Origin of the sequence: Maritalea mediterranea (assembly GCF_021568695.1) — a bacterium.
Taxonomy (GTDB): domain Bacteria; phylum Pseudomonadota; class Alphaproteobacteria; order Rhizobiales; family Devosiaceae; genus Maritalea; species Maritalea mediterranea.
This window is the reverse complement of the sequence record NZ_JAKGTI010000002.1, coordinates 281,472-737,804: the sequence shown is the minus strand read 5'-3', so window position 1 is coordinate 737,804 and position 456,333 is coordinate 281,472. Positions and strand designations below refer to the sequence as shown.

General features: G+C 53.9%; 447 protein-coding genes, 1 tRNA gene, 2 other RNA genes and 3 riboswitches (2 of these 453 running past the window's edge). Of the genes, 249 read left to right on the top strand and 201 right to left on the bottom strand.

The window, feature by feature from the left end:
* Nucleotides 1-1,020, top strand: partial view of an ABC transporter ATP-binding protein gene (locus tag L1I42_RS12620; RefSeq protein ID WP_236114972.1) — the 3' portion only. The gene continues 753 nt to the left of window position 1, outside the view; the window shows 1,020 of its 1,773 coding nt (coding positions 754-1,773); the start codon falls outside the window, past its left edge; its stop codon occupies nt 1,018-1,020.
* Between the two features lie 134 nt (nt 1,021-1,154).
* Here L1I42_RS12620 and L1I42_RS12615 read toward each other — a convergent pair whose 3' ends face one another.
* From L1I42_RS12615 to L1I42_RS12600, 4 genes are all read right to left on the bottom strand, one after another.
* A complete protein-coding gene (locus L1I42_RS12615) occupies nt 1,155-1,829 on the bottom strand; it encodes a GntR family transcriptional regulator (protein ID WP_236114971.1) in 675 nt (224 codons plus the stop codon).
* A 118-nt stretch (nt 1,830-1,947) separates the two neighbouring features.
* On the bottom strand, nt 1,948-2,829 hold the full coding sequence (locus tag L1I42_RS12610) for a dihydrodipicolinate synthase family protein (protein WP_236114969.1): 882 nt from the start codon (nt 2,827-2,829) through the stop codon (nt 1,948-1,950).
* 45 nt (nt 2,830-2,874) lie between these two features.
* Nucleotides 2,875-4,479 carry a fucose isomerase gene (locus L1I42_RS12605; RefSeq protein WP_236114968.1) on the bottom strand — a complete coding sequence of 535 codons (1,605 nt, stop codon included), beginning with the start codon at nt 4,477-4,479 and terminating at the stop codon, nt 2,875-2,877.
* A 4-nt stretch (nt 4,480-4,483) separates the two neighbouring features.
* Nucleotides 4,484-6,133: an FGGY-family carbohydrate kinase gene (locus L1I42_RS12600; RefSeq protein WP_236114966.1), complete on the bottom strand. Its 1,650-nt coding sequence runs from the start codon at nt 6,131-6,133 to the stop codon at nt 4,484-4,486.
* 317 nt (nt 6,134-6,450) lie between these two features.
* Here L1I42_RS12600 and dctP (L1I42_RS12595) point away from each other — a divergent pair, with 317 nt between their 5' ends.
* From dctP (L1I42_RS12595) to L1I42_RS12545, 11 genes are all read left to right on the top strand, one after another.
* Complete coding sequence (gene dctP / locus L1I42_RS12595) at nt 6,451-7,443, top strand: TRAP transporter substrate-binding protein DctP (RefSeq protein WP_236114965.1); 993 nt, start codon at nt 6,451-6,453, stop codon at nt 7,441-7,443.
* A gap of 106 nt (nt 7,444-7,549) precedes the next feature.
* Complete coding sequence (locus L1I42_RS12590) at nt 7,550-8,113, top strand: TRAP transporter small permease (RefSeq protein WP_236114963.1); 564 nt, start codon at nt 7,550-7,552, stop codon at nt 8,111-8,113.
* Nucleotides 8,110-9,405: a TRAP transporter large permease gene (locus L1I42_RS12585; protein WP_236114962.1), complete on the top strand. Its 1,296-nt coding sequence runs from the start codon at nt 8,110-8,112 to the stop codon at nt 9,403-9,405. The genes L1I42_RS12590 and L1I42_RS12585 overlap by 4 nt, the downstream gene beginning before the upstream one ends.
* A 53-nt stretch (nt 9,406-9,458) precedes the next feature.
* Nucleotides 9,459-10,112, top strand: a complete 654-nt coding sequence (gene fsa / locus L1I42_RS12580; RefSeq protein ID WP_236114960.1) for a fructose-6-phosphate aldolase — start codon at nt 9,459-9,461, stop codon at nt 10,110-10,112.
* A gap of 360 nt (nt 10,113-10,472) precedes the next feature.
* Nucleotides 10,473-11,483: a TRAP transporter substrate-binding protein DctP gene (dctP, locus tag L1I42_RS12575; protein ID WP_236114958.1), complete on the top strand. Its 1,011-nt coding sequence runs from the start codon at nt 10,473-10,475 to the stop codon at nt 11,481-11,483.
* Nucleotides 11,484-11,492: 9 nt separating this feature from the next.
* Nucleotides 11,493-12,035, top strand: coding sequence for a TRAP transporter small permease (locus tag L1I42_RS12570; RefSeq protein WP_236114956.1), 543 nt, complete (start codon nt 11,493-11,495; stop codon nt 12,033-12,035).
* Nucleotides 12,035-13,327, top strand: a complete 1,293-nt coding sequence (locus L1I42_RS12565; protein WP_236114954.1) for a TRAP transporter large permease — start codon at nt 12,035-12,037, stop codon at nt 13,325-13,327. Before L1I42_RS12570 ends, L1I42_RS12565 begins: the two co-directional genes overlap by 1 nt.
* 17 nt (nt 13,328-13,344) lie before the next feature.
* Nucleotides 13,345-13,737: an OsmC family protein gene (locus L1I42_RS12560; RefSeq protein WP_236114952.1), complete on the top strand. Its 393-nt coding sequence runs from the start codon at nt 13,345-13,347 to the stop codon at nt 13,735-13,737.
* Between the two features lie 44 nt (nt 13,738-13,781).
* Nucleotides 13,782-14,963: a cytochrome P450 gene (locus tag L1I42_RS12555; RefSeq protein WP_236114950.1), complete on the top strand. Its 1,182-nt coding sequence runs from the start codon at nt 13,782-13,784 to the stop codon at nt 14,961-14,963.
* A 132-nt stretch (nt 14,964-15,095) separates the two neighbouring features.
* Nucleotides 15,096-15,776 carry a haloacid dehalogenase type II gene (locus L1I42_RS12550; protein ID WP_236114949.1) on the top strand — a complete coding sequence of 227 codons (681 nt, stop codon included), beginning with the start codon at nt 15,096-15,098 and terminating at the stop codon, nt 15,774-15,776.
* A gap of 194 nt (nt 15,777-15,970) precedes the next feature.
* Nucleotides 15,971-16,930, top strand: coding sequence for a DMT family transporter (locus tag L1I42_RS12545; protein WP_236114948.1), 960 nt, complete (start codon nt 15,971-15,973; stop codon nt 16,928-16,930).
* An 81-nt stretch (nt 16,931-17,011) separates the two neighbouring features.
* Here the strand turns inward: L1I42_RS12545 and L1I42_RS12540 are convergent, their stop codons facing one another.
* From L1I42_RS12540 to L1I42_RS12520, 5 genes are all read right to left on the bottom strand, one after another.
* Nucleotides 17,012-17,938, bottom strand: coding sequence for an ABC transporter permease (locus L1I42_RS12540; protein ID WP_236115068.1), 927 nt, complete (start codon nt 17,936-17,938; stop codon nt 17,012-17,014).
* A gap of 298 nt (nt 17,939-18,236) precedes the next feature.
* Nucleotides 18,237-19,901, bottom strand: a complete 1,665-nt coding sequence (locus L1I42_RS12535; protein ID WP_236114946.1) for an ABC transporter permease — start codon at nt 19,899-19,901, stop codon at nt 18,237-18,239.
* A gap of 94 nt (nt 19,902-19,995) precedes the next feature.
* Nucleotides 19,996-21,123: an extracellular solute-binding protein gene (locus L1I42_RS12530; RefSeq protein ID WP_236114944.1), complete on the bottom strand. Its 1,128-nt coding sequence runs from the start codon at nt 21,121-21,123 to the stop codon at nt 19,996-19,998.
* Nucleotides 21,124-21,208: 85 nt separating this feature from the next.
* Complete coding sequence (locus tag L1I42_RS12525; protein ID WP_236114942.1) at nt 21,209-22,309, bottom strand: ABC transporter ATP-binding protein; 1,101 nt, start codon at nt 22,307-22,309, stop codon at nt 21,209-21,211.
* A gap of 221 nt (nt 22,310-22,530) precedes the next feature.
* Nucleotides 22,531-22,863 carry a hypothetical protein gene (locus L1I42_RS12520; RefSeq protein ID WP_236114940.1) on the bottom strand — a complete coding sequence of 111 codons (333 nt, stop codon included), beginning with the start codon at nt 22,861-22,863 and terminating at the stop codon, nt 22,531-22,533.
* 352 nt (nt 22,864-23,215) lie between these two features.
* Between L1I42_RS12520 and L1I42_RS16395 the strand changes: the two genes are divergently transcribed.
* The 4 genes from L1I42_RS16395 to L1I42_RS12500 all read left to right on the top strand — a co-directional run bounded on the left by L1I42_RS16395 (nt 23,216) and on the right by L1I42_RS12500 (nt 25,874).
* Nucleotides 23,216-23,521 (top strand): hexameric tyrosine-coordinated heme protein, encoded by a 306-nt coding sequence (locus L1I42_RS16395; protein WP_236114938.1) that lies wholly within the window; start codon nt 23,216-23,218, stop codon nt 23,519-23,521.
* Between the two features lie 79 nt (nt 23,522-23,600).
* The gene (locus tag L1I42_RS12510) at nt 23,601-24,056 is read left to right on the top strand and encodes a hypothetical protein (RefSeq protein ID WP_236114936.1); all 456 of its coding nucleotides are present in this window, start codon (nt 23,601-23,603) and stop codon (nt 24,054-24,056) included.
* Nucleotides 24,057-24,273: 217 nt separating this feature from the next.
* The gene (locus tag L1I42_RS12505) at nt 24,274-25,407 is read left to right on the top strand and encodes an XRE family transcriptional regulator (RefSeq protein ID WP_236114935.1); all 1,134 of its coding nucleotides are present in this window, start codon (nt 24,274-24,276) and stop codon (nt 25,405-25,407) included.
* A complete protein-coding gene (locus tag L1I42_RS12500) occupies nt 25,404-25,874 on the top strand; it encodes a PIN domain-containing protein (RefSeq protein ID WP_236114933.1) in 471 nt (156 codons plus the stop codon). Before L1I42_RS12505 ends, L1I42_RS12500 begins: the two co-directional genes overlap by 4 nt.
* A 112-nt stretch (nt 25,875-25,986) precedes the next feature.
* On the opposite strand, the gene L1I42_RS12495 is transcribed toward L1I42_RS12500, so the two are convergent.
* A complete protein-coding gene (locus tag L1I42_RS12495) occupies nt 25,987-27,345 on the bottom strand; it encodes an aminotransferase class III-fold pyridoxal phosphate-dependent enzyme (RefSeq protein WP_236114932.1) in 1,359 nt (452 codons plus the stop codon).
* An 88-nt stretch (nt 27,346-27,433) separates the two neighbouring features.
* Nucleotides 27,434-28,207 carry an IclR family transcriptional regulator gene (locus L1I42_RS12490; RefSeq protein ID WP_236114930.1) on the bottom strand — a complete coding sequence of 258 codons (774 nt, stop codon included), beginning with the start codon at nt 28,205-28,207 and terminating at the stop codon, nt 27,434-27,436.
* 134 nt (nt 28,208-28,341) lie between these two features.
* Between L1I42_RS12490 and L1I42_RS12485 the strand changes: the two genes are divergently transcribed.
* The 5 genes from L1I42_RS12485 (at nt 28,342) to L1I42_RS12465 (ending at nt 34,178) form a co-directional block, all read left to right on the top strand.
* A complete protein-coding gene (locus L1I42_RS12485; protein WP_236114929.1) occupies nt 28,342-29,292 on the top strand; it encodes a tripartite tricarboxylate transporter substrate-binding protein in 951 nt (316 codons plus the stop codon).
* A 63-nt stretch (nt 29,293-29,355) separates the two neighbouring features.
* Nucleotides 29,356-29,934: a tripartite tricarboxylate transporter TctB family protein gene (locus L1I42_RS12480; RefSeq protein WP_236114928.1), complete on the top strand. Its 579-nt coding sequence runs from the start codon at nt 29,356-29,358 to the stop codon at nt 29,932-29,934.
* A 22-nt stretch (nt 29,935-29,956) separates the two neighbouring features.
* Nucleotides 29,957-31,456: a tripartite tricarboxylate transporter permease gene (locus L1I42_RS12475; RefSeq protein WP_236114926.1), complete on the top strand. Its 1,500-nt coding sequence runs from the start codon at nt 29,957-29,959 to the stop codon at nt 31,454-31,456.
* Nucleotides 31,440-32,924 (top strand): aldehyde dehydrogenase, encoded by a 1,485-nt coding sequence (locus L1I42_RS12470; protein WP_236114924.1) that lies wholly within the window; start codon nt 31,440-31,442, stop codon nt 32,922-32,924. Before L1I42_RS12475 ends, L1I42_RS12470 begins: the two co-directional genes overlap by 17 nt.
* A gap of 9 nt (nt 32,925-32,933) precedes the next feature.
* The gene (locus tag L1I42_RS12465) at nt 32,934-34,178 is read left to right on the top strand and encodes a Tm-1-like ATP-binding domain-containing protein (protein ID WP_236114923.1); all 1,245 of its coding nucleotides are present in this window, start codon (nt 32,934-32,936) and stop codon (nt 34,176-34,178) included.
* Between the two features lie 27 nt (nt 34,179-34,205).
* Here L1I42_RS12465 and L1I42_RS12460 read toward each other — a convergent pair whose 3' ends face one another.
* The 6 genes from L1I42_RS12460 to ugpB form a co-directional block, all read right to left on the bottom strand.
* Entirely contained in the window at nt 34,206-35,864 is a 1,659-nt protein-coding gene (locus L1I42_RS12460; protein WP_236114921.1) for a Na/Pi cotransporter family protein, read from the bottom strand.
* A gap of 12 nt (nt 35,865-35,876) precedes the next feature.
* Nucleotides 35,877-36,848, bottom strand: coding sequence for a glycerophosphodiester phosphodiesterase family protein (locus tag L1I42_RS12455; protein ID WP_236114919.1), 972 nt, complete (start codon nt 36,846-36,848; stop codon nt 35,877-35,879).
* Nucleotides 36,848-37,903, bottom strand: a complete 1,056-nt coding sequence (locus tag L1I42_RS12450) for a sn-glycerol-3-phosphate import ATP-binding protein UgpC (protein ID WP_236114918.1) — start codon at nt 37,901-37,903, stop codon at nt 36,848-36,850. Before L1I42_RS12450 ends, L1I42_RS12455 begins: the two co-directional genes overlap by 1 nt.
* Nucleotides 37,904-37,913: 10 nt before the next feature.
* Complete coding sequence (ugpE, locus tag L1I42_RS12445; protein WP_236114917.1) at nt 37,914-38,765, bottom strand: sn-glycerol-3-phosphate ABC transporter permease UgpE; 852 nt, start codon at nt 38,763-38,765, stop codon at nt 37,914-37,916.
* On the bottom strand, nt 38,765-39,646 hold the full coding sequence (gene ugpA / locus L1I42_RS12440; protein ID WP_236114915.1) for a sn-glycerol-3-phosphate ABC transporter permease UgpA: 882 nt from the start codon (nt 39,644-39,646) through the stop codon (nt 38,765-38,767). Before ugpA ends, ugpE begins: the two co-directional genes overlap by 1 nt.
* Before the next feature lie 69 nt (nt 39,647-39,715).
* Nucleotides 39,716-41,017 carry a sn-glycerol-3-phosphate ABC transporter substrate-binding protein UgpB gene (gene ugpB / locus L1I42_RS12435; protein ID WP_236114913.1) on the bottom strand — a complete coding sequence of 434 codons (1,302 nt, stop codon included), beginning with the start codon at nt 41,015-41,017 and terminating at the stop codon, nt 39,716-39,718.
* 137 nt (nt 41,018-41,154) lie between these two features.
* Between ugpB and L1I42_RS12430 the strand changes: the two genes are divergently transcribed.
* The 6 genes from L1I42_RS12430 to L1I42_RS12405 all read left to right on the top strand — a co-directional run bounded on the left by L1I42_RS12430 (nt 41,155) and on the right by L1I42_RS12405 (nt 47,720).
* On the top strand, nt 41,155-42,069 hold the full coding sequence (locus tag L1I42_RS12430) for a LysR substrate-binding domain-containing protein (protein WP_236114911.1): 915 nt from the start codon (nt 41,155-41,157) through the stop codon (nt 42,067-42,069).
* A gap of 54 nt (nt 42,070-42,123) precedes the next feature.
* On the top strand, nt 42,124-43,527 hold the full coding sequence (locus L1I42_RS12425) for a sigma-54 interaction domain-containing protein (protein ID WP_236114909.1): 1,404 nt from the start codon (nt 42,124-42,126) through the stop codon (nt 43,525-43,527).
* A 255-nt stretch (nt 43,528-43,782) separates the two neighbouring features.
* The gene (locus tag L1I42_RS12420; RefSeq protein WP_236114908.1) at nt 43,783-44,859 is read left to right on the top strand and encodes a TRAP transporter substrate-binding protein; all 1,077 of its coding nucleotides are present in this window, start codon (nt 43,783-43,785) and stop codon (nt 44,857-44,859) included.
* Between the two features lie 66 nt (nt 44,860-44,925).
* Nucleotides 44,926-45,546 (top strand): TRAP transporter small permease subunit, encoded by a 621-nt coding sequence (locus L1I42_RS12415; protein ID WP_236114906.1) that lies wholly within the window; start codon nt 44,926-44,928, stop codon nt 45,544-45,546.
* Nucleotides 45,536-46,903, top strand: a complete 1,368-nt coding sequence (locus L1I42_RS12410) for a TRAP transporter large permease (protein WP_236114905.1) — start codon at nt 45,536-45,538, stop codon at nt 46,901-46,903. The genes L1I42_RS12415 and L1I42_RS12410 overlap by 11 nt, the downstream gene beginning before the upstream one ends.
* Nucleotides 46,904-46,913: 10 nt before the next feature.
* A complete protein-coding gene (locus tag L1I42_RS12405; protein ID WP_236114904.1) occupies nt 46,914-47,720 on the top strand; it encodes a 3-hydroxybutyrate dehydrogenase in 807 nt (268 codons plus the stop codon).
* A gap of 18 nt (nt 47,721-47,738) precedes the next feature.
* Here the strand turns inward: L1I42_RS12405 and L1I42_RS12400 are convergent, their stop codons facing one another.
* Nucleotides 47,739-51,086: a hybrid sensor histidine kinase/response regulator gene (locus L1I42_RS12400; protein ID WP_236115067.1), complete on the bottom strand. Its 3,348-nt coding sequence runs from the start codon at nt 51,084-51,086 to the stop codon at nt 47,739-47,741.
* A 284-nt stretch (nt 51,087-51,370) separates the two neighbouring features.
* On the opposite strand from L1I42_RS12400, the gene L1I42_RS12395 reads away from it, so the two are divergent.
* The 6 genes from L1I42_RS12395 (at nt 51,371) to L1I42_RS12370 (ending at nt 57,387) form a co-directional block, all read left to right on the top strand.
* Nucleotides 51,371-53,026 (top strand): ABC transporter substrate-binding protein, encoded by a 1,656-nt coding sequence (locus tag L1I42_RS12395; RefSeq protein WP_236114902.1) that lies wholly within the window; start codon nt 51,371-51,373, stop codon nt 53,024-53,026.
* A gap of 76 nt (nt 53,027-53,102) precedes the next feature.
* Nucleotides 53,103-54,080: an ABC transporter permease gene (locus tag L1I42_RS12390; protein ID WP_236114900.1), complete on the top strand. Its 978-nt coding sequence runs from the start codon at nt 53,103-53,105 to the stop codon at nt 54,078-54,080.
* A gap of 3 nt (nt 54,081-54,083) precedes the next feature.
* Nucleotides 54,084-54,998: an ABC transporter permease gene (locus L1I42_RS12385; protein WP_236114898.1), complete on the top strand. Its 915-nt coding sequence runs from the start codon at nt 54,084-54,086 to the stop codon at nt 54,996-54,998.
* On the top strand, nt 54,995-55,804 hold the full coding sequence (locus tag L1I42_RS12380; RefSeq protein ID WP_236114896.1) for an ABC transporter ATP-binding protein: 810 nt from the start codon (nt 54,995-54,997) through the stop codon (nt 55,802-55,804). Before L1I42_RS12385 ends, L1I42_RS12380 begins: the two co-directional genes overlap by 4 nt.
* On the top strand, nt 55,805-56,731 hold the full coding sequence (locus tag L1I42_RS12375) for an ABC transporter ATP-binding protein (RefSeq protein ID WP_236114895.1): 927 nt from the start codon (nt 55,805-55,807) through the stop codon (nt 56,729-56,731).
* A 50-nt stretch (nt 56,732-56,781) separates the two neighbouring features.
* On the top strand, nt 56,782-57,387 hold the full coding sequence (locus L1I42_RS12370) for a GNAT family N-acetyltransferase (RefSeq protein ID WP_236114893.1): 606 nt from the start codon (nt 56,782-56,784) through the stop codon (nt 57,385-57,387).
* A 255-nt stretch (nt 57,388-57,642) separates the two neighbouring features.
* On the opposite strand, the gene L1I42_RS12365 is transcribed toward L1I42_RS12370, so the two are convergent.
* Together L1I42_RS12365 and L1I42_RS12360 are read right to left on the bottom strand one after the other, a co-directional pair.
* A complete protein-coding gene (locus L1I42_RS12365; protein WP_236114891.1) occupies nt 57,643-58,161 on the bottom strand; it encodes a DUF4199 domain-containing protein in 519 nt (172 codons plus the stop codon).
* 32 nt (nt 58,162-58,193) lie between these two features.
* Entirely contained in the window at nt 58,194-58,697 is a 504-nt protein-coding gene (locus tag L1I42_RS12360; RefSeq protein WP_236114889.1) for a ClbS/DfsB family four-helix bundle protein, read from the bottom strand.
* A gap of 295 nt (nt 58,698-58,992) precedes the next feature.
* On the opposite strand from L1I42_RS12360, the gene L1I42_RS12355 reads away from it, so the two are divergent.
* The 18 genes from L1I42_RS12355 (at nt 58,993) to L1I42_RS12270 (ending at nt 75,080) form a co-directional block, all read left to right on the top strand.
* A complete protein-coding gene (locus L1I42_RS12355) occupies nt 58,993-59,493 on the top strand; it encodes a MarR family winged helix-turn-helix transcriptional regulator (protein WP_236114887.1) in 501 nt (166 codons plus the stop codon).
* Between the two features lie 63 nt (nt 59,494-59,556).
* Nucleotides 59,557-60,492: a tripartite tricarboxylate transporter substrate binding protein gene (locus L1I42_RS12350; RefSeq protein WP_236114886.1), complete on the top strand. Its 936-nt coding sequence runs from the start codon at nt 59,557-59,559 to the stop codon at nt 60,490-60,492.
* Between the two features lie 55 nt (nt 60,493-60,547).
* Nucleotides 60,548-60,964: a tripartite tricarboxylate transporter TctB family protein gene (locus L1I42_RS12345; RefSeq protein ID WP_236114885.1), complete on the top strand. Its 417-nt coding sequence runs from the start codon at nt 60,548-60,550 to the stop codon at nt 60,962-60,964.
* A gap of 11 nt (nt 60,965-60,975) precedes the next feature.
* Entirely contained in the window at nt 60,976-62,475 is a 1,500-nt protein-coding gene (locus tag L1I42_RS12340) for a tripartite tricarboxylate transporter permease (RefSeq protein WP_236114883.1), read from the top strand.
* 8 nt (nt 62,476-62,483) lie between these two features.
* Nucleotides 62,484-64,142: an alkaline phosphatase family protein gene (locus tag L1I42_RS12335; RefSeq protein ID WP_236114881.1), complete on the top strand. Its 1,659-nt coding sequence runs from the start codon at nt 62,484-62,486 to the stop codon at nt 64,140-64,142.
* 111 nt (nt 64,143-64,253) lie between these two features.
* Complete coding sequence (gene phnF, locus L1I42_RS12330; protein ID WP_236114879.1) at nt 64,254-65,009, top strand: phosphonate metabolism transcriptional regulator PhnF; 756 nt, start codon at nt 64,254-64,256, stop codon at nt 65,007-65,009.
* On the top strand, nt 65,002-65,430 hold the full coding sequence (locus tag L1I42_RS12325) for a phosphonate C-P lyase system protein PhnG (protein ID WP_236114878.1): 429 nt from the start codon (nt 65,002-65,004) through the stop codon (nt 65,428-65,430). The genes phnF and L1I42_RS12325 overlap by 8 nt, the downstream gene beginning before the upstream one ends.
* Nucleotides 65,430-65,966, top strand: coding sequence for a phosphonate C-P lyase system protein PhnH (gene phnH / locus L1I42_RS12320; RefSeq protein ID WP_236114876.1), 537 nt, complete (start codon nt 65,430-65,432; stop codon nt 65,964-65,966). The genes L1I42_RS12325 and phnH overlap by 1 nt, the downstream gene beginning before the upstream one ends.
* Nucleotides 65,967-67,028 carry a carbon-phosphorus lyase complex subunit PhnI gene (locus tag L1I42_RS12315; protein WP_236114875.1) on the top strand — a complete coding sequence of 354 codons (1,062 nt, stop codon included), beginning with the start codon at nt 65,967-65,969 and terminating at the stop codon, nt 67,026-67,028. It abuts the gene before it with no gap.
* Nucleotides 67,025-67,939 carry an alpha-D-ribose 1-methylphosphonate 5-phosphate C-P-lyase PhnJ gene (locus L1I42_RS12310; RefSeq protein WP_236114874.1) on the top strand — a complete coding sequence of 305 codons (915 nt, stop codon included), beginning with the start codon at nt 67,025-67,027 and terminating at the stop codon, nt 67,937-67,939. Before L1I42_RS12315 ends, L1I42_RS12310 begins: the two co-directional genes overlap by 4 nt.
* Before the next feature lie 8 nt (nt 67,940-67,947).
* Nucleotides 67,948-68,745: an ATP-binding cassette domain-containing protein gene (locus tag L1I42_RS12305; protein ID WP_236114872.1), complete on the top strand. Its 798-nt coding sequence runs from the start codon at nt 67,948-67,950 to the stop codon at nt 68,743-68,745.
* An 8-nt stretch (nt 68,746-68,753) separates the two neighbouring features.
* Nucleotides 68,754-69,473, top strand: a complete 720-nt coding sequence (locus L1I42_RS12300) for a phosphonate C-P lyase system protein PhnL (protein ID WP_236114871.1) — start codon at nt 68,754-68,756, stop codon at nt 69,471-69,473.
* Nucleotides 69,460-70,626 carry an alpha-D-ribose 1-methylphosphonate 5-triphosphate diphosphatase gene (locus L1I42_RS12295; RefSeq protein WP_236114869.1) on the top strand — a complete coding sequence of 389 codons (1,167 nt, stop codon included), beginning with the start codon at nt 69,460-69,462 and terminating at the stop codon, nt 70,624-70,626. The genes L1I42_RS12300 and L1I42_RS12295 overlap by 14 nt, the downstream gene beginning before the upstream one ends.
* Nucleotides 70,627-70,768: 142 nt before the next feature.
* Nucleotides 70,769-71,575, top strand: coding sequence for a phosphonate ABC transporter ATP-binding protein (phnC, locus tag L1I42_RS12290; RefSeq protein WP_236114867.1), 807 nt, complete (start codon nt 70,769-70,771; stop codon nt 71,573-71,575).
* A 44-nt stretch (nt 71,576-71,619) separates the two neighbouring features.
* Nucleotides 71,620-72,537, top strand: a complete 918-nt coding sequence (phnD, locus tag L1I42_RS12285; protein ID WP_236114865.1) for a phosphonate ABC transporter substrate-binding protein — start codon at nt 71,620-71,622, stop codon at nt 72,535-72,537.
* Between the two features lie 64 nt (nt 72,538-72,601).
* The gene (gene phnE / locus L1I42_RS12280; RefSeq protein ID WP_236114864.1) at nt 72,602-73,543 is read left to right on the top strand and encodes a phosphonate ABC transporter, permease protein PhnE; all 942 of its coding nucleotides are present in this window, start codon (nt 72,602-72,604) and stop codon (nt 73,541-73,543) included.
* Nucleotides 73,540-74,397: a phosphonate ABC transporter, permease protein PhnE gene (gene phnE / locus L1I42_RS12275; protein ID WP_236114863.1), complete on the top strand. Its 858-nt coding sequence runs from the start codon at nt 73,540-73,542 to the stop codon at nt 74,395-74,397. Before phnE (L1I42_RS12280) ends, phnE (L1I42_RS12275) begins: the two co-directional genes overlap by 4 nt.
* A 74-nt stretch (nt 74,398-74,471) precedes the next feature.
* Nucleotides 74,472-75,080, top strand: coding sequence for a DapH/DapD/GlmU-related protein (locus L1I42_RS12270; RefSeq protein ID WP_236114861.1), 609 nt, complete (start codon nt 74,472-74,474; stop codon nt 75,078-75,080).
* Here the strand turns inward: L1I42_RS12270 and L1I42_RS12265 are convergent.
* Nucleotides 75,077-76,009 carry a sugar phosphate isomerase/epimerase family protein gene (locus L1I42_RS12265; protein ID WP_236114858.1) on the bottom strand — a complete coding sequence of 311 codons (933 nt, stop codon included), beginning with the start codon at nt 76,007-76,009 and terminating at the stop codon, nt 75,077-75,079. The genes L1I42_RS12270 and L1I42_RS12265 overlap by 4 nt on opposite strands.
* A 239-nt stretch (nt 76,010-76,248) precedes the next feature.
* On the opposite strand from L1I42_RS12265, the gene L1I42_RS12260 reads away from it, so the two are divergent.
* Genes L1I42_RS12260 through L1I42_RS12250 form a run of 3 tightly spaced genes read left to right on the top strand, consistent with a single transcriptional unit; the run spans nt 76,249 to nt 82,728 of the window.
* Nucleotides 76,249-78,105, top strand: a complete 1,857-nt coding sequence (locus tag L1I42_RS12260) for an autotransporter assembly complex protein TamA (protein WP_236114856.1) — start codon at nt 76,249-76,251, stop codon at nt 78,103-78,105.
* A gap of 45 nt (nt 78,106-78,150) precedes the next feature.
* Nucleotides 78,151-82,335: a translocation/assembly module TamB domain-containing protein gene (locus tag L1I42_RS12255; protein WP_236114854.1), complete on the top strand. Its 4,185-nt coding sequence runs from the start codon at nt 78,151-78,153 to the stop codon at nt 82,333-82,335.
* Between the two features lie 45 nt (nt 82,336-82,380).
* Entirely contained in the window at nt 82,381-82,728 is a 348-nt protein-coding gene (locus tag L1I42_RS12250) for a YigZ family protein (RefSeq protein WP_236114852.1), read from the top strand.
* Between the two features lie 24 nt (nt 82,729-82,752).
* Here the strand turns inward: L1I42_RS12250 and L1I42_RS12245 are convergent, their stop codons facing one another.
* A complete protein-coding gene (locus tag L1I42_RS12245; protein ID WP_236114850.1) occupies nt 82,753-83,625 on the bottom strand; it encodes a MurR/RpiR family transcriptional regulator in 873 nt (290 codons plus the stop codon).
* A 140-nt stretch (nt 83,626-83,765) separates the two neighbouring features.
* On the opposite strand from L1I42_RS12245, the gene L1I42_RS12240 reads away from it, so the two are divergent.
* The 7 genes from L1I42_RS12240 to L1I42_RS12210 all read left to right on the top strand — a co-directional run bounded on the left by L1I42_RS12240 (nt 83,766) and on the right by L1I42_RS12210 (nt 91,463).
* Nucleotides 83,766-84,539: an N-formylglutamate amidohydrolase gene (locus L1I42_RS12240; RefSeq protein ID WP_236115066.1), complete on the top strand. Its 774-nt coding sequence runs from the start codon at nt 83,766-83,768 to the stop codon at nt 84,537-84,539.
* 2 nt (nt 84,540-84,541) lie between these two features.
* A complete protein-coding gene (locus L1I42_RS12235) occupies nt 84,542-85,045 on the top strand; it encodes a TRAP transporter small permease subunit (RefSeq protein WP_439651504.1) in 504 nt (167 codons plus the stop codon).
* The gene (locus tag L1I42_RS12230; protein WP_236114846.1) at nt 85,045-86,367 is read left to right on the top strand and encodes a TRAP transporter large permease; all 1,323 of its coding nucleotides are present in this window, start codon (nt 85,045-85,047) and stop codon (nt 86,365-86,367) included. The genes L1I42_RS12235 and L1I42_RS12230 overlap by 1 nt, the downstream gene beginning before the upstream one ends.
* A gap of 57 nt (nt 86,368-86,424) precedes the next feature.
* Nucleotides 86,425-87,459, top strand: a complete 1,035-nt coding sequence (locus L1I42_RS12225; RefSeq protein ID WP_236114844.1) for a TRAP transporter substrate-binding protein — start codon at nt 86,425-86,427, stop codon at nt 87,457-87,459.
* A 104-nt stretch (nt 87,460-87,563) separates the two neighbouring features.
* Nucleotides 87,564-88,928: a glutamine synthetase family protein gene (locus L1I42_RS12220; RefSeq protein ID WP_236114843.1), complete on the top strand. Its 1,365-nt coding sequence runs from the start codon at nt 87,564-87,566 to the stop codon at nt 88,926-88,928.
* 3 nt (nt 88,929-88,931) lie between these two features.
* Nucleotides 88,932-90,314, top strand: a complete 1,383-nt coding sequence (locus L1I42_RS12215; RefSeq protein ID WP_236114842.1) for an aldehyde dehydrogenase family protein — start codon at nt 88,932-88,934, stop codon at nt 90,312-90,314.
* A 3-nt stretch (nt 90,315-90,317) separates the two neighbouring features.
* Nucleotides 90,318-91,463, top strand: a complete 1,146-nt coding sequence (locus tag L1I42_RS12210) for an iron-containing alcohol dehydrogenase (protein WP_236114840.1) — start codon at nt 90,318-90,320, stop codon at nt 91,461-91,463.
* 76 nt (nt 91,464-91,539) lie between these two features.
* Here L1I42_RS12210 and L1I42_RS12205 read toward each other — a convergent pair whose 3' ends face one another.
* The 8 genes from L1I42_RS12205 to L1I42_RS12170 all read right to left on the bottom strand — a co-directional run bounded on the left by L1I42_RS12205 (nt 91,540) and on the right by L1I42_RS12170 (nt 100,422).
* On the bottom strand, nt 91,540-92,400 hold the full coding sequence (locus L1I42_RS12205; protein ID WP_236114838.1) for an ABC transporter permease: 861 nt from the start codon (nt 92,398-92,400) through the stop codon (nt 91,540-91,542).
* A gap of 1 nt (nt 92,401) precedes the next feature.
* Nucleotides 92,402-93,265 (bottom strand): ABC transporter permease, encoded by an 864-nt coding sequence (locus L1I42_RS12200; protein WP_236114836.1) that lies wholly within the window; start codon nt 93,263-93,265, stop codon nt 92,402-92,404.
* A gap of 1 nt (nt 93,266) precedes the next feature.
* A complete protein-coding gene (locus L1I42_RS12195) occupies nt 93,267-94,403 on the bottom strand; it encodes an ABC transporter ATP-binding protein (protein ID WP_236114835.1) in 1,137 nt (378 codons plus the stop codon).
* A gap of 68 nt (nt 94,404-94,471) precedes the next feature.
* Nucleotides 94,472-95,539 carry an extracellular solute-binding protein gene (locus L1I42_RS12190; protein WP_255769290.1) on the bottom strand — a complete coding sequence of 356 codons (1,068 nt, stop codon included), beginning with the start codon at nt 95,537-95,539 and terminating at the stop codon, nt 94,472-94,474.
* Between the two features lie 261 nt (nt 95,540-95,800).
* Nucleotides 95,801-97,750: a nitric oxide reductase activation protein NorD gene (locus L1I42_RS12185; protein ID WP_236114833.1), complete on the bottom strand. Its 1,950-nt coding sequence runs from the start codon at nt 97,748-97,750 to the stop codon at nt 95,801-95,803.
* A gap of 4 nt (nt 97,751-97,754) precedes the next feature.
* The gene (locus tag L1I42_RS12180; RefSeq protein WP_236114831.1) at nt 97,755-98,570 is read right to left on the bottom strand and encodes a CbbQ/NirQ/NorQ/GpvN family protein; all 816 of its coding nucleotides are present in this window, start codon (nt 98,568-98,570) and stop codon (nt 97,755-97,757) included.
* Between the two features lie 5 nt (nt 98,571-98,575).
* Nucleotides 98,576-99,955 carry a cbb3-type cytochrome c oxidase subunit I gene (locus L1I42_RS12175; RefSeq protein ID WP_236114829.1) on the bottom strand — a complete coding sequence of 460 codons (1,380 nt, stop codon included), beginning with the start codon at nt 99,953-99,955 and terminating at the stop codon, nt 98,576-98,578.
* Between the two features lie 14 nt (nt 99,956-99,969).
* Nucleotides 99,970-100,422, bottom strand: a complete 453-nt coding sequence (locus L1I42_RS12170) for a c-type cytochrome (protein ID WP_236114827.1) — start codon at nt 100,420-100,422, stop codon at nt 99,970-99,972.
* A gap of 122 nt (nt 100,423-100,544) precedes the next feature.
* On the opposite strand from L1I42_RS12170, the gene L1I42_RS12165 reads away from it, so the two are divergent.
* Both L1I42_RS12165 and L1I42_RS12160 read left to right on the top strand, forming a co-directional pair.
* A complete protein-coding gene (locus L1I42_RS12165; RefSeq protein WP_236114825.1) occupies nt 100,545-100,772 on the top strand; it encodes a hypothetical protein in 228 nt (75 codons plus the stop codon).
* A 212-nt stretch (nt 100,773-100,984) separates the two neighbouring features.
* Complete coding sequence (locus L1I42_RS12160) at nt 100,985-103,252, top strand: methyl-accepting chemotaxis protein (RefSeq protein ID WP_236114824.1); 2,268 nt, start codon at nt 100,985-100,987, stop codon at nt 103,250-103,252.
* 40 nt (nt 103,253-103,292) lie between these two features.
* Here the strand turns inward: L1I42_RS12160 and L1I42_RS12155 are convergent, their stop codons facing one another.
* On the bottom strand, nt 103,293-104,192 hold the full coding sequence (locus tag L1I42_RS12155) for a sigma-70 family RNA polymerase sigma factor (RefSeq protein WP_236114822.1): 900 nt from the start codon (nt 104,190-104,192) through the stop codon (nt 103,293-103,295).
* A gap of 110 nt (nt 104,193-104,302) precedes the next feature.
* On the opposite strand from L1I42_RS12155, the gene L1I42_RS12150 reads away from it, so the two are divergent.
* The 9 genes from L1I42_RS12150 to thiD all read left to right on the top strand — a co-directional run bounded on the left by L1I42_RS12150 (nt 104,303) and on the right by thiD (nt 111,427).
* On the top strand, nt 104,303-104,692 hold the full coding sequence (locus tag L1I42_RS12150) for a hypothetical protein (RefSeq protein ID WP_236114819.1): 390 nt from the start codon (nt 104,303-104,305) through the stop codon (nt 104,690-104,692).
* On the top strand, nt 104,685-105,221 hold the full coding sequence (locus L1I42_RS12145; protein ID WP_236114818.1) for a hypothetical protein: 537 nt from the start codon (nt 104,685-104,687) through the stop codon (nt 105,219-105,221). The genes L1I42_RS12150 and L1I42_RS12145 overlap by 8 nt, the downstream gene beginning before the upstream one ends.
* Nucleotides 105,222-105,247: 26 nt before the next feature.
* Nucleotides 105,248-105,370, top strand: a riboswitch (TPP riboswitch).
* Between the two features lie 102 nt (nt 105,371-105,472).
* Nucleotides 105,473-107,272 (top strand): phosphomethylpyrimidine synthase ThiC, encoded by a 1,800-nt coding sequence (gene thiC / locus L1I42_RS12140; protein WP_236114816.1) that lies wholly within the window; start codon nt 105,473-105,475, stop codon nt 107,270-107,272.
* Entirely contained in the window at nt 107,269-108,219 is a 951-nt protein-coding gene (locus L1I42_RS12135) for an FAD-dependent oxidoreductase (RefSeq protein ID WP_236114815.1), read from the top strand. The genes thiC and L1I42_RS12135 overlap by 4 nt, the downstream gene beginning before the upstream one ends.
* Complete coding sequence (gene thiS, locus L1I42_RS12130; RefSeq protein WP_236114814.1) at nt 108,207-108,404, top strand: sulfur carrier protein ThiS; 198 nt, start codon at nt 108,207-108,209, stop codon at nt 108,402-108,404. Before L1I42_RS12135 ends, thiS begins: the two co-directional genes overlap by 13 nt.
* A 2-nt stretch (nt 108,405-108,406) precedes the next feature.
* Nucleotides 108,407-109,174, top strand: coding sequence for a thiazole synthase (locus L1I42_RS12125; protein WP_236114813.1), 768 nt, complete (start codon nt 108,407-108,409; stop codon nt 109,172-109,174).
* On the top strand, nt 109,174-109,764 hold the full coding sequence (locus L1I42_RS12120) for a thiamine phosphate synthase (protein WP_236114811.1): 591 nt from the start codon (nt 109,174-109,176) through the stop codon (nt 109,762-109,764). The genes L1I42_RS12125 and L1I42_RS12120 overlap by 1 nt, the downstream gene beginning before the upstream one ends.
* Nucleotides 109,761-110,726, top strand: a complete 966-nt coding sequence (locus tag L1I42_RS12115) for a HesA/MoeB/ThiF family protein (RefSeq protein ID WP_236114809.1) — start codon at nt 109,761-109,763, stop codon at nt 110,724-110,726. The genes L1I42_RS12120 and L1I42_RS12115 overlap by 4 nt, the downstream gene beginning before the upstream one ends.
* Nucleotides 110,720-111,427: a bifunctional hydroxymethylpyrimidine kinase/phosphomethylpyrimidine kinase gene (gene thiD, locus L1I42_RS12110; RefSeq protein ID WP_236114807.1), complete on the top strand. Its 708-nt coding sequence runs from the start codon at nt 110,720-110,722 to the stop codon at nt 111,425-111,427. Before L1I42_RS12115 ends, thiD begins: the two co-directional genes overlap by 7 nt.
* Here the strand turns inward: thiD and L1I42_RS12105 are convergent.
* Nucleotides 111,402-112,172, bottom strand: a complete 771-nt coding sequence (locus tag L1I42_RS12105) for a beta-keto acid cleavage family enzyme (RefSeq protein WP_236114805.1) — start codon at nt 112,170-112,172, stop codon at nt 111,402-111,404. The genes thiD and L1I42_RS12105 overlap by 26 nt on opposite strands.
* Nucleotides 112,169-113,494, bottom strand: coding sequence for an aspartate aminotransferase family protein (locus L1I42_RS12100; protein WP_236114803.1), 1,326 nt, complete (start codon nt 113,492-113,494; stop codon nt 112,169-112,171). The genes L1I42_RS12105 and L1I42_RS12100 overlap by 4 nt, the downstream gene beginning before the upstream one ends.
* 136 nt (nt 113,495-113,630) lie before the next feature.
* On the opposite strand from L1I42_RS12100, the gene L1I42_RS12095 reads away from it, so the two are divergent.
* The 4 genes from L1I42_RS12095 to L1I42_RS12080 all read left to right on the top strand — a co-directional run bounded on the left by L1I42_RS12095 (nt 113,631) and on the right by L1I42_RS12080 (nt 118,677).
* Entirely contained in the window at nt 113,631-114,494 is an 864-nt protein-coding gene (locus L1I42_RS12095) for a MurR/RpiR family transcriptional regulator (RefSeq protein ID WP_236114801.1), read from the top strand.
* Between the two features lie 30 nt (nt 114,495-114,524).
* On the top strand, nt 114,525-115,493 hold the full coding sequence (locus L1I42_RS12090) for a TAXI family TRAP transporter solute-binding subunit (protein WP_255769282.1): 969 nt from the start codon (nt 114,525-114,527) through the stop codon (nt 115,491-115,493).
* A gap of 140 nt (nt 115,494-115,633) precedes the next feature.
* Complete coding sequence (locus L1I42_RS12085; RefSeq protein ID WP_236114799.1) at nt 115,634-118,246, top strand: TRAP transporter permease; 2,613 nt, start codon at nt 115,634-115,636, stop codon at nt 118,244-118,246.
* On the top strand, nt 118,246-118,677 hold the full coding sequence (locus L1I42_RS12080) for a universal stress protein (protein WP_236114797.1): 432 nt from the start codon (nt 118,246-118,248) through the stop codon (nt 118,675-118,677). The genes L1I42_RS12085 and L1I42_RS12080 overlap by 1 nt, the downstream gene beginning before the upstream one ends.
* Before the next feature lie 30 nt (nt 118,678-118,707).
* Here L1I42_RS12080 and L1I42_RS12075 read toward each other — a convergent pair whose 3' ends face one another.
* The 5 genes from L1I42_RS12075 to L1I42_RS12055 form a co-directional block, all read right to left on the bottom strand.
* The gene (locus L1I42_RS12075; RefSeq protein ID WP_236114795.1) at nt 118,708-119,481 is read right to left on the bottom strand and encodes an ABC transporter ATP-binding protein; all 774 of its coding nucleotides are present in this window, start codon (nt 119,479-119,481) and stop codon (nt 118,708-118,710) included.
* A complete protein-coding gene (locus L1I42_RS12070) occupies nt 119,471-120,481 on the bottom strand; it encodes a FecCD family ABC transporter permease (RefSeq protein WP_236114794.1) in 1,011 nt (336 codons plus the stop codon). Before L1I42_RS12070 ends, L1I42_RS12075 begins: the two co-directional genes overlap by 11 nt.
* Entirely contained in the window at nt 120,481-121,425 is a 945-nt protein-coding gene (locus L1I42_RS12065) for an ABC transporter substrate-binding protein (protein WP_236114792.1), read from the bottom strand. The genes L1I42_RS12070 and L1I42_RS12065 overlap by 1 nt, the downstream gene beginning before the upstream one ends.
* A gap of 123 nt (nt 121,426-121,548) precedes the next feature.
* Nucleotides 121,549-122,307: a (2Fe-2S) ferredoxin domain-containing protein gene (locus L1I42_RS12060; protein ID WP_236114790.1), complete on the bottom strand. Its 759-nt coding sequence runs from the start codon at nt 122,305-122,307 to the stop codon at nt 121,549-121,551.
* A 101-nt stretch (nt 122,308-122,408) separates the two neighbouring features.
* A riboswitch (cobalamin riboswitch) is annotated at nt 122,409-122,625 on the bottom strand.
* 63 nt (nt 122,626-122,688) lie between these two features.
* On the bottom strand, nt 122,689-123,645 hold the full coding sequence (locus tag L1I42_RS12055; protein WP_236114788.1) for a LysR family transcriptional regulator: 957 nt from the start codon (nt 123,643-123,645) through the stop codon (nt 122,689-122,691).
* 91 nt (nt 123,646-123,736) lie between these two features.
* Here L1I42_RS12055 and L1I42_RS12050 point away from each other — a divergent pair, with 91 nt between their 5' ends.
* From L1I42_RS12050 to L1I42_RS12020, 7 genes are all read left to right on the top strand, one after another.
* Nucleotides 123,737-124,609, top strand: a complete 873-nt coding sequence (locus L1I42_RS12050) for an ABC transporter permease (RefSeq protein ID WP_236114786.1) — start codon at nt 123,737-123,739, stop codon at nt 124,607-124,609.
* The gene (locus L1I42_RS12045; protein ID WP_236114784.1) at nt 124,609-125,397 is read left to right on the top strand and encodes an ABC transporter permease; all 789 of its coding nucleotides are present in this window, start codon (nt 124,609-124,611) and stop codon (nt 125,395-125,397) included. The genes L1I42_RS12050 and L1I42_RS12045 overlap by 1 nt, the downstream gene beginning before the upstream one ends.
* A gap of 42 nt (nt 125,398-125,439) precedes the next feature.
* On the top strand, nt 125,440-126,582 hold the full coding sequence (locus L1I42_RS12040; RefSeq protein ID WP_236114783.1) for an extracellular solute-binding protein: 1,143 nt from the start codon (nt 125,440-125,442) through the stop codon (nt 126,580-126,582).
* A gap of 61 nt (nt 126,583-126,643) precedes the next feature.
* A complete protein-coding gene (locus tag L1I42_RS12035) occupies nt 126,644-127,726 on the top strand; it encodes an ABC transporter ATP-binding protein (RefSeq protein ID WP_236114781.1) in 1,083 nt (360 codons plus the stop codon).
* 11 nt (nt 127,727-127,737) lie between these two features.
* The gene (locus L1I42_RS12030) at nt 127,738-129,072 is read left to right on the top strand and encodes an aminotransferase family protein (protein WP_236114779.1); all 1,335 of its coding nucleotides are present in this window, start codon (nt 127,738-127,740) and stop codon (nt 129,070-129,072) included.
* A gap of 2 nt (nt 129,073-129,074) precedes the next feature.
* Nucleotides 129,075-130,019: a 3,5-dioxohexanoate:acetyl-CoA acetone transferase gene (kce, locus tag L1I42_RS12025; protein ID WP_236114778.1), complete on the top strand. Its 945-nt coding sequence runs from the start codon at nt 129,075-129,077 to the stop codon at nt 130,017-130,019.
* Nucleotides 130,019-131,041, top strand: coding sequence for a histone deacetylase family protein (locus tag L1I42_RS12020; protein WP_236114777.1), 1,023 nt, complete (start codon nt 130,019-130,021; stop codon nt 131,039-131,041). Before kce ends, L1I42_RS12020 begins: the two co-directional genes overlap by 1 nt.
* Here L1I42_RS12020 and L1I42_RS12015 read toward each other — a convergent pair whose 3' ends face one another.
* Both L1I42_RS12015 and L1I42_RS12010 read right to left on the bottom strand, forming a co-directional pair.
* Nucleotides 131,042-132,268, bottom strand: a complete 1,227-nt coding sequence (locus L1I42_RS12015) for a M20 family metallo-hydrolase (RefSeq protein ID WP_236114775.1) — start codon at nt 132,266-132,268, stop codon at nt 131,042-131,044.
* Nucleotides 132,261-132,923, bottom strand: a complete 663-nt coding sequence (locus L1I42_RS12010; RefSeq protein ID WP_236114773.1) for a DUF1028 domain-containing protein — start codon at nt 132,921-132,923, stop codon at nt 132,261-132,263. Before L1I42_RS12010 ends, L1I42_RS12015 begins: the two co-directional genes overlap by 8 nt.
* Nucleotides 132,924-133,011: 88 nt before the next feature.
* Between L1I42_RS12010 and L1I42_RS12005 the strand changes: the two genes are divergently transcribed.
* From L1I42_RS12005 to L1I42_RS11985, 5 genes are read left to right on the top strand one after another with little or no spacing between them, the layout of a single operon-like run.
* A complete protein-coding gene (locus tag L1I42_RS12005) occupies nt 133,012-134,589 on the top strand; it encodes an ABC transporter substrate-binding protein (RefSeq protein ID WP_255769274.1) in 1,578 nt (525 codons plus the stop codon).
* Nucleotides 134,590-134,640: 51 nt separating this feature from the next.
* Nucleotides 134,641-135,588: an ABC transporter permease gene (locus L1I42_RS12000; RefSeq protein ID WP_236114771.1), complete on the top strand. Its 948-nt coding sequence runs from the start codon at nt 134,641-134,643 to the stop codon at nt 135,586-135,588.
* Complete coding sequence (locus L1I42_RS11995; protein WP_236114769.1) at nt 135,585-137,468, top strand: dipeptide/oligopeptide/nickel ABC transporter permease/ATP-binding protein; 1,884 nt, start codon at nt 135,585-135,587, stop codon at nt 137,466-137,468. Before L1I42_RS12000 ends, L1I42_RS11995 begins: the two co-directional genes overlap by 4 nt.
* A complete protein-coding gene (locus L1I42_RS11990; protein ID WP_236114768.1) occupies nt 137,465-138,418 on the top strand; it encodes an ABC transporter ATP-binding protein in 954 nt (317 codons plus the stop codon). Before L1I42_RS11995 ends, L1I42_RS11990 begins: the two co-directional genes overlap by 4 nt.
* Nucleotides 138,387-139,151 (top strand): FadR/GntR family transcriptional regulator, encoded by a 765-nt coding sequence (locus tag L1I42_RS11985; protein WP_236114766.1) that lies wholly within the window; start codon nt 138,387-138,389, stop codon nt 139,149-139,151. The genes L1I42_RS11990 and L1I42_RS11985 overlap by 32 nt, the downstream gene beginning before the upstream one ends.
* Here the strand turns inward: L1I42_RS11985 and L1I42_RS11980 are convergent.
* Nucleotides 139,138-140,349 carry a TIGR03862 family flavoprotein gene (locus tag L1I42_RS11980; RefSeq protein WP_236114764.1) on the bottom strand — a complete coding sequence of 404 codons (1,212 nt, stop codon included), beginning with the start codon at nt 140,347-140,349 and terminating at the stop codon, nt 139,138-139,140. The two genes, L1I42_RS11985 and L1I42_RS11980, sit on opposite strands and share 14 nt — an antisense overlap.
* Before the next feature lie 74 nt (nt 140,350-140,423).
* Between L1I42_RS11980 and L1I42_RS11975 the strand changes: the two genes are divergently transcribed.
* Complete coding sequence (locus tag L1I42_RS11975) at nt 140,424-141,113, top strand: gamma-glutamyl-gamma-aminobutyrate hydrolase family protein (protein ID WP_236114762.1); 690 nt, start codon at nt 140,424-140,426, stop codon at nt 141,111-141,113.
* Nucleotides 141,114-141,115: 2 nt separating this feature from the next.
* Here L1I42_RS11975 and L1I42_RS11970 read toward each other — a convergent pair whose 3' ends face one another.
* Nucleotides 141,116-143,554, bottom strand: coding sequence for a sensor histidine kinase (locus L1I42_RS11970; RefSeq protein ID WP_236114760.1), 2,439 nt, complete (start codon nt 143,552-143,554; stop codon nt 141,116-141,118).
* Nucleotides 143,544-144,215, bottom strand: a complete 672-nt coding sequence (locus L1I42_RS11965) for a response regulator transcription factor (protein ID WP_236114758.1) — start codon at nt 144,213-144,215, stop codon at nt 143,544-143,546. Before L1I42_RS11965 ends, L1I42_RS11970 begins: the two co-directional genes overlap by 11 nt.
* Nucleotides 144,216-144,382: 167 nt before the next feature.
* On the opposite strand from L1I42_RS11965, the gene L1I42_RS11960 reads away from it, so the two are divergent.
* Nucleotides 144,383-145,420 (top strand): AbrB family transcriptional regulator, encoded by a 1,038-nt coding sequence (locus L1I42_RS11960; protein WP_236114757.1) that lies wholly within the window; start codon nt 144,383-144,385, stop codon nt 145,418-145,420.
* Between the two features lie 34 nt (nt 145,421-145,454).
* Here L1I42_RS11960 and L1I42_RS11955 read toward each other — a convergent pair whose 3' ends face one another.
* The 4 genes from L1I42_RS11955 to L1I42_RS11940 are packed head-to-tail and all read right to left on the bottom strand — an operon-like array spanning nt 145,455 to nt 149,692.
* Complete coding sequence (locus tag L1I42_RS11955; protein ID WP_236114756.1) at nt 145,455-146,606, bottom strand: ABC transporter ATP-binding protein; 1,152 nt, start codon at nt 146,604-146,606, stop codon at nt 145,455-145,457.
* Between the two features lie 4 nt (nt 146,607-146,610).
* Nucleotides 146,611-147,492 carry a carbohydrate ABC transporter permease gene (locus tag L1I42_RS11950; protein ID WP_439651503.1) on the bottom strand — a complete coding sequence of 294 codons (882 nt, stop codon included), beginning with the start codon at nt 147,490-147,492 and terminating at the stop codon, nt 146,611-146,613.
* Between the two features lie 22 nt (nt 147,493-147,514).
* Nucleotides 147,515-148,387: a carbohydrate ABC transporter permease gene (locus L1I42_RS11945; protein ID WP_236114755.1), complete on the bottom strand. Its 873-nt coding sequence runs from the start codon at nt 148,385-148,387 to the stop codon at nt 147,515-147,517.
* Nucleotides 148,388-148,447: 60 nt separating this feature from the next.
* Nucleotides 148,448-149,692 carry an ABC transporter substrate-binding protein gene (locus L1I42_RS11940; RefSeq protein WP_236114754.1) on the bottom strand — a complete coding sequence of 415 codons (1,245 nt, stop codon included), beginning with the start codon at nt 149,690-149,692 and terminating at the stop codon, nt 148,448-148,450.
* 245 nt (nt 149,693-149,937) lie between these two features.
* On the opposite strand from L1I42_RS11940, the gene L1I42_RS11935 reads away from it, so the two are divergent.
* Nucleotides 149,938-150,675, top strand: coding sequence for a response regulator transcription factor (locus L1I42_RS11935; RefSeq protein WP_236114753.1), 738 nt, complete (start codon nt 149,938-149,940; stop codon nt 150,673-150,675).
* A gap of 31 nt (nt 150,676-150,706) precedes the next feature.
* Nucleotides 150,707-152,170 carry a sensor histidine kinase gene (locus L1I42_RS11930; RefSeq protein WP_236114752.1) on the top strand — a complete coding sequence of 488 codons (1,464 nt, stop codon included), beginning with the start codon at nt 150,707-150,709 and terminating at the stop codon, nt 152,168-152,170.
* Between the two features lie 47 nt (nt 152,171-152,217).
* Here the strand turns inward: L1I42_RS11930 and L1I42_RS11925 are convergent, their stop codons facing one another.
* The 3 genes from L1I42_RS11925 to L1I42_RS11915 all read right to left on the bottom strand — a co-directional run bounded on the left by L1I42_RS11925 (nt 152,218) and on the right by L1I42_RS11915 (nt 155,005).
* Nucleotides 152,218-152,397 carry a PLDc N-terminal domain-containing protein gene (locus tag L1I42_RS11925; RefSeq protein WP_236114751.1) on the bottom strand — a complete coding sequence of 60 codons (180 nt, stop codon included), beginning with the start codon at nt 152,395-152,397 and terminating at the stop codon, nt 152,218-152,220.
* 30 nt (nt 152,398-152,427) lie between these two features.
* Complete coding sequence (locus tag L1I42_RS11920; RefSeq protein WP_236114750.1) at nt 152,428-153,312, bottom strand: mechanosensitive ion channel family protein; 885 nt, start codon at nt 153,310-153,312, stop codon at nt 152,428-152,430.
* A gap of 97 nt (nt 153,313-153,409) precedes the next feature.
* Nucleotides 153,410-155,005 carry a CHASE domain-containing protein gene (locus L1I42_RS11915; protein WP_236114749.1) on the bottom strand — a complete coding sequence of 532 codons (1,596 nt, stop codon included), beginning with the start codon at nt 155,003-155,005 and terminating at the stop codon, nt 153,410-153,412.
* Between the two features lie 139 nt (nt 155,006-155,144).
* Between L1I42_RS11915 and L1I42_RS11910 the strand changes: the two genes are divergently transcribed.
* A complete protein-coding gene (locus tag L1I42_RS11910; RefSeq protein WP_236114748.1) occupies nt 155,145-155,378 on the top strand; it encodes a CsbD family protein in 234 nt (77 codons plus the stop codon).
* Nucleotides 155,379-155,421: 43 nt separating this feature from the next.
* Here the strand turns inward: L1I42_RS11910 and L1I42_RS11905 are convergent, their stop codons facing one another.
* From L1I42_RS11905 to L1I42_RS11895, 3 genes are read right to left on the bottom strand one after another with little or no spacing between them, the layout of a single operon-like run.
* Nucleotides 155,422-156,414, bottom strand: coding sequence for a sensor histidine kinase (locus L1I42_RS11905; RefSeq protein WP_236114747.1), 993 nt, complete (start codon nt 156,412-156,414; stop codon nt 155,422-155,424).
* 57 nt (nt 156,415-156,471) lie between these two features.
* Nucleotides 156,472-156,639: a DUF1328 domain-containing protein gene (locus tag L1I42_RS11900; RefSeq protein WP_133571739.1), complete on the bottom strand. Its 168-nt coding sequence runs from the start codon at nt 156,637-156,639 to the stop codon at nt 156,472-156,474.
* Nucleotides 156,640-156,675: 36 nt separating this feature from the next.
* On the bottom strand, nt 156,676-157,482 hold the full coding sequence (locus L1I42_RS11895; RefSeq protein WP_236114746.1) for a response regulator: 807 nt from the start codon (nt 157,480-157,482) through the stop codon (nt 156,676-156,678).
* A 139-nt stretch (nt 157,483-157,621) separates the two neighbouring features.
* On the opposite strand from L1I42_RS11895, the gene L1I42_RS16430 reads away from it, so the two are divergent.
* Nucleotides 157,622-157,846, top strand: coding sequence for a NepR family anti-sigma factor (locus L1I42_RS16430; RefSeq protein WP_439651496.1), 225 nt, complete (start codon nt 157,622-157,624; stop codon nt 157,844-157,846).
* A complete protein-coding gene (locus L1I42_RS11885; protein WP_236114745.1) occupies nt 157,843-158,403 on the top strand; it encodes an RNA polymerase sigma factor in 561 nt (186 codons plus the stop codon). The genes L1I42_RS16430 and L1I42_RS11885 overlap by 4 nt, the downstream gene beginning before the upstream one ends.
* A gap of 74 nt (nt 158,404-158,477) precedes the next feature.
* Here the strand turns inward: L1I42_RS11885 and L1I42_RS11880 are convergent, their stop codons facing one another.
* From L1I42_RS11880 to ectA, 13 genes are all read right to left on the bottom strand, one after another.
* The gene (locus tag L1I42_RS11880; RefSeq protein WP_236114744.1) at nt 158,478-158,990 is read right to left on the bottom strand and encodes a Dps family protein; all 513 of its coding nucleotides are present in this window, start codon (nt 158,988-158,990) and stop codon (nt 158,478-158,480) included.
* Between the two features lie 103 nt (nt 158,991-159,093).
* Nucleotides 159,094-160,194, bottom strand: coding sequence for an AI-2E family transporter (locus L1I42_RS11875; protein WP_236114743.1), 1,101 nt, complete (start codon nt 160,192-160,194; stop codon nt 159,094-159,096).
* Between the two features lie 65 nt (nt 160,195-160,259).
* Complete coding sequence (locus L1I42_RS11870) at nt 160,260-160,685, bottom strand: hypothetical protein (RefSeq protein ID WP_236114742.1); 426 nt, start codon at nt 160,683-160,685, stop codon at nt 160,260-160,262.
* A 4-nt stretch (nt 160,686-160,689) separates the two neighbouring features.
* A complete protein-coding gene (locus L1I42_RS11865) occupies nt 160,690-161,004 on the bottom strand; it encodes a hypothetical protein (RefSeq protein ID WP_236114741.1) in 315 nt (104 codons plus the stop codon).
* Between the two features lie 111 nt (nt 161,005-161,115).
* Complete coding sequence (locus tag L1I42_RS11860) at nt 161,116-162,258, bottom strand: PRC-barrel domain-containing protein (RefSeq protein WP_236114740.1); 1,143 nt, start codon at nt 162,256-162,258, stop codon at nt 161,116-161,118.
* Nucleotides 162,259-162,346: 88 nt separating this feature from the next.
* Nucleotides 162,347-162,976: a PRC-barrel domain-containing protein gene (locus L1I42_RS11855; protein WP_236114739.1), complete on the bottom strand. Its 630-nt coding sequence runs from the start codon at nt 162,974-162,976 to the stop codon at nt 162,347-162,349.
* Nucleotides 162,977-163,085: 109 nt separating this feature from the next.
* Nucleotides 163,086-163,244, bottom strand: a complete 159-nt coding sequence (locus L1I42_RS16390; protein ID WP_369413100.1) for a DUF3309 family protein — start codon at nt 163,242-163,244, stop codon at nt 163,086-163,088.
* 185 nt (nt 163,245-163,429) lie between these two features.
* Nucleotides 163,430-163,621: a hypothetical protein gene (locus tag L1I42_RS11850; RefSeq protein ID WP_236114738.1), complete on the bottom strand. Its 192-nt coding sequence runs from the start codon at nt 163,619-163,621 to the stop codon at nt 163,430-163,432.
* A 150-nt stretch (nt 163,622-163,771) separates the two neighbouring features.
* A complete protein-coding gene (locus L1I42_RS11845) occupies nt 163,772-165,208 on the bottom strand; it encodes an aspartate kinase (RefSeq protein WP_236114737.1) in 1,437 nt (478 codons plus the stop codon).
* Between the two features lie 60 nt (nt 165,209-165,268).
* Nucleotides 165,269-166,213, bottom strand: a complete 945-nt coding sequence (thpD, locus tag L1I42_RS11840; protein WP_236114736.1) for an ectoine hydroxylase — start codon at nt 166,211-166,213, stop codon at nt 165,269-165,271.
* A gap of 40 nt (nt 166,214-166,253) precedes the next feature.
* Nucleotides 166,254-166,652, bottom strand: coding sequence for an ectoine synthase (locus L1I42_RS11835; protein WP_236114735.1), 399 nt, complete (start codon nt 166,650-166,652; stop codon nt 166,254-166,256).
* 3 nt (nt 166,653-166,655) lie between these two features.
* Nucleotides 166,656-167,948, bottom strand: a complete 1,293-nt coding sequence (gene ectB, locus L1I42_RS11830) for a diaminobutyrate--2-oxoglutarate transaminase (protein ID WP_236114734.1) — start codon at nt 167,946-167,948, stop codon at nt 166,656-166,658.
* Between the two features lie 46 nt (nt 167,949-167,994).
* Nucleotides 167,995-168,528 carry a diaminobutyrate acetyltransferase gene (ectA, locus tag L1I42_RS11825; RefSeq protein ID WP_236114733.1) on the bottom strand — a complete coding sequence of 178 codons (534 nt, stop codon included), beginning with the start codon at nt 168,526-168,528 and terminating at the stop codon, nt 167,995-167,997.
* 283 nt (nt 168,529-168,811) lie between these two features.
* On the opposite strand from ectA, the gene L1I42_RS11820 reads away from it, so the two are divergent.
* Nucleotides 168,812-169,309 (top strand): MarR family winged helix-turn-helix transcriptional regulator, encoded by a 498-nt coding sequence (locus tag L1I42_RS11820; protein WP_236114732.1) that lies wholly within the window; start codon nt 168,812-168,814, stop codon nt 169,307-169,309.
* Between the two features lie 99 nt (nt 169,310-169,408).
* On the opposite strand, the gene L1I42_RS11815 is transcribed toward L1I42_RS11820, so the two are convergent.
* The 8 genes from L1I42_RS11815 to L1I42_RS11780 all read right to left on the bottom strand — a co-directional run bounded on the left by L1I42_RS11815 (nt 169,409) and on the right by L1I42_RS11780 (nt 178,983).
* The gene (locus L1I42_RS11815) at nt 169,409-170,932 is read right to left on the bottom strand and encodes an indolepyruvate oxidoreductase subunit beta family protein (protein ID WP_236114731.1); all 1,524 of its coding nucleotides are present in this window, start codon (nt 170,930-170,932) and stop codon (nt 169,409-169,411) included.
* Between the two features lie 3 nt (nt 170,933-170,935).
* Complete coding sequence (locus L1I42_RS11810) at nt 170,936-173,080, bottom strand: thiamine pyrophosphate-dependent enzyme (protein WP_236114730.1); 2,145 nt, start codon at nt 173,078-173,080, stop codon at nt 170,936-170,938.
* Entirely contained in the window at nt 173,073-174,026 is a 954-nt protein-coding gene (locus tag L1I42_RS11805; RefSeq protein WP_027834684.1) for a branched-chain amino acid ABC transporter permease, read from the bottom strand. Before L1I42_RS11805 ends, L1I42_RS11810 begins: the two co-directional genes overlap by 8 nt.
* Nucleotides 174,026-174,913 (bottom strand): branched-chain amino acid ABC transporter permease, encoded by an 888-nt coding sequence (locus L1I42_RS11800; RefSeq protein ID WP_236114729.1) that lies wholly within the window; start codon nt 174,911-174,913, stop codon nt 174,026-174,028. The genes L1I42_RS11805 and L1I42_RS11800 overlap by 1 nt, the downstream gene beginning before the upstream one ends.
* The gene (locus L1I42_RS11795; protein ID WP_236114728.1) at nt 174,910-175,635 is read right to left on the bottom strand and encodes an ABC transporter ATP-binding protein; all 726 of its coding nucleotides are present in this window, start codon (nt 175,633-175,635) and stop codon (nt 174,910-174,912) included. The genes L1I42_RS11800 and L1I42_RS11795 overlap by 4 nt, the downstream gene beginning before the upstream one ends.
* Entirely contained in the window at nt 175,632-176,405 is a 774-nt protein-coding gene (locus L1I42_RS11790; protein ID WP_236114727.1) for an ABC transporter ATP-binding protein, read from the bottom strand. The genes L1I42_RS11795 and L1I42_RS11790 overlap by 4 nt, the downstream gene beginning before the upstream one ends.
* A 61-nt stretch (nt 176,406-176,466) precedes the next feature.
* Nucleotides 176,467-177,675, bottom strand: a complete 1,209-nt coding sequence (locus tag L1I42_RS11785) for an ABC transporter substrate-binding protein (RefSeq protein ID WP_236114726.1) — start codon at nt 177,673-177,675, stop codon at nt 176,467-176,469.
* Nucleotides 177,676-177,744: 69 nt separating this feature from the next.
* The gene (locus L1I42_RS11780; RefSeq protein ID WP_236114725.1) at nt 177,745-178,983 is read right to left on the bottom strand and encodes an aminotransferase class V-fold PLP-dependent enzyme; all 1,239 of its coding nucleotides are present in this window, start codon (nt 178,981-178,983) and stop codon (nt 177,745-177,747) included.
* 282 nt (nt 178,984-179,265) lie between these two features.
* On the opposite strand from L1I42_RS11780, the gene L1I42_RS11775 reads away from it, so the two are divergent.
* Genes L1I42_RS11775 through L1I42_RS11755 form a run of 5 tightly spaced genes read left to right on the top strand, consistent with a single transcriptional unit; the run spans nt 179,266 to nt 185,141 of the window.
* A complete protein-coding gene (locus tag L1I42_RS11775) occupies nt 179,266-181,359 on the top strand; it encodes a hydantoinase/oxoprolinase family protein (RefSeq protein WP_236114724.1) in 2,094 nt (697 codons plus the stop codon).
* Nucleotides 181,359-182,966, top strand: a complete 1,608-nt coding sequence (locus tag L1I42_RS11770) for a hydantoinase B/oxoprolinase family protein (RefSeq protein ID WP_236114723.1) — start codon at nt 181,359-181,361, stop codon at nt 182,964-182,966. The genes L1I42_RS11775 and L1I42_RS11770 overlap by 1 nt, the downstream gene beginning before the upstream one ends.
* Nucleotides 182,956-183,579 carry a helix-turn-helix domain-containing protein gene (locus tag L1I42_RS11765; protein WP_236114722.1) on the top strand — a complete coding sequence of 208 codons (624 nt, stop codon included), beginning with the start codon at nt 182,956-182,958 and terminating at the stop codon, nt 183,577-183,579. The genes L1I42_RS11770 and L1I42_RS11765 overlap by 11 nt, the downstream gene beginning before the upstream one ends.
* Nucleotides 183,566-183,997 carry an SRPBCC family protein gene (locus L1I42_RS11760; RefSeq protein WP_236114721.1) on the top strand — a complete coding sequence of 144 codons (432 nt, stop codon included), beginning with the start codon at nt 183,566-183,568 and terminating at the stop codon, nt 183,995-183,997. The genes L1I42_RS11765 and L1I42_RS11760 overlap by 14 nt, the downstream gene beginning before the upstream one ends.
* A gap of 13 nt (nt 183,998-184,010) precedes the next feature.
* The gene (locus tag L1I42_RS11755; protein ID WP_236114720.1) at nt 184,011-185,141 is read left to right on the top strand and encodes a cupin domain-containing protein; all 1,131 of its coding nucleotides are present in this window, start codon (nt 184,011-184,013) and stop codon (nt 185,139-185,141) included.
* A 61-nt stretch (nt 185,142-185,202) separates the two neighbouring features.
* Here L1I42_RS11755 and L1I42_RS11750 read toward each other — a convergent pair whose 3' ends face one another.
* The 3 genes from L1I42_RS11750 to L1I42_RS11740 form a co-directional block, all read right to left on the bottom strand.
* Entirely contained in the window at nt 185,203-185,409 is a 207-nt protein-coding gene (locus L1I42_RS11750; protein WP_236114719.1) for a hypothetical protein, read from the bottom strand.
* A gap of 49 nt (nt 185,410-185,458) precedes the next feature.
* Nucleotides 185,459-186,373 (bottom strand): diacylglycerol/lipid kinase family protein, encoded by a 915-nt coding sequence (locus L1I42_RS11745; protein ID WP_236114718.1) that lies wholly within the window; start codon nt 186,371-186,373, stop codon nt 185,459-185,461.
* Nucleotides 186,374-186,453: 80 nt separating this feature from the next.
* Nucleotides 186,454-187,176, bottom strand: a complete 723-nt coding sequence (locus L1I42_RS11740; protein WP_369413099.1) for a helix-turn-helix transcriptional regulator — start codon at nt 187,174-187,176, stop codon at nt 186,454-186,456.
* A 573-nt stretch (nt 187,177-187,749) separates the two neighbouring features.
* On the opposite strand from L1I42_RS11740, the gene L1I42_RS11735 reads away from it, so the two are divergent.
* Nucleotides 187,750-190,047 carry a methyl-accepting chemotaxis protein gene (locus tag L1I42_RS11735; RefSeq protein ID WP_236114716.1) on the top strand — a complete coding sequence of 766 codons (2,298 nt, stop codon included), beginning with the start codon at nt 187,750-187,752 and terminating at the stop codon, nt 190,045-190,047.
* A gap of 58 nt (nt 190,048-190,105) precedes the next feature.
* On the opposite strand, the gene L1I42_RS11730 is transcribed toward L1I42_RS11735, so the two are convergent.
* Genes L1I42_RS11730 through L1I42_RS11715 form a run of 4 tightly spaced genes read right to left on the bottom strand, consistent with a single transcriptional unit; the run spans nt 190,106 to nt 193,612 of the window.
* A complete protein-coding gene (locus L1I42_RS11730) occupies nt 190,106-190,849 on the bottom strand; it encodes an ABC transporter ATP-binding protein (RefSeq protein ID WP_236114715.1) in 744 nt (247 codons plus the stop codon).
* Nucleotides 190,846-191,682, bottom strand: coding sequence for an ABC transporter ATP-binding protein (locus tag L1I42_RS11725; RefSeq protein WP_236114714.1), 837 nt, complete (start codon nt 191,680-191,682; stop codon nt 190,846-190,848). Before L1I42_RS11725 ends, L1I42_RS11730 begins: the two co-directional genes overlap by 4 nt.
* A complete protein-coding gene (locus L1I42_RS11720; RefSeq protein ID WP_236114713.1) occupies nt 191,679-192,584 on the bottom strand; it encodes an ABC transporter permease in 906 nt (301 codons plus the stop codon). The genes L1I42_RS11725 and L1I42_RS11720 overlap by 4 nt, the downstream gene beginning before the upstream one ends.
* Before the next feature lie 11 nt (nt 192,585-192,595).
* Nucleotides 192,596-193,612: an ABC transporter permease gene (locus tag L1I42_RS11715; RefSeq protein WP_236115057.1), complete on the bottom strand. Its 1,017-nt coding sequence runs from the start codon at nt 193,610-193,612 to the stop codon at nt 192,596-192,598.
* Between the two features lie 212 nt (nt 193,613-193,824).
* Here L1I42_RS11715 and L1I42_RS11710 point away from each other — a divergent pair, with 212 nt between their 5' ends.
* The 5 genes from L1I42_RS11710 to L1I42_RS11690 all read left to right on the top strand — a co-directional run bounded on the left by L1I42_RS11710 (nt 193,825) and on the right by L1I42_RS11690 (nt 198,148).
* On the top strand, nt 193,825-194,409 hold the full coding sequence (locus L1I42_RS11710) for a cupin domain-containing protein (protein WP_236114712.1): 585 nt from the start codon (nt 193,825-193,827) through the stop codon (nt 194,407-194,409).
* Between the two features lie 46 nt (nt 194,410-194,455).
* Entirely contained in the window at nt 194,456-196,042 is a 1,587-nt protein-coding gene (locus tag L1I42_RS11705; RefSeq protein ID WP_236114711.1) for an ABC transporter substrate-binding protein, read from the top strand.
* A 140-nt stretch (nt 196,043-196,182) separates the two neighbouring features.
* Nucleotides 196,183-197,100: a 2-dehydro-3-deoxygalactonokinase gene (locus L1I42_RS11700; RefSeq protein WP_236114710.1), complete on the top strand. Its 918-nt coding sequence runs from the start codon at nt 196,183-196,185 to the stop codon at nt 197,098-197,100.
* Nucleotides 197,097-197,711, top strand: coding sequence for a 2-dehydro-3-deoxy-6-phosphogalactonate aldolase (locus L1I42_RS11695; RefSeq protein WP_236114709.1), 615 nt, complete (start codon nt 197,097-197,099; stop codon nt 197,709-197,711). The genes L1I42_RS11700 and L1I42_RS11695 overlap by 4 nt, the downstream gene beginning before the upstream one ends.
* On the top strand, nt 197,708-198,148 hold the full coding sequence (locus tag L1I42_RS11690; protein ID WP_236114708.1) for a YaiI/YqxD family protein: 441 nt from the start codon (nt 197,708-197,710) through the stop codon (nt 198,146-198,148). The genes L1I42_RS11695 and L1I42_RS11690 overlap by 4 nt, the downstream gene beginning before the upstream one ends.
* 9 nt (nt 198,149-198,157) lie before the next feature.
* Here the strand turns inward: L1I42_RS11690 and L1I42_RS11685 are convergent, their stop codons facing one another.
* The gene (locus L1I42_RS11685) at nt 198,158-199,447 is read right to left on the bottom strand and encodes an NAD(P)/FAD-dependent oxidoreductase (RefSeq protein WP_236114707.1); all 1,290 of its coding nucleotides are present in this window, start codon (nt 199,445-199,447) and stop codon (nt 198,158-198,160) included.
* Between the two features lie 2 nt (nt 199,448-199,449).
* Entirely contained in the window at nt 199,450-200,502 is a 1,053-nt protein-coding gene (gene ltaE, locus L1I42_RS11680; protein WP_236114706.1) for a low-specificity L-threonine aldolase, read from the bottom strand.
* A gap of 100 nt (nt 200,503-200,602) precedes the next feature.
* On the opposite strand from ltaE, the gene L1I42_RS11675 reads away from it, so the two are divergent.
* The 5 genes from L1I42_RS11675 (at nt 200,603) to L1I42_RS11655 (ending at nt 204,077) form a co-directional block, all read left to right on the top strand.
* Nucleotides 200,603-201,631: a P1 family peptidase gene (locus tag L1I42_RS11675; RefSeq protein WP_236114705.1), complete on the top strand. Its 1,029-nt coding sequence runs from the start codon at nt 200,603-200,605 to the stop codon at nt 201,629-201,631.
* Nucleotides 201,628-201,960, top strand: a complete 333-nt coding sequence (locus tag L1I42_RS11670; RefSeq protein ID WP_236114704.1) for an arsenate reductase family protein — start codon at nt 201,628-201,630, stop codon at nt 201,958-201,960. Before L1I42_RS11675 ends, L1I42_RS11670 begins: the two co-directional genes overlap by 4 nt.
* Nucleotides 201,961-202,076: 116 nt before the next feature.
* A complete protein-coding gene (locus L1I42_RS11665; protein ID WP_236114703.1) occupies nt 202,077-202,658 on the top strand; it encodes a sigma-70 family RNA polymerase sigma factor in 582 nt (193 codons plus the stop codon).
* Nucleotides 202,655-203,317: a ChrR family anti-sigma-E factor gene (locus L1I42_RS11660; RefSeq protein WP_236114702.1), complete on the top strand. Its 663-nt coding sequence runs from the start codon at nt 202,655-202,657 to the stop codon at nt 203,315-203,317. Before L1I42_RS11665 ends, L1I42_RS11660 begins: the two co-directional genes overlap by 4 nt.
* A 7-nt stretch (nt 203,318-203,324) precedes the next feature.
* Nucleotides 203,325-204,077, top strand: a complete 753-nt coding sequence (locus L1I42_RS11655) for an SDR family NAD(P)-dependent oxidoreductase (protein WP_236114701.1) — start codon at nt 203,325-203,327, stop codon at nt 204,075-204,077.
* Between the two features lie 7 nt (nt 204,078-204,084).
* On the opposite strand, the gene L1I42_RS11650 is transcribed toward L1I42_RS11655, so the two are convergent.
* A complete protein-coding gene (locus tag L1I42_RS11650) occupies nt 204,085-204,864 on the bottom strand; it encodes a DUF1365 domain-containing protein (RefSeq protein WP_236114700.1) in 780 nt (259 codons plus the stop codon).
* Nucleotides 204,864-206,192, bottom strand: a complete 1,329-nt coding sequence (locus tag L1I42_RS11645) for an NAD(P)/FAD-dependent oxidoreductase (protein WP_236114699.1) — start codon at nt 206,190-206,192, stop codon at nt 204,864-204,866. The genes L1I42_RS11650 and L1I42_RS11645 overlap by 1 nt, the downstream gene beginning before the upstream one ends.
* A gap of 143 nt (nt 206,193-206,335) precedes the next feature.
* Between L1I42_RS11645 and L1I42_RS11640 the strand changes: the two genes are divergently transcribed.
* On the top strand, nt 206,336-206,737 hold the full coding sequence (locus L1I42_RS11640; protein ID WP_236114698.1) for a DUF2177 family protein: 402 nt from the start codon (nt 206,336-206,338) through the stop codon (nt 206,735-206,737).
* On the opposite strand, the gene solA is transcribed toward L1I42_RS11640, so the two are convergent.
* A complete protein-coding gene (solA, locus tag L1I42_RS11635) occupies nt 206,734-207,909 on the bottom strand; it encodes an N-methyl-L-tryptophan oxidase (protein ID WP_236114697.1) in 1,176 nt (391 codons plus the stop codon). The genes L1I42_RS11640 and solA overlap by 4 nt on opposite strands.
* 217 nt (nt 207,910-208,126) lie before the next feature.
* On the opposite strand from solA, the gene L1I42_RS11630 reads away from it, so the two are divergent.
* Complete coding sequence (locus L1I42_RS11630; protein WP_236114696.1) at nt 208,127-208,549, top strand: CHAP domain-containing protein; 423 nt, start codon at nt 208,127-208,129, stop codon at nt 208,547-208,549.
* A 61-nt stretch (nt 208,550-208,610) separates the two neighbouring features.
* Here the strand turns inward: L1I42_RS11630 and L1I42_RS11625 are convergent, their stop codons facing one another.
* The 4 genes from L1I42_RS11625 to sseA form a co-directional block, all read right to left on the bottom strand.
* Nucleotides 208,611-210,077 carry a glycosyltransferase family 39 protein gene (locus L1I42_RS11625; RefSeq protein WP_236114695.1) on the bottom strand — a complete coding sequence of 489 codons (1,467 nt, stop codon included), beginning with the start codon at nt 210,075-210,077 and terminating at the stop codon, nt 208,611-208,613.
* Between the two features lie 20 nt (nt 210,078-210,097).
* Nucleotides 210,098-211,006, bottom strand: a complete 909-nt coding sequence (locus L1I42_RS11620; RefSeq protein ID WP_236114694.1) for a pseudouridine-5'-phosphate glycosidase — start codon at nt 211,004-211,006, stop codon at nt 210,098-210,100.
* A gap of 11 nt (nt 211,007-211,017) precedes the next feature.
* Nucleotides 211,018-212,118 (bottom strand): carbohydrate kinase, encoded by a 1,101-nt coding sequence (locus L1I42_RS11615; protein ID WP_236114693.1) that lies wholly within the window; start codon nt 212,116-212,118, stop codon nt 211,018-211,020.
* A gap of 498 nt (nt 212,119-212,616) precedes the next feature.
* On the bottom strand, nt 212,617-213,474 hold the full coding sequence (gene sseA / locus L1I42_RS11610; protein WP_236114692.1) for a 3-mercaptopyruvate sulfurtransferase: 858 nt from the start codon (nt 213,472-213,474) through the stop codon (nt 212,617-212,619).
* Between the two features lie 72 nt (nt 213,475-213,546).
* Here sseA and L1I42_RS11605 point away from each other — a divergent pair, with 72 nt between their 5' ends.
* From L1I42_RS11605 to L1I42_RS11595, 3 genes are all read left to right on the top strand, one after another.
* A complete protein-coding gene (locus tag L1I42_RS11605; RefSeq protein ID WP_236114691.1) occupies nt 213,547-215,355 on the top strand; it encodes an ATP-binding cassette domain-containing protein in 1,809 nt (602 codons plus the stop codon).
* A gap of 351 nt (nt 215,356-215,706) precedes the next feature.
* Nucleotides 215,707-216,585 (top strand): DMT family transporter, encoded by an 879-nt coding sequence (locus L1I42_RS11600; RefSeq protein WP_236114690.1) that lies wholly within the window; start codon nt 215,707-215,709, stop codon nt 216,583-216,585.
* Complete coding sequence (locus tag L1I42_RS11595) at nt 216,582-217,469, top strand: DMT family transporter (RefSeq protein WP_236114689.1); 888 nt, start codon at nt 216,582-216,584, stop codon at nt 217,467-217,469. Before L1I42_RS11600 ends, L1I42_RS11595 begins: the two co-directional genes overlap by 4 nt.
* Here L1I42_RS11595 and L1I42_RS11590 read toward each other — a convergent pair.
* Nucleotides 217,466-217,855, bottom strand: a complete 390-nt coding sequence (locus L1I42_RS11590; RefSeq protein WP_236114688.1) for a DUF3224 domain-containing protein — start codon at nt 217,853-217,855, stop codon at nt 217,466-217,468. The two genes, L1I42_RS11595 and L1I42_RS11590, sit on opposite strands and share 4 nt — an antisense overlap.
* A gap of 76 nt (nt 217,856-217,931) precedes the next feature.
* Between L1I42_RS11590 and L1I42_RS11585 the strand changes: the two genes are divergently transcribed.
* Nucleotides 217,932-218,744 (top strand): helix-turn-helix domain-containing protein, encoded by an 813-nt coding sequence (locus L1I42_RS11585; protein ID WP_236114687.1) that lies wholly within the window; start codon nt 217,932-217,934, stop codon nt 218,742-218,744.
* On the opposite strand, the gene L1I42_RS11580 is transcribed toward L1I42_RS11585, so the two are convergent.
* Entirely contained in the window at nt 218,741-219,880 is a 1,140-nt protein-coding gene (locus L1I42_RS11580) for a trans-sulfuration enzyme family protein (protein ID WP_236114686.1), read from the bottom strand. The two genes, L1I42_RS11585 and L1I42_RS11580, sit on opposite strands and share 4 nt — an antisense overlap.
* A 300-nt stretch (nt 219,881-220,180) precedes the next feature.
* Here L1I42_RS11580 and L1I42_RS11575 point away from each other — a divergent pair, with 300 nt between their 5' ends.
* The 4 genes from L1I42_RS11575 (at nt 220,181) to L1I42_RS11560 (ending at nt 222,493) form a co-directional block, all read left to right on the top strand.
* Complete coding sequence (locus L1I42_RS11575; protein WP_236114685.1) at nt 220,181-220,348, top strand: hypothetical protein; 168 nt, start codon at nt 220,181-220,183, stop codon at nt 220,346-220,348.
* 70 nt (nt 220,349-220,418) lie between these two features.
* The gene (locus L1I42_RS11570) at nt 220,419-221,330 is read left to right on the top strand and encodes a polysaccharide deacetylase family protein (protein WP_236114684.1); all 912 of its coding nucleotides are present in this window, start codon (nt 220,419-220,421) and stop codon (nt 221,328-221,330) included.
* Between the two features lie 40 nt (nt 221,331-221,370).
* On the top strand, nt 221,371-221,874 hold the full coding sequence (locus L1I42_RS11565) for a P-loop NTPase family protein (protein WP_236114683.1): 504 nt from the start codon (nt 221,371-221,373) through the stop codon (nt 221,872-221,874).
* A gap of 76 nt (nt 221,875-221,950) precedes the next feature.
* Nucleotides 221,951-222,493, top strand: a complete 543-nt coding sequence (locus L1I42_RS11560; protein WP_236114682.1) for a P-loop NTPase family protein — start codon at nt 221,951-221,953, stop codon at nt 222,491-222,493.
* On the opposite strand, the gene L1I42_RS11555 is transcribed toward L1I42_RS11560, so the two are convergent.
* Nucleotides 222,465-223,121: a pseudouridine synthase gene (locus tag L1I42_RS11555; RefSeq protein WP_236114681.1), complete on the bottom strand. Its 657-nt coding sequence runs from the start codon at nt 223,119-223,121 to the stop codon at nt 222,465-222,467. The two genes, L1I42_RS11560 and L1I42_RS11555, sit on opposite strands and share 29 nt — an antisense overlap.
* Nucleotides 223,121-223,690, bottom strand: a complete 570-nt coding sequence (locus L1I42_RS11550; RefSeq protein ID WP_236114680.1) for a gamma-glutamylcyclotransferase family protein — start codon at nt 223,688-223,690, stop codon at nt 223,121-223,123. Before L1I42_RS11550 ends, L1I42_RS11555 begins: the two co-directional genes overlap by 1 nt.
* Before the next feature lie 107 nt (nt 223,691-223,797).
* Between L1I42_RS11550 and L1I42_RS11545 the strand changes: the two genes are divergently transcribed.
* The 8 genes from L1I42_RS11545 to L1I42_RS11510 all read left to right on the top strand — a co-directional run bounded on the left by L1I42_RS11545 (nt 223,798) and on the right by L1I42_RS11510 (nt 230,819).
* Entirely contained in the window at nt 223,798-224,649 is an 852-nt protein-coding gene (locus tag L1I42_RS11545) for an AraC family transcriptional regulator (RefSeq protein ID WP_236114679.1), read from the top strand.
* Between the two features lie 2 nt (nt 224,650-224,651).
* The gene (locus L1I42_RS11540; protein WP_236114678.1) at nt 224,652-225,290 is read left to right on the top strand and encodes a GyrI-like domain-containing protein; all 639 of its coding nucleotides are present in this window, start codon (nt 224,652-224,654) and stop codon (nt 225,288-225,290) included.
* 81 nt (nt 225,291-225,371) lie between these two features.
* A riboswitch (FMN riboswitch) is annotated at nt 225,372-225,523 on the top strand.
* 115 nt (nt 225,524-225,638) lie between these two features.
* Entirely contained in the window at nt 225,639-226,670 is a 1,032-nt protein-coding gene (gene ribD, locus L1I42_RS11535) for a bifunctional diaminohydroxyphosphoribosylaminopyrimidine deaminase/5-amino-6-(5-phosphoribosylamino)uracil reductase RibD (RefSeq protein ID WP_236114677.1), read from the top strand.
* Entirely contained in the window at nt 226,651-227,259 is a 609-nt protein-coding gene (locus L1I42_RS11530; protein ID WP_236114676.1) for a riboflavin synthase, read from the top strand. Before ribD ends, L1I42_RS11530 begins: the two co-directional genes overlap by 20 nt.
* Nucleotides 227,235-228,452 (top strand): 3,4-dihydroxy-2-butanone-4-phosphate synthase, encoded by a 1,218-nt coding sequence (ribB, locus tag L1I42_RS11525; protein ID WP_236114675.1) that lies wholly within the window; start codon nt 227,235-227,237, stop codon nt 228,450-228,452. Before L1I42_RS11530 ends, ribB begins: the two co-directional genes overlap by 25 nt.
* A gap of 1 nt (nt 228,453) precedes the next feature.
* Nucleotides 228,454-228,939: a 6,7-dimethyl-8-ribityllumazine synthase gene (gene ribH / locus L1I42_RS11520; protein ID WP_236114674.1), complete on the top strand. Its 486-nt coding sequence runs from the start codon at nt 228,454-228,456 to the stop codon at nt 228,937-228,939.
* 62 nt (nt 228,940-229,001) lie between these two features.
* Entirely contained in the window at nt 229,002-230,264 is a 1,263-nt protein-coding gene (locus L1I42_RS11515; RefSeq protein WP_236114673.1) for an MFS transporter, read from the top strand.
* A gap of 24 nt (nt 230,265-230,288) precedes the next feature.
* The gene (locus tag L1I42_RS11510) at nt 230,289-230,819 is read left to right on the top strand and encodes an RNA methyltransferase (RefSeq protein WP_236114672.1); all 531 of its coding nucleotides are present in this window, start codon (nt 230,289-230,291) and stop codon (nt 230,817-230,819) included.
* A 32-nt stretch (nt 230,820-230,851) separates the two neighbouring features.
* Here L1I42_RS11510 and L1I42_RS11505 read toward each other — a convergent pair whose 3' ends face one another.
* Complete coding sequence (locus L1I42_RS11505; RefSeq protein ID WP_236114671.1) at nt 230,852-231,877, bottom strand: dipeptidase; 1,026 nt, start codon at nt 231,875-231,877, stop codon at nt 230,852-230,854.
* A 137-nt stretch (nt 231,878-232,014) separates the two neighbouring features.
* On the opposite strand from L1I42_RS11505, the gene hemN reads away from it, so the two are divergent.
* The 3 genes from hemN to L1I42_RS11490 all read left to right on the top strand — a co-directional run bounded on the left by hemN (nt 232,015) and on the right by L1I42_RS11490 (nt 234,404).
* Nucleotides 232,015-233,364: an oxygen-independent coproporphyrinogen III oxidase gene (gene hemN, locus L1I42_RS11500; protein ID WP_236114670.1), complete on the top strand. Its 1,350-nt coding sequence runs from the start codon at nt 232,015-232,017 to the stop codon at nt 233,362-233,364.
* Nucleotides 233,365-233,466: 102 nt separating this feature from the next.
* Nucleotides 233,467-234,117: a CDGSH iron-sulfur domain-containing protein gene (locus L1I42_RS11495; protein ID WP_236114669.1), complete on the top strand. Its 651-nt coding sequence runs from the start codon at nt 233,467-233,469 to the stop codon at nt 234,115-234,117.
* A 5-nt stretch (nt 234,118-234,122) separates the two neighbouring features.
* On the top strand, nt 234,123-234,404 hold the full coding sequence (locus tag L1I42_RS11490) for a GNAT family N-acetyltransferase (RefSeq protein WP_439651502.1): 282 nt from the start codon (nt 234,123-234,125) through the stop codon (nt 234,402-234,404).
* A 66-nt stretch (nt 234,405-234,470) separates the two neighbouring features.
* Here L1I42_RS11490 and acs read toward each other — a convergent pair whose 3' ends face one another.
* The 6 genes from acs to L1I42_RS11460 all read right to left on the bottom strand — a co-directional run bounded on the left by acs (nt 234,471) and on the right by L1I42_RS11460 (nt 241,712).
* On the bottom strand, nt 234,471-236,411 hold the full coding sequence (gene acs / locus L1I42_RS11485) for an acetate--CoA ligase (protein ID WP_236114667.1): 1,941 nt from the start codon (nt 236,409-236,411) through the stop codon (nt 234,471-234,473).
* 120 nt (nt 236,412-236,531) lie between these two features.
* A complete protein-coding gene (locus L1I42_RS11480) occupies nt 236,532-237,299 on the bottom strand; it encodes an ABC transporter ATP-binding protein (RefSeq protein WP_439651495.1) in 768 nt (255 codons plus the stop codon).
* A complete protein-coding gene (locus tag L1I42_RS11475) occupies nt 237,299-238,069 on the bottom strand; it encodes an ABC transporter ATP-binding protein (protein WP_236114666.1) in 771 nt (256 codons plus the stop codon). Before L1I42_RS11475 ends, L1I42_RS11480 begins: the two co-directional genes overlap by 1 nt.
* Nucleotides 238,070-238,085: 16 nt before the next feature.
* On the bottom strand, nt 238,086-239,249 hold the full coding sequence (locus tag L1I42_RS11470) for a branched-chain amino acid ABC transporter permease (RefSeq protein WP_236114665.1): 1,164 nt from the start codon (nt 239,247-239,249) through the stop codon (nt 238,086-238,088).
* Nucleotides 239,250-239,261: 12 nt separating this feature from the next.
* Nucleotides 239,262-240,290 (bottom strand): branched-chain amino acid ABC transporter permease, encoded by a 1,029-nt coding sequence (locus L1I42_RS11465; RefSeq protein WP_236114664.1) that lies wholly within the window; start codon nt 240,288-240,290, stop codon nt 239,262-239,264.
* A 75-nt stretch (nt 240,291-240,365) separates the two neighbouring features.
* Nucleotides 240,366-241,712, bottom strand: a complete 1,347-nt coding sequence (locus L1I42_RS11460) for a substrate-binding protein (protein WP_236114663.1) — start codon at nt 241,710-241,712, stop codon at nt 240,366-240,368.
* Between the two features lie 195 nt (nt 241,713-241,907).
* Here L1I42_RS11460 and L1I42_RS11455 point away from each other — a divergent pair, with 195 nt between their 5' ends.
* From L1I42_RS11455 to L1I42_RS11440, 4 genes are all read left to right on the top strand, one after another.
* Nucleotides 241,908-243,533 (top strand): helix-turn-helix domain-containing protein, encoded by a 1,626-nt coding sequence (locus L1I42_RS11455; protein WP_236114662.1) that lies wholly within the window; start codon nt 241,908-241,910, stop codon nt 243,531-243,533.
* Between the two features lie 62 nt (nt 243,534-243,595).
* Nucleotides 243,596-243,979, top strand: a complete 384-nt coding sequence (locus L1I42_RS11450) for a response regulator transcription factor (RefSeq protein ID WP_236114661.1) — start codon at nt 243,596-243,598, stop codon at nt 243,977-243,979.
* Nucleotides 243,979-244,230 carry a hypothetical protein gene (locus L1I42_RS11445; RefSeq protein ID WP_236114660.1) on the top strand — a complete coding sequence of 84 codons (252 nt, stop codon included), beginning with the start codon at nt 243,979-243,981 and terminating at the stop codon, nt 244,228-244,230. The genes L1I42_RS11450 and L1I42_RS11445 overlap by 1 nt, the downstream gene beginning before the upstream one ends.
* Complete coding sequence (locus tag L1I42_RS11440; RefSeq protein ID WP_236114659.1) at nt 244,227-246,941, top strand: ATP-binding protein; 2,715 nt, start codon at nt 244,227-244,229, stop codon at nt 246,939-246,941. Before L1I42_RS11445 ends, L1I42_RS11440 begins: the two co-directional genes overlap by 4 nt.
* On the opposite strand, the gene L1I42_RS11435 is transcribed toward L1I42_RS11440, so the two are convergent.
* Nucleotides 246,938-247,591: a DUF6198 family protein gene (locus tag L1I42_RS11435; protein ID WP_236114658.1), complete on the bottom strand. Its 654-nt coding sequence runs from the start codon at nt 247,589-247,591 to the stop codon at nt 246,938-246,940. The two genes, L1I42_RS11440 and L1I42_RS11435, sit on opposite strands and share 4 nt — an antisense overlap.
* A gap of 92 nt (nt 247,592-247,683) precedes the next feature.
* Here L1I42_RS11435 and L1I42_RS11430 point away from each other — a divergent pair, with 92 nt between their 5' ends.
* The 3 genes from L1I42_RS11430 (at nt 247,684) to L1I42_RS11420 (ending at nt 248,911) form a co-directional block, all read left to right on the top strand.
* Nucleotides 247,684-247,836: a hypothetical protein gene (locus L1I42_RS11430; protein WP_236114657.1), complete on the top strand. Its 153-nt coding sequence runs from the start codon at nt 247,684-247,686 to the stop codon at nt 247,834-247,836.
* A 169-nt stretch (nt 247,837-248,005) separates the two neighbouring features.
* Nucleotides 248,006-248,206: a hypothetical protein gene (locus L1I42_RS11425; RefSeq protein ID WP_236114656.1), complete on the top strand. Its 201-nt coding sequence runs from the start codon at nt 248,006-248,008 to the stop codon at nt 248,204-248,206.
* Between the two features lie 519 nt (nt 248,207-248,725).
* Entirely contained in the window at nt 248,726-248,911 is a 186-nt protein-coding gene (locus L1I42_RS11420) for a hypothetical protein (protein ID WP_236114655.1), read from the top strand.
* A gap of 342 nt (nt 248,912-249,253) precedes the next feature.
* Here L1I42_RS11420 and L1I42_RS11415 read toward each other — a convergent pair whose 3' ends face one another.
* On the bottom strand, nt 249,254-250,669 hold the full coding sequence (locus tag L1I42_RS11415; protein WP_236114654.1) for a helix-turn-helix domain-containing protein: 1,416 nt from the start codon (nt 250,667-250,669) through the stop codon (nt 249,254-249,256).
* Between the two features lie 665 nt (nt 250,670-251,334).
* Between L1I42_RS11415 and L1I42_RS11410 the strand changes: the two genes are divergently transcribed.
* The 6 genes from L1I42_RS11410 (at nt 251,335) to mce (ending at nt 258,414) form a co-directional block, all read left to right on the top strand.
* On the top strand, nt 251,335-252,867 hold the full coding sequence (locus L1I42_RS11410) for an acyl-CoA carboxylase subunit beta (protein ID WP_236114653.1): 1,533 nt from the start codon (nt 251,335-251,337) through the stop codon (nt 252,865-252,867).
* 11 nt (nt 252,868-252,878) lie between these two features.
* Nucleotides 252,879-253,289: a hypothetical protein gene (locus L1I42_RS11405; RefSeq protein ID WP_236114652.1), complete on the top strand. Its 411-nt coding sequence runs from the start codon at nt 252,879-252,881 to the stop codon at nt 253,287-253,289.
* Nucleotides 253,290-253,319: 30 nt separating this feature from the next.
* Complete coding sequence (locus L1I42_RS11400; RefSeq protein WP_236114651.1) at nt 253,320-253,718, top strand: RidA family protein; 399 nt, start codon at nt 253,320-253,322, stop codon at nt 253,716-253,718.
* A gap of 144 nt (nt 253,719-253,862) precedes the next feature.
* Complete coding sequence (locus L1I42_RS11395; protein WP_236114650.1) at nt 253,863-255,866, top strand: acetyl-CoA carboxylase biotin carboxylase subunit; 2,004 nt, start codon at nt 253,863-253,865, stop codon at nt 255,864-255,866.
* Nucleotides 255,863-258,007, top strand: a complete 2,145-nt coding sequence (scpA, locus tag L1I42_RS11390; protein WP_236114649.1) for a methylmalonyl-CoA mutase — start codon at nt 255,863-255,865, stop codon at nt 258,005-258,007. The genes L1I42_RS11395 and scpA overlap by 4 nt, the downstream gene beginning before the upstream one ends.
* Nucleotides 258,004-258,414: a methylmalonyl-CoA epimerase gene (mce, locus tag L1I42_RS11385; RefSeq protein WP_236114648.1), complete on the top strand. Its 411-nt coding sequence runs from the start codon at nt 258,004-258,006 to the stop codon at nt 258,412-258,414. The genes scpA and mce overlap by 4 nt, the downstream gene beginning before the upstream one ends.
* Before the next feature lie 232 nt (nt 258,415-258,646).
* Here the strand turns inward: mce and L1I42_RS16285 are convergent, their stop codons facing one another.
* From L1I42_RS16285 to L1I42_RS11360, 6 genes are all read right to left on the bottom strand, one after another.
* Nucleotides 258,647-258,775, bottom strand: coding sequence for a hypothetical protein (locus L1I42_RS16285; protein WP_255769225.1), 129 nt, complete (start codon nt 258,773-258,775; stop codon nt 258,647-258,649).
* A gap of 320 nt (nt 258,776-259,095) precedes the next feature.
* Nucleotides 259,096-259,431: a DMT family transporter gene (locus L1I42_RS11380; protein ID WP_236114647.1), complete on the bottom strand. Its 336-nt coding sequence runs from the start codon at nt 259,429-259,431 to the stop codon at nt 259,096-259,098.
* A 10-nt stretch (nt 259,432-259,441) separates the two neighbouring features.
* Complete coding sequence (locus L1I42_RS11375) at nt 259,442-259,753, bottom strand: hypothetical protein (protein ID WP_236114646.1); 312 nt, start codon at nt 259,751-259,753, stop codon at nt 259,442-259,444.
* A complete protein-coding gene (gene murD / locus L1I42_RS11370; RefSeq protein WP_236114645.1) occupies nt 259,753-261,051 on the bottom strand; it encodes a UDP-N-acetylmuramoyl-L-alanine--D-glutamate ligase in 1,299 nt (432 codons plus the stop codon). Before murD ends, L1I42_RS11375 begins: the two co-directional genes overlap by 1 nt.
* A complete protein-coding gene (locus L1I42_RS11365) occupies nt 261,041-262,366 on the bottom strand; it encodes a MurL-like N-terminal domain-containing (RefSeq protein ID WP_236114644.1) in 1,326 nt (441 codons plus the stop codon). Before L1I42_RS11365 ends, murD begins: the two co-directional genes overlap by 11 nt.
* A gap of 45 nt (nt 262,367-262,411) precedes the next feature.
* Complete coding sequence (locus L1I42_RS11360; RefSeq protein ID WP_236114643.1) at nt 262,412-263,305, bottom strand: metallophosphoesterase family protein; 894 nt, start codon at nt 263,303-263,305, stop codon at nt 262,412-262,414.
* Between the two features lie 120 nt (nt 263,306-263,425).
* Here L1I42_RS11360 and L1I42_RS11355 point away from each other — a divergent pair, with 120 nt between their 5' ends.
* A complete protein-coding gene (locus tag L1I42_RS11355; protein ID WP_236114642.1) occupies nt 263,426-263,896 on the top strand; it encodes an NUDIX domain-containing protein in 471 nt (156 codons plus the stop codon).
* 1 nt (nt 263,897) lies between these two features.
* Here L1I42_RS11355 and L1I42_RS11350 read toward each other — a convergent pair whose 3' ends face one another.
* A complete protein-coding gene (locus tag L1I42_RS11350) occupies nt 263,898-264,839 on the bottom strand; it encodes a glutathione S-transferase family protein (RefSeq protein WP_236114641.1) in 942 nt (313 codons plus the stop codon).
* 214 nt (nt 264,840-265,053) lie between these two features.
* Between L1I42_RS11350 and L1I42_RS11345 the strand changes: the two genes are divergently transcribed.
* Genes L1I42_RS11345 through L1I42_RS11335 form a run of 3 tightly spaced genes read left to right on the top strand, consistent with a single transcriptional unit; the run spans nt 265,054 to nt 267,659 of the window.
* Nucleotides 265,054-265,725: a GNAT family N-acetyltransferase gene (locus L1I42_RS11345; protein WP_236114640.1), complete on the top strand. Its 672-nt coding sequence runs from the start codon at nt 265,054-265,056 to the stop codon at nt 265,723-265,725.
* A gap of 24 nt (nt 265,726-265,749) precedes the next feature.
* On the top strand, nt 265,750-266,379 hold the full coding sequence (locus tag L1I42_RS11340; RefSeq protein WP_236114639.1) for a CoA pyrophosphatase: 630 nt from the start codon (nt 265,750-265,752) through the stop codon (nt 266,377-266,379).
* Nucleotides 266,376-267,659 (top strand): CCA tRNA nucleotidyltransferase, encoded by a 1,284-nt coding sequence (locus L1I42_RS11335; RefSeq protein WP_236114638.1) that lies wholly within the window; start codon nt 266,376-266,378, stop codon nt 267,657-267,659. The genes L1I42_RS11340 and L1I42_RS11335 overlap by 4 nt, the downstream gene beginning before the upstream one ends.
* Here L1I42_RS11335 and L1I42_RS11330 read toward each other — a convergent pair.
* The 6 genes from L1I42_RS11330 to L1I42_RS11305 all read right to left on the bottom strand — a co-directional run bounded on the left by L1I42_RS11330 (nt 267,656) and on the right by L1I42_RS11305 (nt 271,234).
* Complete coding sequence (locus L1I42_RS11330) at nt 267,656-267,862, bottom strand: hypothetical protein (RefSeq protein ID WP_236114637.1); 207 nt, start codon at nt 267,860-267,862, stop codon at nt 267,656-267,658. The two genes, L1I42_RS11335 and L1I42_RS11330, sit on opposite strands and share 4 nt — an antisense overlap.
* A 62-nt stretch (nt 267,863-267,924) precedes the next feature.
* On the bottom strand, nt 267,925-268,131 hold the full coding sequence (locus tag L1I42_RS11325; protein ID WP_236114636.1) for a hypothetical protein: 207 nt from the start codon (nt 268,129-268,131) through the stop codon (nt 267,925-267,927).
* Nucleotides 268,132-268,181: 50 nt separating this feature from the next.
* Nucleotides 268,182-269,432: an RNA polymerase sigma factor gene (locus tag L1I42_RS11320; RefSeq protein ID WP_236114635.1), complete on the bottom strand. Its 1,251-nt coding sequence runs from the start codon at nt 269,430-269,432 to the stop codon at nt 268,182-268,184.
* The gene (locus L1I42_RS11315) at nt 269,429-269,770 is read right to left on the bottom strand and encodes a YciI family protein (protein WP_369413098.1); all 342 of its coding nucleotides are present in this window, start codon (nt 269,768-269,770) and stop codon (nt 269,429-269,431) included. The genes L1I42_RS11320 and L1I42_RS11315 overlap by 4 nt, the downstream gene beginning before the upstream one ends.
* Before the next feature lie 109 nt (nt 269,771-269,879).
* The gene (gene hemF / locus L1I42_RS11310) at nt 269,880-270,767 is read right to left on the bottom strand and encodes an oxygen-dependent coproporphyrinogen oxidase (RefSeq protein WP_236114633.1); all 888 of its coding nucleotides are present in this window, start codon (nt 270,765-270,767) and stop codon (nt 269,880-269,882) included.
* On the bottom strand, nt 270,764-271,234 hold the full coding sequence (locus L1I42_RS11305) for a tRNA (cytidine(34)-2'-O)-methyltransferase (protein ID WP_236114632.1): 471 nt from the start codon (nt 271,232-271,234) through the stop codon (nt 270,764-270,766). The genes hemF and L1I42_RS11305 overlap by 4 nt, the downstream gene beginning before the upstream one ends.
* Before the next feature lie 282 nt (nt 271,235-271,516).
* Here L1I42_RS11305 and petA point away from each other — a divergent pair, with 282 nt between their 5' ends.
* The 4 genes from petA to L1I42_RS11285 all read left to right on the top strand — a co-directional run bounded on the left by petA (nt 271,517) and on the right by L1I42_RS11285 (nt 274,863).
* The gene (petA, locus tag L1I42_RS11300) at nt 271,517-272,041 is read left to right on the top strand and encodes a ubiquinol-cytochrome c reductase iron-sulfur subunit (protein ID WP_236114631.1); all 525 of its coding nucleotides are present in this window, start codon (nt 271,517-271,519) and stop codon (nt 272,039-272,041) included.
* An 11-nt stretch (nt 272,042-272,052) separates the two neighbouring features.
* Nucleotides 272,053-273,315, top strand: a complete 1,263-nt coding sequence (locus tag L1I42_RS11295; RefSeq protein ID WP_236114630.1) for a cytochrome b — start codon at nt 272,053-272,055, stop codon at nt 273,313-273,315.
* A gap of 8 nt (nt 273,316-273,323) precedes the next feature.
* On the top strand, nt 273,324-274,172 hold the full coding sequence (locus L1I42_RS11290; RefSeq protein ID WP_236114629.1) for a cytochrome c1: 849 nt from the start codon (nt 273,324-273,326) through the stop codon (nt 274,170-274,172).
* A gap of 163 nt (nt 274,173-274,335) precedes the next feature.
* Nucleotides 274,336-274,863: an adenine phosphoribosyltransferase gene (locus tag L1I42_RS11285; protein ID WP_236114628.1), complete on the top strand. Its 528-nt coding sequence runs from the start codon at nt 274,336-274,338 to the stop codon at nt 274,861-274,863.
* A 615-nt stretch (nt 274,864-275,478) separates the two neighbouring features.
* Here L1I42_RS11285 and L1I42_RS11280 read toward each other — a convergent pair.
* The 9 genes from L1I42_RS11280 to lgt all read right to left on the bottom strand — a co-directional run bounded on the left by L1I42_RS11280 (nt 275,479) and on the right by lgt (nt 283,146).
* Nucleotides 275,479-276,033, bottom strand: a complete 555-nt coding sequence (locus L1I42_RS11280) for a MaoC/PaaZ C-terminal domain-containing protein (RefSeq protein ID WP_236114627.1) — start codon at nt 276,031-276,033, stop codon at nt 275,479-275,481.
* On the bottom strand, nt 276,030-276,512 hold the full coding sequence (locus L1I42_RS11275; protein ID WP_236114626.1) for a MaoC family dehydratase: 483 nt from the start codon (nt 276,510-276,512) through the stop codon (nt 276,030-276,032). Before L1I42_RS11275 ends, L1I42_RS11280 begins: the two co-directional genes overlap by 4 nt.
* A gap of 134 nt (nt 276,513-276,646) precedes the next feature.
* Nucleotides 276,647-277,744, bottom strand: a complete 1,098-nt coding sequence (ychF, locus tag L1I42_RS11270) for a redox-regulated ATPase YchF (RefSeq protein ID WP_236114625.1) — start codon at nt 277,742-277,744, stop codon at nt 276,647-276,649.
* 1 nt (nt 277,745) lies between these two features.
* Nucleotides 277,746-278,477 carry an aminoacyl-tRNA hydrolase gene (pth, locus tag L1I42_RS11265; protein ID WP_236114624.1) on the bottom strand — a complete coding sequence of 244 codons (732 nt, stop codon included), beginning with the start codon at nt 278,475-278,477 and terminating at the stop codon, nt 277,746-277,748.
* Between the two features lie 53 nt (nt 278,478-278,530).
* Nucleotides 278,531-279,184, bottom strand: coding sequence for a 50S ribosomal protein L25/general stress protein Ctc (locus tag L1I42_RS11260; RefSeq protein WP_236114623.1), 654 nt, complete (start codon nt 279,182-279,184; stop codon nt 278,531-278,533).
* Between the two features lie 214 nt (nt 279,185-279,398).
* Nucleotides 279,399-280,331 carry a ribose-phosphate pyrophosphokinase gene (locus tag L1I42_RS11255; RefSeq protein WP_236114622.1) on the bottom strand — a complete coding sequence of 311 codons (933 nt, stop codon included), beginning with the start codon at nt 280,329-280,331 and terminating at the stop codon, nt 279,399-279,401.
* Between the two features lie 129 nt (nt 280,332-280,460).
* Nucleotides 280,461-281,231, bottom strand: a complete 771-nt coding sequence (gene pgeF, locus L1I42_RS11250; protein WP_236114621.1) for a peptidoglycan editing factor PgeF — start codon at nt 281,229-281,231, stop codon at nt 280,461-280,463.
* Nucleotides 281,231-282,319, bottom strand: a complete 1,089-nt coding sequence (locus L1I42_RS11245) for a class I SAM-dependent methyltransferase (protein WP_236114620.1) — start codon at nt 282,317-282,319, stop codon at nt 281,231-281,233. The genes pgeF and L1I42_RS11245 overlap by 1 nt, the downstream gene beginning before the upstream one ends.
* Nucleotides 282,316-283,146, bottom strand: a complete 831-nt coding sequence (gene lgt / locus L1I42_RS11240) for a prolipoprotein diacylglyceryl transferase (protein WP_236114619.1) — start codon at nt 283,144-283,146, stop codon at nt 282,316-282,318. Before lgt ends, L1I42_RS11245 begins: the two co-directional genes overlap by 4 nt.
* A 177-nt stretch (nt 283,147-283,323) precedes the next feature.
* On the opposite strand from lgt, the gene L1I42_RS11235 reads away from it, so the two are divergent.
* From L1I42_RS11235 to L1I42_RS11215, 5 genes are all read left to right on the top strand, one after another.
* Nucleotides 283,324-283,563 carry an accessory factor UbiK family protein gene (locus L1I42_RS11235; protein WP_255769208.1) on the top strand — a complete coding sequence of 80 codons (240 nt, stop codon included), beginning with the start codon at nt 283,324-283,326 and terminating at the stop codon, nt 283,561-283,563.
* Between the two features lie 292 nt (nt 283,564-283,855).
* Complete coding sequence (locus L1I42_RS11230; protein ID WP_236114618.1) at nt 283,856-284,356, top strand: type III secretion system chaperone family protein; 501 nt, start codon at nt 283,856-283,858, stop codon at nt 284,354-284,356.
* Entirely contained in the window at nt 284,357-285,178 is an 822-nt protein-coding gene (proC, locus tag L1I42_RS11225; RefSeq protein WP_236114617.1) for a pyrroline-5-carboxylate reductase, read from the top strand.
* 1 nt (nt 285,179) lies between these two features.
* Entirely contained in the window at nt 285,180-285,521 is a 342-nt protein-coding gene (locus L1I42_RS11220; protein ID WP_236115052.1) for a tRNA-binding protein, read from the top strand.
* A 193-nt stretch (nt 285,522-285,714) separates the two neighbouring features.
* Nucleotides 285,715-287,511, top strand: coding sequence for a diguanylate cyclase domain-containing protein (locus tag L1I42_RS11215; protein WP_236114616.1), 1,797 nt, complete (start codon nt 285,715-285,717; stop codon nt 287,509-287,511).
* Nucleotides 287,512-287,535: 24 nt separating this feature from the next.
* Here the strand turns inward: L1I42_RS11215 and L1I42_RS11210 are convergent, their stop codons facing one another.
* Nucleotides 287,536-288,069, bottom strand: coding sequence for a MarR family winged helix-turn-helix transcriptional regulator (locus L1I42_RS11210; RefSeq protein ID WP_236114615.1), 534 nt, complete (start codon nt 288,067-288,069; stop codon nt 287,536-287,538).
* A 157-nt stretch (nt 288,070-288,226) separates the two neighbouring features.
* Here L1I42_RS11210 and L1I42_RS11205 point away from each other — a divergent pair, with 157 nt between their 5' ends.
* A complete protein-coding gene (locus L1I42_RS11205) occupies nt 288,227-289,117 on the top strand; it encodes a branched-chain amino acid aminotransferase (RefSeq protein WP_236114614.1) in 891 nt (296 codons plus the stop codon).
* Between the two features lie 50 nt (nt 289,118-289,167).
* On the opposite strand, the gene L1I42_RS11200 is transcribed toward L1I42_RS11205, so the two are convergent.
* Genes L1I42_RS11200 through L1I42_RS11175 form a run of 6 tightly spaced genes read right to left on the bottom strand, consistent with a single transcriptional unit; the run spans nt 289,168 to nt 294,100 of the window.
* Complete coding sequence (locus L1I42_RS11200) at nt 289,168-289,623, bottom strand: molybdenum cofactor biosynthesis protein MoaE (RefSeq protein ID WP_236114613.1); 456 nt, start codon at nt 289,621-289,623, stop codon at nt 289,168-289,170.
* On the bottom strand, nt 289,623-289,874 hold the full coding sequence (locus L1I42_RS11195; protein ID WP_236114612.1) for a MoaD/ThiS family protein: 252 nt from the start codon (nt 289,872-289,874) through the stop codon (nt 289,623-289,625). Before L1I42_RS11195 ends, L1I42_RS11200 begins: the two co-directional genes overlap by 1 nt.
* On the bottom strand, nt 289,871-290,425 hold the full coding sequence (pgsA, locus tag L1I42_RS11190; RefSeq protein ID WP_236114611.1) for a CDP-diacylglycerol--glycerol-3-phosphate 3-phosphatidyltransferase: 555 nt from the start codon (nt 290,423-290,425) through the stop codon (nt 289,871-289,873). The genes L1I42_RS11195 and pgsA overlap by 4 nt, the downstream gene beginning before the upstream one ends.
* A 34-nt stretch (nt 290,426-290,459) precedes the next feature.
* Nucleotides 290,460-292,346, bottom strand: coding sequence for an excinuclease ABC subunit UvrC (gene uvrC / locus L1I42_RS11185; RefSeq protein WP_236114610.1), 1,887 nt, complete (start codon nt 292,344-292,346; stop codon nt 290,460-290,462).
* A gap of 24 nt (nt 292,347-292,370) precedes the next feature.
* On the bottom strand, nt 292,371-293,120 hold the full coding sequence (locus tag L1I42_RS11180; RefSeq protein WP_236114609.1) for an SDR family oxidoreductase: 750 nt from the start codon (nt 293,118-293,120) through the stop codon (nt 292,371-292,373).
* The gene (locus tag L1I42_RS11175; protein WP_236114608.1) at nt 293,120-294,100 is read right to left on the bottom strand and encodes a calcium/sodium antiporter; all 981 of its coding nucleotides are present in this window, start codon (nt 294,098-294,100) and stop codon (nt 293,120-293,122) included. Before L1I42_RS11175 ends, L1I42_RS11180 begins: the two co-directional genes overlap by 1 nt.
* A 238-nt stretch (nt 294,101-294,338) precedes the next feature.
* Between L1I42_RS11175 and L1I42_RS11170 the strand changes: the two genes are divergently transcribed.
* Nucleotides 294,339-294,950: a hypothetical protein gene (locus tag L1I42_RS11170; RefSeq protein WP_236114607.1), complete on the top strand. Its 612-nt coding sequence runs from the start codon at nt 294,339-294,341 to the stop codon at nt 294,948-294,950.
* Here the strand turns inward: L1I42_RS11170 and L1I42_RS11165 are convergent.
* Genes L1I42_RS11165 through L1I42_RS11155 form a run of 3 tightly spaced genes read right to left on the bottom strand, consistent with a single transcriptional unit; the run spans nt 294,942 to nt 297,223 of the window.
* Nucleotides 294,942-295,805 carry a DMT family transporter gene (locus L1I42_RS11165; protein ID WP_236114606.1) on the bottom strand — a complete coding sequence of 288 codons (864 nt, stop codon included), beginning with the start codon at nt 295,803-295,805 and terminating at the stop codon, nt 294,942-294,944. The genes L1I42_RS11170 and L1I42_RS11165 overlap by 9 nt on opposite strands.
* Entirely contained in the window at nt 295,805-296,869 is a 1,065-nt protein-coding gene (locus L1I42_RS11160) for a DUF1176 domain-containing protein (protein WP_236114605.1), read from the bottom strand. Before L1I42_RS11160 ends, L1I42_RS11165 begins: the two co-directional genes overlap by 1 nt.
* 12 nt (nt 296,870-296,881) lie before the next feature.
* Entirely contained in the window at nt 296,882-297,223 is a 342-nt protein-coding gene (locus L1I42_RS11155) for a 5-carboxymethyl-2-hydroxymuconate Delta-isomerase (RefSeq protein WP_236114604.1), read from the bottom strand.
* Nucleotides 297,224-297,375: 152 nt separating this feature from the next.
* Between L1I42_RS11155 and L1I42_RS11150 the strand changes: the two genes are divergently transcribed.
* On the top strand, nt 297,376-298,293 hold the full coding sequence (locus L1I42_RS11150) for a DMT family transporter (RefSeq protein ID WP_236114603.1): 918 nt from the start codon (nt 297,376-297,378) through the stop codon (nt 298,291-298,293).
* A gap of 142 nt (nt 298,294-298,435) precedes the next feature.
* On the opposite strand, the gene L1I42_RS11145 is transcribed toward L1I42_RS11150, so the two are convergent.
* The 4 genes from L1I42_RS11145 to uvrB form a co-directional block, all read right to left on the bottom strand.
* On the bottom strand, nt 298,436-298,870 hold the full coding sequence (locus L1I42_RS11145) for a hypothetical protein (RefSeq protein WP_236114602.1): 435 nt from the start codon (nt 298,868-298,870) through the stop codon (nt 298,436-298,438).
* A 1,652-nt stretch (nt 298,871-300,522) separates the two neighbouring features.
* Nucleotides 300,523-302,337: a DNA helicase RecQ gene (gene recQ, locus L1I42_RS11140; protein WP_236114601.1), complete on the bottom strand. Its 1,815-nt coding sequence runs from the start codon at nt 302,335-302,337 to the stop codon at nt 300,523-300,525.
* Nucleotides 302,338-302,497: 160 nt separating this feature from the next.
* The gene (locus L1I42_RS11135) at nt 302,498-303,031 is read right to left on the bottom strand and encodes a hypothetical protein (RefSeq protein ID WP_236114600.1); all 534 of its coding nucleotides are present in this window, start codon (nt 303,029-303,031) and stop codon (nt 302,498-302,500) included.
* A gap of 239 nt (nt 303,032-303,270) precedes the next feature.
* Complete coding sequence (gene uvrB / locus L1I42_RS11130; protein ID WP_236114599.1) at nt 303,271-305,772, bottom strand: excinuclease ABC subunit UvrB; 2,502 nt, start codon at nt 305,770-305,772, stop codon at nt 303,271-303,273.
* Nucleotides 305,773-305,982: 210 nt separating this feature from the next.
* On the opposite strand from uvrB, the gene L1I42_RS11125 reads away from it, so the two are divergent.
* Entirely contained in the window at nt 305,983-307,461 is a 1,479-nt protein-coding gene (locus L1I42_RS11125; protein WP_236114598.1) for an MDR family MFS transporter, read from the top strand.
* Between the two features lie 28 nt (nt 307,462-307,489).
* Here L1I42_RS11125 and L1I42_RS11120 read toward each other — a convergent pair whose 3' ends face one another.
* The 5 genes from L1I42_RS11120 to L1I42_RS11100 form a co-directional block, all read right to left on the bottom strand.
* Nucleotides 307,490-308,215 (bottom strand): SIMPL domain-containing protein, encoded by a 726-nt coding sequence (locus tag L1I42_RS11120; protein WP_236114597.1) that lies wholly within the window; start codon nt 308,213-308,215, stop codon nt 307,490-307,492.
* Nucleotides 308,216-308,327: 112 nt separating this feature from the next.
* On the bottom strand, nt 308,328-309,197 hold the full coding sequence (locus L1I42_RS11115) for an SH3 domain-containing protein (protein ID WP_236114596.1): 870 nt from the start codon (nt 309,195-309,197) through the stop codon (nt 308,328-308,330).
* 363 nt (nt 309,198-309,560) lie between these two features.
* Complete coding sequence (locus L1I42_RS11110; RefSeq protein WP_236114595.1) at nt 309,561-310,430, bottom strand: SH3 domain-containing protein; 870 nt, start codon at nt 310,428-310,430, stop codon at nt 309,561-309,563.
* Between the two features lie 220 nt (nt 310,431-310,650).
* Nucleotides 310,651-311,034 (bottom strand): acyl-CoA thioesterase, encoded by a 384-nt coding sequence (locus tag L1I42_RS11105; RefSeq protein WP_236114594.1) that lies wholly within the window; start codon nt 311,032-311,034, stop codon nt 310,651-310,653.
* Nucleotides 311,035-311,043: 9 nt separating this feature from the next.
* Nucleotides 311,044-311,715: a thymidine kinase gene (locus L1I42_RS11100; protein WP_236114593.1), complete on the bottom strand. Its 672-nt coding sequence runs from the start codon at nt 311,713-311,715 to the stop codon at nt 311,044-311,046.
* Nucleotides 311,716-312,149: 434 nt separating this feature from the next.
* Between L1I42_RS11100 and L1I42_RS11095 the strand changes: the two genes are divergently transcribed.
* Nucleotides 312,150-312,551, top strand: a complete 402-nt coding sequence (locus L1I42_RS11095) for a DUF2147 domain-containing protein (protein WP_236114592.1) — start codon at nt 312,150-312,152, stop codon at nt 312,549-312,551.
* On the opposite strand, the gene L1I42_RS11090 is transcribed toward L1I42_RS11095, so the two are convergent.
* The 4 genes from L1I42_RS11090 to L1I42_RS11075 form a co-directional block, all read right to left on the bottom strand.
* Nucleotides 312,546-313,439: a DMT family transporter gene (locus tag L1I42_RS11090; protein WP_236114591.1), complete on the bottom strand. Its 894-nt coding sequence runs from the start codon at nt 313,437-313,439 to the stop codon at nt 312,546-312,548. The genes L1I42_RS11095 and L1I42_RS11090 overlap by 6 nt on opposite strands.
* Nucleotides 313,440-313,494: 55 nt before the next feature.
* Nucleotides 313,495-314,721 (bottom strand): aminotransferase class V-fold PLP-dependent enzyme, encoded by a 1,227-nt coding sequence (locus tag L1I42_RS11085; protein ID WP_236114590.1) that lies wholly within the window; start codon nt 314,719-314,721, stop codon nt 313,495-313,497.
* Nucleotides 314,722-314,943: 222 nt separating this feature from the next.
* Nucleotides 314,944-315,510 (bottom strand): Spy/CpxP family protein refolding chaperone, encoded by a 567-nt coding sequence (locus L1I42_RS11080; RefSeq protein ID WP_236114589.1) that lies wholly within the window; start codon nt 315,508-315,510, stop codon nt 314,944-314,946.
* A gap of 194 nt (nt 315,511-315,704) precedes the next feature.
* On the bottom strand, nt 315,705-315,956 hold the full coding sequence (locus tag L1I42_RS11075; RefSeq protein ID WP_236114588.1) for a hypothetical protein: 252 nt from the start codon (nt 315,954-315,956) through the stop codon (nt 315,705-315,707).
* 189 nt (nt 315,957-316,145) lie between these two features.
* Between L1I42_RS11075 and L1I42_RS11070 the strand changes: the two genes are divergently transcribed.
* Nucleotides 316,146-317,348 carry a pyridoxal phosphate-dependent aminotransferase gene (locus tag L1I42_RS11070; protein ID WP_236114587.1) on the top strand — a complete coding sequence of 401 codons (1,203 nt, stop codon included), beginning with the start codon at nt 316,146-316,148 and terminating at the stop codon, nt 317,346-317,348.
* A 561-nt stretch (nt 317,349-317,909) separates the two neighbouring features.
* Here the strand turns inward: L1I42_RS11070 and L1I42_RS11065 are convergent.
* Together L1I42_RS11065 and L1I42_RS11060 are read right to left on the bottom strand one after the other, a co-directional pair.
* Entirely contained in the window at nt 317,910-318,854 is a 945-nt protein-coding gene (locus L1I42_RS11065) for a nucleoside hydrolase (protein WP_236114586.1), read from the bottom strand.
* A complete protein-coding gene (locus tag L1I42_RS11060) occupies nt 318,851-319,726 on the bottom strand; it encodes a ribokinase (RefSeq protein WP_236114585.1) in 876 nt (291 codons plus the stop codon). The genes L1I42_RS11065 and L1I42_RS11060 overlap by 4 nt, the downstream gene beginning before the upstream one ends.
* Nucleotides 319,727-319,886: 160 nt before the next feature.
* On the opposite strand from L1I42_RS11060, the gene msrP reads away from it, so the two are divergent.
* The gene (gene msrP / locus L1I42_RS11055) at nt 319,887-320,855 is read left to right on the top strand and encodes a protein-methionine-sulfoxide reductase catalytic subunit MsrP (protein ID WP_236114584.1); all 969 of its coding nucleotides are present in this window, start codon (nt 319,887-319,889) and stop codon (nt 320,853-320,855) included.
* A 281-nt stretch (nt 320,856-321,136) separates the two neighbouring features.
* Here the strand turns inward: msrP and L1I42_RS11050 are convergent, their stop codons facing one another.
* From L1I42_RS11050 to L1I42_RS11025, 6 genes are all read right to left on the bottom strand, one after another.
* Nucleotides 321,137-321,775 (bottom strand): LysE family translocator, encoded by a 639-nt coding sequence (locus L1I42_RS11050; protein ID WP_236114583.1) that lies wholly within the window; start codon nt 321,773-321,775, stop codon nt 321,137-321,139.
* Between the two features lie 720 nt (nt 321,776-322,495).
* Complete coding sequence (locus L1I42_RS11045; protein ID WP_236114582.1) at nt 322,496-323,392, bottom strand: LysR family transcriptional regulator; 897 nt, start codon at nt 323,390-323,392, stop codon at nt 322,496-322,498.
* Complete coding sequence (trxB, locus tag L1I42_RS11040) at nt 323,392-324,345, bottom strand: thioredoxin-disulfide reductase (protein WP_236114581.1); 954 nt, start codon at nt 324,343-324,345, stop codon at nt 323,392-323,394. The genes L1I42_RS11045 and trxB overlap by 1 nt, the downstream gene beginning before the upstream one ends.
* Before the next feature lie 155 nt (nt 324,346-324,500).
* A complete protein-coding gene (gene greA, locus L1I42_RS11035; RefSeq protein WP_236114580.1) occupies nt 324,501-324,974 on the bottom strand; it encodes a transcription elongation factor GreA in 474 nt (157 codons plus the stop codon).
* Between the two features lie 235 nt (nt 324,975-325,209).
* Entirely contained in the window at nt 325,210-325,419 is a 210-nt protein-coding gene (locus tag L1I42_RS11030) for a cold-shock protein (RefSeq protein ID WP_236114579.1), read from the bottom strand.
* A gap of 197 nt (nt 325,420-325,616) precedes the next feature.
* Nucleotides 325,617-326,069, bottom strand: coding sequence for an RrF2 family transcriptional regulator (locus tag L1I42_RS11025; protein WP_236114578.1), 453 nt, complete (start codon nt 326,067-326,069; stop codon nt 325,617-325,619).
* Between the two features lie 100 nt (nt 326,070-326,169).
* On the opposite strand from L1I42_RS11025, the gene L1I42_RS11020 reads away from it, so the two are divergent.
* Both L1I42_RS11020 and L1I42_RS11015 read left to right on the top strand, forming a co-directional pair.
* Nucleotides 326,170-326,607 (top strand): group III truncated hemoglobin, encoded by a 438-nt coding sequence (locus tag L1I42_RS11020; protein ID WP_236114577.1) that lies wholly within the window; start codon nt 326,170-326,172, stop codon nt 326,605-326,607.
* Nucleotides 326,604-326,828 carry a hypothetical protein gene (locus L1I42_RS11015; protein ID WP_236114576.1) on the top strand — a complete coding sequence of 75 codons (225 nt, stop codon included), beginning with the start codon at nt 326,604-326,606 and terminating at the stop codon, nt 326,826-326,828. Before L1I42_RS11020 ends, L1I42_RS11015 begins: the two co-directional genes overlap by 4 nt.
* 201 nt (nt 326,829-327,029) lie before the next feature.
* Here L1I42_RS11015 and carB read toward each other — a convergent pair whose 3' ends face one another.
* The 4 genes from carB to L1I42_RS10995 form a co-directional block, all read right to left on the bottom strand.
* On the bottom strand, nt 327,030-330,341 hold the full coding sequence (gene carB / locus L1I42_RS11010; RefSeq protein WP_236114575.1) for a carbamoyl-phosphate synthase large subunit: 3,312 nt from the start codon (nt 330,339-330,341) through the stop codon (nt 327,030-327,032).
* A gap of 168 nt (nt 330,342-330,509) precedes the next feature.
* Nucleotides 330,510-331,421 carry an aromatic amino acid exporter YddG gene (gene yddG / locus L1I42_RS11005; protein WP_236114574.1) on the bottom strand — a complete coding sequence of 304 codons (912 nt, stop codon included), beginning with the start codon at nt 331,419-331,421 and terminating at the stop codon, nt 330,510-330,512.
* Nucleotides 331,421-332,017, bottom strand: coding sequence for a glutathione S-transferase N-terminal domain-containing protein (locus L1I42_RS11000; protein WP_236114573.1), 597 nt, complete (start codon nt 332,015-332,017; stop codon nt 331,421-331,423). The genes yddG and L1I42_RS11000 overlap by 1 nt, the downstream gene beginning before the upstream one ends.
* A gap of 28 nt (nt 332,018-332,045) precedes the next feature.
* Complete coding sequence (locus L1I42_RS10995; protein ID WP_236114572.1) at nt 332,046-332,510, bottom strand: GNAT family N-acetyltransferase; 465 nt, start codon at nt 332,508-332,510, stop codon at nt 332,046-332,048.
* A gap of 187 nt (nt 332,511-332,697) precedes the next feature.
* Here L1I42_RS10995 and L1I42_RS10990 point away from each other — a divergent pair, with 187 nt between their 5' ends.
* The gene (locus L1I42_RS10990) at nt 332,698-333,678 is read left to right on the top strand and encodes a zinc transporter ZntB (RefSeq protein ID WP_236114571.1); all 981 of its coding nucleotides are present in this window, start codon (nt 332,698-332,700) and stop codon (nt 333,676-333,678) included.
* 124 nt (nt 333,679-333,802) lie between these two features.
* Here the strand turns inward: L1I42_RS10990 and L1I42_RS10985 are convergent, their stop codons facing one another.
* A complete protein-coding gene (locus L1I42_RS10985) occupies nt 333,803-334,762 on the bottom strand; it encodes a GAF domain-containing protein (RefSeq protein WP_236114570.1) in 960 nt (319 codons plus the stop codon).
* Nucleotides 334,763-334,981: 219 nt separating this feature from the next.
* Between L1I42_RS10985 and adh the strand changes: the two genes are divergently transcribed.
* Both adh and L1I42_RS10975 read left to right on the top strand, forming a co-directional pair.
* Nucleotides 334,982-336,499 carry an aldehyde dehydrogenase gene (gene adh / locus L1I42_RS10980; RefSeq protein WP_027834527.1) on the top strand — a complete coding sequence of 506 codons (1,518 nt, stop codon included), beginning with the start codon at nt 334,982-334,984 and terminating at the stop codon, nt 336,497-336,499.
* Nucleotides 336,500-336,550: 51 nt separating this feature from the next.
* A complete protein-coding gene (locus tag L1I42_RS10975; RefSeq protein WP_236114569.1) occupies nt 336,551-336,904 on the top strand; it encodes a DUF779 domain-containing protein in 354 nt (117 codons plus the stop codon).
* 50 nt (nt 336,905-336,954) lie between these two features.
* Here the strand turns inward: L1I42_RS10975 and L1I42_RS10970 are convergent, their stop codons facing one another.
* The 4 genes from L1I42_RS10970 to carA form a co-directional block, all read right to left on the bottom strand.
* On the bottom strand, nt 336,955-337,347 hold the full coding sequence (locus L1I42_RS10970) for a GFA family protein (protein ID WP_236114568.1): 393 nt from the start codon (nt 337,345-337,347) through the stop codon (nt 336,955-336,957).
* A gap of 180 nt (nt 337,348-337,527) precedes the next feature.
* The gene (locus L1I42_RS10965; protein WP_236114567.1) at nt 337,528-338,298 is read right to left on the bottom strand and encodes an MBL fold metallo-hydrolase; all 771 of its coding nucleotides are present in this window, start codon (nt 338,296-338,298) and stop codon (nt 337,528-337,530) included.
* Between the two features lie 165 nt (nt 338,299-338,463).
* Nucleotides 338,464-340,443: a bifunctional 2',3'-cyclic-nucleotide 2'-phosphodiesterase/3'-nucleotidase gene (locus L1I42_RS10960; RefSeq protein ID WP_236114566.1), complete on the bottom strand. Its 1,980-nt coding sequence runs from the start codon at nt 340,441-340,443 to the stop codon at nt 338,464-338,466.
* A gap of 263 nt (nt 340,444-340,706) precedes the next feature.
* Complete coding sequence (carA, locus tag L1I42_RS10955) at nt 340,707-341,885, bottom strand: glutamine-hydrolyzing carbamoyl-phosphate synthase small subunit (protein ID WP_236114565.1); 1,179 nt, start codon at nt 341,883-341,885, stop codon at nt 340,707-340,709.
* Nucleotides 341,886-342,152: 267 nt separating this feature from the next.
* Here carA and L1I42_RS10950 point away from each other — a divergent pair, with 267 nt between their 5' ends.
* The 6 genes from L1I42_RS10950 (at nt 342,153) to L1I42_RS10925 (ending at nt 349,488) form a co-directional block, all read left to right on the top strand.
* Complete coding sequence (locus L1I42_RS10950) at nt 342,153-342,605, top strand: GatB/YqeY domain-containing protein (protein ID WP_236114564.1); 453 nt, start codon at nt 342,153-342,155, stop codon at nt 342,603-342,605.
* A 3-nt stretch (nt 342,606-342,608) separates the two neighbouring features.
* Complete coding sequence (locus tag L1I42_RS10945; protein WP_236114563.1) at nt 342,609-343,127, top strand: GNAT family N-acetyltransferase; 519 nt, start codon at nt 342,609-342,611, stop codon at nt 343,125-343,127.
* Between the two features lie 93 nt (nt 343,128-343,220).
* The gene (locus L1I42_RS10940) at nt 343,221-344,420 is read left to right on the top strand and encodes a hypothetical protein (protein WP_236114562.1); all 1,200 of its coding nucleotides are present in this window, start codon (nt 343,221-343,223) and stop codon (nt 344,418-344,420) included.
* Between the two features lie 9 nt (nt 344,421-344,429).
* Nucleotides 344,430-346,361, top strand: a complete 1,932-nt coding sequence (gene dnaG, locus L1I42_RS10935) for a DNA primase (RefSeq protein WP_236114561.1) — start codon at nt 344,430-344,432, stop codon at nt 346,359-346,361.
* 187 nt (nt 346,362-346,548) lie between these two features.
* Nucleotides 346,549-348,534, top strand: coding sequence for an RNA polymerase sigma factor RpoD (gene rpoD, locus L1I42_RS10930; protein WP_236114560.1), 1,986 nt, complete (start codon nt 346,549-346,551; stop codon nt 348,532-348,534).
* 111 nt (nt 348,535-348,645) lie between these two features.
* Nucleotides 348,646-349,488 (top strand): urea carboxylase-associated family protein, encoded by an 843-nt coding sequence (locus L1I42_RS10925; RefSeq protein ID WP_236114559.1) that lies wholly within the window; start codon nt 348,646-348,648, stop codon nt 349,486-349,488.
* 17 nt (nt 349,489-349,505) lie between these two features.
* Here L1I42_RS10925 and L1I42_RS10920 read toward each other — a convergent pair whose 3' ends face one another.
* The 7 genes from L1I42_RS10920 to L1I42_RS10890 all read right to left on the bottom strand — a co-directional run bounded on the left by L1I42_RS10920 (nt 349,506) and on the right by L1I42_RS10890 (nt 354,036).
* Nucleotides 349,506-349,922, bottom strand: coding sequence for a universal stress protein (locus L1I42_RS10920; RefSeq protein WP_236114558.1), 417 nt, complete (start codon nt 349,920-349,922; stop codon nt 349,506-349,508).
* Between the two features lie 151 nt (nt 349,923-350,073).
* A complete protein-coding gene (locus tag L1I42_RS10915) occupies nt 350,074-350,940 on the bottom strand; it encodes an aminoglycoside phosphotransferase family protein (RefSeq protein WP_236114557.1) in 867 nt (288 codons plus the stop codon).
* A complete protein-coding gene (locus tag L1I42_RS10910) occupies nt 350,930-351,118 on the bottom strand; it encodes a hypothetical protein (protein WP_236114556.1) in 189 nt (62 codons plus the stop codon). The genes L1I42_RS10915 and L1I42_RS10910 overlap by 11 nt, the downstream gene beginning before the upstream one ends.
* A gap of 10 nt (nt 351,119-351,128) precedes the next feature.
* A complete protein-coding gene (locus L1I42_RS10905) occupies nt 351,129-351,653 on the bottom strand; it encodes a GNAT family N-acetyltransferase (protein WP_236114555.1) in 525 nt (174 codons plus the stop codon).
* A gap of 172 nt (nt 351,654-351,825) precedes the next feature.
* Nucleotides 351,826-352,707 carry a sterol desaturase family protein gene (locus tag L1I42_RS10900; RefSeq protein WP_236114554.1) on the bottom strand — a complete coding sequence of 294 codons (882 nt, stop codon included), beginning with the start codon at nt 352,705-352,707 and terminating at the stop codon, nt 351,826-351,828.
* 87 nt (nt 352,708-352,794) lie between these two features.
* A complete protein-coding gene (locus tag L1I42_RS10895; RefSeq protein WP_236114553.1) occupies nt 352,795-353,295 on the bottom strand; it encodes a hypothetical protein in 501 nt (166 codons plus the stop codon).
* Between the two features lie 111 nt (nt 353,296-353,406).
* A complete protein-coding gene (locus L1I42_RS10890) occupies nt 353,407-354,036 on the bottom strand; it encodes an NAD(P)-dependent oxidoreductase (protein WP_236114552.1) in 630 nt (209 codons plus the stop codon).
* An 81-nt stretch (nt 354,037-354,117) separates the two neighbouring features.
* On the opposite strand from L1I42_RS10890, the gene L1I42_RS10885 reads away from it, so the two are divergent.
* Nucleotides 354,118-354,711 carry a TetR/AcrR family transcriptional regulator gene (locus L1I42_RS10885; RefSeq protein ID WP_236114551.1) on the top strand — a complete coding sequence of 198 codons (594 nt, stop codon included), beginning with the start codon at nt 354,118-354,120 and terminating at the stop codon, nt 354,709-354,711.
* On the opposite strand, the gene L1I42_RS10880 is transcribed toward L1I42_RS10885, so the two are convergent.
* The gene (locus tag L1I42_RS10880) at nt 354,708-355,064 is read right to left on the bottom strand and encodes a winged helix-turn-helix transcriptional regulator (protein WP_236114550.1); all 357 of its coding nucleotides are present in this window, start codon (nt 355,062-355,064) and stop codon (nt 354,708-354,710) included. The genes L1I42_RS10885 and L1I42_RS10880 overlap by 4 nt on opposite strands.
* A gap of 129 nt (nt 355,065-355,193) precedes the next feature.
* Between L1I42_RS10880 and L1I42_RS10875 the strand changes: the two genes are divergently transcribed.
* The 3 genes from L1I42_RS10875 to L1I42_RS10865 all read left to right on the top strand — a co-directional run bounded on the left by L1I42_RS10875 (nt 355,194) and on the right by L1I42_RS10865 (nt 356,917).
* Nucleotides 355,194-355,907, top strand: a complete 714-nt coding sequence (locus L1I42_RS10875; RefSeq protein ID WP_236114549.1) for an MBL fold metallo-hydrolase — start codon at nt 355,194-355,196, stop codon at nt 355,905-355,907.
* A 505-nt stretch (nt 355,908-356,412) separates the two neighbouring features.
* Entirely contained in the window at nt 356,413-356,715 is a 303-nt protein-coding gene (locus L1I42_RS10870; protein ID WP_236114548.1) for an HlyU family transcriptional regulator, read from the top strand.
* A complete protein-coding gene (locus L1I42_RS10865) occupies nt 356,708-356,917 on the top strand; it encodes a hypothetical protein (protein WP_236114547.1) in 210 nt (69 codons plus the stop codon). Before L1I42_RS10870 ends, L1I42_RS10865 begins: the two co-directional genes overlap by 8 nt.
* Here L1I42_RS10865 and L1I42_RS10860 read toward each other — a convergent pair.
* Both L1I42_RS10860 and L1I42_RS10855 read right to left on the bottom strand, forming a co-directional pair.
* Nucleotides 356,900-358,351, bottom strand: coding sequence for an MFS transporter (locus L1I42_RS10860; protein WP_236114546.1), 1,452 nt, complete (start codon nt 358,349-358,351; stop codon nt 356,900-356,902). The two genes, L1I42_RS10865 and L1I42_RS10860, sit on opposite strands and share 18 nt — an antisense overlap.
* Nucleotides 358,352-358,359: 8 nt before the next feature.
* Entirely contained in the window at nt 358,360-359,799 is a 1,440-nt protein-coding gene (locus L1I42_RS10855; protein WP_236114545.1) for an MFS transporter, read from the bottom strand.
* Between the two features lie 108 nt (nt 359,800-359,907).
* On the opposite strand from L1I42_RS10855, the gene L1I42_RS10850 reads away from it, so the two are divergent.
* The 4 genes from L1I42_RS10850 (at nt 359,908) to L1I42_RS10835 (ending at nt 363,350) form a co-directional block, all read left to right on the top strand.
* A complete protein-coding gene (locus L1I42_RS10850; protein WP_236114544.1) occupies nt 359,908-360,549 on the top strand; it encodes a helix-turn-helix transcriptional regulator in 642 nt (213 codons plus the stop codon).
* Nucleotides 360,550-360,614: 65 nt separating this feature from the next.
* On the top strand, nt 360,615-362,018 hold the full coding sequence (locus tag L1I42_RS10845; RefSeq protein ID WP_236114543.1) for a RimK family alpha-L-glutamate ligase: 1,404 nt from the start codon (nt 360,615-360,617) through the stop codon (nt 362,016-362,018).
* Nucleotides 362,019-362,022: 4 nt separating this feature from the next.
* The gene (locus L1I42_RS10840) at nt 362,023-362,496 is read left to right on the top strand and encodes an ankyrin repeat domain-containing protein (RefSeq protein WP_236114542.1); all 474 of its coding nucleotides are present in this window, start codon (nt 362,023-362,025) and stop codon (nt 362,494-362,496) included.
* Between the two features lie 29 nt (nt 362,497-362,525).
* Complete coding sequence (locus L1I42_RS10835) at nt 362,526-363,350, top strand: sulfite exporter TauE/SafE family protein (RefSeq protein ID WP_236114541.1); 825 nt, start codon at nt 362,526-362,528, stop codon at nt 363,348-363,350.
* Between the two features lie 42 nt (nt 363,351-363,392).
* Here the strand turns inward: L1I42_RS10835 and L1I42_RS10830 are convergent, their stop codons facing one another.
* From L1I42_RS10830 to L1I42_RS10820, 3 genes are all read right to left on the bottom strand, one after another.
* On the bottom strand, nt 363,393-364,145 hold the full coding sequence (locus tag L1I42_RS10830; RefSeq protein WP_236114540.1) for an SIMPL domain-containing protein: 753 nt from the start codon (nt 364,143-364,145) through the stop codon (nt 363,393-363,395).
* 71 nt (nt 364,146-364,216) lie between these two features.
* Nucleotides 364,217-364,636, bottom strand: coding sequence for a c-type cytochrome (locus L1I42_RS10825; RefSeq protein WP_236114539.1), 420 nt, complete (start codon nt 364,634-364,636; stop codon nt 364,217-364,219).
* Between the two features lie 89 nt (nt 364,637-364,725).
* A complete protein-coding gene (locus tag L1I42_RS10820; RefSeq protein WP_236114538.1) occupies nt 364,726-365,058 on the bottom strand; it encodes an ArsR/SmtB family transcription factor in 333 nt (110 codons plus the stop codon).
* A 274-nt stretch (nt 365,059-365,332) separates the two neighbouring features.
* On the opposite strand from L1I42_RS10820, the gene L1I42_RS10815 reads away from it, so the two are divergent.
* Nucleotides 365,333-365,409: transfer RNA gene (locus L1I42_RS10815), tRNA-Ile, on the top strand.
* Nucleotides 365,410-365,631: 222 nt separating this feature from the next.
* Nucleotides 365,632-366,255: a YdeI/OmpD-associated family protein gene (locus L1I42_RS10810; RefSeq protein ID WP_369413097.1), complete on the top strand. Its 624-nt coding sequence runs from the start codon at nt 365,632-365,634 to the stop codon at nt 366,253-366,255.
* Here the strand turns inward: L1I42_RS10810 and L1I42_RS10805 are convergent.
* The 5 genes from L1I42_RS10805 to L1I42_RS10785 form a co-directional block, all read right to left on the bottom strand.
* Nucleotides 366,252-367,082 carry a GNAT family N-acetyltransferase gene (locus L1I42_RS10805; RefSeq protein ID WP_236114537.1) on the bottom strand — a complete coding sequence of 277 codons (831 nt, stop codon included), beginning with the start codon at nt 367,080-367,082 and terminating at the stop codon, nt 366,252-366,254. The genes L1I42_RS10810 and L1I42_RS10805 overlap by 4 nt on opposite strands.
* On the bottom strand, nt 367,082-368,314 hold the full coding sequence (locus tag L1I42_RS10800; RefSeq protein WP_236114536.1) for an MFS transporter: 1,233 nt from the start codon (nt 368,312-368,314) through the stop codon (nt 367,082-367,084). The genes L1I42_RS10805 and L1I42_RS10800 overlap by 1 nt, the downstream gene beginning before the upstream one ends.
* Nucleotides 368,315-368,334: 20 nt before the next feature.
* Nucleotides 368,335-369,291, bottom strand: a complete 957-nt coding sequence (locus tag L1I42_RS10795) for an NAD(P)-dependent alcohol dehydrogenase (protein WP_236114535.1) — start codon at nt 369,289-369,291, stop codon at nt 368,335-368,337.
* A gap of 100 nt (nt 369,292-369,391) precedes the next feature.
* On the bottom strand, nt 369,392-370,009 hold the full coding sequence (locus tag L1I42_RS10790) for a TetR/AcrR family transcriptional regulator (protein WP_236114534.1): 618 nt from the start codon (nt 370,007-370,009) through the stop codon (nt 369,392-369,394).
* Between the two features lie 118 nt (nt 370,010-370,127).
* A complete protein-coding gene (locus L1I42_RS10785; protein ID WP_236114533.1) occupies nt 370,128-370,328 on the bottom strand; it encodes a heavy-metal-associated domain-containing protein in 201 nt (66 codons plus the stop codon).
* A 146-nt stretch (nt 370,329-370,474) separates the two neighbouring features.
* On the opposite strand from L1I42_RS10785, the gene L1I42_RS10780 reads away from it, so the two are divergent.
* Nucleotides 370,475-370,819, top strand: a complete 345-nt coding sequence (locus L1I42_RS10780; protein ID WP_236114532.1) for a hypothetical protein — start codon at nt 370,475-370,477, stop codon at nt 370,817-370,819.
* A 13-nt stretch (nt 370,820-370,832) separates the two neighbouring features.
* Here the strand turns inward: L1I42_RS10780 and L1I42_RS10775 are convergent, their stop codons facing one another.
* Nucleotides 370,833-371,480: an Lrp/AsnC family transcriptional regulator gene (locus L1I42_RS10775; RefSeq protein WP_369413096.1), complete on the bottom strand. Its 648-nt coding sequence runs from the start codon at nt 371,478-371,480 to the stop codon at nt 370,833-370,835.
* Here L1I42_RS10775 and L1I42_RS10770 point away from each other — a divergent pair.
* From L1I42_RS10770 to L1I42_RS10760, 3 genes are all read left to right on the top strand, one after another.
* The gene (locus L1I42_RS10770) at nt 371,430-372,638 is read left to right on the top strand and encodes a methionine gamma-lyase (protein WP_236114531.1); all 1,209 of its coding nucleotides are present in this window, start codon (nt 371,430-371,432) and stop codon (nt 372,636-372,638) included. The genes L1I42_RS10775 and L1I42_RS10770 overlap by 51 nt on opposite strands.
* Nucleotides 372,639-372,661: 23 nt before the next feature.
* Nucleotides 372,662-375,049 carry a thiamine pyrophosphate-binding protein gene (locus tag L1I42_RS10765; protein WP_236114530.1) on the top strand — a complete coding sequence of 796 codons (2,388 nt, stop codon included), beginning with the start codon at nt 372,662-372,664 and terminating at the stop codon, nt 375,047-375,049.
* 83 nt (nt 375,050-375,132) lie between these two features.
* Nucleotides 375,133-375,819, top strand: coding sequence for a D-lyxose/D-mannose family sugar isomerase (locus tag L1I42_RS10760; protein WP_236114529.1), 687 nt, complete (start codon nt 375,133-375,135; stop codon nt 375,817-375,819).
* A gap of 559 nt (nt 375,820-376,378) precedes the next feature.
* Here the strand turns inward: L1I42_RS10760 and L1I42_RS10755 are convergent.
* Entirely contained in the window at nt 376,379-377,089 is a 711-nt protein-coding gene (locus L1I42_RS10755; protein ID WP_236114528.1) for a FadR/GntR family transcriptional regulator, read from the bottom strand.
* A gap of 217 nt (nt 377,090-377,306) precedes the next feature.
* On the opposite strand from L1I42_RS10755, the gene L1I42_RS10750 reads away from it, so the two are divergent.
* The 9 genes from L1I42_RS10750 (at nt 377,307) to fdhD (ending at nt 390,163) form a co-directional block, all read left to right on the top strand.
* Entirely contained in the window at nt 377,307-379,112 is a 1,806-nt protein-coding gene (locus tag L1I42_RS10750) for a gamma-glutamyltransferase family protein (protein WP_236114527.1), read from the top strand.
* Between the two features lie 104 nt (nt 379,113-379,216).
* Entirely contained in the window at nt 379,217-380,332 is a 1,116-nt protein-coding gene (locus L1I42_RS10745; RefSeq protein WP_236114526.1) for an NAD(P)/FAD-dependent oxidoreductase, read from the top strand.
* Between the two features lie 12 nt (nt 380,333-380,344).
* Nucleotides 380,345-380,692: a RidA family protein gene (locus tag L1I42_RS10740; RefSeq protein WP_236114525.1), complete on the top strand. Its 348-nt coding sequence runs from the start codon at nt 380,345-380,347 to the stop codon at nt 380,690-380,692.
* A 148-nt stretch (nt 380,693-380,840) separates the two neighbouring features.
* Nucleotides 380,841-382,493 (top strand): electron transfer flavoprotein-ubiquinone oxidoreductase, encoded by a 1,653-nt coding sequence (locus L1I42_RS10735; RefSeq protein ID WP_236114524.1) that lies wholly within the window; start codon nt 380,841-380,843, stop codon nt 382,491-382,493.
* A gap of 455 nt (nt 382,494-382,948) precedes the next feature.
* Nucleotides 382,949-384,337: an MATE family efflux transporter gene (locus tag L1I42_RS10730; RefSeq protein ID WP_236114523.1), complete on the top strand. Its 1,389-nt coding sequence runs from the start codon at nt 382,949-382,951 to the stop codon at nt 384,335-384,337.
* 186 nt (nt 384,338-384,523) lie between these two features.
* Nucleotides 384,524-384,967 carry an NADH-quinone oxidoreductase subunit NuoE family protein gene (locus L1I42_RS10725; protein WP_236114522.1) on the top strand — a complete coding sequence of 148 codons (444 nt, stop codon included), beginning with the start codon at nt 384,524-384,526 and terminating at the stop codon, nt 384,965-384,967.
* A gap of 1 nt (nt 384,968) precedes the next feature.
* Complete coding sequence (locus tag L1I42_RS10720) at nt 384,969-386,522, top strand: formate dehydrogenase beta subunit (RefSeq protein ID WP_236114521.1); 1,554 nt, start codon at nt 384,969-384,971, stop codon at nt 386,520-386,522.
* A 9-nt stretch (nt 386,523-386,531) separates the two neighbouring features.
* On the top strand, nt 386,532-389,381 hold the full coding sequence (fdhF, locus tag L1I42_RS10715) for a formate dehydrogenase subunit alpha (RefSeq protein ID WP_236114520.1): 2,850 nt from the start codon (nt 386,532-386,534) through the stop codon (nt 389,379-389,381).
* Nucleotides 389,381-390,163: a formate dehydrogenase accessory sulfurtransferase FdhD gene (gene fdhD / locus L1I42_RS10710; RefSeq protein ID WP_236114519.1), complete on the top strand. Its 783-nt coding sequence runs from the start codon at nt 389,381-389,383 to the stop codon at nt 390,161-390,163. Before fdhF ends, fdhD begins: the two co-directional genes overlap by 1 nt.
* Nucleotides 390,164-390,377: 214 nt before the next feature.
* On the opposite strand, the gene L1I42_RS10705 is transcribed toward fdhD, so the two are convergent.
* The gene (locus L1I42_RS10705) at nt 390,378-390,620 is read right to left on the bottom strand and encodes a carboxymuconolactone decarboxylase family protein (protein WP_236114518.1); all 243 of its coding nucleotides are present in this window, start codon (nt 390,618-390,620) and stop codon (nt 390,378-390,380) included.
* A gap of 39 nt (nt 390,621-390,659) precedes the next feature.
* The gene (locus L1I42_RS10700; protein ID WP_236114517.1) at nt 390,660-390,986 is read right to left on the bottom strand and encodes a carboxymuconolactone decarboxylase family protein; all 327 of its coding nucleotides are present in this window, start codon (nt 390,984-390,986) and stop codon (nt 390,660-390,662) included.
* Nucleotides 390,987-391,192: 206 nt separating this feature from the next.
* Here L1I42_RS10700 and L1I42_RS10695 point away from each other — a divergent pair, with 206 nt between their 5' ends.
* Nucleotides 391,193-391,858, top strand: a complete 666-nt coding sequence (locus L1I42_RS10695; protein ID WP_236114516.1) for a GntR family transcriptional regulator — start codon at nt 391,193-391,195, stop codon at nt 391,856-391,858.
* Between the two features lie 112 nt (nt 391,859-391,970).
* A complete protein-coding gene (locus L1I42_RS10690) occupies nt 391,971-392,666 on the top strand; it encodes a nitroreductase family protein (RefSeq protein WP_236114515.1) in 696 nt (231 codons plus the stop codon).
* A gap of 78 nt (nt 392,667-392,744) precedes the next feature.
* Here the strand turns inward: L1I42_RS10690 and L1I42_RS10685 are convergent, their stop codons facing one another.
* On the bottom strand, nt 392,745-393,620 hold the full coding sequence (locus L1I42_RS10685; RefSeq protein ID WP_236114514.1) for a LysR family transcriptional regulator: 876 nt from the start codon (nt 393,618-393,620) through the stop codon (nt 392,745-392,747).
* Between the two features lie 242 nt (nt 393,621-393,862).
* Nucleotides 393,863-394,978, bottom strand: coding sequence for an alanine dehydrogenase (gene ald / locus L1I42_RS10680; protein ID WP_236114513.1), 1,116 nt, complete (start codon nt 394,976-394,978; stop codon nt 393,863-393,865).
* 88 nt (nt 394,979-395,066) lie between these two features.
* Between ald and L1I42_RS10675 the strand changes: the two genes are divergently transcribed.
* Both L1I42_RS10675 and ettA read left to right on the top strand, forming a co-directional pair.
* Nucleotides 395,067-395,567: an Lrp/AsnC family transcriptional regulator gene (locus tag L1I42_RS10675; protein ID WP_255769357.1), complete on the top strand. Its 501-nt coding sequence runs from the start codon at nt 395,067-395,069 to the stop codon at nt 395,565-395,567.
* Nucleotides 395,568-395,672: 105 nt separating this feature from the next.
* The gene (gene ettA / locus L1I42_RS10670; protein WP_236114511.1) at nt 395,673-397,328 is read left to right on the top strand and encodes an energy-dependent translational throttle protein EttA; all 1,656 of its coding nucleotides are present in this window, start codon (nt 395,673-395,675) and stop codon (nt 397,326-397,328) included.
* A gap of 65 nt (nt 397,329-397,393) precedes the next feature.
* On the opposite strand, the gene L1I42_RS10665 is transcribed toward ettA, so the two are convergent.
* Nucleotides 397,394-397,843 carry a host attachment protein gene (locus L1I42_RS10665; RefSeq protein ID WP_236114510.1) on the bottom strand — a complete coding sequence of 150 codons (450 nt, stop codon included), beginning with the start codon at nt 397,841-397,843 and terminating at the stop codon, nt 397,394-397,396.
* 105 nt (nt 397,844-397,948) lie between these two features.
* On the opposite strand from L1I42_RS10665, the gene L1I42_RS10660 reads away from it, so the two are divergent.
* The 3 genes from L1I42_RS10660 to L1I42_RS10650 all read left to right on the top strand — a co-directional run bounded on the left by L1I42_RS10660 (nt 397,949) and on the right by L1I42_RS10650 (nt 400,371).
* Complete coding sequence (locus tag L1I42_RS10660; protein WP_236114509.1) at nt 397,949-398,752, top strand: alpha/beta hydrolase; 804 nt, start codon at nt 397,949-397,951, stop codon at nt 398,750-398,752.
* A 111-nt stretch (nt 398,753-398,863) separates the two neighbouring features.
* Nucleotides 398,864-399,790, top strand: coding sequence for an EamA family transporter RarD (gene rarD / locus L1I42_RS10655; RefSeq protein WP_236114508.1), 927 nt, complete (start codon nt 398,864-398,866; stop codon nt 399,788-399,790).
* On the top strand, nt 399,787-400,371 hold the full coding sequence (locus tag L1I42_RS10650; protein WP_236114507.1) for an MOSC domain-containing protein: 585 nt from the start codon (nt 399,787-399,789) through the stop codon (nt 400,369-400,371). Before rarD ends, L1I42_RS10650 begins: the two co-directional genes overlap by 4 nt.
* Here the strand turns inward: L1I42_RS10650 and L1I42_RS10645 are convergent.
* A complete protein-coding gene (locus tag L1I42_RS10645) occupies nt 400,325-401,272 on the bottom strand; it encodes a hydrogen peroxide-inducible genes activator (RefSeq protein ID WP_236114506.1) in 948 nt (315 codons plus the stop codon). The genes L1I42_RS10650 and L1I42_RS10645 overlap by 47 nt on opposite strands.
* Before the next feature lie 100 nt (nt 401,273-401,372).
* On the opposite strand from L1I42_RS10645, the gene L1I42_RS10640 reads away from it, so the two are divergent.
* Entirely contained in the window at nt 401,373-402,812 is a 1,440-nt protein-coding gene (locus tag L1I42_RS10640) for a catalase (RefSeq protein WP_236114505.1), read from the top strand.
* 183 nt (nt 402,813-402,995) lie between these two features.
* Nucleotides 402,996-404,114, top strand: coding sequence for a DUF2336 domain-containing protein (locus L1I42_RS10635; protein ID WP_236114504.1), 1,119 nt, complete (start codon nt 402,996-402,998; stop codon nt 404,112-404,114).
* Nucleotides 404,115-404,184: 70 nt separating this feature from the next.
* Here L1I42_RS10635 and L1I42_RS10630 read toward each other — a convergent pair whose 3' ends face one another.
* Complete coding sequence (locus L1I42_RS10630) at nt 404,185-404,442, bottom strand: ArsR/SmtB family transcription factor (protein WP_236114503.1); 258 nt, start codon at nt 404,440-404,442, stop codon at nt 404,185-404,187.
* Nucleotides 404,443-404,643: 201 nt separating this feature from the next.
* Here L1I42_RS10630 and L1I42_RS10625 point away from each other — a divergent pair, with 201 nt between their 5' ends.
* The 25 genes from L1I42_RS10625 (at nt 404,644) to L1I42_RS10505 (ending at nt 432,581) form a co-directional block, all read left to right on the top strand.
* Entirely contained in the window at nt 404,644-405,600 is a 957-nt protein-coding gene (locus tag L1I42_RS10625; RefSeq protein ID WP_236114502.1) for an ArsR/SmtB family transcription factor, read from the top strand.
* Between the two features lie 7 nt (nt 405,601-405,607).
* Nucleotides 405,608-406,531 carry a methylenetetrahydrofolate reductase [NAD(P)H] gene (metF, locus tag L1I42_RS10620; RefSeq protein ID WP_236114501.1) on the top strand — a complete coding sequence of 308 codons (924 nt, stop codon included), beginning with the start codon at nt 405,608-405,610 and terminating at the stop codon, nt 406,529-406,531.
* Nucleotides 406,532-406,603: 72 nt separating this feature from the next.
* On the top strand, nt 406,604-407,320 hold the full coding sequence (locus L1I42_RS10615; protein WP_236114500.1) for a J domain-containing protein: 717 nt from the start codon (nt 406,604-406,606) through the stop codon (nt 407,318-407,320).
* Nucleotides 407,321-407,359: 39 nt separating this feature from the next.
* Nucleotides 407,360-407,737: RNase P RNA component class A (rnpB, locus tag L1I42_RS10610), an RNA gene on the top strand.
* Nucleotides 407,738-407,873: 136 nt separating this feature from the next.
* The gene (gene rsmH, locus L1I42_RS10605; RefSeq protein WP_236114499.1) at nt 407,874-408,890 is read left to right on the top strand and encodes a 16S rRNA (cytosine(1402)-N(4))-methyltransferase RsmH; all 1,017 of its coding nucleotides are present in this window, start codon (nt 407,874-407,876) and stop codon (nt 408,888-408,890) included.
* Complete coding sequence (gene ftsL / locus L1I42_RS10600; protein WP_236114498.1) at nt 408,890-409,288, top strand: cell division protein FtsL; 399 nt, start codon at nt 408,890-408,892, stop codon at nt 409,286-409,288. The genes rsmH and ftsL overlap by 1 nt, the downstream gene beginning before the upstream one ends.
* Entirely contained in the window at nt 409,285-411,003 is a 1,719-nt protein-coding gene (locus L1I42_RS10595; protein WP_236114497.1) for a peptidoglycan D,D-transpeptidase FtsI family protein, read from the top strand. Before ftsL ends, L1I42_RS10595 begins: the two co-directional genes overlap by 4 nt.
* The gene (locus L1I42_RS10590) at nt 411,000-412,445 is read left to right on the top strand and encodes a UDP-N-acetylmuramoyl-L-alanyl-D-glutamate--2,6-diaminopimelate ligase (protein ID WP_236114496.1); all 1,446 of its coding nucleotides are present in this window, start codon (nt 411,000-411,002) and stop codon (nt 412,443-412,445) included. The genes L1I42_RS10595 and L1I42_RS10590 overlap by 4 nt, the downstream gene beginning before the upstream one ends.
* The gene (locus L1I42_RS10585) at nt 412,442-413,854 is read left to right on the top strand and encodes a UDP-N-acetylmuramoyl-tripeptide--D-alanyl-D-alanine ligase (RefSeq protein WP_236114495.1); all 1,413 of its coding nucleotides are present in this window, start codon (nt 412,442-412,444) and stop codon (nt 413,852-413,854) included. Before L1I42_RS10590 ends, L1I42_RS10585 begins: the two co-directional genes overlap by 4 nt.
* Before the next feature lie 26 nt (nt 413,855-413,880).
* A complete protein-coding gene (gene mraY / locus L1I42_RS10580) occupies nt 413,881-414,966 on the top strand; it encodes a phospho-N-acetylmuramoyl-pentapeptide-transferase (protein ID WP_236114494.1) in 1,086 nt (361 codons plus the stop codon).
* 113 nt (nt 414,967-415,079) lie between these two features.
* Complete coding sequence (locus L1I42_RS10575) at nt 415,080-416,252, top strand: FtsW/RodA/SpoVE family cell cycle protein (RefSeq protein WP_236115046.1); 1,173 nt, start codon at nt 415,080-415,082, stop codon at nt 416,250-416,252.
* Nucleotides 416,249-417,340, top strand: coding sequence for an undecaprenyldiphospho-muramoylpentapeptide beta-N-acetylglucosaminyltransferase (gene murG / locus L1I42_RS10570; protein ID WP_236114493.1), 1,092 nt, complete (start codon nt 416,249-416,251; stop codon nt 417,338-417,340). The genes L1I42_RS10575 and murG overlap by 4 nt, the downstream gene beginning before the upstream one ends.
* Before the next feature lie 12 nt (nt 417,341-417,352).
* Nucleotides 417,353-418,768: a UDP-N-acetylmuramate--L-alanine ligase gene (gene murC, locus L1I42_RS10565; RefSeq protein ID WP_236114492.1), complete on the top strand. Its 1,416-nt coding sequence runs from the start codon at nt 417,353-417,355 to the stop codon at nt 418,766-418,768.
* Nucleotides 418,768-419,745, top strand: a complete 978-nt coding sequence (murB, locus tag L1I42_RS10560) for a UDP-N-acetylmuramate dehydrogenase (protein WP_236114491.1) — start codon at nt 418,768-418,770, stop codon at nt 419,743-419,745. The genes murC and murB overlap by 1 nt, the downstream gene beginning before the upstream one ends.
* A gap of 2 nt (nt 419,746-419,747) precedes the next feature.
* Nucleotides 419,748-420,668, top strand: a complete 921-nt coding sequence (locus L1I42_RS10555; RefSeq protein ID WP_236114490.1) for a D-alanine--D-alanine ligase — start codon at nt 419,748-419,750, stop codon at nt 420,666-420,668.
* A complete protein-coding gene (locus L1I42_RS10550) occupies nt 420,656-421,546 on the top strand; it encodes a cell division protein FtsQ/DivIB (RefSeq protein WP_236114489.1) in 891 nt (296 codons plus the stop codon). Before L1I42_RS10555 ends, L1I42_RS10550 begins: the two co-directional genes overlap by 13 nt.
* Complete coding sequence (gene ftsA / locus L1I42_RS10545; protein WP_236114488.1) at nt 421,543-422,856, top strand: cell division protein FtsA; 1,314 nt, start codon at nt 421,543-421,545, stop codon at nt 422,854-422,856. The genes L1I42_RS10550 and ftsA overlap by 4 nt, the downstream gene beginning before the upstream one ends.
* A gap of 208 nt (nt 422,857-423,064) precedes the next feature.
* A complete protein-coding gene (gene ftsZ / locus L1I42_RS10540; protein ID WP_236114487.1) occupies nt 423,065-424,711 on the top strand; it encodes a cell division protein FtsZ in 1,647 nt (548 codons plus the stop codon).
* Nucleotides 424,712-424,824: 113 nt separating this feature from the next.
* A complete protein-coding gene (gene lpxC / locus L1I42_RS10535) occupies nt 424,825-425,781 on the top strand; it encodes a UDP-3-O-acyl-N-acetylglucosamine deacetylase (RefSeq protein WP_236114486.1) in 957 nt (318 codons plus the stop codon).
* A 98-nt stretch (nt 425,782-425,879) separates the two neighbouring features.
* Entirely contained in the window at nt 425,880-426,731 is an 852-nt protein-coding gene (locus L1I42_RS10530; protein ID WP_236114485.1) for an outer membrane protein assembly factor BamD, read from the top strand.
* 41 nt (nt 426,732-426,772) lie between these two features.
* Nucleotides 426,773-428,446 (top strand): DNA repair protein RecN, encoded by a 1,674-nt coding sequence (gene recN / locus L1I42_RS10525; RefSeq protein ID WP_236114484.1) that lies wholly within the window; start codon nt 426,773-426,775, stop codon nt 428,444-428,446.
* Nucleotides 428,447-428,487: 41 nt separating this feature from the next.
* The gene (ligA, locus tag L1I42_RS10520; RefSeq protein WP_236115044.1) at nt 428,488-430,554 is read left to right on the top strand and encodes an NAD-dependent DNA ligase LigA; all 2,067 of its coding nucleotides are present in this window, start codon (nt 428,488-428,490) and stop codon (nt 430,552-430,554) included.
* 102 nt (nt 430,555-430,656) lie between these two features.
* Nucleotides 430,657-431,517, top strand: coding sequence for an AraC family transcriptional regulator (locus L1I42_RS10515; protein ID WP_236114483.1), 861 nt, complete (start codon nt 430,657-430,659; stop codon nt 431,515-431,517).
* Nucleotides 431,518-431,530: 13 nt separating this feature from the next.
* Entirely contained in the window at nt 431,531-432,268 is a 738-nt protein-coding gene (locus L1I42_RS10510) for an AzlC family ABC transporter permease (RefSeq protein WP_236114482.1), read from the top strand.
* 19 nt (nt 432,269-432,287) lie between these two features.
* Nucleotides 432,288-432,581, top strand: a complete 294-nt coding sequence (locus L1I42_RS10505; RefSeq protein ID WP_236115042.1) for an AzlD family protein — start codon at nt 432,288-432,290, stop codon at nt 432,579-432,581.
* Here L1I42_RS10505 and chrA read toward each other — a convergent pair.
* Together chrA and L1I42_RS10495 are read right to left on the bottom strand one after the other, a co-directional pair.
* Complete coding sequence (gene chrA / locus L1I42_RS10500) at nt 432,578-433,759, bottom strand: chromate efflux transporter (protein ID WP_236114481.1); 1,182 nt, start codon at nt 433,757-433,759, stop codon at nt 432,578-432,580. The two genes, L1I42_RS10505 and chrA, sit on opposite strands and share 4 nt — an antisense overlap.
* A gap of 43 nt (nt 433,760-433,802) precedes the next feature.
* On the bottom strand, nt 433,803-435,620 hold the full coding sequence (locus L1I42_RS10495; RefSeq protein ID WP_236114480.1) for an aminopeptidase P family protein: 1,818 nt from the start codon (nt 435,618-435,620) through the stop codon (nt 433,803-433,805).
* A gap of 341 nt (nt 435,621-435,961) precedes the next feature.
* On the opposite strand from L1I42_RS10495, the gene L1I42_RS10490 reads away from it, so the two are divergent.
* Nucleotides 435,962-436,111 carry a hypothetical protein gene (locus L1I42_RS10490; protein WP_236114479.1) on the top strand — a complete coding sequence of 50 codons (150 nt, stop codon included), beginning with the start codon at nt 435,962-435,964 and terminating at the stop codon, nt 436,109-436,111.
* An 18-nt stretch (nt 436,112-436,129) separates the two neighbouring features.
* Here the strand turns inward: L1I42_RS10490 and L1I42_RS10485 are convergent, their stop codons facing one another.
* Nucleotides 436,130-436,993, bottom strand: a complete 864-nt coding sequence (locus L1I42_RS10485) for a 50S ribosomal protein L11 methyltransferase (protein WP_236114478.1) — start codon at nt 436,991-436,993, stop codon at nt 436,130-436,132.
* Between the two features lie 11 nt (nt 436,994-437,004).
* Nucleotides 437,005-439,350, bottom strand: a complete 2,346-nt coding sequence (locus tag L1I42_RS10480; protein WP_236114477.1) for an ATP-dependent helicase — start codon at nt 439,348-439,350, stop codon at nt 437,005-437,007.
* Between the two features lie 186 nt (nt 439,351-439,536).
* Here L1I42_RS10480 and L1I42_RS10475 point away from each other — a divergent pair, with 186 nt between their 5' ends.
* From L1I42_RS10475 to L1I42_RS10465, 3 genes are all read left to right on the top strand, one after another.
* Nucleotides 439,537-441,711, top strand: a complete 2,175-nt coding sequence (locus L1I42_RS10475) for an esterase-like activity of phytase family protein (protein ID WP_236114476.1) — start codon at nt 439,537-439,539, stop codon at nt 441,709-441,711.
* Nucleotides 441,712-441,793: 82 nt separating this feature from the next.
* Nucleotides 441,794-442,321, top strand: coding sequence for a hypothetical protein (locus L1I42_RS10470; RefSeq protein ID WP_236114475.1), 528 nt, complete (start codon nt 441,794-441,796; stop codon nt 442,319-442,321).
* Nucleotides 442,322-442,386: 65 nt separating this feature from the next.
* Nucleotides 442,387-443,364: an NAD(P)-dependent alcohol dehydrogenase gene (locus L1I42_RS10465; protein WP_236114474.1), complete on the top strand. Its 978-nt coding sequence runs from the start codon at nt 442,387-442,389 to the stop codon at nt 443,362-443,364.
* Here L1I42_RS10465 and L1I42_RS10460 read toward each other — a convergent pair.
* The gene (locus tag L1I42_RS10460) at nt 443,361-443,963 is read right to left on the bottom strand and encodes a TetR/AcrR family transcriptional regulator (protein WP_236114473.1); all 603 of its coding nucleotides are present in this window, start codon (nt 443,961-443,963) and stop codon (nt 443,361-443,363) included. The genes L1I42_RS10465 and L1I42_RS10460 overlap by 4 nt on opposite strands.
* A gap of 69 nt (nt 443,964-444,032) precedes the next feature.
* Here L1I42_RS10460 and L1I42_RS10455 point away from each other — a divergent pair, with 69 nt between their 5' ends.
* Nucleotides 444,033-444,464, top strand: a complete 432-nt coding sequence (locus L1I42_RS10455; protein WP_236114472.1) for a VOC family protein — start codon at nt 444,033-444,035, stop codon at nt 444,462-444,464.
* A gap of 7 nt (nt 444,465-444,471) precedes the next feature.
* Here the strand turns inward: L1I42_RS10455 and L1I42_RS10450 are convergent, their stop codons facing one another.
* Entirely contained in the window at nt 444,472-446,109 is a 1,638-nt protein-coding gene (locus tag L1I42_RS10450) for a chloride channel protein (protein WP_236114471.1), read from the bottom strand.
* A 201-nt stretch (nt 446,110-446,310) separates the two neighbouring features.
* Here L1I42_RS10450 and L1I42_RS10445 point away from each other — a divergent pair, with 201 nt between their 5' ends.
* Nucleotides 446,311-449,970 carry an AsmA family protein gene (locus tag L1I42_RS10445; protein ID WP_236114470.1) on the top strand — a complete coding sequence of 1,220 codons (3,660 nt, stop codon included), beginning with the start codon at nt 446,311-446,313 and terminating at the stop codon, nt 449,968-449,970.
* Nucleotides 449,971-449,980: 10 nt separating this feature from the next.
* Here L1I42_RS10445 and L1I42_RS10440 read toward each other — a convergent pair whose 3' ends face one another.
* The 3 genes from L1I42_RS10440 to ssrA all read right to left on the bottom strand — a co-directional run bounded on the left by L1I42_RS10440 (nt 449,981) and on the right by ssrA (nt 451,221).
* A complete protein-coding gene (locus tag L1I42_RS10440) occupies nt 449,981-450,199 on the bottom strand; it encodes a ribbon-helix-helix domain-containing protein (protein WP_236114469.1) in 219 nt (72 codons plus the stop codon).
* Nucleotides 450,200-450,212: 13 nt separating this feature from the next.
* Nucleotides 450,213-450,743: an SspB family protein gene (locus L1I42_RS10435; RefSeq protein WP_236114468.1), complete on the bottom strand. Its 531-nt coding sequence runs from the start codon at nt 450,741-450,743 to the stop codon at nt 450,213-450,215.
* A 109-nt stretch (nt 450,744-450,852) separates the two neighbouring features.
* Nucleotides 450,853-451,221: a transfer-messenger RNA gene (gene ssrA / locus L1I42_RS10430) on the bottom strand.
* 119 nt (nt 451,222-451,340) lie between these two features.
* Between ssrA and L1I42_RS10425 the strand changes: the two genes are divergently transcribed.
* From L1I42_RS10425 to L1I42_RS10385, 9 genes are all read left to right on the top strand, one after another.
* Nucleotides 451,341-451,658 (top strand): DUF2853 family protein, encoded by a 318-nt coding sequence (locus L1I42_RS10425; RefSeq protein WP_236114467.1) that lies wholly within the window; start codon nt 451,341-451,343, stop codon nt 451,656-451,658.
* A gap of 135 nt (nt 451,659-451,793) precedes the next feature.
* On the top strand, nt 451,794-452,249 hold the full coding sequence (locus L1I42_RS10420) for a YHS domain-containing (seleno)protein (protein WP_236114466.1): 456 nt from the start codon (nt 451,794-451,796) through the stop codon (nt 452,247-452,249).
* A gap of 64 nt (nt 452,250-452,313) precedes the next feature.
* A complete protein-coding gene (locus tag L1I42_RS10415; RefSeq protein ID WP_236114465.1) occupies nt 452,314-453,108 on the top strand; it encodes a thymidylate synthase in 795 nt (264 codons plus the stop codon).
* A complete protein-coding gene (locus tag L1I42_RS10410) occupies nt 453,105-453,434 on the top strand; it encodes a MazG nucleotide pyrophosphohydrolase domain-containing protein (protein ID WP_236114464.1) in 330 nt (109 codons plus the stop codon). Before L1I42_RS10415 ends, L1I42_RS10410 begins: the two co-directional genes overlap by 4 nt.
* Nucleotides 453,434-453,955, top strand: coding sequence for a dihydrofolate reductase (locus L1I42_RS10405; protein WP_236114463.1), 522 nt, complete (start codon nt 453,434-453,436; stop codon nt 453,953-453,955). Before L1I42_RS10410 ends, L1I42_RS10405 begins: the two co-directional genes overlap by 1 nt.
* A 77-nt stretch (nt 453,956-454,032) precedes the next feature.
* Nucleotides 454,033-455,115: an FtsH protease activity modulator HflK gene (gene hflK / locus L1I42_RS10400; protein ID WP_236114462.1), complete on the top strand. Its 1,083-nt coding sequence runs from the start codon at nt 454,033-454,035 to the stop codon at nt 455,113-455,115.
* Nucleotides 455,116-455,117: 2 nt separating this feature from the next.
* Entirely contained in the window at nt 455,118-456,083 is a 966-nt protein-coding gene (hflC, locus tag L1I42_RS10395; RefSeq protein WP_236114461.1) for a protease modulator HflC, read from the top strand.
* Complete coding sequence (locus tag L1I42_RS10390) at nt 456,083-456,271, top strand: DUF2065 domain-containing protein (protein ID WP_236114460.1); 189 nt, start codon at nt 456,083-456,085, stop codon at nt 456,269-456,271. Before hflC ends, L1I42_RS10390 begins: the two co-directional genes overlap by 1 nt.
* 41 nt (nt 456,272-456,312) lie before the next feature.
* Nucleotides 456,313-456,333, top strand: partial view of a Do family serine endopeptidase gene (locus tag L1I42_RS10385; protein WP_236114459.1) — the 5' end (the start) only. Its footprint extends 1,434 nt past the window's final position; the window shows 21 of its 1,455 coding nt (coding positions 1-21); it begins with the start codon at nt 456,313-456,315; the stop codon falls past the right edge of the window.

Below are 456,333 nucleotides of genomic sequence, written 5' to 3'. Positions count from 1 at the left end.
AAACAGCCCTATACCCAAGACTTGCTGGCAGATTTACCGAAATTGGGGTCCATGCAGGGCACTGTAAAAGAACTGGCTGTGCCCGAAGCTGATCGCCAATTGGCGAAAGAGCGCCCCTTGCTGAAGGTCAAGGATTTGACCGTGCGGTTTGACATTATTGGCGGCGTGTTGCGGCGACCGGTTAAACGCGTGCACGCTGTTGAGAAGGTGTCGTTCGATTTGCGGGCAGGGGAAACTTTGTCGCTGGTGGGCGAAAGCGGCTGCGGCAAATCCACAACGGGACGCGCCTTGCTCAATCTGGTCGATTGGAAGGGGGAGATTGAGTTGGAGGGGGAAAGCACCCGCAAATTGTTCAAGCAAGACCCGATGGCCGCGCGGCGGCAAATTCAAATGATTTTCCAGGACCCTTATGCGTCCCTTAACCCACGCATGAGCGTCGGCGATTTGGTGGGTGAACCCCTCGTCATCCACCAAATCGGCACATCGGCTGAGCGCAAAGAGCGTGTGGCCGATTTGTTTAAGCGCGTGGGGTTGTCGCCAGATCAGATGGATCGCTACCCACATGAATTTTCAGGTGGTCAGCGGCAACGCATTTGCATTGCGCGAGCACTGGCGTTGAATCCAAAAATCATCGTTGCGGATGAAAGCGTTTCTGCATTGGACGTGACGGTACAGGCGCAGGTTTTAGATCTGCTGCAGGAGCTTCAGGAAGAAATGGGCCTTTCCTATATCTTTATTTCGCATGATATGGCAGTGGTGGAGCAGGTCTGCCATCGGGTCGCTGTGATGTATATGGGGCAGATTGTCGAAATCGGATCACGCGAAGCCGTGTTTGAAAATCCCGCTCATGATTATACCCGGGCCCTCTTGGAAGCTGTGCCCATCCCGGATCCGACGATTAAGCGGGAGAGGATTTTGATGAGCGGTGGTGAAATTCCAAGCCCAGTTCACAGATTAGATTATCAGCCAATATATGCTGATCTGAAAGAGGTCAGCGCCGGTCACCTTGTTGCGGTTTGAGGGGTAATATTGTTCGAAATTTTGCGCTCAGAAGCTGCTTCAGGACGTCGTGCTGCTCCATCAATCAATTTGGGTTAAAGCTTGCGGCACCACTCTCATGCTGCGGTAAGTGCGGCGACCGCTGAATTATCGCCTCAACGTTGTTCGATGGCGCGGTGAAGCGCGCCGGTAATGTGTTGGCGCATGGCGGCGTCGGCGGCGGCAGGGTCGCGTGATTTTATCGCGTCGATGATGTCCAGATGTTCCTTCATCGTGGGAATAATCACGGCATTGTTCAACTGGGTTTGTTCTTGTTTGATCAGCCTGATTTTGATCATGTTGACCCGATAGGCGTCACCGATGATCCGGTTGCCCAAGGCATCAACAATGGCGTGGTGAAACCCCCAGTCGATCGCTTGAGCCCTGGCCACCAGTTCGGGCTGAATGCCCTCATGAGCCGCTGCATTCTCACATTCGGCGATGATGGCGCGGTGTTCCTGATCATGCCGCTCAATGTCAGCATCGCTTGCTCTTTGGGTGAACAAAGCGGTGGCTTCTGTTTCAATAAATATCCTGAACTCAAATGCATCTCGAATAAGATTGAGATCAACATGGGCAATCTGCATGCCGCGCTTGGGCACGGTCTTTATCAAGCCTTCGGCTTCCAGACGGGGGATCAATTCTCGAATGGCGCCCAGCCCCAGTCCGGTCAGCTCCACCAATTCCCGTTGTGAAACGAACTGTCCGGGGCGAAGGGACCGCGCGAGCAAATGTTCCGTGAAGCTTCCATAGGCCTGTTCGCGTAGATTGCCTGGTGCTTTATTGTTCACTTTGAAGCCTTCATCTGGTTAAACATTTATATCGTGTACCAAGAGCCTGATCTTTGACAACAAATCCGTTTTTGGCAACGGACACACGGATTTGCCGATAGTATTTGCGGTGTCCTCATCAATCAATGGTGAGGGCGTCAAATTCACGGATCAACTGTTCGCCGACGTTGGTGGGCAATTCAACCAGCGGTGCTCTTAGGCGCTTAAACGCAGCATCATTTCTGACATGGGCTGTGAGAAGCTTTACGGCGGGGTTGACCGGGTTGGCAACCACAAGATCAACGACCTTGCAGACAATTTCGCCCTGGTCACCGTTATGAATGATCTGGCGCAATCGCGCGGGCATAAAATTGGCTGTGCCGCAGATTGATCCTTGGGCGCCATGGGCCATGGCCTTGGGCAAAAGACGTTCGTCCCCCACAAGAACGGCTAGATCACCGTGGTTTGCCAGATAATCCTGCGTTGCTTCCCAGTTCCCCGAACTGTCCTTTATGCCCACAATGGTGTCAGGAAAGGCTGTCCGAAGTCTTGCAATCAAATCTGACGACAGCGGCACACCTGTTTGGCTGGGAATATGGTACATGATGATGTTTTTGCATTGCGCGCCAATGCGCTGAAACACATCACTAAACCAGTTGAACAATCCATCATCAGTCACCCCTTTCATGAAAAAGGGCGGCGCCATTAAGAGGTGCGTTGCGCCATCACGATAGGCCGATAGCGCTTGATCCGCAGCGCCTGCGGCATCGCTGGACAAAATCCCCACGCAGATCGACGTATCAGGCTCTAGCGCTTCGCGCACTGCTTGCTGAACTTCATGGCGTTCAGACGCACTGATGCCATAGCCTTCGCCCGTTGTGCCAAAAAGCGTTAAGCCATCGCATCCTTCATCAATGAGCGCTTTTGCGTGCTGTGCCGCCCGATCAATGTCGGGCGTGCCGGAAGCCTGAAATGGGGTGATCATGGCCGCATATAGGCCAAAGATATCTCGTTTTGTCATTGTATTCTTTCGTTATTCTTTTGCGCCTTTGTGGCGTGGGTGTCGCTATTGTTGGGTGCCGCACCAATTCACGGTTATGCCCAGTTTTGTGGCCAAACATGCTTTGGCGGTTGCGGCCTCAATGGCGTCGGATTTGGAGTTGGCGTAGGCCACCTGAATGTGGTTCGCTTTGTGGCTTGCCATGAGTTGATCGCGGCCGACACCGTCGAGGACGGCATGCATGATTGGCCATTCAGGGGTGGTTGCCTCACTGCGGCGCTTGGTTTCAGCCGCTGGTAGCGACACCACGCTGCCCACGCCGATGTCCATATGCAGGTCTTCGCCCACAACATAGATGCGGGACCAGATGATTTCTCCGGGCTTTGCAACCCCCTTCATAGTGCCGCCGCCAAGGCGGAAATACATGGGGGGCTGGCGGTAGCTTTCAGTGCCTTGCCAGCCATCAATATGATGCGCTGGCGGCGTGGCGCCGGAAATCTCAAAGACCCAAATAAAGTCATCATGGGTGTTGCTGTGGTCGCGGTCGCCCCATCGGATATCGTGCAGCGTTGTTTCAACGGGCTGCCCCAGCGTGCGGTGTACTAAATTCGTCAAAATGCCATCGACGCCAGCGCACTCGTCCACCTCGTTGAAATGAACGATCGCTTTGCCGGGCCGAATTGGTGTGCCATTCCGGTCGGGCGCATCAGGCCGGTCGTCATTGTTGAGCATGCCTTCCACCAGATCAGAGGCGGGCAGTAGATCTTTCAAGCCTTGTTGATATTGGATGCCGATCGCATCGCAACCAAAGTCGTCTGCAAGGCGACAGGCCGCGATGTACATGCGGCATTGCTCGAGCACTTGCGTCTCGGTCAAATCCGTTTCAGGGGGCGAGCCAAAATGAAATTTCATGCCTTTCTCCTTTAGCCAGGAGAAAACAGACGCGGCTTCTGCCTCTTCGACGCATTGGGTTTCATAATAAAGCGTTGATTGGGAAAGGCGTTCCTTAAACATGCCCATCTTGGCAAGCGGGGCGTCCGGGATAATGGCGTTATACATGCCCATGCATCCCTCATCGAAGACGCCCAAAATGATCTTGTCCTGCAGTATTTTTTTGCTCAACTCATCGGCAATCTGTTGGGATTGTGAGGAGGCATTTTGCGGTTGGAAAGGCTTCACATGGGACAGATCGTGTGAAATCTGCCCGGTTTTTAGCCAGTCCGAGAGCTTGTTTTTGAAGAAATCGTCCTCAAAATTTTCACTCCACAAGGTTGAGTAGGGCACTTCAGCCTTGGTCAAAGAGCCGTTGAGATTGAGCATCCCCACAAGGCCCGGCCATGTGCCTGACCAATTGGCCACGGTCAGGATGGGCCCCTCATGATGCATTAATCCGGGCAAAACGTGGTGGGAATATTGCCACACAGCTTCCGCCACAATGATCGGCGCATTCGGATCAATGTCTTTAAAGGCGTCCATGCCTTCGCGTTGGGATGCAAGAAAACCATGACCCTTGTCCGCTTTAAAAGGGTGCGCGCGCTTCACAGCATATCCGTTTTCTTCCAGCACTTTGGTCAGCGCGGTTTCCATTTCAGCTTGAGCTGCCCAGCAGGTCTGGTTGGCACTCTCGCGCAAATCGCCGCTGGCGAATAAAAGAATTTCGGGTGTGCTCATGGCTTTACTCCTCGGACTCCATCAATGCCTGGTAAGCGGCGTAATCGGATTGCATTTTCAAAAACACTTGATATTTCGCGTCATGGTAGCGGCGTACCGCTGTGCCGCGCGGTGATATTTGGGCGGCGCCGCCGCTCATCATTTTCATGGCTTGCTCTAATGAGTTGAACTGTCCGCCTGCCATTGCGCCCAACATGGCACTCCCCAGCAAAACAGGTTCTTTGGTGTCGGGGACCAAAATCGTACATCCCGTCGCGTCGGCATGTTCGCGCAAATACAGTTTGTTTTGTGCCAGCCCGCCGCTCACCACGATGGTATCGATCCCCACACCCTTATCGTTGAGCTGCTCAATGATCTGGCGGGTGCCATAGGCGAGGGATTGCAGCGTTGCGAGATATTGCCGGGCAAGGCTGGCGAGATCAGTTTGTGGTGTGAGACCAACAATCGCCCCTTTGCGCGTTGGATCGGCCAAAGGGGATCGATTGCCCAAAAAGTCCGGCTGCACATGTAAATCTGACGTCAATAGATGGGTCTGGGCGTCCTCACCGGACAGCGCCTCCAGTTCGGCCTGTAAGATTGTGTAGATATCGGTGCCGTTGGCCGCAGCCTTCTCACGCAACTCAGGTGCCGCCGCATGGCCCGCTATAATGCGGTCAATCAGGGCACCGGCAAAAGACTGGCCGGCCTCATTGACCCAACGTTCTGGTGTCAGGCTGGAAAAATATGGTCCCCACACCCCGGGCACAAATACCGGGTCTGGTGTGGTGACGATATGGCAGGCAGAGGTGCCGGAAATCAGCGCAAGTTTTTCGCCATGACCGGCATCAGTGCCAGTGGTTTCGGTGCCCAGCGTGCCAAGAGCGCCCGCATAAGCATCAATCAAACTTGTGCCGACCGGCGTGCCCGGCTGTAGGCCAAGTTCGGCTGCAGCTTGTTCACTCAGTCCTTCGCCTACGCTTGTGCCTGGCTGAGTAAAGTGCTGTCCAATTCTGCGGGCATTGTCTTCGAGAACCTCATCCAAATCGAGTGCGGCGAAAAAGGATTTGCTCCAGCCTTCTCCCTCGGTACCCTTTGGCGATTCATAGGTCCATTTGCAGGTGGTGCTGCATAGTGACCGCACGAATGTGCCGGTTGCGCGATGCACCAGCCAGTCGGGGAGATCGAAAAAGTGCGCGATGCGGCCAAAGCTTTCCGGCATGTTTTCTTTCAGCCACAAAAGTTTAGGCACTTCCATTTCAGGCGAAATTTTGCCGCCGGTATATTGCAGGATCGGATCGTTTAGCGCCTCAATGCGCTTGGCTTGGGCGGTCGCGCGATGATCCATCCAAACAATGATGTTGCGATCATCCTCCCCGGTCGGGCTGATGGTCACAGGTGCATTGTTTTCATCGACCGCCACCAAAGAACACGTCGCATCGAAACCGATGCCGCAAACTTGCGCCGCGGATATGCCGCCTTCTTCGAGGGCGGCATGCATGGCGTGGCAGATTGCAGCCCAAATGTTGGTTGAGGACTGTTCTGCATAGTCGGGCTGCGGGTGCCACATGGTGATGTTTTTTGACGCTGTGCTTTGCATCTCGCCTGATTCAGAAAAAAGGCCAACGCGTGCACTGCCCGTGCCAACATCGATGCCGGCAAAAAAGCGATTGGTCATGTTTGGTTACCCGTAACTTCAGCTAAATAATCAATCAATTTTGTAAGATTGATGTAACATGTTACCTTGACATCACGCAACTTAATTGTAACAACTTGGGCGAAATCGCGTGGGACATTGCCTTTGCCGCTTTAGAAATTGCGCACCCCGCAAGCTAAGGCGGATCGGCGAAAAGAGCGTGATTGCGATGTCTCAGTCCGGTTTGAAATCGGCTGGGGATATCTCAGTTAACCGAACTCGATCAATGCGATCAGAAGGGTTCAAGGACTTGCCGCGATGAGAAATCGCGGTGAAAATTGTTTGGAGGAGACCTATCAATGATGAAATTTACTCGCCGTGTGGCGTTGGCGTTAACAGCTGCAGCTTTGGTCAGCCCGGCGCTGGCCGCGGATAAAATTACGCTGCGGATGTCCACACCAGCGTCTGACACCGATCAGCGTTCTGTGGCCCTGGAAGAGATTTTTGCGCCCGCAGTTGCAGACTTCGCGACATATGAACCGCACTATAATGGTTCTTTGATCAAGCAGGGCGCGGAGCTCGAATCGATTGCCTCAGGTGACTTGGAAATGTCGATTGCCTCAGCGCAGGAACTCGCGCAGTTCTTCCCTGAGTTTTCTATTTTTGCAACCGGCTATGTGCATCAGGATGCCGAGCATCAGGTGCGTGTGTTCAACGATCCTTTGATGGATCCGTTTAAGGAAAAAGCAGAGGCAGAGCTTGGCGTTAAGCTGCTGACTGTGATGTATCTGGGTCGTCGTCATGTCAATTTGCGTCAGACCAAGGAAGAGCTGACCGTGAATACGCCTGACGATCTTGCTGGCATTAATCTGCGTATGCCGGGCACCGATGCATGGCAGTTCCTGGGCAAGGCATTGGGGGCAAACCCAACACCAATGGCTTTCACCGAAGTATACACAGCTTTGCAGACCGGCTCCGTTGACGGCCAGGACAATCCTTTGCCGACTGTGGTTGATGCCAAGTTCTATGAAGTGACCAATCAAATCGCGTTGACATCGCATCTGGTCGATTTGAACTATGTGGCGCTGTCAAAAGCGGCTTGGGATTCCCTGACACCTGAACAACAGGCGACAATGCAAGAAGCCGCTGATGCAGCAGCGTCAAGTGCACGTGAAAAGCAGTTGCAAAAAGAAGCGGATCTTGTGGCGTTTTTGGAATCTGAAGGTTTGGAAATCTATGAGCCAAATCTAGAAGCGTTCCGGGAGCACGTTCAAGCCCAGTATGTGGGTTCAGAATTTGCCAATTCTTGGCCTGAAGGCGTTCTGGCCGAAATCAACGCGCTTGGAAACTAATCCACTTTCAAAGTGTGGAGAGAGGCGTTTAATGCGCCTCTCTCGATAGTGTCTAATTACAATGCTTATCCACCTGCGTGGATGCATCTGTCCAAGGTAGAGTTTGATGAGGCAAATTTACGCCGCATTTGTGAAGTTCGCCGAAACCGTTGCTGCCCTCATGATGGCTGCGATGTTTTTGACCTTCATACTGCAAATTTTTGTCCGGTATTCGGCCCGTTTGGACTGGCTGGCTGAACTCTTCCCCTTTCTCACCCCATCCAATTTTGGGTGGACGTTGGAATTTTGCCTCTTTCTCTGGGTTTGGTTGGTGTTCTGGGGAAATGCCTTTGTGGTGCGCCAACACGATCATGTCAGGTTTGACATTCTTTTTAACATGGTCAGCCCTGCAATCCGGCGCTGGATCGTCATCCTGTCAAGCACAGTAATTTGCTTGGTCTTGCTGTTTTCGATTGAACCCACCTGGTCCAAATTTGCGATTTTGAGGCTTAAAAAGACGGCAAGCCTGGGCGCTGTTTTCGGCGATTGGGTGCGCATGCGAGACATCTATTCCATTTACATTTTGTTCCTTGCCGTTGTTGCGCTCCGCTATGGTTGGGCAGCGTACAAAGCCATCCGGTTTGGCGCCGAGGATCATGTCGTGTCAGTTCAGGATAGAGCCGAAAAATGACCCTTGAATTCATCCTGTGTATTTCGACGCTTGTTTTGTTTGCGGGCATCGGAACGCCGATTGGTCTGTCTATTCTAATCGCCGTTAGCGTTTATTTGCTGGTGAGCGGCGCCGGTATGGGCGTGGCAGGCAAAGTGTTGATGGACGGCCTTTACCAAGGTTTTGTCCTACTGGCGGTGCCTTTGTTTATTGTCGCCGCCAACATCATGAACGCCGGCTCGATCAGCGACAGGCTTCTGGCCTTTTGCGTGGCGCTTGTCGGTCGCTTCCGCGGCGGCATGGGACATGTGAATATCGTCGCATCGCTCATTTTTTCAGGCATGTCAGGTTCTGCCGTGGCCGATGCGGCGGGTATTGGCAAGATCATCATTCAAATGATGACAAAGAGTGGTCATTACACGCGCGGATATGCGGCGGCGATCACGGCGGCCTCGGCTACCATCGGGCCCATTATTCCGCCTTCCATTCCAATGGTGCTCTATGCCTTGGTGTCCAATACATCCATTGGCTATTTGTTTTTGGGCGGTATTGTGCCTGGCCTCATTATGGGCGGTGTGTTGATGCTGATGAACTGGTATCTGTCTAAAAGGCGCGGATTTGCTTTTGAAGAGCCGACGCCCCTGCGGGAGTTGCCAGCCAAAACCTTTAATGCCTTCCCGGCGTTGCTGATGCCCGCGATCCTGCTCTATGGTATTTATGGCGGCGTGACGACACCCACCGAGGCGGCGGCAGTCGCGGCATTGTACGCTTTGGTGTTGGCCGGGCTCTTCTATCGAACCCTAACATTCAAATCTTTGCTGAATATTCTGGTAGACAGTGCGCGTTCGTCAGCGGCGGTTGGTCTGGTCATCGGTGGCGCCCTCATTTTGAATTATGTCGTCGCCTCCGAGAATATACCGACGCTTTTGGCGCAGCATCTGGTGGGTCTGGATATCGATCCATTGCTGTTTTTGCTGAGCGTCAACCTGCTATTGCTGTTGCTGGGATGTGTGCTCGACGCGACCACGATTATTCTGGTGATCATTCCTTTGTTTATCCCGGCCTGTCGGGAGTTGGGCATCGATCTGGTGCATTTCGGGGTCGTGGCGGTTGTGAACTCGATGATCGGGTTGATCACGCCACCTTATGGGGTGTTGCTGTTCGTCATATCAGCGGTTTCTCGTATCCCGCTGTCCGAGATCATCGCCGAGGTTTGGCCGTTCTTATGTGCGCTGCTCTTCGCGCTGTTGTGCATGGTGCTTTGGCCAGAGCTTGTCTTAACCCTGCCACGTTTGCTCGGCTATGCCGGATAGGCGCTGAAAGGGCGTGTTTTTAATGTATCATTTCGAAATGTAATGGAGCGGATATGAAATTTTTTGTCGACACAGCAGAAGTCGCCGAAATCAAAGAACTCAACGAATCTGGCCTTTTGGATGGTGTCACCACCAACCCAAGCCTGATCGCCAAATCCGGCCGCGATTTTATTGAAGTGGTCAAGGAAATCTGTGACCTGATTGAAGGTCCAGTTTCCGCCGAAGTGGCCGCCACAGACTATGATGGCATGGTGAAAGAGGGCGATTACCTCGCCTCACTGGCCGACAATGTGGTGATCAAACTGCCTTTGACCATGGATGGTTTGAAAGCCTGTCGCTATTTCACCGACAAGGGTGTGAAAACCAATGTGACCCTGTGTTTCTCTGTGAACCAGGCCCTGTTGGCCGCCAAAGCTGGCGCAACCTATGTGTCGCCCTTTATCGGCCGGTTGGACGATATCAATCTCGACGGCATGCAGCTGATCGAAGATATCCGTACAGTCTATGATAATTACGGCTTTGAAACCCAAATTCTGGCGGCATCCATCCGTTCGGCCAACCATGTGAGCGATAGTGCGCTTGCGGGAGCCGACGTGGCGACCATTCCACCTGCAGTAATCCGCAAATTGGCTGAACATCCATTGACCGCAAAAGGCCTTGAAGCCTTCGTCAATGACTGGAAATCGACTGGTCAGTCCATTTTGTAGCTGGTAGCCGCGAGCAAACCGGACCGTGGCTCAACCCAGAACAGTGCGGGTTCGGATCGAAGAGGGATGGTTTTGATCAGGTTGTCCAAACGGAATGCGCTATTCTCTTTTTGGTAGCTGTCGATAAATTATTCGTGAGGGAACCAAGAATCGATAAATGCACTAAGAAAGAGAGGCGTGTATATGGTATATCAGGGGCCGAGGATGAATAAATCTGCCCACGATCGTTCGATTTTGTGATCAGATTTCGACCATTTGTTGAGAAAAGAGATCAAATTCCTAAAAATGAATAGCATGCTTGATATTTTTTGGGAAAAAGTTTGTCCTCACGCAATATACGATTCTTCAAGGAGGACAATCATGAAGAAACTTACGCAAACTGTTTCCGCAAGCCTGATCGGCTTGGCGGCGTCGCTGCAGGGTGGCGTTGCTGAAGAATGGCGGTTTAACAATTTTCTGCCTGAAACGCGGCCTGAAACGGCAGAGCTGGAAAAATTTGTTGCTGATGCCAACGCAGCGATTGAAGGCGATATCGAAATCAAAATGTATAGCGGTGGCTCTTTGGGGTTGCCAAATACTGATGCCTTGCGCTTTTTGCCGCGCGGCGCGGTCGAGATGAGCTTGCTTTGGGCTAACTATCTGGGGCGAGATGCGCCTGCGTTGAGCTCTGTGGTGGTGCAGGGCACGATTGGCTCGATCGAGGAATTTGAAAAAGCAATTCCTGTGGTGCGCGAAATTTATGAAGAAGAGTTTGCTGATTGGGGCGTGACCTCTGTTGGCTATGCCGCCATCCCTATGCTGTCGGTGTCAGTGTTCTGCCGCGACGAGCCGGTGCGGACGCTTGAAGACTTGAAGTCCAAAAAGCTGCGTGTTTGGGCGCGGGATCAGGTTGAAACCTTCACCCGTTTGGGTGTCGCAGCTCAAATCATTCCGCAAGAAGAAATGTATGTGGCGATGAAAACCGGCGTTGTGGATTGTGCGCTTTACCCAGCGCTTTATGCCCACACCGTTTCACTGCAGGAAGTGGCGAACCATGCGTCGTACCTTTATCCCATGGCGTCCGGTCCTTATGTGATTGGTGTGGCTACTGACAAGTGGGAAGCAACCGACGCGCAAACCAAATCTGCCATCACCAGCGCGGCAGAAGATCTTTGGAATCGCACCAACCAGTATGAAGATGATTTTGAGCGTGAGCTTGAAGCCCGCGAAAAATTAGCGGCTGATGGTGTGAACTGGGTCGATGATTTCTCTGACGAAGACCGCGCACTGTTTGTTGCGTCTGTAACAGAAACCTGGGAAATGCTGGCCGAAGAAGCCGGTGGCAAAGCGCCAGCTTATCGCGAACGGGTGTTGGACGCCCTGGGCCGCTAAGTCAGGTTTATGTCAAAATCTGGCAAATCATATATCGCACAAGGGCTGGAAAAACTGGCCCTTGTGTGCTCTTGGGCGGCGGCGCTCAATATGGTGGCGATTGTGGGCATTATCGTAACCAGCGTACTCATGCGCAAACTCCTCAATGCACCCTTGCACATTACTGAGGAAGTTGTCGGGCTGATGCTCACCGTGTCCCTGTTTTTGGGTGTGCCTGCCGTCACACTCAATGCCAAGCATGTCAAAGTTTCGCTCATTGTCGACCAACTGAAGGGCCGCACGCGAGCAATCATTCTGAAAACGGCCATCCTCATCGGAATTATCTTTTTTGCCTGGTTGATTTGGGAAGCCGTGCCGTGGCTCGAATTTGCGTTTAAACGCAATTTGAAGACTGAAACCAGCCGCATTCTGCTCTATCCCTGGATGTCCGTGATGTTCTTTTCACTGGTGTTGACCCTGCTGGTTTATATCGCGCGTTTGTTTGGCCAGTTGGATCCTGACCCTGATGGGCATACAGCCCTTGCTGACCCGGATAAGGACGAGGTGTCTTAATGCTGTTTTGGGCGACATTGATTGGTGGATTGATGACCACCGCCGGCACCAGCGTGGCTTTGGGAGCGGCTCTTGGTCTCACCGGGTTGGTGATCCTACATTTCTTTTCCAATGGTGCAACATCGCTGGCGGTGGATGCCATATGGAATGTCTTCAATTCTTTTACGCTTAGCGCGGTGCCCATGTTTATTCTGTTGGGCGAAATTTTATTGCGCAGCGGCATCAGCCAAAAGGCATATTCAGCTTTTTCACCCGTTTTTCGAAAAGTCCCGGGCGGGCTGTTGCACACCAATATTGCCGTTTGCACTTTGTTTGGCGCGGTCAGTGGCTCCAGCCTCTCCACCGCGGCTGCCATTGGCTCAGTCGCTTATCCTGAGATGACCCGCCGCGGTTATGACAAAGACACGATTGTCGGCAGCTTGGCTGGCGGCGGCACATTGGGCCTGTTGATCCCACCAAGCCTGTCTTTCCTGATTTTTGGCGCGCTCACTGAAACCTCCATCGGGCGGCTTTTTGCGGCGGGCATTGTTCCTGGCTTGCTGGTTGGACTGATGTTCATGGCCTATTTGTTTTTTAGGTGCGTGCGCAATCCATCTCTTGCCCCAACGGACACGGAAAAAACGCCCTTCTTAGAAATACTTGCCGGCTTTAAACATATATGGCCATTGCTTGCGCTGATCATTGCTGTGATCGGAAGCATTGTGGGGGGATGGGCCACTCCAACCGAAGCTGCCGGGGTAGGGGTGGTTCTGGCGGCGATCATTTCTGCGATCTGGGGCGATCTTACATTTGCCAAATTGCTGGAGGCGATCAAACAATCCGTGTTGTTGTTTTCCGCCATCGGCTTTCTGGTCTTGGGCGCGACCATTTTGGCGCAGTCGGTAAGCATTCTGGGGATTCCTCAACAAATTCTGATCACCGTCGCTGATAGTGGCTTGGGCACTTACAATGTGCTCTTGATCGTGGTGTTGATCTATTTGATTTTAGGCTGCTTTTTTGATGGCCTGTCGCTGATGATCATGACTTTGCCAGTGGTGTTCCCTTTGCTTACTGGGCTAGGGTTTGACCCCATCTGGGTGGGGGTGATCATTACCATTGTGATTGAAATCGGACAGGTAACACCACCGGTTGGGTTGAACCTGTCGGTCCTGACGGCGCTTACAAATAATCAAGTGAGTTTGGGGCGCGTGGCGATCGCTACTGTCCCCTATTGGCTGATCCATTTGTTCGCGATCTTTATGCTCACTCTGTTCCCCGCATTGGCGCTCTTTTTGCCGAATTTGCTGTTTTAACCAAGAGATCAATAGCTATGAAGCTCAAACTCAAAACTTTTGGCCCGGTTTACGTGTTTCATGACGGAACCGAGAAGATGACATTTGCCTTTGCCGACCCGGCGCAAAAAACTGAATATCCGCCATTCAACACCCCGGTCGATACAATGATCGCATCCCTTGGGTCTTGTATAGTGAAATCAATGGCATGGAGCGCGGCGCAGCACAAAGCAGAGCTGCATGATTTCCATGTTGTCGTAACCGCTGTCAAAGCGGCGGATTTACCTTCTCGCGTTGGAAAAATCTCGCTCGAAATTGTCGGCAAATTTGTTGATGATGAGGCGCTGGCGCCAGAGATCATCAAACAAGCAAAGTCAGTTTGTACCGTCAGCAACAGTCTGAATTGCGAAGTCGAGATTACAACCTCATAAACGCAGCTTCGCCTTTACCTAGTGATCATTTGAGGTAGAACACCATGTCTGCGATTGACGTGCCAATTGATGAGACGATCAGTTTTGAGATGTTGGATCGCGATCCAGCATCTGTATATCAACGCTTGCGGCGCGAATGCCCGGTTGTGCACGTCAAGGCAATTAACCGGATTTTGCTGACCAAAGCAGACCATGTTTATCAGGCCAAAACCGATATGGTGCATTTTGGCTCGGAAGACGATCAAACCCCGATGCAACGGGCATTTGGTGGGCATACGCTGATGCGCAAAGATGGTGCGGCACACCTGACGGAGCGCAGTGCCATGGTTGAGACGTTTAAAGTCAATCATTGGGTGTGCGATTGGAAGGCCCGCTTTGAACAGTTTACAGACGAAGCGCTGGGCAAATTGCCAGCTTCGGGTGATGTTGAATTGCGCGATCAGTTCGCGGCGCCATTGGTGGCCCGAATACTGAATGATCTTTTGGGCATCGCGCCAGAGAGTGACGCCCAGCTATTTGACTGGGCAAAATCACTGATCACCGGCGCGATGAATGCCAGTTTTGACGAGAAAGTTTTTGCCACTAGCGATAAGGCGAACGCTGAGATGGATGCCTGTTTTGATGGGATGATCGAGCGCCACCGCGCCCAACCTAATCCGTCTGTCCTCAGCGTTATGGCCAACGCTGCTGATCCGCTGCCTCTTAGCCAGATCAGAACCAATATGAAAATATGCATTGGTGGTGCTGCGATTGAAATGCGCGATGCGCTGCTCACCGTTTTGCATGGGCTTTTGCAACATCCGGATCAATTGGCTGCGTGCCAGCATGGGGGCCGTTGGGACCTGGCCTGCGAGGAAGGATTGCGATGGGTGGCTCCCATCCAGGCCAGCCCACGTATTGTGAAAAAAGAGATTGTGCTGGATGGCGTTCGTCTGCCCGCTGGGGAAACCATTATGGCCGTTCAGGCCTCGGCCAATTATGACGAGGATTATTGGCAAAGGCCTGAACAGTTCAATATTCATCGGCCCTTTGCGGCGCATCAGAGCTTTGGCGCGGGGCCACATCGCTGCATGGGTGAAAACATTTATCGTCGCATCATGGCGGGAATTGTCTTGCCGAAATTTTTTGCGCGTTTTCCGCATGCTAAATCTGCTTCGGACATCAATGTAGAATTTCGCGGGTTTGCCTTTAGGGGACCAACAAGTTTACCGGTTTCGCTTAGCTGAGCGCGCTTACCTCAGTCGGTATTGATCAATTTGTGTTTTTGCGTTCGTCTGTAATGCTGTTTTGGTGTGCGGGCGTTTGATCACATCATTGAATAATGCCAGTATGAATGTTCATTGCAGGGGAGGATCCACATGACCATCAGAGCCATCGCTTTTGATGCCTACGGAACGCTGTTCGATGTTTATTCTGTTGGTGCCTTGGCAGAAGAATTATTTCCAGGCAAAGGGGCGCAATTGGCGACGATCTGGCGTGACAAACAAATCGAATATACCCGGTTACGCACGCTGTGTGACAAATATCAAGATTTTTGGCAGGTCACCGAAGATGCGTTGGATTTTGCCTGTGCGGCGCTAAAGGAAGAGTTGAATGCCGAGGCGCGCGATCGTTTGATGGGGCAATATGCGGAGCTTTCTGCGTTTCCGGAGAATGCTGTTCAATTGCAACGCTTGAAAGAAGCGGGTCTAACGTTAGCAATTCTGTCCAATGGCACACCTTGGATGCTCGAACAAGCTGTGAAAGCCTCTGGGCTTACCGGCTTTTTTGATCATGTCCTCAGCGTGGATCAGGTGCGACGGTTCAAGACCGCGCCTGAAGCATATCAATTGGGCCCAGACACATTTCAATGTGAGGCCAAGGACATTTTATTCGTGTCTTCAAACTGTTGGGACATTTGTGGTGCCACCTGGTTTGGGTTTCGCACCATATGGCTTAACCGATATAGTTTGCCGATGGACCGCCTCGGGGTTGAACCGCATCGTATCGGGTCTTCGTTGGAAGATGTCGCTGATTATGCGCTGGAGTTGAGCGCCTAACGGTTGATTGTTCCACTGGGGATGCAACAAATGTGGGCGACCACCCAATTGGTTGACCCAATCTTCATTGTGCTTTTATAGTGGCGCCGATTGTTGGCTTGATGGCGTCATGCTGACACTATGTTTCATTCCGTCCTGGACGCCCGGACATGTGCCCCGTGCCTTGCGCATAGGGAACCATAGAGGGTGATATTATGACCAATTCAAATTCAGCAACCCAAACTCACGCCGCTGGCGATATCAACATCGGCATGGCGTTTATGATTGTGGCAATGCTTTTGCTGCCCGTAGGCGATACGTTGGCGAAAATCCTGACCGGCGTTATGCATCCGGTGGAGGTGGCCATGTGGCGCTTTGTGTCGCAGACAGTGTGGTTTGTGCCGGTGGCCTTTTTCATGCGGCGCTATCTGCGTGGTCCATTGTTTTCGCCGGTCGTGGCGCTCTCCGGTGCGCTGATGGTGATGTGCGTGATTTCGTTGATCACGGCCTTTAAGGTGATGCCAATTGCAACGGCGATTGCGATCTTTTTCGTGGAGCCATTGGTGCTGACGCTTTTGGCCGGGCTGATCTTGCGGGAAAAAATCGGGCCTCGCCGCTACATCGCCATTGCTGTGGGACTGGTTGGCGCGATGCTGGTGATCCGCCCTAGCTTTGCCCAGTTTGGCTGGCCAGCTCTATTGCCGTTGATCGCCGCGGTGACTTATGCGTTGAACATGATTGTGTTGCGGCATGCGAGCAAGCAAAGGTCTGCCCTGACCGTGCAGTTTGGCGCCACCATTTATGCCGCGATCGGTTTAACCGTGCTGGCTGTCGGTTTAAGTTTTGCTGGCGGGATCAGTTTGGCCGGGCCAATGGCCGGGGGTTGGGCCTGGCAGGTGATTGTGGCGGGTGGTGCGCTTTCTGCAGTGACCTTTGTGTTGATTGCAGAAGCCTTTCGCCGGGCGGAAGCGGGCGTGTTGGCGCCATTCCAATATTTGGAGATTTTGGGCGCAACGGCTGCTGGCTATCTGGTGTTTGGCGATTTTCCGGATTGGCTTACCTGGGTCGGGATTGCGATCATCCTCGCATCTGGGATCTATGTGTTCCACCGTGAGCGGCAAGTGGGGCGTTATCGGCCGGACGAGCCTGAGATTGAAAGTGAGAGTGCGCGCTAAAGCGGCGCTTTTCATTGCCTGTAACAACAAAAAGGGCGACCCGTCGGGTCGCCCTTTTTAAATTCAATGTTCATGTTCGGCTTAGCCTGGGCTCATGCCCCGTAGCCGCTCGGACCGACGACGCAGCAGCTCAACGGTGGTGAGCAACAGGATCGAGATGGTCACCAGAATAGTGGCCGCGGCCAGAATGGTTGGTGAGATTTGCTCGCGCAGGCCGGTGAACATTTGCCACGGTAGCGTTTGCTGACGGGCAGAGCCAACAAACAGCACCACCACCACTTCGTCGAATGAGGTGATGAAGGCGAACAGGCCGCCAGAAATCACGCCGGGCAAAATCAATGGCATTTGAATGCGGAAGAAGGTGGTGACCGGATCAGCCCCCATATTGGCGGCAGCGCGGGTCAGTGACCGGTCAAAGCCGACCAAGGTTGCGGTGACCGTGATGATCACAAACGGAATGCCCAGCACGGCGTGTGCGAGGATCACCTTCACATAGCCAACAAAGGCCTGATTGAGGCCGAGATTGGCCTGCAGCCAGTTGCCCAGAGGAGCATAGAAGAAGAACATGCCTGTGGCTGAGATGATCAGCGGCACAATCATAGGTGAGATCAAAATCGCCATAATCGCCTGACGCCCCGGCACGTGAGATTGGCTAAGGCCAATGGCGGCCAATGTGCCCAAGCTCACCGAAATAATGGTGGCGATGGGGGCGATGATCAGTGAGTTCTTCAACGGCACCATCCACTCGTCAGAGCCGAGGAAGTCCGCATAGTGCTTGAGGCTATAGCCTTCGGCTTTAAAGGCGAGCATTTCAGGGGTGAAGGTGAAGAAGTCTTCCGCATTAAAGCTGAGCCAGGCCACTGGAAACAGTGGCGCGATCAGGAAAAAGAAGACAAAGGCACAGATAAACAGGAATGTGTTGTGCCATAGCACCTGGCCTGCTGTGTAGTAGCTGGGCACACTGGCGCGATATTTTCCGGAGCTGATCCAGGTTGTGAACCAGCCCATGGATACACCGACGACTGTGCCGCCAACCAGGCCACCAACACCACCCGCGATTAGGCCAGCTATGGCGAACACGGCAGCGGTGCCCCAAATTTTCTTCCAACGGTCCATGCCGGTAATTCGGTCCAGACCCGCGGCCAAGGCGGCGCCAATGATGGCGCCGAGGACGAGGCCGATGGCTGGGGAGCCAAAGATATTGCCGGTAATGAAGCCGAAGATGGCCCCCAACACTGCGACCACCGGCATGGTGAATCTGTACAGATCGGGTTTTGGAACGCTTGGGTTTAATACGCTCATTTGATTAGCCTCCCAACTTCACATTATCGATGCCCACGATCTTATCGTAAGCCCAGTACAAGACCAGCACGACCACCAGAAGGATCGAGCCAAGAGCCGCCGCAAGACCCCAGTTCAATGAGCTGGAGATATGGTAGGCAATCCGGTTGGAAATAAAGATACCGTCGGTACCCCCCACAATTTCAGGGGTGATGTAGTAACCGATGGCCAAGATGAACACCAGGATAGACCCGGCACCAATGCCCGGCACAGATTGGGGGAAGTAAACGCGCCAGAACGCGGTCCAGTTGGTGGCCCCGAGTGATTTAGCCGCGCGCAAATAGCTTGGCGGGATGGTTTTCATCACCGAATAGAGCGGCAATATCATAAAGGGCAAAAGAATGTGGGTCATGGCAATGATGGTGCCAGTGGCGTTGTTCATCAGGATCAACCTGTTGGCGTCATCCACAAAGCCGAGCCAGACCAATATGTCATTGATCACCCCCTGTTGTTGCAACAGCACTTTCCAGGCCGATGTGCGCACCAGCAAGGAGGTCCAGAACGGCAAGAGCACCAGAATCATCAAGGTGTTGGCCGTACGCATGGGCAGGTTGGCCAGCAGCCAGGCCACCGGGTAGCCAAGCACGATACAGCTGCCGGTAATCACCAGCGCCATCCACAAGGTGCGCATGAACAATTGCATATAGATTTGCTGGTTCTCAGGCTTGGCCTGCACGCCTTCCGGGGTTAATTCCAAATCCACAGCGTTCAGGAAGTAACCTGGGGTGTAGTCAGCTGAGAAAACTTGCACCGTGGCCCAAAGGTCAGTTGTGACCCAATCTTCCTTGGCTTCAGCAAAGGCAGCCTTGAAATCGACTTTTGGCAGTTTATCAAAGTTGGCAACCGCGTCCTTCAGCGCCTCAGCGCCTGGTCCGCCATAGCTTGCGATGTTCGCGCGCGTTTCTTCGCTTTGCAGGTCATATGCGAGGCCGGCATAAACGGCTTCCCACGGATCTTCTTCGGCTACCACATCCTCTTCTTCAACCACTGTCCAAATGGCGAAATCGGTATAAGCCCGGGTGGTCCATGGCAGCATGTCGGCCATTTGTGATGAAGGCACAAAACCGATATCCCCGGCCATGCTGTCACCGGTTAGGCGCGCCCATAGGGTGCGACGGCTTTCCAGCAGCTCTTCGCCGCCTTCGCCAGACAGCATTTCATACCAGAAGGCACCGTTTTTGAAATTCTCATTAATGTCTTCAAGCGGGTCTTGGAAGACTTCGCCCATATCGTCGAGGCGACGGCCAGTTGTGCGGAACACAGATGAGAGGCCGGTTTTTTCATAGTTCAGCCGAGTGCCGAGCCTTGAATGCTCTTTGGCCTCTGCGGCTTTAAAAAGGTCAAAATAGAGGTGCCGGAAGACTTCTTCGTCAGGCAACTCTGATTGTGCGCTATCCCATTCCTGCAGCGCCACTACAGTGTGCGGCAGGGTGTTGGAAACGATCTGGTTTTCCACCGACCGAAACAGCATGGACAAAATCGGGATGATAAAGGTGACCATCACGAACAGCAGCAATGGTGCGATCAGCGCCAAGGCTCTTAGTTTTTGACGCCGCAATGCCCGCGCCAAACTCTGCTTTAGCGGTCGGCCGTCCGCCGCTATCATTGGTTCTTGTGTTGTATCACTCATTACGCCCCCCGGTTTTTACGCCCCATTTATCGGTCTATTGTTTGGATATTATCCGGTGAAAAAGGGGGACGATTGTCCCCCTTCTCCAAAGAGATTATTGAGCCAACCAAGCTTGGAATTTGGCGTCAATATCGTCGCGGTAGTCAGCCCAGAACTCATAGTTGTACAAGAATGTGTTCTTGGCATTGTTTGGATCGGTAGGCATATGTGGTGCCATGTCGATGCCCAACTCAGCGTGCTTACCAACAAGCGGTGCTGAAGATTCACGTGCAGGACCATATGAAATGTATTTCGCTTGGTCTGCCAGACGCTGGGTGTCTGTTGCGAACTTCACGAAGTCTTTCACACGTGCCAAACGCTCTTCAGGCAGATCCGCTGGGATAATCCAACCATCAAGGTCAAATACCTGCGCGTCCCACAACATGCCGATTGGCTGGTCTTGCTCAACGATTGCTGAGAACAAACGGCCGTTATATGTTGAGCCCATGAACACTTCGCCATCGGCCAAAAGCTGAGGCGTATCAGCGCCAGCTGACCACCAGATCACTTCGTCACGGATGGTGTCGAGTTTCGCCAATGCGCGCTCTTGACCTTCTTCAGTGGCCAAAACGTCATAAACGTCTTCTTTGGCTACGCCGTCACACAGCAACGCCCATTCCATGGTGTTGATTGGGCGCTTCTCGAGAGAGCGCTTACCAGGATATGTTTCCAGATCGAACAGGGCACAAATGTCGCTTGGTGCAGCTGTACCTTCAGGCACCAAGTCTGTGCGGTAGCCTACTGTTGTTGAGTAAACGATTTGCGGAATGAAGCAATCGCTCACAATCAGATCGCCAAAGTCGTCGCTGGCTGGTGTGCCATCAGGTGCTGCAGCGAGCAACTCATCATGGTCCACTTCCATGGCCAAGCCTTCGTCACACAAGCGCAACGCATCAGCGGCCACAACGTCCACAAGGTCCCATGTGATGTTGCCAGCTTCGTTCATGGCACGTAGTTTGGCCACAGCTTCAGCTGAACTTTCATCCCATGTGACAGAAACCCCTGGATTCATTTCCATATATGGTTCGGCATAAGCTTTGATTTGGCTATCTTGATATGCGCCACCCCAGCTTACGATAGTCATGTTCGAAGCCATATGGTCATCCGCCAATGCTGCACCGCTCAACGACGCAATCGCCGTTGCCGCAGCAATGGGTTTCATGAGTTTCGAAATGAGTTTCATTGAAATCTCCCTTTTATGTACCCGGTCCTTTAAGAGCGAGCTGACATCCGGGCTTTGCCAGCTCTATTTGTGCCTGACCTTGGCCTTATGCGTCTAAGGCGCGGCAGTCTTCTGCCATCCAGCCGATCTTGATCTTCTGGCCGGGCTTCAGACGAACCTGGTCGGGCGCGTTCCGTGTTTTGATGACGAAGTCCTCATTGCCCGCCACGCGCAAACGTGTGCGGAAAATGTCGCCCATATAGATGAACTCCAGCACTTCCGCGCTGAGGGTGTGGGCATCTGGGTCCAGACGGTCGGTATTATATTCAACCCGTTCTGGCCGGATGGACACGCGGGTGCGTTCCCCCACCTTGCTCACATTCACTGGGACAGCGTCGAGCACTTCACCATCATCAAGTTTGACAACGCATTTGTTGCCCTTGATCTGTTCCACCACACCTTCCAAGGTGTTGTTCTCGCCAATAAATTGGGCCACAAAGCTGTTTTCCGGCGATTCATAGAGCTGGTCCGGAGAGGCCAGTTGCTGAATGCGGCCATCATCAAACACCGCCACCCGGTCAGACATGGTCAAGGCCTCTGTTTGGTCGTGGGTCACGTAAACGGTGGTGATGCCCAAGCGGTGGGCGAGGTGGGTAATCTCAAATTGCATTTTTTCGCGCAGCTGCTTGTCGAGCGCGCCGAGCGGCTCGTCCATCAGCACCAGTTCTGGTTCAAACACCAGTGCCCGCGCCAAGGCGATCCGCTGTTGCTGCCCGCCGGAAAGCTGGGCTGGCCGACGGCCGCCAAAATCGCCCATTTCCACCATGTCGAGGGCGCGTTTCACTTTTTCTTCGCGCTCGGCCTTGCTCATCTTGCGCACTTCCAGCGGGAAGGCGAGGTTTTCGGCAATGGTCATGTGCGGGAACAGGGCATAGTTTTGAAACACCATGCCGATGCCGCGTTTGTGCGGGGGAATGCCATTAATGGATTTGCCGCCCAGGCGAATATCACCATGGGTGGCGGTCTCAAAACCGGCCAGCATCATCAGGCATGTGGTTTTGCCTGAGCCTGATGGCCCCAACATGGTCAGAAATTCGCCTTTCGGCATGGTGAGGTTCAGGTCTTTTACAACCAGTGTTTCCCCGTCATAACTTTTTTGTACACGTTCGAACTCAACGAACGCGTCGTTGGATGAATCAGCTGCCAATTTGTTTCCCCCTCATATGTCCAAGCGATTTTGATGTTGTTGTTTTGCCAAATTCTTCGCGGGTTGGTTTTGGCCCGGTGCGCCATGCGCCTCAGCAAACAATTTGTTTGCGGCCCCAGCCACACCTTTGTGGCTTGCGCCAGCTGCGCCCGAGTGCGACAGAGCGTTTTGGAGAGTCAGCCCGACCATCTTTGCAGCGATTTTATCAGGCTGTGCTGCCATTATGCGGCCTCTTTTGGTTTCAGCGACCAAAATGCAAAGGCCGTGCGCTTGGTGGCCGGCAAAGCGCGACCAATTTGCACATTCATCTGCATTGCATGGCGGTAAAAGCCCAAATCCGGCACGTGCTTGAGCGCTTTTGTCCGCTCGGCACAAAAATCTGCCAGCATGCCCCACACCGGCCGATGGGCGGCCAATGGCATTTGGGCAGTGGTTAAGGCTTGTTTGTTTAAGATTGTGACCGGTTTGTTGACCGAGTCCGCCGCCTGCCGGTACACGCTGGTGTACCAATTCGCGCGGATATTTCGAAACTGTTTTGCGAACGTTTGTTTCATAATCAATGGTTTAATGAAATATACTGAAACAGTGTCATATGCAAGTGCCGCCGCCCTAACACTGTGTTTCAACACCGGTTTTTCGGCTGTTTTAAATCAATCGGTCAAAATAATTTCGCAAACGTTTTGGAAAATGCTCAAGCAAAACAAACGCTTATGCGAAATGTGCAAAAATACTACCTAGAATTGGGTATAAGCGAAATTTATCAAGCACATATATATGGGCATTTGAATTTTTCAAAACGGCGCGGGGACCGAATGTGCTGATTAAATCCGGCGTTCAAATTATTTTTCGCGGTTTGATCAACTTGAGGCGTTATGGTCGACGCATGGCGACATTGGCCGCCAGAGCGTGCGCCTAAAGAAAAAAGGCAGGGAGCTATTTGAGCAGATCACCACCACCGCCGAGGGCACGCGCAGCAAAAGCGAAGTGCTTGGGCTGGGGGATCATGAATTTGTGCCCTGGCAGGTGGGCGCGGTGATGTGCGGGGGGATTAAACTCTCGCGGATGGCGGTGAAGAAAACCCAGCCAGACGACGCCACCCGCACCAAACTGCGCGACGATTATGCCAACAGCGCTGACAGTTTGACCTTGGCGTCACAGGTAGTGGCGACGAACTTTCAGACTGTCGCGGCGGCTAATGATTATTGGCGGTGAGGGACGGAGCGCTCCTAACAAATAGGGCTTTATTGTACGCGATTAACGAGATAGCCTCTATTGATACTTGGAGGATGATATGCTTCGTTTTTTTGCTGCAGTTGCTGCAATAATCGCATTGCAAGGGCTAATGGTTTCATGTTCGCATCTGGGCACAACGCGGATTGGCTTTGTTACATCGCCCCTTTTGAAGTCGTTTCAAGAGGCAGAATATCTAAGACATGCCAAACAGTTTTCGACTGATTTTTATATTGAGGAGCATTTTCCAGTTGGTAGCGGCTTTCAAAACCTTGAAGCTGCGTTGTTGGAGAATGGATTTGATGGCGGACTCTATTTAAAAGAATTCAATTATCGCCAGTTATTTGGAAAGCATATTGAGGCAAAACAAGGGGAAGAGCTTTTCAGATTTTACCGCAATGCGCCTTGGTTTGATGGTTTCCTCTGGAATGATAGTTTGCATATTTATGTCGCGGTGTTAAACGGCAAGATTACGTTCTCTCGTACATTTATAAAGCGTCATTCCTATATTCCTTAGGCTGGCGGGTCACGCATGGCGGTTCCTTTCAGAGCGCTGGTGGCAAATTTGGGGGCTTTTGTGGTAGGCAATAGTCATTGGAGAAAAGGGGAGTCCGCTGCCTACATACGTGTTAAACTGAGCAGTGGCATACTCAAACATCAATACTGTTGCGGCTTGTCCCGGCTTACTTTAACCTCCTCCTTAGAAAGCAATCGTGTTGAGGATAAATGCAAAAATGACTGAGGCAATGCCTATCACGCCGGAGATTGTGACATGGGCGCGGGAGCGGGCAGGCTACTCAATTGAGTCATTGACTAGTGATTTTCGCCGAATTGCTGCTTGGGAAGCTGGCGATGCGCTTCCCAGTTATCCTCAACTAGAAAAAATGGCCGAGAAGTTTAAAGTGCCAGTCGCGGTCTTTTTTTTTCCTGAACCGCCAGATGTTCCTCGCATAGAGGAAACATTTAGGACTCTTGGTCCTCATCAAATAGCTGAGATACCGCCTCGAATCCGGTTGTTGCTCCGTAAAGCCAAGTCGTTTCAAATGAGTTTGGAAGAGCTGCATAGTGGAAGAAATCCTGCTGAGCGCTTGATTACTCGTGACCTTGCGTTTCGACCAACGCAGCCGATTGAAAACATTGCGGTTGCAGTGCGCGAGTACTTAGGTGTCACTATCGAGCAGCAGTTTGAATGGCGAAATGTTGAAACAGCGCTAGATAACTGGCGTAAGGCACTTCTTGAGGTTGGTATCAATGTGTTCAAGGATCAATTTCGTGCGGCTGATTTTTCCGGTTTTTGCCTCTATGATGAAGAGTTCCCGATAATCTACGTCAACAATACTACGGCGAAGTCACGCCAGATTTTTACTCTCTTTCACGAGCTTGCACATCTACTATTCCACACAAGTGGTATTGATTCTAGAGACGATGGTTTTATTGAACAACTGAGAGGCGACAATCAGCGAATTGAAGTTATCTGCAACAATTTTGCAGCTTACTTTTTAGTGCCAGAAGAGAACTTTGATGCAGCTCTTACTGGTCTGCCCCCCACTGAGGCGACAGCATCTGAATTGGCTCAACTATTTAGCGTCAGTCGGGAGTGCATTTTCAGAAAGCTTTTAGATAAAGGCTTAGTCACACGAGTTGAATATGAGACTGCTGCTGATAGATGGGCGAAACAGGGTCATCGCGGCTCTGGCGGCGACTATTACCGCACTAAAATTTCCTACTTAGGGCCAGAATATATAAATTTTGCTTTCGGCAAATATTATCAAAATCACATAAACTATGATGAGCTTGCCGATATCCTGGATACTAAACCAAAAAATTTAGACCGTTTAGAAGAATATTTATCAAGGAGAGCTCCTTGAGCTATGTTTTCGATACAAATGCATTTGGCCACCTCTTTGGCAGCTATTATCGTAACCGCTTCCCAACTTTGTGGGAGCAGTTTGATGTTTTGGTAGAGAGCGGTGATATTACATCGACCCGTGAAGTAGCTCGCGAAATAGATGCAAGCCCTGTCGAAAGCTTAAGATATTGGGCGGTTGAGCAAAACGATATATTTCCCACTCCCGATGCAGCGGAAGCACAATTTGTCGGGGAAATTTTTAGAAATCCGCATTTCTTGCAAATAATCGAACGGAAAAAATTGCAAAAAGGTGGGCTGAACGCGGATCCTTTTATTATTGCACGTGCCTATGTTGTCGGCTCTCCGGTTGTAACTCTGGAGAGGGAGCCTCCAAATGGGGCAAAAATTCCAAATATTTGTCGTCACTTTGGAATTCCATTTATGTCTTTGGAAGGGTTCATGGAAGAAGAAGGCTGGGTGTTTTGAGAAAATAGCTACAGATTTTGCGTCTCTCGCTCACCAACATACTTTTGTTGGCCATCAGTTGACTCCACCCCATTTCAGGGGCGGTGTCATGAATTTAAGTATTGTGTTTTCACTAAACCCCAGCCGCAGCACTCAACCCCTTATCCAACGCCCCAATCATCAGTTTCACATCTTCCGGGCCGATCACCAGTGGGGGTGACAAGATAATATTGTTGCCGGAGACGCGGATGGTTACGCCTGCCTCATAGGCCGCGTCGAAGGCGGCGGCGACGGCTGGTTTTGAGGCGGGGGTTTTGGTGGGGCGGTCGTTCACCAGTTCGATGGCGGCCATCAGGCCGATGCCGCGTGTGTCGCCGACAATTTGGTGTTTTTCTTTCAATTGCGCGAGGCCGTTTTGCAGCTCTATGCCGCGGGCTTTTGCGTTTTCCCACACTTTGGCTTTTTTGATTTCGGCTAAGGTGGCGAGGGCGGCGGCGCAGCCGACCGGGTGGGCCGAATAGGTGTAGCCATGGCCGATATTGCCCACCGCGTCTTTATTGCTCTCGAAGGCTTCGACCACTTTTTCGCCCATCATGGCCGCGCCGAAGGGGAAGTATGAATTGGTGATGGCTTTGGCGGTGCACATCATATCTGGTGCCACGCCCCAGAGGCGCGAGCCGTGCACATCGCCTGTGCGGCCAAAGGCGGTGATCACTTCATCGGCGATCAGCAAAATGCCGTGCTTGTCGCACACCTCGCGCACCATGGGCATAAAGTTTTTGTGCGGCACGATCACCCCGCCAGCGCCCAGCACTGGCTCCATAATCATGGCGGCGATGGTATCTGCGCCTTGGAAGGCGATTTCATCTTCCAGCATAGCGATACAGCGATTGGCGATTTCTTCTGCATTGTCGGTGCCGAAGGGATTTCTGTAGGTCCAGGGGGCGGCAATTTGGAAGCAGCCGGCCAGCATCGGCTCATAATTGCGACGGAAATTGGCGTTGCCATTGACGGACGCGCCGCCAAAATGGGTGCCGTGATAGCCCTTTTTGAGGCTGATGAATTTGGTGCGTTCGCCTTCGCCGCGCACCTTATGATATTGCCGCGCCAGGCGCAGGCAGGTTTCAACGGAATCGGAGCCGCCGGAGGTGAAAAAAGCGCGGGTCATGCCTTCTGGCTTGAACCAGTCGTTCAGCTCAAAGGAGAGCTCCACCGCTTTATCATTGGTGGTGCCGCGGAAGGCGGAATAATAGGGCAGCTCGTTCATCTGTTCGGTGATGGCCTGTTTGATGCTGTCCACCGAATAGCCCAGATTGGCGTTCCACAGGCCGCCCACCGCGTCGAGCGTGGTGTGGCCATCAATGTCGGTGATTTCCACGCCCTTGGCAGCGCGGATCATTTTGGGCGGATTGTTTCGCATATCGGCCGGGTGGGCCATGGGGTGCCACATATGTTTGGCGTTGTTTTCTTTCAAAAAGTTGGAGTCGAGCATCTAGGCCTCCTGGTCGAAGATAAGGGTGTGAGCGCGGGCAATTTGACTTTCGCGCGGCATAGGGTGGCGTTTCATGATGGCTTGCCCCTCAACGCATTAATTGTTGAACATTGGGGTGCAGCACACCGCCGATCGCGGTGGTGATGCGGGCGGAGGCGGCGGCCACATTGCGCTTTATTTTGGTCACCAGCTCTTCAGATTTGCGGGTGATCGGCATGGCCACGGCAATGGCGCCCGCGGCGCTGCCATCGGCATTGAAATAGGGCATGGCCAGCCCGGCCACATCCGATTCAAAGCCATGTTCATTGAGGAAAAAACCGTCTGCCTTCGCCTTGGCCACACGCTGGCGGATGGCGTCCGGATTGGTCTCGGTAAACTCTGTATATTTGCCCAATTGCTGGCGCAGGGCCGCATTCATCACTTCGGGATCGTTAAAGGCGAGATAGGCAATGCCCGAGGCGGTGGCGTGAAAGGGCAATGGCTCTGTGGGGTCGATCATCACCACGGTGCCGCGATGGGGCTCCTTATGGGCGATGGTGATCAGCGCGCTGGGCCCGGCCACGCTGGCATGGGCGGTTTCGTTGGTGACTTCGCTCAGCCAGTCCACCGTCTGGTTGGCGATGGCGGTGATCGGCGTTGTGGCCTCGCGCACCCGTGCCAAATGCAAAAAGCCGCTGCCCAGCCGATAGGCCTTGGTGATCTGGTTCTGTTCGATAAAGTGATGCTTGGACAGGGACACCAGAATGCGCCGGGTTGTCGCTTTGTCCAAATCCGCAAGGCGCGCCAATTCCGACAAGCCGATCTCGGGCTGTGTGGGCGTGAAATGGCGCAAAAGGCCCATGGCTTTATCGACGGTTTTCATAGGGCGAAAAATCAATTCTTTTACATGTTTATAAAAATCTTGACTCAGATTGGTTGATAATGCAACCATTAAATGTGCCGATGGTGACAATATTGAACCGTTGGTCAAATTTCGAACGCGGTAGGGAGGAAATCATGCGTGCGATCCGTTCATTAGCCTCGGCAGCCCTGTTGGGTCTGGCGACGACATTGGCTGCCCTTGCGCCAGCCATGGCTGAATATCCAGAAAAACCAGTCTCGTTTGTGGTGCCGTTTCCCCCAGGGGATCTGGAAGATGTGTTGACCCGCATGATCGCGGAAGAGTTTCAAGACATGTATGGCGTTCCCGCTGCAGTGGTGAACAAGCCCGGCGGCGGTGGCGGCCCATTCCCCGGCGCGGCTGAAGTGGCGCAAGCCCCGGCCGACGGCTATACGATCGGCTCCTTCGTGGTGGATATTCCGCTGGTGGGGCCACTTGTGGGTATTCCTGCGCTGAACCCGGATCCATTTGAGCCGGTGGGGATTTTCTTGACTTATCCATTTGTGATCGCGGCCTCCAAGGCGGCGCCCTATGAAAATATGGATGAGCTGGCTGCATTTTCAAAAGACAATAATCTGCTGCTTGGGCATTTCGGCTCGTTCTTGATCCCGACGCAAGTGACCATGGCTTTGGGGGAAGAGCGCGGGGTGGATTTCTACTCAAATGCCGCCTTTGATGCGCTGGATTGTAACACGCTGGCTTCCGGCGATGCGGATGTGATCAACACCACGCTGCAACTGATCCTGCCGTGCCTGGATAAGGTGAATGTTTTGGCGACGGTCACCAATGACCGTATCCCCTTGGTGCCGGATAGCCCGACGGTTGGTGAGCTGGAGCCAAGCCTGAATATTGCGCTTTGGAATGGCCTGTTTGTGCATAAAGATACGCCGCAGGATGTACGCGACAAGATTGCAGCTGCGGCGCAAAAAGCACTGGCCAGTGACGCCGCTCAAAAGCTGGCTGAAGAAACCGGTGCTGGTGTTTATTGGCAGAATGCGGACGAAGCGGCTGCCCGGATCGAGGCGGACCGCGCCGTGGCGGAAGCGATTTCCAGATTTGCCGAATAAGCGCACAAACTGGCCGGGGCTTTTGCTCCGGCCATTTTTTACAATAATGAGTTTGATCTATCCATGATCCAAGAAAATGAGATTGGCGGCAAATCCAACCGGGCGGAAAAGGTCGATGACTATTTTGTCTCGCCCTATAGTTCTGCCTTGGTTTGGTTTGGTGTTTGCACCTTTTTGGTGGCGATTTTTTTGGCCAGCCAATTGGGCACGCAAGCGAAGTTCTTCGACAATATGAGGCTGGAGAGACAACCCGGCCTGTGGTCGGCCATCGGCATTGTGGGGATGCTGTTTTTTGGTTTCTTCCAAATGCTGCAATTCTGGTTTCACCGCAACGGGCTGCAAGCGCCCGGCTTTGTTTCTGAGGCGATGATCTGGCTGAAGGCTGGCGAATATGTTCTTTGGTTTATGGTCTATGTGAGCCTAGTGCCGCTGGTAGGCTATCTGCCGACAACCGTCGGCTTTTTGCTGCTGATGACATGGCGGTTGGGCTATCGGCAGCGGCGGTTTTACGGGCTGGCCGTGCTGGCGGGTGTGTTGATCGTGGTGGTGTTTAAAAGCTTCCTGCAGGTCAAAATCCCTGGCGCAGCGCTATACGAATATCTGCCATCTGCGGTGCGTAGCTTTGCCATTTTATATCTTTGAGTTCGGAAATTAGGGGCACTTTGTGGAACTCTTTTTGACAAGTTTGGGTGCGCTGGCGCGCATTGATGTGGCGATTGCGCTGTTGATCGGGTCGGTCGGCGGCGTGATTATCGGGGCGATCCCGGGTGTGGGGCCGGCTATTGCCATTGCAATTTTGCTGCCGGCCACTTTTGCGCTGGAACCGATTGTTGGGTTGACGCTTTTGTTGGGCATTTATGGCTCGTCCATGTATGGCGGGGCGATCCCAGCCATTCTGGTCAACGCACCCGGCACAGCGGTGAACGCGCTCACTACCTATGATGGCTACCCCATGACCCAGCGGGGGGAGGCCGCGCGTGCCTTGTCGTTGGCGTTTGGGGCCAGCTTTTGTGGAGGGATCATTTCCATCATCGCCCTGATGTCGCTGTCGCCCGTATTAGCAGCGGTGGCGCCCATGTTTGGCTCGCGGGAAATTTTTCTGGCGGCCTTGTTGGGTATGGTGCTGGTGGTGGTGACCCATCGCGGGCAGGCGTTGGCGGCGGGGGCACTGCTCTGTCTGGGCATCTTTATCAATACGATCGGGTTGGAATCGACCCGTTACACCCAGCGTTATACCTTCGATCAGGCGTGGCTGGCGTCCGGCATTGATCTGATTGTGGTGGTGCTGGGCCTGTTCGCGCTGTCGCAAGCCTTTTTGCTGCTGGTGGGCGAGGATGAGCATAATGAACCGCCGGCGCTGGTGGGGCGAATTTTTGACGGGCTGCGCGAAGTGTTGCGGCTGCCAAAGATCTTTGTGCCTTCTGCCGGGTTCGGCGTTATCATGGGAATGATCCCCGGTGTGGGGGAATTTCTGGCGCAGTTCTTTTCCTATTCGCTGGCCCGCAAAACCTCTGGCAATGGTGAGAATTTCGGCAAGGGCGCGCCCGAAGGGCTGGTCGCCTCGGAGGCCGCGAATAATGCCGTGCCCGCGGCGGCGATGATCCCGCTGTTGGCGCTGGGCATCCCCGGCGAGGCGCTGACGGCGATGATGCTCGCTGTGTTTTATGTGCACAATGTGATCCCCGGGCCGCAGCTATTTGCCAATGATTTTGATTTTATTCTCAGCCTCTATCTGGCGCTGATCATTTTGAATATTCTCGCGTTTGGTTTTCTGCTGGGCACCACCAAATGGCTCACCCAAGTGGTGCGTATTCCTAATCGGTTTTTGGGTATGGTGATCTTGGTGCTCAGCTTTGTCGGTGTCTTTTCCCTGCGCAATTCCATCATCGACTGTGCCATTGCGGCGGCCTTTGGCATGTTCGGCCTGATGCTGAAGCGGTTGAACCTGCCGATTGTGCCGATCATTCTGGGCATGGTGCTGGGTGGCATTATGGAAGTGAAGTTCCGCACCAGCATGGCGCGGGTGGAAACCCCGCTGGACTTTATTGAACGGCCGGTGGCGCAAGTGCTGTTTGCGATCATCGTGTTTGTTCTGATTGCACATTTCTATGCGCTGTTTCGCGCGAAAAAATCCAAGGACTTAAGCAATGATCAGGCAAGCTGAAATTGATGCGCTGCGCCAGCAGGCGATTGCACCGCAAAAAATGCTGATAGACGGGAAATGGGTTGAGGCCAGCGATGGCGGCACCGTGGAGGTGGTGAGCCCGATCGACGGCAGCAGGCTCACAACATTGGCTGCGGCAACGGCCAAGGATGTGGACGGCGCCGTCGCTGCAGCCCGTGCCGTTTTTGAGCGGGGGGACTGGTCGCGCATGGCACCGCAGGGGCGGATGAAGGTGATGCATAAAATTGCGGACCTGATCGCGGCCAACGCCAAAGAGCTGGCGGTGTTGGGTGTACGTGACAATGGCACTGAAATTGGCATGGCGATCAAGGCCGAGCCGGGATCTGCGGCGGGCACATTCCGCTTTTATGCTGAAGCCATCGACAAGATCTATGGTGAGATTGCCCCAACGGCAGACAATCAGTTGGCACTGATCCATCGTGAGCCGGTGGGCGTTGTCGGCGCCATTGTGCCATGGAACTTTCCAATGATGATCGGGGCCTGGAAAATAGCCCCAGCCTTGGCCGCAGGTAACAGCGTGGTGCTAAAACCTTCTGAGGCTGCGTCTCTGAGCTTGTTGCGATTGGCCGAGCTCTGCCAGGAGGCGGGGTTGCCCGATGGCGTGCTGAATGTGATCACCGGCAGCGGATCTGTGGCGGGTGAAGCCATGGGCTTGCACCATGATATTGATATTATCGGCTTTACCGGGTCTGGTGGTGTGGGCCGACGGCTGATGGATTATGCTGCGCGGTCCAATATGAAGCGACTATATCTCGAATTGGGGGGGAAATCGCCCAACATTATTTTTGCCGATGCGACGGATTTGGATCAGGCGGCAAAAGTGTCGGCGGCGGGCATTTTCCGCAATTCAGGCGAAGTGTGCGTGGCGGGCTCGCGCATATTGGTGGAGCGCACCATCCATGATGCCTTTGTGGAAAAATTGCGGGCAGAAGCGGCAAAGCTGAAGGTGGGTGATCCGCTGGATATGAACAACAATATCGGCGCGATCACCACGGCGCAACAGCTTGAGGGCGATCTGGCCTTTGTGGAGCGGGCGCAAAAAGAAGGCGGCACTTTGGTGACTGGCGGCCAACAGCTTAAGGCCGGGCAGGGCTATTATATGGAGCCGACCATTTTCACCGACATCAAGCCGGATATGGATCTGTTCCAGAATGAAGTGTTTGGGCCGGTGGTGTCGATCACGTCGTTTGACACAGAAGAGGAGGCCGTAGCGCTGGCCAATGGCACCGCATTTGGCCTGGCGGCGGGTGTGTGGACCTCGAACTTGTCTCGGGCACACCGGATGGTCCGCAACATCAAGTCCGGCGTGGTGCATGTGAACACTTATGGTGGTGCGGGCAATAATGTGCCGCTGGCGGGCATGAAGCAGTCTGGCAATGGCGCGGATAAGTCGCTGCACGCCATTGAGAAATATGAAAATCTGAAAACGGCTTGGATCCAGCTTTAGGGAGGCATTATGGGACAGAAAAAAACCATTCTGGTGATCGGCACTTACGACACCAAATCAGATGAGCTGGATTATTTGACCAACGTCATCAAAGGGCAGGGCGGCAATGTGCGCACCATGGATGTGAGTGTTTTGGGCGACCCGCCAACGCCGACGGACATCTCCAAACATCAGGTCGCCGAAGCGGCCGATGCCACCATCCAAGAGGCGATTGGGTCTGGTGATGAAAATGTGGCGATGCAGATTATGGCGCGCGGCGCCGCAGCGCTGTGCCGGACTTTGCAAGCAGCGGGGCGCATTGACGGGATGATCGCTATGGGCGGCTCTATGGGCACCGATCTGGCGCTGGATTGCGCCCGTGCCCTGCCGCTTGGTGTGCCAAAATATATCATTTCTACGATCGCCTTCTCGCCGCTTATTCCGGCAGACCGGTTGGCGACAGATATTCAGATGATCCTTTGGGCAGGCGGTCTTTATGGCTTGAACGCCGTGTGTAGGGCTTCTCTCAGTCAAGCAGCCGGTGCGGTGCTTGGTGCAGCACAGGCGGTGCAATTGTCTGCTGAAGAGCGCCCGATGATTGGCATGACCAGTTTGGGCTCGAGCTGCTTGCGCTATATGAAAATTTTGAAACCGGCGCTGGAAGAACGTGGGTTTGAAGTGGCGATTTTCCACGCGACCGGCATGGGCGGTATGGCGTTTGAAAATCTGGCACGCGCCGGTAAATTTGCCTGCGTAATGGATTTTGCGCCGCAGGAAATGGGCAATGAACTGATGGGGTCGGTGGTGAATTCCGGCCCGGATCGGCTGCGCGCCGCCGCTGTTTCCGGCACGCCAGCGATGATTGCGCCGGGCTGTGTTGATCTGGTGGATTTTCCGGGATGGCAGCCCTTTCCCGAGCAGTTTAATGACCGCTCCTTCCACGCCCATAACCGGCTCTTGTCCTCGGCCACTTTGAACGCTGATGAACGACGGCAAGTGGCGCGGGAACTGGCCAACCGCGCGGCGGAGAACAAAGCGCCGACCCATATTATTTCGCCCATTCAGGGCATTGAGGAGTGGGATAAGCCGGGTGAGCCCGCGCATGAGCCAGACAATCACGCGGCCTTTGTTGCGGAGCTGGCCCAGTCAGTAAAGGCGCCGGTGGGGTTTACCGAATTGGATTGCCATATAAATGATCAGGCTTTTAACGACTTCGTGCTGGAGCTGTTTGATCAATGGCTGGCTGATGGCATTGTGAAAAACCCGAAAGGTTAGCTTCTAAGCCCAAGGGCTTGTGGCGGGTTAAAGCTCTTGCCCCTTGCCGTCCAGGATCAGACGGGTTTGCAGCAATTGACCCTCCCTTTTCAGGATCGGGTAGGCAATGGAGACAATCTGGGCGTTAAGCTCTTTGAGTGCCGCTAGGCTCTCCAGATGCTGCTCGCTGGTGGCGATGCTTTTTTCAAGGCCTTCGCGCAGGCGCAGCAAGTGTTTTTTGCGGCTTTTGGCCACCAGCATGCCCAACTCGTCCTTATCGCGGAAAATCTCCCGCGCGATCTCAATATCTTCAGAAACCAGCAGCTCATAGGCATTCGCCATATTGTGCAGAACTTGTTCCGCAATGGTTCGGAGTTCTGCGGCACCGCTTTCGGAAAAATAGAGATTGCGGGCTTGTTGAGCTTTGATCACGGTTTCCAAGCGCTGGCTGAGAATGGCGGTGCTGGCATCGATGGAAAGGGCATAATCTGCAAGATCGCGCAGCCGCCGAAATTGCGCCTTGGTCATATCTTTGGAGGGCATGCGGGTCACATAATGGCGCACGGCTTGACCCGCATCGTGCAATACTTGTGTTTCGCGGTCGAGCTGGTCAAAATTAGGCAGCTTGTGGTGCAGGTACCAGCCCAGAACTTCGCGGATCATTTGCTCGGAAATATTGGTCATGCGCACCACTTCCCTCCGCAGGGATGAGAGGGAGAGTGGCACTGAATCAAGAGCACTTTCATCGAGTAAGGAGCGCTCGGCCATGGGGGTGACTTTATCGCCATTGCCATTGACCATGGCGCGCTTGACCAGCCGACCGATCCAAGGGGTGAAGGGTAGATACAGCAGCAACACAAGGTTAAAGGCAAAGTGCACCAGGACGAGATTAGGCAGCATGTGCACCCAATCATCGATCAGTTGACCAGCATAAAGGGCGGCGACGATGGCGGCAGTAATGCCGCGCAGGGCCACATTTGCGACCACAGGGCGGCGCGCTTCAATGGACATGTTGCGGGTGATCCAGACGGGTACCAAAGCGCCACCCAGATTGGCCCCCAAAATGAGCAATATACCAACAGGCACCGAGATTGCCTCTGCTCCAGCGACCACAGCAATCATCAAAACGGCGGCGACGCTGGAATGCATAACAAAGGCCAGAACCACGCCGACCATGAAAGCGAGCACCGGATCAGCAGCCAAGAAGGCCTCGAACATGGGTAGAAAATCGCTTTCCTTGATTGGGGCGACGGCGTCGCGCAAAAAGCCCAGCGCTACAATAATAAGTGAAATACCCAGCATGATGCGGCCGGTTTGGCGCACATTGCGGCTATTGAATTTGAGATAAAGCCATGCGCCAATGCCCATCAGGACGGGCGCCAGCCAGCTTAGGTCCAGCGAGAGAACCTGCACTACAATGGCTGAGCCGACATCAGCACCGAGAATAATGGCAAGGCCCGTGGCGATGGCCAACATGCCGCCGGTAGAGAAACCGGCGGTGAGGATGGCGACCGCAGCCGAGCTTTGCAGCAAAATGGCCATGGCGGCCCCGGCCATGGCGGCGCGATAAGGGTTTTTGGCATTGGTGAGAATGCGCTTAAATTCGGGCCCCTTCATCCGCTCGATGCCGTTTTGCACCATGCGCACAGCAAAGAGGAGCAACATGGTTGCGCCAAATATCGCGATAAGGAATTGCAATAATGCCATGGTTTGCCCCAACTATGCCGAGGTCAGAGTAGCGTTTGAAATATCGTCCTGCCGTTGCCAGCGCAGCTCATTTTTGATCAATTCACGCTGTAGGCGTGCAGGATAGTCTGTCACAATCGCATCAACGCCCAATTGGATCATTTGTCCCATGTCTTTGGGGTCATTCACCGTCCATGGGGCGACCAGGAGGCCAAGGTTCCGGGCTTCTTGGACGTCGGCCAGCGTGACATCTTTAAAATGAGGCGCCCAAATATAGCCTCCAGCCTCGGCGATCGCCTTTGGGATGCTGGGCAATTGTTTGAGGTTCTGGCTAAACACCAGCGATGAATCCTCACCTTTATCATCATCATGGGCCGGCAATTGCGATAGAAACGAGGTCGGCATTTCCGGTGCGGCTTGCTGGCACAGATGCAAAAGTTCCCAGTCAAAACTATGCAAAATGGTGCGTGATGTCATGGCAGCCTGCCGCACAACATCGGCCACGGCGGCTACTGTTTCTTCCCGATGCATTTGAAAATTGTCAACCTTCGGGTCTGACTTGATTTCCAGCATCAGCCCCACATGAGCAAAGTCAGGCTGCATGGCTAAAGCCAACAAATCGGCTAATTTTGGCACCTGCTGCCGGTGCATGAATATCTGCTCGGGAAAGCGTTGGCCATATTCTGTAAAAACATTCAGACCGCCTACATCATATTGGGCCAACTCATCATAAGTCAGCTCAGAAATGCGGGGTTCGGGCGTGTTCAGCCATTGGCCTTCGGCCGTGCGCGTGATGGCACCATTCAAATGGTGATTGTGCACGATCACCGGCACATGGTCCTTGGTGATCATCACATCAAATTCGAGGGCGCTGACCCCCATTTTCATGGTCCATTCGAAGCCAAGTAGCGTGTTTTCAGGCATAATGCCGCGCGCGCCGCGGTGGCCGACCACGCGGATGCAGCTCTGATCTCCTTTGAAGCTGGCCAATTGCTGGGTGAACATCAGCTTTCCAGGCGCTTTTCGGTTTTGCTGTCAAACAAATGATGGTTTTCTGGCGTCACGTTGAACCGCAAAATACTGCCCGGCTCATAGTCCCAATGGCCTTGAATACTGGCAACGACACTTGTTTCGCATTTGTTAAGACGGCCATGGACCAAAGTGTTGGCGCCAAGCTGTTCGCACAGTTCGGTCTTGACCTCGATAGGGCCATTGTCATCCACCACCATATGTTCCGGACGCACGCCAAAAATGGCATCCCCTTGCTGGGCCGAGCTTGTGGGGATCTTATGGCCATTTTCCAGCTCAATATGGCTATTGGTCAATTTCGCTGGCAAGAAGTTCATGGATGGGCTGCCAATAAACCCTGCAACGAAGACTGAGGCGGGTTTTTCATAGAGGTCAATGGGGGTGCCGAACTGTTCGACATAGCCAGCATTGAGGACCATCAGCCGATCGCCCAATGTCATGGCTTCCACTTGATCGTGGGTCACATAAATGGAAGTCACGCCGAGTTTGCGCTGTAATTTTTTGATCTCGAGACGCATTTGTACCCGCAATTTGGCGTCCAGATTGCTGAGTGGCTCGTCGAACAGAAATACCTGCGGGTCGCGCACAATTGCACGTCCCATGGCCACGCGTTGGCGCTGACCACCGGAAAGCTGCCGCGGCTTGCGGTCGAGATAATCCTGAATTTCCAAGATCGTTGCGGCCTCATTTACCCGGCGTTCAATATCGTCTTTGCTAAATTTGCGCAGCTTGAGACCATAGGCCATGTTTTCGCGCACGCTCATGTGCGGGTAAAGCGCGTAGTTCTGGAACACCATTGCGATGTCGCGGTCTGCCGGTTCCAGCTGATTGACCATTTTGTCGCCAATATAGATTTCACCACTGGTGACAGTTTCCAAACCTGCGACCATACGCAAAAGGGTGGATTTGCCGCAGCCAGAGGGCCCGACAATGACGATAAATTCGCCATCTTGAAACTCACCTTCCACGTGGTGGAGAACTTCCACCTTGCCGTAATTTTTGACCAAATCTTTAAGCGAGATCGTTGCCATTTTATTTTTCCTATTTGTCGGTCTCGGTGAGGCCTTTGACGAACATTTTCTGCATGCCGATCACCACAAATACGGGTGGGATCATGGCCAGCAGGGCCGTCATCATAATGATATTCCACTGGGGTGATTGTTCTGCCGCTTCCAGCATTTGCTTGATGCTCATCACAATGGTGGTCATGTCTGTTTCTGTGGTGATCAAAAGTGGCCACAAATACTGGTTCCAACCATAAATGAACAGAATGACAAACAGTGCAGCGATATTTGTGCGGCTCAAGGGCAGCAAAATATCAAAGAAAAAGCGCATGGGCTTGGCCCCGTCAATGCGCGCACTTTCCAGCATTTCGTCCGGAATGGTCAAAAAGACCTGCCTGAACATGAAGGTGGCCGTGGCCGATGCGATAAGGGGAATAGACAGGCCCCAATAAGAGTTGAGCATGCCCAGATCGGCGACCACTTCATAAGTGGGCAGAATGCGCACTTCAACCGGCAACATCAATGTGATGAAGATCAGCCAGAAAAAGCCCATGCGAAACGGAAACTTGAAATAGACAATGGCAAAGGCGCTCAACAAAGAAATAGCGATTTTGCCGACAGCAATCATGATCGCCATGAACAAGGAGTTCATCAGCATGCGCCAGACCGGCGCGGTTTCTGTGCCCGACAGGCCCGAGCCAAACAGAGTCTTTTTAAAGTTCTCGATGAAGTAGGGACCCGGCAGCAAAGGCAGCGGCGCTTGCAACATGCGGGCTTCATCATGCGTGGCGGCCACAAATGTGATCCAGATTGGAAGTGCCACGATCAAGATCCCCAGGATCAAGACAAGGTGCGTGACGATGTTCAGAATGGGGCGATGTTCGACCATTAGTACTGCACCTTTCTTTCCAGAAAACGGAACTGAATAATCGTCATAAAGATGACCATAATCATGAGAATGACGGACTGGGCAGCAGAACCGCCAAGATCAAGCCCCACAAAGCCATCATTATAAACTTTGTAAACCAGAATGGTGGTGGCGTTGGCCGGCCCGCCCTGCGTGACGGCATGGACAATGCCGAAGGTTTCAAAGAAGGCGTAAACCGCATTAATCACCAGCAAGAAGAATGTAGTGGGTGAAATGAGCGGGAACACCAGAGTCCAAAACCGCCGAATCGGGCGCGCGCCATCAATGGCCCCAGCTTCAATGATGGAGCGGGGGATGGATTGCATGGCCGCAAGATAGAACAGAAAGTTATAGGCAATTTGTTTCCAGGCTGCGGCCAAAATGACCAGCAGCATGGCCTGGCCCCCATTGAGATAATGGTTCCAGTCATAGCCAAAGAAATCGAGAAAATAGGGCAAAATGCCGAGGGTCGGGTTGAACATAAAGACCCACAGGGCGCCAGCGAGCACGGGTGCAATCGCATAGGGCCAAATCAGCAGGGTGCGATAGGTGGTTGCGCCGCGAATAACGCGATCTGCAAAACCGGCGAGCACCAGCGCACTGGACATGGAAATGAAGGCAACGGCAGCGGAAAAGAATATGGTGCGCCCAAAACTGTTCAGATAGATTTCGTCAGTGAACAGATATTGGAAGTTCTCAAACCAGACGAACTCTGTAGATAGGCCAAACGCATCTTCAATCAAAAAAGACTGATAAACGGCCTGGGTTGCGGGCCAGATAAAAAAGATCAGCGTGATGGCAATTTGCGGGGCCACCAGCATAAAGGGCAGCCAGGTTTTATTAAAATGAACCCGTTTGAGCATGGCAATTTCTTTCTCAGCAACGCCAAACCCGGCGCAACCCATGGTCGCGCCGGATAAGTTGTAAAAACTTTATTTTACAGAACGTTCAAAGCGACGCAGCAATTCGTTACCGCGTTTGACCGCTGTGTCCATGGCTTCCTGAGCGGTTTTGTCACCAGCCCACAGAGCTTCCAGTTCTTCATTGATCACATCGCGCACTTGCACGAAGTTACCAAAGCGGATGCCGCGTGAGTTTGGTGTCGGCTCATTCAGGCTCAATTGCTTGATCGCAATATCTGTGCCTGGGTTCTCTTCATAAAAACCTTGGCTTTCGCTGAGCTCTGCTGCGGCATTGGTGATCGGCACATAGCCGGTCTCCTGGTGCCACCAAGCCTGTACGTCTGCTGAAGACAGGTAAGTCAGGAACTGTGCCAGACCTTTATATTCTTCGTCTTCATGGCCAGCCAATGCCCAAAGGGTAGCGCCGCCGATGATGGAGTTTTGCGGGGCGTCCGCAACCTCGGTATCAAGCGGCAACATGGTTTGGCCGAAATTGAATTTGGCCTGTTCCTTGATGGACCCGTAATAAGCAGATGAGTTCATCCACATGCCACATTCACCATTAGTGAACAGGGGCAAGCTGTCGCCGCGGCGACCGCCATATACAAAGGCTTTGCTTTCGCCCATTTCGGCAATTTTTGCCAGGCGGGATACAACATGCTCATTGTTAAAGGTGAACTCTGTGTCGAAACCGGCAAAACCGTTTTCCTTGGTACCGACGGGCAGATTGTGCCAAGCGGAGAAGTTCTCGATCATGACCCAAGACTGCCAGCCGAAAGACAAGCCACAAGACATACCATTGTCAACAAGCGCTTTTGCAGCGGCTTCAACGTCGGCCCATGTTTCAGGCGGTTCAACACCGGCGGCTTCCAAAGCATCCGCATTGTACCACATCACAGGTGTGGAGCTGTTGAACGGCATAGAGAGCAGTTCGCCCTCTGGTGTCTGATAATAAGAAATCACCGCAGGCAGATAATCTGACTTGTCGAACGATTCGCCTGCATCGTTCATAAGTTGTTCAACCGGATAGATAGCGCCTTTGGCAGCCATCATGGTAGCGGTGCCCACTTCAAACACCTGCACAAGGTGAGGGTGCTCCTTCGCACGGAATGCAGCAATCGCGGCGGTCATGGTTTCGGTATAGTTGCCTTTGTAGACCGGCACGACCTTATAGTCGTCTTGAGTGGCGTTAAAGTCGGCCGCGATTTTGTCTACGCGTTCACCGTTGGTGCCGCCCATTGCGTGCCACCACTGAATTTCAGTTTGTGCGTAAGCAGTGCTCATGCCGAGCGCTAGCGCTGTTGACGCCAAGAAAAGTTTTTTTAATGCCATTTCAATCCTCCCGAATAGCAATTTAGGGGCTCAGCATTGTCCAGTTGGTAAAATAATGCAAGCATAAATTTTTTGCACTTTATATAACAAAATGTTATATATCAGCCCCCATATCGCGTCAGGTTGGAGTTAAGATTTTGAAATTTAGCCTTAGACAGCTTGAAGCCTTTCAAGCCACGGCCAATTCCGGTTCGGTTACACAAGCCGCAAAACGTTTGGGCGTTTCACAGCCAGCCGTCAGCCGACTGTTGGCAGATTTTGCCAATACCGTCGGCTTTGAGCTGTTTGAGAGAGAAAGTGGCACCCTGACCCCCACAAGCGAAGCGCGCTATATGCTGACCGAGGTCTCTCGGGTGTTTGAAAGCCTCAACCACCTCGAAGATTTGCGACGCGATCTGAAAGAGCGCACCGCTGGTCATTTGCGTATTGCGTGCCTGCCGGGATTTGCCACCAGCCACCTTCCCAAGGTCCTCACCGAGTTTTTGGATCAACGGCCCGGCGTGACCGTGACCCTTGAACCAGACCGCCCGGAGCGAATCCTTGAGTGGATCATCGGGCAACAATATGACTGTGGTATTACAGACGGATTTTCTGGCCATCCCGCTACAGAGACCATTGATATTCCTATCAAAACTGCGTGTATTCTACCCGAGGATCATCCATTGGCCGCAAAGGATGTGATCGCAGTACAGGATTTGCGGGATGAGAAAATTATCCATTCGCGACGCGATAGTCCTTTTCATGCGGCCCTCATGCATTGTTTTGACCAAAAGGGCGTGCCGCTCAACTCCTGGATTGAGGTGCGTCAGTTTACAGCGGCCTGCACGCTGGTGAGCCAAGGTTATGGCGCGTCGATTGTCAGCGCGCTGGATGCCGCACAGTTTGAGGGGCGCGGATTGGTTTCACGGCCGTTTGAACCTGACCTCAGCCATGAATTGTCCATATTGCGGCCCATTACCGGTGCGCAGCCCTTGCTGGTGCTGGACTTTATTGAGACCTTTGTGGAAAGCCTGCAGCCCTTTGTGCATGAAAGTCAAAAGGCAATTGCTTGATTGGTGGAAAAGCTGATGTATGCTGACGCCAGTTTGAATGGTGGTGAGTAGATCATGGCAGATGTGGGGGCGGGCAAGCCATTTGATACAGCAATGCTGGAAAGCTTGTTGGAGGAAATGGGCGATGGTGCAATTGCCATTGATGCCGATGGCGTGATCATCTGGATCAACAAAAACTACCATAAATTGCTGGGGATCTCACCGGACGTGGACCCGCGGGGTTGGGATATCGAACGGCTGATCCCCGAAAGCCGCATGAAAGAAGTGGTGCGCACCGGTCGGTCTATTTTGATCGATATTATGAATTTCGACGATCAGCAATTTGTCGTAAGTCGATTTCCGCTGAAAAATGCGGCAGGTGAGATTGCCGGTGCGATTGGCTTTGTGTTGTTTGACAAAGTTGAGCCCCTCGCGCCTTTGATGGAAAAATTTAAGGTGCTGGGCAAGCGGTTGTCGCTCGCTGAGCAAAAGCTGGCAGAGGCGCGCAAGGCCAAATATAGTTTGGCCAATATTGTCAATCGTTCACCTAAAGTGGACAAGGTCAAAGAGCAAATCCGTGCCGTCGCGCAACACGACAGCCCTGTGCTATTGCGCGGGGAAACGGGCACCGGCAAAGAGCTGTTTGCCCATGCGATTCACAGTGTGTCTGCGCGGCGCAATGGGCCGTTTGTGGCGGTCAATGTGGCGGCGATCCCTGAGGCTTTGTTGGAGGCGGAGTTTTTTGGCGTGGCGCCTGGTGCCTATACTGGCGCCAGTGATCGGCAGCCGGAGGGCAAGTTGGCCTTAGCCCGTGGAGGGACCCTGTTTCTCGATGAGGTGGGCGATATGCCGCTCTCCTTACAGGCCAAGTTGCTGCGCGTGTTGGAGGAAAAGGAGTTTGAGCCAGTGGGCTCTAACACCATTCAGCCGGCCGATGTGCGGATTGTGGCGGCCACCTCGCTTGATCTTGAACAGATGGTGGCCAAAGGCACTTTTCGCCGGGACTTTTATTACCGATTGAATGTGTTGAAGATCGAAATTCCACCCTTGCGCGATCGGCTGGAAGATGTGCCGGTATTGGCAGATTTCTTTTTGGAAGAATTTGCCCATCGCACCGGGGAGCCGGTTCGCCTGATGGGTGATGAAGCTGTGCAGCGGCTGATGCGGCACAGCTGGCCTGGCAATGTTCGCGAGTTGCGCAATGTAATCGAGCGGGCCTGTATACTCTCCAAAACTCCGGTTTTAGCAGCAGAAACGCTTGGGGAATTGGTGCCTGATACGGCAGTCGGACCAGACCAGCCGATCCATCTGCCGTCGCGAAAGGGCGGTGATCTGCCTGCTCAGATTGCGGCGCTGGAACGGCAAGCCATTATAGAGGCGTTGCAGCTTTGCGGTGGTCACAAAGCGAATGTCGCAAAACATTTGGGCATTTCCCGCTCGCAACTTTATGACAAGCTGAAGCGCTATCATTTGTCCTGAATTCAGACAAATCTGTTTGATTTTCATACATCTTAAAGTTTGTATTGATTTCAGTGGGTTAGTCAGAATCCGTGCTATTTTGTGTGAAAATCACACAAAAAGGACAGAGTGTGATTATTTAAGCTATTAGTTTATTGCATTGATATAGAGATATAAAAGCCTCTTTTTCAAGATTGGCACGCCGATTGCAACGCAGACGGCTAGCCTGCGCCCATGGAGGATGGTGTGCAGGGCTATCCATATTGGGAGGAATTTATGGAACATATTGGATTGAAATCATTAAGCCGCAAACTTGTGGCGCCGGCCCTTGCGGCGATGACGATGGCTGCGGTACTTGTGCCTGCGCAAGCGGGCGAGCCTGTGCGGTGGCGGGTGCCCGTGGCCTTTGGCACACATTTGCCAGCGCTGGGTGATAACATCAATTATGTGGCGGAAACGCTGGATGCGTCCACAGCCGGTGAAGTCCAGTTCAAAGTGTTTGAGCCAGGTAAGCTGGTGGCGCCCTTGTCAATTACCGAAGCGGTAAAAGACGGCAAAATGCAGGCCGGTTATACCTGGTTGGGCTATGACCAGGGGCGTATTCCATCCGCACCATTGCTTGCCGCGCGGCCCTTTGGCATGGAACCTTGGGAATATACCGCCTGGTGGTATGAAGGCGGAGGTATGGCATTAGGTGAAGCGGTTTATGCTGAGCATGGCGTGCACCCGATCCTTTGCGGCATTATCGGGCCAGAGACTGCTGGTTGGTTCCGCAATAAAATCACGTCGCTTGACGATATTGACGGGCTGAAAATCCGGTTTGCGGGCCTGGGGGGCAAAGTGCTGCAAAAACTCGGCGCCTCTGTGACTGTGTTGCCAGGCGGCGAGATTTTCCCTGCGCTGGAGAAAGGGGCCATCGACGCCACCGAGTTCTCCATGCCCGCCATCGACCAGTTGTTGGGTTTTGATAAAATCATCAAAAACAACTACTTCCCCGGTTGGCACCAGACCTATACCGCGTTCCATCTTGTGGTGAACAGCGACACATGGGCCGGTCTGCCGGATGATCGTAAAGCCTTGTTGAACATGGCTTGTGCCGCCGGCGTGACCCGAAACCTAGCTAAAGGCGAAGCCATTCAGGGGGCCGTTATTGCCGGGTTTGAGGAAAAGGGCGTGACCGCAAATACATTGCCAGAAGCGCTGCTGCGTGAACTGCAAGCCATCACGGCGGAAGTGATGGAAGAGGAAGCGGCCAATGATGCGCACTTCAAGGCGATCTACGAGTCTCAAGAAGCCTTCTCTGCAGATTATAAGAATTGGAAGAGCTTGGCCTATCTCCCTCGCGATTTTTAAACGCTAACGAGTTGATAGTTCGATGAAGGAAACGGGGGAGGTCTGTCCCATTGGGGCAGGGGGATAATGACAACAAAAATTGACATAGAGCATCCTGAAAAAGTGGCCGAAGCGCCGCGGTTGGCCTATATCGATGATCTGCCCACCACTGCATTTTCCAGACCGGTTGATCGCGCCCTGCGTGCGATTGGCCGCAGCGTGAGCTGGGTGTGGCTTTTACTGCTCGCCGTCATCGTGATCAATGTGGTGGCGCGCTATGTGTTTGGCAAAGGCCGGATCGAGTTTGAAGAAATCCAATGGCACTTTTATGCCATCGGCTTCATGATCGGCCTGTCTTATTGCTTGACCAGCGACGACCATATCCGTGTGGATGTGGTGGCAGAGTTGTTGTCCAATAAAACCAAGGCATGGGTGGAAACATTGGGTCTTGTTTTTTTGCTGATCCCATTTCTGGTGTTTGTGCTGATCTACGCCGTGCCTTTTTTCACCTATTCCTTCTCCATCAATGAAACATCAGGATCACCGGGCGGGCTGCCTGCCCGGTGGGCCATTAAATCGGTATTGATCATCGGCTTTGCCCTGTTGCTGTTGGCTGCGGTCTCGCGGTTGACACGCACCATCGCATTTTTGCGCGGCAAAAGTGATGCGGATCAAGCAAATGCGGGAGGCACCGACAATGGCCATTAATGAGATTTTTTGTATTGCCATGTTCGCCAGCTTTATCCTGCTGCTGTTCACCGGCTTTCCGGTGGCTTGGATATTGGGCGGCTTGGCGGTTGTGTTCACCGCGCTGGGCTGGGTGCTGACCAATTATACCGATGTGTTTGCCAACAGCTTTTATTATGTGGATTGGAGCTATAGCTCGGCCACCGTCGATCGCATTTGGGATGTGATGCACAATTGGGTGCTGGTGGCCCTGCCCATGTTTGTGTTTATGGGATTGATGTTGGATCGGTCCGGCTTGGCGGAAAAGCTGCTTACTGATTTCGCCAAACTGTTTGGTCGCGTGAAGGGCGGGCTGGCCGTCACCGTAGCGTTGATCGGCATTTTGCTTGCGGCCTCCACGGGCATTATTGGCGCTTCCGTTGTGCTGCTGTCAGTCTTGGGTCTGCCGGTGATGATGCGCGCCAATTACTCTAAGAGTTTCGCTTCTGGCGTGGTCTGTTCTGTGGGTACATTGGGCATCTTAATCCCTCCCTCCATCATGCTCGTGTTGATGGCGGATCGATTGGCGATTTCCGTCGGTGATTTGTTCTTGGGGGCGCTGATCCCCGGCGTAATCCTCGGTGCGATCTATATTCTCTATATTCTGATTGTGGCGAATTTCTCGGCAAGCGCTGCGCCGTGGCCAAAAGATATCGAGCCGATTAACCCGAAATTGATCTTAAATGTTGTGCTGGCGGTACTGCCGCCTGCGGGATTGATCATTGCGGTGCTCGGCTCGATCTTTATGGGCGTTGCCACCCCCACTGAGGCTTCTGGCGTCGGCGCATTTGGCGCGCTGTTGCTGGCGCTGTTTTCCGGCAAGCTCAATTTTAAAGTACTCAGGGAAGTGTGTCACGAAACCACCAAAACCACCGCCTTTATTTTTGCTATTTTCTTGGGGGCAACGGCGTTCTCTTTGGTGTTCCGCGGATTTGGCGGCGACGAACTGATCGAAAGTGCGTTGCTGGGATTGCCGTTCGGGCCGACCGGCATCGTGATCACGATTCTCGCCTTTACCTTCCTTTTGGGTTTCTTTCTCGATTGGATTGAAATCACGCTGATCATTTTGCCGCTTGTGGGGCCGGTGGTGGCCGGGTTGGGTTTTGATCTTGTGTGGTTCACCGTCCTCTTCGCTGTGTGTCTGCAAACATCATTTCTGACGCCACCAGTCGGCTTCGCCCTATTCTATTTAAAAGGGACAGCGCCGGAAGGTGTGACCGTGCGGCATATCTATCAAGGTGTTTTGCCGTTTATCTGCTTGCAAATTTTAGGCTTGGTGTTGGTTTTTATCTTCAAAGATCTGGTGACCTGGTTGCCCAGCATTGCCTATGCCAATTAGGGAGGACACGATGAGTTCAATGATCAACAGTAACTCCTTTTTACGCGGCAAGCGGGCATTGGTCACGGGAGGCACCAGCGGCATCGGATTGGCCATTTGCCAACGGTTGCAAGCGCTGGGGGCACATGTGGTGGCCAACAGTTTTGAAGATGCGGAAGAAGCTTCGCCTCGATTGGCAACCACAAATGATAAAGGTCTGCCGATCGCGTTTGCGCAGGCGGATATGGCGGATCATGCGGCCATTTCAGCCATGGTAGATCAAGTGGAGGCGCAGCATGGGGCGATTGACATATTGGTCAATAATGTGGGGGTGCAGCATGTGGCGCCGATCACAGATTTTCCCGATCAGGTTTGGCAACGCATATTGGACATAAATCTTTCTGCTGCGTTTTTTTTGAGCAAGAGGCTGTTGCCTGGCATGGCGGATAATAAATGGGGGCGGATCATCAATATTGCATCGGCACATGGGCTGGTGGCTTCGCCCTATAAATCTGCCTATGTGGTGGCCAAGCACGGCTTGTTGGGCTTTACCAAAGTGACGGCGCTGGAACATGCTCAAGCGGGCATTACCTGCAATGCGATCTGCCCGGGCTATGTGTGGACGCCGTTGGTGGAAGCGCAGCTGGAGGATCAATGCAAGGTGCATGGGCTGGAACGGCAGGAAGTGATTGAAAATATCATGTTGCAGCCGCAGCCCACCAAGCGATTTGTGGAAGTCGAAGAAGTGGCGGAGATGGCGGCATATCTTTGTGGCGATCTGGCCCGGTCGATCACGGGCACGGCCTTGTCGATTGATGGTGGCTGGACGGCGAAATAGGGGCGAACAGGCAACCCATCATCCCATTTTTGCGGCGCCGTCCATAACCATTTTCTTGACCTGATCGCGCAGAGACTTGAGCTGTTCCAGCTCAGCAGTCAATTCGGCGCTATTGCAATGTTTGAGCACAAAATCGGCGGTCGCTAACACGTCGCGCCAGCGGGGATTTTGCGGCAACGTGTCGGTGGAGAAATATTTGTCCAATGTGCGGGTTTGCAATGAAGATCGATCCAGATGTACCCGCCAAATGCCGCTTCGTTCGGCCAAATCAAATTTGGATTGCTTTGTGTCTTTCTGCCAGATGTCCAATGCCTGGGTCATCAGTTTCACTGTGGCGTCGCGATAGGCTCGGCGTTGTTCATCTGCCTCTTGCGCCGGGGCAGGAGGAGAGGCAGGTTGGCGAGAGCTTGTATTAGGGACTTCGATCGTATCGAGGGCCCGACGCAAAATCGTAGGGTCCTGAGCGTGGGGCCAATTGGCGCTGTTGGGCGGCAACAGGATAATGTTCAGCCCCTCTCCCATATCCTGATCCATTTCAAAGGCATGAATATGAACCGGGGCGCTTTGGCCGCTCAATTGCACTTTATCAAGAAGGGCCTCGCCATCGACCCGGCAGGTTTCCAGTAGCAAATCAAAGGTGGTTTCGGGCAATATTGTTTTGACATTGATGCGGCTGCCCGCTTGAATTCCCAGCCATTCCTCAGTAAATCGATTGGCGTAAATCAGCCTTCCTGTGGGCTCCACGCACCAAAGACCAACTTGCAAGCTGTCGAGCAAGCCAGCCATGCGGTTTTGCGACAAGCGCAGCGCGTCCTCCACTTGAATGCGGCGGTTCATTTCGGCGTGCAGTTGCGCATTTTCTTCGCTGGCGATCCGGGAGCGCTGGGCTTCAAGCAGCGTATCGACGCGCGCCAACAACTCGTCTTTGACAAAGGGTTTGACCACATAATCATTGGCCCCGGCTTCCAGCCCGGCAATGATGTCCCGGGTACGGGAGCGGGCAGTGACCATGATGATAGGGAGCTCCAACCGGTCAAACCGTTCACGCAGGCGACGGCCCACCTCCAATCCGCTTAAATCGGGCATCATCACATCCAGAATAACCAGGTTGGGGCGGTGCTTATCGATCATTTCTAGGGCTGTGGCGCCATTATCGGCTGTGCGCACGCCGAAGCCTTGCGGGAGCAACACGTTGCGCAAAACCTGCAAATTGATCGGCTCATCATCAACCACCAGAATTTCCGGCACACCTTCTTTGATCGGTTGATCATCTTCGGCCCAGCTCTCGTCAGAGCTGTTGAGCGTCTCCTGATAACCCTCTGACTGGCGGGCGATGGCGGGGGCGCCTTCTAACTCGAAATCCTTTGCCGTGGCGGATTTCAGCGTGAGGGTGAAAACGGATCCTTCGCCCAGCGTACTGTCGGCTGACAACTCACCGCCAAGGATAGTAGCGAGGTGACGGGCGATGGTGAGACCGAGGCCTGTACCACCGGTTTTGCGGGCAGTGTCGACGCCATCCGCCTGAACAAGCGGTTTGAACATGCGGCCCAAATCTTCTTGCGAGATGCCCATGCCGGTGTCGGCAATGGAGATATCGACATGATCTTGTTCCGCCTTGGCGGTGATGCGGATGGTGCCAGCTTCTGTATATTTGATGGCATTGCCCACCAAATTGTGCAGAATTTGCTCCAGCCGCACTGGGTCGGCCATCGCCAGCGGCGTATCTTTGGCGATATCCACCTCAAGGGTAACCGGTTCCCCCCGCAACAATGGTTCGGACAAGAGCAGCACATTGCGGACACTGGTGGCCACGTCCACCGGGTGCATATCCAGGCGCATCTGGCCCTGGCGAATCCGATAAAGGTCCAATAAATCATCCACCAACCGCGATAGTTTGCGGGCACTGAAGGTGATCAATTGCAATTGGCTGCGTTGACGTTCGGATAGGTCGCCTGCCGCGCCCGCTGTCAGTGTTTCTGAAATCCCGACAATGCCATTGAGGGGCGTGCGCAGTTCGTGAGACGTGTTGGCCAGAAATGTATCCTTCATCCGGTCCGCTTCTTCCAGCTGGGCGTTCTTTTCTTCAATGGCGGCGACATTGGCGTTGATTTGCGAAAGCTGGTCTCGCACTGCATCCCGCATACGGCCGAAACTGTCAGCCAAACGTTTGAGCTCAATCGGTTTTTCAATATGTGGCATGGTCCGGTTCAAATCACCTGCTGCGATCGCCTCAGCCGTATCAGTGATCCGCATAATGGGGCGGGTTGCGCTTCGGGCCAGGCGTGTGGCGATAAAGAACAGCACTGGGATGGCGAGTAACGCCAAGCCGCTCACGATGGCAATTAATGTGTTAACGCTCGCATAGGCCACAGAAGTGGGTACTTCACTGACAAGAAGCCAGTCGCGGCCAAAAACGCGCACCGCGCCAAAGGCGGCGAGGGCGGGTCTGTTGGTCAAGCCCTGCGGCACTTTGGCGGTGGCCTTGTCTGTCGTCAGGGACTGGTGGGCCAGATTTGGTTTTTCGCCAATATTGTAGCGACTGTCCGTTGGGCGGCTCAGCACTTGCCCTTTAGACGACAGCAGAAAAACCTGACCGGCATTGCGCGTTTCTGATTGTACCAGCCGTTCAACCCCCTTGGTGGGCAGGCGGAAAACCACCACACCGCTGGGTCTCGAATAAAATGTCACCTTTACAGCGAGATAGGCAGCGAACTGATTTGTGATCGGATCGTGGTCGAAATCGTGAAACACGATGCCCATTTCATCGTCAGTCGAGAGGAGCTGTTGGGCCAGTTGGGCGACGGGCGTGTTGGACAGTGGTCCATGGATTGATGTTGCGAGATAATTGTCTTTTTCGACTGAATAGACGATCCGTCCCTGATTGTTGACCAGATAGAGATTGTCATATTCCGACGATTGTAAAAAGGCTTCATATTCGCCGTGAAACTGGGCGTGCATGTTGTCATAAATCAGGGCGGTGCTGATCAGCTTGTCGCGATCGGCGCGGGTGGCGGCGCCGCCAACACCGAACGCCGCACGCAAAATTCGCGCCGCTTCTTCCGGTTCGGGGGAGATTTCGCGGAAACCGTAGCTGAAGCCGTAGAACTCACCAATTGAATACCTGACAATGTTGGTCTGGCTCAAGGAATCGGCCTGCCGAGAGGCAAATTGCAGATATTGCCGGATTTCCGCCTGTTTCGCCTCGTTGACGAATTCCAGTTTGGCAAAGTTTTCGCCTTCCAGATTGGCGATCAGCACATAAAAGAACGTGGCACTGACAATCAGCAATGGAATCAATGAAATGCTGGTAAAAGCCAGCAAAAGTCGGGCGTGCAGCCCTTTCGGTGCCATTTTCTCAGGCCGCATATAGTCCAATTTGTGCCTCCCCCGGTCACGATCAGGACGTTTGTCCACAAGTCAGCATTACGCCAATTCGGACTAAGTTGTTGACTTTATTGGCCTCAAAATCGAATTTTACGATTTTTCAGCAGATTTTTCAGAACACGCCACGTGACTTTTGGTATTCAATTGGTTTGGTATAAGCTCACCTGCAACGTGGTTTTTGTCAAGAGGCTACCGGGCGGGACTGAGGGACTTGCGGCACACTTAAAAGATCGCAAGTAGAGGAACATTTTTGAGGAGGAATTCCCATGCGTCGAAGCATGATTTTATCGGCGTTGACCGCTGCGCTATTGGCTGGCACGACCAGCGCGCAAGCAGAAGACGTTATTCTGACAGCTGTACCCCACCAGACAACAGCATTTGCTGAAGTTTACAATCCATTCAACCAGACATCTGATGTGCGCTCTGTGCGTGACTTTATGTTTGAGCAGCTTGTGGTGTTTAACCGCATGCAGGGTGGTAAGCCAGAATATCGGTTGGCGGAAAGCTTTGATTATTCTGAAGACCTGACTTCTGTCACCTTTAAAATTCGTGACGGTGTTAAATGGTCAGATGGCGAAACTCTGGACGCCAATGATGTTTATTTCACATTCAACCTGATCAAAGAGCATCCAGCACTCGATACCCGTGCGATTTGGGACAAGCTGGACAGCGTTGAATTGATTGATGATCACCATGTAAAAGTGAACTACAAAGAGGCCAGCACCGGCCTGATCTTTGATGTGGCGCGCCTGAACACAGTGCCTGAGCATATTTGGGCGGATGTTGAAGATCCTGTCAGCTTCACCAACCCCAATCCGGTTGGCTCTGGCCCGCTTACTGAAATTCGCCGGTTCACACCGCAGGAATATGTGCAATGTCGTAACCCGCACTATTTCCAAGCCGATGATTTGGACATTGATTGCATGCGCTTCCCGCAAATTGCAACCAACGACCAGACTTTGACAGCGGCGGCAAAAGGTGAGTTGGACTGGTTCGGCTCCTTCCTGCCTGACATTGAAAAAACTTATGTGGCGAAAGACCCGGAAAACCACAAATATTGGTTCCCCGGTGGTTCCTTGGTTATTTTCAACCTGAACCTGAATGCATCTGAAGAAGGCAACAAAGAAGCCTTTAATGATGTCAATTTCCGTCGCGCCTTCTCCATGTCTATGGATCGCCAGGCAATGGTTGATATTGCCGGTTATGGCTATCCCACCATCAACAAATATCCTTCTGGTCTGGGCCGTGGATATCATGCGTGGAACAATCCGGAAGCTGATGCGCAATATGGTCAGTACACCGAGTATAACGTAGAAGCCGCTGCGGCGCTGCTTGATGGCGCTGGTTATAAGGACGTTGACGGTGATGGCTTCTTGGATACACCTTCTGGTAAGCCAATTCAGTTTGACCTGATCGTACCGAATGGCTGGACTGACTGGGTGAACACGGTGCAGTTGGCTGTTGAAGGATTGAACGAAGCTGGCATCAATGCAAGTGTTTCAACACCTGAGGCTGCGAACTGGACCCAGCAATTGCTTGATGGGTCTTACCAAGCTGCGATTAACGCACTGGTTGTGGGCGTAACGCCACACATGGCGTTTGACACGTTCCATTCGTCTAAAGCCATGACCAGCCGTTTCTCTGTAACCGGTTACACCAATGAGCGTTTGGACGAGTTGTTGGACGGTTTCTTCAAGACCGCCGATGCGGATGAGCAGCGCGAGATCATGGATGAGATCCAAATGATCCTGTCGAAAGACATGCCGCACATCCCTGTGTTCAACAACCCTTATTGGTACCAGTACAACACAGCACGCTTTGAAGGCTTCTTCTCTGCCGAAAACGATTATGCGGTGCCAACCGTACATGACGGCAACCCAGAACGTATCCTTCACTTGCTTTCAATTAAGCCTAAGAGCTAGTCCCTCCCTTTTGAAAGCTTGAGATGGTGGGCGGTGCTTAGGCACCGCCCTCTTTGTAAAAGATCGGAAGACCAAAATGTCATTCATCATCAGACGAATTATGTTTTATCTCGTCGCATTTTTGGTGGCGGCCACCATCAACTTTTTGCTGCCGCGCCTGATGCCGGGTAATCCAATTGATATTATGTTCGCCAGCGCCGGCAACACGATGCCACCGGAAGCCAAAAAGGCTTTGGCAGAGACGTTCGGATTTGTTGAACGCCCACTGATTGAAGAATATTTCATCTATCTGAAATCCGTATTTACCTGGGATTTTGGTGTTTCGATAAAAAAATATCCCTTGAGCGTGATGGACGTGCTGATGCAAGCGCTGCCTTGGACGTTGTTTTTGGCCGGCACCTCGGTGATCCTCGCCTTTTGCATTGGCTCGTTGCTGGGCATTTATGCCGCCTGGAAACGGGGTAGCGGCTTTGACAGTGTGATTTCGCCCTCTGCTTTGGCCGTGCAATCTGTGCCGCCACTGGTGATCGGGATCATCACACTTTATGTGTTCGGTCTGGTGCTAAAATTATTGCCCACCAGCTATGCCTACGACCCCTCCATCGACCCTGGGTTTACGTGGGAATATCTCAGCTCTGTGGGCTATCATGCTCTGATGCCGATTGGCACTTTGGCCTTTGTGTCGATCGGTGGCTATTTGATCACCATGCGCAACAATATGATTGGTCAGTTGGGGGAAGAGCATGTGGTGATGGGCCATGCGAAGGGTCTGACCGACAAGCGGGTGCGCTACAATTATGCGGCGCGGAACGCGCTACTGCCATCGATGACGGCCTTTGCCCTGAGCCTTGGTTCAGTGCTGGGCGGGTCACTGATCATTGAAATTGTGTTCAATTATCCGGGGCTGGGCAACATTCTTTTCCAAGGCATTATTGCCCGCGACTATCCGCTGATCCAGGGTCAATTGATCATCATGACTTTGGCCATGCTTACAGCGAACCTATTGGTCGACTTCATCTATATTTTCCTCGATCCACGGCTGCGGAAGGCGTAAATCATGATTAAATTCTTCTCGATTGTTATGCGCAATAAAAAAGCCACCGCTGGCATGTTGATTGTGTTGGCTTATATCGCCCTTGCGCTGGCGGCTCCCTTGATCACCAGCCATGATCCGGCCAAGCGTGTGGCCCGGCCACACCAGGCCCCCAGCGTGGAGCATGTGATGGGGTCAACCCGCATGGGACGCGATGTGTATACCCAATTTGTTTGGGGTACACGCACCTCCTTGATGGTGGGCTTTTCCGCCGGTCTGATCGTGACAGTGATTGGCACCTTGATCGGGGTGACCGCGGGCTATTTTGGCGGGGTGATTGATGAGACCTTGAACTTCATCACCAACATAGCATTGGTCATACCCCAATTGCCCTTATTGTTGGTGCTCGCGGCCTTTATTGGCAAGTCAGACCCTTTTATGATTGCGGTGATTATCGGCTTAACCTCCTGGGCCTGGGGCGCGCGGGTCACGCGCTCCCAGACCTTGACCTTGCGACGAAGAGAGTTCGTTGAAGCCTCAGAGCAAATTGGCGAGCCGAGCCGGCGGATCATTTGCATTGAGTTGATCCCAAACCTCTTGTCGATCATCGGGTTCAACTTTATCGGATCCGTGGTTTACACCATCATCACCCAAGCCACCCTTGAATTTTTGGGCCTTGGCGATCCGCTGGCAGTGTCTTGGGGCAATATGCTTTACAACGCCCAAACCTCGTCAGCGATCACGGTTGGTGCGTGGTGGGAGATGTTTGCGCCCTGTTTCGCCATTGTGACCATCGGCATCGGTTTGAGCCTATTGAACTTTGGCGTTGATGAGATTTCCAATCCCCGATTGCGGACATTGGGTGCAATTAACAAAGCTGTGAAAGCCCAAAAGAAGTTCGACCAGACCTATAAATCTGCGAAGGGAGCTGCATCATGACACAATCTGAACGGTTCCTCGATGTGAAAGACCTCAAGGTCGATTATATGACGTTGGATGGTCCGTTTCGCGCTGTAAAAGGTGTGGATCTGCACATTAATCGCGGCGAAGTGCTTGGCCTCGCGGGCGAAAGCGGGTGCGGCAAGTCAACGATTGCCTATGCATTGATGCGCTTGCATCGGCCGCCGGCCTTTATCGCCGGTGGTGACATCACTGTGGATGGCGAAGATGTGCTGGCGTTTGATGAGGAAACATTGGCGCAATGGCGCTGGAGCAAGGTGTCATTGGTGTTTCAAAGCGCCATGAATGCGCTCAATCCGGTACTGACCATTTTCGAGCAATTTCGCGACGTTTATCATCGCCACACAGGCAAAAGCACGGCAGAGGCCCGAGCGCGTGCGGTTGAGCTGATGGAGCTGGTGGGTATCGACCCGGTGCGGCTGGATGATTATCCGCACCAATTGTCTGGCGGCATGCGGCAGCGGGTGGTGTTGGCCAATGCGCTTATTCTTGAACCGCAGATGATCATTATGGATGAACCGACTACGGCACTGGATGTTGTGGTGCAACGGGAAATTTTGCAAGAAATTGCTGGCCTGCAGAAGAAATTCGGCTTTTCCATTTTGTTCATTACCCATGACTTGGCCTTGATGTCGCAATTTGCCGACCGGATTGCCATCATGCTGCAGGGTGAAATTGTGGAAGTGAATAGTGCACACGAAATTCTGCACAATCCGCAACATGATTATACCAAGAAATTGTGGGATGCGATGCCCAGCTTTGAAGATGCTGAGGGAGTGGCGTAAATGACTGACCAACCCTATTTGGAAGTGAAGGGCGTTTCGAAAACCTATACGCTCAAAACCATCTTTAGTGGTTCAAAACAGGTCAAAGCACTGCAGGATATTTCCTTTAAACTTGGCCGGGGCGAGGCCTTGGCTTTGGTAGGGGAAAGTGGCTCGGGTAAATCCACTTGTGGCCGTGCGATTGCAGGCATGTTTGATATTGATGCAGGCGATATTTTGGTGAATGGCAAAAGCATCACCAGCGCCCGCAACTCAAAAGAAAAGCGTGAAAATGCACGCAAGGTGCAAATGGTGTTTCAAGACCCGTTTGCTTCGCTTAACCCTACGCACACGGTGCGTCACCATTTGGCGCGGCCCTTGCTTTTGCATAAAAGAGTGCCGGACGGCAAAAGTCTTGAGCAGGAAGTGATCCGCACTCTTGAAGATGTGGAACTGGACCCATCGGTCATGCTGGATAAATATCCGCACGAGCTTTCCGGTGGTCAGCGTCAGCGGATCAACTTGGCCCGTGCTCTGGCGGTGGGCGCGGAACTGATCATCGCGGACGAACCCACGTCAATGCTGGACGTATCGATCCGCCGGTCGATTTTGAATCTGATGAACCGGCTGAAAAAGGATCGCGGCATCACATTTTTGTACATCACCCATGATCTGGCTACGGCACATTATCTCACGGAGAACACGGCGGTGATGTTTGGTGGTCGTATTGTTGAATATGGCCCGTCCGATGCGATTGTGCGTGATCCGCAACATCCCTATTCGCAACTGCTCTTGTCGTCCGTGCCGAATGCGCATACGCGTATTAATGCTGACTTTGAACACGCACGGGACTTCTCTAAATTCGCGGACAAGGTGCGCAAGGAAACTGCGGAAAGCACAGCCGGGTTGAAAGAGATTGCCGCCGGACGCTATGTGCGGGCAGCGTAAAGGCTTTATAGTTTTGCCACATTAGAAAGAGTGTAGCTGGAGTTGAGTTGATGGCTGATCGAGCAGTGCCCCGGGTACGGACAGCAACACTTGAGGATGAAGCGGCCATCAGCCATATCTGCGTTTGCACGGCAGACAGCGGCGGTGACGCACGCGCGCTTTATTCCCGCCATGATTTGCCCGGTTTGATCTGGGCGGTCCCATATCTCCATTATAACCCATCGCATTGCTTCGTGGTGGATGATGGTTCGGCTGTACTTGGCTATATCGTCACGGTGGCCAATACGCGGGCTTATGAGGCCTGGCAACACGATCATTGGTGGCCGGCGGTCGAAGAGAAGTTGCGCACATTCACACCGCAAAGTGAGGCCGACAGCAATTTCTTGAAGGCGCTGGCGCACAACCAAAAACCTGCTCCAGCATTTGCTGATGACTATCCCGCACATTTACACATCAATCTTTTGCCTCAAGCGCAGGGCGGCGGGTTTGGTGGCAAGTTGATGCACGCCGCTCTCGATCGATTGCGGGCAGACGGCGTTTCCGGTATCCATCTTGGCGTCAACCGGGAAAACCATCGCGCGATCGGCTTTTATAAAGCCATGGGATTTGAGCAGGTGGCCGACGAGAGTGCGCCGATCTTCGCGCGCGCCTTATAAGCAGCGACAAGGCTACTTTATATCTTCGGCTTTCGGTTTTTTAGATAGATGACGTCCAGTAAAAAATGCAGGGACCAGTAGATGATATAGCCAGCTATCGGGTCAATAATAACCGGGCGAATAGTCAATCTCGAGGCTACAGGGTATCCTGGTCACAGCTGATTCAAACTGCGCAATCTGACTTTCGGGGTGAAGGTGGTCCTTAAATGAGTGACGAAGGCGCGTCCATATTTGCGCGCGCCTTCACTTTGTTGGTTATTTCTTGTGTATCCGACGATGCACGAAAGGCAGGACCAAGGCAAACACAAGCCCCAAAGCCCAAGCGGCACTCGCCATGGCAAAAAAACCATTGAGGGGCTGCTTGAGGAAATCGCGGGTGGCGTTGAGTTGCTCGGCTTTTTCCTCATATTCAGGGCCTTCGCTCAGGCCGGCATGTGCCAATTCCTGCGCGTAATAGTTCTCCAAAAAGTCTGGCGCAAAAACTTGTGAATAGAAGACGTTGAACAGGCCGAAGATGACACCGGCGACCAAGGCAACGCCCACCCCGATGCCAATGGCAGGTAGAAGCTGCAACGTATCCGGCAGCCGGTTTTTTGCATCGCTGAGGGCTGGCCAGATCATGGCCAGGCCCAAAAACATGCCCAGATAGCCGGTATAGGCGGCGAGCTGGAAGGTTGTGGGATTGTCCAGCGGGAAAGCCCAATAGCCAAACGTGGCCAAAACACTCATGATCAGGCCGCCAATGGCACCCCATTTTAATATGCTTACCGTCATTTCTCTCTCCCCAGATAGTGTTACCTAAATTGTCATTTTTGTTTTTGCGCACGCTGGCGGGCGCGCAAATCTTTTGCGGCAGAGCGATAATGGCTAGGCCCTGCGGCTTCGGCCCAGCGCCCCGGTGTCCAATCATTTTTGGCGCCTTTCATGGGGCCGCCATAGAGCTCTTTGTCGCTGTGGTCCGCCATAAATTGGCGGATTTTCTTGTGATTGCTTTTCAACAGTTTGACCGCCTGATCCCAAGACATGTCGGCTTGTTGTTCACGCAAATTGGCGTTGTAAGGTTTCAACTCGCTCCACTTATAGCCTTTGGCCGGGAAGTGAACTTCCTTGCCCGCCATCCCATCATGGTACCAGCCCAAAAACAAATCGATCCAGTGGGCGCGGTGGCCGATTACATCTTTGATGGACGTGTCGTCCTCGTCCTTTTGCAGGGCAAAACCCTCATCAATCGCGTCAATTAGCTTTTCCAGCTTGGCGAATTCTTTGTCAGTTGCAGCAATAAGCTCATCTTTTGAAGTTGCGGCGGGCAATTGTTTTCTCCTTTCTTCAGTATTTTGAACCCGCTACCTCTAATTGCCTTGATGTAAGTCAAGTATTTTCAACTTTGTCTGACGATATTTATTTTGAATGCCGCGTACAACTTTCCAAAACACACTCACTTTTTCAAATAAATACAGTTGGGCCACTATGAATCGGCCAGATGATCGGTTTGTCGCGTCTACCTTCGGCTTCAGCTCGAACGCTGTGAGTACCGCAAAACAATATGACTTGTCATTTAATGATATGCCATCTAAATTGATGGAGGGGATGCGTGAAGAGAATGAGATGACAAAGAGATCAGAAGCTTCCATTTTGCGGCTGGATCATATTCCAGACACAGCCAGTGAATTGTCCGTGGCAACACAGCGTTTGGCGCGGCTGTTGCGCGGGCAAATCTCCATGCTGCTTGCGGCACATGGGGAGTTAGGGCTGGTGGAATGGCGGATCTGCCTTTGTATTTCTCAAAGTGAAAACCCATCGCAAAAAGCGCTGGTGGACTTTGCCGGCATTGAGCAGGCTCAAGTCAGCCGGGCTCTGATGAAGCTGGAACAAAAAGGCCTCATTCAATCCAGACAATCTGATGAGGATCGTCGGGTGCGGATATTCGGTCTCAGCGACATGGGTCAAGCCTATTTTGACCGGGTGCAGCCTGTGATTGCGGCCTATCACCAGCAGATGGATGCGGTTTTAAGCGAACAAGAAAAAGCACAATTCCTCGACATGGTTGAGCGCGTGGCGAAAGCGGCGCAATTGGCCAGCAATGATGAGGCGCAGCAAGCGGGCTGAGGGCCCCTTGACGCCTTAGAGCAATGTTGAAATGCGCCACCTGCGGCGCAAAGGGAGGAACTGATGAAAAGATTTATTGCAGTGGCATGTGCAACGCTTCTGTCTATGGCCGCACCGGCCATGGCAGATGAATGGGCCCCGGATGGCCCGATTGAATTGCAAATTGGCTTTGGTGCCGGTGGGGAAACCGACACGCTGGGCCGGGTGATTGCGTCAACAATCGAAGAGCAGACCGGGTGGAGCGTGGTGCCGCAGAACAAGCCGGGCGGTGGTGGCATCGCCATGTTTACCGGCTTGATGAATCAGGACGCCGATGGCTCTGTGATCGGGATGGGCGTGTCCATGCCGGTCTTGATCAATCTCACCTTGCGCGGCGACCAATTGCCGTTTGATCTGGATAGCTTTGACTATCTGGGCACAGTGACCCGGGCGCAATTGGCGATTATCGCCCAAGCAGATGCACCGTTTGATGATATTGCGAGCCTGGTTGAGTATTCAAAAGAGCAGGGCGGTGTACCCGTGGCCTTTGATGCCAAGCCGCAGGAATTGATGCTGATGGCGCTGAACGAGCAAACCGGTGCAGGCTTTAAGCTGGTGTCGACCAAAAGCTCGGCTGAAATGGTGCAGTTCGTGTTGGGCGGGCAGGTGGACGCCGCGTTCAATGCGGGCACCCATATCCAGTATTTGCAAAAGGGCGATGTGAAGATGTTGGCCAGCGCCAATGCGGACCGGCATTCCTATGCGCCGGATGTGCCCACTTTGCAGGAGCAGGGCTATGATCTTTACACAGACCCTTACTTCTATTTCGCTGCGCCGCAAGGTTTGGATGATCATGCGAAGGCCGGTCTGGCCAAAGCGCTTGATGATGCGATCAAGTCGGACAATGTGCAGAATGTGGTTAGAAATGCCATGCAGAACAGCACCAACAATCTGGGGCCGGACGGCACCAAAAAGATGATGGAAGATGGCTTGAAAAGCGTTGGCGATCTGTTCAATTAGAACCAGTCGGGTTGCCCCGCATTGGGGCAACCTCATTCTCTGACAGGACCTTTCCATGATTGATCGATTGACCGGTGTGACCGTTATTTTGTTCGGGGCGGCGCTCTTGTTCCTGATCACGCCCTATGCCACGGAAACCGTTGGCTATGGCTGGCTGCGGCCCAATACGGTGCCGAATGTGATGGCGGTGATCATGATGCTCGCGGGCACCACGCTGGCGCTGGCGACTCCGCAGGACCAATATGTGGATTTTGCCAAAATGGCGCGGGCCGCTGGCTTCTTGCTGGTGATCGCTCTGGGGTTATGGGCCATGGTGCATTGGCATTATCGTTTTGTTGCGCCCGGTTTGGCGCTGGTGCTGATGTTGCTGGTGGGGGAACGGCGCTGGCCCTGGCTGCTGGTGGGTGCTGTGGTCTTGCCGTTTGCCATTTCCTTTCTGATCGAAAATGTGCTGGGACGTCCCTTGCTGTAACTGGATGATGTATGCTCGATTTTTCCGTAATTCTGGCCGGGTTTGCTGACGCTTTTACGCCGCTCAATCTGATGTTTGTGGTGTTTGGCGTGATGTTGGGGCAATTTGTGGGGGCCATGCCAGGTATTGGACCGGTGATGGCGATGGCCATCGCCATTCCTTTTACCTTTGTGATTGACCCGCTGCCTGCGATCGCCTTTTTGGTCGGCATCAATAAGGGCGGTTTGGTGGGCGGTGCGGTGCCTGCGATTTTGATCAATACGCCCGGCACGCCAGATGCCGCCGCAACGGCGATGGATGGGCATCCCTTGGCGCAGCAGGGCAAGCCGGAAAAGGCGACCAAGATGGCGCTTTATTCCTCCGTCACGGGCGATACCTTTTCTGACATTGTTTTGGTGACCATTTCTGCGCCGCTGGCGCTGGTGGCGTTGAAAATGGGGCCGGTGGAAATTCTCGCGCTGATGGTTTTTGCCTTTTCTGTGATTGCTGGACTGGTGGGCAAGAGCATTTCCAAAGGCATCATCGCGGCAGCGCTGGGCATGTTGGCGGCGACAGTGGGGTTGGACCCGGAACATGCGACGCCGCGCTATTATTTCGGCTATTTTGAGCTATTTGACGGATTGTCCCTGGCGGCCGTAGCGATTGGCATGTTGGCGGTGGCAGAAATTTTGCGACGATTTGCCAGCAGCAAAAAAGGCTCTGCCGCGGCAATTCCGCCGCAAAAGGATATGGCGGCTGCGGACCGGCGGGTGAGCTTTGCTGAATATTGGGCGTGCCGTTTTACCATGCTGCGGGGCGCGGCCATTGGCACCATCTTGGGGGCTTTGCCCGGGGTAGGTTCAACGGCGGCGGCCTTTATGTCTTATGCTGCGACCAAGAAATCATCAAAGGACCCCGAGAGCTTTGGCAAAGGCAATTTGCAGGGCATTGCCGCGGCGGAAAGCGCCAACTCGGCGGTGATGGGCGCGAATTTGATTCCGCTTTTGACGCTCGGCATTCCCGGCAGTGTCGGCGCGGCGCTGATCATTTCGGCCTTTGTGATCCATGGTATTCAGCCGGGGCCGTTGCTGTTTGAAGAGCAGGGACGGCTGGTCTATGGCCTGTTTGGGGCGATGATCATGGCGAATATTGCCAATCTGTTTGTGGGGCAGTTGGGGCTACGCTTGTGGTCCTTTGTGATCCGCGCGCCGGAATCCGTTATTTTCTCCACCGCCATTTTGCTGTGTATCGCCGGCGTCTATCTGGCCACAGGTGGCTTGTTCGGCGTGATCATCATGCTGATGGCAGCAGCGCTTGGCTATGTGATGACCAGCTTTGGTTTTTCGCCGGTGATTTTCATCATCGCCTTCTTCCTCGGCGGACGGTTTGAAATTGCCCTGTCGCAGAGCCTTGTGTTGCTGGATGGCAATGTGCTGGCTTTGATTAATTACCCGATTGCTTTGGCTTTATTCGCGATTGCCCTGATCACCATGGTGTGGATGATCTGGACGGATCGCCGGAAAGACGCATAGAGATATTTATGACCCAGAAGAAAAATGTTCTTTTCATCATGTTTGATCAGCTCCGGTTTGATTATCTGAGCTGTCAGGGCCACCCGCATTTGCATACCCCGCATATGGATCGTCTGGCGGAAAAGGGCGTGCGCTTTACCCGCGCTTATGTGCAGTCACCCATTTGTGGCTCATCGCGCATGAGCTTTTATACGGGGCGGTATGTGCATAGCCACGGCGCGCAGCGGAACAATTTTCCGCTAAAGGTGGGTGAGTTTACCCTTGGGGATCATCTGCGCAATGGTGACATTGATTGCTATTTGATTGGCAAAACCCACATGCAGGCTGATGAGGCCGGGTTGAAGCGATTGGGCATTATGCCCGATAGCGTGATTGGCGCACGGCAATCGGAATGCGGGTTCGATGCCTATATCCGTGACGATGGATTGTGGGCCGAAGGGATTGGCGGGCTCTATGACAGCAAGCGCTCGCCCTATAATGAATATCTCAAGGATAAGGGCTATGAGGCGCATAATCCGTGGCACGAAAATGCCAACTCGGCACTGAATGAAGAGGGCGATATTGCCTCCGGTTGGTTGATGCAAAATGCGGATCAGCCTGCCAATATCAAGGAAGAGGATTCCGAAACCCCTTGGCTGACCAGCCGGGCGATCCAGTTTATGGAAGAGCGGCGTGAGGCGGATAAATCGTGGTTGTGCCACCTCTCTTACATCAAGCCGCATTGGCCTTACATTGTGCCTGCGCCCTATCATGACATGTATGGTCCAGAACATATTTTGCCGGTGCAGCGCAGTGACCAAGAGAAAGCGCATCCGCACCCGGTTTATGGCGCGTATATGGAAAATCTGGTGGCGCAGAGCTTTTCCAAGGATGAAGTGCGGGAGAAGGTAATCCCGGCCTATATGGGCCTGATCAAGCAATGTGATGATCAAATGGGGCGGCTGTTTGCCTATCTCGAAGAAACCGGACAAATGGACAATACCATGATCGTGATCACGTCCGATCATGGGGATTATTTGGGCGATCATTGGTTGGGGGAGAAAGACCTTTTCCACGAATGTTCGGTCAAGGTGCCGTTGATCATTTATGATCCGAGCGCTGACGCTGATGCCACACGTGGGACGGTGTGTGATGAGCTGATTGAAGCTATCGATTTGGTCCCGACCTTTTTGGAATGGTTCGGGCAAGAAGTCCCAAACCATATTGTTGAGGGACGGTCGCTGATGCCGTTTTTACGCGGCGAACAGGTGGAAGATTGGCGTGACTTTGTGATCTCCGAATATGATTATTCCACCACACAAGCTGCAGAAAAATTAGGGTTGGAACCCGCGGATTGTCGTCTGTTTATGGTGGCAAATAAGGACTGGAAACTTGTGCATGCCGAGGGCGGTATGCTCCCGATGTTGTTTAATCTGAACGATGATCCGGAGGAGTATTACGATCTTGGGGATAGCGCGGCGCATTATCCTGTTCGTGAGCAAATGTATCGGCATTTGGGCGCGTGGGCGCGACGCATGTCGCAGCGCACGGCCATTTCTGATGACCGCATAAAAATGATGCGGGGGAAAGCGCTGGATAAGGGCATTTTTTTGGGGCTCTACGATGGGTCCGAAGTGCCGGCAGAGAAGGTGGCGCCCCTAAAAGGCAAGGGCAAAAAAGCCACTTGAGGCGCCCATTTTAAATTCATCTGCCATTGTCATTTAGACGTCGAATAAGCGTCACAAGACTGTAGTGCGGCCGCCCTAGATTTCGATTCATTCGAACGAATTGGGTGAGCTATGGCCGATTCAAAATGGATTTTGGTGCGCAATGCCATTGATGCCGAGATCAAGTCCGGGCAGTTAAAACCGGGGGCGCGTTTGCCCACGGAGCCGGATCTGTGTGCCAAGTTTGACGCGGGGCGCCATTCCGTGCGGCGCGCCATTGCGGCTTTGTCGATTGAAGGCAAGGTGCGCACCCAACAAGGCAGTGGCACCTATGTGGAAACGCCCGAGCTGATCAAATATGTGATTGGTCGGCGCACGCGTTTCCGGCAGAATCTGCGCGAACAGGGCCTGGCCCCCGGCAGCAAAATGCTGGGCCATAGTGTGGGCAAAGCCAATGAGAAGGTGGCGCGGGCGCTGGGCATTAAGCCGGGTGATCAGGTGCTCCGCATTGAGCGGCTGACCACGGCGGACAATGTGCCCATCGCTTATGGCACGGCCTACAAGCCCTATGATCGTTTCCCCGATTACATTCATCGCCGGGCGCAGCATAAGTCTGTGACCGATACCTATAAAAGCTATGGCATTGAAGACTATGTGCGGGCCGACACCACTGTCTACACCCGCCAGCCCCGCACGGCCGAAGCCCATGCTTTGGCGCAACATCCGCAAATGCCGGTGATGGTGGTGAGCGCCATCGATGCGCTGCTGGATGGCACGCCCATCAGTTATTCGCGGGTGGCCTGGGCCGGGGCGCGCGTGCGCTTTTCGCTTGAAGCTGAACCAGAAGATTTTCCACGCCCGATAGAAATGGAGCGCCAAAATGGCTGACCAACAAAGCCGCCATGCCTTTGTGCTTGCAACATTGGCCCGCGGCGATGATGCCGACATCAAACAATTTGCCGAGCAATTGCTGGAAAGCATGGGCGAGGTTGAAGTGATCAATAACCGCACCGGGCTGGTGATGCTGCCCATGCGCGACACGGTGGAAGGCACGGCTTTTCATCTGGGCGAAGTGCTCGTTGCCGAAGCCCATATCAAAGCGCTGGGGCAAGATGGCTATGGCATGAAAACCGGTCGCGATCTGGAAGTGGCGATGGCTATCGCGGTGATCGATGCGGCCTGGCAGGCGGGGCATGAGATATCCACGATCGATGAGTTTGTGAACACGCAAGCCGAAATGATTGCGGCCAATGACAATGAACGCATGCGCGCGGTGGAAGCGACACGCGTCAATATGGAGACTTTTTAATGATGGCGGCGCCCCAACGTAACCCTGAAGAAGCCTTTGCCAATGAAGCGTTTGACGCGATGCTGAGCGCAACCGCACGGCCGGGCCAAATTGAAACGCTGCCAGCGGGGGAGTTTGGCCCTGTTATTGCGGCGTTGATTGATCGTGAATGTACCTTTTTCGCCAGTGATGAGGTGCTTATTCAACAACTTGGCGAAACGGGCGCACGCTTCACCCCGGTGGGCGAGGCCGACTTTGTGTTTTGCGATGTGGATGAAGTGCCCGCGATTTTGCCCAAAGTGAAAATCGGCTCGGATCTTTATCCCGATGATGGTGCGACCTTGATTGTGGCGGCGGGCGTGGCCCAGGGCGACAAGCTGCGGCTGAGCGGTCCCGGTATTAAGGGCCATGACGATGTGATGGTGGCCGGTTTTGATCGCGCGGTGTGGGACCACCGGGCGCGGCAAATTCGATATCCGACAGGTTTTGACATGTTGATTGTGGACGGCGCGCAGCTGATGGCGTTGCCGCGGTCGACCACGGTGGAGGTTTTGTAAATGGCCTATGTGGCAACACGCGGTGGTGAACGGGCCATCGAGCAATCTGAGCGCTTGTTCAAGCAAGAGTTGGGCACGATTACGCCGGCAAAAGTGAAGCAGGTGCGCGAAACCATGCCTTATCTGGTGGACCGGGTGATGGGCGAAGCCTCACTGTATGATCGCGATGTGGCGGCGCTCGCGCTGGCGCAGACGGGTGGTGAGTTGAGCGAGGCGGTGCTGTTGCTGCGCGCTTGGCGCACCACGCAGCCGCGCATCAGCGTGGCGAAGCCATTGGAGCAGGACGAGCTGCATGTGTTTCGACGCATTTCGGCGGCGTTTAAGGATATTCCGGGTGGCCAGCTATTGGGGCCATCATTGGATTATGCCCACCGTTTGCTGGCAACTGAAGTGTTGTCTGGCGAAGATTATACGCCCGAACCTGTGGACGCCGCTGAGAAAGCTGCACCATCGCATCAGCCTAGTGTGAGTGCGTGGTTGTCGAGCCAGGGTTTGGTGGACGATGCGGATCATGATGACACGGCGCCAGACGATATTCCGGATTTGACCCGCGAGCCTTTGCTGTTTCCGGCGAAGCGGGCACATCGGCTGCAAAGCTTGGCACGGGCGGATTCAGGCGGGGTGTTGGCACTGGGCTATTCAGCCATGCGCGGCTATGGCCAAGCGCACCCGACCGTTAGCGAATTGCGGCTGACCGAAGCCGAGATTGAAGTGCGGCACCCGTGCGGCACCAGCTTCAGCGCGGGTCGCGTGAAGGTGAGCCAAGCCGAAGTTGTGTCGAAAGCCAAGGGCGAGCGGCTTGAACGCGGCTTTGCCGCCACCTTTGGGTGGAACGAAGTGAAGTGTATTTCAGCTGCTACCTTGGATTTGAATGCAGATGGGGCCGAGAAAAACTCTGCCGTTGAAGAAGAGTTCTTCCTTTACCACACGGAAGGTGTGGAAAGCTCCGGTTTCTGCATCCACTTCAAGCTGCCGCACTATGTGACCTTCCAATCCAGCCTAGATGCCATGCGCGATGCGAAGGCGAAAAAGCAAACCCCGCAAATGGAGGCGGCAGAATGAGTTTAAAATCGCTGAGCAAAGAGTGGGAAGCGGTGAGCTACGGCTTTTTGGATGCTTCCGCCAAACGCGAATTGCGCCGCAAAATGCTGAAAGCTGTGGCCGTGCCGGGCTGTCAAATGCCTTACGCCAGCCGCGAAGTGCCGATGGCGCGGGGCTGGGGCACGGGCGGGTTGCAAGTGTCGCTGACCTTGATGAACCCAAAAACGGTCGTGAAAGTGATCGACCAGGGGGCAGACGACAGCGTGAACGCTGCATCAATCCGCAAGTTTTTGACGCGGGTAACCGGGGCGGAAGCCACATGGGACACGCTGGAGGCAACGCTGATCCAGTCGCGCCACCGGGTGCCTGAGGAAAAGCTGACGAAGGATCAGATTTTGGTGCTGCAGGTGCCCAACCCGGAGCCTTTGCGGACGGTGGAGCCGAATATGTCGATCGCGCGGCAAATGCATGCGGATGCAGATTATAGCCGCATGTGGCTGCAGCTTTATGAACAGATTGTGCGCTCTGGCCGGGTGATGCAGGGCGCGTCTTACCCCTCCATGGTGAATGGTCGTCACGTGATGACGCCATCGCCGATCCCGCGTTGGGACGTGCCGAAACTGCATATGGCAGAGCATTTGACCATTCTTTCCGCCGGGCGGGAGAAACGCATTTTTGCCGTGCCGCCGCATACGCGGGTGGAGCCATTGGTGTTCTCTGATGTGCCCTACAAGGTGGAAGAGCATGGCGACATCACCTGCGCCCGTTCGGCGCTCAAGGGCTTCTTTATGAATGAAATTCCGAATGATGATGGCACTTCAAGCTATGAAGTGTCGGACAGCAATTTGGGCATTAAGGCGCTGAATGCGCCAGAGGATGCGTCGCAAAAAATTGGCGAGACGTGGTATCAAGACGGGGAGTGGGCGCAATGAGTGTCGACATGAAATTAGAGCGCAGCGCGCCGCAATTTATCACCCATGAACCCCTGCTGCACATGACCAACATCTCCAAACGCTATGGCGATGTGGTGGCACTGGATCAGGTGGGCGCCAAAGTCTATCCCGGCGAAGTTTTAGGCATTGTAGGTGAAAGTGGCTCCGGCAAGTCCACCTTGCTGCGGATGATGAATGTGCAGGAACTGCCTGATAAAGGCACTTACCATCTCGATATTGAAACCGAAAAGCCGAACCTTTTCGATGTGGATCGCTATGCACGTTTGCAATTGCAGTCGCGGCACATTGGCATTGTATATCAAAACCCACACCAAGGGCTTTTGATGAAGCACACAAGTTCGGGCAATGTGGCCGAACGCTTGCTGATCGCTGGGGAACGCAGCTTTGCGAATTTGCGGGCAAAGGCCAGCGATGCGCTGGATGCCAGTGAGTTTCCGCTGGAGCGGATGGACGCACCGCCGATTGAACTTTCCGGTGGGATGCAACAGCGCGTGCAATTGGCCAAGGCGATTGCGCTTGAGCCAGCCTTGTTGCTGCTGGATGAACCCACCACAGGTTTGGATGTGTCAGTGCAGGCGCTGGTGCTCGATACGCTCAAGCGTTTGCAGCAGGATCGCAAGATCACCATGGTGATTGTGAGCCATGATTTGGGTGTCATACGCACGATGGCAGATCGGGTTATGGTGATGCGGCGCGGGCAGGTGGTTGAGCAGGGCCTGGTGGACCAAGTGTTCCAAGACCCGCAACACGCCTATACCCAACAACTTGTCCATGCGAAATTGTGAGGCACAAAATGACTGAAGCTGTTTTAAATGTAAGCGGGCTCACTAAAAGCTTCCAAATGCATCATTTGGACAACACGCTGCACGCATTTCGCGATGTGAATTTCAGTCTGAAGCAGGGTGAATTTGTGCTGCTTAAAGGGCCAAACGGGGTGGGCAAATCCACCTTGTTGCGCACCATTTATCGCACCTATTTGCCTGTCGACGGCAAAGTGATGTTCCATTCTGCCCGTGGCGATATCGATCTGGCGAATGCGGCAGATATTGATGTGGCCTTGTTGCGGGCAGAAGAGATTGGGTTTGTGACCCAGTTTTTGGTGGCGCGGCCACGGGTTGCGGCAGAAGATATTGTGGCGGAACCGCTGCGGTTGGCCGGAGTGGCGCCTGAAGATGCGCTGGATCAAGCGCGCCATTGGCTCAATGTGTTTGGGGTGAAGGAGAAGCTTTGGAAAGCCTATCCCACCACCTTTTCTGGCGGTGAGCAGCAAAAAGTGAACTTGGCCCGCGCCTTAATTTTGCCGCGGCGATTGCTTCTGCTGGACGAACCTACAGCCTCGCTTGATGCGGGGGCCCGCGCGGCACTGACCAAGCGCTTGGATGAATTGAAAAAAGAAGGTGTGGCCATGATTGGCGTGTTCCACCATCCCGGCGATGTGGCCGAACTGGTAGATCGCACCATTGAATTGACTATGGTAAGCGAAGAACGGAGACCGGCTGATGTGGCTGTCTGATCTGAGAATTGTGCAACATGACCGCGTGATTGAGCGCGGTGCGGTGCGGATTGATAATGGCATGATTGCCGAAATCCGCGAAGAACCTGTAGCCGGCGGTATTGTTGGCGATGGCCTGGCGCTTATGCCGGGCTTTATTGATATGCATGGGGACATGATTGAGCGCGAGCTGGAGCCGCGCCCACGAGTCAATATGCCAGCGGAAATCGCATTCCGCGAGTTGGATCGTCGCTTGGCGGGTGCTGGCGTTGTCACTGCCTATGCCGCCGTTTCCTTCACCACAGGTGCTGCCGCTGGTGAAATGCGCTCATTTGAACATACGGGCCAGGTGATCCGTGACTTATGTGCCGTGCGCGACAAGTTGAATGTGGACCACCGTATTCATGCACGTTTTGACATCACGCTGGAAAATGCGTTGAGCGTTATTCGCGGTTTGATTGAAGATGACACGTTGGATTTGGTGTCGCTGATGGATCATACGCCGGGCCAAGGCCAATATCGCGATATTGAGCGGCATATTGAACATGTGGCACATATGCGCGGCATTTCCCGCACCGAAGCGCAAGCGCTGGTGGAGCGTAAAATCGCAGATCGCACGCGCCCGGAAGATGTGTTGACGGCGACATTGCGCGAAATTTCAGATTTGTGCAAAGCGCACAAAGTGATCATGGCCAGTCATGATGACGACACGGTTGAAAAAGTCGCCTTGATGAACGCGTTCGGTGTGGCGATTTCCGAATTTCCAGTAGACATGATCGCGGCGAAAGAAGCCCATGCCTGTGGCTTGGCCAATGCGATGGGCGCGCCGAATGCGTTGCGTGGCCAGTCTTATTCCGGCAATTTGTCGGCCCGTCAGGCCCATGAAGCTGGCGTGTTGGACGTTTTGGCATCTGACTATCACCCAAGTTCAATCTTGCCTGCGATTTTGATTTTGGCGCAAACCGATCCGCATGGATTGCCCGGTGCGGTGCGCTTGGCGACAGCCAACCCGGCCAAGGCGTTGGGGCTGACTGATCGGGGTCGAATTGAAGTGGGTCAAAAAGCTGATCTGGTGATCGCGGAGACGGATGGCATGGGGCACATTGTGACCAGCATGCGCAATGGCCGTGTGATCTATTCTGACGGGGTTGTTGGCCTCAACAAAGCAGCCTGAAAGGCTGAATAAATACCGGATGAATTGGGTTTCAACCAATTCATCCGGACTTGTGACACAAGTTTTACATTTCTGCACATAGAGCGTCATTTAGGCGCGGTATCACTTCCCTAAATCATCCGAATGAAAAGGGGAGGGTGACATGGCCGCTCTTAATATTTCTGGACTTTCCAAGCATTTTGGCACCACCAAAGCGGTGGATAGCGCCACGCTCGAAATCGAAGCGGGGCAGTTTGTGGGCGTGATTGGCCGCTCTGGTGCGGGCAAATCTACTTTGCTGCGGTTGATTAACCGTTTGATTGACCCGACAGAAGGTTCGGTTTCTTTTGATGGCGTCGACATCACCAAGCTCAAGGGCAAGGCCCTGCGCCAGTGGCGGCGCGATTGCGCGATGATCTTTCAACAATTCAACCTGGTTGACCGGTTGGATGTGATCACCAATGTGTTGATCGGCCGGGTGGCCGAGCATAGCATCTTGTCGTCAACCGCCATGCGATTTTCCGATGCAGAGCGGGCCATGGCCGCCAAGGCGCTTGATCGGCTGGATATGGTGCCGTTTGCGCTGCAGCGGGCAGGCACGCTTTCCGGCGGTCAACAGCAACGCGTCGCCATTGCCCGCGCGCTGGTGCAAAATCCGCGCATCATGCTCGCGGATGAGCCGATTGCCTCGCTCGACCCGGGCAATGCAACCCGCGTGATGGAAGCGCTGCGCACCATCAATGAAGAAGATAAACTCACCGTTCTGGTCAATCTGCACACGCTGGATACAGCGCGCGAATATTGCGGGCGGATCATCGCCATGCGCCAGGGCCAGGTGATGTTTGACGGCCCAGCCCACGAGCTGACCGACGCTGTTGTGCGCGACATTTATGGCGCAGACGGCCTTGAAGATTTCAACGAAGCAGTAACCTCGACATCTGTCAAAGGCCAAGAGCCTGTTGCCGCCTAGTTTCCCAATCCAACCCTAACCAGCACATCTATCAGGAGATTCCCATGAAGTTGCTGACCACCACTGCGCTATTGGCGCTGATGATTACACCTGCCATGGCAGACGGATGGAAAGAAGATTATCAAGTTATCAAATTTGGTATTCTCTCCGGTGAAAACGAACAGGACCGTTTGGAGCGCAATGAGCCTTTGCGCGATTATCTGGAAGAAAAACTCGGCGTAAAGGTCGAGATCTTTACTGCTGGCAATTATGATGGCGTGATCCAAGCCATGGCTGCCGACCAGATTGAGATTGCTCGCTTTGGCTCTTCTTCATATGCAGCAGCTTACACGGCCACAAATGGCGGTGTGGTGCCAACCTTGACCACCAAAAAGCAAGACGGCAACACAGGCTATAAATCGATCGTTGTGACCCGCTGTGACAGCGGCATCGAGAGCCTGGAAGATGCCAAAGGCAAAGTACATGCTTTTGCTGATCCAGACTCCACGTCCGGTTATGCGGTGCCTTATTTCAATATGGTCAATAAGGAAGGCTTCAAGCCTGAGGATCATTTCGGCACAGTAACATTCTCAGGCTCCCACGAAGCTGGCGTGCAGGGCGTGGTGAACGGCACGTTCGATACGGCCTCCACCTGGTGGAACAATGAAGCCGATGGCGTTTATCAGCGCATGGAAGAGAAGGGCATGATCGAAGGCGGTGTCGTGTGCAAGATCTGGGAAAGCCCAGAGATCACATCTGGCCCGTGGACCTTCCGCGCCAATCTGCCCGAGCAGATGATCGAAGAAGTTACAGCCGCGATCACCTCTTTCCCGATGGACGATGAAGAAGGCTATAAGCTTTATTCAGGCTGGACCGAAGACAATGCCAACCCGGCCGCCGGTTTCCATCCGGTTGACCATGAGCGCTATCAGTGGATCGTTGACATGCGTCAATGGATCAAAGAACAGCGTCGCGGCGGTTAAGTGTGAAATCAAAAGGCGGGCGCCCCTTATGCGGGTGTCCGCTTTTTTGTGAAGAGGTGTCAAAATGAGTGTTCAGGCCACCAGCCTTAGTGATTTGCCCCCCAGTGTGGCGCCAATCGATCAGTTTGAAAGTGATTTTCTGGCGCACCGCAAATCCATGCGTCTGAACTGGGCCATTGGCAGCCTTGTCTTTTTTGTTCTGTTTATGCTCACCGCCTGGATCGGCGACTTTTTTAAAGTGACGCAGGTCACCACAATTGACGGCGCGCGGGAATGGCGCTGGATCATTTCCGCCGGCCTGCCTCGTCTTGGCGAATTTGTCGTGCAGACCGTTCCCACATTGACCTGGGAAAATCTCGGGGCTGATCTGGCCAACTGGTTCTGGCGCTGGCCGATCTGGATGCAATTGCTGCTGGAAACCATTTTGATTGCCTTTATGGCCACGGTGTTGGGGGTGATTGGCGGTTTTGTTTTGTCTTTTCCCGCCGCGCGTAACCTGACGCCGAACAAATATGTATTGTGGGTGTGTCGCCGCTATCTGGAAATTGCGCGGACCGTGCCGGAATTGGTGTGGGCGCTGATCTTTGTGTTTTGCTTTTCTGTCGGGCCGATGGCCGGGGTGTTGGCGATTGCGCTGCATGCGACGGGCGCCCTGGGCAAGCTTTATTCTGAAGTGAATGAGAATATTGACATGCGCCCACTTGAGGGCGTTAAAGCCGCGGGCGGCAGCTGGTTTGATCAGATCCGCTATGGCGCGGTGCCGCAAGTGATGCCCAATATCATCAGCTACACCTTGCTCCGTTTTGAAATTAATGTGCGCGCCTCTTCCATCATTGGTTATGTGGGCGCGGGCGGCTTGGGCCAGGAATTTCGCACGGCCATGAGTTTTCAGGAATATACCGATTTGTCGGCCCTGTTCGTCATCATCTTTTTCACGGTCGTGATCATCGATTATCTGTCCGAAAAACTGCGTCACCGCATTATCGGTATGGGAGAACGCACATGAGCATTCAGCATTATGAAGTGGCCCGTTATAAGGCGCGGCACCCGCATTTGTTCACCGAACCTTTGGAGGTGCGCGTGCGCCGCTATGCGGTGTGGGGTGGTTTTATTGCCCTGTTTATCTATTGTCTTGTGGCGTTCGATTTCTCGCCGACACGGATTTTCATCGGCGTGCAGCGGCTGGGGCAGGTGCTCAGCTTTATGTTCCCGCCTTATATCTGGACCAGTTGGGGCGAGTTTGCCCCGATTGTTGAGGGCTTGTTGGAAACCTTGGCCATCGCCTTTTTGGGGACCGTGTTGGGCGCGGTGATTGCCTTTCCCTTGTCCTTTTTGGGCGCGAAAAACATCAATCGGATCCCCTTCATTCGCCACAGCACACGGCGGGGATATGATATTATCCGTGCCTTCGAGACCTTAATTTTGGCGCTCATCTTTATCCGGGCCTTCGGCCTGGGGCCGTTGCCGGGGATTTTAGCCATGGCCGTTTCTGAAATCGGCACCTTTGCCAAACTGTTTTCTGAGGCGATTGAAAATACGTCGGAAAAACCGGTGGACGGGGTGAAAGCCTCCGGCGGGTCGCGGTTTCAAACCATCAGGTTCGGGGTGATGCCGCAAGTCAGCCCGGTGATCATCTCGATTCTTCTGTACAATTTTGAATCCAATGTGCGGTCCGGCACCATTCTGGGTATTGTTGGCGCGGGGGGCATTGGCTTTCTGCTCTCGGACCGGATTGCCGCTTATAAATGGGATGAAGCCTGGTCGATCATCTTTTTGATCATCATCATGGTCTACATCATTGACTGGCTGAGCGCGAAAATCCGCAAGCAGATCATTGGTGAATTTGGTGGCACAAAATAATCAATATTGGCGATGACAGTCACATCAATTGGGGCGCTTTTTGAGCGTCCCACTTTTCAATTAGGGGAAGACATATGAAACAACTGAGTGAGGCACCGACCATCCATCCGAAAGCGGATGTGAAAGATTGCACGTTGGGCGCTTGGACCGATGTGGGAAAAGGCACCATGCTGCGCGAAAGTGAGATGGGCGACTATTCTTACATCACGCAGGATGGACATGTGGTGTGGACCACAATTGGCAAGTTTTGCTCTATCGCCAATTCGGTGCGGATCAACCCGGGCAACCACCCGACCTGGCGGGCTTTGCAACACCATTCGGTCTATCGGGCCGAGCAATATGATCTGGGCGATGATGATCATGAATTTTTTGACTGGCGCAAAAACCATTGGGTCACGATCGGCCATGATGTGTGGATCGGGCACGGGGTGACTATCACTGCCGGGGTCACGGTGGGCAATGGCGCGGTGATCGGCGCGGGTGCCGTGGTGACCAAAGATGTCGACTCTTATAGTGTGGTGGGCGGCGTGCCGGCCAAATTTATCAAGCGGCGGTTCACCGAAGCGCAGGCCGAGGCGCTGGAACAGATCGCCGTGTGGGATTGGCCCCGTGAGAAATATAAGGCCGCGATTCCGGATATTAGAGCATTAGACATTGACGCATTTATTGAAAAATACCGCTAAGCAATCGCGGCATTTTGCTTAATTATGTTGGCGGCGAATGTCTTGGCTGCTGCCAGGGTTTGGCGGCCGGAATGGGCATAGTGATTGCCCTTGAGTTCGATGATGATGCCCACGGACCTTTCAAGTTTAAAGGTGTCGGCGATGGCGTCAAAATCAATGGTCCCGAAACCGGGGGCCGCATGCATGTCGCCGATGCTGAAGAACAGGCGTTCGCCGTCATTGTTCCACTTAATGGTGGCAGGAACGCCCGTGGAATCTGAAAAATGGATATGGCCAATATGTGGGGTCAATATCGGCAATTTCTCGAGCACATAATATCCCTGCAATGTTGCCCCTTGCTGCGCATGGCTCACATCAAAACACGCGACCAGATGCGGGTGGCCGATCCGTTCTAGCTGCGCGGCTAGAGCTTGCAGGTCGAGCGCATAGGAGGTTTCCGTGCCCGCCATGTTGTGACGATTGGGATTGAGGTTTTCATAAGCGATGGTGACACCGAGATTTTGGGCGCGATCGGCCAAAATGTACAGATCTTCCGCTTCTAGGGCCAAGAATTGTCTGGCATTATCAGCCCAATGGTCGGGTTGAACGCGACCGGGGTGCATGACCATGATCTCTGCCTCGCATTCGGCGGCCAACTCCAGGCTAGCCATGGCCGCGCGCAAATGATGGTCAATATGGCGACGATCCATCAGATTGATCGCAATTGGCGCGTGCAGCGCATATGCAATTTTGAGGCGTGTTAAGATGGTCTTTAGTTTGGTGAGACGTGAGGGCATCAATCGGCAGGCCGCGACAACATCCAGACTGGAGGCGTCTAATTCACAAAAGTTTGCGCCCAGATCCACCTGTTCGGCGATGCGTTTGCCCAATGCATCTAAATCGCCCTGTTGTCCAAAATTACCGACGCTGAATCCCACAAGGTGTGCCACTTGCGGCCTCCCACTGCTCATAAAGTTGTGGGCGTTTTAGGCAATTCCAATGTCACTTCAGTGACAGTTGAGAGGGAGATTGAACAAAGCAGTGTCTTGTGCGTTACCGGTTGAATGGTTTTGTCAGCGGCTTAGCACTGTGGTAGGGTTTTTCGATTAGGATAAAAGACAAGTTAAGTAGTTGGAGTAGCAGCAAATTGCTGAATTTGGTGCATAGGGCATTGGCGGGTATATCGGTTGTGGCACTTTTGAGCATTGCGGCGACCCCTGCAGTTGCGTTCAATCTGTCTCAGTTGTGGCCATTTGGCGGAGGCGATGCGCGCGTTACCAGCGCCGCGAATTTAGAGCCTGCGGCGGGCGAAGTACGCTATGCGACGCAAATCCAGGTGGACAAAGCTGAGCTTGAGCAAGTGATTGCGGATGCCTCACTTTTGGTGAGCAATCAGGCGGACGCCCCTGAAGATAGTGTGAGCCTTTTGACCCGTGCTCGGGTCGACCAAAAACGTATTGTGGCCGCCATGTATGGTGAAGCCTATTACGGCGCAGTATTGAAAATTCTGATCAATGGTACGCCTTTGGACCAAGTGCCGCTGGACGTCAGCCTCGAGGGCAAAGCGACGCAAGTGACCATTCAAGTCGAGGCTGGGGCGCAATTTGTGTTTGCCACGCCCGATGTGCGCACCAACGGGCAACCCGTTGCCGTTGCGGATTTTGGATTACGGGCAGGCGAGGTGGCCAAATCAGATGTGATTTTGGAGGCGCAAAATGCGATCCTGACCGACTGGCGCGAAAAAGGTTATGCCTTTGCCGAAGTGGTTGACCGCACAATAGAGGCGGACCATCGCACTAACCGGCTTGAGGTGACCATCCGTATTGAAACTGGCCAATTGGCGCATATCGGTGATGTGCGTGTTTCCGGCGCGAAGGACGTGCGCGAACAGACAATTATTGAAATTGCGGATTTGCCGCGAGGCGAGATTTATCGGCCAGCCATCACGAAACGTGCAACGCGCAATTTGCAGAAATTGGGCGTGTTCAATAGCGTGGTGATCAAGCGCGAACGGCGTGCCGATCGGCCAGATATTGTTGATCTCAATATCGAAGTGAGCGAACGCAAACCGAGGACCATCGGGGTTGGTGCCACAATTGGCAACACTGACGGCTTGGGCGTTGAGGGCTTCTGGGTGCACCGGAACCTATTTGGTGGCGCAGAAAAAGTGCGGGTGGAAGGCTCGGTCAACCGGATTGGCCAGGGCGGTTTGGATAAACTCGATTTTCACACGGCGCTGGTTTATTTCAAGCCCAATGCCTTTGGGCCTAAAACAAGCTTTGAGGGCAAAATCTCGTTCGATATCGAAAATCCGCAGGCCTTCACCAAGCGTGGCGGCAAGATTGAAGCCAATCTGACCCATGAAATTACGGATGAGATCAGCGTAAGTGGCGGCCTGACTGGCGAATATGCGGTGCTCACTGTTGATGGGGTGACCACCAACCAATCGATTATTTCGGCGCCATTTGAGCTCAGTTATGACACGCGCGATGATGCGTTGAACCCGACCGAAGGCATTTTTGCGGTCGCTTTCGCGGAGCCAACTTATGCTTTCGATAGTGGCGCCCAATTTGTTAAAAGCTCGGTTCGGGCCAGCACCTATTATGCGGTGGATGAGGCGGCAAGGTTGGTGCTTGCCGGGCGTGTGGCTGCCGGGTCGATCATCGGCGCGGATTTGGCCGATGTGCCGGTGGACCGCCGGTTCTTTGCGGGCGGCGCGGGTTCCATTCGCGGTTATGCCTTTCAGGCGGCCGGCCCTCGCACTGGTGCCGGTGTGCCCACCGGAGGCTTGTCCTTCCTCGAAACATCTTTAGAAGCCCGCTTCAAGGCAACCGAGCAAATCGGCGTTGTTGGCTTTGTCGATGTGGGCGGGGCCTTTACTTCGACTATTCCGGGGCAGGGGGGTGATTTTTACACCGGTGTTGGTGTTGGGTTGCGTTATTTGACGCCTCTGGGGCCCATTCGCGCCGATGTTGCGATCCCGCTTAATAATATTCCTGGTGAACCAAATTATGGCCTATATCTTGGTATAGGACAGGCTTTTTAGCGTTAAGCCCCTTTGACCGCAGGATATAGCCGAAGGCCGTCCCTTATGAATGCAATAAAGAAATGGACATGGCGGATCACACTGTCCCTTGCTGTGGCAGTTGTGCTGGTGTTGGGCGCCGTTTCGTTTTTATTGCTGACCTCGACGGGGCGCGACATAACCGGCAACTTTATCGCCAACAGTGCAAGTACTGATGCGCAACAGGTGGAGATCACCGGTGTGCAGCAAGTGCTGGGTGATAAGCTACGTATTGATAAAGTTCAGCTAAGCGATGCAGAGGGGGTTTGGGCCGAAATCGAAGGGGTGCATGTAGATTATCAATTGCGCCAACTCATTTCGCGACACGTGGTGCTGGACCGGCTCGCCGTTGCCAAAGTGCACATCTATCGATTGCCCATACCAGATGAAACCCAAGACGCAGCGCCGACAACCTTTGACTTGCCGGAACAGTTTTTGCCAGACCCGTTGCGAGCCGCTGTCATTGACGACATCTCAATTGACGAAATTGTGTTGGACGAGCCGGTGCTGGGCACGACGCGGCGTTTGGCGTTAAGCGGCAATTTGGCTGCGCAAAATGTGCCGTTGAATACGCGTGGCGAGTTGCAACTGATTTCGTTGGACCGTGATGCGCCAATTTTGATGGCGGATTGGCGGATTGAACCGGCTGAGAACGGATTTGGGTTGAATTTGGCCATTGATGAGCCGGGTGAGGGGTTGTTCGCCGACCTTATTGATATACCGGGTCGGCCCGCTTTTGCGGCGCGTATTGCCACCAACGGCCCCCTATCTAACCTAAATGCAGATTTGAGCGCGTCCTTGGATGGGCGAGAGGCCGTGAAGGGGGCGCTTGTCGTGTCCCTTGCGGACGACCAGCAAGGGGTGCAGGCTGAGCTGGTGGGTAAATTAGCGCCCTTTATGCCAGATATGCTGGTGCCTTTTGTGGCCGGTCAATCACAACTCAACGTGGATGCGGTGCGAAAAGGCAATAATACGTTTGGTATTAAGAGCGCTCGCTTTCGATCTACACTGACGCGAATTGACGCGCAGGGCACATACGCCGCTGACACAGTTGATTTGTCGCTAAATGGTCAATTTGGTGACGCGGAAACAGAGGTTGCCTTTTCACCCGACGGTGAAACCGAAGTGCGCCTAGGGGCTGTTAACTTGCAAGGCCAGTTGAAAGGTGCGCTAAAGGCGGCCAGTTTGAAAATAGGCGGCCGCGTGGCCCAATTGAATAGTGCCGATATCTCGGTTGACGCGGCAGAATTTTCTGCAAATGCAGACAATTTTGATTTGGCTGCCATGCAAGGCAAGGTCGCAATCAATGCAAAAGCCGCCGCGGTGCAGGTGCAAAATCCACAAATAGATCCGCTATTGGCTGGGCCTGTCGAGCTTTCGACAGATTTAGCTTTCTCGACCAATCAGGTGCGATTTGACAATTTGACGATTGAGAGTGCGGCCTTGGCGGCACAGGGACAGGGTATCTTCCAGCCAGATACCCAGAATATTGCCGCTGAATTGACAGCCAAGATTGCCGGTCAGGATGATGGACTTTACGGCCAGCTGTTCGCCAATGGCCCTGCTGACATCGAAGTGCGCCTGGTGCGGGACGGGCAAAGGCTTGCCGCGGAACGTCTTGTTGTGGGCAGCGGTAATTTGAATGCAGATTTGGCGGCGGCGTTGACCGTCGAAGGTATTGCGGCCAATGGCAGTGTGGGCTTTACCAAATTGGCGGCCTTTGATCCGCGGCTTGAGGGGCAGGTGAAGCTGGGGGTGGAAGCAAGCGGCGCGCTGAACAACCCGCAAGTCAAATTGCAATTGGCCAGCCAGGGCGTGCAACTGGAAGGGGAACCACTGGACGATCTGACTGGTACCATTGAAGGTGCGCTAAATGGCGGGATAACGCTGGCACTCAACGCCACTTATCGACAGTCTCCGGTTGAGGTGCAGGCGGAATATATCCAGCAAAGTGACGGCCGCCAATTGCTGCGGAATGTGACGGCCAATGTGCCCGGGGGACGGGCCGAAGGGGCCATCACCATAGCGGATGACGGGTTGCTGGATGGCAGTTTTACGCTTGATATCGCTGATCTGAAAGAGCTTGCACCATTGTTGTTACAAGACGGGTTGGCCGGTGACCTGACGGGCAAGCTGGTGTTGGAAGCTGTCGACGGGCAGCAGAACCTGCAGTTTGAGGCCGCGTCAGATGAATTGTCTTTGGCCACGGCAAAAGCGCAGAATGTGCAATTGAGTGCCCAAGCAAGTGATCTGTTTGATGTGCCATTTATCAATGCGAGCGCGCGGGTCGAAAATGTGCTGGCTGCAAATGAACGTGTTTCAGATGTGCAATTTGATGTGCGCAGCGAGGGGCAGACCTATCCCTTTGTGCTACAGGCGGTCTATGAGGGTGATCAAATGCGCGCCACTGGCAATGGGGCATTGAATGCGGATGGGTTCACGCTCAATTTAGAGGCGTTTTCCGGGCGCTACCAAAATGTGCCCCTCGAGTTGGTCGCTGCGGCGACTTTGACACCAGCCGATGGTGGGTTTCGCTTGGCGCTGCCGGGTCTGCGCGTTGGCGCTGGGCGGGTCTCGGCAAATGGTCAAGTCGGGGAGCAGCTCGACGTCGACGCGCAATTGACTGACTTTCCACTCAATTTGATTGAGAATTTTGTCAGCACGGGCCAAGCCATTGAAGGCAATCTCTCAGCCAGCGCAAGCATCACCGGCAGCGCGTCATCACCACGGGTTGAATATCGCTATCAGGCAAACGGATTTTCCGTCGCGTTGAGCCGCAGCAATCAGCTTTCAGCGCTTAATCTATCGGGCACGGGCACTTTGATCGATAATCGATTATCGATGGAAAATGATATTCAGGGGGGTGGGGCATCGGCACGAGCCAATGGCGCGATTAATCTGGCCACCAATGGCTTGAACATCGATGTGGCAGGGCAGTTGCCATTTGAATATTTGGCGCAGCCTTTGTCGCGGGCTGGTATCCGCCTCACCGGCGCTGCCTCTATCAATGCGCAGCTTGGTGGGAGCACGGCGGTGCCGCGCTATCAAGGGCAGATTACCACAAGTGGAGCGCGGCTGACGGATGTGGCTTCCAACATAACGGTTTCCAATATTTCCGGCAATATTGCATTGAACAATGACCGGGCGCAGGTGACGAGCCTGACGGGAACGATTGGCGGTGGTGGGCAACTGTCGATCAGCGGCCAAACCTCCCTGCGTCCGTCAGAGGATTTGCAAAGCGACTATGATATTCGCGTGCGCAACGGTTCTTATGAAGATGGAACAATTTCGACCCAATTCAGCGCGGACTTGCGGCTTGCAGGGCCGCTAGCCACGGGCGGGTCAATTGGCGGTGTCGCCAATATCGATCAAGCCAGCATCACCATTCCAGAGCAATTGGGGGGCGGCGTATCGCCAGTCGAAATTCAACACAGGGGGGCATCCGGCGCGGTTCAAAAACAGGCGGCAGATCTGGCCCCCAAGCCTAGCGCCAGTGGCGGCGCTGGGGGCGGGATGAATCTCGATATTCAGGTCAATGCGCCCCGCCGCATTTATGTGCGCGGCCGTGGCGTGGACGCTGAGCTGGGGGGACAGTTGCGGATTCTGGGCACAACCGGTAACCCATCGCCATCCGGTCAGATAAGCCTGTTGCGCGGTCGTGTGGATTTGCTGACCAAGCGTTTTGATTTTGACACTGGCCAGGTGACCTTCCGCGGGTCAATGGACCCGGCGTTGAACTTTAGCGCCAACACCCGCAGCGATGGATATATCTATTCGATTATCGTGCAGGGCTTTGCCTCGGCACCGGAGTTCTTCTTCCAATCTTCGCCCAGCCTGCCGCATGATGAAGTGGTGGCCAATCTGTTTTTTGGCAAAAGTTTGGGCGAACTGTCGCCATTGCAGATTGCGCAGTTGGCCAACGCGATAGCCACCCTCAATGGGTCGAATTCGGGGCCGGGTCTATTGGACCGTCTGCGCTCACTGGCCGGTGTTGATAATATTGATATCAAAAGCAATGAGCAGGGAGAAACCACCGTGGGCATTGGTGGCTATTTGAATGATCGCACCTATGTGAATGTGGAAAAAGGCACCAAGGCCGCGGATGATAAGGTCACAATCGATTTGGATATCACCGACAGTCTGAAAGCGCGTGGCGAGACCGCTGGCGATGGCAGGACTGAGGCAGGCATTTTCTATGAGCGCGATTATTAGGCTGTTGTACTTGATTAATCTCGTTTGTCTCAGTAGCACTAGGCCATGATTATTCTCGACAACATCATCTCTGACCGTGGCTCAAAATATGCAGTTTCAGGTGGCCCTTGTCATTCTGCGGATGATGCAAAAGTTTTTCTGAAGGAATTGAAACGCAAGAAGAAATTTGCCAAAGCCACCCACAACACATGGGCGGTGATCTGCGGTGATGAAGAGATCAAGAATGATGACGGCGAGAGCGGCGCGGGCATGATCATCTTGCAAATGCTGGCGCGGGAAGAGCTGCACAATCACATCATTGTGGTGACCCGCTGGTATGGCGGCAAGCATTTGGGCGGCGATCGGTTTCGCCATGTGAAAGATGCGGTGCGGCTCTATTTAGATGAGCTCTAAAATTTTAGAAAATTCCAAAAATCTCTATGTAAATTTGCGGAAGAATTTGGTGCGGTCGAACATGACTTCCAACTCTTCCATGCGCTGACGCGTTTCCGGCCAGGTGCGGGTCTGTACGTCGGCGATAATGGTCTCCACCAGCAACATCATGGTCACCGAGCTGTCCCATGCGGAGGGCACGACGATCTTCAGGCTGAAGGTGTGGTCGGCCAGTTTGGCGATGGGCGAATGCCATTGATCGGTGAACAGAATGATTTTGGCACCGGCTTCAGCGGCCATTTCGGCCAAGCGCAGGGTGCTGGTCTCATAGCGGCGCACGTCGAAGATGACGATCACATCGTTTTTTTTGATGTCCAGCAGATAGTGTGGCCAAGCGTTGGAGATGGCCTGGATGTGGGTCACATCCTTGCGCAAGACCTGCATGTGCAGGAAAAAATAGTCCGCCAGTGACCGCGTGATGCGCCCGCCCACCACAAAGACCGAGCGGGAGGTGTCCGCGAGCAGTTCGCAGGTTTTATCGAAGGTGGCAATGTCGAGTTGGCCAAGGGAATGGCGGATATTTTCGATCACCGCTTCGGTGAATTTATTGACGATATGTTCGTCCGGCGCTTGCCCGGCCCATGTGTCGTGCTTGGCAATCGGGTCGGAAATGGTGGCTTCCACCTCATTGCGCAAGGCCGCCTGAAATTCGGGAAAGCCGGAAAAGCCAATCTTTTTCACCAGCCGCGCCACGGTGGGGGTGGACACCCCGGCACTCTTGGCCACTGCGGTGATCGAACCGAGACCTGATACGGGATAATTCACCAGAATAGATTGTGAAAGCTGACGCTCGGCCCGAGTCAGATTATCGGCGTTGTTTTGCAAAAGCTCGGCAATGGTACTGGCATTCTCGGACACGGTGATCTCCCATTTATATTGGTTTATCAACAATCGAGATGAATATGAAGAAAAGATTTCAGAAAAGATATTGACAGGCCGGGGGCATGTGAAGAAATATGTACATAAGAGGGGTGGATGTGAATATTTCTTCAGACAATATGGACAAAATGGATACTGACTTTGAGGCGGTGCGGCTGGAAAATCCGGACGCCACTTCGCCTGTGCTTTTGATTTGTGAACATGCGTCAAACTATTTCCCACCTCAATTTGATGGGCTGGGCCTGAGCGAAGAGGTGCAGCAAAGCCACGTCGCCTGGGACCCGGGCGCCTATGAGGTGATGCGGCGGATGGGGAATATCCTTAACGCCAAGATGATTTCGGGCTGCGTGTCGCGCCTTGTATATGATTGCAACCGTCCGCCAGAAGCCAAGGATGCGGTGCCGGTGCGCAGTGAAATTTACGACGTGCCGGGCAATAAGGATTTGGATGTCGATCAATATATGGAACGGGTGTCGCTTTGCTATACCCCGTTTCACAAGCAAGTGTCGCAGGCGATCAATTGGGCAAAGCTGGAGCCGGTTCTGGTGACCATTCACAGCTTTACGCCGATCTATTTTGGCTCTGAACGTGAAACAGACATTGGTATTTTGCACGACGAAGATACGCGGCTGGCTGATGCGATGCTGGCGCATGGGGAACGGATTTCTGATCTCAAAATTGAGCGTAACGAACCTTATGGCCCCGAAGATGGGGTGACCTATACCTTGCAGCGCCACGGCATTGAGCGCGGTTTGTTGAATGTTATGATCGAGGTGCGCAACGATCTGATCCAGACCGCAACGCAGCAGGATGAGATGGCGGAACTGCTTTCTGACATGCTGCAGCGGGCGTTGAGCACGCTGGAAGAATTGAATGCGGGGGAGGCGAGCTGATGATGGCATTTATGGGCAAATATGTCCGCATTATCGACGCGATCAATTATCGCGTGGGCCGCATCATGATGTATTTCATCTTTGTGATGGTGGGCATTTTGTTGTGGTCTTCGATCTCAAAGACGTTCTTTTTGCCCTCGCTGTGGACTTTGGAGATGGCGCAATTTGCGATGGTGGCCTATTACATGCTGGGCGGGCCTTATGCGTTGCAAAAAGGGGCCAATGTGCGCATGGATTTGTTCTATGGCACCTGGTCGGACAAGCGGAAAGCGCAGGTGGACGCGGTGACCGTTTTGTTCCTGATCTTTTATCTCGGCGTGATGCTTTACGGTGCTTATGACAGCACCAGCTATTCCTTCCAATATGGGGAGCGCAGCCCGACAGCCTGGCGGCCCTATTTGTGGCCGATCAAGGTGATCATGTGCTTTGGCATCTTCATGATGCTGCTTCAGTCCATTTCTGAGCTCTTCAAAGATATTGCCACCCTTAAAGGAGTGAAGCTTTAATGTCCTATGAGTTGATTGCCATCTTTATGTTTGCCTCCATGATGCTGATGCTCATGACCGGGCAACGCGTTTTTGGGGCGATTGGCGCGGTGGCAGCGGTTGCAGCGCTTTTCCTTTGGGGGACCGGCGGGTCAGATATTCCCTTTTCCTCGGCCATGAAGCTGATGAAATGGTATCCGCTTTTGACCCTGCCCATGTTCATTTTTATGGGCTATGTGCTTTCAGAATCGAAAATTGCTGATGACCTTTACCGCATGTTCCATGTGTGGATGGGGCCGATCAATGGCGGGCTGGCGATCGGCACCATTGGCTTGATGGTGTTGGTGTCGGCCATGAACGGCCTTTCCGTGGCGGGTATGGCGATTGGTGCGACCATTGCGCTGCCCGAATTGCTGCGCCGGGGCTATGACAAGCGCATGGTCACGGGGGTGATCCAGGCCGGGTCCTCGCTGGGGATTCTGGTGCCGCCCTCCGTGGTGCTGGTGCTTTATGCGATGATTGCGCGGGCGCCTGTGGGCCAATTGTGGTTGGCCGGTGTGGTGCCGGGCTTGATTATGGCCGGTCTCTTTATCCTCTATATCTATGTTCGCTGTCGCATTCAGCCGGAGCTTGGCCCAGCGCTGAAGGAAGAAGATCGCGATGTGACCACGGCCGAGAAATATCGGTTGCTGGGCGCCGGGGTGTTGCCGATTGTGATCTTCGCGGCAATGATGGTGCCGTTTATCAATGGCTGGACCAGCCTGGTGGAAAGCTCTGCCATTGGCGCGATGACAGCCTTTTTGGCCGCCGTGGTGAAGCGGCGCATGACGCGGGAAGTGTTTGAAACTTCCGTGCGGCAGACCTTGCTGATTTCGTGCATGTTTATGTGGATCATTCTGGCGGCGCTTGGCTTTGGCGCGGTATTTGACGGGCTCGGGGCGGTGCGCGCCATTGAGAACCTGTTCACCGAGCAATTGGGCCTTAATCCGTGGGTGATCCTGATCATCATGCAGCTTTCGTTCTTGCTGATGGGCACCTTTTTGGACGACACGGCGATGCTGGTGATCGTGGCACCGCTATATGTGCCGCTGGTCGCAGCGCTCGGGTTTGATTTGGTCTGGTATGGCGTTTTGTACACCATCACCACGCAGATCGCCTATATGACGCCACCCTTCGGCTACAACCTATTTTTGATGCGGGCCATGGCGCCACCTGAGATCACCTTGAAAGACATTTACGGCTCGATCCTGCCGTTTGTGCTGGTGATGATATTGGCGCTTGGCTTGATCATGGCCTTTCCGCAACTGGCACTCTGGCTGCCGGAAACGGTGTACGGGAAATAACGATAAAAGACCCAGATAACTGGGCAAAAAACAAGAGCCTCAACCAAGGAGAAGGAAATGACCAATAGACGTAAGTTCCTCACCGGTGCCGCTTTGGCCCCGGCCGCAGCACTGGCCACACCAGCCATTGCGCAAAACAAGATCCGCTGGCGGATGCAGACATATGCTGGCCCGGCATTGGCCGAGCATGTGATCAAACCTGCCATCGACAGCTTTAACAAAATTGCTGGCGATGAGATGGAAATCGAATTGTTCTTCGCTGACCAGCTTGTGCCAACGGGCGAATTGTTCCGTGCCATGCAAAAGGGCACCATTGACGCTGTGCAGTCTGATGATGACTCCATGGCTTCACCAACCGAAGTGACCGTTTTCGGCGGCTACTTCCCGTTTGCCAGCCGCTATTCTTTGGACGTGCCGGTTCTGTTCAACCAATATGGTTTGAATGAAATCTGGGACGAGGAATATTCCAAAGTGGGCGTGAAGCACCTTTCTGCTGGTGCATGGGACCCTTGCCACTTTGCCACGAAAGACCCGATCCGCAGCTTGGAAGACCTTAAAGGCAAACGCGTCTTTACCTTCCCCACAGCGGGCCGTTTCCTGAGCCAGTTTGGCGTGGTGCCGGTAACCCTGCCTTGGGAAGATATTGAGGTTGCGGTGCAAACCGGTGAGCTTGACGGCGTGGCCTGGTCAGGCATCACAGAAGACTACACTGTGGGCTGGGCCGATGTGACCAACTACTTCCTCACCAACAATATTTCAGGTGCATGGGCGGGTTCATTCTTTGCCAATATGGACCGTTATCAAGAGTTGCCAGACCACCTGAAAGAGCTGTTGAAAATTACCATGGACAGCTCTCACTATTATCGCCAATGGTGGTATTGGGGCGGTGAAGCTTCACTTCGGGTACATGGTGAGAAGATGGAACTGACCACTATTCCGGATAAGGAATGGGATCAGGTTGAAAAGGCGGCTTTGGATTTCTGGGACGAGATCGCTGCAGAATCTGAAACCAAGGCGAAGGTTGTTGAAATCTTCAAACGGTACAATGCGGATATGCAAAAAGCAGGCCGTCCGTATCGCTACAACACCTAATACAACTGGTCCCGGGGTGTCGATTTTTGCTCCGGGACATTTTTGCCAATTCGGGTCTGAGCGCCATAGCGCGTTCAGACCCTTCAGACTGACGGACCAGAATTATGCCGGGTAATTTATCATTTGAGACACTGAAAGAACTGGTCAAAAGCGGTGAGGTGGACACCGTGATTGCGGCGCTGCCCGACATGCAGGGCCGGTTGATGGGCAAGCGGTTTCACGCGGTTCATTTTGTGGAAAGCGCATGGGAAGAAACCCATTGCTGCAATTATCTTTTGGCCACCGACTTAGAAATGTTCACAGTGGAAGGCTATAAAGCCACCAGCTGGCAATCTGGCTATGGCGATTATGTGATGCAGCCGGACCTGACCACTTTGCGCCTGGTGCCCTGGCTTGAAGGCACAGCGATGGTGTTGTGCGATGTGCTTGATCACCACACCCATGAACAAATTCCCCATTCGCCGCGCGCGGTGCTGAAAAAGCAGATCGCCCGGTTAAAAGAATTAGGCTTTGAAGCCATGACCGCGACCGAGCTGGAGTTCTTTATTTTTGAAAAGAGCTTTGACGAGGTGCGGAAGTCCGGTTTCCGCGATCTGGAGCCAATCAGCGGCTATAATGAAGATTATCATATCCTGCAAACCACCAAAGAGGAGTCGATTATGCGCCCGCTGCGCAATCACCTCTATGCGGCGGGCATTCCGATTGAAAACTCAAAGGGTGAAGCCGAGGCGGGGCAGGAAGAATTGAACATCCGCTATGGCGCTGCTTTGGATTGTGCGGACAATCACACCATCGCCAAGCACGCTGCCAAAGAAATTGCATGGCAGCAGGGGCGGGCGGTAAGCTTTTTGCCCAAATGGCATCATGACCGGGTGGGCAGCTCCTCGCACGTGCACCAATCGCTTTGGCAGGATGGCAGCAATGCCTTTTATGACCCGAATGGCGAGTTGGGCATGTCGGAGCTGATGCGCAATTATATGGCCGGGCTGATCAAATATGCGCCGGACTACACCTATTTTCTGGCGCCCTATATCAACAGCTATAAGCGGTTCCAGAAGGGCACTTTTGCCCCGACCAAAACCGTGTGGTCGGTCGATAACCGCACGGCAGGTTTCCGGCTTTGTGGCGATGGCACCAAGGCCATTCGGGTGGAATGCCGCATTGGCGGATCAGATTTGAACCCTTATCTGGCCGTGGCGGCCCAATTGGCGGCTGGCATTAAGGGCATTGAAGAGAAAATGGAGCTGGCGCCCGCCACATCTGGCGATGTTTATGAGGCGCAAAAGGCTGATGAAATTCCGCAGACCTTGCGGGCGGCAATGGTGACGTTGGACAAGTCTGACATGTTGCGCGCGGCGTTTGGTGATGCGGTGGTTGACCATTATGTGCGTGCCGCAGAATGGGAACAGGAAGAGTTTGATCGGGTGGTGACGGATTATGAAATCGCCCGTGGGTTTGAAAGAGCGTAATATATGACCAAAAATGTGACATGTATCTCTCCGATTGACGGATCGGTTTATGCCGAACGTCCGGTGCTGAGCGAAAGTGATGCGAAGGCGGCTGTGGCCAAGGCAGCAGCGGCGCAAAAGGCATGGGCCAAGCGCCCATTGGACGAGCGCATTGCACTGGTGCGCGCGGGCATTGCCAAAGTGGGCGAGATGAATGACCAGATTGTTGAAGAACTGGCGTGGCAAATGGGCCGCCCGGTGCGCTTTGGCGGCGAGTTTGGCGGCTTTGAAGAGCGTGGCCTGCATATGGCGAATATCGCCGAAAAAGCATTGGCCCCGATCGAGATTGAAGAGAGTGACCAGTTCTCGCGCTATATTGAGCGCATTCCGCACGGGGTGGTGCTCGTGGTGGCACCGTGGAATTATCCTTATATGACCGCGATCAACACCGTTGCACCTGCCTTGATTGCGGGCAACAGCGTGATGCTGAAACATGCCTCGCAAACCTTGCTTGTGGGCGAACGCATGGCAGAAGCGTTCCATGCGGCAGGTGTGCCGGAAGAGGTGTTCCAGAATGTCTTTTTGGATCATGACACCACCTCCGCTTTGATCGCAGCGGGGTCGTTCGGTTTTGTGAACTTCACCGGCTCAGTGGGCGGTGGCGTGGCCATGGAAAAAGCGGCGGCAGGCACGTTCACGGGCGTGGGCACCGAATTGGGCGGCAAAGACCCTGGCTATGTGATGGAAGATGCGGATGTGGATGCGGCCGTTGCGACATTGATCGATGGCGCCATGTTCAATTCTGGCCAGTGCTGTTGCGGCATTGAACGGATTTATGTGGCGGAGAGCCTGTTCGACGAATTTGTCGAAAAGTCTTTGAAGCTGGTGTCGAGCTATAAGCTGGGCAACCCGCTCGACAGCGAAACCACCATTGGCCCAATGGCACATAAGCGCTTTGCCGAAGAAGTGCGGGCGCAAACCAACGAAGCCATTGCGGCAGGGGCGAAGCCCTTGATTGATCCGGCGCTGTTCCCTGAAGATGATGGCGGTGCATATCTGATGCCGCAAATTCTGGTGAATGTGGATCATTCCATGCGGGTGATGCGCGACGAAAGCTTTGGGCCGGTTGTGGGCATCATGAAGGTCAAAGACGATGCGGAAGCCATCAAGCTGATGAATGACAGCGAGTTTGGCCTGACCGCAGCGCTTTGGACCAAAGATATTGAGCGGGCCAAACGCATTGGCGACCAGATTGAGACCGGCACCGTGTTTATGAACCGGGCCGACTATCTGGATCCGGCCCTGTGCTGGACCGGCTGCAAAAACACCGGACGCGGCGGTGGCCTTTCCGAGATTGGCTATCACAATCTGACCCGTCCGAAATCTTATCATTTGAAGAAAGCCTAAAGAATGAAACTAGTTGGCAATTGGAATTATCCAACACCGATCCGGTTCGGTGCTGGGCGTATTGTTGAAATCGCGGATGCATGCGCAGCGGCAGGCGTTAAGAAGCCTTTGCTGGTGAGCGATAAGGGCTTGGCCAATCTGGAGATCACCACCAAAACACTCGACTTGCTGGACAAGGCCGGGCTTGGCCGCGCCATGTTTTCCGAAGTTGATCCCAACCCAAATGAGAAGAATCTCGAGGCAGGCCTGACGCAATATCGTGAAGGCGGCCATGATGGGGTGATCGCCTTTGGCGGCGGCTCAGCACTGGATTTGGGTAAAGTGATTGCCTTTATGGCGGGGCAAACGCGCCCGATTTGGGACTTTGAAGATATTGGCGACTGGTGGACCCGCGCCGATGCGGATGCGATTGCGCCGATTGTGGCTGTGCCGACAACAGCGGGTACGGGCTCTGAAGTGGGCCGTGCCTCCGTGATCACCAATTCGGTGACCCACGAGAAGAAAATCATCTTCCACCCGAAAATCTTGCCTGCGGTGGTGATTTGTGACCCGGAACTGAGCATCGGCATGCCGCCCTTTATCACGGCTGGCACGGGCATGGATGCGTTCGCCCACTGTCTTGAAGCGTTCTGTTCGCCGCATTACCACCCGATGAGCCAGGGCATTGCGCTTGAGGGCCTGCGGCTGGTGAAAGAATATCTGCCGAAAGCCTTTAAGGACGGGTCTGACATCGAAGCGCGTGCGCATATGATGTCGGCCGCGGCGATGGGCTCAACGGCGTTCCAGAAGGGCCTTGGTGCTATACACGCCCTGTCGCACCCGATTGGTGCGGTGCACAACACCCACCATGGCACCACCAATGCTGTGGTGATGCAGCCTGTGCTGCAGTTTAACCGCCCGGCGGTGGAAGATCGCTTGGCCATGGCCGCGAACTATTTGGGCATTTCTGGCGGCTTTGACGGGTTTTATGCCTTTGTGGGCGAACTCAACGACAATTTGGGCATTCCGAAAAACCTGACCGAACTGGGTATTGAAAATCCGGATTTGGACAAGCTGACCAAATCAGCCTTGCAGGACCCCAGCACGGGCGGCAATCCGGTTGAGATGACTTATGACAATACGCTCGACTTGCTGAAATCTTGCTTCTGACCCTCAGTCGTTCCCTGTAGACGACGACCTAGGCCGGCCACTTTGTGGTCGGCCTTTTTTTGTTTGGATCGTAATCCTAGCTGGATTTGTCTCGCTTTTGGAACAGCAGGCTTACGAGGCCCAACAGTGCGGACACCACGATCAGGAGCAGGGACACGGCGTTCAGCACCGGGGTGGAGCCCAGCTTCAAGCGGTCAAACATATTGATGGTGAGCGGCGCATCGGAGCCGACCAGCATCAAAGTGGTGTTGAAGTTTTCAAAGCTCATCAAAATGGCCACAACGCCAGCGCCTGCAATGGCTGGAAACAGGAAGGGCAGGGTGATCTGCCGGATCGCGCCCAGCCGTGTCGCGCCCAGATTAAGCGCGGCCTCTTCCAGTGACCGGTCGAACTTCTCCAGCCGTGCCGAGATCACCAAGGTGGCGAAGGTGGCGATAAAACTGAATTGACCCAGGATCACCAGCGGCAGGCCGGGACGCAGACCGTCGAACCACATGCCGGTGGCGTTTTCCAGATTGTTGGCCACGGCGTTGGAGAACACCAGAATGGAAATGCCCAGAATAATGCCGGGAATGATCAGCGGCAGCAGCATCAAGATATAGAAGAATTCCTTGAACTTGAAATCGTGCCGGACAAACAAAAAGGCATTGGTGGTGCCCACTGCAATTGAGAGCAGGGAAACCCAGAAGGCCACAAACATGGAGGTGCCGATGGAGCGCAGAATGGAGCGGTCATTAAACACGCCGATAAACGGGTCTTCATCGCCAAAGAACCAGGCCCAGGTGAACCCTTCCCACGGCAGGGAGGGAAAGACGCTGTTGTTGAACGCCATGAGGCACACCACGGTGAGTGGCAGCGCCAGATAGACGAAGAACAGCGTCACATATGCGCGGTAGGTCCATTTGAAGGTGTTGGATTGGGGAAGTGTTCTGATCATCTTACCGCCCCACTGTGTTGGTGAGGGACTGGCCGGAAAGCTTAAGGCCTGCCCACACAATGGTGGAGGAGAGGAGCAGAAGCAGGAAGCCGAAGGCGGACCCCAACTCCCAGTTAAACCGGGTGATGAACTGATCATAGATCAGGCCGGTGAACCACAAACTGTCTTTGCCGCCCAAAAGGATCGGCGTGAGATAGTTGCCCAGCGACAGCATAAACACCACGATGCAGCCCGAAACGATGCCGGGCATAGCGTGGGGGATGATGATTTCGCGCAGGACCGTGATGCCGTTGCCCCCGAGATCATAGCCCGCTTCAATCAGGCTGTCGTCGAGGCTGTCCAGCGTTGTGACCAGTGGCACCACCATGAACAACATGGAGGTGTAGACAAGGCCAACCATAATGGCGGCATCATTGTACAGAAATTCGATCGGTTCTGAGGCGAGGCCAATATATTGCAGGAACGACGAAAAGATGCCGGTTTCGCGCAACAGGATCATCCAGCCAAAGGTGCGCACCAGTTCGCTGACCCAGAAGGGGATAAGGCACATCAAAAACAGGGTGGTTTTGGTGCGGCCGCGGGTGAGCTTGGCGATGTAATAGGCGACGGGAAAGCCGATCAACAGCGTTAGAAATGTGGCCGAGACCGACATAAAGGCCGTGCGGGCAAAAGTGTTCCAGTAAAGCGGCTCGGTGAAAAACACCATATAGTTGCCCAGGCCGGTCACATATTCGCGCACGCCGGTTTTGACGCTGATCGACACCAGAAACATAAAAATGTGCGGGATGATGATCAGCAGCGCCAGCCACAGTAGGAAGGGCGTGAACAGCAGATAGAGGCTGAGGCGAGAGTGAACGCTGTTCATTCTAACTCTCCTTATAGCAGCGGGTTTGCGCTGCTTCCCAGCCGATATAGACTTTGTCGCCTCTGGTGAGGTCGCGGAACTGCCCGGTTTGCGGGATCGCCACGTTCAGCTCGCCGCCAGACTTTTCTTCGCGCAGCAAGATGTGGCTGTTGGCGCCGTTAAACAGGATATTTTCGATGATGCCCTGATTGAGATTTTCAACATTGTCGAGCTGGTTGGCGCTGGTGGCCAGGCGGATCGATTCCGGTCGCACATACACTTTGGCCTTGTCGCCTTGTTGCAGATTGCCGGAGGCGTCGTGGCCCTTGATGTTTAACCCGTCATCACTGACCAGTGTGGCGGCATCGCCATTGATGCTGTCCACTTTTGCGGTGAAGCTGTTGGCTTCGCCCACAAAGCCCGCGACAAAAGCAGTTTTTGGTTCGTGATATAGCTCGCGGGCGGCGCCCACCTGTTCGAACTCACCATGGTTCATCACGGCAATCTGGTCGCTCATTACCAGCGCTTCAGATTGGTCATGGGTGATATAAACAAAGGTGGTGCCAAATTCTGATTGCAGCTTTTTCAGCTCAATTTTCATATGCTCGCGCAGCTTGAGATCAAGCGCGCCGAGGGGTTCGTCCAGCAGAAGGACATCGGGTTCTAGCACCATGCAGCGGGCAATGGCCACGCGCTGTTTCTGGCCGCCAGAAAGCTGGCTTATATGGCGGCTGCCGACACCGGGCAGGCCCACCCGTTCCAAAACGGTTTCTACCCGTTTGGCAATATCTTCGCGCGGCACGCCGCGCTGGCGCAGGCCAAAGCCCACATTGGCGGCAATGTCCATCATGGGGAACAGCGCCAGATGCTGGAATACCATGGAGACCGGGCGCTTGTTGGGTGGCACGCCAAGCATGGACTTGCCTTTGATCAACAAATCGCCGCTGGAGGGCGTTTGAAAGCCGGCCACCATGCGCAAAAGGGTGGTTTTGCCACAGCCTGAGGGCCCCAAAATCGAAAAGAAGGTGCCGGTGGGCACATTGAAACTGACATTATTGACCGCTTTGAAACCATCAAAATCTTTGTTGATGTTGCGGCATTCCAAATCAAATGCAGCGGCGGCATTGGTGTTTTGTGCAGAGGCAGGTTGCTGGCTCATTCAAGGCTCCGGCGATGCAAAAGAGGCGCGAAGTTCGCGCCTCTTTCTCAAGATTGATGTGCGTACGCTTAGTTTGCGGCTTTTACGCGATCAAGTACAGCGCCTTCGAGCGTTTCGAGGTTCGCTGGCACAGTTGGGTACCACTTGATGTTATCAACAGCTTCAGGTGGGAAGCTTTCCTGATAGCGTGCTTTCAGCGCATCTTCCACGCCTTCATCGCCACCTTGAGACGCGGTAAAGTTGCCTGCAGAATTGGTGATCATCGCGGCAATTTCAGGCTGCATCACAAAGTTGATCCAGGCATAGGCGGCTTCGTCAGCACGGCCACGCTTTGGCAGAACGAATGTGTCAATCCAGCCCAAAGCGCCGGATTCAGGCGCTACGAAAGTGATGTCGGGATTGTCTGCATTCAATGACCAGCCGCCTGTGTCCCAAGCCATGGCCGCAACCACTTCGCCAGAGCGCAACAGGTTTTTGATCTCGTCGCCGCCACCCCAATATGTTTTCACATTTGGCTTACATTCGATCAGTTTTTCTTCAACCTTGGCCAAGATGTCTTTGTAGGCTTCTTCGTCATTATAAGCGGCGAAGGGGTCGAGGCCCATTGAGAAGGCAAAGCCGATCAATGTTGGGCGCTTCAGGCGGTAAGACACTTTGCCCGCAACAGAGTCGTCGCAAAGATCAAGATAGTCGGTTACGCCGCTGGCTTCAGCTTTGTTGACGATCAGGCCGGAAGTGCCCCACACATGGGGTACACCATAGATTTCGCCATTGTAGGTCGTGTTGCCCTTGGTGGCTTCCAACATGGATGGGATGAACAAGCTCTCGTCGATTTTTGAAAGATCGATTGGCTTGTAAATATCAAATTCAGCCTGGGCACCGGCAATACGGTCTTGGCTGGGTTGGGCCAAATCGAAGCCACCGCCATTTGTGGCGCGCAGTTTGGCGACCATTTCTTCGTTGTTGGATTTGGTCACTTCCACAGTGTGGCCGGTTTCCGCTTCAAACAACTCAATTACATTTTCCGGTGCGTAGCCACCCCATGTCAACAAACGCAGCGTTTCAGCCTGCGCAGATGTTGCGCCCATAACGCCTGCTGCGAGCAGTGCGATGCCTGATGTTAGAATCTTTTTCATGATTTCTCTCCACTTGAATTAAGCCGCACGCGGACCGGTTCCTCCAATTGCGTGAGCCCTTATTATTATCGCGTTTTGATCGAGCGACGGTGTGACACCTATTGAACGACCATAGCACTTTTATGACAGTTTGAAGATATTCATTCAGTTTGATGTGTCCTGTCAAGAAATTATCAGTTTTGTCATATTTGACCGAGTGGAAAAAATTGATATCAGGGGACGCTTTGCACCTGCAGCGGCCCTTGAAACGCCTGCTTATCCTTAGCCAATCACCAATTGTCGATAGATTTGCGGTAGGGCCTGGGTGAGTTTTTCCGGTTGTGGAATAATGGAAAAACGGCCGGGGCCGAACATGCGGGCAAACCAGCTTTGGCCCTTGGCATCGATGGTGATGCCATAGACAGCGTGACCCAGACGTCGGGCCTCCTGAATGGCCATGAGGGTGTCTTCAATGCCGTGGCGACCCTCATAATGGTCCAGATCGTTGGGCTTGCCATCGGTAATCACCAGCAGCAAGCGTTTATTGCTGGCCTGTTTCGCCAGATCTTTTGAGGTGTGGCGGATGGCGGCGCCCAGTCGTGTGTAAAAGCCGGGGTTAAGTGCACCGATTTTTTGCTCCACCTGCTCGGACATATGTTCATTAAAATCCTTGCATTTGGTGAGATAGACACGGTCCCGCTTTAGAGATGAAAAGGCGTTGATGGCAAAATGGTCGCCGCAGGCATTTAGCCCCCAGGCGAGGGCGGCCAGCGCCTCGCGTTCCACTTCGATCACGGAGCGGTCCCCCACCGCGCCTTCGGTGGAGCGGGAGACGTCCAGCAAGATAGACACAGCGAGATCGCGCGCTTCCGGGCGGGGTTGGCGCCAGATATTGTCGTTGCTTTCGCCACAGGCGCGCAGATCGGCCTGCGCACGCACGGCCGCGTCCATATCCAGCTCTTCGCCGTCGCGCTGGGCTGGGATGATCACCCGGCCGGGGCGCAAGGCTTCAAACTGGCGTTTGACCGCATTGATGCGGCGGGCGGATTGGGCGTCGGCGCGGAAAGAGGGAACGTCCTCTTTGATTTCGCCCTTGCTCTCAAAAACCTGACAATGGTCGGGTAAATAGGCGTTGGTACGCGTGTCCCATTCCGGGTACAGCACTTTGCCAGCCAACCGCTCGCGGTCAACATCTTCTGGAGCTAGATCCAAATGCAGTTTTAGCCTAGTTGCGGGGGCTTTGGAGATTTGGCCCAGGCCGATTTCGTCCTGATCGTCGGCTGCCTTTTTCGCGTCATCATTGTCGTCATCATCAACGCGGCGATTGAGGTTCATAAATTCGGCCCAAGAGAGGATGGCCTCAAATTTGTGCAGGATCAGGCTATCTTTCCGTTCAGCCTGATCAGATTTATGCCGCCGGGCGCGAAAAAGGCCCTTCTTGTTTACTTCCTTGGCGCGTTCGGCATCCATTGTGGCGACTTCGGAAGGGGCGCTGAAAAGCAGATCGCGGTTTTCGCACCACATGGGCACCGGTGCGAAGGGGCAATAGTTTTTTGGGGCGACAAGCCCGTCAAACTCGCCCTTTTGCATATGGTCTTGCAGCAGCTGGGCTTGCACGCTCAAGGGCGCATCATGGCCCAGCGCATGCTGGATCAATTCTTCCACCGCAGCTTCAAAACGGGGCAGCTTGTGGTTGGGGCGGAGATAAAGGCTCATCGCCGCCAGCTCTGTTTGCAGCCCGGCAAGGCCGGGACATTGTTCGATGATTTGCGCGGTGATTTCACCGGCGCGTTTGATGGCCAGAAGGTCGGCCACCAGCGGATCTTCCTGCGGTTCAAAGGCTTCAGCAAAGGCCGCGCTGGCGGTGAGCCAGACATAGAGCGCCGCATTGGCGTTTTCATCAGGGAAAAAGGCCAGCTTTTCAGGCAGGCGCAGCACTTCCCCATCAAAGGAGGCGCGGGCGACGGCCAGTTGCTCATGCCCCAGTTTTTGCCGGAAGGACATGCGCTGGTGGCTGACTTCAGCCGCTACTGGACGGATGTCGACACTATGATGCCCGCCCAAACCCCGAAAGAACACAGCGAGTCGTTTGGACAATTCGCCCAACTCGACCGTTGCCTCTTCAAACTGAACAGGCGCGGTGGCGTGTGCGGCGAAATCATGCCAGATTTTGCCGATGGTTTCTTCTGGTTCCCAGGGTTCGATATGGCGGGGATCAAAGGTCTTGTTCATCATCTTATCCAATCACGGCGGTCACAAGGTCGTTGAGGCCGAGTTTGACATCCTCATCGTCGGTCAAAGGCTCAATCATGGCTGAATGCACGGCCCGTTCCACGGGCATGCCTTTTTCGATCATGGTGGCGGCATAAACGATCAGGCGGGTGGAAATACCTTCTTCCAGATCCTGACCTTTCAGGGCCCGCAATTTGCCCGCCAGGCGCACCAGCAGTTCGGCGCGTTGTTGGCCCAGACCGCTTTCGCGCATAACAATCTGCACTTCCTGATCAAATGCGGGGAAGCCGAATTCCATGGCCAGGAAACGCTGACGGGTGGAGGGTTTCAGGGTTTTCAGAATGTTCTGATAACCCGGATTGTAAGAGGCGACGAGCATAAAGCCGGGCGCCGCTTCCAATTCTTCGCCTGTGCGATCAATGGGCAGAATGCGCCGATCGTCGGTGAGCGGGTGCAGCACCACGGTCACGTCTCTACGGGCTTCCACCACTTCGTCGAGATAGCAGATGGCACCTTCCCGCACCGCGCGGGTGAGGGGGCCGTCCACCCAGACGGTCTCGCCGCCTTTGAGCAAATAGCGCCCGATCAAATCGGCGGCGGATAGATCATCATGGCAGGCCACTGTGTAGAGCTTTTTGCCAAGCTTGGCCGCCATATGGGCGACAAAGCGGGTTTTGCCACACCCTGTTGGTCCTTTGAGCAACAGGGGGAGATTGTTGTCGTAAGCTGCTTCAAACAGATCGCATTCGTCAGCTTGCGGCAGGTAGAACGGGGCCTGAGCCCCGTCCTTTAGGTTTGTTTTGTCAAAAGTCCCATGCATGATGATTACTCCGCAGGGTTGGTCGCTTCAGCGACTTGTTTGCCGGGTTTGATGATTTCCTTTTTCGGCACGAAGATCGCATAAAGGAACAGCAGGACCCCGAGCACCACGGCGACACCGGCACCAAACCGCATCCACATAAACAGCGGAAGTTCGGCTTGAACGCTCATATAGTCTTCACCGCGCACCCGTTGCAGGTGGGTTTGCACCGTACCGGCAAAGGTGAGCACGAAGGTCATGAACACCATGCCACCAGACATCAGCCAGAATGCCGCCATGTTCAGCACTTGATTGTACGGATCACGGTTTTTAAGGATCGGCATGGCGTAGGTCATGATGGCCAGGTTAAGCGCGACATAGGCGCCGAAGAAGGCGAGGTGACCATGGGCCGCGGTGATTTGGGTGCCGTGGGTATAGTAGTTGACCCCGTGCAGTGTGTGCAGGAAGCCCCAGACGCCGGCGCCGAAGAAGGCAAGGGTGGCGCAGCCCAAAGCCCAGAGCAATGCGGCCTTGTTGGGGTGGTCACGGCGACCTTTCCACACCATGACAAAGGCGAAAGCCATCATGGCGAAGAAGGGGATCACCTCAAGGGAGGAGAAGATAGACCCGATCCACTGCCAATAGCCGGGGGTGCCGATCCAGTAATAGTGGTGACCTGTGCCCAGAATGCCGGAGAACAGGGCGGTGGCAACGATGACGTAGAGCCATTTTTCCACGATCTCCCGGTCCACACCGGTCAGCTTCAGCATCAGATAGGCGAGGATTGAGGCCATGATCAGCTCCCAAACGCCTTCTACCCACAGGTGCACAACATACCACCAATATTGCTTATCCAACGCCAGGTTCTCTGGATTGACGAAAGCAAAGAGGAACAGCAAAGCCAAGCCCCACAGGCCAACGATCAGGATGTTGGAAATGGCGGTTTTGCGGCCTTTAAGCACGGTCATGGAGATGTTGTACAAAAAGATCAGCGCGGCAGCGACAATACCCAGTTTTACCCAGCCGGGTTGCTCCAGGAATTCGCGGCCATCTTTACCCAGCAGCCAGTTGCCTTCAAAAATGTTGAACACATAGGTGATGACGACGCCTATGGTGCCGACGACCAAAATGGCCAATTGAATATAGGCCAATAGCGGCGAATGGATTTCGCGTTCAGCCTCTTCTGGTACCAGAAAATAAGCAGCGCCGAAAAAGCCGGTGATCAGCCACACAATCAAGCTGTTGGTGTGCAGCATGCGGATAATGTTAAAGGGCAGAATGTCTGACAGGAAGTTGGGAATAACATAGACCAACCCGGCCAGCAGACCGCCCGTCACCTGCACGGCGAAAAGGATCAGTGCGAAGGTGAAATACGCAAAAGCGATTTTTTGAGTTTCAAATTTCATTGTTCAGCCCTTTCTTAACCGGCATCATTGGGCGGCCAGCCCTGGGTGTCGATTGTGCCTGTCCAGAGCAAGAAGTCTGTCAGGTGCTTTAATTCTTCATCGGTCAAATTGAATTGCGGCATTTGGCGACGGCCTTGGATGCCGGTGGGCTGAGCTTCCATCCAACCTTTGAATACTTCAAAGGCGACTTCTGGATCGTCCTGAACGCCCCAGCGATGCATCACATTGCCCAATTCCGGTGCGAAATAAGCGCCTTCGCCCAGAATAGAGTGGCAGTTGATGCAGGCTTTGACTTCCCAAAGGCGTTTGCCCTTGGCTACGCTTTCATTCAGCCCAGCGTGATCTGTGGAGACATTTTCAATGTACCAATGTGAGTGGGCAGAAAGACCCACAAATATCAGGATGAAGAACAGCGACCCGCCATAAAAAATATTGCGTGCTGCGTTCTTCGTGAGAACTTCCCGCATGCTTACCTCCTTTAAGAAACGTGCAGATGGAGGCAAATTAGCGAGTCATCGATATTCTTCTTTGCGCGGGCGCAAAGAACAGCATCATTGTCCGCATTATCCTGATGAAAAAGGAGCTTGAAATGCTTGACGGATTTCCTCAGTTTGATGGACTGGCACTAGTCCTTTATCCCTTTGTCTGGGGGGCGGTGGCCATCAATCTTTTTATGCTCAGCCTTGGATGGCAGGTCTTCGGCTTTGCCGTTCTTTCTCCCTATCAGGCCATGATTTTTGCTGTTCCATTTGCCGTGCCGGCCAACTGGCTCTGCACAAAATGGGTGCGTGGGCTGATCGCCGAAGCGGACAAATAGGCACGCGTTGCTTGATAATCACTGCTCAGTTGGAACACTGGTCCTAAGCGCTGAGATTTGCGTGAGTTATTGAAATATTTTCGGTTTTTCTACGCGATGCCCAAGTACTCAGTCTGGTCTTGTTGAATTACTTTCAAAAAGAAGAATGTTTTTAATCATCATTAACCGGTGCTGGGTTAGTTTGTTGAACAATTTTATTTGCTGGGGGTTCAATGATGATCGCAAAACTGGGAATTAGGGCCCGCATTATAGGGGGATTTGGCGCCATTGTGGCCTTCCTCGTGGTGGTGAGTGCCGTATCATTTTGGGGGCTGCAAACCTTATCGGGCGTGACTGATCGTTATCAGCAAACGATTTCACAGGCCGGTGAGGTGAGCGATTATGTGGCGGACTATCATCAGATGGTGTTGTCCCTACAAAAATATTCAGCGAACCCAACTGCAGAACTGGCACAGGAAGCGCGCGTCTGGATTGATGATGTGGCGACAAATGACCCGGAAGGGGTTGCTAAGTTTGCCGACATTCCAGAAGCCATGGCGCAAATTGATGCCATTGAGATTGCGGGTGCGAATTTGCGTGATACATTTGATACGATCATCGTGTTGGAAGAGCAACGCGCGGCGGCAAAAGCAAGCCTAGACGCCGCTTCGAGCGGTTTGTCTGAAGCAAACGAGGCTTTGACCTCAACAACCAATCTGGCCTTTATGCCAGCCCTTGCGGCAGCTGTAAGCGGGGCGGCAAGTCAATCCGCCAAACTGCAATTGCTGGGCGCGCAGTATCTGCAGACCGCAGATGAAGCGATTTATGCCGAATTTGAAACCAGCAGCAAGGCCACGTCTCAGGTATTTGACAAGCTGATCAAATCAGATGGTGACGGGCCAGTTGGTCCCAAACTTCAGGCAGTTGCCGCAAGTTTGACCGCCTATAGTGATGCCATGAGCCAGCACCGTGAACTCACCCAGAGTATCAATGCACTGCAGGCTCAGGAGATTCAGGCCTATGCCGATGAATTGGCTGCCAGCTATGGTGTGCTGACCAGCGTTTTACGTCAAAATCAAGATGCGCTTGGCCCGGTGGCCCAGGCCACAGCCCAAAACGCCATTATGATTGTGTTGGCCGTTGCCGGGTTTGCGATTTTGCTTGGCACAGTGCTGGCCTATATCACTGGCAATTGGTTGACCCGCACCATCTCCAACATGTCGATTAATATGGAGCGGTTGGCCAAAGGTGAGTTTGATGTGGATTTGAGTGATGCACCAAAGTCCAACGAACTTGGCCTGATGGCCCGGGCGCTTGAAACCTTCCGCTCTAACGGGTTGGAGATGCGCAAGCTGGATGAGGAAAAAGAGAAAAAGCGGGCGCACGAAATGAGTGAGCAGCAGGTGCGCAACGCCTTGCAGGATGAAGTGCGTCGGGTTGTTTCTGCTGCAGTGGCGGGCGACTTCTCGGAACGTATTGAAGGCCAGTATGAGCAAGAGGACTTGCGCCAGTTGGGCGATGCGGTCAACGCGCTGGTGGAAACGGTCGATCGCGGCTTAGATGAGTCCGGTCAGGTATTGGCAGCTTTGGCACAAACCGATTTGTCCAAGCGGGTGAACGGCCATTATGAAGGCGCATTCAAGAAGCTAAAAATGGACACCAATGCAGTGGCCGACAAGCTGAGTGAGATTGTTGAGCGGTTGCGCACCACCTCACGCGGGGTGAAACAAGCCACCGGTGAAATCTTGGCTGGTGCGAATGATCTGAGTGAACGTACCACCAAGCAGGCGGCAACCATTGAAGAAACGTCAGCGGCAGTTGAGCAACTGGCGAACACGGTGATGGAAAACTCACGCCGGGCCGAAGATGCATCTGTGAAATCACGGCATGTGCGGGAAGAAGCGCAGACTGGCGGCGAAGTTATGGATCAGGCTACGGATGCGATGGGCAAAATCAAAGCATCGTCCAGCAAGATCTCAAATATTATTGGCATGATTGACGATATTGCCTTCCAGACCAATCTGCTGGCCTTGAACGCGTCTGTTGAAGCGGCGCGCGCCGGTGAAGCTGGCCAGGGCTTTGCGGTTGTGGCTGTTGAGGTGCGTCGTCTGGCCCAATCGGCTGCCGAAGCCTCCAATGAGGTCAAGCAACTGATTGAGCAGAGTGCAAGCGAAGTTGAAAATGGCTCCACCCTTGTGGCTTCTGCCGCGGAGCGTTTGCAACATATGCTTGAGGCGGTGAAGGAAAATGACGTGCTGATTGACGGCATTGCCCGCGACAGCAAAGAGCAGGCGTCTGCCATCGAAGAAGTGAGCGTGGCCGTGCGGGATATGGACAATATGACCCAGCACAATGCTGCTTTGGTGGAAGAAACCAATGCCGCGATTGAGCAGACTGAAGCGCAGGCCAGCGAACTTGACCGTATTGTGGATGTGTTCAAAACGGGACGTTCCCGAAGCTTTACGGATGAGGAAGAGCTTGATGAGGGTTTTGCGGCCTAACGACCTGCCGCAATAGATCTAAAAAGCCGCGCTTTGGATTTCACAGCGCGGCTTTTGTTTGTTCAAATGTGATGTGTGCCAATTTCTCCGGATTGCGCAGAATATAGAATTCAGCAACTTTGTTGTCCGGTGTCCAGCTAAATGACCAGGCTTGCACATCGCCCTCTTCATCACGAATAATGAAGCCAGGGGCGCCGTTAATTGTGGTCAATTTAATGTCCTCCGCCCCCGGGCGCCCAAATTTTTTGGCTACCCCAACAAAGAAACGTGTGATTTTTTCACGGCCATAGATCGGCAGGAGCGTCGCGGACTTGATGCCGCCGCCATCGGTGACCAACACAGCATCTTCTGCGATAAAGCTGACGAAACTGTCCAAATCGCCGGTTTGCAGCGCGGTCATAAAAGAACTGATCAATGGGTCATCGGCTGGGCGAGGCAATGTTTCGTCGCCATCGCTGCGTACTTTTTGCCGCGCCCGCGAGGCCAGCTTGCGGCAGGACGCTTCTGATCGCTCTAACGTTTTGGCGATTTGATCAAACGGCAAATCAAAAACGTCATGCAGCAAAAAGGCAGCACGTTCGGGCGCGGTGAGTTTTTCCAAGGTGGCCATCAGCGCAAAGGAGATGTCATCGGCTTTTTGGGTAATGTTGTCTGGAGATTCTGCTGTTTCGGTCAATAAGGGCTCGGGCAACCACGAACCAACATAGCTGGTGCGCTTTGTTTTGGCGGAGCGCAGATGGTCTAGCGATAAGCGGGTGACAATTGTGGTGAGAAAGCCTTGCGGATTGTGGATTTCATCTAAACTGGATTGGCACCAGCGCACAAAGCTGTCCTGCACCATGTCTTCGGCATCCGCAACGGAACCGAGCATGCGATAGGCCAGACTGAACAGCCGATTGCGCTCAGCTTCAAATATCTCTGTTTTGTCCTGGTCCTGCATTCGACCCTCCATTTCTGCTGCTTAGACGGTTGGGCTTCAAAAAATGTGACCGATCTTGGTCACATTTCCAAGCGCTCATTCGTCTGACTTTCAAAATGAAGGAGAAAATGATGACCCGACTGGTTCAATGGGCACTTGCCGCCTGGTTTTTGGGCTTTGGATTTTGGATGTTTTTCACCCCCATGAGTTTTTATCAACTCACGCCGGACGTTGCGGATATGGGGCCATTTAATCGGCATTTTGTGATGGATATCGGGCTGGTGTTTTTCGCCAGTGGCGGGGCCATGGCTTATGGCATTTACCGCCAGGACAAGACCGCAATCGTTTGCGGTACCCTTTGGCCGATGTTCCACGCAATTTTTCATATTTTCATTTGGTTTCAGCGTGGTGTGCCATTCGATTTTGTGGCGTTCAGCAATCTGTTTAGCATTCAGCTGCCCGCGTGGGCGGCATTTGTCTTAGCGTTGAAATTCACACACCGGAGTAACCAATATGCTTAAATCTCTTTTGCACGGCAGCACCAAAAGTTTCGAAAAACAATATGGCTATGATGCTGGCTATATGCATCAAATCATTGATGTGTCGTCCACCGCGGGTTTAAGGCTTGGTCTTCTGCCGATGCTCAGCCAATATCGCGGGCCCAAGGCCGCCAAAGCGATTTGGGCGGGCGCGGCTTTGGCGTTCATGCTGGACGCTGATTGCGGATCATGTGCCCAATTGATTGTCGATCAGTCGATTGAATTGGGGGTTGATCCCAAACAGTTGGAGATTTGTGCCAAAGGTGAGGCTGACCCTTCACATGATTGCAGGTTGGGCTTTTTATTTGCACAGGCAGCCATATCCGGTGCCATGGATGTGGGCGAGCTGCGGGCTGAAATCGTACGTCGATATGGCGAAGAAGCTGCGGTGGCAGCGGGTTTTGCGGCGGCCTGCGGGCGGGTTTATCCTGTTCTTAAGCGCGCGATGGGCAATGTGGATGCGTGTGCCTTGTTGCGGTTTGAACCGGCAGTACAAAACGCGCCTGCTTGACAGAAACCAAGAACAGCGCTACCCCAAAAGAACTGCAGGGGGGTCCCGCCAAGGGGACTGAGAGGCTGACAGAATAGCAATATTCGGTGACGCGACCCTTTGAACCTGACCCAGTTGATACTGGCGTAGGAAGCGAAAATTTGCGGCACCGAACCGGGGTCGTGATATCTTTGTTGAGGGGATAAGTCCCTTCGTTTCCAGCCATAATTCTTCTGGTGTCTTTTTGAGTTTAGAACTTAAGGAGCGCCAAAATGGATTTGCCTAATCCCAAAATTACCGAAGACCAATTGCCCGCATCTCGCAAAATTTATGTTGAGAGCGAACGCTTTGATGATGTGCGTGTGCCCATGCGCGAAATCTCTGTGCACCCGACGGCTGGCGAACCGCCCTTGCCCGTTTATGACAGTTCCGGGCCGTACACCGATCCGAATTTCACAGCAGACATTCAAGCAGGTCTGCCGCAATTGCGGCGCAAATGGATTGAAGCGCGGGGAGATGTGGAGACCTATCAAGGCCGCGACATTCAACCCGCAGACAATGGCTTTGTGGAAGGGGATCGGCTGACGCCCGAATTTCCGGTGAAACCACAGCCATTGCGGGCGAAGCCGGGCAAAGCGGTGACCCAGCTTGCTTATGCGCGGCAGGGCATTGTGACGCCGGAAATGGAATTTATCGCCATTCGCGAAAATCAGTTGCGCGAAGCGATCAAAGAAGAGCGTGATGGGCAAGATTGGGGCGCGAACATCCCTGATTATGTGACAGCTGAATTTGTGCGCGATGAAGTGGCCGCAGGCCGCGCCATCATCCCGGCCAATATCAACCACCCTGAATGTGAGCCGATGATTATTGGCCGCAATTTTCTGGTGAAAATCAATGCCAATATGGGCACCTCTGCGGTTACCTCCTCGATGGAAGAAGAGGTGGACAAGATGGTCTGGGCGATCCGCTGGGGTGCGGATACCGTGATGGACTTGTCCACGGGCCGCAATATTCACAATACGCGGGAATGGATTATCCGCAATTCGCCAGTGCCGATTGGCACGGTGCCGATTTATCAGGCGCTGGAAAAGGTGAATGGCATTGCCGAAGACCTGACCTGGGAAGTGTTCCGCGACACACTGATCGAGCAGGCCGAGCAGGGGGTGGATTATTTCACCATCCATGCGGGTGTGCGCTTGCATATGGTGCCGATGACGGTGAACCGGGTGACCGGGATCGTCTCCCGCGGTGGTTCGATCATGGCCAAATGGTGTCTGCACCATCACAAAGAGAGCTTCCTTTACGAGCATTTTGATGAAATTTGCGACATTTGTCGCGCTTATGATGTGAGCTTTTCATTGGGTGATGGCTTGCGTCCCGGTTCGATTGCTGACGCCAATGATGAAGCGCAATTTGCCGAGTTGGAAACGTTGGGTGAATTGACCAAAATTGCTTGGGCGAAAGATTGTCAGGTGATGATTGAGGGGCCGGGCCATGTGGCCATGCACAAGATCAAGGAAAATATGGACAAGCAGTTGGAATGTTGCCATGAGGCGCCGTTCTATACGCTTGGGCCACTGACCACTGATATTGCGCCGGGCTATGACCATATCACCTCTGGCATCGGAGCGGCGATGATTGGTTGGTTTGGTTGCGCCATGCTTTGCTATGTGACGCCAAAAGAGCATTTGGGCCTGCCCAATCGGGATGATGTGAAAACCGGGGTGATCACCTATAAGATCGCGGCGCATGCAGCGGATTTGGCCAAAGGGTTGCCCGGGGCGCAGCGGCGTGATGATGCGCTTAGCCGAGCGCGGTTTGAGTTCCGGTGGGAAGATCAGTTCAACCTGTCACTGGACCCGGACACGGCGCGGGATTTCCACGATCAGACCTTGCCGAAAGAGGCGCATAAGGTGGCGCATTTCTGCTCCATGTGCGGGCCGAAATTCTGCTCAATGCGGATCAGCCACGATATTCGCGCCGAGGCGCAGAAAGAAGGCATGGAAGCTATGGCGGAGAAATTCCGTGAAGGCGGCGATCTTTATATGCCGATCAAGGAGCCGGGCGAATGATCACGATTGCCGGGGCCGGGGTTGCCGGCCTTTGCGTCGCGCTCGAGTTGGCGCGGCGCGGGCATCAGGTGACCGTTTTTGAACAGGGCGAAAGCCTTGAACTCAATCAAAGCTCGCATTTGGCCGGGGGCATGTTGGCCCCCTGGTGCGAAAAGGTGAGTGCGCCGGAAGATGTGGTGCGGCTTGGCGCCGGGGCTGCCGATTGGTGGGCCAAGGTGACTGAGGTGCAGCGCACCGGCACATTGGTGGTGGCGCCGCCGCGTGACCAAGCCGAATTGCGCCAATTTGCCAGCCGCACCGAACAATATGAGCAACTGGGGGACAACCGGATCGCCGATCTGGAGCCGGATCTTGCCGGGCGGTTTTCCAAGGCGTTGTTTTTTGATCAGGAGTGTCATTTAGACCCGCGGCAAGCGCGGCAGGACTTGGTGCGCCAGATTGAAGAACTGGGCAGTGAGGTGCGGTTTGGCGAACCCGCGCCGGAGCGCGTGGACATTGATTGCCGTGGCGGGGCTGTAGATTTGCCGGAACTGCGCATGGTGCGGGGTGAAATGGTGATGCTGGAGTGTCCAGATGTTACGATCACCCGCACCGTGCGGCTGCTGCATCCGCGTATTCCGATCTATCTGGTACCGCGTGGCAACGGCATTTACATGCTTGGGGCAACGATGGTGGAGAGCGATTCATGGCGGGCGATCAGCCTACGGTCCGCACTGGAATTGTTGGGCGCGGCCTTTGCGCTGCACCCTGGCTTTGGCGAGGCTAGCGTGATTGAAACCGGCGTCGGTCTACGCCCGGCCTTTCCTGACAATCTGCCGCGCATCATCAAGCGCGACGATACCTATCATTTGAATGGATTTTACCGACATGGCTATTTGCTTGCGCCCGCCATGGCGCAGCAATTGGCCGATCAGTTTGAGCAGGAGCAAATGAAATGCGCATCCTAGTCAATGGCGAAGCGACAGAGGTCAACGCGGCCAATATTGCGGCAGCGCTGGACGAATTGTCCTATGAAGGCGAGGCGCTGGCCACGGCTTTAAATGGTCAGTTTGTGGCGCGGGAGCTGCGGCAGGAAACCGCGTTGCAGGCGGGGGATCAGCTCGAAATTCTTGCGCCGATGCAGGGAGGGTGACCATGCAGCTTTATGGCGAAGAGATCGGCTCGCGCTTGCTGTTGGGCACAGCGCAATATCCGTCGCCGCAGATTTTGGCGGAGGCGGTGAAGGCCTCTGGCACCGAAATCATTACCGTGTCCCTGCGCCGCGAAGGTGTGGACGGGGCGGGCACCGGCTTTTGGCAATTGATCAAAGAGCTTGGTGTCAAGGTGCTGCCGAATACAGCGGGGTGCCACACGGCGAAGGAAGCTGTGACCACGGCGCAGATGGCGCGGGAGGTGTTTGGCACCAACTGGATCAAGCTGGAGGTGATCGGCCATAGCGACAATCTGCAACCGGATGTGTTTGGTTTGGTCGAGGCGGCGCGGGTTTTAAGCGATGAGGGCTTTCAGGTGTTTCCTTACACCACGGATGATCTGGTGGTGGGCGAGAAATTGCTGGAAGCGGGCTGCGAGGTTCTGATGCCTTGGGGGGCCCCTATCGGCTCCGGTCAGGGTTTGCGCAATCCGGATGCGTTGCGCGCGATGCGAGCGCATTTTCCAAATGTGCCGCTGATTGTGGATGCGGGGATTGGCCGACCCTCTGACGCGTGCATGGCGATGGAGTTGGGCATGGATGCGGTGTTGTTGAATACGGCGGTTGCGAAGGCCGGAGACCCGGCCCTGATGGGCGCGGCCATGGCTCAGGCGATTAAGGCTGGGCGGCAGGGCTTTGCTGCACAAATGATGGAACGGCGCGACATGGCCGTGCCCTCCACACCCATTTTGGGCATGGCGGTGTTTGACTGATGGAAAAATTCTATTTGATCGTCGGCCATGTGGATTGGATCGCCCGTTTGGTGCCTTTGGGTGTGAAACTAGTGCAATTGCGGATTAAAGACGCGCCGATAGATGAGGTGCGGGCGCAAATCCGCCGCGCCAAGCAGATCTGTGATGCCCATAACTGCCAGTTGATTGTAAATGATTATTGGCAGATCGCGATCGAAGAACATTGCGACTTTGTACATTTGGGGCAGGAGGATATGGACGAGGCGGATTTTGAGGCCATTCGTTCGGCAAATATCCGCTTTGGCCTGTCCACCCATGATGAAGACGAGTTGGATCGGGCTTTGTCGTTTAACCCTGCCTATGTGGCGCTAGGCCCTGTTTATCCGACCATATTAAAGAAAATGAAGTGGGCGCCACAGGGGCTGGAGCGGGTGACGCGTTGGAAGCAGATGGTGGGCGATGTGCCGCTGGTGGGCATTGGCGGGCTGAGTGTGGAACGGGCACCGGGCGTATTGGCGGCGGGCGCCGACAGTGTGGCCGTGGTCACCGATATTCAGTTTGCCGACGACCCGGAAGCGCGGACGCGGGAATGGATCGAGATATGTTCATGACGCGTTATCAACGGCAAATGCAATTGCCTGAGGTGGGGCGCGATGGCCAAGCGAAACTGGCACGAGCTCATGTGCTTGTGGTGGGGGCGGGTGGCCTTGGGTCGCCCGTGTTGCACTATCTGGCCGGTGCTGGAGTGGGCAGCTTGACGATTGTTGACCCGGATTGCGTTGAAGAAAGCAATCTGCATCGGCAGCCCCTGTTTGAAACCAAGGATATTGGCGCGTCCAAATCCAAGCGGGCGCGGGATCAGCTTTTGGCGCGGAACCCGCATATCGTGGTGCAGGCACGGGCTGAGGCGTTGACGCCAGACAATGCGGGTTCGCTGGTGGCTGATGCGGATATTGTGGTGGATGCGGCGGATAGCTTTGCTGTGTCTTACATTTTGTCGGATCAATGTTTGGCGCTGAAAAAGCCAATGATTTCGGCGTCCGTGCTCGGGCAGGCGGGATATGTTGGCGGCTTTTGTGGTGGTGCGCCGAGTTTGCGCGCTGTGTTCCCGGATTTGCCGACGCAAGCGGCCAATTGTGCCACTGCCGGGGTGCTTGGCCCGGTGGTGGGCATGATCGGGGCGATGCAGGCGCAAATGGTGTTGGCTGTGCTGCTGGGGCAAAACCCGTCGCCCAAGGGCCAGATGGTGCGCATGGATGCGCAAAACCTTAGCTTCTCGAGCTTCAGCTTTTTGAGGGCGGCGGAACCGTCAGCTGTTTGGCCGTTTCTGGGGCGCGAAGGGGTGCGGTGTGATGATCTGGTGTTCGACCTTCGAGGGGAAGGTGAAGCGCGAGAAATGATCGTGGCGCAAGCGCAGCGGTGGCAGATTGATGAGCTGGCGGGGGCTAGATTTTCTGACGATCAGCGTGTGGTGTTGGCCTGCCAAACCGGGGTGCGGGCGTGGCGTGGGGCCAAGCAATTGCAGGCGCAGGGGCATCAGAATTTGGCGCTGATGGCGGCCTGTGCATGTTGAGAACGCGCAGCATATTGGTGATTGCTGGAACCGACAGCAGCGGCGGTGCTGGGCTGTCGCGGGATATTGTCGTGGCAACCGAATTGGGATTTGCCGTGAAGCCTGTGGTGACGGCGGTGACAGCGCAAAGCAATGACGCGGTGCGGCGTGTCGAGCTTGTCGCCGCTGACTTGGTGAAGGCGCAGATTGAAGCGGCGTTTGCGGATGATGCACCTCCGGCGGTCAAAATTGGGATGTTAGGCGATGGAGCCGTGGTGCGGGCCGTTGCGGATGCCCTTCAAGGGTGCGATTTGCCGATTGTGCTTGATCCGGTCCTTGCTGCCAGTTCCGGGGCGCAGCTTTTGTCGGATGATGGCATTGCAGCGATGAAAGAACGCCTGTTGCCATGGGTTACTCTGGTCACGCCCAATCTGCCAGAGTCTGAAATTTTGGGGGTTGAACGGTTACATAACTCATGCCGTGCCGTGTTGCTGAAAGGTGGCCATGGGGAGGGCGATGTGCTGAGGGATGTGCTGACGCAGGGGCGAAGCGAGACCGTATTTTCCGCGCAAAAGCAGGCCTTTACCCCGCGTGGCACGGGGTGCACCCTGTCGACCGCGATTGCCTGCGGCTTGGCGGACGGTCTGGCGCTGGAGGCGGCAGTGCGGCAGGCGCATCACTATGTGCAGAGCTGGATCACTGGACTGCAAGCAGCTGATTGAGCAGGGTGACCCGTTCGGCATTATTCTTCGCCACGCTGCCATCTGGATTAAGCTCATTATTCTCAAAACCAATGCGCATTTTGCCGCCCAATTGATGGGCGCGGATAAGGCAGTCGGTTTCGCCCTGACCAAAGGCACAAACAGCCCAATCGGCGATCATTTCAATTTCAGCCAGGCGGTGCAGAAACGGGGTCAACATTGACGGATCGCTTTGCTGGTCGCTGGTATAGCGGCCCAATACGAAGAGCAATTGGATGTTTTCGCGACTGATATTGTGGTCAATGCAGATGTGATAGAGTACGGCAAGGTCGTTGGTGTCATATAGGATATGCTGCACCGCAACGCCGTTTTCCTGTGCCCATTGATAAAGCTCTGCTGCGGCCTTTTGATCCCCGGTTGAGAGCAGTTCTCGTGTGGAAATTGAAACAGATTTCGGTTGAACTTGTTTCACCAGCTCAATTTGCGCGGGGGGCTGATAGAGGCCAACCGCCTCGGTGGTGATTTGAACCTGCATTTTCGGCACCGCGATTCGCAGTTCCGCGAGCAGTTCTTTATAAAGACTTGCGTCCAAAATATGCTGTTGATCCGCATCGCGCAGATGGGTGTGCAGCCCATCGGCCCCGGCCTCAAAGCAGGCTTTTGCGGTCTGCACCGTTTCTTCAATGGTCACGGGCAGGGCGGGGTGATCTTGCTTGGTTTTACGGGCTCCATTGGGGGCCACCATCAGGCGCGGTAAGGGAGTCATGCGGCAAAAACCTGATCAAATGTTTGGTCCAATTTGTCGATCAGTTCGCCGACCTGATCATCGGTAATGATAAAGGGCGGGGCGAGCAGGATATGATCGCCAGACATGCCATCTTTTGTGCCATTGCCGGGATAGATCATCAGCCCCTTATCCAGAGCCACTTGCTTCAGTTGGGCATAGAGTTGACGCGCCGGATCAAAGGGTTCTTTGGTCTCGCGGTCCTCGACGATTTCGAGACCGATGAACAGACCGCGTCCGCGAATGTCGCCAATATGAGGATGTTCACCGAAGCGCTCCTCAAGTGCCGCTTTCAGTTTGTCTCCCATTTCTTTTGATCGGCCCACCAGGCCATCATGGATGAGGCGGTGCAGCACTGCGTTGGCCGCGGCGGCGGCCATGGGGTGCCCCAGATAGGTGTGGCCATTTTTGAAATAGCCTGCGCCCTCAGTGATGGTGTCGGCAATGTTGCGGCTGCACAGCATGGCGCCGATGGGCTGATAGCCCGCGCCCAAGCCTTTGGCGATACTCATAATATCCGGGGCTACCCCGTCCTGATCGCACGCGAACAGAGAGCCGGTGCGGCCCATGCCACACATCACTTCGTCAAAAATCAGCAGAATGCCATATTGGTCGCAAATTTCGCGGATGCGTTTGAGATAGCCTTCAACCGCGGGGACCGCCCCCGCGGTGGCCCCCACCACCGGTTCGGCGACAAAGGCCATGACGCTTTCCGGGCCAAGCCGCAAGATTTCAGATTCCAACTCATTGGCCGCGCGCTTGCCATAATATTCGGTGCTCTCATTCGGCGCACGGTGTCGGTATTCATAACATGGCGCGATATGAAAAGTTTCAAACAGCATGGGCGCATAGGGCGCGCGGCGCCATTTATTGCCGCCCGTGGCCAGCGCGCCCAGCGTGTTGCCATGATAGGATTGTTGCCGCGCGATCACCTTGTGGCGCTTTGGCTCGCCTTTATCGATGAAATATTGCCGCGCCAGTTTCAATGCCGTTTCCATCGCTTCCGAGCCGCCGGAGACCAGATAAACCTTGTCCAGCTCGCCCGGCGCGCGGGCAATCAGGTTTTCCGCCAATGTCTCTGCAGGCGCCGACGTGAAGAATCCGGTGTGGGCGTAGGCCAGCTTGTCGAGCTGCTCGCGCATTGCCTGTTTGACAAATTGATCACTGTGCCCAAGGCAGGAAACGGCGGCGCCACCGCAGCCATCCAGATAATATTTGCCATCCTGATCAATTAGATAGGCCCCGTCCCCGCTGGACGCGTGTAAGGGTATTTGGATAGGTGTGCGATGAAAAATTTTACTCATTAGTCGATTTTCTGAGTTGGTTTGATTAAGTTTCTGTGGGCAACAAAATTGAAACATATGTTTTGAGGCTTGACAACGCTTGAAACAAGTGAAAAATTTTTGTTGCAAATGAGGGATCAGCAGGGACGAGTAGCAAGTGGTTCGATTTGAAGAACGACTGGCAGCGAAATATGGCGGTTTGAGCAGGCAGCTCAAAGCGGCGGCTGACTATATCGTCAAGAATCAAGTGGATACGGCCACCCGCTCATTGCGTTCCATTTCAGAGGCCAGCGACATTTCCCCGGCGACCTATTCGCGTTTGGCGCGGGCCCTTGGTTTTTCCAATTATGAAGAATTGCGCGAAATGCTGCGCGGCGCGGTCGGCCGCAGCGTTAGCGATATGACCGACAAAGCGTCCCGTTTGCAGCAGGAGGCGATAGAGGGAGACCAGACGCCTTTTTTAAACAAACAATCTGCCGCTTGCGCCGCCAATATCGGTCAATTGGTACACAATATCCCGCAAGACCGCTTGCAGCGTGCAGTGCGCTATTTGAAAGGGGCACGCAATGTGCTGCTTTTGGGGGCGCTCAGCTCAACGGGCATTGTTGAATATATGGCCTATTTGGCCAATTACTTCACCAGTAACTGGCGCATCGCCGGACGGGCAGGTGCTTCACTCGGGGCCGAGATTTCTGCGCTGAATAAAAATGATGTTTTGTTGGTTGTCACAAAACCTCCATTTGCGCGTCGCACAATTGATGGTGTGCGGGCGGCTTCGCGCATGGGCGCAAAGGTGATTGTGATTACCGACACCCATTCTTGCCCGGTTCTGGCGGAAGCCGATGCCGGGTTTATTGTGGCGACAGACAGTCCACAATTTTTCTCATCCTACGCCGCAACCATTGTGTTGATTGAAACAATCATCGGGATGCTTGTGGCGGGATCAGGCAAGGCGGCGAAACAACGTATTTTCGAAGTCGAATGCCTAAATCAACAGTTCGGGGAAACCTGGAGTGCTTAAAACTAGTCTAACCTTAAAGGGAGGTCTTACATGAATAAGTACCTTAAATCTTTTGCCGTTGCGGCAATTGCTGGCGCCATGGTTGTGCCAACTGCTCAAGCTGAAGAGTTCGTGACCATCGGTACCGGCGGCGTGACCGGCGTTTACTACCCAACAGGGGGTGCGATTTGTCGTTTGGTCAACAAGGGCCGTAAAGATCACGGCATCCGCTGCTCAGTAGAGTCCACTGGCGGCTCAATCTACAACATCAACACCATTCGCGAAGGCGAATTGCAGTTTGGTGTGGCGCAGTCTGACTGGCAGTATCACGCCTACAACGGCACATCACGCTTTGAAGAAGCAGGTGCGTTTGAAGATCTGCGGGCTGTATTCTCTGTACACCCAGAGCCTTTCACCGTTGTTGCACGTGCCGATGCAGGCATCTCCAACTTTGATGACCTTAAAGGCAAGCGTGTGAACATTGGTAACCCAGGTTCAGGTCAACGCGGCACTATGGAAGTGTTGATGGAAGCCAAAGGCTGGAGCACTGATGATTTCGCGCTGGCCACAGAGCTTAAAGCAGCTGAACAGTCTGCTGCCCTTTGCGACAACCAGATCGATGCCATGGTGTACACAGTTGGTCACCCATCCGGCTCTATCCAGGAAGCTACAACTTCATGTGATTCAGTGCTGGTGAATGTTGACGGTGAAGCTGTGGACAAGCTGATCGAAGAGAACTCTTACTACCGGTCAGCAACCATTCCTGGCGGCATGTATCGCGGCAATGATGAAGACACAAAAACTTTCGGTGTAGGCGCGACTTTCGTGACCTCTACTGCCGTGTCTGAAGACGCTGTTTATGCTGTGGTGAAGTCCGTTTTCGAAAATTTCGATGACTTCAAGCAGCTGCACCCTGCTTTTGCGAATCTTGATCCACAAGAAATGGCAACAGCCGGTCTTTCTGCCCCATTGCATGATGGCGCTGCGAAATATTATCGCGAACAAGGCTGGATCGAATAAGCCAGACTTATCAACAGCTGGGCAGGGGCAAAGTTGCGCCCCTGTCCTTTTTTACGGCATAGTTGATCGTTGCGCGTGGGGACAGCGCATTTTGCCTGGCGATGATGCGCTTGGCCTTGAGTTTTTCTAAGGGGGAGAAAATGGTCAAACAAACGGAGAATGGCAGCGGGCTGAGTGAATCCGAGCTGCAGGAACTGGTCGCATCCAGCGATGCCGGGTCGCGCAACCCAGAAGGTGCAGTGGGGCTGTTTCTGGCTGCGGTCGCGTTGGTTTGGTCGATCTTTCAGGTCACATTGGCCTCTCCGCTTTCCAACTATATTCTGCCCAATGATCTGATCAATAATTCGCGGCAATTGCATTTGGCGTTCGCCCTGTTCCTGGCTTTTATGGCTTATCCGGCGCTGAAATCGAGCCCGCGGCACAAAATTCCAGTGCAGGACTGGATCTTGGGCATTTTGGGCGCCTTTATCGCGCTATATGGTTTCTTCTTTTATGAAAAGATTGTCGCCGCCGGCGGGCTGGCTGACGACACCGACAAGTGGGTGGCGCTTGTTGGTATTCTGATTTTGTTTGAGGGCACACGGCGGGCACTTGGCCCGGCCATGGCCATCATTGCCTCCATCTTTATGCTTTATGTGTTTTTCGGCTCTTCCGACTGGGTGCCCGAAGTGATGCGCTGGAAGGGGGCCTCGCTGAAAAAAGCCATGAGCCATATGTGGATCACCTCGGAAGGCGTGTTTGGTATCGCGCTCGGGGTGTCGACGAAATTTGTGTTTCTGTTTGTTTTGTTCGGCGCGCTTTTGGATAAAGCTGGCGCGGGCAATTATTTCATCAAAATGGCGTTTGGCGCATTGGGGCACCTTAAAGGTGGCCCGGCGAAGGCTGCGGTGGTTGGCTCTGCGGCCACGGGTCTGATTTCCGGGTCGTCCATCGCCAATGTGGTGACCACAGGCACGTTCACCATCCCCTTGATGAAGCGTGTAGGCTTTACCAGCGAGCAAGCCGGTTCGGTTGAAGTGGCTTCGTCGGTTAACGGCCAGATTATGCCGCCTGTGATGGGGGCTGCCGCGTTCTTGATGGTGGAATATGTGGGCATTTCCTATGTAGAAGTGATCACCCACGCGTTCCTGCCTGCTGCGATTTCCTACATCGCGTTGGTCTATATTGTTCACCTTGAAGCGGTGAAGCGCAATATGCCGACCTTGGGCAACAAGGTTGTATCTGTCGGCCGCACCGTTGGTGGTATGGCCGCGTTCTTTGCGGGTTTTGCCTTGCTCTGCTACGGCATCCAATATCCGGTGCGCTGGGTGACGGCATTGGTGCCCGAAAATGCCGGTTGGGTTTTGGCCTTCATGCTGTTTATGGCCTATGTGGCGCTGGTGTGGCTGGCCTCCAAGACAGATGATTTGGAGCCTGACGATCCAAATTCTGAAGATGTTGAATTGCCGGAAATTGCAGAGATCTATAAAGCCGGGCTTTATTATCTGCTGCCGATTGTGGTGCTGGTTTACTTCCTGATGATTGAGCAAAAATCACCCGGCCTGTCCGCCTTCTGGGCGACATCGCTGCTGTTTGTGATTTTGCTGACCCAGCGTCCGTTGAAAGCCATGTTCCGCAACGCGGGTAATTATGGCGAAAAGGTCAAACTGGGCATCATGGACTTGATCGCCGGGCTGATTGAAGGCGCACGCAATATGATCGGCATTGGTCTGGCCACCGCCACTGCGGGCATTATCGTGGGCACAGTAACGCTCACCGGCATTGGCCAAGTGATGGCGGATCTGGTGGAATTGATCTCCGGCGGTAATCTCATTCTGATGCTGATCTTTGTGGGCATGCTCTCGCTGATTTTGGGCATGGGGCTGCCGACGACAGCGAACTATATTGTGGTGTCCAGCCTGATGGCTGGCGTGGTTGTGGAACTGGGGGCGCAGTCCGGGTTGATTGTGCCGCTGATCGCCGTGCACTTGTTCGTGTTCTACTTCGGTATTATGGCGGACGTGACGCCGCCGGTGGGACTGGCCAGTTTTGCCGCCGCCGCCGTGTCGGGCGGGGACGCGATCCGCACGGGCTTTATCGCCTTCTTCTATTCGCTGCGGACTGTGGTGCTGCCATTCTTCTTCATCTTCAACACAGACTTGCTGTTGATTGATGTGACCTGGTGGCAAGGGATCGTGGTGTTTGTGGTGGCGACCATAGCCATATTAATCTTCACCGCGGGCACGATGGGTTGGTTCCTCACCAAGAACCGGATTTGGGAAAGCATTGCACTTATTCTGATCGCCTTCGCGCTGTTCCGTCCTGACTTTTTCATGAATCAGATCCAACCGCCTTATCGCGATGTGGCACCTGCGGCCTTCACCGAAACAGTTGGTTCAGTTGATCCGGACAAGGAGATGAGGATTGTGGTGAGCGGCCCTGATTTCGACACTGGCGAGCCAAAAGAACGCACATTGGTGCTGACTTTTGAAGAGGGCAGCAATGCACAAGAGCGTTTGGATGCACTTGGGCTGGCCTTTATGGAAGATGGGGAAAATCTGGTGATGGAAGAACCGTTCCCCGGCACACCATATTTCAACAAGATGAGCGATTTTGACTTTTATGGTGATCAGCCCGTGACGCTGGAGGAGGCGAAAGTGCGGGTACAGCAATTGCCACAAGAACTGATGTTCATCCCAACATTTATTCTGCTGGGTCTGGTGGCGTTCCTGCAGTCACGCCGGGCAAAACGCGTGAAGGAGGTGCATGCGTAATGAGCAAGTCAGTTTTATGCGCGGTCGATATCAATCGGCCGGATGACGAAAAACACATTTTGGAAGAGGCCTATCGGTTCGCCAAGCTCGATGATGCGCGGCTGGATGTGATTACGGTGGTGCCCGACTATGGCATGAGCATGGTGGGCAGCTATTTCGACGCCGATCATACCGAAAAGGTTAAGGAAGCGGCGCACGACCATTTGGTAAAGGTCACTGAAAGTGTGGTCGGGGCTGAGGCCAACAAGAATGTGCGTCACATTGTTTCTGTCGGCAATGCCTATGAGGAGATTTTGCGCACTGCGGAGAAGGCGGGCACCGACCTGATCGTGATCGGGGCGCACAAGCCGGATTTCCGCGATTTTCTATTGGGGCCAAACGCCGCGCGGGTTGTGCGCCACTCCAACTGTTCCGTCTATGTGGTGCGCTAGGTCCTGACCCTAGGTTTTAGCGCAGCGCCCTTAAACAACAGGCGCGTTTATCGCGATGGCGCTTTTCGCGAATTGGGCGTCGACGCGATAGACGAGCTTTAATCTTTCTGGCGACAAGACCTCGGCCAGCGAGCCGCTGGCCACCATTCGCGCTTCGTGCATCAGCACAGCGCTGTCGCAATAGCGAGCGGCCAGATTAATGTCATGAAATGAAGCGATCACGGTTTTGCCCTTGGCCTTGATATGGTCCATCAACCGATATTGGAAATAGATATCCAGATGGTTGTTGGGTTCGTCCAGCAAATAGACTTCCGGGTCTAATGCCAGGATTTGCGCAAAGAACAGACGCTGTTGTTCACCGCCGGAGAGATATCCCGCATTTTCCGTGCGCCGATCCCAAAGTTCCACCAGTTCCAATGCTTCCCGCACCCGCTGCTGCTCTTCGGCTTTGGAACAGGAGAGGGGAAACAGGCCCAGCCCCGCCACCTGCTCAATGGTAAGACCCGCCAATTGCGCTTTTTCCTGCAAAACGGTGCCGACCTTGGCGGCGAAGGCTTTGCGGTTCCAGCGGTCCAGCGGCTGGCCGAAGGCGGTGATTTTACCGCTGGTGGGCTTTTTCTCGCGATAGAGCAATTTGAGCAGTGAGGATTTGCCGGCGCCATTGGGGCCAAGCAGCCCCATAAAGCTACCCTGGCGCACCTCAAAGGAGCAATCCTGCACCAAGGGTTTGGGGCCCACGGCAAAGCTGACATTGTGTAGGCTGAGGATGGTTTGACCGAAATTTGATGTGGCTCTATGCAACATGGCGGGTCTGCCTCAAAATAAAGATAAAGGGCGGGGTGGCGAACAGGGCCAGCAGCACCGCCAATGGCAATTCACTTGGTGCCAGCAAGGTGCGGCACAGCAAATCTGTAAAAGTGAGGATAAAGGCCCCGAGCAGCATCGCCAAGGGGATCAGCTTTTGATGGGCGGAGCCGCAAAGCTGCCGTGCCAGATGCGGCACAATTAATCCAACAAAACCAACAATGCCCATAATGGCGACGCTCAACCCGGTGAGCAGGGCGGTGACGACAAAGATGGTGAGCTTCATCGGCGATGTGGCGACGCCAAGGGACGTGGCGCGGGCATCGCCCATCAGAAGCGCGTCGAGTTGCTTATGTTGGCTGAGCGCGAGCAGCGCCACCAGCGCAGTGGCGATGGTGATGATGGGCAGCTCACCCCAGTTCGTGCCAGCGGCGGACCCCATCAGCCAGTTGAGTGCGGTTTTGGTGGCGTTTGGGTCGGAGATGTGCAGCAAAAAGGCGGTGAAGGATTGGAACAAGAGCGACACGGCGACACCTGCGAGTATCACCAGCAAGCGGTCCATGGGGCGCTCGCGGTTATAGGACATCAACAGCGTGATGCCGAAGGCAGTGGCGGCGCCCAAAAAGGCGATCAGGGGCAGGCCAAAGGCAGCGACGAGGCCCGCGGGCAGCCAGATGATGGCGGCCACTGCGGCGGCGGAGGCGCCAGAAGAGAGGCCCAGCAAATAGGGATCGGCTAAGGGATTGCGCAGGGCGGTCTGGATCAATGTGCCGCTGAGCGCCAAGGCGGCACCCACCAGCGCACAGGCCAGCACGCGCGGCATGCGCCATTGCCAGATGATGGCGGTGAGGCTGGCTTTGGCGTCCGGCGCGCGCAGCAGCACGGCCAGCTTTTCCTGCCAGGGGATCGGCGCGGTGCCCCAGAACACACCGGCCACCAGCATCGCCACAAGGGCAATGCTGGCACCAATCATGATCAGGGGATAGCGCGCTGCGAACATTATTGATCCAGCTCTTCAATCTGGCGGGCGAGATTTTCAACACCGTCGGTAAAGCGCATACCCAAGACGGTTTGTGAAAAGGGGATGATCAAAAAGCGTTCCTGTTGCACGGCCTTCAGATTGGAGAGCACCGGGTCGGTTTTCAGCTTTTCAATCTTGTCACCGGCTGGGGACCAAACCGCGTCATTGATCACAATGATCTCTGGGTTCTGTTGCACAATATGCTCCCAGCTGACATTGACCCAGCGGCCTTCGATCTCGTCCGTGATACTTTCGAGACCCAGAATACGCATCAACAGCGCTGGGCTGCCGCAGCACCCTGCGGTGTAAACCGGATCATCATCGCTATCATAGAAGAAGGCGGTGCGGCCTGCGCCTGGGTTGAGGGCTTGCACCTTTTCAATGCGCGCCGCTGTTTCATCCATCAGTTTTTGTGCGCGATCTTGCACATCGAATATCTGCCCAATCACCTCAATATCTTTGAGGATTGGTGCGGTGGTAACCGGTACATTCTTTGGATTGTATTGATCACATGAGGCGTTCACCAGATAGGTGGCGACGCCACGGTCGTTCCATTCCTGTTGGGTGCCGACATTTTTCTCGGCAAAGGCGGACGCGAAACCGGCGAACAAAAAGTCTGGCTCTTCGATCAACACCACTTCCTTGGCCGGATAGTTTTTGGCGATCACAGGCACCTGATTATAGGCATCCTGCCATTGGGCGGGGATTTGATCTTCCAGATAGGCGGTGCCCACCATATGGTCTTCCAGTCCCAATGCCAGCATCACTTCAGTGGCCTGCTGGTTGAGGGTGATGGCGCGTTGCGGCACATCTTCAATGCTGACGGTTTGGCCACAGCTTTCGTAGGTGAGGGGTGCAGCAAGGGCTGGGCTGGTCAGCATGCAGGCGAAAAGGGCGGTGCTGATTATTGTTTTTGTGTTCATAGTGATTGTGTTCCGCAAGGTTTTTGTAATGTTATTACATTACTAGCTGCTAGCGTTGCAAGTGGGTTTTTGGGGTGGCGTTGGCATTGCGGCATATTCCGCCCTGGCAGCCCGGGAATCGCGTCAATCGGCATATAGATCTGCCTCTTCAGATGAAGCGTGCTCTTTGGCAGCAGGGCGTTGAGGCGGTGCGAAGGGCAACTGCAGCGGGGAGGACCGATGATGCACCAGCACGTCCTGCACGAAGCGGGCGACATCTTCCTCCGAATTGAGCTGATACCAATCGCCTTTTGGATAGTGCACGAGGGCGGGTCCATTATTGCAAGGGAACAGGCAGCCGGTGCTGGCGATCAGACATTTTGAGCTGATGCCCGCTTGTTGTACGGCCAGTTTGAGCGGCTCCAACAGCCCGAAGCTGCCGCGCAGATGGCAACGCGGGCCGGTGCAGACCAGCAAATGATGTTCATAGGCGGGCGGCATGTCCCAACCCTTGCCATTGATGCCATCAATTTTGGGGGCAATCGGTTCGGCGCGATAGGGCCGATTGGCGATCAGCTTGAGCAGTTCCTCATCTTCATCAAGGTCTGCCGCCATGGCCACTTCAACGCTGTTGGCAGGCTGGCGGGTCAACCAGTCAGCGGCGGCATTGGGCACCCATTGGCGCAGGCTTTGGGAAAAGGGAACGCCCACCGGACGCAACACAATGCGCGTGGCGCCTTCAGCGATCGCCCGATCCAGCGCGTGAAACATGTGATTTGTTTGATGCTCAAGGCGCACCACAGCGCACGGCGTATGGTTGGCCGCCACCAGCGCTTCCGACAGGGCCGCAAATTTGCGGTTGGACACGTAATTTGTACTGACTAGGAATATTTCAAACTGCATTGCCCGCTCCCTGGGGTGGGGGCGGTACAGCAATTGTGATCAGGCCAAATGGCCTTCAAATTTCTCATCGCTACTCCTTACCGGGACACCCCGCCCGATGTGGTTGACATTATGCGATGGCAGGTCTCCTGACTTGCGGGTCTTGGCGTTACCTGAACCTTCCCGGCAAAAATGCCAGTGGTAAACTCAGAACGCTATCCGCTCACAGTTGCGGGGGCAGCTACGGATTTGATCCCCTGCTTGGGTCGATCGCACCATATTCCCTTTTCATCCAGTTTGTCGTTCGAACGCCCTGGAACCATCTCTTTCATATAAGAAGCAGGCCGGCACTAATGTCAATGTGCGCGTTGGCGGAAAATGCAAGTGGTTGAAAAGCAAATGTCATCCGCCAAAGATTCGGTCTTCCAGCGGAATCGAATCAATGCGCTTGGTCAAATCATCGAGGAGCAATTGCTCGGCGCGATTGAGCTTGGTGGCCGGGTTGGTGGTGACGTAAACGTCGATTTCCGGTGGGTCTTCATAGGGCGGTAAGCGGTGTAAATAGCCCATTTCCACATCGCGTTTGGCCACGTGCACGGGTAGGGGGCCGATGCCCAGCCCGGACAGAATCATGCGGCGCACCTCTTCCAGATTGGCGGAGGAGCCCACGATAGCATCCTGCGGAGCGGCCTTGGCCCGCAACAGGGTGACGGGGCGCAGCACATCGGACAATTGGTCAGTGGTGAACGAGACCCAATTGTTGCCGGCAAGATCGGCGGTGGTGAGATTCGGCTTGCCAAAGAGTGGATGTTTGGGGCCGCAATAAAGGCCAAAATGCTCGCGAAACATATGCTGGTAATGCAGTTTTGGGTGCTTGTGATAAACAAGGCAGATGCCAAAACTGGCCTGTCGCGAGACCACTTGTTCGATCACATGATGGCTGGGGCCGACAATGATTTCGACCGTCGCCTTTGGGTGCTGGATGTGGAAATCGCCCAGCACATCGTCAAAGAATTCGCACAGCACATGGCTGGCCATGGCGATCTTTACATGCCCCTGCACCGTCTCGGTGATGTCACGCATCAGGGTGGAGAGCCGTAGGATCGAGCCGTTAATATCCACAGCTTCGCGATAGAGCTGCTGGCCTGCGTCGGTAACGCGAAATTTGCCCGGGCCGCGTTCGATCAGTTGGCGGCCAAGGGTTTCTTCAAGTCGCTTGAGCGCTGAGGAAACGCTGGGCTGCTGCAAGCCAAGTTTTGAAGCGGCGAGGGTGATGGAGCGCGAATCCACCAGCACCACAAACATGCGCAACAGGTTCCAATCCAGATGTCTTGCAAGGTTTTCTGCATCCCTATCCATGAATATAGATTAGATCAATAATGGAAATTGTAAATATCTATTTGATTTATGGATGGGGATGTCCAAACCTTAGCCTATCGGAGGGAGTGAAATGGCGACAATCGAGGAAAGTGAAAAGCGGGCACCCTGGGTGCTGCTCTCGCCTGCGCTGGTGACCATTGCGCTGTTGCTGGTAGTGCCGGTGATGTTCATCGTGGTCTATTCATTCTGGCTGCGCACCTCTGTCGGCGGTGTTGAACCAGCCTTTTCGCTTGCCAATTGGCGTGAAGCGCTGACCGACCGGTTTTATCTTGATATTCTGATCAGCACGGTACGCATCGCAGCGATCACCACAATTGTGTGTGCGCTTGTCGGCTATCCGGTGGCCTATTTTGTCGCGCGGGCCAAGGGCGTGAACCGCGGCTTTTTGCTGTTGCTTTTGATGCTTCCATTTTGGGTCAGCTACATCATTCGGACCATGAGCTGGATTAACATTCTGGGCGTCTCGGGGGCGGTCAATTCGCTGTTGCTCAGCATTGGTCTGATCGATGAGCCGGTCCAGATGCTATACAATGAGGCAACCGTTATTCTCGGCCTCGTGCACTTTTTGCTGCCCTTTATGATATTGAATACCTATGTGAGCCTTGATGGGATTGATCGCGCGCTGGAAGACGCGGCGAACTCCCTTGGCGCAAACCCGATGCAAACATTTTGGGAAGTGACGCTTCCCCTTTCAGTTCCAGGTTTGGCAGCGGGGTCAGTGTTGTGCTTCGTGCTTGGCGCGGGCACTTACATTACCCCGATCGTACTTGGCGGTCCCACCGATGCCATGTTTGCCAACCTGGTTTTTGAAGCAATCATCACCCAGCTGGACTGGCCGCTCGGGGCGGTGCTGTCCTTGATGCTGCTGGTGGTGCTGGGCGCGGTGGTGCTGGTCTATAACCGGTTTATGGGCCTTGGACACATTGCGAAGGGGATTGGATAATGCGCGGCTGGCCCCTTATTCGAGCGTGGACCATTCTGGTCTATACATTCATGTTTTTGCCCGTGGCGGTGGTGATCCTGCTCGCCTTTAACGCCAACCAGTTCGGGGCGTTCCCGATGACCGGCTTTTCATTCCGCTGGTTTGTGGCGCTGTGGGAAAATGATGCGATTGTGCGGGCGTTCCAGACGTCTTTGACGCTTGGGCTGCTCACCGCGATCATTTCCACCACCATTGGCGTTTTGGCCTCTTTGGCACTGGTGCGCTATGATTTTCCGGGCAAAAACAGCATCAGCACATTGCTGATCGCGCCCATATTGGTGCCTGAGGTGGTGCTGGCGGTGTCGCTCTTGCTGTTCCTGCAAATGCTGAATGTGCCGAAAAGCTTTTTCCTGCTGCTGATGGGCCATGTGATTTTTACGCTGCCCTTTGTGGTGCTGGTGGTGCAAGCCCGGCTGGTGGCAGTGAAAAAAGACTATGAGGAAGCAGCGCGCAGCCTTGGCGCCTCGCCCATTCAAGCCTTCTTCCAGATCACCTTGCCGCTGATTATGCCGGCGGTGATGGCGGGTGGGCTGTTTGCCTTTACCATTTCATTTGATGACATCACCGGCACCTTGTTCTGGAAGCCGGGCGGGGTTGAAACCGTGCCCACCCAGATTTTTGCCATGCTGCGCAACTCCATTTCACCGGAGATCAATGCGCTGGGGGCGGTGATGATTATGCTCACAACAGGTTTGCCATTGATTGGCATTGCGGTGGCCCGATGGTCCGCCGCGCGGCGCGCCAAATAGCGCGTGTAGATTTTGGATCAAATACCACCTAGGGAGGAAAGAATGGACGATACAAAAAGATATGAACGGCTAAGAGAAATGTTCGGCAATGGCGACATTGGCCGCCGGAAGTTTCTCGGCCTTTTGGGGGCTGCTGGCGCTGCCTATGGCGTGCAGATGCCTTTTGGCAATATGGCCTTTGCTCAGGATGTGAGCGAAGTGCGGTTTGATGGCTGGGGTGGCGTTGTGTCCGAAGCGTTCCGCGAAAAAGCCTTTGACCCTTACACCAAAAAGACCGGCATTGAAGTTGTGGACGGCACCTTTGGCAGTGGCGATGAATATCTCGCACGGGTGAAAACAGCACAGGAAGGCGAGTATAATATTGCTCACCTGTCTGGCGTGTTTGATTATGCCCGCTACCACAATCTGGGCTTCTCCACATCACTGAACACAGACAATATTCCAAATCTTGATTTGGTGATTCCAAAGCTTGTTGATGTGTTCCGCGCGGTTTCCGGTGACCAGCTTTCTTGCGTGCCTTACGATTATGGCACCACCGGGTTGGCCTATAACCGCAAATATATTTCTGACGAAGAAATGAAAGAGCAGGGTGCACGCATTCTGCTGAATGAAAAATATAAAGGCAAAATTGGCGGCTGGAGCGATTGGCGTACCCGCATTTGGTATGGCGCGTTGCAAACGGATCAGGACCCGAACAATATCCAGGATATGGATGCTGTTTGGGATGCGATCCGCACCCACCGCGATCTCGCCCTGAAATATTGGGGTTCTGGCGCTGAGTTGATGAGCCTGTTGGCGGAAGAGGAAATCTACGTCACCGAAGGTTGGTCAGGTCGTATCTATGCGCTGCAAGAGCAGGGCCACGATATTGGCTATTACGATCCGCCAAACGGCTTCGGCTGGCAGGAATGTCTGTTCGTGATCAAAGGCTCACCTTTGGGCGCGGTTGAAGAGTTGCTCAACTTTATGTTGGCACCTGAGACCTCCATTGCGGTCGCGGAAGCGCAGAACTATCCACCTGCACTCGATCCGTCAAAAGTGGATTTGGGGAGCAAGATTCCAAAGTTGCCTGCCTTTGACCCAACCGGCACATTGGATGGCCTGACCTTTGCTAATCCCGACTATTGGAATGGCAATGAAGCAGAATGGTCCAAGATGTTTGGGCGCGTTCAAAAGGGCTATTAATTTTTCAATATGGTGGGCGGCGTTTGGTGCTGCCCGCCATTTTCGCACTGGGTAGATCATCATGAGCACCGCCGTAACTTTAGACAAAATTGTGAAACGATTTGGCAGCTTCACGGCCGTCCAACCGCTTAATCTGGAGATCGAGGAGGGCAGTTTTTTGACCCTTTTGGGGCCTTCCGGCTGCGGCAAAACCACAACGTTGCGCATGATTGCCGGTCTGCTGGACCCCACTGAAGGGGATATTCTGGTGAAAGGCCAACGGGTCAACACAGTGCCGATCCACAAGCGGAATTTGGGCATTGTGTTTCAAAGCTATGCCTTGTTTCCGCACAAAACGATTTTTGAAAATGTCGCCTTTGGTCTGAAATATCGCAATGTCTCCAAAGCTGAAGTGGCCGAGAAAGTGCAGGCGGCGATGGAGCTGGTGCAATTGCCCCATATGGGTGATCGCTATCCTTCACAATTGTCTGGCGGCCAGCAGCAGCGGATTGCGTTGGCGCGGGCGATTGTGATTGAGCCGGATGTGCTGCTGCTTGATGAACCGCTTTCGGCGCTGGATGCAAATCTGCGCGAGGATATGCGGGTGGAGCTGAAAAACATTCAGGAAAAGCTGGGTGTGACCACCGTGTTTGTGACCCATGATCAGGGCGAGGCTTTGGCCATGTCCGATAATATCGTGGTGATGCGCGATGGACGTATTGAACAGGTGGGCAGCCCCTGGGAAGTGTATAACCGCCCGGCATCAGAGTTTGTGGCACAGTTCCTTGGTGCCTCCAATTTAATGGATGTTTCGGCGTCCGGCGCTGGTGCGGACAAGGTGAGTGTTGAGCTGCCGCAGTTCGGGAAATTTGAGGTGGATACCACGCAGGTGCCTCAGGGCAGTGCGTCGGAAAAAGGCAAATTGGTGTTGCGGGCGGAAAAGCTGCAATTGAGCGATAAAAAGACCAAAGTTCCCGCAGGGCAAGTGGCGGCCACAGGCACGGTGGAAGCCGTGGATTATCTGGGTCAATCCGTGCGATATTTTGTGAATGTCGGCGCGCAGAAACTGCAGGCCATCAACACAGTGGGCCAGGCCCTGTTTAATCAGGGTGACGAGGTTCAGGTGCATTTTGATCCACAAAATTGCACACTGCTTGGCGATTAGAGCTGCGCTAAATGTCAGATCATCTTTTTTATCAAACACGTCAGACACGCCCCTTTATCGAGCGTGCGGAAGGCATCTATTTGTGGGATGCGGCCGGGCAGCGCTATCTTGACGGGGCGTCAGGGGCGATGGTGTCCAATGTAGGTCACTCGCACCCGCATGTTCTGGCCCGTATGAGCGCGCAAATGCAAAGTGCGACCTTTGCCTATCGGCTGCATTTTCAAAGCGATATTGTGGAGCAGTTTGCGGCGCGGCTGGCCAAAAAGGCGCCAAAGGGCCTTGATAAGGTGTTCTTTGTATCCGGTGGCTCGGAGGCGGTGGAGACCGCGATCAAGCTGGCACGGCAGGCGACATTGGCACGCGGTGAACCGGAGCGGTTCAAGATCATGTCGCGGCTGCCCTCCTATCACGGGTCGACATTGGGCGCGGTTGCAGTGACGGGCACACCGCCTTTTGCGGAGCCGTTTGCCCCCATGATGCAAGCAATGCCCAAGGTGCGGGCGCCCTTGCACTATCTGGACGGGTTGGACCCGGAGGATCCGGGAACGGCGGCGCATTATCTCAAAGAAATTGAAGAGGCCATTCTAGCCGAAAGCCCGGAAAGCTTGCTGGCTTTCCTGGTCGAACCGGTTGGTGGGGCCTCCACCGGGGCGTTGGTGCCACCGAAGGGCTATATGGAAGGCTTGCGCGCCCTTTGTGACAAATATGGGTTGTTGCTGATTTATGATGAAGTGATGACCGGGGGCGGACGCACGGGCACTTATTTTGCGGCGGACCAATATGATGCGGTGCCCGACATGATCATCAGTGCCAAGGGGCTGGGCGGGGGCTATATGCCGCTTGGCGCGGTGATCTCTCGCAATGATCTGGTTGATGATGTGCTCGATCATGGTGGCTTTTTGCATGGCTTTACCAACGCCGCGATGCCGTTGGCGGCTGCGGCCGGCATGGGGGTGCTGGATGTGGTGGAAGAAGAGCAATTGTGCGACCGCGCCACACGCATTGGCGGTGTGCTGTTTGACCGGCTTCGCGATCTGCAGTCTGCTTATCCCTTTATTGGCGATGTGCGCGGCAAAGGGTTGTTACTGGCCTTTGAACTGATGGCAGACGGGCAAAGCAAGCAAGTTCTGCCCAAAGAGCTCAATGCCCACGTCAAGCTGGTGAATATTGCGTATGAAAACGGCCTGATCATCTATTCCCGCCGCACCCGCAATGGCACTGAAGGCGATCATTTTATGATCTGCCCGCCGCTGATCACGACCGCGGCACAGACAGATGAACTGGTCGCACTTCTGGACAAGTCGCTGGGTCAATTTGCTGACCTCTATTTGAAGGAGGTGGCCTAAAAATGGCGGATAAGGTCATTATCAGTTGTGCGCTGACTGGATCGATTCATACGCCCTCCATGTCACCGCATTTGCCGGTGAGTGGTGAAGATATGGTGCGCGAAGGCTTGGGCGCGGCGAAGGCTGGCGCTTCTATCCTGCATCTGCACGCGCGGCATCCGGAAACCGGCCAGCCCAGCGCAGCGCTGGAGCATTGGAACGGGTTCTACCCGCAATTGAGCGCGCAAAGCGATCCGATATTGAACATGTCCACTGGCGGGTCGGCGGTGATGAGCTTGGATGACCGGCTGGCTGCTGCAACCCGTTTGCAGCCGGAAATGGCGTCGCTCAATCTCGGGTCGATGAATTTTGCGCTCTATCCGCTAGCAGATCGGATCAAAGAATGGAAACATGGGTGGGAAGAGCCCTTTTTGCGCAATTCTGACGATCTGGTGTTTAAAAACACCCCGCGCGATATTGGCGAAATCGCTGAACGGCTCAACCAACGCCCGACCGTATTTGAGCTGGAATGCTATGATGTCTCGCATCTCTATATGCTGGATCATTTGGCCCAGCGCGGCGTGTTGAAGCCCCCGTTCTTTTTGCAATTTGTGTTGGGCGTTCTGGGCGGTGCCCCGCCGCTGCCAGAGGTGCTCTATTTCTTGAAAGACACAGCCGACAAATTGTTTGGTCGCGACTATCAGTTTTCGGTGATCGGCGCGGGCCGGGCGCAAATGCAAATGGCGGCGCTCTCCATTGCAATGGGTGGGCATGTGCGCGTGGGGCTTGAGGATAATCTTTATATCGCCAAGGGCCAATTGGCGACCTCTAACGCGCAACAGGTGGAAAAGGCCACAGCGCTGATTGAAGCCAATGGCAAGCAGGTCGCCACGCCTGCAGAAGCGCGCCGGATTTTGGGGGTTCCCAATGGCGCAGATAATGAAAATCTCGAACAAAGTTATGTGTAATGAAGCTGTTTTTTGATGAAGCCCAGCGGCTACATAATCCGGTCAATTTTCTCGCCTCCGGCGCGCCTCAGCCCAATCCCGAGCAGCCCGGTCGGGTACAGGCTTTGTTGGATGGGGCCAAAGCTGCAGGCCTGACCCAAAGCACAACAGAAGACCATGGCATGGGGCCGATTGCGCGGGTGCATAGCGCCGAATATGTGCATTTTCTGCAGCATATTTATAAGCGCTGGCAGCGCATTGAGGGGGGATCCGCCGAAGTGATCCCCAATATCCACCCGGATCGGCGCACCGTGAGCTATCCGAAGTCGGCAGTGGGGCAGGCGGGCTTTCATATGGCGGATACGGCATGCCCGATTTCCGAGCATACATTCCATTCGGCCTATTGGAGCGCGCAAACGGCGATGAGCGCCACCAATGATGTGCTGGCTGGAGCCAAAGCGGCCTATGCGCTGTGTCGGCCACCGGGGCATCACGCATTTTCGGATCTGGCGGGTGGATTTTGTTTTTTCAACAATTCAGCCATTGCCGCGGCGCATCTCAAGCAAAATGGATTGCGGGCGGCGATTGTTGATGTGGATTTGCACCATGGCAATGGCACTCAAGGCATCTTTTATGGTGATCGGGATGTGCTGACCGTCTCCATACACGCCGATCCAATCCGATATTATCCGTTCTTTTGGGGGCATGCCCATGAACGCGGCGAGGGCGATGCGCTTGGCACCAATCTCAACTTGCCCCTGAAGATGGGCACGGGTGATGAGGGCTTCTTGGACGCGCTCGACAAGGGGTTGGAGCGGGTGCAGCAATTTGGCACCGACATTGTTGTGGTGGCGCTGGGTCTCGACGCGTTTGAGGGCGACCCTTTTGGTGGCCTGTCTGTCAGCCAGCAGGGCTTTGCTGAGATCGGCAAGCGATTTGCCCAGATGGATTTGCCCTGCGTGATGGTGCAGGAAGGCGGATATTTGTGCGATGAGTTGGGCGACAATCTTACCGCCTTTATGTCCGGCTTTCAGGGCGGGTAGTTAAACCCGCACCGCCATATTTTTGATAAATTGCGCCAGCACCTGCACCGCATCGCCCATATCCTCAGGCGATGCATATTCGGCCGGGTTGTGGCTGATGCCATCTTTGCAGCGCACAAACATCATGGCCATCGGCCCAAGGTCCGCCATGGCAGAGGCATCGTGGGTGGCGCCGGAGGGCAGCGCCAGAGCGCGACCCAATTGCGCCTTTACGGCCTCTGCCAACGGTGATCTTAAGCTGTCCGCACATTGTTGTGCCGGTTGGGCGTAAGTCTTGTCATAGCTCACTGTCAGCCTGTTCGTTTCGGCGATCTCTTTGGCCTTGTCCTCAATTTGCTGTGCAGCTTCGGCGCGCACCGCATCGTCAGCGGAACGCATTTCAACGGTCAAACGCGCCTCATTCGGGACGGCATTGACCACATTGGGCGAAATGTCCAACGCGCCAACGGTGGCGCGCAAATGCTCGGTGTTGACCGCCAACTCATTGACGTAGCTGATCAGTTTGCTGGCGCCCACCAGCGCGTCTTGCCGGTTGCGCATGGGCAGGGTGCCCGCATGGCCAGAGACGCCATGGAAGGTGACGCTATGGCGTTCAATGCCGCAAATGGCGGTGACGACGCCGAGGGACAAATCTTCATCCTGCAGCATCGGGCCCTGCTCAATATGCACTTCCACAAAGCCCAAAGCCCGATTGTTGTTGCGCTTGAGTTTGGGGATATTGTCCGGCGACAGGCCAAAGGCCCGCATGGCCTGATCAATGGAAATCCCGTCACGATCTTTCAGGTCCAGCACCGCCGGGTCGTAGCTGCCCGCCAAGGCGCGGGAGCCGATCAGGGCTGTGGGAAAGCGCACGCCTTCTTCGTCGGCAAAGGCCAAAATTTCGACATTGAAGGGCAGGGTAATGCCTTCATCCTTCAGCTTTTTCAACGCCAGGATCGGCAGGGCAACGCCCATTATCCCGTCATAGGCGCCGCCATGGCGCACACTGTCTTGATGCGATCCCATATAAAGGGTTTGACTGGCGCCGGGGAAAGTGGTGCGGCCCACAAGGGTGCCCGCGGCATCCAGATGGGTTTCCAGCCCGGCATCCTGCATCCAGCCTTCAATCAGCTGCAACGCGTCTGCATGTTCGCGTGTGAAGGGCAGGCGGGTTACACCCGGACCTGCCTCAGAGCACTTGGCGATTTCTGTAAGACGCTCAGCGGTCAATTTTCCCCAATCAGTCAAGACCACGCTCCTTGTCGTTCGGTGTGGGCACGGTGAGATGCCAGTCGCGATAGTCCCCCGTCATGGCGCGCTGATAAAGGGCCGATAAATCGACGAGGGGTTTTTCGCTGTAATCTACGCGCAAATCTAGCGGTGCCTCGTCTGGCGAGAGCACGAGGAGCGCGCCGGACAATAGGCCGCGCGAATCTCCCCCCGCATCCTGAGCCGCATGCAGGGCGGAGAGCAGTCTGTCGCCCATGGGACCCTTGGTTTCTTGGTAGGCCTTTCGCGCGGCCGTTAGAACTTTTTGATCAGCAAGCAGATTGCCCGACACAATGCCATTTTCAAAAGGCTCAGCAAAGGCGATCTGTGTGTTTTTGCTGCCTGTGAATGATGCGCTGTTGCCTTGCGAATCAAGTGCAGCCAATTGTCGGGATTCACGCCCTTTATCGGCTGATGTAACTTTTTCGACGGCAGACTCAACGTCGGTGCCCTGTTGTAATAAATCTAAAATATCATCACGCCAGAATGTGCTGGGTGCCGCGCCCTGGCTTGCTGTAAGCCCCACATTAAAACGGCCGCGCAACACCCAGCCCCCCACGCATAATGAGCCGGTGGCGGCGGCCGCGCCCAGTTGGTTCGTCTCTGGATCGTGCACTAGAATTGAATATGTCATAATCGCTCCTCACCGCCTATTTATCATGAAAAATTGACGTTTGCAATTTATCATGATAAATACAGGGTGATCCGAAAGGGAGGTCAATATGCAAATTATGAAATTAACGCGCCGTGCCTTTGTCGCGGCATCTATTGCAGCGTTGGGACTCTTCCCCGCGCTCACAAGTGCGCATGCGCAAACGCCAGAAGATGTTTTGGTGGTTGGGCAAATTGCAGAACCGAAATCACTGGACCCGGCGGCTGTCACCGCGGTGAATGATTTCCGCATTCTGGTGAACCTTTACGAAGGGTTGGTCCGCTATAAGTCTGGCACATTGGAAGTGGCGCCCGCTTTGGCTGAAAGCTGGGAAATCAGCGAAGATGGCACCGAATACACATTCAACCTGCGCGAAGGCGTGACATTCCACGATGGCACACCCTTTAATGCGGAAGCGGTGAAGTTTAACTTTGACCGGATGTTGAATGAGGATCATCCGTATCATAACACCGGTCCATTTCCGTTGGCCTTTTTCTTCTCTGCTGTCGAAGAAACAACAGCGGTTGACGATTTGACCGTGAAGTTCAAGCTGAACGCGCCATATGCGCCATTCCTGTCCAACTTGGCTTATCCCACAGGCCTTTTGGTTTCACCAGAGGCTGTGAAGTCAAACGGCGAGGATTTTGGGCGTAACCCAGTTGGCACCGGTCCATTTAAGTTTGTTGAGTGGAAGTCAAACGAGCGTGTCGTGGTAGATCGTTATGCCGATTATTGGGGCGACCCTGCAGGTGTGCAAGCGGTCGTGTTTCGCCCGATCACCGATGCCAATACCCGTGTGGCTGAAATGCTGGCCGGTGGCATCGACATGATGGTGGAAGTGCCGCCAACCGCATTGTCTCAATTCCAAGGCGATGATTTCACCATTGTTGAGCAAGCTGGTCCTCACGTCTGGTTCCTGATTTTGAACGCGAAAGAAGGTCCATTTGCCGATAAGCGTGTTCGCCAGGCCGCGAACTATGCCATCAACAAAGAAGCCATTGTGAATGATGTGCTTGAAGGCACCGCTGATGTGGCCGCTGGCCCAACACCACCTGCCTTCGCCTGGGCCTACAATGAAGAGTTGGATCCTTATCCTTATGATCCTGAAAAAGCCAAAGAACTGTTGGCTGAAGCAGGTGCAGAGGGTGCAGAACTGACCTTCTATGTGACCGAAGGCGGTTCCGGCATGCTTGATCCGGTTGCCATGGGTACAGCCATCCAGGCTGATCTGGCCGCTGTTGGTCTTGATGTAAAAATTGAGACTTATGAGTGGAACACCTTCTTGGGTGAAGTGAACCCCGGTCTTGAAGGCAAAGCTGATATGGCTGAAATGGCCTGGATGACGAATGATCCGGATACATTGCCATACCTCGCGCTGCGGACAGACGCTTGGCCTGAAAATGGCGGTTTTAACTCTGGCTATTACTCCAATGAAAAAGTGGACGAACTGCTGGAAAAAGCACGCACATCCACCAGCCAGGAAGAGCGCGCCCAATTGTATCGCGAGATGCAAGAAATTGTGCAAGAAGATGCACCTTGGGTCTTTGTGGCCAACTGGAAGCAGAATGCTGTGACGAATGATCGGGTCGAGAACTTTGACCTCGAACCATCCTTCCTGCTGCATCTGCAGAATGTGACCAAAAACTAATCTTTGAATTGGCGGGCATTGTGCCCGCCAATTTATTCGAGGGGGGAGAAAATGGCTGCCTATATTCTCAAAAGGCTGATCTCGGCCATACCGGTGTTGTTTGGTATCACGCTGATCGTTTTTCTGATCATGGCGATGATCCCCGGTGATCCGGCTACTGCCATCCTGGGGGCCTATGCGACCCCGGAGAATGTCGCCAAGATCAATAAGGACCTTGGCTTGGATGCTCCCCTGTTTCAACGCTATTTCATCTGGCTGGGCAATATGCTCACCGGTGATTTCGGACGGTCCTATTCTTTGAACCGGCCGGTACTGGATGAAATTCTTGATCGATTCAGTGCAACGCTTATCTTGGCGGGCACCAGCTTTGTGCTGTGTGCGCTGATTGGCATTCTGGCCGGGGTTATTTCTGCCGCGCGGCAATATGGTTGGGCCGACAAAGCCATCACCTTCACCGTTCTGATCGGCATTTCCATTCCATCCTTCTTTTTGGGGATGGTGATGATCTTGATTTTTGCCGTGCGGCTGCGTTGGTTCCCGGTGTCGGGCATGTATGCAATCTATGGCGGCGGCGATTTACCCGATCTGCTCAACCACCTCGTGATGCCCGCCATTGCACTGGCGGCGGTGGCCACCGGGGTGGTGGCCCGTATGTCGCGCTCGGCGATGCTGGAAGTGTTGCGGCAAGATTATATCCGCACCGCCCGCGCCAAAGGCGTGCATGAGCGAAAGGTCATTCTGGGCCACGCCCTAAAGTCGGCGATGGTGACCATCATCCCGGTGCTGGGCATTCAGGCCGGCTTTGTGTTGTCCGGCGCGGTTTATATTGAAATGGTTTTCCAATGGCCCGGTGTTGGCCGCATGTTGGTGGACGCGATTTTGAAGCGTGACATTTTGCTGGTGCAGGGGGGCGTCGTATTTGTCGCCGCCTGCTATGTGCTGTTTAACATTGTGGTTGATGTGGCCCAGTCTCTTCTCGATCCGAGGATCAAATCATGATCCAGTTTTTCAAGCTTTTATTCCGCAATCGTTTGGCTGGCCTTGGGGCTGTAGTGCTTAGCGTTATCGTTTTGCTGGCCTTGTTCACCCCGCTTTTGCCGTTGCCCAACCCAAATATTACGGCTACGGGTGACCGGTTTTTACCGCCGTTCTCGGAAGGACATTTGCTGGGCACCGATCATCTGGGGCGCGATCTACTGTCGCGCCTGATGTGGGGCACGCGCCTGTCGCTGGCGGTTGGCGCTGCTGCCGCTTTGATCGCGGCCTTTATCGGCTCCACAATTGGCATTGTCGCCGGCTTTCTGGGCGGGCGTACGGACAATGTGATCATGCGGCTCGTCGATATGCTGATGGCTTTTCCCTATATCCTTTTGGCGCTGGCCATTGTGGCGGCGCTTGGGCCGGGGCTGATCAATGCGCTGTTCGCGGTGGCTGCGGTCAATATCCCGTTTTTCGCGCGTAATATTCGCGGCGTCACGGTGGGGCTTGCCAATAAAGAGTTTGTGGATGCGGCTCGGTTGAGCGGTATGAGCAATCTGCAAATTATCCTGTTTGAGATTTTGCCCAATGTGTTGCCGGTGATTGTGATCGCCATGTCGACCACGGTTGGCTGGATGATTTTGGAAACGGCGGGCTTGTCCTTCCTGGGGCTTGGGTCACAACCGCCCCAAGCGGATTTGGGGTCGATGCTCGGGGAAGCGCGGGCGGCGTTGATCACTTCACCGCACACCTCGATTGTGCCGGGCATCATGATCTTTTTGATTGTTATGTCGATCAATCTTTTGGGCGATGGGGTGCGCGATGCCATTGACCCGCGGCTGAAGTCAGGCGCCCTGTCTCGCCCGCTTCCCGCAACCATTGTAGAGCGTGACAGCACGCCGCCTGTGCCGAGCGATGATTTACTGGCTTTGCAGGACTTGCGCACTGAATTCCATGTGGGGGACCGCACTTACAAAGCCGTTGGCGGCGTGTCGCTGAAGGTCAATAAGGGCGAATGCCTTGGCATTATTGGCGAATCCGGGTCGGGCAAGTCCGTCACCGCCTTGTCGGTGATGGGGCTGGTGGCCTCGCCACCGGGCAAGATTGTGGGCGGCGCTGTCAGCTTCCAGGGCCATGATCTGGTGGGTGCCTCTTATGATGAGCTGCGCGAATTGCGGGGCGACCGGGTGGCCTATATTTTCCAGGACCCGCTGTCCACGTTGCATCCCCTTTATAAAGTGGGCGACCAACTGATCGAGGCCATGCAAGCGCACCGCAAAATGCCGGAAAAAGAAGCGCGGGCACGGGCTGTGGAATTGTTGGAATCTGTTCGTATTCCCAATGCGGCGCGGCGTGTGGATAACTATCCGCACGAAATGTCGGGTGGTATGCGCCAGCGTGTTTCCATCGCGATGGCATTGGCCAATGAGCCTGATGTGATTATTGCCGACGAGCCGACCACGGCGCTTGATGTGACCGTGCAGGCGCAGATTTTGACTCTGCTGGATGATTTGCGGCGCGAACGTGATTTGGCCATTGTATTCATCACCCATGATTTTGGTGTGGTGGCGCAATTGTGCGACCGGGTGGCGGTGATGTATGCGGGGCGGATTGTGGAAGAAGGACCCACAGCAGCTATTCTTGATGATCCGCAACACCCGTATACGAAAAGGCTGATGGCTTGTGTGCCTGAGTTGGGCGGCGGCAAACGCGAACTGCACGCTATTCCAGGCTTGCCCCCAGCGGTGGATAGATTGCCACAAGGCTGTGCTTTTGCGCCGCGCTGCAACTTTGCGCAGGATGTGTGCAAGCAGGGCGATATCGAGTTAGAGGCCAATGGCGATCGCGCCGTTCGGTGCCTGTTCCCTGACAAGGTTAGCCAAACCGAGGTGACATCATGAATGCACTTGAAGTGAAAAATCTCACCAAGACGTTTGAAGTTGGCAAATCACTATTCACGAAGGGGCAGGGCGTGAAAGCCGTGCGCGGCATGAGCTTTGATGTGCGTGATGGTGAAACCTTGGGCATTGTGGGCGAAAGCGGGTGTGGCAAATCCACATTGGCGCGGATGCTTGTGGGGTTGTTGCCACCAAGCGAAGGTGAAATTCAAATTGAGGGCAAGGTGCAAGATAAGGCCAGCCCGCGCGAATTTGGCCAGATGATACAATATGTGTTTCAGGATCCCATTTCGAGCCTCAATCCACGCAAGACCATACGTGAGATTATGGAAACGCCGCTCAAACGCTTGCATGGCATGGGCAAGGCCGAACGCAATAAGCGGATCAGCGAAATTTTCGCCTCGGTGAATTTGCGTGATGAGTTTTTAACCCGCTATCCACACGAATTCTCGGGCGGGCAAGCGCAACGGATCGGCATCGCCCGGGCATTGGCTGCCGCCGCCCGGATATTGATCTTGGACGAGCCTGTATCCGCGCTGGACGTGTCGGTGCAAGCGCAGGTGCTCAACTTGCTGGCCGATCTGAAAAAGGAATTTGGCCTGACCTATTTGTTCATCAGTCATGATCTGGCGGTTGTCGAGGCGGTGAGCGACCGGGTGATGGTGCTCTATTTCGGCGCTATCGTGGAAGTTGGCCCGGCAGATGCGATCTTTAAGCATGCTAAGCATCCTTACACGAAACTACTGGCCGACAGTGCGCCGGTCGTGGGGCGATCGCTTGAAGCACCAAAGCAAAAGGCCGATGAATTGCCCGATCCGCTGAACCCGCCAAAAGGCTGCCCGTTTGCCAAGCGGTGCATTTATGCTACTGACATTTGCACAACAACCGACCCGGCGCTAACTGAAATGGGAGACGACCACTTTGCCGCTTGTCACAACCCGATCAAAGGATGAACCACGGCTAAGCCGTCCGGTTCGTGTTGCTGAAGCCATCAAAGATTGGGTGGTGGAAAAGGGATTGAAAGCGGGAGACCGTTTGCCCAGTGAGCCAGAGATGATCGAGCAGTTTGGCATGGCCAAGGGTACCATTCGCGAGGCGATGCGGATTTTGGAAGCGCAGGGACTGGTGCGCACCCGCACCGGGCCAGGCGGCGGCAGCTTTGTGCACGAAGTGTCCAAGCAACGGGCACGGGCCTTGCTGGGTAATTATTTCTATTTCAAAGATCTGACCATCGCAGACATTTATGAGTTGCGCTGTACGCTCGAGCCGCAATTAGCGGCTTCGCTGGCGGGCAAGTTGTCCGATGAGTTCTTGGATAAATTGGAAGAGAATATTGCCTCATACCCTGAACCCGCGCGAACGGCAGATGAAGAACGCGAACAGCATATTGCATCCTTGCGATTTCACGCGCTATTGGCGTCGCAGTCGTGCAACAAGTTGTTGGGTTTTTTGATTGATTTTATGACCAATATGCTTGCTGATCTAACGGTTTATCGCAAATTGTATAACCCGCCCAACGCAGAGCTGTGGCAAAAGGGTCGCGATTATCAGGTTCATCTGGTGCAGGCGCTGCGCGACGGCGATGCCAAGGCGGCCCATCAGATTATGGGTGATCATATGGCGACGGCGCAGACTTTGATGTCTTTGCAAGAAGCGGAAATGCAAAAGCGGTTTATTTCTGAATAGACCACTTCAGCGCACCATAAGCTGCGGCGCGGCCCGTGGCGAAGCAGGCGGTGAGCAGATAGCCTCCGGTCGGTGCTTCCCAGTCCAGCATCTCCCCTGCGACAAACAGGCCGGGGCGCTTTTTCAGCATATAATTAGCGTCAACCTCACCCCATTTCACCCCACCAGCGCTCGAAATCGCATCTTTGATCGGGCGGGGGGCAGTGAGCGGCAGGGGCAGTGCTTTTATCAGCTTGGCCAGCGTGTTAGGTGGCATTTTGTTGGCGTCTGGCGCGACTTCGCGGATCAGTGCCGCTTTGGCTCCGGTCAGTTTTGTGCCCTTACGCAGGCGGTTGGAAAAGCTTTGCTTTTGGTTTTGCTTTTCTAGATTTGCGGTGAGCTTGTCGAGCGATTGATCCGGCACCAGGTCTAGAACAAGTGCCGCGTGTCCAACCGCATTGATTTCGTCACGCAAAGCGGCGCTATGATGATAAATCAAGCTGCCCTCAACGCCATGCTGCGCGATGACAAACTCACCCTTTTGGCTTCCCATCTTGCTGGTGGCGCTGACTGATTTGATGGGGGCACCGGCGAACTTTTCTTTAAAAAAATCGCTCCATTCTACCTCAAAGCCGCAATTGGCGGGCTGGAAGGGCGCGACCTCAACACCAATCGCCTCAAGATAGTTAACCCAGTCGCCATTGCCGCCCAAACGCGGCCATGAAACGCCGCCCAGAGCGAGGACAACTGCATCATGCTGCACGGCAATAGTGTCGTTGAGTGTTTGGAATGAGAGCTTTTCGCCGTCGAAACCTTGCCAGCGATGTCGGGTTTTAAGGGTGACGCCGAGCTTCTCCAGCCGCTTCAACCAGTTGCGCAACAGGGGAGATGCTTTCATCACTTTGGGAAAGACGCGGCCAGAGGACCCCACAAAAGTGTCGGCGCCCAGCTCATTGGCCCAGCGGCGAATATCCATGGGCATCAGGTCGTCAAGTGCTTGCGCCATATGGGGCAAGGCCGCGCCAAATCGAGTTTTGAACTGTTCAAAATCCTCATTATGGGTCAAGTTCAAACCAGACTTTCCCGCCATCAAAAACTTGCGGGCTGGGGTGGGCATGGCCTCATAGATGGTGACTTTACGGCCGTGCTGGCTTAAAAGTTCTGCTGCAGCCAGACCAGCTGGTCCTCCGCCAATGATGGCAAAATCTGTTTGTGTCATAGCGTCATCAGGTGCCATAGGGGGCGGGCACATGCAAGACAATTGCGCGGCGAGGCGCGGTGGGGGGAATATTTATGTCACCAAGAATTGCGATATTGCTTGATGAAAATACTAGTGAGGGTGGCACGCGCTATGAGCTGGGCAAAAATTATGTCGAGGCAATTGCGCGCGCTGGCGGCCAGCCATTTGGACTGTTCTTTACCCCTGCACAATTGAAGAGTGCCGCGCGTGAGTTCGACGGGTTGCTCTGTCCCGGCGGGCGGTTTACTTATCCTGATGATTTTTATGCGCAAGATTTGGTGTCCAACTCGCCGCCAAGCGATCGATTTGAAACGGAGCGGCAGTTGGTCGAAGATTTTTTGGCGTTGGACAAGCCGGTGCTGGGCATGTGTGCAGGGATGCAGCTTTTGGCCTGTGTCCGTGGGGCAAAGATGACACCGGATTTGGTGAAAACTGAACAGGTGGCGCGGCATGATGGACCCGAAATTCGGCACCCGATTGACATCGTGCCGGACACCAAGCTGGCCGCGATTACCAGTCTAGAATCATTGGACGTGAATAGTTTCCATCGCGAAGCACTGGTCTGGTGTCCGGATGAGGTGGTGATCAGCGCTCGCGCGCCAGACGGGATTATTGAGGCGATAGAGTTGCGGGACTACAAATTTGCCATCGGGCTGCAATGGCATCAGGAAAAGTTTCAGGCTGAAATTCACCCTGGCAACGCAATCTTTGACGCCTTTATCGCGGCCTGCACCCGAGCGTGATCCTAGTTGATTTCCTGCACCGCTTCTTGCCAGCTTTCCAAAAACTTTTCTCGTTTCATCCGGTCGAGATAGGTCAAAAGGCCGATAGAAAGTCGGATCGGCACAAAGCGTCCGGAATCGATGGACAGCACATTTTCAGCGCTCGCTTCGTTGCTGCGCAAATGGGTTTCAGAGATGGGCAGCAGGCCCGACTTTTCCGATATCACTGATTGACCTGCATCGGAGAGCAAAAAGCTCACAAAGTCTCGGGCCCAATCGCGATTGTCGGCGGTTTTGGAAACAAAAACGGTGCGGGACATGACCGGGTTAAAATCGTCGAAAAAGTGCACGCCTAGGTCTGGTTTGTCCTTGGTGGCGTTCAAGGCATAGGAGCCAATCACATTCAGGCTCATTTTCAGCTCGCCGCTGGCGGTGGCATCGATCATGCTGCCCGTGCAGCAAAATACGCGCACGCCTGCTCGCCCAAGGCTTTCTGCAATGCGGAAAAACTGTTGCGACAACCGCGCTTCCTGGGTGGCGAGCAGATAGCCAGCGCCGGACGTCCGGATATCATAATAGCCAATTTGGGCGCGCAATTGATCTTCATTGTCGCGAATAAAATTGGCCATGTCCGCGTGCGTTTCAGGCAGGTCAATACCCTCAAAAGTTGGCTTGTGATAAATAACGGCGGCTGGTTCGAACGTGTAGCCGAACAGTTCCGAGCGCCATGCGGCCCATGGCTTTACGTTGGGCAGGCTTTGCTCTGGCAAAGCTTGCGCATAGCCTTTATTGACCAGATCAATCTGCAGGTCCATGGCCGAGCTCATGACAATGTCTGGCGTATCCGGATCGTTGTTCAAGATGCGCTGGTAAAGCTCCGTGGTGAGGATCTCAGTATAGCTGACGTCGATCCCGGGATTGGCAGCCATATAGGCATCAACCACCGGTTGAAAGGCGGATTTATCTGTTGCGCCCCAAATTTCCAAAACAGTTGGGTCTGCGAATGCATCTTGGTGCCAAGGGCCACCGATAAGACCGATACCGGCCAAAATGAATAGTGCAGCTAACCGCTGGACTTCAAACACCAATTGTGCCAAAAGGCCGCCTTTTTTTCCCTCTTTGAGGTTCAACTGGGCATTATGGGCATCAGCCACTTCCTTCACGATGGCCAGCCCCAAGCCGGTGCCATTGGCTTTTATATCAAGGGATTTGAACCGCTCCAGTGCTTCCTCCCTTTGGTGTTCGGGAATGCCTGGCCCTTCATCTTCAACCTCCACAGAAATGTGACCTCCGCCCATCTGGACGAGGCGTAAGGTGATTTCATTGGTTTCCGGTCCATGACGAATGGCATTTTCAATTAGGTTTTTCAGTGCCTCATTGATTGAGATCTGGTCACCAAAAGTCATCGCTTCTTCGCTGGCAATATCCTCATCGTCGAGAATGAGGTTGATTTTGCGCAGGCTCGTATCGCGCAACATGTCACTGATCAAATCCCGGACTAATTTTTTGAGATCAAAGGCGGTCATGGCCTGATTTTCCGCCCGGTGAATCACCATGGCGTGGGATAGCAACTGATTGGTCAGGCGGGTGGCGCGACCGGCTTGATCCGCAGCTCGATTGAGGCGTCGGCGCATTTGCGTTTGATCCTCGGCGTCCGCGGCCAAACTCAGATGTCCTTGCAGGGCGGACAGGGAAGTGCGGGTCTGGTGTGCCACATCAGCCATGAAAGCTTCGCTTTGTTGTCGGGCAAGGTCAAGACGGGCCATAAAGCCGTTGATGGCGTTGATTAATCCGGCCACCTCACGTGGTGGTTGCAGTTGCAACTCGGTCAAATCCGTAGGTTCGCGTCGAGACAAGTTGTCCTCAATCTTGGCCAATGGTTGCAAGGCCTTGCCGATGGCCAGCCACACAAAGCCCATCCCGATCAACGAGATGATGGCGACGCCCGTGAGTGCGGCTATAAATAGCGAAAAGGCATGGCTATCGCGCGCAATTGTTGTCTGAGCGATGGTGATTGTGACCCATTTTCGCTCATCTGGTGTGATGATGTTGCGGCTTTGATGCACCATGCGGACCCGGGCGTCCATAAACACATCATCGGTGAATTGGGGACTGGCATTGTTGCTTTGTGGAGCCAGACTGGTCAGTTCCGGGTTGCCGGTCAACAATTCACCATCTTCCGTGGTGAGGCTATAAAACACCCGATCCTGAGGCGCCAAGCTCAAAATGTCGAGCGCCGAATGGGGCAAATCGACGGCGATCTCTTCATCGGCGTATGAGACCTTTTCCAAAATCGACAAGGCCGCCCCTGCCAACAACAAATCGTAGCTTTTGTTGGCAGCGTTGCGGGTGAACCCAATCAGAAACAGGGAAATGATCACCAACAAAAGGGCAAAGCCGATGCCCATGGCGGTCATTAATCGGCGGCGAAGGGAATAATGTCCGCGCTGTCTAGTTTTCATCTACATAAACCATATAACCTAAACCGCGCACAGTTTTGATGATTAGGGGTGTGGCTTCCAGTTTCTTGCGCAGGCGGGTCACATGTTGTTCCACCGCGTTCAGACTTGGCGCTTCATCATAGGTGTAAAGTTTGTCGGCCACTTCTTCCTTGCTCAATACGCTGCCCAGTCGGCTGAGAAAAATCTCAATGAGTTGCACTTCTTTATTCTTCAAATCTAAGTCTTTCCCATCGACATAGGCGCGGCGGGCCAGTCGATCATAGGTGAAATTATCCGCAACAAATGCGTTGACGGCCGCGCCAGCACTGCGCCGTCCAAGAACGCGCACGCGGGCACCCAACTCACGAAAGTCAAAGGGTTTGACCATAAAATCATCAGCTCCGGCATCCAGCCCTACCACACGGTCTTCAATCTGGGAGCGTGCGGTGAGCACCAGCACGGGAATATCAACCTTGCCCGCGCGCATGGATTTTAAAATCTCAAAGCCAGATTTATCGGGCAGATTCACGTCAAGGATCACCAGATCAAATTGCGCGTGTTTTAACAAAAGGTCGGCGGTTTCACCATTGGTTTCCAAATCAACGACGTGTCCTTCGCCCTGCAGGCGCTCGACGATGGTTTCGGCCAAGTCCAGATTATCTTCAACGACCAAGATGCGCATGGGCTTATCATACGCCGCAAATAGAAAGCGCCAAGTGTTTTTACTTAAAATCACAACGTGTCAGCCTCATGTCAGTCAAATGACCTTGCACTTGAGCTAAAATCTGCAAGCATAGTCGCCATCATTTGGGGGCAGTTTTGAGCACCATTTTCCAAAGAAAAACATTTTTGATTGCAATCAAAACGCTGATTGTCGGATTTGCCGGTACCGGCGTGGCGTTGGCGCTTGATTTGCCTGCCGCGCCGTTGCTGGGTGCCATGCTGGCAACTGCGGCGTTGGGCTGGGCCGGGGCCAAATTATATGTGCCGGATCGGTTTCGGGATATCGGGCTGTTGGTGATCGGCCTCTCGTTGGGATCCGGTTTTACCGCGGATATGATCGAACAGGCAGGCACGTTTGCTTTCAGTCTGAGCTTGCTCAGCGTTTCGATTGTGTTGTCCATGTTGGCAAGCACTTGGATATTGGCGCGGTATTGGAATCACTCGACCTCGACCGCTTTATTGGCCAGTGCGCCGGGCACCTTGTCGCTGGCGCTGGCCATGGCGGCGGAAGGTAAGGGCGATAGCACAACAGTGATCTGTTTACAGTCGATGCGCTTGTTAATGCTCGCCGCCTTTTTGCCGCTGTTGGTCAGCTTTCTTGGGGCAGAGGGTGCTGGCGCGGCCGGTGGCGATGTTGTTTTGGGGTGGAATTTGTTGGCCCTCTTGGCGATCGGAGGTGTGTTCTTGGCTTTGGTTTTCGCGCGGTTCCATTTGCCTGCCCCCTTCTTGCTAGGCGGTATGGTTGTAAGCGCGGTGGCGCACATTCTTGAATGGGCTCACGGCTTGCCCCCCTTTATAATTATTGTCGTTGGTTTCGCGTTGGTCGGTGCCGCTAGCGGTGCGCGATTTTCCAATATTGCGCTGCGAGATCTGACCAAAAATATAGGTGGCGCCTTGGCCAGTGTCGCATTGGCGGCGCTGGTTTCAGCCTTGTTTGCGTTGGTCACCAGTTCCGTTTCCGACTTGCCGTTAGCTCAGGTCTGGGTGGCTTATGCGCCGGGGGGCGTGGAGGCGATGGCAGCCATCGGGTTGGCTCTGGGGTTTGATCCGGCCTTTGTGGCGCTACATCACCTGTTCCGGATTTCGTTGCTGATCGTCATCCTGCCTCTCTTTGTCAGTTTCGCTGTGGCGCGCGGACAAAAAAATGCCGGGGCTAACAAGTAGCACCCGGCGAGGAAGGAAGAGTGGGGTGCGCCCATCAGGCGATGCGCGCACCGGATTCTGGTTCAAATACAGATGCTTTTGACAAATCAAACGCGAAGTTGGCCGTTTCGCCGGCGGTGATTTGCGCATCAGCATTGAGGCGGGCCGTGACTTGCTTGCCGCCTAGATTGGTGACCACAAAAGTGTCTGACCCGGCAGGCTCCACCACGTCGACCCGGCAATCCGCCACTTGGCCCTTGGTGATGTGCTGATTTGCAGAATCGGTAATGTTTTCAGGGCGCAACCCGAGGATCACCGACTTTCTGGTGTCAGTCAGGCCTTTAATCTCGCGATCAAAATCAAGCACAATATCGTCCATATCCGGTCTGGTGATGGAGATTTTTGCGGTGCCGCCCACCTTTTCCACTTGCGCTGGAATGAGGTTCATCGAGGGAGACCCCATAAAGTCAGCCACAAACATATTGGCGGGCTGGTTGTAGATCTCATTCGGGGTGCCCACCTGCTGGATGATCCCATCTTTCATCACCACAATCTTGGTGGCCAATGTCATGGCTTCGATCTGATCGTGGGTCACATAGACGATGGAGGCGCCAAGTGTTTGGTGCAGCCGTTTGATTTCGGTGCGCATTTCCACCCGTAGCTTTGCGTCGAGGTTGGAGAGCGGTTCGTCAAACAAGAACAGTTGTGGGTCGCGCACCAGAGCCCGGCCCATGGCGACACGCTGGCGTTGACCGCCGGAAAGCTGCGATGGTTTGCGATCCAGCAAATGCTCAATTTGCAGCAGGGTGGCCACTTCGTTTAGCTTGCGTTGTTGTTCCGCCTCTGGCACCCCACGCACCTTCATGCCGAAGGTGATGTTTTTGCCCACGGTCATGGTGGGATAAAGGGCGTAGGATTGGAACACCATGGCGATGTCGCGATCCTTAGGCGAGACGCCATTCATGGAGCGCCCGCCAATGCGGATGTCGCCGCCCGTGGCTTTCTCCAGGCCGGCAATGCAGTTGAGCAGAGTGGATTTGCCGCAACCTGAGGGGCCGACAAGCACCAGAAAGTCTCCCGGCTCAATCGCCACATTGATGTCTTTTAGGATTTTGACCGAACCAAAGCTTTTGTCCAGGTTTTCGACCGACAGAATATGCTGTTCGGCGCTTGGTGAGGTCATTTCTTTTTTGAGTGCGTTGGACATGGGATTATCCCTTCACTGAGCCCGCGGTGAGGCCGCGAATAAAATATTTACCTGCAACCACATAGACGAGAAGGGTGGGCAATGCCGCGATGATGGCTGCGGCCATATCCACATTATATTCCTTCACGCCGGTGGTGGCGTTGACGATGTTGTTCAAAGCAACGGTGATGGGTTGGGTGCCGGCCTGGCTGAAAGACACGCCGAACAGGAAGTCGTTCCAGATCTGAGTGAACTGCCAGATGACCGTTACCACAATGATCGGCGGCGATACCGGCAGAAAGATTGAAAAGAAGATACGGAAGAATCCTGCACCATCCACCTTGGCTGCTTTCACCAATTCTACCGGAATGGTGACGTAGAAATTGCGGAAGAACAGGGTGGTGAAACCAATGCCATAGACAATATGCACGAGCATCAGCCCCGGAATGGTGCCCGCAATTTTCAGCGCGCCCAGGGTGATGGCCATGGGCAGCAGCACCACCTGGAATGGGATGAAGCACCCGAACAGCATCAGGGCAAAAAGAATGTTTGACCCTTTGAACCGCCACTGTGCCAGCACATAACCATTGATCGCACCCAACAAGGTGGAAATGGCCACGGCCGGGATGGACAGCATCACGGAGTTCCAAAAATAAGGGCGCAGGCCTTCACATTGAATGCCGGTGCAGGCGCTGGACCAAGCTTTGCCCCAGGAAGAGAAATCAATCTCACGTGGCAATGACAGCAATGAACCCGTGCGGATTTCATCTAGGCTTTTCAGTGAGGTCACGACCATCACGAAAAGCGGCATCAAATAATAAAGGGCGAACAGGATGAGCAGAACATAGAGACCAAGGCGTAAGGCAACCCGCTTCATTAGGCGATTGCGACTGGCCCGTTCATCCATTTGTGCGTCGTTCAAGCTAAGATCAGTCATGGCGGGGTCTCAGTTCTGAATAAAGGTAAGGCACGATAATGGCGGTCACGATCATCATCATAACCGTGGCGCTGGAGGCTGCCTGCCCGATATCGCCGCGGGAAAAGGCCATGGCGTACATAAAGGTGGCGGGCAGATCAGTGGCATAGCCGGGGCCGCCGCCGGTGAGAGCAATCACCAAGTCAAAGCTCTTAATCGCCAAATGAGACAAGACGATAAATGACGACAAAAAGATCGGTGCCATTGAGGGGATGATGATGCTCATATAGATGCGCGGTGTGGAAATGCCATCCACCATTGCGGCGCGTATGATCTCACCATCTACCGAGCGCAGGCCGGCCAAAAACAGGGCCATGACAAAGCCTGAGGATTGCCAGACGCCAGCGATCACGACTGTATAAATCGCCAGATCCGGGTTCACCAACCAATCGAACGTGAAATTTTCAAAGCCCATATCACGGAATACGGATTCGATGCCGAGGCCGGGGTTCAAAATCCACTTCCACGCGGTCCCGGTGACGATAAAGCTGAGGGCCATGGGGTAAAGATAAATTGTGCGTAGCGGGCCTTCGGTGCGGATTTTCTGGTCAAGCAAGATTGCCAAAATCAGGCCGATCACCATGGCGAACAGGATGAACAGAATGCCAAAGATGGCCAGATTGGTCAGCGCCACTTCCCAGCGCGGGCTGTTTGCCAGTTTTTCATATTGGATCGGGCCAACCAGATCATATTTGGGCAATAGCCGGGACTTGGTGAACGAGACATAGGCGGTCCAGCCAATAAAGCCATACACAAACACGAAAATGGCAATCAAACTGGGGGCCAGCACCAGTTTGGGGACATGTTTTTCGAGCCAGTCGGTCATTGAGAAACTCCAGTAACACCCACGCGGCTTGCCGCGTGGGTGAGAGGTTTTAGGCGTTAATTATTGTGAAGCAGCGACCGCATTGGCCAGTTGCTCGACAGCCTGCTCAGCGCTCATGTCTGAGTTGAAGTGCGCTGTGACCACATCGGTGATCGCGCCAGCTTGTGCACCGCGCAGGGCCATGCCGTGGGCATAGCTTGGCAGCAGGAAGCCGTTGTCGATGGCTTCATTCAAGTCGGCGTTGGACTGACGTCCGCAGAACTCAAACTCGTCCATTGAAACGTCGAGACGCGCTGGAATGGAGCCTTTGTTCAGGTTGAACACTTTCTGGAAGTTCTCGCCCATGGTGAGCTTGGCCAACAATTTCTGGCCAGCTTGACGGTCTTCACCGTCTACATTGAAGAATGCAAAGCTATCCACGTTGTACAAATAGGCGCCACCTGAAGGTGAAGAGCAGTAGAAATCTTTGCCTGGCTCTTTGCCTGCCGCGATAAACTCGCCTTTGGCCCAGTCGCCCATAATTTGGAAAGCGGCTTCGCCATTGATCACCATGGCTGTAGCCAGATTCCAGTCACGACCGGAGAAGTTGTCGTCAACATATCCGCGCAGCGTACGCATTTGGTCGAACACCTGCTTCATGGTGTCAGATTTCAACGCATCCTGGTCTAGATCAACCAAGGCTTTTCGGTAGAAATCGGGTCCGCCTAGACCGACTGCAACGGCTTCGAAGAGTGTGGCGTCTTGCCAGGCTTGACCACCATGTGCCAGTGGCAAAATGCCCATGCCCTGCAGTTTTTCGGCAGCGGCGTTGAACTCATCCCAGTTTTTCGGTGGTTCGATGCCGGCTTCATCCAAAATATCTGAGTTTGACCAAATCCAGTCGATCCGGTGAATGTTAACCGGTGCAGCACAGTATTCGCCATCACATTTCAAATGATATTGGATCGCCTCTGGCAGCAGCTCATCCCAGTTTTCTGCTTCAGCAACGTCTTGGATGTTGCCCAATGCGCCTTCTTCATACCATTCTTGGATGGAGGGGCCTTTCAACTGCACGGCTGTCGGCGCATTCCCGGAAAGTACACGGGCACGCAGGGCCGTCATGGCCGCATCGCCACCGCCGCCAGCAACAGGCATATCGGTCCACGTGCCGCCATTTGCGTTAAATTCTTCCATAAGCACCTTCACCGCTGCGGCTTCGCCGCCAGAGGTCCACCAGTGCAACACTTCGGCTTCAGGGTCGGCTTTGGCAGCTGTTGTTGCCAAACCCAGCGCCAATGCGCTTGTGACCATAAGCATTTTTTTCATCATTTTTCCTCCCGCAAATAATTTGCTGAACCCAACAACCGCCCCTTTGCGGTGTGGGTGAAATCACATGCTAATGCCCGTCCCCGATTCACAAGATGGAATCGTTCATGTTGTGGTCACAGGGCGCTAATTTTTACGCCTTCTGTTACACGTTGTTACATCGGGGCTTTGCTTGTTACAATTTGTTACCCACTATAGGCGACAGTCGCGCTATTTGGGATGACAAATTGCGGTTGGGGAGGACTATGACCATTCGGCGTATATTGGTTGTCGATGATGACCCGGATGTGGGCATCATGCTCAAACAATATTTGACTCGCGAGGGCTATGCGGTGGAAATCGCCCATGATACCGCCACAGCGCTGATCAAAGTGGGGCAACAGCGGGTGGATTTAATTTTTCTGGATGTGATGCTGGGAAAGGAATCCGGCTTTGATGTGTGTCAGCGATTGCGGGCTGACAATGATGTGCCGATTATTTTTTTGTCTGCCCTGTCAGCAGACCATCATCGACTAACGGGCTATCAGGTCGGGGGAGACGATTATATCGCCAAGCCGTTTAATCCAGGCTTATTGTTAGCGCGGGTGCGCGCTGTGTTTCGCCGCACGCAACGCGCGAGCTCGCTTTCTTATCGCCGGGATACCAGTACCTATTTATTTGACCGTTGGTGTTTTCGTGGAGACCGTGAGGAATTGGTGGATCAAGATGGTGTGGAAACAATGCTTTCAAAGCGGGAGACCGCATTACTCAAGGCATTTCTGGCGAACCCACAAATCCCGTTGACGCGCGAGGAAATCTCCAGCGTGCTGACGGGAGAAGATGAGCCGCAGGCAAAACTGGATGCGCAACAAAGTCGTGCCATTGATGTGTTGGTTGGCCGTTTGCGTCAGAAGGTGGAGCGCAATGCGAAGGCGCCTAAATTGATCAAAACGGTGCGCGGCACGGGTTATCAGCTTTGCACGGCGGTGCAGCGCGATGGATGAAGGGCTCAAGCAGGCTCAGGAAGCACGCGTTTTGTCCGCTACTTCAATATCCTTTGTGATGATGGTGTTCGCCTTTGTGGCCGGACTAGCGGCCGCAATTTTATGGGAAAGCTCCAACAGCACTTGGCGGGCGCACTTAGATGAAGGGTTTAACGCGGGCGTTGCGCTTTATGGCATTGTGTCGGAATTGCGCAGCGATCCCGACGGTGTCGTCCCCCAGTCAGATTTTGACTTAAAAGTTGTGCGGCCGAAAAGCCAGCTACGCAACGGGGTTGAACAAATCAATTTTGATGTGCCGCAACGCGCTGTTTATGAAACAAGCTTTTCTTTACGTTCGGGGGCTGAGGATAGTCCCGCCAGTCAGGATCGGTTGGCCGTCCGTATCTTTTCTCCAAATATAAAATATCAGATTGCTGGTGTGCAGACGCCGGAAGCCACCGGGCTCGCCTATCAGTTTGGTGAAATCTCACGTGAAATTGCCCGCATTTGTTCGGATGCAACCTTATTTGTGGCGCTGGATGAAACACGTTGGTTACGCGCGCAAGCGCCGCATGTTTGGGCTTGCACAGCACGGCCGGCAGACTATCGGCTATTGGCGCTTTTGCTGGGCACCCTGGTGATGGGTATTTTGTTCAGTGTGGCCAACGGCTTCTCGTTGATGCTGGATCGGCTGGCCCAGCAGATCTTCAGAGCGGCGCGACGCGGCTTGCTGGAACCAATCCCGGCACGCGGCGTGGCCGAAGTTCGTCGGCTGACGGCGGCGGTCAACGAATTTTTTAAAAATGAGCATGAGCGATTGGAACAACGTGCCTTGCTGATGTCCGGCATTTCCCATGATCTGGGCACTCCGGCGACGCGGTTGAAGTTGCGGACAGCCCTGATCGAAGACGCGGCGCTGCGCGAGAAGCTGGACCGAGACATTGACCAAATGACCGACATGATTGATGGCGTGCTCAGCTACACCAGACACGAGATGGACCAGGAAAGCCCCAAACGGATTTCCATGCGCTCGCTGGTGGAAGCCTTGGTGGATGATTATCAGGATATTGGCCATCCGGTGACCTTTTTTGCACCAGATTTGGTCAATCTGGACCGGCCCGGCAGTGTTTTCTCACAAACCAGCGAGGGGACGAAAATGCTGTTGCGGGACCAGCAACGGGTTCTGTCGCGCTGCCGACCGAATGCCTTGCGTCGGGCGCTCACAAATCTAATCGATAACGCCATCAAATATGGCGAAAAAGCTGAAGTTCACCTATCGGCGAACGCCGATCAGGTGACCATTCAGGTGGTCGACCATGGATCGCATGCCAGTTTTGAGGCGCCGGAAAAACTGGTGGAGCCCTTTGTACGCGGCGACAATGCCAAGCTGACCAAAGGGGCCGGGCTGGGGCTGACCATCGCCAACTCTGTGGTACGTGGGCATGGCGGCGAATTGCAATTTGAGCAATTGGCTGATGGGATGCGCGTCACCATGATTTTGCCGCGCTGGCTTTAGCGATATTGCGACCGGACGCTGCCCCGTGTTGGCAGCGTCCGACGAGGTCAGCTTTTTCGACCCAGAAAGTACCAAATTATCAACCCGACAAGCGGCAAGAGCAAGATGATCAGGATCCAAAGCACCTTGGACAGAGTGGAACTTGAAGACTGCGCGATTTTGATGATCGCCCAGATGTCCAGAACCAGTATTATGAGGCCCAGCAGGCCACCAACTTCAAAACCCATTTTATTTCCTTTCAAATATTCAGGTCCGCCTTAAGCGTTGGCGGCGCGGTTTTCATTGTCGTTCAAGCTTTCTATCAATTCATCTTGCATCAGCACTTGGCGATGGGGATAAGGAATGTCGATTTGTGCGTTGTCCATTGCCTTCTTCACCGCCTCCAGCACGGCCATGCGCGCGGCGTAGAAGTCGTCAGTTGTGGTCCACCACCGGGCGCGAAGATTGATCGAGCTATCGGCAAATTCCCACACACCGATATCCGGCGCTGGGTCATCGGTGACAGCATCAACGGACTTGACGGCTTTAAGAATTGTGTCTTTGGCCTTGTCAATGTCTGCATCATAGCCGATGCCAAACTGATAGTCTGTCCGCATGATCGGGTCTCGCGTAACAATGGTGAAGGCGTTGGTGAACACCTGACCATTGGGAATGGAGACGTCCTGGCCATCAAATGTACGGATCCAGGTTGAGCGTGTGGAGATCTCGCGCACGATCCCTTCGTAACCGTTGGCTTTTATCCAGTCGCCCACTGTAAAGGGTTGGCGCAGCAAGATGATGAGACCGGCGAGAAAGTTCTGCAAGATATCTCGGAAAGCAAAACCAATGGCAACAGACCCCACACCCAGGATTTGAATTAGTTCTGCCGCACCCACGCTCGGCGCGATGATGGCCACGGCCACCAGTAGCCCAGCAAATATAACGACCATATGGACTATGCGCCCAATGGCGACGCCTACACTCTTATTGGCACGGCTGCTGATAAGGTTTGTGGTGATGTTTTTGATGAAACCGCCCACAATCGTGATGATGATGAATACGGTCAGGGCGATAATGATCTGCGGTATCAGCGCAAAGAAACTTTGGATCATTGCCGACATCGTGTCGATGGACGCAGTGGCCTGATCAACTAACGGATCCATAAATCATTCTCCAAAACGTGCACAGTTTAATGTGTCTTAGAAGAACGAAATTCAGTTTGGTTTGTTCCGCCCCCATTTTGGTGGGATCGAGGTGGGTTTAGAGATTCAAGGGAATATCGATTGTGACCTTAAGCCCATCTTTTTCGAAGGTGCGTTCAATTTCCCCCCGCAGTTCCCCGCGGATATTGGCATCAATCAACTTGGTGCCAAAGCCTGCCTTTTTAGTGGCCTCAACAGGTGTTTGGGTGTATTCGCGCCAATTTAAATGAAGGCGTTTTCGCGCCTTTTTACCTTCAGTTTTCCATGTCACGCTGAGTTTGCCGCCGGGCTCTGTTATGCCGCCATATTTCAACGCATTGGTTGCCAGTTCATGGCAGACCAGGCCGATCGCTTGGGTTGCTTGTTCATTTAACTCGATCTTGGGCCCATCCATTTCGTAATATTCAGTGTGTTCGCCAAAAACCTGTTCGAGCTCGGCGCTCAAAAGCGTTTTGAGATCGGCCCGCTGCCATTTGGAGCGAGTGAGCAAATCTTGAGATTTGGACATTGCATGCAGGCGGGCATTGAAGCTTTTCGTAAATTCTTCAATGTTCTCGGCGCCATTTGCTGTTTGGCGGGATATGGCCAGAACGCGGGCGATTGAGTTCTTGATCCGGTGCCGCATTTCTTGCAGCAACATTTCTTTTTCCTTGAGTGTCTCTTCAACAACCCGTCTTACCGCTTGTGCCTGACGCACAGCATTTTGTTGTGCCACAGTAGCAATTGCCAACGCAAAAGCGAGAATGGCCGATAGGGTACCAAGAATCATTGAGCTGAGATGTGGAAAGGCGCTTTGGTAAAACAGGGATGTTTCGTGCAACTCAATCGTCCAAACACGGCCGGCAAAATCCAGTTCGCGCGTGACCGTATATTGGGCTTTATCTGGCGCGAAATTCGCGGTTTCGAATAGGGGGCGATCATGATCAGACGTTTTCAACGCCACGCGTCGCGTTTTTTGTGCCGACAGGGCGGCCAAATGCAAGTCTCCTGCCCGAAAGGGCGCATAGACAAATCCCCGCACTTCTTCCTTTGCTACTGAGGCGTTTTGCGGTTGTCCGAAGGGCAGATAAACCAGAAAACCGGCCTGCTTGTGGGAAGTGATCTCCTGAACCAGTTCCACCGGCGCGCTTACCGATGCCTCGCCGGTTTGCAAGGCGCGCATAATGGCAGCGCGGCGCGATGGCTCCTGATACATATCATAGCCGAGCGCCGTTTTGTTGCGCTCGTCTTGCGGTTCCAGCAAAACGATGGGGGTGCGATGGGTTTGATCTGTTTCGGGCCAGACCGCGCGCCCCAACGCGTAATTGGCTGAAATCTCCAACTGCGCTTCAATCTCCTCCCCCACGGGAATGAAACTGGCGTAGCCTATGCCCTGAATGCCGGCATATTTGTCATTAATGCCAAGGCCCGCTACAAACCGTTTGAATGCTCGGCCATCGACTTCACCGTTGGTGGCGGAAAACAAGGCGCGTGTGGCAAACAGTAACGCGACATGTTGGCGTAGACGCTCTTGCAGACTATCTACTGCTTCGTCCGCAATAATTTCAAAGCGCTTTTGCTCGGCTGTCACTTCTGCCCGATACACAACAGTTGTCATGCCAATGCCCAACGCAGTGACCAAAACAAATACAAATAGGGGGAGATAGCGCTTCATATATTGCCTGACATTTCTAGAAATTGACCTATATGTTCAAATGATTTGTGTGGCAAGTTGATCGCCCAATATTACCCAGTTTATCGGAACAATTATGGCCTAAATTCGTTTTGCTGCAATATTGAAATAGGAGGAAACAATGAGTTGGCAGAACAGTTCCGCCAAGTGGGAGCAAGTCTCCGGTAAATGGGAACAGCTCAAAGGCGAGGTGCAAGTGCAGTGGGGAAAACTCACTGACGATGACCTTGATATTATCGACGGTAATCGGAAGAAACTGGTTGGTAAACTTCAAGAAAAATATGGCAAAGCCGAGGAAGAGGCTGAAGAAGAGGTTGACCTCTGGCTGGTTAATTCCCGACTGGACGAGCATTAACAGCGAAAAGCATGAGCCGCCTTAAGCGGCTCACTGCAGCCCCTCATGCATTGGAGGGGAATGAAATTTCATACCGAATTGTGCCATCGCTCACATTGTAGTCGGCCCTGCCGGATAGTGCATTGGGCACAACACGTTCCAAAATAGTACTGCCAAAGCGCTTATTGTCTGCTTGGACATCCGTATCTTCGACAACGGGTTCTTCCCAGCTCAATGTCAGAATAGGCGTTGTACTTTCCAATTGTTGAAGCTTCGTCGAAATATAAATATGGCGATCATCTTGCATGAAACTACCATGCCGGGCAGCATTGGATAATAATTCATGCAGTGCTAGGCCCACGTGTACAGCCGCATTGGGGCTAATCACCACGTCTTCGCCATAAAATCTGATCAGCTTTTTTGCACGCAGCGGGAAGTGGCTGATTTGTCGTTCCACCAGATCTTTCAAACTGGAGCCCTGCCAATCGGTTTCCATGATCGAGTCTTGCGCCAATGACAGGCTTTGCAGCCGCCCGTGAAAGCTTTGCAAAAAGCGATCCAACGACGGCGCGTGCCGGGCAGTTTGAGAAGCGACACTTTGTATGATGGCCATTAGGTTCTTTGACCGGTGACTGACTTCTTTCAACAAGGTGCGCAGCGTTTTTTCCCGCCGTCTTTCATCGGTCAGGTCATTGACAGTCGTGAAAATTTGCTTGCCGTCCTGACGGTCGAAGACCAACTCCACCAAAAAATGATAGGTGCGACCGCGCGCATCAACCCATTCAAATTCTCGCTTCTGGCCCGTGTCGAGGATTTTTTCTTTTTCTGCGGTCAGTCGTTCGCCCAGATCGCGACCAAATATGCTCAGATCTGATGGCGTGTCGTCGCTGCCGGGCGAGTTCCAGTCGGTCGGTAGATTGGCGATATATTGATATTGGAAGTTTTCGTTTTGCAACATAGCGCACACGCCTGAGCGAACCAGCGCAAAGGTTAGATAGTCTCGTTGTCTATCGGAATCTGTTTCCTGTTTTTCCCAGGTGAGAGAATGTCTATGCATAAAGGGTCTCAAATTGAGATGCAGGTGACGCATTGCGCCACCCGCGAACTTGCTGATTTACGGCTTCCGCCGCACAAAGCCTGTGATTACAGATACGACCAGAAAGATCAAGAATAGATAGAACAAGATCTGAGCGATACCTGCTGATGCGCCGGCTATTCCGGAGAAACCAAATATTCCTGCGATGACTGCGACAGCCAAGAAGATTAGTGCATAATATAGCATTGTTTTTCTCCTTTTTTAACTGTCAGGTCAACGTCCCTAGGCTGATTTAGTTCCTTCCTTTGCGCTGTGCCCATCAAAAAACAGAGCTTGGCTGATCAAAGCCTTTACGGTTTCTTCCCGGAAGGGTTTTGTGACCAAGAAGGTCGGTTCCGGCCGCTCACCGGTCAACAATCGCTCGGGATAGGCCGTGATGAAAATGACCGGCAGAGCATCCTGAGCCAGGATTTCATTGACCGCATCTATGCCGGAACTGCCATCTGCCAATTGAATGTCAGCCAACACAAGACCAGGTTTTTCCTGCTTGTATAGCTCGCGGGCTTCGTCGTGGGTGCGGGCAATGCCTGTGACGGAGTGACCCAACTCATCCACCAATTGTTCGATATCCATTGCAATCAGTGGTTCGTCTTCAATGATCATCACTCGGGTGGTTACCTGTTTGGCGATGTCTTGATGCGCCTTGTCGAGAAGTTTGAGAACGTCATCCTTGTCGGTGTCGAGGATCTCAGCGATCTCATCATGACTAAATTCTTCCACACTTTGAAGCAGGAAGGCGTTTCTGGCTTTGGACGGTATTGCTGACAAGTTGGCTGCCGCACGCTTCTCCCAACTATAGGGACTGTCCATGGTCGTTAGATCGACCTTTGCGGAATTGTATAAGATACAGAATAATTTATAGATGGCGACTTTGTCGCTGGATGCTTCAGGGAAGCTGTTCACATCCTCTATCAAAGTTTCCAACAGCAGCGCCACATAGGCGTCGCCAGAGGTTTGTGAGCCGGTCGTCGCACGGGCGAAGCGCCGCAAATAGGGCAGATGCGCCGCAATTCGAGTGGATAATGACATAAATTTCTCCATTCCCCAAAACTGGTTACTCCACCAAAAACGTCGGTGGGTAAAAAAAGTTCCCTTTAGGCGGAACAATTTTCGCGTTTGGATGTTAAGTATACAGCACTAAGTAGTTTTTGAAATATGGGCTGAGTTTATGAACCAACACGCCGGTAAAAATGGCACAAAAAACGTCGACGGTGACGACGTCGATGAGTCAGAGACCGCTCTTGTGGCGGATGGAAGTGAAATGATTTCAGAAAAACTCAAACAGCTTTACGATTCTGTGGCCGAAGAAGGCATATCCGATCGATTTCTAGATCTGTTGGAAAAACTGGATGCGGCCGAACAAAAGTCGTCAGACGAGGAGCGCTCTTCATGAGTTCACAGTCGCAGACGGCTGAATTTAAACGAGAGCTTCTTAAATGCCTGCCCGGGCTCCGTGGCTTTGCTATATCCTTGATTGGCAATCATGATCGGTCCGATGACCTTGTGCAAGATACAATTGTGAAGGCATGGGCCAACAAGACCAAGTTTGAGCCAGGCACGAATATGAAGGCCTGGCTTTTCACCATCCTGCGCAATGAGTTTTACTCTCAAATGCGCAAAAAAGGTCGGGAAGTGCAGGACACGGATGGCGCTTTCACAGACTCTTTGTCTACCCATGCGGCACAGTTGGGATCAATGGATTTGCACGACTTCAAGAAAGCCTTGAGCAAATTGCCTGATGATCAGCGCGAAGCTATCGTTTTGGTTGGCGCTTCAGGCTTGTCTTATGAGGAGGCTGCAGAGATTTGCGGTTGCGCAATTGGCACCATCAAAAGCCGCGTCAATCGGGCCCGTGAAAAATTAAGGGAGATTTTGGACGTTTCCGGCCACCAGGATTATGGGCCGGACGCCGGCTCGGCCGCGGTCACCAAGACACCGGTATCGCTTTAGGGAACTGAAATTAGGTATTAAAAAAGGGCCGGTGAGAACCGGCCCTTTTAATTTGGCATCTATTGTTAAAACGCCTATTCGCTTGCTGTGGCGCGCAGCATCCAGATGGCCTTTTCGTGGAAAGCGAGTCGTTCGGTCATCAAATCCTCGGTGACCACATCTTTATTATCACCTGCTTTTTCGGCTGCTTCGCGCATTTGACGGCAAATAGATTCATGTTCTTTGATCAGATCATCCACCATCTCAATCGCTGTAAGGTGTTCTACTTCCTTGCCTTCTGGCGCAAAGTCGGCGGCATGGCCAATGCTGTAGGGCGCAACATTGCCCAGCGCACGCACCCGCTCTGCGATCACGTCGATGGCTTCAAACAGATTCTGATAGTGTTCCTCGGTCAGCTCATGCAGCGGTTTGAACAGCGGGCCGACCACATTCCAGTGATAAACATGGCTTTTCACCATCAGGCGATAGCTTGCGCCCAAAATGTCAGAGAGCGTCTTTGAAATATCTTTGCGAAAGCCCTCTTCCAAACCTGTATTGATGTCTTCTGACGTCGATTTGGCGTGCATAATGGAAGAAACATTGGACATTATAATTCCCTTTCGTTGAAGGCTCTGGTGGGTTCATCGCGCAACAAACTGCTGTATTGCGCTCTCGAAAGCAAAACGATGCTCGTGACGAAATGTTCCGGAATTAGCCCGGCTCAGAACTTAATTTTTCAGCGTCCGATTGTGGCGATTTGTTCAGCAGGTGTGTGTTGATGTTGAGCACGATGGTGGTGGCGATCAACAGCATCGGCACAGCGATAAAGCCGCCCAATGGCCCCCATATCCAGATCCAATAGGTGATGGTGAAAAAGACCAGAAACGGGTTGAGCATCATGGCGCGTCCGATCACTGTCGGGGTGACCAGTTGGGCCTCGATCCCGTTTATGATGAAATAGATGATCATCGGGATCAGCGCCGCGTTCACCGTGTCGAAAGTCACCAAACCCACCCCGAATAGCGTGGCCATCATAATAGCGGGGCCGATATAGGTGATATAGTTCATCAATCCTGCCAGCATGCCCCAGAGGAATGGAGCGGGAATGCCAGCCGCCCAAAGCGCAAACGACATGGTTAAACCCAGGCCGATATTGATAAAGGTGATGGAAATTAGATAGCGCGAGATAAATTGCTCAACCTCATTAAAAATATGCGCCACCGCTCTGCGCGTGTTGTCTACGGAGAACAGGCTGATGACGGCTTTTTTAATTTCCTCTCGGGTGGCGATAAAAAAGTAAAGGCTCACCAAAAAGATCAGAATTTGCGCCAAAAAGGTGGGTGCCGAAAAAGCGACAGCTTTGAGGGGGGAATCCTCCTCGACTTGCACGACCATGTCGGCGGTTTGACTGGTAAATTGGTTGAGTTGTTCTCGCGCGCCTTCAATGGTGGACATCATGCCTTGCCAATCTGCAATGATCCCTTGGAGCTTGACCCAGAGTTCCGGCAAACGTGAAATCCAGCCGTATAGCGGCCAAACAAAGGCGGTAAGTATGGTCATGATGATCAGAAAAAAGCTAACAACCACTGCGGCGCCAGAAACGGTGGGCGGCACGCCAATCCGTTCAATGCGGTCGGCCAAAGGACCAAACATCAATCCAATCACGATGGAAGAGATGATGGGCGCCAGTATGACTTGCCCCAATACCAGCAGTGCTGACGCAGCCAGTACAATGATCAATGTCAGCGCGCAGAGCTGCACAACGTTCAACAGCCAAGGCTCTATGTGTAAATTATGAAAACGATGCGCCATTGGAGGTCCGATAATAACAGGTTAGCAAGTTTGCCTAAAAAAGGTTGATAGCGCGATGGGTCGCGCTATCTGGGGAGGCGTTTAGTGTCTTGCTGTGGCTCATCGCCGAGCAACGACCACCCGATCAGCGCCACAGCTGGCGCCAGCAAGGCATTTTTTTCCAAAGCCCGGTCCACCGTGGCTTGGGTCAAGGTGGTCAGCAATTGACGTTGCGCCAATGCTTGTTTTTGCCTTGCTTGTCTGTCACGAACACTTTTGATGAGCCAAACAATGATGGTCAAAACCAGCATCCCTGCCGCCACGATCAGCGACGCGTAAACTGCGTTTGTGGCCTGCTCTAACGCAAACCAAGCTGCGGCGATAAAGGCCAAATAGGCCACGGCCCCTGTGGTTAGACAAATCAGGAGCAAAACCGAGTTCGTTTGCACCCGATTCATCATCACGTTGGACAGGCGCGTGGCCAGAATGCCTAATGCATTAATATCTTTCATGGCCTTACTCGCGCCCACCGCGAGACAATAGAGCCAGCAAAACCCCGGCACCCAGAGCGAGACCAACAGATTTCAGCGGTTGCTTCTTAATATAGTCGCGAACCTGCTCAACTTCCTCGTTGGCCAGTTCTGCGGTCTTCTGCGATGTTTCAGATACAGTTTCCGCCGCCTTTTCCATCTTGCTTTCACCTTTCTCGGTTACGGCTTTCATCAAGGCGTGGACATCGCTTTGCAGACCTTCAATCTGGGCCTCTAGGGCCTTGACCAAATCGGTCTGATCATTTGCATTTGCAGTTCTCGAAGTTGTTTTGGTTGCCATGATCGTCTCCCTTCAGATCGTTCTGGAAATTCAACGTTCGTGAAAGATTTTCGTTCCCCAAAAAAGAAGGGCGCTATTTCTAGCGCCCTTTTTGAATATTCTAGTGTCTATTTACCGGATGATGAATCCATCTGGGTTATTGTTATATTCTTCTTCAGAATATGCCGGACCTGCTTCAAGGGTTTCCTGTGAAAATTCTGAACGAACCCGCAGGTTGTTGTCAGCATCTACATAGATGCTCAGCTTGTCTGCGCTAAGCGCGACTGGCTTTTCACCCAAGCCCAGGAAGCCGCCTACATCCACAATATAGGCTGTTACATTACCATCTTGGGTCACCAGCACATCTGAGATTTCACCAACTTCATTCTGGTCCGGCCCGAACACAGGTGTGCCCATTAAATCATCGGCACTCAGTTCACCATGTGCCATTGTTTTCCAGCCTTCGTCATCCCAGTTCCAGTCCATATCGAGATTCATCTCGCCAGAACCTTCGTTGGACATCTCGCCATCTTGGCCTTCGATGGCCAAGTCTTCACCGTCCGTCATAGTGGCGTCGGTTTCAACGTTGGCTTCTGTTTCGCTTTGAGCAGAGGCATCAACATTTGTCTCGCTGTCATCGGTCAAATCCTGCATGGTTTGCTGGGCCTTACTTTGCAGGTCCTTTATCCATTTTTGACCTTCTTCCGTCCAAGACATGCGGTCTGCGGTATATTCCCCCTCTGCTTCAAGTGCAGCGCGGTCAAAGGTAGGGGCGGCGTCAAGGTCTGCCTTGGTCATGCTGGTCACAACAATGCGTTCACCATCACGCTCGACCCATTGAATATCTTCAATGGACAGGGCCACTTCCTTTTCGCCAAGGCCAAGGAAGCCGCCGACGCCAACAATGATCCATTCAGCATTGCCGTTTTCGTCCATCACAACATCATTCACATCGCCAATGGCGGCCCAATTGTCAGCTTCGCCTTTTACATGGACTTCCTTATCCAAAAAGTTCGAAGCCAAAAGCTTGTTTGATTCAACACTGGACGTTGTGGTCATGTCCAACTGTCCATCGTTGCTGTTTGATGTGTTCGCGTCGACATTCGCTGACACGTTGCCGTCCAGTTTTGCACCTTCGTCGGTGCTTAGTTGAACGTCCGCATTGAGGTCCGTCTGCGCTTCGGTCGACAGTGTATGATTGTCTGCAAAGCCTGCGGGAACTAGAAAAGCTAGCGCCGTCGTTATCGTCAAAAGTCTGGCGGTCAATTTTTTCATTTGTCGCTCCTGTTAACTTCGTATCTTGTCTTCGAACGCGGGGCAGGTCCCGCGTTCGTTTGATTTATTCGAGTTTCTCAATCTCAGCTTATTGCTTCATGGCAGCCTTCAGACGGGCCGCACCTTCTGCTGTCCAAGAAAGGTTAGCTGCGGTGTAAGCGTCATTCTCCTCGAATTCAGCACGATCAAATTCGGCAGCAGCTTCCAGATCTGCTTTCGTCTTTTGGGTCACAACGATTTTTTCGTTGTTAACTTGTGCCCAACCGATTTGATCTGCGGATAGGGCAACTTCTTTCTCACCAATGCCCAAGAAGCCGCCGACGCCGACGATGACGTATTGGGCATTGCCATCATCATCCATGACGATATCTTTCACTTCACCAACAACTTCTACGTTTGTCCCTGCTGCTGTATGTACTTTCGTGCCCAGCAATTCACTGGCCAGAAGCGCTCCGGACATGTCGACAGAAAGTGATGCGGTTTCAGCATTCGCGTTCAATTCAACGGACGCATCAGCATCGCCAGACAAATCGACGCCTGCATCTACGCTCGTGTTGGCGTCTGCACCGGCTTCTGCGTTGCTTGTTGAATCATTAGAGCTGGCCTCAACGGTTGTATTTACCGTGGTGCTCGTGTCAGCGCTTACATTCGCTCCGTCAGCAAAGGCTGGGGCTGAAATAAGTGTTGCGATTGCAGTAGTAGCAAGTAGTTTTTTCATTTGTCTATCTCCCTTCTTTTCAATCTTATCCGATATTTGGTATATATCGGATTTCATCTGGTAAACTTTCTATTGTTACTTTTGTTCCATCTAGAATGTCATATTTTTACTAAAGTTTGCCGAGCATCCAAATGAGAGTGAAAATCACCAAAAGCAAGCCGATTATACCCATCGGCCGATATCCCCATCTGCGGGAGTAGGGCCATGTGGGTGCAGTGCCCACCACAGAAATGATGAGAAGGATAAGTATTAACGTCGTAAAACCCATTTATACCTCGCATCTTAACTTCAACTAATTAACTTTAGTGTCCGTTTAACGAAATAAGGTGTGGGTCTGTTCCAATTTATATTGTGATTTTATTGAGGCAAAAAAGTGGGCCAATTGTGAAGCTAGGGCTGGTTGGGGGAGGGGAGTTGCTTCGCAATTGGCCCAATACTTGGAGGTTTAGTTCATTATTCGCTAGGGGTAAGTTCCTCAGGAACTTCAAGCTCGATTGAAACTGACTCTTGGTTGCTGAAATAGCCGTTGTAAGCGAGGTAGCCCACAAAAATCAGTGCAGCAGCAAGAACGATTCCTACAATCCAACCCATAGGGGTGGAGGTATTTGAAACAACAACAGTTTCCTTATTGTTTTTATCAGTCATGGTGCCGCTCCTCAGCTCCGTATTTGCTGATTACAGAACGTTTGATCTCTCGATTGGTTCCATGTCGGTCATTTTTTTTGAAAATTTTTTAGATCGCACAAAAAAAGGCCGCCTCATTGGAGGCGACCTTTTTTTTCGAGTATCTGTCCGTTAGGCAGCTAGTTTTTTGCCCAAGGACTCCGTTTTTTCAACCAAGGCCTCATGCAATGTTTTGATGGCCTTCTCATAATCGGATCGGTCCACAATGATCTGCACGTCAACCTTGCGCAGCAAATCCTGCATGCTCAGCGGGGTGATATTGGCTTCGGCCAGCGCCAAGATGGCACGGGCAGCCACATCACACCCCTTCAGGTTGCGGCCAATGGCTGAAATAAAGGCCACTTTGCGTGAACTGATTTCAGCCGCGGGAAACTCTTTGGACAAATCAGCTTCCACCCGCTTGATATTCTTCAGCGACCCTTTGAGATAGTGGGTAATGGTATTGGCGTTGGAGGTTTTTGAGATGATTTGCACCTTGTGGCGCGTCAATGCATCCAAAATCCGGGTGTCGTAGCCTTTCACGCCCACCATGTCCTGCTCAAAGAATTCAAAGGCGATGACATTGTCCAAACCGGTAATGATCTCGACGCCTGCCTTTTTGCCCTGATCTGTGGCATTAATTGTTGTGCCGGGGTGCTCAGGTTCGAATGAGTTTTTGATGCGCAGAGGAATATTGGCCTGGCGCAAGCCCTTCGCCGCGGATGGGTGAATGGCTTCCATACCCATATTGGACAGCTGGTCGGCCACATCATAATTGGTGTCGCCAATCACCTGCACCGCATCTTCGCCCACCACTTTCGGGTCGGCAGATGACAGGTGGAATTCCTTGTGAATGATCGCTTCTTTTGCCTCAGTGATGACAGCGATGCGCGACAAGGTCACTTCGCTGTAGCCGCGATCATAAGTTTTCATCAGCGCTTCTTTTGATTGAGCATAGCCAGTAACAATAGGCAGCTCTTTTGATACATCAATGTCCTTGAAGGCATTTTTGATGTTGTCATCCAAGCTATATTGCTCTTCGTCACGCCAACCAGAAAGGTCAACCATGCGGGCATTTACGCCATTTTGCTGCAGCAGCAAGGCGGTGTTGTATGCTGAGTGCACTTCGCCCAGTGCGGAGAGCATTTCGCGCACCGTCAACAAGTGATTGTCGAGGCGGAAATGGCCGTATGAGCACAGACGGTGCAAATCGATCAGGCAAGAGCGCACGCCTTCTACCCGCTCGCGAACAAAGGCATTGGCTGCGCCAAGCGCTTGTTGATCCTCAAAGATCTCGGCGTTGATATCCTGCATGCGTCTGGACAGTTTGTCGAGCGCATCGCCCCAAGCCCAATCGCTTTCTGCACTGGAGAACAGGGCATAGACGCCAGGCGCACCAGACTTTTTATGTTCCAGCAGCTCATTCGTGATGCCGCCATAGGCAGACACCACAAAGATGCGATTATAGAGTGCGTCACCTTTGCGCTCACCAATCAGAACATTTTTCAAAAGTTCATGGGTACGCGACATTGATGTCCCGCCGATTTTCTCAACTGTGTGGTTCGGCATGGTTACTCCTTATTTGGACGCTTTACCGTGTGCACCGCATAATGCGGTGCACCGCGACGGTTATTCCGTCGATTCAATGTGGCCCTCACGTAGGGTCACGGGCTCCTCGGGATTGCGACGACCAAGGAAGTTCGGCCGTGGTTTCGCCGCCCCGAAAGGCGCTTCAAGTTGGTTTGACCACGCATTGTAAACGAAAAATGCGTTTGAGCGTGGGTAAGGGGTGATGTTCCCGTTTGAGCCGTGCATGGTGTTGCAGTCAAACAGGATCACCGTCCCTTTTTTGCCTGCGGCATATTCGATGCCGTGGTCCTGTGCCAATTTTGACAAGGCTTCAGCGGACGGCACCCCAACCTTTTGCTGTTTCAGCGAGGTCTTGTGGTTATCTTCAGGGGTTTCGCCTGCGCAAGCAATAAAGGTGTTTTGAGACCCAGGCATCAGCATCAATGGCCCATTCAACGCATCATTATCTGTCAGCAAGATTGATGCAGAAATGGCGCGCATGCGCGGCATACCGTCTTCGGCGTGCCAGGTTTCAAAATCTGAGTGCCAGTAGAACTCTTTACCCGTTAGGCCAGGTTTGTAGTTCAGCCGTGACTGGTGAACATAGATCTCGTCATCAAGCAGGAACCGAACTGGCTCAGAGATGCGCACATCTTCGGCCAAACGCGAAAAGACTTCGCTTTGCAAGTCCAAGTCAAAAATAGTGCGCACATCGTCGGTGCCCGGTTCCGTCACCAGACTTTCCTGGTGCAACTTGGTGGCATCCGAACGAAGGCGCGCGCTTTCTTCGATTAGCGCATCAATTTCACCTGGCAAAAAGATGTCCTCAAGGACGAGAAAGCCATCGCGCTCAAACTTTTTTACCTGATCAAGGGCCAAGGGTGCTCCCGGGCGCCATTCAGACCAGACAACGGGGTCTTTGCGTTCAAGCCAACGTTCACCTGAAGGCAAACGAGTTACATATGCATCTTCTTGTTCTATCGGTTTGATTGCAGCGCTACTCATAGCTCGCTCCTTTTCGTTCGTTAGACCAAAAATTCACATTCTATTCTGCTGCGACCTCCGGTGCGGGCGCATATGAGCCATCTTCACGGTGCACTTCGTTGCCTGTAACCGGCGGGTTGAAAGTGCAAGCAAAGGTAATTTGGCTCTTTGCCGACAATTCGTGCTTGTCGTTTTTGTCCAAGGCATAAATTACGCCTGGCTTAATTTCATGAACTTCGCCAGTGGCCAAATCTTTGATCTGGCCTTCGCCCTCAATGCAAAACACCGCTTCAAGGTGGTGTTTATAATGAAACACGTGCGATGTGCCGGCCTTGATGCGGGTCACATGGAAGGAAAATCCCATATTGTCGTCTGCCAGCAACAGGCGTGTGCTGTCCCACCCATCGGTGGATACCAGTCGGTCTGTTTCACGTGCTTTGTTCAAATCGCGTACAATCATTATTTACTCCGCTGCTGAGCGTTGGTTCTTGTCGACAAGGGTGCAATCAAATGCGGTCTCGATAACGTCGAGGCCCTTGGCAAAGGTTTCTTTTTCAATGGTCAGTGGTGCCAGAATCTTGACGATCTCATCGTCACTGCCAGAAGTTTCAACGATCACGTCGTTTTCAAAGGCATGTTCGCAAATGTCTGAGGCCGCATCGCCATCCTCGCAATCAATGCCCATCATCATGCCGCGGCCTTTGAGGCCAAACCCATATTTGTCGGCAATAGATTGCAGGCGCTGTTCCAGATAGTCTGATTTCTCTTGAATCTCAGCCTGGAACTGGTCATCAGACCAGAATTTGTCGATCGCGACCTTGGCCGTGATGAAGGCGTGGTTGTTGCCGCGGAATGTGCCGTTGTGCTCGCCTGGCTTCCAGATGTCCAATTCAGGCTTAAACAGGGTTACCGCAAAAGGCAGACCCATGCCTGAAAGAGATTTCGCCATGGTGATAATGTCTGGCTCAATGCCCATTTCTTCGAATGAGAAGAAGGTCCCTGTGCGGCCGCAGCCAGCTTGAATATCGTCAACGATGAACAGAGCGCCATGCTTTTTGGCGATGGCCTGCATTTTTTGCATCCATTCTTTAGATGCAACATTCAAGCCGCCTTCGCCTTGCACCGCTTCCACCAAAATGGCGGCAGGGGCATCAATGCCAGCGGAACTGTCGCTGAGCAAAATATCAAGTTGCTCGGCCGTATCCACATTGTCACCGAAATAGCCATCAAATGGCGCACGGTGCACGCCAGACAGTTCCATGCCTGCGCCGCCGCGTTTGCCAGCATTGCCGGTCGTGGCCAAAGCACCCAGTGTCATGCCGTGGAAGCCATTGGTGAATGAAATCACATTGGTTCGGCCGGTGACTTTACGGGCCAGTTTCAGGCCAGCCTCAACGGCATTCGCGCCTGTAGGGCCTGTAAACATCATCCGGTAGTCCATGTTGCGCGGTGCCAGAATCTTCTCGTGGAAGGTTTCCAAGAAATCGCGCTTGGCGTTGGTGTGCATGTCCAGACCATGGGCAATGCCGTCACGGCTGATGAAATCAACCAGCGCCTGCTTCATATCGGGATCGTTGTGGCCATAGTTCAAAGAGGCGCAGCCAGCAAGGAAGTCGGTATATTCTTTGCCATCGGCGCCGTAAATGGTTGCATTGACCGCGCGATCGAACATTTTCGGGAAGGCGCGGCAATAACTGCGCACAGCGCTTTCGCGACGTTCAAATACGAGAAGGTCTTGTTGTTCACTATTGGTCATTGTCGGTCCTTCGGATTTGTTCAATTTCGTGTTCGCGTCGGGCCTGTTAAGCTACTGAACGCAACACAGGGTGATTTTGTTTCACGGGGGCAATCGAAACCAGGTGCTCTGTTGCGCCTTGGCCGTCCAAATGCTCTTCCTCGTCAAACATCACTTTTTTGTTCAGGTCGGCACCAAAAGTGTCGGCGATGGCGCCAAACAGGGCCCAGCTCGCGTCATTGTCTTTGGTGATGGTGCTCTCAATTTTTCTGACATTTTCGCAAATGTCGCGTTTAAGCACGGTGTGAATCAGCTGCTTGGCGATGCCCAGGCCGCGTGCTTCTTCAGACACACAGACTTGCCAAACAAATAGAGTGTCCGGCTTTTGCGGTGGGATATAGGCAGAAATCCACCCGACCGGGTTTCCATCTACTTCAGCGATCGCGCATGTGCCCGCAAAGTGCGTGCATTGCAGCAGATTGCAGTAGATAGAGTTTTCATCCAGCTTGCCGGAGTTTTTGACAATGTCCCAAACGACTGACCCATCGTTAGCCGTTGGCTTGCGGAAGGTGGGACGCGCTTTGGTTCTATTTGCTTTCATTTTTCAACAATCCATGTGTTGTGAAAATTCAAATTCGCTTTTTATTTAGCTTGAACTAACTAAATGTCAACCGCTGAGGGCGGGAAAAGTTCCCTGCAAAGTCCGTAAAACGCGCCTTTTAAGGAGAATATGACAAAAATATATGTTGGAAACCCTTTGATCGAAATAAGAAAATCGCGAAGTCAACAGCCATATTGTTTGTTTTTGCAAACTTATTTTTTGGCTTGGTGGATGGTAAAGATTGGGCTAAAGTTTACCGTCTGGTCTTGAGTATGAGGGCGGTGTGGAAGAGAGAACAAAATCGGTTTTAAGTTCGATCCGGCGAATCTTGCGGGCGGCTGATACAAATTCTAAAGCATTGATGCGGGCCTCGGGCATTACGCCGTCGCAATTGGTGCTGTTGCGCCTGTTGGATGAAGAGGGTGAACGCAGTGCTGGCCAAATTGCCCAGGTTATGGGCATCACGCAGGCGACGACGACGGGGCTGGTGCATAAGCTGGAAGCGCGCGGACTGATTGAACGGAAGCGTGGTCAAACAGACAAACGCCAGGTCTGGCTTTCCCTCACCGATGCGGGGCGCGCCGCGCTGAGCCAATCTCCGGATGGTATTCACGAACGGTTCGAGCAAGAATTTGAGGCACTGTCCGATTGGGAGCAGTCCATGCTGATTGCCTCGTTGGAGCGCATTGCGGCTATGTTGGACGGTGGCAAAGAAGATGTGGCGCCTATCTTTGATGCGGCTGAACTGACGCCATTCTCCAAATCTGAGCAGAAAATCTAAGTTGAGGCGGCTAAAGCGCGCTTGACGGCTGGCCTCGCGCGCGCGGGCGCGCGCGTTTCTTAAATGTATTGTGCCAGAATTGTTGGGGCATGGGGCTGCTTATTCTACGTCCGCGCTGGACTTTTGCCGCAATGTGACCTCTACGGTTTTAATGGCACCATCCAATGCGTCACCGTTTTCGTCCATCAAGGCGGCGTCGCGCCAGCGCCGCACCCAATCTGCCGCATCGGGCAATTCGCTTACCAAGTGCAGGTTTTCGAAAATTCGCGCAAACTTGCTTAGGGAGCGATGGTGGGTGTCGCTATAGCCCTTGATCAGGCGGCGGCATTTGATCAGTTCCAGCGCCAAATCCGGATTGTCAGCAAGGTTCTCTTCAATCTCCTCAAGCCACGCCTTCCGGTGCCTGCGTTCTATTTGATCGCGCAGCGTATGTTTGCGCCACCATTTCAGGCCACCTAGCAGATAGAGCGTGCTGAACCCCCAGAACCCGTTGCTGCGGATGCGGCGACCTTTGTTTACTCGACGATCCAGCCAGGCGAAGCGGCTGGGACTGTCCTCAAACCAGCGCCCCAGCCTTGGCGGCATCAGGCCACAAATTTCTTCGGCGCGTGGATGGAAATATTCGGTCAGCTTTAGCCCGTCCGCCGATTGCAGCTGCACTTCGCTTTCAATGCGGCTGAGGCGCTGCCGTCGGGTTTTCAGATCGGAGACACGGATCAGATCATCATAGGCCATGGCATTGGCCAAATGTTTGGCCAATTCGGTCAGAATGTCCGGGCGGTCGTCCGGAATGCGCTGTGCGAATTGCTCCACCGTGGTGAGATATGCATCGCCATAGGTCACGTCTTGAAATTCAACGCACTTTTTAAGGCCAGCGCGCGCCAATTCTTGGGATTCATTTGGCAACTGTGCGATGCGCTGCTGTAGGGCATCCCATTTGGCCATCAGCTTTTGCGGCCCCTTTGCTTTGGCTGCAGGTGCGGCTTGCTTTGAGAGTTCTGGTGCGGCGAGCGGTTCGGCTTTTAGCGCGGCATTAAAGGCGGCGATGCTTCGGGCAGCGGCGCGGCCAGATTGTTCGAGAATGGCCTCAAATTGTGCGGGCATGAACGGTAGGGCCTTGGAGGCGGCGAGGGCACCGAACAGGCTGGCGGAGATATAAGAGCCGTTCTGAATGGCGAGCCGATCATAATTGTGCAGCAGCACTTTTTGCGCCGATTTGTGCGCAGCGTCGAAGATCACTTGATCCTTGGCGCGCCCGTCGCCCGGATTGATTTTTTCAGAGACGGCGTGCAATCGATGGCTGGAGCCGATCAGACAGGTGCGGTTGGGGCTGACAAAACCGCGCTGGATAGCGCGGCCGACTTCCATCAGCTCTGCCGCAATCAAGATATCGACATCGCCCACGCTGGGGGCGAGGGAGAAGATCGGGCGCTTTTCTTGCTGCGGTGCCATTTCCACATAATAGATGGTCGCGCCGGTGCGTTGGGCCACACCGGCCACAGCGGTGTATTGGGCCACCCATCCGTTTTGCTCGGCCAGATCAACGATCCAATTGGTGAGCACGCCGCCGCCTTGGCCGCCAACGGCGAGAATTGCCAGCTTGATGCATTGATCTTGCGCCATGATTTACGCCTCAAAACGCAATGATTTGCGGTCGCGCCGCGCCTGCAACCAGCTCATAAAGTTGGTGGAGAGCATGCGCCAGATTTTGTGGGCCCTGCCCGGATTATGGATGCGCTCGGCTTTATAAAATGAGGGGCACAGAACGGCCGCGTCTGCCACTTCGCCGCAATTGCCACAGCCGACGCAGGATTGATCAATATGAGCAACCGGATCATCGCGCAGCGGATCATCAAGTTTTTTCACGGTGAGTGAAGGGCAGCCGGACAAGCGCATACAGGCATGGTCGCCGGTGCAGATGTCTTCATCGACGCCGAATTTTGGCTGGGAGATGGTTTGCCCTTCGGCAATCGCCTTTGCTTTCAGCGGACGTTCGCGCCGTTGGCGGTTGAGCATACATTCAGAGGAGGCGACGATGACCTTTGGACCCGTCTCATCGGTGGTGAGGGCCTCTTTCAGCGTCTCGCGCATTTTGCCTACATCATAGGTGTTGTCGATTTCGCGCACCCACTTCACACCCATGCCTTTGACAGCTTTGCCGATCGGGTTGTTGGTGTTGCGGGATTTGTTTTCGGCGCGGGATGACAAGATATCCTGCCCGCCAGTGGCGGCGGAATAATAATTGTCGACAATTACCGTCACCCCATCATGCTCATTGAACGAGGCATTGCCGATGGAGGAGGTGAGGCCATTGTGCCAAAATCCGCCATCGCCGACAAAGCTGATCGAACGGCGTGCGCCTTTGGCATTGAGTGCCGAGGATGAGGCGGGGCCGAGGCCGTAACCCATGGTGGTGCCGCCAATTTCGAACGGCGGCATGATGGAAAAGAGGTGGCAGCCAATATCGGATGAAATGTGGTGCGCGCCGAGTTCTTCTTCCACCAGCTTGGTGGCCGCGAAAATCGGACGCTCGGGACAGCCGGTGCAAAAGCCGGGAGGGCGTGCAGGCACCGTATCGTCCAGTTCCGGCTGCGGCAGAAGTTGTGGCTCGTTTGGCGCGCGGTCTTGATCAGTGGCCAGATGCGGGGCGTGGCTGGTGATAAAGCTGCGCAAGCCATCTAACATCACTTGACCCGTCAACTCACCGGCCAGCGGCAGTACGCCTTTGCCCGCCAAATCGGTGTTGATTTTGTGTTTGAACAACAGGGCCGCGACGGCTTCTTCCAGGCAGGCCGGTTGGCCTTCTTCCACCATCAGCACCGCCTTTTTGTCGGCGCAGAAATCCACCACTTCGTCCGGCACCAGCGGGTAGGTGACATTCATCACATAAAGCGGCACTTTGCTGTCGCCGTACAGATCGGCCAGCCCCATGCGCTGCAAAGCCCTCATCACATTATTATACATGCCGCCCTGCATGATGATGCCGATATCGCCCTGGTCGGGACCGAAATGCTCGTTGAGCTTGTGCTGTTGGATATAATCGATGGCAGCGGGCAGACGCTGTTCAACCTTTTCCTTTTCATGGAGAAAAGACGCAGGGGGCAGCACAATCCGGTCGGTTTTGCGCTTGGGGTTTTCCAGGGCATCGCGCACGGTGAAGGGCGGCGGCACATTGTCCTTGGTGTCAAAATGCCCATGCACATGACAGGCGCGAATGCGCACTTCCAGCATCACCGGGGTGTTGCTGGCCTCGGAGAGGGCAAAGCCATGGCCCACCGCATCAACAATTGACGGCAGATTGGGGCGCGGGTCGAGCAGCCAGATTTGACTTTTTTGCGCAAAGGGATGGCTGCGCTCCTGCATGATGGAAGAGCCTTCGCCATAATCCTCGCCGACAATGATCAGCGCACCGCCTGTCACCCCGCCGGAGGCGAGATTGGCCAAAGCGTCGGAGGCCACATTGGTGCCGACGGTGGATTTGAACGTGACCGCGCCGCGAATGGGATAATGCACCGAAGCGGCAAGCATGGCGGCGGCGGTGGCTTCTGAGGCGCTGGCTTCGAAACGCACGCCGAGTTCGCCGAGCAGTTCTTCAGCGTCCGCAAACACATCCATTAAATGGCTGATGGGGGCGCCTTGATAGCCGCCCACATAACCGACGCCATTTTCCAGCAAGGCTTTGGTGATCGCCAAAATGCCTTCGCCGCGAAAGGTATCACCATCGCCAAGGCGCAGTTTTTCAACCTCTTTGGCGAAGCTGCGTTCAGCCATGGCTTTTCACATTCAGTTTCGGCGCTTTCTCCGGGAACAGCCCGGCGCGGAAGCGTTGCAGCACAAATTGCAGGAACAGCCCGATCAGCAACATGCGGATATAGGATGAGCGCGTGGCCCAATCTGGCGGCAATTGCTGGGTGATGATTTCGGTCATCGACCAGATGGCCCAAATGATCAATGCCCCTGCAACAGCGCCTTTATTGTTGCCGCTGCCGCCTGCAATCAGCATTACCCACGCGAGGAAGGTGATGAGCAACGGCTCGGTAGCGTCCGGGCTGAAGAATTTGAAATAGTGGGCACTCAAAGCGCCTGCGACGCCCATAAAGATTGCGCCGATCACAAAGCTCTGGGTGCGGAAGGATTGCACATCCTTGCCCACAGATTCTGCTGCGGCTTCATTGTCGCGGATGGCGCGCATGACGCGGCCCCACGGACTTTTGTAAAGGCGATGGGCGACCCAGAAGGTGATGGCGACAATGATCCAGACAAAGACGAAGAACACCATTTCGCTCTCGCGCCCGGTGAAGAACTCTTCCAGCGGACGTGGAATGCGCGACACGCCGAGGCTGCCATTGGTGAGCCATTCTTCATTGATCACAGCCAAGCGAATGATTTCGGCAATGCCGATGGAGGCCATGGCCAGATAATCCGCTTTCAAACGCACGCAGATGCGGGCGATGGCCCAACCGACAATACCCGACAGAGTGCCCGCCACCACAAGGCCGACCACGATCGGCAGGTCAAAGCCTCCGACATGGTTTGGGGTATTGGCTGAGGTGATGATGGCGGCTGAATAGGCGCCCACCGCGTAAAAGCCTGCAATGCCTGCATTGAAGAGGCCGCCAAAGCCCCATTGCATATTGAGGGCGAGGCAGATCACCGAATAGATGCCGCCCATGATCAAAAAGGAGATCAGGTAAAATAGAATACCACTAAGTTCCATTAGAGGAGCCTCCCTTTAAACAAGCCGCGTGGGCGGAAAATCAGGATCAGCAACATGATCACAAAAGCGATGGCGCTTTTATAGCTGGGTGAAATCAGACTCTCGCCGAAGAAGGGATAGGTGCAGATTTCTTCCGCAATGCCGATGATCAGGCCACCTGCAATCGCGCCCAGCGGCTTGCCGATGCCGCCCAGCAAAGCCGCGGCGAACATGGGTAGCAGCAGGTTCCACCCCATCATGGTGTGCACGTCGGTATCGAGGCCGACAAAAACCCCGGCAATCGCGGCAAGGCCCGCGCCGATAATCCATGTCCAGCGGATAGTTTTTTCCGGATCAAGCCCGGCCACGCTGGCCAAGGCTGGATCGTCTGACACGGCGCGCATGGTTTTGCCCATTTGCGTATGGTGCAAGAACCAGTGCAAAACCAGCGTGATGCCAGCAGTGGCGAGAATGATTTGAATATGGCGCGTGGCGATGCGCAAGCTATCAAACAGCACGATCGGCTTTTGGAACCCGACGGAATAGACCTGGCTTTCGGTGCCCCAAAAAAGCTGCACCACAGAGCGGAAGATCAGCGCCACGCCGAACGAGGCGATCACCGTGTAGATCGTGGGCAATTGCCGCAGGGGCTTATAGAAAGCACGGTCTGCAAACAGGGCCACAAGGCAGGTGAGAGCAACCGCAATCGGGATGGCAGCAAGGGCAGGAATGCCGAGTAGCCAAACGGCGGAAAGCGCGAAATAGGCCCCCACGGTCATCAAGTCGCCATGGGCAAAATGGGCAAAGCGCAAAATGCCGAAAATCATGGATACGCCAACCGCGCCCAGCGCGTAGATGGCGCCAAGTGTGATGCCGGGGACCAAATAGAAATTGATAAAATCCATCATTTTGGCGCCCCTCCACCTAAGAATGATTTGCGCACTTCGTCATTTTCCAGCAGCTCAGCGCCTGTGCCCTCATAGGCGTTTTTGCCATTGACCAACACATAGGCATAATCCGCAATGCGCAGGGCCTGTTTGGCATTTTGCTCCACCATCAAAATCGACACGCCGCTGTCGCGCACCTGAAGAAGCAGGTCAAAAATCACCTCGAGATAGGCAGGTGACAGGCCTGCGGTGGGTTCGTCTAACAGGATCAATCTTGGATCGCTCATCAAGGCGCGGCCCACGGCCACCATTTGTCGTTGTCCGCCGGAGAGTTCGCCTGCTTGTTGGCGCAACTTGTCCTTTAGGTCTGGGAACAGTTGCAGGATTTTGGCCTTGGTCGCTGTCTTGTCTTTTGGGGGCGCGGCAAAGGTGCCCACATCGAGGTTCTCTTCCACTGTAAGGGTGGGGAACACATTGTGGGATTGCGGCACAGCCGAAATACCCATAGGCACCAGTTCAGACGTTTTGGCGTCAAAAATGGACTGACTTTCGAACACGATGTCGCCGGACATGCGGCTGTTGAGGCCAAAAACGGATTTAAGGAGCGTAGATTTGCCCGCGCCATTGGGGCCGACAATCACCACGATCTGCCCGTCATCCACTTTGGCGTGCATGTTTTCAATGATCGGCAATTTGCCGTAGCCTGCCGTCAAATTTTGCACATCAAGAATTTTATAACTCATATGGCTTCCTGATATTTGCCGCCGCCAAAATAGGCTTCGATTACGCGTTCATCGCGGCTGACTTCTTCCACCGGGCCGGTGGTCAGCAGGGTGCCTTGCGCCATCACAATCACGGTGTCGCAAAGGCGGGATACATAGTCCAAATCATGCTCAATCAGGCAGATGGTGTAGCCTTGCTCCTTGTTGAGCTGGATGATTTTTTCCGCGATTTTGCCCAATAGGGTACGGTTGACACCCGCGCCGATTTCGTCGAGCAGAATGATTTTGGGGTGCTGCATCAGCGCACGACCCAGTTCCAGCAGCTTTTTCTGACCGCCGGACAAATCGCCCGCCAACTGGTCCTTCAGCTGTTCAATTTCCAAAAAGCGCAGGGTTTCCATGGCGCGGTCGTAAGCAGCTTGTTCCTGCATCTTGCACTGGCCGGGGCGGAAAATGGCGTTGAGCATGTTTTCGCCCAGCTCGTTTTTCGCGGCCACCATCAGATTTTCCACCACAGTCATGCGGTGAAATTCATGGGCCAGTTGAAAGGTGCGGGCAATGCCCTTGGCTTGGCGCTTGTGGGCGGGCAGGGAGGTGATGTCTTCGCCTTCCAGCAACACGCGACCGGAGGTGGGGCGCAAATGCCCGGCAATGACGTTGAAGGCGGTGGTTTTGCCTGCGCCATTGGGGCCGATCAAGCCGGTGATTTTGCCCGTTGGGATTTCAAAGCTGCAGCGATCAACCGCGGCAACGCCGCCAAAGCGCATGGTGATATTTTCAAAAGCGATCATGGAGTTGTCCTGACCTTAGTGTGCTCGCGGCAGAGGGGGCCGCGAGCACCAAAGCGTTTGACTATTCAAAGATTGCGACTTGCTTGTAGCTGTCGCCATCCACTACGAATTTGCCGATAAAGCCGGCAACGTCGCCATTTTCGTCAAATTCATGGCTGCCCGCGGCGCCTTCATAGTTGATGTCTTTGCCTTCAGCCAAAAGCTTCACAGCTTTTTCCCATTCGCCTGGGCCTACGATTTCGCCCGGCGCGTTGGCCACAAAGCGCAACGCGTCTTTAATGGCGGTACGGTCGGTGGAGCCTGCTTTTTCAATCGCCAAAGCGATCAGCATGGTGGCGTCATAGGATTGGTCAACAAATGGCTTGTCGGAGCCTTCGCCATACACCTCATCAAAACGCTTGTGCAGTGCTTCGCCCGCAGGGTTTTCAGCCGGTGACGTTGGTGCAGAGAAGAAGGAGGTGGCCAAAGCTTCTGCACCCACTTGTTCGATCAACAGATCATCGCGCAGACCATCTGTGCCGATAAAACGGTCAAACAGGCCAGCTTCAAGCGACTGCTTGACGATTTTCGCGCCACTGCCGCCCGCATAGGCAATCAAAACGAGTGCTTGTGGATCGCCATTGGCTAGGGTGGCCAATTCACCGCGATAAGAGTTTTTCTTATCTTCGTGCTTTTCATAACCGGTGATGGTGCCGCCCAGCTTTTCAAAGTTTTCTTTGAAGGTGCCGGCAATGCCCACGCCATAGTCATTGTTCACATAGGCCACCGCGACGCGGTCGATGCCTTCGTCCAGCACAATCTTGGCGAGAACTTCGCCCTGATAGTTGTCGCTGGGGACGATGCGATAAAGGAAATCGCCGTCATCCATATCTGTCATGGCAGGTGAGGTGGCGGTTGGTGAAACTTGCAGTACGCCATTTGGAATGGTCACCGCGTTGGCTGCTGCGATGGTCGCACCCGAAGAGAGGGCTCCCATCACGGCCGCCACATTTTCAAGGTTCACCAGCTTGGTGGCCGCATCCACGGAGGGTTGGGCGGCAGCCTGACCGTCAGCAACGACCAGTTCAAATTTGCCCCCGCCTAAAATGCCGCCGCCTGCATTCACATCAGCCTCGGCCAGTTTGGCTGCGTTCAGAATAGGTGGAATAAAGTTAGCCAGCGGGCCTGTGATGCCCATAATGGTGCCAACTTTTACGTCTTCAGCCGCGGCAAAGCCTGCCTGAGCTGCAAGTAGAGCCGATAAAGCAACGGCCAAAATTGGTTTTTTCAATGTTCTTCTCCCTTTTGATGCTCTCCTCTAACCTGTGCGCTTTGTTCTTTTTATTGCGCGGCACGCTAGCTATACGGAGACATTTGCGTATTTCGGATCCCGCCAGATCTCCTCTTTGAGGATTTTTTGAAGCCGACCTACCGCCTCCGCGATTTGCGCATGGGTAAGTGAGACCGGGCTCAAACCAAATCGAATGGCGTCGGGCTTGCGGAATGATGAGACGACTTTCGCGTCAATCAACGCTTCCACCACATGGCCTGCGCCGGGGGCTTTAAAGGTCACATGACCGCCCCGTTGATCATAATCTAATGGTGAGGCAATTTCGACACCAAGTTCACCGCAGGATTTTTGCAGCGCCTCGATAAAGAAATTGCTCAGGCTTTCATGTCGCGCCCAAATGTCTTTGGGGGCATATTTTTGATAAATCTGGGCAGCACAATGGGCGATTTGATTGGCGCCCACCATCGGCGTTCCAGATATGAAACGTTTGATGCTGCCATGGGGCTCATAATCGCCCGAAAAAGCGTAAATATCAGCATGTCCCATCCAGCCACAAACAGGCGGCCAGGCTTTTTCGCTCAGGTCTGGCCGCACATAAATAAAGGCCGGGCCGCCGGGGCCAGTGCTGAGATATTTATAGCCGCAGCCCACAATGTAATCTGCATTGCTTTCGCGTGCCAATACGGGTACCGCACCTGCGGAATGGGACACGTCCCACACTGTAAGGACGCCAAGCGCCTGCGCCGCTTTGTTGAACTTATCCATGTTCCAGCGTTGGCCTGACTTATAACCCACATGACTAAAGGTGCACACTGCTACGTTATCCGAAAGTGCGGCAAGTGCCTCTTCTTCGGTTTCCACATAGCGCACTTCAAGGTTTGGATTGGCACGCTCAAAGCCTTGCACCACATGAATGTCGGTGGGGAAATTGTCCCTTTGCGTCAGGATGATGGTGCGGTCCTGATTGATCGCAAGGGCGTGGCCGATCGCTTTATATAGATTGATGGTGGTGTTGTCGCAAACGACCGTTGTGCCTTTGTCTGCGCCAATCATGGGCGACAATTGGTCACCGAGAATGGCGGGCATGTCGACCCAGTCGCGCTCGGCCCACCCGCGCCGACGCAGGGCGATCCAATCATCAATTAACGCATTGGCAGCATTTCGGGCCGTTTTGGGTACGGGGCCGACAGAATTTGAGTCAAAGAATATCCAGCCCTCGGCCTGCTCATATTCTTCAACAATTTGCGCGATTGGATCTTTGTTGTCCAATTCTGATGCGCGTTGTGTCAATTCAGACAAATCTTGCATTCCATCTCTCCCCATTGCCCAAAAAAGTTTCATACTTGAAATAAGCTGTCAACTTAATTTCACATATGGAGCAAAGAATTTTAAACATAAAATACAAAGAATTTGAAAATAACTCTTTATTTCAATATGTTATACATTGACAGATTGTCGCATATGAATGTGAGTAACGTCAATTCACCAATTTTGCGGTTGCAATTGCAAAATCTTTCAAATATGAAATATACTGAACGAGCAGGGTGAGTGGCGGCTTGAATTGCGGCTGCTCAGGAGGAAGAGGCGCATATGCGAGGCGATAAATCTGTCCGACTGGCGGTAGATATTGGCGGCACCTTTACGGATGTGGTGCTGGAGTTGGGCGATGTGCGCCATAGCGCCAAAGTGCTGACCAATGTGCAAAATCCTGAATTGGGCCTGTTGGATGGTGTGCGCGTGGTGCTGGAAGAGGCACAGGTCGATCCCGCCGATATTGACGTCTTTGTGCATGGCACCACCTTGGCGACAAACGCGCTGATTGAACGCAAAGTGGCGAAAACGGCGCTGATCACCACCAAAGGTTTTGAAGATGTGTTGGAGCTGGGCTACGAAAAGCGCTTTGATCATTATGATTTGATGATTGATATGCCGCCTGCCATTGTGCCTGCCACAATACGTTTCGGGGTAACCGAACGGTTGGCACAAGATGGCGATGTGTTGGCGGCGCTCGATGAAGACGAACTGGTCAATATCTGTGTTGAATTGTGTGCCGCGCAAGTTGAAGCAGTGGCCATCGGCTTTTTGCATGCCTATGCTCATAGCGAACATGAAAAGCGGGCGCGGGACATTGTGCGGCGCGAGCTGGGTGCAGGGGTGACCATCTGCGTCTCTCATGAAGTTTGCCCGGAAATTCGCGAATATGAGCGCTTCTCCACTACTTGCGCCAATGCGTCGGTGCGGCCGCTGATCGAAGGCTATCTCACGCGGTTGGCGAAAGAGCTTTCTGAGCTTGGCATTAATGCGCCATTATTTTTGATGATGTCCGGCGGTGGCCTCACTACGCTGGAGAGCGCGGCGCGGTTTCCCATTCGGTTGGTGGAATCCGGCCCGGCAGGCGGCGCGATCTTGGCCAGCCATATCGCCAAGCAAGGTGATTTAGACAATGTGCTGTCTTTCGATATGGGCGGCACCACAGCAAAAATTTGCCTGATCGCTGACGCGGTGCCCGAACGGGCGCGGCATTTTGAAATTGCCCGCACTTATCGCGACACAAAAGGGTCCGGCTGGCCCGTGCGTATTCCGGTGATTGAAATGGTGGAAATTGGCGCAGGTGGCGGGTCTATCGCGCGGATTGATGCCATGCAACGCATCAAGGTCGGGCCGGATAGTGCCGGGGCCGAACCGGGGCCGGTCAGCTATGGCCGTGGCGGCGAGTTGGCGACGGTCACCGATGCTAATTTGGTGCTCGGCAAGATTGATCCCGCCTATTTCGCGGGCGGCAAGCTGCAGCTTTATCCTGACGCAGCGCAGGACGCGCTGGGTCAACAGATTGGAGCGTCTTTGGGGTTGGAAGAATTTTGGCCAGCCGCTGGCGTCGTAGAAATTGTCGAAGAAAATATGGCCAATGCGGCACGGGTGCACGCCATTGAGCGGGGCCGCGACATTGCCGCCAGCACCATGATCGCCTTTGGCGGTGGCGCGCCGCTGCACCTTTGCCGCCTGGCGGAAAAACTGTCGATCAACAAGATGATTGTGCCTGCAGGGGCCGGTGTTGGTTCGGCGATTGGTTTTTTGCGTGCACCGATTTCCTATGAGGTGACGCGCAGCTTCCCGATGGTGCTGGACCATCCGAATATGAAACGCGCCAATGAAATGCTTGAAGATATGGCACGAGAGGCGGGCGATATTGTGCGCCCTGCCGCTGGAGATCGCAAAGTGCAGGTTCAGCGTGTCGTAGATATTCGCTATCAAGGGCAGGGGCATGAACTGCAAATAACTTTGCCGGAAGGCACGCTTGATGCTGCCGATGCCCAATGGATTCACGATCAGTTTGAAACGCAATATCGCGCCATTTATGGCGTGACCTTGGACAATGTGCCGAGCGAGATCGTCACCTGGTCTGTGACCGTATTTTGCGAAATTGATGATGGCGTGTCGCCCACCTTCGGCGAGGGCGAAGCAGCCGAGATTGCACCGCGCAGCCATCGCGAATTGTTTGATGGGGCGCAAGGCGCGATGTTGGACACACCGGTTTATTGGCGGTTTGACCTGCCGGTGGGGGCGAAGATTTCCGGTCCTGCCATCATCGCTGAGCATGAGACGTCGACCATCGTCACTTCGCAATTTGATGCAGAGATTGACGACCATAGCTACATCATTTTGACCCGCAAGGAGGCAGTCTAATGCGCCAGAACGCTCATGACGCTATTCGCACCCAAGTGATGTGGAACCGCCTGATTTCCGTGGTGGAAGAGCAGGCGCAATCCTTGCTGCGCACAGCCTTTGGTGCGGTGGCGCGGGAGGCGGGGGATCTGTCCGCCGGGGTTTATGATTTGAGCGGGGCGATGTTGGCGCAAGCGGTGACGGGCACGCCGGGGCATGTGAACACTATGGCCAATGCGGTGGTGCATTTCTTGGAGCGCTTTCCCATCGAAACGTTGAAACCTGGTGATGTGTTGGTGAGCAATGACCCATGGATGGGCACCGGGCATTTGTTTGACTTTGTGGTGGTGACACCTGCTTTTTACAACGGCAAACCGATCGGGCTTTTCGCCTCGACCTGCCACGTCATTGATGTGGGTGGTGTCGGGTTCTCTGCAGATGCGACGTCAATTTATGAAGAGGGCACTTTGGTGCCGCATATATATTTGCGGCGCGAGGGACAACTCAATGAAGATTTGCTCAGTGTGATCTTGGCTAATACGCGCAATCCGGTGGAGGTGCGCGGCGATTTGATGTCGCTGATCAGCGCCAATGATACGGGCGTCAATCGGCTGGTCGAGATGATGGAAGAGTTTCAGATCGACGGGTTGGATGATTTGGCGGCACATATTTTGGAGACGTCGAAAGCGGCGACCCAAAAGGCGATCCGTGAGGTGCCGGATGGTGTCTATCATTATGATTTGCCGTTGGATGGCTATGAAAGCCCGATCACCATCAAAACCGAATTGCGGGTGGAAGGTGATCAGATCACCATTGATCTGTCGGGCAGTTCACCTGCCTCCAATTATGGGATCAACTCGCCACGCACCTATAGCCAAGCCTATGTGGTTTTTGGGCTGAAAGCGGTGATTGCGCCAGATGTGCCGAACAATGCTGGCTCACTGGGCTGTTTTGATCTTATTAGCGAACCGGGGACTTGCGTCGATCCGGTGTCTCCCAGCCCGGTTACGGCCCGCCATGTGATCGGCCAAATGCTGCCTGATGCGGTGTTTGGTTGCCTCGCGCAGGCGCTGCCGAACCGGGTTCAGGCGGAAAGCGCGGGCAGCATTTGGGTGTTGGCGATGGCATCTGCCCATGGCCATGCGCTGCCCAGTGAGTTGAAGGATACAAGCCGCTTTAATGTGATGAATGTAGCCATTGGTGGCATTGGGGGACGGCCGGGCAAGGACGGCTTGAACGCGATGGCCTTTCCGTCGGGCGTGGGGTCTATTCCGGTGGAGATCACCGAAAGCCAGTGCCCCTTGTGGTTCAAGCGCAAACGGATTTTGCGCGACAGTGGCGGCAAAGGCAAATATCGCGGCGGCCATGGGCAAGTGATTGAGGTGGCGAACCGCGAGGCGGCACCTTTTACCATTTCAGCGGCCACATTTGATCGGCTGAACAACGCAGCAGCGGGCCGCGAAGGCGGCGAGCCGGGGGCGTTGGGCAAGGCCTATTTGGGCACAGGGCCAGCTTTGAAAGGCAAAGGCATTCATCTGGTTCCCGCCGGCGACAGCCTGGTGGTAGAATTGCCCGGCGGTGGCGGATTCGGCCACCCGGACGTAAAGGAGCAAAAGAATGGCGACTGACCCATCACGCAGGCCAAATTTTGAGGATTTGAAAGTCGGCGCGCAGGTGAAAGCCTTCCGCAAAGCCAAGAAATATTCGTTGAGTGAGCTGGCACGCATCACCAGCATTTCCGAGGCGACCTTGTCGCGGGTGGAAAATGAGCAAACGCCGGTGAGTGCGCACAATCTCTACATTCTCAGCCAGGCGCTGGATGTGGACATCACGGCCTTTTTTGAGGCGGCAGCACAGCCTATGCGCACCGGCGTGCGCTCGATTTCGCGAGCCGGAGAGCAGCCGCCCATAGTGACTGCGCGTTATGTGGCGGAAGTGCTGTCCACCGATCTGGCCAACAAGAAGATGCATCCGGCGGTGAATACGGTCACCAAGCGCTCGCTTGAAGAAGCAGGCGGTTTGGCCAGCCATGCTGGCGAAGAGTTTTTATATGTGCTTGAGGGTCAGTTGATCCTTTATACGGATTTTTATTCCCCCACTTTGCTCAATAAGGGCGACAGCATTTATTTTGATGGCAGCATGGCCCACGCCTATGTGGCGGGGGGCGATGGCCCGGCAAAGATTTTGGTGGTAACCAATATTGATGGCAAATCAGAAGGCTTTATCAATGAGCATTCTTGATAGCCATATCACCTCCATTGTGATTGATGCGCCCCACGACAAGGTGGTGGATTTTGTGGCCTCGCCGCAAAATCTGGACCAGTGGACCTTTGGCACATGGGAAATTGAAACGCTTGGCGATGGCGTCACCAAAGGCAAAAGCCTTTTTGATGGTGGCGAAATCTACGTCAAGGTGGACTATGAGCCCGCGTTTCACATGGTGCATTATTTGCTATCTGCCATGGAAACCGGGCCTTTTACAGCCCGGATCAGTGCGCGCATTTTGCCCGGCCCGACCTTGGGCCTTGGCGCTAACCAAAGCGTTTTCTCGCTGATGGTTTGGCGACAGGTCGATATGGACGATTTCCGCTGGCACAAGCTCAAAACATGCCATGAGGCCGAGGTGATGCTGGTCAAAGCGCGCCTTGAACATCAATAGGGAGGAGATGGTCATGGATCCGCAAAATGCTGAACTGAATACAAATCTGGATTTGGTACGGGGCGCGGAAATTGTGCTGCCGACCAATGATTTGAAACAGGATTTGCCATTTTATCTGAAGCGGCTGGGTTTCCGGCTGGATAAGATTTTTCCAGCGGACGATCCGAGCGTTGCCGTGATCTCTGGCCATGGGGTGTCAATCCGATTGGATCGCAATGCCACTGCTGAGGTGCATAGTTTGCGCCTGAATTGTGATGATCCAGATAAGTTTGCTAATGGGCAAACCAAGCTGACTGCACCCAACGGTACCCAGATTGAAATTATCGATGCCAACCCGCCCTTGGTGCAGCCGGAAACACAGCATAGTTTTTTGGTGCGACGCTTGAAAGACAGCGACAGCTGGGTGATTGGGCGCGCGGGTATGCGCTATCGCGATTTGATCCCGGATCGGTTGGGCGGCTCCATCATTGCCTCCCACATCCGCATTCCTGATGGCGGGCCGGTGCCGGATATGGTGCATTATCACACGGTCGGTTTTCAATTGATCTTTTGCTATCGCGGCTGGGTTGATGTGCTTTATGAGGATCAAGGGGATAAGATTCGTCTGACCGCGGGCGACTGCGTGATCCAACCGCCAGAAATCCGCCACCGCGTGGTGGAAGCCTCAGACAATGTGGAAGTGGTGGAAATCGGCGTGCCCGCCGACCATGTGACCACCATTGACCATGAGATGACCTTGCCCAACGGCAAAGGCGACCCGGATCGAGAATGGCAGGGCACCAAATTTGTTTATGACAAAGTGGCGGAAGCCACTTGGAAACCGTGGCGCATTCCCGGATTTGAAGCCCGAGATACGGGCATTGGCGTGGCAACAAAAGGTGTTGCTGGCGTGCAAGTGGCGCGGCCGATTAAAGGCGAAGTGGCGCCGCGCACCAGCCACAATACCGATATACTGTTCACCTTCGTTAAAGAAGGCAGCATGACCCTGATGGTGGATGGCGAAGAGCCTTATGATCTGGTGGCGGGCGATGCGTTTGTGGTGCCGCCATTCATGAAAGCGGCCTATCGCAATTGTTCTGACGATTGTGAGCTGTTGGAAATTACGCTGCCGTCAGAGTTTGAAACCGAAGTGGCGGCCGATTAAGAGTTGAGCGCATGCTGAATTTTCAGCAGCATGTTTGCGCGGTCCTTCGGGGCCGCGCTTTTTAATCGTTGTCGAGACGGTTTTGCAGATCTTCTTTGATCTGTTTTTCCGAGGCCTGTTTTCTAAAGACGATTGCGCCCAGCAAGGCGCCGACAAAACCAAACAAGATGAATGCAATCAAACCGATTGTGTTGGGCAGGATCACCCACATAAACAGGCCAAACAGCAAAAAGCCGAAGGTGATCAGGAACCGGTTGAGATATGCCATAAGGTGATGCCTCCTGTTGCATAGCCTTAGTCTGACCGGCGGTGCTTGTCTAGTTGCTGCTGTGAGGGGGGGCTGGCACCAGCACGCTAAGCGCCTTTGGGTGTATCTTGATCTCAAACTCTTTTTGATCGGTCACCAACTCGCCATCAATCGTCACATCGGGTGTGTTTTTGCGATCAGTAAATCGAAGGGTCACCGTTTGGGCGCTGCGTTCAACCAGATCGGGATTGGTGTCCCAGGTGCCCAAAATCAGGTCTGAGGCCAGTTTCAGATTGTCCTGAGTGGGCAAAGGCCGGGCGGTATAAACGCCCAGTTCTCCCTGCTGTGGCAGGTCCGCATAGGGCATGTGTCCGCGGCCATATTTATTATTGGAGACAGCAATCAGGCTGAGCTTTTCTTGCTCCGCATGTCCGTCCAATTCCAGTTCAATGCGATAGCTGGGCGGTTGGTTAAAGGTGGTCAAAGCTGCTTTGAGGCTGCCGAAAATCTTCTGAAACCGCGATTGATGTTGTTGTTGATCCCGTAATTTTACGATTTTGGGGTGCATACCCACCGAAATTTGGTGCAAGAATAATCTGTCATTTGCTGTGCCAACATCCACTTGCGTTGGCTTTGCCTGAGCCAAGGCTACTGTCGCGTCATTTAAGTCAAGCGGCAATCCGAGGGAGCGGGCGAACAGGTTCATCGTACCAGCGGGGATGACGCCCAGTGTCTTATCACTCTGCCAACAATATTGTGCCGCTGCAGATATGGTGCCGTCGCCGCCGCCAGCCAGCAAAACATCGCATTCCTCGCTTTTTGCGATCTTGTCCAGCCCGTCAATCAACTGATCGCCTGCGACGATCTGTATGTCAATCTTGTGGCCCTGTGCTTCAAAGCCTTGTTGGAGTTCGCGGGCGAACTGGTCGACATCGATAGTCTTTAATGTGCCGCCATCCTTGTTCAGTAACGCGCATATGTGCATCGGGTTATTACCTTGTTGATTGTAGGGCCTCGCGAAAACGTTTCAACCCGGTGCTTGTTCCACAGATGCGCAAAATCTTGCTAGTGCAAAATGCCCAGTCTGAACGCCAAACTGACGGCATGGGTTGTGTTGGTGGCGTTGAACTTGTTGCGGATTTGTTTGAGGCAATGTTCAACAGTTTTTTCCGAAATATCAAGGATTTTGCTGGTTTCCCACGCGGTCTTGCCTTCAGCGATCCAGTAGAGAATTTCAATTTCCCGACCTTTCAATTGAGGGCGTTTGAGCAGCGCCCCGCGCACATCGATCGCAGCCATGTGGAATTGCAACGCAAACAGGATTAAATTGCCCATATGCCGGGCGCAATAAGCCTGCCATTCAGATTCTGACATGTTTGCGGCTATAGAGAACATTGCCTTGTCGGCTTTTGCCCCATGGATGGGAATAGTAAGGCCTTGTTCCCCGAGGCCGTGTTGTCGCGCATCCTTGAACAGCGCTGAAACTTCCGAAGAGTCGCAGCGGCACTCTGACCAGAAAAATGGGCGCGTGTGCTTTCGCGCTGTCTGGACCACCGGATCAATGGTGATGTAATTCTTCTCGACGTAGCGCTTCACCCAGTTTGGCGGATAAGTGGTCACCAAGCAAAAGGTCTCCGGGTTCATCTCGGCCAGGTCGGTTGCCAAATACGCCATATGACCGACCTCGAAGCAATCGGCCCAGTAGGTCAAACAGTGGTGCGCATCATCCAAAGAATTGAACTTTTCTAATGGCGCATTCAGCAGATGTGACAACTGGTCCAGAGTCACAGGTGAAACCTTTTCGTATTTGACAATACTTATATACCAATTGAACAAAATTTTTTTGTCAATGGGCTGGACGGGTTCAAGTTGGGTTTTAGGGCAAAAATTTGTTATTATATTCAATAATTTAGATAGGTTGTTCCGTTTGGTCTAGGTTATGTGATCCCGCATTTAAATTGTTAATTGGAGAATATTTAGCTCTTTACAAGGATTTTAAATCAAAGGGTTATCTCGGCAAATAGAGTTTAAGATTGACGTTGTTTGAAAATAGTAAACAATAGTTTGGCGCAAAGCGAAGTTTATCAAAGAGGCAAGTGTGATCGATTGTTCTTTGCCGATCGAACAAGTTTGATGCTAATTAAGGCATCCACGACTTCATTTGATGAATGAATTTTTGGTTGAACCAATATTAGGCTGGCGATTGAAGTGTAGTCCGGTTTGAAGCCCGGCATTACGTTTAGAAAACGTGAATAAACCTATATTCAAGCAATCATATATTAAGGAAGCTATGTAAATCTTCCGATTCACATGTTTCCCGTACAATCATCGGGGAATCCTTTTGAATTGGAGAGTGCCAGCATGAAATTGGGTGTTGCAACAAAGGCAATGCTTGCCACCGTTGGGGTTGTTGTTGTTTGTTTTACCGCATTTGCCGTATTCCTCGACCTGAATCGCAGCGCGCAGGCGGAAGCGACCATGCGCGATGAGATTACCTCGGTTGGTGAAAATATGAGCGACCGGGTCGCCGCTTGGTTTGGGGAACGTCGGTTGTTGGTTGAGCTGCAGGCCGAAAAGATTGCTGCGCTCGGTGAAGAAGCTGATGTCAAAGCTGAGCTGAGCTACAAGGTACTTGAGAACAATTTCAACGCCATCTATTTCGGGGATGATGCCACCGGCACATTCTCCATTCACCCGCCGCAAGATTTGCCAGCAGATTATGACCCGCGCAAACGCCCCTGGTATCAGGAAGTGGCGAGCAACAAGGCCACCTCGTTGACCGAGCCTTATGAGGATGCGTCAACGGGCAATCTGACAGTGACAGTTGCCACACCTGTGATGGCGGGTAACAAGATCAAAGGCGTTATTGGCGGCGACTTTACTATTACAACCATTGTTGAGATGCTGGCAGATGTGCACCATGATGGCACTTACGCCTTTTTGGCCTCGGGCGACGGGCGGGTGATCATTCATCGTGACAGTGACAATATCGGTAAATCGGTCTCTGAAGTCTTTTCAGCGGATAAACTCGCTTTTGATGGCAGCATTCAGGATGTGAATGACGCAGGTGCGGCGAGCTTTGTCGGTTTTCACAAAGTCGCTGATTTGCCTGCCGTAGACTGGTATGTCGGCGTGGTGGTCGACAAAGGCGTTGTTTTTGCCCCGCTCAATGCCAGCCGTCGTGATGCGGTTGTCGCAACCATTATTGCAGCGCTCTTGGCTGTTGGTGTTATCTTTATCGTTTTCCAAAAAGTGATCACAGGACCGCTGAAATCCATGACCCGCGGCATGAAAGAAATTGCCGATGGGGATTATGATGTGGAAGTGGGCTTTAATGATCGTGAGGACGAGATTGGTGATATGGCTCGTGCGGTTGAGATTTTCCGCGCCAATGGTCATCGAATCACCGAAATGACGGAAGAAGAAAAGATTGCGGCTGATAACCGCATTCGCGAACGGGCAGAAATGATGCGCGAACTTGGTGCGTCCTTTGGCGATGTGGTCGACGCGGCCGTTATGGGTGACTTCTCCTTACGGGTGGATAAGGAATTCCCTGATGAAGAGCTGAATAGCCTGGCGCATGGCGTGAACAGCCTGGTGGAAACGGTTGATCAGGGGATCACTGAAGTGGGGCGCGTTTTGGCGGCGCTCGCGAATACTGACCTGACCCAACGCGTGCAGGGCGAATATCACGGTGCGTTCCTTCAGTTGAAAAATGACACCAACGAAGTGGGCGATAAATTGGCCGACGTGATTTCACGATTGCGTAGCACCTCACGTCAATTGAAAGTGGCGACCAGTGAGATTCTGTCGGGTGCAAACGATCTGTCAGATCGGACCACACGTCAGGCCGCCACGATTGAAGAAACATCAGCGGCGATGGAACAGTTGTCAAACACGGTGTTGGAGAATGCGCAAGAAGCATCTGACGCCAGCGCCAACGCAGAGAAGGTGCGTGAGACAGCAGAGCAGGGCGGTGAAGTGATGCGGCAGGCCAACAAGGCCATGGAGCGGATCACGTCGTCTTCCAACGAGATTTCCAAGATTATTGGCATGATTGATGATATCGCCTTCCAGACCAATCTGCTGGCGTTGAACGCCTCGGTTGAAGCTGCACGTGCTGGCGAGGCTGGTAAAGGCTTTGCCGTGGTGGCTGTGGAAGTGCGGCGGTTGGCGCAAAGCGCGGCCAATGCGTCTGCCGATGTAAAGAAGCTGATCGAGCAATCTGTCACTGAAGTTGGCGATGGGACCAAGCTGGTGGCCGAAGCTGCCGCAAACCTTGAAGCGATGCTTGAAGCCGCGCGTTCTAACAACGAATTGATGGTGTCCATTGCCGATAAGAGCCGGGCACAGGCCAATTCGATTGGCGAGATTAATCAGGCGGTGCGGGATATGGATGAAACCACCCAGCACAATGCCGCGCTGGTGGAAGAGACCAATGCCGCGATTGAACAGACCGAAGGTCAAGCCGAAGAGCTGGACCGGATTGTGGCAGTTTTCAAACTCAATGAAAATATGGGTAGGACTTCAGTGACGGCATCAGCGCCTAGAAAGACGACTGCAGTATCAGCATCGAAGCAAACGCCCGCGGCAAAGCCCGCCCCCGCCTATTCTGGCAATGCGGCGGTGGATATAGATCCGGATTGGCAAGAGTTCTAGATCGTACAGATCAAACTGAATAAAAAGGCGGCCGTTTGGCCGCCTTTTTTATTTCACTTCAGGCGACATGTTCGTGCTTGCTGGCGTGATAAAGCTCTTGCGAATAGGCGTCGTTGAACTCGCCTTTGGCCAGTTGATCGCGTGTGGCAATCTCGACGATCTTGCCCTTTTTCATCACAGCCAATCGATCACACAGGAATGAGACCACGGGTAAGTCATGGGTCACCAGCAGGAAGGTCAGATTCTGATCTTTTCGCAATTGTTTGAGCAGGTTCAAAATCTCTGCCTGCACTGACACATCGAGCGCTGACGTCGGCTCATCCAGGAGCAACAATTTGGGTTTCAGCATCAAGGCGCGGGCGATGGCCACACGTTGTCGCTGGCCGCCCGACATTTGGTGCGGAAAGCGGAAGCGGTAGCGCTGGTCTAGCCCCACGGCATTGAGCATTTCGACCACACGGTCGCCATTGTCTTTAATGCCGTGGATAGCCAAGGGCTCACTCAATGTGGTGTCTACGGTCTTGCGCGGGTGCAAGGACCCATAGGGGTCCTGAAACACCATTTGTGAGATGCGGGAGATATCGGCCCGATTGCGCGGGTCAACTTTCTCGCCATAGAGCTTGATCTCGCCCGTCCATTCATCGTTCAAGCCGCAGATGGCTTTTAAAATCGTGGATTTGCCAGAGCCACTTTCGCCGACAAGGGCAAAGCTTTCGCCTTCATTGACCGTCAGGCTGGCGCCATGCACCACCTGCACAGATGAATAAGCGATGTTGAGATTGTTTAGGTCAATAGCACTCATGTTGCGGCCCATTGTGTTCGATCAAGGGTGGGAAGCTCGTCGCGCGTTTCATCAATGCGCGGCATTGCGTTCAGAAGGCCTTGGGTGTAGGGATGTGTAGCCTTGTGCAGCTCGCTGGCGTTGCACTGCTCTACAATTTCTCCTGAATTCATGATCAACACCCGATCCGCATAATTGGCAACCAGGTTCAAATCGTGGCTGATCAGAATAAGGCCCATGCCGTTTTCCTGAATCAGATTGTCGATCAAATCGAGCACTTGCGCTTGCACCGAAACGTCCAAGGCTGACGTCGGCTCGTCCGCAATCAGCAAATCCGGTTCAGGAATCAGCATCATGGCGATCATGATGCGTTGCCCCATACCACCGGACACCTCATGTGGGTAGAGCTTGGCCACGCGCGCCGGATCGTTGATGCGCACCTGGTCGAGCATATGCAGCACCTTTTCATCCAGCTCTTTGCGGGTGAGTTTCTGGTGTGTCCGCAATGCCTCGGCGATCTGGTCCTTAATGGTGAGGACCGGGTTGAGCGAGAATTTTGGATCCTGCATCACCATGGAAATGCGGGCACCGCGCAGTTTGCGCATTTGTCGTTCGCTTTGTTTGTTGAGGTCAATGCCATCAAATATGAACTTGTTGGCGGTCACGCGCCCGGGTGAACGGATCAGTTTAAGGATCGAGCGTCCGGTCATGGATTTACCGGAGCCGCTTTCGCCCACAATGGCGAGGCGTTCGCGGCCCAGATCAAAGCTAATGCCCTTGACCACCTCCACATCGCCTTGGTGCGTAGGGAAAGTGACGCGCAAATCTTCAATTTCAAGAAGTTTCTGGCTCATGATTTGCCCTCATTTTTCGGGTCAAGAATGTCGCGCAGGCCATCGCCAAGGAAGCAGAAGCCCAAAGATACGACAATGATTGCAAAACCGGGCATGGTGGCCACCCACCATTGATCCAGAATGAAGGCACGACCCCGAGAGATCATGGCGCCCCATTCTGGCAATGGGGGTTGCGCCCCGAGGCCCAAGAAGCCCAGGCCCGCCGCAGTCAAGATGATGCCCGCCATGTCCAGCGTGACACGCACGATCATGGAAGAAGTGCACAAAGGCAATACGTGATTGATGATGATGCGGGCCGGCGACGCGCCTTGCAATTTGATCGCATCGATAAATTCGGCATTGCGGAAGGTCAGCGTTTCTGCCCGCGCAATCCGCGCATAAGCTGGCCAAGCGGTGATGGCAATGGCGATGATCGCATTTTCAATGCCTGGCCCGAGCGCCGCCACAAAGGCCAGCGCCATGATCAGTTTCGGCATGGAGAGGAAAATATCGGTGATGCCCATCATCACCTTATCCACCCAGCCGCCGAAATAGCCGGAGATGGCGCCAATCACCAGACCAAGCGGTGCGGAGATCGCTGCCACCAGCAGCACGATCATCAGGGTCAGGCGCGAGCCATAGACCACGCGAGAAAAGATGTCTCGGCCCAGTTCGTCCGTCCCCATCCAATGCTGCCAGCTTGGCGGTAAAAGGCGGTTTTGCAAATCCTGCCCGATCGGGGAATAGGGCGCGATGAGCGGCGCGAAGGCCGCCATCAGCACCAGCACCACGACGATGATCAAGCCGGTGATCGCCAACGGGTTGCCCAGAAGCGAAAGCCACATGCGCCAGGCGCGGCCTGCAAAGGCCTGACCTTTTGAAGTGGGGCTGTCGGACAAAAGCCATTCAGTCATATTGCTCATCTTATGGCTCCTTACCGGCTTCTAGGATCAAGGACGCGGTACAGCACGTCAGAGATCTTGTTGATAAAAATAAACACGGCACCGATCACCAGCGTGGCGCCAAGCACGGCGTTCATATCGGCATTGAGCAGCGCCACAGTGAGGTAGTTACCAATGCCGGGCCAAGAGAATACGGTTTCAATCATCACGGAGCCTTCAAGCAAACCGGCGTAAGACAGGCCGATCACGGTGATCAGCGGCACGCGAATGGGCAAGAAGGCATGTTTCCAGATCACCTTATATTCTGGCACGCCCTTTACGCGGGCGGTGGTCACGAATTCTTGGCTGAGCTGATCCAGCATGAAAGAGCGAGTCATCCGCGCAATATAGGCGAGGGAGAAAAAGCCCAAAATAGAAGCAGGCAAGACCAGATGGTGGATGGCATCGTAAAAGATTTCCCATTCGCCCTGAAGCAGGCTATCCACTAGGATAAGGCCGGTGACAGGGGTCACGATGCCTTCATAGAAAATGCCGATACGGCCCGGGCCAGCGACCCAGCCCAAATGGCCATAAAACAGCGCAAGGCCCACAAGACCGAGCCAGAAAGCCGGCACCGAATAGCCGACAAGGCCCAATACGCGGAACACCTGGTCCACCCATTTGCCTTCATTGGCGGCGGAGAGTACGCCCATGGGCACACCCAACAGCACGCCGATAATGATGCCGATGGTGGCCATTTCCAGGGTGGCGGGGAAAACCCGTTTCAAATCTTCAATCACCAGTCGGCCGGTGGAGGCGGAGTTGCCCAGATCGCCCCGGAACACGTCAAATACATAAGAGAAGAACTGAACCACCAAAGGTTGGTCTAGTCCCATCTCTTGACGTGTGGCATCATAAAGCTCTTGGGTGGCACGGTCGCCCACAATGGCGAGCACCGGATCAATCGGGATCACGCGGCCAATGAAAAAGGTGATCGCCAACAGACCCAAAAAGGTCAGCAGCAGCACAAACACAAATTGTGCCAGCGTGAAGAGCCTTTTGAGCCAGATATTGTTGCTCCAGCCTTGTGCTGAAATATCGACAGTGTCGGATTGAGACACGGATCTACTCCCCCGAAGATTGCGGAATTTCGCTAAACTTGCATGGAAGAAAGTGCAAAATCAAACATTTTTTATCTATACAAAAATTATTTTGATAGTATATAACTTTATATATGCACGGCACCTGAACTCGTGACGTGTATGTGGAAGGGAGGCCCGGTTTGACCATCGCAGCATCGCAGACATTTGCCGTAGGAGGCTTGATTCGCGAACAGCGTCGCCGCATGAAGCTGACCTTGACGCAATTGGGCGAACGTGCAGGGGTTTCTGCGGGCTATCTCAGCCAGGTGGAGCGCGAGAATGCGGTGCCCAGCCTGGCAACCTTGGGGCAAATTGCTTTGGCGTTGGGATTGGAGATTGAACATTTCATTTCCATGCCCAAAGCCACAAATGCCATCACGCGGAAAGAGAATCGCGCCACGTTTCACATTGGCGACTCTTCGGTTGTTTATGAAAAGCTGGCCGTCGAGCACCCCGCAAACGAATTGTATTCCCTGATTCTGACGATCCCACCTGGCTATCAATCTGAGGTGGCGGCACATGAGGGCGAAGAAATCATTTATGTGCTGGAAGGCCAGATCCGGCAAACCATTGCTGATGCCAGCTATGTGCTGGGCAAGGGCGACAGTTTGCATTTTCGCGGCAGCCTTCCCCATAGCTGGTCTAACCCCTTTGAAGGGGCGGCAAAAATAATTTGGACCGGCACATTGACACTTTTTCGCGAGCTGAGTTTGGCGAAAAACTAAACCGGATTTGCACTGAATGGTGCAAACACCAAAGGAGGAAACGGAAGTGAAACTACTCAAATCCCTAATGTTGGCGGCGGCCTTTACCCTGCCAATGGCCGCGGGCGCTGCCCAGGCCGCAACGCCTGACAACGCTTTGGTTGTGGCGCAGAATATCGATGATATTGTGGCCATCGACCCGGCACAGGCCTATGAATTTACATCAGGCGAGCTGGTCACAAACATTTATGACCGCTTGGTGCAGTATGATGCGGAAGATCCCACCGTTCTGACCGATGGTCTGGCGGAAAGCTGGGACATTGATGCCGAAAACAAAACCATCACCTTCACCTTGCGCCACGGCGTGACATTCCACTCAGGCAACCCCGTTCGGCCTGAAGATGTGGTGTTTTCGCTCGGTCGCGTGATCAAGCTGGACCTTACACCCGCCTTTATTCTGGCACAGCTTGGCTGGACGCCGGAAAATGTGGATGAGATGGTCACAGCTGGCGACGGCACGGTGACCGTTAAATATTCAGGCGATTTTTCACCTGCATTCGTGATGAACGTTCTGGCTTCACGTCCAGCGTCTATCGTTGATAAAGAATTGGTGATGGCCAATGAAGTTGATGGCGATATGGGCAATGCCTGGTTGAACGCCAATTCAGCTGGTTCTGGCCCGTTCAAGCTGGGCCTTTACCGTCCGGCAGAGCTGGTGCGTCTGGAAGCCAATCCAAATTATTTCAAGCAAGGACCAAAGCTGAAATCAGTGTTGTTGCGTCACGTTGCTGAAAGCGCCACACAGCAATTGCTGCTGCAGTCTGGCGATGTGGACATGGCCCGTAACCTCACACCTGATCAGGTTGAAGGTTTGGACGGTGATGTGAAAGTTGAAACTTTCCCACAAGCTGCTGTGCACTTCTTGTCCTTCAACCAAAAGACCGACAGCCTGACACCTGAAGCGGTGTGGGAAGCGGCCCGTTACCTGGTTGATTATGAAGGCATGACCAACTCGATCATTAAAGGTCAAATGGAAGTTCACCAGGCATTCTGGCCTAAAGGCTTCCCTGGCTCATATGACGAAACGCCATATAGCTATGACCCTGCGAAAGCTAAGCAAATCTTGGAAGACGCTGGCATTGAAACGCCAATCACTGTTGATTTGGACGTGATCAACGCAGCGCCATTCACTGATATGGCGCAGTCTTTGCAAGCAAGCTTTGCGGACGCTGGCATCAATTTCGAGATCATTCCGGGCACTGGCTCACAAGTGATCACGAAATATCGTGAGCGTAGCCACGAAGCCATGCTTCTTTATTGGGGCCCAGACTTTATGGACCCACACTCAAACGCAAAAGCCTTTGCGTACAACTCTGACAACTCAGACGATTCATATGCAGCGACCACAACATGGCGCAACGCATGGGCCGTGCCGGAAGAGTTGAACGAGATGACCAAAGCGGCTTTGACTGAAAGCGATCCTGCGAAACGTCAAGAAATGTACCTTGAATTGCAGAAACGCGTTCAAGAGAAATCCCCAATCATCATTATGTTCCAAGCCTCTTATCAAGTGGCCATGGGCGAAAATGTAAGCGGGTATGTGAACGGTGCCACATCTGACTTTGTGTTCTACCGTCTCGTAGAAAAAGACTAATCCCTCCCTGGATTTGTCGTGAGCGGGCCGCTCGTTTTCCCTCGGGAAGGCGGGCGGCTCAATTTTTTGCGGAACGGATCGGTCCGTTTTTGACTTTGAAATTGATTTTCAGTGTTGCATAAGGTGCGGGGGAGTATTTTATGACCGCTGCTATTGATTATATCGCCCTGGATTGGGGCACCTCCAATGTCCGCGCATATGCCATTGATGGCGCTGGCCAAATCATGGATGAAGCCACAAGTGATAAGGGCATGGGGCAGCTTGAACCGCACCAGTTTGAACCCACCCTTTTGAACTTGACTGCGCCTTGGCTGTCTGAAGACCGGGTTATGCCAATATTTGCGTGTGGCATGGTGGGCGCGCGCGGCGGTTGGCAAGAGGCATCATACGGGCAGGTGCCATTTGATGTGCATCGCGCACTGAAACTCACCAGAGTAAAAACCCATGCCCCCCATATCGAGGTGCAAATTGTGCCCGGGCTGTGTCAACAAGCCCCTGCGGATGTGATGCGCGGTGAAGAAACCCAAATCTTTGGCCTGCTGGAAAAATATCCTGATTTCGAGGGCACCATCATTTTGCCCGGCACCCATTCAAAGTGGGCAGAAATCAAGTCGGGGCAGGTGACCGGGTTTAAAACCTATATGACCGGGGAAATGTTCAATCTGTTGTCAGAACAGTCTGTGGTGCGCCTGAGTGTTGCTGAAGAGGGTTGGGATGACGATGCCTTCCTCGAAGGCGTGAAAGATGCGATGTCTGCGCCGCAGGATTTTACCCATATGGTGTTTGGTTTGCGGGCGCAAAGCCTGTTAGCTGGCCTGACGCCCATTGAAGCGCGCGCCAAGTTGTCTGGCTTGCTGATGGGCATGGAAATCAAGTCGGGCATGGACAGTTTTGCCACCGGGCAGGTGGCGATTGTTGGCGGCGAGAAGCTGATGCGCATCTATCGAGCCGCCTTTGAAGAATTTGATATAGACCCGCTGTGCGATGTGGAAGAGAATTTCACCGTGCGCGGACTGAATTTGGTCGCGAAAGCGCAAAAAGAAGGAGTGGCGTCATGAACCATCGCCAATTGATCGCGATATTGCGGGGCATCACACCAGACGAAGCGGTGGATGTGTGTGCTGCTTTGGTCGAGGCGGGCATCACAATGATTGAGGTGCCGCTCAACTCCCCAAAGCCCCTGGATTCGATTGCCAAGATGCGCCAAGCGTTTGATGGCAAAGCACTGATCGGTGCGGGTACAGTGCTCACCCCACAGGATGTGGGAGAGCTGGTGGCGATTGACGGTCAGTTTGTTGTGTCCCCCAATTGCGACGTGGAGGTTATCCGCGCCACTAAAAAGGCCGGGTTGCAATCCTTTCCCGGCGTGCTGACCCCCAGCGAATGCTTTGCCGCCATTCATGCGGGGGCAGACGGGCTGAAAATCTTCCCCGCTTCGGTGATTGGCCCCAGCGGCGTCAAAGCCATGAAGGCCGTGTTGCCGCCTAAAATGCCGGTTTATGCCGTCGGCGGTGTGGATGCGGAAAATTTTGACGTCTGGGTGGAAGCGGGCGTGGATGGTGCCGGTATTGGCGGTGGGCTTTATAAGCCCGGCGAAGGCGCCAAAATAGTGCATACCCGCGCATTGGCCTTGGTGGACGCTTATGATCAGGCGTTTGCGAACCAGTGAGAATCTACGTTGATGGCGATGCCTGCCCGGTGAAGGCCGAGGTGCTGAAAGTTGCTGAGCGCTATCAGGTGCCGGTGACAATTGTCAGCAATGGCGGGCTGCGCCCTTCTCGCGATCCCATGATCCAAAACGTGATCGTGCCCCACGGGGCGGACGCTGCCGATGATTGGATTGCCGAGCATATTGGGGCGGGCGAGATTGTCATCACCGCTGATATTCCCTTGGCTAGCCGCTGTTTGGAAAAGCAGGCCCATGCACTTGGCCCCACCGGCAAGGCGTTTGATGCCCATAATATCGGCATGGCCTTAAGCATGCGCGAACTGAACCAGCATTTGCGAGAAACGGGCGAAAGCAAAGGTTATAACAGGCCATTTGACGCCAAAGACCGGTCAAACTTTTTACAGGCGCTGGACCGGCTGTTGGCGCAGGCAAGTTAGCGGGTTTGTCTAACCAATTTTCCCATATTTCAAAACCGGATAGCCCGCATGCATGGCGGCGGCACCGCATTCATAATAGGTAGATTTGGCAGCGGTGAGTTGCTCTTCATATTGTGTGATCGGGGCAAGCGGCAACAGGCTTTCATCTTGATTGATCAAAGCTTTGACCATTTGGGTGCCGAACAGGGTGCCCGGCCCGATGCCGCGGCCGGAATAGCCGAATGGTGCATAGCCCCTGCCGCTCAAATCAAGGATTTTCGGCAAGTGATCGGCCGTCATGGCGATTTTGCCGCACCATTGATGTGTGAAAGGCACATCGCCTAACTCTGGATAAAGGTCGCGCAGCTTTTGCCGTCCCCACATTTTATGAAAGGGAGCGGTGGCGTGATTCAGGCTGCCGATGGCCCCCAATATGAGGCGGTTTTCTGCATCCATGCGCAGGCTTGTCATCACCGTCGCGCAATCCCAAGTGCCTTCGCGATTGGGCAAAATTTTCGCCGCCAGATCTTGGCTCAGCGGTTCGGTCGCGGATTGGAAAAAGTGGACCGTTGAGAACTGATTTTTCGGATATCGCACGCGCTTCGTATCATAGGCGTTGGTGGCGATGATCACATATTTGGCCGTGAACTCGCCCTGCCGCGTGGCGACGCGCCAGGCCTCATCTTTTTGAACAGCGGTCGCCGGGCAGTGCTCGACGATTTTTGCCCCTGCATCCTGCGCGGCTTCGGCCAGACCTTGCGCATATTTCAGTGGATGGATGGTGCCCGCACGTGGATCGAACAGGCTAGCGACAAAATGGCGGGAGCCCAAACGTCTTTGCGATTCCGCTTCATCCAGCATTGTTACGGGCGCCCCACGGGCCGTGAGTTGCGCGATGCGCTTATCCAGATCTTTTTTGTGGTAATGGCTTTGGGCGCAATGCAACGTGCCATTGCGCACCGCATCACACTCAATCTGGTGCTGGTCAATCAGGTCAAACACAAGATCGGGCGCCGCCGCGAGGGCTTTATTGAGTTTTTCGCCGGCGGGCTTGCCCAGCGTGTCTTCCACCTCTTGCGGTGGAGTCCACAGCCCAGCATTCACCAGCCCGACATTGCGGCCCGATCCCCCATAACCGATCGTCTCGGCCTCCAACAAAATCACCTTCATCCCGGCTTTGGCCGCCTCGAGTGCAGCGGAACAACCAGAAAAGCCGCCGCCAATAATGGCGAGATCAACGCTTTGCTGATCATGGGTCCGATCAAATGTGGGCGCGTTGGCCGTGGCTTGCCAAAGATTGGTTTGAGGGGTGGCTGTCATGGCTAACCGTTAAAGCTCTTGAACGCTGAAATGATTTGATCGAGCTGATTGTCATCGATATTGCGGTGCAGCACAATGCGGCTTTCCGTACCGGCTGAAACAATGATCTTATGGTCTCGCATATGGGCGCCAAGCTTTTTGGCCCGATCCTTATCGAGATGTACAAACAGCATATTGGTCTGATTGTCCTGATAGATCACATCATATCGGCCAGTCTCGTTCAACGCATCAGCCAGCGCCTTGGCGCGTCGATGGTCATCGGCCAGATCGTCGACATAATTGTGCAGAGCAAAGCGGCCTGCCGCAGCGATAATGCCGGCCTGGCGCATCCCGCCACCAAGCATTTTGCGCCAGCGCTTGGCTTTGTGGATGAAGTCCTTGCTGCCCACCAGCACCGCGCCAACCGGGGCGCCCAAGCCTTTGGAGAGGCAGATATTGATGCTGTCAAACGGCGCGGCCATTGTGGGCGCATCAACGCCGAGTTTGACACAAGCATTGAACATGCGTGCGCCGTCGAGGTGCACATTCAGATTATGCGCCCGGCCTGCTTCTACGGCTGCCATGGTGCGTTCCATGCTGATGGCCTGACCGGAATTGGTGTTTTCCAGAACCAAGGTGGTGTTGATGGGAAAATGGCTGTCATCCGGCTTGATGGCGGCGTGAATATCTTCGGGGTTTAGGCTGCCGTCGTCTCGCACGGGCAGGGGGTCATAGGTCAGTCCACCCAAAACGGCCGCGCCCCCGGCCTCATATTTGAAAATATGATATTTGCGCCCGACCAAAATTTCATCACCGCGGGCATTGTGGGTCAGCATAGCCACCAGATTTGATTGGGTCGAAGAAGGAAGAAACAGCCCAGCCTCTTTGCCCAGTTTTTCGGCCATTTCCGCTTGCAGCGCATTTACATTTGGGTCGTCACCATAAACATCATCGCCCACATCTGCCGCGGCCATCACCTCGCGCAATTGGGCGTCTGGTTTGGTCACCGTGTCTGATCGCAGGTCAATAAAGTCTGCAATATTGTCGATATTCTGGGTTTGGAGATTTTGGTACATTTTAGGCAATCTGTTTTGGAAAATTTCGTCCGGGGCTGGTCAGCCGGAGATTGGCATGCCACACATTTTGGTGCAACCAATATGTAAAGGGATGTGAACAATGTACGGCCATTTTGATCAGCACGCGCAAGGCTATTGGCAATTGGTGCCCGGGGCCAATAACAATATTTGCGATGTGGATGGGGTGCGCGTTGGTCATGTGCAAAATCTTGAGGGCAATGCAGGCACCGGGGTGACGGCGCTTTTGCCGATGCAAGGCAATATCTACGCCAATAAACTGCCCGCCGGGTGCGCGGTGATCAATGGCTTTGGCAAGTCCACCGGGCTGATGCAGGTGGCCGAGCTGGGCGAGATTGAGACACCCCTTCTATTCACCAACACTTTCGGCGTGGAAACCGCGTCGCATGTACTCACCCGTCGTGCCATCGCCGCCAACCCGAATATCGGCCGACCAGAACCCACGGTGAAGCCGATGGTGTTTGAGTGCAATGATGGGCGGGTCAATGATATTCAAGCTATCGGTGTGAACGAAGAGATGATGCATGCGGCGCTGGACCAGACCGACACCGATTTCGCCCAAGGCACAGTGGGTGCTGGCACCGGCATGTGCACCTTCGGTTTTGCCGGTGGCCTTGGCAGCGCGTCCCGGCTGGTGGAAATTGATGGGCAAAGCTTCACGTTGGGGGCAATAGTGCTTTCCAATTTCGGACAACGTTCCAGTTTGCGGGTCTTTGGGCAAAATCCAGTCCGTTATCGCGGCGAGGATATGCCCGATAAGGGGTCCATCATAATCGTGATGGCCACAGACTTGCCGATGGATAGTTTGCAACTCAACCGTTTGGCGCGTCGCGCCGGGGCAGCATTGGGGCGGCTAGGCGGTCATTTTGGCCACCAAAGCGGCGATATTGGGCTGGCATTTTCGACCCGCAATGCCCGCAAGCGCGATGGCGCTGCTGTTATGGTACAGGAGCGACTTGCCGACCGCTTTATGGATCGGGTTTTTCTGGCAGGTGTCGAAGCCACCGAAAATGCCATTTTGAACGCCCTTTGGCACAGCGAACCGCATCAGGGTTATGATGGGTCTTACCTGCCACGCTGGCGTGATTTGTTTGAAAAGGAGCAATTATGATCACACTCTATGGACTGAAAAATTGCGACACATGTCGCAAGGCGATGAAGTCGCTGGAAGGGGCAGGGCGTCAGGTTGAGTTTCATGATGTGAAAAAGGAACCGCTTTCTCACGCGCTGTTGGCAGATTTCTTGAAGACGTTCGGGGCGGATAAGCTGGTGAACAAAAAATCTACGACTTGGCGGGGGCTAAACGAGGCGGAACGCAGCCGCGATCCGCTGGAATTGTTGATTGAGAATCCCAGTTTGATGAAGCGGCCTGTTATCATTGATGGGGAGAATGAGTATCTGGGGTGGGACAGGGCTGTACAATCGACATTGATAGGTTAAGCTCGCTCTGAATATTTTTAAAAACTTTTGACCCGACAGTGAACCGACCATCTGAATGGCCCGTAAACCAAGCAGAAACAGTCACAAAGGGTCCAAATATGCGATCGGCGTTAAATTTGGCACAGAATGACGAAGAAGTAGACAGGGTGGATGATCCGGCGGTTTTGAAACAGGCCATGGTGCGTGTGGCACAAGCGCAGGATCGAGAAGCCTTTCAGCTCCTGTTTTCTTATTTCGCCCCGCGGGTAAAAGCTGTGCTTTTGAAAGCGGGGAGCCAAGAGAGCCAAGCTGAGGATTTGATGCAGGATGTGATGATGACCGTGTGGCGCAAAGCAAAGCTTTATGCGCCGGAACGCGGTTCAGTGAATGCCTGGGTGTTCACCGTCGCACGGAACGCACGGATCGATCTTTTACGTCGTGCCTCATCAAGGCCCTATGATGATGTGTATGAAATCGAACTGGAAAGTGACGTCGCATCGGGTGAAGACAATATGTTTGAAACCGAACGGGCAGAGCGGGTGAGCGAAGCGCTGGCCGAATTGCCTGAAGATCAACGCCAGATCATTGAACTAGGATTTATAGAAGACATGTCGCAAAGTGAGATTGCGAAAAAGCTTGATCTGCCTCTGGGGACCGTAAAATCCCGCATGCGGCTTGCTTATGGTAAAATGAAGTCAAAGTTGGAGGCGGTGCGATGAACATTCACCACCATCTCGATGAAGCGACGCTATTGCGCTACGCCAGCGGTGATTTGGACAGCGCCTTTACAATGGTTGTGGCAGCTCATCTGGCAATGTGCGACAGCTGTCGACAGGCGGCTCGCGACGCGGAAGAAATTGGCGGCCATATGATGGACCGGGTGGCTCAAGCTCCTGTGTCCTCAAACGCCTTCGAGAAAATGATGGCGCGGATTGATGCTGGTCAGGATGAGCAGATTGAGGTTGATGTGTCGCGGCACAAAAAGGCGGATAGTGATGTGCCTTTGCCTTTGCGCAACCTGATTGGCGACCATCTTGACGATGTGCGTTGGCGCCTGGTAGCCCCCGGCGTGCGCAAGCATGAGATTAAGATGGGCAAAAAGGGCGAATCTTCGCTTTATATGCTCAATATTTCTCCGGGCATGGCGATGCCGGAGCATGGCCATGGCGGCGCGGAAATGACACTTATTTTGTCTGGTGCCTACCGTGACAAGCTGGGTGTGTTTGGCCCCGGTGACGTCGCCGATTTGGATGAGCATATTGAACACCAGCCAGTTGTAGAGCCCGGTGAGGCGTGCATTTGCCTTGTGGCCACTGAAACACCGACCCGTTTTAAAGACTTTATTGTGCGCTTGATGCAACCGTTCGTGCGGATCTAGGTGATCTATGTCCTTTCAAGGTAAGCACGTTTGGATCACCGGTGCCAGCACCGGCATTGGGCGGGCGCTGGCGAAAAAGCTGGACGCAGACGGCGCTTTGGTGTCTGTGTCTGCGCGGTCGGAAGAAAAGCTTCAAACATTGGAGTCAGAAGGCCAAAACATCCGCGCCTTTCCGCTCGACGTCACGGATCAAGAAACAGTCAACGCGACCATCGATATGGTGGCGGCACAGGCACCGATCGATTATGTGGTTTTGGGTGCTGGTGCGTGGACGATCATGGATAGTGATCAGATGGAGATTGGCCCGATACGCACCGGGATGGAAGTCAACTATTTCGGTACGATCAATGCCGTGCATAAACTCATTCCGATGATGAAAGAACGGCACGCGGGCCATATCTCTATTATCGCGTCAGTCGCTGGCTATCGTGGTCTGCCTCGCTCTGTTGCATATAGTCCGACCAAGGCGGCCCTGATTAATCTGGCTGAAATCTTAAAGGTGGAGCTGGAGCCGCACAATATTGGGGTGAGCATCATCAATCCGGGGTTTGTTGATACGCCACTCACGCAGGATAATCCATTTCCCATGCCAGGGATCATAACCCCAGAACAAGCGGCTGATGCCATCTATAAGGCCTTGGCCAAGGGCAAGTTCGAAATATCATTTCCGTTTGGTTTCACCTTGCTGATGAAGGTTCTGCGGGTGGCGCCAAATTGGCTTTATCTGTTTGTGATGCGGCGCATCAAAGCATCGATCTAGCCAGCTTTTATTTCACGTTATGTGACTTCTTGAAGATAGCGATCGCCCGTTTTGGGGCGTCCGGTTTGCGTTTCGGGCGTAGCCCCTTCGCCCACAGTTTAAAGGCTTCATAATTGATGCCGATCACCACTTTCAGGGTCATCCAGCCCGTGCGGGCCAAAGATTTGAGCAATTGCCCATCGGTTAGTGGTTTTTGCGTACCATGCACAAAAGCGTTGAGCAGTGGACCGTCATGGTCCTTTAGTGCAATTCCCAGGCTCAATTCTTCTGCAGGCTTTGACACATGAAAGCGATAGTGGCCCTCCACCTTGTTGAAGGGTGAGACATAAAATTGTTTGTCGCAATCTTGCCAAATCACGCCATTTTCCTCTTCTCCCGCGGGGATCACGTAGGTATGGCGCTGGGCAAAGGTGTTGCGCACTTCATAAATCATCACTTTTATTTTGCCACGCTCCACCCCGTAATAGGTGGTCAGCGGATTGAACGCGAAGTTAAGAATGCGCGGATAGGCGAGCATGAAAAAGCGCAGTTTTTCGGGGTTTACTTCAGCCTGTTGCGCCAGATTTCTTAAATAGCCCAAAAGATCTTGGCCACTGCCATCGCCAAAATCTTTGTCGAACAGCGACACCAGATTGTGACGGTTGTGACTGAACAATTTGACGTGACGGGCGATATTATCGAGATCTTCGACATCGACAAAAAGGTTGAAGACGCCATAGCGCAATTTATGTTCAACCGGCCGAATCCGCTTGTGAGTGACCACGCCATCATAGATTGCGCTTTCCATCACTCTGCGGCCTCGCGCGGCACCATGGGCGTCACATTGATGCGCCCAGACGGATTTTCGACCTGCCAAGGGCGCTTCATGCCGCCCAATTGTTCAGCTACAGCCAAGCCGGACTGAATGCCATCTTCATGAAATCCATATCCAAAATAGGCACCGCAGAACCAGGTCCGGTTTTTGCCTTGAAGGTGCCAAAGTCCTTTTTGGGCCTCAATGGCTTCAATATCGAAAACCGGGTGCATATAGTCAAAGCTCTTGATCACCGCTTTGGGGTGAATTTCGCGTGTCGGGTTAAGCGTGACAAACAAGTTGGTTTTGGTTTCCAAATGCTGCAGCTCATTCATCCAATAGGTCACGCACAATTCATCTTCACCATTGATGGTGTGTTTTAAATAATTCCAACAGGACCAAAGCCGCTTCCGTTTTGGCATCCAGGCATCATCCTTGTGCAAAACGGCGGTGTTGGCCTGGTAGGGGAAATTGGTGAGCAGGTTTTGCTCCGCGCTTGAGGCATCATCCAGCATTGCCAGGCTTTGATCAGCATGGCTTGCCAACACCACGTGATCAAACGGGCGCAGCACGCCATTACTATCCTCTATGTGGACATAGCCCGGATGGCGCATGATCTTTTTAATCGGTGTCGAGCTGTGCACTTCAATATTGGCATCCGCCATCATCGCCTTGATATATTCGCGGCTGCCCCCGATGACCGTACGCCAATTCGGCTTTTGATAGGCCTTCATCAACGCGTGATTATGATAAAAATTAATAAAGGTCTGCGCGGGATATTCCATCATGGACCGCGCTTTTGTGGACCAAATCGCCGCGCCCATCGGGATGATGTGATTTTCGATGAAGGGGCGGTCATACCCTTCCAGAGCGAGAAAGTCGCCCAGCGAAACTTCCTTGTCGTAGGTCTTGATGCGTTCGCGTGCTGACTTGAAGAAACGCAAAATATCGGACAATTGGCTCCAGTGCATCGGATTGGCAACATTGCGGCGCTGGCCAAAAAAGCCGTTCAACCCGGACCCGGAATATTCATATTTGCCGCCATTCATGGTGAACGAGAAGCTCATATCCGTGCGCTTGGTGGCGATGTTGAAATGGTCAAAAAGCGCAGAGAGGTTGGGATAGTTTGGTTCGTTATAGACAATAAAACCGGTGTCGACCGGAATATCACCTTCAGGCACTGGCGCATCCACAGTATTGGAGTGACCGCCAAGATAATCATTGGCTTCATAAAGGGTCACATTATGATTTTTGGACAACAGCCAAGCGGCGCTAAGACCGGAAATGCCAGAGCCGATTACAGCGATATTCAATTTAGTCATAGAGTTCGGTTCCGTTGAAAAAAGTAACAGGGTAGGAACGCTGGGCGCAAAGGGTCGGATCACTCGCACATTCCAGATAAATTGCCTCATAGTGTGATCCGCAGCCGACCAGCCCGCCGTAGTCATGGCATAGGAGCACCGACATGACCAACTTTATCGCCTATTTGGCAACATTAATTGTTTTTCTGGGCATTGATTTTGTCTGGTTGGCCTATGTGGCCCGCAATTTCTATTTCGATCGCATCAGCCATTTGATGGCGGACAGCCCAAACTTTGCCGCGGCCGGCGTGTTCTACCTGTTTTACGTCGTGGGCATCGTGTATTTCGCGGTTATACCCGCGCTAAAAACGGGTTCCGTTATGCCCGCGATCGTCTCCGGGGCGTTGTTGGGTCTTTTGGCCTATGGCACCTACGATATGACGAATTTTGCGACCCTGAAAAACTGGCCGATTGCCGTTACCATTATGGATATTGTGTGGGGAGCCACCCTAACCGCAACGTCCGCAGCTGCTGGATTTTACATCACACGGGCAGTCTCAGGCTAAGGCACATCAAAGCGCGACAGTTTAAAGGGCGAAATGTCGAAAGAGGTTTCGCCCTTTGTCATAAGGTGCGCCAGCATTTCGCCGATGGCGGCACTATGTTTGAATCCGTGGCCTGAGCAAGGAGAAACCAAAAACACATTTTCCAGCTCAGGATGATGATCCATGATGAAATGGCCGTCGGGCGCGGCGGTATATAGACATGTGGCGGATCGCACCACATTCGGGTTTAGCCCTGATAATCTCCCCTCAACATGGCGGGTATAGAAATCTTTCTGCTCTGCATTAGACACATCTCTATTTGTCTGTTCTGGTTCAGTTGGCGTGCCGTAAAACTCCGAGGCCATCTTAAACTGGTGCGGCGCAGATAGGGACGTCATGCCATAAAAGAAATCATCCGGTTTTTCGCCGTGAGGCCATGCAAATGCGGGGCTGTTTTTCCAAGCGGCTTGCCCTGCCGGTTCAATATCCAGCCAATGTAATACCTGGCGTGTTGGCTGAAAAATATCGTGCCACTTTTTTGGCAGGAAGGAACGAACCCAAGGACCAGCGCTTAAGATCACCTTGGCGGCTATATAGCTGTTACTATGTGTTCGCACCACAACACTACCATCGGCTTGCGGGTTGAGCTGTTCTACGGCATTGCCATAGCGTAGGTCAGCGCCGTATTTTTCTGCCAGCTTCAATTGGTTGTCTACGCATTGCTCGACACGCAAATAGCCAGCGCCTGGTTCAAAATAGGCAAATTCGTTGTCGGCGATAAGAAAATTGGGGAAGCGTTGGCGTACCTCGTCGGGCGACAATATTTCATGCGCAATGCCGAATGCCTTTGCTGCCGATTCCGTGGTGGCCAAAAAGCCCTTTTTGGCTGACGCTTTTGCGGTGCTCTTTGTTGAGGAAATCATCAAGGCCCCAATTTGGTGCAACAATGTCTCGCCAGTCTCGGCTTCAATCTGGCGCCATATTTCGTGAGACCGTAGGACAAATGGCACATAGGCCAGTCCTTCGCCGATGGCTTGGCGGGTGAGGCGGCTTTCGCCATGGGTGGAGCCATGAATATGTGGCGGTGTATGTCGGTCAAGACCCAATGTTTTTGCGCCGGTTTTCGCCAGTTGAAAAGCAGCGGCGCTGCCCATCGCGCCGAGCCCCACCACGATCACATCATATTGTTGCATAAAGGTCTCGATTGTTGAGCAAACGGAGAGAATTTCAATCTATTCGATCTGTTTTGCGTTGGATCGTCAAGGGGGCCTCATTTTGGTCACATTCGGGCAGCAGATAGCCCGTCTTCGCGTTTTAGACGCGCCTTTATCTCGTGTGTGCCTGCTGGTTGGCGCTTTGACTTAACGATTGGATAAATGGGGCCATTGGCCCGCTTGGTGAACAAACTACATGATGAACAGAACTCTTCGCGCGGTCATCGCCGCGATTGCGCTTGCGTTGCCTTTTGCTGCGGCAGCGCCAGCTCAAGCAACGCCTTTGATCAAATTGATGGAGAAGGATCTGGGGCAACGGCGACCCAACGGATGCCCCTCAAAATGGTGTGCATGTTATATGGACCAAATTCTAAAACGCGCGGGCTTTTCGGCGCGCGGCTCCAATCGCGCCCGCGATTTCGCCTCCTATGGCAAAAACACCAAGGTCGCCAAAGTGGGGTCAATCATGGTGATGCGTAATCATGTGGGCGTTGTGATGGGCAAATGCTCAAATGGCCAGGTTAAAATTATTTCTGGCAACTATTCTAAGAAGGTCGCGGTGGGATGCTATCCCGCCAGCAAAGCCATTGCATGGCGTGACCCGATTAAAGCGCGCTAAGTAACCGCGCTTCAAACTTGAAAGGGTGCCTTTAACGCAAGTTAGGCACCCATTTTTTTGCCTAATTGCGAAAGCCGGTCGCCAGATAGGCATGCCGTTTTTCGACCAGATAGCCGTGGCGATAAATCTCGATTGTGTCGAGCAATTCCACTTGCTCAAATCGCGCGTCAAGCGCCGTGCCCAACCCATTGCCCGAATGGCTGATGATCAGCGCGTTCTCCCCCAAATGCTCAGATGGATCAAACCAATAGCGGAATTGTGAACGGGCAGAGCCAAGGTCTGTGACATTCGGGTCCTGCAAAGCAAAGCCGAGCGGCGCGCTGATGGTGTAGTGGGTTCCAGCAATAAAGCCTGGCTCAAATTGTGTGTCTAGTGCTTCCACCCATTCAGCAGTTTCTTCCCAACCGAAAGATCGAGCCGAAAAATAATCTGCGGTGCTGAAATAGGTGCGGATCGGCAGCGCCCCGAAATTATACGCAATGATGGCGGCCAGCAGGACGCCATAGACAATGTGCGCGAACAAGAGCCAGCTCCAACGGATAAAGTGGGCGAGGAACGGCAGGATGGCGATATAGGCCACCAAGTTCCAATGGAACATGATGTCGGTGGTGAGCGATAGCGCTAGAAACAAGAGGGTTGAAACCAAAAAGATACATTGCGCCAGCCCAAGCTGCGGAATTTTTTTGCTGTTTGGCCAAAGGCTTTTGGCCAAGGGCCACAGCAGGAAGGGCGAGAGGAACCCGATCATCCCGCCCAAATAGCCGATGAGGCCGCTAAAATTGTTTTCCGTTGGCAGGCCCGCATGGCGGTCGCGCAAAATAAAGGTGATGGATGAGGCGTTGGTGTTGATGTTCCAATAAATTTCGGGGCCAACCACCAACAAGAAAAGGCCAAATCCAGCATAGCTTTGCCAATGTTTAAATATGGCGCGCGCTTGCTTGTAGGTTAGGGCATAAAGAAAGGCCCCGGCACCCAGCAGCACCGCGTTGTATTTTGCCAATGTGGCCAAGCCCACGCAAATGCAGGCGACGTAAAGCCATGTCCAAGGGCGTTCGCCTTGCTCCACTGCCTTGAAGAATTTGACGAAGCACAGCAGGGCCAAAAGCAGCAGCATCACCATCAAATGGTCGGGCAGGGCCAGCATGGTCATGGTGAGGAAAATTGGGGTGGCCAAAAACAGGGTCAGTGTGAGCGCAAAATGATGTTTTGGCTGGTCGCTGATCTGTTTGGAAATGGCCCACAAAATCCAAATGTCTGCCAAAAAGGTCAGGATCGGGCCAACGCGTAGGGCGAGCACGTTCCAGCCGAACAGTTTTGAGGCAAGCCAAAGCATCCAGGCATTCAGTGGCGGATGGTCGTAGTAGGAAATGGCCGGGTGCTGCGACCACATCCAATAGTAGGCTTCGTCGGCGACCATGTTGCCGCTGAACCAAAAGAAAAGGCGCAGCCCCAGCAAAAGGGCAACGCCTGTGATCAATGAATATTTCAAAATAGGGCCGATAGCTTTTAGATTTTGCTGATCATTCACAAGCAATTGGCCCCATTTTTCTATCCTTTTGCGGCGACGGCGATTTCCCCGGCCAGCTTCGCATTGTTGATCAATAGCGCAATGTTGGCTTTGAGTGAACGGCCGCCGCTCAATTCAACCACTTTACCCAAAACAAATGGCGTCACAGCCGCGCCTTTGACGCCATTGGCATCGGCTTCGGCGATCGCTTTGTCGATGATGGTTTCCATTTCATCATTGCTCAGCGCGTCTGCTTCCGGCACCGGGTTGGTGAACAGCAAACCGCTATCCGCGCCCAAGTCGCGCCATGCGTTAAAGGTGGCGGCAGCCTCGTTCACATTGTCCACGCTGTGGGGCAGGGCCATGCCGCTATCGCGGGTGTAGAAGGCGGGCAGGTTCGGGGTTTGATAGCCAATGATTGGCACGCCTTGGGTTTCCAGCACTTCCAGGGTGAGCGGCAAATCGAGAATTGATTTTGCGCCTGCACACACCACAGCAACCGGGGTTTTGCCCAGTTCGGTCAAGTCTGCCGACACGTCAAATGGATGGCCGCGATGTACGCCGCCAATGCCGCCGGTGGCAAAGATATCGATCTTTGCGGCTGCGGCCACAATCATGGTGCCCGCGACGGTGAGTGAGCCAGACTGTTTTTTGCCCAAAAGCGGTGCGAAGTCGCGGCGCGAGCATTTGGCGATTGAACCGCGTTCACTTGTGGCGAAATCCTTGAGCTGCTCTTCAGACAGGCCAACGGTGACCTGCCCGTTCACGATGCCCAAAGTGGCCGGGCATGCACCAGCTTCCTTCACGGCATTTTCCATGGCTAAGGCTGTTTCCAGATTGCTGGGATAGGCCATGCCATGGGTCACCACGGTGGTTTCAAGTGCCACGATTGGGTTGTCATTGCGAAGGGCTTCGGCAACATGTGCGCCAAATTGAAGATCAAAATTCATGGGAGGAATCCTTATTGAAAATGCTGCTGCGCGAATGTTTCAACCGCCGAATGGGAGAGGTCGGGGCTGTTGCGCAGGGTGGATTTTAGGGTGTGTTGCGCCGCGCCAATGCCAAATTGAGCCGCGTGGCTGAGCGGGCGTTGTTGATTAAGGCCATGCAGCGTGCCCGCCACAAAGGCATCGCCCGCGCCAGAAACGTCCACAATTTCGGCGGCAGGCACGGCAAGGTGCTGCATGGTTTTGGGTTGATCGTTTTGTGCGGCCAGATAGACGCCATTGGCGCCATTGGTCATAATAGCGTGTGCCGCGCCGCGCGTGAGCAATGCATCCAAAATGGCTTGTGGTTCACGTTCACCAGTGGTCGCTGCTGCTTCATCTTTGTTGCAGAAGAGATAGCTGACGCCAGACAAATCTTGCGGCAAGCGCTTGAACTTGGGAATGGAGACGCTGTCGATCGCCAGTTGAATCTGTTGGTCGCGGCAATGGGTGATTAGCTTTGCCAACCCGTCGGCGGGTAAGTTTGTGTCAGCAAAAACCAGCGCCGCACCACTAACCAACCCGATATTGGATTGCACAAATTGGGCATCCATTTGGTTGAAAATGTCCATATCGGCCACGCCGAGATAAAGGCTGCCATTGGGCTGCATGATCGCGGTGTAGGTGCCGGTGGTGCCCTTGGTAGTGCGCACCATATGGCTCAGATCAACGCCGCTTTCTGCTGTCGCGCTGATCAATGCGTCCGCAGCACCGTCGTCGCCAACAATAGACAGCAGTTTGGTGGCTTCACCCAACCGCGCCAGATTTTCCGCCACATTGCGGGCCACGCCCCCGCGAGTTTCCTCGGCGCTGGCCGGGTTAGAGGTTTCCAAAATACCGGGCTCTTTGAGTTTAAGCACCCGGTCCATCACCGCGCCGCCTATGCACAAAATGCTTTGCTGTTGGGCGACAATATAGGCGCGACCAAGGATGAAGCCCTTAGCCTGCAAGCGCTCAATATAATTGGCCACTGTTGCCCGTGCCACGCCCAATTGCTCGCCCAGTTCCTTCTGGCTGGCATAGGGATGCGCGGTGATCGCAGCCAATAATCGTTGTTCTAAATCCGTGAGTGACATGCGCCCATATTGCAAAAGTTTGTTTGTTATACATTTGCAATATAGAGTCTGGCTGGCGATGTCTACCCCAAATGTCCGCCAAGGGTAGACATTAACTTTCCCTACCACCCCGCATTTGATGCGGGGTCTGGCGGCAGTAGATCCCGGCTCAAGGCCGGGACGGTGCGGAGCGGTGTGCGCCATGGACGGAACGGGTGTGATTAAACTTGAGTATCGAAGCGCCCCACCCATAACCCCTCCTGTACTGGGAAGGGGATCAAAGTGCTGATGCTTTGAACTAAGTCACCTGACACCCCGCGTCACCCCGGACTTGATCCGGGGTCCAAGCAGCATCGTGGTTATGCGGTGCATTTCGATAAACCGAAAAGCTTCATGGATTACCGGGTCAAGCCCGGTAATGACGTGATAGGAAGTGGCGTGGTGCGCCTGTATTCAAGGGCGCTAGCCTCGACGTAGCCACCTAGCACTTGGTGCCGGGGGTAATAGGGAGGTTTATGTCTAGCCCTTCACGATTGGCGTTTCCGGGCGTGCGCCCCATTCGGACCAGGAGCCATCATAGAGCCGAGTGTTTTTATGGCCCAGAATATCGAGGATAAGCAGGATCACACAGGCGGTGACACCGGAGCCGCACGTGGCAATCGTCGGCTTCGTGCTGTCGAATTTTTCTTCTACGATCTGGGCGAGCTCCGCTTTCGGCAGCAATCGGCCATCACCATCTAGAAACGCGGCATAGTGCAGATTTTGCGCGCCGGGCATATGGCCCGCTCGCATGCCTTCGCGCGGTTCGTCTGTTTCGCCCTTAAAGCGGCCGGGGCCGCGGGCATCAAGAATGTTGCAGCTATGATCGCCCTTGTTCACCAGTTCCAGAAGCTCTTCAAATGGTACCAGCTTTTGCGCATCGAAATGGGCCGTGAAATCGCCTCTTTCCTTCGGGGCTGGCGTGCCCCCTTCAGTGGGATGACTTTGTTTTTCCCAATAGGGGAAACCGCCATTGAGAATGCGTACATTTTGCGCGCCCATTTGCGTCAGCATCCACCAGGCGCGGGCCGCAGAGAACAGGCCCTGAGTGTCGTAGACCACGATTTCATCATCATTTTTCACGCCCGTTTGCCGCATTTGATCTTCGAAGAAGTTGGCGCTGGGCATGGTGTGCGAGAGGCTTGAGTTGGGATCGGACAGGTCTTTGATCGAAAAGAACTGTGCGCCGGGAATGTGTTTTTCCTCATATTCCTTGGCTGCATCGCGATTGGCGTTCGGCAGATGCATGGAGGCATCAAAGATCACGAGATTGTCCTGCCCCAGCTTGTTCGCCAGTTCGTCAGCCTCGATCAGATATTGGTCCAGATTGTCACTCATATTTGCCTCGCGTGTGAATGGCATTGCGTTTCCGTCAATCAATGATAGTACATCGGCGAACGGAGAATAAATATGGCCAGCGCAGTTCTTTCACTTCAAGATATTTTTCTCACCTTTGGCGGTACCCCGCTTTTGGAAGGGGCCGAACTGTTTGTGGCGCCGGGCGAGCGAATTGCCTTGGTGGGCCGCAATGGGTCAGGCAAATCTACCTTGCTGAAAATATTGGCGGGTGACGTCGAGCCGGACAGTGGCAAGCGCTTTGTGCAGCCAGGCGTGACCTGGCGCTATTTGCAACAAGAACCAGATTTGAGTGCCTACGCCACCGTGTTGGATTATGTGCAGGAAGGGCTGGCCGAAGCTGACGATCAATATCGGGCGCCTTATCTGCTCGGTGAGTTGGGGCTTGATCCTGAGGCATCGCCAAAAGGCCTTTCAGGTGGCGAGGCACGCCGCGCGGCGCTGGCGCGGACATTGGCGCCGGAGCCAGATGTGTTGCTGTTGGATGAGCCAACCAACCATTTGGATTTGCCGGCCATTGAGTGGCTGCAAGATGAATTGAAAAGCATGAAATCGGCGATGGTGATCATCTCGCACGATAGACGTTTTCTTTCGGATTTGACCCAATCCACCGTCTGGTTGGACCGGGGCCGCACGCGCCAAACCAGCCAGGGCTTTGCCCATTTCGAGCAGTGGCGGGATGAGCTGTTGGCGCAGGAGGAATTGGAACAGCACAAGCTGGATCGGCAGATTGTGCGCGAGGAGCATTGGGTACGTTATGGCGTGACCGCGCGGCGCAAACGCAATGTGCGCCGGATGTCAGAGCTGGCCGATTTGCGCGAGAAACGCGCCGACCATCGAGGACCGACCGGCAATGTGAAGATGCAGGCCACGGAAGGTCAGCAATCTGGCGCCATTGTTGCCGATGTGAAAAATGTGTCGAAAAGCTTTGGCGATTTGACCATCGTGAAGGATTTCAGCCTGCGGGTGATGCGCGGTGATCGGCTGGGCATTGTCGGGCCAAACGGCGCGGGCAAATCTACCTTGATCAAGCTGATCACTGGCGAGTTGGCGCCCGACGAGGGCGAGGTGCAATTGGGCACCAAGCTCGAGATCGCGGTGCTGGACCAGAAACGGGCGCAGCTTGATCCCGAAACCAGCCTGAAAGACAGCCTGACCGGTGGCGGTAGCGACAATATTATCATTGGCGATCAGACCAAGCATGTGATCGGCTATATGAAGGATTTCTTGTTCACGCCAGAACAAGCGGGCACCGCCGTGGGTAAATTGTCTGGGGGCGAACGCGCCCGTGTCTTGCTGGCCAAAGCCATGGCGCAACCGTCCAACCTGTTGATCCTTGACGAGCCGACCAATGATCTGGATTTGGAAACGCTGGATTTGCTGCAGGAAATGCTGGCCGATTATCATGGCACCGTGATTGTCGTCAGCCACGACCGTGACTTTTTGGACCGCGTGGCCACCTCCATTCTTGTGCATGAAGGCGAGGGGCATTGGCATGAATATGCGGGGGGGTATTCCGATATGGTGGCCCTGCGTGGACATGGGGTCGGGCAGCGCAAACGCGAAGAGAAGCCGAAAAAGGATAAGCCCAAACAAGCCGCCAAACCGGTTACCCCTAAACCACAGAAAAAACTCAGCTTTAAACATAAGCACGCGCTGGAAACCCTGCCCAAGCTGATGGAAGAGCTGGAAGCCAAGGTGGCGAAATTAAATGACGAGTTGGCCGACCCGGATCTCTATGCCAAGTCACCTGAGAAATTCCAAAAGCTGACCGAAGAATTGGGCGCGACCCAGCAAAGACTGGACGCGGCGGAAGAAGAGTGGCTGGAAATCGAGATGCTGCGCGAGGAAATTGAGGGCTAGTCTCCCTTTCTCACGCTTGTTTCTCCACCCCACCCCTAGCCCCTCCCCATCAAGGGGAGGGGGAATCGCTTTTGGAATAGTGGTGCTTAGCGGTGCACAATCTAAGCGCGTTCTGTAGCTCATGACGTGACCAGTTCCCCGTCACCCCGGACTTGATCCGGGGGCCAAGCAGCGTTGACGGCGCGAGAAGTCCTTCGTCCTCCTCGGGATCATTGTCGAATTGCACAGCCCTTTAGCTCTCCACTGGTGGGGGAGACACGGAGCATAGTTGTGGTCCATACCCTTGCCGCAAAAAGCGAATTGGTCTAACCATTGTCGCTCACACCAATTTTGGGCTGGCGCACAATGGACATGTCGACATCTAAAGCACTGCTGTTTGCAGTGGCGGCGATTGCCGTCATTTCCATGATGGATGCCAGCGTCAAATCGCTGTCTGGCGACGCCTCAACGCTGACCATTTTGTTTTTTCGCCAGGGTGTGGCTGCCATTCTGCTCGGCGCGTTGGCGATTTATAAGCGCTCGCGCTTCCCCACAAAGGCCCAACTGCCCTTGCATTTTGTCCGCGCCATGATGATCGGTGCGACCGCCTTTTCTTTCTTTTATGCAGTTGGCGAATTGCCGCTGATGCTGGTCACGGCCATCTTTATGGTGGCTCCGATATTGGTGAGCATTATGGGCGTTGTGTTTTTGAAAGAGGACGTCACGAAAACGCTGGTATTCGGCACATTGCTGGGCTTTGCCGGGGCGATGGTGATCGTTTTTGGTGGCAGCAATGGGGCTGATTTTTCCGCAAGTGGCGATTTGTGGGCCTGGGTTGCGGCATTGTTGGGGCCGTTTGGCTATGCGCTCAGCATTGTGGTGATGAAAAGCCAGAGCCGCCAAGCAGACGCCACCACCATCACGTTTTTGCAAGCCTTTTTCATTGCGCTGGTGGCCGCGCCCTTCGCGGTGGTGCAGCTTGATGTGCCGGATGCGGTGATTGGTCTGCGCCTCGCCAGTGTCGGCTTTTTGGGCGCGCTGGGTTTTGTGCTTTATGTGTCGGCGTTGCGCAATCTGCCCGCCTCTGTTTTTGTGCTCACTGAAAATACGGCGCTGCTCTGGGCGGCCTTGTTCGGCTTAATCTTCTTTATGGAAGTGCCCGCACTCACCACATGGGGTGGGGCGATCATGATTATTGTCGCCTGCCTGTTGGTGGGGCGCCAGCAAGTGCGCCGCACGCCTAAACGATGAACAGGTTGCTCCACCGGATAAACCCCTCTGCACTGGGCCTGGCGCTTTTGGCCATGTTTGCCTTTGCCTTAATGGATGCGCTGGCGAAGGTGCTGGTGGTCAGCCTGCCGGTCGGGCAGGTCGCCTTTTTGCGCACTTTGGGCAGCGCCTTACTTTTCCTCGGTGTCGCGCTATGGGGGCAGCATCTTCAGTTTGCAGGCGTGCAATGGCGCTTGCATGTTTTGCGCGCTGCCGGGGCGGCATTGGTCACCCTGTGCATGTATTTTGCACTCGCCCACTTCGCCCTTGTCACAGTGGCGGCCTTTGCGCTCACGGGACAATTGATCAGCACGCTTTATGGGGTACTGTTCTTTAAGGAGAGGTTTGACGGCAAGATCGGCTTGGCACTGATTGTCGGCATGGCGGGGGCGTTGCTGTTCCTGATCAGCGAGGGGTTGTTTTCTGCCGAAATCAATTTGTCGCTTCTGCCGCTGCTGGCGCTGATTGCCGTGCCGATCTTGGAAGCCACATTGCTTGCTTTTCTCAAGTTCCATACGCAAAAGGAGGGGCCGATTTTGATGTCGGCCATCCAATTGTCGCTGTCGGCTCTAATCCTGTCGCCGGGCCTTATGCACTATGTACCCTTAAGTATGGGACAGTGGGGCATATTGGCGGTGACTTGCGTGGTAGGGGCCTTTGCGGGGTATTGGTCTGTGATCGCGCTTAAGCAATTGCCGGTGGGCGTTTTTGCGATCACCGACAACACCAGCGTGGTCTGGGCCGCCTTGCTGGGGCTCGTGCTGTTTTCGCATGTCCCAACCCCGCTGCAATGGGCGGGGGCGGCGCTCATTTTCGCCAGTTGTTATTTTCTCTCGGTCTATCTGACGCCTGAGTCTGAAAGCTAGATCTGCACATCCAAATGCCAATTGACCTGCTTGGTGTGCCCGGCCTCATAGCCGCCCTGGCCTGCCGCGCCTTCAAAAGCGCCGGTGCCGGAGCCGTCAACAATCTGCCAATGGGTGGTGGCCTTGTCCTTGACCCAGGTGCCGGTTTCCAAAATGGTCATGGTGCCGGACTTGCCGTTATGGCTGCCGTTGAATAGACGAAAGCCATGATAGTGGGCGGTGGCGTCATCGCAATAAAAGAGCTGCATTTTGATGCTGGCGCTGCCTTGCAAATCGCCGTCAAATTCTTCTTTTACCAACGCTTCGCTGAGCTTTTGGGTTTCATTGACCTGTTCGATCATAGTTTCGTCCCAAGAGAGGTGAGTGTACGTGCCGGAAAGTTTCATCTTTATTTCCCTTGTTGATTTGCCTTGAGCTTGGCAAAGTCGGGCGCAGTTGAATTGTAATTTCGCGACAATCTGAATGGAAAAATCTGATCCCCAGCTCGGCCCGGCGCGCGGGCTTATTGCCAAGCGTCTCTCCATGGCCGAATTTGACCTGACCCGCATCGCGCCATCGGCGGCTGCCGGGCGTTGGGTGGAAAACTATTGGGTGATCGAATGGGATCGCGGTGACAAACCTGTATTTCAACAGGAGAACTTGCCGCATCCCAGCGCCCATCTGGTGCTGGACCCGCAAGCGGGGTCCGGCCTGTTTGGGGTGCAGACAAAGCGTTTCTTTTACGATTTGTCCGGAAAAGGGCGGGTGATTGGCGCCAAATTTCGGCCCGGTTATCTGCTTCCCCTTTGGGGGCAAGCCGTTTCAACATTGACGGACACGTCCGAGACCGACCTCACGCCTTTGGACATCGACCTGGTGGCGTTGGAAACATCGTTTGTGGCGCTGGATCCGCCATCAGAAATGGCAGAGATACTTGACCAACATTTGGCAGCGCTCGAAGCACCAGCGGACCAAAAAGCGGAACTTGCCAACCAGTTGGTGCACATGGTCGAGGCTGATTCCGAGCTCACCCGCGTATCCGAACTGGCGGCACAATCAGGTCTCAATGCCCGGCAATTACAGCGCCTGTTCGCGCACTATATCGGTGTGTCGCCGAAATGGGTGATTGACCGCTATCGCATGATTGAAGCGGTGGAGGCGATCAATCAAGGCGAGGAGCGATCATTGACTGAACTCGCCCATCGCCTTGGATATTTTGATCAGGCCCATTTCACCAAAACGTTCTCGGCCCTGATTGGTCGCACACCACAGCAGCTTTTGGCGCAATTGGCTTAGCTTAACGCTGAGTCTAGATCAGCGATCAGGTCGTCAATATGTTCAATGCCCACGGAGAGGCGGATCAGCGTTTCGGGAATGCCGGTTGTGCTTTCAATGGTAAAACGGTGTTCAACCAAACTCTCCACGCCGCCTAGAGACGTGGCGCGTTTGAACAAGTTGAGTTTGCCCACCACATCAAGCGCGCGCTGTTTGTCGCCTTTCACGGTGAAGGAGAGCAGGGGGCCGAAACCATTCTGCATTTGCTTTTTGGCCAACTCATGGGCTTCATGGCTTTCAAGGCCGGGGTAATACACATGATCCACTTGATCATGGCCCTGCAAATAGGTCGCGACGGCCATGGCATTTTCGCTCATGCGCTCCATGCGCACCGGCAAGGTGCGCATGCCGCGGATCAGCAAATAGGCTTCAAAACTGCCAATCACTGCGCCCGCATCGTGGCGGTCCACTTTGATATGTTCCCAAAGGGCTCGGTTTTCATCATCAATCGCCAGCACCCCGGCCAGCACGTCAGAGTGGCCATTGATGCTTTTGGTGCCTGAATGCATTACAATGTGGGCGCCCAGATCGATTGGGTTGGAGATGGCGGGGCCAGCTGCCGTTGAATCTACGGCCAGCACGCCGCCTGCGCGGTCTGTCGCCTCGGCCAACGCCTGCAAATCGGTAATGCGCAGCCATGGGTTGGAGGGCGTTTCCACAAATACGATGGTGGGCGAGGCTTGTTCGATTGCCGCCACGGCCGCAGCGGTGTCGCTGGTGTCCTGTTCGATCAGCTTAATGTCGCGCCGGTCACAATATTCGCGTACCCATTTTGTGGTGCCCCAATAGATTTGCGATTGCATCAAAATGGTTTCACCTGCAGGCACCGTGCGCATCAGCGCCGCAATGGCGGCCATGCCGGTGGGGAACACCAGCGCATCGTCCGCATTTTCTGCGGTGGCGAGAATCTTTTCGGCCAAACGGACAATATCGTTATCGTCGCGGGCATAGATATTGTTGTCGCGCAAGAGTTGATAGTTTTCATCACGTACAAAAGTGGTGGAGGGCTGTATTGCGGGCACCACGCCACCGGTTTGCTGATCAATATAGCCGGCAGCTTGCGCAAATAGTGTTTCCAAGCGTTGGCGACGCGTCATAATTTCCTCCAATTTCGGGTGCACACCACATTTCGAACGTGTGGCGGGGTGATCTGTTTAACAAAAACAGTGACTGCTTAGAAGCGCGAAAGTGGTAGTTTAATTTATATTGCGCAGCACTGTCTTAAAATACGTTACCGTAATTATAGGTTCGTTACATATTTGTCACAACTTATCAGAGATGGTCGGAACATAATTTTTTCTACTGGTAAAATTTTTTTACTTTGGTATATAGCGCAGGTTGTTCGAACTAGACGACAATTTCCCTAGACCATTTAATTCGACGACGAGGCCATCGAAATGGAACATAATAGTCTGCTTGACGCGTTAGCGCGCGTTGAGAAGCAAATCATATACACGCCTTCCGGCGATCAGATGTATGTTATTGAGCGCCGTGCTTTTGAAAAATTAATGGCGGCAATCGAATCTAACGATGTAGTGGTGATGAACGAAACCGTTCAAATCTAACTATCGGCAACGCAATATTAACCATAAGCCCAGTAAAAATTGTGTGATTACATGATTTTGGGTTTGAGTGATGGTTCAGTTGCGTGGCGTAATTTTTGGTGTGGCAGTGCTTGCCATGCTGGGTGGATGTGCAAAACCACCGCAAAATGGACCGACAACAAGTCGCTCCGCCTATACTCAAGAAATGCCCGCAAAGGCTGACGAAAAAGAGCAAATTGCGCGCACACTGTTGACCGGCAATTCTGATCCCAAGGTGGATCCTGTAAGAACGGCGTCTATATCGCCGCAATTGGAATTGCGGAGGAGCGGTCAAGCCCTTGAGGGGCGCACCCTTACTGTCTCGATGCAAAAGGATATTCAACTGGCCAAGGGCGAGTTTGTCTTGACTTTTGATGATGGGCCACGCCCGGGCAAAACCGAAAAAATCCTCGATATTCTTGACGATCATGACGTCAAGGCGATGTTTTTGATGCTTGGTCGTTCGGCGCAATCCCATCCTGGCTTGGTGCGGGAGGTGGCCAAGCGTGGTCATACGGTTGGCTTGCACACCCATTCGCATGGTGACCTGACCAAGATGAACATTGCCGCCGCGCTGGCCGAGATTGAGCGTGGGGAGCGTCCAGTTGTGGCCGCCCTGTCGCCGATCAACAAAACGCCCGCGCCGTTTTTCCGCTTTCCCTATCTGGCGCAGAATGCGCAATTGCGTACCGCCGTGAAAAATTCCGGCTATGTGATTATGGATGTTGGTGTGGATTCTAAGGATTATTATAGCGACAGTGCCGATCAGGTGCGCCAGCGTACGCTCAATCGCATGGCCAGTGCCGGGCGTGGCATTGTGCTGTTCCACGATATTCATAACCGCACCGTGAAAATGTTGCCGCAACTGCTCAAAGATATGGAAGCCCGCGGTTATAAAGTCGTCAGCCTGGTGCCGGGCGAGCAACCGCGCTTTAAATCTGTCGTGCAACTTGCCAACAACTAGTTGATCGTCTAAAACCCGCCTCCTTTTGGGGGAGTGGGTGGTGCAACGTATTGCAATTTTAGGCGGCTCGGGCTCGGGCAAATCCACCTTGGCGCGCAAGCTTGGCGCTGCGCTTGACCTACCTGTTGTCCATATGGATCAGCACTATTTCTCATCCGGCTGGGTGGAGCCGGATCATGATGACTGGCGCGCTACCGTTGCTGCGCTATGTGCGCAAGAAAAATGGGTGATGGATGGCAATTACAGTAAAACCCACGATATTCGCCTATCGCGGGCGGACCTGATCATCTTTCTCGATTTTCCAACCTGGCTTTGCTTTTGGCGAGTGCTGAAGCGCACCACGCTCGGCTGGGGTAAGGTGCGTCCGGATTCGGCAACAGGTTGCCCAGAGCGGTTTGACCCGCAATTTTTGCTCTATGTCTTGAACTTCCGCCGCCAGCGGGCGCCGAAGATCAGGGAATTGTTGGCGGGCACAAATTGCCCAAATCGAATTTTTACAAGCACACGTTCCGTTAAGTTGTGGCTGGAAAGCTTGCGGTGTTAATCATAAGCGACGCAACGCCTTGTTAAGATTTGATTAATCATTTAACTTCTTCGCCATATTTTGGGGGAGAATTCGGATGCCGCGTATTTTGGTGCTGGGCGCATATGGTGCCGGTAAGTCTACATTTGCAAAAAGATTGGCAGGGCAATTGTCGATACCTCCGGTCTATTTGGACGAAGAATATTATTTACCAAATTGGACCAAACCACCTTTATCCGCGTGGAGACGGCGCACAGTACAACTGTGTTCACAGCCAAATTGGGTGATGGATGGAAATTTCATTGCAACCCTTGATCAGCGATTGGCGCGCGCAACGCATGTGGTTTATCTGCGCCCGTCGAAATGGCTGTGTCTTTTTCGCGTTTTATGTCGGCTGGCCCGTTACTATAATCGCGTGCGCCCCACCGTTGCGCCCGATTGTCCCGAAGGCTTCTATCTGCCATTTTTCGCATCGATTATTAATTTTGATCGCGATATGCATCCGATATTGGAGGCAAAATTGGCAGAAGCGGGGGTGCCGGTCACCTATTGCTCCAGCGCGCGAGAAATCGAAGCCTATCTCGCCCAGGGCGCGATCAAGTCCTCGCCCCTCAGAACGGCACTTCACTTACAAAGCTGATACGTTTGCCGCCAATGGGGTGGTGAATTTCCAGAAAACGCGCATGTAAACACAGGCGGCTACTGGCCGCTTGCACAAAGGGTGGGGCATAGAAACTGTCACCCAAAATTGGATGCCCCAAAGCAAGCAGGTGCACCCGCAATTGGTGCGATCGTCCGGTGATCGGGAACAGGTCAAATCTACAGGTGTGATCGCTTTGTTTAAGCAGCTTATAGCGCGTTTGCGCCGCCTTTCCTCTTGCAAAATCGATAAGTTGCAATGGGCGATTTGGCCAATCGCAACGTAAAGGCAGGTCGATCAGGCCTTCATCTTGAGCTGCCTGCCCCCAAGCGAGGGCCTGATAGATTTTGCTGGTGTGCCGACGTTCAAATTGCAGGCCGATATGGCGATGGGCAGTGGCGTTTTTGGCCAGGATCACAATGCCTGATGTGTCCATATCCAGCCGGTGGATGATGCGAGCGTCGGGGCAATATTGTTTGGCGCGAAATTCAAGGCAGTCCCACAAATGTTCGGCCTTGCCGGGCACGGTGAGCAGGCCGGAGGGCTTGTCGACCACCAGCATTTCATCATCTTCGAACACCACTTTCAGCGGCTCTTGCGGCGGCTGATAATCAAGCGGTGGCCGCATCAGGCGCTTTCAGGCGTCAACAAATGGTCAAAGCCGCTCTTTTTCAGCAGCATTTCGGCTTCCAGCTTGCCCGGGCGTTGCGGGTCCGGGTCGGGCATATGGTCAAAGCTGGCCAGATGGTCCTGATGGGATTTGGGCAAACCATTTTGAATGGCGCCGGAAAGGCAAAGCGCCCAATACCATGTGTATGGTTTTGGCGGGGTCGGGTCCGGCTCGGCAATATAGGTCACCGACTGGAATTGGTCGCCCTGATCTGTCTGCACCAGAAAATTCGCGTCTCGAATATAGGTGGTGGGCAGGGTCAAGTGAATGCCTTCAATCCGGTCCAGAACTGGTGCCTCTTCGAGATGCATTTCATAAACCACGCCATAAACCCGATCGGCCTCATTTTCAGTTTTGAAAATCGTGCCTTTGCCCGATCCGCCATGGTCGTCATGGCCGATTTTGCCAAAATTTACGCTCCAACCTGGCGCAAAGGCGGTGGCCACGGGCCGGGCAGTGGGGCACCTATTCTGCAGCCGCTCGTTCAACAGATTTGAGCCATATGCAAAATAGAAATAGGTCGACATGGGTGTTCCTTTGGGCCGAAATGCGCAAGATTTATCAATCGTGATTGAGTTACGTCTAAGCTGAACGCAAGTCCAGTCTTTTAGCAAGTGGAATAGACCAAATGCAAATGAGCCAGCAGCAAATAAGCTATCGCAAGCGCATCGATCGGGTGGTGAATTATATTTATGACCATCTGGATGAGCCTATCGATTTGCAGCATTTGGCTGATGTGGCGTGTATGTCGCCCTATCACTGGCACCGGGTTTATCGGGCGATTCAGGGCGAAACCATTGCCGCCACCGTAAAGCGTTTGCGCCTGCATCGCGCGGCGGGCCAGTTGGCACAGAGCAAAATCTCGATTGAGGAGATTGCCGAACGGTCGGGCTATTGCAGCCTCGCGGCGTTCACCCGTGCCTTTACACAAGTCTATGGACAGCCACCCGCGCAATATCGTCGGGCTGGTTCCCACACCAGGCTGCAGTCGGCGATCGAACGGGGAGAAGGGCAATTGTTTCCGGTTGAGATCAAGACCATTGAGCCCATGACACTGATTGGGCTGCCGCATCAGGGCGATTATATGAATATTGGTCGCGTGTTTGAACCGGTGTTTGGCTGGATGGGGCAGGCGGGTTTACTGCCGCAAATGCGCCACGCCATGGCCACCTATTATGACGACCCGGACAGCGTGCCGGAAGCCGACTTGCGTTCCTTTGCCGGGGCCGTTTTTGCGGCGACCGTCGATGTGCCCGATCATTTTGAATCACGCACGATTGAGGGCGGCCGATATGCGGTTTTGCGCTATCGCGGTGCCTATGCCGAAATGTCGACCGCCTATCGCTGGCTTTATGGCACTTGGCTGAACAATAGCGGGGTGGAGTTGCGCGACGCGCCCTGTGTGGAAGATTATCTCAATAATCCGCGCGAAGTGGCACCATCGGAATTGCTGACAGATATCTATATGCCTTTGGCGGATGAATAAACATGGAAAAGCTGGATTTTAAAAAGCGTGACAAGGCCTATTATGCGGGCAAGGTGGGCCGGTTTGACCGGCTGGAGGTGCCGCCGATGAACTATTTGATGATTGACGGCGAAGGCGGCCCGGTGGGCGAAAGCTATCCGCCGTCCCTGGCGGCGCTTTATGGCTTGAGCTACGGGTTGAAATTCTTGTCAAAGACCGAACTTGAGAAGGATTTTGTGGTGGGTCCGTTACAGGGACTTTGGTGGGCTGAGGATATGAACACCTTTATCACGCGGCAAAAGGATCAGTGGCTATGGACCATGATGATCCGCCAGCCGGAATGGTTGACACAGGACCATCTGGAACAGGTGCGGGCGCAAACCATCGCGAAAAATGCCAAGAAAAAAGAGCCGCCCACCAGCGAAGCGCTGCTGCGCATAGTCAGGCTTGAAACCTATAAAGAGGGCGATTGTGTTCAGGTGTTGCATGTGGGCTCTTATGATGATGAAGGGCCGATTCTGCATAAAATGCACCATGAATATATTCCCGAACAGGGGCTGAAAATGTACATGAAGCATCATGAGATTTATCTTAATGACCCGCGGCGTGTCGCACCGGAAAAGCTGAAAACCATTTTGCGTCAACCCGTTAGACCCGTGTAAACTGTTCACTTATTGCTGATCGATTGTTGTCTTTACGCGAACGCCGAAATGAATTAAGTTCTGCGCTAAAGGTCGCAGTGCGGCCGTTCTCGGGGCGGGGTGAAATTCCCCACCGGCGGTATTTGGAGAATTCCATGAGCCCGCGAGCGCCTTTTGGCTCCTGCCAGAAGGGTCAAGCAGATCCGGTGTAATTCCGGAGCCGACGGTTAAAGTCCGGATGTGAGAGAACAAAGACAGCAACGCCCGTAGTGGGTGGTTGCGCCATTGTCTTGTCGGCAGTGTGGTTTCACACATGCCGTTCGCGCCGTTTGGCGCGTGTTTCGCCCTATCATGAATTGAGGTGGGCGAATGGATTTTGACCAGATCGCAAAAACAGAGTTTGACGTCGCGCACATCCGAAAGGCCTTTCGGTTTGCCCTTAAGGCTGCCCGCATTTTTGAAGGCGCGACCGCACCCAACCCGCCTGTGGGCTGTGCGCTTCTCGACGCGTTTGGCGATATTTTATCCATTGGTGCCCATCAAGCCGCCGGCAAGCCCCATGCGGAGCGCGCCGCGCTAGCGGACTTGCCGCCGGCCACAAATCCGCATATCGCCGTGGTGACCCTTGAGCCGTGCGCCCATTTTGGCCGCACCCCGCCTTGCGTCGATGCATTGATCGAAGCCGGGGTGAAAGAGGTTTGGATTGGGGCGCGGGATTTGAATCCGCGTGTCGAAGGCGGCGGCGCTGGCAAATTGCGCGATGCTGGGATCGAAGTGCGCTTTCTGTCGGACTTGGCCGATGAAATCTCGCAATCATTGGCGCTGAATTGCCAACGTTTGATTGCACCCTTTTTGCACTATGCCAAAACGCAACGGCCATTTGTCACCCTGAAGGTGGCTCAAGATGCTGCGGGCAGTATGATCCCGCCCGCTGGCGAAAAAACCTTTACCCGTCCATCTTCGCTTAAATTTGCCCACAAATTGCGCCGTCGGGCCGATGCTATTCTCACCGGTTCCGGCACAATCCTGGCGGATGATCCGCATTTTACCGTGCGGCATGTGGATGATGTGCCCGGCAAAGTGCGGCCGCTCTTTATTCTTGATCGACGGGGGCGGGTGCAGGAGCGCTACATGAAAGCGGCGCACGCACGTGGGTTTGTCCCGAAACTTGTGACCGATCTCAATGCCGCTTTGGCGGAGCTGGGCGCGCGCGGCTGCATGGAAGTGCTTGTGGAAGCTGGGCCGGAGCTGGCCGCGGCGTGTCGTGAGCAGAAATTGGTGCAGCTCGACATCACGATTGAGCGACAGGCCGAACAAGATTGCATCCGCGCGCGCTATGCCGACGACAAGCTGAACAGCAGTTCTTTTAAAGGAGAAGCCGATGTTTTCGGGGATTATTGATCGCTTGGGCGAGGTCAAGGCGGTGCGCGACGACGATGGCGCGCGAGTCTTTGAGATCGCCACGACCTATGCAGATTTGGCGTTGGGCGAGAGTGTGGCGGTCAATGGCGTTTGCCTCACAGTGGTCACCTTCGATGCGGCGGGGTTGGCCGAGTTTTATGTCAGCCCGGAAAGCCTGGCCCGCACCTCATTGGGCGCGCTGCAAACAGGAGATCGCGTGAATCTGGAGCGGGCTGTGGCGCTGGAAACGAAGCTTTCGGGTCATTTGGTGCAAGGCCATGTGGACGGTATTGCCACGCTCGCTTCAATTGAGGAGCAGGCCGGGGCGCATCTGATTGAATTGGAGCTGTCCAAAACGCTGGGCCGTTATTGCGTCGAAAAAGGCTCTATCTCGCTGGACGGGATCAGCCTCACCATCAACACGCTGATCGATCATGCTGAAGGCACACGCATTGGGTTGACCATTATTCCCCACACATGGACCCACACCAATCTGCAAACACGGCAGGTGGGCGATCAAATCCATGTGGAAAATGATGTTATCGCAAAATATGTGGAGCGGCTATGTCACGGTTACAACGCGCAATAGAGCATTTGAAAAATGGCGGCATGATCGTTCTGACCGACGATGAGGACCGTGAAAATGAAGGCGATCTAGTGGTGGCGGCTGAGTTTGCCACGCCAGAAGTGATCCGCTTTATGGCGAAAGAAGGCTGTGGCCTGATCTGTTTGCCCATGAGTGGCGAACAAATCGACAAGCTGGGCCTGCCGCCCATGGTCAAGCAAAATCGCGCCAACCGCTCCACGGCCTTTACGGTATCGATTGAGGCGCGCGAAGGCATCACCACAGGTATTTCCGCCTATGACCGGTCGCAAACCATTTTGACGGCCATCAAGCCGGATGTATTGCCCGGCGAGATTGTGTCGCCCGGCCACGTGTTTCCGCTACGGGCAGCCGAAGGCGGTAGCCAGGTGCGCAATGGGCACACGGAAGCCTCTGTCGATCTGATGAAACTGGCCGGACTGAACCCGGCTGCCGTGATCTGCGAAGTGATGGGTGAAGATGGGCATATGGCCAAGGGCGATGAGTTGGAAGATTTCGCCAAGCGCCATGAGTTGCCCATGCTCTCCATCGCCGAGCTGGTGGATCATTTGGGCGGGCCAAAGTCGGCGCCGCATACCCCGCTGGTGCGTGTGGCTGCTAGCCAATTGCCCACCCAGCATGCGGTGCATGATTTTGATATTGTGGCCTATCGCGAACTGGCCAGTGGTGAAGAGCATGTGGCATTGGTCAACCAGCCCATGGGCGACAATCCGCTGGTGCGGGTACATTCTGAATGTTTGACCGGCGATGCGTTCGGCTCGCAGCGCTGTGATTGTGGGCCGCAATTGCAGGCGGCAATTTCGGAAATCGATGCCCATCCGGATGGCGGCGTAATCATCTATCTGCGCGGCCATGAAGGGCGCGGCATTGGCATTGCCAATAAAATCCGCGCCTATCAATTGCAGGATAAGGGCATGGACACTGTTGATGCCAACCGGGCGCTTGGTCTGCCTGTGGACGCACGTCAGTTTGATATTGCGGCGGCCATTCTAAAGGACATGGGGCTTGAGCGCGCCAGCTTGCTCTCTAACAACCCGGCCAAAGCCGAAGCTTTGGCCAATATGGGCATTCACTTGAATGAAGTGCGCCCGCTGCAGGTGGGCGCCACGGCGCAAAATGCCCATTATCTCGACACCAAACGCGTAAAACTCAACCATAATCTACCGGAAAAAGTCTAATATGAGCGAGCAAATCAAAAGTAGAGGCCAAACCACCATTATTGATAACGCACGCGTGGCGGTGGTGGTTAGCCAGTTTAACCCAAAGGTGACCCAGGGATTGCTAGCCGGGGCAAAACTGGAAATGGCTGATGCCGGATTGAATTTGGCCAATAAGGATATTTTCGACGCGCCAGGCGCTTTTGAAATGCCATTGATCGCCAAAAAACTGGCGAAATCCGGACGCTATGACGGGGTGGTCTGCCTTGGCTGCGTGATCAAGGGCGATACGGCGCATTTTGAGTTCATCTCCCTTGGCGCCACCATGGGCATTGTGGAGGCAAGTCTGGAGACCGAAGTGCCGATCTGCTTTGGCATTCTCACCACCTACACCCAGGAGCAGGCTGTGGTGCGCAGTTCTGACGATGCGGAGAACAAGGGTCGCGAGGCCGTGGCCGCGTGTCTTGGTTCGCTTGCGACGTTGCAGCAGATCACTGAGCTAAATTAGAAGGTGTTTGAAGATCGTCCTTCTCAACCTATATGCAGAGCATAAGGATTGAGGAGGATGATTTGCGCTTACCCCAAAATTCGCATATGCGCCGGATTTTGTTGGCGCAGTTACCGGCCGACTTTGCTGACTGGCTGGACTATGTCGCCATCATTTCACTTTTCACCTACACGTGGCAGGTCGATCCGGTCTATTTTGCCTGGTTCATTGTCTGTCTCACTGGCCCCTATGTGGTAATTGGCCCGTTGGCCGGGGCGCTGGTGGATCGGTTCGATCTGAAAGGGGTGATGGTCGGTGCCAATTTTGGCCGTGCGCTCACGACATTTGCGCTCGCTTTTGCGGGGCTGCCCGAACTCATGCTGGTTTTGGTGGCGCTGCGTGGGGCTGTCGACAGTTTCTTTTCTCCGGCCAAACAGGTGGCAATTCAGACCCTTGCCACGCGCGATGAATTGATGGCCACCAATTCTGCCAGCCATGTGATCAACCAGACTTCCAAGGTGGCCGGACCGGCTGTGGGGGGCGCTTTGCTGCTGCTGATCAGCCCGCAAATGGTATTTGTGGTCAATGGTGTGGTGTCTTTATTGGCCATGGCCATTCTTTTGGGGCTGCCCGCTAACCTCAAACCAAAAACAGATACATCCACCGATGTGGGCGACAAATCTACTTCGATGTTCAGCGAAATAGCCAAAGGCTTTGCCGTGGTGTTGGAAAAGCCCGCGCTTTGGGTGACCATCGGGCTGGCGGCGATGGGTTTCTTTGCGATTTTCCTGTATGATACCCTCCTTGGTCCGCTCACCCGTGAACTGGGCTTCGACCAGACTATTCTGGGTATGTCCATCGCGGCAGTTGGCGGCGGCGGCGTGCTGGGTGCGCTGTTGTTGGGATCGGTGAAAAGGCAGATTCATCCCTATTTGTTGATGGGGCCTTCCATGATTATTGTGTCTGGTTTCACCATCTTGCTCGGGTGGTTGGCGATCAATGGCTGGGTGATTCCCTCTTATGTGTTCATTGCCGCATTTTTCACAGTGGGGGTGATCAATGTGGGCACCTTCGTCCCGATTCGAATTGTGTTGCAGCTTGAAACACCGCCCGACAAGATGGGTCGGGTGACGGCGGTTAATGAGATGACCAGCATTGTCGCGATGATGAGTGCGCCTTTTATCGGTGCCAGTCTGGCGGCGCTTTACGAGTTGGGTGTACCGTTTATTGTGGGCGGCAGTTTGACTTTGATCCTGGGCATTTTGACTCTTATTTTGATCAAATTTGTGCACTTCTCCGCCGCGGGTGACCTAGCCGATCTTTCCAAAGCGCCGGAATCTGGCTAAATCCTTTGGCAAAAAGGGTGATTTATGCGTGGATATTTTGCCATTGGGGCGGAGAAAATTTCCAAGATCAAGAATTTCGGCAATCTGGCGCGGACCGGGCACGGTTTTGGCGCCAGCTTCTGCTTCACTGTGGCGGCGGAGCGGTTGCGGCTGAATGATATGGTTTCGGACACCTCGAACTCACTGACCAATATGCCCTACTATGCGTGGCAATCGCCAGACGATATCACGCTGCCGGATCGGTGCCAGTTGGTGGGCATTGAATTGACCGATGATGCGATCGAGCTGCCCAGCTTTCGCCACCCCACACAGGCCGCCTATATTCTGGGCCCGGAGCGCGCATCATTGTCGCCAGAGATTATGGAGATGTGCGACCATATCATCAAAATCCCCACTAGCTTTTGCCTGAATGTGGCCACGGCGGGCGCCATTGTGATGTATGATCGGATTGCCACGCTGGGCCGCTTTGCCCCGCGGCCTGTGCGCGTCGGCAGACCGGTGGAGCCCAAGCCCATTCACATTCAGGGCGCACAAAAAAGGCGCACACCCATCTAGGGCAGCGCCTTTTAGATCGTAATTTTTGAGAGCTATTCGCCCCAAGTGTCGCGCAGCACGCGGAACCAGTTCTTGTGGGCTATCTTGTCCAGCTCGTCCTGGTCAAACCCGCTGTCGCGCAAGGCATTCACCAGATTGGGCAGTTTGGCTGTGCTGTTCACCTCGTTGGGTACGCCGGTACCATCATAGTCTGAGCCGATCCCCACATGATCGATGCCCATCCGGTCGACCAAATATTTGACCTGGTCCACCATAATGGAGAGCGGCACCGTGCTGTCGGCCACGCCTTTGGGGTTGAGGAAAATGGTGCCGAAATTCAGCCCGGCGATGCCACCAGTTTCCTTGATGGCGTCCAATTGTTTGTCCAGCAAATTGCGGGTGGATTGGCATTTGGCATGGGCGTTGGAATGGCTGGCGATCAGCGGCTTGTCGCTATGTTTGGCCACATCCCAAAAGCCTTTTTCATTGATATGGCTGAGATCGATGGCGATGCCCAACTGGTTGCAGGCTTTGACCAGTTCCACGCCCGCTTCTTTCAGGCCGGGGCCCGTGTCTGGGGACGCGGGGAATTTGAATGGCACACCATAGGCAAAATCATTTTCGCGGCTCCATACGGGGCCGAGCGAACGCAGACCTTCCTTATAGAGATTCTCCAGATTGGAGAGGTCGGGCATTACGGCCTCTGCCCCTTCAATATGCAGCACCGGTGCCATCTGGTTGCGGGCAAAAGCGTCTTCAATTTCAGCGACGCTTTTGCAGATCGTCACCTGGCCTTCGGACGCTTTTTGAATGTCGCGCAGCAGGCGGATCATTTTGTTGGTTTCACCAATGGCGTAGGTCTGGCTGGGCGCTTTTCCGTAAGATTTGCCATCCTCGGGGGGGATAAACATGGCAAACAAGCCGCCGGCAAAGCCGCCCTGTTGGGCAGATTGCAGATCGATATGCTGGCCCTCACGCGGGCTGAAAAAGCCTTTCACCGGGTCAGCTTTGCACTCGTCCAGCAATTTCAGCAAAATATCATTATGGCCATCAAAGATCTTTTGTGGCTGATCGGTCATATATATCCCCTAATTGTATTCTTGTTGCGCTCTTTGCGGCGCAAAAATGTGAGCCTTTTTGTTGCACCCTTTTTGACCTTGATCAAGGAAGGAATTCCCGGGCCTGCTAGTTTAGCGTCACCAAATAGGGGACGAAAATGGATCACGCTTTAATTGAAAAATATGCGGCGCCCGTGCCGCGCTACACTTCATATCCAACGGCACCGCACTTCTCCGACGAAGTCAACAATGCAGTTTACGCGGAATGGCTGAACGGCTTTCGGGTTGGTGATCAGCTATCGCTTTATATCCATATTCCCTTTTGTGATCGACTGTGCTGGTTTTGCGGCTGCAACACCAAGCAGACATTAAAATATGCACCGGTGCAGGCCTATTTGAAACGGCTTTATAAAGAGATTGAAATGGTGGCCGCTAAGCTGCCGCACCGCTTGCGTGTGGTGTCGCTGCATTTGGGCGGCGGCTCACCAACCCTGTTGCAGGCGGATGATTTCGCCCGCCTGAAAGATGTGCTGCGCACCCATTTTGATTTTGCTGATGATGCGGAAATCTCCATTGAGATCGACCCAAGCGATGTGACGTCGGAGCAGATCAAGGGCATGGTGGATTTCGGCCTCACCCGCGCCAGCATTGGCGTGCAGGATTTTTCCGACGTGGTGCAAAAGGCGATCAACCGGCCGCAGAGCTTTGAGATCACCCGCGATGTGGTGGAGGCATTGCGTGCGCAAGGCATCAAGTCGATCAATCTGGACGTGCTTTATGGCCTGCCGCATCAAACCACTGAACGGTTGATGGATACGGTGGCCAAAACCGCCTTTTTGCAGCCGGATCGGATTGCCCTGTTCGGTTATGCCCATGTGCCCTGGATGAAAACGCACCAGAAAATGATTGATGAAGCGGCGTTGCCAGGCACCGATGAGCGGTTCGAGCATGCGATGCTTGCGGCGGACGCGCTGGTGGATGCGGGCTATGAGCGCGTGGGGTTTGATCATTTCGCTTTGCCACAAGACAAGATGGCGGTGGCAGCGCGTAACGGCACGTTGCGGCGTAATTTCCAAGGCTACACAGTAGATCCGGCCGATGCGATGATCGGCTTTGGCGGGTCCGCCATTGGTCAAAACCGCGATGGATATATCCAGAATGTGGTGCCCACCGGTCAATATCAGGCCATGATCGATAAGGGCGAGTTGGCCGTGGGTAAAGGCTATGCCCTTACCGAGGAAGATCGGATGCGCGGCCATGTGATCGAGCAGCTTATGTGCCAATTCTCATTTGATAAGATTGAGCTGGTGGCGCGCTATGGCGATGCGGCGAAGGCTATTCTGCGTGAAGCCAATCTGATCGCGGCACAGCATCAGGACGGCTTTATTGAGAATGACGAGCATCGCTTTGCTGTGGTGGGCCACGGCAAGCCATTTGTCCGCGCCATCGCCGCCAAGTTTGACGCTTATTTTGGCCGCGGCACCGCCAGGCATTCCAAAGCAGTTTAGGTTTTGCCCATGAATAACGGCGCAATCTTATGCCCCTGACAAACATGTGAAGGGCAAGCCATTGCGCTCGTCCACAACAGCGATCACACTGGGATAAGTTCAATGCTAGGGGAGGTTGCTATGGGCTATGCCGAGAATGATGATATCCGCATCGAATTTGACGGGAAGAAGTGCATTCACGCCCGTCGCTGCGTATTGGGATTGCCGGATGTTTTTAATCCGGGGGCCAAGGGCCAGTGGATGTTTCCCGATCATGCCAAAGCTGATGATATTGCAAAAGTTGTCGAGAGTTGCCCCTCGGGCGCGTTGAAATATCGGGCAAAAAAAGCTGATCTTTCGGAAACTGTTCAGCCGATCAACACGGCTAAATTGTGGGAAAATGGCCCGGTTGAATATCGGGGTCGGTTGGAGATTGCTGGGCAGGAAAAGATGACGCGGGCGGTGATCTGTCGCTGCGGAAAGTCCAAGAACAAACCGTTTTGTGACAATAGCCATCTCGATGGATTTGAGGCCACAGGTGAGGTGCCAGCGAAAGCTGATGCGGATCGCGCACCGGATGACCGGGGTGGCGAAGTCAATCTAAACCCCGTCAAAAATGGCCCTTTGATGGTCTCTGGTCATCTTGAGGTCGTGTCGGGCTCTGGCCGCCGCATTGCGTGTGGTGAAAAGTTTGCCATGTGCCGATGCGGGGCGTCCAAAAACAAGCCATTTTGTGATGGCAGCCACAAAGCGGTCGGCTTCGAGGCAGACTGATGAGCATTGAAATCGTTAAAGAAGACGGTGAGACACGCGGGCGTTATGTCACTGTGGTCGACGGACATGAAGCTGAATTAACCTTCTCGCGCTACAGCAAAACCGGCATCATTGCCGATCATACTGGCGTACCCGATGCCTTGAAGGGGCAGGGTGTGGGCAAAGCGTTGGTCGAATTTCTGGTTGCGGATGCGCGAGAGAATGGCTTCAAAATTGTGCCCTTATGTCCCTTCGTGAAAGCACAATATAGTCGCCACCCCGAATGGGCTGACGTGTTTAAGGGATAAAATTGAGGGGCGCCCCAAGGATGGAAGCGCCCCATATACGGCCCAAACAAAGTGGGGACAGTTGCTTTAGGCCGATCTGTTCTGGCGATCATTGATCAGCGTGTCGACCACAGAGGGGTCGGCCAATGTCGAGATGTCGCCAAGATTGGAAAAGTCGTCTTCTGCAATTTTGCGCAAAATGCGCCGCATGATTTTGCCGGACCGGGTTTTGGGCAGGTCGGGGGCAAATTGCAGCAAGTCTGGCGTGGCGATGGGGCCAATTTCCTTGCGCACCCATTGGCGCAAATCTTTGGCCAGATCATCGCTTTGTTTCACGCCCGCCATCAGGGTCACATAAACATAAATGCCCTGGCCCTTCACATCGTGTGGATAGCCCACCACAGCGGCCTCGGAGACAAGATCATGCGAGACCAGGGCGCTTTCCACTTCCGCGGTGCCCATACGGTGGCCGGAAACGTTCAGCACGTCATCGACGCGCCCGGTGATCCAGTAGTCGCCATCTGCATCGCGCTTGCAGCCGTCGGAGGTGAAATATTTGCCCTTATAGGTGGTGAAATAGGTTTCCACAAAGCGTTGATGGTCGCCATAGATGGTACGGGCCTGTGCGGGCCAACTGTCGAGAATGCACAAATTGCCCTCGGCTTCGCCGTCCAGCACATTGCCGTCATTGTCCACCAATTGCGGTTTGACGCCGAAAAATGGCGTTGTCGCCGCGCCCGGCTTCATGTCGGTCGCCCCTGGAAACGGGGTGATCATGCAACCGCCGGTCTCAGTTTGCCACCAGGTGTCGACAATCGGGCAGCGCCCATCGCCCACAACGTGGAAATACCATTCCCAGGCCTCGGGGTTGATCGGTTCGCCCGCGGTGCCCAGCAGCTTGAGTGATTTGCGGCTGGTCTTGGTGACAAAATCGTCGCCTGCGCCCATTAAAGCGCGAATGGCGGTGGGGGCGGTGTAGAACTGGTTGACCTTATATTTGTCGATGATCTGCCAGAAGCGCGACGCGTCCGGGTAGTTCGGCACGCCCTCATACATCACCGAAATGGCCCCGTTTGAAAGGGGCGCATAAAGGGTGAAACTGTGGCCGGTGATCCAGCCCAGATCGGCCCCGCACCAGAACACATCGCCATCTTCGTAATTGAAAACGGTTTCGTGGGCCAAGGAGATATAGGTCAGATAACCGCCTGCTGTGTGCACCACGCCTTTGGGCTTGCCGGTGGAACCGGAGGTGTAAAGAATAAACAGCGGGTCTTCGGCGTTCATCGGCTCGATCTCGCAGAATTCGTCGACCCCGGCCGCGGCTTCGTGCCACCACACATCGCGGCCACCCTTCATGGTGATGTTGGCACCGGTGTGTTCAACCACCAAAACCTTATCCACGCCCAGTGCGTGGGGCAGGGCGTCATCCACATTCTTTTTCAGCGGAATGGTTTTGCCGCCCCGGCGGCCCTCATCGGCGGTGATGACAATGGTGCTGTCACAATCATTGATCCGCCCGGCCAGTGCTTCGGGAGAGAAGCCGGCAAACACCACCGAATGTACAGCCCCGATGCGGGCACAGGCCAGCATGGCATAGGTGATTTCGGGGATCATGGGCAGATAAAGCGTGACTCGGTCACCCTTTTTGACGCCCAGTTCTTTCAGCACATTTGCAAAGCGGCATACGCGCTCATGCAATTGATTGTAGGTGATCACCTGCGCCGGTTGATCCGGGTGGTCAGGTTCCCAATAGAAGGCAACCTGGTCGCCCCGCTTTTCCAAATGGCGATCAATGCAATTGTGCGCCACATTGAGCACACCGTCTTCAAACCATTTGATCGACACCGGATCAAAGCTGGTGTTTTTGATGATGGTTGGTTCTTTGATCCAATCAAGTCGTTTGGCTTGTTCTGCCCAAAATGCATCGGGGTTATTCACCGATTGGGCATACATGTCTTCATATTTTTGTTTGCTGATGTGGGCGTTTTGCGCCCACGTCTCAAACACCGGATAGGTTTTGCCGGACATAGCTTTCCCTCTCATTGCTGACACGTGGTCAGCAATGCCCATTTTTAAAGTTACACATCTTCAAAATGGTGGCCGGACCCTATCGCTCCCGGTCGCCCATTTGCGCGGCGGAATATCTGGCTAGATGGCCAGATATTCGTGACGCAATTGCTCGTTATCCAGCACTTCTTTGGCGGCACCGCTATAAACGATTTCGCCTGTGTCAAAGATAACGGCTTTATCGGCGAGCTTGAGCGCGGCAACCGCGTTTTGCTCGACGATAATGGTTGTGATCCCGAGTTTTTTAATTTCCAACAGGATCTTTTCAATCTCTTGCACAATCACCGGTGCCAGGCCCTCATAGGGCTCGTCCAGCAGCAAGAGTTTGACATCCCGCACCAATGCGCGACCAATGGCCAGCATTTGCTGTTCACCGCCAGAAAGGGTCACGCCTTCCTGATTGCGGCGTTCAGCGAGGCGTGGGAAACGCTCGTAAACTTGTTCAATCGTCCACCCATGGCCCGGCGCAACCTGCGCCAGGGTCAGGTTTTCCTCAACGGTGAGGCCCTGGATGATGCGACGATCTTCCGGCACCATCTGCAGCCCGGCCTGGGCTGCTTCATGGGCCCGCATTTTGTGCAGGGGTTGGCCATCCAGCCAAATTTCGCCCTTGGTCAGCTGCGGGTCCGCCACGCGGGCCAAGGTGCGCAGGGTCGAGGTTTTGCCCGCCCCATTGCGCCCCAACAGCGCAAGGATTTCGCCGTCATTCAGGTCAAGGCTAATGCCCTGTACAATATAGCTTTCACCGTAATAGGCATGCACATCCTTTACTGACAGAAAGGGCCGTGCCTCTGTTGGTTTGGGTTGTGCATCGCTCATGATATTGCTTTCCGTTGTCATTGCATTCATTAGTGTGCCCCTCCCAAGTAGGCTTCTTGCACTTTTGGGTTGTTGCGCACTTCGTCTGGCGTACCTTCGGCGATAATGCGCCCGCCTGCAAGCACCGAGATTTTGTCAGCCAGTGAGAACACCACATGCATGTCGTGTTCAATGATCACCTTCGTCATGCCGCGTTCTTTAATTTTACGTAATAGCTCGATGGTGGTGTTGGTATCGTGGCGTGACATGCCAGCGGTTGGTTCGTCCAACAGCAGCAATTTAGGATGCTGCATCAGGCACATGGCCAGCTCCATCCGGCGCTTATCGCCGCGTGAAAGCGAGCCCGCATTCATGTCTTTTTGATGGATCAAGCCGACATCTTCCAACATATGTTCGGCCTCTTCCCGAATTTCCTTCTCATCGGCTAACGACGATAGGAAATTGAGGGTGAAGGACCCATCGCGCTTGGCGAAGGCCGGGGCCATCACATTTTGTAATACCGGCAGGTCCGGAAAGATTTCGGGGGTCTGAAAAACCCGGGCCACGCCGATCTGATTGATCTCGTGCGGCTGTTTGCCGGTCAGTACCTGACCGTCGAACACCACCGCGCCGCGTGTGGGGGCCAAACGACCCACCACCACATTGAGCAGGGTGGATTTACCGGCCCCATTGGGGCCGATAATGGCGTGTGTTTTGCCTTCTTCGATTTGAAGGTCAATATCGCTGAGTGCGTGCAACCCGCCAAAGGTTTTGTGCACATCGGCAACGTTCAGAACGACATTTTCGCTTGCGATTGTCATTTATGTGCTCCTTTGGCTATTCGGCCGGTTGGGTTTGGGTGTCTTCGGATTTGGCTTTGTCGCCATCGCCACCGCCGCCGGTAAACAGGGTTGTGATGCGTCTATAGCCTTCCATCATCCCGCCGGGCAGGAAGGTCACGACCAGCACAAACACTAGACCCAATGTCAGGTGCCAGCCTTCGCCAACAAACATGGAGGTGATTTCCACCACGAAGCCTTCAAGCCCGTCAGGCAAAAAGCCGAACAAATTGTGCAACACATTCTCGTTGAAACTGGAGAAAATGTTTTCAAAATATTTGATCAGCCAGGCGCCAATGATTGGACCCAACAATGTGCCCACACCACCCAAGATGGTCATCAAAACAATCTCACCTGAGGCGGTCCATTGCATGCGTTCGGCACCCGCCAGCGGATCCGTCACCGCCATCAAGCCACCTGCCAGACCGGCATACATGCCGGAGATCACAAAAGCAGTTAGCGTGTAAGGCCGCGTGTTGAAGCCGGTATAGTTCATACGGGTCTGGTTTGATTTAATGCCACGTAGCATCATGCCGAAAGGTGAGGCGAAGATGCGTTGGGTGATAAAAAACCCGATGAGCAGGAAGATCGCGCAGAAATAGAACCCTGGGATCCCGGTCATTTCCAGCCCAAATATGTTGGAGACTGGCAAGCCTGCTTCTTCACCCACAAACATGCTGTCGATGATGCGCGGGTCACTGGCTTCCAGTTGCAACCCGGTTTCACCCATGGTGATCGGGGTCAGCACAGAATAGGCCAGATTATAGGACATCTGGGCAAAGGCCAGGGTGAGGATCGAGAAGTAAATCCCCGAACGACGCAGGCTGACATAGCCAATCACTAGCGCGAAAAGACCGGACAAGATCACTGCAAAGAACAATGCGGGGATTGGGTTCATTGAAAACAACTTGAAGGTCCAAACCGCAGTGTAAGAGCCAACACCCAAGAAGGCGGCGTGGCCGAAGCTGAGATAGCCGGTCAGGCCAAACAGGATGTTGAAGCCGATGGCCAATATCCCGAAAATCGCAAAGCGTTGCATCAGGTCAGGATAGGCCGCACCAAATGGTTGCAACCAGATTGGCATGGCCAGAACGACGATGGAAAAGATCACAAGGGTGGTCACGTCTTTGCGCGACATGGAAAAGATGCCTTGAAAGTTCATTATTATTCTCCCTTAGCTTTCCATGACGCCCTTGCGGCCCAAAAGCCCGCGTGGACGTACCAGCAAGATGATCACGGCAACAAGATAGATGATGATTTGGTCGATGCCGGGAATGATGTCTTTAACTTCGGTCATTGAGGCAAAGCTTTGCAAAATGCCGAGCAGGAAGCCCGCGGCGACAGCGCCGGGCAAGGAACCCATGCCACCAACAACCACAACAACAAAGGTGAGAACCAAAAAGTCCATACCCAAGTGATAATCAGGCGGAAGAAGTGGGGTGTACATGACGCCAGCAACGCCCGCGACAACGGCTGCCAAGCCGAACATGGCCGTGAAGCGCTTGTCGATATCGATCCCGATCAGGCCGACGGTTTCACGGTCGGCCATGCCAGCGCGCACCACCATACCAAATGTGGTGAATTGCAAGAAAGCGAAAACCGCTGCGATTACGGCGACAGAGAAGGCAAAATAGATGAGCCGCCACCAAGGATAAACAATAACATTGGGATCCATGCCCAACATGGCGCCGACATCGGCCGCGCCGGCAAAGTTTTCAGGCATGGGCTGCGGAATCGGGTTCGCGCCAAAGAAATGCTTGATCACTTCTTGAAGCACAATGGCGAGACCGAAGGTCACCAAAATCTGCTCAGCGTGCGGGCGGCGGTAGAAATGTTTGATCAAACCGCGCTCCATCGCTACGCCGATGACGAGCATAACCGGTATGGCGACCAGAATGGAAAGTGGCACAGAATAGTTGACCAGCACGGCACCGAATTCGCCGAACCAGGTCTCCACATAGGGGGTGCGTATTTCTGTTGGTGTTCCCCATGCCGTCAGATTTTCTGTATCCAGAACGACCTTTTCAAGGGTCAGTAATTTACGCAAGGCAACAGCACAAAATGCGCCGAGCATAAACAATGCGCCGTGGGCGAAGTTTACAACACCCAAGGTGCCGAAAACGAGGGTTAGGCCCAAAGCGATCAGCGCATAGGCGCCGCCTTTGTCCAACCCGTTTAATAATTGTAGTAGAATCGCGTCCATGTGGTTACTCCCCCCACATACAAATGGCCTGTAAACCGGGGCGACAGGGCCGCCCCGGCAACAATAAGTCTGAAATTACATTGCGACTTCGTAAGGTCCCAACTCGCCGCCAAAGATTGCGGGATCATACTCAACCTGTTCGCGCGGCACTTCTTGTACCACTTCGAGAAGGTCAAACTGAGATGTTGGGTTGGCGTTACCGCGCACAACCAGCACGCTCTTGAAGCACTGGTGGTCAGCTGCACGATATTCAGTTGGGCCATTGCCCATGCCGTCAAACTTGTGGCCTTCCAATGCCCGGATCACATCAGGCGGATAGAAGGTGCCTGCGCGTTCGCATGCATCGGCATAAAGCAAGGTTTGTACATAGCAGGTATGGGCTGCCATGGAGGGTGGGAAGCCATATTTGGCGCCGAAGGATTTCACAAACGCTTGTGAACCTTCATCCTGCAGTGACCAGTTCCAGTTCGCTGAACCCAAAATGCCTTTAATGTTGTCGCCAGCACCTTGCGCCATCAAACGAGAGAACAACGGCACAACGATTTCGAAGTTTTTGCCGTTAACCTGCTTGTCACGCAGACCGAACTGAACGGCCTGAGTCAAGGAGTTCACCATGTCGCGGCCATAGTGGTTCAGGATCAATACGTCAGCACCTGAGTTCAACACAGGGGTGATATATTGAGAGAAGTCACCGGCGCCCACAGGGGTTTTTACCGTGTTCACGGTTTCCCAACCGATCGCTTCGGTCGAGTCCTTCATGGCGCGTTCTTGAGTGTAACCCCAGTTATAGTCGGCTGTTAGGTGATAGGCCCGACGCTCATTGCCATATTCATCGGACAACACAGGGCCAAGGGCGGCACCGGACATATAGGTGTTAAAGAAGTGCCGGAAACCATAACGCCGCTTATCTTTACCAGTTGTGTCATCGGAGTGGGTCAGGCCAGCCATAAAGATGGTGCCCATTTCCTGACACAAACTTTGCACAGCCACAGCCACACCAGATGACGAACCACCTGTAATCATCAAGGCGCCGTCTTTTTCAATCATCCGCTTGGCAGATGCCCGCGCTGCGTCTGATTTGGTTTGTGTGTCACCCGTCACATAGGCAACTTTTTTGCCCAGGATGCCATTCCCGGTCAGGTTTGATGGCTGCATGGTGGTCAGCATGCCGCCGTCACCCTCGCCATTCAAATGTTCAACGGCCAATTCGTAAGCGCGCAACTCGTCAGCGCCCTCATCAGCGTAAGGGCCGGTTTGCGGCACGTTGAAGCCAAGGGTCACGGTGTCGCCTGTTGGCTTGTTCCGATATTCCTGGGCGTACGCACTGGTGATTATGGTGGGGGCAACACCGGCGGTCACGAGACCAGCAGCGGCACCCTTAAGAACTCGACGGCGTGAAGGGCCATCATTGCGTTCAGTCATTATTCTCCTCCTTTAAATTGATGGACGCTTCCATAAAATGAACTCCCATGCGCCGCATCGTGGCTGATTAAGCGGTAGTTTTGAAAATATTTCAATAGGTGCTTGTAATATAAGGAATATTTTGTAAAAATGTGTACTTAAATTTACAAATGCTTGTAAAATTTTTTACAAATTTGGTGGGTGGGGAGATTTGAAATGCGGGCGCCGATCGGATTGAAAATCCGTAACCAGCGGAAATCTTTGGGTTACTCCCAGAGCAACTTTGCCAAAATGCTGGGTATTTCGCCCAGCTATCTCAACCTGATTGAGGCCAATAAGCGTGATGTGGGCGGCACGCTGTTGCAATCAATTGCGCAAAACTTAGATGTCGCATTAGACGAATTGACCGGCGAGAATGAGCAAAGATTGCTCAGTGCGCTAGAAGAAATTTTTTCTGACCCGGCTTTAGAATCACTCAAAATGGGGGCGGAGGATGCACGGGAGCTGGTGGCGACCAACCCCCGCGCGGCCCGGGCGTTGCACCAAACCTACCGGGCTTATGCTGAAGCGGTGGCCGAGGCTGAGGCATATTCCAATCGCCTTAAATCTGATCCGCTTTTGGCAGATTTGCTGCACCAGATGTTGTCGCAAATCACGGCCGTACGGTCTTCTGCGGAAATTTTGACGGACGTGCCTGATTTGGAGGTTTTGGAGCAACAGCGCTTTCATAAAATGGTGTCGCAAGAAAGCCGGGCGCTCTCTGACGTCGCGCAGACGTTGATCAATCAGTTTGAGGGGGAGGCGGGGCGCAACCGCTCCCTCACCCCAGCGCGGGAATTGGATGATCTGATTGTTGAGGAGAAGAATTATTTCCCTTTGCTTGAAGAGGCGGCTGATGAAATGCGGAAAAGATTTGAAAAACGCGGCAGCGTATTGGAAGCGGATTTGGCGGCGCAATTACACGACGAGTTTGGCATAGAAGCGAAACGTGTCGCGCAATTGTCCCGATCTGATAGCGGGTTCCCCATGCAATATCGTTATGATGCGTCCGATAAGGTCTTGTGGTTTCAAGGCAGTGCGACGCTGGCGACACGGCAATTTCAACTGGCGCGGCTTTATGGTGAGTTGAAAGCGCGCGATCTGCTCATTGAGCTTGCCAGTGATGCGCGGCTTAGTTCAGCCGCGGCCCGTCGGCTGGCAGTGCGGGCTTTAGGGTCTTATTTGGCGGGCGCGTTGATTTTTCCCTACGATGATTTTTTGCAGGAGGCAGAGCAAAGCTCTTATGATATTGATTATTTGAGCCAGCGCTATGCGGCCAGTTTTGAGCAGGTGGCACATCGGCTGGTGACCCTGCGTCGTCCTGGCGCTGAAGGCATTCCATTTGGATTCTTGCGCGCCGATCCTTCAGGGCGTTTGTCGAAGCATTTTCCCTTACCCGGCATGGCGTGGCCCAATGCGGGGCATGGCTGCCCGCTTTGGACATTGTTTGACGCTTTCCGCCATCCCAATGAAGTGGTGCGGCAAACAGTGAGCTATCCCGATGGCGGCCGTTATTTGATGTTGGCCAAGTCTTTTGCCAAGCGCGCAGACCGATTTCAGTCGCGGCCGCTTTATACCTCGGTGATGCTGGTTTCGGATGTGCTTTACGCCGACCAGACGGTTTATGGCCGGGGCATGAATTTGGATAATCCGCAGGTTGATGTGCCGGTCGGCCCCACGTGCCGCATGTGCATTCGACGCTCATGCGAAAGTCGACAAGAGGAGATGTTTACGGGGGCGAGTGAGACGCATACTGTGCGCTTGCCCTTAACCGATATTAATTTCGATATTGGCGAGGCGTGATTTTCGCCCTATGTTCGGGGAGCAGTCAGATTGGGAGGTCTGGGTGCGAGGAGGAGGAATTTGTGACCATAGATGTCCTTATTGTTGAGGACGAGCCCAGTATACTGGACTCGCTCGACTTTATTTTGCGGCGCGCTGGATGGTCGACCCAATCGGCGCAGGATGGGGAGGCCGCCTTGAAAGCAGTGCGTGAAATCAAGCCGCGCGTTGTTGTGCTGGATGTCATGTTGCCGAAAAAATCCGGTTTTGAGGTGCTCAAATTGTTGCGGCAGGATGAGCAGACCGTAAATCTGCCGGTTCTGATGCTGACGGCCAAAGGCCAAGCACAAGACCGCCGCATTGCCGAAGAGTTGGGGGCCAACAGCTTTGTGACCAAGCCCTATGCCAATTCTGATGTTGTGGGGGCCGTCAGAGCCCTGATCGGGGACCAGCAAAGGGTGAACTGATGGCGAATCGGCGGCGCAGCGAGGGCTTTGGATTTTTTCTGCCCATATTGGGTGTCATTCTGATCATGCCGCCGATTGTGCAATTATTTGATCGCGGTGGAAGCGTTTTTGGCCTGCCTATCATTTTCACCTACATTTTCGGTGTGTGGCTTTTCTTAATTGTCGCGGCCTTCATCCTTTCGCGATGGCTGCCACAACAGGATGAAACGCCACAGCGCCTCGAGCGCTTTGATCGGGATCAAGATAGATGATTCCCACCAATCTGATTATTCTGATTGCGCTGGGCTATGTGGTGCTGCTGTTTGCGCTGGCATATTTCAGCGAGCGCTGGGCCAAGGGAGAGGCCGGCAAGTTTTTGCGCTCGCCGCTTATCTACACGCTGGCGATTTCTGTTTATTGTACCAGCTGGACATTTTACGGTGCCGTGGGTTCGGCGGCGCGCACGGGCTATGAGATTTTTACGATTTATCTCGGGCCCACACTGGTTTTTGTCGGCTGGTGGTTTGGCCTGCGCAAGTTGGTCCGGGTGGGCCGTACCCAGCGGATCACCTCGCTGGCGGATTTGATTTCCTCACGCTTTGGCAAAAGCTCGCGGCTGGCGGTGTTGGTGACCTTGATCGCGGTGATTGGCACAACGCCCTATATTGCGTTGCAGCTCAAAGCCATCACCACCAGCTTGAATGTGATGACGCTGGGCGTCAATGTGGACCAGCCGGGTCTGAATGTGGATGATGTGCGCCTGGCGCTTGGCGTGGCGGTCGCTATGGCCATCTTCACCATTTTGTTTGGTACCCGAAATGTGGATGCAAAAGAGCAGCATCACGGGGTGGTGGCTGCGATTGCGTTTGAAGCGATCATCAAGCTTATTGCCCTTTTGGCTGTCGGCATATTTGTGGTGTACGGGCTGGGCGATGGATTTTCAGAAGTGTTTGCTCGTGCTGATGCGGCGCAGATCAACGCCTTTGAATATGGCGGGTTCAACTCGCGCTGGGTGGCCATGATCATCTTGTCGGCTGCGGCAATTATCTGCCTGCCGCGCCAGTTCCAGATCACGGTGGTGGAAAACTCTAACGAAAACCATTTGCGCACGGCCAGTTGGGCCTTCCCGCTCTATTTGTTCGCCATGAGCATCTTCACTTTACCCATCGCGATCGTGGGCACGGCGATGCTGCCGCCGGGCAGCGATCCGGATATGTTTGTGCTCACCCTTCCACTTAATTTTGGCCAGGAGGGTTTGGCGCTGTTCGCCTTTATTGGCGGATTCTCTTCAGCCACCTCCATGATTATCATCGCCTCGATTGCCCTGTCGATTATGGTGTCCAACCATATTGTGGTGCCCATCGCCCTGCGCCTGCCCGGCCGCAGTGATGATGACGAGGGGGGCGGGGTCACCGACTTGCTGCTCACCAGCCGTCGTATTTCCATCTGTGTGATCTTGGGGTTGGGCTTTTTATATTTCTGGCTCACCAACGGCTCCGGTGCACTGGCGCTGATCGGGTTGATTTCGTTTGCCGGTGTCGCACAGACCTTACCTGCCATTGTGGCGGCCCTGTTCTGGCGCGATGCAACGGCCAAGGGCGCCGGGGCCGGGCTGTTTATCGGTTTTGTGGTCTGGGCCTATTCCATGTTTTTGCCCAGCTTCGAAGAATCCAGCATCAGTGTGGCGCAATGGGTGCAAAACGGCCCCTATGGCATTGAGTTTTTAAAACCGCAGGCCCTGTTCGGCCTGACGGGGATGGATCCGCTGGTTCATTCCGTGTTCTGGAGTCTTTTCGCCAATACGGTTGCCCTTGTGCTGGTGTCGCTTTCCACGTCTCAAAGCGTGTTGGAGCGTATTCAAAGCGCACTGTTTGTGGATGCGTTTCGCCGTATGCCGGGCATTGAAACCCGGTTTATGCGCACGTCTGCAGCCACCAATGATTTGTTCTTTGTGGCGCAACGGGTGTTGGGGGCCGAGCGGGCAGGGGCGGTGTTTGACAGCTTTGCCCGCGAGCAGGGGCGCAGCCGCACCAACCTTGAACCCACACCAGAGTTTATCGCACTGCTGGAAAAAGAGCTGGCCGGTTCGATTGGTGCCGCCTCGGCGCACGTCATGATCTCGCAAGTGGTGTCCGGCGACAATATTTCCTTGCAGGAAGTGATGAAGATTGCTGACGAAACCCAGCAGGTGATCGAATATTCGCAGCAGTTGGAACAGAAATCGGAAGAACTTCGGCTCACCGCGGAAAAGCTGCAGGATGCCAATGCCAAACTGCGCGAGCTGGACCAGCAAAAGGACGAGTTCTTGTCGCAGGTCAGCCATGAAGTGCGCACCCCCATGACATCGATCCGCTCCTTCTCTGAAATCCTGCTGGAGCCAGAAGAGTTGGACGAGCAAGACCGGCAACGCTTTTTGTCCACCATTCACACGGAGAGTTTGCGGCTCACCCAATTGTTGGACGAAATTTTGGATCTGAGTGCCTTGGAGCGGGGCGAAAAAGTCTGGACCAATGCGCCGGTCGATGTGGTGGACGCGATGGATCGGGCGGTCTCAGTTTGTGAAAGTCTGGCGCGGCCGAAAAATATGCAGATCAGGCGCCACAATGTGCCCGCGCAGGCGATGGTGTTGGGGCATGCGGACCGACTGGCGCAAGTGTTCATCAATCTGATCACCAATGCCATCAAATATAATGACGAACCACATCCTTATGTCGAAGTGCGGTTCAGCAACCACGGCAAACGGCTTTTGATAGAGTTTCAGGATAACGGCCCAGGTATCGCGGCGAAAGAACGTCGCCGTGTCTTTGAAAAGTTCGCCCGTGGCCAGCGCGGGGCTACGAGCGGGCAAACCGGTTCCGGGCTCGGATTGGCCATTTCATCGCAGATCATTGCGCGGATGAAGGGCAAGATTGAGTTGGTCAAGGGCGATGGCTTTGGCGCCTGTTTTCGTGTCAGCTTGCCGCTTTATGAGGGCGAGGTCTAATCCTCTTTCTTTTTGCTTTGGGCAAAAAATGCGCCGGAAAAGCCGACATAGCGGCCGGGCCGGTAATTGGTGGCGATCACCAGATTGAGCACCACCGCGCCCAACACCGATAAGCCGACTTGTTGCCAGGTGAGGATGAAGAAGGAGCCACATAAAATGGCCGCGTCCACGCCCATTTGCAAATAGCCTGCGCGAATGCCATAGCGATCTTGCAGGTATACCGCCAAAATATTCACGCCGCCCAAGCCGGATTTGTGGCGAAACAGGATCAATAGGCCCACGCCGATAATCCCGCCGCCGATCACGCTGGCATAAAGCGGGTGCAGCATGTCAAAGCTGATCCATTGCGGTGTGAGTTGAGCGAACAGCGACACCAGGCCCACAGAGGCGAAGGTCTTGATGGTGAAGGCGGGGCCAATGCGTACATAGGCAAACCAATAAAAGGGCAGGTTGAGCGCAAAGAACAGCAGACCAAATTCCAGCGGCGAAATATAGGAGAGCAGCAGCGCCAGCCCGTTAATGCCGCCGGTGCCCAGCATAGCGGTTTTATACATGGTGACGCCCAGCGCGATCAGCAGCGTACCCAAAAGCACGGCCTGAATGTCTTCATGCCATTTATGTTGCGGATCGGTTGTGTGCGCCTTCGTCATATGTTCGCCTTTGTCAGACAATCTATGTTTTAGCGCTATCCCGTCTCGTACAGAAAGGCAAGGGCGACGCTTTGTCACCCTTCGGTTGAATGATGGCCGACGCGATCATTCAAGGCATGGGCATCATGTATGGCCCGCTCTTTTATATGCAGCAACCCCTGCGCGATGGCGGCGCGAACAAATCCCGCCCGACCATGATACTGAAACGCGTCATGTCTATCGGATCCATGCCGATCGGCGCCTGATGCCCACGCGCCTGTGCGCCTACTACCTTAATATAGCGGGTTAGATAAGATTTTCGTTAAATGCGACCTATTCCCCTAATCGCCCATTATGGCGGGCGCTGTAGGCTCAGCCTTGGACAATTGTCTTTTCCAAAAGGCAAATCATAATGCCGATTAAAGGAGACGCAGAATGAGTTCAATTTCAGCGGTGAGCCAGCCCGTACAATATGTGCCCTCTGAACCAGCCGCACCGCCCGCCAAAGAAAAAGGCGAGGTGGAGCAGCTTGAGGCCAAAAAGACGGCAGTTGAAGAATTTGCCGAACGAAAAACGGACGAAACCAAAAGCCTCCCGGCCGATGGCACGGGCCGCCTGGTGGACGTCACTGTCTAATAAGATTTTCCGAAATCGATCAATATGGCGCGGGCAAGGTCCCGCGCTTTTTTTGTTTGATTCGCGCCAAACGCTTCTGGATTATGGGAAAACCACAGAAATCTCAGACTTCTGGCATAGATGTCATTTTAATAGGTATTGACTTGGGCGTCAGAAACTACGGAATTTTCCAAATCTGAATTGATTCGGCCTAATGGGTTGATTCCTCAAATGAAATCAATAATACTCAAGTAACCATCTAGGCGACTATTATGCGTTCTAGTTGCACAACATGCAACAAAAATATTCCTGTCAGCTATATTTTCTTGATTACTTTGATTATTTTGCCTGAATCTCCAAGAAATCGCGCTTGATCAAGAATCCGGAAAAATCTAGATATAAAAATGGCCCAAGTAGTTGGTGCTACTTGAGCCATAATTTGAACCAGCCGAGCGCAGCTCGTCAGGTCAGCATATGCACACTAAACAGAAAAAGGTGTGTCTGACAACTGAGTTCGGCGCAACTTGAAGGAGGTTAGCTATGCTACCGCCAAGAAAGCCGAGCAATAAGCTCACTTTGGACGATGCAATTCAAATTTTGAAAATGCTGAAGCAAGGCTATATTCAAAGTAGAATTGCAGCCTTTTACGAAGTGAATCAGGCTCGCATTAGCGAGATAAAGAATAAGCGAAAATTTCCTGAAGCTCACAAATATGTAAAAGACTAAACACTGCGAGGCGCTCTTCACTTAGATGGGCGCCTTTTTATTTTCAAATTCTGGGTGGCGGGTATATCAAGGTGCAGACGCACCAAACCACTCAGAAGTCGACATTCTGCATAAAAAATAGTTTGTTGGCGGGTGTGGTTTTATCTTAGTACGCGAAGCTATGCCTTTGGCAAGTGCGAAAAGGGAATAACCCATTGTATCTCTTGATAGTTCTCGCGTTTCTAAGAACCATATTCCGTCCCATTATGCTGCCAGAATTTTGTTGGGTTTGCAACAAAATTTGTCGCGATGGTGGCGATTTTTGCCATTTTAGGTTGTGGTTGAGGCAGGATCATCTTGGCTCTAGTTAATTTCGTACGGCACAACGCTGCGTTCATCCGGGGTGATGGAAATTTCGGCGGCGATGGGCGGCACAGACCGTTGGGTGCAGTGGCGGCGTTCGCAGGTGCGGCAGGAAATGCCGATCGGGTCGAACGCGGCATCTTCGCCAATATCGAGATCGTCGGAATAGATCAGTTCGCTTGCATGGTCGATTTCGCAGCCCAGCGCATAGGCGTAGCGGCGGGTGGGCTGGCGGAATCCGCCGGCGCGTTTTTCGCTGGCCCAGGCCAGGCATAAATAGCGTTTGCCATCTGGTGTTTCGGCGCGCTGGCGGATGATCCGCTGCGGCGATTCAAAGGCGCGGTGCACATTCCACAGGGGGCAGGCGCCGCCGAACCGGGCAAATTGAAGGGCTGTGGCCGAGTGGCGCTTGGTGATGGTGCCTGCCTGATCCACCCGCGCAAAGAAAAACGGAATGCCGCGCAATTGCGGGCGCTGCAGGGTGGAGAGGCGGTGGGCGACTTGCTCCAGACTGGCGCCAAAGCGTTGCGCCATGATTTCGATGTCGTAGCGCACGGTCTGCGCTTCCTTCAAAAACTGAGTGTAGGGCATCAGCAGCGCTCCCGCATAATAGTTGGCCAGCCCGATGCGGCAGATGGCGCGGGCTTCGTCACGCTTGAAATTGGCATCGGTCAAAATCTGATTGATCAGCGAGGTTTGTTCCAGCAGTGCCAGTTGGTTGGCGAGTTGGAAAAACTGGGTTGATTTGTCCAAGGTGGTGTTGAGGCGGATCACGCGCCGTGTCCGGTCAAATTGCCGGATCATGTCGCGCTTGTTGGGCATGACAAACTCCACAGTCAAATCGTGCACCCGCTCGCAATATTTGACGAGCCTGTCCATTTTGTCGTGGCCATCAAGGGCTTGCTCGATGGCAAGATCTTCGGCCGCGCGGTCCAGCGGATCGATATAATTGTCGGCATAATGAAAAAAGTCGCGCACCTCTTCATAAGAGGTTTGCAGATTGCCCGCCTGTTCGCGCATCAGCACATCGTCCACCCCGGCCATGCGCTCATTGGATTTTCGATAGGCCTCATATAGCCGCATAAAGGCGTGGGCGGTTTGCGGCGTGTTGGTGGCGAGGGATTTCAGTTCCTGCAGTCCCGGGGGGTTATCGGCAAAAAGCGGGTCGGCAAATATCTCTTTCAGATCGATGATCAACCGGTCCGACTTGTCGGCGAGCAGGCTGGTCACATCGACGTTAAAGTTTTCCGCCAGCGACAACATGATCGCCGCAGTGACCGGGCGTTGATTGTTTTCAAGCTGGTTGACGTAAGAGGTGGAAATATCCAGCCGCGCGGCGAATTCGGCCTGGGTTAGTTTTTGCTGCTCCCGAAGCGCGCGAAGTTTGACGCCTGCAAAGATTTTTCGTTGTGCCATTTTCCGGCTTCCTTTCACCCCACCCCTAGCCCCTCCCCATTAAGGGGAGGGGGACTGGGATCTTGGTTATTTATCTGCCTTGTGGCGTGTTGCCACTATTGTCTTCTGCTCTTCAACACGGACCACCTTATCTCCCTCCCCTTGATGGGGAGGGATTAAGGGTGGGGTGCTCTCGGCGGTCATCCTAGGCATTATTGCCCGCCGCCGTCGCTCGCTTCGTTCACCACCCCGGCAACTCCCGGACATTTAACGCGCCGCCACCGGTCGCTGCGCTCCCGCCCCCGGCACCCCCGCCGATTGGCGCCATGCGGTGGTGTCTTTGAGAGACGCACGCATCACACCCGCCGTCATTACCGGGCCAGCCGCGCGGCGTGAGCGCGAAACAGAGCCCCGGTAATCCAGGCAGGGGTGGCCAAGGAGCAAAGCGCCAACGATTTCACTGTCGACATTCACACCTAGATTCCCGCCTACGCGGGAATGACGGCACAGGCGAATGGCACGGCCGCAACTACCTTCCCATCAGAATTACACAAAATTCACAAATTTACAATTTGCAATGTTAAAAAGGTGTTCTTGTTTACACTTTCAGCCCTTTAAAGTCGCGTTTGCATTTGGCAGGCTGTGCAAAAGATCGCGATTTTGAATTCTTTCGTAGGGGCTGATATATGCAGGACATTATCGAGCAGTTGGAACAAAAGCGTGCCGGGGCGCGGCTTGGGGGCGGGCAGCGTCGGATTGATACACAACATGGCAAGGGCAAGCTCACCGCGCGGGAGCGGCTTTCTGTGTTGCTCGATCCGGGCAGCTTTGAGGAATATGACATGTTTGTCACCCATCGCTGCACCGATTTTGGCATGGAGGAAAACATTATTCCCGGCGACGGGGTGGTGACCGGGTGGGGCACTATTAATGGGCGACTTACCTATGTGTTTTCGCAGGATTTCACCGTGTTTGGCGGCTCCTTGTCTGAAACCCATGCGCAGAAAATCTGTAAAATCATGGAGCTGGCGGTGCAAAATGGCGCGCCGGTGATCGGGCTGAATGATAGTGGCGGTGCGCGGATTCAGGAAGGTGTGGCCTCTCTTGGCGGTTATGCTGATGTGTTCTTGCGCAATGTGATGGCCTCTGGTGCGGTGCCGCAGATTTCTGTGATTATGGGGCCCTGCGCGGGCGGTGCCGTGTACTCTCCGGCGATGACCGACTTCATCTATATGGTGAAAGACACAAGCTATATGTTTGTGACCGGGCCGGACGTGGTGAAAACCGTGACCAATGAAACGGTGACGCAAGAAGAATTGGGCGGGGCGAGCACGCACACCAAGATTTCCTCCGTGGCCGACGCGGCCTTCGACAATGATGTTGAAACCTTGTTGGAGGTCCGTCGACTATTTGACTATCTGCCCCTGAATGCGCAGGAGAAAGCGCCGAAGGTGGATGTGAATGATCAGGTGGATCGGCCCGAAATGAGCCTGGATACCATCATTCCGGACAGCCCTAACGTGCCTTACGATATGAAAGAGGTGATCCACAAGATCGCTGATGAAGGCGAGTTTTTGGAGCTGCAAAAAGATCATGCGGGCAACATCGTTACGGGCTTTGTGCGCATTAACGGCCAGTCTGTCGGCGTGGTGGCCAACCAGCCGCTGGTGTTGGCCGGGTGTCTCGACATCAACTCCTCCAAAAAGGCAGCACGCTTCGTGCGCTTTTGCGACAGCTTCAATATTCCGATCCTCACCCTTGTTGATGTGCCCGGCTTTTTGCCCGGCACCGCACAGGAATATGGCGGCATCATCAAGCATGGCGCGAAATTGCTGTTCGCCTATGCGGAGGCGACGGTGCCGAAAGTCACCGTCATCACCCGCAAAGCCTATGGCGGCGCCTATGACGTGATGGCCTCAAAGCATATTCGCGCCGACGTGAACTACGCTTGGCCGAGCGCAGAAATCGCGGTGATGGGCGCGAAGGGCGCGACGGAAATTCTTTATCGTTCCGAGCTGGGTGATCAGGAAAAAATCGCCAAGCGCACCAAGGATTACGAAGACCGCTTCGCCAACCCCTTCGTGGCAGCGGAGCGCGGCTTTATCGACGACGTGATCATGCCCCACAACACACGCCGCCGGGTGGCGCGGGCGTTTGAAAGCCTGAAGAATAAACAACAGTCGATGCCGATTAAGAAGCACGACAATATTCCGTTGTAGGGGTGTGCGCGATGTTGGATGAGCTAAAAGATGCGGCGCTGCGCAGGTCAGAAACGGCGAAATTTAGCTTCTCAATTTCTGCGGGGTTGTTGGCCTTCTTCCTGTTTTTAGTTCGGCAGTATGATGGTGAGGGTTGGTATCTTGAAGGCATGATAGCCCTAACAACTCTTTTGCTGATGCTAAGTAGCGCTGGTATCGCAGTTGGGTACGCGATCCTCCGTCAGATCGCAAATTTTGGTACACAAGAAATGCTGCTTGACCCGAAGATTAAGCTATTTAAGGCGCAGCAAGGAACAAGCATTGAATGGCTTCGACTGAAGTACAGCATATTAGTCAAATATGGCGCGCCATTTTTTCTCATAACGTTCGCTTTTGTGGGAACAACCATCATTGTTTTGTTGGGACACCATTTAGTTAGTTGAAGCTGCGCCGAAGGCATAAAGGAGCGAAAAATGACTGATCCACTATTCCATATGATTTCTGACGGACCACGGCCTGTGGCACCATTCTCCCATGCCACCGAGGCCAATGGGTGGGTGTTTGTCACCGGGCAAATGCCAACTTTTCCCGATGCGCCGGATGCGCCTTTGCCGGAGGGGATTGAAGCGCAGACGGTGCGGGTGATGGAGAACCTCAAGATCGTTTTGGGGGGCATTGATATGGGGCTGGAGCATGTGATGATGGCGCGGTGCTATATCACCGATTTTTATCGGGACTATGCCCAGTTCAACGAAACCTATCAGAGCTTTTTCCCCAAGGATCGTCGCCCGGCACGCACGACCATCGGCGTCACCGGATTGGCGCTGCATGCGCTGGTGGAAATTGATTTTATCTGTAAGCGGCCGGAATAGCTTTCGGCCACTCCCTTACCAAGGGAGCGCCCTAGGGCCATTCCCGGACTTGATCCGGGATCGGTTTACAGGTTGGTCCCGGATCAAGTCCGGGACGGCCAAGTGAAAGATTGCGCACGGCGCGAAAATGGAGAAACAAAGATAATGTTCTCGAAAATTCTTATAGCCAACCGGGGCGAGATTGCCTGTCGGGTGATTAAAACGGCCAAGATCATGGGCATCAAAACCGTTGCGGTTTATTCGGATGCGGATCGGGAAGCGTTGCATGTGAGCATGGCGGATGAGGCGGTGCATATTGGGGGATCACCCGCCTCGGAAAGCTATTTGCTGGGCGACAAGATCATCGCGGCCTGCAAGGAAACCGGGGCCGAAGCAGTGCATCCGGGCTATGGGTTTTTGAGCGAGAACGCCAAGTTCTGTGAAGCGCTGGAGAAAGCGGGCATTACCTTTATCGGGCCACCACCCAACGCCATTGAGGCGATGGGGGATAAGATCACGTCCAAAAAGATCGCCAAGGAAGCCAATGTGTCCACCGTGCCGGGCTATATGGGCCTGATTGAAGACACGGATGAGGCGGTGAAGATCTCCAATGAGATTGGCTATCCGGTGATGATCAAGGCCTCCGCTGGCGGCGGTGGCAAGGGCATGCGGATCGCCTGGAATGATGCGGAAGCCCGCGAGGGTTTTGAGCGCTCCAAATCAGAAGCGGCGTCTAGCTTTGGTGATGATCGTATCTTTATCGAAAAGTTTGTCACCGACCCGCGCCATATTGAAATTCAGGTGTTGGCCGACAAGCATGGCAATTGCATTTATCTGGGCGAGCGCGAATGTTCCATTCAGCGCCGCAACCAGAAGGTGATTGAAGAAGCGCCATCGCCATTTTTGGATGAAGAAACGCGCAAGAAGATGGGCGAACAGTCGGTGGCCCTGGCCAAGGCGGTTGGCTATGCCAGCGCGGGCACGGTGGAATTCATCGTGGATGGCGACAAGAATTTCTATTTCCTTGAGATGAATACGCGGTTGCAGGTGGAACACCCTGTCACCGAATTGATCACAGGGATTGACCTAGTGGAGCAAATGCTCCGCGTTGCGGCGGGCGAGAAATTGTCGATCGCTCAGGATGAGGTCACGCTCAATGGGTGGGCAATTGAGTCTCGACTTTATGCCGAAGACCCCTATCGCAATTTCCTGCCTTCCATTGGACGATTGACGACCTATCGCCCGCCGTCAGAATTTGAATCTGAAGACCTTGTGGTGCGCAACGATACCGGGGTGTTTGATGGGGGAGAAATCTCCACCTTCTACGACCCGATGATCGCCAAATTGTGCACATGGGCGCCAGATCGGGCCGCCGCCATTTCCGCCATGTCAGATGCGCTGGACGCGTTTGAGGTGGAAGGCATTGGCCACAATATCCCGTTCCTGTCTGCTGTGATGGAGCAGGATCGCTTTAAGGAAGGTCGCCTGACCACGGGCTATATCGCTGAAGAATTTCCCGATGGCTTTAACGGCGTTGAGCTGGGCAATGCGGCCAAGAAAAACATCGCCGGGTTGGCGGCCTATATCGGCTTTCACAGCCAGCATCGCGGCTTTGCCGAAGCGGACACGCTGGACCTGTCGATCAAAGATGTGGCGCGGTCCGTGATGATTGGCGATGAGCGGTTTGACTTTGATGTGCTGGAAGAGGCCGTCATCTGGCGTGATCGCGAAGATGATTTCGAAATGCTGATGCGCGTCGAAACCGATTGGGGCCCGGGCGAAACGCTGATCCGTGCGCGGGTGGGCGACGATCACATTGTCGCGCAAGTCACGCGCAAGGCCACGGGCTTCCGTGTGCGTTATCGCGGCGCGGATATGAATGTGCAGGTGTTTGAACCACATGTGGCCGATCTGATGGTGCATATGCCGGTGAAAATGCCGCCGGACATGTCCAAATTCCTGCTCTGCCCGATGCCTGGGCAGGTGGTGCGCCTTGAAGTTGCCGAAGGTGACGAGGTGCAGGAAGGCCAGCCGCTGGCCATTGTTGAAGCCATGAAAATGGAAAATGTGCTGCGGGCGGAAAAGAAGGCGATCGTCTCCAAAATCGCGGCGGATGTGGGATCCATTTTGGCGGTGGATGATGTGATCATGGAGTTTGAAGACCAATGACCCTCTCCAACGAGACCTACAAAAAATGGCAGGCGCTCGCCGAAAAAGAACTGCGTGGGCGCGAACCGGCTGATCTGGAAACCGACTATGGCGGCGTGCCCATCAAACCCGCCTATTTCGCCGACGATCTGCCTGAACGCGCCGCCGAGGCGATGCCCGGCGAAGCACCGTTCACCCGTGGCGTGCGCGCCACCATGTATGCCAACCGCCCCTGGACCATCCGGCAATATGCGGGCTTTTCTACCGCGAAAGAGAGCAATCGCTTTTATCGGCAAGCGCTGGAGAAGGGGCAAAAGGGCCTTTCGGTGGCGTTTGATCTGGCCACCCACCGTGGGTATGACAGTGATCATGAACGCGTGGTGGGCGATGTGGGCAAGGCCGGGGTGGCCATCGACAGCGTTGAAGATATGAAGGTGCTGTTTGACGGTATTCCGCTGGATGAAATGTCCGTGTCGATGACGATGAATGGTGCGGTGATCCCGGTGCTGGCCATGTTTGTGGTGGCGGCGGAAGAGCAAGGCGTGAGCCAGGACAAGCTCTCCGGCACCATTCAAAATGACATTTTGAAAGAATTTATGGTGCGCAACACCTTTATCTATCCGCCAGAACCCAGCATGCGGATCATTGCGGATATTATTGCGCACACGGCTGAATTCATGCCGAAATTCAACTCCATTTCGATCTCTGGCTACCATATGCATGAAGCGGGCGCGACTGCGGTGCAGGAGCTGGCTTATACGCTGGCCGATGGCATGGAATATGTCCGCGCGGCGCAGGCACGGGGCTTAGATATTGATGCGTTTGCCGGGCGCTTGTCGTTCTTTTTCGGCATTGGCATGAATTTCTTTTCTGAGGTGGCGAAGCTGCGGGCGGCGCGTACCCTTTGGGCCGATATTATGAAGGATTTGGGCGCGAAAAACCCGCGTTCCATGATGTTGCGGACACACTGCCAAACGTCTGGCGTGTCGCTGACGGAGCAGGACCCGTACAACAATATTGTGCGCACCGCCTATGAAGCGATGGCGGCGATTTTGGGCGGCACCCAGAGCCTGCACACCAATTCGTTTGACGAGGCGATTGCGTTGCCGACCGAGTTTTCCTCGCGCATTGCCCGCAACACCCAGTTGATTTTGGACCATGAAACCCGCGTTACCGACGTGGTGGATCCGCTGGGCGGCTCCTATTATGTCGAGCGCCTAACCGCGGACATGGTGGCCAAAGCGGGCGAAATGATCGCCGAGATTGAAGCAAAAGGCGGCATGACCAAGGCGGTCGACGAGGGGCTTCCCAAACTGGAGATTGAACGCGCTGCCGCCATTCGCCAGACCCGTGTGGATAAGGGCGATGATGTGATCGTCGGCGTCAACCGCTATCGTCTCGATAAAGAAGACGAGCTCGATATTCTCGATATCGACAATAAGAAGGTGCGTGCGGGGCAGGTTGAAGCCCTGAAACAAATTCGGGCCAGCCGCAATCAAGAGGCCTGCGACAAAGCGCTGGCGACCCTGCGGCAGGTGGCAGAAACGCGCGAGGGCAATTTGCTGGCCGCGGCGATTGATGCCGCTCGCGCCCGTGCCACATTGGGTGAGATTTCCGACGCAATGGAAGAGGTGTTTGGCCGCCATCGCCCCACCACGAAGGTGATTTCGGGTGTCTATAGCGAGCAATATGCGGATGACCCTGAATATCAGGCGATCACCCAGCGCGTGGCCGAATTCAAATCGACTCAATCCCGGCAACCCTCTATTTATATTGGAAAAATGGGGCAGGATGGCCATGATCGCGGCGCGAAAGTTATCGCGACTGCCTTCGCGGATATGGGCTTTGATGTGCACATCGGCGAGCTGTTTGAAACGCCTGAAGAGGTTGCCGAAAAGGCCGTTGATTTGAACGTTGATGCCATCGGTGCATCATCCCTGGCCGCAGGGCACAAAACGCTTATTCCAGAGCTGATCGATTTGCTGCGCCAGAAAAATGCGGCGCATATCTCGGTCTTTGCGGGTGGGGTGATCCCGGAACAGGACTATCAAGCGCTGCGTGATGCGGGCGTGTCCGATATTTTCGGCCCCGGCACCAATGTGCTGGACGCTGCCAATGCGGTGATGTCGCGGATTGAGGGCAAACTAAGGAACGAGCCATGATCGGTAATCTCAACCATGTCGCGATTGCGGTGCCAGATTTGGCAGCGGCGACGGCCAAATATCGGGATCAGTTGGGGGCGGCCGTTTCGGAGCCGCAAGAGCTGCCTGAGCATGGGGTGACAGTGGTGTTTGTGAAAATGCCCAACACCAAGTTGGAGTTGTTGCATCCGCTGGGCGAGAATTCACCGATTGCGGCCTTTTTGGAAAAGAATCCATCGGGCGGCATGCATCATATGTGTTTTGAGGTGGAAGATATCCGTGCCGCAGCGCAAAAGCTGTCGGAAGAGGGTGGACGGGTTTTGGGGGATGGCGAGCCCAAGATAGGGGCGCATGGAATGCCGGTGCTTTTTTTGCACCCGAAAGATTTTGATGGCACCTTGATCGAGTTGGAAGAGGTCAAAAAATAACGGCAGTCCTTAAAAAGAACTGCCGTTTTAGGACCGAGGTCCTTTTGCACTCACGGACATAAATTTCCTCATCTGAGCCTTGCGGGTTCTCACCCTAGCGTATCATGGCATATTGCGGTTCAGATTGACGTTCAAACAGCGCGAGCGGTGTTGAAGCCATTGTTATTACACCGATTAAAATCGCGGCTGCGAACAGTTGGGTCGCCAGCAATTTATGGTGCGGTTGCATGTTTTAATTCACGATCTGCGTATTGATCGCTGTATTGAAGCTGGTGTCGGCGGTTGTTGTGACGTTGATGTCCAATGCAAAACCGGCTGATACCAGCAGAAATGCGACTGTTGCTGCGATTAAAGTTTTCATAATGTCCCCCTGAACTTGATTGAAATGCGTTAGCGCCGGCGCTTGGCCTTAGCGCGAACGGGTTGATCCGGGGTCAAGGTAAACAAGCCCCAAGAAATCATTGCTGATGTGAATGCCAAAGCAATTGCTTCCATTTTTCTCACTCCCAATGCGGCTCGCATGATTGCGAACATTGAAAGTTTAGAAAGAGGGGATTGTTCAATCGCCAATAAACTAGATAAATATTTAGCTAATTGATTAAATGGTAGATATATCAATAAGTTGAGGTTTTTGTTTTAGTGTAGCTTGGTAAATAGTCTATTGCGATCGGTGGGAATTCTTCAATGCGCAGCTGTGTTGGAGAATAGATGGATGACCAAAACGCCACCCAAAATCATCGCCATGCCGATAAGGGCGGCCAGGTCCAACGCTTGTTTATAATAGACCCAACCCACGACCGATACGGCAGCAACGCCTACACCAGACCAGATCGCATAGGAAATGCCGAGGGGAATGGTTTTGATCGACAGGCTCAAATAATAAAAGGCGACGCCATAGCCGATGACCACCAGAATGGAGGGCAGGGTTTCGCTGAAGCCGTTGGCGGCCTTAAGCGCCGAGGTGGCGACCACTTCACCCAAAATCGCAATGGCGAGATAAATATAGCCTTGGGGCATCGTGAAACCTCTAAATTGATTGATAGCTGAGGATGAGAATGTCGCCGGATTGAAAGGCGATGCCTTGATCAATCAGCGTGTCGTTCTTGTACCAAGCCAGGCGAAAGTTCGGACCTTCGGCGCGAATGGTCAGCTTCAGGTCAACGTGCTGTTCCCCAGAAACATAGGTGATGTCATAATCACCGACAAAACCGTTGGCCGGACCGTTTTTGGCAAAGCCGGTGCCCGCTTTTGTCCCGGCGGCCACCATGCGATCGTCCAACCATTCAGCGGTGAGGGTGCCGGGCTGATTGCCTCGCCGGTAAATACCAGTGCCAAACATCAGCCAAAAATCTCGTTTGCCAGTTTGATGAAGTGTTCGCCCCGGGCAATGTAATTCTCATATTGATTGAAGGAAGGGGCGGCAGGCGACAGGATGATGGTGTCGAAACCATCGCGGCGCTTCAGTCCAGCCATGGCATCGGTTAGCCCTTCTGCTGCAAACACATCTATTGTGTGGTCGAGTTTGTCCATTGCGGCCTGCATGCGTTCGCCAGTGGTGGGCAGGCAACACAACGTGGTCACATTACTGCCGATCACAGTGCGGGCCAATTCGTCATAATTTTGCTCTCGATCATAGCCACCAACCAGTAGGGCAATCTTTTCATCCGGGTAGGAGGCGATAGCGGCCATGGTCGCCTCCGGGGTGGTGGCGATGGAATCGTCCACAAAAAGCAACTCGCTGATCTTGTGTTCTTCCAGTCGATGAGCTGGTGGGGCAAAGGTTTCGAGGCCCTTCAAAATACCCTCTTCGCTGGCGCCGAGGCCTAGGGCCAATTTGGCGGCAATGATCATATTATCCGCATTGTGGGGGCCTTTGAGGCGTGATTTGCGCATGGTGGCGTGCAGCGCCGCCACTAGCTCCGCGCTTGGGGCGGCCAGTTCATGGGCATATTTGGGCAGGGCTTCTTGCACCTTCTGATTCACTGCCGCTTGCGCGCCGAGGGCATAGGCATAAGGCCCGTCGCGACGCAGCAAATTGAGCTTGTCATGGAAATATTGCGACAGAGAGTGATTGTGCCAATGCACATGCTCGGGGAACAGATTGGTGAAGCCGACAAAATCAGGCTGTGCCGTCAAATCTGCCACTTGGTAGGAGGACAATTCCATCACAATGATCTCATGATCATCCAGATCCAGCGGCGCGACGCCGAAATTGCCGCCCAGTCTTGCATCAATGCCGGCGCAGGCAAGCATGGTTTCGGTCAGTTTCACCGTGGTGCTTTTGCCTTTGGTGCCGGTCACCGCCACCAGCTTGGCGCCCTTGCGCTTGAACTTGTCCCACAAATTGATGTTGGTGGTCACCTCCATCCCATGCTTTTTGGCGGCCAGAATTTCCGGCTTATAGATCGACACACCGGCCGAGCGCACAATGGTGCCGATCTTGCCTTTTTCGCACAGCGCCTCCACCTCATCGGGGGCAATGATGGTGCTTTCCGGCATAAAGATATCGCCCTGATCGGCAGTGACAAAGACTTTTACATCAGGCGCAAATTCGGCGAGAAAATCGCGGGTGGATTTGGCTTCAATGCCTGCGCCATAGAGCAGCACGGCGTTGGTAAAGTATTGATCAGCTTGCACGGGCAATCTCGTTCAATTGATATTTTTCCGGAACATTATGCTGGTTCGTATCCTGAAGCAATTGATCCCAGGCGCTTTCGAGGGTGGGAGCACCATAGAATGCATCCAGCTCCGGCTTAAGCGTTTTCACAATGGCGACGTCCCGCCACTGGTCCTGATGGGCTAGGTGCCAAAGCGCTGCAGCGGCTTCCAAAATCTCGCCTACACATTCCCAAGGCTTGTGGCCGGTCAGGCCGGACAGTTCGCGAAACGCATTCAGCTTGGTTGCATCATCCAGCACATTCTTGCCGACAATTTTTTGCAACCGATTCGGGGCCATAAAGGGCGCTAAAATCAGCGACACAAAGTGGCATTTGGGACAATTGGTGCACCAGCGTGTGGGGCCGTCCTGATTTTGCTTGAAATTCTCATTGCAGCTTGAAAAATGCTGATCGAACTTATCAGTGCGCGCAAAAAGCTGACCAATTCGAACTTCTGAGAACGGCCGTAGCAGGGAAAAATAGTCGAGCTTGTTCTGGCTGGCGGCAGCGAAGCTTTCGGCAATGAGTTGCTCAAAATTGAAGCTTTTGGAGTGCTGGTGGTTCACCTGACGCCCGTCAAACTCCACATTGCCTTCGCTGGCAGAGCGTTCGTTTGAGAGAATAATCTCGTTATAGCCATAGAGCGCTGTAATCAGCGCCGCAATCGCCGAGTTGATCGCGGTTGAGGGCACATGGCCATTGTAAAAGCCGGGTTGATTGTTCAGGTCGAACAGGTTGGGCGACAAATAGCGGCGGACAAAAATTGGTTTTTGCTTGATCTGATCCGTGGAGGTCACGATTGGCCCTTTCGGGTTGACCGCGAAGGGCGTGAACGGGATTTCGGCCCGGGTGAGCAGATCAACGGAGACCAAGCTATCCTTGCCGCCCCCAATCAACACCAGCGATTGTTCGGGCCAGTCCAGATCATGGACGGGTTTCAACGTCGGCGCGAAATTGAAATCAATTTGGCCAAATCGTTTGAGATCGTTTCGGGTATAAAATTCCCCGAGCCCGTTTTCATATACATCCTGAATCAACTTTTGATCTTCAGCAGTCAGGCTAAGCGCGGTCAAATCAATCTGCGTTGGCGCTTTGAGCTTATAATAGGAGACGCCCAAAATGGCCGCAGCCACATCCAGCAAATGGGCAAAGTCCAGGCTTTGGGCGCGCTCAAGCGCGAAACCCACACCAAGCTCCAACCGCTCTGTGAAGCGATGGTCTTCGAGTTGATAGTGAAAACGTACCTCGCCGGTCTCGGCGTGAAATTCGGCGGGATGGATGACGAAAATGCTCATGGGCAGAGTGATCACCAAAATTATGTTAAAAACAAGTTCACGTGATTAGACAAGCACCAGTTCGGAGCGTTTTTCAATCTCCTCGCCAAAGCGTTTAAAACCATATTCGTGCAGGGTGCAGGCGAACTTACCATTGGTCTTCTCAATTTTATAAAGATTATAGCGCGCTGGCGGTTGTCCCGCATTGGGGCCCATGGAGGCCGAGGCAATACCGATCAGCGGAATTGGGGCGTCCGGCCCCGGCAGAGATTTAACCTCAGATCTATGCAGGTGACCGTGCAAAATGAGGTCAGCCCCGTGCTTTTTGATTACCCGCTTGAAGCGGTGACGATTTGTTAGGCCACGGCGCCAAATCTGCGCCACGTCGTCATGGGGCGGATGATGGATCATCACAATGCGGAAAAGCCCCATTTCTTTGGTTTTGATCAGGAGCTTTTCCAGCAACCGTTCCTGTCGGCGTGAAAAGGTGCCATTGGCGAAAAAGGGTGGGGTGGCGATGGCGCTGTTGCAGCCAATCAGGGCCACATCATCAACCTGTCGCCAGAATGGGAAAGGATAGCGTTCGTCCGCGCGCTGGCCTTGCATATATTCATGCCAATAGTGCGCCATATAGCTTTTGCCGGACGGCACATATATGTCATGATTCCCGGGGATGAACATGGCGCGATCTGGCGTTTCGGTGCTTTTCAGCCATTGCTGTCCGAGGGCAAACTCTTGCTCCAATGACAGATTGATCAGGTCGCCGGTGATGGCCAAGTGATCATATTGTTGTGTTTTCAGGTGCGCCATCAGGGCTTGTAACGCCGTATTCTCAATGGCATGACCCCGGATCATCTTCCAGTTCAGATAGCCTGTGATGCGCTTATTGAGCAGCTGCGGCCAGGTGATCTTTTCATGATAGGGCAAATGCACATCAGAAATATGGGCAATTGTGGTCATATAGTCATTCGGCTCCATGCGGTTGCGGGCACTATGGGGAATGTTGCGAGCTAAAAAAAGGGGCGTTTGTACAATTTTCATCCCCTGATGGTTTAACGAAGATGCACAATGGAGGCGCAAATGCAGCAAAAACTCTATTCCCGCTGGCGTATGCGGGCCTATCTCACCTTGATCGGCATGTGGCGACGCATGACAATTGGTGCGCGCATTATGCTTGTGGATGGTGAGAGGGTTTTGCTGATCCGCCAGACCTATGTTCGGGGCTGGCAGTTTCCCGGCGGTGGGGTCGAGCCAGGCGAAACCGCTTTAGAAGCGGGCATGCGCGAAACGTTTGAGGAAACCGGCCTGCGTGTGCAAGGTTCCCCCCGGCTGCATGGGGTGTTTCACAATGATAACGGGCTGAGCATTCGCGACCATGTCTGTTTTTATGTGGCCACGGCGTTTGACGAGGTGCATGAATTTCGCCCAAATGCAGAGATTGTCGAAATGGGCTGGTTTCATCATCAAGACTTGCCTGAAGACATAAATGATGGGGTGCGGCGGCGGGTTGATGAGTATTTCAACAACGCGCCACCTGCCGAAAAATGGTAGCCTAATAGTCGATCAGCGGCCCTTTAGGCACGATTCTGTGGGGGTTGATCGTAGTGTGGCTCCAATAATAATGGGTTTTGATGTGCTCCATATTGATGGTTTCGTGCACGCCCGGCACCGCCACCAATTCTTTCACCAGCCGTGTGATGTTCGGATAGTCCGCAATCCGTTTGATGTTGCACTTGAAGTGGCCGTGATAGACCGGGTCAAACCGCACCAGCGTGGTGAACAAGCGCCAGTCCGCCTCGGTGAGTTGGTCGCCCGCCAGATATTTTTGCTTGCCCAGCTTGTCTTCCAGCCATTCAAGACTGTCAAATAATTCAGTCACGGCTTCATCATAGGCTTCCTGCGTGGTGGCAAAGCCTGATTTGTAAACGCCATTGTTCACGGTGTGATAGACACGCTCGTTCACCGCATCAATTTCGCTATGCAGCGCTTCAGGGTAATAATCGTCGGTGTTGCCGGTGATGTCATTAAAGGCCGAATTGAACATGCGGATAATTTCCGCACTTTCATTTGAGACGATGGTGTTGCGCTTTTTATCCCACAGCACGGGCACGGTCACGCGGCCTGTATAATCGCTTTTCGCGGCCACATAAACTTGCCACATGGTTTTGGCATTGTTCACGGGGTCAGCGCCATCTGGAATCGTCCAGCCATGCTCATCAGGCATTTTGGCGTCCACGACCGTGACATCGATATGGTCGGTCAGGTCTTTGAGCTTGCGGAAAATCAGCGTGCGGTGCGCCCAGGGACAGGCGAGGGACACATAAAGATGATAGCGCCCGCTTTCTGGTTCAAAACCACCTTCACCGCTCGGCCCGGCACTGCCATCTTTGGTCACCCAATTGCGGAATGCCGCCGCGCTTCGCTTGAACTTACCACCATTGCTTTTGGTGTCGTACCATTGGGTCGACCATTTGCCGTCGATTAGAAGTCCCATGTTCGTCCTCTATTGTTTGTTCGCTTGAGCGGTAAAATAGGTATAATTCGACGGCAACAAACCCCTTTATCGTGAACAATCAGTTTGAGGTATTTTCGTCCCTGTACCAGAATGTACAAATTTCTATCATTTTGATTATATATTGCCTACTATTTGCTCAGTTTTGCGCATTTTTTGCAAAATATGTCTCGACAATTTCCGCAATGTGGGGTTTATGTCATTTTATGAGACAGAAATTGACTTTTCTATTGCTGCGACGAGAGCGACGAGCGCTGTAACGCCCCGTCCCCTTCTTGCTGCCGTAAATTTAGAAAAGATCAATATCGCCATGACTGACACCTTATCTGCGTCTCACCTTTCACCCCAGCTCGCCCAAAATATGCACAAGTTGGATGTTCGTCACGAAACGCCTGCTGATGCGGACTGGGTGGAACATTTGCATGAATTATGCTTTGGCCCCGGTCGGTTTGCCCGGGCGGCGTTTCGCATTCGCGAGCGGTTTGGGGTGGATGATAGCCTCAGCCTTGTGGCCGAACATGAGGGTGTGCCGGTGGCCAATGTGAAAATGGCACCGATCAATCTGTCGGGTATGAACGGCTATTTGCTCGGCCCGTTGGTCACCGACCCGCATCGGCGGCGCATGGGGGCGGGGCGGTTGCTCACTTTGCATGTCACCCAAATGGCTTTCGAGAAACCGGGCTGCAAATTTGTGCTGTTGGTTGGCGATCGGGCCTATTATGAGCCGCTGGGCTTTGAAGCTATTTCTCCCCAAAAAATCGATTTTCCCGCGCCGGTTGACCCAATGCGGGTGTTGGCGCATGTCAAAAGTGCTAAAGTGAAGAAAGGACTCACCGGTCCGATCTCATTTTGGAGCGGTGACAAGTAGGAATTCGATTGCGGAATAGTCTTTATGCAAGACGAAACATTGCTGGCACAAATCAAGCATCGGCTGTTGGATCAGCCTGATGACAGTCAAGATATTGGCTGCCACAAGGTGGATGGCGTACCCCCGCTCAATGCAGCGCGGGAGCCCAAACATTCGGCCGTGTTGATTGGGTTGGTGGAGCGCGGGCCGCTGAGCCAGGTGCTTTATATTGAACGTTCTTCTCATCTGCGTGCTCACGCCGGGCAAATTGCGTTTCCCGGCGGTCGGGTGGAAGAGGGCGACACCGATGCGGTGATGACCGCTCTGCGGGAAGCGGAAGAAGAGGTCGATCTTCATCAGGATGATGTCGATGTTTTGGGATTTTTGCCGAACTATCTTTCCGGCACCAATTATCTCATCACGCCTGTGGTCGCCACCATCAAGCCGCGTAAGCCCTTTGTGGCCAATCCCGACGAAGTGGCCAGCTTTTTTGAGGTGCCCTTGCCGCATCTTCTTCCCGCTAATCATTACTCAAAGATCCGCTTTGTGCGCGGTGATGAAGCGCAACGGGAGACCTGGCGTATCGACTATGAAGATCGTGCGATCTGGGGCATTACAGCGTCGATGACCCGCATGTTCCGCGACCTGGTTTTGACCTCAAAGGAAGATGAATGACTGATTTAAGCGAGGCCCTTGCGCGGGTGAAGCAAGCGAGCTGGCTCAACCGCCCTGCCGTGCGCGCAGTCTTTGATTTGCTCGACGGCGATCAAGGCCATGTGCGGGCCGTGGGTGGCATTGTGCGCAACACCATTCTGGGCGATCCGGTGAGCGATGTGGATATGGCCAGCATATTCACACCCGAAGAAGTGTTGGATCGCGCGGCAAAAGCGAAGATCAGGGCGATCCCCACGGGGATTGAACATGGGACCGTAACGCTGGTGTTTGACGATGAAACCATCGAGGTGACGACGCTTCGCCAAGATGTGGCCACCAATGGCCGCCATGCGAAGGTGGTGTTTGGCACCGATTGGGAAGAGGATGCCAAGCGGCGCGATTTCACCATGAATGCGCTTTATGTGATGGCCGACGGCACACTTTTTGACCCGCTCAACGGGGTTCAGGATTGTTTGGACCGCAATGTTCATTTTATCGGCGATGCTGTCGCGCGGATCGAAGAGGATTATCTGCGCATCCTACGCTTTTTCCGCTTTTTTGCCTATTATGGCGCGGGCCGACCTGAGGCGGGTGGCCTGAAGGCGGCCGCCAAACTCAAGACTGGCGTGAAGCAGCTTTCAGCAGAGCGGGTATGGGCCGAATTCAAAAAGATCCTTTCCGCCCCGGACCCATCGCGCGCTCTTTTGTGGATGCGCACCACCGGCGTACTGGCCATGGTGCTGCCCGAGGGCGAAAAATGGGGTATGGATGCTATTCATGGGGTCGTGGCGGCCGAGCAGGAACTAAACTGGCAGATTGACCCGCTCTTTCGTCTAATTTCCATTATCCCGCCACAAGCGGAGAAAACGAAGGTGCTGGCCGACCGCCTCAAATTGTCCAACGATGAAGCAGCACGCCTGCACAATTGGGCGCTGCAACCGGTTATTGCACCGGAAACCAGCGCCAAAGAATTGGATAAACTGCTCTATTGGGGCAATCAGACCGCCATTCTCGACCGGATCTGTTTGGATTTAGCCGCGTTGCGGCAGAAACTGAAGCAAGATGAGAATATGGAGCTGATGGGTCAAATCGGCGCTTTGCACCAGCATATGGAGCGGGCTCAGGCCTGGACAGCCCCGGCATTTCCGATTGGTGGCAAAGATTTGATTGAACTGGGCATGACACCTGGTGAAGAGCTGGGCAAAGTCCTGAAAACGCTGGAACAATATTGGGTGGATAAAGACTTCAAGCCGGGCCGGGAAGCGTTGCTGGACAAAGCCAAAAGCGATTTTGCGATTTAGACAGACTTCAATGCCCGCAGAGTGGCCTGTTTGATGATTTGGGAGTTTTGGCCATAGGTAAAGTTGGTCATGCTGCCAAAAATAGAGTTGGTCATGAGTTGGGTGCTTTGCAAATCGCGCTGGATGTGCTTGGCGCGCGCCGCCCGCCACATCTGGTTGGATTTATAAAGAGAGACCCGCGTACCATAAAGTTGTGCTTTCATAGTGTATATTATGGTGAATAAAGCGTTAATGGCTGGTTTACGCGCGCATCGAAAAGAAGTTTCTAAATGGATTTAAGCACGCGAAGGGCCGCTTGCTTGATGATCATGGAGTTGCGACCATAGCTCAAACTGTATGTGCTGTTAAATATGGCCCGATTCATCATGTCATGGACTTGGGAGTCACGCTTGTTGTGCCGTGCGCGGGCTTCACGCCAGAGCTGGTTGGATTTATATAGCGATAAGCGCGAACCATATAGCTGTACTTTCATGCGACAAGTATCCGCCTCGATCGGTTAACAGGCAATTAAATGGCGGATTTTTACTTGAAATTTTTGACTGAGGCGGCGAGGGCGTTGCGCTTTTGAAATAAAAATCGCTTTTCTACTTGGTTTTTGCTTAATTGGATTGCGCGGTCATAGTCGAGCTTGGCGGCCTTTTCTTGCCCGCAGCGCGACAGGATATCGGCCCGTGCAGCGTAATAGGGTTGGTAGGTGCGCAGTGTGGATTCCAGATTGTTGAGCTGATCCAAGGCTTTACCGATGCCGCCCATTTGGGCGAGGGCGACGGCCTGATTGAGCTGAATGATTGGGGAGCGATCAAAAGTCGTCAGGGCGCCATAAAGTGCGTAGATTTGCTGCCAGTCAGTGTCGTTCCAGCTTGGCGCCAGACAATGCAGGGCGCTGATCGCGGCTTGCAATTGGAAAGGGCCGAATTCTCCTTTGGTGAAGGTCTCGAGCAGTTGAGTGTGGGCCTCTTTGATTTCCTCGTGATCCCAAAGCGTACGGTCCTGCTGTTCCAGCGGCACAAGTTGGCCCGCTTTATCTTGTCGCGCGGCGCGGCGGGCATGTGTTAACCGCATCAAGCACAAAAGTCCCGCGGTCTCCGAGTCGGGGTCAAGCTGGTTGAGTATAGTGCACAGGCGAATGGCCTCACCGGCCAGATCCTCGCGGGTCAGGCTTTGACCTTCATAGGCGGTGTAGCTCTCGTTAAAGATCAGATAGATGGTTTTCAACACGCCATCGCGTCTGGCCTGAATATCTTCTTGTCCCGGGATTTCGTAAGGGATGTTAGCAGTTCTAATTTTTTGTTTGGCGCGGGTGATGCGCTGGCCGATCGTGGCTTCGCTGGCCAGAAAGGCACGCGCAATTTCCCGCACAGTCAAGCCGCCCAGCGTGCGCAGGGTGAGGGCCACTTGCGCGTCTATATTCAGCGCCGGGTGACAACAGGTGAAAAGCAGGCGTAGGCGTTCGTCGGGAATGTCCTGTTCCCACTCTGCCGTTTCTGGTTGGTCGTTCTGCAAATCCGTCAACACTTCCTGCGTGGCGTCGGCATGGTGGCGGCTTTCTTTGCGCACCAGATCAATGGCGCGCCGCTTTGCGGCCACATAGAGCCATGCACCGCCATTTTGGGGTAGGCCCTGTTGGGGCCATTGCTGCACCGCCTGGGTGATCGCGTCCTGCAAGGCGTCTTGTGCCAGGGTAAAATCCTGCGTGACCTTGATCAGCGCTGATAGAATCCGACCCGAATTGGCGCGCACAATCCGGGTCAGCTCAGCTTCTAATGGGTTCACTGGTCCCAGATCATGACTGGACGCACTTCAATGGTGCCATATTTGGCGGTGGGGATTTTGCCAGCCCATTTGATGGCTTCGTCCAGATCCTTGCAGTCGAGGAGATAATAGCCGCCCAACTGTTCCTTGGTTTCGGCGAAAGGACCATCGGTCAGGCTGGTTTTGCCCTCCCGCTCGCGGATAGAGGTTGCGGTGCTGGTGGGTTGCAACGCGTCGCCAGCCACCATCACGCCCGCTTTTTTGGCCTCCTCGGTATAGGCATAATAGTCCGCCATCATTTTGTCCGGCCCGCCGGGATAATTTTGTTCTGCCCCATCTGCCGAGTAAATAAGTGCCATAAATTGCATTGTTTTTCCTTCCTCATCACGCGCTTGATTGCGCTTACAATATCATGTCGATTGGCGGGCTGCCATTTCGACAGAGGCGGAAAAATTATTGCACTCTTTTTTACGGCCACTTCACCGCTGGTGGCATGGAAGACAAGATGGATTCCACGTTGCCGCCGGTTTTCAAACCGAAGGTTGTTCCGCGGTCATAGAGCAGATTGAATTCGACATAGCGACCACGACGCACCAGCTGTTCTTCCCGCTCTTCATCCGTCCACGGCATGTTGAAATTGCGGCGCACCAGATCGGGGTAAATGTTCTTGAACGCCTTGCCTACATCTTTCGTGAAGGCGAAGTCATCATCCCAATTGCCGGAATTGTGGCGGTCATAGAAAATGCCACCAATGCCGCGTGGTTCATTGCGGTGAGGCAGGAAGAAGTAGTCGTCGCACCATTGCTTATATTTATCATAGTCGGCGCAGGCGTGGGCGTCGCAGGCTTCTTTCATGGCCGCATGGAAGTCCTTGCTGTCCGGGTCGTCCTGATTGCGACGGTCCAGCAGAACCGGGGTCAGGTCGGCGCCGCCGCCAAACCACCATTCTTCGGTGGCCACCATCCGGGTGTTCATGTGCACGGCGGGCACGTGGGGATTTTGCAAATGTGCGATAAGCGAAATGCCGCTGGCCCAGAATTTGCGGCTGTTTTCCGTGCCGGGCATGCCTTTGGCGAAATCTTCGCTAAATTCACCATGCACGGTGGAGATATGCACGCCGACTTTTTCAAACACGCGGCCATGCATCATCGACATTTCACCGCCGCCGCCGGGTTCACCGGTTGTCTGGTCGATCCGGTCCCATTTTTTGCGTTCAAACCGCCCGGCGGGGGCTTTGCGCAATGGCGCGGCCAGCTCGTCTTCCAGATTTTCAAACTCAAAACAGATTTCGTCGCGCAGCTTTTTAAACCAGGCGCTGGCTTTGTCCTTTTTGATGTCGAGGTCTGTACCGGTCATATAAGGTCCGCCCATAGTTTTGTTTGTTGTGCCGCCTCGCTTAGAACGATTGCCCCCGCAATGGCAACATTCAGCGAGCGTGTATCTTGTCGCATAGGAATGCGCACATTGAGGTCACTGGCTTCGGCCACATGGTCAGGCACGCCAGCGCTTTCCCGCCCGACCATCAAAACATCATCAGCGGTGAATTGGGCATCGGCGTGACGGATAGAAGACTTGGTGGTCAACAACACCAATCGCTTTTGCTGCTCTTGCCGCCACGCATTGAAAGCGTCAAAGCTATTATGCTCTTTCAGGTCGACCTGATCGAGATAATCCATCCCAGCGCGGCGAAAGGCTTTTTGTGAAAACAGAAAGCCTGTGGGGTGGATAAGGTGCACCTGAATATTCAAACAGGCACCAAGGCGCATCAGGGTGCCGGCATTTTGCGGGATGTCCGGCTGATAGAGGGCAAGTGAAAGGGGCATAGGGCTTTTCGATTGTTTCTGGAAGGGCCAATTTGCAGTTTTGCGAGCCAATGACTAGCCTATTCACTAGGAAAAATAACAGATTTTTACGGTATAGTGTCGCACTTTCCCCAATGAATATGCTCAAAGGCTGGACAAGCGGCGCAATGAGTGCAAAAAGAACTCGATTTCCGCTTCACTTGGGGTTCAAGTGGGGGCGATTCTGACATCTTTTGTATTGCGTTAGGCACGATGTTGGAGTTTTTAGGGCGGACCAACGATCTTAGGTAGGGATCAGAGACCTTGGCTACACAAAGCGAAAAACAAACAAACAGAAGAGATTTTCTCTATGTTGCAACGGGTGCCGTTGGTGCTGTAGGCGCTGCCGCAGTGGCATGGCCCCTTATTGATCAAATGAATCCAGATGCTTCCGTTCTGGCGTTGGCGTCGATCGAATTCGACCTGTCCTCTGTTGGGGTCGGGGAGTCTGTGACCATCAAATGGCGGGGTTTCCCGGTATTTGTGCGTCACCGGACACCAGAAGAGATCGAAGAAGCGCGCGCCGTGCCGTTGGATGCATTGAAGGATCCTGAAACCGATGCGCAACGCGTGAAAGAAGGCCATGAAGAGTGGCTGATCATGATCGCGAACTGCACGCACCTTGGTTGTGTGCCCGTCGGTGAAGCGGGCGAATATGATGGCTGGTTCTGCCCATGCCACGGTTCGCACTATGATACGGCTGGCCGTATCCGCAAGGGTCCAGCTCCGAAAAACCTTGTCGTGCCGGAATATCAGTTCCTGTCCGACACAGTCGTTCAGATCGGTTAAGGGGGGCATTCATGTCACATAAAAGTACATACGAACCGAAAACCGGTTTTGAAAAATGGATGGATGAGCGCTTGCCCATCATCCGTTTGGGTTATGATTCATTTGTGGATTTTCCATCCCCAAAGAATTTGAACTATTTCTGGACCTTCGGTGGCATTCTGGCGATCTTTTTGGTGATCCAGATTGTAACCGGTGTGATCCTGGCGATGCACTATACGCCGCACGCGGACTTGGCGTTCAACTCTGTTGAGCACATTCGTCGCGATGTGAACTGGGGCCGGTTGATCCAGGCCGCCCACGCAAACGGCGCGTCGTTCTTCTTCCTCGCTGTTTACATCCACATTTTCCGTGGTCTTTATTATGGTTCATATAAAGCGCCGCGCGAAGTGCTATGGATTTTGGGCGTTGTGATCTTCTTGTTGATGATGGCGACCGCCTTTATGGGTTACGTTCTACCTTGGGGCCAAATGAGCTTCTGGGCAGCGACCGTGATCACCAACTTCTTCTCTGCCATTCCGTTGGTCGGTGAAGGTTTGATGGTGTTCTTGCGCGGTGCCTTTGCGGTAGACAACGCCACTTTGAACCGCTTCTTCTCACTTCACTATTTGCTGCCCTTTATGATTGCCGGCGTCGTTGGCCTGCACATTTGGGCATTGCACGTGCCGGGCAACAACAACCCAACTGGCGTTGAGGTGAAAACAAAAGCGGACACCGTGCCGTTCCACCCCTATTTGACCATGAAAGATCTGTTCGCGATCGTCGTGTTCATGATCCCATTTGCTTGGTTCGTCTTCTTCGCACCAGACATTTTGGGTCACCCTGACAACTACATCCCGGCTGATCCGCAAGTGACACCGCCGCACATTGTGCCTGAATGGTACTTCTTGCCCTTCTACGCCATCCTGCGGGCGATCGATTTCAATATCGGTCCGATCGACAGTAAACTTGGCGGCGTTATCGCGATGTTCGGTTCGATTGCAATCTGGTTCGTGGTGCCATGGTTGGACCGTTCGAAAGTGCGCTCAGGTGCCTTCCGTCCGATGTTCAAATGGTTCTACTGGATTTGGGTTGTGAACTTTATTGGCTTGACCTATCTCGGCGCGCAGCCTGCTGAAGGCGTATATGTGATCTTGTCGAAGACAGCGACATTCTATTATTTCGCTTACTTCTTGATCATTCTGCCTTTCTTGCCGCGGATTGAAACCACATTGCCATTGCCTGCAAGCATTTCTGAAAGCGTGTTGGCAAAACACAAAACAGAAGCTGCAGAATAGGAGTTGAGATGATGAAAAAACTGAATTCACTCATCGGTGCGGCTCTTATTGCTGCTTCTGGGTTGGTTTCTGGCGGCGCTTATGCCGCTGGTGGCGGCGACTTTAAAGCGCCAGAGCCCACCTTGATCGATTGGACCTTTGGTGGCGTTTTCGGCACTTATGACAAAGCGCAACTGCAACGCGGTTTCCAGGTTTTCCAGGAAATCTGTTCGTCTTGCCACTCTGCAGAATTGTTCAGCTTCCGCATGCTTTCGAAAGAGGGCGGCCCTGAATATTCTGAAGAGCAGGTCAAAGCACTTGCGGCCAGCTACACCATTCAAGACCCAGAGCATATTGATGGCGAACGGTCAGGTGTGCCTGCAGACGCATGGCCAAGCCCGTTTGAAACCAAGCAAGATGCGATTGATGCCAATGGCGGTGTTTATCCGCCAGACTTCTCCGTTTTGGCGAAGGCGCGTAACGTGCCACAAAAGTTCCCGAACTGGATTGGCAACTATTTCACCGCCTATCAGGAAGGCGGCGCCGACTATATCTATAATCTTCTGACCGGTTACAATGAGCCGCCTGAAGGTGTAGATGTTGGTGCGGGTACTTATTGGAACGATCATTTCCACGGTACGGGTGGCACATTGGCCATGGCCCAACCTCTCTATGACGAGATGGTGGATTATGAAGGCCAGGCCCCTGAAACGGTTGAGCAATATTCAAAGGACATTGCGGCCTTTATGATGTGGTTGGCTGAGCCAGACATGACATCACGCAAAGCCTTGGGCTTTAACGTCTTGATGTTCCTGTTCCTGTTTGCGGGCTTGATGTATATGGTCAAGCGCAAGCTTTGGAGCAATGTTGATCACTAGACCTCATTGATCTCACAACACAAAGAGCCCGGCCATTTGGTCGGGCTTTTTATTGTTTGTTCAAAATTTTGCTTTCACGGTGGCCTTGGCGGTGGCTGGCTGGTAAAAACGCTATCGGTCACTTGTGAATTCAACGCGCTAAACCGAAAAAGGCACTGGCAATATGGACCTTAAAACACTTATCCGCACGATTCCTGATTATCCCAAGGCCGGGGTACAATTTCGCGACATCACCTCCTTGATTGAGCACCCCGACGGATTTCGCGAAAGCATCCGCCAATTGGCCGCGCCGTTCCGCGACAAGGGGATTACCCATGTGGCAGGTATTGAGGCGCGTGGGTTTATTTTTGGCGCTGGATTGGCGATTGAGTTGGGCGTCGGCTTTGTGCCGATCCGCAAGGCGGGCAAGTTGCCGGGGGAAACCATCGGACAAAATTATGCATTGGAATATGGTGTGGACACCATCGAGATGCATGCTGGAGCCGTGAAAGAAGGGGACAAAGTGTTGCTGGTGGATGATTTGGTGGCCACCGGTGGCACCGCGATTGCGGCCATATCATTGATCCGTCGTTCTGGTGCGGTGCTGGAAGACGCGGCCTTTGTGATTGATTTGCCGGATTTGGGCGGCGCAGAAAAAATTCGCGCGCAGAATGTGAGTACCCATTTTCTGGTGGAATTTGAAGGCGATTGATTCATCGTCTCGAAACTAGCCGACGCCCCGCCCGACAAAAGTCGGGCAGGGCTATTCTTTATTTCTTCAACAGATCATTCAAGCTTTTTGGCAGCTGTTTCGCCGCTGGTTTTGGCGTGCGCAGCTGTTGCTTTTTCGGCCCGAAGGGCGGTTGATTGTTGGAGAAATTTTTTGGTTGTTTAGGTGCCTTGCTCCCCTTGGGGTTGGCGTGCGTAAAGGGCGCTTTCATGCGACATTCCTTTCATCAGGTGGCGCGGCCCATGGGCGACGCGCTGTAATCGGTTCTTTGGTTGCTGATGAAGTTGTGGAATTGAAATCATGATGCTCTCCATGAGAATATAATAAAAGTATGGTGCGCCGAGGTGGCGCAGTGTTCATTTGCAATGTTGGAAATATCGACGCGGGAGACGACGAAAGCCGTCAAGTGATCGTCAAGATTTTCGCCGTGTCCATATGTTCGCATCGTGCTTTAGGGAAAGCACTCAGGCGCATGAACATTGGTCGCGTCGGAAAATCTTAGCGGATCATTTTAGGCGTCACCTCATGGTTGGAGACGGCAAAGATGCATAATCTTTGCCGTATCGTCAAGAGCGCGCCTCTAGGGTGGGTTTAAATCTATTTGCGGCGGATCATTTTACCGATGATCGGCATGGCGGCCAGGGCCATGCCCATGCGCAAGCGCAAGCCAGGTTTAAAGTCACGAAGTTTGGAAAAGCTGGCGATTTCCGAGCGATAGACGAGCTCATCTTCCTGGTTGAACGCTTCAATAATGTTGAGCAATACGCCCCAACCGGGCAACGAGGCCGATTTGCGCTTGGATTGCACCGTGATTTTGAAACGGATTTCGTCGCCCGGACGCACTGGCGCCTTAAACTGCATCTTATTGACGCCGGGAGACGGGCCGGAGACGCCTGGCTCTTCGCCATTGGCACGCATCATATCATCGTGGGCGTAGAGATAATCCACCATGATTTTATGGCCCATAGAAACCGTGTGCCATCCCGATGCGACTAGTCCGCCGAACGGGCCATGTTTGGCTTCTTCCGGGTCAATATGAAAATATTGCGGATCATAAAGCTTGCCGAACTTGATGATCTCTTCTTCAGTGAAAGTGTGGCTGCCCAAGTCCCAGCTGGTGCCGGGTTCGATGTCTTCAAACCAAAGGGTCATGCGCTTGCTCCTTCAGTCTTTTTGGGGTGACGCACCGCGACAAGATTGGCCAGACTCATGGTCATGACCTGCTGGTTTTTCTGGTTGCGCATGTCGAACTCAAAAATCATCACCGCTTTTTCCGGATGACTTTTGGAGAGGCGCAGAGATGATAAGGTTACGGTGCCGGTCAAAGTGTCCCCCTTCATGAGGGGCTTCTTCCATTTGAGATTTTCAAAGCCGAGGCCTCCCTTGGAGGCCACATTGCCCAAAAAGGCATCCACCAGCATGCGCAGGGTGATGCCTGCAGTTTGCCAGCCAGAGGAGGCCAGCCCGCCCAGCAGCGACTTTTTCGCGACCTCTTCATCCAAATGGAAGGGCAGGGGATCAAACTCTTTTGCAAAAGAAATGATCTCATCCTTGGTGATGGTGTGCTGCCCAAGCTGAATGATTGTGCCTTCTTCAAGGTCTTCATAATGTAGCCGGTCTTGAGAGTTCATTGCGATCACATCTCATGCAGTTGGAAGGTTGACGCGATGGTACATCAATTTACGATTACGGCAACCCGAAAATCACAAAATACCCCGGATGAACATTTCATCCGGGGGGCAATTCATTCTGTTGTCTATATGACCTAGGTGTTGAATTTGAACAGCATGATGTCGCCGTCTTTCACCACATATTCCTTGCCTTCATCGCGCGCCTTTCCGGCTTCTTTGGCCGCAGCCTCTCCGCCGAGCGCCACAAAGTCATCATAGGCGATGGTTTGGGCGCGGATAAAGCCGCGTTCAAAGTCTGTGTGGATCACACCAGCCGCTTGCGGCGCTTTGGTGCCTTCCGTGATGGTCCAGGCGCGGGCTTCTTTCGGGCCCACAGTGAAGTAGGTTTGCAGGTTCAGCAGTTTATAGCCTTCGCGAATGATCCGGTTCAGGCCCGGTTCTTCCAGCCCCAGGCTTTCCAAGAACTCTGCCTGCTCGTCGTCATCCAGCTGGCTCAGTTGAGATTCGATTTCGGCGGAAATAATGACCATGCGGGCATTTTGCGCCTTGGCATATTCCTCAACCTTTTTGGTCAGCTCATTGCCTTCGGCAGCGGAGTCTTCGTCCACATTGCAGATATAGAGCGCGGGTTTGGAGGTGAGCAGGTTCAGCTCTTTAAATGCCTTCCTCTCGTCGTCGCTGATTTCGACATTGCGGGCCGGTTTGCCTTCGCGCAAAACGGCCAAGGCGCGGTTCACCAGCTCAAGGGTTGCTTTGGCATCCTTATCTTGGCCGCGCAGCTTTTTCTCAAGGTTTGGAATGCGCTTCTCAAGGCTTTCCATGTCCGCGAGCATCAATTCGGTTTCCACCACTTCCGCGTCCGTCAGCGGGTCGATCTTGCCGGAAACGTGGACAATATCGTCATTTTCAAAACAACGCAGCACATAGGCAATCGCGTCCACTTCGCGGATATTGGCCAAGAACTGGTTGCCCAGGCCTTCGCCTTGCGCCGCGCCTTTTACCAGGCCTGCAATGTCCACAAAGCTCAAACGTGTGGGGATGATTTCAGCTGATTTGCCGATGGCGGCGATTTTGTGCAACCGTTCATCGGGCACGCTCACTTCGCCCACATTGGGTTCAATGGTGCAGAAGGGGAAGTTGGCCGCTTGTGCCGCCGCCGTGCGGGTGAGGGCGTTGAAAAGTGTGGATTTGCCTACGTTGGGCAGGCCCACAATGCCGCATTTGAAACCCATCTTAATTCTCTCCTTTGCCGAACAGCTTTTTCAGCATATCGGCCATGGGGCCCTTTTCGGGCACATTTGGTTTTTTGGCTTGGCGCGCCTGGCGAATATGGCTTTGGCCCTTTGGGTTGGCCGCGTCTGCCTTTGGCTCTTTTGCCGGTTCGGCGCTTTGTCTGGCTTGTGCCGCCAGCGCCAATTTGTTCATCAGTTTCGGTCCGTCGCCATTGGCAAGGCAGTCCGCGTTGCGCCCAAATTCAATCAGCAGGTCATCCAACCATTCTTGATGGTCGGCCTTGGCAAAATCGCCCAGCACATAAGCGTGCACACGGTCTTTATGGCCCGGATGGCCGATGCCGATGCGCACGCGATTAAACTCTTTGCCCAAATGGCTTTCGATCGACCGAATGCCATTATGGCCGCCATTGCCACCGCCCTTTTTCACGCGTACCTTGCCCGGCGCCAAATCCAGCTCATCATAGAGCACATAAATATCTTCGGGCTTGATTTTAAAAAAGCTCATGGCGGCGATCACGCTATCGCCTGACTTGTTCATAAAGGTTTGCGGCAGCAACAGGCCAACCTTCTGCCCATCGATCACACCTTCGGTGAGCAGGCCATTGAACTTTTTCTTGAACGGGGGAAAGTGGTGTTGGCTTGCGATCTCTTCCACGGCCATAAAACCGACATTGTGGCGGTTTTTGGCATATTTGCTTCCGGGATTTCCTAGACCGACAATTAAGCGCATAAAACGTCCACTAAAGAGATGAGGCGACTGGACGCCGCCTCACATCAAAAGTCTTATTCGTTGTCGTCGTCGCTTTTGACTTCAGTGGCTGGCACTTCGTCAGGTGCAACGGCTTCTTCGTCCTCTTCGCCTTCTTCAGACTTGAGGGCAGAAGGTGCTGCAATTGTTGCGATGGTGAAGTCACGGTCGGTGATGACCGGCTTTACACCTTCAGGCAACGCAACGGATGAAATGTGCAGGCTGTCGCCAACTTCCGCAGTGCTCAGGTCAATTTCCAAAGCTTCTGGGATGCTGTCAGCTGGGCAGCTCAATTCCACCGTGTGGCGCACAACGTTCAACACGCCGCCGCGTTTCAGGCCAGGTGATTTTTCTTCGTTTAGGAAGTGTACAGGCACTTCAACGTTCAGAACGGACGTTTTTGACACGCGCAAAAAGTCGATATGCACGAGGAAATCACGTACTGGCTCAAGTTGATAATCACGTGGAATTACGCGGTGGCTTTCGCCATCCACGTCAACCGTGATCACTTGAGACAGAAAACCACCTTGATGGATGCGTTTGATGGCATCTTTATAGGTAACTGTGATTGAAAGCGGGGATTTGTTGTCACCGTAAATAACGGCAGGAACTAGGCCTTCACGACGCAGTGCACGAGAGGCCCCCTTGCCAACTCGGTCCCGCGCTTTAGCCTTAAGCTCAGCGCTCATGGATATTCTCCAATAATGTTTGATGCATCAGAACCCCATGTCCTGAATGCACGCCGACGTCCTCCAGGGGTGCACGCGGCGTTTCAAGGCCCGGTGTATACTGGGTTTATGGCGTTTGGGCAATGGGGTTTGCAAAGATTCTTCGCCCATTTCAGGCAAAAAATAAGGGGCGCTGAAATTGCGCCCCCAAAATCATTCACGCGCTTTGCGAGTTCTAGTCGAAAAGCGAAGACACGGACTGTTCTGAGGCGGTGCGCGCAATGGCTTCGCCCATCAGTTCAGCAATGGAGAAACGGCGAATATTTTTGGTGTCGCGTTCCACATCGGTTTCCAAAATTGAGTCGGAGATGACCAATTCTTTCAGCTTGGAGCCGCCGACACGTTCGCAGGCGGAGCCGGAGAGCACGCCGTGGGTGATATAGGCGGAAACTTCCTTGGCGCCTTTGTCCAACAGGGCTTCAGCCGCGTTGCACAATGTGCCGCCACTATCCACAATATCGTCGATCAGGATGCAGGAATGGCCCTCGACATCGCCGATCACATTCATCACCTCGGAGACACCGGCTTTTGGCCGACGTTTATCAACAATTGCCAATGGCGCGCCGATGCGGCTGGCCACGTTGCGGGCGCGAACCACGCCGCCCACATCCGGGGAGACCACCATTACTTTTTCTGTGTCATAATGCTGTTTGATGTCGCGCACCATTACCGGTGCAGAAAACAAATTGTCGGTGGGCAGGTCGAAAAAGCCCTGAATTTGATTGGCGTGAAGATCAAGGGTCAGGACGCGATTGGCGCCCGCTTCGGTGATCAGATTGGCCACCAGCTTGGCCGAAATTGGCGTCCGTGGCGCTGATTTCCGATCTTGCCGCGCATAGCCGTAATACGGCAGAACCGCAGTGACCCGTCGTGCTGATGATCGACGCAATGCATCGATGACGATCAGCAGTTCCATCAAATTGTCATTGGCGGGGTAGGAAGTTGATTGAATAACGAAAACGTCTTCCCCGCGCACATTCTCGTTTATTTCAACAAAGATTTCTTTGTCAGCGAACTTAGTGACCACACAATCGGTTAAAGGCGTCTCCAAATATTCGGAGACTGCCTTGGCCAGCGGAAGGTTGGAGTTCCCTGTTACCAGTTTCATTTGCCCATGCCCTTTGAGATAATTCTGATCCACGCCCATAGCTGATGCCCAGCTAGGCCCTGCTTAGCCCCCTTTGGCCTTGGGTTCAACACAGTCGAAAGTTGAATCGTGCGTTTTGCTTAATTTTTGTCAGAAAATTGCAATGGCCGAGAGCTGCCGACCGGTCTTTGTGCCCAAATGAGTCGCCTTGCGGTGGGAGAAATAGGTCGCATTGTTCGCATATGTGCAAATATTGAGATTGACCGCCGTGTGCAAATGCGCCGATTCGAGCTGGTGCATAATAGTGCCGGGCAGGTCAAAATGCGGTTTAACTGCGCCGGGCGGGTAGGGAAAATGGCTTTCAAGCTCCGGCCAGTCCTTAAGCACATTTTGTTTGAACTCGTCGCCCACCTCGTAATTTTCCGGGTGGATGCAGGGGCCGAGCACCGCGTGAATTTTGTGGCGGTTGGCGCCCAGCTCTTCCATGGCGTCCAGCGTGCGGTGGACAATGCCGCCCACCGCGCCTTTCCAGCCCGCATGGCAGGCGCCAATCACCTTGTTTTCCGAGTCGCAGAACAGCACCGGGCCGCAATCCGCCGTTTGAATGCCAATGGCGGTGCCTGGAATGTTGCTCACAATGCCGTCACCCTCGGGGCGGCTATCCCAATCAGCTTTGCCGTTAAATTGCACAACATTGATGGAGTGAACCTGTTTGAGAAGCCCCATCTGGGAGGGTTTTACGCCCAACTCCTTTGCAATCAGGGTCAGATTTTGGTTCACATTGTCCGCGCTGTCACCCTGTTTGGTCGACACGTTCAAGCTGTCAAAGGGCGCAGGCGACACACCGCCTTCACGACCAAAAAAGCCGTGGGCGATGCCGTCAAAACTCAAATGATCTGCTTCAAGCGCGTATTTTGTCATCAGCCTGCCTCAAAAGGATAGGGTACCATATTTTTCGATCCGATGGCCTGCACCTTAAAAAGCTCACCCATTTGTTGGGCCCCAATAAGACGGTCAAGATCATTTTCCACCTTTTGCTTCGCGTCGGGGATATGATCTATGATGGCTTTGGCGCGCATTTCGATGCCCATGGCTTTCAAGAATTGACCTTGGGTGATCAAGGGGCAGATATTGAGCCGCTCCCTGTCTAGCTTTTCAGTCAGCGCTTCAAAATCTACATGGGCCGTGATGTCCGCTTCGCCGGGATGATCGAGCGGGTCGACCATTTTGTGTTTTTCCAGGGCTTGCAACGTTTCGCCGGTCTGGGTTTGGGCATAGCCATAATCAATGGCGAGCAGGGCACCTGTCTTTTCCGCCAGCAGCGCACCGAGCTCTTCCATGTTTTTTTGCGCCGGATAGGCCATTTCCCAAATGGCATTCTCTTCCGGTGTGCCCAATTGCGGTGGAAAGGCATCAGCGGGCATCGGGGTGGGGGATAGGCCCCAGACCCGTTGACCGTCTTTCAGGCCCACCAGCCGTTCATACCAATTGCCCTTGATATATTGGAACTGCTTGATCGGCAGGGCGTCAAAAAATTCATTGGCGATCGAGATGATCGGGCCATCCACCTCTTTCAGCTGATGAATTTCTTCCACCCAACTCAGCGTGACGCCCTTGATCTTCTCTGCTTGCTGCTGCTTCAGCACCGGATTGGTTTCCAGCAATTGCACATTGAGTGCATCCAGCAAGCCTGGCACGCTTTGAAAAATGCGCACCATATCGGCCATCAAGGTGCCGCGGCCGGGGCCAAGCTCAACCAGGGTGAGGCGGTTCGGTTTGTCGAGCTGCTGCCATATTTGGGCCACCCACACGCCCAGCATTTCGCCAAACATCTGGCTGATTTCCGGCGCGGTGATGAAATCACCAGTGCGCCCCAGCGGATCACTTTTGCGGTAATAGCCCAGCGTCGGGTGGGTAAGGCACAAATTCATATAGGTCGATAGAGACATGGGACCCTGCGCTTCAATCTGCACATTGATCAGATCAGACAAGCTGAGTTGATCGCTCATATAGCGCGGCCTCCTTTTTTGCGGCGTCCGGCATTGATGATCAGGGCGATGCCAATCAGCCCCACAGGGATGGAGAGGGCCATGCCCATGGTCAGGCCATAGGGCAACAGGCCGATATGGGCGTCCGGCTCGCGCACAAATTCCACCAGAATGCGCGACAGGGCGTAAATCACAGCGAACATGCCGGCCACCAGTCCGGGCTTGCGCAGCGCCATCGCATTGTGGGTCGCGACGCGCAGAATAATGAAGCAGAGCAAGCCTTCCAACAGCCCTTCATAGAGCTGGCTGGGATGGCGCGGCTCTGGCCCGCCCTCGGGAAATACAACGCCCCAGGGCATGGTGGTTACACGCCCAAAAAGCTCACCATTGATGAAGTTTGCAATGCGGCCTAAAAACAGCCCGATAGGGGCAATGGTGCCCATCAGATCCAGAGCGGAAAGTGCATTTTGCTTGACATGTCGGGCGTAGAAAATGGCCGCTAGTGCTACGCCGATCAGCCCGCCATGGAACGACATGCCGCCTTCCCAAACGGCGAAGATCGACAGCGGGTTTTGCAAATAATAATCGCCACCCACCAGAATGGAATAGAACAGCACATAGGCAAGACGGCCGCCCAAAATCACGCCGATAATGGCCCAAAACACAAAGTCGGACAGTTGGGCGGCGCTCATGGGAGGCGTGGATTGGTGCCAGAGTGGCTTTTGTTTCAACAGGGCGCGGCCATAAAAATAGGCGAAGCCGATGCCCGCCAGATAGGCAAGGGCATACCAGCGAATGGCCAGCGGGCCGATCGAGATAGCAATGGGATCAATATCGGGGAAGGGCACGTTGGTTCACGTTCCTGTTCTTGTTTCACTCTTGCGGGTCCCAATGACCTATGGTCAGGACCCAAATCAGCAGTTGGCGACAGCTTGCCGCCCCTTTGGGGGCTGGTCAAGCCGCAATTGGGTGCTTACATAGGGCATATAGAACTCACGTACCCTTTTTGAAAGGCAGGTACAATTATGCGTGAAGGCAATAAGTTTTTCGACGATTTGAGCAAATTGATGAATGATGCCGCTGGTGTGGCCGATGGCGTGCGCCGCGAAATCGAAACCGCAGTCAAATCGCAAATGGAGCGTGTGGTCAATGATATGGAATTGGTCAAACGCGAAGAATTTGAAGCGGTGAAGGCGCAATTGGCGGCGCAGAATGAAGAAATTGAGCAGCTCCGCGCTGATCTCGATAAGCTGAAAAAGAAGTAATCTGTACCAATTTGAACCGGGTTTCCGGTGGATAAGTTACTGTTCTTAACGCCTCATTAACCATCTCGGGCCGATCATCAAAAAATAATGATGTGGGATTCTCCTTTTGCCGGGTTTCCCATTTGATGGTCGGTGCTAGGCTTTGTCGCAACGCGGTAGATTCGCAAAGGCGACGCACTCTGACCAGCGCGTAGGTCCAGAATTCGGGCCAAATCTTGAGTATCTTTGCGTATCTAAATCGGGTGAGCTTCGGGTTTGCCCCCTGCAACACGAGCTTTTTGCGAGGCGCATTATGTCGCTATTACAGATGGAACAGGATCGGGTGGTACACCCGGTGGATATTATCGAGCATATTGCAGGCATCAACGATTGGGTCTTTGAGCGCCAGGATGCTGACGAAATTGCCATTTCGGTCAAGGGCAGCTGGACAGACTATCATGTTTCTTTTTCCTGGATGGAAAATCTGGAATCGCTGCACATTGCCTGCGCGTTTGATCTGAAGGTGCCTGAGGCGCGCCGCGCTGAAGTTAAACAGCTGGTCACGCAGATTAATGAGCAATTGTGGATTGGCCATTTTGACATTTGGCGCAAAGAAAATATGGTTCTGTTCCGTAACGCGCATCTATTGAGTGGCGGGGCGGAAGTGTCTCCTTCCCAGTGCGAAGCTTTGCTCAATTCTGCAATTGAAAGCTGTGATCAATATTATCAGGCCTTTCAATTTGTGGTTTGGGCTGGCAAGCCTGCCGCAGAAGCGCTGTCGCATGTGATATTTGAAACGGTGGGTGAGGCATAAATGTTATCTGATGTGGGGCCGGTTGTTCTTGTTGGCGCTGGCAAAATGGGTATGGCCATGGCTGATGGCTGGCTGGATGCCGGCCTTTCGCCGGATCGGTTGATTCTGGTTGATCCCAATCCTTCTTCGTCCGTGCGCAATAAAGCGTCGACTGTTGGCCTCACCATTTACCAATCGGTGCCCGACAAACATGCACAGGTGGTGGTGTTGGCGGTCAAGCCGCAAGTTGCCGACGATGTGCTGGCCTCAATCAAACCGGCCATTGGCGACGAAACGGTGCTGATTTCTGTGATGGCCGGGATTTCTATTGCCAAAATGGAAGAACTGTCCGGGTGCGCCAAAGTGATCCGCGCCATGCCCAACACGCCGGCACAAATTGGCAAAGGCATTACGGGGGTATTTTCGAATAAAGCCGTCGATCCACAAGACCGGATGGTTGCTGACAATCTGCTCGAAGCTGCCGGCACGGTCGCCTGGCTAAATTCTGAGGATGACATCAACAAGGTCACAGGTGTTGCCGGGTCCGGGCCAGCTTATGTGTTTTATATGGTTGAGGCGCTGGCCGAGGCCGCGGAGGCCAATGGAATGCCGCCGGATTTGGCGATGAAATTTGCGCGCCAGACGGTGGTCGGGGCTGCGGGGCTGATGGAATATGATTCCCAGACCAGCGCCGCGCAATTGCGTGAAAATGTGACATCGCCCAATGGTACCACCTATGCCGGATTGCAGGTTTTGATGGCCGAAGACGGGCTGGAGCCGTTGATGGAAAAAACAGTCAGAGCCGCCATTGAGCGCGCTCGGGAGTTGGGTGACGATGAGTAAAATTGCCGAAGAAATCAGCTTTGATGATTTTATGAAGGTCGATATTCGCACCGGCACCATTGTCGAAGTGCGTCCGTTTCCAGAGGCTCGCAAACCGGCGCACATTATGCTGATCGATTTTGGCGACGAGATCGGCATCAAAAAATCATCCGCGCAGATTACAGTGCATTATGAAGCTGACGATCTGGTTGGGCGGCAGGTGATGGCTGTGGTCAATTTTCCACCACGGCAAATTGGACCCTTTCGCTCGGAAGTGCTCACCTTGGGCTTTGAAGACGAAAAGGGCGATATTGTGCTTGCCGCCACCGACAAAAAAGTACCAAACGGCCAGCGCTTGATGTAGCGCATTGCCGAATTCTCATCGGTTCTAGGCGTTAAAACGGCGTTTTAGTCGGATTTTGACGCCTTTTTCTTTGCGAAATCTCGATTTTCACGCCGTTTTTGTTATTTAAAGTAACGTGCAATCAATCTTTTGCAGCCAAACTGTTTAACAATGTGCAACGCACATCTAGGGGTTTTGGTTGGGGATAAGGGTTTTGAAGGTCTCAAGTGCCGTCCAGCACGGCAAGATCTTTATTGCTTCATTTGTGATGTTCGTCATCTTGGCCAGTATTGGCGTGGTCTTGGCGCACATGTCTCATGGTGTTGCTGTTTTTTGGCCCGCGAACGCAGCCATGGTCGCCTTGATTCTGGTCCTTGGTTTAGCATATCTGCCCTCCGTGCTATTGGGCGCACTTCTCGGTAATATTGCGAGCCTTTTGTTGTTTGGCGACCCGTTGCTGTTGGCCTTTGGGCTGCCCATCGCCAACAATTTAGAGATTTTGCTGGTCAGTTTGGGGCTGCGGGCACTCAAACTGGATGAAGCTCCTGTGGAGACGCCCGCAACGTTCTTTATTTTGTTGGGCACCCTGATTGCGGCAGTTTTGCCGGGGGCCCTGATTGGCGCCTACTTTTTAAATGTCGAGCTGAATTTGCCGTTCACAAAAAGCCTGACCTATTTGTGGGCAGGGGACACCGTGAGCTCAGTGATCGTTTTGTTGCCTTTATTATCAACCGGTTGGCCGCAATGGCGTGGTCTGTGGCCAAAAACGGTGGCAGTGCCAAGACTGATAAAGTCATTCGCTGTATTTCTCGCTTGCTCGATCTTCGGGTTGGCCGCGCTTTATGCGTTGAACTTGCCCATGGCTTTGGCGTTTATGGTGCCGAGTTGCTGGCTCGCGCTTAAAGGTAAGCCGTTCAAAGTTGCCACAGTGGGTTCTTTGCTGGTCGTTGCCGTTTCATTGGCTGTGGTGTTTGGTTGGTGGCCACAGCCCCAAACTGATCTTAGTTTGCGTGATCAGGTTTTTGAGGCCCAATTGCTGACCTTGCTGGCTGTTTTGCCGTTTTATGCGATATCAGTCACTGTTGCCGACTTGGCGCGGTCACGGGCGCTGATCACCAAAAGCAATTTGCAATTGTCCATCACGCTGGCGAACATGAACCAAGGTGTTTCCTGCTTTAATGCCGATCATAAACTCACGGTCTGGAATGATAAATATGTCGACATGTTCGGTATGCAGCAATCGGAAATCTATGAGGGCGTAGGTTTTATGGACATGTTAAGATCGCAGCAATTGAGGGGTAATTTTGAGGGAGACCCCGCGCTCTATCGGGACAAGCTGGAAAAGACATTGCTGTCAAAAGACGTTTTTGTTGCGGAAACACGCATGGCTGATGGACGCATTATCAAGTCGGTTCATTCTTCGACCCCTTTGGGGGGATGGATCGCCACCCATGAGGATGTCACCGACATCAGGGCGTTGGAACGTCGTTTATCGTATGAGTCTACCCATGATGCACTGACCAATCTTCCCAACAGGCGTTATTTTGACAAGGAAATTGATCGGAAAATCAAAGAGGCAAACGCGGCTGGGTTGCCGCTCACCTTGCTATTTGTAGATCTTGATCATTTCAAGCAAGTCAACGACATGAACGGGCATAATGCGGGTGATGCGCTTTTGCGCCATGCCGGCGAAATGATCTTAAAAGCAATTGACCCTTCCGATTTTGCGGCCCGTCTTGGCGGGGATGAGTTTGCCATCATATCGGGGCGGTTCCGCACTGTTGAAGAGGCAGAAATGCTGGCTTTAGATGTTAAAAATGCACTTGGAACACCGCTGGACATTGAGGGGCATCAGCTAAGCTGCAAGGTCAGCATTGGCATTACCCGGGCGCAAGGGGCCGAGGTTGATGCGGAGCGGCTGCGTGCAGAGGCGGATATGGCGCTTTATGGGGCCAAGCGGGCAGGTCGCGGCCAACACCAGGTTTTTGAGAACGGCGTTGATGTCGCCTGACGCGCGCCAGCCCGTCGCTATGGGTTAGTCGATATCGATCAGGCTTAGATTTTTCAGCTTACTGTGATCTTCTGGATCGATCATTTCCACGAAAAACTTTGCGACAGTATCCTTGGTTTCGGGGGGGAGCTTGTCCAGTGCCTCACGCATGCGTTGCGATTGGTTGGCGGACAGTAGGGTGAAAAATTCTGCGCCTTGTTCCGTAGGGTACAACAGGCGTTTGCGCCGGTCTTTCTGGCCGGTACGTTGCTCGATATAGCCATTATCAATCAATTGTCGCAGCACACGTGCCAGGCTTTGTTTGGTGATTTTTAACAGGTCCAGCAGGTCCGCCACAGTCATGCCCGGACGCAAATTGACGAAATAGAGTACCCGATGGTGGGCGCGGCCAAAGCCTTGCCGCGACAAAAGCTCGTCCGCCTCATGCACAAAATCCCTGTAGGCGAAGAATAAAAGCCCCATCAGATCAAGGGGCATGGCGTCCATTTTGTCCTGTGACGCATTTTCTTTTTCAGAATTTATGTCAGCCTTGTTGACATTTATTTTGTTGGCTGTCATGCTTCACCCTGTTCACAGTTTGATTTACACTTATCCCAAAGCTGGGGCCATTTGCCAAGATCGGCAGCTTGCCAAATCTAAATTTTGCAGTTTGATGGCCCGGCAATGTGATAATCAGAGAAATTTCGGGCCAAAAGCCGATGTTAGGGAGAAGAAAATGGCCGGTGTACCTTTAGACCAACGCGATGGTTGGATCTGGTTTGATGGGGAAATGCGCGAATGGAAAGAGTGCAAGGTGCATGTGTTGACCCATGCGCTGCACTATGCGTCGAGCGTGTTTGAGGGACAACGGGCGTATAATGGTGAAGTGTTCAAACTGCATGAGCACTCGGAGCGGTTGCGCAAGTCTGCCAATATTTTGGACTTTGAAATTCCATATTCTGCTGATGAGATTGATGCGGCTTGCCGTGAGGTGTTGGAGAAAAACAACCTGACCAACGCCTATATGCGTCCCTTGGCGTGGCGCGGTTCACACGAGCTTGGTCTGGGCGCCCATAATAATCCGGTCCATTTGGCGATTGCCGCCTGGGAATGGCCGAGCCTGTTTTCTATGGAAGAAAAGCTGAAAGGCGTACGCCTGGCCTGGTCAGATTGGCAGCGCCCTGCGCCAGATTCTGCGCCCTTTGCGTCTAAGGCGTCGGGTCTTTATATGATCTGTACACTGTCCAAACATGCCGCAGAAGCCAAAGGCTATTCCGATGCGCTGATGCGCGATTATCGCGGCTATGTGGCGGAAGCAACTGGCGCGAACGTGTTCTTCATCAAAGATGGTGAGATCCATACGCCGAAGCCGGATTGTTTCTTGGATGGCATCACCCGCCGCACCGTGATCGGTCTTGCCAAGGAGCAAGGCATCAATGTGATTGAGCGGATCATCAAGCCTGAAGAGATTGGTGAGTTTGAAGAATGCTTCCTCACGGGCTCTGCGGCGGAAGTGACCCCTGTCGCTGAAATTGAAGGCACCGTGTTTGAAAAGCGCGAAATTTGCCAGAAAATGATCGAAGCCTATGCCGAGGCGGTGCAGCCGAAAAAGGCCGCTGCTGAGTAAGCAAGGTTCTCAAGAGAATTGAAAAACGCCGCTTCGATTGAGGCGGCGTTTTATTTTGTCCACTTTTCTTTGGCGGTTTCGTCGGTCTCGCGTGCATCCACCCAATAGCTGCCGTCAGGCCCCACTTCCTTTTTCCAAAAGGGTGCATCAGTTTTAAGCCAATCCATCACATAGTTTGCGCCGTCAAAAGCGGACTGCCGATGATGGCTGGCGGCCATCACCTGCACAATGGGTTCGCCCACCTGCATTTCGCCAAAACGGTGCACCACCTCGATGGCCAGCAGGTCGAAACGATCAGTCGCCTCCTGCGCAAAACGCTCAATCTGCTTTTGCGCCATGGTGGGGTGGTGTTCCAATATCAGTGCCCGGATCGGCTTGTCAGGGGTGGAGCGCACCAGCCCGGTAAAGGTCGCCACCGCGCCTGCCTCGGGCAGATCGCGTGTGAATTGATTGACCAAGGCACCCGCGTCAAACATTTCTTGCTGCAAATTGACGGTGACGGTCATTATCCCCCCGTCATGGGCGGGAAGATGGAGAGTTCTTTGGCATTGCCCAATGGCGTATCCAGCTCCACCAACTCATCATCCAAGGCCACTCGAAATACGGTTTCCGGCGGCAAAATGGCGGCAAAATCTTCATCCGTTGCGCGCAGGTGGTCAAGGGCATCCGCCACAGTCTGCACGCTCTCCGGCAGCGCCAGCTCTTGCTGGTCGCGGTTCAGCCGTTCACGTATCCAGGCGAAATAGCGAATAATCATTTGGCTTCCGCCTTGCCTGTCAGTTTCGGCCAGGCGCCTGCGAAATATTCATAGCCGGTATAGACCGTCAACGCCGCGGCCAGCCATAGCAGGCCATGCGCAGCGGAGCCGACACTGGGCACCAAGGGCACAACCATAAAGATGGCGAGCGCCACCAATTGCACCGTGGTTTTATATTTGGCCAGCTTCGAGACATGCACGGTGATTTGCGCATTGCCCAAATATTCGCGCAAGCCCGCCACGGCAATCTCTCGGAACATGATCGCAATTGCCAGCCAGGTTTCGATCAGGTTGAACTCGCCCGTATAGGCGAAGGCAATCAGCAAAGTGCCGACCAACAGCTTGTCCGCGATGGGGTCCAGCATGCGCCCCAGGTCTGAGACAATGTTCATTTTGCGGGCCAGATAGCCGTCAAGATAGTCGGTGAGGCACGCCACGACATAAAGGGCAAAGGCCACCTGCCGCGCAATATCATTGTCGATAAAGACCAGCCAGATGATCACCGGAATCGCGACGATGCGAAAAATGGTCAGAAGATTGGGCAAGTTCATAAGGGTGCCTTTATGTCGGAAATTTTGGCCGAGTTTATGACCTATTGAAATAGTCGTAAATGGTCTGTGCCATTTGTTTTGAAATGCCGGGCACCGATTGCAGATCAGCCAGCGCTGCACGGCCCACGGATTTGGCGGAGCCGAAATGGTTGAGCAGATTGCGCTTGCGGCTGGGCCCAATGCCTTCGATCTCATCGAGCGGGTTTTTCACAATCGCTTTTGAGCGTTTGGCCCGGTGGGTGCCAATGGCAAATCGGTGCGCTTCGTCGCGCAGGCGCTGCACATAATAAAGCACCGGGTCACGCGCCGGCAGCATAAAGGGCTCGCGGCCTTCAATGAAGAAGGTCTCGCGTCCCGCATTGCGCTCTTCGCCTTTGGCGATGCCGATCAGCGTGACTTTCTGCGGCAGGTCGAACTGCTCCAGCACTTTGCGCACAGCGCTCAATTGCCCCTTGCCACCGTCAATCAGCAACACATCAGGCCATTCCGGCATTTGGCTCGGGTCTTTCAGTAGATCTTCATCGGGCGCTTTATATTCATTCACCAGCCGTTTGAACCGGCGAGTGAGCACCTCATTCATCATGCCGAAATCGTCGCCCGGGGTCAGCTCTTCGGACTTGATGTTGAAGGTGCGGTAATGTTTTTTGGAGAGGCCTTCGCGCCCCGCCACCACCATGGCGCCCACCGCATGGGTGCCCTGAATGTGCGAGTTATCATAAATCTCGATGCGTTTGGGCGGCTCGTCCAGTTCAAAGGTTTTGGTCATGCCTTCCAAAAGGCTGGTTTGTGAGGCGCTTTCCGCCAATTGCCGCCCCAGCGCCTGGCGGGCATTATCGAGCGCATGCTCCACAAATTGCCGTTTTTCGCCGCGCTGCGGGGTTTGCACGTCAATCTTTCGGTCGGCCCGAATGCTGAGCGCTTCCTGCAAGAGTTTCGGGTTCTCCACCGGATGCGAGAGCAACACCACTTTGGGCGGTGTGCGGTTTTCATAAAATTGCGCCACAAAGGCTTCCAGCACTTCCCCCTCCTCAAGGCTTTTGTCAGCCCGCGGATAATAGGCACGGTTACCCCAGTTTTGATGCGCGCGGAAGAAAAACACCTGAATGCAGAACCGGCCTGCTTCTTGGTGAATGGCGAAGATGTCGCCTTCAGACAGGCTTTGCGCGCTCATATCGCCTTGCGACTGGATCATGGCCAGCGCCGAAATCCGGTCACGCAACATGGCAGCGCGCTCAAAGTCCAGTTCTTCTGAAGCTTGCTGCATTTCTTTCGACAATTGTGCCTGCACGCTTTTCGACTTGCCGGACAAAAAGTCTACGGCATCCTGCACCAGCTTTTGATAATCCTCGATGGAGATTTCCCCGGTGCAAGGGGCAGCGCAGCGTTTGATCTGGTGCTGCAAGCAGGGGCGGGTGCGGCCCTGATAATAGCTGTCGGAACAATTGCGCAGCAAGAAGGCTTTTTGTAGTGCGGTGATCGTGCGGTTCACTGCGGTCACCGAGGCAAAGGGGCCAAAATAATGGCCCTTGCGGCGGCGCACCCCGCGGTGCTTGGTCAGCTCGGCTGCTTCGTGCTCGGTGGCCAGCAAAATATAGGGGAAGCTTTTGTCGTCGCGCAGCAACACATTATAGCGGGGCCGCAAGCGCTTGATCATATTGGCTTCGAGCAGCAGCGCCTCACTCTCGGTGTTTGTGGTCACAAACTCCATGGAGCGGGTGGCCGCGATCATGCGGCCAATGCGCACCGAATTGCCTTCATAGCGGGTATAGTTGGTCACCCGCGCCTTGAGGTTGCGGGCCTTGCCCACATAGATCACATTCTGCTGTTCATCCAGCATGCGATAAACCCCGGGCCCAGAGGGCAGGGTTTTCACAAAGCGTTTGATGATGTCTGGGCCGGGGGATGCGGTTGGTTCGTTCATTGCGACTCAAACATAGCGCAAAAACTAATTTGTTTCACCAATATCAGTCCACATCAGATGCTGCCCGCCATCCATGGCGATCATTTGTCCGGTTACTGATTTGGCGTTGAGGAAATAGCGGACTGTGTCTACGATTTCGTCCAGCGCCGGGCCAGTTTTTAACGGCAGACTTTTCAGTTCGTCCTCAAAATCAGCCTCGGTCTGATGTTCATTTTGCAGGGTGGGGCCGGGGCCAATAGCATTGACGCGGATGCGTGGTGCCAGCGCTTGCGCCAGCGTTTGGGTTGCAGTCCACAATACCGACTTTGACAGCGTATAGCTGAAAAAGCTCGGCTTGAGCGCCCAGACCCGCTGGTCAATCATATTGACAATCAAGCCTTGTTGATCGTCTGGTAATTGTGCCGCGAAATGCTTGGCCAAAAACATGGTGGCTTCCGCGTGTACGCTGAAGTGTTTGTGCCAAAGCTCGTGGGTCAGGTCGTCAATGTTGTCCGGTTTAAACAGGCTGGCATTGTTGATCAACCCGGTGAGCGGCCCAAAATGCTTGGCGGCACGCTCCACCAGCGTGTCATATTGGCCGGCGTCGGTCAGGTCCGCGCCTTCAATGGCTGTTTTGCAGCCTTGCGCGTTCAGCTTTTCAGCCAGCTTGGCGGCTTCGTCGTCTGAGCGGTTATAATGAATAACCACCTGATGCCCGTCTTTGGCCAGGCCCTCGGCCATGGCCGCGCCGATACGGTTAGCGGCGCCCGTGATGAGAAAAGTTTGTTTTTGCATTATCCAATGGGTAGCCCTTCAGCCAGTTCGTGTCCAATTTGGAAAACAACCACAAGATACACGAGATAGGCGATGGTCATCACCCCACCTTCAATTTTGCCGATAGCGCGGTGCATAAACACGATCGGTGCCAGAGCGATGGCGATAAACAGCATGACCCAATAGTCGAAAGCCATAAAGTTGGGTGCCACTTTCAATGGTACGATCAGGGATGTGATGCCCAGGATCGACAAGATATTGAAGATGTTGGAGCCCACCGCATTGCCAATGGCCACGGCGGAGTGGCGCCGCAGCGCCGCTGCCATGCCGGCGGCCAGTTCAGGCAGCGAGGTGCCCAGTGCCACGATGGTTAGGCCTACAGCGCTGTCGGCCACGCCCCAGATTGCGGCAATGTCCAACGCGCTGTCTGTCGTCAGCTTGCCGCCCAGAGGCAGGCCGATGATACCGATGATCAAATAGATCGCGATTTTTTTCGGATCTTCCGGCGCGTCCTCAATCTCTTCCATCAATTCTTCGATGTTCTGGCCACGCTTGCGCATTTTGTTGGCTTCAAACCCGTTATAAAGCAGGTAGCCGGCCAACAGACCCAGAAAAATCAGCCCGTCCACATGGTTGATCACCCCGTCAATGCTCAAAATGATCAGCAGCACTGAGACGATGATCATAAAGCTGGTGGAGCGCCGCAATCCTGTCTGCTTGCAATCAATGGTAAAAAACAGCGCCGGAAAGCCCAATACCAATAGAATGTTGGTGATATTGGAGCCGACAACATTGCCGATCGACAGTCCCGACGCGCCGTCAAGCGCAGCGGAAATTGAAACAACCAATTCAGGTGCGGATGTGCCGAAGGCGACGACTGTTAAGCCAATGACCAGCGGGGGAATACCCATGCGATTGGACACGCCAACCGCGCCACGCACGAGCAAATCACCAGTAACAACGAGCGTGGCTAATCCCAAGATGAGCAGAAAATAGGGCATTGCAACCTTTTTGAACGATCATTTGCGACAGCTAGATACTAGATATGCCGCAAAACACAAGAGCACTTGATATGGTATGTGTGGACGAGATTTAAAGGTATTGAGTTCAGTTTCCAACCTTTTCATCGAAAAATGTTTGATTTGGTGTTTGTGATTGTTCTCACAATCTTGTTAACGCACTGGCCAGTCAATCGGATTTGCGCCAAACTCCGGCTTTTGGAGAAAGGGACGTTGCCATATGATCACAACTACACATGTGCTAGTGGCAGGTGCCTTACTGACCCGACGTGACGCGCCGCGGCGGCAGAATATTTTGGCCTTTGTGGGCGGTTTTGTGCCGGACCTTTCGGTGTTTATCATGGTGGCCTATTCGGCCATCACCGGGGTTGGACGCGGCAATATGTGGCGCAGTCCAGATGGGCTTTATTGGCAGGAACCGTGGCAAAGCTTTTCGGCCATCTCCAACTCGATACCGCTTTATGCGCTTTTGATCCTTTCGGGCTGGTTGCTGGCCATGAATGTGCCGCTTTACCGGCATTATTGGCGTTTGATCAGCATCTTTGCGGCGGGGGCGCTATTGCATGTGGTGATGGACTTTCCCGTCCATACTGACGATGCGCACGTGCATTTCTGGCCGATCACGGATTGGCGATTCTATTCGCCCGTTTCCTACTATCAAAGCGCCAATTACGGCGAAATTGTCAGCGCCATTGAGCTGGTGGTCGGTGTGGGGCTGGCGGCCTTGCTGATGTGGCGGTTCCGTGCGGTTTGGGCGCGGGTATTTATTGTCGCATTGCTGGTGCCCTATTTTATCTCGCTCGGTTTCATTTTCCGCACCTTTTTAAGCTGATTTGGCCTTCGCCACGGTGGCGATGCCAACCCCGGCCAAAATCAAGGCTGTCAGCAAGGCGAATTTCAGCGTGAGTGGCTCGCCCAACAACACCACCCCGGCGATGGCCGCAAGGGCGGGCACGCTTAACTGCACGATGCCCGCGCGGGTGCGGGTGAGGCCAGGCAGGGCGGTGTACCAGATCGCATAACCCATGCCGGACGCCACGGCACCGGAGGCGATGGCCAACGCCAGACCTTTAAAACTGATAAGGGCCGGATTGAGCTGGAGCAAAAGCACCGGCACGATCACGATTGAGCCGATCAAAAAGGCGCGCCAGAAGTTGCCCGCCGTGTCGAGGGTGGGGGTGGTTGAGCCGCGGCCCAGGAGTGAATAGACGCCCCAGGCGATACCGGCGCTGGCCATCAGGCCGACCGCGATCAGATTTGGTGCCTGGTCAAATCCGGGGCTGACAAGCGCGACAAACCCGATCAACGCCATGGCAAGACCGGCTATTTCCAAGCCAGTCGGTCGATCCCCTTTAACAATGGCGGTGCCCAGCATGGTGAATTGTACCATTGCGAACAATATAAGCGCGCCCATGCCTGCCCCCAGCCATAAATAGGCGATGGAAAACCCGATGGCATAGACGAACAGCGCCACAGCGCTGCGCCAGTCGCCAGCAGCGGCAATCTGTTGAACGCTTTTGCGGTTCACCAACATGGCGATCAGCACCAATGTCAGCGCCCCGGACCCGAGGCGCAGCAGGGTGAAATTGTAAGGGTCGATGGCTTGCTCAGCCAAAGCTGCGCGGTTGAGCAGCGAGTTGGCGGCGAAGGCCACCATCGCCAGACTGGTCAGTAGAAATAGGCGCACTAATCGGCCTCGGGAAAGATTTGCGGGTAGCTCAGGTCCGCGTTTTCATCATAATCGAGACCGCAAATGGGCTGGTAATAATATTCGCGCAATTGAAGCCCGTAACCGGCCCATTGCCACGTGCCCGAGCTGCCGCAATCGCCCAATCCGCGGAATTTGTTGAAGGACGAAATGGTGATGCTATGCCGGTCGAGCGAGGGGTTCACCAGCATGTCCGTCGACGTCCAGCCGGTGCTGTCATTATAATCGACAAAATGCTGTGCGCTCGCGATTTGCTGTGCTTGATCCCAGACATAGAAGCGGAAAAGATAATTGTAAGCACCAGCCGAGCAAGGCAGCATAAACAGGCTACGGGTCTGGTCGAGCTGCATATTTTCCCATTCGTCGCTGAACTCATGATCTGGGCCAAATTCGCACTGGTCGCCACCAAAATGCATATCCTTGATCGCTTGCGGGACGGTCGCAGGCGGATTGGGTAGGGCAAAGGCCCGTTGCTGATCTCGCGGTGCATATCCTGCGAGGCGCGGGCTGCCGACGGCGTCTTGCTGCTCATCTATCCACAACAAAGAAGCGGTGAGGCCACTTAGCGAGAATTGCAATTCTTTCCGGCCCTGATCGGTATCCAATTCGATGTTGAGGGTTTGGTCGGCCAACATTTTGTGCAGCAAATGCCGGGCGTTGTTGCCCAAAAAGAAAAAATCATTGATCGCGCCAAAGGCTACAAAATCTTCTGTGCGTTGGAAAAAGAGAAAGTCAGGTTCTTCGCCGATGGTGACAAAACTGTCGTCGGTGGCCATGGTGGCAACAGTGGACAGCGAAATTTCCCAGGCGTCGGTGCCGGAGTTTCGGCCCACGCGCAACACATAATCTGCCACGATGCCGCTAGGCGGATTGGGGTTGATATAGGCGGTGGCAGAGCAATAGCCAGTGGTGGGGCGGCAAGCGGCCAACCAGTCTTTGAAATAGCGACGGTCTTCGCCAAAGGTTTCGGCGCTGGCACTGGTGGGCATTGCGATCATTGCCGCCAGCAGGGCGAAGCCGAGATTTTGAACAAGGCGGTGCATGTCTTAACTCCTTTAGCGTGAGGCCTTCACATAGGCGCTTGTGAGGTCCTCGATGTCAACAGAGAAGCTCGCAGCCTCTGGCAGCTTTTCCATCAACAGGTCGAGCAGGTTTTGGGTAAGTTGCTTTTTAGTGGCTTCATCACGCCCCGGCAGCAGCTTGATGGTCGCGTGCACAAAATGGTCATTCTCCAAGGCTTGCACATTTTGGCTGTAGTCAATGGCTCGCACTTTAATTGCGGCGGGGTTCGGAAAGGTGGGGTGGGCTGCCATTTGGTCGAAGATTTCCAGACACACTTCTCGCATGTGCTGATCACCTGCCAAATAACGCGAATGCTCAACAATAATGTGCGGCATAAATGATTTCCTTTTGTGATGGGCTCATTTGCAAATGTCATCCTCGACGACGTATTTGGCGTAGGCAAGTGATCGTTTCGCTGCTAGCGTTAGGCTCTTGCCGCCTCTGCGACTATATCGCGGTTCTGTCTATTGTGAATAGGGAATTCAACATGTCTGTGCTTCAGGTGCCGGCCGACGCCAACGTGGCCAAAGGGATCAGCCTAACGCTAGCCGCAATTCTTGTGTTTGGGGTGCAGGACGTGATGGTCAAAATCATGGTCAATGATTATCCCTTCACCCAAGTTGTGATGGTGCGCTTTTGGGGTGTGGGCGTGTTTATTCTCGCATGGTTGTGGCGCGAGGGTACGTTGCGCACCGCGTTCAAGAGCAAAAGGCCACTGTTGCAAATCACGCGCGGCACCCTTTTGGTGACGGACATCTGGTGCTTCTCGGCAGCTCTGACCTTTTTGCCGTTGGCCGACACGCAGGCGATCTTCATGTTGTTCCCGATTGTGACCACCATGTTGGCGATTCCTTTGCTGGGCGAGCAGGTGGGGCTTATCCGATGGGTGGCGATTGTTGTTGGGTTTATCGGCACCCTGATTGTGATCCGCCCTGGCTTTCAAGAGTTTAATATGGGCGTCATTTTCCAGCTCGGTGCGGTGTTCAGCTTTGCGGGCTACACCATTGTGACCCGCATGCTGGCACCCCATGACCGTACGTCCACCTCTATGGCCTATATGGCGCTGGTGGGCATTGTGCTGTCGACCGCTGTGGGCATCACCAGTTTTGAAAATTTCGGCCCAAAGGGTTGGTTGATGATTGGCGGAATCATCATCACCGCCAATATTGCCCATACACTGTTCACCATGTCGCTGCGTGAAGCCCCGGCAAGCATTTTGCAGCCCTTTAACTTTATGATGCTGCCCGTGGCAATTGTGTTCAGCTTTATCGCTTTTGGCGATTTGATCGATGGCATCAGCCTGATCGGCGCGATGATCACCGTAGGCGCGGGTCTGACCGTGTGGTGGCGAGAGCGGCAGAAAAAAATACGGACAGGCGCGGGCATTCGCGGAGAGATCAGATAGGGGATGATCGCGAGGTCATGCCCAACACCTGTCCGATTTAGAAAGACGCAACCCGGATAATCTGGGCCCTTGCGAGGCATGAGATGAATGCCGCCCAGCTTATGCCGGAGTTGCGCCTATTCTATCGACCGATTTCTACTCGCTACCGGTCGACAGTTTCTTTGCCTTCCCCTCCAAACCGGGTGGCAAGGAAACTCATCAGGGCGCCGATGATGATGCCGTCAACTATGGACCAGGCACCTGAGGAGAAGATCGCCCCCTCCCCAAAGATGGCCACAGCCACCGCATCAAATTCGGTTTGTGCCAACATCCATAAAATCAGCATCATAAAGCCGCCGATTAACGGACCGCGCACCCACCAGGGCATCGGCATATGCAACACCGGATGGTAGGTCAAAACCCCCATGATTCCGATGAAGCAGCCCATCATTATGAGGTACAATGCCACGCCGAGCCGGAACGTCATCGATAAATCCGGCACAAACAGCGGCAGTGCAAAAAATGCGATCAAACCAAACGCCAACCCGATGATTTTGCCTATTGCGGCACGGCGTATTAAAGAAGGCTTTTCCAACATTTCTCGTCCTCTTGAGGTTAAGTTATCTGATCGGAGCAGGCCTTTATTTGATATAAATCAAATAGCGGGCCGAAAATGCTCCACTAATGCAGAAATGCACGGCCGATCTATTTGTTTCCCCTATTATCCTGCGCAGCACCATTGGCCCGGTTGGCTTAGCCACCGGGTTTTTGAAGGATTTGCGGTACGCGAGGTCATATTCAACTCGGCATCCTAGGTTTAAGCGTGAGGCAAACATGACCCCGCGCAGCAAGGATTTTTCCATATCTCAATGGATTTCGGAGGGCTGACCCTTATATCTCCCGCGCCATGGGGGCGCTGCCGTTGGTGGCGGGCAAATCCAATTGAGCTGGCCACCCTTTCGCGTCCGACTGGGTGCCTTGCTCTTTTCCCACATGAGGCAAGCCCCATCTTTCCCCTTGTCCGTCAACAAGCCGCTGGAAAGCGTTGGTGCGAAAAGTGGGGCCATTATACCACCGGCCAGCGGGGCGGGGATAAGTTTTTGTTGGTCCGGTGGGAAGTTTGGCGTGCGTTTTGTGTTTGAGCCTATTGAAAGATTTTGTTTGTCAATGAGTTAGTATGGTCGCATGGGAGCGGGCGATATAAGGCAGTCCTGGAGCGCTTTCTATTTTAGGTTGTGTGTTTGGAACGATCTTTAAAAGGCAATGCGCCCGCCTGTTTCTTCAGTCGGGGGTCTTGCATGTTGGTTGAGCGTTGGAGTTGGGTTGGGCGCTGTACCTCGCTCTGGATGCTGATTGGCCCCTCGGGTCAGGCCCGAGGGTGACGGGAGAGCGGGGCGTCGGCATTGGTCTCAGATTTGGATGAATCGCCGTGTGATCGAGCGCAAATGGATTGCAAGATCAAGTCTTGCAATGACGTGGGGAAGAGTGGTGGGGCGGTGCTAAGTTGGAGATGCTTTTCGGCCCCGGATCAGGTCCGAGGGTGACGGCGTTTGGGGGGTGCGTTTGTCATAATAGGTGACCGTCATTCCCGCGTAGGCGGGAATCCAGAAATGAATGTCGGCGGGCAAGTCGCTGGCTTTGTGCGTCTTAAACTGTGCTTGTCTGGATCTCCGGGTCAAGTCCGAGGATGACGGGTGAGCAGGGCGCCGGCATTGGTCTCAGATTTGGATGAATCGCCGTGTGATCGAGCGCAAATGGATTGCAAGATCAAGTCTTGCAATGACGTGGGGGAGAGTGGTGGGGCGGTGCCATGTTGGAGATGCTTTTTGGCCCCGGATCAGGTCCGGGGCGGCCCCCTGGGGAGGTCGGGCTTGGGCAAATGGTTCGGTATGTTCTGCTGTGTGTTCAACACTCACACGTCATTACCGGACTTGATCCGGTAATCCATTTGAGTTGTCCGCTTTGCACTTTGCTGGCGTTAGTTGGCATCCCACCCCTAGCCCCTTCCCATCGAGGGGGAGGGAATCGCATGCAAATGGAATTGGTCTGTGAAACGCGTTAAAAGCAAGTTTTGCAGCTTCTTCGCATGACCACCTCCGTTGTCGCCCCGGACTTGATCCGGGGTCTATTCAGCGCCGCTGGTCGGCTCTGACGTGGTTGTCTAGCGATTTGATTTAGAAAATGACTAGTCGCATTCATATGCGATTACCCTGCTGTCGAGGGGAGGGAGACTTTGCGGTGTTTCGTTGACTAGGCCGAGCTGGCCTCATTGGCGATGGCGTCTAGAAACACTTGCCCATAGCGGTCGAGTTTGGATTTGCCGATGCCGTTGATCTCCAGCATGGCGTCCAGATTGGTGGGTTTGGCTTGGGCCAGTTCCACAAGGGTGCGGTCGTGGAAGATGACGTAGGCGGGGACCTTGTTGGTTTTGGCCAGCTCGCTGCGCACGGATCTTAGCGTGTTGAGCAGAGTTTGATCTTCTGTGTTGAGCGGTGCTGATGTTGCGAGGCCGCTGCCGGCTTTGCGTTTGTTGCGGAGGGGTTTTACGTAATGCCGCATGGGCAGGGCGGGTTTTTCGTTCAAGAATTTGCGCCCGGCGCGGGTGATCATAAAGCCGCCCTGACCTTCGGGATTGAGGCACAGCAAATTGCTGGCGATCAATTGGCGGAAGACGTTTTGCCATTCGGGTTTGGTCAAATCCTGACCGACGCCGAAGGTGGGGAGTTGGTCGTGGCCAAATTGGGTGATGCGATCGTTTTCGGTGCCGAGCAGCACATCGACCAGATAGGCGATGCCGAACCGTTCGCCGGTGCGATAGACGCAAGAGATGGCTTTTTGTGCCGGAATCGAGGCGTCGAAGGTTTCCGGGGGCTGTTCGCAGGTGTCGCAATTTCCGCACGGCTCGCAATGATCGTCGAAATAATTGAGCAGCACCTGCCGACGGCATTTTGCGGTTTCGCAGAGGCCGAATAGGGCGCCAAGTTTTTGATGCTGAATGTGTTTTTGCGCTTGTGGGGCGGTGGAGGCTTCAATCCATTGGCGTTGCTGGGCTGCATCTTCCAAGCCATAGAGCATCAGCGCGTTTGAGGGCAGGCCGTCGCGCCCGGCGCGGCCGGTTTCCTGATAATAGGCTTCGATATTTTTTGGCGTGTTCATGTGCACCACAAAGCGCACATCGGGTTTGTCGATCCCCATGCCAAAGGCGATGGTGGCGACCATGATCACCCGCTCGCCCTGCAAAAAGGCCTGTTGATTTTGCGCGCGCACTTCGCTTGAAAGCCCGGCATGATAAGGCAGTGCTTCGATGCCCTGTTCACACAGCCATGCGGCCATCTCCTCAACATTTTTGCGCGACAGGCAATAGATGATCCCGCAATCTTCCGGGTGCTTATCTTTGAGGAAACGCAGGACCTGATTGCGGGGGGAATTGCGCAGGGCAATTGAATAATTGATGTTGGGACGGTCGAAGCCGCCGATAAAGCTGCGGCCATCGTCGAGCGCGAGGCGGTGAACAATGTCAGCACGGGTTTGCGCATCTGCGGTGGCGGTAAGGGCAACGCGGGGCACGTTGGGAAAACGTTCGGCCAGCATCGAGAGCGCCGCGTAATCAGGGCGGAAATCGTGGCCCCATTCGGAGACGCAGTGGGCTTCGTCGATGGCGAACAGGGCGATGTTGCATTTGTCGAGGAAGGACAAAAAGTCTGGCATCATCAGCCGTTCGGGGGCGACATAGAGCAGGTCAATTGTACCTTCGCGCACCTGCCGCCGTACGGCGCTCACTTCTTCGAAAGTCATGGTTGAGTTGATCGCGGCAGATTTGATGTTCATCTGATCAAGGGCGTTGATCTGGTCCTGCATCAAAGCGATCAGCGGCGAGACCACAACCGCAACGCCTTTGCGGCAAAGCGCCGGGATCTGATAGCAAAGTGACTTACCCGCGCCCGTTGGCATCAGCACAAAGGCATTGCCACCCTTGACAACATGATTGATGACGTCTTCCTGCTGGCCGCGAAAGGCGTCATATCCGTAATAGTCGCGTAGAATGCTGAGGGGGGTGTTGGTCATAGGCTCAAAGTTAAGACAATAAGTTTGGTCGCGGATTCGCGGGCAACTGTAATGCAGATTGAGCCTGAATGATATGCGACCGTGCGGCCTTCAACCGTTATGTTTGGTCGCGATGGAGAGGAAGGCCCCGCAATTTGCGGGGCGCGCCAATTGTAGCTGTTTAGCTGGTGGGCAAAGCGCTTGGGCTGAACTGGCACATTTCGCCAGCACGGGCCATGCTTTCGGTAAACCCGGCGGGTGAGAACAAGCCGTACAGCACGGTTTCACCGTCTGATTGTCGTTCCATGGCGAAGCCCACTGCGTTTGATGCCCGGTTGATCTCGGTGATCATTTCGGACACGAAGCCGCTGGTCATGGATGCGTTGTAGCCAGTGGGGCCAAGGTCCGTGGACATTTCGTCGCCGAGCCATGTCGCTTCTCCGTCAATTTCCAGCACGACATAATCGTCTTCACCCCAAGGTGCGCCCGTTTCACCGGGCCAGGGTGCATATTCATAGCTGAAGCCTGCGTTGTAGCCTTTCTCCTCAAACCGGAAAACCAGCGCGCCGGAAGTATCGCGGGCAGAGCGGGTGGTGAAGACGTAACAAACCTGACCGATTTTGCTGGCGGCCCAGTCGCCGCTGCTGAAGGTTTGGGCGGCGGCAGGAGAGGTGAACCCTAATCCAACCAGCAGGGCCAAAATGATGTAACGCATGTGATTTCCTTGTTTGATTGCTTTAACTGATTTTTAGTTGAGCTTTAGGGGTTGGTCAAGAAATCAAACTGATTAAAACTAATTGATCTTATTGAGGGTTTTTGTGATTTTGCGCGTGCAGACGCTTTAAAAAAGACCGCGGAAGTGAGCTTTTTTCGTCTCTTTTGTGGCGCGGAGATCTAGACATGAGTGGAGAAGGCGTGGCGGATGATGAGGAAATTCACCATCCGCCAGAGATGTTATTCGCCCAGATGCGAGTCCATCACGTCGAGTTCCATTTCTTTCAGGCGCTTGACCTCATCGCGGAGGCGGGCGGCTTCTTCGAACTCGAGGTTGGTGGCGGCGTCGCGCATTTTGGCTTCGAGGTCTTTAATCGTCGCGGCGAGGTTGTCGCCCACATGCACATCACCCTTGGAGAATTTGTCTTTGCCGGTGGCCACGGTGACGCGGTCGCCTTCATAGACGGATTCCATGATGTTTTTGATGTTTGATTTGACCGTTTGCGGCGTGATGCCATGCTCTTCATTGTAGGCGAGCTGCTTTTCGCGCCGGCGATTGGTTTCGGCCATTGCCCGTTCCATGGAACCGGTGACGCGATCGGCGTAAAGCACAACGCGTCCATCAGCGTTCCGCGCAGCGCGACCGATGGTTTGGATCAATGAGGTTTCCGAGCGAAGGAAACCCTCCTTGTCCGCATCGAGAATGGCGACGAGGGCACATTCGGGAATGTCCAAGCCCTCACGCAACAGGTTGATGCCCACCAGCACATCGAACGCGCCAAGGCGGAGATCGCGGATGATCTCAATTCGCTCCACCGTATCCACGTCCGAATGCATGTAGCGGACCTTGATGCCTTGCTCATGCATATATTCGGTGAGGTCTTCGGCCATCTTTTTGGTCAAAGTGGTCAGCAAGGTGCGGTAGCCCTGCTTGGCGACCTTTTTCACTTCGTCGATTACATCGTCTACCTGATTGGTGGCCGGGCGGATTTCCACAGGTGGATCAATAAGGCCGGTAGGGCGAATGACCTGCTCGGCGAACACGCCGCCCGTCTGATCCATTTCCCAATTGCCCGGGGTGGCCGAGACATAGACCGATTGTGGCCGCATGGCGTTCCACTCTTCAAAGCGCAGTGGACGGTTGTCCATGGCGGATGGCAGGCGGAAACCATATTCGGCCAAGGTGGCCTTGCGGCGGAAGTCGCCGCGATACATGGCGCCCAACTGTCCGATGGTCACGTGGCTTTCGTCCACGAACAGCATAGCGTTATCGGGCAGATATTCGAACAGGGTTGGGGGTGGCTCGCCGGGCTTGCGGCCGGTGAGATAGCGCGAATAGTTTTCGATGCCCGCGCAGGAGCCAGTGGCTTCCATCATTTCCAGATCGAAGAGGGTGCGCTGTTCCAAGCGTTGGGCTTCGAGGAAACGGCCTGCGCCGTTGAGTTCCTGCAAACGACCTTGCAACTCGGTTTTGATATGCTTGATCGCCTGGGTCAGGGTCGGGCGCGGGGTCACATAGTGCGAGTTCGCATAGAGGCGGATATGTTTGAGCTTGGCGGCCTTTTTGCCCGTCAACGGATCAAATTCCACGATTTCTTCAATCTCATCGCCCCACAGGGTGACGCGCCAGGCGGCGGTGTCATAGTGGGCGGGGAAAATCTCGATGGTGTCGCCGCGCACGCGGAAGGTGCCGCGGGTGAAGGCGGCTTCGTTGCGCTTATATTGCAGCGCCACCAGCTCGGCGAGCAGCTCGCGCTGATCGATTTTTTGCCCTTCGGACAGATCGACAATCATGGAGGTATAGCCCTCTACCGAGCCGATACCGTAAATGCAGGACACCGAGGCGACGATGATCACGTCATCGCGTTCGAGCACGGCACGGGTGGCCGAGTGGCGCATCCGGTCGATCTGCTCATTGATGGTGGATTCTTTTTCAATATAGGTGTCGGTGCGTGGCACATAGGCTTCGGGCTGGTAATAATCGTAGTAGGAAACGAAATATTCCACCGCATTGTTGGGGAAGAAGCTTTTGAATTCGCCATAAAGCTGCGCCGCCAATGTTTTGTTGGGGGCAAGGATCAAGGCCGGGCGTTGGGTTTGCGCGATAAGCGACGCGACGGTGAAGGTTTTACCGGAGCCGGTAACGCCCAAAAGCACCTGATCGGTTTCGCCATTTTCAATGCCTTCGCCAAGCTCTGCGATGGCCGTGGGCTGGTCGCCGCGCGGTTCAAAATCGGTGGCCAGCTCAAAGCGTTGGCCGCCTTCCAGTTTGGCCGGACGGGCTGGGCGGTGCGGTTGCCATGCCTCGGTGCCTTCCACTTCTTTCCGGCCATGCTCGATCAAATCCTGCAGCGCCTGCACCGTTGCGGTAACGCCGCCAGTGGAGCCTGTCAGTGATTTTGCATTCTCTTTACTCTTGGCTTTGGCCTCTGGAATATGATTGAACCCCGCCTGAGGCGCTTCTTCAAACCCATCAAGGTTTGTGGGGCGCTCAACCGCGTTTGCCTTGGATTTGGGCGAACGTTTCGACATGCCGGTTTTGGTGTCCGGATTCGAGGTTTTGGTGGTTTTACGCTTGGCTGCATCGGCGTCAGCCCGATCAAGCGCGCGTTTGTTTTTCAGGCGCTGCTGCGGCAACGGCTTTGAGGCTTCGATCTCTTCCGCTTTTTCGATTTCATTGATGAATTCGTCGATGGAAAAGTCGGCCTTGGCGGGCCGTTGAGATTTGTTATCGTCGCTCATGAAAACTACCTTGGTGCGGATGTGCTGCAGATACGGACCGCGAGTCTGTTAAGATCAGTATAGGCAATGTAGGTTGGAACGTAAAGAGAACAAGGGTGGTTCCGCAAGAAAAGGAAATTTGGCCCAAAGCAGTTGACAGATTGTCGCACCCGGGTGCATTTTGGCCAGCCCTTAGGCCCATATTTTAGCTCTCCCACGAAGAAGGCTCCCATGACTGATCTTAATTCCGCTGCCGAGGCATTGCCTCCGGAAGAGGCCGCGCCCGACCATACGGGGCGCAACCGACTGGTGATTGCGCTTTTGCTCATTTCGACTTTCGTGGTGTTTCTCAATGAAACCATCATGACCGTCGCGCTGCCGCGACTGATGGTGGCTTTGGACGTATCGGCAGGTGCCGTGCAGTGGCTGACGACAGCCTTTTTGCTGACTATGGCCGTGGTGATCCCGATTACGGGCTTCCTGATTCAGCAAATGAACACGCGGCCAATCTTTATATTGGCCATGAGCGTTTTCAGCGTTGGTACCTTTGTGTGTGCGGTTTCGCCGGGGTTGGAACTTTTGATTTTCGGGCGCGTGACCCAAGCGGTGGGCACCGCGATCATGATGCCCTTGTTGATGACCACGGTTATGACCCTGGTGCCGCCGGAAGGCCGGGGCAAAACCATGGGTAACATTTCTATTGTGATCTCGGTGGCGCCTGCCATCGGCCCGACCATATCAGGCTTTGTGCTCAACTATATGGAATGGCGCTGGCTGTTTATTCTGGTGATGCCAATTGCGCTTTTAGCGCTGGCTGCCGGGTCCAAATATATGAAAAATGTGACCGAGCCGCGCTATGCGCCGCTGGATATTTTGTCGGTGATCCTGTCTGCCATCGCCTTTGGCGGGTTGGTCTATGGCCTGTCAAGCTTTGGCGGTGAAGGCACGGTAGCGATTGCCGGGCTGCCCAGCTGGGCGCCGCTGGTCATTGGTGCTGTGGTGATGGTGATCTTTATCGCGCGGCAATTGCACTTGCAAAAGAAAGACAGTGCGCTGCTCGATTTTCGCACCTTTCAGTCGCGGCTTTATTCGATCTGTGTGGGCATGCTTGCGATCAGCATGGCGGTGCTGTTGGGCACAGTGATCCTGCTGCCAATCTATACCCAGAATGTGTTGGGGATTGATGCTTTGCAAACCGGATTGCTGCTGATGCCAGGTGGCTTGCTGATGGGACTTTTGGCGCCAACGGTGGGGCGGCTCTATGACCGCTATGGACCGCGACCTTTGGTGATCCCGGGTACATTGCTGGTCTCGGCGGTGTTGTGGGCGCTGACCCAAGTGGGCGAGACCACCAGCATTTACAATATTCTGATCGGCCATGTGGTGTTGAGCCTCGGGCTGGCCCTGGTGTTTACACCGCTCTTTACGTCCGGGCTTGGCTCAGTGCCGCCGCAGCTGTATTCCCACGGCAGTGCCATGCTGGGCAGCATCCAACAAGTCTCTGGCGCGGCCGGTGTGGCGCTGTTTGTGGCGGTGATGGCGGTGCAGTCTCGCCTTGCGAGCGAAGCGGGGCTGGCCGAAGTGCCCGCGCTGACCGAGGGCATCCGCTGGGCCTTTATGTGTGGCGCGGTGATCTACATGTTTGCAGTGGCAGCGGCCTGGATGGTGCGCCGCCCGGCTGACGCGCGGGAAGCCGTGGCTGCGCAGTAGTTTGGAGGGCCCTGCGGGGTCCTTCTTGCTAGTCGATAAGGAAATAAGTGATTGTGGTCACCACGCGTACCTTCTTCTCAATTTGCCGGTCGGGACGGTCATTGGGGATATCGACGGCGGGCAGGATTTGGAACACACCTTGATTGGCGGTTTGGATATTGCCGACTTTGGAATCTGACTGAATGGCGAATTGCTGAGCCGCCTCGCGGGCCCGTTGCGTCGCCTCGGTCAGCATATCGCCTTTCAGATCGTTGAGATCGGTAAAGACAAAGGATGGGCCGCCCGACCAGGCATCGGACGAAAACACCACCCCGGCGCGAAGCAAATCGGTGATATTGCGGGCAGCTTCGGCCAGCTGATCGACCTCGTTGGTGGTGACCAGCAAGTCCTCGGTGAGGGTGAAACGGGCTTCGGCAGGATAATTGCCGCCATTATAGCCGGTGAACCGGTCTTCGACCTTTATGTTTTGCACTTCAATCGTGTCTGGCCCAAAGCCATTATTGGCCAGAAAAGCGCGCACGGCTTTTTCCGCCTGTTCGAGCTCAGCGCGGGCCGTATCCAAGGTGGGGCCGGTGGCCACAAATTTGATCGGCCAGAACCCGAGATCGGCCTTCACCTGCTGTTCGGCTAGACCTTTCACCGTGACGGTACGAATAGGTTCGCGCGAACGTTCCAGCGATTGACCGGCAAGCCAGCCAGCGCCTGAAACACCCAGGGCGAGCAATATGGCAGAAATGATGATGGCTGTGCGCATGAGTTCCTCCCCAAGCCCGCGTCTAGAAAAGTACAAAATCACGGCCAAAATGCGACAGCACCCGTGGGGTAAACCCCGAGGAGTGCTGCCGCGCTGATCAGGTCATGAGTTTTTACCGCACCTGAATAGATGAGATCTCATCATTCATGTTGGCTCCAAGGGAGCGGATATTTTTGTCGGTGACAATGCAATTGCCGCCGAAATTGGCGTGCATACATGCCGTGACCTGAACATCACCTTCAACGCGAATGGAACTGATGGAATCGTTCCAACTGCCCTGAAGCAGGCTCACGCCTTCGCCTTTTTCCAAGCAGAAGCTTGGTCCGCCATAGGCGAAATCACGATAGAAACAGGCTTGGTCATTCTCGTCCGGTTCGGGTTCTGGGCGGTTGCCGATGCTAAAGCTGAACTCGCCGTCGCTGCCGAACTCGACGCTAAAGCCTGGTTCATTTTGGTTGCCACCCGTGTCACCACCTCCACTGGTGCGGCTTAGATAGCGTGCGGCGACCCAGCCATCAGGGCCATCATGGGTAATGTAACACCAGCTTCCCGAACAGCGTTCAACGTTTACACGCTCGCCACGGTACAGAGCGTCTACCACGCGGTAACCCGTGCCCGGGCCTGAGCGTACGTTCAAGGCGACTGTTGCGCGGGCGGTGTAATTTACTGCGGTACCGCCGTCATAATCATTGCCATTGCCGCCAGTATTGCCGCCGCCCGTGCGATTCAAGTAACGGGCGGAAACCCAGCCGTCTGGGCCAGTGTGGGTGATGTAGCACCAATTACGTGAACTGCTGCACCGCTCAACATTGACTTCTTCCCCGGCATAGAGCGTGTCGACTACGCGATAATCGGTACTGGGGCCGCTACGCACATTGAGCGCGGTTGTGGATGTTGCTGAATAGGCCATCGCGGAGCCAGCCATCAGGGTGACCCCTGTAATGGCGGCGGCGAAAGTATATAGAACTTGTCTCAGATACATTTTACTCTCCCATCATCGTTAAACGTTTTTCCGATCAAGAGGCAAAACGATTTTTTGGAAGAAAAGTTGCGGTATATTTGATGATTCTTTTATTTTGAGTTTTGTAAAGCAAATCGATGGCTTGCTGAATCTGCTTTTCGACTAGGACTTTATAGTAGGATTGATATCTATATTGAGTGGTACAGACGTTTGGCGGGAAGAATTAGCGTTTGGGTCAAATGTGCTGCGTTGATCGCTAACTGAGCACGCGAGGACACTGATTGAGCCAAAAACGGTTTCGGTGCCAATGTGGGTTGAGTTGGAATGACAACACCCCCGAGTAAACCCCGGGGGTGTTGCTGCGCTCACGCGATCTACAAAGTCCTAGTGGACTCTGATGGATGAGATTTCATTGTCTAGCCGTGGGCCGATGCGCGGGTAGCTGCGATCTACCGTGCGGCAGAATCCGCGGAAGCGTGCATGTTCACAAACCGTTACGTCGACATCGCCAAACACACGCATAGAGCTGATTTCATCGTTCCAGCCGTCGCGCAGTCGACGCACGCTTTCACCTTCATCCAGGCAGAAGCTTCGGCCGCGATAGTGGGGCTCACTATAGAAGCAGGCGCGGGCATCTTCATGCTGCGGCGGCAAATTGCCGAAGCTGAAGCTGAACTCGCCATCACTGCCAAATTGGATGGAGAAGTTCGGTTTGTTGTTTCCGCCTTGGTGACCACCGCCAGTATTGCCGCCGCCAATGCGGGCGAGATATTGTTTGGCGACCCAGCCGTCCGGGCCGTTATGGGTGATGTAGCACCAGCTGCTGCGGCAACGTTCAACAGTTACGCGCTCGCCTTCATATAGTGCGTCAACAATGCTGCGATGGGTGCTTGGACCAGAGCGAACATTCAGCGCTGTCGTGGCACGGGCCTGATATTCTCCACCCGTATGGCCACCGCCATTGTTGCCGCCATCGTAGTTTCCGCCACCGTGGCGTTGCAGATATTTTGCGGAAACCCAGCCGTCTGGGCCGGTATGTGTGATGTAGCACCAGCTGCGAGAGTTGGTGCAGCGCTCAACATTGACGCGTTCGCCCGCATAAAGCGCATCGACCACGCGATATTCTGTGCCCGGGCCAGAGCGCACATTGAGGGCTGTTTTAGATGATGCCGGGAAAGCCGATGCAGCACTCGTAAACATGGCCATGCCGGCAAGGGCCAAGCTCGTAGTTAATACAAATAGACGTAGGCTCATTTTTCTCTCCCTGAATGATCCGATGTGTTCGTCTTGGAGATAAAACAATATTGCGCCTGAATGGTTGCTGAACGAGCGTGTTAATATTCTGTTCATATTAAAACGCGCCGGCTTTTGGCAGTAAATGTCAGCGTGCACGAGTGCATACGCGGTCCAGCGCCAATGCGCGTTGGCAGAGGCTCGGGAGGCTAGATCCCGGCAGTTTCAATGATAATGTGCCTTACTGGGCGAATGAGCTGGGTTTGCCAGACGCGTCGAGCGCCACATAGACAAAGGTGCCGTCGGTGACTTTGACACGATCTGCCGCGCGGTTGCGGCGGGCCCAGGCCTCCATATAGACGGTGATCGAGGTGGTGCCGGTTTTCTCAATGGTGGTGTAAACGCATAGCACATCACCGATTTTGACCGGGGCGATGAAGGTCATGGCTTCAATCGCCACGGTGACCACGCGGCTGTTGGCGCGCTCAGAGGCGGCGATGCCGCCGGCAATGTCCATCTGGCTCAGAACCCAGCCGCCAAAAATATCGCCCGCGGGATTGGTGTCGGCAGGCATGGCGACGGTGCGCAGGGTCAATTCACCTTTGGGCTCTTCCTGATGCGGCATAATGGTCACCTATCCTAATTGCGCCAGGGACTCGTCGTCCTCATCCTCGTCCAAGCTTATCGGCGTTGCCGCATTGGGCTCTAGTCGAAAAGCGGTGACCACGGACGGGTCCCGCATTTTTTCTTCCCAATGTTTGCGGCACATGGAGACATAGATTTCCTTGCCGATGGCCACTTGGTCGCCCTCACGCATGGGTTGGCCATGTTCATCAAAGCGCACCACCATGGTGGCCTTGCTGCCGCATTCACATATGGTGCGGATTTCGCGCAGAATATCGGCGATGGCCAGAAGCTCTGCCGATCCTTCAAACAATTTGCCCTGAAAATCGGTGCGCAGGCCATAGCACATGACCGGAATGTTCATATGGTCTGCTACCCGCGCCAATTGCCAGACCTGCTGGGCGGTGAGAAACTGAGCCTCATCGACAAAGATGCAGTCGATCTTTTGCTGCTTGTTGGCGGTTATAATCTGCTCGAGTAGATTGTCTTCAGCACGATAAAGGTTGGCTTCCACATCCAAACCGATGCGGGACGAGATTTTGCCTACCCCGCCTTCAGCGTAAAGGGCCGATGTGTAAAGCAGGGCATTCATGCCCCGTTCCTGATAATTGTGGGCGGCCTGCAGCAAAATGGTGGATTTGCCTGCATTCATGGCAGCATAGGAGAAATAGAGTTTGGCCATGCCCTTGGTCCTTTGTGGCGCCCATTTCAGATTCGATGGTTTTATTATGACTCAGTTGCGCGAAAATTGAAGCAGGACGGCGGGAAAAAGATCAGTTCGCCACAGATAAAAGGATTGACCAAAAAAGAAGGCCGCTGGCGGAGCGGCCAATGGCATGCATTTGGGGGCGCACGCCGGTTGCAATTTTCGGGGCTATTGCAACAGTTGGGTTGAGAACGGGAATGTTCATCCTCAATATCGGCCAGGTTAGGAGCCGTTGTTTACAGTTTGGTGTCGGCAATGTGACGGTTTTGTGACCGGTCACAAGGTTATGGGTAAACTGAGCAGTTAGGCGATGGAACATTCATTTAAGGTTTGCGTTAGCTATTCACATTCGCGCCATGATCACTATGTAAGGAATATTATGCGGGTGGCGCTTGAACAAGGAGCATTCAATGCGCAATTTTAAGACAGTGATTTTGGCAAGCCTTTTTGGCCTTTTTTCAGTTGGTGCGGGCTCGGCACAAGATATGTCCCCTGAGGGCATCTGGCAGCCTGCGAACAAAGAGTCGCGCTATAAGATCACTTTTTGCGGGGAAGACAACACCAAGCTGTGCGGCTTGGTGCACTGGATCCAGCCAGAGCATCAGAATGCTGATAACAAGCAGCTTTTGGGCACCTATTTGTTTTCAGAATTGCCCCAGCGTGCTGAAAACAAATGGCGCGGCAAGATCACATTGCGCGGCCACACTATTCGCGGCAACGTAACCCAGCTTTCGCCTAATAAGCTGAAAGTGGATGCATGCATGCTGATCTGGTGTGAAGAAGTGACCCTCGACAAATTCTCTGATTTATAATTCCAGATTTGTCACGGGGTCGATCGGGTGTTTTTTCTCCCGTTTGGCCTGAATGATGGGCACGGTTTCCACCAAAACGATCGCAAAGAAAATCAATGCCGCGCCAGCGTATCCAACCAGGCTCAGGCGTTCGCCCAACACCAGGGCGGCGCCAATGGCGGCGAAAAGACTTTCCCCAGACAGAATGATGGCCGCATTGGCTGCGGGTACATGTTGTTGGCCGATGGCTTGCAGAGTGAAGCCCACAGCCGTCGACAACAAGCCCGCATAAACAATCTCTTTCCAGCCAAGTTGCAGCACTTCAATATTGACCGTTTCAAGAGCGAAACCACCGCCCAGGCTGTAGAGCCCGGCGAGGATGAAGATGAGAGCTGAGATGGTGATCGGGCGTTTTGTCAGCGCCGCGGTGTAGCCCAGCAAAAGCACATGCACGGCCCAGAAAATGGCGCTGCTCATCACTAAGAAATCACCGATCACGAAATTGTCGAGACGGGCACCGTTGAGAAGATAAAGGCCGAGCAGGGCCAGCGGCATGCAAATCCAGACGATGCTGGGCAGGCGCTGGCGAAAGAAAAGCGTAAGAATAAAGGGCACAAACATCACGTAAAGCCCGGTGAGGAAACCGGCATTGGTGACTGTTGCTGTGAGCAAACCGGCCTGTTGCAGCCATGAGCCGAGGAAGAAGGCGGCGCTGAGGATAAAGATCAATCCCCAGGCGCGTTTTGAAATCGGCTCCTTCTGGCGCTTATGCTCGAACCAGGCCAAAGGCAGAATGACAATGCCACCCAGCAAATAGCGTGAGGCCAGGAAGGTGAGCGGGCCCATGGAGTCCATCGCGGACTTTTGCGCGATAAAGGCAAAGCCCCACACCATGGTGGCAATAATCATAATAAGGGTCGCCAGGGAGCGAGGCATAGGCATAGTCCGCAATGTGTGAGGGAGGTTAGAGCACCTGATCGAGAGCGCTGATCAATTGTTGGACTTCAGCCTCATCCGTAAAGTGAACGAACGAGGTGCGCAAGACCCCATGGTTCGGGTCGATCTCCATGCCTTCCATCAAGCGATAGACATAGAAATGACCGCCAGCGGCCATGATCTTATGTTCGGCCAGATCGCGGGCCAGTTCCAGTCCCGGCTTCTCGCAGATCATGGAAATGGTGGGTACCCGCGCGTCCAAATCGTCGGTGCCGACGAGGCGCACTTTGTTGGAGGATTTCAAATAATCCATCAAAGGTGTAAGCAAGGCGGTTTCCTGCTCGCGCAAGGCGCTGAACAATTTGCGCTCACCATTGTTGGGGCGGGCAATGTTCATCTCGTCAGCAATTTGATCGAAATAAGCGGCGATGCCAGCGCTGGCTGCAATTTGCGCGTGATCCGGCCCCGCCGGGACCAACCGCTTGCGCGGGATTCCGTTATTGAAGAAATGCCCCTGATTGGGCAACTGCCCGGCCAAGGACGGATTAATCGCCATCAGACCCTGATGCGGACCAAAGGTTTTGTAGGTGGAGAACAGATAGACATCTGCCCCCAAAGCTGACAGGTCGGGCATGGTGTGTGGCGCATAGGCCACGCCGTCGACAATGGTTTTGGCACCCACTTTTTTTGCCGCCGCACAGATTTCGGCCACGGGGTTGATCTCGCCGACAATGTTTGAGGCGTGGGGGAAGGTGATCAGTTTCACCTTGTTGTCCAACAGGTTTTCAAACGCATCCATTTCCAGCGAGCCAGTGGTCGAATTCACCTTCCACTCGCGGACCTCAAGGCCTTTTTCTTCCGCCATGCGGCGTACGGCACCAGTGTTGGCTTCATGGTCCTGATTGGTGACAATGATCGCATCACCGGCCTTGAGCATTTGACCAAAAGCATGAGCCAAAGTGTAGGTGTTGGCGCTGGTGGAAGGGCCAAAGTGAATCCAGCTCACATCGACATTGAGCAGCCGGGCCAATGCAACATGGCCTTCATCCATTTCCACCCCTGCTTCCTTTGAAGCCGGATATTGGCCATAGGGCTGCAACTTATGGGCGGTGAAATAGTGGTTGTAGCGATCAATGACCTGCTTGCACATATAGGAGCCACCTGCATTCTCAAAAAAGCCCCAGCCCTTCAGGCTGTCTTCATTAAATGCTGGAAAGTGTGCACGGAAAGTTGCCGGATTAAATGGCAGCGTCATGATCGTCCCCCTTTGGTTGTACCAAAGTGGTATCGGGGGATTGACGCGTTGGCAAGCGGGAAACTGGCTGTTTTGCCCATTGAAAATATTGATGGGTCGCCCACAAAAACTGATGCGGGCGACCAATCAGGAGAGACATATGTGGCATTGGAGAGAGGGTGCTGGCAGCCCATGGGCACGGGAGGCCGCCAGCGACAACGTCACATAATGTTACGGGTAGAATTACGCGTCGCTGTCATCCTCATCATCTTCATCGTCGTCATCACGATCATGAGTATGCTTTCCTTTGGGGCCTTTCTTGCTCAGTTCGGCTTTCTGCTCGTCGTTCAGCGTCTCGTAAAAATCGGCAAAGACCGGCGTGATTTGGCCCATCGCATCAAGCTGCAATTGCATGATGGCCTGGCGTTTTTCCATGCGGTCCACTGGGCTAGCAGGTTTGTTATCCTTCAATGGCGCGCAGGCTTCGGCGGCATCGGCCTGAGCCTCGGTGACGGTGGCTTTGAGCGTTTCAAAGGCTGAGGTCTGGTCCGCAGTCAATTGCAGCTTTTCCGCCATCTTGTCGAGGCGTTTGACGGCTTTTTCAGCACCTTGGGGCGCGCAGATCATGCCAAGGAAACCGTGGCCGCCGCGGGTCATGCGGTGGTGGCCACCTTTTTTGCCCTTATGTTGCTGTTCGGCGCGTTTGCCGTCGCCGTGATTGTCGGCATAAGCGGCAGCAGGGGCCATTGCAGAAACGGCGAGCGTGCCGACCATGGCGGCGGTGAGGGCGAGTGTTGAAAGCTTTTTCATTTTGATCTTCCTTTCGATCCAAGTTGTGTGTCTGATCGAGATTGAAGATAGGAAAAGCCAGATTGCGGGAAGTTTGCCGTTAGATGACAAATTGGTAAGTTTGGTAAGAAACGAGGAAGGTGCTAGTTTAAGCCATTAAAAAACCAGCCCTTTAAAAAGGGCTGGTCAAAACAAAAACCGCTTTGGAGGGGGAGTTATTTGCTGGATCGGTTTTTGTTTTCCCGTACCCGCACGGGGGAGGTGCGGCGCTTGGGGCCTGCTGTTGTCCGCCAAAGTTCGACGATAATGGCCAGACAAATTAATAGGGCTGGAATGATTATACCAAGGGCGACCTGGTCTGCAGGATTATGGGTCGCGGCGACCGCAGGGCCGGCAACAACGCCTGCACCGAGGAAAAGCGCGAAACCAACGGATAGTATGGTGAGAAACTTCGATTGCTTTTTCATGTCATCGCTCCTTTGAACAGGATCGACTGTGCCCCCTAAGTGCGGGTGAATTTTGAATGAAATAAGAAAAATTCCGGCAAAAAATTAGGCCAATTTGTGGCTGCCATAAAGCTTAACGAAATATGCGTTGCCAAAAAGCCACTAAATTGTTCATATCAGGCCACTTGCAACTTGAATCTGGTTTATCTCATGGAAAAAATCTCCGCTGCGCTGCGCCGCATCAAGCCGTCTGCCTCTATGGCTATTTCGCAATTGGCCTTAGAAAAGAAAGCAGCTGGGGAAGATGTAATTGCCCTAAGCGCAGGAGAGCCGGATTTTGATACGCCAGAACCCATTCGTGATGCGGCTAAACGGGCAATGGATGCGGGCAAAACCCGTTACACAGCCGCCAGCGGTATTCCGGAGCTTAAGGCTGCGATCGCTCGCAAATATGAGCGCGATAATAATATTAAAACAGATCCGGCCGATTGCTTTGTGGCGACGGGCGGCAAGCAGATCATCTACAATGCGCTGATGGCGACATTGGATGAAGGTGACGAGGCGATTGTGCCCGCGCCTTATTGGGTGTCCTACCCGGAAATGGTGCGCCTGACCGGGGCAACGCCGATCATTTTGGAAGCGGACGCTGCGCAGGGCTTTAAGATCACATCGCAGCAATTGGAAGATGCGATCAACGACAAGACGGTGTGGCTGTTGCTCAATAGTCCGTCTAACCCCACCGGCGCAGTGTATAGCGCTGAAGAGCTGAAAGCACTTGCCGAAGTGTTGCGCAAGCATCCTCAAGTGATGGTGCTGATGGATGATATTTACGAGCATCTTGTTTATGGCGATACGCAATTTGCCACCATGGTTGAAGTGGCACCTGATCTGCAGGATCGGGTGGTGACCATGAATGGCGTTTCAAAAGCCTATGCCATGACCGGCTGGCGCATTGGCTATTGCACCGGGCCAAGCTGGTTGATCAAAGCGATGAACAAATTGCAGGGCCAATCTACTTCTAACCCCTGTTCAATTGCACAATGGGCCAGCGTGGAAGCGCTGGAAGGCGATCAGAGCTTTCTGACCGACTGGCGCGCCGCCTTTGGCAGCCGTCGTGATTTTGTCGTGGGTCGCTTGAACAAGATTGAGGACATTGAGTGTCTCACGCCTGACGGGGCGTTTTATGTCTATCCGTCTTGCGCTGCTTTTATCGGCAAGACGCGCGCCGATGGCAAAGTCATCGAGAATGACGAGGATTTTGTGATGGGCCTGTTGGCGGAGCAAAATGTTGCCAGCGTGCATGGCGGTGCCTATGGGCTGTCGCCCTATTTTCGGGTGTCTTATGCCTTGTCCCTGCCCGAGCTTGAGCGGGCTTGTGATCGGATTGAGGCTTATTGCAAGGGGTTGACGTAGGGGCTGTCACCCCACCCTTAATCCCTCCCCATCAAGGGGAGGGTAATCGCATATGAGTGTAACCAGTTATTTTTGAATCAATTCGTTGGGTAAAAAGCCAAACCATCGCCGACCGCCAGCGCTGCTCAGACCCCGGATCAAGTCCGGGGAGGCCCCCACGGAGAAGATGAGGCCACGTAACACCAAGGCTCGCGCCGAGGCGCTAAATATGTGCTTGGGCTGCGCATCGCTAACCACCGCTTTTTCATATGCGATAGCCCTGCCATCAAGGGGAGGGAGATAGTTGTGCTTTGCTGCTTGGTGGGCCCAAAGTGCGCTGGTGGAGTGTTGTGTTGCTAGCCGCAAATGGATTGCAAGATCAGGTCTTGCAATGACGCGGGTGCATTTGGTGCATGCGCTTCCCCAAGGGCTGTCCCGCACTTGATGCGGGACCAATATTTACCGTGGGCTAAGGGTGTTTGGCCCCGGATCAAGTCCGGGGCGGACAGGGGGATATGTCGTGATCAACCCAAAGGGCAGTCCCGGCCTTGAGCCGGGATCACCTGTGTGTTTGCTTTGGAGCTATTGCCGTGCGGCTTTGCGGGCGTCGGCGTTGGCTAGCGTGTCGAGGAACACTTTGCGCACGGCTTCGCTGTCGGCAGTGGTGCAGACATGAACACGGCGGGTGCCGTCGGCGATTTCTACGGTGTTGCCCACCTCATTGCCATCCAGCACCGTGTTCAGCGGTACATGTTTGGTTTCAAACAGATCCGGGTCGGTAAGAGCGATAATGGCCGCTGGGTCGTGCAGCGCGCAGCCTTGCAGGCCGACATTGTTCACGTAGAAATTGATGTAGTAGGTGGAAATCTGGCTCAAGAATTCGCCGATTTCCGGGGAGCTTTCGCTGACCTTGGCAAAATCATCCAGGGTGCAGACGATTTTTTGGGTCACATCGAGGCCAACTAGGGTGACATCCCATTCGGCATCAAACACTTTTTGCGCCGCGTGGGGGTCGTTCCAGACATTGGCTTCGGCAAATTCGGTGACATTGCCCGGCGCATCGACGGCACCGCCCATGATGACGACATTTTTCGCATTTTTGGCGATCGCCGGGTCATGCGCCAGCGCCAGCGCCAGATTGGTGAGCGGGCCAACGGCGCAGATGGTGATTTCGCCCGGATGGGCCGCAGTCATTTCGCACAAAAACTCGGCAGCGCTGCGCGGGTCTTTTTTGCGCGACGGATTGGTGCGGGGATAATCGCCAAAACCTTCAACGCCATGCACGAAATCAGCGTGCGGGTTCGGGGTTTGCACCAAGGGCACTTTGGCCCCTTCGGCCACAGGCGTATCCGCCCCCACCATTTCAGCCAGATGCAAGGCGTTGCGGGTGGCGGTGGTGACCGGCACATTGCCGAAAATGGTGGTCATGCCCAGCAATTCCAGACGCGGATCGGCATAGATGTGATGGATGGCCATGGCATCATCAATGCCCGGATCGGTATCAAGAATGATTTTGTGTTGGCTCATGAATGGGTCTCCAAAAAGGTTTGAACTTCGTCATAAGTGGGAATGGCACTGGCGGCCCCGAGGCGGGTGACCTGGATGGCGCTGGCAGCGCTTGCGATTTTGAGGGCTTTTTCCGGTTCAGTGCCCTTGTCGAGCTCGGCCAGGAAGAAGCCAAGAAACGTGTCGCCCGCGCCTGTGGTGTCGATGGCATCGACCTTAAAGCTGGCGCTGGTGAAAGTGCCCGATGGCGTGCGCAGCTCTGCGCCTTTTTCGCCCTTGGTGACCAACACATAATCGCATTCGAGCTGATCTATGGGTTTGCCGGAGGCTTGCGCCAGTTGCTGGGCTTCGATCTCGTTGACCGCGATCAAATCCACATGCGGGATGATGCTGGCGGCGCGCTGGGCATCGAAAGGTGCGGCGGCATAAGCGATCTTCATGCCGCGCTGTTGGGCGGTTTTCAAGGCATGGTCGACATTGTTGGTTTCGTTTTGAAAGAGCAACCAGTCGTTTGCGTTCGCCTCGGCCAAGGCGGCTTCAATCGCATCATCGGTGAAGTTCTGGTTGGCCCCGCCATTGAGCACAATATTGTTCTCACCATGATCGTCGACATAAATAATGGCGTGGCCGGTGGGGGTGTCGGTGACCGCCACTTTATCAATATTCACACCGGCATCTTTCAAAATGTCGAGCACCCAGCCATCGTCTTGTCCGATTTGGCCAAAATGCCGGATGTCGCCTTTGGCGCGGGCGATGGCGATGGACTGGTTGGCGCCTTTGCCGCCCAAGCCTTTCTCGAAGGAAATGGCCGCCAGTGTTTCACCCGGCTGCGGGAAGTGTGGCACGCGGTGCACATAGTCAATATTGATTGACCCGAAATTGATGATGCTCATAACCAACCCCACCTTTTTGGTTGATGATCTTTATTTTGACCTTTTGATCAAAAAATTACTGTATTGTCGAGCCTGATCTTGCTCACGCGGATTTTATCGTTGATCATTTGCCCGTGAACGCGAACCGGTCTTTAATCTCCCAAACAAGGGAGTTCACTTCATGCATATTCGCAAATCACCACGCTGGCAACTCAAGCAGGCTGAGGCGACGCCGGAGTCGGTTTATCTAAATCGTCGCCAGATTATGGCCGGCGGACTGGCGGCTGGCGCGATTGCAGCAAGCGGTGGGTTGGGCATTTCCAAAGCCTTCGCCCAAGAAGATCGCATGGCGCTAGAAGCGGCGCGAAATGATGCCTATCAGCTGGATCGCGATTTGACGCCGGAAAAGTTCAATCTCGAATATAACAATTTTTATGAATTTGGATCGCACAAGGAAATTGCCAGCGCGGCCCAGGCGCTTGAAGCGCGCCCTTGGGAAGTGACCATTGACGGGATGGTGGAAAAGCCGATCAAAATGGACATTGATGAGCTGATGGCCAAGATGACGTTGGAAGAACGGCTGTATCGTCATCGATGCGTTGAAGCGTGGTCGATGACTGTGCCGTGGATCGGCTTTCCGCTGCGCAAGCTGGTGGAGATGGCCGCGCCAACGTCCGGTGCCAAATATGTGCGCATGGAAACGTTTAATGATCCCAGCGTGGCGCGGGGAATCAAGACCCAGCCCTGGTATCCCTGGCCCTATGTGGAAGGGCTGACCATGGCCGAGGCCACCAATGATCTGGCGTTTCTGGTGGTGGGCGCCTATGGCAAAGTGGTGGCCGACCAGATGGGGGCGCCACTGCGATTGGCGGTGCCTTGGAAATATGGCTTTAAATCCATTAAATCGATTGTGCGGTTTGAATTTACCGATCAGCAGCCCGTGAGCTTTTGGGAGCAATTGCAGGCGCGTGAATATGGCTTTTGGGCCAATGTGAACCCGGAGGTGCCGCATCCGCGCTGGAGCCAGGCGCGAGAGCGTGTGTTGCATACGGGCGAATATGTGCCGACACAATTGTTCAATGGCTATGGTGAAGAGGTGGCCAGCCTTTATACCGGCATGGAGGATTTGGGCGATCGGCTTTATCGCTGACCGACTTGAATTTGTAAGAATGGCCCCTTTATGGGCCTGCCGCGTGCGGGCCCACTTTTTTGGCCCCAAAACCAAAAAAGGCCCCGCACGAAGCGAAGCCTTAATTGGTACAGCAAACATCGAGGGAGGAGGGACGAGTTTGCTGTTCTTGTGAGAGTTAAGTTCGCTGGGAGGAGGATGCGTTCTCAACTCTTATGCCCCTTATATGCGCCTCGGTCGGGTGATTTACAAGCGTTCAGATTGCATATGAGGGATGCGCTTTTTGCATGGGTGCTCGAGACCTATGCGTTTGGGCGGAAACTGGCCAGTTTGAGGCCAAAGCCAACAAAGACCAACCCGGTGACGCCCTTAAGCCGGCGCTGCACCTTGCCCGACCGTGCAAATCCCGTTAGCCCGGAAAAAAGCAGCACCATCGCGCCAAACCAGATCGCATTGATCGTTGAATGGATAAAGACCAGCAGGAATGATGTGGCGATTGCCGCTTCACCGGGCGTTATGAATTGCGGGAAGGCGGCGAGATAGAACATGGACACTTTTGGGTTGAGGGCATTGGTGAGTAAGCCCTCCACATAGGCTTTGAACAAGCTTCTTTTGCGCCGGGCTGGGGCAATCTCCGCGGTAGGTGCAATGCCCTTATAGGCGGCCCAGAGTGCTTTAAACCCAATCCAGCACAAATAGGCAGCGCCCAGATATTTGACCAGGGTGAAGGCAAAAGCAGAATTCACAAGAATGACGGAGATGCCCAGAATGGAGAGCGCGCCATGCAGGTAAAAGGCTGTGAGAAAGCCCAGCACATTGGCAAAGCCTGTGGCGCGGCCTGAGGTGGGGACCGTTTTGGCGATGAGCACACCGTTGGGGCCGGGGGAGATAACCAACAAAGTGGCAACAAAGGTGAAGGTCAGAATTTCGGACCAAAGCATAATGACAATCCCCTATCAGTTGATGGGGATAGCATGGGGCCGACCGCGCGCCAATATGGGCGCAAAAAAAAGACCCCACCGTCTGGATGGGGTCTTTGAAGTTGCAGCAGACGTCGAGGGAGGAGGGACGAGTCTGCTTTACTCTGAAGAGTCTCACTCGTTGGGAGGAGGTACGTGCTCAACTCTTATGAGGGAGATATGTTCCTTCCCGGGACAAAAAACAAGAGGCATCTGCGCATAGAAGCCGTGCGCTTTTCGCATGGGTGCTGAGCCCTACAAATCAGCGCAAAAAAAAAGACCTCGCCGGGAGGAGGCGAGGTCTTGGAATAAGTAGGGCAGACAGCGAGGGAGGAGGGACGTTGTCTGCCTAAAACGATTTGACAACTTGGGAGGAGGAGGACGTTGTCATCACGTTATGACCCCTATATGGCGCATCACATCCGGTTTGCCAATGGGGGTTGGCGCATATGGGGTATGCGCAATTTGCATGGCTGCTTGTTTGGTATATTTGCACAAAAAAAAGCCCCATCCGAAGATGGGGCTGAGAATTCAAGAGGAAACCTCTTACAAGGAGGGAATAGCGACAAAGTTGAGGGAGGAGGAACAACTTTTGTTTGCCGCTTTTCTTGAGGCGCGTTATGCACACAGCGCTTTGGTTTAGCAAATGTTAATTGCTCATATCAGATATGCGTTCTATGCATATGTCGAAATCAGATGTGGTTAGAACGCCCAATCGCGGGCTTTGGAGACCAGAAAATCGCGGAAAACGCCGACCCGTTTTGAGGCTTTCAAAGCGGGTGGATAAACGAAATATGTTTCAAATTCAGGGGTTTCCGCATCGTCCAACACTTGCACAAGGCTAGGCTCGCCCTCAGTGATATAGTCAGGCAGCATGGCGATGCCAATGCCTTCGCGCGCCGCTTGCATCATGCCGTAAATGGCGTTGACGCGTAAAATGGGCTGGCGTGGATTGTTCTCCGGACGGCCCAGACGCTCAAGATAATTCACATCGCCCAAATATTCAGGGCTGGGATTCCCGAACGTGATAATTCGATGATTGTCGAGATCTTCCACACTATTGGGGATGCCGAATTTTTCTAGGTAGGACGTTGCGGCATAGAGGTGGAAGTGCACGGTGAACAATTTGCGTTGAATCAGTTCGGACTGGTTGGGGCGGTGCAAACGGATGGCGACATCCGCCTCACGCATGGCTAGATCCAATTCAGAATCGTTCAATTTGATTTCAAGTTGGATAGTGGGGTAGCGGTCCAAAAACTCGTCTATCCGCGAAGTGAGCCAAGTTGAGCCGAAGCCAACTGTGGTGGTGACCAGAAGCGGGCCAGACGGCATGTCCTGACTTTCGGTCATTTGGGCTTCAACCGATTGCAGTTCCCAAGCCATGCGGTGGGCGGTGCGGAACAATTGCTCGCCCACCTCTGTCATCACCAGGCCGCGGGCATGGCGAATAAACAGTTTGAGGCCCAGACTATCCTCGAGAGACGAGATTTGACGGGAGACCGCCGATTGGCTCATGCCCAAACGCTCACCCGCATGGGTAAAACTGCCAGCTTCGGCAACGACATGAAAAATTCTGAGGCGGTCCCAATCAATGGCCATTATTCAGCCGCCTCGGCGACTTCTTGTTCAGCCAAAAACTTCTCAGCTTCCAGTGCGGCCATACAGCCCATGCCTGCGGCAGTGACCGCCTGACGATAAATATCGTCCGTCACGTCGCCCGCGGCATATACGCCTGGGATGCTGGTGGCAGTGCTGTCCGGTGCGGTGACCAGATAGCCGCCATGCTTCATCTCCAATTTTCCTTCAAACAGGTTGGTTGCTGGGGCGTGGCCAATGGCGATAAAGATGCCATCCACGTCCATCTCAGTAATTTCGCCGGTGTTGCGGTTTTTGATTTTTGCGCCCGTAACGGATTTTGGAATCCCGTCCGTGCCGGTGACTTCTTCCAACTCGCTGTCCCAAATGACTTCGATTTTTTCATTTTTGAACAGACGCTGCTGCAAGATTTTTTCAGCGCGGAACGAATCGCGGCGGTGGACCACGGTGACCTTGGAGGCGAAGTTTGTGAGGAACAGGGCTTCTTCCACAGCGGTGTTGCCGCCGCCCACAACGATCACATGCTTGTCGCGATAGAAAAAGCCATCGCAGGTGGCACAGGCAGAAACGCCAAAGCCTTGGAAGGCCTGTTCAGACGGCAGGCCGAGCCATTTGGCCTGGGCGCCAGTGGCGATCACCAGCGCATCGCAGGTATAGATGGTGCCGCTATCGCCGGTGAGGGTGAAGGGACGTTTGTCCAGATCAACGCCGACAACGGTGTCGGTGACCATTTTGGTGCCCATATTTTCGGCCTGCGCTTTCATCTGTTCCATCAGCCAGGGGCCTTGGATCATATCGGCGAAGCCCGGATAGTTTTCTACCTCGGTGGTGATGGTGAGTTGTCCGCCGGGCTGAATGCCCTGAATTACAACCGGTTCAAGCATGGCGCGAGCGGCATAGATGGCGGCCGAATAGCCTGCCGGGCCGGAGCCAATGATCATGACAGGAGCGTGCATATGCGCAACCTTCTCTTCGAATATTAGTGTTGTCTATAGTTTATGTATCGCTGTGCCCGGTTGCAAGAAGTCGCGGGGCTACGTGCACAAAAAGAGAAAAGAAAACCCCGGCTTTTGGCAAAGCCGGGGCAATTTGTCTCAGACATGCGGTCAAATTAGATATATTTGACTTCCAAAATCTCGTACGAGCGGGCGCCACCGGGGGCGGTCACTTCAATGCTGTCACCCACTTCTTTGCCGATCAAAGCACGGGAAATAGGAGAGGAGATTGAGATTCGGCCCGCACTGGCGTCTGCTTCAGGATCGCCGACGATCTGATAGGTTTTTTCCTGCTCAGTATCTTCGTCAATCAAGAGCACGGTGGCGCCAAATTTAACCGTGTCGCCACGCAGTTTGGACACATCAATGACATCGGCAAGCGCTAGAATGCTTTCCAGCTCCTGAATGCGCCCTTCATTGAGGCTCTGCTGTTCTTTTGCCGCGTGATATTCGGCATTTTCTGACAGGTCGCCATGGGCGCGCGCTTCAGAAATATCTTGGATGATGCGCGGGCGTTCGACTGACAGGCGATTGTTCAGTTCTTCGCGCAAGGCCTGGTGACCCGAAACGGTCATTGGGATTTTATCCATAAAGCTCACATCCTTTTAGTTGCGCTTACACAAAGCTTCTTCCGGCCGGGCAAGCCCGACCAAATCGGTTTGTTGCAAACGGTCGCTAAACGAAAAATCGGCCCCTTCATGTGGAGCCGCATTCCTTATCTTTTATAATTATAATCGCGACTGGACATTTGACAAGCCGCGATCATTATTTGGTGGTGCCACCTTAATCAGTCAATGGTGGCATAAATCTGGCAAGGTGCCAAACTTAAAGCGCTGCCAGTTCACCAGCAGAAGATTTGCCAGAACGCTGGTCCTGCAAAATCTCGTAAGAGACTTTTTGACCTTCGTCCAAGCTTGGCATGCCCGCTTTTTGTACAGCTGAAATGTGTACAAAAACGTCGTTGCCGCCTTCGTCAGGTTGAATGAAGCCATAGCCCTTTTGGGTGTTGAACCATTTAACGGTACCTTGAGGCATAGTAATTCCTTTCGCGAATGTAGTGCCAGTTTCCCCAATGCATCGATCGCACCAGGGCTGTAATCGATGTTGGTAGAAACGGTTTAGTTCGCGGAGGTAGCTCCGGCCAGATCGTTCGGCCAATAGTCGATGGTTGAAGAGTAAGAGTTATTTGTGACATTTTCAAGTCAAAACAAACCTGTTTTCCGAATAAAATTTTACAAGTTTTCGGATACAATCCGTTGATTAAGTAACGGAGATGATTGTTTTTTGCTTTTTAAAATATCGCTCAAAGTTTTTTCCCCCAACACATCAAAAAAAGCACTTCTTGCTGAAGTAAACAGTGTAGTTAGTTCACAATATCCGGCGAATTCACAGGCGCATTTTTGCCGATCAAGACACTCGACTAATGAAAAGTTCGGCTCTGAGATGCGGATGAGTTCGGCAATTGTTTTATTTGCGGCTTCATCACTTAGGCTGATGCCGCCGGCTTTGCCGCGCGTGGTGTGCAGAATATTGTGCTTGGCCAGATGATGCACAATTTTGGTGAGGTGGTTCTTTTTCAGCCGCAAAATGTTGGCGACCTGCCCAATGGTCATCTTTTTGGGGGCCACCATGCCCAGCAGCATGAGGAGGCGAAGGCTGTAGTCTGTTTGTGATGTTAGCTGCACAAATTGTCTCACTTGTCGATTTGGCTAAATTAACGGTTGAATTTTTTGGCCGGATTTGTAAAGATGCATTTAATATACATCTTTTATGAAGGCGATTCAAATGAGTTTTGCAGAGGTGCATCGCGAGAATTATCGGCGTCAGGCCAAGGCCTATGGCATTGATGCAGACTTTGTATCGGCCATGGTGGACGGGTTTTACACCAAAGTGCGCAATGATCCTGAGCTGGGCCCGATCTTTGATCAGGTGATTGAGGATCAATGGGAGCCGCATCTGATCAAGATGAAGCAGTTTTGGCGGGCCATTGCCTTGAAGACTGGTGAATATGAAGGGCGCCCCATGCCGGCGCATCTCAAGCTGAAAAATGTGACCAAGGCGCATTTTGCCAAATGGCTGCAGCTGTTTGATGAAAATCTTGAAGAGATTGCGCCCAGCCCCGAAGCCAAAGCTTTTTTCAATGACCGCGCCCGCAATATTGCCCGCAGCCTGATGATGGGCATGTTTTATGATCCGGATGAGGAATTGGGAGTGCAGGCATGATGTATGTTGTTTATGTCTTTATGGGCCTGACGGTTTTGATGATGAGCCTTTTTGTCATCGTGGTGTTTTCTGAACGACAGCATTTTGCTGAGCCGCAAATTGCGTTGAGCCGTGATCCAGTGGGGTGCCAGTTTATCTTGGCAGCAAAAACGGGTTTCTGGTTCTGGAAAGCAATATTGGTGGTGGTGACACTGCTTTACATATTGGGAGTTATCGGCTGATGAAACATTCTCCATTTCACCGTTTTCTCCTGATGGCCCCCTGGCTTTTGCTGTGGGGATTTGCGCCCATGCCGAGACGGGGCATGGTTTGCACTGACAGGCGCCCTTTAAGATCTCACGCCTTTGGTTTGTGCGCGCAAAAAAGTGGGCAGCCTATTGGTCGGGCTGCCCACTCAATTTTTCAAACGCGATCAGAAATAGCTATGCCGCGAAATAATCCTGTACCGAGGTGACTTTCAAATTGTCGGTTGAGTAGGCCACGATACCCTCAACCGCAGCAATCGCGCCGGCAATGGTGGTGTAATAAGGGATTTTGTTTAACAAAGCCGTGCGCCGCAAGTCGCGGCTGTCGCGCAGGGCCTGTGCCCCTTCGGTGGTATTGATCACCAATTGCACTTCACCATTTTTCATGGCGTCGACAATGTGGGGGCGCCCTTCAAGCACTTTATTGACCTTTTTACACTCAATGCCATTTTCGGTGAGATAGCGTTTGGTGCCGCTGGTGGCGATGACTTTAAAGCCGACTTCGGCCAGCTTTTGCACAGAGGCCAAAATCGCGGCCTTGTCCTGATCGCGCACGGAGACGAATACGGTGCCGGACTTAGGCACCTTGGTGCCGCCGCCCAACTGGCTTTTGGCAAAGGCGATGGCGTAATCATTGTCCATGCCGATCACTTCACCAGTGGAGCGCATTTCCGGCCCCAAAACCGTATCCACACCCGGGAAACGGGCGAAGGGGAAGACCGCTTCCTTGACCGCAATATGTTTTAGCTTACGCTCTGTCAGGCCAAAGCTGGCGAGGCTTTCGCCCGCCATAATGCGGGAGGCGATGGCGGCAATCGGGTAGCCGATAACTTTGGCGACGAACGGCACGGTCCGTGAGGCACGTGGGTTCACCTCCAGCACATAGAGCTGATCGTCTTTGAGCGCATATTGCACATTCATCAGGCCGCCCACATTCAGGGCTAGGGCCAGATCGCGGGTCTGGCGTTTGATTTCCTCGATCGTCTCATCGCTCAAGGACCGCGGCGGCAGGGTGCAGGCGCTGTCGCCAGAGTGCACACCAGCTTCTTCAATATGTTCCATGATTCCGGCAACAAAGACATCTTTGCCATCGCACAATGCATCCACATCAATCTCGATCGCGCCGCCGAGATAGCTGTCAAACAGCAGCGGGCCTTCAGCGAGCACAGAGTTGATCTGGCCGGTTTTGTCATTTGGATATTTTTGCCGGATATGAGGGGGCACCAGTTCGGTGAGGGTGCCTTGCACATAATCTTCAAACTCATCCGAATTGTGCGCAATCACCATCGCACGACCGCCCAGCACGTTGGAGGGGCGGATCACCAGCGGATAGGAGATATTTTCTGCCACAATGCGCGCCTGTTCCAGCGAGTGGGCAATGCCGTTTGAGGGCTGGGTCAACTCTAGATCGTCCAAGAGCTTTTTAAAGTGATCCCGGTCTTCGGCGAGATCAATCTGCTCTGGCTGGGTGCCGAGGATCGGGAAGCCCGCGCGTTTAATATCGTTGGCAAGCTTCAGCGGGGTCTGTCCGCCAAACTGTACGATTACGCCCGCCAATGTGCCTTTAGACTGCTCGGTACGCAGGATTTCCAGCACATCTTCCTTGGTCAACGGCTCAAAATAGAGCCGATCAGATGTGTCATAGTCAGTGGAAACGGTTTCGGGGTTGCAGTTGACCATGATGGTTTCATATCCTGCATCTGCGCAGGCGAACGAGGCGTGACAGCAGCAATAGTCGAACTCGATGCCCTGACCAATCCGGTTGGGGCCGCCGCCCAGAATCACGATCTTTTTGCGGTCGCTCGGCTCGGCCTCATTCACCAATTCACCGGCAAAAGGCGCTTCATAGGTCGAGTACATATAGGCGGTCGGTGAGGCGAACTCAGCGGCGCACGTGTCGATGCGCTTGTAGACCGGATGTACGTCCATTTCGTCGCGAATGGCTTTGATTTCGCGGGGCTTTTTGCCAGAAAGGTCAGCCAGCCGCGCATCAGAAAAGCCCATGCTTTTCAGTTTGCGCATTTGTTGGGCATTGTCCGGCAGGCCATAGGCTTTGACCTTTTCTTCCATCTCAACAATGCCGCGAATTTGCTCCAATACCCATGGGTCGATGGCGCAGGCGCGGAAGATAAACTCATCGTCAAAGCCCAGCCGCATGGCCTGTGCCACCACCAAAATGCGATCTGGCGTTGGGGTGCCCAAGGCGGCGCGCACGGCGTTTTTATCGTCGCCGGAGCCAAGGCCTTTAATTTCGATTTCGTTGAAGCCGGAGAGGCCGGTTTCCAAAGAGCGCAACGCTTTTTGGAAGCTTTCCTGGAAGGTACGACCTATGGCCATGGCTTCGCCCACGGATTTCATAGCGGTGGTCAAACGATTGTCTGAGCCAGGGAATTTCTCAAAGGCAAAGCGTGGGATTTTGGTGACCACATAATCGATGCTTGGCTCAAAGCTGGCCGGTGTTGCGCCGCCGGTGATGTCGTTTTCCAGCTCGTCTAGTGTGTAGCCGACCGCCAGACGTGCGGCGACCTTGGCGATGGGGAAGCCTGTGGCTTTCGAGGCCAGCGCGGAGGAACGCGACACACGCGGGTTCATTTCAATCACGATCAGGCGGCCATCTGCCGGGTTCACGGCGAACTGCACGTTCGAGCCGCCGGTTTCCACACCGATCTCGCGCAGCACCGCCAGAGAGGCGTCGCGCATGATCTGATATTCTTTATCGGTCAATGTGAGGGCCGGGGCCACGGTGATGCTGTCGCCGGTGTGCACGCCCATCGGGTCGATATTTTCGATGGAGCAGATGATGATGCAATTGTCCTTTTTATCGCGGACAACTTCCATCTCATATTCTTTCCAGCCGATAATGCTTTCTTCCACCAGCACTTCGTTGGTGGGGGACGCGTCGATGCCTGCCTCTACAATCGAGAGATACTCTTCCCGGTTATAAGCCACGCCACCACCAGTGCCGCCCATGGTGAAGGATGGGCGGATAATGGCGGGCAAACCAACAAATTCGAGCGCTTCCATCGCTTCGGTGATGTTGTGGGCCAGCATGGATTTGGCTGTTTCCAGCCCGATTTTGTCCATGGCTGCGCGGAACAATTCGCGGTCTTCCGCTTTGTCGATGGCTTCGGCGGTCGCGCCGATCATTTCCACACCATATTTTTCCAACACGCCCATTTTGCGCAAGGAGAGGGCGCAGTTTAGCGCCGTCTGGCCGCCCATGGTGGGCAAGATTGCGTCGGGGCGCTCTTTTTCAATGATCTTGGCCACCACTTCCGGGGTGATCGGTTCCATATAGGTCGCATCCGCCATGTCCGGGTCGGTCATGATGGTGGCCGGGTTGGAGTTGACCAAAATAATGCGGTATCCCTCCGCCTTCAGGGCCTTACAGGCCTGGGTGCCTGAATAGTCAAATTCGCAGGCCTGACCAATAATAATTGGGCCGGCACCGACAATAAGAATGGAGGAGATATCTTCACGTTTTGGCATAGCATCACTCGGCATCAAGCAGCGCTTTGGCTTGCAAGGGTCCAAAGCGCCGGGTTGCGATTCAAATCATGTGGCTAAGCGGGCGTTTTAGGCCGAAAAACCGAAAAGGGAAACCCCATAACGCAAGAAAATTTTAATTTCTTCGAATGGTGCACATTTGAGTGTGATTTATTCAGGCCCAAGCCCTGTGGTTGGAGGAGGCGTTTTGGGGCGTTTGCCAAATATCATGTCCTTAGACGCAACAAGCGCACCAGCGGTGATGAGCACACAGGCCCCACCTATAGCCAAGGTGAATTCGCCCAAGCCGAAGCCAATCAGGATCAAGGTGGACAGGAGCGGCGCAAGGTAGGCGCCAGCGCCGAGCAATTGAATATCGCCCTTTTTCATGCCTAGATCCCACGTGTAAAAGGCTGTGCCCAATGGACCCAGGCCGAGTCCCAACACCGCCAACCATTGGCCGAGATCGGCGGGCCAGACGGTCTGCTCCCAAATGAAATGGCACAAGAGCGATAGAATTGCGGTGGCGGCGCAGAAGCCGGTGACAGCATTTGTGGGTACGTGGGCGACGCGGCGTGAGAGCACCGAATAGCTCGACCAGGTAAGAGCGCCGCAAATGCCGATGGCATAGCCAAATGCATATTGGGGTTCAACCTCAATGCCACGCCCTTTGGTAACAATGAGCGCCGCGCCAATAAGCCCCATTAATGCCCCCACAATATGGTGGACACGCAACTTTTCACCCGGCAGCAAGGCAGAAAACAGCACAATAAGCAGTGGCCAGAGATAGTTGATCAGCCCCGCATCAACGGGTGGGGCGTTCCGCAGAGAGGTGAAATAGAAAAAGTGGTAGCCAAACAAGCCACCGATACCGAGCAGCCACACCAATAAAGGCTGTTTGAGCTGATGGATGGCTTGTGGTTGCTTTATCCAACGCACCATGCCCACTAGGGCGCCGACGGCAAAAGCCATGGCGGAAAGCTGAAATGGCGGCACTGTTCCGCTTGCGGCGGTGAACAGCGCCAGGAACGACCAGTTCAGAATTGAGGTGGCGCCGATCAGCGTGGCACGATTGCGGGTCATTATTTGGGCTCAGTGGCCCGCATTGAGGGCCGTTGGGCAAACTCATCATGCCACTCCTTTAGATAGGAATAGGGTGAGAGCCAATCATGATCCCTCAAGCGAAACTGGACATAGCCGATGGCGCAGGCCAAAGCGATCTGGGCGGTGGAAATGTCGCCTTCAATCTTGTCCAACTCGTTCTGGGCCTGCGACAGTCCACGATCAATGGCGCAGCCCCAGCGCTGTTGCCATTGAGCCGAATGCTGTTCTTGCGGTTTGCGGATGTCGGTGACGATGTTGAGGGCGCTGTCCAAGATGCCGTCAAACAGCGCTTCATGCCGGCGCATGGCCCAATGGGCATCCCCCTCTTGCGGCATCAGGCGCGGGCCTTCGCCAATTTCATCAAAATAGGCGCAGATCACTGGGCTGTCGAACAGGGTTTTGTTTTCGCCATAGATCAGGCAGGGGATTTTGCCCAGCGGATTGAGGTGATTAAGTTTCTCCGGCTCATCCAGCGGGCTGACATGCACTTCCTCGATGTCAGCGATGCCCTTTTCAAGCGCGGTGACGCGGCATTTGCGGGCGTAGGGTGAAGCGTGGGAGATCAGAAGTTTCATCAACACAATCCTTTAAAAAATAGCGCGGTTAGAGCGACAATTTAAATCCTTCGTGGGAACGCACAAAGCCCAGTCGTTCATAGAATCGATGTGCTTCTGGACGATTTTTTGACGAGGTGAGCTGCACCATGCCCGCGCCTTTGGATTTGGCGAATGCGATGGCCCACTGCATCATTTCCCCGCCCAGCCCCTGACCTCGGTGATCGGCGCGGATATGCACACCTTCCAATTGCGCGCGCAGACGGCCACGCCCGGCTATGCCGAGCAAAAGATTGATCTGCATGCAGCCGACCGCTTCGCCCTTCAGCTCTGCGATAAAGAATAGATTGTTGGGATCCTTTTCAATCCGGTCAAAGGCGCGTTGATAATCATCGCTTTGCGCCGCCTCTGGATCATCAACAATTTCGCGACCCGGTGCGTTGCCGCCAATGGATAGCATGAGAATCGTGGCGATGTCGTCACGTCGGGCGGGGCGTATTTGAAGTTTTGACATGAGATGACCTAAACATCGGTGGGGTATGGTGGCGGAATTGTTAATCGACCGGACCGGCACGAGCAAATAAAAACTGGCCCCTCTGACCGATCCCAAATTTATGGTCGTGCTGTTACACGCAAGATATTTCAGTGTTTTTTGGATAAATGGGCATTTCAAATCGTGTTTTTATTGCTATTGTTTGGGCATGGAACCTGATCAAAATTACGCGTTTGCATATGATATTTTTAAAGACGGTACGTCAAAAAATATCGATATGGATGTTGCGGCCACACCAAAGGATGCGCCTGCGTCCAATGGTTTTCAGTGGGTTCACGTGCATGGGCATCGTGAGCAATTGCGCGAGGCGCTTGCCCGGCAAAATCTTGACCCGCTGATCGTTAATGCGCTGACGGCCGCCGAGACACGGCCCAGATGTACGCCCATCGGCAATGGGGCGATTATCATTTTGCGCGGCGTTAATCTGAATGAGGGGGCACAACCGGAAGATATGGTGTCGATCCGCATTTGGGTGGAGCAGCACCGGGTGGTGAGCTGCGGGATCCGCCCGCTGAAGGCGATCGACGATGTGGTGGATATGATCACAAGTGGTCGCGCGCCCAGAACCGCAGGGGATTTGGTCGCCGTCTTCGCGTTGCGGCTGGCCGATCGCGTGGAACCGGTGGTGGCCGAATTGAACGAACAGGTTGATGGCGTGGAAGAGACGCTTGAGATTGAGGATATGTCTGCCGTGCGCCGGCATTTGGCTGAAATCAGACGGTCTTCAATTATTCTGCGCCGGTTTATGTTTCCGCAACGTGATGCGCTGACCACCTTTGAGGTGGAAGGGTTCAGTTGGATTTCAAAGTTGACGCTGAGCCATTTGCGCGAAGCGGTGGAGCGGGTGACCCGCGTTTGTGAAGAACTAGACTCCTTGCGTGACCGGGCGCAGATCATTCATGATCAGATTATGGATGAGCGTGCCGAATTGATGAACAAGCAAATGCTGGTATTGACGATTGTGGCGGCGTTTTTTCTGCCCGTCGGGTTTTTGACCGGATTGCTGGGGATGAATGTTGGGGGCGTGCCGCTGATGGACAGCCCTTACGGTTTCGCAGCGATCTGCGGTCTGGTTTTCGTCATTTTTGGTATCGAATATCTGATCTTTAAAAAGCTGAAGCTTTTTTAGGGGCGAAACTGTCTCAGAATTGAGACTCGGGGCTGTGGAAAAAGGATTTCTGGCGCGAAGCTGAGACAAATCAGCAAGCAAAAGGTGCAGAAATGATCTGCGCCATTTTTGTGTGCGGCCCCGCTTAGTTCGACGAGATACCAAGCTTTTGCATGCGGCGGTACATGGTGGCGCGGCTGATGCCGAGATCTTTGGCGGCGAGGGAGACATTGCCTTTGGTGCGGGCGAGGGCGCGGCGGAATTCTGACTTTTCGGCGCTTTGTAGATTGGTGCGGCTTTCCGATGTGCTGACAATATCGCTGATGGGCGTGGGGTCGGCCAGCATGGCCTGATCGACGCCGAAGGCGCGGCGCGCGTGGCGGTTGGCGCCGATGACGAGATCATCTTGATCGACGGCAAACAGGGCGGTGGCGTTTAAATCTTCGGTAGGGGCGATGATGACGCGGGAATCGCGATAGGTGGCGCGGAAATAGTCTTGCTCGATGCGCTGAGCCGTGTCGGCCACCACCTTGCCGAACACATGGGCGATGCCGCTGGTCATGTCGTTGCGGCAGCTCGAAATGTCGAGCACGGCGATCATTTTGCCTTCATTGTCAAAGACCGGCGCGCCCATGCAGCTCATCATGGTGTTCTGGCTGCGGAAGTGCTGGTCGCGATGGATCACCACCGGGCGCTGCTCGGCGGCGCAGGTGCCAATGCCATTGGTGCCCTGGTTGGCCTCGCTCCAGATGGCGCCTTTGGTGAGGCCCCATTGGTTGAAGGTGGTCTCGTCGCCCGCTTGCGAATGGGCATTGAGAATGACGCCATCAAGATCAGACAGCACCACGCAACAGCCGGATTGGCTGACGGTCTGGAACAGTTTTTCAAGGGTGGGGCGGGCCACATGCATCAAAAAATCAAGCTGACCCAGCGCTTCGCCCAATTGGGTGCCCGAGACCTGCTCGGCGCGCCGCCGCTGCTCTGGCGTCAGGCCATAATGCAGCATAGATCGGCGCCAAGAGGCGGCCAGGCTGGACTGGGTTGCATGCTGATCTTTTTCGACAATTGAACGGACATATTCCGCATGTGAACGCGATGTTGCCATGATCAATTTCCTCCCAGCTAAAAGATTAGCAGAAGAGATTGCGCTGCAATAGGGGGGTAAATCCACACCGGCGGTGTGGAAGGTGATTTGCGACCCAATCTGTCGCGAAAGTGAGACAGGTTGAGAGGGTGCGATGTTGTGGATGGGCTGACCTTGGTTGGTGCCCCATGCATGGTGATCTCCACCCCTTTTGGGAGAAAGGGATTTGAGGAGGATAGAATGAACAAGATTGATATTACCAAATCTGCATCGCGCATCTACAAGGCCAAATATGGCAACTTCATCAATGGTGAATTTGTGGAGCCGAAGTCTGGCAAATATTTTGAGAATACTTCGCCCGTGAATGGTCAGGTGCTCTGCGAAGTGGCCCGCTCTAACGAAGCGGATATTGAAGCGGCGCTGGATGCTGCGCATGCGGCGAAAGATGCTTGGGGCCGCACCAGCCAAGCAGAGCGGGCGGTGATGCTGAACAAGATTGCGGACATAATGGAAGCCAATCTGGACCTGTTGGCGGAAGCCGAAACATGGGACAATGGCAAGCCGATCCGCGAAACGACGGCGGCTGATTTGCCCTTGGCGATTGACCATTTCCGCTATTTTGGCGGCGTGATCCGGGCGCAGGAAGGCTCGATTGCCGAAATCGACAATGACACGATTGCCTATCACTTCCATGAGCCATTGGGCGTTGTGGGGCAGATCATTCCGTGGAACTTCCCGATTTTGATGGCGACGTGGAAACTGGCCCCGGCTTTGGCGGCGGGTAACTGCGTAGTATTGAAGCCAGCGGAGCAGACCCCGGCCTCCATTATGGTGTTGCTGGAATTGATCGCGGATGTGTTGCCGAAAGGCGTGTTGAACGTGGTGAACGGGTTTGGCCTTGAAGCGGGCAAGCCTTTGGCCTCCAGCAAGCGGATCGCCAAGATCGCCTTTACCGGCGAGACCACAACCGGCCGCCTCATCATGCAATATGCCAGCCAGAACATTATTCCCGTGACGTTGGAGTTGGGCGGCAAGTCGCCGAACATCTTCTTTAAAGATGTGACGCGTGAGGATGACGACTATTTCGACAAGGCGATTGAAGGCTTTGTGATGTTTGCGTTGAACCAGGGCGAAGTGTGCACTTGCCCCAGCCGCGCGCTGATCCATGAAGATATTTATGATGAATTTATGGAGCGGGCGTTGAAGCGGGTGAATGCAATTGTGCAGGGCAACCCGCTGGATTCAGCCACCATGATTGGTGCGCAGGCGTCTTCAGAGCAGCTTGAGAAAATCTTGTCTTATCTCGATATTGGCCGTCAGGAAGGCGCGGAAGTGCTGGCCGGTGGCGGGCAGGCGCATTTGGGCGGTGATCTGGAGAACGGCTATTACGTTCAGCCGACCGTGTTTAAGGGCGACAACAAGATGCGCATTTTCCAAGAAGAGATTTTTGGACCCGTTGTGTCTGTGACCACATTTAAGGACAATGATGAGGCGCTTTCGATTGCCAATGACACGCTTTATGGCCTGGGCGCTGGCGTGTGGAGCCGCGATGCCAACACGTGCTATCGCTTTGGTCGCGCCATTCAAGCGGGCCGCGTGTGGACCAACTGCTACCACGCTTACCCAGCCCATGCGGCGTTCGGCGGTTATAAGCAGTCTGGCATTGGCCGTGAGAACCATTTGAAAATGTTGGATCATTATCAACAAACCAAAAATATGCTGGTGAGCTATGCGCCACAAAAACTTGGTTTCTTTTGATCGAATGGAGCGGGGCTGAGCGATCAGCCCCCACTTTTCAAGAGGTGCATCATGACCGAGCAAAAGGTGAGTGCAACCCCGGCGGCGCTTGAGCTGATTGAAGAGATCAAGCGCGATCACGGTCCGATTATGTTCCATCAATCGGGTGGGTGTTGTGATGGGTCGTCACCCATGTGTTATGCGCAAGGCGACTTCTTACTGGGCGATGATGATGTGTTGCTTGGTGAGATTGGCGGCGCACCGTTTTACATTGGCGGCGATCAATATGAGGTGTGGAAGCACACCAAGCTGATTATTGATGTGGTGCCCGGGCGCGGCGGCATGTTTTCGCTTGATAATGGCCGCGAGAAACGGTTTTTAACCCGCTCTGAGGTCTGCTCGATATCGTATCGCTCTTCTCCCTAGAGCATGCGCAGCAGGTCCGGTGCCAGCCCTCCGCACCGGACCATTTGCGTTTAGGCAGGGTGCTCCAAATTTTGGGCGGCCTCGTCGCAAATTTCGTACCATGAGGGTTTATCAGCAATAAATTCATGCATCTGATTCTTCAGATCAAGCTCGCTATCAATAGCATTGGCGGCGATGGGGAAACTATCGTCATCAGACAGAATTTCGCCCAATGAGGTGCCGCAATTTTTACAGAAAGTGCGCTCATATTTATAGGGCGCTTCCGGCTTGTAAACGGCCACATGGTCTTTGCCTTGCACCCATACCAAGTCGGCTTTTTTAACGAAGATAATAGCGCTGGCGCCAACCTTGCGGCAGCGGGAGCAGTGGCAGGTGCCCAGCATGGATGGTTTGTTTTTCAATTCAAACTTTACCGCGCCGCAGCAACAGCTTCCCTTGATCATAACTCATTCTTTCTATTTGATTTTTGCGCTTCAGGAGTTAGCGAATAAAAGAACAATAAGTGAACAAACGTAAGGCGTCAAGTTGAGAAAATTGTCTGGTTGTGAATGTCGATGAGGTCAAAAAATACCGCACACAGCTGGCGCTGTGCACGGTTGGGAGTAAGATGATGATGATATGGCTTAGTACCAGTCGCCCATTTTGACTTTGGCGGCATCGCCAACCAGTTTGGCAAATTCTGCCGGGTCCTGAGTGCCACCATCGCGGCCACGATAGTGGTAGGGGTAGACCACTTTTGGTTTGAATTCTGCCACTGCTGAAGCGGCGGCATTGGCGTCCATCGTGAACGGCAAATTCATGCACACGAACGCCAAATCAATATCTTCTAGTGCCCGCATTTCAGGAATATCTTCGGTGTCGCCAGAAATATAGATGCGGAAACCATCGACCGTGAGCACATAGCCATTGTCGCGACCTTCCGGGTGGAAATTTTTGCGCTCTTCCGTGGTGTTGTACGCTGGAATGGCATCAATATTCACCGCCTTAAAGCTGGTGGTGCCGCCATTGCCGATTTGCGTGGCATTTGCTGTCAGATTTTCCGGCAACATGTCATAGACGGCCGGGTTCGTGATCAATGGGGTATCTTCACTTTTCAGCGCGGCCAAAGTTTCCGCATTATAGTGGTCGCCATGCTCGTGGGTGATGAGGATCAGGTCCGGTTTCGGCAGATCAGCATATTGCGCGGGATCGCCAACGGTATCCACATAGATCACGCCTTCAGGTGTTTCCAGCACGATGGATGCGTGGCCGATGGGATGCACTTTGACCGTTCCATTTGCGGTTTGAAATTCATGCATATCGTGCCCGTCGGCGAACGCAGAAAATGGGATAAAGGTGATGCCGCCAGCTACAATGGCACCGGTACGGAGTAAGTCTCGTCTTGAAATAGTCATTTAAGCCTCCCTGATTATGGTCGGGAGCATAACGCGCGAATGTGGCAAACGGATACAGGTGAACAGTGAATTAGTTGGTCAATAAACTGTTCGATATTTTGAGGGTAAAGATATGGGGCGGCGCCATAAGGCGTCGCCCCGATGTCAAAAAGGAAGATGGACCGCTTAAAGCGTGATGCGATAGGTACCAAAGCCGCTTTCGGCTTCGCCCACATAATCGATTTTCACCTCAGTTACGTCGGCCAGATGTTCCTTGGCTTTCGGCCCGGTTTCAAACAACACGGTGGTGTCGTCCAACGGCGCCAAAGACCAGTTATTGTCTGCCTTTGGATTGATGGTGCCTTTTTCAACAATGTAGCGCACAATCACGTCGCGGTTGGTGTCTGGCCCCACAAAGATGATCACATCATCGCCCAGGCCCGGGAAGCTGCCGCCACCAGATGCGCGATAATTGTTGGTGGCTACGACGAACTTCTGATCCATATCGATCGGTTCGCCATTATAGCGCAGATCCACAATACGTGACGCATCCGGGTTGATGGCCTCGCCGCCGCGTGGGGGATATTTCGAGGGCTGGGAGATGTCGATTTTGTAGGTTACGCCATCGATCACATCAAAGTTGTAGGAGGGGAACTCATCATTGATCAGTTTTTGATCGGTTGATCCCGGCTCCACCTGATTAAAGATGCCAGCAGAGCGCTCCAGCCATTCCTTCACGCCTCGCCCGTCAATCAAAACGGCGCGCACGGTGTTGGGATAGAGATAAAGGTCGGCCACATTTTTGATGGCGACCGGACCTACAGGAACGTCAGTATAGTAGTCTGGGCCACCCCGGCCACCGGCTTTAAACGGTGCGGCGGCAGATAGGATCGGTAGATCTTCCCACTCGGTGCCGCGCATCATTTGCTCGGTGTACCAAAGCTGGGCCTGCGATACGATTTGCACGGATGGATCATCGGCGACCAGCGCGAAATAGGAATGCAATTTCGCTTCGGTTTCGCCCACAGCCGTCCGCACATATTCAAGCGTTTCGTCGTGGGTTTGCTGCACAGAGGCCAGAACGGCGGGGACAGATTCAACCAACGGTTTGACCTCGCGTTCTACCCGCTCGTAGATCGGGCGGGCTTCTGACGTGTGGGAGATGATCTTCCACTCATTGCCGCTTTTTTCGATCAGCAAATCAATCAGGCCCATATGGGAGCCCCAGAAACCAGGCATGACCGATGGTTTGCCGAGCAGTGTGCCATTGGCCGTGTCCACGCCCTCAATTCCATCATATTGTGAGCTGGGGAACACATTGTGGTGGTGCCCCGTGAACACCACATCAATGCCTTCAACACCGGCGAGATAGAGCGAAGCGTTGCCCATCATGTCGGTTTGCGGTTCACCGCTAATGCCTGAGTGTGACAGGGCCACGATCAAATCGGCGCCTTGTTCTTTCATCAAGGGCACATAGGCTTCGGCGGTTTTCACGATGTCGCGGGTCATCACTTTGCCGTTCAGGTGTTGGAAATCCCACACCATGATTTGGGGCGGCAAAAAGCCGATAAAGCCAATTTTGACAGTGTGTTTTTCACCAGCGCCGTCGACCACTTCTTTTTCTAAAATTTTAAACGGCGGCAGCAAGGTTTTGTCTTTGGTGGGGTCTTCACCCAAGACAGTACCCATAACAACGTTCGCGCAGACGAACGGGAAATTTGAACCAGCCAAAGCTTTTTCAAGGAACGGCAGGCCATAGTTGAATTCGTGGTTGCCCACGGTGGCGATATCATAGCCCAGTGTGTTCATGGCGGCGATCATGGGGTGCAGATCGCCTTCTTTAAAGCCGCGTTCATAAGCGACATAGTCGCCCATGGGGTTGCCCTGGATCAAATCGCCATTGTCGACCAACATGGAGTTGGTGGCTTCGGCGCGAATATTTTCGATCAGTTTAGCGGTGCGGGCCAAGCCCATCGTATCGTTTGGGCGGTCCGCATAATAATCATAAGGGTGGATGGCGACGTGAATATCCGTCGTTTCCATCAGGCGCAAATGAGCTTGCGACGGGTTAGCCATTGCGGAGAAGGGGTGCATGGCGATCAATGTGCCAGCACCAGCCGCGCCCGCAAGGAAAGCGCGACGAGAAATTGAGTTTAAATGAGACATTATTCCCTCCATGGAATAGGCGAAGTAACAATCGAGACGGGTGACTTCTGCCGGGCACCTTTAACGTTTCGATGACGGAATAATGTATGATTTTTGACAATTTGGTCAAAAATTTTGTGTCGCCCGGTGGATAAGCTGTGCGAAGCTTTTAAAAACGACTGAAAATAGAAATGGTTACACCTGGACGCCCAAAAAAAGACGAGCAAGATTTACATCCTGCTCGTCTTATTTGTTGCTTATCCGCCGACTAGGGCGTGGTTGTGCTAGGCCGCTTTTGCTTTGTGTGATTTCACATTGTCCATAAAGCGGGCGAACAGATAGTGGCTGTCGTGCGGGCCGGGAGAGGCTTCCGGGTGGTGTTGCACGGAGAAGATCGGCTTGTCCTTCACCATCAGGCCGCAGTTTGACTCGTCAAACAGGGATTTGTGGGTTTCAATCACATTGGCTGGCAGACTGGCTGAATCCACGGCAAAGCCATGGTTCATGGATGTGATTTCCACTTTGGTGGTCGTCAAATCCTGCACCGGATGGTTGGCGCCGTGATGGCCCTGGTGCATCTTTTTGGTTTTTGCGCCCAAGGCGAGGGCCAGCAATTGGTGGCCGAGGCAGATGCCAAAGATGGGTAGACCACTTTCAATCAATTCTTTGATGATTGGCACGGCATATTCGCCTGTGGCGGCCGGGTCACCCGGGCCGTTGGACAGGAAAATACCATCCGGGTTAAGCGCCAGAATGTCTTTGGCCGGGGTTTGGGCATTGACCACCGTCACGGTTGCATCCTGATCCACAAGGCAGCGCAAAATATTGGCTTTGGCGCCATAATCAACTGCAACAATGTGGTGTTCGGCTTCTTTCGGGTCCACCTGACGCACTTCCCATTCCCAGGTGCGTTCGTTCCACTTATAGGTCTGGGCGGTAGAAACGGTTTTCGCCAGATCAAGATTTTCCAGCCCTGCAAATTTCGCCGCTTCAGCTTTGAGGACGTCAATGTCGAAATTGCCTTCGGGATCGTGGGCGATGATGGCGTTGGCAAAACCTTTATCGCGGATCATGGCGGTGAGGGCGCGGGTATCGACTCCGGCAATGCCGATAATATTGTTGGCTTTGAGCCAGTCATTCAAATGTTCGGCAGAGCGATAGTTTGATGGATTGGTGATGTCGGCTTTGAGCACGCAGCCACGGGCGCCGGGGGCGGAGGCCATTTTCACGGTTTCCACATCTTCCGCATTGGCACCGATATTGCCAATGTGGGGGAAGGTGAAAGTGATGATTTGCCCGGCATAGGACAGGTCTGTCAGGATTTCCTGATAGCCAGTGATGGCAGTGTTAAAACACACTTCGCCCACCGCGTGACCTGTTGCGCCAAGACCCTGGCCTTCGACAATTGTTCCGTCTTGAAAGATAAGCAGCGCTGTTGCTTTGGTTTCTTGCCAACCCGACATTCGGCCATTCCTTTTGATCTGTGAATGTAACCGATCCGCCATTTGGGTGCAGCTTTAGGGCGGCTTGAGATGTGCCGCGCTGAGGCTTGCCCGATTTGGTCTGGATCGGATGGACACTAAGGGAGAAGAGCCGGAAAATCAACCGATTCCTTAAAGATTTAATCCCACAAATTCAATGACTTAGATGTTTTTATATTGAGGCATTGGCAGAAAGGTTCGCCTTAGGTATAACTCAAGCCTTGTTTTAACAGCTAAAGATGATGCTTCATGCGAGACCAAATCAACCAAGCCCTTAAACATGCCCTTAAAAACCGCGATAAGCGACGGATGGGGACTTTGCGCCTGATCAGTGCTGCCATCAAGGATCGGGATATTGAGGCGCGGGGCAAGGGCAAAGAGGCTGTGGACGATGCGGAAATCTTGCAGCTTTTGCAAAAAATGGTGAAGCAGCGCGAAGAATCTGCTGCCGTGTACGCGGAGAATAACCGCGATGAGCTGGCTGAGCAGGAACGGGCGGAAATTGAAGTGATTCAGGAGTTTTTGCCCAAGCCGTTGACCGACGAGGAAGTGGACGCCGCGATCGAGGCGGCGATTGCTGAAACCGGCGCTGAGAGCCTTAAGGATATGGGCAAAGTGGTGGGTGTGTTGAAATCGAAATATCCCGGTCGGATTGATTTCGGTGCAGCTTCCAAGAGCGTGAAAGCCAAACTGAACGGTTAGACCATGTCCATTGCGGTTGAGCTGACTCCGGTTCACATTGATCATGTGCCCGCGCTGCTGCGATTTGAGCGGAGCAATGCTGACTATTTTGCACAATTTGTGCCCAAGCGACCGCTAAAGATGTTGACCGATAAGGGCATGGCGGCGGCGGTAAAACAGCTCTGCCACGAAGCTGAGACGGGCCAAGGTGCCTATTTTGTGGTGCTGAAGGGCGATGAGGTGATCGCCCGGCTCAATCTGGTGTTTGATGGTGAGCAGGCAGATATTGGCTATCGCGTGGGGGAAAGCCATGCGGGGCAGGGCATTGCCACCCAGATGGTGCAATGCGCGCTGGATTGGTTGAAGGAAGAAGGCTTTGACGTGGCCACAGCGCATGCGCTTTCCAGCAATCCCGGCTCGGTGCGGGTGCTGGAAAAATGCGGCTTTGGCGTCAACCGGGTGGACCAGGATGGTGGTGCCGCTTTCGGGTTTGATGGCGATGTGGCGCATTTTGAACAGATGCTGATTGTGGAACCCGCCTGAATTCGATCAGATTGATTTGCTTTTCTGCCGCCTCAATGGTTCAGTAGATTTTCAGCTTTTTTGCAGCCAGGCGCGGCAGCGCGGGGAGATGTTATGCGGCGATTTTTAACCAGTTTAGGAATGTGTTTTGCGTTGGCCAGCTCGGTTGTCATGGCGGAGGAACTGGTGCCCTCGCCGTTGAGCGCTGCTTTGGCGGAAGGGGGATTGGCCGGTGGGCTGGACTATGCCGAGACCGCGCTGGATGGGGACGAACAGCGCTTTGCCTTGGGGGCGCTGACCGCTTTGCAGGCGGTGGAGCATATTTTTCAGGTGCGCTACGACAATTATTCGGGCCGACTGCCGCTGGTGCCGGGCGGGCGCAGCCAATTGCGGCTGAACCCGGACGCACAATTTGACCCGGCGTTTGTTGAAATGGCCCTAAAAGGGGCGAATGAGCGGTGGGCCAGAGCGCAAAATCATTTGGAGCAAATGGGCGACGAAGAATTTGGCCTGATGATCAATCTGCAACATATCTGGTTTGACGTGGACAGCGATGGAAAGCAAAGTCCGGACGAAGGTCTGCTGTGGATGATGGCGGGCGGTATGAATGTGCCGGCTGCGCGCGGTGAAGCGTTACCGTTTGTTCAATTTGATCGGGCCGACGGGCGTTGGCTGTTGGCTTATACCCATGTGCTGCAGGGCATGGCGGAGATGGTGCTATCGGTTGACCCCACCCCGGCGATCACGAAGGTGACTGACGGCGTGGCGCGGATGCGCGAGTTGGGCAAGGTTGATCGCGACCCCATCTTTGGTGATGACAATATTATCGATACGATTGCTATTGTTATCAATGCGCTGCAGGGGCCTCCGGATCAGGCGCGGACCCAAAAAGCACTGGTGCACTTTCAAGCTATGATTGCGGCCAATAAAGAATTTTGGCGCTTGGTGGCGCTGGAGGAAGATGACCAGGCAGAATGGCTGCCGAACCCGAACCAGCAATCGGCGTTTGGTGTGCCTGTGACCGAAGAGATGGCTGCCGGATGGCAGGATGTGTTGGGCGAGCTTGGGGCGGTTTTGGCCGGGGAGGCCCTGGTGCCGTTTTGGCGGCTGGACCGCGGCGGTGCAGAAGGCGTCGGGGTGAATGTGAACAAGTTTTTGACTGCGCCGAGCGATCTCGACCTGTTTTTAATGGTGCATGGTGCTGCCTTTGCCCCCTATATGGAAAAGGGGCGAGTGGTTGATTTGGACGTGCTTGAACGCTTTTCGGACATGACAGGTGGGCAGGGGGGCATTTTTGCCCTGTGGTTTAATTGATTGGACGATATGCGCTTTAGTGACCAGTTTTTGGATGAAATTCGCGAGCGCCTGAATATTTCGCAGGTGGTGGGCGAGTATGTGACCTGGGATAAGCGCAAATCCCAGCCCGGGCGTGGCGATTTTTGGGCTTGTTGTCCGTTCCATGGGGAAAAGACGCCCAGCTTTCACGCTGATGATCGCAAGGGGATTTATCACTGCTTTGGCTGTGGGGTGACGGGCGACCATTTCCGTTTTCTGGTGGAAAAGGGTGGTTTGAGCTTTCCTGAGGCGGTGGAGCGCCTTGCCGGTCAGGCGGGGGTGCAACTGCCGGCGCGTGACCCGCAGCAAGAGGCGCGGCAGCAAAAGCGCAACAGCCTTTATGATGTAATGGAACTGGCCACCCAATATTTTGAACAGGCACTGGCGGCCAATGTGGGTGCACGGGCGCGCGGCTATTTGAATGAGAGGGGCGTGTCGCCTAAAATTCAGGAGCAGTTCCGCCTCGGCTTTGCGCCAGACAGTCGCAATGGGCTGAAAGAGTTTTTGGCGCAAAATCAAGTGACTGCGCGGCAAATGATCGATTGCGGCTTACTGGTCGCGGGTGACGATATTGCGGTGCCGTTTGATCGGTTTCGCAACCGGTTGATGTTTCCAATTGAGGATTTTCGTGGCCGGGTGGTGGCGTTTGGCGGGCGGGCCATGTCGCCCGAGGCGCGGGCGAAATATCTCAATTCGCCGGAAACCGAGCTGTTTCACAAGCGCCGTACGCTTTATAACGGCCAAATGGCGCGGCAGGCGGCGCATGACGGCAAGCCGCTGGTGGTGGTTGAGGGCTATATGGATGTGATTGCCTGTGTGCAGGCTGGCTTCCATGGTGCCGTGGCACCGCTGGGCACCGCGCTGACCGACGAGCATTTGGGATTGTTGTGGAAAATGACCGGCACACCGATCCTTTGTTTTGACGGCGACAGCGCCGGGCAGCGGGCTGCTGGGCGGTCTATGGATGTGATGCTGCCGATGCTCAAGCCGGGGCAAAGCGCCAAAATTGTGACTTTGCCGGAAGGGGTGGACCCGGACGATTTGATCAAGGCAGAAGGGCGCAAGGGGTTTGAGGATCTGCTCGCCAGCGCGGTGCCGCTGTCGCAAGCGATCTGGCAGCGCGAAACCCAAAATGCCAATGTGGAGACGCCAGAGGCGCGGGCTGAGCTTGAGGCGCGGCTGCGTGGCCTGGCCAATGAGATTGCCGATCCGTCGGTGAAAAAGCATTATGGCCAGGCGTTCAATGACATGCTTTATCGCTTTTTCCGGCCGCAGGGAAAACCAAACTACCGTGGACGTGGCAGCGGCGGCGGTGGCGGGCGCAACTCAAACTATGGTTCGATCAAAACCAACGGCCGCAAGAGTTATTCACCCACATCGAGCTTGATGCAAAGGCTTAAAAATACTGGTGCCGGGGCAATCCACCCTCGCGAGGCGGTGATCTTGCTGGGGCTGATCAACCATCCTGAACTGGCGGAACAGCACATGGAAGATTTGGCCAATCTGGAGCTGACCAGCCAAGCGGCCAGCCAGATGTTGGACATGTTGATGAACACCGTTGCCATGGACCCGTCTATTTCGGCAGATAAGCTGCGCGCGCAGATTGAACAGCGTGGTCTGCTGGATGCACTCAATACAATTACGGCGCAGGTGCAGCGTCAGGGCATTTGGCAAGTGGACCAAAAAGCGGACAAAAGCGACGCTGAAATCGGCTTAAATCACGCTTTGGCCTTGCATTATAAATCAGTTCGATTAAATAAGGAGCTGAAAGCGGCCGAATTGGCACTTGGAAATGACCCAAGTGAAGAATCTTATGAACGGCTACGCGACATACAGAACCAGATATCCAGTGTTGATGGCACGGAAGCTTTGATTGAAGGGTTTGGTTCGTTATCTGGGCGCTCGACGCGGAGTCTTTAATTTCTTTTTTAAAAGGAAAGGGCTCGGTCGGCGGTTTTCGCGTATTTGACGTTCAAATACTCTCCAAGGTAACGAATGTGAAATGAGATTTGGGTATGCGCTAGGGTATCAAGCAAATATCCGTACCTTGTTCGGAGCGAGATAAACGCAGGCAATTCTGCCATCCCCGCGTTCAGGAGAACAATGAATGGCGACAAAGGCTAAGGAAAACGAGAAGCAGGACACAAGCGCAGAAGCCCAGGACGGGCCGCTCCTCGATCTTTCAGCATCATCTGTCAAAAAAATGATTCGGGCCGCAAAGAAACGCGGCTATGTCACTTATGAAGAGCTGAATGAAGTTTTGCCTTCTGATCAGGTGTCTTCAGAGCAGATTGAAGATGTGATGGCGATGCTCTCGGAAATGGGCATCTCTGTGATCGAAGAAGATGAGGCCGAAGAGCGCGAGGCGGAAAAAGAATCCACCAGCACCGAGCTGACCGTGGCCACCGGCACTGCTGTGGCGTCCAAATCCAATGCCCGCGAAGGTTCTGACCGCACCGATGACCCGGTGCGCATGTATCTGCGCGAAATGGGCACGGTGGAATTGCTGTCACGCGAGGGCGAGATTGCCATTGCCAAGCGTATTGAGGCGGGCCGCGAAACCATGATCGAGGGGCTTTGTGAAAGCCCATTGACTTTCCAGGCGATTATTATTTGGCGCGATCAGCTGGCCGAGGGCGAGATTTTGCTGCGTGACATTATCGATTTGGAAGCCACCTATGCTGGCCCGGATGCCAAGGAAGAGCCGACCATTCCGGCAGAAGGCGAGACCAACAAACCCGCTGAAACGGAAAGCAAAGCTGAAGACGGCGCCGAGCAAGAAGGTGAAGGCGGCGACGACGACGATGATGATGAGTTTGAGAACAATCTCTCCTTGTCTGCGATGGAAGCCGAACTGAAGCCGCAGGTTGTTGAAACCTTTGACCAGATCGCCAGCACTTATGCCAAATTGCGCAAGCTGCATGATGAGCAGGTCGAGCAAAAACTGGCGTCCAGCTCGCTTTCGGAAAAACAGCTGAAAAAGCTGGATGCGTTGAAAGCTGAAGTGATCGCGGAAGTGAAATCACTTTCCTTGCACAATGGCCGGATTGAAGCGCTGGTTGAGCAGCTTTATGACATCAACAAAGGTCTGGTGCGTATTGAAGGCCGTTTGTTGCGCCTGGCGGAAAGCTATGGCATTCCGCGCGAAGACTTTTTGACTGAATATCACGGCAATGAATTGGCACCGGATTGGGTGGACACCATTTCCACCTTGCCGAAGCCGGGCTGGACCAACTTTGCTGTGGCCGAGCGTGACACGATTGAAGAGTTGCGCGAAGAAATCAAAACCCTTGCCACTGAAACCGGCATGGACATTTCTGAATATCGCAAGATTGTGCACAAAGTACAAAAGGGTGAGCGCGAAGCCGCCATTGCGAAAAAAGAAATGGTTGAGGCAAACCTGCGTCTCGTGATTTCGATTGCGAAAAAATACACAAACCGTGGTTTGCAGTTCCTGGATCTGATTCAGGAGGGTAATATCGGTTTGATGAAGGCGGTGGACAAGTTTGAATATCGCCGGGGCTATAAATTCTCGACTTATGCCACTTGGTGGATTCGTCAGGCGATCACTCGGTCTATTGCCGACCAAGCGCGTACGATCCGTATTCCAGTGCATATGATCGAAACGATCAACAAGATTGTGCGGACATCGCGCCAGATGTTGCACGAGATTGGCCGCGAGCCGACACCAGAGGAATTGAGCGAAAAGCTGCAAATGCCTTTGGATAAGGTGCGTAAGGTACTCAAAATCGCGAAAGAGCCGATTTCTTTGGAAACGCCGATTGGCGACGAAGAAGACAGCAATCTGGGCGATTTCATCCCGGATTCAAACGCAGTGCAGCCGATCGATTCTGCGATCCAATCCAACTTGCGCGAAACCACAACCCGTGTGCTGGCGTCGCTGACGCCGCGTGAAGAACGTGTGTTGCGGATGCGCTTTGGTATCGGCATGAACACCGACCATACGCTTGAAGAAGTGGGCCAGCAGTTCAGCGTGACACGGGAACGTATTCGTCAAATCGAGGCGAAGGCCTTGCGCAAGCTGAAGCACCCAAGCCGTAGCCGCAAACTGCGCAGCTTCCTGGATAGCTAAGCCTAGCCGCTTTTTCGATAGAATTTTGAAGGCGCTCCATTTTCATTGGGGCGCCTTTTGTTTATGTGTAAATGATCGATTGAACTGATCTTGCCGATATTGGGAGTGAACATGGCCGAACCCAAAGATGCGGCTGCCCGCCGCGCTGTTGAACCTGTGATCTGCTATCCGGTCGATAGCCTGCCTCAGCCAGATCTTGGGGCTTATCAAAAGTTCCGGACGCACGCCACGAAGATCGATGAGTTGGTGGTGCCGCCGCGGGATGCGTTGAGCTTTAAGGTGCCCGCTGGCGGCTTTTTCCGGATTACTTCGGTGGAGGGGCCACAGGTGGGAGATTTGAACCTGTGGCACGCGGATGATTTGAATGAGTGGTTCTTTTCCGGCAAGACCCGCGCTTTGCACGGCACTCATGTTACCGAGGGGCATCAGCTTTGGTCGAATTTTCCAGTATTGCGGCCGCTGGCGACAATTGTTGCGGACACGCTGGACTGGTACGGCAAGGATGAATTTGGCGGCGGGGTGCATGATGTGATCGGCACACGCTGCGATCCTTATACCAATAATCTGCTCTCGGGCGGGCATTATCATCATTGCTGCCATTCCAATCTGACGCGGGCGCTGGCGGATGCCACAGGCCTGACGCTGCACGAAGCGGAGGCGCATGTGCATGATGTGCTCAATGTGTTTATGTGCACCGGCTTCACCCGCGATACGGGGCAGTATTTTATGAAGGCCAGCCCGGTGCGGCCTGACGATTTTATCGAGTTTTTCGCCGAAGTACCCTTGCTGGGCGCGCTCTCCACTTGCCCGGGGGGCGATTGTTCCGCCGAGCATTCTTCGGATACCGCAGCCTGCTACCCGCTCAAAGTGGAGGTGTTTGAAACACCTGCCGAGGCGCTAGGCGATTGGCAATCACCGCCGTCCAATGGCTATGACCGGAGCCATGGGCGCTAAGCATTGATGGCGCGTGGCTAAGGTCGTATCAGCATGACTGAGCATTTGGCGTGATGGGCGACCTGCCCGCCATTTGAGGGCAAAATATAGTCTGCCACGCCGGGAACATGGCTGGCCATCACAATCAAATCGGTCCCACTGGCCTCAATTGCCTTGAGGAGCGCATCATCAACTTCTGTCGCCGGATCATTGGCCACTTCCATATGGGCGGAGGCTTCAATTCCGTGCTTTTTGCCCTCACTCTCAGCAAAGGCTTGCAGCTTCTGGCGATATTCTTCCGGGTTATGTGCCGCGGCGCTTGGTGCCGAAGAGGCAACGCCCACATAGGTAAGGGGTGCGCCGTAATGCTTGGCTAAATCGGCCGCACAATCCAGTGCATCCGCCAGCTTGTCGGCGTGCTCCAAATCCACAGCCGTCATGATATTCTTGAACATTTGCATGCTCCTTCCATCGTTTCGGGCGCGGATCTGCAATGATATGGATCGGCCAACAGAATTGTCCGATCTGCGCCCTGACCTTCCCATGATACATCTCTGGGATGATGCCGCATTGATCTGAGTCACCTTGGTTTTCAGGTGAAAATGCCTATTTTGCCTCGTTCAAAACTTCCGCCAGCGCTTTGGCCTGAACGCCATTTTCATCTGGGCTTGAGAGACCGGCAAGGGTCACCAATGCTTTCCAGAGGGCCCATGCTTTGGCGCGGTGCCATGTATCCTCGTCAATGTGCAGCGTTTCTTTGAAATGGGGGCGTTCGTCTGCGTTGAAGTAGGTCCAAGCGATGGCGTAATCGCATGCGGGATCGCCCACGCCGCAGGTGCCAAAGTCAATGAGGGCGGTGATTTGGTCTTTGCTCATCAGGATATTGCCGACGGCGATGTCACCGTGAATCCATACCGGTGCCTCTAGCCATTGGCTCTGGGTGGTTATCTGCCAGATTTGCCAACAGGCGTTTGCATCCACCTGATCGTTCAAAATGTTGAGGCTTTTGATCACTCGGTCTTCGTAGATGTTGGGATGGCAGCCTCGATGGAAAGAGTGTTCACCGGCGCCCAGTGCGTTGTCTGGCGCTGCGGTCCGGAGCGCGATCAGGATGGTGGCAAGTTGAGTTGCGAAACGGGTCCGGTCCGAAGGTGGCGCGTTCTCCAACGTTTCGCCGTCCAGCCAATGGCGGATGGACCATGGAAGCGGATAAACCTCACTTGGCTCACCTAAGGCGTAGACCTTCGGTATGTCCACCGGAAGGTAAGGACCAAGCGCAGCGAGGGCCGTTGCCTCTTTTTTAACCGCAGCGGCATAGCCAGCTTCACTTGGCAGGCGGACAGCCAGATTGTTGCCTAACCTGAAAGTGCGGTTGTCCCAGCCTTGTTTGCTTACCGGTCGGACAGGGAGATGGCTAAGGCCCGGGAACTGGCGTTCAATCAAGTGCTGGACCAAGGATGCATCAATGTTCACGTTCAGCTTTGCGCTCCCTTTGTCCGATTTGCTTGCGAGGATAAAGGGGCGTTACAACAATGTCATCAGGCGCGTCACGCCGCACAATTGTTATGACTGAGTTGAAGTCCGCGACCGTGAACGGATCCAGCATAAAGGCGGGGGCTTTCGGCGAGACCGCGCAGAGCACAGTTTGCATGCCCGCCGTTCTAAATCACCAGCTTAAACATCTCTGTTTCGTCGTTGGAGTGGGTTGGATCGCTTTGCAAACCAGCCTTTCGCAGTACTTTGGCGGAGGCGGGATTGGCGGTTTCGACGCCGCCCCACAAATGGGCTGGTGTGCCTTGTGCCCGGAACCAGGCAACGAGGCCCGTGATCAACTCTGTTGCATAGCCTTTGCCCCATGCCGTTTCGCCGAACAAATAGCCGAGGTGCACCTCGAGCGAGATGTCCGGGCTTTCAAATTGTGCTAGGATCAGCAGGCCGACAAGGGCTTTATCCTCAAGGGTGCGTACGCTCAGCACATCGCTTTCGGCGTTGCGGGCATCAATCCAATCTTCAATCGTGGATTGGCTGTCCTGGAACTGAAGCGGTTCTGGCAGGAACTTCAGCACGTTCGCTGTAAGGATAGAGCGGAGTTCGGTCACCAATTGTTGACGGCCGTAGGTCCCTCGAGTTGCGGGCCACGGTGCAACGTGCAAGCGTTGGGTGCTGAAGGATGGTTTTAGTGGCAAGGTGCACTCCCAGTTTAGCTTTTAACAGACGCGTGCTCTCAACCAAGGCAAAATGCGTAGAGAAACCGAGTTTCGGGCAATGGAACACTGAGCGCCGTTTAACTCATCCAAATAAGATTTGCCATCGGGATAGGCCTTTCTGCCAAACTTCAGGATGGCGGCTACAGGTGCGCTATCGACGTGGGCGTTTTGTTCCTTTGCGGCCGGGGACTAAACCTGCAAAGGGGTGAAAAAGTAATCCACGAACCGTGAAGCTTTTTGGTTTTTCTGCAACAGGCAGGCCCATTATAAGGTCGGCTTCTCCAGAAGCCGGACGATCAATATATGTACCAAACATGCGATCCCAAAATGAGAATATTTGGCCGAAATTCGCATTACCTTCTCGTAGATCAATGGAATGGTGTGTGCGGTGCATGTCGGGTGTCACAATCACGAGCCGCAATATTCGATCGACCCAGACAGGCAAGGCGATATTTGCGTGGGAAAACATGTTGTGGAGCGTTCCCGCCGCAGTAAAAACGACAAGTGTGAGAACGGGGAAGCCGAAAGCGACAACAATTAGAAGAACAAATAGAAGGCTACCCACTGTCTCGAACGGATGTTGCAGGATTCCGGTTGATGCATCCACCGTCTCGTCGGCGTGATGAATCGAATGAAGTTTCCACAATGGCGTTATTTTATGCGAGAGCAGATGATAAATGTAGACAGCCAGATCAATCGCCAAGAAGCAGATGGCATAGATCAGCAATGTCGGTATTGGTGCTTTCGAGATACTATAGATCTGTAGATTTAAATAGAATCGAATGATGTCAAAATAGACAGTGTTCTTGATGAGCCATATTGTGAAATTGGCGCAAATTGCGAGGATGAGTACAACAGAAATTCGGGAAAATGCCGTGTTCCGCACGACTTTTGGAAAAAGGCGTTCTAAGGGGAAAAAAAATAGAATCAGCGCGAGGGTCGCAATCCAGTGCGTCTGGTCGAGCGATATGAAATAAAGAATTTGTTGGCCAAATTCTGCCAAGTTCAAGCCCTCATAAGTGATGTCGAGCAAGCGTTATTCTTGCCCAACACCTAAAATTTTTTGGCCGAGCTGTTGTTGAACAGCTCACCTAACTAGCCCCTGTATGGATTTTGCCTATCAATCTGGCGGAGGCGGAGAAGAGGTTTCCCGCTCAGGTGGGCCTCCATATGATGAAGCGCCGACATAGGGAAATAGACCGCCTTCAAGGCCGATGTGCATCCCGCCTTCAAGATGTTTGATCTGCGTGCCGAGCGCTAAAATTCCTTGGTTTTGTCCAAAATCAAAACCAGCACCGGCTAAGCCTTGGATTTGAGTGTTGCCGAAGATTCCCATCAACCGAATAGTAGGTTGAAAGTTTAAATCGGGTCCGATGGGAATTGCTATATCCACCATACCACCAGTGACCACATTTTCAGTCGACGTATGAGTCGTGCGTACCGCGCCAACGAGACTTGGGCTTATGATGTCGCCGAACTCGAACCGAAGTCCGATAGATGCCGAAGTGTCGTCCACCGGCGAAAAGGTCGGTGGGGGGAGCGTAACGGTCATTCCGGCTAGTGCTGGCGATGCGTAAGTCATCACAACTAAAGTCACTAGCAACTTCAAAATCTTATACAATTTGACTTCCCCCAACCCCAATCAATTGTTGACAATTCGTTAACACAAAATTGTGAAAGGGGCAAGTTGTTAAAGATTTATTAAAGCATGCCAGTTGTTTGCTGCAGCGGGTTAATTTGAGATCGCGACCACACGGCGACAAAAATCTGTGCCCAAAATCTGGTCTTTGATAAAGGCAGCGACGTCGGCGCGGCTGATCTGGAGCGTTAATCTGCGTTCTTCAGGACCAAACGCCGTTTTAAAACGGCCGGTAGCCGGATCTTGGGTGAAGGCGCTGGGGCGTACAATGGTCCAATCCAACCCACTGTCACGCACCAACGCCTCTTGCCGCTCATGATCTTTAAAAACCGGTGCGAGCAGAGCGCCAAACATGATGCGTTTCCAAAAGAAGTTGAGATTTTCCCAGCTTTCATGGGCGCCAAGGGTGGATTGGCAAATCAAGCGGGTGATCCCGAGTTGTTTCATGCCTGCAATGACATTGGCTGTGCCGACAGAACGTATGCGGCTTTTGCGCGACATGCCGGCGCCCAAAGTGATGATGGCAGCATCTTGATCTTTGAGGGCTGCAGCGACCTCCGCTGCGTTGGTGGCGTCGCCCGCATGGCGGGTGAGGGCTTGGTGGCTGATGTTCAGATTTTGCGGATGGCGGGCAAAGGCAGTGACTTGATGGCCCGCGGCCAGCGCCTCATCAACAACCAATCGACCGATAGTGCCTGTGGCACCGAAGATAATGACTTTCATTTTTTGCTCCTATGCGGTAAGCAGAGATAACTTTACACGATGTAAACTTTACATCGTGTCAATTAGTGGGGGATTGACACCATGTCAAGTGAAAAGCGCGATACGCGTGCGCGCATTTTGCGCGCCGCGGTTGAATTGCTGGAAAGCGGTACCGGTGGTGCTGTGCGAATGTCAGATATTGCCAAGACTGCAGGGATCAGCCGACAAGCGGTCTATTTGCATTTTCCCAAGCGTGCAGATTTGTTGATTGCGGCCACACGCTATCTCGATGAAAAGAATGATGTTGATGCCCGGCTGGAAAAAAGCCGAACAGCCCAAACCGGAGTGGAGCGGTTAGATGCCTGGGTTGAAGTTTGGGGGAATTATATCCCCGAGATATATGGCATCGGCAAAGCCCTGATGGCGATGATGGATAGCGATGAAGAGGCGCGCGCCGCGTGGGATGACCGGATGCAGGCCGTGCGCCATGGATGTGCGGCCGCGGTGCGTGATTTGGCGCGTGACGGGCAGCTTGCGCCGCGATTGAGTGAGGCCAAGGCGACGGATTTATTATGGACTTTGCTTTCCGTGCGCAACTGGGCGCAACTGCGCCATGAATGCGGTTGGACGCAAGAGGAATATGTGACGCATATGAAAGGGCTGGCGCGGGTCAGCTTGTGTAAGGCAAAGAGCTAAGCAGCCTGGTAAAGATCATCCAACCGGCGCATTTTCTCCCAACTATAGAGTTGTAAGAGAATGGGTGCCAATTGCTTGCCGCTTTCTGACATGGCGTAGATGACGCGTACACGCGGTTCGTCAGTTGGTGTGCGGGTGATCAGCCCATCGGCTTCCAGTTCGCGCAACTGCGCCGTGAGCACTTTTTTGCTGGCCTTGGGCAGCGCGCGGGCAATTTGGGCAAAGTGCATTTTCTGCTCGCACAGCATATGCAAGAGGATCGGTTTCCATTTGCCGGAAAAGGTTTGCACCGCTGCCGCCACCGGACAGCTTAGGACATCATCTGCATAAAGTGCGGGTGGATCGATTTCCATGATTTCCCCTCGTCTTTGATCAACGCAAATAGATTAAGGGCTGTTGTCGCAAATGGCTATAGGGCACAAAATTGTAACGGATTGTCAGCCCATTTCTGCCTGCTTAAATGGCGGCAAATGGAGATGGTGATGACTTACAGAATACAACGAGTGCCGATTGCCCCGCTGGGGATGATCAATGCTTTTTTGCTGCAAACCAGTAAGGGGGCTGTGCTGGTGGATACGGGCCTGATGGGGACCGAAGGAAAAACTGCGGGGCAGCTTAAAAGAATGGGGCTGGGCTGGGATGATCTGAAATTGATCATCGTGACCCATGGCCATGTGGACCATGCAGGTGGCGCTGCCAAGTTGCGCGCACTCAGCGGTGCGCCGGTTGTGATCCATGAGGCAGAAGCTAAATATTGTGCGGGTGAGGCGAAGATGAAATTGTGCCCGACCGGGTGGGTGGGGCGCTATCTTTATCGCCGAGGTTTGCCGATGGAACCCTACACTTATTTTTCGCCCGACATTGTGATGCGAGATCATGACGAGTTGGATCTGCGCCCCTACGGATTGGACGGACGCGTGATCTTCACGCCTGGACATACACCGGGTTCAATCTCAGTGCTGCTTGATGATGGCCAAGCCTTTGTCAGTGATCTTCTCGCGAGCGGTTATGCACTGGGCGGATTGCTGCCGGTAGACAGACCGCAACGAACGCCCTTTGAAGAAGAGCCGCACGAAGTGGCCAAAGCGTTGGAGCAAGTGCTGGAGATGGGCGGCGCCCAATTTCATGTGGGGCATGGTTTTAAGCTAAGCGCCAAAGCAGTGGAGCGGCATGCGGCAAGGTTGCGACAACTTTAATAATAGTGTTTTTACGGCGATTTAATTCGATCTGAAGCGTGGATTTGCCCCTGAAACACACCACAGTGTTAGGCCCATGCCGCCAAAACCAGTCTAAGATTCTGAAATGACTCACATATTATTTGATTGCAAATTAAAATGGAATTTAAGCGCGTAGCCTTGCGCGCAATGCAGGCCTAGGAACTGAAAGTGATTCAGCACGAACGGTTTATCGGGATAAGTTGAATCAGTTTATGAGCGTGATTGGGCTAGGCCGATTTGGACGTGTGGTCCATCTAGGGTGAATTCTAGCCTGAAGCGGATCAAGCTGCCTGAACAAACAAAATGAATCTGTTTCCAATGGCTTGCGCGTATTTATTGAATCATCATCTGAGAATGTGCCGAGCGGCAGCGGCACTGTCCTATCGGGTAAAGATTAGCGCGGGGTTAAAGTTGCATCCGGAACGGTTTGGTCAGAATAAAAGCCGTGCTATAAGCAGGATCAAATCATGTTTTGGAGTGCATTATGTCCTTTTTGAAAAAGCTGTTCGGTGGAGGAAGCAAGGGCGGTTCAGGGCCGAAGATTCTGGGCGAATCTACCTTCGAAGGGCTGCGCATTGTCGCGATTGAAATGAAGGCGGGCCAAGAATATCAATTGTGTGGCCGCATTGAACGGTCATATGAAAATGGCGACATGGATGCGGTGCAATTTATCCGCGCCGACAAATTGCCAAATGCTGAGATGGCAGAGAAGGCAATTTTGGCCAAGGGCGAGCAGATCATTTCCGAGCGCGGCAAAACGCTTTTTGATGGGGGAGAGAATGTCTGATCCGTCTCACCGCGGGCCAGAAAAACGAAGTTTGAAACATCACCTTTTGAACCGTCTTTTATATGCAGTCATCGCGGCTGTCATTTTTGGCGGCTTGGTGTTTTTTATTGATGGTCAGTTTAACATTGTGACCATCTTCATCTTTATGATCATCTTTTTTGTGGCCACGGTTATCGCAGACTTTTTAGGCAAGCGCCTCTGATTTTTGCTCGACCTCGTCATGGTCGGGTGTGCTGGTGAGGCCAAAGCTGACCAGCATGCCCAGTGTGGCAAATGCTGCGAACACGAGCAATAAACCAGCACCTGCATTTCGAGCCGCGTCTACCGTGAAAATTGATCCGGCGACAGCGCCTTCGAACAGGCCAAAAGCGAGTGCGCAGAACCCGGCGATGGCGGCGCCGAACACGGCGCCGGTAAACTGGATTGGCGTCATGGCACCTGAGGCGATCGAACGATGTTCTTTTGGCGCCTGGGTGATGATGATTTGTCGGATCAGAGGGCTGGAGGCCCCATAGCCCAAACCGGTAGTAATCAGGCTGGCCAGCAACAGCCAGAATTGAGCGCTCCACACCGCATAGGCGCTGAGAAACCCACCCGCCATAATCAGGCTAGCGCCGAGGCGAATGGAGATCAGGCGGTTTTCCATTTTTTCGATACGGTTAGACATCCAGGCAGCCAGCGTCCAGGAAAAGGCGATGGAGGAGGCGGCATAGCCAGCCGCCAATGGTGAGAGCAACCAGATCGCCTGCAATAGCGCCACGATATAGACGACGCGGCCGCTGGCCCCGATAGAGAACAGGCCCAACATGGTGAAGCAGCGCCCCAGATTGGTGCGCAGGGAAAACAGGTTGGGTGGCATAAAGCGCTCGACTGCCTTTTGATCCAGCGTGGCGAACACCACCAGCAATGTGCTGGATGCCGCAATGATCAGGGCCAAAAACCCGATTTGCTCGATCTGTCCGGCAAATCCGGTGATCAAGAGGGCTGCCACCAAAAGCAGCAGGCGGCGCAATGGAAAGGGTTTCGGCGCTTCGTCTGAGGGTACGGTGGCCGGCAGAAATTTGAAGGCGAGCGCGATCAGAATCAGCACCAGCGGCAGATTGAACAGGAAAGCGACGCGCCAAGAGACATATTGGGTCAGCAGCCCGGCAAAAAGCGGCGTGGTGGCGGCGGCGATCGACCAGAGGGTGGAACTGAGCGCAAAAATGCGCGGCAGTAATCGCGCGGGCAGATGGTCGGCGATCACAACATAGACCAGCGAGATCAACATGCCTTCGGCAATCCCTTGCAGGCCACGGGCCACGATCACCCAAGCGAGATTGGTGGCGAGACCGCCCATGATGGAGCCGAAGGCCAATAGGGCCGCGGCGGTCATAAAGATGGGACGGGCGCCGAAACGGACTTTGAAATTGCCTGCAATTACGCCTGCGCTGATCGACCCCACCTGAAAAAGGGCAAACAACCAGAACATCAGCTCGCGCCCACCCAGATCCACGACGATGGAGGGGGCAATGACGGAGGTGATAAAGCCATTTACGGCGTGGGAGGTGACCACCAGAATGTTCATCAGGGTGATGGGGAGAAAAGCGGTGGAGAAAATACCGGCTTTTGAATCTGTATCAGCAGTGGCGAGCATGGGAAAACCTAGGTGATTTTGCGCGGTGGCGTTTTGGGCAGGATATGCGGCAACACCAGCATTGGCGTGTGCAGCACAAAGAAAAGTGCCGACATCAACGGTGCAAAAGATTGTACCCCATCTGCGGTGAATAGGCCATTGGGTGCGTCGGGGTTGATGAGGGCAATATTGAGGGCGACCAAGCCAGCCAATGCAGCGCCAAAGGCAGACGCAGCATTATCCATAGGGGGCAGCATGGCGGCGGCCCGGTCGCGCTCTCGACCGCGCACAAATTGCACGGCGATCTTTTCGATGAAGATGTTTTGCCAGCCCAGCCCCAAACCCAAAAGGGTCAGGGAAAGCAGGAACAGGGGCAGGCTGGCAAGCTTGAGGGCAATAGCGCTGAGACCAACGCTGAGCCAGATGGCATAGATGCCGATGATGATCCAACGGCGCTGGGCCGGATAGGTGGACACGCCGGAGACGGACCAGGACCCAACCGTCCAGAACGCGGCGGGCAGGGCGGTCATGTACCCGGCCAGGGTCAAATCGATATTCCAAAGCGTTTGCACATAGGCCACGTTATAAAGCGCGTTCGCCGTGTTCAGCACGTTGACCAGCAGGGTCACCAGATAGGCAATGGCCACCGGGCTACGCGGATCAAACAGGCGGAGAGGTAGCATACGGCGCTTGCTGTGGCGTTCGGCGCGCAATCCAATGAAAATCAAGCCAGCTGCTGCGATCAATAAAGCAGCGATGGGCAAGGGATCGGTGAACTGGCCCATAAAGCACAAAATGGTTATGGCCAGAATAAGCGGCAGTAAAACGCGCATGTCGGGCTTGGTGGCGGCGCCCAATCGTTTGGTGTCGGGCACGGCAAAAAAGGCCTGAACGGCAATCACCACGCCGATGACAAAATTGACCAGAAAGGTGCCGCGCCAGGTGAAGAAATGTTCTAATATACCAGCGGCCATGGGGCCAATGGCTGCAGCGAGCGCCCACACAATGGCCAAAACGCCGATCATCCGGGTCATCAAATTGCCCTTATAGCTATCTGCCAACACCATGTATGACAGGGACACCAATACCCCTTCGGCAAAGCCCTGAATGCCGCGCCCCACAATGATGACTTCAAATCTGGGGGCAAAGCCGCCGATTGCCGAGCCCAAGATCAACAACGCTGCAGCCAAATAGAAGCTGGTGCGCGCGCCAATGCGCGATTTGAGATTGATGGTGAGCATGCCGCCCAGAATTGCCGTCAGGGAGAAAAGGGCTGTCGACCAGAACAGTATTTTGGCGCCACCAATATCTTCAACAATGGTCGGCAACACAGTGCGCACCGCAAATAGATTGATCGCATGCGACCCAATGGCGATCACCAGCGTGAGGGACAACAAGGCCCGGCCTTCACTGAGCAGGTCAGCGAACCGGGCCTTGTCGTCTGCCGGGGGTAGGGCTTGATCACTCATATGCGGCAGGAGGTCCTATTTAATAAGCAAAATCTTTTCTTATATTAAAATGGGTATTTGACAAGTCAAATCTTTTTTTATCTAATTTGCGAAAGGACGGAATTGTGCATGAAACAAAGCGAAGACAAAACCATTGAGCGGTTGCTCTATCTTCTAAAGTCACGCGGTGATCAAACCGCGGTGAGTTTGGCGGAAAGCGTTGGGACCACGCCGGTTGCCGTGCGCCAGCATATGGAAAAATTGCTGGAGCAAGGGCTGGTGGCCGGTGAGGATCGCCGCGAATCGGTGGGGCGGCCCAAAAAATATTGGAAGCTGACCGAAAAGGGCCATAGCCGTTTTCCTGATCGCCATTCTGATCTGACTACTGAACTTTTAGGGTCTATTGAAGATATTTATGGTGAAGAAGGTCTCGAGCGACTGATTTCCGCGCGGGAAAAACGTGCATTTGAGCTTTATCGCAAAAAGGTGTCAGCCCAGCCCACATTGCAGGGTAAGGTGCAGGCCCTGGCCGATCTGCGCGAGCGCGAAGGCTATATGACCGAAGTGGAGCCGTGCGATAATGGATATTTTCTGCACGAGAATCATTGCCCCATCTGTGTGGCGGCCACGAAATGCCAAGGATTTTGCCGCTCGGAACTCAATCTGTTTCGCGACGTTTTGGGCAAACAGGTCAATGTGGTGCGCGAAAGCCATATTGTGAGTGGCGCGCGCCGCTGCACATATCGGATTGTCGAGGCGTCACAAGTTTGATCTAGTGCAGTTGTGCCGCACATGATTTGGCGGCCGATTGGTTCAATGATTGACGAGGCGCATATATGGCGGGAGCCAAAAAACCCAAAATCACAGTTGGTTGGGAAGAATGGATTGGGATGCCTGAGATTGGCTTGCCCGCCATTTTGGCAAAAGTAGATACTGGGGCCCGCACTTCGGCCTTGCACAGCTTTGCTTTCGAAGAGATCGAGATTGATGGGGTGACCCATATCCATTTTGGGGTGCAGCCAAAACCTGATGACCCCAAGCTACATGTATGGTGCAATGCGCCGCTCATCGATTATCGCGAAGTGATCTCCTCCAACGGCATGGCGGAAATGCGCCCCTTTGTGCAGGTTGAACTGCATTTGGCCGGGCAGAGTTGGCCCATTGAATTGAGCCTGACCAACCGGGAAACCATGAACTACCGCATGCTGTTGGGCCGCACAGCTATGGAGGGCCGCATTGTTGTGGACCCGTTTGATGCTTGCATAAATGGCGTGCCAAAGGGTGAGTTTTATGGCGAACATGTTGAGGCCGCCACCAGCAAGACACTGAATTTCGGCATTTTAACCTGTGCACCCAATGCCTATTCCACTCAACGGTTGGTTGAAGCGATTGAAAGCCATGGGCATCAAGTAGATTTGATCGACATTGCCCGCTGTACCCTGCAGGTCGAAGCGCAAAGTCCCGGCCTGTTTTTGCGCGGGGAGCCGTTGCCTCGCTATGATGCGATTATTCCGCGCATTGGGGCGCCCATAACACAACATGGGCTGGCGGTCGTGCGTCAGTGCGAATTGATGGGCAGCTATGTGCTTAATGGGGCTTCAGCCATTGCTGCGGCGCGCGACAAATTGTGGAGTTATCAATATATGGCCAAAGCCGGCATTGAGGTGCCACTGACCTTGAGCGCATTTCATGGGCGCGATGGGCGTGCCATGGTCCGCAAGGCTGGGGACGGCCCCTATGTATTGAAAACCCGCAAAAGCGAACGCGGCCGTGGCGTTCTGCTGGCGCAGGATAGGCTGACCGCCAAGAGCCTTTTGGATGCCTTTGACGATTTGGATGAAAAGCTGTTGGTTCAGCCCAAATTGGAGTCGCAAAAGAATGCAGATATGCGGATTATGGTTTTGGGCAAGAAGGTGATCGCCGCAGTGCAACGCACCGCGAAAGCAGGTGATTTCCGCGCCAACTACCATCAGGGCGGGAGCGCCAAGCAAGTCAAGATATCCAAATTGGAGCGGCAGATGGCACTCCGGGCGGCCAAGGCCATGGGCTTGCGGTTTGCGGGTGTCGATATAATGCGCACCGAGGCAGGTCCGGTGGTGATGGAAGTGAATGCCTCGCCCGGCTTGGAAGGGATTGAAAGCGCGACAGGCCTTGACCTGGCGGGCAGAGTTATCGACTATGTGGCTGAATATGCGCGGCCCGCCCCCCCTATGCTTCAGGTCACGCCCCAAGCCGAGTGATGCCATGTTAGGTCGTTTAGGCCCATTAAAGCTGTTGTTGATCCTGCCTCTTTTTGCGGCCTTGATGGCGTGTGATGAGCGCCCGGGCAAGCCCAGCGAGCTGGAGCAAGCCGTGCGCGACAACAACGCGCTCAAGGTTCAGCAAATGTTGGCGGAAGGGGCGGACCCAAACTTTGCGTCCGAGAGCGCTGGTCCCCTTATTTATATCGCGGCAGGGCCAAAGGGCGGCGCGGAGGTAACGTTGGTGTTGTTGCAGGCGGGGGCTGACCCGAATGCGGCCAACAGCGACGGACGTTTGCCGCTGCAAAACGCAGCCAGTTGGTGCAGTGTAAACATTGTGTCATTGCTGCTTGAGGCCGGAGCAAATCCACATATGAAGGGCAAAGGCGACAAAACCGCGCTTGACGATACGTGCAAACGCCCGCAAACAGAACGGGAGTTGATCGTCAATATGCTGCGTGAGGCGATGAGCCGCTAGTCTTCGCAATTTATGGATCGGGACCGGATATGGACTTTCTAACATCGTTGCTTGTTGAATATGGAGCGCTGGGGCTGGCGGGCGTAGCGGCAGGTATTATCGCCGGTTTGCTGGGCGTCGGCGGCGGCATTGTGATGGTGCCGGTGATGAGCGTAATTTTTGCAGCGCAGGGCATGGAGGAGGCCGTAATCCTGCATGTGGCGGTGGCTACATCTTTGGCGGTGATTGTGCCGACAGGCCTATCGAGCGCGTTAGCGCACCATCGTAAGGGCGCGGTTTCCGGCGAGCTTTTGAAATTGTGGGCCCCGTCGATGGTGGCGGCCAGCTTTTTGGGCGGTATCAGTGCGGGGTTTTATTCTTCGTTGGTGATGCGGTTGATTTTCGGCGTGATGGCCATCTTGATTGCAGTCAATTCTGTGGTGCCGATCCAGAAAAAGCTGATGGCTCACCTGTCTGATTCTGCAAAGACCCATCGTATTAGTGCAGCTGTAATTGGCTATATTTCTTCTTTGATGGGAATCGGCGGTGGTTCACTGAGTGTACCGACGATGGCGGCGCTTGGGCGCAAGGTTCATCAGGCTGTGGGCACCAGTTCCGCACTTGGCGTGTTTATCGCGGTTCCCGGCGCGCTGGGCTTTGTGCTTTCCGGCTGGGGCGTTGGCGGTGTGCCGAATTATGCATTGGGCTATATCTATCTGCCTGCCTTTTTGGCGTTGGCTGTAGGGGCCATATTGTTTGCGCCCCTTGGTGCGGCGATCGCCCACAAGCTGTCGGGCGAGTGGCTCAAGCGCGTGCTGACCATTTATCTGCTGATTGTGGGTGTTCGCATGATCCTCAAAGCGATCGGGGGCTAACGCGCTACACAATTGTAGCGCGCCAGCGCGTTCGTGCGAAAACTAATAGTCTGTTCCGTCAGACTGTTCAATTTCCCACTGCACATTGACGGTGATAGAATAGGTCATTTCTCCTGCTTCCACAGGCACAGCCATGTCCGCTTCCATCATCGCCATGCGCGCGCCCATCTTCATGGGGCTTGGTGCATAATTTTGATTTTCTGAAATACTCATTACCTTGCCAAGCGCAACGCCCGCGGTATCCGTGTAGACTTGTGCGGTCTCCATGGCATTTTTCATGGCCCGTTTGCGGGCTTCTTTCATCAGCTCGTCAGTGTCGGAAACCGCGAAATTGATGCCATTGATGGTGTTGGCCCCAACGGTGACTGCAGAATCAAGCACCGCACCGATATTATCCAGATCAAGAATGCGCACGGTCACATTGTTGGACACACGATAGCCCGCGATTTTGGGCGGCAAGTGATAGCCATTTTCATCACGCTTGTCTGTGTGCACATAGTTGGGCTGAACGGAAAAACCGGATGTCTGAATATCCTTGCTGTCGATTCCAGCCTGCTTCAGCACATCGACGAGTGCGGTCATGGCCTCTGTGTTGGCCGTCAGGGCTTCGCGGGCGGTTTCTCCATCTGTGACCACGCCAGAGGTGACGATGGCCATATCTGGCGCGGCGTTGATTTCGCCGACACCGGAAATATTGATGGTAGCAGTGTAGTTATTTTCATCCGCAAAGATTGCGGGGGTGGAAAAGGCGACCAGAGATAGGGCCGCCGTCATGGGCAGAATCGCTTTAAGCATGTTTATCTCCATCATATTATGGTGACGATCCTGCCAATGATTTGCGACGCTTTTACGGCATCAATCGGGTGCTATTGTGTTACTCCATCGCTGACCGCTTCCGGGTTATAGTCCGGTGAGAATTGCAGCAGATAGGCAATAAGATCTGCACGATCCTCTTCTTTTCGAAGGCCTGCAAAAGACATCTTGGTGCCTTTGACGAAAGCGCGCGGCTTTTCTAAATATTGGTCAATTGTCTCAGGTGTCCACACCAGACCCTCTTCGCCAGCCTCGACAAGAGCGTTGGAATATTTATAGCCCTCCTGAGTGCCGGCAGTTTGACCAAAAATGTTGTTCAGTGGTGGCCCAACACGGCTTTTGGCGCCTTCACCTACCATGTGGCAGGACTTGCATTTTTTGAAAACACCTTCGCCTTCATCAGCGTCACCATCGGCGAACGCTGGCGCGTTGAATGCGAGCAGCACGGCCACGAGCAAAGAAAGTTTTTTCATCTGAGTACCTCCACAACAATTATGCCCGCCACCGTATCTAACCGACGGGCGAGCTGGCAATTGTTTCAAATGTCGCACGAGTAGCGCACTTACTCGATGCAGAAGGTCCTGTAGAGGTTTTCGATGTTGGTACGGACCGGCTTCTTCTCCAAAGAATAGTAGATTGCTTTACCGTCACGCCTCGTGTTCACGAGGCCTTCTTGCCGTAGCCGCGCCAATTGTTGTGAAACAGCTGCCTGCCGTGCATTCAGCAAATTCTCCAGATCAGAAACTGAAGCTTCGCCTTCTGCCAGACGGCACAAAATAGATAACCTGCCTTCATGGGCGATGGCTTTGAGAAAGACTGAAGTTTGATCCGTATCCAGACTAACGTCCGAGTTTTCGGGGGATTTCCCCTGCAAATCAACCGCTTGTAGACTCATTGTTCCCTCAATTGAGCATGTAGCTCTTATTTTTTTAAGTACAGACTTGATTGTTGCGCAGGATGCTTTATGACAGCGGAAATCCGCTAGCATTTTCCAGAAATATTCAGAATCGCCCAACCAATCGGGCTTAACGATATGCGTACTTGCCTATGTGATCAACTGGTAAGTGGCTAATTATAGGGTATTCCCTAAAACCTGTTCTGTTGAATACTCTGAGATGAAAGAAATCTCTTTCAATTGCTTTTGACCCTTGCTATGAGCAATTCGGGTTGGGCCTGTAGCTCAGTTGGTTAGAGCCGACCGCTCATAACGGTCTGGTCGTAGGTTCGAGTCCTACCGGGCCCACCATTCTTCTATATCACGCAAGTTCGCTGCGCTCACGCTCCGATGGGGTGGCGCAAAAGTGCGCCGGGCTGGCCGCCCAAGCCTGGGTTAGGTGCCTTATTGGGGGGCGGTTTGCTGGGCCGCGGTTTTATTCTGCCCGGTTTTTGAATCAGAGCGTAGCTGGTCATTGCATTTGGGGTGTATTATGTTCGGGGTCTCGAATTGTGCTGCGTGGGAGAGGTCGCGATGATGATTACGGATGTTGAGGACTTTTTCACCAAAGGATGTGGACGGTGCGACAAGTTTGGCACGCCGGATTGTGTGACACGGACCTGGATTGACGGGCTGAACGAATTGCGGCGGATTTGCCAAGATATGGGCCTTGAAGAGCATGTGAAATGGGCGCACCCGTGTTATATGCACAAGGATCGCAATATTGCGCTATTTGGGGCTTTGCGGAATGATTTTCGCCTGTCCTTTTTCAATGCGGGTCTATTGAGCGATCCTGAGGGTGTTTTGGTGCCGAATGGGCCCAACTCGCAAACGCCGAGCGTGATCAAATTTACCGCAAATGAACAGGTAACAGCTCTGGAGTCGACCATTCGCGCCTATATTCGCGAGCTGATGGAGGCCGCAGAAAAGGGCATCAAGCCGCCGAAGGTGGAGCGTGAGCTTGATTTGCCGGACGAAATGATTGATGCGCTGGATAGTGATCCGGAATTGGCCGAAGCATTTCACAATTTGACGCCCGGGCGGCAGCGCAGCTATGCGATCAATTTGAACGGGGCGAAAAAGTCAGAAACGCGGATCAATCGCATTGCGAAATTCCGAGATCACATTATTGCTGGCAAAGGAGCCATGGAGCGCTAAAAGCGTTTGATCAGCTCATATTGGCTGACGGTTTTTCGGGCGCCTAAATGGGTCAGAAAGCCGATAGTTTCCTCGGCGGCCTTGTCGATATTGATGAAGGCCATGGTGGGTTTGCCGATCAAATGTGCGGCGCGCTTTATCAGCGTTTGGCCGATATGCTGGTGGCGGCACGTGGGGGCGACGGCGAGTTGGTAGACCGCGTCGCTGGGGGCGGTCGCGATATAGCCAACTAGCTGGGTTTCTTGATAGGCGGCGAGGCAGATTGCTTCTGGCGCGGCGGCGATAGCAAAATCTTCATTCTGCCAGGAGGGCATCACATCGCGCAGCTTGTCAGTGTGTGGTGCGACAATGTCCCAATCCACTTGTTTGATGTGACAATCTGATTCCGCCCAGTCGCCTATCTCCATGGAAAAGCAATCAAATTCACGTTCGATCTCGTGGCCTTGCTTTAAATAGAGGTCAAGGGCGCGCTGGTTGCTGGTGAGGCATTCAAACTGAATCAGTTTGTAGCCTGCCTTGATGATCTCTGCTTCTGCGCGCGCGGCGATTTTCTTGGCGAGGCCTTTGCCGCGATGGGCGATGCGGGTGCCGCTGGCGATCAAGTGGGCGCGGTGATCATCGGTGCCGATAAGCCAGAAAGCCAACACCTGATCCCCGTCCATCGCCACAGAGGAAAGTGCCGGATCAAACTGGCGCTGGGCCAGCATGGCATTAAACTGGTCCAGCGTAGGTTGCAACGGAATGTCATAATCAGAGAAGGCATCCAACATGGCCGCGTGCAGGGCTTGCCGGTCAATATTTTGCGTATCTCTGATTTCAATGGGCATTAAAGCTCCTCCAGTTTCCACCAAATGAGGCCTGAAAGCAGGATAAGAAAAAGTGGTACAAAATAGGTCATTTCAATCGATAAAAACAATCCTCCTAAAGTGGCGATGGAGCCGCCGAGCAGAATGGCGAGCGATTGGCCGGAAAAAATGACCGATGTGGCGAATCCCATGCGATCGGGCGCACATTTTTGAGCATAGCTAATGCCGACGCCAAGTGCTGAGGCGGGAATGAACGCATAAAGGGCCTGCAAAATCACAACTTGAGTAAGGTTTTGCGCGAACGGGAAAAGGCCAAAATGCAATAATGCCGCAACAAAACCAAAGCCTAAAACAAACTTTTTGCTGCCGCGTTTTGCCAAATAAATGCAAAGCGCGGTTGCCGGCACCTCAACCACAGGCGTTGCGGCAAAGGCGATGGTGAGATCAACCGGATTTTTGGAGATATTGGCATCAATGAACAGTGCGAGATTGGCTAGTCTTACAATGTCACCAGATAAAACCAATGCTACAAAAAGCCCTATCAGCAAAAGATTGCGCGGCACGGCTCGCCATTTGAGCCAACTGAAGTTCTCTCCTTTTGGTTTCGGCTTGGTCACCACGACCCGCGCAAATAGCCAGATTGCGGCGGCCATAACTAAATAGCCAACGGCCTGAATTTGGAAAATGTTTCTGTAGCTCAAACCATAGGTGAGCAGGAGGCCGGCAATAGCGGGGCCAACCACCCAACCGGCAATAAAACCAATGCGCAGCTCGCCACTTTCTGTGGCCTTATCACCAAACCGCTCGGTTTCACGCTCTTGTGCCCAAGCGAAAAATTGTGCGTTGGCAGCCACCATAAAAGGGATTGCAATGCAAACCAGGATGAGAACGAACCATGCTGTTGTTGCAATCGACGTGAGGGCATAACTTAGCGCCAGCACAACAAAGCCGACGGTCATGATCAGTCGACGCTCGCGCATGCGATCCGAAAAATCGCCGATAATGGGTAAAACCACGAGCGAAATGATCGCCGGAACGGCAAAAGATAATCCATTCTCAAAGGTGGAACCGCCCAATGTCTGCGTAACAAAAAGCGCGCGAATGGGAAATGAGAGCACCCCAATTGTTGCGGTCAGGAACAGATAAAGGAACAGCGGCGCGGCAGATCTGCGCGCCGGCGAAAGCGAGATAAAAGACATTGAACTACTGATACTAGAGGGACAGGTTGACCCGTCTGTATTATCAGCAAACATATTGGTCTGCAAATGGTATGTTAATCTGCCGCGGGGAAGGTCAGAACCAATTTGCCGCGTACTTTGCCGCTTTTGCTGTGGCCGATGGCCCGGGCGATATCTGTGATCGGGTAGGTTTGCTCGATGTGCGGGCGGATATGGTGTGTTTGGCTCGAATCGGCGATGTGCGCGAGCGCTTTGTCATTTGGCGCGACCCAAAGGCCATGTTCCTTTTGCGCCCGTAACCCGTTGAGCAGCGGCGCGACAAACAGATTTTGCAGGGAAGGCAGCGCCGTGGCGAAAGCGCCTTTTGGGGAAAGTCGCTTGCGGGCGGTGCGGAACCGCATGGTGGAGGCGGTGTCAAAGATCAGGTCATATTGCCCATTCAAGGTGAGCGGGTCATGTTGCCGATAATCGATCACCTCGTCGCAGCCCAATTGTTTTGCCAGGGCCGCATTTTTGCCGCTGCACACACCGGTGACGGTTGCGCCTGATGCTTTGGCCAATTGCACGGCAATATGACCAAGCCCGCCGGTGCAGCCATTGATCAACACATGACGACCCGGTTGGAGTTGCGCCTTTTGAAACATAAATTGATGCGCAGTGAGGGCAACCAGAGGCATCGCCGCGGCTTCGGAGAAGTCGAGATGGGTGGGCATGGGCGCGATATTGTTGGCGGTGACGATTATTTGCTGGGCAAAGGCGCCGCCTTTGAAGGCCGGGACCATGCCAAACACTTTGTCTCCCGGCTGATAATTGGGCACTTTGGGGCCGACCTGCTTCACAAGTCCGGCAAAATCGGCGCCCAATATTCTTGGTGGTCGCGTCCAGCCGCTGAACAAGCGCGCATCTCCGCGCAACACCTTCCAGTCTACCGGATTTAGTCCGGCGGCTTTCACCTCTATCAAAATTTCTTTCAGTCCGATCGCCGGTGAAGCAAGTTCACCAAGTTCCAATTGGGTTTCGTCTCCATAGCGCGAAGTGAGCACCGCTTGCATGAAATATCCTAAAGCTGATCAATGTTCAGTTTTATATATGATCAATGATCGTATTTTGCAAGATGGGAATCAGTCTATGATGGGGAGGATCCCGCCGGGCTTAGTCGGCCAGCAATGCCTTCAGCCGCAGGCGCAGGGTGAGTTTCAACTCGTCAGCAAGGCGGTCGCGGTCTTTTTTACTCATGTACAAAGCCAATTGCGCGCTGGTGCTGACGCTGTGCAGCATGTGCCATAGGGCCAGTTTGGCGGCATCAGCTTCAATATGCGGCGCCAAATCTGTCAGCTTGTTGCTGAGATAGACGGCATTTGATTGGCTGGTTTCCGCCTCAAGGCTGCAGAGTTTTGGATCTGCCTGCATGGCCCCCCACAGCACCGCCAGCGCAGGGTCTTGTTGAAACAGGTCAAAAAAATCATCAATGGCCGGATCGATCTGGGTCAGAAATTGTTCTGTGCTGCTCACCGCGTCAAAGTGGGCGCGCAACTGGTCGCGGGTCAGATCAAGGTAATGCTGCATGATCAGGTGCAGCAGGGCGCTTTTGTCGGGAAAATATTGATAGATGGTGCTGATCGGCATTTCGGCCTTTGCCGCAATCTCGCGCATGCTCACCGCATCATTGCCATGTGCACCGATCAATTGGCGGGCGGTGCGCAAAATCATGTCCACCTTCTGGCGGCTGCGGGCCTGTTTGGGGATGCGGCGATCAGTTTTTAACGTCATAGCGAAAATGGACTCACTGCGATGGAGGCCAAAGCATAGCGAGGTGGGGGCAGACGGTCCAGATCATCTGGCATGGATCATGGTCTGCCCCGCAATGGGCCTTCGATTAGCTTGTCGGTCAAGAAGCCAGGCTTGATGGATAGCCAGCCGCGTTCAGTGCGGCGAGGATGTCATCATTGTCCGCCTTTGAGGTGACGTCGATTTTGTGTTCGCTCAAATCCACTTTGATGTCAGCACTGCTGTCCACGTCCTTGATTGCTTTTAAAACTGCTGCCTCGCAATGGCCGCATGTCATGTCGGGTACATTAAATTTTGTCATTCAAATATCCTTTCGTTTTTGGCATCGATAGCGCTTCCCTTCGCTGGAAGGTCAAGCGTAATTTTTTGCATTCTTCTGCTTGACCTTACCGTTACTGCAAGCTGCATCAATTTGCCATTGCATTAACACAAGGGGGGGGGCGCCAAATGGGCGGTGCGGACAAGCAGAAACAGTTGATTGAGGCGCAGATTGCGGTGTGCAAGGCTGAACTGGTCGAGCTGCAGAAAACATGCTGCCTGAATAAACGCGGCGAAAAGATGACGGGCTTAATCGCGGAAGTTGAGCGCCTTGGCCAGGATCAATTAGCGCTGGACAGTATGGCGCCCGATGATGCTGCCGCCTTTATTGACCAACTCGAAGCCGTTGGCGGGAAACTGGGTGTACTCTATGCCACCTGCTGCACGCCCACCCGCGAGCCTATCTATGCGGCGATGTTTAAGTCTTTGTCCAAGATCCATCTCAGGCTATTGAAGTTGCAACACGGTCGATAGCTATCTTGACGCACTATATCGCTGGAAACAGATTGGTGCGTTTTACTTCGCCGTAAGCAAAGCTGGTTTCAATGCCAGCCACGCCGGGAATGCGATGGATGGATTGGCGGGTGAAGCGTTCGTAGTCTTCTAGGCTGGCGACGATCACGCGCAAAAGATAATCCCAATCGCCGGTCATTAGATGGGCTTCCAGAATTTCATCGATATTTTTGATGGCGGTTTCAAATTCGCCGACGGCTTGCTCGGTGTGGTGCTGCAGTTTGATGCGGACAAACACGGTGACGGGGAGCCCATAGCGTTTTTGATCGACGATGGCGCTGTAGCCGCGGATAATGCCTTGTTGTTCTAGATTACGCAGGCGACGCAGACAGGGCGAGGGGGAAAGGTTGACCCGTTCGGCCAGTTCCTGATTGGTCAGGCGGCCATCGCGTTGCAGCTCGCGGATGATTTTTTGATCTATTTTGTCCATTAGATCGCTATTTGTTGGCAGAATATTGCCGAAATATATCATTTGAGGGTGAAGTTCGCCAGAACATTGCGCGGCATTTCTTTTATTCTTTTGGGTAAGAGAGGACCGTTCGGTCTGCCACAGAAATTGGAGGTGCGCGACATGACCCACAATAATAAAAACCAAGGTTTTGCTACCAAAGCCATTCACCATGCCTATGACCCGCAAGACGAGGGCGGTGCGCTGACACCTCCTCTGCACTTGACCTCGACCTTCGCTTTTCCAACAGCGGAGCATGGCGGGGAAATTTTTGCTGGTGATCGTGAGGGGCATGTTTATTCGCGCATCTCCAACCCCACCAATGATTTGTTGGAACAGCGCATGGCGGTGTTGGAAGGTGCGGAAGCGGCGCTGGCCAATGCGTCTGGCATGGGGTCCATCACTTCAGCGCTTTGGACCTTTGTGGCGCCGGGCGACGAGATCATTGTAGACACGACGCTTTATGGTTGCACCTTTGCTTATATGCGCCACGGGCTGCAAAAGTTTGGCGTGGACATCACCCATGTGGATATGACGGACCCGCAAAATGTGGCCAAAGCGATCAGCGGCAACACCAAAGTGGTTTACTTTGAAACCCCGGCCAACCCGAATATGCGCCTGGTGGATATTGAAGCGGTGAGTGCCATTGCCCATGAGTTTGATGCCAAGGTGATCGTCGACAACACTTATGCAACGCCTTACCTGACCCGCCCGATTGAACATGGTGCGGATTTGGTGCTGCACTCGGCCACAAAATATTTGGGCGGCCATGGCGATGTGATCGCCGGGCTGATTGCGGGCCGCAAAGAAGATATCGATCAGATTCGTCTGGTGGGCATGAAAGATATGACGGGCGCGGTGATGGCACCGTTCAACGCCATGCTGATTATGCGCGGGTTGAAAACCTTGCAATTGCGCATGGACCGCCATTGTGCGAGCGCGATGGAAATCGCCCAGCGTTTGGAACAGCATCCGATGATTTCCAAAGTCTATTTCCCCGGCTTGCCGAGCTTTGAGCAGCATGAGCTGGCGAAAAAACAAATGACTGACTTTGGTGGTATGATTGCGTTTGAACTGATTGGCGGCATGCATGCAGGCATTTCCACCATGAACCGTTTGGATATGATCCAACGGGCGGTGAGCCTTGGGGATGCGGAAACATTGATCCAGCACCCGGCGTCTATGACCCATTCGACTTACACGCCGGAAGAGCGGGGCGAACATGGCATTTCCGAAGGCTTGGTGCGGTTGTCAGTTGGCCTTGAAGAGGTTGAGGACATCTGGGCCGATTTGGAGCAGGCTTTGCCAGCAGCAAAAGCGCAGGTTGCGTAAGCTAGATCAAAGGGAGTGGGGCGATGAGCAAGAAAATAGGGCAGCTGAAAGAGCTGGAAGGGCAGATTTTGTGGCTGGCGTGCTGGATGGTACATCATGCCAACCATATCCGCCCGAAAGGTGACCAGCAGATCAAGATCGGCGGGCATCAGGCGTCTTCTGCCTCGATCGTGTCGATCATGACCGCGCTCTATTTTAGTGTGCTCAAGCCCGAAGATCGGGTGGCGGTGAAGCCGCACGCCTCACCCATTTTCCATGCGATCCAATATTTGATGGGCAATCAAGAGCTGGACCGGATGAAGAACTTCCGCGGCTTTGGCGGGGTGCAATCTTACCCCAGCCGCACCAAGGATATTGATGATGTGGATTTCTCCACTGGGTCCGTTGGACTGGGTGTCGGCATCACGGCCTTCGCCTCCATGATCCAGGATTATATTCAGCACAAGAGCTGGGCCGCCGAAAAGCCAATGGGCAAAATGGTGGCACTTGTGGGCGATGCTGAAATGGATGAAGGCAATATTTTCGAATGCCTTCAAGAAGGCTGGAAGCATGATCTGCGCAATGTGTGGTGGATCATTGATTATAACCGCCAGAGCCTAGATGGCGTAATCCGCGAAGGCTTGTGGAGGCGGCTGGAACCGATTTTTGAAGCGTTCGGCTGGGAGGTTGTGCGCCTGAAATATGGCGTGAAGCAACGCGCGGCATTTGAACGATCCGGCGGCGACAAGCTGAAAGAGTGGATCGATAATTGCCCGAACCAGCTTTATTCGGCACTGACCTATCAGGGCGGTAAAGCGTGGCGTGCACGTTTGCTCGATGAGATTGGCGATCAGGGCGATGTGACCAAGCTGATTGAAAGCTATTCCGATGACGAATTGGCCGAGTTGATGAACAATCTCGGTGGCCAGTGCGTGGAAAGCTTGGTGGAAGCTTTTGAGAGCATCGATCATGATCGGCCCACGGTGTTTATCTCCTACACCATTAAGGGCTGGAGCACGCCGCTGGCGGGGCATAAGGACAATCATGGTGGGTTGATGACCACAACTCAAATGGATGAATTTAAGCGCCAGATGGGGGTGGCTGATGGCGACGAGTGGGAAAAATTCTCACTTGTGAAAGACGCGGCTGCGACACAGAAATTCTTGGATCAGGTGCCGTTCTTCGCCAAGGGCACGCGCCGCTTCTCCGCACCATCCGTTGAGGTGGGCGCACCCGTTGAATTGAATGATCGGGAGATTGCCAGCCAAGCCGGGTTTGGCAAGATTTTGGATGAAATTGCCAAGAATAACCCGACTTTGTCGGAGCGGATTGTGACCACGTCGCCTGATGTGACGGTGACGACGAATTTGAGCGGTTGGGTGAACCGTAAGGGCCTGTTTGCGCGCAATGAACTCAATGATGAGTTTAAGGATCAGCGGATTCCGTCAGCGCAGAAATGGGCGTTTTCGCCTGATGGTCAGCATATTGAGCTGGGCATTGCCGAGATGAATTTGTTCTTGCTGTTGGGCGCGGCGGGGCTGTCTCACTCTGTGTTTGGTGAGCGGTTGCTGCCCATTGGCGCGGTTTATGATCCCTTTGTGGCACGGGGCTTGGATGCGCTCAATTATGCCTGTTATCAGGATAGTCGCTTTATGATTGTGGGCACGCCCTCGGGCGTGACGTTGGCCCCGGAAGGCGGCGCGCACCAATCCATCGGCACGCAATTGATCGGCATGAGCCAAGATGGACTGGCGGCGTTTGAGCCTGCCTATGTGGATGAATTGTCGGCCATTATGCATTGGGCCTTTGACTATATGCAGCGCAATGGCGAGGGCGACCCGGACGAGCGGACTTGGCTGCGCGATGAAACCGGCGGCTCGGTTTATCTGCGCCTGTCGACCAACCCAATTGAGCAGCCGCAATGGCGCAAGGATGAGGGGTTCAAGCAGGGCGTGATCGACGGCGCTTATTGGATGCGTGAGCCGGGGCCGAATGCAGAAATTGTAATTGCCTATCAAGGTGTGGTGGCGCCGGAGGTGATCGAGGCTGCCGGACGCATTGGCGAAGATCGGCGCGACATCGGCGTTTTAGCCTGCACTTCAGCCGACCGGCTGAACGCAGGATGGACCGCAGCACAACGGGCGCGGCGGCGCGGGCAGGCCAATGCGCAGTCGCATATTGATCGGCTGCTGGCGCAGTTGCCGCCGCATTGCACGATCATCACGGTGACAGACGGGCATCCGGCCACTTTGGGCTGGCTGGGCGCTGTCGCTGGCCACCGCACCGTGCCGCTTGGCGTGGAGCACTTTGGCCAAACGGGCACCATTGCGGATCTTTACGCTCATTATGGCATCAATGCCGATGCGATTGTGAGCGTGGCGCAAAATATTGTGCAGGGGCGTCCGGTCCGGCATTTGCGAGAGGTCATTTAGGCGCTTTCGGGGCTTGATAAATCAAGGTGAGGCTTTAACACTAGAGCCTCACGATTGTCCCTGTCTGTCCCAAAGAGTTTTAAATGAAACGTTCCCGAATTAATGAAATTATGGCTGAAGCCGATGAGATGATCCAGTCTTTTGGTTTTGTGCTGCCGCCCTTTGCCTATTGGACGCCGGAAGAGTTTAAGGCCAATGCCGACAAAGCGCGGGCCTTGATTGATGCGCGGTGTGGTTGGGATATTACTGACTATGGCGCGGGTCGGTTTGATGAAATGGGCCTGTTTTTGTTTACCCTGCGCAATGGCCGCTTGGCGGACCTGCAGCGCGGCGGTGGCATGTGTTATGCGGAAAAGCTACTGATTTCTCGACAGGATCAGCTGTCGCCCATGCATACCCATGTGATCAAAGCCGAAGACATCATCAATCGCGGCGGCGCGACCATGGTGATCGAGCTTTTCGGCTCCGACGATGACGGAAATTTTGCCGAAGACCGCGGTGGCATGGTGCTGTGTGACGGCATTGAACGGCCTTTTGCGCCGGGCGAGAAGCTGAAATTTGCGCCGGGAGAAAGCGTGACCCTGATGCCGGGCGATTGGCACGCCTTTTGGGGCGAGGGGGGCGATGTGCTGATTGGTGAGGTTTCTACCGTCAATGATGATGAAACCGACAATATTTTCCGTGAGCCGATTGGACGATTTGCCGAGATCGAAGAAGATGAAGCACCGACGCATTTGCTGGTGAGTGATTATAAGGGTTATTTGGGGTAGGTTTTTGCCCCTGATGGCACCCCACCCTTAGTCTCTCTTTTGTGCTCGCGCCGGAAGGCTGGCCATCAAGGGGAGGTAAGCAGCTGTTTGCGCTAGCTTTATCGTCGCACACAGCTTCATCCTCGAGCTTGACCCGGGGAACCAGGCAGGGGCTACTCAAGATGCACAATGCTGATGAATTGCCAGTGGACAATCCGGCCTGGATTCCCGCCTTCGCGGGAATGACGGGGAGGTGGTTTGCTGCGGCCCATCACATCCCCCGCGGTCACCCCAAGACTTGATCTTGGGGTCCATTTCACGTTGGCTGAGGCGCAGGGTAGAAGCTATTTGATGAACGTTTTCCCGAATTAATCCATTAGGTGCCGCACCGTTGTCCTCAAATGGATTGCAAGATCAAGTCTTGCAATGACGTGGATGGGGCTTGTGAAGGTGGTGGCAAATCACGAGCCTGTTTGCTCGGGCGTTGCGATATTCTCCTGCGCATTCCCGGCCTTGAGCCGGGATCAGTTTTGGTCCCGGATCAGGTCCGGGACGGCCAAGAGGTGGCGGTAGGGGCATCCTAAAAAACCGTCGATTTTACCCGTGCGATATGGGCGCGCATTTCGGCTTTTGCGCCTTCGACATCTTTGTTTTTGATGGCGTCCAAAATCTTGCGGTGGCCTTCAAGTGAAATCACTTGGCGTTCGCGGTTGTCGTAGATTTTGGTTTTGGGGGGCAGAAGCGAGCGGTTGATGTTTTTGGCCAGTTCGTAAAGGGTGGCATTGCCGGTGGCGGCGGCGAGGGTTTCGTGGAATTCGTGATCGATTTTTCGAAGTTCAATCCCGTCCGTGGTCTGGCCCTGTTTTTCCAGCAGTGCTTCCAGCATTTCGATGTGGCGGGGTTCACCCATTTCGGCGGCGAGGGCTGCCAGTTGGGGCTCTAGAATTTCGCGCAGTTGGAAAATTTCAAGGGCGCGGCGAGACCCTGTGTTGGTGGTGACAGCCAAGGTGCGCATCAAATCGCCGCGGGTGGCGGACTGGATATAATTGCCGCTGCCTTGGCGAGCAGCCAGCACGCCTTTTTCCTGCAGCACACGGATGGCCTCGCGCAACGAATGTCGCGACACATTGAAGATTTCGGCCAACTGCCGCTCAGGGGGCAATGTGTCTCCCGGGCCGAGATTTTTTTCTTCGATCATGACGCGAATTTTTGCGATCACCGCCTCATATGCGCGCTCAGGCGCTGGCTTTTGGGCGGTGTCCTGCATGTCGGGCTTTGGTGAAGGTGCCAAATTTTTCCCCGCTTTCGATTGGTTTTTATGATTCTTAGCGCAAATGGGGGGAAATGCAATCATTGCATGTGTTTAATTCACAATCGGGTCGTATTTCGGCACAACAATATTGCCAATTTCGCACCTATACTGTGTTGACCTTGCTGCAATTGGCGTGAATATTGGTGCAACCAATCGACGATCCTAACGCGATCACGCGGCGACAGGAGGCTAGCCCATGCAACACTTTACAACCCGACCAGAAATTCGTGGTGATTTTGGCGTTGTGGCCAGCACGCATTGGATTGCCAGTGCTGTTGGCATGGCGGTGCTGGAACGGGGCGGCAACGCGTTTGATGCGGCGGTGGCTACCGGGTTTGTGTTGCAAGTGGTGGAGCCACATTTGAACGGGCCGGGCGGCGAGGTGCCGATGATTATCGCCAAGGCCGGCGAAGCGCCACAAGTGGTGTGCGGGCAGGGTGTTGCGCCGGAAGGGGCGACCATCGCCCATTACCGCAATGAAGGCTTTGATATTATGCCGGGCTCGGGGCTGTTGTCCGCGGTGGTGCCGGGCGCGTTTGACGCCTGGATGATGGTGCTGCGCGATTATGGCACCATGAGCGTCGAGGATGTTTTGAGCTATGCCATTCATTATGCAGAGGCGGGCATTCCGCTGGTGCCCAATATTGTGGGTACGATTGGCAAGGTGAAAGATTTGTTCACTGATCATTGGAAGAGCTCCGGTGCGATCTATTTGCCAAACGGCAACGTGCCCAGCTTGAACGGCAAATTCACCAACCCGCAATTGGCGGCAACTTATCGACGGATTATTGAGGAATCGAAAGTGGTGAGCGGGCGTGAGTCGCAAGTGGATAAGGCGCGGGACGCGTGGTATCGCGGTTTTGTCGCGGAGGCCATTGGCGATTTCTTTGCTAATAATGAATTGATGGACACATCTGGCCGCGCACACAAGGGCGTGTTGACAGCGGATGATATGGCCAATTGGCAGGCCAGCTATGAAGCGCCGCTCAGCTATGAGTATGGTGGAAATGAGGTGCTGAAGGCCGGGCCGTGGACGCAGGGGCCCACCTTGTTGCAGCAATTGGCGCTGCTCAAGGGCTTTGATCTGGATGCGCTGGACGAACGCGACCCGCAATTTGTTCATCTGGTGACTGAGGCCAGCAAATTGGCCTTTGCCGACCGTGAAGCCTATTATGGCGATCCGGACTTTGTGGATGTGCCGATGGATGTGTTGCTGAGCGATGATTATAATGATGCGCGGCGGCAATTGATTGGCGATATGGCCTCCCTGCAATTGATGGCGGGGCAGATCGGCGATGACACGCCGTTCGCCATCGATCGCCCTAAGGGGCAGACCGAAGAGGGCCGCAATAATACCAGTATGGGCGAACCGACAGTGGCCAAATTTGACCATCAGGAACTGGGTGAGAATGGCAGCGTGAAGGGCGATACCTGCCATCTGGATATTATCGATCGTTGGGGCAATATGGTGACCGCCACGCCAAGCGGGGGCTGGCTGCAAAGTTCGCCCGTTGTGGAGGGCTTGGGCTTTTGCCTGACCAACCGGGCGCAAATGTATTGGCTGGATGAAAAATCGCCGAGTGCCTTGGCGCCGAAGCGGCGGCCGCGGACTACGCTTTCAGTCAATATGGCCCTTAAGGATGGTCAGCCGGAGTTGATCTTCGGCACCCCGGGCGGGGATCAGCAGGACCAATGGTCGCTGCATTTCTTCTTGCGCCATGTGCATTTCAGCCTGAATTTGCAGGAAAATATCGATTCACCGGGCTTTTTCACCAATCATATCACCTCGAGCTTCTATCCGCGTGAGATCGATGCTGGGCACTTGGAGGTGGAAACGCGTTTTGGCCAGCAAACTATTGAGGCCCTGCGGGCAAAGGGCCACAATGTGGTGGCCGATAGCGAGTGGGCCATTGGCCGGATGACCGCAGCGCAGACCAGCGATGGCTTTTTGCGGGCGGCGGCCAATCCGAGGCAAATGCAAGGCTACGCGGTGGGGCGCTAATTGGCGCTGATAAGGGCGGAATTCATGGTGGAAATATGCCGTGAGAAATGCCATGCTTTGCGCGTCGGTGGGATGACACTTCCAATCAAGGGACAGTTTTAAAATTGGCAGAGAAGTATGATGTGGCCATTGTCGGCGCAGGGATTGCGGCGGCAGGCATAGGTGCGCAACTGGCGCAGCGTGGGCTGAAAATTGTTCTGCTCGAATCAGAGGACCGACCCGGCGTGCACAGCACAGGCCGATCCGCTGCGATTTTCGTGCAAAATTATGGCAATGATACCATTCGGGCGCTCAGCCGCGCGTCATTCCAATATTTCCAAAATCCGCCGAAAGATATTTTCGATTATTCCGTTTTGGGTGATCGGGGCATTTTGTTTGTGGCCAATGAAGCGCACAAACCGCATTTGGACGAGTTGCTGGCGGCAGGCGAGGGGTTGATCCCTATCAGCGTGGAGCAAGCGATTGAAATGATGCCGCTGTTGAACAAAGAGCGGCTTGTGGCCGCGGCGCACGAACCCAATGCAAAAGATCTGGACGTGGCGGGCCTGCATCAAGGCTGGCTGAAGCAGATCAAGCAAAATGGTGGCGAAGTGCGCACGGACAGCGAAGTGCTTTCCGGCAGCAATGCATCGGGCCATTGGGTTTTGGAGACAAATTCCGGGCCAGTTGAAGCGGACAAAATTGTCAATGCTGCTGGTGCGTGGGGCGATGTGGTGGCTGAACGGTGTGGTGTGCGTCCGGTGGGCTTGCAACCAAAGCGCCGGTCTATTGGTGTTTTGCCCTCGCCACAGCCGGAGCAATCCATGCATTGGCCAATGCTGGTTGATGCCGGGGAGACTTGGTATATGAAGCCCGATGCGGGGCAGTTTTTGGTGTCGCCCGCCGATGAAGATCTGGTCGAGCCGCATGATGCCTTTGTTGACGATATGGTATTGGCCGAAGGGCTTTTTCGCTTTGAAGAGATGATGAATTTTGAAGTGACCCGGCTGGAGCATAGCTGGGCCGGGCTGCGGGTGTTTCCGCCAGATGGCACCCCAATTTCTGGCTATTCAGCGGACCAAAAAGGCTTTTTCTGGCTTGCGGGGCAAGGTGGATATGGCATTCAGACCTCCGCGGCCCTGTCAGAATTGGCAGCCTGCCAATTGATGGAAGTGGAATTACCTACATTTGCAGAGCAATGGCTGGTGGACAGCCTTTCGCCTGCGCGATTTGAACACTAAGAGGAAGAAAAAATGAGCATTAAACGCATCGAACCCGGTTCACGCATGAGCCAAGCTGTTATCTTTGAAAATATGGTCTATTTGGCAGGCCAAGTGGGCACGCCTGCTGCGAGCATCGAAGAGCAAACCAAAAGCATTTTGGACAAGATCGACCGTTTGTTGGCTGAATCCGGCACGTCTAAATCAAATGTCCTGAAGGCTGAAATCTGGCTTTCAGACATGAAGCATTTCAATGAAATGAATGCGGTTTGGGATGAATGGATCGATCCAGCCAACCCACCCGCGCGCGCGTGCGGCGAAAGCAAGTTGGCGACGCCTGATTTTGATGTAGAGATCATGATCACCGCCGCTAAAGTTTAGCAAAAATAGGGCTGCTGATGCCAATTGCGCATTTGTTTATGCAAAAGGGTCAATTGGCAGCCCGATTTGTTTGCGGTATGACTTGCTTTAGGGTTTAAATAATGCGCGTTGCGCACAACCTAAAGGCATAAGGTTTCAGGGGAACAGCATGGCAGAAATCGAACGCGAAGCGATGGAATATGATGTGGTGATTATTGGCGCGGGGCCTGCAGGGCTTTCGGCAGCGATCCGCATCAAGCAAAAAGCGGGCGACGATGTTTCTGTGGTGGTGCTGGAAAAAGGCTCCGAAGTTGGCGCGCATATTCTGTCTGGCGCGATTTTGGATGTGTCCGGCCTCAATGAATTGATCCCTGATTGGCAGGAAAAAGATGCGCCGATCAAAACTGCGGTCGGCACGGACCATTTTCATGTGTTTTCCGAGACTGGCAAAAAGACCATTCCGCACGCGTTTATGCCGCCACTTTTGAGCAACAAAGGCTGCTATATCGTGTCCATGGGCAATGTCTGCCGGTGGATGGCTGAGCAGGCTGAAGCGATTGGCGTTGAAGTGTTTCCTGGTTTTGCGGCGTCCGAACTTGTTTATGGCGAGAATGGCGAAGTGGCGGGCGTTGTGGCGGGCGAATTCGGCCTGAACCCGGATGGCACGCCCGGGCCAAACTATGAGTTAGGCATGGAGCTGCGCGGCAAATATGTGTTTTTCTCAGAAGGTGCGCGCGGATCTCTGTCGCAGCAATTGATTGAGAAATTTGATCTGGCGAAAGATGCCGACCATCAGAAATATGGTCTGGGCATGAAAGAGATTTGGGAGATTGACCCGGCCAAGCACAAGCTTGGGCATGTGGAACACTCCATGGGCTGGCCGCTGGACAAGGATGCGGGCGGCGGCTCCTTTATTTATCATTTGGAAGATAATCAGGTTTATGTCGGGTTTGTGGTGCATCTGGATTACAAAAACCCGCACCTTTTCCCGTATGGCGAGTTCCAAAAATTCAAGCACCATCCACATGTGGCCGAGCTGCTGAAAGGTGGGCGTCGCACTGCTTATGGTGCGCGGGTGATTTCTGGTGGCGGTATTCAATCGCTGCCGAAAATGGTGTTCCCCGGCGGCGCGCTTTTGGGCTGTGCGGCAGGCACGCTCAATTTTGCGCGGCTTAAAGGCAATCATAATGCGATGCTGTCTGGCATCGCGGCTGCCGATGCTGCGGTTGAAGCATTGAGCGCTGGACGCGCGGGCGACGAGTTGACCGCTTACGAGACCGAAGTGCGGACGGGTCCAATCTTTAAAGATATCGACAAGGTGCGCAATGTGAAGCCCTTGGGCAAAAAGGGTCCGTTTGGCGTGATGCTCTCCGGCATGGATATGTGGTGGGCGTCTTTGTTCGGCAAACCGCTGTTCGGCACGCAGAGCCATGGCGTTTCTGACGCGGAGGCGACTGGCAAAGCGGCAGATTATCCGAAGCTCACCTATCCGAAACCGGATGGTGAGTTGAGCTTTGACCGGCTGACCAATGTGAGCTTTTCCTTCACCAACCATGCGGAAGAGCAGCCGTGCCATTTGAAGCTCAAAGACCCGTCTGTCCCAATTGAAAAAACACTGCCGGAATATGATGAGCCATCGCAACGCTATTGCCCGGCGGGGGTTTATGAAGTGGTTGAGCAAAATGATGGGTCTGGCCCGAAATTTGTGATCAATGCGCAAAACTGCGTGCACTGCAAAACCTGCGACATCAAAGACCCGGCCCGCAATATTGTGTGGACCACCCCGCAGGGCGGTGAGGGACCGAATTATCCGAATATGTAGGTTGCGATTTGGGCCAGACGCGCACTTGCTGCGTCGATTGGCTTGAATTACGCTGCCTGTCATTACACCCCCACGTCATTACCGGACTTGATCCGGTAATCCATTTGCGCTTGGCCAGTTGGCGATGTGTTCGCGAGTTGGCGCAGACATGGGCCAAGACCATAACCCTTTTAACCAGTCTTCAGTTGCTGCATGGACCACCGGGTCAAGCCCGGTGGTGACGGGGAGGGAAAATATTCTTGTGGAGGCTTTGCTCTTAGGCCTGCGAATGGTGACCTTTTGGCCACCATTTTCCTTTTCCGAGCACGTCCATCTGATTTTCGATGAAAATTTTTCGATCACATCTTGCCAAATCTGAATCCGGCTGACAGATTTTCAGCCATACTAATTTCTGGCCTCACGCGCGATTTGCGCCTCTCAGGCGATCCAGAACTATATGATCGAAGGATTTAGCTGTGGCACAAGTGCAAAATGCCCAGGGCGTGGGCAATATGTGGTTAGATGAGGCGCGGGTGACGTTTAAGTTGGCGTGGCCGTTGGTGTTGGCGCAATTGGCGCAGATCGGGTTGAGCACATCAGATGTGATCATGATGGGCTGGCTTGGGCCTGAGTTTCTGGGCGCCGGGGCGCTGGCGCACTCTTTTATGTTTTTCTTCCTGATTTTCGGCATGGGGCTGGTGACAGCTGTTGCGCCCATGATGGCGAAAGCCATTGGTGAGGAAGATGAGGTTTCGGTGCGCCGTACGGTGCGTCAGGGCTTTTGGGTGTGCATTGCGTTCAGCACAATCGTCATTCCCTTTATGCTGCAAATTGATCATATCTTTTTGCTGCTGGGGCAGGAGCCAGACATTGCCGTGTTGGCGGAGACCTATGCCCGGGTTGGGGCCTTTCAGTTTTATCCTTTTCTGCTGTTTGCGGTGATGCGGTCCTTCTTGGCGGCGCACAACATCACCATGATTGTTCTGCTCGCTACTTTGGTGGGGATCGTGCTCAATATTATCGGCAATTATGGCTTGATGTTCGGCAATTTTGGCCTGCCGCGGCTGGAACTGTTGGGGGCTGGTATCTCAACTGTGATTGTGCACAGCGCCACCTTCCTGTTCGCGCTGTTTTATGCGCTCGCGCTCAAGCGCTTTAAAGATTACAATTTGTTGCAGCGTTTTTGGAAACCGGATTGGCAACGCTTTTTCGATGTGATCCGTGTGGGCGTCCCCATCGGTTTTATGTTGATGGCGGAGGTCGGGATGTTTTCTGTGGCCGCCTTTATGATGGGCTGGCTGAGCAAGCCGGAATTGGCTGCCCATGCGATCGCGCTACAGATCACCGCGATTTCATTTATGGTGCCACTTGGCATTAGCCAAGCCACAACGGTGCGTGTTGGCATTTGCCATGGGCGTCGGTCGCCCATCGGGGTGATGGTTGCTGGCTGGACCAATATCGCCATGGGTGTTGGCTTTATGGTGTTCACCTGCATGTTGTACATTCTGTTCCCTGGGTTTTTTGTCCAGTTCTTCCTAAATCCGGCCGACCCGGAGAATGTTGCGGCGTTCAACTTTGCGGTGACCTACATCATGATTGCTGGCGTTTTCCAATTGGTGGATGGCGGGCAGGTGATGGCTGCCGCCTCCTTGCGTGGCCTTTCAGATACCAAAGTGCCGATGGCTATTGCCTTGTTTGGCTATTGGGTTGTGGGCATTCCCGTGGGTTATTTGCTCGGCTTCGTGTTTGAATGGCGCGGCATTGGCGTATGGGCAGGCATGGCGCTTGGCCTTGCGGTAGTGGCTGTGTTGTTGACCATTCGCTTTGCCCAGCGAGAAAAGCTTGGGCTGGTGCACTACGGCTGATGCTGCTTTTCAATCAAATGTCATTTGGTTGCATGGCAAATTCGATGTAGAATTGGATTGCGCCTACATTTATTTTAAGGTTAAAATGATTTAGGGCGCATGCGGCTTAGAATTTCGGCTGCCCTGAACAAAGGTATGACGCATCAACCGCTTGACGGTTGCGTGCGGGAGGGGGAAGCTCACGCCATGACAGAGAAGTTGCACGACATTATTGCGCCCTATGTGGGCGAAACAGGCGGCCTGATTTCGGCGATGCACGCGGTGCAAGCAGAGTTGGGTTATTTGCCTGAGGATGTGCTGCCCGTGGCGGCAGACCTTTTCAACCAAACCAAAGCCGAAGTGAAGGGCGTGATCAGTTTTTATGCTGATTTCCGCGATCAACGGGCGGGCGCCAATCATGTGCGCGTTTGCGTGGCGGAGAGCTGCCAGTCCGTGGGGTCGCGTGAGCTTGTGACGGCGCTGGAGGAGCGTTTTGCCCTGAAGCTGGGTGAAACGGATTTGGCGCGGGAGCTGACGATTGAGCCGGTTTATTGCCTCGGGCTTTGCTCGGTGTCGCCTGCAGCCGAAGTGAACGGCAAATTGGTGGCTAAGGCCGATGCTGATAAAATCGCCGAGCGGGTGGAGGCATAGCATGATCAAGATTTATGTGCCTTTAGACAGCGCCGCAATTGCCCTTGGGGCCGACGAGGTGGCCGAAGCGATTTTGAGCGAAGCGCAAAAGCGCGATGCCTCTGTGCAATTGGTGCGCAATGGCTCGCGCGGGATGCACTGGTTGGAGCCGCTGGTTGAGGTTGAGCAGGAAGGCAAGCGGATCGGCTTTGCCAATGTGGATGAAGGCGATGTGTCTTCTCTGTTTGAGGCGGGTTTTTTGACCAAAGCAGATCACCAAAGTTGCATCGGCGAGGTGGATGCGCATCCATTTCTAGCAAAGCAGGAACGGCTGACTTTTGCGCGCTGCGGCATTATCGATCCGTTGGATATAGACGCTTATCAAGAACATGGCGGCTTGGTCGGGTTGAAGCGGGCTATTGAGTTGAACCGCGAGGAAATTGTCGGCGATGTGATGCTATCCGGACTGCGCGGGCGCGGCGGGGCTGGCTTTCCGGCGGGCATCAAGTGCAAAACCGTGAGCGAGGCCGAAGCCGACCAGAAATATATTGTTTGCAACGCAGATGAAGGCGATAGCGGCACCTTTGCGGACCGGATGATCATGGAAGGCGACCCGTTTTGCCTGATCGAAGGCATGGCGATTGCCGGGTTGGGCGTGGGCGCCACCAAGGGCTATATCTATCTGCGGTCCGAATATCCGGTCGCTCTTAAAGTATTGAATCAAGCAATCGAAATTGCCCGTGAAAACAATCTGTTGGGCGACAATGTTCTGGGATCGAATCGGGCATTTGATCTCGACGTGTTTGTCGGTGCGGGCGCATATATTTGCGGTGAAGAGACCTCTTTGCTTGAAAGCTTGGAAGGCAAGCGCGGGCAGGTGCGGGCCAAGCCGCCGCTGCCGGCGCTGGAAGGCTTGTTCGGCAAACCGACCCTTGTGCACAATGTGATTTCCCTGTGCAGTGTGCCGATCATCCTGGCCAAAGGCGGTGAATATTACGCCGATTATGGCATGGGCAAATCCAAAGGCACACTGGCGTTTCAATTGGCGGGCAATATTGCCCAGGGCGGTTTGGTGGAGAAAGCCTTTGGCCTCTCGCTGCGCACCTTGATTGAAGATTTTGGCGGCGGCACCCGCAGCGGGCGACCATTTCGCGCGGTGCAGATTGGTGGACCGTTGGGCGCATATCTGCCGGAAGACTTGCTGGACCTGCCAATGGATTATGAAACGCTGGCGGAACATGGCGCGGGCGTTGGCCATGGCGGGTTGGTCGTTTTTGACGATCAGGTCAATCTGCGTGAGCAGGCGCATTATGCCTTTGAATTCTGTGCGGAAGAGAGCTGCGGCAAGTGCACGCCGTGCCGTGTGGGCGCCGTGCGCGGCACTGAAGTGATGGAACGCATTGCAAAAGGCGAGGATTGGGCGCAAAATATGGTGCTGCTCGACGACCTTTGCGAGTTGATGGTGGATGGCTCTTTGTGCGCCATGGGCGGGATGACCCCGATCCCCGTGATGAGCGCGAAAAAGCACTTTCCAGACGATTTTGAGCCAGACCAAGCTGCCCGTGCAGCGGAATAGGAGGACGATATGTCGATCCTGAAAGAAAAAGATTTTGGCACCCCCGCATCGAAATCCGACAAACAAGTGTCGGTGACCATAGACGGGTTTGAGGTGAGCGTGCCTGAAGGCACCAGCGTGATGCGCGCGGCGGCGACGGTGGGCTTGGATATTCCCAAACTTTGCGCCACCGACAGCATGAATTCGTTTGGCTCGTGTCGCTTGTGTCTGGTGGAGATTGAAGGGCGCAAAGGCACCCCCGCCAGCTGCACCACGCCTGTGGCTGAAGGTATGAGCATTTCTACCCAAACGCCGCGCCTCGAGAAACTGCGCCGCGGGGTGATGGAACTCTATATTTCCGACCACCCGCTCGATTGCTTGACCTGCGCCGCCAATGGCGATTGCGAATTGCAGGATATGGCGGGCGAAGTGGGCCTGCGCGATGTGCGCTATGGCTATGAGGGGGCAAATCATTTTGATGCGCCCAAGGATGAGAGCAATCCCTATTTCACCTTTGATCCGAGCAAATGCATTGTGTGTTCGCGCTGCGTGCGGGCGTGCGACGAGGTGCAGGGCACTCTGGCACTGACCATTTCTGGTCGGGCATTTGACAGCAAGGTGGCGTTGGGCACGGAAGATTTCTTTTCCTCTGAATGTGTGTCGTGCGGCGCTTGCGTGCAGGCCTGTCCGACAGCGACCTTGGAAGAAAAGGCTGTGATCGACCATGGGGTGCCGAACCGCACTGTGTTGACGACATGCGCCTATTGCGGCGTGGGCTGTTCGTTTAAGGCGGAGATGCGTGGTGATCAGGTGATCCGCATGGTGCCGTATAAGGATGGTAAAGCCAATCACGGCCATTCTTGCGTAAAGGGCCGTTTTGCCTGGGGCTATGCCACCCATAAAGACCGGATTACGCAACCCATGATCCGCGACAAGATCACCGATCCATGGCGCGAAGTGAGCTGGGACGAAGCAATCAAATTTGCGGCTGACGGCCTGAAAAAAGCCCAAGAGAAATATGGGCGTAAGTCCATTGGCGGCATCACCTCATCACGCTGCACGGCAGAAGAAGTGTGGGTGGTGCAAAAAATGATCCGCACCGCCTTTGGCAACAATAATGTGGATACATGCGCGCGCGTCTGCCATTCGCCCACCGGCTATGGCTTGAAGCAGACCTTTGGCACGTCCGCCGGGACGCAGGATTTTGACTCAGTGGAAGAAGCCGATGTGATCATGGTGATCGGGGCCAACCCCACCGATGCGCACCCGGTTTTTGCGTCACAGATGAAGCGGCGGCTGCGCCAGGGGGCGAAGCTGATCGTGGCTGATCCGCGCAAGATCGATTTGGTGCGGTCCGCGCATATTGAGGCAGATTACCATTTGCCGCTGAAGCCAGGCACCAATGTGGCCCTGATCAATGCGATCGCCTATGTGGTGGCAACAGAAGGCTTGATGGATCAGGGTTTTGTCGATGAGCGCTGCGATTTGCAGAGCTATAAGGAATGGTTTGATTTCATCACCGATGAGATCAATTCGCCCGAAAGCGTGGCGGCGGAATGCGGCGTGGATGCGGATGCGATCCGCGAGGCGGCCCGGCTATACGCTACAGGCGGCAAGGCTGCTATCTATTATGGCTTGGGCGTCACCGAGCACAGCCAAGGCTCCACCATGGTGATGGGCATGGCCAATCTGGCAATGGCCACCGGCAATATTGGCGTGCGCGGCGTGGGCGTGAACCCGCTGCGTGGGCAGAACAATGTGCAGGGCTCATGCGATATGGGTTCATTCCCGCATGAACTTCCTGGTTATCGCAGTATTGAGGATAAAGAGGTGCGCGGCAGCTTTGAACAGGCCTGGCAGCGTGAGCTCGATGGTGTGCCGGGATTCCGCATTCCCAATATGTTCGATGAAGCCATTTCAGGCCATTATAAGGGCATGTATGTGCAGGGCGAGGATATCGCTCAGTCTGATCCCAACACCAAGCATGTGGAAGAGGCTTTGCGCTCGCTCGATATGCTGATCGTGCAGGATCTGTTTTTGAATGAAACAGCGCGGTTCGCCCATGTCTTCTTGCCGGGCACCAGCTTTTTGGAAAAAGACGGGACGTTCATTAATGCGGAACGTCGGATCAACCGCGTGCGGCCGGTGATGAAGCCTGCGACTGGGCTGGAAGAATGGGAAGTGACGCAGCGGCTCGCCAATGAAATGGGCTATGCGGAAATGAACTATAATGATGCCAGCGAAATCATGGATGAGATTGCGGCGCTGACGCCGACATTTGCCGGGGTGAGCTTTGAGCGGTTGGACCGTGACGGCTCGGTGCAATGGCCGTGCAATGATGATGCGCCGGATGGTACGCCGATCATGCATGTGGATGGCTTTGTGCGCGGCAAGGGGGCCTTTGTGGTCACCGAATATGTGCCGACCACCGAGAAAACCAACCGCAAATTCCCGCTGATCCTGACCACGGGTCGGATTTTGAGCCAGTATAATGTGGGCGCGCAGACACGGCGGACCTCCAATATTGATTGGTGGGGCGAGGATGTGTTGGAAATCCATCCAAGTGATGCCGAAACGCGGGGCATTCGCGATGGCCATTGGGTGTCCTTGCGGTCGCGCAAGGGCGAAACCAGCCTTCGGGCTGTGATTTCCGAGCGGATGGCACCGGGGGTGGTTTATACCACCTTCCACCACCCGGAAACGGGCGCGAATGTGATCACCACGGAAAATTCCGATTGGGCCACCAATTGTCCGGAATATAAGGTGACCGCGGTGGAAGTGGCTCCGGCCAACCACAAGTCCGAGTGGCAAGAGCAATATGAGTTGGAAACGCCAAGTTTGCGCCAATTGATGGACGAGTCGAAAGAGCCGGCTGAATAGTGGCGGACCATGAGCAAGAGGTGGCGCGGGCTGTCGATATCGACATTGATGGCACGCGCGATCAATGGCAGTTGGCGAATGAGTGCCCGTTGGCCCTGGTCTATCACCAGCGCAACTATGCCGTGATGCTGGCCAGCCCGCAGGATTTAACTGACTTTGCCTATGGTTTTTCCATCAGTGAACGCGTCGTGTCCGATGCATCTGAGATCAAATCTGTGCGGGCCGTACCAAATGTGCTGGGCATTGATTTGCATATGGAGATTGACGAGAAGCGGCTGGAGCGGCTGGATTTAACCCAGCGGCGGCGGCATCTTGTGGGCGCATCCGGGTGCGGCCTGTGTGGACTGGACAATGCGGATCAGTTTTTGGCGAAATTGCCGAAAGTGGCTGCGGTGACGCCAGCCAAGGACGCGATGGATAAGGCCATGGCCGCCTTCTCGTCGCATCAACAGCTTAATCAGCAAACCCATTCAGTGCATGGCGCCGCGTGGGTGTCGCTCTCGGGTGACATTATCGCGGTGCGTGAGGATGTGGGCCGCCACAACGCGGTGGATAAGCTGCTCGGGGCACGGGCGCGGGCGGCGTTGGCTGGCGAGGCTTTTCCTCAAGGGTTTTTGATGGTGTCCAGCCGGTGTTCCTTTGAAATTGTCGAAAAGGCGGCGCGGCATAATGTGGGGGCGCTGCTGTCGATTTCTGCGCCGACGGCGTTGGCGCTGGATAAGGCGGCAGAGGCTGGATTGCAGCTTTATGCGGGGGCACCGGGTGGCATTGCGCGGTTTTGACCCCCACCCTAAATCCCTCCCCACAAGGGGGAGGGACTTCTCGCTCGCCCAGGTGTACCTCCCGTCATTCCCGCGTAGGCGGGAATCCAGAAGGACTATCCGTGGGTAAGTCGTCGGCGTTGTGCGCTTAGAATAGCTGTTGCTTGGATTCTCGGTATATTGTTAAGCGAGGCTGGCTCGAGGATGACGTATGAGCGTGGGGCGCGGCTGTGGCCTAACTATGGTTCCAATCATCCGGATCGTCGGAATTGTTGGGCGAAAGGCCGATGATATCGCCATCGGTGGAGCAGCCGAGGCCGAGGACGGTGCGGTTGGCATAGCCGAAATAGGCGGTCACTTGGTTGATTTCTAATATTTCACCATCGTCATAGCCTGCATCACGCAAGGCCGCGACATCGGCTTCCACCATTTCGCTTGGCTGGTTGTTGAGCTTTTGTGCGTAGGCGAGGGCGGCCAATTCCTGATGGGAGAGGGGGGCGCTTGAAATGTCATGGCGCTAGATGGCGGCCTTAATGGCATCGGCGCGTTCATCATGGTTGAGATTGCGCTTCATGCCGACGAAATGGTGCTCGAAGCAGTAATTACACTTATTCAAATAGCTGACATAGGTGCCAATGCATTCCAAAAACCACTTGGGAATGGTGTTGTTGGCGTGGTGGAGCACATATTTATAGATCGCCATATGCCCTTCCATGGAATGGGGGCGGAGCGAATGCATCATCATAATATTGTCGACATTATTGTTTGGGCCGGTGACCCGCTGATAGAGCTGCTTTAGTCGCCCCGTTGCTTGTTCAAATGGAATCGTTTTGATCCACGCCATTTACATCTCCTCCGTTCTTGTGATTTGCTCGGCTATATTGTCGGACAATAATAGAGAATAATCCGCATTTATACGGAAAAATCTTCGGAAAAGTGGACGAATTGCAATGCAATTCGGTTGCAAAGCGGACTCTTTCTTTTTAGCGTGCGAATAATGGACAAATTCAATCTCTGCTTGTCCATGGGGCGTAACAATTGGGGGGACTGGTGTCAGAATCCAGCGTAGAATCTGTTGTGCAGATGATCACGGATGCTGTGCGCACGGGGCGTTTGGCGCCAGGCATGCGTCTGGTTGAGGCCGAATTCACACAAAATCTAGGGGTCAGCCGGTCCACTGTGCGTGAAGGATTCCAACGCCTGATTGCGGCTGGCTTGCTGGTGTCGGAACGGCACCGTGGCGTCAGTGTGCGCCAATTCACCCGAAAACAAGTCAACGATTTATATGTGCTGCGTGCCACTCTGGAAGCGCTCGGGGTGCAGCTCGCCACGCCGCACGTGCATGCGGCGCCCGCTTATGTTGAAGAGCTGCAGCGGAAAATGGATGCGGCAGAAGCTGAGCGTGACCTGACCGAATTTTCGCAGTTGAATACCGCCTTTCATCATCATCTCGCGGATTTGGCGGATAATGAATATTTGAAAAATGTCATTCTGCAGTTCGAAACGTCCATATACTGGTTGCAATTCCGGGTGTTGGTGGATCAACAATCGGTATTTCGCACCAACCAGGACCATCGCGACATTGTAAAACACATGGTGGCGGGACAGGCGCTTGAAGCTGCCGCGGCGATGCGTCAGCATATTTTGAATGCAGGCGAAATGGTCCAGGCTTTGCCCAGTAACCATTTTAAACGCGAGATGGTGCCTCAAAGCTGATCGGTTTTCGTCCATTACAAGTATGATGATGGTCGCTGCTGCGGCTTGACATTGTCGTGTCGTTTGATATTGTCAGACAATAATGATGGACAATAATAGCGTTGGGGGAGAGATGGTCGATCAACAGTTCGGGCAGGAGTTTGAGCCCATCGATTTGCCAAACTACAAGGAAATGTCGCAAGCTGAAATGCGCGCTGCCGCGCAGGCTTTTTATGGTGACATTAAGACGCGCCACACAGTGCGTGAGTTTTCTGATCGGCCTGTGCCGCGGGACATCATCGAAACTTGCCTAAAGGCGGCAGGCACCGCGCCAAATGGCGCCAATCATCAGCCTTGGCACTTTGCCGTGATTGGCAATGCGGAAATGAAGCGCCGTATTCGCGAAGAGGCGGAGATTGAGGAGAAGACCTTTTATGAAGGGCGGGCCGGTGATGAATGGCTGAAGGCACTGAAACCGATTGGCACTGACGCCTCCAAACCGTTTTTGGAAAAAGCGCCGTGGTTGATTGCCATTTTTGGCGAACGGCGCAGCATTGGCGCGGATGGCAATAAATACAAAAATTATTACGTGCCGGAATCCGTCTCCATCGCCACTGGCTTTTTGCTGGTGGCGCTGCACAAAGCCGGGTTGGCCACGCTTACGCATACGCCCAACCCGATGAGCTTTCTCAATGAAATTTGCGACCGACCGAAATCGGACAAGCCCTATATTTTGCTGGTGGTGGGGTATCCGGATGAAAACGCCAAAATTCCCCGTCATGCGACAGAGAAAAAACCGTTAGACGAGATCGCGACCTTTTATGAATAAGGGTTTGGCCTGATCAGCCATAAAGCGAAGAAAGGTCAGCTCTGGACGGCTGACCTTTTTCGTGTCGGATGGCATTGACTAGAGATCAGAGAAATTTTCCACCATGAAGTCAATAAAGACCCGCGTTTTGAGCGGCAAGCGACGTCGATGCGGATAAAGCACGTAGAGTGGCGTGGTGTCCGACGCCTCATCTTCCAACATTGGCACCAATGTGCCCCGTTCCAAGGCCGTGTTCAGAATAAAGGTCGGCAAATAACAGTAGCCAACGCTCTGTTCAGCCAAGGTGACGATTGTGTCACCATTATTGGTGCTGGTGCGGATGCTATCCGGTGCCACGCGGAAATTTTGCCAAGCAGGTGCGTTCTGCCGCAGGGAGTAAGTGATTGATGGCCAGTTTTTGAGTTCGGTCACGTCCTTGGGCTGCCCGCCCATCCGCTTAATCAGCTCTGGCGACGCAGCCAGCTTGTGATGCGTTTCAGCAAATTTGCGCACGATCAACGAGTCCGACCCGGTGGCGCCAATTCGGATCGCCATGTCCATGCCCTCTTCGATAATATCGACATAGCGGTCGGACATATGCAAATCCACTTGCACCTTTTTGTGTCGCTCTAAGAAGGCGGGCAACAGAGGCGCGATATATCTTGAGCCAAAAGTTACCGGCACGGCGATCCGAAGCCTTCCCTGTGGCTCCAGGCTTTTCTCGGCAAATCGGCTTTCGATTTCGGCATTCTGTTCCAAAATATTTCGGCAATGTTCTAGATATTCATTGCCTGCCTCGGTCAGAGAAACGCGCCGCGTTGTGCGGTTCAACAGGCGCACGTCCAACCGTTCTTCCAACAGGCTCAATGTGCGCGAAACAATGGCTTTCGAGCAGCCCAGCTTGTCAGCTGCCGCAGTGATGCCGTGGTTTTCAGCCACAGCGACGAAGGTTTGCATGGCGTTGAGCATATCCATTATACTATTCCTTCAAACAAAAGCCATCAATTTGACCTGATTAAGTTTAAAAAACTAAACAATGTCAATTCACCTTATGGCCAAATTTTCCTTGTCATCAATCTTGTCCTATCAGGCACAACGATTTTTGAACTGCTTTGTTCATTATAACGAAACAATGCCCCCTCCGGATCACAAGACGCAAAAAAGCCGCGACGGTGGGAGGAAACCGCGCGGCTTTTTTTAAGGGTGAGGCAGAGCAATTAGATCAGGAACGTGTCTGCGCTCACAAAATCATAGCCAAGATCACGAGCGACGGGCGCACAGGTCACTTTGCCATCACACACATTGAGGCCGTTTTTCAGGTGTGCGTCATCTTTCAATGCCTGCTTCCAACCTTTGTTGGCGATCTGCACGGCGTGGTGCAATGTGGCATTGTTCAATGCGTAAGTTGATGTGCGGGCAACAGCACCAGGCATGTTGGCCACGCAATAATGCACTACATCGTCAATGATGTAGGCTGGGTCTGCGTGGGTGGTTGCTTTTGATGTTTCAAAGCAGCCGCCTTGGTCAATCGCCACGTCAACCAACACAGCGCCGGGCTGCATGGTTTTCAACATTTCTCGGTTCACCAATTTAGGTGCAGCAGCACCAGGCACCAACACAGCACCGATCACCAAATCAGCTTCCTTCACCAAATCTTCAAGCGCGGCCTTTGTGGAGTAAACCACTTTGGCGCTGGCTTCGAAATGGTTGGACAAGCGCTCAAGCTGGGCAGGGTTGCGGTCCAAAATGGTCACGTCAGCATGCATGCCAACAGCCATTTGCGCCGCGTTAAAGCCGACAACACCGCCGCCCACAACAACCACTTTGGCCGGTAATACGCCTGGCACACCACCCATCAAAACGCCGCGACCGCCATGGGCTTTTTCCAAGGCGGCTGCGCCAGCTTGGATCGACATGCGTCCAGCCACTTGGCTCATCGGCTTGAGCAGCGGCAAGCCACCTGCATCGTCGGTCACAGTTTCATAAGCAATGCAAACGGCACCGCTATCGACCAAATCTTTGGTTTGTTCAGGATCCGGGGCCAAGTGCAGATAAGTGTAAAGGATTTGACCGGGCTTGAGCATCGCGCGCTCATTGGCCTGCGGTTCTTTTACCTTCACAATCATATCTGCAATGTCGAAAACGTCTTTGGCGCTCGAAAGAATTTTTGCGCCAGCTTGTTCATAAACCTCATTGGCTGCGCCAATACCTTCACCCGCGTTGGTTTCCACGTAAAGCTCGTGGCCATTGGCGATCAGCTCAGCCACGCTCTCAGGCGTCAAACCAACGCGATATTCATGGTTTTTGATTTCTTTGGGTACACCGATTTTCATTGAAGACGTCCTCCGCATTAAAATTTGGCGAACAGTATAGGCTAATAAACGGGGGAAAAAATTGCAATTTTGTGTAAGTACAATTACATTGGTTGAAAAATATCCTGTCGTTGAAAGGAACATTGATATTTTTTCTCTTGATCAATTGGATAAGCGAATAATTCGCGCGCTGCAGGCTGATTGCCGGATTTCGATGCAGGAATTGGGAGAGCAAGTTGGTTTGTCGACCTCGGCCTGCCATCGGCGGGTGAAATTACTGGAAGAGCGCGGCTTGATTTCGGGCTATCACGCCCATTTGAATCCCGACATTTTGGGCTTTGGCATGTTGTTTTATGTCGAGGTAAGCGTGACCGACCAGAGCGAAGCCACCTTGATGGAGTTTGAAGAGGCGGTGCGCTCGGCGCCTGAGATTCTGGAAGCTTCGCTGGTGGCAGGTGCATCTGACTATTTATTGCGGCTTGTTTGTGAGGATGCGGATCATTTCGAGCGTCTACACCGCACTCGATTGTCGCGCCTACCGCACGTCGCGCGCATTCAGTCCAACCTGGCCATTCGGGTGGTCAAACCCATGACAGGGTTGCCGGTTTAGCGCATAACCGGGCAGAACAGGCGAAATTCCCGCATCTGTGGTTGCGTCTTTGGTTCCAATCTCTTAAACGCTTGGGCAAGACATTTATTATTTGAGGTTCGCATTATGGCGCGTCAATTTATTTATCACATGCATGGCATGTCCAAAACTTATGCCGGTGGAAAGAAGGTATTGGACAACATTCATCTGAGTTTCTATCCCGACGCCAAAATTGGTGTTTTGGGGCCAAACGGGGCGGGTAAATCGACCCTGTTGAAAATCATGGCAGGCATCGACACTGAGTTTCAGGGCGAAGCCTGGGTAGCTGATGGCGCCAAAGTCGGTTATCTCGCGCAGGAACCACAGCTTGACCCAAGCCTTGATGTGCGCGGCAATGTGATGGAAGGGGTGAAGGAAAAACAAGCCATCCTCGACCGTTACAACGAGCTGATGATGAACTATTCCGACGAGACGGCGGAAGAGGGCGCACGGCTGCAGGATCAGATCGATGCGGAAAACTTATGGGATCTGGACTCGCAGGTGGAAATGGCGATGGAAGCGCTGCGGTGTCCGCCAGGGCATGCGTCAGTTGATAGCCTATCAGGCGGTGAAAAGCGCCGGGTGGCCCTTTGCCAATTGCTGCTATCAGCGCCAGACCTGTTGCTGCTCGACGAACCGACCAACCATTTGGATGCGGAAACAACGGCCTGGTTGGAAAAGCATTTGCGCGAATTCCCCGGTGCTGTGTTGATCATCACCCACGACCGATATTTCCTGGACAATGTGACAGGCTGGATTTTGGAATTGGACCGTGGGCGTGGCATTCCCTATGAAGGCAATTACTCGGCTTATCTGGGCCAAAAAGCGAAACGCTTTAAGCAAGAAGCCGCAGAGGATGCCGCCCGTCAACGCGTGCTGCAAAGCGAGCAGGAGTGGATTGCGGCCTCACCGAAGGCCCGTCAGGCCAAATCCAAGGCGCGTATTAAAGCTTATGACGAGTTGGTGAAGGCCAACGAGGCGCGGACCCAATCCAACAAAGCGCAAATCATCATTCCACCTGGCCCGCGTTTGGGTGATCAGGTGATCAATGTTGAAGGGCTGAAAAAAGGCTTCGAGGATCGCCTGTTGATCGACGATCTCAATTTCAGCCTGCCGGCTGGTGGCATTGTTGGGGTGATCGGGCCAAACGGTGCGGGTAAATCAACCCTGTTCAAAATGCTCACCGGTCAGGAAGAGCCAGATGAAGGCAGCATCACCATTGGGGAGACTGTCAAGCTGGGCTATGTTGACCAAAGCCGCGATGCGCTGGACCCGAACAAAACCGTTTGGGAAGAGATTTCCGAGGGCAACGACATCATCACGCTGGGCAAGCGCGAGATGAACAGTCGGGCCTATACATCGGCCTTTAACTTCCGTGGCGGTGACCAACAGCAGAAGGTTGGTAATTTGTCCGGCGGTCAACGCAACCGCGTGCATTTGGCCAAGATGCTGAAATCCGGCGCCAATGTGCTGCTGCTCGACGAACCGACCAACGACCTGGACACCGAAACTTTGGCGGCGCTCGAAGAAGCGTTGGAGGAATTTGCCGGTTGCGCGGTGATTATTTCTCACGACCGGATGTTCCTTGACCGGTTGGCCACGCATATGCTGGCCTTTGAAGGCGACAGCCATGTGGAATGGTTTGAGGGCAATTTTGCCGATTATGAAGAAGACAAAATCCGCCGTTTGGGGCCGGATGCGGCAAACCCAAAACGTGTGACCTATAAACCGCTTACACGGTAAATCGGTTAGATTGAAACAATTTCAAACGCCCCGCCTTGGCGGGGCGTTTTGCTGTTCAGGCAGGATTAAAACACCACCATATTTTTGAAATAGTCCGGCAGATCGGCTGTTGGGATGTTGGTCAAATCCTTGGGCACATCATCCTCCAGCTTCTGTTCAAGATGCTTGTTGAAATGCTGGCGCATCTCGCCAAGACTCTTTGGTGGTGCGGCGATGATGAGGCGGTCGAACTTGTTCTCTTGCGCCGCCCGGTTCAAATGGTCAGCCACTTCGCGAGAGAACTTTTCGTGTTCCACATCGTCCGGGTCAGTCTGTTGTTCCATGGCGCTGCGGCCGTCACCGGCTGATGTAAAGGTTCTGCCCCGATCATTCGCCACAATCTCACTGGTTTTGAGGGCTTCGCGCTGTCGTCCTTGGTCGGTCAGCGGTGTAAGGCCTTTGTTTGGCCCGGTGTTTTCAAATATTTTCGCTTCCGTTCCGTTTGCAACCAAAAGCCATGTGATTGTTGGTTTCATCCTTTTGCCCTTTCCTTTTCGAGTTAAGGTGCGCAAGGTAGAACGTATGATACGCCGATTGTGTTTCATATCAATTGGCATTTTGGCCGCAACGTGGAGGCGGAAATGGCCGGTTTTACGATTGAGCACAATGGCGCCCGACTTTACGGCGTTGAACAGGGCTTCGGCGCACCGGTTGTGTTTCTCCATGCCGGCGTGGCCGATCATCGTATGTGGTTGCCGCAATTGGATGCGATGGATATGGGCATTCAGGCCATCGCATATGACCGACGAGGGTTTGGGCGCACCACAAGCGAGGATGTTGTTTATTCGGAGCTGGATGACCTTTTGGTGGTGCTCAATCACTTTCGCATCGGGCGGGCCGTTTTGGTGGGATGTTCTCAGGGCGGTGGTCTTGCAGCTGCCTTTGCGCTGCGATATCCGGATCGTGTCGGCGGGCTGATGTTGGTGGCCGCATCTTATACCGGCATGCCTGATTTGGAGTTGGAACCAGGCGAAAAGCACATTGCAGCCCAGTATGACGCGATGGAAGCCGAAACGGACTTGGAGGCGTTCAATCAATTCGAAGCGCGTGTTTGGCTAGATGGGGTGCGGGCAGAAGAAGGGCGCGTTGGCGCCCATCTACGCGCTCTGTTTTTAGACATGAATGGTCAGCGTTTGCGGCATAAGCGGTTGAGCCAAAAACAACAGCGGCCTGAAACATATTCTCGGTTGCCCGAGATTGACGTGCCAATGCTTCTGGTCGCTGGCGGCTATGATTCAAGTTATTATTTACGGCTCAACGCACAGATTGCCCAAGAGGCGCGGCGGGCCGAGGCGCAAGTGATGCCGAAGACAGGCCATTTGCCCAATATGGAAGACCCGGAAACGTTCAATGGCCTTTTGAGCAGTTTTCTCGCAACACTTTAGCCGCCTTTGTGAATGATGCTATCTCCGATTTTGATTGGCCCTATTTAACAGTTTGATTGGTCAAACCAGTCAAAAAGGTGTACGCGAGGCATTCCTGAACATGAAAGGCCCATGATGACCACTGATGAATCGCTTCGCCAGACCCAATTGGGCGCCCTCGCGGCGCTGTCGGCATACACGTCATGGGGATTGTTTCCGCTGTTTTTCAGGCTGTTGGGCGATGTCAGTCCTTATATTGTGGTGGCGCATCGGGTGATCTGGTCGGCGATTATGGTGGCGATCTTTTTGTTGATTGCCAATCGGCTGGGCGAAATAAAAGCGGTCTTTAAATCCAAAAAATCTATGGTGTGGCTGGCGGCATCTACCATTGCCATCTCCATTAATTGGGCGATCTTTGTGGGCGCGGCGGGCACCGAAAATGTGTTGTCAGTGAGCTTTGGCTATTTTATGACTCCGCTGGTTAATGTGGCGCTGGGCATGTTGTTGTTGGGCGAGCGGCAGAATGTGTTTCAGGCTGTGGCCATTGGGATCGCCGTTATCGCCGTTAGTGTTCAGGCGATCGGTCTTGGCGGCGTGCCGTGGATCTCGCTGGCCTTGGCTTTTAGTTTCGCCTTTTATGGCTATTTCCGCAAAACCGTCGATGTGGGCGCTGCGCCGGGGCTGTTGATCGAAACGCTGATGATCACGCCAGTGGCGCTGATCATGCTGGCCGTGCTTGGCCCAGCCTATCCAATGGCCACGCCTGAGGCGGGGCTGCTGATCTGGTTTTTGCTGTTCATGAGTGGGCCACTGACGGCGGGGCCGCTAATCCTGTTTTCCTTTGGGGCCAAGCGCTTGCGCATGACCACAATCGGCATTTTCCAATATATCGCGCCGTCCATGCATTTTGTGCTGGCCGTCTGGCTGCTGGGTGAACCGTTGAATGAAGCGCGGCTGTTCAGCTTTGTGCTGATCTGGGTCTCCTTGGCCATCTTTACTTATGATTCCTATATCCGCCAGCGCCAAGTAGCGCGTGACCGTAAGAAGGTGATGCTATGACCCAAATTCCCACACAAAAGTTCAAAGCTGAACTTGCCGATCTCTTTCTGGCTGATGGTGATGATTTCATCTCTAAATCTGTGTCGGCGTTGGAACTGAATTTTGAAGGGATCGTCGGGGACCATCATGCGGGGCTGACGCGCAAATCTGGCGGGCGTGAGCCTTGGTACAAGCGCGGTACTGAAATGCGCAATGAGCGGCAGGTGTCGCTTTTGTCAGTGGAAGAAGTGGCCATCATTGCTGAACGCCTGAATGTGGATCATTTTGATGCGGGGCGCATTGGTGCCAATATGCTGATCAAGGGTTTGCCAAATTTTTCGCAGGTGCCATCGCGCACACAATTCTTTTTTCCGTCTGGTGCTGTGCTGCGCATCGATGGATACAATGCCCCGTGTAAGATTGCCGGGGCTGCGCTGCAGGCCGATTATGCCGGGCGCGACGATATTGAGCTGGGTTTTGTGAAGGCGGCTGAGGATTTGCGCGGTCTGGTGGCTTGGGTGGAGCGCCCCGGCACTGTGCGCCAGGGTGATGAGATCAAGGTGCGGGTGTGGCCCCAGCAGCTCTATCAGCCTTCGATCTAGTCGGCATGGCCAGGCAGGCCGTGGCAAGGGATGCGGCGAGGGTCGCGATTTGACGCAATTGCTGCTTTTGCGCCGAGGTGCGGCGCCAGACCATGGAAATGGTGCGGTGCGCGCCGGGGGACTTTAACTCATGCAGCGCAAGGGAATCGCTGCGAATTTCCCGTACCAAACACATGGCGGGTAGAAGAGTGACGCCAAACCCCTTGGCCACAAGTTCCACAATGGTGGCCAGTGAAGTGGCTGCGAAGGCTTGATCTTTACTGCCGCCCTTTGGGTCGAGGCTGCAGGCCTCTATGGCCTGATCACGAAAGCAATGACCTTCTGAAAGCAGCAATAATTCTTCATTCTGCATCAGGTTCAGGTCTACCGGGTCCTGAATGTTTTTGTGGCGCGCGGCGGCCAAGACGAAAGGATCGTCAAAAAGTGGTTGCGCTTCAAACCGGTCCAAGGGTGGTTTGGTGCCGATAATGCCGAAATCCAGCTCGCCATCGGCCAATTGCCTCAACAACATTTCGGTTTGCATTTCGCCTAAATTGAACAATTGGGTGGGAAAGTTTTCGGCCAAAGTTGTGAGCAGGTGGGGCAGGAAATAGGGGGCAATGGTGGGAATCAACGCCCCGCGAATGGGAGCGCTGAGGCCAAATCGGGCTTCGTGCGCCGCTTCTTCCAAGGCATCAACCTGCGCGACAATGCGCGCGGCTTCCAGCAAAAATACCTCGCCAAAGCGGGTGGGGATGACGCGTTTTCCCAGCCGTTCAAAAAGCTTTTTGCCACAATAGGTTTCGAGCGCGCTGATTTGTTGCGACAGGGCGGGTTGTGTCACATGGCTCTTTTCGGCTGCCGTGCCGAAATGGCCGTGCTTTTGCACGGCAAGGGCATAGCGCATCTGTTTCAACGTCATTTTTCTCATAAGAAAAACTTATCAAAATTGAAAAATTAATCAATTTGTATTTTGGGTGTGGTGCGCCTACCTTTGACTCAATCGAAAGAAAGGGAGCGATATGAGCAAGAAAACTTTGACCACCACGGCCGGTGCGCCGATTTCCGATAATCAGAATTCAATTACGGCGGGGCCCCGCGGGCCATTGCTGTTGCAGGACTATCAGCTGATTGAAAAGCTGGCGCATCAGAACCGCGAGCGTATTCCTGAGCGGGTGGTGCATGCCAAAGGCTGGGGTGCATTTGGTAAGCTGAAAATCACCGGCGATATTTCCAAATATACCTCCGCCAAGGTGCTGCAGCCGGGTGCAGAAACAGACATGTTGGCGCGCTTCTCCACCGTGGCGGGCGAGCAGGGCGCGGCAGACGCCGAGCGCGATGTGCGCGGCTTTGCCCTTAAATTTTACACGGAAGAAGGCAACTGGGATTTGGTGGGCAACAACACACCTGTGTTCTTTGTGCGTGATCCGTATAAATTCCCTGATTTTATTCACACCCAAAAGCGTCACCCGAAAACCAATCTGCGGTCTCCCACTGCCATGTGGGACTTCTGGTCCCTGTCACCCGAGAGCTTACATCAGGTCACCATTTTGATGTCTGACCGTGGCTTGCCCACAGCGCCCATGCATATGAACGGTTATGGCTCGCACACCTATTCCTTATGGAATGAAAAGGGCGAGCGCGTATGGGTGAAGTTCCATTTCAAGACCGAGCAAGGCCACGCGCACTTCACTAATGAAGAGGCGAAACAGGTGGTGGGCGAAAGCCGCGAAACCTACCAGGAAGCTCTGTTTGGCTCGATTGAGGCCGGGCATTATCCACGGTGGAAAATGCAAGTGCAGATCATGACCGAAGAACAGGCGGCCAAGTTTGAGCATAATCCCTTCGATCTGACCAAGGTTTGGCCGCATGGGGACTTCCCGCCAATCGATCTGGGTGTGATGGAACTAAACCGTAATGCTGAGAACTATTTCGCCGAGATCGAACAGGCCGCGTTCTCTCCCTCCAACGTGGTGCCCGGCATTGGCTTTTCACCGGATAAAATGCTGCAGGCGCGGATCTTCTCCTATGCGGATGCGCACCGTTATCGTCTGGGCACCCACTATGAAGCCCTGCCGGTGAACCAGCCGAAAAATGGCGTACATCACTATCACAAGGATGGTCAGATGAACTTCTTTGGTCAGAAGACCGGCCATGTGGACGCTTATTATGAGCCGAACTCTATCGATGAGTCCGCGAAGGAAGCGCCCGAGTATAAGGAACCGGCTCTGCCGATTGAGGGCGATGCCGATCGCTATAACCATCGGGACGGCAATGATGACTTTTCGCAGCCGCGCGCATTGTTCGAGCTCTTCGATGCGGATCAGAAGCAGCGGCTGTTTTCTAACATTGCGGATGCTATGGATGGAGTGCCGCAACACATCATTGATCGCCAATTGGCCCTATTTGACCAGATTCACCCTGATTATGGAAACGGGGTGCGGGCCGCTCTTAAGGGCTAAGTGCAACCCAAGATTGAATAAAGAGAGGCGCCGCCTCAACCTGAGGTGGCGCTTTTTTGGTTAATCAATTCTTTCGCCTACCGATAAAATTTGACCCAAACTTTAGCGGAAACGCCAGCATTTGCTTTAGTCCGCCCGTTGTAGAGTGGGCGGAATGGTGCAAAAGCACCGAAGGAGGTAGCGATGGAAATCGATCATTCCAAGGGGACAGCATTCTCGAACTTTCGAGCACTGAACCACGATAGCAGTCCGGCTGAATGCGAGCATTTGATCCGGAATATGGCCACATTGTTCAGCCACGTTGTAGACCGTTGTGACGACGAACAGATATCCCAATATGACGACGTGTTGTGTCAGCTCGCCGAACTGGTTGAGAGCGAAGCGCGCGCAGAAGTAGCCAAAATTCTTGCGCCACTATCCCGTGCGCCGGGCACAGTGGTGATCAAGCTCGCCCACGATGAGGTTGAAGTCGCCGCGCCGCTGCTCGAGTTTTCCAGTGTGTTGTCCGATGATGATCTGATTGAAATTATCGAGTCGCAGACTGAGGGGCACCGCGCCGCGATAGCCGGGCGCAATCCGGTGACGGATCGTGTTAGCAGTTCAATTTGTGATCATGCAGAAAATGAAACCATCGTGAAGTTGATGGAAAATGAAAACGCCGTTATTGGTCCAGAGGCGGGACCTATTTTGATCAGCCGCGCTGCGAAGGACGCGACCATCGCAGGAAAGATGGCCCATCGACAAGATGTGGACTGGCGGTCGATCTATGAAACGTTGGACCATGCGAGCAAACGCGTTTTCACCCAGTTGGCCCGTACCCACATGAAGGTCGACCAAGCCAACGTAGAGGCGGCCAAAAATGTTGTGGTCAACAAAATCAAAGAGCAGGTGGGTTTCAACGCCGCCGAGTGGAATGTGGCGTGGGGCCAGGTAAAAGCTCTAAGCGATCGTCGGAAATTGGATATGAGCGCTCTTGAGCGGTTCTGTCGCTTCTCTTATGCCCACCACACAGCAGCTGCGATTGCATTGATGTTGAAAATAAAACCTGATGTCATGGTGAAATGGTTTGCTGGCCAAGATGTCGGCGCGTTTACTGTGGCAGCCCGGGCATTGGATATGTCGTCGCAAAGCTTTGCCAAAGCTATTGCCATCGTGCCGTGGCGGGAGAAGCTTGGCACAAATGATTTACAGCTTGCCGCAGCGCGCTATGAAACACTTTCCTATCATGATGCACGCGAGATTTTTGAAATGTGGCGCGCGCACAGTTTTCGCCGGCCCCAGCAAAAAGCACACGTGGCCTGAAGCTGAGGCGGTCAACTGGATAACACTTTGGCTTTTAAGCTCGTCGCAGGAACTTGCGACGTGGCGGGGGTCAGTTGATGAGCCGTTGTGCCCAATCAATGACATCTTGAATGGTTGGTTTTTGCAGCGAGCAGATTCGCCATTGGCGGTCGATGCGGCGTTCGATCACGCCGGCAGATTCCAACACCCGCAAATGGCGGGAAATAGCGGGTGCCGTAATATTGTGCGGTGACGAGATCGCCCCCACTGGCAACTCACCCTTTTCTGCCAATTGTTCCACAATGGACAATCTGACAGGGTCCGCAAGGGCACTCAGAATCACGCACATTCTATCGCGATCATTTGACGAGTTATTTGCCGTACTGTGACGTTCGTTTGTCATCTTTTTAACGACTCTTATTTAATGGTTGATTTAATTGATGAAGCGTTTCATCTGAGGTAAGAAATTTACCCACACCGCTTTAACCTATTTCATTGCCAAATTCTGTATTTAGGATATAAAGAAACCTTTATATCATATGAGGTCGACGTGACGAATTTGCGCGAAATGGTGGAAATCTTACGGTCAGCGGGCGAGTTCACCCGGTTGCGCTTGCTTGCGCTTTTGGCTGAAGGGGAACTCTCGGTGAAGGATTTAACTGAGATTCTGGACCAAAGCCAGCCACGCGTGTCCCGTCATCTACGTTTATTGACCGAATCGGGCCTGATCACTCGGCATGCTGAGGGCGCGTGGGCGTTTTTTCGCCTGTCCGACGAGCTGGAATCTGCCGCGTTGGTCGAGCATATTTTGGGGCGACTTAACTTGGAAGATGAGTTGTTGGTGGCTGACCGCGAGCGGCTTGCCGCGGTGCGGCGTGACCATCAGGCGCGGGCCGCCACATTCTTCGCCAAGGTGGCGAAAGATTGGGACCGACTGCGGACGTTGCATGCGCCAGATGAAGCGGTGGAAGCCGCCATTCAGGCGATGCTTAAGGACAAATTCTTTAAGACTTTCCTAGATTTGGGCACAGGCACTGGCCGAATGCTAGAATTATTAGCTGACCAGTACAAAAAGGGTGTCGGGCTTGATGCCAGCCGCGAGATGATTTCAGTGGCGCGGACCAAGTTTGATAAGGCTGGCCTCAAAAATGTGCAGGTGCGTCTCGCGGATATCAGCGATCTAACCGAATATCGCGACAGCGCTGATTTTGTCATGTTGCATCAGGTGCTCCACCATTTTGATGATCCCGGCATTGCACTGCGAAATGCGCAGCTTGCCTTGAAGCAGGGCGGGGCGATCATGGTGGTGGATTTTATGCCCCACAAGCTGGAGTTTTTGCGGGAAGAGCAGGCGCACCGACGCCTGGGGCTTTCCCATGTTCAAATGCAGGCCTGGGCGCGCAGCGCGCAATTGGAAGTGATGCAGGCGCAAGAAATTCCGCATCCCGGACCCGACGATGGACTAACCGTGTGCATTTGGCACCTTACGGACAAAGAAAAGAATTGATTTTGATATGAGTGATACACCTATTTTATCCACCCCCGACCGTTTGTCGCGACAATCTGACAAGGAATTGGCAAAGCTTGATTTGTCATTTGAGTTTTTCCCGCCAAAGACCGACAAAATGGAAGCCCGGTTTTGGGAAACATTGGATCGACTCGCACCACTATCACCGCGTTTCGTGTCGGTGACGTATGGCGCTGGCGGCACGACACGCGGGCGCACGACCCGCATGGTCTCGCAAATTGAAAAACAAACAGGCGTTAAGGCGGCCGCGCATTTGACCTGTGTAGGCGCCAGCAAAGACGAAGTAAACGACGTTGTGCGCGGCTATAAGGACGCCGGGATTTCCCGGATCGTGGCTTTGCGGGGCGACCCGCCTGAGGGGGTAGGCCAGCCGTTTCAGCCGCATCCTGAAGGCTATCGAAGTGCTGCGGAACTGGTGGCGGGCATTCGCACAATTGGCAGTTTTGATATCTCTGTGGCCTGCTATCCCGAAAAGCATCCACAAAGCCCGGATTGGTACGCCGAGTTCGAAAATCTGAAGCGCAAGATTGATGCGGGTGCCAGCCGCGCCATTACGCAGATGTTTTTCGATAATGAGCTCTATTTCCGCTATGTGGATCGGGCGCGCAATGCAGGCGTAGAGGCGCCGATTGTGGCTGGCATTCAGCCGATACACAACTTCAAACAGATTGCCAGCTTCGCGGGGAAATGCGGCTCATCCATTCCAAGCTGGATTGCAGAGCGGTTCGAGGGGTTGGAAGATGATCCTGAAACCCATGCGCTGGTGGCGGCGGCTGTGGCGGCCGAGCAGGTGACAGAATTGGTGGACCGTGGAGTCACCGAGTTCCATTTTTATACCATGAATCGGTCGCCTTTGGTCTATGCATTGGCGCGTCTATTGGGGCGGCGGCCGGAGATTTCAAGGGGCTAAAACTCGTTTTATTGTCTGGAATCGGACATAATGTCGCCTATATCTGGCAACCAGTTGGCTGCGGAGGGAAAAATGTCTGTATGGACAATAATAGCGCAAAAGATTGGTTCCTTTTCTGAACGCACGGGGCTGGCGGGATCGCTGGCCTCGCTGCTGGACCCCGAAACCTGGTTGCTGGGCGGCAAGGAAGCCGCCTTTACCCTGTCATTGGTGGCACTGTCGGCCAAAATGGCAGCGGCGGACGGGGTGGTGACCGCTGATGAAATTCGGGCGTTCCGTGAAAATGTTGAAATTCCCGCCGGAGCCGAAGAGCAGGTGGCGCGGGTGTTTGATTTGGCCCAGCAAGACGTGGCCGGGTTTGAAACCTATGCTCGCCGGGTGGCGCGGCTGTTTCAGGACAGTCCTGAAACGTTGGAGCATGTGTTGGACGGGCTGTTTCATATAGCCGAGGCCGATGGGCTGATCCACGAGGATGAGTTGGCCTATCTGGAAACAGTGAGCGTGATTTTCGGGCTGACCGAAGATGAGTTTGACCGTTTGAGCGCCCAGCATATGGTGGCCGGGGATAGTGACCCGTATTTTGTTTTGGGTGTCGAGCGCGACATTGATGATGATGGCTTGCGCGATGCTTATCGCAAATTGGTTGCCGAACATCATCCAGATCGGCTGATGGCCAAAGGTGTGCCTGCCGAGTTGGTGCAGCTCACCACCAAAAAGATGGCGGCCATCAATCATGCCTATGATCAGATTTTGGAAATTCGACAATCCAGTTCGTCTACACCTGCATAAAGCTTGACCCATCCCTTTTGCGTCCCTATTGAAAGCGGGTCAGTTGGTCGGGCAGTCGCTCCTTTTTGAGGAGAGGAAAGTCCGGACTCCAAGGAAACACGGTGCCGGATAACGTCCGGCGAGGGCGACCTTAGGGAAAGTGCCACAGAAAGCAAACCGCCGCGTTTTTCGCGGTAAGGGTGAAAGGGTGCGGTAAGAGCGCACCGCGAGCCTGGTAACAGGATCGGCATGGTAAACCCCACCGGGAGCAAGACCAAATAGGGATGGCACAGGGCAAGCATCGCTTGTCCGGATCGGTTTCCAGGTCAGTCATCCGGGTTGGTTGCACAAGCCGTCTGGCAACAGGCGGATCAGATGAATGGCTGCCACGCAGATTTATCTGCCTTACAGAATCCGGCTTATAGACCAACTGACATTTTCCTTGCCAAAATCCAGATTTACTCGAATTTGAAACCTAATCTTAAGGCTCGGTTAGCTATATTTTGTGGAGTGAGTTATAAGCGCCCGAATTGTGGCCGCATGAGTATTGGGTTCAACAGGAGTATCACAACTGATGGTTCAACATCAGGACGCACAAAATATGTCGTCTAATGGGTCGCATATTCCTGTTCTTATTCAAGAAGTTATCGAAGGCCTTTCCCCAATTGATGGCAAAGTGATTGTCGACGGCACCTTTGGTGCGGGCGGCTATTCCCGCTATCTGTTGCAGGCGGGTGCGCAGGTGATTGGCATCGATCGCGACCCGGCAGTGGCGCCCTTTGTCAAAAAGTTGGACAATGATTTTGGTTCGAGATTTCGCTTTTTGCCAGGTCAATTCGGGCAGTTGGCGGCGTTGCTTGCAGAAGCGGAAATTGATGAAATTGATGCGGTGGTGCTGGATATTGGCGTAAGTTCTATGCAGCTCGATCAAGGCGAGCGCGGCTTTTCCTTTATGCGCGATGGGCCGTTGGATATGCGCATGGAACAGCACGGCGTAACTGCGGCGGATCTGGTGAATGGGCTGGAAGCGCGAGAATTGTCTGATCTGATTTTCGGTTTTGGTGAAGAGCGGCGGGCAAGGGCTCTGGTCAATGCTATCGTGACCGCACGCGAGGAGGCGCCACTGACCACCACAAAGCAGTTGGCCGATTTGATTGAGAAAACTCTGGGAAAGGGCAAGCCCGGCAAAGCACACCCCGCCACCAAGACCTTTCAGGCGCTGCGCATCGCCGTGAATGCGGAATATAATCAATTGGTGCATGGTCTTTTTGACGCGGAAGCCAAATTGCCGCCCGGTGGTAAGTTGGCGGTGGTGACGTTCCACTCGATGGAAGACCGGATCGTTAAGCGCTTTCTCAAACCCCAGACACAGCAATCGCGCCATATGCCCCTGGCTGACGAAGCCCCGCAGTGCTGGCGTGACATATCCAAGCCCGTACGTCCGTCGAAAAAAGAATTGGCAGATAATCCACGCGCCCGTTCGGCCACCCTGCGTTATGCCACCCGCAACGAGGTGCAGGCACGCCCCTTCAGCATGGATGGGCTTGGTGTGCCCGGCATGGCGAAAAAGCAGGAAGTGGGGGCCAAATAATGCTGCGTTGGATTAATTTTGGCCTGCTGCTCACCAGCTTTTGTGCGCTTATTCTGGTCTATGCGCAAAAATATCATGCGGAAGATTTGAGCGTCCAGGTTTCGACGTTGGAAGATGAGATCGCCGAAAAAACGCAGGAATTGAGTACGCTGAGAGCCGACTGGGCCTATTTAAACCAGCCCGGTCGACTGCAGCCAATTGTAGAACGCCATGCGGCGGTTCTGGATTTGGCACCTATCAAAACCGAGCAATATAAAACAATCGAAGATATTCCTATGCGCCCGGATGGTCCCGATGCTGAAGGTTTGGAAGTGCTTTTGCTGTCGCTCGAGGCCGGGGTGGACCCCAATGAAATGTCTGAGCTGCCCACCATTACCCCGCCGGAGCGCCGCCCATGAGTGATTTAGGCACGACCCATAGCTCTACCATCACCCTTGAGGGGGCACGCAAGGCGCGGGGCCACATGACCCACAGCCGAATCCGGCTGGCCTTGGTGGTTGCCTTGCTGCTGTTTGGCGTTGTGGGGGCAAGGCTAATCAATATTGCCAATACTGAGGTCGCACAGAACAATGCGGGGCAGGAACGTCCAGCTTTGACCGCGACCCGACCGGAAATTCTTGATCGCAATGGGCGGCAATTGGCGGTGGATATTCAAGTGCCCAGCCTTTTTGCTGAGCCGCGGCGCATTGTGGATTTGGATGAAGCGGTAGATGCGTTGAGCGTGGAATTACCGCATCTTGACCGCAAATGGCTGCGTGATCGACTGGATGGAGACGAAGGTTTTGTTTGGCTGGAACGCGAATTGACCCCACAGCAAAAAGAGCGGATTTTGCGCCTGGGCATTCCCGGCGTTGATTTTGTGACCGAAAGTCGCCGTTTCTATCCCGGCGGTGCGGTAGCGTCCCATATCCTTGGGGCCGTGAATGTGGATAATGTGGGCATTGCCGGTATTGAACGATATCTGGACAGCCAGGATGTGGCGTTGTTGCAAGAGCTGGGGCTGGCGCGCAATCGGTCCTTGCAGCCGGTCAATTTGTCGATCGATTTGCGCGTGCAGCACATTATGCACAACCAACTGAAGGACGCGCTGGACCGTTATCAGGCTATCGCTGCCGCCGGCGTTATGATGAATGTGCAAACCGGGGAAATCATCGCCCTGGCCAGCTTGCCAGACTTTGACCCCAATGAACCCGCAACAGCGTTGGAAGAGGGGCGATTAAACCGGATTACAGCGGGCAAGTTCGAACTGGGGTCTGTATTTAAGACCATGACGATGGCCGCCGCGCTGGACAGCGGATTGGTGCGGATTACCGACGAATTCGATGCAACCAAACCGGTGCGCTTCGGGCGCTATTCCATTGGCGATTTTCACGGCAAGAATCGGGTTTTAACCGTGCCGGAGGTCTTCAAATATTCCTCTAATATCGGGACCATCAAAATGATGCAGGTGATCGGGAAAGAGGCCTATCGCGATTTTCTCGGTAAAATGGGTTTTGAAGGCGCGCCCGTGATTGAACTGCCTGAGCGCACATCCGCTCAGATTTCGAATAGTTTTGGAGAAGTGGAGGCGGCCACGGCCTCGTTCGGACATGGCTTTTCTGTGACGCCGTTGCAATTGGTTACGGCAATCAGTGCCTTGGTCAATGGCGGTAATTATGTAGAGCCCACCTTGTTCCCGCGCGATGAAATTGCGGCACTTTCTTCGTCAAAACAGGTCGTGAGTGAACGAACCAGTAACTATATTCGGTATTTGATGCGGTTAAATGCGCTGGAAGGCTCCGGTCGTAAGGCCGCGCCAGATGGCTATCGCGTAGGGGGTAAGACCGGCACTGCTGAAAAGGTTGTGGATGGTCGTTATTCTCGGGAAAAAAGTCTCGCTGTGTTTGCCTCTGCATTTCCCATGGATGCGCCAAAATATGCCATGGTGATTTTGGTGGATGAGCCGAAACGAGAGAACGAACAAAGCGGCCGCACAGCGGCGTGGAACGCAGGTGAAGTAACAGGTCGGATTGTGGAAAAGGTTGCCCCGATGTTGGGGGTCATGCCAAACCATGATCCAGAAATAGATGCGCGGCTGGTGCCAGTAGAGTTGCGCGATTTGGGGGAAATATGAGCTTTTCCATTAAAAAGCTTTTGGTCGGTGCCGAGAGCTCTCAGGAATTTATGGATCTTGATGTTGAAGGCGTGACCTCAGATTCCCGCAAAATTACCAAAGGCGACGCTTTTTTCGCGCTGCCTGGTGAAAATGTGCACGGCAACGAATTTGCAAAGGATGTGGTGCGCCTAGGGGCTGTCGCCATCGTCACAGACCGCGGGTTGGAGTTTAATCCCGGTGTCCCGATCTATTTGGTGAACGATGTGCGGGCGGCCTATGCCCGGGCGGCGCGCCGTGTAAACGAGCCACAGCCTGCTTATCCGGTGGCCGTAACCGGCACCAATGGCAAGACGTCTGTTGTGTCGTTTCTACGCCAGATCTGGATTGATAACCACATTAATGCCGCTTCTGTTGGCACATTGGGCATCGTAACCAAAACCAAGCACATTGAAGGCGAATTGACGACGCCTGGGCCGATGGAATTGCACCGGGAGCTTAACCAACTCAAAAAAGAAGGCGTTGATCACATCGCACTTGAGGCCTCCAGCCATGGGCTGGATCAACGGCGCTTGGATGGGATGAAGTTCCGTGTGGTGGGCTTCACCAATCTTTCGCGTGACCATCTGGATTACCACGAGACGATGGAAGCCTATCATGACGCCAAATTAAGACTGTTTCGCGAGTTACTGACCGAGGGGGGCACGTGCGTCATCAATATGGATGATGATGAGGCGATGCCTTTTATGATGGCTGGGTTGGAACGCAACGGTACTGTGCTGACTGTTGGCGAAAATGGTGCCTATTTCGAACTGCTGTCTGTTGAGCCTGAGGGGTATGGTCAACGGGTTAAAGGGCGTCTCGTGGGCGAGGACGTCGAATTTTTGCTGCCATTGGCAGGCAAGTTTCAGGTGAGCAATGCTTTGGTGGCCTTGGCGATGGCGGTGGCGACGGGCGTTGAAAAGCATGATGCGTTGGACAGTTTAGAGCGCTTGGAAGGGGCCAAGGGGCGACTGGAAAAAGTTGCCGAACATAATGGCGGCGCCGTTTATGTGGACTATTCCCATACCCCCGACGCTCTACAAACCGCATTGGAAAGTTTGCGGCCGTTTGTGACGGGCAAGCTGATCGTTGTGTTCGGTTGTGGGGGCGACCGCGACAAGGGGAAACGTGGTCCAATGGGCAAAATCGCTGCTGAATTTGCTGATGTGGCGATTTTGACCGATGATAATCCACGCACCGAAGATCCGCAGGCTATTCGGGACGAAGTGCTCAAAGCCGCGCCTGATTGCATGGATGTGGGCGATCGACGCAGAGCAATCGAAACCGGCCTTGACATGATGGGTGAAGGCGACGTGTTGCTTGTGGCTGGCAAAGGCCATGAGGATTATCAGATCATCGGGACAGAAAAGCAGGACTTTTCGGACCATGATGTAATTTTGGAAGCCATTGGATCAAAGTGACCCAGCTGTGGACCATTGATGAGATTTGTCAGGCAACCGACGGGCGCGCCACGGGTCTTGACGTGGGCTTGCCCATAACAGGGGTGTCGATCGATAGCCGCACTATTGGTGCGGGCGAACTGTTTGTCGCCATCAAGGGGGACCGGTTTGATGGCCATGACTTTGTGGCCAAAGCGCTGGAGCAGGGGGCGATTGCTGCTTTGGTGAGTGCTGGTTTTGCGCAGGATCACCCGGAAATGGAGCAGTTGATTGTCGTGACGGATGCGCTTGAGGGGCTTGAGCACCTCGGTGTCGCGGCGCGCCAGCGGATGCAAGGTAAGGTCATTGCCGTCACCGGCAGTGTGGGTAAAACCTCCACCAAGGAGGCCATTCGCATTACACTTGAGCAGTTCGGCAAGACGCATTTCTCCATCAAATCATTCAATAATCACTGGGGCGTGCCGCTCATGCTGGCGCGCATGCCGGCGGACACCGAGTTTGCTGTTTTTGAGTTGGGCATGAGCCACGAAAACGAAATCCGGCCGCTGGTGAAGCTGGTGTCACCTCATCTCGCCGTGATCACCAAAATTGCACCGGCTCATCTTGAAAACTTTCAGAATCTTCAAGGGATTGCAGACGCCAAGGCGGAAATATTTGAGGGGCTTCAGTCAGGTGGCAGTATTCTTTTGGGTGCCGATCATGACTATGTGGATTACTTGCGGGGCCGCGCTGCCGGCCTAGGTTTTACAGATGTGACGACCTTTGGATTTGCCGCCCAAGCTGACCTGGTGTTGGGCGAGCCGCACTTGCACAATGGACATATTGGATGTGGCTTTGGTTGGAAGGATGAGGCCGGGCATCTTGATGTGCCGCAATTGGGCGCACACGCTTTGGCCAACGCCGCATGTGCCTATTTGATTGGTCGAAAGCTTGGCATTGCGCAGGATGATTTGCTGTGGGCCTTGGGCCATTATCATGCAGCGTCCGGACGGGGAGAGGTTGCAAAACTCCCCATTGCCGATGGCCACATCACGCTGGTTGATGAAAGCTATAACGCAAACCCGGCTTCAATGCTGGCGGCAATTGATACGCTGGCGCGCAATCAACACCAAGGACGCAATTGCGTGGTGCTCGGCGATATGTTGGAACTGGGTGAAGAGAGTGCAAATCTGCACAGATCTTTGGCCGAGCCATTGATCAAACTGGCGCCGGATCAAGTCTTGCTGGTGGGCCCGATGATGAGACATCTCTTTGATGCCGTGGTCGATCATTTGCCTGTGGACTGGGTGGAAAACCAGAATGAGGTTTTACCAAAACTGTCAAATTGGCTTGCACCGGGCGATTTAATTATGGTCAAAGGGTCAAACGGGATTGGTTTAGGGGCGCTGGTGGAAGCGTGCCGCAAAAAGTGGCCGCCGACCGAAGAATAAGCGCGTAAAAAGGATAAAGCCGAGACATGTTCTATTTTTTGCAGCAATTTGGCGATGTGTTTGCGCCGTTTAATGTGTTTCGCTATCTCACCTTCCGCACGGGTGGCGCCACCATCACGGCCTTATTCTTCGTGTTTTTGTTTGGTCCGCAACTGATCAATTCATTGCGTATTCGCCAGGGGCACGGTCAGCCAATCCGCGAGGACGGCCCGGCCAGCCACCTGATCACGAAAAAGGGCACGCCGACGATGGGTGGCCTGATGATCCTTTTGTCCTTAACCGCTTCGACCCTGTTGTGGGCTAATCTTACCAACCCCTATGTTTGGATTGTGTTGGGCGTCACCGTCGGGTTCGGGGCCATCGGTTTTTATGACGATTATCTGAAGGTATCTAAAGCCACCAACAACGGGTTTGGCGGGCGGCAACGTTTGGCGTTGGAGGCGGCGATTTCAGGCATTGCCTGTTTCTTTGTGGCACAATTGGGCGAAACGCCCTTTTCGACATCTTTGGCCTTTCCCTTCATCAAAGATTTTATGCTCGACCTGGGCTGGTTCTTTGTGATTTTTGGAGCGTTTGTCATTGTCTCAGCGGGCAATTCCGTGAATTTGACCGATGGGTTGGACGGGCTTGCGATTGTGCCAGTGATGATTGCTGCCGGGTCCTTCGGCTTGATTGCCTATCTGGTCGGCAACGAAATTTTCGCTAATTATCTGCTCATCAATTTTGTGCCGGGCACTGGTGAACTGGCAGTGCTCTGTGGGGCGTTGATTGGCGCCGGATTGGGCTTTTTGTGGTTTAATGCGCCGCCGGCCTCCATTTTTATGGGCGATACGGGTTCACTGGCTTTGGGCGGCATGCTGGGGGCGATTGCGGTGGCGACAAAGCACGAAATTGTGCTGGCCATTATTGGCGGGCTGTTCGTGCTGGAGACCGTATCGGTTATTGTTCAGGTTATTTCATTCAAGACCACGGGCAAGCGCATCTTCAAGATGGCGCCAATCCATCACCATTTTGAGCATTTGGGGTGGACCGAAAGTCAAATCGTGATCCGCTTTTGGATTATAGCCTTTGTGTTGGCTATGGTTGGCCTGAGCTCCTTAAAGCTCCGTTAAGCAAAAACATCATCATTTTCTTTACCAAACGGCAAATGGTTGCGAGTTGGTAACCACTTTTGGTGTAACTTTATTCACCTAGAGTAACAGTACTGATTTGGTGATGGCATTTGATGTTTTCCCGCGAGTTTTCACGAGAGCGTAAAACCCCCTTGGCGGAATGGTGGTGGACGGTTGATCGGCCGCTACTGGCTGCCTTTTTTGCCTTGATGGGGGCAGGGGTGATTATGTCCTTTGCCGCCAGCCCGGCCGTGGCCTCTCGCCTTGGCTTGAGCGAATGGCACTTTATCGTGCGCCACATCTTCTTTTTGCTGCCGGCAACGATCGTGTTGATTATGGGGAGTTTTCTCACCCCGCGCATGGCGCGACAGGCGGCCTTGCTGGTGCTGGCGTTTGGCCTGGTGGCTTTGGCGGGCACCTTGCTGGTGGGCTACGAGGCAAAGGGGTCGCAGCGTTGGATTTCCCTTGGCGGCTTTTCTTTTCAGCCCATCGAGTTTGTGAAGCCCGCATTCGCGGTGATGGCGGCATGGCTGATTTCTGAGAAAATGCGTCTGCAGGATGTGCCCGGCCATTCCATGACCATCATGTTGATGGTGATGATTGTCGGAATATTGCTGTTGCAACCGGATATTGGGCAAACGGCTTTGGTGATTTTCACCTGGGCGGGATTGCTGTTTATCTCCGGCATCAGCTGGTGGTTGATCTTTCTGTTGGGCGGCATGGCGCTGGCAGCGATCACCGGCGCCTATTTTTTCTTTCCGCACGTGACACGGCGATTTGATGCGTTTTTTAATCCCGAGACTGGTGACAATTATCAGGTGGAAAAAGCGCTGCAATCTCTGCTGGAGGGCGGCTGGTTTGGCCTTGGGCCGGGCGAAGGTGTCGCCAAACGTTCTTTGCCTGATGCCCACGCGGACTTTGTGTTTTCGGCGGCGGCGGGGGAGTTTGGTATTTTGTTTTGCTTGGTGGTTGTGAGCTTGATTGCCTTTATCGTGGTGCGGTCGCTATTGTTGGCGCAGCAGCAAAGCAATCTGTTTGCGCGGCTGGCGGTGAGTGCACTGGCCATTCAATTCGGGGTGCAGTCAGCGATCAATCTGGCGGTGAACTTGAACCTTATCCCGCCCAAGGGCATGACGCTGCCCTTTGTGTCTTATGGCGGTACATCGATGATTGCCGTTGCTTTTGGTATGGGGCTTTTGATAGGGCTGACCCGCAGAAAACCACAGGAGACCATTCCGTCAGGCTTGCCGGTATCCCGGCTGACGGTACGGCAAGAAGCATTATGAGCAAATTTGTGATGGTGGCCGGGGGCACAGGCGGACATTTATTTCCCGCCCAAGCGCTGGCCGAAGAGCTTTTAAGGCGGGGGCACACGGTCTATTTGATGACCGACGCACGCGCCAAAAATTATGGTGGTGACTTCCCCGCCCTTGAAACCATCATTGTGCCAGCGGCCACACCAAGCTTTCGCCATCCGTTTAAAGCGATTAAAGCCGGGTTCACGATTTTGGCCGGGGTGCGCAAAGCCCGTAAAGCCCTAAAACGGATTAAGCCGGACGCGATTGTGGGGTTTGGTGGCTATCCCACCTTCCCGCCCTTTTTAGCGGCGTCAATGTTGGGCATTCCAGGGGTTTTGCATGAGGCCAACTCTGTGCTGGGGCGCGCGAACCGAGCGTTGGTGCGTTTCTGCGAAAAGCTGGCGTTGGGATTTGAAGATACCAAATATGCTGAGCGGTTTAGCGATAAAACGGTAATTACCGGCAATCCGGTGCGCGATATGGTGCATCAAGTCGCCAATATACCCTATCCTCCGCTGGGCGCTGAGCATGATGTGCGGATCACAGTGTTTGGCGGCTCGCAGGGTGCGCAAATATTTTCGCAGGTCTTGCCTGGGGCTATTGCGGCTTTGCCAGATGAATTGCGCGCACGTTTGAAGTTGGTGCAGCAATGTCGGGAAGAGGATTTGCAGCGCATGGCGGAAGTTTATGCGCAAACGCGGGTGAATGTTGATGCCGCACCCTTTTTTAAGGATTTGCCGCGGCTGATGGCCAAATCCCATTTGGTGATTTGCCGTGCGGGTGCATTGACCGTGTCTGAGTTGGGAGCGATTGGGCGACCAGCCATTTATGTGCCCTTGCCTGGTTCGCTGGACCAGGACCAATTGAATAATGCCAAACGGATGGAAGCAGCGGGTGGCGGTGTGGTGATGGAACAAGCCGCACTTTCACCGCATTCACTTGCCACAAAGATCACCGAGCTTTTGGCGCACCCTGCGCAACTGCAACAAATGGCGACAAATGCCAAAAATGTCGGCATGCCCGACGCTGTTCAGCGTTTGGCCGATCTCACAGAACAAACGGCAAAAGCCGGATAAAGGAGAGCATTGATGAAAATGCCACAAAATATTGGTCCAGTGCACTTTGTGGGCATTGGCGGGATCGGGATGAGCGGCATTGCCGAAGTGTTGCATAACCAAGGCTATACGGTGCGCGGGTCGGATTTGAACCAGAATCCGAATGTCATGCGCCTGCAGGAAAAAGGCATCGCAGTCGAAATTGGCCAGCGCGCTGAAAACCTCAAAGATGCTGCTGTTGTGGTCATTTCTTCGGCCATCAAGAAAGATAATCCCGAATTGATGGAAGCGCGGGCGCGGGCGCTGCCGATTGTGCGGCGCGCCGAAATGTTGGCCGAGATTATGCGCTTTAAGAACGCAATTGCCATTGGCGGCACCCACGGTAAAACCACAACGACCTCTTTGGTTTCCACCTTGTTGGAAGCAGGCAATATGGACCCCACGGTGATTAATGGCGGGATTATTAATGCCTATGGTACAAACGCCCGCCTGGGCGATGGCGAATGGATGGTGGTTGAAGCGGACGAGAGCGATGGCACCTTTGTGAAATTGCCGGCCGACGTTGCGGTCGTGACCAATGTCGACCCCGAGCACCTGGACCATTATGGCTCTTTTGACGAGGTGAAAAAGGCGTTTATCCACTTTGTGGAGAATGTGCCCTTTTATGGCTTTGCGGTGATGTGCATGGATCACCCCGTGGTGCAGGCGCTGGTGGGTGAAATCACTGACCGTCGCGTGATCACTTATGGGCAAAATCCGCAGTCAGACGTGTTGTTGAAAAATGTGCGCGTCGAGAATGGGCATAATGTTTTTGATGTGGTGATCCGTCATCGCATCCAAGGGGGCGAGACCCATATTGATGGTTTGGAATTGCCGATGCCGGGCATTTACAACGCGCTGAACGCCACTGCGGCGATCGCGGTGGCCAACCGGCTTGGGGTGTCGCCAGAAGATATTCGCAAAGGTCTGATGGGCTTTTCCGGCGTGAAGCGGCGTTTCACCACTACGGGTGTGGTGAATGGTGTGCGCATTATTGATGATTATGCTCACCATCCGGTGGAAATCGCATCCGTATTGACCGCCGCACGTAGCGCTGCGAAAGGCGATGTGATCGCGGTGATGCAGCCGCACCGCTATTCGCGACTGGACGATTTGTTTGAAGAATTTGCCGGATGCTTCAACGATGCGAACACGGTGCTTGTTGCGCCGGTTTTTGCAGCGGGTGAGCAGCCGCGCGAAGGGGTGACCAATGAAACGCTTGTTGAGCGTATGCGGGCGAAAGGCCATCGTGATGCCCGCATTTTGGAAGGACCCGAACATCTGGCCAAAGTGCTCTCCGAGCGTGTGAAGCCAGATGATTATGTGGTGTGTCTGGGGGCAGGCAACATCACCCAATGGGCAGCCACGCTGCCGGATGAACTCAACACATACATTGGTGAGAAGACATAATGAGCTTTCCTGATTTATTGCCCCAACTTGGCGAATGGACAAATGATATTCGCGGCAAACTTATTCCCAACCAGCCTTTAAGCGAGATAACCTGGTTTCGCGTCGGTGGCCCGGCGCAGCTTTATTTTCAGCCTGCAGATGAGGCCGATCTGCAATTGTTTTTGAAAAATCTGCCCAAGGACATCAAGCTGACAGTGATCGGTTTGGGGTCCAACCTTTTGGTGCGGGATGGCGGGCTTGATGGTGTCGTGCTGCGCTTGTCCGGCAAAGGGTTCGGCAAGGTTGAGGCGTTAGGCGACCACAAATTGCGCGTGGGCGCGGCGTTGCCAGATGTCAAAGTGGCAACCGCTGCCGCAGATAATGGCATTGACGGTTTGACCTTTTACCGGGGCATTCCCGGCGGAATTGGCGGCGCGCTTTATATGAATGCGGGTTGCTATGGCACGGAAACCAAAGACCGCATGGTGGAACTGCGGGGTGTGGATCGCGATGGCGAGATCGTTACGCTCACCAATGCGGATATGGGGTATCAATATCGCAAAAATAACGGCCCGCGTGGCGTGGTGTTTACTCAGGCGGTTTATCAGGGATTTGCAGGCGATCCGGACGATATTAAGGCGCGGATGAAGGAAATCACAGAGACCCGTGAGGGCTCCCAGCCCACACGTGCGCGTACCGGCGGGTCGACCTTCAAAAACCCGGAAGGCCATTCCTCCTGGAAATTGGTGGATGCCGCTGGATGTCGCGGCCTTAGGGTTGGCGATGCGCAGGTTTCGGAAAAGCACTGCAACTTTTTGTTGAATCTGGGCGAAGCGACAGCACACGACATCGAAACTTTGGGTGAAACCGTTCGCAACCGCGTGCGCGAAAACTCTGGCATTGAGTTGCGCTGGGAAATTCGGCGTATGGGCCATTTTGTGCCCGGCCATGAAGTTAGAGAATTCTTAGATGGTGATGTGTTCACCGGGCAGGTGTGAGCATGACCAAACATGTAGCAGTGTTAATGGGTGGCTGGGCGAGCGAGCGCGAAGTCTCACTGTCTTCTGGCAAAGCATGTGCCGACGCGCTGGAGCGGTGCGGCTACCAGGTGTCCCGTATCGATGTTGATCGCGATTTGGGGCATGTACTGGAGGAGTTGAAGCCCGATGTCGCCTTCAATGCGCTACATGGCCGTTTTGGTGAAGATGGAACGGTTCAGGGTTTGCTCGAAATTATGGGCATTCCCTACACGCATTCGGGCGTTTCCGCCTCCTCAATTGCCATGAACAAACATTTGTCCAAAGTGTTTTTCAAGGCCAACGGTATCCCAGTCACCGATCACTTCGTAGCCAATCGCGATGAAGTCGCCCGCAAACATCAAATGGAACCGCCCTATGTGATCAAGCCGGTGGCTGATGGATCAAGCGTTGGTGTTTTTATTGTCAAGCAGGGTACGGAGCATCCGCCACAGGAGATTTTGCGCACCGATTGGAAGAGCGGTGATGAGCTGATGGTGGAACGGTATATTGCCGGACGTGAATTGACCTGTGCAGTGATGGGCGGTGTCGCGCTGGCGGTGACCGAAGTGATCACAGATTTGAATTTTTATAATTATGAAGCCAAATATGCACAAGGCAGATCGAAGCATATTTTCCCAGCAGAGGTTTCATCGAATATTTACCAAACTGCGCAGAAACTGGCGTTGAAGGCTCATGAGAGTTTGGGGTGCAAAGGGGTCACCCGCACAGACTTCCGTTTGTCCATGCATGGTGGCGAAGAAGGCGACCTGATTTGCCTTGAAATCAACACGCAACCGGGCATGACCCCCACATCTCTTGTGCCGGAAATGGCAGCCCATGCCGGGCATGATTTTGAAGAACTGGTCCGCTGGATTTTGGAGGACGCCTCTTGCGACAGATAAGAAAGCCTCAAGCACGTGCCCTGGCTCTACCTGCGCCAATGCGGCAATTGCCGGCTCTGCGCAAAACCAGTCAGCTGGTGGCGCGCGGGCAGCGGGCATGGGTGCTGCATAAGCGGCTGGGCGTGCAGCTTGTGGCGCTTATGCTTGTGGTGTTGATCCTGGGCGTCGGCATGATCAACCGCAACCATTTGGTGAATGGGGCCACGTTGTTGACCGAGCGGGCTGCCAGCCTGTTTGCGCAGGCGGGCTTGGCGGTGTCGGAAGTTTCGCTGTCTGGATATGGTCTCACCAAGGAAGAAGATCTGTTTGAGGCGATTGGGCTGCAAGGCAATATTTCGCTGGTGAATTTCGACGCGGAAGCGGCGCGCCAACGGATTGAGGCTTTGCCCTCCATTGAAAGCGCGACCATCCGCAAGATTTATCCGAATTCGTTGAATATCGAATTGGTGGAAAAAACACCGATTGCTGTGTGGCGGATCGATGGGGTGAGCTTTGCCATTGATAAAAAGGGTGACAAGCTGGTGAGCCTAGAGCAAGGCGGCATTGATGGCTTGCCTTTGTTTATTGGTGATGGTGCCGCGGACGACGCGGCCATGCTGATTGAAATGCTTAAGCCCTATGAGTTGCTACAGCAGGATCTGTTGGCCGCCAGCCGCATCGGTGACCGCCGGTGGGATCTGATCTATGAATCGGGGCTGCGCATCATGTTGCCCGAAAACGGTGTCGATCAGGCGATGGCCAAAATTGTTGAATTGGACGCGGAAAAGCAGTTGCTGTCTCGCGACATCGAAATTTTAGATTTTCGTTTAAAAGATTTTATCGCCGTACGACCCGTAGATCGTACCGGAACAGACCAGGATGAGGCCAACGCCCAATGATCTCAGAGGCAATGACGGCGCGGCTTAAGCCGGTGCAACCAGGCAAAGCCAGCCTGGTGACCGTTTTGGATGTGGGCTCGACCAAAATATGCTGCATTATCGCGCGCCTGACGCCGCAGCCGGAGGGCAAGGCGCTGCGGGGACGCACGCACCAAGCGGAAGTGCTGGGCTTTGCCTTTGGCCCCTCGCAAGGTGTAAATAAGGGCATTGTCACCGATCTTGATGCGGCGGAGCATGCGGTGCGCTCCGTGGTCGGCATGGCCGAGCGCAATGCAGGCGTGACTGTGCAATCACTTATTGTAAACGTCTCCGCCGGGCGGCTGGGGTCCGAAACATTTGCTGCCACCGTGTCGCTGGACGGGCATGAGGTGGAACCCAGAGATTTGGCCAAAGTTTTGCAAACCGTGAATGAGCGCTCTATCCGCGACGAACGGTCGGTGTTGCACGCGCTGCCGATTGGCTATGCGTTGGATGGCCATAAAGGCATTCAGGACCCGCGGGGCATGGTGGGGGACACGCTGGGCGTGGACGTGGCCGTGGTGAGTGCCGAAACATTGTCCATGCGCAATATTGAGTTGGTGCTTAACCGCTGCCACTTGCAGGTGGAGGCCTTTATGGCAACGCCTTATGCCAGTGGTTTGTCCTGTCTGGTAGATGATGAAGCGCAGTTGGGGGTGGCGATTGTTGATTTTGGCGGGGCCACCACCACGATGAGCGTCTTTAAGGATGGTTATCTGGTCTATGCTGATTCGATCAATGTCGGCGGCCAGAACATCACCCATGAAATTGCCCGTCAGCTTTCGGTGAGCTTTGAGGATGCGGAACGGTTGAAAACACTGTTCACCTCGGTTTTGCCCGGGCAAAGCGACGAGCGCGATATGGTGCCGATCCAGCCAGTGGGTGCCGGTGAGGATGAAGCGCCAACCCAAATTCCCCGTACGACTTTGACCCGCATTGTGCGGCCCCAAGTGGAAGATATTCTCACAATTTTGCGCGACCGGATGGTGGCCACGGGCATGATGGATGTGTGTGGCCGGCGTTTTGTGTTGACCGGTGGGGCCAGTGAAATGACAGGTTTGCCCGAGATCGCCAGACGCGTGTTGGCGCGTAATGTGCGGCAGGGCAGGCCATTGGGCGTGGCCAAGCTGCCCACTGTGGCGAAAGGCCCGGCCTTTTCCACTGTGGTGGGCATGTTGATCTATCCGCAAGTGTGCGAGCTCGAGTTCGTCGATCAGAAAGTCAAAGCTGGCGGTGACAGCAAATTTGGCTGGTTCAAACATATTGGCCATTGGCTTAAATCCAGCTTCTGATTCATCTGCACATTGTAATGTTTTCAATCGCGAGGTTTGAGCGGTTAAAATTCTGCTTTAACGCTTTGTTATCCTAAATAAAAACTTGATCAGTCGGTCATGAAGTGACGCAAAATGCATCAGAGTTAACAAAAATGATGCAATTGTTAGGGAGTGCTTAACGTTCTGGCAGTAATTTTATAGCCAACGGAGCACAATGGGGCCAGAAATGAGCATCAAACTTCAAATTCCAGATATTCAAGAACTTAAGCCACGCATTACCGTGTTTGGCGTTGGCGGTGCCGGCGGCAATGCGGTGAACAATATGATCGATTCGGGCCTAGAAGGGGTCGAATTCGTTGTGGCCAACACAGACGCCCAAGCCCTCGCCCTGTCTAAGGCAGAGCGCGTTGTGCAGTTAGGCGTCGGCGTAACCGAAGGTCTCGGCGCCGGATCGCACCCCGAGGTGGGGCGTGCCGCAGCCGAAGAAACAATTGACGAGATTGCCGACCATTTGAATGGGTCGCACATGTGCTTCATCACCGCCGGCATGGGCGGTGGTACGGGCACAGGCGCCGCACCCGTTGTGGCGCGCGCAGCTCGCGAGCAAGGCATTTTGACGGTCGGTGTGGTCACCAAGCCGTTCCAATTTGAGGGCGCGCGCCGGATGCGCTTGGCCGAAGATGGCATTGACGAATTGCATCGTCATGTTGATACGCTGATTGTGATCCCGAACCAAAATCTGTTCCGCGTGGCCAATGAGAAGACCACATTTGCAGATGCCTTCTCCATGGCGGACGAAGTGCTGTTCTCAGGGGTGGCCTGCATCACCGATTTGATGGTGAAGGAAGGGCTGATCAACCTGGACTTTGCTGACGTGCGTGCGGTAATGCGCGGCATGGGCAAAGCCATGATGGGCACAGGCGAGGCCGAGGGCGAAGATCGTGCCCGTCACGCCGCCGAAGCGGCGATTGCCAACCCATTGCTGGATGATATCTCCATGCAAGGTGCACGCGGCCTGTTGATTTCGATCACCGGTGGTTCTGATCTGACCCTTTATGAAGTGGATGAGGCGGCAAGCCGTATCCGCGAAGAAGTGGATTCAGACGCGAACATCATTCTCGGTGCTACATTTGATGACAGTCTTGACGGTCAAATTCGCGTGTCTGTCGTGGCAACCGGTACAGACGCCACAATGGTTCAAGCCATGGATCCGGTGGAGCCGAACGCTGAGCGGGCCATTCGCGTGAACCGTGAAGCGCCAGCCGCTCCAAAGTCAGAGCATGACGTGCAGTCTACTGCGAAGCAGGCTGAGCCGAAGCTTGAAGAATCCTCACCGGCTGACGAGCTGGATATGGCGATGCAAAAAGCGGTAAACGAGGCCTTTGCGTCCAAGCCGCAGCATCAGGCGCCACAAAAGGAAAGTGTAACGGTTGAGCCTTATCGCCCGAGCGCTGAGCCTGTGGCCAATATTGATGATGAACCAAAACCACGAGATGTGGAACCTCGTCCCACGTATGTGCCGCAAAGTGCAGAGCGAGTCGCGCCTCGTCGTATGCCGCGCACAGAAGAGTTGCCCCGCGTGGCTCAGGAAACCGTTGCGCAAGCGCAACAAGAAGAAGAAAAAGAGCCGCGCAATGCGCGCGCCCTTTTCCGCCGCTTGGCCAGCAATGTGGGCCTGCAGGGCAAGGAAGAATTTGACGAGAAAAAAGCTGATGATGCCATGGCCCGCAATGCTGTGGAAGCTAGCCCTCAACGGCCTTCCAAGCCTCAGGGCGCGCAAGGACAGCTTGACCAGACCGGTCGGCCAACACCGCAGCCAAATGGCCAAAAGGAACAGCTGGAAATTCCAAGTTTCTTAAAACGCCACGGATAGTTTTAAGGGCATAGTAAGAAAAAAAGACCCGGGGCGGCTTTCGCCTCGGGTCTTTTTTGTTTATCAAGTTTTAAAAAAGGCAGGGATATAATCCTGATAAGCCGGAGTAGTAGATGAATAGATTTGCAACCAAACAGTGCACCGTGGGGCGCGTACTTAGCTTTGCGGGCATTGGCGTTCATAATGGCCAGCCAGCCAACCTGACGATCGAGCCTGCTGCCGTTGATAGCGGTTTCGCCATCCGTCGAAAATTGCAAGACGATAGCTACTCCGAGATTTTGCCTTTGCACCACAATCGAGTTTCACGCACCTATTTGTGTACAGCCATTGATTTGGGTGATGCGGGCACAATTTCCATGATTGAGCACATGGTGTCTGCGCTTTCAGGTATGGGTATCGACAATGCGCTGATCACAGTCGAGGGGACTGAATGTCCGGTTCTTGACGGTAGTGCTGGCAGATATGTGGATGCGATCGTGGAGGCGGGGATTGAGACCCAGCCTGCTGAAAAGAAATTCATCAAAATCAAACGCAGTGTAACGGTGCGTTCTAACGATGCGTTTGCTGCGCTTGAGCCATATAATGGTCGTGCGTTTGATGTAGAGATTGACTTTGAAAGTGATGTGATCGGCCGCCAACGCATGATATTTGATTGGTCGCCAAAGCGGTATGTTGACGATGTATCGCGCGCACGCACGTTCGGGTTTATCAAAGATGCGAAGGTTTTGCGTCAGGCTGGGTATGCCTTGGGGTCATCGTTGGAAAACTCTATCGCAGTAGATGAAAATGAGATTTTGAACAAAGACGGTCTGCGCTACGAAGATGAATTTGTTCGTCACAAGCTGCTGGATGCTGTGGGTGATCTCGCGCTGGCCGGCATGCCTATTTATGGTAAATTCCGTTCTTACAAAGGTGGGCATGGTTTGAACGCTTTGGTGCTAAACTCACTGTTCGCCAGCGAGCAAAATTATGAAATCGTGCCCGCAAGTGACCTGCCACTGGAGTTTGATGCGCTGGAGCAACTGCCTGAGGGGCTTGAGTTGCGCGGCTATATCCGATCTGTTGGCTGAATCGGTACAATCAACTTGTATCTTGCCTTAGTTTCGTTCATTTTCCTCCCTACATCGGATGTAAAGTGTGGGCTTCGGTTGATAAAGGCGTTTTAATTATGGGTATTGCAAACCTTCAAAATGGCGTTGCAAAAACATTGATGCGGGCAGTGATTGTTGGCGCGTTAGCAACAACATTGACAGGCTGCGCTGGCATGAGCCTTTTTGGTAAGCCAAAAATTACCGAAGAAGAAATCATTCCTGCCGAAACTCTTTATGATCAAGCGATCGACTTTATGGAGCGCGATCGGTATAAATCTGCGCTAGAGAGCTTTGAAAAGCTAGAGCGGCAGCATCCATACTCAGAGTTTACAGAGCGTTCCCGGATGATGACCACTTTCATCTATTTCCGTTTGGGCGACTATGACCGCACCATTCTGGCGGCGGATCGGTTCCTGGCACTCTATCCGTCTTCATCAGAGGCGCCATATGCCTTATATCTGAAAGGGGCCTCGCAATATAACCGGATCAAGGATCTGACCCGGGATCAGCAAACAGCTGAAGATGCGATTGCGACGTTCCAGACGATCATTAATAATTATCCGGACAGCCGTTATGCCAAAGACGCCAAAGAACGCATTCTGATCGCCAGAGATCAGTTGGCAGGCAAGGAAATGTCGGTGGGCCGCTATTATCTGGGCAATAAGCAATATACAGGTGCGATCAACCGTTTCCGCACCGTTGTTGAGGATCATCAGACCTCAACACATGTGGAAGAGGCGCTGTTGCGCTTGACCGAAGCCTATATGGCGTTAGGACTGGTACAAGAAGCGCAAACTGCTGCTGCGGTGCTGGGGCACAACTATCCCTCTAGCGAATGGTATCAGGATGCGTATAAGCTGCTGCAAAAGCAGGGTTTGGCCCCTGAGGTGAACGAGGGTAGCTGGCTGGCAGGATCGCTCAACAGCTAACCCATAGGTGCCTTGGCGGCCTAAATATGGGTTTTTCGGGCATGCTATCAGCCATATCAATACAAAATATTGTTCTGATCGATCAGCTGGATTTGCCACTTGAGGGCGGCATGACCGCCCTGACGGGTGAGACCGGGGCCGGTAAATCCATTCTTCTTGATTCGCTTTCGCTGGCCCTTGGGGGGCGCGGCGACAATGGCTTGGTGCGCAAGGGCACCGAGCGCGGCCAGGTTGTGGCCAGCGTTGAATTGCCTATGGACCATCGGGTGATGGCGTTGCTGCAAGAAAATGAGCTGATGAGCGACGGTGAAATCATTTTGCGCCGGGTGCAATATGGCGATGGCCGCACCCGCGGCTTTGTGAATGATCAGCCCATTTCCGCAAAATTGATGCAAAAGATTGGTCAGGAACTGATCGAAATTCACGGCCAGCATGATGATCGCGCGCTGGTGGACCCGACGACCCACCGGCATTTGCTGGATGCCTATGGTGGGCACCGTCAATTGCTGGCCGCCACCAAGGACGCGCACAAAGCGCTGACGGCAGCTCAGGACGCCTTGAATCGCCAAGAAGCAGCGGTGGAGAAGGCGCGGGCCGACGAGGATTTCGCCCGGCATGTGGTGGCGGAGCTGGAAGAGCTGAACACCGAAAAGGGCGAAGAGGATGATTTGGCGGCCCAGCGCCAGCGCCTGATGGAGCTGGAAAAAGCGGCAGACGAAGTGCGCGATGCCGACGAGGTGATCAATGGACCATCCGCACCCTCAACGGCTTTGGCCGGCCTCATGCGGCAATTGATGCGCAAGGGGGAAGGCGAGCAAAATCTGTTCACCCCGGTGATTGAGAATATCGATGCCGCACTGGTCGCGCTCGACCGCACGTCTGAGGCCCTGGACGACATCAAGCGTCAGATGGAATTTGACCCGCTCGAGTTGGAAAATGCCGAGGAGCGGTTGTTTGCTCTGCGGGCGGCGGCGCGTAAACATCAATGCCTGGTGGATGATTTGCCCGACATTCTGGCGAAGTATCAAAAAGCCATTCAGGATCTGGAGCGCGGCGACGAGGATTTGACGCAATTGCGCGAGGCCTTGGCCAAAGCTGAAACTGACTATCGCGGTGCAGCGATTGCGCTCAGCGAAGCACGGGCCAATACGGCGGAGGATTTGATCAAAGCTGTTGAGGCGGAATTGCCCGATCTAAAACTGGGGCAAGCGCGGTTTCTGGTGGACCAGAAGGTGGATGAAAACCGGGTCAGCGCCAACGGCTTTGATATAATCGAATTTCATGTGCAGACCAACCCGGGAACCAATCCCGGCCCGATGATGAAGGTGGCCTCAGGTGGTGAACTCTCGCGCTTTCTGCTGGCGCTGAAAGTGGTATTGGCCGATAAGGGTTCAGCCCCCGTGTTGATTTTTGACGAGATTGATACCGGTGTGGGTGGTGCGGTGGCGGATGCCATTGGCAAGCGCTTGGCGCGGCTTTCAGAAAAAGTTCAGGTTTTGTGCGTCACCCACGCGCCGCAGGTGGCGGCGCGGGCCAGCCAGCATTTGCTGATTGAAAAGCAGGTGGTGGATGAGGGGAGCCTGACGCGCACCCATGTGAAGCCCTTGGATGAGGCGGCACGCCGCGAAGAAATTGCCCGCATGTTGGCGGGGTCGGAGATTACAGATGAGGCGCGCGCTGCGGCCAATAGATTGCGTGATGAGGTGGTGGCGTGAGCGACAAAAAGTCCGTTGAGGAGCTGACCCGGCAAGAGGCCATGGAAGAATTGGCACATTTGGCGGAAGCCATTGCCTATCATGATGAACGCTATCACCAGCAGGATGCGCCAGAAGTCTCAGACGCAGAATATGACGCGCTGCGCCGCCGCAATGACGAGATTGAAGCCCGTTTCCCCAATCTGGTGCGACAAGACAGCCCGACCAATCGCGTCGGATTTCAGGTGGCCGAGGGCTTTAAAAAGGTCGTGCATCGTGTGCCGATGCTGTCGCTGGGCAATGCCTTTTCTGATGAAGATCTGGAAGACTTTGTCGATCGCGCCAAACGCTATTTTGCTCGCGATGCCGGGCTGGAACTGGGCTTTACGGCCGAACCGAAAATTGATGGGCTTTCTGCCTCGCTTCGATATGAAAATGGCGTGTTCGTGCAAGGTGCCACGCGCGGCGATGGCACTGAAGGTGAGGACATCACCGAGAATTTGAAAACCATTGCCGACATTCCGAAAAAACTTGAAGGCGATGATGTGCCGGATGTGTTTGAGGTGCGCGGCGAAGTTTACATGTCTCACGCAGAGTTTGAACGCCTGAACAAGGAGCTGGAAGCACAGGGCAAGGACACGTACGTCAATCCACGCAACACCGCCGCCGGCTCGCTGCGCCAATTGGATTCGCGGGTGACTGCAGCGCGCAATTTGAACTTCTTCGCTTATGCTTGGGGCGATGTCTCTGCCTTGCCTGCAGAAACGCAATATGAGGTGGTGCAAAAGCTGGGCGATTGGGGATTCAAAATCAACCCGATGATGAAGCTGGTGACCAGCGTTGAGGAAATGATCGCCCATCACACCATGATCGGCGAGGAGCGTGCCTTGCTCGGCTATGATATTGACGGAGTGGTTTATAAGCTCAACCGCTTGGATTTGCAGCAGCGGTGGGGCTTTGTCGCCCGCGCGCCGCGTTGGGCCATTGCCTATAAATTCCCGGCGGAGAAAGCGGTCACGCGGCTCAATGATATTGAAATTCAGGTGGGCCGTACGGGCGCACTGACCCCGGTGGCGAAGCTGGAGCCGGTGACGGTGGGTGGCGTGGTTGTGTCGAATGCCACGCTGCACAATGAAGATGAGATTGAGCGCAAGGGCGTTTTGATTGGCGATATGGTGACCATTCAGCGGGCGGGGGACGTGATCCCGCAAGTGCTGGGGCCAGTGCTCGATCATCGCCCGGATGACGCGCGTAAGTTTGAAATGCCGGAAACCTGTCCGGTTTGCGGATCGCCCGCGGTGCGTGAAGTGAACGAAAAGACAGGCAAGCTGGATGCTGTACGGCGCTGCACGGGCGGTCTGATCTGTTCGGCGCAGGCGGTGGAGCATCTCAAGCATTTTGTCTCCCGCAATGCGATGGATATTGATGGGCTTGGGGCCAAGCAGGTTGCGGCTTTTTTTGAAGAAGGTCGGGTGAAAACGCCTGCGGATATTTTCACGCTGCAGCAACGCGACGAAGCAGCTTTGCAAAAGCTGAAAGATCAAGAAGGCTGGGGCAGTACCTCAGTCCGCAAACTGTTTGAAGCCATTGAGGAGACGCGCGAACCGGAGCTGGACCGGTTTATCTTCGCGCTGGGCATTCGCCATGTGGGGGAAACCACAGCGGCCATGTTTGCCCGCAATTTCGGTAATTTTGCTGACTTTGAGAAAGCTGCCCGGGACGCTGCCGCGGGCGGTGAGTCGGCGCGTGAAAGCTTTATTGCCATTGATGGCATCGGCGAAACGGTGGTGAATTCGCTGGTCGACTTTTTTGCCAATGAGCAGAATGTCGAGGCGCTTGATAAATTGCTCGAGCAGGTCAATCCCAAGACCTATGAAGTGGCCAGCGCTGACGAAAGCCCTGTTGCGGGCAAAACCATTGTCTTCACAGGCAGTTTGGAAAAAATGTCACGTTCGGAGGCCAAGGCGATGGCCGAACGGCTGGGTGCGAAAGTTTCTGGTTCCGTGTCGGGCAAAACTGATATTCTGGTGGCCGGGCCGGGGGCTGGGTCCAAGCTGAAGAAGGCGCAGGATTTGGGCGTGACCACCATGGATGAAGATGGCTGGTTTGAGCTGATCGACGGGCTTTGATCACCAGAATTGATTGCGCCATCAGCATTTGGCGAAGCGCAGCTCTAGACAGGGGTGCAATTTTGTCCAAGACTTGCGCCTCTGATCGGCTAGGCTGGGCATATGGATCTACAAACGCAGGAAACCGCTACGGCGACGGAGTTATTCTCAGGGGAACGTGCCAAATTTTGGCGCGAGGCGCGGCATTGCGATTTGGAATGTCTCACCGCGACTTTCCGCACCCACACCTATGCACCGCATACCCATGATACCTTTGTGATCGGGGCGATTGTTTCCGGCCAGCAACAGCACAAGCTGAAGGGCAATGAATCGATCGGCGGGCCCGGCTCTGTCTTTATGCTTAATCCGGAAGAAGTGCATGACGGGCGACCTATGGCGGGCGGCTATAGCTATCGCATGCTTTATCCCTCAGTCGAGCTGATGCATAAGGTGGCGCGGGATTTGCCCGGTGTTGCGCCCGGGCGTGGTAGCCTGTTTTTCAAACAGTTAATGGTGCAAGACGATACGCTGGCCGAGCATTTACTGCGCCTGCATGCGCAATTGGAGCAAAGCCTTGATCCGCTGGAAAAGGATGAGGCAATTTATTTGGCGCTGGGCCAAGTGATTGGCCGCTATGGCAGCTGGCGTAAGGAGCCCGTTGTGGGGCGGGCGCCCAAAGCCGTGCGCGATATGTGCGATTATATGCGGGCGCATTATGATGAAGAAGTGGATCTGGACCAGCTTTGCGCCCTCTCGGGCATGTCCAAAAGCTATCTGGTGCGTGTATTCGCCAAACATATGGGGCAGACGCCGCATTCATTTTTGACTGACGTGCGGGTGCGACAGGCGCGGGCGCAATTGGCGCAGGGCGTTGAACCAACCCAAGTGGCATTTGATTGCGGCTTTTACGATCAAAGCCATCTTAATCGCCACTTTAAAAAACGCATTGGTGTCGCCCCCGGGGCCTACCGCAATATCGCTTAGATTGGATCGAAGAATGAGTGAGATCAGTGGTGACATGCCCCTGCGCGACAGCGATTATATTGCCGGAATCAAGCATATCGCGCCGCTTCTGGTGGCTATGGTGCCAATCTCTTTGGTGTTTGGCGGGTTGGCCGCGCAAAAGGGCTTGAGCCCTTTGGAAGTGGGCTTGATGAGCGCCGTGGTGTTTGCGGGCGGCTCGCAATTTGTCGCCATTGATTTTTGGGCCAGTCCGGTGCCCTGGGCGGCGATTATTCTGTCTGCCTTGCTGGTGAATGTGCGCCATATTCTGATGAGCGCGTCGCTCGGCCTAAAGACCCGGCATATGGGGTGGGGCAAGCAGATGATCGCTTATATGTTTCTCGCCGATGAGATTTGGGCCCTCTCCGAACATCGCGGGCGTAAACAACATCTCAGCTTTGCCTTTTATATGGGGCTGGTGACGCCGTTCTATCTCAATTGGGTGTTGATGACCGCCATTGGCGCGTTGCTGGGCAAAATGTTTGTCGACCTCGACCCGGCACAATATGGGCTTGATTTTGCCTTTCCCGCCATTTTCATCGGCCTGATCGTGGGGTTCTGGAAGGGCAAGAGTACCGCCATGGTGCTGGCGGCCAGCGGGGCCGCTGCGATCCTCACCAAGACCTATGTGGACGGCGCGTGGTATATCGCGGCAGGCGCGGTGGCGGGCATGTTGGTGGGCGCGTTCACGGCTGATCCTGAAGAGTATAAGGGAGCACTGGACCGTGGCTGAAGTGTTTAGCGTTGACCCAATGGTTCTGGCCACCATTCTCGGCATGGGGCTGGTGACTTATTTCACCCGTGTTGCGGGTTTGGTGATTGTACGGTTTTTCACCATTGAGGGCCGTGCCCGAGCCGCTTTGGAGGCGGTGCCTGCTGCTGTGCTGATGGCGGTGATTGCACCCACCATTTTGGCCACCGGCCCAGCTGAAAGTCTGGCTGCATTGATCACGCTGTTAGTGGCGTTCCGCTTGCCGCTTTGGGCGGTTGTGGTTGTCGGTGTCATTTCTGTTGTGGTCCTGCGCAGCCTGTTTGGCTTGATCTAATATAGACCAATAAGCGCAAACAGCGCGCCGGTTGCGCCACCGGCCAACACCAGCATCCATGCGGGCCATTTTAGTTTCCACAGAATAGTAAAACCGATTAGGGCAATAGCCCAATCCAGCGGTTGGGTGAGGGCCTGCAGTGCTATTGGATTGATCAGCGCCGCCGCGAGCAGGCCAACCACTGCCGCATTGGTGCCGAGCAACGCTTTGCGGGCGATTTGATTAGTCCGCAGCCCTTGCCAGATCGGCAGGGCGCCATAGGTGAGCAAAAAGCCGGGTACGAAGATGGCGGTAGCGCCAATCAGGACACCAACCAATGGTGTGTCGATGGCCATGGCGCCAAGATAGCTGGCGAAGGAAAAGATGGGACCGGGCAGGGCCTGGGTGGCGCCATAACCGGCAAGGAACAGGTTCTGGTCTAGAAATTCGGGCACCATTTCAGCTTGCAGCAGCGGCAACACCACATGGCCGCCGCCAAACACCAAGGCACCGGCCCGGTAAAAAATATCGGCCAGTGCGAATGCAGTTTGGTTCGTGCTCACGGCGAGAAGGGGCAGGGCAATAAGCAGGATGAAGAAGCTGGCGATGGCCGTGGCGTGTGACCATGCGAAACGTGTGGCCTGTTCGTTGTTTTGCGCTTGGGCGGCAGGAGCTTCCAAAATCAGAAAGCCCATGATTGCGCCGAGTAGGATGGCCAGGATTTGCCCGACAAATCCCGTCAACAACATGCAGAGGATTAAAGCGCCTGCCGCGATGAGCGCCTTTTGTGTGGTGTTGGCGAGGCTTTGGGCCATGCCCAGCACTGCGTGGGCCACAATCGCGACAGCCATCAGTTTCAAGCCGCGGATCAGGCCCCGGCCGAGATCGCCTTGCAAAAGCGGGATGGCCGCCGCGAAGCTCAACAGTATGATGATCGAGGGAAGGGTGAAGCCCAGAAAAGCGGCGATGCCGCCAACAATGCCGCCGCGTTGCACGCCGATGGCGAAGCCGACCTGCGAGCTGGCAGGGCCAGGCAGAAATTGGCACAGCGCCACCACATCCGCATATTGCGCATCATCAAACCATTTGCGCCGGTCCACAAATTCCGTGCGAAAATAGCCCAAATGGGCCACGGGGCCGCCAAAGGAGGTGAGGCCCAGTTTCAGAAAGATGCTGAAAAGCTCAAAAAAGGCACGCATAGAAAAGCCCGTCGCGGAGAATTATGCGTGCCTTTTTGCTGAGTTAGATGGCCCGCGTTGCCTGTTTCAACCATTCTTTCTTGTCATCTTCAAGACGATCGGCAATCAGTTCATAGCATTTCTGATGATAGTCATTGAGCCATTCGATCTCGTCCGGCGTCATCAGCTCTTTTTCAATCAGCCGCAAATCGATGGGGGTGTAGGTAAGGGTGTCAAACTTCAAGAACTTCTCGTTCTTTTCACTGGGCACCACCATGATCAGATTTTCAATGCGAATGCCATATTCACCCTCAAGATAGAACCCCGGTTCGTTGGACAGGATATTGCCTTCCTCCAGCACATTGTGATTGACGTGTGAAATGCCGCATGGGCCTTCGTGCACGCCGAGCAATGCGCCGACGCCGTGGCCGGTACCGTGTAAATAGTTCAAGCCCTCGTTCCACAGAAACTGGCGGGCCAGCGCATCGAGATGTGCCCCTGTGGCACCCTTGTGAAAGTGCACGCGGCTTAAGGCGATCATGCCTTTGAGCACCAAAGTGAAATGCTTGCGTTGTTCAGCCGTGGTGTCGCCGGTGGCCATGGTGCGGGTGATGTCTGTGGTGCCATTGCGATATTGGCCACCGCTGTCCACCAGCATCAGTTCGCCGGGATTGAGCGTGCGGTTGGTGTTCTCGGTCACGCGATAATGGACAATGGCGCCATTGGGGCCGGAGCCGGAAATGGTTTCAAAGCTGATGTCCAGCAATTCATTGGACTCGCGCCGACAATCCTCTAGCTTTTCAACAATATCGATCTCGGTAAGTCCCCCCTTGGGCGCTTCTGCATCCAGCCAAGAAAGGAATTTTGCCATGGCGATGGCATCCGATTTTTGCGCTGCCTTCATGCCGTCGATTTCGGCCGGGTTTTTGCGGGCCTTGGCGATCACCACCGGGTCCTTGTCGGTGATAATTGTTGCGCCCACTGATTTGGCGATGTTCAACAATTTGATGGGCGTTGTCGCGTCATCGAACCAGACACTATCCGTCATCATGGATTTGAGCGCTTCTTCCAGCTCTTCGATAGGCTCGAGCACGGTCACGTCGCTCAATTCGGCCTGAATAACCGGATTGATTTTGGCGGGCTGCACAAAGAAGCGAGTGACGCCATGTTGTGGCACTATGGCAAATCCGAGGCTCACCGGCGTGTTGGAGATGTCGCTGCCGCGAATGTTCAACAGCCAGTTAGTCGACTCGGGCAGGGTGAGCACCAGATGGTCGGCATTTTTCTCGACCATTTTAGCTTGAATCTCGGCCAGTTTGTCGGCGGCGTTTTTGCCGGTTTGGCTGTCTTCAAGCGTATAGATATCGTTGGTCGGCGGCGCGGGGCGGTCTTCCCAAATCGCATCTACCAGATTGTGTACTTCGACCAGTTCTATGCCCTTTTCGCTCAATTTCTTTTCGAGCGCCGCGATTTCCTTGGGTGTGTGCAGCCAACCATCATAGCCAACCTTGTCGCCCTTTTTCAGGTTCTTGGTCAGCCAGTCCGCTGTGGCGGTGGGGCTCAGATCGACAATTTCAAAGGTGTTGATGTCGGTTTGCTGCGGTGCCTGCAAGGTGTAGCGACCGTCAACGATCAATGCTGCCTTCTCCAGGGCCACGACGGCCATGCCAGCAGAACCGGTAAAGCTGGTCATATAAGCAAGACGTTCGTCCCCTGCGGGCACGTTTTCCCCGCGATGGGCGTCGGCCCGCGGCACCAAGAAGGCGGCCAGTTTATGAGATTTGAGCTGGTTGCGCAGGGCGGCAACCCGCGGTGCCACCAGCGCCGGGTTGGCGCGCTCTTCAAAGGTTTGAAATCTGTTTGCTGTTGATTTGGCTGACATGGTTCCCATGTTCCTCTTGGTCCGACACGCATAGGTTGCTGCTAAAAACGGCTCAGCCATGCTTTTTGTGCATGGCTGTAGTGCGAAAGCAGGGTCTACTAAAATTTTTTTGCTGCGCTACATTGGGTCAACAGATCGAGAGATGCAAGTGGATGCATCCGATTTGCAAAGGAGAATTTCGATGACACAAAAAGCTGGCCTTTTCCGTAACATGTTGGACGCAATGGTGGCTGCACGCTCAAAGCAAGCTGAGCGCCATATCAACCATTTTCTCAATGCAAACGATCGCAATTATAAATAATAAATGGGCCCAGAGCCCTCTATTGAGCTAGGTGTTTAAAATGTCTGCGACCAAAACCTTTTTCCAAAATTTCGTGAGCGCAATGTCCAAAACACGTGATTTTCATGATCCGCGTGAGCAGAAAGAATATGTGGCGACAAAGTCTTATCGTCATCTGCTCGGTTCATATGATCACACAAACGGCTTCTAAGAAGTCGTAAAAGCCGAGCTACTCGGCTTTTAGTGTTAGGATCGACCAATCACCCTTCTCGCTATGCGCGAGGAGGGTTGTTTTTTGTGCGGTGTAGGCGGCAATCACATCTTCTGCCTGCCGCGTCAGTAGCCCAGCCAGAATGATGGTGGCGCCAGGTTTAGCCTGTGCCACCAATTGCGGTGCCAACTCAATCAGCGGCCCGGCCAAAATATTGGCCATGATCAGATCAAACGGGCCATGTTCGGCAAAGATAGGGTGAGCAAAACCGTCAGCAGTTTCGGCGATGATCTGATCCAGCACCCCATTAATCTCGGCGTTTTCAATGGTGACTTCGACGGCTTTGGGGTCAATGTCTGTCGCGAGAATGTTGAGTTCGGTGCGTTTGGCGGCCGCGATGGCCAGAATCCCAGTACCGGTGCCTAGATCCAATATGGCTTCAGGTGTGTTGTCTTTTAGGTAAAGGTCTAGTGCCGCGAGACAACCGGACGTGGTTTCATGATGGCCGGTCCCAAAGGCCTGACCTGCATCAATTCTGATCGGGATCACGTTTTCGCTAGGCGCATCATCATGCGAGCCATGGACAAAAAATCCACCCGCCTCAACGGGTTTCAAGCCTTCCAGCGAATGGGCCACCCAGTCTTTGTCCGGCACCGGGGCCACTTCAAATTCAACATCGTCGCCCAACACCTGCTTGGCCAGTGCATTGAATTTTTCGATGTCCGGCTTTACATCGCATGTGGCTTCAAATACCCAATGTTCGCCATCCGGGCCTTCATAAGCCACAGCGGAAAGCGCCATATCTTCCATCTCGCTGACCGCATCGACCAGCTTATAGGCTTCTTCTTTGGTGAGGGGCACGCTGATCTGATTTAGGGACATGGATTAAAGTCTCACGGTTTTTGAACAAAGCTTTCCAGCACCTTTTTGCGGCCTACGCTGGGAAAGTCAATGCTCAGCTTGTTGCCTTCAACGCCGGCCACGGTGCCTTCGCCGAATTTGAGGTGCAGTACCTTGTCGCCCGCCTTGTAGCGAGAGGAAGAGTTGGCGGTGTTGGTGGACCGGGCCACCAATTCGCCCTCAATGGTGGGGCCGCGGTCATAGCCGCGCGATTTATGTTGCCGTTGGGCGCGTTGCCAGCCGGGTGTTTCATAGACGCTTTCAAATGGATCGCGTCGATCGAATTTGGTGGCTTGGTCGCGGCCGCCATAATTGATGCCGCCATAGGATGAGCCGGTATCTTTGACCTCAACCGCATCCGCAGGCAGCTCATCAAGAAAGCGGGACGGAATGGCGGATTGCCACAAGCCATGAATGCGTCGGTTTTGGGCGAGGCTCAGTTTGGCGCGTTTGCGCGCGCGGGTGATGCCCACATAGGCGAGGCGGCGTTCTTCTTCCAACCCGGCTTTGCCGGATTCGTCCAAGGCGCGCTGGTGGGGGAACAGGCCTTCTTCCCAGCCCGGCAGAAATACGGTGTCGAATTCCAAGCCTTTGGCAGCGTGCAGGGTCATGATGGAGACCGCATCGTCTGCATCGGCACTGTCGCGATCCATCACCAAGGCGATATGCTCCAAAAATCCGCCAAGGGTTTCAAATTCCTCCATGGAGCGGATGAATTCTTTGAGGTTTTCCAATCGACCCGGCGCGTCAGCAGATTTGTCGTTCTGCCACATCTGTGTGTACCCGCTCTCGTCCAAAATCGCTTCCGCCACTTCAGAGTGGGGCAGGGTTTGCAACCGCATGGCCCATTCATCAAATTGGCTGAGCAGCCCACGCAGGGTAGAGCGCTGTTTTGGTTTCAATTCATCGGTTTCCACCAGCTCGCGGGTGGCTTGCACCAGCGGCACATTGGCGGCGCGGGCCGCATCATGCAGCAAACGGATTGTGGCGTCGCCCAAGCCGCGCTTGGGCACATTGACGATCCGTTCAAATGCCAAGTCATCTGCGGGCTGGGTCACGATGCGCAAATAGGCAAGGGCGTCACGGATTTCGCGGCGCTCATAGAAGCGCGGGCCGCCAATGACGCGGTAGTTCAACCCGAGCGTGATGAAGCGATCTTCAAATTCGCGCATTTGGAATGAGGCGCGCACCAGAATGGCCATAGAGTTGAGCGCATGGCCCTGGCGCTGCAATTGCTCAATATCTTCGCCAATATTGCGGGCTTCTTCTTCAGAATCCCACACGGAGGTGACCGCGATTGGCTCGCCTTCTTCGCCGACATCGGTTTGCAATGTTTTGCCCAAGCGATCTTCATTGTGGGCAATCAGGTGCGAAGCGGCTTTCAGGATTTTTGAGGTGGAGCGATAATTGCGCTCCAGCCGGATGACTTTGGCGCCGGGAAAGTCTTTTTCAAAGCGCAAAATATTGTCCACTTCGGCGCCGCGCCAGCCATAGATGGATTGGTCATCGTCGCCCACCACGCACACATTGGCGGTGTCGCGGTGTTCGTTGGTTTGGGCCAACAGGCGCAACCACAAATATTGCGCCACGTTGGTATCCTGATATTCGTCCACCAGCATATATTTGAAGCGCTGATGATATTCGGCCAGAACGGTTGGGTTTTCTTTAAACAGGCGAATGCCTTCCAGCAGCAAATCGCCAAAGTCTGCGGCGTTCAGCACCTTAAGGCGCGATTGATATTGCTGATAGATTTTGACTGCTTTGCCATCGGCAAAAACACCCGCATCGGCTTCGGAAAGTTGGCTGGGTTGGAGCCCTTTGTTTTTCCACCCGTCGATCACGTGGGCCAGCTGCCGGGCGGGCCAGCGTTTTTCATCCACATTTTCGGCTTGCAGCAATTGCTTGAGCAGGCGGATCTGATCGTCAGTATCCAGAATGGTGAAATCAGACTTGAGGCCCACCAACTCGGCATGGCGGCGCAAGATACGGGCGCCGATGGAGTGGAAAGTGCCCAGCCAAGGCATGCCTTCAATGGCACCACCCACAAATTTGCCGATCCGCTCTTTCATTTCGCGGGCGGCTTTGTTGGTGAAGGTTACGGCCAGAATTTCATGCGCTCGGGCACGGCGGGTGTGCAAGATGTGGGCAATGCGTGTGGTCAATACCCGCGTTTTGCCTGTGCCTGCGCCAGCCAACACCAGCAATGGCCCATCCACAGACACAATGGCATCGTGCTGCTCGGGGTTTAAGCCATCTAAATATTGCGGTGTTCGCGCGCCCAATTGAGAAGTGATCGGGCCAGCGCCTAAACCTTGAGGTTTTGCTGGTCTATCGGTCATTCGGTCCGTTTCGAATCTCTTTTTGTTCTTTATAGGGGAGACATTCTTTCTTGTATATGTCGAGAACCAAAAACCCTTGTGAGGCTTGAGTTGTGCAATGTCAAATTTGTGCAACAATTTTGTCACGTGTCTGTTGCGACAACTCCCTAAGCGAAAAGCGGACGACTTAAACCTAAGGGGAAACTTATGTCGCTTTTCAAAACAATCAGCCTGGCTGCACTGTCGAGTGTGAGCCTGGGGTCTATGGCTGCACTGGCCAGCCCGTATTTCGATCGGGTGAATAGCTTTCCAGTGGCACAAAACGCACCGGAAGCCGAAGAAACCTCGGCGGAAATCATTGCCGCCAATGCAGATGGTTCCTGGCTTGTATATTCAGACAGCCCGGCTGGTGGTCTCGGCTTTATCGGCCTCTTTGAAGATGGCAGCACCACCGCCAAAGGTTTCGTGGCGCTGGACGGCGAACCGACATCAGTTGCTGTGATCGGTGAGCAGGTGTTTGCAGGGGTAAACACATCTGAAAGCTACACGGCGCCCTCAGGCCATGTGGCCGTGATCAATGCCGCAAGCCAGGAAATTGTGGCGACATGTGATCTTGGTGGTCAGCCCGATTCAATAGCTGCGTCAAAAGACGGGGCGATGCTTGCCGTGGCGATTGAGAATGAGCGCGACGAAGATTTGAATGATGGCGTGCTCCCACAGGCGCCTGCTGGCTTTGTGGCCTTGTTTAAGGTGGCAGAGGGTGCGCTGGATTGCGACAGCCAAATCAAAGTGGATTTGACAGGTTTGGCTGAAGTCGGTGCTTCTGACCCTGAGCCAGAATTTGTTGATTTCAACATGGCAGGCGAATTGGTTGTGACGCTGCAGGAAAACAACCACCTTGTTGTTCTTGATGGCGTGACCGGCGAGGTGAAAAACCACTTCTCCGCCGGCGCTGTCGATTTGGTCAATGTGGACACAGAAGAAGAACGGGCCCTTACATTTGATGGCACATTGAGCGCCGTTGTGCGTGAGCCAGACGCTGTGAAATGGCTGGATAATGACCGCTTCGTGACCGCCAATGAAGGTGATTATGAAGGTGGCTCACGCGGCTTCACCATTTGGAATAAAGACGGATCTATCGTTTGGGATTCCGGCATGAGCGTGGACCATTTGGTGGCACGTTTGGGCCACTACCCAGAAAAACGCTCTGACAATAAAGGCTCTGAGCCTGAAGGTTTGGAAGTTGCCAAGTTTGGTGCTGACACATTGATCTTTGTGCTGTTGGAACGTGCTTCTTTGGTGTTGGTGTATAAAGATACCGGTGGCGAACCTGAATTTATTCAAGCTTTGCCATCCGGCATCGCTCCTGAAGGTGCGGTGGCCATTTCCGCAAAAGACTTGCTGGTGACGGCCAACGAAAAGGATTTGCGTGAAGATGGCGGGCCGGGGTCGCATGTGATGGTTTATGCGCGCACTGCACAAACACCAGCATACCCGCAAATCATCTCAAAAATGGATGGCGATCGTCCAATCGGTTGGACTGCGCTTTCGGGCCTTGTGGCTGATGCAGAAGTTGCGGGCAAGCTTTATGCGGTGAATGACAGTTTTTTGCGGGCACAGCCGTCCATCTATGAGATTGATGCCACCCAATCACCTGCCAAAATTGTGCGTCGTATCGGCGTGACGCGTGATGGCGCACCAGCACAGAAACTGGACCTTGAAGGCATCACGCTTGATGGTGACGGTGGTTTCTGGCTTGCCTCTGAAGGCCGGACAGATCGATTGACCCCACATGCGCTTTACCATGTGAATGCAGAAGGCGAGATCGAGAAAGAAGTGCCGTTCCCGGCTGAACTGCTGGCCGTTGAAAAACGCTTTGGTGCTGAGGGCATCACTGCGGTTGGTGAAGGCGATGAGATGGTGCTTTGGATCGCTATCCAGCGCGAATGGGCTGACGACGACAAAGGCGAAGTGAAGCTTGTTTCCTACACGCCTGCCACTGGCGAATGGGGTGCGGTGCACTATCCGTTAGATCAGGGTGAAAAAGGCTGGGTTGGCCTTTCTGAAATCACGGCCTATGGCGACATGATTTATGTTGTAGAGCGTGACAATCAGTTGGCTGCCAATGCGAAGATCAAAAAGCTTTATGCCATTTCAGTGGACCAAATGCAGGCAGCACCGTTGGGTAGCGAATTGCCATTGGTTGAGAAAACTGAAGTGCACGATTTCTTGCCCGACATGAAAGCGTTGAACGGCTTTGTGCTCGACAAGATCGAAAGCTTTGCCATCGACGCGGCAGGCGAAGGGTTCGCGATGACAGACAATGATGGCGTAGACGACCACTCGGGTGAAACCTTGTTCTTCTCCATCGGCAAAATGTAGGTCTTGCCTAGATTTTCAATATTGGCCCGGGCGGAAACGCTCGGGCTTTTCTTTATGGGAAAAGCGGTTAGATTTGAATCGGTTGGAGGATATGATGAACCCATTGATTCAAGCTTTGTTGGCGTTTGATGGCAAGCAAGTAGCGCCATTGAAGCAGGGGTTGGCTGCTGCGGATTCGGATGACTTTCTGGCGCTTACTGATTATTTTTCCCATGACAATGTGGTGTTTCAAACCGGGGCGACGTGGCTGGTGAAAAGCGCGTTGGAGCGCAGCAAAGAGGTTCCGGCCAATGTCGTCGAAGCCATGTTTGATGCCGCGGATCAATACAGGCATTGGGAGCCGAAATTGCATGCGCTTCAGTCGGTGCAATTCCTGGATTTTGCGCAAATTAAACGTGAGAAAGTTGCGGCTGCATTGCCTGCGCTTTCGGACGATAAGAAGACCTTGGTGCAGGTGTGGGCGCTGGATGCTGATGTTCGGCTTCATGTTGAAAATGAGAGTCAATTGAATCGCTTACAGCAAAAGCTCAATATGGCGCTTGAAAAGGGGGCGGCGTCACTAAAAGCGCGGGCGCGGCAGTTAAAAAATGAATTTAAAGCCTTGGATTGACTTGAATATTTGAATCGCGTGCCCACTTGAAGCGTAGACTTTGTTTGTTGCCATTGGGGGAAATAATGAAAGCCGCTGTTTGCCGTGCCTATGGGCCAGCCGAGAATGTAAAAATCGAAGAAGTGGAAAAGCCAATGCCGGGGGCTGACGAAGTGTTGGTGAAGGTCGTGGCAAGCACGGTGGACATAGCCGATGTGCGCATACGTGCGCTGCGGGTTCCGAAAGGTCTGAGTTTCCCCACCCGTCTTGCGATGGGGCTGTTTAAGCCGAAATATCCGATTTTCGGTTTGCAGTTTTCCGGCATCGTTGAGGCAGTGGGGGCTAACGTCTCCGCCTACAAGGTTGGCCAAGAGGTTGTTGGCTCTTCCGGTTTCCGTTTCGGGGCACATGCAGAATTCATCAAAGTGGGTGGCGATAGTGCGCTGGTGCAAAAGCCGGACAACCTGACCCATGAAGAGGCAGTGTCGGTGCTGTTCGGCGGTAGCACGGCGATGGGTTACTTCAATGCTGCGGGCTTGAAGGCGGGTGACAATATTTTGATCAATGGGGCGTCTGGCGCGGTTGGCGTTGCGGCTGTGCAAATTGCCAAACATATGGGCGCAACGGTAACGGGTGTCTGTTCTGGTAAAAATGTTGAGCTGGTGAAATCACTAGGCGCTGATCATGTGATTGATTACACCAAGGAGGACTTTAAAGCCTCTACCGACAAGTTTGACTTTGTGATGGATAATGTGGGCAATGCGCCTTTTGCCAAGGTCAAGCATATGCTCAAGCCAGACGGGAAAACGCTGGTGGTGATTTTTGCCAATGCACTTGAAATGATCAAAGTGTTGACCAATAAGCGCGCGGTGATGCTCACTTCAGATTCTGAAAAAGAAGTGATGGGCAACAAAATGTACGCCCACCTGATGGATCTGGCAGCGCAGGGCGTGTTGAAACCGGTGATTGACACCAGTTTCCCCTTTGAAAAAATCGCCGATGCGCACCGTCTTGTGGATGGTGGGCACAAGGTGGGAGCTGTAGTGGTGCGGGTGGCGGCTTAAGCGGCGCCAGCCCCGTTCACCACCCCCACCACCAATTGTCGCATGGCCGCATTATAGTGCTGTTCATCTGCACCATCGGCGATGGCGCGGGCAGCTTGGTCAAATGAGGCTGAAAGTAGGTCCGCTATCGCATTGAGATGGGTTGGCACAGCGCCTTTCTGCTCAAAGGCGGCTTTGAGGCCCACAATCAGTTCTTGCTGCGCATTCTCCCCATCAATCTGCGCCATCTCATCTTTTCCCAAAAATGCCGGGCCAATATCGAGCAGCAGTTTGGTGCGGCCCGGCACCTTCATGGCGCGGAAATAGGCTTCGGTGCCGTTGATCAATGAGGCGAGGGGGTCATTTATGTCGAGGTCTGCCTTGGCGATTTCTTTGGCAATCGCTTCTGATTCCATCACCAATATGGCGCGCAATAAGTCCGCTTTATCTTTGAAATGGTGGTAAAGCGCGCCCCGCGTCACCTCAGCTTTTTTCACAATGGCTGGGGTGCCCGTTTCTGCATAACCATCTGAAATAAATAGTTTTCGCGCTGCTGCGATCAATTGCGCACGGGTGGTCTCTGACCGTTCTTTATTTGATCGACGATTTTGTGTTTGCATACATACAGCCTGTATGTTAATTGAAATATACATACAGATTGTATGTTATTTTTGATTTGGAGAAAAGAGATGAAAACAACTTCATATTATCCCGTGATTATGGTGGCTGATGTGGCAAAAACGGTGGCGTTCTTTACCCAGCATTTCGGGTTTGTGCCGCGTTTTGAGAGCGATTGGTATGTGCATTTGCAATCTGAGTTGGTGCCAAGCACAAATCTGGCGGTGCTGCAATTTGATCACCCCACGGTGCCGAAGCCAGCGCAGGCGAAAACGCAGGGGCTGATCCTAAATTTTGAGGTGGAGGATGTGGATGCGCAATATGGCCGACTAAAAGAGGCCGGGTTGCCCTTGCTGCTGGACATCAAAAGTGAAGATTTTGGCCAACGCCATTTCATCACTGCAGATCCGAATGGGATTATGATTGATGTGATCCAGCCTATTCCGCCAAGTGCAGAATTCGCCGCACAATATGACGAGAGTGCTTTGCCGCAAGGGGGCTAGTTTGTCCCTAAAGGTGTTCTTCGCGGCTTTGCTCAACCAAAGCTTTGTTGAAACTGGCCAACGCCTTCACATGGGTCACCCAGCCCACCTGTTTCATGCGCTTGCCCGAGCCATCCATAACGGGCAAGCGCGACTCATCAGTCGCGTCAAAGGCGCGGAGGGCCGTTTCCAGTGTGTCGCCGGTTTTCAGCCAGGGTTTGCCAGAGAGGATGTCAAAGGGTGGCTCCTCTTCGCTTTTTACATAGGGCGACATGAAATCGCGCACCCTGTAATATTTGATGAAATGGGCGTGCGGGCCTTCTTCCAACATGATGCCGCGGGTATAGAGCTGCCAATAGAAAAATGAGCGCCCCATAACAGCTTGGGTCAGACCGGTTGCAATGGATACTGCGAACAGCAGCGCGATGGAAAAGGCGAAGCCGCCGGTCAGTTCAAAAATCATCACTGTGGTGGAGATGGGTGCGCCCAGCACGGCGGCCGCGACAGCTCCCATGCCAATAATTGAATAAAGCGCCTCAGAGGAGGCCAATTCAGGGAAAACGCTGGCGGCCATCAGGCCAAAGGCTCCGCCGGTCATGGCGCCAAGATAAAGCGCGGGGGAAAAGATGCCGCCGCCAAACCGAGACGCCAGTGTGATGGCTGTGGCCGCTGTTTTGGCCACGATCAGCGAGAGCATGGTCCAAAGGCCCATTTGGTTGGTTAGCGCAGCGTTGGTGGCTTCATAGCCCACGCCCAACACTTGCGGGAAGGCCAGGGCAATGATGCCGATCATAAAGCCGCCGATGGCGGGACGGAAATAGTCTTTCACGCGAAAATGGCGTGCGACCCAGTCCGTGCCGATCAGTGAGGTTTGAAAGGCAATGGCGACGACCGCGCATGTTAGCCCCAGCAGCGCAAAGGCGGGGATTTCCCAGTAGGAGGTAATCTGAAAGTCCGGCACCAGAAAGGCCGGATTGTCACCAAACCAGGCGCGAGACATGGTGGAGGCAATAACAGATGCGATCACAATCGGCACAAAGGCCGACATGGCGAAATGCCCCAAAATGACTTCGTGGGCAAACAGCACCCCGGCGATGGGCGCGTTAAAGGAGGCCGAAATGGCTGCCGCCACGCCACAGCCCAGCATGATGCGGCGGGCCGAAGGCGGCAACTCGAAAAAGCGGAACAGCGATTTGGACACGGAGGCGGCAAAATAAACCACGGGGCCCTCCCGTCCCGCGCTTGCGCCAAACCCTAAGGAAATAGCCGAGATCATGCTGGCGACCAGCGAATTGCGCAAGGATAGTTTTTTGCCATCATGGGCGCGGGCTTCGATCACATCGGCCACGCCGCCCGGGCGGGCGTCGCGACGCCACATATACATGATCATGCCCACAATAATGCCGCCGGTGACGGGGCCCACAATAACATAATACCAGGGGAGGGCTGCGAGACGCTCAAGATAGAGTTCAGTCGCATTCTGTATCCAGATATATTGAGCCAAGGCAATGGCAGAGCGGAACAGAATGGCCACGGCCCCTCCGGCTACGCCGGCGGCAATGGCGAGTAGCCACAGTTTAGGCAGTTGCGCGGCCTGAAATGTTGTCAGGTGTGGTTGCACCCACTTTTGCACGACACGGTAGATCAGGCGGGCATTTTTGGCCATTTTTGCGGTGTACTCACTCCCGACACATTTTGGTTGTTTTGATTATTTGATAAGCCTTTATCAGGGGGCAGGGCAAGACTTGGCGCCATAAAAGGCTGTTCATGTCTGCTTTTTTGCGCGGAAATCTGCAATTGAGGGCGTGACGTAGGGCGCTGAAAGCTTTAACCTTTTGGCAAGTATGGAGATGGGTAAACAAATCTCGTGTTGAATCGCGTATATATTGCTATTGGCATCTTGCTCATTCTGGTGTTGGCGGCAGCCTTTGTGGTGCCGCGCTTCTACGATTGGAATGTGTATCGGGAACGCGTTGAAGCCATTGCGGCTGAAGCGCTGGGCACCGATGTGGCGATTCGCGGTGATTTGTCCTTTACGCTGCTGCCGCAGCCGCAAATGACCATTGCCGATATTGTCGTTGGTGATGCACAGACACCTTTGCTGGAGGTGGACCGGGCAGATGCGCATCTCAACCTGATGGAATTTTTGCGCGATATTTACGCAGTGCAGCAACTCAATCTTGAGGGATTGAAGCTGCATCTGACCATTGATGAAAATGGTCAATGGCGCATGCCGATCCAACTGCCGCAAGATGTGCCACAGGGCAATGTTTCAATAGAAGATGCCGTATTGCGGGATGCTCAAATTGTGCTGGCGGATCAGCGATCCGGTGAATCCTGGCGTTTGGAACGACTCAATGGCAATTTGAGCGCAGCCGGGTTGCGCGGGCCATTTGCGCTGGATGCCAAAGGGGTGATGCAGGGGCGGGATTACACGCTGCGCTTGACCAGCTCTGAATTGAACAATCAGGGGCAAATGCGGCTCAGCAGCTTTATCGCCCCCACCAACCGCCAGTTTTCTTTGACCAGTGAAGGCCTTTTATCCACCAACGGCGCACGTGCTCAATTTGCGGGAAGCGCAGATTTGCGGGTTCGGCCGGAGCGCCGCGACGAAAATGATGTGCGTGGCGATCTGACAGTGAAGACCAAAATTACGTTGGATGCGCAGCAATTGCGGGTGGAAGAATTCAACCTTGTGCCAGATGAAAATCGGGCCGGCACGCGAATGGTGGGCAACGCCACGCTGGCGTTGGGCGAAACCCGGCATCTTGATGCACTGATTTCCGGCGGTGTTGTGCCACTTATTCCGCAGGATGCCCTGCGCGATCGCACTGCCGATCCCTATGCGCTGGTGGATTTGCTGATCAATTTGCCGCCACCGCCCAAATTGGCTGTGGCCACGGGTGATGTGCAGGTGGATATCGGAGAGCTGGGGCTGGGTGAATTCGCTTTGCGCGACGTTGCTGCCGATCTTCACCTTGATGATGATGTGTGGACGGTAAAATCATTTACCACCCGGCTGGCTGGCGACAGTATGTTCACTTTGTCGGGCGAGTTGATTGAAGCGCAAGGCCAGGCTGCTTTTGATGGACGCTTTTCCTTTGCTTCCGAGCGTCTGGATGCGCTGGCACGGGGCTGGCGTAGCTTTACCGATGACAACCCTTTGTTTGGGGCCACAGCGCAAGGCCAAGGCCGATTACGCCTGTCGTCCAGTGGGGTCAATATTGCCGCAGACGGCTTTAAGCTTGACGATGACCAATTGGATCTTGTGATCGATTGGCGGGAAGAGAAGGCTCGGCGGCTGGTGATTAATGCGGAGCTGGGCCAATTTGGCGCCCAAAGCACCGAGCGTCTCTTGGCCTTTTTGCCAGAGTTTGGCAGGGATCAAAAATTCAATCAAACCTTTCCCTTGGGCCGCTTTAAAGTGAAGGCAGATCAGTTGGTCTTTGCACAAACGCCGGTGCGGGACGCGGCGGCAAGCGGTAAATGGTCAAGTGAAGGCATTGAGTTCGATGATTTGTCGGCCAATGATGTGGCTGGCATTTCTATTCAGTCCAGTGGCACCTTGGCGGGCTCTTTTGAAGCGCCGCAATTGTGGGGCACTGCGCGGTTTGATGTACAGCCCCGCGCCAATATTGATCGCTGGGCGATGTTCTGGCCCGGTGGCATCCACCCGAAAATGGTGGAGATCATGCGCGCCAACCGGCCTGCTCGCTATGACGTGGAATTGATGCAGCCGGAAAATGAGGCGCAGAAAATGACCATCGAAGCGGTGAATGCCGATTTGAAGGTTGATGCGGCGTTTGATTTTGCCGAGGGTGCCCTAAACGCCGCCACAGCGCCTTCGGCAGGCGCCGTGTTCATTTCGGCGCGACATGGACCAGCGCTTTTCAATGGGCTGATGCTTGATGGTGATGGATTCTCAACCGACACGCCAGCTCAATTGTCATTTGAATATCAGGGGACATTGTCGAACTCCATTGAGGCTGAAATTGGATATGAATCGGGCGCGAGCGATTTAACCTATGCAGGTTCGCTGATCGTTTCGGACCTAGCTAATCTGCGTGGCCGTGGCCAGGTGCAGGGCGAGATTGCCGATATAGAAGGCATAAGTGATCTCTTGGGTCTGAACGGGCTTTATCTGCCACCGCTGCAGGGCACGGCAGCGCTAAAGTTTACGGGCACAGAAAAATATGAGCTGACGGATATTCGGGCCCGGGCCGTTGACGAAGATGTGACGGGTAATATCAGCATGAGCCGCTTGGGTGAAAGCGCAGTCTATGGCGGCGATTTGCGGGTTTCGCGCTTAAGTGTTGATGGGTTAGCCCACTATCTGGGCGGTCCGACGGCGTTGATGGATAGTGAGGCCCAGCTTTGGCCGGACGGGCCGTTTAACATTGCGCAACAAAGCCGTAAACACCGAGGCCGCATTGGCATTGAGACCCCGTTGGTCATGGCCAATGACCGAACCTTCCTCACCGGCGTCAGCTTTGATTTGAGCTGGACCGCCAACGAAAATCGTATTCGCAATCTCTTAGGGGCGCGTGGCGAGGGTGAAGTGGGCCTTGACGTTACGCTTTGCTGCCATGGGAGTGAAAGCCAAAAGCAACTTAACGGTCGTTTCCGGTTGGACGGGGTGGCGCTGGGCGATGTGCTGGTGGGGCCAGCCACGTCGACCTTGTCCGGATTTGTTGATGGGGCGGGTCGTTTTGCCGCGCGGGGCGCCGATTATGCCCAGATGTTTGCTGCAATGGGGGGCGAGGGCAGTTTCTCCTTGTCCGACTTTGCGATTGAGGGGGTCAATAGCGATATTTTCACGCATATAGCCGATATGAACAATTTGACCGAGCTGGAGCCAGCGGCGTTCAAGGCCCAAATTGACCAACAGTTGGAAAAGGGACAATTGAGTGTGCCCTCTGCAGATGGGGTGTTTTCGGTCGCCAACGGCAAATTATTGTTGCGGAATTTCGCGGTGGAAGATGACCGTGCCCGGCTGTTTGGCGAGTTGACGCTCGAGCTGTCGCAGTTGGGTTTGCAGGGGGACTGGACGCTGACGCCAACACAATCGTTTGGCGATGGCGAAGTGTTGAGCGAAAATGCCGCGCAAATCGCCTATCGCGTGGGGGGCAAACTGTTTGATCCCGACGTTAGCGTGGATGTTGCACCAATGGCTGATGCGATCCAGATGCGCGCGTTTGAGCTAGAGGTCGAGGAGCTTGAACGATTGCGTGCAGAGCAAGAGGCACGGGCGCGGGCGCAGGCGGCTGAACAACAGCGGCGCATGGCCGAACAAGCTGCGCGGGAAGCGCAAGAGGCTGCAGCGCGGGCGCAAGCTGAAGAAGCCGCGCGCAAAGCCGCACAAGAACAACAGCAACAACAAAGCCGTGAAGAAACGGCGCCACTGGCATTGGATCCCGGTGCACCAATCGCTTACGATCCGGAGACGGGAGAACCGATTTATTTCGATCCAAATGCGCTTTATCTGGAGGACCAGTCGCCGCTCGATCTTACGGATGGGTTGGAGTAGATCTGCGCGATTATTCGTCCTGCCCGAGCTGCTCTTGAAGCCAGTCCAACACAGTTAGCCGCAAGGCCGAGGCCAGATTGTTCTGGGCCCTGGTTTCGTCAATCTGTGCGATAAAATCGGCCAAAGACAGATTCTGTTCACTGGCCATTTTCTCAATCAGCGCCCAAAACTCCGGTTCCAGCGCCACGCTGGTGCGATGGCCGGCGATGGTGATGGAGCGCTTTTTCATTTAGCTGAGGTGTTTATGGTTTTTTACGGAAGGAATCGAGGCTAACGACATTTTCGCCTTCCTCTTCGTCGCTCTTTGCCGTGTCGGCTTCAGCGTCTTTTTCGGCCTTCTCCGGCGTGTCGCCATTATCGGCGGCCAGCGTGCTGGATGGGATATCTTCCAAATCTTCTTGGCTCTCGCCGTTTTCGTCAGTCACATCAAATTGCAGGCCAAATTGGACAGATGGGTCGAAGAAGCCTTTAATGGCAGAGTAGGGCACCACCAAAATTTCAGGCTGGCCATCGAAGGACAGGCCCACTTCGAAGCCCGTCTCAGTGGTTTTCAGGTCCCAATACTGATTTTGCAGCACAATGGTCATTTCATTTTTATATTGCTCCAGCAAACGCTGGGAGATGCGCACGCCCGGCGCAGTGGTAACAAATGAAATGAAGAAATGATGCTCGCCTGGCAACCCGGTTTTGGCCACTTCATTCAACACCTTGCGCACCACACCGCGCAATGCTTCTTGTGCCAAAATATCATACCGAATGAGGTCTTCTGCCATTTGGGCGCACCTTTTTGCTGTCGAGAATCTCTAGAGCTGCATAACAGACTTAATTTGCCATGAAATGCAAGGGGATGAAACCATAAGGTTCGAATTAATTAGAAGGTAAAATGCAGGCTTCTGTTGCCAGGTGCCTGCGGACCCCGCCTAGTCCTTGCTAGAGGAAAAGGGCTTTAATTCGAGGTGTCGAACCGCATTACGCAGCTAGACGTGCCTCAGCGAAGTTGTCATTTGCAACTATCATAATGGTCCGATACGGTGGTACCATGCCGAGCGAAAGACAATCCTTTACACCCTCGTCGATCCTATTTCGCCCCCATATTTCAGCGTTCTAGCGGCCACATCAGCCTTGCTGAAAATTTGGTGGAGGCGCCGGGTACCGCCCCCGGGTCCGAATGGTTTATTACGATTTCCATTTATCGCCATAGCTGTTGCCAGCACCTCATATATAGGAGCTTTTTGTCAGATTGCAAAGGGGTGGCGAACGTTAAACAGTCTTTACACCTTCATGAAGCTGTGGAAATGTTTAAAAGTTAACAGTCGTTTACCGGGGGAGGCTCCTGCGTTGCGGCGATAGGTGTAGAAGAGGAAATGAAGATGAGCAATCATTTGGCGGAAATCCAAAAATATGACCCTGCGGCCGACCCGGCCATTGTGGACAAAATGGCGAAAACCTATCGGTTGGTGTTGTCCAAGCGTGATAGCGCCTATGTGTCGACCTCTGACCCGAAAGAGTTGAAAACTGTTCGCGAGAACTTTTTGAAAAAGAAGCTTGGTCTGAAAGATAGCGATGACAAGTTGGACGCAGTTATTGCCGAAGTTGCGCAGGACATGAAAGCGGACCGCATGAAAGAGCGGCTGACCTTCTATTATCTCTGTGCCAAGAAAACCGGAAAACTGGGCGTCTTTGGCTGAGTTTAAGCGTCAATGTTAGCTTGCAAACGTCACTTCGTAGCGGGGACGGCGTTGCTCGCAAAATTGTGATCCGGTTTGACCACACCGTCCTCCCAGCCCGTGCCATAAAAACGCATCAATAGCCGGGAGGATTTAATGGATCGACGTGTGTTTATTGGACTTGCCCTGATCGGGGCAAGTGGGTTGGCTGTTTACCCAGCTATGGCGCAAACCGGCAGGATTTATACAGGTCTGGTGCCCGATACGGCTGTGGGGGGCTATGACAGTGTGACCTATTTCACTGAGGGGCAGGCTATTAAGGGCAGTCCTGACATTACTTTAGATTATGGGGGCGCCATTTGGCGCTTTGCCAGCGTTGAAAACCGAGACATGTATGCCGCGGACCCCGAGAGATATGCGCCTCAATATGGCGGACATTGTGCCTATGCGGCGGCCAAAGGCTATTTGGCAAAAGGCGATCCGGAGGTTTGGCATATTGAAAATGGCAAACTCTATTTGAACTTTGACCAGAATGTTCAAAAATTATGGTTTGCGGATATACCCGGTTTTATCAAGCAGGCGGACGCAAACTGGCCGACCTTGGGCCGTTAGCGAAGGTGGGTAAAAGCACCGATTTTGCCGTACAGGGCCAAAAGAATCGCTTATTATCGGTGCTATGCAAGCTTATTTAGACCTATTGTCTCATGTGATGGAAAATGGCGTGGACCGGGGCGACCGTACGGGCACCGGCACGCGCGGCGTATTCGGCTATCAAATGCGGTTTGACCTTGAAAAAGGTTTCCCGCTGGTCACAACCAAAAAACTGCATTTGCGCTCTATCATTCATGAGCTGCTGTGGTTTTTGATGGGTGAAACCAACATCAAATATTTGCAGGACAATAAGGTCCGCATCTGGGATGATTGGGCTGATGAAAATGGCGATTTGGGGCCCGTATACGGGTCGCAATGGCGGTCCTGGCCCGCGCCCAACGGGGAAAGTATTGATCAGATCACAAAACTGATTGAGGGCATCAAAAACAATCCCAACTCGCGCCGACATATTGTGACGGCCTGGAACCCGGCAGAGGTGGACAATATGGCGTTGCCCCCCTGTCACTGCTTGTTCCAATTCTTTGTGGCCGAGGGCAAATTGTCCTGCCAACTCTATCAGCGCTCGGCGGATATTTTTCTGGGCGTGCCCTTTAATATCGCGTCCTATGCGTTGCTCACCCATATGGTGGCGCAGGTGACGGGTTTGAAAGTTGGCGAATTTGTCCACTCCTTCGGCGACGCCCACATCTACCACAATCATTTTGATCAGGTGCGGCTGCAGCTCACGCGGGCACCGCGTCCCTTGCCAAAATTGATCATCAATGAGGCGCGCACCTCCATTTTTGATTTTGTTTATGAAGATTTCGCGTTCGAAGGCTATGATCCACATCCGACCATCAAGGCGCCAATCGCGGTATGAATGCTGAAACGCTTGATCGTTTGACGGATAAAATTTCAAGAGTATCTGACACTTACGCCGAAAGATGCAACATTGCGCGCGACGATGACTGGTACTTGCTTAAATTAAATGAAGAATTGGGTGAGCTGACGGCCGCCTATTTGCGTATGACCCAAAGAGGCCGGTTTGATGCAGCGCGCACGCCGGAAAATGCACGCGCATCAATGGAAGCAGAAGTGGCAGACGTGTTTGCGCAGCTTTTGCTTTTTGTCCAACATAATGGGATTGATATTGAAGACGCTGTGACGCGCAAATGGTTTAAATATTTACCGCAGGATGAGCAATAATGGCCGCACAAGATGATGTTAAAATTGCGTTGATCGCCGCTGTGCCGCAAAATCATATTATAGGGATCGACGGCGATATGCCATGGTATTTGCCCTCTGATTTCAAATTTTTCAAAGCCACCACCATGGGCAAGCCGATGGTGATGGGGCGAAAGCAGTTTGAAACCGTTGGGCGGCCTTTGCCCGGGCGCACCAACATAGTGGTAACCCGGCGCAAGGACTATCAGCCGGACGGCGTTTTGGTCATTAATGATCTGGATGCGGCGATTGACCACGCCAAGCACATCGCGCGCGCGGACAAGGTGGATGAAATCATGATCATTGGAGGTGGTGAGATCTACGAAGCGACCATTGATCGCGCTGATCGGCTTTATATCACCCACATTGACGCGGCACCTGATGGCGATACGGTCTTCCCCAAAATTGACAAGAGTTGGGTTGAGGTGGATCGGCCGAGCTTTGAACCACATGAACGGGATACCGAAACTTACTATATTGCTACCTATGAACGCCAAAACTAATTTGGCGCGGCGATTGATTGAAAGCGCTAGGTTTCCTATATAGACGACACACATCTATTCTAACTGAAGGGTAAGAAATGCCTTGGAATGAAAACAATAGTGGCGGACCGTGGGGGCAAGGCCCTAGCGGTAGCGGCTCCGGCGGTGGCGGTGGACCCCGACGCCCAAATGGTCCAAACATTGAAGAATTGTTCAAGCAAAGCCGCGAACAATTTAAGGGCGGTGTGCCCGGTGGACGGCTAGGCTTGCTGGCCATTCTGGCGCTGATTGTCGTGTTTTGGCTGTATCAAAGCATTTATACGGTGGACGCGCAGGAAGTGGGCGTGGAGTTGCTGTTTGGTCAGCCAAAGCAGGAACTCTCGCAATCTGGTTTGCATTTCCATTTCTGGCCGATTGAAACGGTGGAAAAGGTGACCACCACGCAAAACCAAACGCGGATTGGTTCTATCCGTAGTTCGGGCCGTTCTGGCCAATTCAGTGAAGGTCTGATGCTTACCGGTGACCAGAACATCGTTGATTTGGGCTTTTCTGTGCTGTGGCGCATTTCTGATCCTGCTGCCTATTTGTTCAACGTACGGGATCCAGATGGCGTGATCCGTCGGGTGGCTGAAAGTGCGATGCGCGAAGTAGTTGGCCGTCGGCCGGCTCAAGACGTATTCCGTGATAAGCGTACAGAGATTGCGGTTGACGTTGAGAAAATTACCCAAAGCATTCTGGATGAATACGGTGCGGGCATCAATATTGCTGGTATTTCAATCGAAGATGCGGCGCCCCCGAATGAGGTGGCGGATGCGTTTGATGAAGTGCAGCGTGCCGAGCAGGACGAAGACCGCTTCCAGGAAGAAGCACGTCAATATGCCAACACCCGTTTGGGTCAGGCCCGTGGTGAAGCTGCGCAATTGCGCGAAGAAGCTGCTGCCTATAAGGACCGTGTAGTCAAACAGGCTGAAGGTGAGGCTGCCCGCTTTGTCTCCGTTTATGAAGAATATGCAAAAGCGCCTGAAGTAACCCGTAAACGCTTGTTCCTTGAGACGATGGAAAGTGTTCTTTCCCAGTCTGAGAAAGTGATTATGGAAAGTGGCGAGGGGGGCACCGGTGTCGTGCCGTATCTGCCGCTGCCTGAAGTGCAAAAGCGCAGCAACTCGAATGCGGGGAGATAATCATGGGTAATCGTGCAATTATTGCTATTGTCGTCGCGATTGTCGCGATCTATTTGTTATTCTCCTCGATCTTTGTGCTGAATGAGCGCCAACAGGCAATTGTTCTGCGCTTTGGTGAGATTGTGCGGGTTGAAACCGAACCGGGGTTGAACTTCAAACTGCCGACCAATTTTGTAGAAACGGTTCAGATCATTGATGACCGGATTTTGCGCTATGAATTGGAAGATCTGCGGGTGCAGGTTTCTGGCGGTAAATTCTACGTGGTTGATGCATTCATCACCTACCGCATTGTCGATCCGACCCGTTTCCGTGAGTCTGTGTTTGGCTCCATTGCAACTGCTGAACAACGTATCGATACACGTTTGGAAAACGCATTGCGTGACGTTTATGGTTTGCGCCAGTTTGAAGACGCCTTGTCTGAAGAGCGGACGTCCATGATGCGCGAAGTGCAGGCGCAGGTCTCTGATGAGCTTGAGGTGATCGGTCTTGAGGTGGTTGACGTTCGGATTATCCGCACAGACTTGACCGCCGAAGTGTCACAGCAGACCTTTGATCGGATGAAGGCTGAACGTTTGGCCGAAGCGGCGCGCTTGCGGGCTCGCGGTCAAGAGCTGGCCCAAACTTTGCGGGCGCAAGCTGACCGTCAGGCCGTTGAGATTGTCGCCACGGCACAGCGGGATGCGGATATCCTGCGTGGTGAAGGTGACGCCGAGCGGAACCGGATTTTTGCTGAGGCCTTTACTAAAGATGCGGAGTTCTTTGAATTCTATCGCTCAATGCAGTCTTATCGCAGCGCATTGCAGGGGACCGGCACAACCATGTTGTTGAGCCCGAATTCCGAGTTCTTCCAATATTTCAGGTCTGACAGTGTCGGGACATTTGAAAATGTTCCAGACCCCCAAACACCTGAGGCGACTACACCCGTTCCACAAGCGGAAGCGAGTGAAGATCAACCCACGGGGCAGTAATGAAAGATCTTTTCATTGCGTTGGCTTTGGCCATCTGTTTGGAAGGGCTGCTTTATGCGGCCCTTCCACAACAAATGAAGCGGGCAATTGCTGTATTGCTGGAAACACCTGAATCACAAATTCGCGTGATCGGGATTACAACAGCCATCATAGGCTTTATTGTGGTGGTCTGGTTGCGTGCGGTTTAAACGATCGGCGGGCACAGCATTTTAAGGCAGGGAGGGCCCAAATGCGTTTATTTGAGTTGAAG

Bases quoted from the DNA above. Each gene is read 5' to 3' on its own strand.
- L1I42_RS12610 (WP_236114969.1), bottom strand. From the start codon at position 2,829: ATGACAAAACGAGATATCTTTGGCCTATATGCGGCCATGATCACCCCA.
- L1I42_RS12605 (WP_236114968.1), bottom strand. From the start codon at position 4,479: ATGAGCACACCCGAAATTCTTTTATTCGCCAGCGGCGATTTGCGCGAG.
- L1I42_RS12600 (WP_236114966.1), bottom strand. From the start codon at position 6,133: ATGACCAATCGCTTTTTTGCCGGCATCGATGTTGGCACGGGCAGTGCA.
- dctP (WP_236114965.1), top strand. From the start codon at position 6,451: ATGATGAAATTTACTCGCCGTGTGGCGTTGGCGTTAACAGCTGCAGCT.
- L1I42_RS12590 (WP_236114963.1), top strand. From the start codon at position 7,550: ATGAGGCAAATTTACGCCGCATTTGTGAAGTTCGCCGAAACCGTTGCT.
- L1I42_RS12585 (WP_236114962.1), top strand. From the start codon at position 8,110: ATGACCCTTGAATTCATCCTGTGTATTTCGACGCTTGTTTTGTTTGCG.
- fsa (WP_236114960.1), top strand. From the start codon at position 9,459: ATGAAATTTTTTGTCGACACAGCAGAAGTCGCCGAAATCAAAGAACTC.
- dctP (WP_236114958.1), top strand. From the start codon at position 10,473: ATGAAGAAACTTACGCAAACTGTTTCCGCAAGCCTGATCGGCTTGGCG.
- L1I42_RS12570 (WP_236114956.1), top strand. From the start codon at position 11,493: ATGTCAAAATCTGGCAAATCATATATCGCACAAGGGCTGGAAAAACTG.
- L1I42_RS12565 (WP_236114954.1), top strand. From the start codon at position 12,035: ATGCTGTTTTGGGCGACATTGATTGGTGGATTGATGACCACCGCCGGC.
- L1I42_RS12560 (WP_236114952.1), top strand. From the start codon at position 13,345: ATGAAGCTCAAACTCAAAACTTTTGGCCCGGTTTACGTGTTTCATGAC.
- L1I42_RS12555 (WP_236114950.1), top strand. From the start codon at position 13,782: ATGTCTGCGATTGACGTGCCAATTGATGAGACGATCAGTTTTGAGATG.
- L1I42_RS12550 (WP_236114949.1), top strand. From the start codon at position 15,096: ATGACCATCAGAGCCATCGCTTTTGATGCCTACGGAACGCTGTTCGAT.
- L1I42_RS12545 (WP_236114948.1), top strand. From the start codon at position 15,971: ATGACCAATTCAAATTCAGCAACCCAAACTCACGCCGCTGGCGATATC.
- L1I42_RS12540 (WP_236115068.1), bottom strand. From the start codon at position 17,938: ATGGGCTGGTTCACAACCTGGATCAGCTCCGGAAAATATCGCGCCAGT.
- L1I42_RS12535 (WP_236114946.1), bottom strand. From the start codon at position 19,901: ATGAGTGATACAACACAAGAACCAATGATAGCGGCGGACGGCCGACCG.
- L1I42_RS12530 (WP_236114944.1), bottom strand. From the start codon at position 21,123: ATGAAACTCATTTCGAAACTCATGAAACCCATTGCTGCGGCAACGGCG.
- L1I42_RS12520 (WP_236114940.1), bottom strand. From the start codon at position 22,863: ATGAAACAAACGTTCGCAAAACAGTTTCGAAATATCCGCGCGAATTGG.
- L1I42_RS12510 (WP_236114936.1), top strand. From the start codon at position 23,601: ATGCTTCGTTTTTTTGCTGCAGTTGCTGCAATAATCGCATTGCAAGGG.
- L1I42_RS12505 (WP_236114935.1), top strand. From the start codon at position 24,274: ATGACTGAGGCAATGCCTATCACGCCGGAGATTGTGACATGGGCGCGG.
- L1I42_RS12495 (WP_236114932.1), bottom strand. From the start codon at position 27,345: ATGCTCGACTCCAACTTTTTGAAAGAAAACAACGCCAAACATATGTGG.
- L1I42_RS12490 (WP_236114930.1), bottom strand. From the start codon at position 28,207: ATGAAAACCGTCGATAAAGCCATGGGCCTTTTGCGCCATTTCACGCCC.
- L1I42_RS12485 (WP_236114929.1), top strand. From the start codon at position 28,342: ATGCGTGCGATCCGTTCATTAGCCTCGGCAGCCCTGTTGGGTCTGGCG.
- L1I42_RS12480 (WP_236114928.1), top strand. From the start codon at position 29,356: ATGATCCAAGAAAATGAGATTGGCGGCAAATCCAACCGGGCGGAAAAG.
- L1I42_RS12470 (WP_236114924.1), top strand. From the start codon at position 31,440: ATGATCAGGCAAGCTGAAATTGATGCGCTGCGCCAGCAGGCGATTGCA.
- L1I42_RS12465 (WP_236114923.1), top strand. From the start codon at position 32,934: ATGGGACAGAAAAAAACCATTCTGGTGATCGGCACTTACGACACCAAA.
- L1I42_RS12460 (WP_236114921.1), bottom strand. From the start codon at position 35,864: ATGGCATTATTGCAATTCCTTATCGCGATATTTGGCGCAACCATGTTG.
- L1I42_RS12455 (WP_236114919.1), bottom strand. From the start codon at position 36,848: ATGTTCACCCAGCAATTGGCCAGCTTCAAAGGAGATCAGAGCTGCATC.
- L1I42_RS12450 (WP_236114918.1), bottom strand. From the start codon at position 37,903: ATGGCAACGATCTCGCTTAAAGATTTGGTCAAAAATTACGGCAAGGTG.
- ugpE (WP_236114917.1), bottom strand. From the start codon at position 38,765: ATGGTCGAACATCGCCCCATTCTGAACATCGTCACGCACCTTGTCTTG.
- ugpA (WP_236114915.1), bottom strand. From the start codon at position 39,646: ATGCTCAAACGGGTTCATTTTAATAAAACCTGGCTGCCCTTTATGCTG.
- ugpB (WP_236114913.1), bottom strand. From the start codon at position 41,017: ATGGCATTAAAAAAACTTTTCTTGGCGTCAACAGCGCTAGCGCTCGGC.
- L1I42_RS12425 (WP_236114909.1), top strand. From the start codon at position 42,124: ATGGCAGATGTGGGGGCGGGCAAGCCATTTGATACAGCAATGCTGGAA.
- L1I42_RS12420 (WP_236114908.1), top strand. From the start codon at position 43,783: ATGGAACATATTGGATTGAAATCATTAAGCCGCAAACTTGTGGCGCCG.
- L1I42_RS12415 (WP_236114906.1), top strand. From the start codon at position 44,926: ATGACAACAAAAATTGACATAGAGCATCCTGAAAAAGTGGCCGAAGCG.
- L1I42_RS12410 (WP_236114905.1), top strand. From the start codon at position 45,536: ATGGCCATTAATGAGATTTTTTGTATTGCCATGTTCGCCAGCTTTATC.
- L1I42_RS12405 (WP_236114904.1), top strand. From the start codon at position 46,914: ATGAGTTCAATGATCAACAGTAACTCCTTTTTACGCGGCAAGCGGGCA.
- L1I42_RS12400 (WP_236115067.1), bottom strand. From the start codon at position 51,086: ATGCGGCCTGAGAAAATGGCACCGAAAGGGCTGCACGCCCGACTTTTG.
- L1I42_RS12395 (WP_236114902.1), top strand. From the start codon at position 51,371: ATGCGTCGAAGCATGATTTTATCGGCGTTGACCGCTGCGCTATTGGCT.
- L1I42_RS12390 (WP_236114900.1), top strand. From the start codon at position 53,103: ATGTCATTCATCATCAGACGAATTATGTTTTATCTCGTCGCATTTTTG.
- L1I42_RS12385 (WP_236114898.1), top strand. From the start codon at position 54,084: ATGATTAAATTCTTCTCGATTGTTATGCGCAATAAAAAAGCCACCGCT.
- L1I42_RS12380 (WP_236114896.1), top strand. From the start codon at position 54,995: ATGACACAATCTGAACGGTTCCTCGATGTGAAAGACCTCAAGGTCGAT.
- L1I42_RS12375 (WP_236114895.1), top strand. From the start codon at position 55,805: ATGACTGACCAACCCTATTTGGAAGTGAAGGGCGTTTCGAAAACCTAT.
- L1I42_RS12370 (WP_236114893.1), top strand. From the start codon at position 56,782: ATGGCTGATCGAGCAGTGCCCCGGGTACGGACAGCAACACTTGAGGAT.
- L1I42_RS12365 (WP_236114891.1), bottom strand. From the start codon at position 58,161: ATGACGGTAAGCATATTAAAATGGGGTGCCATTGGCGGCCTGATCATG.
- L1I42_RS12355 (WP_236114887.1), top strand. From the start codon at position 58,993: ATGACAAAGAGATCAGAAGCTTCCATTTTGCGGCTGGATCATATTCCA.
- L1I42_RS12350 (WP_236114886.1), top strand. From the start codon at position 59,557: ATGAAAAGATTTATTGCAGTGGCATGTGCAACGCTTCTGTCTATGGCC.
- L1I42_RS12345 (WP_236114885.1), top strand. From the start codon at position 60,548: ATGATTGATCGATTGACCGGTGTGACCGTTATTTTGTTCGGGGCGGCG.
- L1I42_RS12340 (WP_236114883.1), top strand. From the start codon at position 60,976: ATGCTCGATTTTTCCGTAATTCTGGCCGGGTTTGCTGACGCTTTTACG.
- L1I42_RS12335 (WP_236114881.1), top strand. From the start codon at position 62,484: ATGACCCAGAAGAAAAATGTTCTTTTCATCATGTTTGATCAGCTCCGG.
- phnF (WP_236114879.1), top strand. From the start codon at position 64,254: ATGGCCGATTCAAAATGGATTTTGGTGCGCAATGCCATTGATGCCGAG.
- L1I42_RS12325 (WP_236114878.1), top strand. From the start codon at position 65,002: ATGGCTGACCAACAAAGCCGCCATGCCTTTGTGCTTGCAACATTGGCC.
- phnH (WP_236114876.1), top strand. From the start codon at position 65,430: ATGATGGCGGCGCCCCAACGTAACCCTGAAGAAGCCTTTGCCAATGAA.
- L1I42_RS12315 (WP_236114875.1), top strand. From the start codon at position 65,967: ATGGCCTATGTGGCAACACGCGGTGGTGAACGGGCCATCGAGCAATCT.
- L1I42_RS12310 (WP_236114874.1), top strand. From the start codon at position 67,025: ATGAGTTTAAAATCGCTGAGCAAAGAGTGGGAAGCGGTGAGCTACGGC.
- L1I42_RS12305 (WP_236114872.1), top strand. From the start codon at position 67,948: ATGAAATTAGAGCGCAGCGCGCCGCAATTTATCACCCATGAACCCCTG.
- L1I42_RS12300 (WP_236114871.1), top strand. From the start codon at position 68,754: ATGACTGAAGCTGTTTTAAATGTAAGCGGGCTCACTAAAAGCTTCCAA.
- L1I42_RS12295 (WP_236114869.1), top strand. From the start codon at position 69,460: ATGTGGCTGTCTGATCTGAGAATTGTGCAACATGACCGCGTGATTGAG.
- phnC (WP_236114867.1), top strand. From the start codon at position 70,769: ATGGCCGCTCTTAATATTTCTGGACTTTCCAAGCATTTTGGCACCACC.
- phnD (WP_236114865.1), top strand. From the start codon at position 71,620: ATGAAGTTGCTGACCACCACTGCGCTATTGGCGCTGATGATTACACCT.
- phnE (WP_236114864.1), top strand. From the start codon at position 72,602: ATGAGTGTTCAGGCCACCAGCCTTAGTGATTTGCCCCCCAGTGTGGCG.
- phnE (WP_236114863.1), top strand. From the start codon at position 73,540: ATGAGCATTCAGCATTATGAAGTGGCCCGTTATAAGGCGCGGCACCCG.
- L1I42_RS12270 (WP_236114861.1), top strand. From the start codon at position 74,472: ATGAAACAACTGAGTGAGGCACCGACCATCCATCCGAAAGCGGATGTG.
- L1I42_RS12255 (WP_236114854.1), top strand. From the start codon at position 78,151: ATGAATGCAATAAAGAAATGGACATGGCGGATCACACTGTCCCTTGCT.
- L1I42_RS12250 (WP_236114852.1), top strand. From the start codon at position 82,381: ATGATTATTCTCGACAACATCATCTCTGACCGTGGCTCAAAATATGCA.
- L1I42_RS12240 (WP_236115066.1), top strand. From the start codon at position 83,766: ATGGACAAAATGGATACTGACTTTGAGGCGGTGCGGCTGGAAAATCCG.
- L1I42_RS12235 (WP_439651504.1), top strand. From the start codon at position 84,542: ATGGCATTTATGGGCAAATATGTCCGCATTATCGACGCGATCAATTAT.
- L1I42_RS12230 (WP_236114846.1), top strand. From the start codon at position 85,045: ATGTCCTATGAGTTGATTGCCATCTTTATGTTTGCCTCCATGATGCTG.
- L1I42_RS12225 (WP_236114844.1), top strand. From the start codon at position 86,425: ATGACCAATAGACGTAAGTTCCTCACCGGTGCCGCTTTGGCCCCGGCC.
- L1I42_RS12220 (WP_236114843.1), top strand. From the start codon at position 87,564: ATGCCGGGTAATTTATCATTTGAGACACTGAAAGAACTGGTCAAAAGC.
- L1I42_RS12215 (WP_236114842.1), top strand. From the start codon at position 88,932: ATGACCAAAAATGTGACATGTATCTCTCCGATTGACGGATCGGTTTAT.
- L1I42_RS12210 (WP_236114840.1), top strand. From the start codon at position 90,318: ATGAAACTAGTTGGCAATTGGAATTATCCAACACCGATCCGGTTCGGT.
- L1I42_RS12205 (WP_236114838.1), bottom strand. From the start codon at position 92,400: ATGATCAGAACACTTCCCCAATCCAACACCTTCAAATGGACCTACCGC.
- L1I42_RS12200 (WP_236114836.1), bottom strand. From the start codon at position 93,265: ATGAACAGCGTTCACTCTCGCCTCAGCCTCTATCTGCTGTTCACGCCC.
- L1I42_RS12195 (WP_236114835.1), bottom strand. From the start codon at position 94,403: ATGAGCCAGCAACCTGCCTCTGCACAAAACACCAATGCCGCCGCTGCA.
- L1I42_RS12190 (WP_255769290.1), bottom strand. From the start codon at position 95,539: ATGAAAAAGATTCTAACATCAGGCATCGCACTGCTCGCAGCAGGCGTT.
- L1I42_RS12185 (WP_236114833.1), bottom strand. From the start codon at position 97,750: ATGAACAAGACCTTTGATCCCCGCCATATCGAACCCTGGGAACCAGAA.
- L1I42_RS12180 (WP_236114831.1), bottom strand. From the start codon at position 98,570: ATGCATGGGACTTTTGACAAAACAAACCTAAAGGACGGGGCTCAGGCC.
- L1I42_RS12175 (WP_236114829.1), bottom strand. From the start codon at position 99,955: ATGAAATTTGAAACTCAAAAAATCGCTTTTGCGTATTTCACCTTCGCA.
- L1I42_RS12170 (WP_236114827.1), bottom strand. From the start codon at position 100,422: ATGCGGGAAGTTCTCACGAAGAACGCAGCACGCAATATTTTTTATGGC.
- L1I42_RS12165 (WP_236114825.1), top strand. From the start codon at position 100,545: ATGCTTGACGGATTTCCTCAGTTTGATGGACTGGCACTAGTCCTTTAT.
- L1I42_RS12160 (WP_236114824.1), top strand. From the start codon at position 100,985: ATGATGATCGCAAAACTGGGAATTAGGGCCCGCATTATAGGGGGATTT.
- L1I42_RS12155 (WP_236114822.1), bottom strand. From the start codon at position 104,192: ATGCAGGACCAGGACAAAACAGAGATATTTGAAGCTGAGCGCAATCGG.
- L1I42_RS12150 (WP_236114819.1), top strand. From the start codon at position 104,303: ATGACCCGACTGGTTCAATGGGCACTTGCCGCCTGGTTTTTGGGCTTT.
- L1I42_RS12145 (WP_236114818.1), top strand. From the start codon at position 104,685: ATGCTTAAATCTCTTTTGCACGGCAGCACCAAAAGTTTCGAAAAACAA.
- thiC (WP_236114816.1), top strand. From the start codon at position 105,473: ATGGATTTGCCTAATCCCAAAATTACCGAAGACCAATTGCCCGCATCT.
- L1I42_RS12135 (WP_236114815.1), top strand. From the start codon at position 107,269: ATGATCACGATTGCCGGGGCCGGGGTTGCCGGCCTTTGCGTCGCGCTC.
- thiS (WP_236114814.1), top strand. From the start codon at position 108,207: ATGCGCATCCTAGTCAATGGCGAAGCGACAGAGGTCAACGCGGCCAAT.
- L1I42_RS12125 (WP_236114813.1), top strand. From the start codon at position 108,407: ATGCAGCTTTATGGCGAAGAGATCGGCTCGCGCTTGCTGTTGGGCACA.
- L1I42_RS12120 (WP_236114811.1), top strand. From the start codon at position 109,174: ATGGAAAAATTCTATTTGATCGTCGGCCATGTGGATTGGATCGCCCGT.
- L1I42_RS12115 (WP_236114809.1), top strand. From the start codon at position 109,761: ATGACGCGTTATCAACGGCAAATGCAATTGCCTGAGGTGGGGCGCGAT.
- thiD (WP_236114807.1), top strand. From the start codon at position 110,720: ATGTTGAGAACGCGCAGCATATTGGTGATTGCTGGAACCGACAGCAGC.
- L1I42_RS12105 (WP_236114805.1), bottom strand. From the start codon at position 112,172: ATGACTCCCTTACCGCGCCTGATGGTGGCCCCCAATGGAGCCCGTAAA.
- L1I42_RS12100 (WP_236114803.1), bottom strand. From the start codon at position 113,494: ATGAGTAAAATTTTTCATCGCACACCTATCCAAATACCCTTACACGCG.
- L1I42_RS12090 (WP_255769282.1), top strand. From the start codon at position 114,525: ATGAATAAGTACCTTAAATCTTTTGCCGTTGCGGCAATTGCTGGCGCC.
- L1I42_RS12085 (WP_236114799.1), top strand. From the start codon at position 115,634: ATGGTCAAACAAACGGAGAATGGCAGCGGGCTGAGTGAATCCGAGCTG.
- L1I42_RS12080 (WP_236114797.1), top strand. From the start codon at position 118,246: ATGAGCAAGTCAGTTTTATGCGCGGTCGATATCAATCGGCCGGATGAC.
- L1I42_RS12075 (WP_236114795.1), bottom strand. From the start codon at position 119,481: ATGTTGCATAGAGCCACATCAAATTTCGGTCAAACCATCCTCAGCCTA.
- L1I42_RS12070 (WP_236114794.1), bottom strand. From the start codon at position 120,481: ATGTTCGCAGCGCGCTATCCCCTGATCATGATTGGTGCCAGCATTGCC.
- L1I42_RS12065 (WP_236114792.1), bottom strand. From the start codon at position 121,425: ATGAACACAAAAACAATAATCAGCACCGCCCTTTTCGCCTGCATGCTG.
- L1I42_RS12060 (WP_236114790.1), bottom strand. From the start codon at position 122,307: ATGCAGTTTGAAATATTCCTAGTCAGTACAAATTACGTGTCCAACCGC.
- L1I42_RS12055 (WP_236114788.1), bottom strand. From the start codon at position 123,645: ATGGATAGGGATGCAGAAAACCTTGCAAGACATCTGGATTGGAACCTG.
- L1I42_RS12050 (WP_236114786.1), top strand. From the start codon at position 123,737: ATGGCGACAATCGAGGAAAGTGAAAAGCGGGCACCCTGGGTGCTGCTC.
- L1I42_RS12045 (WP_236114784.1), top strand. From the start codon at position 124,609: ATGCGCGGCTGGCCCCTTATTCGAGCGTGGACCATTCTGGTCTATACA.
- L1I42_RS12040 (WP_236114783.1), top strand. From the start codon at position 125,440: ATGGACGATACAAAAAGATATGAACGGCTAAGAGAAATGTTCGGCAAT.
- L1I42_RS12035 (WP_236114781.1), top strand. From the start codon at position 126,644: ATGAGCACCGCCGTAACTTTAGACAAAATTGTGAAACGATTTGGCAGC.
- L1I42_RS12030 (WP_236114779.1), top strand. From the start codon at position 127,738: ATGTCAGATCATCTTTTTTATCAAACACGTCAGACACGCCCCTTTATC.
- kce (WP_236114778.1), top strand. From the start codon at position 129,075: ATGGCGGATAAGGTCATTATCAGTTGTGCGCTGACTGGATCGATTCAT.
- L1I42_RS12020 (WP_236114777.1), top strand. From the start codon at position 130,019: ATGAAGCTGTTTTTTGATGAAGCCCAGCGGCTACATAATCCGGTCAAT.
- L1I42_RS12010 (WP_236114773.1), bottom strand. From the start codon at position 132,923: ATGACATATTCAATTCTAGTGCACGATCCAGAGACGAACCAACTGGGC.
- L1I42_RS12005 (WP_255769274.1), top strand. From the start codon at position 133,012: ATGCAAATTATGAAATTAACGCGCCGTGCCTTTGTCGCGGCATCTATT.
- L1I42_RS12000 (WP_236114771.1), top strand. From the start codon at position 134,641: ATGGCTGCCTATATTCTCAAAAGGCTGATCTCGGCCATACCGGTGTTG.
- L1I42_RS11995 (WP_236114769.1), top strand. From the start codon at position 135,585: ATGATCCAGTTTTTCAAGCTTTTATTCCGCAATCGTTTGGCTGGCCTT.
- L1I42_RS11990 (WP_236114768.1), top strand. From the start codon at position 137,465: ATGAATGCACTTGAAGTGAAAAATCTCACCAAGACGTTTGAAGTTGGC.
- L1I42_RS11980 (WP_236114764.1), bottom strand. From the start codon at position 140,349: ATGACACAAACAGATTTTGCCATCATTGGCGGAGGACCAGCTGGTCTG.
- L1I42_RS11975 (WP_236114762.1), top strand. From the start codon at position 140,424: ATGTCACCAAGAATTGCGATATTGCTTGATGAAAATACTAGTGAGGGT.
- L1I42_RS11970 (WP_236114760.1), bottom strand. From the start codon at position 143,554: ATGAAAACTAGACAGCGCGGACATTATTCCCTTCGCCGCCGATTAATG.
- L1I42_RS11965 (WP_236114758.1), bottom strand. From the start codon at position 144,215: ATGCGCATCTTGGTCGTTGAAGATAATCTGGACTTGGCCGAAACCATC.
- L1I42_RS11955 (WP_236114756.1), bottom strand. From the start codon at position 146,606: ATGTCCAACGCACTCAAAAAAGAAATGACCTCACCAAGCGCCGAACAG.
- L1I42_RS11950 (WP_439651503.1), bottom strand. From the start codon at position 147,492: ATGGATGAACGGGCCAGTCGCAATCGCCTAATGAAGCGGGTTGCCTTA.
- L1I42_RS11945 (WP_236114755.1), bottom strand. From the start codon at position 148,387: ATGACCGACTGGCTCGAAAAACATGTCCCCAAACTGGTGCTGGCCCCC.
- L1I42_RS11940 (WP_236114754.1), bottom strand. From the start codon at position 149,692: ATGAAAAAAATGCTTATGGTCACAAGCGCATTGGCGCTGGGTTTGGCA.
- L1I42_RS11935 (WP_236114753.1), top strand. From the start codon at position 149,938: ATGACCATTCGGCGTATATTGGTTGTCGATGATGACCCGGATGTGGGC.
- L1I42_RS11925 (WP_236114751.1), bottom strand. From the start codon at position 152,397: ATGGGTTTTGAAGTTGGTGGCCTGCTGGGCCTCATAATACTGGTTCTG.
- L1I42_RS11920 (WP_236114750.1), bottom strand. From the start codon at position 153,312: ATGGATCCGTTAGTTGATCAGGCCACTGCGTCCATCGACACGATGTCG.
- L1I42_RS11915 (WP_236114749.1), bottom strand. From the start codon at position 155,005: ATGAAGCGCTATCTCCCCCTATTTGTATTTGTTTTGGTCACTGCGTTG.
- L1I42_RS11910 (WP_236114748.1), top strand. From the start codon at position 155,145: ATGAGTTGGCAGAACAGTTCCGCCAAGTGGGAGCAAGTCTCCGGTAAA.
- L1I42_RS11905 (WP_236114747.1), bottom strand. From the start codon at position 156,414: ATGCATAGACATTCTCTCACCTGGGAAAAACAGGAAACAGATTCCGAT.
- L1I42_RS11900 (WP_133571739.1), bottom strand. From the start codon at position 156,639: ATGCTATATTATGCACTAATCTTCTTGGCTGTCGCAGTCATCGCAGGA.
- L1I42_RS11895 (WP_236114746.1), bottom strand. From the start codon at position 157,482: ATGTCATTATCCACTCGAATTGCGGCGCATCTGCCCTATTTGCGGCGC.
- L1I42_RS16430 (WP_439651496.1), top strand. From the start codon at position 157,622: ATGAACCAACACGCCGGTAAAAATGGCACAAAAAACGTCGACGGTGAC.
- L1I42_RS11885 (WP_236114745.1), top strand. From the start codon at position 157,843: ATGAGTTCACAGTCGCAGACGGCTGAATTTAAACGAGAGCTTCTTAAA.
- L1I42_RS11880 (WP_236114744.1), bottom strand. From the start codon at position 158,990: ATGTCCAATGTTTCTTCCATTATGCACGCCAAATCGACGTCAGAAGAC.
- L1I42_RS11875 (WP_236114743.1), bottom strand. From the start codon at position 160,194: ATGGCGCATCGTTTTCATAATTTACACATAGAGCCTTGGCTGTTGAAC.
- L1I42_RS11870 (WP_236114742.1), bottom strand. From the start codon at position 160,685: ATGAAAGATATTAATGCATTAGGCATTCTGGCCACGCGCCTGTCCAAC.
- L1I42_RS11865 (WP_236114741.1), bottom strand. From the start codon at position 161,004: ATGGCAACCAAAACAACTTCGAGAACTGCAAATGCAAATGATCAGACC.
- L1I42_RS11860 (WP_236114740.1), bottom strand. From the start codon at position 162,258: ATGAAAAAATTGACCGCCAGACTTTTGACGATAACGACGGCGCTAGCT.
- L1I42_RS11855 (WP_236114739.1), bottom strand. From the start codon at position 162,976: ATGAAAAAACTACTTGCTACTACTGCAATCGCAACACTTATTTCAGCC.
- L1I42_RS16390 (WP_369413100.1), bottom strand. From the start codon at position 163,244: ATGGGTTTTACGACGTTAATACTTATCCTTCTCATCATTTCTGTGGTG.
- L1I42_RS11850 (WP_236114738.1), bottom strand. From the start codon at position 163,621: ATGACTGATAAAAACAATAAGGAAACTGTTGTTGTTTCAAATACCTCC.
- L1I42_RS11845 (WP_236114737.1), bottom strand. From the start codon at position 165,208: ATGCCGAACCACACAGTTGAGAAAATCGGCGGGACATCAATGTCGCGT.
- thpD (WP_236114736.1), bottom strand. From the start codon at position 166,213: ATGAGTAGCGCTGCAATCAAACCGATAGAACAAGAAGATGCATATGTA.
- L1I42_RS11835 (WP_236114735.1), bottom strand. From the start codon at position 166,652: ATGATTGTACGCGATTTGAACAAAGCACGTGAAACAGACCGACTGGTA.
- ectB (WP_236114734.1), bottom strand. From the start codon at position 167,948: ATGACCAATAGTGAACAACAAGACCTTCTCGTATTTGAACGTCGCGAA.
- ectA (WP_236114733.1), bottom strand. From the start codon at position 168,528: ATGAAAGCAAATAGAACCAAAGCGCGTCCCACCTTCCGCAAGCCAACG.
- L1I42_RS11815 (WP_236114731.1), bottom strand. From the start codon at position 170,932: ATGGCGCAAGATCAATGCATCAAGCTGGCAATTCTCGCCGTTGGCGGC.
- L1I42_RS11810 (WP_236114730.1), bottom strand. From the start codon at position 173,080: ATGGCTGAACGCAGCTTCGCCAAAGAGGTTGAAAAACTGCGCCTTGGC.
- L1I42_RS11805 (WP_027834684.1), bottom strand. From the start codon at position 174,026: ATGGAACTTAGTGGTATTCTATTTTACCTGATCTCCTTTTTGATCATG.
- L1I42_RS11800 (WP_236114729.1), bottom strand. From the start codon at position 174,913: ATGATGGATTTTATCAATTTCTATTTGGTCCCCGGCATCACACTTGGC.
- L1I42_RS11795 (WP_236114728.1), bottom strand. From the start codon at position 175,635: ATGAGTTATAAAATTCTTGATGTGCAAAATTTGACGGCAGGCTACGGC.
- L1I42_RS11790 (WP_236114727.1), bottom strand. From the start codon at position 176,405: ATGATCGCTTTTGAAAATATCACCATGCGCTTTGGCGGCGTTGCCGCG.
- L1I42_RS11780 (WP_236114725.1), bottom strand. From the start codon at position 178,983: ATGCAAGATTTGTCTGAATTGACACAACGCGCATCAGAATTGGACAAC.
- L1I42_RS11775 (WP_236114724.1), top strand. From the start codon at position 179,266: ATGCGAGGCGATAAATCTGTCCGACTGGCGGTAGATATTGGCGGCACC.
- L1I42_RS11770 (WP_236114723.1), top strand. From the start codon at position 181,359: ATGCGCCAGAACGCTCATGACGCTATTCGCACCCAAGTGATGTGGAAC.
- L1I42_RS11765 (WP_236114722.1), top strand. From the start codon at position 182,956: ATGGCGACTGACCCATCACGCAGGCCAAATTTTGAGGATTTGAAAGTC.
- L1I42_RS11760 (WP_236114721.1), top strand. From the start codon at position 183,566: ATGAGCATTCTTGATAGCCATATCACCTCCATTGTGATTGATGCGCCC.
- L1I42_RS11755 (WP_236114720.1), top strand. From the start codon at position 184,011: ATGGATCCGCAAAATGCTGAACTGAATACAAATCTGGATTTGGTACGG.
- L1I42_RS11750 (WP_236114719.1), bottom strand. From the start codon at position 185,409: ATGGCATATCTCAACCGGTTCCTGATCACCTTCGGCTTTTTGCTGTTT.
- L1I42_RS11745 (WP_236114718.1), bottom strand. From the start codon at position 186,373: ATGCACATATGCGCGTTACTGAACAAGGATGGCGGCACATTAAAGACT.
- L1I42_RS11735 (WP_236114716.1), top strand. From the start codon at position 187,750: ATGAAATTGGGTGTTGCAACAAAGGCAATGCTTGCCACCGTTGGGGTT.
- L1I42_RS11730 (WP_236114715.1), bottom strand. From the start codon at position 190,849: ATGAGTGCTATTGACCTAAACAATCTCAACATCGCTTATTCATCTGTG.
- L1I42_RS11725 (WP_236114714.1), bottom strand. From the start codon at position 191,682: ATGAGCCAGAAACTTCTTGAAATTGAAGATTTGCGCGTCACTTTCCCT.
- L1I42_RS11720 (WP_236114713.1), bottom strand. From the start codon at position 192,584: ATGAGCAATATGACTGAATGGCTTTTGTCCGACAGCCCCACTTCAAAA.
- L1I42_RS11700 (WP_236114710.1), top strand. From the start codon at position 196,183: ATGACCGCTGCTATTGATTATATCGCCCTGGATTGGGGCACCTCCAAT.
- L1I42_RS11695 (WP_236114709.1), top strand. From the start codon at position 197,097: ATGAACCATCGCCAATTGATCGCGATATTGCGGGGCATCACACCAGAC.
- L1I42_RS11685 (WP_236114707.1), bottom strand. From the start codon at position 199,447: ATGACAGCCACCCCTCAAACCAATCTTTGGCAAGCCACGGCCAACGCG.
- ltaE (WP_236114706.1), bottom strand. From the start codon at position 200,502: ATGTACCAAAATCTCCAAACCCAGAATATCGACAATATTGCAGACTTT.
- L1I42_RS11675 (WP_236114705.1), top strand. From the start codon at position 200,603: ATGTACGGCCATTTTGATCAGCACGCGCAAGGCTATTGGCAATTGGTG.
- L1I42_RS11670 (WP_236114704.1), top strand. From the start codon at position 201,628: ATGATCACACTCTATGGACTGAAAAATTGCGACACATGTCGCAAGGCG.
- L1I42_RS11660 (WP_236114702.1), top strand. From the start codon at position 202,655: ATGAACATTCACCACCATCTCGATGAAGCGACGCTATTGCGCTACGCC.
- L1I42_RS11655 (WP_236114701.1), top strand. From the start codon at position 203,325: ATGTCCTTTCAAGGTAAGCACGTTTGGATCACCGGTGCCAGCACCGGC.
- L1I42_RS11650 (WP_236114700.1), bottom strand. From the start codon at position 204,864: ATGGAAAGCGCAATCTATGATGGCGTGGTCACTCACAAGCGGATTCGG.
- L1I42_RS11645 (WP_236114699.1), bottom strand. From the start codon at position 206,192: ATGACTAAATTGAATATCGCTGTAATCGGCTCTGGCATTTCCGGTCTT.
- L1I42_RS11640 (WP_236114698.1), top strand. From the start codon at position 206,336: ATGACCAACTTTATCGCCTATTTGGCAACATTAATTGTTTTTCTGGGC.
- solA (WP_236114697.1), bottom strand. From the start codon at position 207,909: ATGCAACAATATGATGTGATCGTGGTGGGGCTCGGCGCGATGGGCAGC.
- L1I42_RS11630 (WP_236114696.1), top strand. From the start codon at position 208,127: ATGATGAACAGAACTCTTCGCGCGGTCATCGCCGCGATTGCGCTTGCG.
- L1I42_RS11620 (WP_236114694.1), bottom strand. From the start codon at position 211,006: ATGAATTTTGATCTTCAATTTGGCGCACATGTTGCCGAAGCCCTTCGC.
- L1I42_RS11615 (WP_236114693.1), bottom strand. From the start codon at position 212,118: ATGTCACTCACGGATTTAGAACAACGATTATTGGCTGCGATCACCGCG.
- sseA (WP_236114692.1), bottom strand. From the start codon at position 213,474: ATGAGTGACAATCTGGACCAATATCTGATCGAGGCTGACGAACTGGCG.
- L1I42_RS11605 (WP_236114691.1), top strand. From the start codon at position 213,547: ATGGCCAGCGCAGTTCTTTCACTTCAAGATATTTTTCTCACCTTTGGC.
- L1I42_RS11600 (WP_236114690.1), top strand. From the start codon at position 215,707: ATGTCGACATCTAAAGCACTGCTGTTTGCAGTGGCGGCGATTGCCGTC.
- L1I42_RS11595 (WP_236114689.1), top strand. From the start codon at position 216,582: ATGAACAGGTTGCTCCACCGGATAAACCCCTCTGCACTGGGCCTGGCG.
- L1I42_RS11590 (WP_236114688.1), bottom strand. From the start codon at position 217,855: ATGAAACTTTCCGGCACGTACACTCACCTCTCTTGGGACGAAACTATG.
- L1I42_RS11585 (WP_236114687.1), top strand. From the start codon at position 217,932: ATGGAAAAATCTGATCCCCAGCTCGGCCCGGCGCGCGGGCTTATTGCC.
- L1I42_RS11580 (WP_236114686.1), bottom strand. From the start codon at position 219,880: ATGACGCGTCGCCAACGCTTGGAAACACTATTTGCGCAAGCTGCCGGC.
- L1I42_RS11575 (WP_236114685.1), top strand. From the start codon at position 220,181: ATGGAACATAATAGTCTGCTTGACGCGTTAGCGCGCGTTGAGAAGCAA.
- L1I42_RS11570 (WP_236114684.1), top strand. From the start codon at position 220,419: ATGGTTCAGTTGCGTGGCGTAATTTTTGGTGTGGCAGTGCTTGCCATG.
- L1I42_RS11560 (WP_236114682.1), top strand. From the start codon at position 221,951: ATGCCGCGTATTTTGGTGCTGGGCGCATATGGTGCCGGTAAGTCTACA.
- L1I42_RS11555 (WP_236114681.1), bottom strand. From the start codon at position 223,121: ATGCGGCCACCGCTTGATTATCAGCCGCCGCAAGAGCCGCTGAAAGTG.
- L1I42_RS11550 (WP_236114680.1), bottom strand. From the start codon at position 223,690: ATGTCGACCTATTTCTATTTTGCATATGGCTCAAATCTGTTGAACGAG.
- L1I42_RS11545 (WP_236114679.1), top strand. From the start codon at position 223,798: ATGAGCCAGCAGCAAATAAGCTATCGCAAGCGCATCGATCGGGTGGTG.
- L1I42_RS11540 (WP_236114678.1), top strand. From the start codon at position 224,652: ATGGAAAAGCTGGATTTTAAAAAGCGTGACAAGGCCTATTATGCGGGC.
- ribD (WP_236114677.1), top strand. From the start codon at position 225,639: ATGGATTTTGACCAGATCGCAAAAACAGAGTTTGACGTCGCGCACATC.
- L1I42_RS11530 (WP_236114676.1), top strand. From the start codon at position 226,651: ATGTTTTCGGGGATTATTGATCGCTTGGGCGAGGTCAAGGCGGTGCGC.
- ribB (WP_236114675.1), top strand. From the start codon at position 227,235: ATGTCACGGTTACAACGCGCAATAGAGCATTTGAAAAATGGCGGCATG.
- ribH (WP_236114674.1), top strand. From the start codon at position 228,454: ATGAGCGAGCAAATCAAAAGTAGAGGCCAAACCACCATTATTGATAAC.
- L1I42_RS11510 (WP_236114672.1), top strand. From the start codon at position 230,289: ATGCGTGGATATTTTGCCATTGGGGCGGAGAAAATTTCCAAGATCAAG.
- L1I42_RS11505 (WP_236114671.1), bottom strand. From the start codon at position 231,877: ATGACCGATCAGCCACAAAAGATCTTTGATGGCCATAATGATATTTTG.
- hemN (WP_236114670.1), top strand. From the start codon at position 232,015: ATGGATCACGCTTTAATTGAAAAATATGCGGCGCCCGTGCCGCGCTAC.
- L1I42_RS11495 (WP_236114669.1), top strand. From the start codon at position 233,467: ATGCTAGGGGAGGTTGCTATGGGCTATGCCGAGAATGATGATATCCGC.
- acs (WP_236114667.1), bottom strand. From the start codon at position 236,411: ATGTCCGGCAAAACCTATCCGGTGTTTGAGACGTGGGCGCAAAACGCC.
- L1I42_RS11480 (WP_439651495.1), bottom strand. From the start codon at position 237,299: ATGAATGCAATGACAACGGAAAGCAATATCATGAGCGATGCACAACCC.
- L1I42_RS11475 (WP_236114666.1), bottom strand. From the start codon at position 238,069: ATGACAATCGCAAGCGAAAATGTCGTTCTGAACGTTGCCGATGTGCAC.
- L1I42_RS11470 (WP_236114665.1), bottom strand. From the start codon at position 239,249: ATGAACTTTCAAGGCATCTTTTCCATGTCGCGCAAAGACGTGACCACC.
- L1I42_RS11465 (WP_236114664.1), bottom strand. From the start codon at position 240,290: ATGGACGCGATTCTACTACAATTATTAAACGGGTTGGACAAAGGCGGC.
- L1I42_RS11460 (WP_236114663.1), bottom strand. From the start codon at position 241,712: ATGACTGAACGCAATGATGGCCCTTCACGCCGTCGAGTTCTTAAGGGT.
- L1I42_RS11455 (WP_236114662.1), top strand. From the start codon at position 241,908: ATGCGGGCGCCGATCGGATTGAAAATCCGTAACCAGCGGAAATCTTTG.
- L1I42_RS11445 (WP_236114660.1), top strand. From the start codon at position 243,979: ATGGCGAATCGGCGGCGCAGCGAGGGCTTTGGATTTTTTCTGCCCATA.
- L1I42_RS11440 (WP_236114659.1), top strand. From the start codon at position 244,227: ATGATTCCCACCAATCTGATTATTCTGATTGCGCTGGGCTATGTGGTG.
- L1I42_RS11435 (WP_236114658.1), bottom strand. From the start codon at position 247,591: ATGACGAAGGCGCACACAACCGATCCGCAACATAAATGGCATGAAGAC.
- L1I42_RS11430 (WP_236114657.1), top strand. From the start codon at position 247,684: ATGGCCGACGCGATCATTCAAGGCATGGGCATCATGTATGGCCCGCTC.
- L1I42_RS11425 (WP_236114656.1), top strand. From the start codon at position 248,006: ATGAGTTCAATTTCAGCGGTGAGCCAGCCCGTACAATATGTGCCCTCT.
- L1I42_RS11420 (WP_236114655.1), top strand. From the start codon at position 248,726: ATGCTACCGCCAAGAAAGCCGAGCAATAAGCTCACTTTGGACGATGCA.
- L1I42_RS11415 (WP_236114654.1), bottom strand. From the start codon at position 250,669: ATGGCACAACGAAAAATCTTTGCAGGCGTCAAACTTCGCGCGCTTCGG.
- L1I42_RS11410 (WP_236114653.1), top strand. From the start codon at position 251,335: ATGCAGGACATTATCGAGCAGTTGGAACAAAAGCGTGCCGGGGCGCGG.
- L1I42_RS11405 (WP_236114652.1), top strand. From the start codon at position 252,879: ATGTTGGATGAGCTAAAAGATGCGGCGCTGCGCAGGTCAGAAACGGCG.
- L1I42_RS11400 (WP_236114651.1), top strand. From the start codon at position 253,320: ATGACTGATCCACTATTCCATATGATTTCTGACGGACCACGGCCTGTG.
- L1I42_RS11395 (WP_236114650.1), top strand. From the start codon at position 253,863: ATGTTCTCGAAAATTCTTATAGCCAACCGGGGCGAGATTGCCTGTCGG.
- scpA (WP_236114649.1), top strand. From the start codon at position 255,863: ATGACCCTCTCCAACGAGACCTACAAAAAATGGCAGGCGCTCGCCGAA.
- mce (WP_236114648.1), top strand. From the start codon at position 258,004: ATGATCGGTAATCTCAACCATGTCGCGATTGCGGTGCCAGATTTGGCA.
- L1I42_RS16285 (WP_255769225.1), bottom strand. From the start codon at position 258,775: ATGAAAACTTTAATCGCAGCAACAGTCGCATTTCTGCTGGTATCAGCC.
- L1I42_RS11380 (WP_236114647.1), bottom strand. From the start codon at position 259,431: ATGCCCCAAGGCTATATTTATCTCGCCATTGCGATTTTGGGTGAAGTG.
- L1I42_RS11375 (WP_236114646.1), bottom strand. From the start codon at position 259,753: ATGTTTGGCACTGGTATTTACCGGCGAGGCAATCAGCCCGGCACCCTC.
- L1I42_RS11365 (WP_236114644.1), bottom strand. From the start codon at position 262,366: ATGAGCATTTTCGTCATCCATCCCGCCGAATTTCACGCCGAGACCGGC.
- L1I42_RS11360 (WP_236114643.1), bottom strand. From the start codon at position 263,305: ATGACCACAATTGCCCATATTTCTGATGTGCATTTGCCCTATCATGAA.
- L1I42_RS11355 (WP_236114642.1), top strand. From the start codon at position 263,426: ATGCAGCAAAAACTCTATTCCCGCTGGCGTATGCGGGCCTATCTCACC.
- L1I42_RS11350 (WP_236114641.1), bottom strand. From the start codon at position 264,839: ATGGGACTTCTAATCGACGGCAAATGGTCGACCCAATGGTACGACACC.
- L1I42_RS11345 (WP_236114640.1), top strand. From the start codon at position 265,054: ATGTCATTTTATGAGACAGAAATTGACTTTTCTATTGCTGCGACGAGA.
- L1I42_RS11340 (WP_236114639.1), top strand. From the start codon at position 265,750: ATGCAAGACGAAACATTGCTGGCACAAATCAAGCATCGGCTGTTGGAT.
- L1I42_RS11335 (WP_236114638.1), top strand. From the start codon at position 266,376: ATGACTGATTTAAGCGAGGCCCTTGCGCGGGTGAAGCAAGCGAGCTGG.
- L1I42_RS11330 (WP_236114637.1), bottom strand. From the start codon at position 267,862: ATGAAAGCACAACTTTATGGTACGCGGGTCTCTCTTTATAAATCCAAC.
- L1I42_RS11325 (WP_236114636.1), bottom strand. From the start codon at position 268,131: ATGAAAGTACAGCTATATGGTTCGCGCTTATCGCTATATAAATCCAAC.
- L1I42_RS11315 (WP_369413098.1), bottom strand. From the start codon at position 269,770: ATGGCACTTATTTACTCGGCAGATGGGGCAGAACAAAATTATCCCGGC.
- hemF (WP_236114633.1), bottom strand. From the start codon at position 270,767: ATGACCGGTACAGACCTCGACATCAAAAAGGACAAAGCCAGCGCCTGG.
- L1I42_RS11305 (WP_236114632.1), bottom strand. From the start codon at position 271,234: ATGCCCCTTTCACTTGCCCTCTATCAGCCGGACATCCCGCAAAATGCC.
- L1I42_RS11295 (WP_236114630.1), top strand. From the start codon at position 272,053: ATGTCACATAAAAGTACATACGAACCGAAAACCGGTTTTGAAAAATGG.
- L1I42_RS11290 (WP_236114629.1), top strand. From the start codon at position 273,324: ATGATGAAAAAACTGAATTCACTCATCGGTGCGGCTCTTATTGCTGCT.
- L1I42_RS11285 (WP_236114628.1), top strand. From the start codon at position 274,336: ATGGACCTTAAAACACTTATCCGCACGATTCCTGATTATCCCAAGGCC.
- L1I42_RS11280 (WP_236114627.1), bottom strand. From the start codon at position 276,033: ATGACCCTTTGGTTTGAAGACATCGAACCCGGCACCAGCTGGGACTTG.
- L1I42_RS11275 (WP_236114626.1), bottom strand. From the start codon at position 276,512: ATGAACTCTCAAGACCGGCTACATTATGAAGACCTTGAAGAAGGCACA.
- ychF (WP_236114625.1), bottom strand. From the start codon at position 277,744: ATGGGTTTCAAATGCGGCATTGTGGGCCTGCCCAACGTAGGCAAATCC.
- pth (WP_236114624.1), bottom strand. From the start codon at position 278,477: ATGCGCTTAATTGTCGGTCTAGGAAATCCCGGAAGCAAATATGCCAAA.
- L1I42_RS11260 (WP_236114623.1), bottom strand. From the start codon at position 279,184: ATGAGCGCTGAGCTTAAGGCTAAAGCGCGGGACCGAGTTGGCAAGGGG.
- L1I42_RS11255 (WP_236114622.1), bottom strand. From the start codon at position 280,331: ATGAAACTGGTAACAGGGAACTCCAACCTTCCGCTGGCCAAGGCAGTC.
- pgeF (WP_236114621.1), bottom strand. From the start codon at position 281,231: ATGACAAAATACGCGCTTGAAGCAGATCATTTGAGTTTTGACGGCATC.
- L1I42_RS11245 (WP_236114620.1), bottom strand. From the start codon at position 282,319: ATGAGCGATCAACTCAGCTTGTCTGATCTGATCAATGTGCAGATTGAA.
- L1I42_RS11235 (WP_255769208.1), top strand. From the start codon at position 283,324: ATGCGTGAAGGCAATAAGTTTTTCGACGATTTGAGCAAATTGATGAAT.
- L1I42_RS11230 (WP_236114618.1), top strand. From the start codon at position 283,856: ATGTCGCTATTACAGATGGAACAGGATCGGGTGGTACACCCGGTGGAT.
- proC (WP_236114617.1), top strand. From the start codon at position 284,357: ATGTTATCTGATGTGGGGCCGGTTGTTCTTGTTGGCGCTGGCAAAATG.
- L1I42_RS11210 (WP_236114615.1), bottom strand. From the start codon at position 288,069: ATGACAGCCAACAAAATAAATGTCAACAAGGCTGACATAAATTCTGAA.
- L1I42_RS11205 (WP_236114614.1), top strand. From the start codon at position 288,227: ATGGCCGGTGTACCTTTAGACCAACGCGATGGTTGGATCTGGTTTGAT.
- L1I42_RS11200 (WP_236114613.1), bottom strand. From the start codon at position 289,623: ATGACCGTCACCGTCAATTTGCAGCAAGAAATGTTTGACGCGGGTGCC.
- L1I42_RS11195 (WP_236114612.1), bottom strand. From the start codon at position 289,874: ATGATTATTCGCTATTTCGCCTGGATACGTGAACGGCTGAACCGCGAC.
- pgsA (WP_236114611.1), bottom strand. From the start codon at position 290,425: ATGAACTTGCCCAATCTTCTGACCATTTTTCGCATCGTCGCGATTCCG.
- uvrC (WP_236114610.1), bottom strand. From the start codon at position 292,346: ATGAACGAACCAACCGCATCCCCCGGCCCAGACATCATCAAACGCTTT.
- L1I42_RS11180 (WP_236114609.1), bottom strand. From the start codon at position 293,120: ATGCAAAAACAAACTTTTCTCATCACGGGCGCCGCTAACCGTATCGGC.
- L1I42_RS11175 (WP_236114608.1), bottom strand. From the start codon at position 294,100: ATGCCCTATTTTCTGCTCATCTTGGGATTAGCCACGCTCGTTGTTACT.
- L1I42_RS11170 (WP_236114607.1), top strand. From the start codon at position 294,339: ATGATCACAACTACACATGTGCTAGTGGCAGGTGCCTTACTGACCCGA.
- L1I42_RS11160 (WP_236114605.1), bottom strand. From the start codon at position 296,869: ATGCACCGCCTTGTTCAAAATCTCGGCTTCGCCCTGCTGGCGGCAATG.
- L1I42_RS11155 (WP_236114604.1), bottom strand. From the start codon at position 297,223: ATGCCGCACATTATTGTTGAGCATTCGCGTTATTTGGCAGGTGATCAG.
- L1I42_RS11150 (WP_236114603.1), top strand. From the start codon at position 297,376: ATGTCTGTGCTTCAGGTGCCGGCCGACGCCAACGTGGCCAAAGGGATC.
- L1I42_RS11145 (WP_236114602.1), bottom strand. From the start codon at position 298,870: ATGTTGGAAAAGCCTTCTTTAATACGCCGTGCCGCAATAGGCAAAATC.
- recQ (WP_236114601.1), bottom strand. From the start codon at position 302,337: ATGACCAACACCCCCCTCAGCATTCTACGCGACTATTACGGATATGAC.
- L1I42_RS11135 (WP_236114600.1), bottom strand. From the start codon at position 303,031: ATGCGTTACATCATTTTGGCCCTGCTGGTTGGATTAGGGTTCACCTCT.
- uvrB (WP_236114599.1), bottom strand. From the start codon at position 305,772: ATGAGCGACGATAACAAATCTCAACGGCCCGCCAAGGCCGACTTTTCC.
- L1I42_RS11125 (WP_236114598.1), top strand. From the start codon at position 305,983: ATGACTGATCTTAATTCCGCTGCCGAGGCATTGCCTCCGGAAGAGGCC.
- L1I42_RS11120 (WP_236114597.1), bottom strand. From the start codon at position 308,215: ATGCGCACAGCCATCATCATTTCTGCCATATTGCTCGCCCTGGGTGTT.
- L1I42_RS11115 (WP_236114596.1), bottom strand. From the start codon at position 309,197: ATGTATCTGAGACAAGTTCTATATACTTTCGCCGCCGCCATTACAGGG.
- L1I42_RS11110 (WP_236114595.1), bottom strand. From the start codon at position 310,430: ATGAGCCTACGTCTATTTGTATTAACTACGAGCTTGGCCCTTGCCGGC.
- L1I42_RS11105 (WP_236114594.1), bottom strand. From the start codon at position 311,034: ATGCCGCATCAGGAAGAGCCCAAAGGTGAATTGACCCTGCGCACCGTC.
- L1I42_RS11100 (WP_236114593.1), bottom strand. From the start codon at position 311,715: ATGGCCAAACTCTATTTCTCCTATGCTGCCATGAATGCAGGCAAATCC.
- L1I42_RS11095 (WP_236114592.1), top strand. From the start codon at position 312,150: ATGCGCAATTTTAAGACAGTGATTTTGGCAAGCCTTTTTGGCCTTTTT.
- L1I42_RS11090 (WP_236114591.1), bottom strand. From the start codon at position 313,439: ATGATTATTGCCACCATGGTGTGGGGCTTTGCCTTTATCGCGCAAAAG.
- L1I42_RS11085 (WP_236114590.1), bottom strand. From the start codon at position 314,721: ATGACGCTGCCATTTAATCCGGCAACTTTCCGTGCACACTTTCCAGCA.
- L1I42_RS11080 (WP_236114589.1), bottom strand. From the start codon at position 315,510: ATGAAAAAGCTTTCAACACTCGCCCTCACCGCCGCCATGGTCGGCACG.
- L1I42_RS11075 (WP_236114588.1), bottom strand. From the start codon at position 315,956: ATGAAAAAGCAATCGAAGTTTCTCACCATACTATCCGTTGGTTTCGCG.
- L1I42_RS11070 (WP_236114587.1), top strand. From the start codon at position 316,146: ATGGAAAAAATCTCCGCTGCGCTGCGCCGCATCAAGCCGTCTGCCTCT.
- L1I42_RS11065 (WP_236114586.1), bottom strand. From the start codon at position 318,854: ATGAGCCAACACAAAATCATTCTTGATACCGATCCGGGCATTGATGAT.
- L1I42_RS11060 (WP_236114585.1), bottom strand. From the start codon at position 319,726: ATGAGCATCATCAATTTCGGGTCAATCAATATTGACTATGTGCACCGC.
- msrP (WP_236114584.1), top strand. From the start codon at position 319,887: ATGCATATTCGCAAATCACCACGCTGGCAACTCAAGCAGGCTGAGGCG.
- L1I42_RS11050 (WP_236114583.1), bottom strand. From the start codon at position 321,775: ATGCTTTGGTCCGAAATTCTGACCTTCACCTTTGTTGCCACTTTGTTG.
- L1I42_RS11045 (WP_236114582.1), bottom strand. From the start codon at position 323,392: ATGGCCATTGATTGGGACCGCCTCAGAATTTTTCATGTCGTTGCCGAA.
- trxB (WP_236114581.1), bottom strand. From the start codon at position 324,345: ATGCACGCTCCTGTCATGATCATTGGCTCCGGCCCGGCAGGCTATTCG.
- greA (WP_236114580.1), bottom strand. From the start codon at position 324,974: ATGGATAAAATCCCAATGACCGTTTCGGGTCACCAGGCCTTGCGCGAA.
- L1I42_RS11030 (WP_236114579.1), bottom strand. From the start codon at position 325,419: ATGCCTCAAGGTACCGTTAAATGGTTCAACACCCAAAAGGGCTATGGC.
- L1I42_RS11020 (WP_236114577.1), top strand. From the start codon at position 326,170: ATGAGTTTTGCAGAGGTGCATCGCGAGAATTATCGGCGTCAGGCCAAG.
- L1I42_RS11015 (WP_236114576.1), top strand. From the start codon at position 326,604: ATGATGTATGTTGTTTATGTCTTTATGGGCCTGACGGTTTTGATGATG.
- carB (WP_236114575.1), bottom strand. From the start codon at position 330,341: ATGCCAAAACGTGAAGATATCTCCTCCATTCTTATTGTCGGTGCCGGC.
- yddG (WP_236114574.1), bottom strand. From the start codon at position 331,421: ATGACCCGCAATCGTGCCACGCTGATCGGCGCCACCTCAATTCTGAAC.
- L1I42_RS11000 (WP_236114573.1), bottom strand. From the start codon at position 332,017: ATGAAACTTCTGATCTCCCACGCTTCACCCTACGCCCGCAAATGCCGC.
- L1I42_RS10995 (WP_236114572.1), bottom strand. From the start codon at position 332,510: ATGTCAAAACTTCAAATACGCCCCGCCCGACGTGACGACATCGCCACG.
- L1I42_RS10990 (WP_236114571.1), top strand. From the start codon at position 332,698: ATGGAACCTGATCAAAATTACGCGTTTGCATATGATATTTTTAAAGAC.
- L1I42_RS10985 (WP_236114570.1), bottom strand. From the start codon at position 334,762: ATGGCAACATCGCGTTCACATGCGGAATATGTCCGTTCAATTGTCGAA.
- adh (WP_027834527.1), top strand. From the start codon at position 334,982: ATGAACAAGATTGATATTACCAAATCTGCATCGCGCATCTACAAGGCC.
- L1I42_RS10975 (WP_236114569.1), top strand. From the start codon at position 336,551: ATGACCGAGCAAAAGGTGAGTGCAACCCCGGCGGCGCTTGAGCTGATT.
- L1I42_RS10970 (WP_236114568.1), bottom strand. From the start codon at position 337,347: ATGATCAAGGGAAGCTGTTGCTGCGGCGCGGTAAAGTTTGAATTGAAA.
- L1I42_RS10965 (WP_236114567.1), bottom strand. From the start codon at position 338,298: ATGACTATTTCAAGACGAGACTTACTCCGTACCGGTGCCATTGTAGCT.
- L1I42_RS10960 (WP_236114566.1), bottom strand. From the start codon at position 340,443: ATGTCTCATTTAAACTCAATTTCTCGTCGCGCTTTCCTTGCGGGCGCG.
- carA (WP_236114565.1), bottom strand. From the start codon at position 341,885: ATGTCGGGTTGGCAAGAAACCAAAGCAACAGCGCTGCTTATCTTTCAA.
- L1I42_RS10950 (WP_236114564.1), top strand. From the start codon at position 342,153: ATGCGAGACCAAATCAACCAAGCCCTTAAACATGCCCTTAAAAACCGC.
- L1I42_RS10945 (WP_236114563.1), top strand. From the start codon at position 342,609: ATGTCCATTGCGGTTGAGCTGACTCCGGTTCACATTGATCATGTGCCC.
- L1I42_RS10940 (WP_236114562.1), top strand. From the start codon at position 343,221: ATGCGGCGATTTTTAACCAGTTTAGGAATGTGTTTTGCGTTGGCCAGC.
- dnaG (WP_236114561.1), top strand. From the start codon at position 344,430: ATGCGCTTTAGTGACCAGTTTTTGGATGAAATTCGCGAGCGCCTGAAT.
- rpoD (WP_236114560.1), top strand. From the start codon at position 346,549: ATGGCGACAAAGGCTAAGGAAAACGAGAAGCAGGACACAAGCGCAGAA.
- L1I42_RS10925 (WP_236114559.1), top strand. From the start codon at position 348,646: ATGGCCGAACCCAAAGATGCGGCTGCCCGCCGCGCTGTTGAACCTGTG.
- L1I42_RS10920 (WP_236114558.1), bottom strand. From the start codon at position 349,922: ATGTTCAAGAATATCATGACGGCTGTGGATTTGGAGCACGCCGACAAG.
- L1I42_RS10910 (WP_236114556.1), bottom strand. From the start codon at position 351,118: ATGCAAACTGTGCTCTGCGCGGTCTCGCCGAAAGCCCCCGCCTTTATG.
- L1I42_RS10890 (WP_236114552.1), bottom strand. From the start codon at position 354,036: ATGAAAGTCATTATCTTCGGTGCCACAGGCACTATCGGTCGATTGGTT.
- L1I42_RS10885 (WP_236114551.1), top strand. From the start codon at position 354,118: ATGTCAAGTGAAAAGCGCGATACGCGTGCGCGCATTTTGCGCGCCGCG.
- L1I42_RS10880 (WP_236114550.1), bottom strand. From the start codon at position 355,064: ATGGAAATCGATCCACCCGCACTTTATGCAGATGATGTCCTAAGCTGT.
- L1I42_RS10875 (WP_236114549.1), top strand. From the start codon at position 355,194: ATGACTTACAGAATACAACGAGTGCCGATTGCCCCGCTGGGGATGATC.
- L1I42_RS10870 (WP_236114548.1), top strand. From the start codon at position 356,413: ATGTCCTTTTTGAAAAAGCTGTTCGGTGGAGGAAGCAAGGGCGGTTCA.
- L1I42_RS10865 (WP_236114547.1), top strand. From the start codon at position 356,708: ATGTCTGATCCGTCTCACCGCGGGCCAGAAAAACGAAGTTTGAAACAT.
- L1I42_RS10860 (WP_236114546.1), bottom strand. From the start codon at position 358,351: ATGCTCGCCACTGCTGATACAGATTCAAAAGCCGGTATTTTCTCCACC.
- L1I42_RS10855 (WP_236114545.1), bottom strand. From the start codon at position 359,799: ATGAGTGATCAAGCCCTACCCCCGGCAGACGACAAGGCCCGGTTCGCT.
- L1I42_RS10850 (WP_236114544.1), top strand. From the start codon at position 359,908: ATGAAACAAAGCGAAGACAAAACCATTGAGCGGTTGCTCTATCTTCTA.
- L1I42_RS10845 (WP_236114543.1), top strand. From the start codon at position 360,615: ATGGCGGGAGCCAAAAAACCCAAAATCACAGTTGGTTGGGAAGAATGG.
- L1I42_RS10840 (WP_236114542.1), top strand. From the start codon at position 362,023: ATGTTAGGTCGTTTAGGCCCATTAAAGCTGTTGTTGATCCTGCCTCTT.
- L1I42_RS10835 (WP_236114541.1), top strand. From the start codon at position 362,526: ATGGACTTTCTAACATCGTTGCTTGTTGAATATGGAGCGCTGGGGCTG.
- L1I42_RS10830 (WP_236114540.1), bottom strand. From the start codon at position 364,145: ATGCTTAAAGCGATTCTGCCCATGACGGCGGCCCTATCTCTGGTCGCC.
- L1I42_RS10825 (WP_236114539.1), bottom strand. From the start codon at position 364,636: ATGAAAAAACTTTCTTTGCTCGTGGCCGTGCTGCTCGCATTCAACGCG.
- L1I42_RS10820 (WP_236114538.1), bottom strand. From the start codon at position 365,058: ATGAGTCTACAAGCGGTTGATTTGCAGGGGAAATCCCCCGAAAACTCG.
- L1I42_RS10810 (WP_369413097.1), top strand. From the start codon at position 365,632: ATGATGATTACGGATGTTGAGGACTTTTTCACCAAAGGATGTGGACGG.
- L1I42_RS10805 (WP_236114537.1), bottom strand. From the start codon at position 367,082: ATGCCCATTGAAATCAGAGATACGCAAAATATTGACCGGCAAGCCCTG.
- L1I42_RS10800 (WP_236114536.1), bottom strand. From the start codon at position 368,314: ATGTTTGCTGATAATACAGACGGGTCAACCTGTCCCTCTAGTATCAGT.
- L1I42_RS10795 (WP_236114535.1), bottom strand. From the start codon at position 369,291: ATGCAAGCGGTGCTCACTTCGCGCTATGGAGACGAAACCCAATTGGAA.
- L1I42_RS10790 (WP_236114534.1), bottom strand. From the start codon at position 370,009: ATGACGTTAAAAACTGATCGCCGCATCCCCAAACAGGCCCGCAGCCGC.
- L1I42_RS10785 (WP_236114533.1), bottom strand. From the start codon at position 370,328: ATGACAAAATTTAATGTACCCGACATGACATGCGGCCATTGCGAGGCA.
- L1I42_RS10780 (WP_236114532.1), top strand. From the start codon at position 370,475: ATGGGCGGTGCGGACAAGCAGAAACAGTTGATTGAGGCGCAGATTGCG.
- L1I42_RS10770 (WP_236114531.1), top strand. From the start codon at position 371,430: ATGACCCACAATAATAAAAACCAAGGTTTTGCTACCAAAGCCATTCAC.
- L1I42_RS10775 (WP_369413096.1), bottom strand. From the start codon at position 371,480: ATGGTGAATGGCTTTGGTAGCAAAACCTTGGTTTTTATTATTGTGGGT.
- L1I42_RS10765 (WP_236114530.1), top strand. From the start codon at position 372,662: ATGAGCAAGAAAATAGGGCAGCTGAAAGAGCTGGAAGGGCAGATTTTG.
- L1I42_RS10760 (WP_236114529.1), top strand. From the start codon at position 375,133: ATGAAACGTTCCCGAATTAATGAAATTATGGCTGAAGCCGATGAGATG.
- L1I42_RS10750 (WP_236114527.1), top strand. From the start codon at position 377,307: ATGCAACACTTTACAACCCGACCAGAAATTCGTGGTGATTTTGGCGTT.
- L1I42_RS10740 (WP_236114525.1), top strand. From the start codon at position 380,345: ATGAGCATTAAACGCATCGAACCCGGTTCACGCATGAGCCAAGCTGTT.
- L1I42_RS10735 (WP_236114524.1), top strand. From the start codon at position 380,841: ATGGCAGAAATCGAACGCGAAGCGATGGAATATGATGTGGTGATTATT.
- L1I42_RS10725 (WP_236114522.1), top strand. From the start codon at position 384,524: ATGACAGAGAAGTTGCACGACATTATTGCGCCCTATGTGGGCGAAACA.
- L1I42_RS10720 (WP_236114521.1), top strand. From the start codon at position 384,969: ATGATCAAGATTTATGTGCCTTTAGACAGCGCCGCAATTGCCCTTGGG.
- fdhF (WP_236114520.1), top strand. From the start codon at position 386,532: ATGTCGATCCTGAAAGAAAAAGATTTTGGCACCCCCGCATCGAAATCC.
- L1I42_RS10700 (WP_236114517.1), bottom strand. From the start codon at position 390,986: ATGGCGTGGATCAAAACGATTCCATTTGAACAAGCAACGGGGCGACTA.
- L1I42_RS10690 (WP_236114515.1), top strand. From the start codon at position 391,971: ATGGTCGATCAACAGTTCGGGCAGGAGTTTGAGCCCATCGATTTGCCA.
- L1I42_RS10685 (WP_236114514.1), bottom strand. From the start codon at position 393,620: ATGGATATGCTCAACGCCATGCAAACCTTCGTCGCTGTGGCTGAAAAC.
- ald (WP_236114513.1), bottom strand. From the start codon at position 394,978: ATGAAAATCGGTGTACCCAAAGAAATCAAAAACCATGAATATCGCGTT.
- ettA (WP_236114511.1), top strand. From the start codon at position 395,673: ATGGCGCGTCAATTTATTTATCACATGCATGGCATGTCCAAAACTTAT.
- L1I42_RS10665 (WP_236114510.1), bottom strand. From the start codon at position 397,843: ATGAAACCAACAATCACATGGCTTTTGGTTGCAAACGGAACGGAAGCG.
- L1I42_RS10660 (WP_236114509.1), top strand. From the start codon at position 397,949: ATGGCCGGTTTTACGATTGAGCACAATGGCGCCCGACTTTACGGCGTT.
- rarD (WP_236114508.1), top strand. From the start codon at position 398,864: ATGATGACCACTGATGAATCGCTTCGCCAGACCCAATTGGGCGCCCTC.
- L1I42_RS10650 (WP_236114507.1), top strand. From the start codon at position 399,787: ATGACCCAAATTCCCACACAAAAGTTCAAAGCTGAACTTGCCGATCTC.
- L1I42_RS10645 (WP_236114506.1), bottom strand. From the start codon at position 401,272: ATGACGTTGAAACAGATGCGCTATGCCCTTGCCGTGCAAAAGCACGGC.
- L1I42_RS10640 (WP_236114505.1), top strand. From the start codon at position 401,373: ATGAGCAAGAAAACTTTGACCACCACGGCCGGTGCGCCGATTTCCGAT.
- L1I42_RS10635 (WP_236114504.1), top strand. From the start codon at position 402,996: ATGGAAATCGATCATTCCAAGGGGACAGCATTCTCGAACTTTCGAGCA.
- L1I42_RS10630 (WP_236114503.1), bottom strand. From the start codon at position 404,442: ATGTGCGTGATTCTGAGTGCCCTTGCGGACCCTGTCAGATTGTCCATT.
- metF (WP_236114501.1), top strand. From the start codon at position 405,608: ATGAGTGATACACCTATTTTATCCACCCCCGACCGTTTGTCGCGACAA.
- L1I42_RS10615 (WP_236114500.1), top strand. From the start codon at position 406,604: ATGTCTGTATGGACAATAATAGCGCAAAAGATTGGTTCCTTTTCTGAA.
- rsmH (WP_236114499.1), top strand. From the start codon at position 407,874: ATGGTTCAACATCAGGACGCACAAAATATGTCGTCTAATGGGTCGCAT.
- ftsL (WP_236114498.1), top strand. From the start codon at position 408,890: ATGCTGCGTTGGATTAATTTTGGCCTGCTGCTCACCAGCTTTTGTGCG.
- L1I42_RS10595 (WP_236114497.1), top strand. From the start codon at position 409,285: ATGAGTGATTTAGGCACGACCCATAGCTCTACCATCACCCTTGAGGGG.
- L1I42_RS10590 (WP_236114496.1), top strand. From the start codon at position 411,000: ATGAGCTTTTCCATTAAAAAGCTTTTGGTCGGTGCCGAGAGCTCTCAG.
- mraY (WP_236114494.1), top strand. From the start codon at position 413,881: ATGTTCTATTTTTTGCAGCAATTTGGCGATGTGTTTGCGCCGTTTAAT.
- L1I42_RS10575 (WP_236115046.1), top strand. From the start codon at position 415,080: ATGTTTTCCCGCGAGTTTTCACGAGAGCGTAAAACCCCCTTGGCGGAA.
- murG (WP_236114493.1), top strand. From the start codon at position 416,249: ATGAGCAAATTTGTGATGGTGGCCGGGGGCACAGGCGGACATTTATTT.
- murC (WP_236114492.1), top strand. From the start codon at position 417,353: ATGAAAATGCCACAAAATATTGGTCCAGTGCACTTTGTGGGCATTGGC.
- murB (WP_236114491.1), top strand. From the start codon at position 418,768: ATGAGCTTTCCTGATTTATTGCCCCAACTTGGCGAATGGACAAATGAT.
- L1I42_RS10555 (WP_236114490.1), top strand. From the start codon at position 419,748: ATGACCAAACATGTAGCAGTGTTAATGGGTGGCTGGGCGAGCGAGCGC.
- ftsA (WP_236114488.1), top strand. From the start codon at position 421,543: ATGATCTCAGAGGCAATGACGGCGCGGCTTAAGCCGGTGCAACCAGGC.
- ftsZ (WP_236114487.1), top strand. From the start codon at position 423,065: ATGAGCATCAAACTTCAAATTCCAGATATTCAAGAACTTAAGCCACGC.
- lpxC (WP_236114486.1), top strand. From the start codon at position 424,825: ATGAATAGATTTGCAACCAAACAGTGCACCGTGGGGCGCGTACTTAGC.
- L1I42_RS10530 (WP_236114485.1), top strand. From the start codon at position 425,880: ATGGGTATTGCAAACCTTCAAAATGGCGTTGCAAAAACATTGATGCGG.
- recN (WP_236114484.1), top strand. From the start codon at position 426,773: ATGCTATCAGCCATATCAATACAAAATATTGTTCTGATCGATCAGCTG.
- ligA (WP_236115044.1), top strand. From the start codon at position 428,488: ATGGAAGAATTGGCACATTTGGCGGAAGCCATTGCCTATCATGATGAA.
- L1I42_RS10515 (WP_236114483.1), top strand. From the start codon at position 430,657: ATGGATCTACAAACGCAGGAAACCGCTACGGCGACGGAGTTATTCTCA.
- L1I42_RS10510 (WP_236114482.1), top strand. From the start codon at position 431,531: ATGAGTGAGATCAGTGGTGACATGCCCCTGCGCGACAGCGATTATATT.
- L1I42_RS10505 (WP_236115042.1), top strand. From the start codon at position 432,288: ATGGTTCTGGCCACCATTCTCGGCATGGGGCTGGTGACTTATTTCACC.
- chrA (WP_236114481.1), bottom strand. From the start codon at position 433,759: ATGCGTGCCTTTTTTGAGCTTTTCAGCATCTTTCTGAAACTGGGCCTC.
- L1I42_RS10495 (WP_236114480.1), bottom strand. From the start codon at position 435,620: ATGTCAGCCAAATCAACAGCAAACAGATTTCAAACCTTTGAAGAGCGC.
- L1I42_RS10490 (WP_236114479.1), top strand. From the start codon at position 435,962: ATGTCTGCGACCAAAACCTTTTTCCAAAATTTCGTGAGCGCAATGTCC.
- L1I42_RS10485 (WP_236114478.1), bottom strand. From the start codon at position 436,993: ATGTCCCTAAATCAGATCAGCGTGCCCCTCACCAAAGAAGAAGCCTAT.
- L1I42_RS10480 (WP_236114477.1), bottom strand. From the start codon at position 439,350: ATGACCGATAGACCAGCAAAACCTCAAGGTTTAGGCGCTGGCCCGATC.
- L1I42_RS10475 (WP_236114476.1), top strand. From the start codon at position 439,537: ATGTCGCTTTTCAAAACAATCAGCCTGGCTGCACTGTCGAGTGTGAGC.
- L1I42_RS10465 (WP_236114474.1), top strand. From the start codon at position 442,387: ATGAAAGCCGCTGTTTGCCGTGCCTATGGGCCAGCCGAGAATGTAAAA.
- L1I42_RS10460 (WP_236114473.1), bottom strand. From the start codon at position 443,963: ATGCAAACACAAAATCGTCGATCAAATAAAGAACGGTCAGAGACCACC.
- L1I42_RS10455 (WP_236114472.1), top strand. From the start codon at position 444,033: ATGAAAACAACTTCATATTATCCCGTGATTATGGTGGCTGATGTGGCA.
- L1I42_RS10450 (WP_236114471.1), bottom strand. From the start codon at position 446,109: ATGGCCAAAAATGCCCGCCTGATCTACCGTGTCGTGCAAAAGTGGGTG.
- L1I42_RS10440 (WP_236114469.1), bottom strand. From the start codon at position 450,199: ATGAAAAAGCGCTCCATCACCATCGCCGGCCATCGCACCAGCGTGGCG.
- L1I42_RS10435 (WP_236114468.1), bottom strand. From the start codon at position 450,743: ATGGCAGAAGACCTCATTCGGTATGATATTTTGGCACAAGAAGCATTG.
- L1I42_RS10425 (WP_236114467.1), top strand. From the start codon at position 451,341: ATGAGCAATCATTTGGCGGAAATCCAAAAATATGACCCTGCGGCCGAC.
- L1I42_RS10420 (WP_236114466.1), top strand. From the start codon at position 451,794: ATGGATCGACGTGTGTTTATTGGACTTGCCCTGATCGGGGCAAGTGGG.
- L1I42_RS10415 (WP_236114465.1), top strand. From the start codon at position 452,314: ATGCAAGCTTATTTAGACCTATTGTCTCATGTGATGGAAAATGGCGTG.
- L1I42_RS10410 (WP_236114464.1), top strand. From the start codon at position 453,105: ATGAATGCTGAAACGCTTGATCGTTTGACGGATAAAATTTCAAGAGTA.
- L1I42_RS10405 (WP_236114463.1), top strand. From the start codon at position 453,434: ATGGCCGCACAAGATGATGTTAAAATTGCGTTGATCGCCGCTGTGCCG.
- hflK (WP_236114462.1), top strand. From the start codon at position 454,033: ATGCCTTGGAATGAAAACAATAGTGGCGGACCGTGGGGGCAAGGCCCT.
- hflC (WP_236114461.1), top strand. From the start codon at position 455,118: ATGGGTAATCGTGCAATTATTGCTATTGTCGTCGCGATTGTCGCGATC.
- L1I42_RS10390 (WP_236114460.1), top strand. From the start codon at position 456,083: ATGAAAGATCTTTTCATTGCGTTGGCTTTGGCCATCTGTTTGGAAGGG.